At 60.9% G+C, this 457206-nt stretch carries 409 protein-coding genes, 2 tRNA genes, 5 pseudogenes and 1 riboswitch (2 of these 417 cut by a window edge); of the genes and pseudogenes, 234 read left to right on the top strand and 182 right to left on the bottom strand.

The window, feature by feature from the left end; translation table 11 throughout:
• Both HDC32_RS14450 and HDC32_RS14445 read right to left on the bottom strand, forming a co-directional pair.
• Positions 1–120, bottom strand: the 5' portion of a protein-coding gene (locus tag HDC32_RS14450) for a TIGR00730 family Rossman fold protein (protein ID WP_184744495.1). Its footprint begins 993 nt before the window's first position; the window shows 120 of its 1113 coding nt (coding positions 1–120); it begins with the start codon at positions 118–120; its stop codon lies beyond the left edge, outside the window.
• A gap of 375 nt (positions 121–495) precedes the next feature.
• Positions 496–936: a PA3611 family quorum-sensing-regulated virulence factor gene (locus HDC32_RS14445; RefSeq protein ID WP_065903274.1), complete on the bottom strand. Its 441-nt coding sequence runs from the start codon at positions 934–936 to the stop codon at positions 496–498.
• A gap of 179 nt (positions 937–1115) precedes the next feature.
• Here HDC32_RS14445 and HDC32_RS14440 point away from each other — a divergent pair, with 179 nt between their 5' ends.
• The 3 genes from HDC32_RS14440 (at position 1116) to HDC32_RS14430 (ending at position 3176) form a co-directional block, all read left to right on the top strand.
• The gene (locus HDC32_RS14440) at positions 1116–1826 is read left to right on the top strand and encodes a tRNA-uridine aminocarboxypropyltransferase (RefSeq protein WP_131697346.1); all 711 of its coding nucleotides are present in this window, start codon (positions 1116–1118) and stop codon (positions 1824–1826) included.
• A gap of 261 nt (positions 1827–2087) precedes the next feature.
• The gene (gene erdR / locus HDC32_RS14435; protein WP_131697345.1) at positions 2088–2738 is read left to right on the top strand and encodes a response regulator transcription factor ErdR; all 651 of its coding nucleotides are present in this window, start codon (positions 2088–2090) and stop codon (positions 2736–2738) included.
• Between the two features lie 75 nt (positions 2739–2813).
• Entirely contained in the window at positions 2814–3176 is a 363-nt protein-coding gene (locus HDC32_RS14430) for a diacylglycerol kinase (protein WP_065938722.1), read from the top strand.
• Between the two features lie 3 nt (positions 3177–3179).
• Here the strand turns inward: HDC32_RS14430 and HDC32_RS14425 are convergent, their stop codons facing one another.
• Positions 3180–4106, bottom strand: coding sequence for a LysR family transcriptional regulator (locus tag HDC32_RS14425; RefSeq protein WP_042944277.1), 927 nt, complete (start codon positions 4104–4106; stop codon positions 3180–3182).
• 124 nt (positions 4107–4230) lie between these two features.
• On the opposite strand from HDC32_RS14425, the gene fpr reads away from it, so the two are divergent.
• Complete coding sequence (fpr, locus tag HDC32_RS14420; protein WP_024073760.1) at positions 4231–5010, top strand: ferredoxin-NADP reductase; 780 nt, start codon at positions 4231–4233, stop codon at positions 5008–5010.
• Between the two features lie 116 nt (positions 5011–5126).
• On the opposite strand, the gene tsaA is transcribed toward fpr, so the two are convergent.
• The 5 genes from tsaA to rimO all read right to left on the bottom strand — a co-directional run bounded on the left by tsaA (position 5127) and on the right by rimO (position 9052).
• Positions 5127–5822, bottom strand: coding sequence for a tRNA (N6-threonylcarbamoyladenosine(37)-N6)-methyltransferase TrmO (gene tsaA, locus HDC32_RS14415; RefSeq protein ID WP_131697344.1), 696 nt, complete (start codon positions 5820–5822; stop codon positions 5127–5129).
• Between the two features lie 3 nt (positions 5823–5825).
• Positions 5826–6287 (bottom strand): DUF1456 family protein, encoded by a 462-nt coding sequence (locus tag HDC32_RS14410; RefSeq protein ID WP_131697343.1) that lies wholly within the window; start codon positions 6285–6287, stop codon positions 5826–5828.
• Between the two features lie 68 nt (positions 6288–6355).
• Positions 6356–7066, bottom strand: a complete 711-nt coding sequence (locus tag HDC32_RS14405; RefSeq protein ID WP_027604539.1) for an rRNA pseudouridine synthase — start codon at positions 7064–7066, stop codon at positions 6356–6358.
• 71 nt (positions 7067–7137) lie between these two features.
• The gene (locus tag HDC32_RS14400; protein WP_131697342.1) at positions 7138–7611 is read right to left on the bottom strand and encodes a GNAT family N-acetyltransferase; all 474 of its coding nucleotides are present in this window, start codon (positions 7609–7611) and stop codon (positions 7138–7140) included.
• Between the two features lie 100 nt (positions 7612–7711).
• Positions 7712–9052: a 30S ribosomal protein S12 methylthiotransferase RimO gene (gene rimO / locus HDC32_RS14395; RefSeq protein ID WP_005785474.1), complete on the bottom strand. Its 1341-nt coding sequence runs from the start codon at positions 9050–9052 to the stop codon at positions 7712–7714.
• Positions 9053–9341: 289 nt separating this feature from the next.
• Here rimO and HDC32_RS14390 point away from each other — a divergent pair, with 289 nt between their 5' ends.
• The 3 genes from HDC32_RS14390 (at position 9342) to HDC32_RS14380 (ending at position 13027) form a co-directional block, all read left to right on the top strand.
• Positions 9342–11243: a potassium transporter Kup gene (locus HDC32_RS14390; protein WP_027604535.1), complete on the top strand. Its 1902-nt coding sequence runs from the start codon at positions 9342–9344 to the stop codon at positions 11241–11243.
• Positions 11244–11464: 221 nt separating this feature from the next.
• Complete coding sequence (locus HDC32_RS14385; RefSeq protein WP_131697308.1) at positions 11465–12571, top strand: NADH:flavin oxidoreductase/NADH oxidase; 1107 nt, start codon at positions 11465–11467, stop codon at positions 12569–12571.
• A gap of 270 nt (positions 12572–12841) precedes the next feature.
• Positions 12842–13027 carry a hypothetical protein gene (locus HDC32_RS14380; RefSeq protein ID WP_131697307.1) on the top strand — a complete coding sequence of 62 codons (186 nt, stop codon included), beginning with the start codon at positions 12842–12844 and terminating at the stop codon, positions 13025–13027.
• 48 nt (positions 13028–13075) lie between these two features.
• Here HDC32_RS14380 and HDC32_RS14375 read toward each other — a convergent pair whose 3' ends face one another.
• From HDC32_RS14375 to HDC32_RS14340, 8 genes are all read right to left on the bottom strand, one after another.
• Entirely contained in the window at positions 13076–14701 is a 1626-nt protein-coding gene (locus tag HDC32_RS14375) for a glucan biosynthesis protein D (RefSeq protein WP_131697306.1), read from the bottom strand.
• Positions 14702–15051: 350 nt separating this feature from the next.
• Positions 15052–16476: a gamma-aminobutyraldehyde dehydrogenase gene (locus tag HDC32_RS14370; protein ID WP_184744493.1), complete on the bottom strand. Its 1425-nt coding sequence runs from the start codon at positions 16474–16476 to the stop codon at positions 15052–15054.
• Between the two features lie 169 nt (positions 16477–16645).
• Complete coding sequence (locus tag HDC32_RS14365; protein WP_184744491.1) at positions 16646–17455, bottom strand: ABC transporter permease; 810 nt, start codon at positions 17453–17455, stop codon at positions 16646–16648.
• The gene (locus tag HDC32_RS14360; protein WP_090408657.1) at positions 17445–18374 is read right to left on the bottom strand and encodes an ABC transporter permease; all 930 of its coding nucleotides are present in this window, start codon (positions 18372–18374) and stop codon (positions 17445–17447) included. The genes HDC32_RS14365 and HDC32_RS14360 overlap by 11 nt, the downstream gene beginning before the upstream one ends.
• A gap of 1 nt (position 18375) precedes the next feature.
• Positions 18376–19410: an ABC transporter ATP-binding protein gene (locus HDC32_RS14355; protein WP_131697302.1), complete on the bottom strand. Its 1035-nt coding sequence runs from the start codon at positions 19408–19410 to the stop codon at positions 18376–18378.
• 139 nt (positions 19411–19549) lie between these two features.
• Positions 19550–20701 carry a putative ABC transporter substrate-binding protein YdcS gene (gene ydcS, locus HDC32_RS14350; protein ID WP_131697301.1) on the bottom strand — a complete coding sequence of 384 codons (1152 nt, stop codon included), beginning with the start codon at positions 20699–20701 and terminating at the stop codon, positions 19550–19552.
• Between the two features lie 71 nt (positions 20702–20772).
• Positions 20773–22230: a gamma-aminobutyraldehyde dehydrogenase gene (locus tag HDC32_RS14345; RefSeq protein ID WP_184744932.1), complete on the bottom strand. Its 1458-nt coding sequence runs from the start codon at positions 22228–22230 to the stop codon at positions 20773–20775.
• Between the two features lie 132 nt (positions 22231–22362).
• Entirely contained in the window at positions 22363–23274 is a 912-nt protein-coding gene (locus HDC32_RS14340; RefSeq protein ID WP_131697299.1) for a LysR family transcriptional regulator, read from the bottom strand.
• Between the two features lie 191 nt (positions 23275–23465).
• On the opposite strand from HDC32_RS14340, the gene HDC32_RS14335 reads away from it, so the two are divergent.
• The 16 genes from HDC32_RS14335 (at position 23466) to HDC32_RS14260 (ending at position 40087) form a co-directional block, all read left to right on the top strand.
• The gene (locus HDC32_RS14335; RefSeq protein ID WP_131697298.1) at positions 23466–24173 is read left to right on the top strand and encodes a tellurite resistance TerB family protein; all 708 of its coding nucleotides are present in this window, start codon (positions 23466–23468) and stop codon (positions 24171–24173) included.
• Positions 24174–24332: 159 nt separating this feature from the next.
• Positions 24333–25955, top strand: coding sequence for a methyl-accepting chemotaxis protein (locus HDC32_RS14330; RefSeq protein WP_145335091.1), 1623 nt, complete (start codon positions 24333–24335; stop codon positions 25953–25955).
• Positions 25955–26467, top strand: a complete 513-nt coding sequence (locus HDC32_RS14325; RefSeq protein ID WP_131697296.1) for a chemotaxis protein CheW — start codon at positions 25955–25957, stop codon at positions 26465–26467. Before HDC32_RS14330 ends, HDC32_RS14325 begins: the two co-directional genes overlap by 1 nt.
• Positions 26464–27717 (top strand): protein-glutamate O-methyltransferase CheR, encoded by a 1254-nt coding sequence (locus HDC32_RS14320; RefSeq protein ID WP_131697295.1) that lies wholly within the window; start codon positions 26464–26466, stop codon positions 27715–27717. Before HDC32_RS14325 ends, HDC32_RS14320 begins: the two co-directional genes overlap by 4 nt.
• On the top strand, positions 27714–28415 hold the full coding sequence (locus HDC32_RS14315) for a chemotaxis protein CheW (RefSeq protein ID WP_145335088.1): 702 nt from the start codon (positions 27714–27716) through the stop codon (positions 28413–28415). The genes HDC32_RS14320 and HDC32_RS14315 overlap by 4 nt, the downstream gene beginning before the upstream one ends.
• Positions 28412–30685, top strand: coding sequence for a hybrid sensor histidine kinase/response regulator (locus HDC32_RS14310; protein ID WP_131697293.1), 2274 nt, complete (start codon positions 28412–28414; stop codon positions 30683–30685). Before HDC32_RS14315 ends, HDC32_RS14310 begins: the two co-directional genes overlap by 4 nt.
• Positions 30682–31692, top strand: coding sequence for a chemotaxis response regulator protein-glutamate methylesterase (locus tag HDC32_RS14305; protein WP_184744489.1), 1011 nt, complete (start codon positions 30682–30684; stop codon positions 31690–31692). Before HDC32_RS14310 ends, HDC32_RS14305 begins: the two co-directional genes overlap by 4 nt.
• Before the next feature lie 51 nt (positions 31693–31743).
• Positions 31744–32745: a PleD family two-component system response regulator gene (locus tag HDC32_RS14300; RefSeq protein ID WP_131697291.1), complete on the top strand. Its 1002-nt coding sequence runs from the start codon at positions 31744–31746 to the stop codon at positions 32743–32745.
• Positions 32746–32901: 156 nt separating this feature from the next.
• Positions 32902–33997, top strand: a protein-coding gene (gene prfB, locus HDC32_RS14295; protein ID WP_098465888.1) for a peptide chain release factor 2 whose coding sequence is annotated in 2 segments (ribosomal slippage) — positions 32902–32973 and positions 32975–33997 — 1095 coding nt in all. Because the reading frame shifts where the segments join, the coding sequence is not laid out codon by codon here.
• A gap of 78 nt (positions 33998–34075) precedes the next feature.
• Positions 34076–35578 carry a lysine--tRNA ligase gene (lysS, locus tag HDC32_RS14290; RefSeq protein ID WP_131697290.1) on the top strand — a complete coding sequence of 501 codons (1503 nt, stop codon included), beginning with the start codon at positions 34076–34078 and terminating at the stop codon, positions 35576–35578.
• A gap of 151 nt (positions 35579–35729) precedes the next feature.
• The gene (locus tag HDC32_RS14285; RefSeq protein WP_131697289.1) at positions 35730–36446 is read left to right on the top strand and encodes a TetR/AcrR family transcriptional regulator; all 717 of its coding nucleotides are present in this window, start codon (positions 35730–35732) and stop codon (positions 36444–36446) included.
• 14 nt (positions 36447–36460) lie between these two features.
• Positions 36461–37009: a hypothetical protein gene (locus HDC32_RS14280; protein ID WP_184744487.1), complete on the top strand. Its 549-nt coding sequence runs from the start codon at positions 36461–36463 to the stop codon at positions 37007–37009.
• A gap of 21 nt (positions 37010–37030) precedes the next feature.
• Positions 37031–38308, top strand: a complete 1278-nt coding sequence (locus HDC32_RS14275) for a flavohemoglobin expression-modulating QEGLA motif protein (protein ID WP_131697287.1) — start codon at positions 37031–37033, stop codon at positions 38306–38308.
• Positions 38309–38335: 27 nt separating this feature from the next.
• Positions 38336–39241, top strand: a complete 906-nt coding sequence (locus tag HDC32_RS14270; RefSeq protein ID WP_167654834.1) for an alpha/beta hydrolase — start codon at positions 38336–38338, stop codon at positions 39239–39241.
• Positions 39238–39564: a hypothetical protein gene (locus HDC32_RS14265; protein WP_003172217.1), complete on the top strand. Its 327-nt coding sequence runs from the start codon at positions 39238–39240 to the stop codon at positions 39562–39564. Before HDC32_RS14270 ends, HDC32_RS14265 begins: the two co-directional genes overlap by 4 nt.
• Before the next feature lie 94 nt (positions 39565–39658).
• Positions 39659–40087: a hypothetical protein gene (locus tag HDC32_RS14260; RefSeq protein ID WP_184744486.1), complete on the top strand. Its 429-nt coding sequence runs from the start codon at positions 39659–39661 to the stop codon at positions 40085–40087.
• Between the two features lie 376 nt (positions 40088–40463).
• Here HDC32_RS14260 and HDC32_RS14255 read toward each other — a convergent pair whose 3' ends face one another.
• From HDC32_RS14255 to HDC32_RS14245, 3 genes are all read right to left on the bottom strand, one after another.
• Positions 40464–41249 carry an OmpA family protein gene (locus HDC32_RS14255; protein ID WP_131697284.1) on the bottom strand — a complete coding sequence of 262 codons (786 nt, stop codon included), beginning with the start codon at positions 41247–41249 and terminating at the stop codon, positions 40464–40466.
• 55 nt (positions 41250–41304) lie between these two features.
• Positions 41305–41715: a DUF4398 domain-containing protein gene (locus HDC32_RS14250; RefSeq protein WP_178116714.1), complete on the bottom strand. Its 411-nt coding sequence runs from the start codon at positions 41713–41715 to the stop codon at positions 41305–41307.
• Positions 41716–42012: 297 nt separating this feature from the next.
• A complete protein-coding gene (locus HDC32_RS14245) occupies positions 42013–42357 on the bottom strand; it encodes a hypothetical protein (RefSeq protein ID WP_027604509.1) in 345 nt (114 codons plus the stop codon).
• Between the two features lie 183 nt (positions 42358–42540).
• Between HDC32_RS14245 and ppc the strand changes: the two genes are divergently transcribed.
• The 7 genes from ppc (at position 42541) to HDC32_RS14210 (ending at position 49773) form a co-directional block, all read left to right on the top strand.
• Entirely contained in the window at positions 42541–45186 is a 2646-nt protein-coding gene (gene ppc / locus HDC32_RS14240; RefSeq protein ID WP_145335080.1) for a phosphoenolpyruvate carboxylase, read from the top strand.
• 296 nt (positions 45187–45482) lie between these two features.
• Positions 45483–46130, top strand: a complete 648-nt coding sequence (gene adk / locus HDC32_RS14235; protein WP_010212617.1) for an adenylate kinase — start codon at positions 45483–45485, stop codon at positions 46128–46130.
• 89 nt (positions 46131–46219) lie between these two features.
• Positions 46220–46906: a tRNA (adenosine(37)-N6)-threonylcarbamoyltransferase complex dimerization subunit type 1 TsaB gene (gene tsaB / locus HDC32_RS14230; protein ID WP_184744485.1), complete on the top strand. Its 687-nt coding sequence runs from the start codon at positions 46220–46222 to the stop codon at positions 46904–46906.
• A 160-nt stretch (positions 46907–47066) separates the two neighbouring features.
• On the top strand, positions 47067–47357 hold the full coding sequence (locus HDC32_RS14225; protein ID WP_065926482.1) for a hypothetical protein: 291 nt from the start codon (positions 47067–47069) through the stop codon (positions 47355–47357).
• Positions 47357–48217: a DUF72 domain-containing protein gene (locus HDC32_RS14220; RefSeq protein ID WP_131697279.1), complete on the top strand. Its 861-nt coding sequence runs from the start codon at positions 47357–47359 to the stop codon at positions 48215–48217. Before HDC32_RS14225 ends, HDC32_RS14220 begins: the two co-directional genes overlap by 1 nt.
• A gap of 26 nt (positions 48218–48243) precedes the next feature.
• Positions 48244–49071, top strand: a complete 828-nt coding sequence (locus HDC32_RS14215) for an isocitrate lyase/phosphoenolpyruvate mutase family protein (RefSeq protein ID WP_184744484.1) — start codon at positions 48244–48246, stop codon at positions 49069–49071.
• Between the two features lie 3 nt (positions 49072–49074).
• Positions 49075–49773, top strand: a complete 699-nt coding sequence (locus tag HDC32_RS14210) for an extensin family protein (protein WP_131697277.1) — start codon at positions 49075–49077, stop codon at positions 49771–49773.
• On the opposite strand, the gene HDC32_RS14205 is transcribed toward HDC32_RS14210, so the two are convergent.
• Entirely contained in the window at positions 49770–50384 is a 615-nt protein-coding gene (locus tag HDC32_RS14205) for an energy transducer TonB (RefSeq protein WP_184744482.1), read from the bottom strand. The genes HDC32_RS14210 and HDC32_RS14205 overlap by 4 nt on opposite strands.
• 96 nt (positions 50385–50480) lie before the next feature.
• Between HDC32_RS14205 and HDC32_RS14200 the strand changes: the two genes are divergently transcribed.
• A complete protein-coding gene (locus tag HDC32_RS14200) occupies positions 50481–51263 on the top strand; it encodes a class I SAM-dependent methyltransferase (RefSeq protein ID WP_131697275.1) in 783 nt (260 codons plus the stop codon).
• A gap of 30 nt (positions 51264–51293) precedes the next feature.
• Here HDC32_RS14200 and HDC32_RS14195 read toward each other — a convergent pair whose 3' ends face one another.
• Entirely contained in the window at positions 51294–51929 is a 636-nt protein-coding gene (locus HDC32_RS14195) for a TetR/AcrR family transcriptional regulator (protein WP_131697274.1), read from the bottom strand.
• Between the two features lie 93 nt (positions 51930–52022).
• Here HDC32_RS14195 and HDC32_RS14190 point away from each other — a divergent pair, with 93 nt between their 5' ends.
• From HDC32_RS14190 to HDC32_RS14180, 3 genes are all read left to right on the top strand, one after another.
• Positions 52023–53123, top strand: coding sequence for an efflux RND transporter periplasmic adaptor subunit (locus HDC32_RS14190; protein WP_131697273.1), 1101 nt, complete (start codon positions 52023–52025; stop codon positions 53121–53123).
• A gap of 6 nt (positions 53124–53129) precedes the next feature.
• The gene (locus HDC32_RS14185; protein WP_184744480.1) at positions 53130–56195 is read left to right on the top strand and encodes an efflux RND transporter permease subunit; all 3066 of its coding nucleotides are present in this window, start codon (positions 53130–53132) and stop codon (positions 56193–56195) included.
• A gap of 558 nt (positions 56196–56753) precedes the next feature.
• On the top strand, positions 56754–57347 hold the full coding sequence (locus HDC32_RS14180; protein ID WP_167654839.1) for a LysE family translocator: 594 nt from the start codon (positions 56754–56756) through the stop codon (positions 57345–57347).
• A gap of 83 nt (positions 57348–57430) precedes the next feature.
• Here the strand turns inward: HDC32_RS14180 and HDC32_RS14175 are convergent, their stop codons facing one another.
• Genes HDC32_RS14175 through plsB form a run of 3 tightly spaced genes read right to left on the bottom strand, consistent with a single transcriptional unit; the run spans position 57431 to position 61100 of the window.
• The gene (locus HDC32_RS14175) at positions 57431–58120 is read right to left on the bottom strand and encodes a DUF4197 domain-containing protein (RefSeq protein ID WP_131697270.1); all 690 of its coding nucleotides are present in this window, start codon (positions 58118–58120) and stop codon (positions 57431–57433) included.
• A gap of 22 nt (positions 58121–58142) precedes the next feature.
• Positions 58143–58544 (bottom strand): YbaY family lipoprotein, encoded by a 402-nt coding sequence (locus HDC32_RS14170; RefSeq protein WP_131697269.1) that lies wholly within the window; start codon positions 58542–58544, stop codon positions 58143–58145.
• 51 nt (positions 58545–58595) lie between these two features.
• Entirely contained in the window at positions 58596–61100 is a 2505-nt protein-coding gene (gene plsB, locus HDC32_RS14165) for a glycerol-3-phosphate 1-O-acyltransferase PlsB (RefSeq protein WP_184744477.1), read from the bottom strand.
• A gap of 180 nt (positions 61101–61280) precedes the next feature.
• Between plsB and HDC32_RS14160 the strand changes: the two genes are divergently transcribed.
• Positions 61281–61490 carry a cold-shock protein gene (locus HDC32_RS14160; RefSeq protein WP_032891681.1) on the top strand — a complete coding sequence of 70 codons (210 nt, stop codon included), beginning with the start codon at positions 61281–61283 and terminating at the stop codon, positions 61488–61490.
• 133 nt (positions 61491–61623) lie between these two features.
• Here the strand turns inward: HDC32_RS14160 and HDC32_RS14155 are convergent, their stop codons facing one another.
• From HDC32_RS14155 to HDC32_RS14140, 4 genes are all read right to left on the bottom strand, one after another.
• Positions 61624–62001 (bottom strand): hypothetical protein, encoded by a 378-nt coding sequence (locus tag HDC32_RS14155; RefSeq protein WP_065938761.1) that lies wholly within the window; start codon positions 61999–62001, stop codon positions 61624–61626.
• A 54-nt stretch (positions 62002–62055) separates the two neighbouring features.
• Positions 62056–62865, bottom strand: coding sequence for a putative RNA methyltransferase (locus HDC32_RS14150; protein ID WP_184744476.1), 810 nt, complete (start codon positions 62863–62865; stop codon positions 62056–62058).
• Positions 62865–64016 carry a succinyl-diaminopimelate desuccinylase gene (gene dapE, locus HDC32_RS14145; RefSeq protein ID WP_131697266.1) on the bottom strand — a complete coding sequence of 384 codons (1152 nt, stop codon included), beginning with the start codon at positions 64014–64016 and terminating at the stop codon, positions 62865–62867. The genes HDC32_RS14150 and dapE overlap by 1 nt, the downstream gene beginning before the upstream one ends.
• Before the next feature lie 111 nt (positions 64017–64127).
• Positions 64128–66719 (bottom strand): glycosyltransferase, encoded by a 2592-nt coding sequence (locus HDC32_RS14140; RefSeq protein WP_131697265.1) that lies wholly within the window; start codon positions 66717–66719, stop codon positions 64128–64130.
• 211 nt (positions 66720–66930) lie between these two features.
• On the opposite strand from HDC32_RS14140, the gene tcdA reads away from it, so the two are divergent.
• Positions 66931–67746 carry a tRNA cyclic N6-threonylcarbamoyladenosine(37) synthase TcdA gene (gene tcdA / locus HDC32_RS14135; RefSeq protein ID WP_131697264.1) on the top strand — a complete coding sequence of 272 codons (816 nt, stop codon included), beginning with the start codon at positions 66931–66933 and terminating at the stop codon, positions 67744–67746.
• A 21-nt stretch (positions 67747–67767) separates the two neighbouring features.
• On the opposite strand, the gene HDC32_RS14130 is transcribed toward tcdA, so the two are convergent.
• The 4 genes from HDC32_RS14130 to HDC32_RS14115 all read right to left on the bottom strand — a co-directional run bounded on the left by HDC32_RS14130 (position 67768) and on the right by HDC32_RS14115 (position 70823).
• Positions 67768–68181: a SufE family protein gene (locus HDC32_RS14130; RefSeq protein ID WP_131697263.1), complete on the bottom strand. Its 414-nt coding sequence runs from the start codon at positions 68179–68181 to the stop codon at positions 67768–67770.
• The gene (locus HDC32_RS14125; RefSeq protein ID WP_184744474.1) at positions 68178–69383 is read right to left on the bottom strand and encodes an aminotransferase class V-fold PLP-dependent enzyme; all 1206 of its coding nucleotides are present in this window, start codon (positions 69381–69383) and stop codon (positions 68178–68180) included. The genes HDC32_RS14130 and HDC32_RS14125 overlap by 4 nt, the downstream gene beginning before the upstream one ends.
• Before the next feature lie 64 nt (positions 69384–69447).
• Positions 69448–70482 carry a 2,3,4,5-tetrahydropyridine-2,6-dicarboxylate N-succinyltransferase gene (gene dapD, locus HDC32_RS14120; RefSeq protein WP_184744472.1) on the bottom strand — a complete coding sequence of 345 codons (1035 nt, stop codon included), beginning with the start codon at positions 70480–70482 and terminating at the stop codon, positions 69448–69450.
• A 32-nt stretch (positions 70483–70514) separates the two neighbouring features.
• Positions 70515–70823 carry an arsenate reductase gene (locus HDC32_RS14115; protein WP_231982825.1) on the bottom strand — a complete coding sequence of 103 codons (309 nt, stop codon included), beginning with the start codon at positions 70821–70823 and terminating at the stop codon, positions 70515–70517.
• Positions 70824–71088: 265 nt separating this feature from the next.
• Between HDC32_RS14115 and HDC32_RS14110 the strand changes: the two genes are divergently transcribed.
• Complete coding sequence (locus HDC32_RS14110; RefSeq protein ID WP_131697260.1) at positions 71089–72732, top strand: Na+/H+ antiporter; 1644 nt, start codon at positions 71089–71091, stop codon at positions 72730–72732.
• An 8-nt stretch (positions 72733–72740) separates the two neighbouring features.
• Here the strand turns inward: HDC32_RS14110 and HDC32_RS14105 are convergent, their stop codons facing one another.
• From HDC32_RS14105 to map, 4 genes are all read right to left on the bottom strand, one after another.
• Positions 72741–73508, bottom strand: coding sequence for a M12 family metallopeptidase (locus HDC32_RS14105; RefSeq protein WP_184744470.1), 768 nt, complete (start codon positions 73506–73508; stop codon positions 72741–72743).
• A 176-nt stretch (positions 73509–73684) separates the two neighbouring features.
• Complete coding sequence (gene dapC / locus HDC32_RS14100; RefSeq protein ID WP_184744468.1) at positions 73685–74884, bottom strand: succinyldiaminopimelate transaminase; 1200 nt, start codon at positions 74882–74884, stop codon at positions 73685–73687.
• A gap of 59 nt (positions 74885–74943) precedes the next feature.
• On the bottom strand, positions 74944–77646 hold the full coding sequence (locus HDC32_RS14095) for a [protein-PII] uridylyltransferase (protein ID WP_145335053.1): 2703 nt from the start codon (positions 77644–77646) through the stop codon (positions 74944–74946).
• Positions 77647–77710: 64 nt separating this feature from the next.
• Complete coding sequence (gene map / locus HDC32_RS14090; protein WP_016975842.1) at positions 77711–78493, bottom strand: type I methionyl aminopeptidase; 783 nt, start codon at positions 78491–78493, stop codon at positions 77711–77713.
• 388 nt (positions 78494–78881) lie between these two features.
• Here map and rpsB point away from each other — a divergent pair, with 388 nt between their 5' ends.
• The 23 genes from rpsB to ispD all read left to right on the top strand — a co-directional run bounded on the left by rpsB (position 78882) and on the right by ispD (position 105038).
• Positions 78882–79619, top strand: a complete 738-nt coding sequence (rpsB, locus tag HDC32_RS14085; protein ID WP_003219330.1) for a 30S ribosomal protein S2 — start codon at positions 78882–78884, stop codon at positions 79617–79619.
• A gap of 192 nt (positions 79620–79811) precedes the next feature.
• Entirely contained in the window at positions 79812–80675 is an 864-nt protein-coding gene (gene tsf, locus HDC32_RS14080; protein ID WP_065926460.1) for a translation elongation factor Ts, read from the top strand.
• 211 nt (positions 80676–80886) lie between these two features.
• Positions 80887–81630, top strand: a complete 744-nt coding sequence (gene pyrH, locus HDC32_RS14075) for a UMP kinase (protein WP_003172271.1) — start codon at positions 80887–80889, stop codon at positions 81628–81630.
• Positions 81627–82184, top strand: a complete 558-nt coding sequence (gene frr, locus HDC32_RS14070) for a ribosome recycling factor (protein WP_016974404.1) — start codon at positions 81627–81629, stop codon at positions 82182–82184. The genes pyrH and frr overlap by 4 nt, the downstream gene beginning before the upstream one ends.
• A gap of 17 nt (positions 82185–82201) precedes the next feature.
• Positions 82202–82957 carry a polyprenyl diphosphate synthase gene (gene uppS, locus HDC32_RS14065; protein WP_167654844.1) on the top strand — a complete coding sequence of 252 codons (756 nt, stop codon included), beginning with the start codon at positions 82202–82204 and terminating at the stop codon, positions 82955–82957.
• Positions 82958–83767 carry a phosphatidate cytidylyltransferase gene (locus HDC32_RS14060; RefSeq protein ID WP_184744466.1) on the top strand — a complete coding sequence of 270 codons (810 nt, stop codon included), beginning with the start codon at positions 82958–82960 and terminating at the stop codon, positions 83765–83767.
• Positions 83764–84954 (top strand): 1-deoxy-D-xylulose-5-phosphate reductoisomerase, encoded by a 1191-nt coding sequence (gene ispC / locus HDC32_RS14055; RefSeq protein WP_167654845.1) that lies wholly within the window; start codon positions 83764–83766, stop codon positions 84952–84954. Before HDC32_RS14060 ends, ispC begins: the two co-directional genes overlap by 4 nt.
• Before the next feature lie 53 nt (positions 84955–85007).
• Complete coding sequence (gene rseP, locus HDC32_RS14050; RefSeq protein WP_131697253.1) at positions 85008–86360, top strand: sigma E protease regulator RseP; 1353 nt, start codon at positions 85008–85010, stop codon at positions 86358–86360.
• A 74-nt stretch (positions 86361–86434) separates the two neighbouring features.
• Positions 86435–88822 carry an outer membrane protein assembly factor BamA gene (gene bamA, locus HDC32_RS14045; protein ID WP_131697252.1) on the top strand — a complete coding sequence of 796 codons (2388 nt, stop codon included), beginning with the start codon at positions 86435–86437 and terminating at the stop codon, positions 88820–88822.
• A gap of 45 nt (positions 88823–88867) precedes the next feature.
• Positions 88868–89371: an OmpH family outer membrane protein gene (locus tag HDC32_RS14040; RefSeq protein ID WP_003172279.1), complete on the top strand. Its 504-nt coding sequence runs from the start codon at positions 88868–88870 to the stop codon at positions 89369–89371.
• Between the two features lie 3 nt (positions 89372–89374).
• Entirely contained in the window at positions 89375–90430 is a 1056-nt protein-coding gene (gene lpxD / locus HDC32_RS14035) for a UDP-3-O-(3-hydroxymyristoyl)glucosamine N-acyltransferase (RefSeq protein WP_131697251.1), read from the top strand.
• A 110-nt stretch (positions 90431–90540) separates the two neighbouring features.
• Positions 90541–90981: a 3-hydroxyacyl-ACP dehydratase FabZ gene (gene fabZ / locus HDC32_RS14030; protein ID WP_003172281.1), complete on the top strand. Its 441-nt coding sequence runs from the start codon at positions 90541–90543 to the stop codon at positions 90979–90981.
• The gene (gene lpxA / locus HDC32_RS14025; RefSeq protein ID WP_025855134.1) at positions 90978–91754 is read left to right on the top strand and encodes an acyl-ACP--UDP-N-acetylglucosamine O-acyltransferase; all 777 of its coding nucleotides are present in this window, start codon (positions 90978–90980) and stop codon (positions 91752–91754) included. The genes fabZ and lpxA overlap by 4 nt, the downstream gene beginning before the upstream one ends.
• Positions 91754–92896 (top strand): lipid-A-disaccharide synthase, encoded by a 1143-nt coding sequence (lpxB, locus tag HDC32_RS14020; RefSeq protein WP_184744930.1) that lies wholly within the window; start codon positions 91754–91756, stop codon positions 92894–92896. Before lpxA ends, lpxB begins: the two co-directional genes overlap by 1 nt.
• Positions 92893–93525, top strand: coding sequence for a ribonuclease HII (gene rnhB, locus HDC32_RS14015; protein ID WP_027604470.1), 633 nt, complete (start codon positions 92893–92895; stop codon positions 93523–93525). Before lpxB ends, rnhB begins: the two co-directional genes overlap by 4 nt.
• A gap of 77 nt (positions 93526–93602) precedes the next feature.
• Positions 93603–97124, top strand: a complete 3522-nt coding sequence (dnaE, locus tag HDC32_RS14010; protein WP_131697250.1) for a DNA polymerase III subunit alpha — start codon at positions 93603–93605, stop codon at positions 97122–97124.
• Positions 97125–97252: 128 nt separating this feature from the next.
• Positions 97253–98200: an acetyl-CoA carboxylase carboxyltransferase subunit alpha gene (locus tag HDC32_RS14005; RefSeq protein ID WP_003172288.1), complete on the top strand. Its 948-nt coding sequence runs from the start codon at positions 97253–97255 to the stop codon at positions 98198–98200.
• 162 nt (positions 98201–98362) lie between these two features.
• Positions 98363–99682 (top strand): tRNA lysidine(34) synthetase TilS, encoded by a 1320-nt coding sequence (gene tilS, locus HDC32_RS14000; protein WP_184744464.1) that lies wholly within the window; start codon positions 98363–98365, stop codon positions 99680–99682.
• Between the two features lie 273 nt (positions 99683–99955).
• Positions 99956–101587, top strand: a complete 1632-nt coding sequence (locus tag HDC32_RS13995; protein WP_053137224.1) for a CTP synthase — start codon at positions 99956–99958, stop codon at positions 101585–101587.
• A 5-nt stretch (positions 101588–101592) separates the two neighbouring features.
• A complete protein-coding gene (gene kdsA / locus HDC32_RS13990; RefSeq protein ID WP_010212442.1) occupies positions 101593–102438 on the top strand; it encodes a 3-deoxy-8-phosphooctulonate synthase in 846 nt (281 codons plus the stop codon).
• Positions 102439–102595: 157 nt separating this feature from the next.
• Positions 102596–103885, top strand: coding sequence for a phosphopyruvate hydratase (gene eno, locus HDC32_RS13985; RefSeq protein WP_027604464.1), 1290 nt, complete (start codon positions 102596–102598; stop codon positions 103883–103885).
• 170 nt (positions 103886–104055) lie between these two features.
• Positions 104056–104334 carry a cell division protein FtsB gene (gene ftsB, locus HDC32_RS13980; protein ID WP_131697248.1) on the top strand — a complete coding sequence of 93 codons (279 nt, stop codon included), beginning with the start codon at positions 104056–104058 and terminating at the stop codon, positions 104332–104334.
• On the top strand, positions 104331–105038 hold the full coding sequence (gene ispD, locus HDC32_RS13975) for a 2-C-methyl-D-erythritol 4-phosphate cytidylyltransferase (protein WP_131697247.1): 708 nt from the start codon (positions 104331–104333) through the stop codon (positions 105036–105038). The genes ftsB and ispD overlap by 4 nt, the downstream gene beginning before the upstream one ends.
• 129 nt (positions 105039–105167) lie before the next feature.
• Here the strand turns inward: ispD and HDC32_RS13970 are convergent, their stop codons facing one another.
• Positions 105168–106064, bottom strand: coding sequence for a LysR substrate-binding domain-containing protein (locus HDC32_RS13970; protein WP_167654849.1), 897 nt, complete (start codon positions 106062–106064; stop codon positions 105168–105170).
• A gap of 109 nt (positions 106065–106173) precedes the next feature.
• Between HDC32_RS13970 and HDC32_RS13965 the strand changes: the two genes are divergently transcribed.
• The 8 genes from HDC32_RS13965 (at position 106174) to rpoS (ending at position 113291) form a co-directional block, all read left to right on the top strand.
• Entirely contained in the window at positions 106174–107286 is a 1113-nt protein-coding gene (locus HDC32_RS13965; RefSeq protein WP_017137160.1) for an S-(hydroxymethyl)glutathione dehydrogenase/class III alcohol dehydrogenase, read from the top strand.
• Between the two features lie 8 nt (positions 107287–107294).
• Complete coding sequence (gene fghA, locus HDC32_RS13960; protein WP_145335039.1) at positions 107295–108140, top strand: S-formylglutathione hydrolase; 846 nt, start codon at positions 107295–107297, stop codon at positions 108138–108140.
• A gap of 54 nt (positions 108141–108194) precedes the next feature.
• Positions 108195–108668, top strand: a complete 474-nt coding sequence (ispF, locus tag HDC32_RS13955; RefSeq protein WP_012722614.1) for a 2-C-methyl-D-erythritol 2,4-cyclodiphosphate synthase — start codon at positions 108195–108197, stop codon at positions 108666–108668.
• Complete coding sequence (gene truD / locus HDC32_RS13950) at positions 108665–109723, top strand: tRNA pseudouridine(13) synthase TruD (protein ID WP_184744462.1); 1059 nt, start codon at positions 108665–108667, stop codon at positions 109721–109723. The genes ispF and truD overlap by 4 nt, the downstream gene beginning before the upstream one ends.
• Positions 109711–110460, top strand: a complete 750-nt coding sequence (surE, locus tag HDC32_RS13945; protein WP_131697244.1) for a 5'/3'-nucleotidase SurE — start codon at positions 109711–109713, stop codon at positions 110458–110460. The genes truD and surE overlap by 13 nt, the downstream gene beginning before the upstream one ends.
• 41 nt (positions 110461–110501) lie before the next feature.
• Positions 110502–111137 (top strand): protein-L-isoaspartate(D-aspartate) O-methyltransferase, encoded by a 636-nt coding sequence (locus HDC32_RS13940; protein WP_184744927.1) that lies wholly within the window; start codon positions 110502–110504, stop codon positions 111135–111137.
• Between the two features lie 207 nt (positions 111138–111344).
• Positions 111345–112181, top strand: a complete 837-nt coding sequence (locus HDC32_RS13935) for a peptidoglycan DD-metalloendopeptidase family protein (RefSeq protein ID WP_184744460.1) — start codon at positions 111345–111347, stop codon at positions 112179–112181.
• Between the two features lie 105 nt (positions 112182–112286).
• Positions 112287–113291, top strand: a complete 1005-nt coding sequence (rpoS, locus tag HDC32_RS13930; RefSeq protein WP_131697241.1) for an RNA polymerase sigma factor RpoS — start codon at positions 112287–112289, stop codon at positions 113289–113291.
• 211 nt (positions 113292–113502) lie between these two features.
• On the opposite strand, the gene HDC32_RS13925 is transcribed toward rpoS, so the two are convergent.
• A complete protein-coding gene (locus HDC32_RS13925) occupies positions 113503–113712 on the bottom strand; it encodes a cold-shock protein (protein ID WP_002554837.1) in 210 nt (69 codons plus the stop codon).
• Positions 113713–114100: 388 nt separating this feature from the next.
• Here HDC32_RS13925 and dcd point away from each other — a divergent pair, with 388 nt between their 5' ends.
• Together dcd and HDC32_RS13915 are read left to right on the top strand one after the other, a co-directional pair.
• On the top strand, positions 114101–114667 hold the full coding sequence (gene dcd, locus HDC32_RS13920; RefSeq protein WP_003172320.1) for a dCTP deaminase: 567 nt from the start codon (positions 114101–114103) through the stop codon (positions 114665–114667).
• A 107-nt stretch (positions 114668–114774) separates the two neighbouring features.
• Positions 114775–114975, top strand: a complete 201-nt coding sequence (locus HDC32_RS13915; RefSeq protein ID WP_027604457.1) for a hypothetical protein — start codon at positions 114775–114777, stop codon at positions 114973–114975.
• Between the two features lie 15 nt (positions 114976–114990).
• On the opposite strand, the gene pdeM is transcribed toward HDC32_RS13915, so the two are convergent.
• The 14 genes from pdeM to HDC32_RS13845 form a co-directional block, all read right to left on the bottom strand.
• The gene (gene pdeM, locus HDC32_RS13910; protein ID WP_184744458.1) at positions 114991–115641 is read right to left on the bottom strand and encodes a ligase-associated DNA damage response endonuclease PdeM; all 651 of its coding nucleotides are present in this window, start codon (positions 115639–115641) and stop codon (positions 114991–114993) included.
• Positions 115641–118121, bottom strand: a complete 2481-nt coding sequence (locus HDC32_RS13905) for a ligase-associated DNA damage response DEXH box helicase (RefSeq protein WP_184744456.1) — start codon at positions 118119–118121, stop codon at positions 115641–115643. Before HDC32_RS13905 ends, pdeM begins: the two co-directional genes overlap by 1 nt.
• 57 nt (positions 118122–118178) lie before the next feature.
• Positions 118179–118943: an ABC transporter ATP-binding protein gene (locus tag HDC32_RS13900; protein ID WP_184744454.1), complete on the bottom strand. Its 765-nt coding sequence runs from the start codon at positions 118941–118943 to the stop codon at positions 118179–118181.
• Positions 118944–118956: 13 nt separating this feature from the next.
• A complete protein-coding gene (locus tag HDC32_RS13895; protein WP_184744452.1) occupies positions 118957–120075 on the bottom strand; it encodes a succinylglutamate desuccinylase/aspartoacylase family protein in 1119 nt (372 codons plus the stop codon).
• Between the two features lie 9 nt (positions 120076–120084).
• Positions 120085–120795, bottom strand: a complete 711-nt coding sequence (locus HDC32_RS13890; protein ID WP_090408453.1) for an ABC transporter permease — start codon at positions 120793–120795, stop codon at positions 120085–120087.
• Positions 120792–121520: an ABC transporter permease gene (locus HDC32_RS13885; protein WP_184744450.1), complete on the bottom strand. Its 729-nt coding sequence runs from the start codon at positions 121518–121520 to the stop codon at positions 120792–120794. The genes HDC32_RS13890 and HDC32_RS13885 overlap by 4 nt, the downstream gene beginning before the upstream one ends.
• 57 nt (positions 121521–121577) lie before the next feature.
• Entirely contained in the window at positions 121578–122357 is a 780-nt protein-coding gene (locus HDC32_RS13880) for a transporter substrate-binding domain-containing protein (protein WP_131697235.1), read from the bottom strand.
• A 234-nt stretch (positions 122358–122591) separates the two neighbouring features.
• On the bottom strand, positions 122592–124226 hold the full coding sequence (locus HDC32_RS13875; RefSeq protein ID WP_184744448.1) for an ATP-dependent DNA ligase: 1635 nt from the start codon (positions 124224–124226) through the stop codon (positions 122592–122594).
• Positions 124223–125227 (bottom strand): ligase-associated DNA damage response exonuclease, encoded by a 1005-nt coding sequence (locus HDC32_RS13870; protein WP_184744446.1) that lies wholly within the window; start codon positions 125225–125227, stop codon positions 124223–124225. The genes HDC32_RS13875 and HDC32_RS13870 overlap by 4 nt, the downstream gene beginning before the upstream one ends.
• A 140-nt stretch (positions 125228–125367) precedes the next feature.
• Entirely contained in the window at positions 125368–127809 is a 2442-nt protein-coding gene (locus HDC32_RS13865; RefSeq protein ID WP_184744444.1) for a penicillin acylase family protein, read from the bottom strand.
• A gap of 166 nt (positions 127810–127975) precedes the next feature.
• Complete coding sequence (locus HDC32_RS13860; protein WP_003189235.1) at positions 127976–128176, bottom strand: SEC-C metal-binding domain-containing protein; 201 nt, start codon at positions 128174–128176, stop codon at positions 127976–127978.
• The gene (locus HDC32_RS13855; protein WP_131697231.1) at positions 128173–128655 is read right to left on the bottom strand and encodes an LEA type 2 family protein; all 483 of its coding nucleotides are present in this window, start codon (positions 128653–128655) and stop codon (positions 128173–128175) included. Before HDC32_RS13855 ends, HDC32_RS13860 begins: the two co-directional genes overlap by 4 nt.
• 23 nt (positions 128656–128678) lie before the next feature.
• The gene (locus HDC32_RS13850) at positions 128679–129149 is read right to left on the bottom strand and encodes a YchJ family protein (protein WP_145335016.1); all 471 of its coding nucleotides are present in this window, start codon (positions 129147–129149) and stop codon (positions 128679–128681) included.
• Positions 129150–129803: 654 nt separating this feature from the next.
• Entirely contained in the window at positions 129804–131948 is a 2145-nt protein-coding gene (locus tag HDC32_RS13845) for a TonB-dependent siderophore receptor (protein WP_184744925.1), read from the bottom strand.
• Positions 131949–132357: 409 nt separating this feature from the next.
• Here HDC32_RS13845 and HDC32_RS13840 point away from each other — a divergent pair, with 409 nt between their 5' ends.
• From HDC32_RS13840 to HDC32_RS13795, 10 genes are all read left to right on the top strand, one after another.
• A complete protein-coding gene (locus HDC32_RS13840; protein ID WP_145335014.1) occupies positions 132358–133164 on the top strand; it encodes an ABC transporter ATP-binding protein in 807 nt (268 codons plus the stop codon).
• Positions 133161–134144, top strand: coding sequence for an iron ABC transporter permease (locus HDC32_RS13835; protein ID WP_145335012.1), 984 nt, complete (start codon positions 133161–133163; stop codon positions 134142–134144). The genes HDC32_RS13840 and HDC32_RS13835 overlap by 4 nt, the downstream gene beginning before the upstream one ends.
• A complete protein-coding gene (locus HDC32_RS13830) occupies positions 134141–135181 on the top strand; it encodes an iron ABC transporter permease (RefSeq protein WP_145335010.1) in 1041 nt (346 codons plus the stop codon). The genes HDC32_RS13835 and HDC32_RS13830 overlap by 4 nt, the downstream gene beginning before the upstream one ends.
• A 28-nt stretch (positions 135182–135209) precedes the next feature.
• Positions 135210–136148, top strand: a complete 939-nt coding sequence (locus HDC32_RS13825) for an ABC transporter substrate-binding protein (protein WP_237683037.1) — start codon at positions 135210–135212, stop codon at positions 136146–136148.
• 194 nt (positions 136149–136342) lie between these two features.
• Positions 136343–137335, top strand: coding sequence for a TauD/TfdA family dioxygenase (locus HDC32_RS13820; protein WP_131697226.1), 993 nt, complete (start codon positions 136343–136345; stop codon positions 137333–137335).
• Between the two features lie 67 nt (positions 137336–137402).
• Positions 137403–142208: a non-ribosomal peptide synthetase gene (locus tag HDC32_RS13815; RefSeq protein ID WP_184744442.1), complete on the top strand. Its 4806-nt coding sequence runs from the start codon at positions 137403–137405 to the stop codon at positions 142206–142208.
• 50 nt (positions 142209–142258) lie between these two features.
• Positions 142259–151735: a non-ribosomal peptide synthetase gene (locus HDC32_RS13810; protein WP_184744441.1), complete on the top strand. Its 9477-nt coding sequence runs from the start codon at positions 142259–142261 to the stop codon at positions 151733–151735.
• Between the two features lie 2 nt (positions 151736–151737).
• Positions 151738–160767 (top strand): non-ribosomal peptide synthetase, encoded by a 9030-nt coding sequence (locus tag HDC32_RS13805; RefSeq protein ID WP_184744439.1) that lies wholly within the window; start codon positions 151738–151740, stop codon positions 160765–160767.
• Positions 160764–164546: a non-ribosomal peptide synthetase gene (locus tag HDC32_RS13800; protein WP_184744437.1), complete on the top strand. Its 3783-nt coding sequence runs from the start codon at positions 160764–160766 to the stop codon at positions 164544–164546. Before HDC32_RS13805 ends, HDC32_RS13800 begins: the two co-directional genes overlap by 4 nt.
• Entirely contained in the window at positions 164546–166189 is a 1644-nt protein-coding gene (locus HDC32_RS13795) for a cyclic peptide export ABC transporter (protein WP_131697221.1), read from the top strand. The genes HDC32_RS13800 and HDC32_RS13795 overlap by 1 nt, the downstream gene beginning before the upstream one ends.
• 14 nt (positions 166190–166203) lie before the next feature.
• On the opposite strand, the gene fhuF is transcribed toward HDC32_RS13795, so the two are convergent.
• The gene (gene fhuF / locus HDC32_RS13790; protein ID WP_145334998.1) at positions 166204–166929 is read right to left on the bottom strand and encodes a siderophore-iron reductase FhuF; all 726 of its coding nucleotides are present in this window, start codon (positions 166927–166929) and stop codon (positions 166204–166206) included.
• Positions 166930–167221: 292 nt separating this feature from the next.
• Between fhuF and HDC32_RS13785 the strand changes: the two genes are divergently transcribed.
• Both HDC32_RS13785 and HDC32_RS13780 read left to right on the top strand, forming a co-directional pair.
• Entirely contained in the window at positions 167222–167437 is a 216-nt protein-coding gene (locus tag HDC32_RS13785; RefSeq protein WP_131697219.1) for an MbtH family NRPS accessory protein, read from the top strand.
• A 180-nt stretch (positions 167438–167617) separates the two neighbouring features.
• On the top strand, positions 167618–169033 hold the full coding sequence (locus HDC32_RS13780; protein ID WP_184744435.1) for a diaminobutyrate--2-oxoglutarate transaminase: 1416 nt from the start codon (positions 167618–167620) through the stop codon (positions 169031–169033).
• A gap of 302 nt (positions 169034–169335) precedes the next feature.
• Here HDC32_RS13780 and HDC32_RS13775 read toward each other — a convergent pair whose 3' ends face one another.
• Positions 169336–169833 (bottom strand): DUF6231 family protein, encoded by a 498-nt coding sequence (locus tag HDC32_RS13775; RefSeq protein ID WP_131697217.1) that lies wholly within the window; start codon positions 169831–169833, stop codon positions 169336–169338.
• Positions 169834–170024: 191 nt separating this feature from the next.
• Between HDC32_RS13775 and HDC32_RS13770 the strand changes: the two genes are divergently transcribed.
• Entirely contained in the window at positions 170025–170720 is a 696-nt protein-coding gene (locus HDC32_RS13770; protein ID WP_131697216.1) for an OmpA family protein, read from the top strand.
• A 156-nt stretch (positions 170721–170876) separates the two neighbouring features.
• Entirely contained in the window at positions 170877–171635 is a 759-nt protein-coding gene (locus tag HDC32_RS13765) for a collagen-like protein (RefSeq protein ID WP_131697215.1), read from the top strand.
• A gap of 37 nt (positions 171636–171672) precedes the next feature.
• Here HDC32_RS13765 and HDC32_RS13760 read toward each other — a convergent pair whose 3' ends face one another.
• Positions 171673–172137, bottom strand: coding sequence for a CopD family protein (locus HDC32_RS13760; protein WP_131697214.1), 465 nt, complete (start codon positions 172135–172137; stop codon positions 171673–171675).
• A 99-nt stretch (positions 172138–172236) separates the two neighbouring features.
• Here HDC32_RS13760 and dinG point away from each other — a divergent pair, with 99 nt between their 5' ends.
• The 5 genes from dinG (at position 172237) to pdxH (ending at position 179987) form a co-directional block, all read left to right on the top strand.
• Positions 172237–174381: an ATP-dependent DNA helicase DinG gene (gene dinG / locus HDC32_RS13755; protein ID WP_027604440.1), complete on the top strand. Its 2145-nt coding sequence runs from the start codon at positions 172237–172239 to the stop codon at positions 174379–174381.
• Between the two features lie 98 nt (positions 174382–174479).
• Positions 174480–176777 carry a beta-galactosidase gene (locus HDC32_RS13750; protein ID WP_184744433.1) on the top strand — a complete coding sequence of 766 codons (2298 nt, stop codon included), beginning with the start codon at positions 174480–174482 and terminating at the stop codon, positions 176775–176777.
• An 82-nt stretch (positions 176778–176859) separates the two neighbouring features.
• Positions 176860–178005, top strand: coding sequence for a serine hydrolase domain-containing protein (locus HDC32_RS13745; protein WP_184744431.1), 1146 nt, complete (start codon positions 176860–176862; stop codon positions 178003–178005).
• Between the two features lie 143 nt (positions 178006–178148).
• Positions 178149–179312 (top strand): OmpA family protein, encoded by a 1164-nt coding sequence (locus HDC32_RS13740; RefSeq protein WP_184744429.1) that lies wholly within the window; start codon positions 178149–178151, stop codon positions 179310–179312.
• Between the two features lie 27 nt (positions 179313–179339).
• Positions 179340–179987 (top strand): pyridoxamine 5'-phosphate oxidase, encoded by a 648-nt coding sequence (pdxH, locus tag HDC32_RS13735; RefSeq protein WP_145334988.1) that lies wholly within the window; start codon positions 179340–179342, stop codon positions 179985–179987.
• A gap of 36 nt (positions 179988–180023) precedes the next feature.
• Here pdxH and HDC32_RS13730 read toward each other — a convergent pair whose 3' ends face one another.
• Positions 180024–180284, bottom strand: coding sequence for a hypothetical protein (locus HDC32_RS13730; protein ID WP_184744427.1), 261 nt, complete (start codon positions 180282–180284; stop codon positions 180024–180026).
• 157 nt (positions 180285–180441) lie between these two features.
• Here HDC32_RS13730 and HDC32_RS13725 point away from each other — a divergent pair, with 157 nt between their 5' ends.
• Positions 180442–180906 (top strand): glycine zipper 2TM domain-containing protein, encoded by a 465-nt coding sequence (locus HDC32_RS13725; RefSeq protein WP_003189251.1) that lies wholly within the window; start codon positions 180442–180444, stop codon positions 180904–180906.
• A gap of 77 nt (positions 180907–180983) precedes the next feature.
• On the opposite strand, the gene nhaA is transcribed toward HDC32_RS13725, so the two are convergent.
• The gene (nhaA, locus tag HDC32_RS13720; RefSeq protein WP_184744425.1) at positions 180984–182159 is read right to left on the bottom strand and encodes a Na+/H+ antiporter NhaA; all 1176 of its coding nucleotides are present in this window, start codon (positions 182157–182159) and stop codon (positions 180984–180986) included.
• Between the two features lie 216 nt (positions 182160–182375).
• Here nhaA and HDC32_RS13715 point away from each other — a divergent pair, with 216 nt between their 5' ends.
• Positions 182376–183470, top strand: a complete 1095-nt coding sequence (locus HDC32_RS13715) for a PLP-dependent cysteine synthase family protein (protein WP_131697207.1) — start codon at positions 182376–182378, stop codon at positions 183468–183470.
• Positions 183471–183530: 60 nt separating this feature from the next.
• On the opposite strand, the gene HDC32_RS13710 is transcribed toward HDC32_RS13715, so the two are convergent.
• From HDC32_RS13710 to HDC32_RS13700, 3 genes are all read right to left on the bottom strand, one after another.
• The gene (locus HDC32_RS13710) at positions 183531–185144 is read right to left on the bottom strand and encodes an NAD(P)/FAD-dependent oxidoreductase (RefSeq protein ID WP_184744423.1); all 1614 of its coding nucleotides are present in this window, start codon (positions 185142–185144) and stop codon (positions 183531–183533) included.
• A gap of 106 nt (positions 185145–185250) precedes the next feature.
• On the bottom strand, positions 185251–185922 hold the full coding sequence (locus tag HDC32_RS13705; protein ID WP_145334984.1) for a COG3650 family protein: 672 nt from the start codon (positions 185920–185922) through the stop codon (positions 185251–185253).
• A 96-nt stretch (positions 185923–186018) separates the two neighbouring features.
• The gene (locus HDC32_RS13700) at positions 186019–186618 is read right to left on the bottom strand and encodes a short chain dehydrogenase (RefSeq protein ID WP_131697204.1); all 600 of its coding nucleotides are present in this window, start codon (positions 186616–186618) and stop codon (positions 186019–186021) included.
• A 218-nt stretch (positions 186619–186836) separates the two neighbouring features.
• Between HDC32_RS13700 and HDC32_RS13695 the strand changes: the two genes are divergently transcribed.
• Positions 186837–187745 (top strand): LysR family transcriptional regulator, encoded by a 909-nt coding sequence (locus HDC32_RS13695; RefSeq protein WP_184744421.1) that lies wholly within the window; start codon positions 186837–186839, stop codon positions 187743–187745.
• Here HDC32_RS13695 and HDC32_RS13690 read toward each other — a convergent pair.
• The 9 genes from HDC32_RS13690 to HDC32_RS13650 all read right to left on the bottom strand — a co-directional run bounded on the left by HDC32_RS13690 (position 187742) and on the right by HDC32_RS13650 (position 195430).
• The gene (locus tag HDC32_RS13690) at positions 187742–188227 is read right to left on the bottom strand and encodes a DoxX family protein (RefSeq protein WP_131697202.1); all 486 of its coding nucleotides are present in this window, start codon (positions 188225–188227) and stop codon (positions 187742–187744) included. The two genes, HDC32_RS13695 and HDC32_RS13690, sit on opposite strands and share 4 nt — an antisense overlap.
• Entirely contained in the window at positions 188224–189000 is a 777-nt protein-coding gene (locus HDC32_RS13685; RefSeq protein ID WP_167654868.1) for a DNA-binding domain-containing protein, read from the bottom strand. Before HDC32_RS13685 ends, HDC32_RS13690 begins: the two co-directional genes overlap by 4 nt.
• Positions 188997–189875, bottom strand: coding sequence for a DUF692 domain-containing protein (locus tag HDC32_RS13680; protein ID WP_131697200.1), 879 nt, complete (start codon positions 189873–189875; stop codon positions 188997–188999). The genes HDC32_RS13685 and HDC32_RS13680 overlap by 4 nt, the downstream gene beginning before the upstream one ends.
• 23 nt (positions 189876–189898) lie before the next feature.
• Positions 189899–190195 (bottom strand): DUF2282 domain-containing protein, encoded by a 297-nt coding sequence (locus HDC32_RS13675; protein ID WP_092356485.1) that lies wholly within the window; start codon positions 190193–190195, stop codon positions 189899–189901.
• Positions 190196–190432: 237 nt separating this feature from the next.
• Entirely contained in the window at positions 190433–191134 is a 702-nt protein-coding gene (locus HDC32_RS13670) for an ABC transporter ATP-binding protein (RefSeq protein WP_131697199.1), read from the bottom strand.
• Between the two features lies 1 nt (position 191135).
• Positions 191136–191903 (bottom strand): high-affinity branched-chain amino acid ABC transporter ATP-binding protein LivG, encoded by a 768-nt coding sequence (livG, locus tag HDC32_RS13665; RefSeq protein ID WP_131697198.1) that lies wholly within the window; start codon positions 191901–191903, stop codon positions 191136–191138.
• Positions 191900–193153 (bottom strand): high-affinity branched-chain amino acid ABC transporter permease LivM, encoded by a 1254-nt coding sequence (locus HDC32_RS13660; protein WP_131697197.1) that lies wholly within the window; start codon positions 193151–193153, stop codon positions 191900–191902. Before HDC32_RS13660 ends, livG begins: the two co-directional genes overlap by 4 nt.
• Positions 193150–194073 (bottom strand): high-affinity branched-chain amino acid ABC transporter permease LivH, encoded by a 924-nt coding sequence (gene livH, locus HDC32_RS13655; protein ID WP_003172375.1) that lies wholly within the window; start codon positions 194071–194073, stop codon positions 193150–193152. The genes HDC32_RS13660 and livH overlap by 4 nt, the downstream gene beginning before the upstream one ends.
• A gap of 229 nt (positions 194074–194302) precedes the next feature.
• The gene (locus HDC32_RS13650; RefSeq protein WP_090408372.1) at positions 194303–195430 is read right to left on the bottom strand and encodes a branched-chain amino acid ABC transporter substrate-binding protein; all 1128 of its coding nucleotides are present in this window, start codon (positions 195428–195430) and stop codon (positions 194303–194305) included.
• A 353-nt stretch (positions 195431–195783) separates the two neighbouring features.
• On the opposite strand from HDC32_RS13650, the gene HDC32_RS13645 reads away from it, so the two are divergent.
• Positions 195784–196086, top strand: coding sequence for a DUF2288 domain-containing protein (locus tag HDC32_RS13645; RefSeq protein ID WP_184744420.1), 303 nt, complete (start codon positions 195784–195786; stop codon positions 196084–196086).
• 219 nt (positions 196087–196305) lie between these two features.
• Here HDC32_RS13645 and HDC32_RS13640 read toward each other — a convergent pair whose 3' ends face one another.
• The 3 genes from HDC32_RS13640 to HDC32_RS13630 form a co-directional block, all read right to left on the bottom strand.
• Positions 196306–198483 carry a hypothetical protein gene (locus HDC32_RS13640; protein WP_131697195.1) on the bottom strand — a complete coding sequence of 726 codons (2178 nt, stop codon included), beginning with the start codon at positions 198481–198483 and terminating at the stop codon, positions 196306–196308.
• A 203-nt stretch (positions 198484–198686) separates the two neighbouring features.
• Entirely contained in the window at positions 198687–200951 is a 2265-nt protein-coding gene (locus tag HDC32_RS13635; RefSeq protein ID WP_184744418.1) for a bifunctional diguanylate cyclase/phosphodiesterase, read from the bottom strand.
• 138 nt (positions 200952–201089) lie between these two features.
• Entirely contained in the window at positions 201090–201455 is a 366-nt protein-coding gene (locus tag HDC32_RS13630; protein ID WP_131697193.1) for a YkgJ family cysteine cluster protein, read from the bottom strand.
• A gap of 253 nt (positions 201456–201708) precedes the next feature.
• Here HDC32_RS13630 and HDC32_RS13625 point away from each other — a divergent pair, with 253 nt between their 5' ends.
• Complete coding sequence (locus tag HDC32_RS13625; protein WP_145334980.1) at positions 201709–203055, top strand: MFS transporter; 1347 nt, start codon at positions 201709–201711, stop codon at positions 203053–203055.
• 181 nt (positions 203056–203236) lie between these two features.
• Here HDC32_RS13625 and rapA read toward each other — a convergent pair whose 3' ends face one another.
• Positions 203237–206083, bottom strand: coding sequence for an RNA polymerase-associated protein RapA (rapA, locus tag HDC32_RS13620; RefSeq protein ID WP_065926413.1), 2847 nt, complete (start codon positions 206081–206083; stop codon positions 203237–203239).
• Between the two features lie 218 nt (positions 206084–206301).
• Between rapA and HDC32_RS13615 the strand changes: the two genes are divergently transcribed.
• Positions 206302–206643 carry an aspartate-semialdehyde dehydrogenase gene (locus tag HDC32_RS13615; RefSeq protein WP_065926412.1) on the top strand — a complete coding sequence of 114 codons (342 nt, stop codon included), beginning with the start codon at positions 206302–206304 and terminating at the stop codon, positions 206641–206643.
• On the opposite strand, the gene HDC32_RS13610 is transcribed toward HDC32_RS13615, so the two are convergent.
• The 3 genes from HDC32_RS13610 to HDC32_RS13600 form a co-directional block, all read right to left on the bottom strand.
• Positions 206640–207821: an aminotransferase class V-fold PLP-dependent enzyme gene (locus HDC32_RS13610; RefSeq protein WP_184744416.1), complete on the bottom strand. Its 1182-nt coding sequence runs from the start codon at positions 207819–207821 to the stop codon at positions 206640–206642. The genes HDC32_RS13615 and HDC32_RS13610 overlap by 4 nt on opposite strands.
• Positions 207818–208288, bottom strand: a complete 471-nt coding sequence (locus HDC32_RS13605; RefSeq protein WP_131697190.1) for a RidA family protein — start codon at positions 208286–208288, stop codon at positions 207818–207820. Before HDC32_RS13605 ends, HDC32_RS13610 begins: the two co-directional genes overlap by 4 nt.
• A gap of 91 nt (positions 208289–208379) precedes the next feature.
• Entirely contained in the window at positions 208380–209252 is an 873-nt protein-coding gene (locus HDC32_RS13600) for a LysR substrate-binding domain-containing protein (RefSeq protein ID WP_184744414.1), read from the bottom strand.
• Positions 209253–209351: 99 nt separating this feature from the next.
• On the opposite strand from HDC32_RS13600, the gene HDC32_RS13595 reads away from it, so the two are divergent.
• Positions 209352–209546 carry a hypothetical protein gene (locus tag HDC32_RS13595; RefSeq protein ID WP_131697188.1) on the top strand — a complete coding sequence of 65 codons (195 nt, stop codon included), beginning with the start codon at positions 209352–209354 and terminating at the stop codon, positions 209544–209546.
• Between the two features lie 143 nt (positions 209547–209689).
• Positions 209690–209806, top strand: a complete 117-nt coding sequence (gene ccoM / locus HDC32_RS32240) for a cytochrome c oxidase subunit CcoM (RefSeq protein ID WP_010563588.1) — start codon at positions 209690–209692, stop codon at positions 209804–209806.
• Positions 209807–209958: 152 nt separating this feature from the next.
• On the opposite strand, the gene HDC32_RS13590 is transcribed toward ccoM, so the two are convergent.
• Both HDC32_RS13590 and HDC32_RS13585 read right to left on the bottom strand, forming a co-directional pair.
• On the bottom strand, positions 209959–211434 hold the full coding sequence (locus HDC32_RS13590) for an inorganic phosphate transporter (protein WP_131697187.1): 1476 nt from the start codon (positions 211432–211434) through the stop codon (positions 209959–209961).
• Between the two features lie 312 nt (positions 211435–211746).
• On the bottom strand, positions 211747–211947 hold the full coding sequence (locus HDC32_RS13585) for a hypothetical protein (RefSeq protein ID WP_131697441.1): 201 nt from the start codon (positions 211945–211947) through the stop codon (positions 211747–211749).
• A gap of 561 nt (positions 211948–212508) precedes the next feature.
• Here HDC32_RS13585 and pcaR point away from each other — a divergent pair.
• The 11 genes from pcaR (at position 212509) to pcaC (ending at position 223213) form a co-directional block, all read left to right on the top strand.
• A complete protein-coding gene (gene pcaR, locus HDC32_RS13580) occupies positions 212509–213351 on the top strand; it encodes a pca regulon transcriptional regulator PcaR (RefSeq protein ID WP_017530459.1) in 843 nt (280 codons plus the stop codon).
• 145 nt (positions 213352–213496) lie between these two features.
• Complete coding sequence (locus HDC32_RS13575; protein WP_092487752.1) at positions 213497–214837, top strand: MFS transporter; 1341 nt, start codon at positions 213497–213499, stop codon at positions 214835–214837.
• 147 nt (positions 214838–214984) lie between these two features.
• Positions 214985–215842 carry a CoA transferase subunit A gene (locus tag HDC32_RS13570; RefSeq protein ID WP_145334974.1) on the top strand — a complete coding sequence of 286 codons (858 nt, stop codon included), beginning with the start codon at positions 214985–214987 and terminating at the stop codon, positions 215840–215842.
• Positions 215842–216621, top strand: coding sequence for a CoA-transferase subunit beta (locus HDC32_RS13565; protein WP_131697185.1), 780 nt, complete (start codon positions 215842–215844; stop codon positions 216619–216621). The genes HDC32_RS13570 and HDC32_RS13565 overlap by 1 nt, the downstream gene beginning before the upstream one ends.
• Positions 216618–217820, top strand: a complete 1203-nt coding sequence (gene pcaF / locus HDC32_RS13560; protein WP_184744923.1) for a 3-oxoadipyl-CoA thiolase — start codon at positions 216618–216620, stop codon at positions 217818–217820. Before HDC32_RS13565 ends, pcaF begins: the two co-directional genes overlap by 4 nt.
• A 17-nt stretch (positions 217821–217837) precedes the next feature.
• Entirely contained in the window at positions 217838–218542 is a 705-nt protein-coding gene (pcaH, locus tag HDC32_RS13555) for a protocatechuate 3,4-dioxygenase subunit beta (RefSeq protein WP_027604405.1), read from the top strand.
• Position 218543: 1 nt separating this feature from the next.
• Positions 218544–219110 carry a protocatechuate 3,4-dioxygenase subunit alpha gene (gene pcaG, locus HDC32_RS13550; protein ID WP_131697183.1) on the top strand — a complete coding sequence of 189 codons (567 nt, stop codon included), beginning with the start codon at positions 218544–218546 and terminating at the stop codon, positions 219108–219110.
• Between the two features lie 190 nt (positions 219111–219300).
• Positions 219301–220596: an MFS family transporter gene (locus tag HDC32_RS13545; protein ID WP_184744411.1), complete on the top strand. Its 1296-nt coding sequence runs from the start codon at positions 219301–219303 to the stop codon at positions 220594–220596.
• Between the two features lie 10 nt (positions 220597–220606).
• Positions 220607–221971, top strand: coding sequence for a 3-carboxy-cis,cis-muconate cycloisomerase (locus HDC32_RS13540; RefSeq protein ID WP_184744409.1), 1365 nt, complete (start codon positions 220607–220609; stop codon positions 221969–221971).
• A gap of 10 nt (positions 221972–221981) precedes the next feature.
• Positions 221982–222773 carry a 3-oxoadipate enol-lactonase gene (pcaD, locus tag HDC32_RS13535; RefSeq protein WP_145334968.1) on the top strand — a complete coding sequence of 264 codons (792 nt, stop codon included), beginning with the start codon at positions 221982–221984 and terminating at the stop codon, positions 222771–222773.
• A gap of 47 nt (positions 222774–222820) precedes the next feature.
• A complete protein-coding gene (pcaC, locus tag HDC32_RS13530; protein WP_184744407.1) occupies positions 222821–223213 on the top strand; it encodes a 4-carboxymuconolactone decarboxylase in 393 nt (130 codons plus the stop codon).
• Here pcaC and HDC32_RS13525 read toward each other — a convergent pair whose 3' ends face one another.
• From HDC32_RS13525 to HDC32_RS13495, 7 genes are all read right to left on the bottom strand, one after another.
• Positions 223214–224113, bottom strand: coding sequence for a polysaccharide deacetylase family protein (locus HDC32_RS13525; RefSeq protein WP_131697179.1), 900 nt, complete (start codon positions 224111–224113; stop codon positions 223214–223216). It lies immediately after the preceding gene.
• An 84-nt stretch (positions 224114–224197) separates the two neighbouring features.
• On the bottom strand, positions 224198–225448 hold the full coding sequence (locus HDC32_RS13520) for an OprD family porin (protein WP_131697178.1): 1251 nt from the start codon (positions 225446–225448) through the stop codon (positions 224198–224200).
• 153 nt (positions 225449–225601) lie between these two features.
• Positions 225602–227209 carry a J domain-containing protein gene (locus tag HDC32_RS13515; RefSeq protein WP_184744405.1) on the bottom strand — a complete coding sequence of 536 codons (1608 nt, stop codon included), beginning with the start codon at positions 227207–227209 and terminating at the stop codon, positions 225602–225604.
• A gap of 10 nt (positions 227210–227219) precedes the next feature.
• The gene (locus tag HDC32_RS13510) at positions 227220–228917 is read right to left on the bottom strand and encodes a molecular chaperone HscC (RefSeq protein WP_131697176.1); all 1698 of its coding nucleotides are present in this window, start codon (positions 228915–228917) and stop codon (positions 227220–227222) included.
• Between the two features lie 238 nt (positions 228918–229155).
• A complete protein-coding gene (gene adeC, locus HDC32_RS13505; RefSeq protein ID WP_065928271.1) occupies positions 229156–230613 on the bottom strand; it encodes an AdeC/AdeK/OprM family multidrug efflux complex outer membrane factor in 1458 nt (485 codons plus the stop codon).
• Positions 230610–233771: an efflux RND transporter permease subunit gene (locus HDC32_RS13500; protein WP_184744403.1), complete on the bottom strand. Its 3162-nt coding sequence runs from the start codon at positions 233769–233771 to the stop codon at positions 230610–230612. The genes adeC and HDC32_RS13500 overlap by 4 nt, the downstream gene beginning before the upstream one ends.
• Positions 233772–233774: 3 nt before the next feature.
• Positions 233775–234923, bottom strand: a complete 1149-nt coding sequence (locus HDC32_RS13495) for an efflux RND transporter periplasmic adaptor subunit (protein ID WP_131697174.1) — start codon at positions 234921–234923, stop codon at positions 233775–233777.
• Between the two features lie 286 nt (positions 234924–235209).
• On the opposite strand from HDC32_RS13495, the gene HDC32_RS13490 reads away from it, so the two are divergent.
• The gene (locus HDC32_RS13490; RefSeq protein ID WP_090408288.1) at positions 235210–235842 is read left to right on the top strand and encodes a TetR family transcriptional regulator; all 633 of its coding nucleotides are present in this window, start codon (positions 235210–235212) and stop codon (positions 235840–235842) included.
• Positions 235843–236147: 305 nt separating this feature from the next.
• On the opposite strand, the gene HDC32_RS13485 is transcribed toward HDC32_RS13490, so the two are convergent.
• Genes HDC32_RS13485 through HDC32_RS13475 form a run of 3 tightly spaced genes read right to left on the bottom strand, consistent with a single transcriptional unit; the run spans position 236148 to position 238738 of the window.
• The gene (locus tag HDC32_RS13485) at positions 236148–237203 is read right to left on the bottom strand and encodes an alkene reductase (protein WP_131697173.1); all 1056 of its coding nucleotides are present in this window, start codon (positions 237201–237203) and stop codon (positions 236148–236150) included.
• Positions 237204–237231: 28 nt separating this feature from the next.
• Positions 237232–238398, bottom strand: a complete 1167-nt coding sequence (locus HDC32_RS13480) for an MFS transporter (protein WP_131697172.1) — start codon at positions 238396–238398, stop codon at positions 237232–237234.
• A 13-nt stretch (positions 238399–238411) separates the two neighbouring features.
• Complete coding sequence (locus HDC32_RS13475; protein WP_131697171.1) at positions 238412–238738, bottom strand: ArsR/SmtB family transcription factor; 327 nt, start codon at positions 238736–238738, stop codon at positions 238412–238414.
• A 154-nt stretch (positions 238739–238892) separates the two neighbouring features.
• Between HDC32_RS13475 and HDC32_RS13470 the strand changes: the two genes are divergently transcribed.
• Positions 238893–239477 (top strand): ACP phosphodiesterase, encoded by a 585-nt coding sequence (locus tag HDC32_RS13470; protein ID WP_184744401.1) that lies wholly within the window; start codon positions 238893–238895, stop codon positions 239475–239477.
• Positions 239478–239587: 110 nt separating this feature from the next.
• Here the strand turns inward: HDC32_RS13470 and HDC32_RS13465 are convergent, their stop codons facing one another.
• Together HDC32_RS13465 and olsB are read right to left on the bottom strand one after the other, a co-directional pair.
• Complete coding sequence (locus HDC32_RS13465; RefSeq protein ID WP_131697169.1) at positions 239588–240379, bottom strand: lysophospholipid acyltransferase family protein; 792 nt, start codon at positions 240377–240379, stop codon at positions 239588–239590.
• Positions 240379–241134 (bottom strand): L-ornithine N(alpha)-acyltransferase, encoded by a 756-nt coding sequence (gene olsB / locus HDC32_RS13460; protein ID WP_131697168.1) that lies wholly within the window; start codon positions 241132–241134, stop codon positions 240379–240381. The genes HDC32_RS13465 and olsB overlap by 1 nt, the downstream gene beginning before the upstream one ends.
• Positions 241135–241318: 184 nt before the next feature.
• Between olsB and HDC32_RS13455 the strand changes: the two genes are divergently transcribed.
• The 4 genes from HDC32_RS13455 (at position 241319) to HDC32_RS13440 (ending at position 244543) form a co-directional block, all read left to right on the top strand.
• Positions 241319–242392, top strand: a complete 1074-nt coding sequence (locus tag HDC32_RS13455; RefSeq protein WP_131697167.1) for a serine hydrolase — start codon at positions 241319–241321, stop codon at positions 242390–242392.
• On the top strand, positions 242389–242703 hold the full coding sequence (locus HDC32_RS13450) for an amidase (RefSeq protein ID WP_131697166.1): 315 nt from the start codon (positions 242389–242391) through the stop codon (positions 242701–242703). Before HDC32_RS13455 ends, HDC32_RS13450 begins: the two co-directional genes overlap by 4 nt.
• Positions 242704–242793: 90 nt before the next feature.
• Positions 242794–243384, top strand: coding sequence for a YceI family protein (locus tag HDC32_RS13445; RefSeq protein WP_145334959.1), 591 nt, complete (start codon positions 242794–242796; stop codon positions 243382–243384).
• Between the two features lies 1 nt (position 243385).
• The gene (locus tag HDC32_RS13440; RefSeq protein ID WP_184744399.1) at positions 243386–244543 is read left to right on the top strand and encodes a phosphatidylserine/phosphatidylglycerophosphate/cardiolipin synthase family protein; all 1158 of its coding nucleotides are present in this window, start codon (positions 243386–243388) and stop codon (positions 244541–244543) included.
• A 66-nt stretch (positions 244544–244609) separates the two neighbouring features.
• Here HDC32_RS13440 and bglX read toward each other — a convergent pair whose 3' ends face one another.
• Positions 244610–246901 carry a beta-glucosidase BglX gene (bglX, locus tag HDC32_RS13435; RefSeq protein ID WP_184744397.1) on the bottom strand — a complete coding sequence of 764 codons (2292 nt, stop codon included), beginning with the start codon at positions 246899–246901 and terminating at the stop codon, positions 244610–244612.
• A gap of 238 nt (positions 246902–247139) precedes the next feature.
• On the opposite strand from bglX, the gene HDC32_RS13430 reads away from it, so the two are divergent.
• The 4 genes from HDC32_RS13430 to HDC32_RS13415 all read left to right on the top strand — a co-directional run bounded on the left by HDC32_RS13430 (position 247140) and on the right by HDC32_RS13415 (position 250520).
• Positions 247140–247751 carry a LemA family protein gene (locus HDC32_RS13430; protein WP_131697162.1) on the top strand — a complete coding sequence of 204 codons (612 nt, stop codon included), beginning with the start codon at positions 247140–247142 and terminating at the stop codon, positions 247749–247751.
• A gap of 17 nt (positions 247752–247768) precedes the next feature.
• Entirely contained in the window at positions 247769–248497 is a 729-nt protein-coding gene (locus tag HDC32_RS32235; RefSeq protein WP_145334957.1) for a YgcG family protein, read from the top strand.
• Positions 248498–248525: 28 nt separating this feature from the next.
• A complete protein-coding gene (locus tag HDC32_RS13420) occupies positions 248526–249143 on the top strand; it encodes a TPM domain-containing protein (protein WP_131697160.1) in 618 nt (205 codons plus the stop codon).
• Between the two features lie 159 nt (positions 249144–249302).
• Positions 249303–250520 carry an SAM-dependent methyltransferase gene (locus tag HDC32_RS13415; RefSeq protein ID WP_167656527.1) on the top strand — a complete coding sequence of 406 codons (1218 nt, stop codon included), beginning with the start codon at positions 249303–249305 and terminating at the stop codon, positions 250518–250520.
• 8 nt (positions 250521–250528) lie between these two features.
• Here the strand turns inward: HDC32_RS13415 and HDC32_RS32475 are convergent.
• The 6 genes and pseudogenes from HDC32_RS32475 to HDC32_RS13390 all read right to left on the bottom strand — a co-directional run.
• Positions 250529–250645 (bottom strand): annotated as a pseudogene (locus tag HDC32_RS32475) (outer membrane lipoprotein carrier protein LolA); the annotation flags it as partial.
• Positions 250599–251513, bottom strand: coding sequence for a DMT family transporter (locus HDC32_RS13410; RefSeq protein WP_131697158.1), 915 nt, complete (start codon positions 251511–251513; stop codon positions 250599–250601). The gene HDC32_RS13410 and the pseudogene HDC32_RS32475, both read right to left, overlap by 47 nt.
• 102 nt (positions 251514–251615) lie before the next feature.
• The gene (locus HDC32_RS13405; protein ID WP_145334951.1) at positions 251616–254189 is read right to left on the bottom strand and encodes a TonB-dependent receptor; all 2574 of its coding nucleotides are present in this window, start codon (positions 254187–254189) and stop codon (positions 251616–251618) included.
• A gap of 127 nt (positions 254190–254316) precedes the next feature.
• Complete coding sequence (locus HDC32_RS13400; RefSeq protein ID WP_184744395.1) at positions 254317–255285, bottom strand: FecR domain-containing protein; 969 nt, start codon at positions 255283–255285, stop codon at positions 254317–254319.
• Positions 255282–255821, bottom strand: a complete 540-nt coding sequence (locus HDC32_RS13395) for an RNA polymerase sigma factor (protein ID WP_184744393.1) — start codon at positions 255819–255821, stop codon at positions 255282–255284. The genes HDC32_RS13400 and HDC32_RS13395 overlap by 4 nt, the downstream gene beginning before the upstream one ends.
• Before the next feature lie 115 nt (positions 255822–255936).
• Positions 255937–256953 (bottom strand): DUF4917 family protein, encoded by a 1017-nt coding sequence (locus tag HDC32_RS13390; RefSeq protein WP_145334947.1) that lies wholly within the window; start codon positions 256951–256953, stop codon positions 255937–255939.
• Between the two features lie 125 nt (positions 256954–257078).
• Between HDC32_RS13390 and yiaY the strand changes: the two genes are divergently transcribed.
• Complete coding sequence (gene yiaY, locus HDC32_RS13385) at positions 257079–258227, top strand: L-threonine dehydrogenase (RefSeq protein WP_184744391.1); 1149 nt, start codon at positions 257079–257081, stop codon at positions 258225–258227.
• On the opposite strand, the gene HDC32_RS13380 is transcribed toward yiaY, so the two are convergent.
• Both HDC32_RS13380 and HDC32_RS13375 read right to left on the bottom strand, forming a co-directional pair.
• Complete coding sequence (locus HDC32_RS13380) at positions 258194–259381, bottom strand: MFS transporter (protein ID WP_184744390.1); 1188 nt, start codon at positions 259379–259381, stop codon at positions 258194–258196. The genes yiaY and HDC32_RS13380 overlap by 34 nt on opposite strands.
• Positions 259382–259521: 140 nt before the next feature.
• Positions 259522–260603, bottom strand: a pseudogene (locus HDC32_RS13375) (aminotransferase class I/II-fold pyridoxal phosphate-dependent enzyme).
• Positions 260604–260958: 355 nt separating this feature from the next.
• On the opposite strand from HDC32_RS13375, the gene HDC32_RS13370 reads away from it, so the two are divergent.
• From HDC32_RS13370 to HDC32_RS13350, 5 genes are all read left to right on the top strand, one after another.
• The gene (locus HDC32_RS13370) at positions 260959–261633 is read left to right on the top strand and encodes an NAD(P)H-binding protein (protein WP_131697152.1); all 675 of its coding nucleotides are present in this window, start codon (positions 260959–260961) and stop codon (positions 261631–261633) included.
• Positions 261633–262541, top strand: a complete 909-nt coding sequence (locus HDC32_RS13365) for a LysR family transcriptional regulator (protein ID WP_184744388.1) — start codon at positions 261633–261635, stop codon at positions 262539–262541. The genes HDC32_RS13370 and HDC32_RS13365 overlap by 1 nt, the downstream gene beginning before the upstream one ends.
• An 89-nt stretch (positions 262542–262630) precedes the next feature.
• Positions 262631–263824, top strand: coding sequence for a CaiB/BaiF CoA-transferase family protein (locus HDC32_RS13360; protein WP_145334937.1), 1194 nt, complete (start codon positions 262631–262633; stop codon positions 263822–263824).
• The gene (locus HDC32_RS13355; RefSeq protein ID WP_145334935.1) at positions 263821–264762 is read left to right on the top strand and encodes a hydroxymethylglutaryl-CoA lyase; all 942 of its coding nucleotides are present in this window, start codon (positions 263821–263823) and stop codon (positions 264760–264762) included. The genes HDC32_RS13360 and HDC32_RS13355 overlap by 4 nt, the downstream gene beginning before the upstream one ends.
• Positions 264763–264821: 59 nt before the next feature.
• On the top strand, positions 264822–266153 hold the full coding sequence (locus HDC32_RS13350) for an MFS transporter (protein WP_053136910.1): 1332 nt from the start codon (positions 264822–264824) through the stop codon (positions 266151–266153).
• Here the strand turns inward: HDC32_RS13350 and HDC32_RS13345 are convergent, their stop codons facing one another.
• Positions 266154–266642: a DMT family transporter gene (locus tag HDC32_RS13345; protein WP_167656519.1), complete on the bottom strand. Its 489-nt coding sequence runs from the start codon at positions 266640–266642 to the stop codon at positions 266154–266156. It lies immediately after the preceding gene.
• A gap of 77 nt (positions 266643–266719) precedes the next feature.
• Between HDC32_RS13345 and HDC32_RS13340 the strand changes: the two genes are divergently transcribed.
• The 4 genes from HDC32_RS13340 to HDC32_RS13325 all read left to right on the top strand — a co-directional run bounded on the left by HDC32_RS13340 (position 266720) and on the right by HDC32_RS13325 (position 269401).
• Positions 266720–267637: a LysR family transcriptional regulator gene (locus tag HDC32_RS13340; RefSeq protein WP_260403614.1), complete on the top strand. Its 918-nt coding sequence runs from the start codon at positions 266720–266722 to the stop codon at positions 267635–267637.
• Positions 267638–267649: 12 nt separating this feature from the next.
• On the top strand, positions 267650–268060 hold the full coding sequence (gene fos, locus HDC32_RS13335) for a fosfomycin resistance glutathione transferase (protein WP_184744386.1): 411 nt from the start codon (positions 267650–267652) through the stop codon (positions 268058–268060).
• Positions 268061–268114: 54 nt separating this feature from the next.
• Positions 268115–268756: a LysE family translocator gene (locus tag HDC32_RS13330; RefSeq protein WP_053136899.1), complete on the top strand. Its 642-nt coding sequence runs from the start codon at positions 268115–268117 to the stop codon at positions 268754–268756.
• A gap of 117 nt (positions 268757–268873) precedes the next feature.
• On the top strand, positions 268874–269401 hold the full coding sequence (locus tag HDC32_RS13325) for a DUF4142 domain-containing protein (RefSeq protein WP_131697144.1): 528 nt from the start codon (positions 268874–268876) through the stop codon (positions 269399–269401).
• A 54-nt stretch (positions 269402–269455) separates the two neighbouring features.
• On the opposite strand, the gene HDC32_RS13320 is transcribed toward HDC32_RS13325, so the two are convergent.
• Entirely contained in the window at positions 269456–269881 is a 426-nt protein-coding gene (locus HDC32_RS13320) for a low affinity iron permease family protein (RefSeq protein ID WP_027604355.1), read from the bottom strand.
• On the opposite strand from HDC32_RS13320, the gene HDC32_RS13315 reads away from it, so the two are divergent.
• Positions 269880–270839 carry a GNAT family N-acetyltransferase gene (locus HDC32_RS13315; protein ID WP_311771969.1) on the top strand — a complete coding sequence of 320 codons (960 nt, stop codon included), beginning with the start codon at positions 269880–269882 and terminating at the stop codon, positions 270837–270839. The genes HDC32_RS13320 and HDC32_RS13315 overlap by 2 nt on opposite strands.
• On the opposite strand, the gene HDC32_RS13310 is transcribed toward HDC32_RS13315, so the two are convergent.
• The 3 genes from HDC32_RS13310 to HDC32_RS13300 form a co-directional block, all read right to left on the bottom strand.
• Complete coding sequence (locus tag HDC32_RS13310; RefSeq protein WP_145334924.1) at positions 270840–271340, bottom strand: methylated-DNA--[protein]-cysteine S-methyltransferase; 501 nt, start codon at positions 271338–271340, stop codon at positions 270840–270842.
• A 102-nt stretch (positions 271341–271442) separates the two neighbouring features.
• Positions 271443–271778 carry a hypothetical protein gene (locus tag HDC32_RS13305; RefSeq protein WP_184744920.1) on the bottom strand — a complete coding sequence of 112 codons (336 nt, stop codon included), beginning with the start codon at positions 271776–271778 and terminating at the stop codon, positions 271443–271445.
• A 79-nt stretch (positions 271779–271857) separates the two neighbouring features.
• Positions 271858–272751, bottom strand: coding sequence for a LysR family transcriptional regulator (locus HDC32_RS13300; RefSeq protein ID WP_131697141.1), 894 nt, complete (start codon positions 272749–272751; stop codon positions 271858–271860).
• Positions 272752–272846: 95 nt separating this feature from the next.
• Between HDC32_RS13300 and HDC32_RS13295 the strand changes: the two genes are divergently transcribed.
• The 3 genes and pseudogenes from HDC32_RS13295 to HDC32_RS13285 all read left to right on the top strand — a co-directional run bounded on the left by HDC32_RS13295 (position 272847) and on the right by HDC32_RS13285 (position 275414).
• A complete protein-coding gene (locus HDC32_RS13295; protein WP_184744384.1) occupies positions 272847–274010 on the top strand; it encodes an MFS transporter in 1164 nt (387 codons plus the stop codon).
• Positions 274007–274766, top strand: a pseudogene (locus HDC32_RS13290) (MFS transporter). Before HDC32_RS13295 ends, HDC32_RS13290 begins: the two are co-directional and overlap by 4 nt.
• A gap of 408 nt (positions 274767–275174) precedes the next feature.
• Entirely contained in the window at positions 275175–275414 is a 240-nt protein-coding gene (locus HDC32_RS13285; protein ID WP_184744382.1) for a DUF6124 family protein, read from the top strand.
• 68 nt (positions 275415–275482) lie between these two features.
• Here HDC32_RS13285 and HDC32_RS13280 read toward each other — a convergent pair whose 3' ends face one another.
• The 3 genes from HDC32_RS13280 to arsN2 all read right to left on the bottom strand — a co-directional run bounded on the left by HDC32_RS13280 (position 275483) and on the right by arsN2 (position 277350).
• Positions 275483–275788, bottom strand: a complete 306-nt coding sequence (locus HDC32_RS13280) for a DUF6482 family protein (RefSeq protein WP_131697138.1) — start codon at positions 275786–275788, stop codon at positions 275483–275485.
• A 19-nt stretch (positions 275789–275807) separates the two neighbouring features.
• Positions 275808–276332 carry a DUF3833 domain-containing protein gene (locus tag HDC32_RS13275; RefSeq protein WP_184744380.1) on the bottom strand — a complete coding sequence of 175 codons (525 nt, stop codon included), beginning with the start codon at positions 276330–276332 and terminating at the stop codon, positions 275808–275810.
• 550 nt (positions 276333–276882) lie between these two features.
• Positions 276883–277350, bottom strand: a complete 468-nt coding sequence (gene arsN2 / locus HDC32_RS13270; protein WP_184744378.1) for an arsenic resistance N-acetyltransferase ArsN2 — start codon at positions 277348–277350, stop codon at positions 276883–276885.
• A gap of 181 nt (positions 277351–277531) precedes the next feature.
• On the opposite strand from arsN2, the gene HDC32_RS13265 reads away from it, so the two are divergent.
• The 4 genes from HDC32_RS13265 to HDC32_RS13250 all read left to right on the top strand — a co-directional run bounded on the left by HDC32_RS13265 (position 277532) and on the right by HDC32_RS13250 (position 280302).
• On the top strand, positions 277532–277888 hold the full coding sequence (locus HDC32_RS13265) for a metalloregulator ArsR/SmtB family transcription factor (RefSeq protein WP_184744376.1): 357 nt from the start codon (positions 277532–277534) through the stop codon (positions 277886–277888).
• Positions 277889–278042: 154 nt separating this feature from the next.
• A complete protein-coding gene (gene arsH, locus HDC32_RS13260; protein WP_184744374.1) occupies positions 278043–278756 on the top strand; it encodes an arsenical resistance protein ArsH in 714 nt (237 codons plus the stop codon).
• 20 nt (positions 278757–278776) lie between these two features.
• On the top strand, positions 278777–279199 hold the full coding sequence (arsC, locus tag HDC32_RS13255) for an arsenate reductase (glutaredoxin) (RefSeq protein WP_184744372.1): 423 nt from the start codon (positions 278777–278779) through the stop codon (positions 279197–279199).
• Positions 279200–279228: 29 nt separating this feature from the next.
• Positions 279229–280302, top strand: coding sequence for an ArsO family NAD(P)H-dependent flavin-containing monooxygenase (locus HDC32_RS13250; protein ID WP_184744370.1), 1074 nt, complete (start codon positions 279229–279231; stop codon positions 280300–280302).
• Between the two features lie 663 nt (positions 280303–280965).
• Here the strand turns inward: HDC32_RS13250 and HDC32_RS13245 are convergent.
• The 11 genes from HDC32_RS13245 to HDC32_RS13195 form a co-directional block, all read right to left on the bottom strand.
• Positions 280966–281039 (bottom strand) — tRNA-Gly (locus HDC32_RS13245).
• A 318-nt stretch (positions 281040–281357) separates the two neighbouring features.
• Positions 281358–282242, bottom strand: a complete 885-nt coding sequence (locus HDC32_RS13240; RefSeq protein ID WP_184744368.1) for an alpha/beta fold hydrolase — start codon at positions 282240–282242, stop codon at positions 281358–281360.
• Between the two features lie 304 nt (positions 282243–282546).
• Positions 282547–283239 (bottom strand): 16S rRNA pseudouridine(516) synthase, encoded by a 693-nt coding sequence (locus HDC32_RS13235; protein ID WP_131697134.1) that lies wholly within the window; start codon positions 283237–283239, stop codon positions 282547–282549.
• On the bottom strand, positions 283229–283435 hold the full coding sequence (locus HDC32_RS13230; protein ID WP_065938870.1) for a cysteine-rich CWC family protein: 207 nt from the start codon (positions 283433–283435) through the stop codon (positions 283229–283231). Before HDC32_RS13230 ends, HDC32_RS13235 begins: the two co-directional genes overlap by 11 nt.
• A gap of 48 nt (positions 283436–283483) precedes the next feature.
• On the bottom strand, positions 283484–287089 hold the full coding sequence (gene uca / locus HDC32_RS13225; protein ID WP_184744366.1) for an urea carboxylase: 3606 nt from the start codon (positions 287087–287089) through the stop codon (positions 283484–283486).
• Positions 287090–287320: 231 nt separating this feature from the next.
• The gene (locus HDC32_RS13220) at positions 287321–287950 is read right to left on the bottom strand and encodes an urea amidolyase associated protein UAAP2 (RefSeq protein WP_074844417.1); all 630 of its coding nucleotides are present in this window, start codon (positions 287948–287950) and stop codon (positions 287321–287323) included.
• 9 nt (positions 287951–287959) lie between these two features.
• A complete protein-coding gene (locus tag HDC32_RS13215) occupies positions 287960–288685 on the bottom strand; it encodes an urea amidolyase associated protein UAAP1 (RefSeq protein WP_131697132.1) in 726 nt (241 codons plus the stop codon).
• Entirely contained in the window at positions 288682–289446 is a 765-nt protein-coding gene (locus HDC32_RS13210) for an ABC transporter ATP-binding protein (RefSeq protein ID WP_184744364.1), read from the bottom strand. The genes HDC32_RS13215 and HDC32_RS13210 overlap by 4 nt, the downstream gene beginning before the upstream one ends.
• Positions 289443–290258, bottom strand: a complete 816-nt coding sequence (locus HDC32_RS13205) for an ABC transporter permease (protein WP_184744362.1) — start codon at positions 290256–290258, stop codon at positions 289443–289445. Before HDC32_RS13205 ends, HDC32_RS13210 begins: the two co-directional genes overlap by 4 nt.
• Positions 290259–290270: 12 nt before the next feature.
• Positions 290271–291338 carry a putative urea ABC transporter substrate-binding protein gene (locus HDC32_RS13200; protein WP_184744360.1) on the bottom strand — a complete coding sequence of 356 codons (1068 nt, stop codon included), beginning with the start codon at positions 291336–291338 and terminating at the stop codon, positions 290271–290273.
• A 60-nt stretch (positions 291339–291398) separates the two neighbouring features.
• A riboswitch (guanidine-I (ykkC/yxkD leader) is annotated at positions 291399–291500 on the bottom strand.
• 167 nt (positions 291501–291667) lie between these two features.
• The gene (locus HDC32_RS13195; protein WP_131697128.1) at positions 291668–293290 is read right to left on the bottom strand and encodes a methyl-accepting chemotaxis protein; all 1623 of its coding nucleotides are present in this window, start codon (positions 293288–293290) and stop codon (positions 291668–291670) included.
• A gap of 315 nt (positions 293291–293605) precedes the next feature.
• On the opposite strand from HDC32_RS13195, the gene HDC32_RS13190 reads away from it, so the two are divergent.
• Complete coding sequence (locus HDC32_RS13190; RefSeq protein WP_184744359.1) at positions 293606–293956, top strand: hypothetical protein; 351 nt, start codon at positions 293606–293608, stop codon at positions 293954–293956.
• 55 nt (positions 293957–294011) lie between these two features.
• On the opposite strand, the gene HDC32_RS13185 is transcribed toward HDC32_RS13190, so the two are convergent.
• Positions 294012–295124, bottom strand: coding sequence for an enoyl-CoA hydratase/isomerase family protein (locus tag HDC32_RS13185; protein WP_131697127.1), 1113 nt, complete (start codon positions 295122–295124; stop codon positions 294012–294014).
• A gap of 136 nt (positions 295125–295260) precedes the next feature.
• On the opposite strand from HDC32_RS13185, the gene ung reads away from it, so the two are divergent.
• From ung to HDC32_RS13165, 4 genes are all read left to right on the top strand, one after another.
• Complete coding sequence (gene ung / locus HDC32_RS13180) at positions 295261–295953, top strand: uracil-DNA glycosylase (RefSeq protein WP_167656506.1); 693 nt, start codon at positions 295261–295263, stop codon at positions 295951–295953.
• Between the two features lie 239 nt (positions 295954–296192).
• Positions 296193–298064, top strand: a complete 1872-nt coding sequence (locus HDC32_RS13175) for a hypothetical protein (RefSeq protein ID WP_184744357.1) — start codon at positions 296193–296195, stop codon at positions 298062–298064.
• A gap of 330 nt (positions 298065–298394) precedes the next feature.
• Positions 298395–300338, top strand: a complete 1944-nt coding sequence (locus HDC32_RS13170; RefSeq protein ID WP_184744355.1) for a hypothetical protein — start codon at positions 298395–298397, stop codon at positions 300336–300338.
• A gap of 319 nt (positions 300339–300657) precedes the next feature.
• Positions 300658–302844 (top strand): autotransporter outer membrane beta-barrel domain-containing protein, encoded by a 2187-nt coding sequence (locus HDC32_RS13165; protein ID WP_184744353.1) that lies wholly within the window; start codon positions 300658–300660, stop codon positions 302842–302844.
• Between the two features lie 89 nt (positions 302845–302933).
• Here the strand turns inward: HDC32_RS13165 and HDC32_RS13160 are convergent, their stop codons facing one another.
• The 6 genes from HDC32_RS13160 to HDC32_RS13135 all read right to left on the bottom strand — a co-directional run bounded on the left by HDC32_RS13160 (position 302934) and on the right by HDC32_RS13135 (position 312101).
• Positions 302934–306557: a YncE family protein gene (locus HDC32_RS13160; RefSeq protein WP_184744351.1), complete on the bottom strand. Its 3624-nt coding sequence runs from the start codon at positions 306555–306557 to the stop codon at positions 302934–302936.
• Between the two features lie 163 nt (positions 306558–306720).
• Positions 306721–307749 carry an AbrB family transcriptional regulator gene (locus tag HDC32_RS13155; RefSeq protein WP_167656536.1) on the bottom strand — a complete coding sequence of 343 codons (1029 nt, stop codon included), beginning with the start codon at positions 307747–307749 and terminating at the stop codon, positions 306721–306723.
• Positions 307742–309256 (bottom strand): tripartite tricarboxylate transporter permease, encoded by a 1515-nt coding sequence (locus HDC32_RS13150; protein ID WP_131697121.1) that lies wholly within the window; start codon positions 309254–309256, stop codon positions 307742–307744. The genes HDC32_RS13155 and HDC32_RS13150 overlap by 8 nt, the downstream gene beginning before the upstream one ends.
• A 1-nt stretch (position 309257) precedes the next feature.
• Positions 309258–309716: a tripartite tricarboxylate transporter TctB family protein gene (locus HDC32_RS13145; RefSeq protein WP_131697120.1), complete on the bottom strand. Its 459-nt coding sequence runs from the start codon at positions 309714–309716 to the stop codon at positions 309258–309260.
• 63 nt (positions 309717–309779) lie between these two features.
• Positions 309780–310763, bottom strand: coding sequence for a Bug family tripartite tricarboxylate transporter substrate binding protein (locus HDC32_RS13140; protein ID WP_131697119.1), 984 nt, complete (start codon positions 310761–310763; stop codon positions 309780–309782).
• A gap of 45 nt (positions 310764–310808) precedes the next feature.
• Positions 310809–312101 carry an OprD family porin gene (locus tag HDC32_RS13135; RefSeq protein WP_167656501.1) on the bottom strand — a complete coding sequence of 431 codons (1293 nt, stop codon included), beginning with the start codon at positions 312099–312101 and terminating at the stop codon, positions 310809–310811.
• A 235-nt stretch (positions 312102–312336) separates the two neighbouring features.
• Between HDC32_RS13135 and HDC32_RS13130 the strand changes: the two genes are divergently transcribed.
• On the top strand, positions 312337–313008 hold the full coding sequence (locus HDC32_RS13130; RefSeq protein ID WP_131697117.1) for a response regulator: 672 nt from the start codon (positions 312337–312339) through the stop codon (positions 313006–313008).
• Positions 313001–314386 carry a sensor histidine kinase gene (locus tag HDC32_RS13125; RefSeq protein ID WP_131697116.1) on the top strand — a complete coding sequence of 462 codons (1386 nt, stop codon included), beginning with the start codon at positions 313001–313003 and terminating at the stop codon, positions 314384–314386. The genes HDC32_RS13130 and HDC32_RS13125 overlap by 8 nt, the downstream gene beginning before the upstream one ends.
• On the opposite strand, the gene HDC32_RS13120 is transcribed toward HDC32_RS13125, so the two are convergent.
• Both HDC32_RS13120 and HDC32_RS13115 read right to left on the bottom strand, forming a co-directional pair.
• Complete coding sequence (locus HDC32_RS13120; RefSeq protein WP_131697115.1) at positions 314387–315208, bottom strand: HDOD domain-containing protein; 822 nt, start codon at positions 315206–315208, stop codon at positions 314387–314389.
• Positions 315209–315244: 36 nt separating this feature from the next.
• Entirely contained in the window at positions 315245–316186 is a 942-nt protein-coding gene (locus tag HDC32_RS13115; protein WP_184744349.1) for a folate-binding protein YgfZ, read from the bottom strand.
• A gap of 140 nt (positions 316187–316326) precedes the next feature.
• On the opposite strand from HDC32_RS13115, the gene HDC32_RS13110 reads away from it, so the two are divergent.
• Both HDC32_RS13110 and HDC32_RS13105 read left to right on the top strand, forming a co-directional pair.
• Positions 316327–316581 carry a succinate dehydrogenase assembly factor 2 gene (locus HDC32_RS13110; protein ID WP_027604321.1) on the top strand — a complete coding sequence of 85 codons (255 nt, stop codon included), beginning with the start codon at positions 316327–316329 and terminating at the stop codon, positions 316579–316581.
• Positions 316565–317011, top strand: a complete 447-nt coding sequence (locus HDC32_RS13105; protein WP_131697113.1) for a protein YgfX — start codon at positions 316565–316567, stop codon at positions 317009–317011. Before HDC32_RS13110 ends, HDC32_RS13105 begins: the two co-directional genes overlap by 17 nt.
• On the opposite strand, the gene nadB is transcribed toward HDC32_RS13105, so the two are convergent.
• On the bottom strand, positions 316980–318596 hold the full coding sequence (gene nadB, locus HDC32_RS13100; RefSeq protein ID WP_131697112.1) for an L-aspartate oxidase: 1617 nt from the start codon (positions 318594–318596) through the stop codon (positions 316980–316982). The two genes, HDC32_RS13105 and nadB, sit on opposite strands and share 32 nt — an antisense overlap.
• 463 nt (positions 318597–319059) lie before the next feature.
• Between nadB and rpoE the strand changes: the two genes are divergently transcribed.
• From rpoE to HDC32_RS13080, 4 genes are all read left to right on the top strand, one after another.
• Positions 319060–319641: an RNA polymerase sigma factor RpoE gene (rpoE, locus tag HDC32_RS13095; protein WP_003172477.1), complete on the top strand. Its 582-nt coding sequence runs from the start codon at positions 319060–319062 to the stop codon at positions 319639–319641.
• Between the two features lie 32 nt (positions 319642–319673).
• Positions 319674–320261 carry a sigma-E factor negative regulatory protein gene (locus tag HDC32_RS13090; RefSeq protein WP_012722767.1) on the top strand — a complete coding sequence of 196 codons (588 nt, stop codon included), beginning with the start codon at positions 319674–319676 and terminating at the stop codon, positions 320259–320261.
• A gap of 16 nt (positions 320262–320277) precedes the next feature.
• Positions 320278–321240, top strand: a complete 963-nt coding sequence (locus tag HDC32_RS13085) for a MucB/RseB C-terminal domain-containing protein (protein WP_131697111.1) — start codon at positions 320278–320280, stop codon at positions 321238–321240.
• Between the two features lie 234 nt (positions 321241–321474).
• Positions 321475–322914, top strand: a complete 1440-nt coding sequence (locus HDC32_RS13080; protein ID WP_131697110.1) for a DegQ family serine endoprotease — start codon at positions 321475–321477, stop codon at positions 322912–322914.
• A 67-nt stretch (positions 322915–322981) separates the two neighbouring features.
• Here the strand turns inward: HDC32_RS13080 and HDC32_RS13075 are convergent, their stop codons facing one another.
• The gene (locus HDC32_RS13075; protein ID WP_131697109.1) at positions 322982–324415 is read right to left on the bottom strand and encodes a M48 family metalloprotease; all 1434 of its coding nucleotides are present in this window, start codon (positions 324413–324415) and stop codon (positions 322982–322984) included.
• Between the two features lie 95 nt (positions 324416–324510).
• Here HDC32_RS13075 and HDC32_RS13070 point away from each other — a divergent pair, with 95 nt between their 5' ends.
• Together HDC32_RS13070 and HDC32_RS13065 are read left to right on the top strand one after the other, a co-directional pair.
• Complete coding sequence (locus tag HDC32_RS13070) at positions 324511–324750, top strand: sulfurtransferase TusA family protein (protein ID WP_010212198.1); 240 nt, start codon at positions 324511–324513, stop codon at positions 324748–324750.
• Positions 324751–324781: 31 nt separating this feature from the next.
• Positions 324782–325852 carry an AI-2E family transporter gene (locus tag HDC32_RS13065; protein ID WP_053136801.1) on the top strand — a complete coding sequence of 357 codons (1071 nt, stop codon included), beginning with the start codon at positions 324782–324784 and terminating at the stop codon, positions 325850–325852.
• A 60-nt stretch (positions 325853–325912) separates the two neighbouring features.
• On the opposite strand, the gene HDC32_RS13060 is transcribed toward HDC32_RS13065, so the two are convergent.
• Together HDC32_RS13060 and HDC32_RS13055 are read right to left on the bottom strand one after the other, a co-directional pair.
• On the bottom strand, positions 325913–326386 hold the full coding sequence (locus HDC32_RS13060; RefSeq protein ID WP_116628224.1) for a peroxiredoxin: 474 nt from the start codon (positions 326384–326386) through the stop codon (positions 325913–325915).
• Positions 326387–326396: 10 nt separating this feature from the next.
• Complete coding sequence (locus HDC32_RS13055) at positions 326397–326957, bottom strand: glycine cleavage system protein R (RefSeq protein WP_003172487.1); 561 nt, start codon at positions 326955–326957, stop codon at positions 326397–326399.
• Positions 326958–327230: 273 nt separating this feature from the next.
• On the opposite strand from HDC32_RS13055, the gene dapA reads away from it, so the two are divergent.
• From dapA to HDC32_RS13030, 5 genes are all read left to right on the top strand, one after another.
• Complete coding sequence (dapA, locus tag HDC32_RS13050) at positions 327231–328109, top strand: 4-hydroxy-tetrahydrodipicolinate synthase (RefSeq protein ID WP_184744347.1); 879 nt, start codon at positions 327231–327233, stop codon at positions 328107–328109.
• A 17-nt stretch (positions 328110–328126) separates the two neighbouring features.
• Positions 328127–329242: an outer membrane protein assembly factor BamC gene (bamC, locus tag HDC32_RS13045; protein ID WP_027604311.1), complete on the top strand. Its 1116-nt coding sequence runs from the start codon at positions 328127–328129 to the stop codon at positions 329240–329242.
• Positions 329243–329246: 4 nt separating this feature from the next.
• The gene (locus tag HDC32_RS13040) at positions 329247–330005 is read left to right on the top strand and encodes an MBL fold metallo-hydrolase (protein WP_027604310.1); all 759 of its coding nucleotides are present in this window, start codon (positions 329247–329249) and stop codon (positions 330003–330005) included.
• Between the two features lie 27 nt (positions 330006–330032).
• On the top strand, positions 330033–330746 hold the full coding sequence (purC, locus tag HDC32_RS13035) for a phosphoribosylaminoimidazolesuccinocarboxamide synthase (protein ID WP_027604309.1): 714 nt from the start codon (positions 330033–330035) through the stop codon (positions 330744–330746).
• 83 nt (positions 330747–330829) lie between these two features.
• A tRNA-Ser gene (locus HDC32_RS13030) sits at positions 330830–330919 on the top strand.
• A 111-nt stretch (positions 330920–331030) separates the two neighbouring features.
• Here the strand turns inward: HDC32_RS13030 and HDC32_RS13025 are convergent.
• The 11 genes from HDC32_RS13025 to HDC32_RS12975 all read right to left on the bottom strand — a co-directional run bounded on the left by HDC32_RS13025 (position 331031) and on the right by HDC32_RS12975 (position 338077).
• A complete protein-coding gene (locus tag HDC32_RS13025) occupies positions 331031–332248 on the bottom strand; it encodes an Arm DNA-binding domain-containing protein (RefSeq protein WP_184744345.1) in 1218 nt (405 codons plus the stop codon).
• On the bottom strand, positions 332245–332460 hold the full coding sequence (gene xisR, locus HDC32_RS13020; RefSeq protein ID WP_090408080.1) for an excisionase family protein: 216 nt from the start codon (positions 332458–332460) through the stop codon (positions 332245–332247). Before xisR ends, HDC32_RS13025 begins: the two co-directional genes overlap by 4 nt.
• A complete protein-coding gene (locus HDC32_RS13015; RefSeq protein WP_184744343.1) occupies positions 332457–333446 on the bottom strand; it encodes a phosphoadenosine phosphosulfate reductase family protein in 990 nt (329 codons plus the stop codon). Before HDC32_RS13015 ends, xisR begins: the two co-directional genes overlap by 4 nt.
• Before the next feature lie 543 nt (positions 333447–333989).
• Positions 333990–334532, bottom strand: a complete 543-nt coding sequence (locus HDC32_RS13010; RefSeq protein ID WP_184744341.1) for a phosphohydrolase — start codon at positions 334530–334532, stop codon at positions 333990–333992.
• Entirely contained in the window at positions 334529–334750 is a 222-nt protein-coding gene (locus HDC32_RS13005; protein WP_184744339.1) for a hypothetical protein, read from the bottom strand. The genes HDC32_RS13010 and HDC32_RS13005 overlap by 4 nt, the downstream gene beginning before the upstream one ends.
• Positions 334747–335145, bottom strand: coding sequence for a hypothetical protein (locus tag HDC32_RS13000; RefSeq protein ID WP_184744337.1), 399 nt, complete (start codon positions 335143–335145; stop codon positions 334747–334749). The genes HDC32_RS13005 and HDC32_RS13000 overlap by 4 nt, the downstream gene beginning before the upstream one ends.
• An 89-nt stretch (positions 335146–335234) precedes the next feature.
• Positions 335235–335555 carry a pyocin activator PrtN family protein gene (locus tag HDC32_RS12995; protein WP_184744335.1) on the bottom strand — a complete coding sequence of 107 codons (321 nt, stop codon included), beginning with the start codon at positions 335553–335555 and terminating at the stop codon, positions 335235–335237.
• Entirely contained in the window at positions 335552–336019 is a 468-nt protein-coding gene (locus HDC32_RS12990; protein ID WP_141605297.1) for a hypothetical protein, read from the bottom strand. The genes HDC32_RS12995 and HDC32_RS12990 overlap by 4 nt, the downstream gene beginning before the upstream one ends.
• 162 nt (positions 336020–336181) lie before the next feature.
• Positions 336182–336472, bottom strand: a complete 291-nt coding sequence (locus HDC32_RS12985; protein WP_184744333.1) for a phage antirepressor KilAC domain-containing protein — start codon at positions 336470–336472, stop codon at positions 336182–336184.
• A 9-nt stretch (positions 336473–336481) separates the two neighbouring features.
• Positions 336482–337045, bottom strand: a complete 564-nt coding sequence (locus HDC32_RS12980) for a hypothetical protein (RefSeq protein WP_184744331.1) — start codon at positions 337043–337045, stop codon at positions 336482–336484.
• Positions 337046–337288: 243 nt separating this feature from the next.
• Positions 337289–338077: a helix-turn-helix transcriptional regulator gene (locus HDC32_RS12975; protein ID WP_184744329.1), complete on the bottom strand. Its 789-nt coding sequence runs from the start codon at positions 338075–338077 to the stop codon at positions 337289–337291.
• 108 nt (positions 338078–338185) lie between these two features.
• Here HDC32_RS12975 and HDC32_RS12970 point away from each other — a divergent pair, with 108 nt between their 5' ends.
• The 21 genes from HDC32_RS12970 (at position 338186) to HDC32_RS12865 (ending at position 354087) form a co-directional block, all read left to right on the top strand.
• On the top strand, positions 338186–338473 hold the full coding sequence (locus HDC32_RS12970; RefSeq protein WP_141605302.1) for a YdaS family helix-turn-helix protein: 288 nt from the start codon (positions 338186–338188) through the stop codon (positions 338471–338473).
• A 339-nt stretch (positions 338474–338812) separates the two neighbouring features.
• The gene (locus tag HDC32_RS12965; protein WP_074844100.1) at positions 338813–339322 is read left to right on the top strand and encodes a phage regulatory CII family protein; all 510 of its coding nucleotides are present in this window, start codon (positions 338813–338815) and stop codon (positions 339320–339322) included.
• 207 nt (positions 339323–339529) lie between these two features.
• Complete coding sequence (locus HDC32_RS12955; RefSeq protein WP_092484775.1) at positions 339530–341752, top strand: VapE domain-containing protein; 2223 nt, start codon at positions 339530–339532, stop codon at positions 341750–341752.
• 17 nt (positions 341753–341769) lie between these two features.
• On the top strand, positions 341770–342108 hold the full coding sequence (locus HDC32_RS12950) for a hypothetical protein (RefSeq protein ID WP_409438477.1): 339 nt from the start codon (positions 341770–341772) through the stop codon (positions 342106–342108).
• Between the two features lie 536 nt (positions 342109–342644).
• Positions 342645–342944: a hypothetical protein gene (locus tag HDC32_RS12945; RefSeq protein ID WP_092484772.1), complete on the top strand. Its 300-nt coding sequence runs from the start codon at positions 342645–342647 to the stop codon at positions 342942–342944.
• Positions 342945–343002: 58 nt separating this feature from the next.
• Positions 343003–343347, top strand: a complete 345-nt coding sequence (locus HDC32_RS12940) for a phage holin family protein (protein ID WP_065927355.1) — start codon at positions 343003–343005, stop codon at positions 343345–343347.
• Positions 343348–343366: 19 nt separating this feature from the next.
• Positions 343367–344098, top strand: a complete 732-nt coding sequence (locus HDC32_RS12935; RefSeq protein WP_141605306.1) for a hypothetical protein — start codon at positions 343367–343369, stop codon at positions 344096–344098.
• A 208-nt stretch (positions 344099–344306) separates the two neighbouring features.
• Complete coding sequence (locus HDC32_RS12930) at positions 344307–344801, top strand: hypothetical protein (RefSeq protein ID WP_092484766.1); 495 nt, start codon at positions 344307–344309, stop codon at positions 344799–344801.
• Complete coding sequence (locus HDC32_RS12925; RefSeq protein ID WP_221461957.1) at positions 344764–346836, top strand: phage terminase large subunit family protein; 2073 nt, start codon at positions 344764–344766, stop codon at positions 346834–346836. Before HDC32_RS12930 ends, HDC32_RS12925 begins: the two co-directional genes overlap by 38 nt.
• 3 nt (positions 346837–346839) lie before the next feature.
• The gene (locus HDC32_RS12920) at positions 346840–347061 is read left to right on the top strand and encodes a DUF6148 family protein (protein WP_065899722.1); all 222 of its coding nucleotides are present in this window, start codon (positions 346840–346842) and stop codon (positions 347059–347061) included.
• Complete coding sequence (locus HDC32_RS12915) at positions 347058–348668, top strand: phage portal protein (RefSeq protein ID WP_184744327.1); 1611 nt, start codon at positions 347058–347060, stop codon at positions 348666–348668. Before HDC32_RS12920 ends, HDC32_RS12915 begins: the two co-directional genes overlap by 4 nt.
• 2 nt (positions 348669–348670) lie before the next feature.
• Positions 348671–350035, top strand: coding sequence for a S49 family peptidase (locus tag HDC32_RS12910; protein ID WP_184744325.1), 1365 nt, complete (start codon positions 348671–348673; stop codon positions 350033–350035).
• A 42-nt stretch (positions 350036–350077) separates the two neighbouring features.
• Positions 350078–350494, top strand: a complete 417-nt coding sequence (locus HDC32_RS12905) for a cytoplasmic protein (RefSeq protein ID WP_184744323.1) — start codon at positions 350078–350080, stop codon at positions 350492–350494.
• 57 nt (positions 350495–350551) lie between these two features.
• Positions 350552–351499 carry a Mu-like prophage major head subunit gpT family protein gene (locus tag HDC32_RS12900; RefSeq protein WP_184744321.1) on the top strand — a complete coding sequence of 316 codons (948 nt, stop codon included), beginning with the start codon at positions 350552–350554 and terminating at the stop codon, positions 351497–351499.
• Positions 351500–351534: 35 nt separating this feature from the next.
• A complete protein-coding gene (locus HDC32_RS12895; RefSeq protein ID WP_184744319.1) occupies positions 351535–351783 on the top strand; it encodes a hypothetical protein in 249 nt (82 codons plus the stop codon).
• Positions 351773–351982 (top strand): hypothetical protein, encoded by a 210-nt coding sequence (locus tag HDC32_RS12890; RefSeq protein WP_184744316.1) that lies wholly within the window; start codon positions 351773–351775, stop codon positions 351980–351982. The genes HDC32_RS12895 and HDC32_RS12890 overlap by 11 nt, the downstream gene beginning before the upstream one ends.
• Positions 351975–352262: a hypothetical protein gene (locus HDC32_RS12885; protein ID WP_184744314.1), complete on the top strand. Its 288-nt coding sequence runs from the start codon at positions 351975–351977 to the stop codon at positions 352260–352262. The genes HDC32_RS12890 and HDC32_RS12885 overlap by 8 nt, the downstream gene beginning before the upstream one ends.
• Positions 352263–352267: 5 nt before the next feature.
• Complete coding sequence (locus tag HDC32_RS12880) at positions 352268–352720, top strand: hypothetical protein (protein WP_184744312.1); 453 nt, start codon at positions 352268–352270, stop codon at positions 352718–352720.
• 10 nt (positions 352721–352730) lie between these two features.
• Positions 352731–353486, top strand: coding sequence for a hypothetical protein (locus HDC32_RS12875; RefSeq protein ID WP_221461956.1), 756 nt, complete (start codon positions 352731–352733; stop codon positions 353484–353486).
• On the top strand, positions 353483–353830 hold the full coding sequence (locus HDC32_RS12870) for a hypothetical protein (RefSeq protein WP_141605610.1): 348 nt from the start codon (positions 353483–353485) through the stop codon (positions 353828–353830). The genes HDC32_RS12875 and HDC32_RS12870 overlap by 4 nt, the downstream gene beginning before the upstream one ends.
• Before the next feature lie 65 nt (positions 353831–353895).
• Complete coding sequence (locus HDC32_RS12865) at positions 353896–354087, top strand: hypothetical protein (RefSeq protein WP_184744310.1); 192 nt, start codon at positions 353896–353898, stop codon at positions 354085–354087.
• Between the two features lie 57 nt (positions 354088–354144).
• Here the strand turns inward: HDC32_RS12865 and HDC32_RS12860 are convergent, their stop codons facing one another.
• Positions 354145–355185, bottom strand: a complete 1041-nt coding sequence (locus tag HDC32_RS12860) for a hypothetical protein (RefSeq protein ID WP_184744308.1) — start codon at positions 355183–355185, stop codon at positions 354145–354147.
• 281 nt (positions 355186–355466) lie between these two features.
• Here HDC32_RS12860 and HDC32_RS12855 point away from each other — a divergent pair, with 281 nt between their 5' ends.
• From HDC32_RS12855 to HDC32_RS12790, 15 genes are all read left to right on the top strand, one after another.
• Complete coding sequence (locus tag HDC32_RS12855; protein WP_184744307.1) at positions 355467–358238, top strand: hypothetical protein; 2772 nt, start codon at positions 355467–355469, stop codon at positions 358236–358238.
• A gap of 9 nt (positions 358239–358247) precedes the next feature.
• On the top strand, positions 358248–358898 hold the full coding sequence (locus HDC32_RS12850; RefSeq protein WP_184744305.1) for a DUF2460 domain-containing protein: 651 nt from the start codon (positions 358248–358250) through the stop codon (positions 358896–358898).
• Entirely contained in the window at positions 358895–359755 is an 861-nt protein-coding gene (locus HDC32_RS12845; protein ID WP_184744303.1) for a DUF2163 domain-containing protein, read from the top strand. Before HDC32_RS12850 ends, HDC32_RS12845 begins: the two co-directional genes overlap by 4 nt.
• Positions 359752–360210 (top strand): hypothetical protein, encoded by a 459-nt coding sequence (locus HDC32_RS12840; RefSeq protein ID WP_184744301.1) that lies wholly within the window; start codon positions 359752–359754, stop codon positions 360208–360210. Before HDC32_RS12845 ends, HDC32_RS12840 begins: the two co-directional genes overlap by 4 nt.
• Positions 360194–362704: a phage tail protein gene (locus tag HDC32_RS12835; RefSeq protein ID WP_184744299.1), complete on the top strand. Its 2511-nt coding sequence runs from the start codon at positions 360194–360196 to the stop codon at positions 362702–362704. The genes HDC32_RS12840 and HDC32_RS12835 overlap by 17 nt, the downstream gene beginning before the upstream one ends.
• A 12-nt stretch (positions 362705–362716) precedes the next feature.
• Positions 362717–364588 carry a hypothetical protein gene (locus tag HDC32_RS12830; protein WP_184744297.1) on the top strand — a complete coding sequence of 624 codons (1872 nt, stop codon included), beginning with the start codon at positions 362717–362719 and terminating at the stop codon, positions 364586–364588.
• Entirely contained in the window at positions 364588–365427 is an 840-nt protein-coding gene (locus HDC32_RS12825; protein ID WP_184744295.1) for a hypothetical protein, read from the top strand. The genes HDC32_RS12830 and HDC32_RS12825 overlap by 1 nt, the downstream gene beginning before the upstream one ends.
• Before the next feature lie 434 nt (positions 365428–365861).
• Complete coding sequence (locus HDC32_RS12820; RefSeq protein WP_184744294.1) at positions 365862–366371, top strand: glycoside hydrolase family 104 protein; 510 nt, start codon at positions 365862–365864, stop codon at positions 366369–366371.
• Positions 366368–366682, top strand: coding sequence for a DUF6527 family protein (locus tag HDC32_RS31860; protein WP_221461955.1), 315 nt, complete (start codon positions 366368–366370; stop codon positions 366680–366682). The genes HDC32_RS12820 and HDC32_RS31860 overlap by 4 nt, the downstream gene beginning before the upstream one ends.
• Positions 366679–367191: a lysis protein gene (locus HDC32_RS12815; protein WP_260403622.1), complete on the top strand. Its 513-nt coding sequence runs from the start codon at positions 366679–366681 to the stop codon at positions 367189–367191. The genes HDC32_RS31860 and HDC32_RS12815 overlap by 4 nt, the downstream gene beginning before the upstream one ends.
• Before the next feature lie 149 nt (positions 367192–367340).
• Positions 367341–368135, top strand: a complete 795-nt coding sequence (locus tag HDC32_RS12810; protein WP_184744290.1) for a DNA adenine methylase — start codon at positions 367341–367343, stop codon at positions 368133–368135.
• Positions 368136–368281: 146 nt separating this feature from the next.
• Entirely contained in the window at positions 368282–368707 is a 426-nt protein-coding gene (locus tag HDC32_RS12805) for a LexA family transcriptional regulator (RefSeq protein ID WP_184744288.1), read from the top strand.
• The gene (gene umuC, locus HDC32_RS12800) at positions 368700–369977 is read left to right on the top strand and encodes a translesion error-prone DNA polymerase V subunit UmuC (protein WP_184744286.1); all 1278 of its coding nucleotides are present in this window, start codon (positions 368700–368702) and stop codon (positions 369975–369977) included. The genes HDC32_RS12805 and umuC overlap by 8 nt, the downstream gene beginning before the upstream one ends.
• 145 nt (positions 369978–370122) lie before the next feature.
• Positions 370123–370470 carry a hypothetical protein gene (locus HDC32_RS12795; protein ID WP_184744284.1) on the top strand — a complete coding sequence of 116 codons (348 nt, stop codon included), beginning with the start codon at positions 370123–370125 and terminating at the stop codon, positions 370468–370470.
• Positions 370471–370501: 31 nt separating this feature from the next.
• Positions 370502–371536 (top strand): DNA cytosine methyltransferase, encoded by a 1035-nt coding sequence (locus tag HDC32_RS12790; protein WP_119739075.1) that lies wholly within the window; start codon positions 370502–370504, stop codon positions 371534–371536.
• Between the two features lie 81 nt (positions 371537–371617).
• On the opposite strand, the gene HDC32_RS12785 is transcribed toward HDC32_RS12790, so the two are convergent.
• Complete coding sequence (locus HDC32_RS12785; protein WP_221461954.1) at positions 371618–373570, bottom strand: ATP-binding protein; 1953 nt, start codon at positions 373568–373570, stop codon at positions 371618–371620.
• Between the two features lie 798 nt (positions 373571–374368).
• Here HDC32_RS12785 and HDC32_RS32470 point away from each other — a divergent pair.
• Positions 374369–375136: pseudogene (locus HDC32_RS32470) on the top strand (MCP four helix bundle domain-containing protein); the annotation flags it as partial.
• Entirely contained in the window at positions 375131–375994 is an 864-nt protein-coding gene (locus tag HDC32_RS32465) for a methyl-accepting chemotaxis protein (protein ID WP_409438485.1), read from the top strand. The pseudogene HDC32_RS32470 and the gene HDC32_RS32465, both read left to right, overlap by 6 nt.
• On the opposite strand, the gene HDC32_RS12775 is transcribed toward HDC32_RS32465, so the two are convergent.
• Genes HDC32_RS12775 through HDC32_RS12750 form a run of 6 tightly spaced genes read right to left on the bottom strand, consistent with a single transcriptional unit; the run spans position 375985 to position 381389 of the window.
• Complete coding sequence (locus tag HDC32_RS12775; protein WP_184744281.1) at positions 375985–377928, bottom strand: response regulator; 1944 nt, start codon at positions 377926–377928, stop codon at positions 375985–375987. The genes HDC32_RS32465 and HDC32_RS12775 overlap by 10 nt on opposite strands.
• Positions 377918–378781 carry a sensor histidine kinase gene (locus tag HDC32_RS12770; RefSeq protein ID WP_131697056.1) on the bottom strand — a complete coding sequence of 288 codons (864 nt, stop codon included), beginning with the start codon at positions 378779–378781 and terminating at the stop codon, positions 377918–377920. The genes HDC32_RS12775 and HDC32_RS12770 overlap by 11 nt, the downstream gene beginning before the upstream one ends.
• The gene (locus HDC32_RS12765) at positions 378774–379781 is read right to left on the bottom strand and encodes an ATP-binding protein (RefSeq protein WP_131697055.1); all 1008 of its coding nucleotides are present in this window, start codon (positions 379779–379781) and stop codon (positions 378774–378776) included. The genes HDC32_RS12770 and HDC32_RS12765 overlap by 8 nt, the downstream gene beginning before the upstream one ends.
• Positions 379772–380176, bottom strand: a complete 405-nt coding sequence (locus HDC32_RS12760; protein WP_065899382.1) for an ATP-binding protein — start codon at positions 380174–380176, stop codon at positions 379772–379774. Before HDC32_RS12760 ends, HDC32_RS12765 begins: the two co-directional genes overlap by 10 nt.
• Positions 380173–380535 carry an STAS domain-containing protein gene (locus HDC32_RS12755; protein WP_027604299.1) on the bottom strand — a complete coding sequence of 121 codons (363 nt, stop codon included), beginning with the start codon at positions 380533–380535 and terminating at the stop codon, positions 380173–380175. The genes HDC32_RS12760 and HDC32_RS12755 overlap by 4 nt, the downstream gene beginning before the upstream one ends.
• 2 nt (positions 380536–380537) lie before the next feature.
• The gene (locus HDC32_RS12750) at positions 380538–381389 is read right to left on the bottom strand and encodes an STAS domain-containing protein (protein ID WP_131697054.1); all 852 of its coding nucleotides are present in this window, start codon (positions 381387–381389) and stop codon (positions 380538–380540) included.
• 196 nt (positions 381390–381585) lie between these two features.
• On the opposite strand from HDC32_RS12750, the pseudogene HDC32_RS32075 reads away from it, so the two are divergent.
• Positions 381586–381790, top strand: a pseudogene (locus tag HDC32_RS32075) (LysR family transcriptional regulator); the annotation flags it as partial.
• Here the strand turns inward: HDC32_RS32075 and HDC32_RS12745 are convergent.
• Positions 381782–382540 carry a substrate-binding domain-containing protein gene (locus tag HDC32_RS12745; RefSeq protein ID WP_184744279.1) on the bottom strand — a complete coding sequence of 253 codons (759 nt, stop codon included), beginning with the start codon at positions 382538–382540 and terminating at the stop codon, positions 381782–381784. The pseudogene HDC32_RS32075 and the gene HDC32_RS12745 overlap by 9 nt on opposite strands.
• The gene (locus HDC32_RS12740; protein ID WP_131697052.1) at positions 382540–383844 is read right to left on the bottom strand and encodes an MFS transporter; all 1305 of its coding nucleotides are present in this window, start codon (positions 383842–383844) and stop codon (positions 382540–382542) included. Before HDC32_RS12740 ends, HDC32_RS12745 begins: the two co-directional genes overlap by 1 nt.
• A gap of 195 nt (positions 383845–384039) precedes the next feature.
• On the opposite strand from HDC32_RS12740, the gene HDC32_RS12735 reads away from it, so the two are divergent.
• From HDC32_RS12735 to HDC32_RS12725, 3 genes are all read left to right on the top strand, one after another.
• Complete coding sequence (locus HDC32_RS12735) at positions 384040–384186, top strand: hypothetical protein (RefSeq protein ID WP_167656487.1); 147 nt, start codon at positions 384040–384042, stop codon at positions 384184–384186.
• 90 nt (positions 384187–384276) lie between these two features.
• Complete coding sequence (locus HDC32_RS12730; RefSeq protein ID WP_131698896.1) at positions 384277–385200, top strand: LysR substrate-binding domain-containing protein; 924 nt, start codon at positions 384277–384279, stop codon at positions 385198–385200.
• A 55-nt stretch (positions 385201–385255) separates the two neighbouring features.
• Entirely contained in the window at positions 385256–385618 is a 363-nt protein-coding gene (locus HDC32_RS12725) for a 5-carboxymethyl-2-hydroxymuconate Delta-isomerase (protein ID WP_131698897.1), read from the top strand.
• A 46-nt stretch (positions 385619–385664) separates the two neighbouring features.
• On the opposite strand, the gene HDC32_RS12720 is transcribed toward HDC32_RS12725, so the two are convergent.
• The 4 genes from HDC32_RS12720 to HDC32_RS12705 form a co-directional block, all read right to left on the bottom strand.
• Positions 385665–386600: a LysR family transcriptional regulator gene (locus HDC32_RS12720; RefSeq protein WP_184744277.1), complete on the bottom strand. Its 936-nt coding sequence runs from the start codon at positions 386598–386600 to the stop codon at positions 385665–385667.
• Between the two features lie 137 nt (positions 386601–386737).
• Positions 386738–387925, bottom strand: a complete 1188-nt coding sequence (locus HDC32_RS12715; RefSeq protein WP_184744275.1) for a cyanate transporter — start codon at positions 387923–387925, stop codon at positions 386738–386740.
• Between the two features lie 232 nt (positions 387926–388157).
• Positions 388158–389600 carry an aldehyde dehydrogenase family protein gene (locus tag HDC32_RS12710; protein WP_184744273.1) on the bottom strand — a complete coding sequence of 481 codons (1443 nt, stop codon included), beginning with the start codon at positions 389598–389600 and terminating at the stop codon, positions 388158–388160.
• Entirely contained in the window at positions 389597–391222 is a 1626-nt protein-coding gene (locus tag HDC32_RS12705) for a 5-guanidino-2-oxopentanoate decarboxylase (RefSeq protein WP_184744271.1), read from the bottom strand. Before HDC32_RS12705 ends, HDC32_RS12710 begins: the two co-directional genes overlap by 4 nt.
• A gap of 111 nt (positions 391223–391333) precedes the next feature.
• Here HDC32_RS12705 and HDC32_RS12700 point away from each other — a divergent pair, with 111 nt between their 5' ends.
• A complete protein-coding gene (locus HDC32_RS12700; RefSeq protein WP_131698902.1) occupies positions 391334–392206 on the top strand; it encodes a LysR substrate-binding domain-containing protein in 873 nt (290 codons plus the stop codon).
• A 123-nt stretch (positions 392207–392329) separates the two neighbouring features.
• Here the strand turns inward: HDC32_RS12700 and HDC32_RS12695 are convergent, their stop codons facing one another.
• The gene (locus HDC32_RS12695; RefSeq protein WP_167656094.1) at positions 392330–392944 is read right to left on the bottom strand and encodes an NAD(P)-dependent oxidoreductase; all 615 of its coding nucleotides are present in this window, start codon (positions 392942–392944) and stop codon (positions 392330–392332) included.
• A 34-nt stretch (positions 392945–392978) separates the two neighbouring features.
• Entirely contained in the window at positions 392979–393842 is an 864-nt protein-coding gene (locus HDC32_RS12690; RefSeq protein ID WP_167656095.1) for an MBL fold metallo-hydrolase, read from the bottom strand.
• Positions 393843–393949: 107 nt separating this feature from the next.
• Here HDC32_RS12690 and HDC32_RS12685 point away from each other — a divergent pair, with 107 nt between their 5' ends.
• Together HDC32_RS12685 and HDC32_RS12680 are read left to right on the top strand one after the other, a co-directional pair.
• On the top strand, positions 393950–394855 hold the full coding sequence (locus HDC32_RS12685; protein ID WP_167656096.1) for a LysR family transcriptional regulator: 906 nt from the start codon (positions 393950–393952) through the stop codon (positions 394853–394855).
• Positions 394856–394955: 100 nt separating this feature from the next.
• Positions 394956–395132 carry a hypothetical protein gene (locus HDC32_RS12680; protein ID WP_184744269.1) on the top strand — a complete coding sequence of 59 codons (177 nt, stop codon included), beginning with the start codon at positions 394956–394958 and terminating at the stop codon, positions 395130–395132.
• On the opposite strand, the gene HDC32_RS12675 is transcribed toward HDC32_RS12680, so the two are convergent.
• Positions 395125–396003, bottom strand: coding sequence for a helix-turn-helix domain-containing protein (locus tag HDC32_RS12675; protein ID WP_131698906.1), 879 nt, complete (start codon positions 396001–396003; stop codon positions 395125–395127). The genes HDC32_RS12680 and HDC32_RS12675 overlap by 8 nt on opposite strands.
• 189 nt (positions 396004–396192) lie before the next feature.
• On the opposite strand from HDC32_RS12675, the gene pobA reads away from it, so the two are divergent.
• Together pobA and HDC32_RS12665 are read left to right on the top strand one after the other, a co-directional pair.
• Entirely contained in the window at positions 396193–397377 is a 1185-nt protein-coding gene (pobA, locus tag HDC32_RS12670; RefSeq protein WP_178116724.1) for a 4-hydroxybenzoate 3-monooxygenase, read from the top strand.
• Positions 397378–397443: 66 nt separating this feature from the next.
• Positions 397444–398961 carry an MDR family MFS transporter gene (locus HDC32_RS12665; RefSeq protein WP_184744267.1) on the top strand — a complete coding sequence of 506 codons (1518 nt, stop codon included), beginning with the start codon at positions 397444–397446 and terminating at the stop codon, positions 398959–398961.
• A 70-nt stretch (positions 398962–399031) separates the two neighbouring features.
• Here HDC32_RS12665 and HDC32_RS12660 read toward each other — a convergent pair whose 3' ends face one another.
• Both HDC32_RS12660 and HDC32_RS12655 read right to left on the bottom strand, forming a co-directional pair.
• Entirely contained in the window at positions 399032–399868 is an 837-nt protein-coding gene (locus HDC32_RS12660) for a cache domain-containing protein (RefSeq protein ID WP_184744265.1), read from the bottom strand.
• A 50-nt stretch (positions 399869–399918) separates the two neighbouring features.
• Positions 399919–400692: a transporter substrate-binding domain-containing protein gene (locus HDC32_RS12655; RefSeq protein WP_145334875.1), complete on the bottom strand. Its 774-nt coding sequence runs from the start codon at positions 400690–400692 to the stop codon at positions 399919–399921.
• Between the two features lie 345 nt (positions 400693–401037).
• Here HDC32_RS12655 and HDC32_RS12650 point away from each other — a divergent pair, with 345 nt between their 5' ends.
• The 5 genes from HDC32_RS12650 (at position 401038) to HDC32_RS12630 (ending at position 405695) form a co-directional block, all read left to right on the top strand.
• Positions 401038–402408 (top strand): glutamine synthetase family protein, encoded by a 1371-nt coding sequence (locus tag HDC32_RS12650; RefSeq protein ID WP_184744263.1) that lies wholly within the window; start codon positions 401038–401040, stop codon positions 402406–402408.
• A 101-nt stretch (positions 402409–402509) separates the two neighbouring features.
• Complete coding sequence (locus tag HDC32_RS12645) at positions 402510–403109, top strand: class I SAM-dependent methyltransferase (RefSeq protein ID WP_131698912.1); 600 nt, start codon at positions 402510–402512, stop codon at positions 403107–403109.
• A gap of 122 nt (positions 403110–403231) precedes the next feature.
• Complete coding sequence (gene rnd, locus HDC32_RS12640; RefSeq protein WP_184744261.1) at positions 403232–404365, top strand: ribonuclease D; 1134 nt, start codon at positions 403232–403234, stop codon at positions 404363–404365.
• Positions 404362–404655: a YcgL domain-containing protein gene (locus HDC32_RS12635; protein WP_065938924.1), complete on the top strand. Its 294-nt coding sequence runs from the start codon at positions 404362–404364 to the stop codon at positions 404653–404655. Before rnd ends, HDC32_RS12635 begins: the two co-directional genes overlap by 4 nt.
• Positions 404656–404762: 107 nt before the next feature.
• Positions 404763–405695 carry a D-2-hydroxyacid dehydrogenase gene (locus HDC32_RS12630; RefSeq protein ID WP_145334871.1) on the top strand — a complete coding sequence of 311 codons (933 nt, stop codon included), beginning with the start codon at positions 404763–404765 and terminating at the stop codon, positions 405693–405695.
• Between the two features lie 61 nt (positions 405696–405756).
• Here HDC32_RS12630 and HDC32_RS12625 read toward each other — a convergent pair whose 3' ends face one another.
• Positions 405757–406341: a nitroreductase family protein gene (locus HDC32_RS12625; RefSeq protein ID WP_131698915.1), complete on the bottom strand. Its 585-nt coding sequence runs from the start codon at positions 406339–406341 to the stop codon at positions 405757–405759.
• A gap of 153 nt (positions 406342–406494) precedes the next feature.
• Between HDC32_RS12625 and HDC32_RS12620 the strand changes: the two genes are divergently transcribed.
• A complete protein-coding gene (locus HDC32_RS12620; RefSeq protein WP_003172524.1) occupies positions 406495–406944 on the top strand; it encodes a YcgN family cysteine cluster protein in 450 nt (149 codons plus the stop codon).
• A 13-nt stretch (positions 406945–406957) separates the two neighbouring features.
• A complete protein-coding gene (locus HDC32_RS12615) occupies positions 406958–408178 on the top strand; it encodes a hypothetical protein (RefSeq protein ID WP_184744259.1) in 1221 nt (406 codons plus the stop codon).
• A gap of 58 nt (positions 408179–408236) precedes the next feature.
• Here the strand turns inward: HDC32_RS12615 and HDC32_RS12610 are convergent, their stop codons facing one another.
• From HDC32_RS12610 to HDC32_RS12600, 3 genes are all read right to left on the bottom strand, one after another.
• Entirely contained in the window at positions 408237–408602 is a 366-nt protein-coding gene (locus HDC32_RS12610; protein ID WP_131698917.1) for a DUF2892 domain-containing protein, read from the bottom strand.
• 67 nt (positions 408603–408669) lie between these two features.
• Positions 408670–409137, bottom strand: coding sequence for an RNA methyltransferase (locus HDC32_RS12605; protein WP_010563721.1), 468 nt, complete (start codon positions 409135–409137; stop codon positions 408670–408672).
• Positions 409138–409305: 168 nt separating this feature from the next.
• On the bottom strand, positions 409306–409680 hold the full coding sequence (locus HDC32_RS12600; protein WP_003210675.1) for a YajD family HNH nuclease: 375 nt from the start codon (positions 409678–409680) through the stop codon (positions 409306–409308).
• A 106-nt stretch (positions 409681–409786) separates the two neighbouring features.
• Between HDC32_RS12600 and HDC32_RS12595 the strand changes: the two genes are divergently transcribed.
• On the top strand, positions 409787–410707 hold the full coding sequence (locus HDC32_RS12595; protein ID WP_184744257.1) for a ParB/Srx family N-terminal domain-containing protein: 921 nt from the start codon (positions 409787–409789) through the stop codon (positions 410705–410707).
• A 40-nt stretch (positions 410708–410747) separates the two neighbouring features.
• Here HDC32_RS12595 and HDC32_RS12590 read toward each other — a convergent pair whose 3' ends face one another.
• Positions 410748–411434, bottom strand: coding sequence for a spermidine synthase (locus tag HDC32_RS12590; protein WP_058411058.1), 687 nt, complete (start codon positions 411432–411434; stop codon positions 410748–410750).
• Positions 411435–411512: 78 nt separating this feature from the next.
• On the opposite strand from HDC32_RS12590, the gene HDC32_RS12585 reads away from it, so the two are divergent.
• Complete coding sequence (locus HDC32_RS12585) at positions 411513–411791, top strand: hypothetical protein (RefSeq protein WP_090407826.1); 279 nt, start codon at positions 411513–411515, stop codon at positions 411789–411791.
• On the opposite strand, the gene HDC32_RS12580 is transcribed toward HDC32_RS12585, so the two are convergent.
• Together HDC32_RS12580 and HDC32_RS12575 are read right to left on the bottom strand one after the other, a co-directional pair.
• Positions 411788–412261 (bottom strand): cyclic nucleotide-binding domain-containing protein, encoded by a 474-nt coding sequence (locus HDC32_RS12580; RefSeq protein WP_131698919.1) that lies wholly within the window; start codon positions 412259–412261, stop codon positions 411788–411790. The two genes, HDC32_RS12585 and HDC32_RS12580, sit on opposite strands and share 4 nt — an antisense overlap.
• 68 nt (positions 412262–412329) lie before the next feature.
• Complete coding sequence (locus HDC32_RS12575; protein WP_184744255.1) at positions 412330–414372, bottom strand: S9 family peptidase; 2043 nt, start codon at positions 414370–414372, stop codon at positions 412330–412332.
• A 24-nt stretch (positions 414373–414396) separates the two neighbouring features.
• On the opposite strand from HDC32_RS12575, the gene HDC32_RS12570 reads away from it, so the two are divergent.
• From HDC32_RS12570 to HDC32_RS12560, 3 genes are read left to right on the top strand one after another with little or no spacing between them, the layout of a single operon-like run.
• A complete protein-coding gene (locus tag HDC32_RS12570; RefSeq protein WP_131698921.1) occupies positions 414397–414930 on the top strand; it encodes an MFS transporter in 534 nt (177 codons plus the stop codon).
• 30 nt (positions 414931–414960) lie between these two features.
• On the top strand, positions 414961–415737 hold the full coding sequence (locus tag HDC32_RS12565) for a class II glutamine amidotransferase (protein WP_184744253.1): 777 nt from the start codon (positions 414961–414963) through the stop codon (positions 415735–415737).
• Positions 415738–415748: 11 nt separating this feature from the next.
• Entirely contained in the window at positions 415749–416291 is a 543-nt protein-coding gene (locus HDC32_RS12560; protein ID WP_027604263.1) for a DUF2937 family protein, read from the top strand.
• Between the two features lie 34 nt (positions 416292–416325).
• Here HDC32_RS12560 and HDC32_RS12555 read toward each other — a convergent pair whose 3' ends face one another.
• Positions 416326–417240 carry a LysR family transcriptional regulator gene (locus tag HDC32_RS12555; RefSeq protein WP_184744251.1) on the bottom strand — a complete coding sequence of 305 codons (915 nt, stop codon included), beginning with the start codon at positions 417238–417240 and terminating at the stop codon, positions 416326–416328.
• Positions 417241–417414: 174 nt separating this feature from the next.
• Between HDC32_RS12555 and HDC32_RS12550 the strand changes: the two genes are divergently transcribed.
• The 3 genes from HDC32_RS12550 to HDC32_RS12540 are packed head-to-tail and all read left to right on the top strand — an operon-like array spanning position 417415 to position 419761.
• Positions 417415–418155 (top strand): 5-oxoprolinase subunit PxpA, encoded by a 741-nt coding sequence (locus HDC32_RS12550; RefSeq protein ID WP_131698924.1) that lies wholly within the window; start codon positions 417415–417417, stop codon positions 418153–418155.
• Positions 418152–418856, top strand: a complete 705-nt coding sequence (locus HDC32_RS12545) for an allophanate hydrolase subunit 1 (protein WP_131698925.1) — start codon at positions 418152–418154, stop codon at positions 418854–418856. The genes HDC32_RS12550 and HDC32_RS12545 overlap by 4 nt, the downstream gene beginning before the upstream one ends.
• Positions 418853–419761 carry a biotin-dependent carboxyltransferase family protein gene (locus tag HDC32_RS12540; protein ID WP_131698926.1) on the top strand — a complete coding sequence of 303 codons (909 nt, stop codon included), beginning with the start codon at positions 418853–418855 and terminating at the stop codon, positions 419759–419761. The genes HDC32_RS12545 and HDC32_RS12540 overlap by 4 nt, the downstream gene beginning before the upstream one ends.
• A 46-nt stretch (positions 419762–419807) precedes the next feature.
• Here HDC32_RS12540 and HDC32_RS12535 read toward each other — a convergent pair whose 3' ends face one another.
• The 3 genes from HDC32_RS12535 to HDC32_RS12525 all read right to left on the bottom strand — a co-directional run bounded on the left by HDC32_RS12535 (position 419808) and on the right by HDC32_RS12525 (position 423007).
• Positions 419808–420986, bottom strand: coding sequence for a VWA domain-containing protein (locus HDC32_RS12535; protein ID WP_131698927.1), 1179 nt, complete (start codon positions 420984–420986; stop codon positions 419808–419810).
• Positions 420986–421831 (bottom strand): AAA family ATPase, encoded by an 846-nt coding sequence (locus HDC32_RS12530; protein WP_003210690.1) that lies wholly within the window; start codon positions 421829–421831, stop codon positions 420986–420988. Before HDC32_RS12530 ends, HDC32_RS12535 begins: the two co-directional genes overlap by 1 nt.
• Before the next feature lie 99 nt (positions 421832–421930).
• Complete coding sequence (locus HDC32_RS12525) at positions 421931–423007, bottom strand: DUF748 domain-containing protein (RefSeq protein ID WP_184744249.1); 1077 nt, start codon at positions 423005–423007, stop codon at positions 421931–421933.
• Positions 423008–423135: 128 nt separating this feature from the next.
• On the opposite strand from HDC32_RS12525, the gene cysK reads away from it, so the two are divergent.
• Entirely contained in the window at positions 423136–424110 is a 975-nt protein-coding gene (gene cysK, locus HDC32_RS12520; RefSeq protein ID WP_108574007.1) for a cysteine synthase A, read from the top strand.
• A gap of 127 nt (positions 424111–424237) precedes the next feature.
• The gene (locus tag HDC32_RS12515; protein WP_131698929.1) at positions 424238–425176 is read left to right on the top strand and encodes an aspartyl/asparaginyl beta-hydroxylase domain-containing protein; all 939 of its coding nucleotides are present in this window, start codon (positions 424238–424240) and stop codon (positions 425174–425176) included.
• Between the two features lie 131 nt (positions 425177–425307).
• Here HDC32_RS12515 and acnA read toward each other — a convergent pair whose 3' ends face one another.
• Positions 425308–428049 carry an aconitate hydratase AcnA gene (gene acnA / locus HDC32_RS12510; protein ID WP_131698930.1) on the bottom strand — a complete coding sequence of 914 codons (2742 nt, stop codon included), beginning with the start codon at positions 428047–428049 and terminating at the stop codon, positions 425308–425310.
• Positions 428050–428245: 196 nt separating this feature from the next.
• Between acnA and rlmM the strand changes: the two genes are divergently transcribed.
• Both rlmM and tusA read left to right on the top strand, forming a co-directional pair.
• On the top strand, positions 428246–429322 hold the full coding sequence (gene rlmM, locus HDC32_RS12505) for a 23S rRNA (cytidine(2498)-2'-O)-methyltransferase RlmM (RefSeq protein ID WP_046490414.1): 1077 nt from the start codon (positions 428246–428248) through the stop codon (positions 429320–429322).
• Positions 429323–429349: 27 nt separating this feature from the next.
• Positions 429350–429601: a sulfurtransferase TusA gene (gene tusA / locus HDC32_RS12500; RefSeq protein ID WP_131698931.1), complete on the top strand. Its 252-nt coding sequence runs from the start codon at positions 429350–429352 to the stop codon at positions 429599–429601.
• On the opposite strand, the gene HDC32_RS12495 is transcribed toward tusA, so the two are convergent.
• The gene (locus tag HDC32_RS12495) at positions 429598–430992 is read right to left on the bottom strand and encodes an MATE family efflux transporter (RefSeq protein WP_090407797.1); all 1395 of its coding nucleotides are present in this window, start codon (positions 430990–430992) and stop codon (positions 429598–429600) included. The genes tusA and HDC32_RS12495 overlap by 4 nt on opposite strands.
• A gap of 169 nt (positions 430993–431161) precedes the next feature.
• Between HDC32_RS12495 and pdxB the strand changes: the two genes are divergently transcribed.
• Positions 431162–432307 (top strand): 4-phosphoerythronate dehydrogenase PdxB, encoded by a 1146-nt coding sequence (gene pdxB, locus HDC32_RS12490; RefSeq protein WP_145334855.1) that lies wholly within the window; start codon positions 431162–431164, stop codon positions 432305–432307.
• Positions 432308–432361: 54 nt separating this feature from the next.
• On the opposite strand, the gene HDC32_RS12485 is transcribed toward pdxB, so the two are convergent.
• On the bottom strand, positions 432362–432535 hold the full coding sequence (locus tag HDC32_RS12485; protein ID WP_053136589.1) for a PA1571 family protein: 174 nt from the start codon (positions 432533–432535) through the stop codon (positions 432362–432364).
• A 246-nt stretch (positions 432536–432781) separates the two neighbouring features.
• Between HDC32_RS12485 and HDC32_RS12480 the strand changes: the two genes are divergently transcribed.
• Positions 432782–434566: an ABC transporter transmembrane domain-containing protein gene (locus HDC32_RS12480; protein ID WP_184744247.1), complete on the top strand. Its 1785-nt coding sequence runs from the start codon at positions 432782–432784 to the stop codon at positions 434564–434566.
• 65 nt (positions 434567–434631) lie between these two features.
• On the opposite strand, the gene HDC32_RS12475 is transcribed toward HDC32_RS12480, so the two are convergent.
• A complete protein-coding gene (locus HDC32_RS12475; protein ID WP_131698934.1) occupies positions 434632–436560 on the bottom strand; it encodes a transglycosylase SLT domain-containing protein in 1929 nt (642 codons plus the stop codon).
• A 213-nt stretch (positions 436561–436773) separates the two neighbouring features.
• Here HDC32_RS12475 and HDC32_RS12470 point away from each other — a divergent pair, with 213 nt between their 5' ends.
• Positions 436774–438693: an ATP-binding cassette domain-containing protein gene (locus tag HDC32_RS12470; RefSeq protein WP_131698935.1), complete on the top strand. Its 1920-nt coding sequence runs from the start codon at positions 436774–436776 to the stop codon at positions 438691–438693.
• Between the two features lie 135 nt (positions 438694–438828).
• Here HDC32_RS12470 and HDC32_RS12465 read toward each other — a convergent pair whose 3' ends face one another.
• Positions 438829–439269: a universal stress protein gene (locus tag HDC32_RS12465; protein ID WP_131698936.1), complete on the bottom strand. Its 441-nt coding sequence runs from the start codon at positions 439267–439269 to the stop codon at positions 438829–438831.
• Between the two features lie 105 nt (positions 439270–439374).
• On the opposite strand from HDC32_RS12465, the gene HDC32_RS12460 reads away from it, so the two are divergent.
• The 7 genes from HDC32_RS12460 (at position 439375) to HDC32_RS12430 (ending at position 447851) form a co-directional block, all read left to right on the top strand.
• Positions 439375–439812 (top strand): hypothetical protein, encoded by a 438-nt coding sequence (locus HDC32_RS12460; protein ID WP_131698937.1) that lies wholly within the window; start codon positions 439375–439377, stop codon positions 439810–439812.
• A 496-nt stretch (positions 439813–440308) separates the two neighbouring features.
• Positions 440309–442456: a fatty acid oxidation complex subunit alpha FadB gene (gene fadB / locus HDC32_RS12455; RefSeq protein ID WP_131698938.1), complete on the top strand. Its 2148-nt coding sequence runs from the start codon at positions 440309–440311 to the stop codon at positions 442454–442456.
• Positions 442457–442485: 29 nt separating this feature from the next.
• On the top strand, positions 442486–443661 hold the full coding sequence (gene fadA / locus HDC32_RS12450) for an acetyl-CoA C-acyltransferase FadA (RefSeq protein WP_026136849.1): 1176 nt from the start codon (positions 442486–442488) through the stop codon (positions 443659–443661).
• A gap of 97 nt (positions 443662–443758) precedes the next feature.
• Positions 443759–443995, top strand: coding sequence for a DUF1653 domain-containing protein (locus HDC32_RS12445; protein WP_184744245.1), 237 nt, complete (start codon positions 443759–443761; stop codon positions 443993–443995).
• 114 nt (positions 443996–444109) lie between these two features.
• Positions 444110–446731 (top strand): type I DNA topoisomerase, encoded by a 2622-nt coding sequence (gene topA / locus HDC32_RS12440; protein ID WP_027604240.1) that lies wholly within the window; start codon positions 444110–444112, stop codon positions 446729–446731.
• A 248-nt stretch (positions 446732–446979) separates the two neighbouring features.
• A complete protein-coding gene (locus tag HDC32_RS12435; RefSeq protein WP_131698940.1) occupies positions 446980–447501 on the top strand; it encodes a DUF6586 family protein in 522 nt (173 codons plus the stop codon).
• Between the two features lie 116 nt (positions 447502–447617).
• Positions 447618–447851, top strand: coding sequence for a hypothetical protein (locus tag HDC32_RS12430; RefSeq protein ID WP_010212068.1), 234 nt, complete (start codon positions 447618–447620; stop codon positions 447849–447851).
• Between the two features lie 83 nt (positions 447852–447934).
• Here HDC32_RS12430 and sulA read toward each other — a convergent pair whose 3' ends face one another.
• Together sulA and lexA are read right to left on the bottom strand one after the other, a co-directional pair.
• Positions 447935–448408 carry an SOS-induced cell division inhibitor SulA gene (sulA, locus tag HDC32_RS12425; RefSeq protein ID WP_131698941.1) on the bottom strand — a complete coding sequence of 158 codons (474 nt, stop codon included), beginning with the start codon at positions 448406–448408 and terminating at the stop codon, positions 447935–447937.
• A 10-nt stretch (positions 448409–448418) separates the two neighbouring features.
• A complete protein-coding gene (lexA, locus tag HDC32_RS12420) occupies positions 448419–449027 on the bottom strand; it encodes a transcriptional repressor LexA (protein ID WP_003172575.1) in 609 nt (202 codons plus the stop codon).
• 263 nt (positions 449028–449290) lie between these two features.
• On the opposite strand from lexA, the gene HDC32_RS12415 reads away from it, so the two are divergent.
• Together HDC32_RS12415 and nagZ are read left to right on the top strand one after the other, a co-directional pair.
• Positions 449291–449998, top strand: coding sequence for a TetR/AcrR family transcriptional regulator (locus HDC32_RS12415; protein ID WP_131698942.1), 708 nt, complete (start codon positions 449291–449293; stop codon positions 449996–449998).
• Positions 449999–450134: 136 nt separating this feature from the next.
• Positions 450135–451145 (top strand): beta-N-acetylhexosaminidase, encoded by a 1011-nt coding sequence (nagZ, locus tag HDC32_RS12410; RefSeq protein ID WP_184744243.1) that lies wholly within the window; start codon positions 450135–450137, stop codon positions 451143–451145.
• Between the two features lie 62 nt (positions 451146–451207).
• Here the strand turns inward: nagZ and HDC32_RS12405 are convergent, their stop codons facing one another.
• The 3 genes in view from HDC32_RS12405 to mfd are tightly spaced (at most 11 nt apart) and all read right to left on the bottom strand, a layout consistent with a single transcriptional unit that may run on beyond the window.
• The gene (locus tag HDC32_RS12405) at positions 451208–453901 is read right to left on the bottom strand and encodes a DEAD/DEAH box helicase (RefSeq protein WP_184744242.1); all 2694 of its coding nucleotides are present in this window, start codon (positions 453899–453901) and stop codon (positions 451208–451210) included.
• Between the two features lie 9 nt (positions 453902–453910).
• A complete protein-coding gene (locus HDC32_RS12400; RefSeq protein ID WP_145334843.1) occupies positions 453911–454477 on the bottom strand; it encodes a CsiV family protein in 567 nt (188 codons plus the stop codon).
• 11 nt (positions 454478–454488) lie between these two features.
• Positions 454489–457206: the 3' portion of a transcription-repair coupling factor gene (mfd, locus tag HDC32_RS12395; RefSeq protein WP_145334841.1), read on the bottom strand. Its footprint extends 732 nt past the window's final position; the window shows 2718 of its 3450 coding nt (coding positions 733–3450); the start codon falls outside the window, past its right edge — the gene reads right to left on this strand; it ends in the stop codon at positions 454489–454491.

Raw genomic sequence — 457206 nt, 5'->3', positions numbered from 1 at the left:
CAGGGGGATATTCGGGCTGTTGGGGGCGATCTGCTGGAGTTGAGCTTCGACCTGCTGCGTAAGGTCAGCGCCGTTTTCTTCAAAATGCCGGATCAGGCTGTCATTCGGTTCGTAAGGCATTCAACTTCTCCTTCTTCACAGAGGCTGGGCCTGCGGCGAGAAATTCGTCCGGGGCCACGACACTGCTTGTGTCGCTGCATGCCCAAGGCATTGCACATGTTTGCCAGGCGACAAACGGGCTCTGTATGTTCCTTGTGATTTAAAAAACCTTTGCACTGCAAGTCGCAGGAGGGCAACCCTGTTTTGCTCAGAAATTGTTACAGAACAGCACGGGAGCCGTTATGAACGGGCGATTGGGATGACTTGATGATGGGCCGAAAAACCCTTGGCTGGCAACCGCTTATTGGTCGCTCATCAGGTAGTTCAGCGATGTTCAGGGAGTTGACGCGGGGGAGTGCGCGCTACTGGACAGCAGCGCGCGAGGGCTAGCGAAGATTACTTTTTCTTCTTGGCGGCAGCCGGTGCCGGGCAATCCGCTTCCACGAACTTCACCGATGCCACAGGACGGTTGGTCTTGTTCTCGGTGATTTCGTAGCGCATCACTGCGCCCTTGGCCATCAGCTCGCGATAACCTTTGTTCAGGCACACGCTTTGCCCGAGTTGGAAGTACACAGCCTTGGGGTTGGCGCGCATTTGTTCGGCACGGTCGGGCAAGACGCTCAGGTGATCGATCAACTGCATGCCTTCAACGGTGTAGGCGACTTCGAGGGTTTTCTCGTCGATTTCCCGGGGCAGGTCCTTGTTACTTTCAGCAGCGACGCTTTGCAGCTTCCGGTTCATTTGGGCCTCCAGCAGCGAGGCCGCCTGGGCGCCCACAGGCAGTACCAGCGCAAGTGCGATGGATGGGGCGGCAAGACGCAGCATGGAACGCAGCATGAAACTCTCCTGATTCGGTTACTGGTGCATAGACCAGCCACTGCGCTGTGCGTTCAGTGGCGCGCAATTATAGGTGACGCCTTGCCACTACAGCCAGGCGTATCGCTGGTAAACTGCGGCCACTTCAGCCTTTCACGAGTTTTGTCCGTGTCGATCTACCCCTCTGTACGGCGCATCCGATGAGCCACGCCGTCTCCCGCCTGCGTACCCAGCGACTGGCACGCGCGATCAAGCCCTTCGTCAATCGAGGCTCCCGTGCCGAACGCTGTCCCGGCTGCCGGGTCATTCCCGAGTATTGCCTGTGCGCCTGGCGCCCCCGGGTCGCAGCCAGGTCTGCCATGTGCCTGCTGATGCACGATGTCGAACCGATGAAGCCCAGCAACACTGGCTGGCTGATCGCCGATGTTATCGACGACACTACCGCCTTCGCCTGGTCGCGCACCGAAGTCGACCCGGATTTGCTCACCCTGCTCGCTGACCCGCAGTGGCAGCCCTACATCGTGTTCCCCGGCGAATTCGTGGCCGCCGAGCGTGTCGTCAGTACCGTGACGGTGGCAGAAGGCAGGCGCCCGCTGTTCATCCTGCTGGATGGCACCTGGAGCGAAGCGCGCAAGATGTTCCGCAAGAGCCCTTATCTGGAGCATCTGCCGGTATTGAGTCTGGCGCCGGAGCAGCTCTCGCGCTACAAACTGCGCCGCTCCAAGCGCGACGACCATTTCTGCACCGCCGAAGTCGCGGCCCTGTGCCTGGAGCTGGCCGATGACGCCGCGGCAAGCGAAGTGCTGGACGCCTATCTTGACGTATTCAGCACCCATTACCTGGCCGCAAAGTTCCAGTTGCCACTGGATCCGGCCGACAGCGTCCATACTCGTCTTGCACCCTATATATAAGCGCGATAGCCAGGCGACGTTTGCATGATGGCAGCGTAAACCCGCACCTCGCTAAAATGCCCATGGGCGTAGTGCTTGACCCCCCAGGCTGCGCTGGGCATGCTGGGCGCCGATTGGGGCGCAACCGTGAATTTTCGACGTCGATTCAGGTGCTTTTGACGTTGAACCTGCCCTGTGGCAATGGCTGCCTGGCCGTTGCCTGGTGTACTGGCGAACCCTGAACCCATCAGGGCTGCCATAAAAAACAGGATCATTTAATCAATGGCCACATACGAAATCCTGATAGCCGATGACCACCCGCTGTTTCGCAGTGCGCTGCATCAGGCCGTGACCCTGGGTCTTGGCCCCGACGTGCGCCTGGTTGAAGTGGCCAGCATTGCCGAGCTGGAAGCCCGCCTTACTGAAAAATCCGATTGGGACCTGGTGCTGCTCGACCTGAACATGCCTGGCGCCTACGGTTTCTCGGGGCTGGTGCTCCTGCGTGGGCAATACCCTCAGATCCCCGTGGTGATGGTCTCTGCCCAGGAAGACGCCGACGTAGTGGTGCGCTCCAAGGAATTTGGCGCCAGTGGCTTCATTCCAAAGTCCAGCGCGATGGAAGATATTCAGAAGGCCGTGCGCGCAGTGTTGGACGGTGATGTTTCCTGGCCGCCCCAAGCGTTTGAACAAATCAACGTGTCCGACGAAGCCAAGGCCGCCCGCGATGGCCTGGCCAGCCTGACGCCCCAGCAGTTTCGAGTGCTGACCATGGTCTGCGAAGGTTTGCTGAACAAGCAGATCGCCTACGAGCTGAGTGTGTCGGAAGCGACCATCAAGGCTCACGTCACGGCGATCTTTCGCAAATTGGGGGTGCGCACGCGGACCCAGGCGGCGCTGCTCTTGCAACAACTTGAGTCTATTTCGCAGCATTAAGTTGTTACCGATTCACGCTTTTTTGACTTTGCGTGATCTAGTTTCCCCACTTCTTTGGTTCAGTTGCCTACGTCTATGTCGCCTTTCAAGGGTCAAACCGGTCTCAAACGTATCTTTAATGCAGGGGGCTATTCCCTGGATGGCCTGCGCGCGGCTTTCACCGGCGAGGCGGCGTTCCGTCAACTGGTGCTGTTGAACGTCATCCTGATCCCGCTGAGTTTTTTCCTGCACGTCAGCCGTGTTGAGCGGGCGCTGCTGATTGCGGTGTGCCTGTTGGCCTTGATCGTTGAATTGCTCAATTCGGCGGTAGAAGCGGCGATCGACCGTATTTCTCTTGATCGCCATCCCTTGTCGAAAAACGCCAAGGACATGGGCAGCGCCGCGCAATTCGTGGCACTGACCATGATCACCCTGGTGTGGGCAGTGATTCTGATCTAACGATCAGGCAATGCTTGGCAGCACGATCTCGTCGCTGCGCTGAACCCCGGCGGTGAAGGCGCGGCACAGCTCCAGGAACTCGCGCATCGCTGAGGTTTGGTATTTCTGTTTATGCCAGATGAAGTAGAACTGCCGGGCCAGGTCCAGGTCCGGGGTTTCTACCGGCACCAGGCTGCCACGGCGAAATGCATCGCGCAGCGCCAGCCGGGAAATACACCCAATCCCCAAACCCGATTCCACCGCCCGTTTGATCGCCTCGGTATGCTCCAGCTCCAGGCGGATATTCAGCGCACTGCGGTGATGACGCATGGCTTGGTCAAAGGTCAGACGGGTGCCGGAGCCTTGCTCCCGCAGGATCCATGCCTCATGGGTCAACTCTTCCATGGTGGCCACGCCGCGCTTGGCCAGGTGGTGCTGAGGCGCGCAAAACACCACCAGCTCATCTTCCACCCAAGTTTGCACCTCTATATCGGGGTGGCTGCAGTCGCCTTCGATTAGACCCAGATCAATTTCGTAGTGCGCAACCTGGTGCACGATATTGGCAGTGTTCTGCACATGCAGCTTCACTTGGCTTTCCGGGTGCTGCTGCATGAAGCTGCCGATCAGCAGGGTGGCCAGGTAATTGCCAATGGTCAGGGTAGCGCCGACCGCCAGGGAGCCGAAGCCGGACTTACCGTTGAGCAGGTCTTCGATCTCCTTGGCCTGGTCCAACAGCGCCACCGCTTGAGGCAACAGCTGATGGCCCAAAGCGTTGAGACTCAGGCGTTTACCGGCGCGGTCGAATAATTGGCAGCTGGATTGGCGCTCCAGCTCGGTAATCGAGGTGCTGGCGGCGGATTGAGATAAGGCCAGAAGGCCAGCAGCGCGGGAGACGCTTTCCTGCTGGGCGACGGCGACGAAGACTTGCAGTTGACGGAGAGTAAATCGCATATCGATATAACCGATAACCCTTATCTTAATAATCCAGTTAACAGATATTGTCGCCGCCATTAGAATGCTGTGCAATTGCGCACTTCATCTTTGGCGCAGACCCATTCCCAGGAGTCCCCCGTACATGAGCAACATGAACCACGAGCGTGTCCTCAGTGTTCATCACTGGAACGACACTCTGTTCAGCTTCAAGTGCACCCGCGATCCGGGCCTGCGCTTCGAGAACGGTCAGTTCGTGATGATCGGCCTGCAACAGCCCAACGGCCGCCCGCTCATGCGCGCTTACTCCATTGCCAGCCCGAACTGGGAAGAGCATCTGGAGTTCTTCAGCATCAAGGTGCCGGATGGCCCGCTGACTTCCCAATTGCAGCACTTGAAGGAAGGCGACGAGATCATCATCAGCAAGAAACCGACAGGCACCCTGGTGCTTGACGATCTGAAGCCGGGTAAACACCTGTACCTGCTCAGCACCGGTACCGGCCTTGCTCCGTTCATGAGCGTGATCCAGGACCCGGAAACCTACGAGCGTTTCGAAAAAGTGATCCTGTGCCACGGCGTGCGTTACGTCAACGAAGTCGCTTATCGCGAATTCATCACCGAGCACCTGCCGCAGAACGAGTTCTTCGGCGAGGCCCTGCGTGAAAAGTTGATCTACTACCCGACCGTGACCCGCGAGCCTTTCGAAAACGAAGGCCGCCTGACCGACCTGATGCGCAGCGGCAAGCTGTTTCGCGACATCGGCCTGCCACCGATCAACCCCGAGGACGACCGCGCCATGTTGTGCGGCAGCCCAAGCATGTTGGATGAGACCAGCGAAGTGCTGAACAGCTTCGGCCTGAAGGTTTCGCCACGCATGCGTGAGCCGGGTGATTACTTGATCGAACGCGCGTTCGTCGAGAAATAACTGCGGTAAAAAATATGGGAGGGGGCTTGCTCCCGATGGCAGTGGATCAGTCAACTTGTATATCGACTGACCCACCGCCATCGGGAGCAAGCCCTCTCCCACATTTGGTTTCCGGTTTATCCCGCCGGAACCACTTCCAGCACACAAATCATCCCCGCCTCAGGATAGTGCCAGCGCACATCCACATCCCAGAACTGCGCCCCGTATTCGCGCTCAGGCCCAGGCGTCTGGTACGCCGGCCGTGGATCCTGTGCCAGACACTGATCGATCAACTCCACCAATGGCTCTCCAAGGCGCTGAGCGTGGCCTTGTGCCTGCTGCAGAGCCGTCTTCAGCCACTGCACGGGAATCAACTGCGGCGCTCCACTGGCGATGTTGTTGGTGGCCGTGTCGATGATGTCGGCGTAGGGCACATACGGCTTGATATCCAACACCGGTGTGCCATCGAGCAAATCGATCCCGGAAATCCACAGCCGCCCCGGCTCCACTTTGTCCAGCTTGACCACTGACTGGCCAATCCCGTTGGGCCGATGAGTCGCGCGGGTCGCAAACACGCCCATGGACGTGTTGCCGCCCAGGCGTGGCGGGCGCACTTTCAGACGAGGTTTATCTTCCAGGGCCTGGTGGAACAGGAACAACAGCCACACGTGGCTGACCTGTTCCAGGCCCTGTACCGCCTCACCCTGGTCGAACGGCGCCACCAACTCCAGCACGCCCCGCGCGGCAGGCGCCAGTTGCGGTTGGCGCGGGATGGCGAACTTTTCCTTGAAGCAGGAACGTACGAAACCGACGGGCGAGACCTGGTAACTCATGGCTTACGCACGAACCCGCAGCGTCAGGCCCTTGAGGAAGTTGCGCAGCAACTGGTCGCCACAGGTGCGGTAGTTGGTGTGGCCGAACTTGCGGAACAGTGCGCTCAGTTCAGGCTTGGACACCGGGAATTCGGCAGCCTTGAGGATGGCGTGCATGTCGTCTTCCTTCAGTTCGAAGGCCACGCGCAGCTTCTTGAGGATGATGTTGTTGGTTACCGGGGTTTCGATCGGCTGCGGCGGACGGCTTTCGTCCTTGCCGCGTTTGAAAATCACCAGGCCATCAAGGAAGTGGGCCATGACGTCATCCGGGCAGAACACAAAACCTTCTTCCTCATCTTTCTTGAGGTAAGTCAGCAGGTCTTCCTTGGTCACTTCCATGCCGCCGAGCTTGATCAGCTCGACCATCTTGTTGTCGCTGATGTCGAGCATGTAGCGCACGCTGCGCAGTACGTCGTTGTGAATCATGGTGGGCAATCCTGGTTTTCAACGGTGGGCGCCGCCGGGTGGGGCGGTGCCTGGAAAGGGGAGGCGGCTTAGAACTTCTCTTTGCCGGACAGGTAACGCCATTGGCCGACTGGCACTTTGCCGATGGACACGCCGCCGATGCGAATGCGGCGGATGGCAACGACTTTCAGGCCAACGGCTTCGCAGAACAGGGCGATCACGCCCGGTTGCGGGTTCTTCATCGCAAAGCGCAGGCGATTTTCGTTCTGCCAGCTGGCTTTCACGGCTGGCAGCTCTTTGCCTTTGTAGGTCAGGCCGTGGTTCAGGCGGTTGAGGCCGTGGGCAACCATGTCGCCTTCAACCTCCACCACGTATTCCTGCTCGATCTTGGCGGCATCGGCGGTCAACTTGCGCAGAATCTTCCAGTCCTGGGTAAACACCAACAGGCCGCTGGCCTTGGCTTGCAGGTCGGCGCTGGCGGTCAGGCGCAGGAAGTGGCCCTTGAGCGGACGCTTGCTGAAGCGGTGTTCTTCGGACAGGGTTTCGGCGCTGATCGAGGCCATTGCCGTCTCTGCATCTACACCGACCGGGGCGTGGAACAGGATGGTCACCGGCTCTGGCGCGGTGGCCTTGGCCTCTGGGTCCAGTTCGACCTTCTGGGTGGTGATCTTGAATTGCGGTTCGTCGATCACTTCACCGTCCACCGAGACCCAGCCGCCTTCGATAAACAGCTCAGCCTCCCGACGGGAGCAACCGACCAGTTCGATAAGGCGTTTGGAGAGGCGTATGGGGTCAGTCATGACAAGGGCCGTAACAAAAGGGGGCGGCTATTGTACCTGTGTGGGCGCGGTTAATCCCGGCCCCATTTCATTTAGCCCTGACGGGCCTTTTGTTGTTGCTGGCGCAGCCGCAGGTGCAGCAATGGATAAGGCTGCCCCAAGCCATCATGCTCGGTGCGCCCGATCACTTCGAAACCCTGCTTGAAATAGAACCCCAAGGCCTGGGGATTCTGCTCGTTAACGTCCAGTTCGTCGGCGTTCATGCTTTCGATTGCATAACGCAGCAACTGCCGGCCGAGGCCCTGCCCGCGGTATTGCGGGTCGATAAACAGCATCTCCACCTTACCGCACGCCACCCCGGCAAACCCGGTGATGCGTTGGCGCGGGTCACGGGTGCAGATCAGCATCACCGAATCCAGGTAGCGGGTCAGCACCAGGTTTTTCAGCAACTCGATGTAGCTGTCCGGTAAAAAATCATGGGTGGCCCGCACCGAGGCCTCCCAGATGCGCGTCAATTCTGCGTAGTCGCCGGTTTTAGGTGTGTGGATAACCGAATGCTGGCGCATGCCCGCTGCCCCTTGCCATGATGGGTGCCGATGGGCAAAACAATAGACCTAAAAAAGCCCCGCATCTTGTCCAGAGGCAGGGCTTTTCAAGTTTTTTTGATCAGTCGCGCTTTTCAGCCCACAGATCGTACTCATCAGCGTCGGTCACGGTGCACCAGACCTTGTCACCCGGCTTCAAGCCGCTGGCATCGTCGATAAACACATTACCGTCGATTTCCGGTGCATCGAAGAAGCAACGGCCGACTGCGCCTTGCTCGTCCACTTCGTCGATCAGTACTTCGATTTCCTTGCCGATACGCAGTTGCAGGCGCGCCGAGCTGATTGCCTGTTGGTGCGCCATGAAGCGCTCCCAACGGTCCTGCTTGACGTCATCCGGGACCACGGCCAGGTCCAGCAGGTTGGCCGGCGCACCTTCCACGGGCGAGTACTGGAAGCAACCCACGCGGTCCAGTTGCGCTTCGGTCAGCCAGTCCAGCAGGTACTGGAAGTCTTCTTCGGTTTCGCCGGGGAAGCCGACGATGAAGGTCGAACGGATGATCAGCTCGGGGCAGATCTCGCGCCAGTTCTTGATGCGCGCCAGGGTCTTGTCTTCGAAGGCCGGGCGTTTCATGGCCTTGAGCACTTTCGGGCTGGCGTGCTGGAACGGGATGTCCAGGTACGGCAGGATCTTGCCGGCGGCCATCAATGGGATCAGCTCGTCCACGTGCGGGTACGGGTAGACGTAGTGCAGGCGCACCCACACGCCCAGGCTGCTGAGGGCTTCGCAGAGTTCGGTCATGCGGGTTTTCACCGGCGCGCCGTTCCAGAAGCCGGTGCGGTATTTCACGTCGACGCCGTAGGCGCTGGTGTCCTGGGAGATCACCAGCAGCTCTTTGACGCCGGATTTGACCAGGCGCTGGGCCTCGTCGAGTACGTCACCCACCGGACGGCTGACCAGCTTGCCACGCATCGACGGGATGATGCAGAAACTGCAGCTGTGGTTGCAGCCTTCGGAAATCTTCAGGTACGCATAGTGACGCGGGGTCAGCTTGATGCCTTGGGGCGGCACCAGGTCGATCAGCGGGTTGTGATCCTGGCGCGGCGGCACCACGTCGTGCACGGCATTGACCACCTGCTCGTACTGCTGCGGGCCGGTCACGGCCAGCACGCTTGGGTGCACGTTGCGGATATTGCCTTCTTCCACACCCATGCAACCGGTCACGATGACCTTGCCGTTTTCCTTAATCGCTTCGCCGATCACTTCCAGGGACTCTGCCTTGGCCGAGTCGATAAAGCCGCAGGTGTTGACCACCACCACGTCGGCGTCCTGGTAAGTGGACACAACGTCATAGCCTTCCATACGCAGTTGCGTGAGGATGCGCTCGGAATCGACGAGAGCCTTCGGGCAACCCAGGGAAACAAAGCCAACCTTGGGGTTGGCTTTTGCGATGGTGGTGGACATGTCTAACCTCGGTATTGAATGACGCCGCCAGTCGGGCACGACAGGGCTGCGGACGGGCGCTTGCTGCGCCTCTGATCAAAAAGTGCGCAATTCTAGCGACGGGCAACGCACTTGACCAGCTTTATGCAGGGAAATGCGACGAGTGCTGCGCTATGCTTCGCGCCGTTGCGCACGGGTAAAACCCTTGGGTCAATAAAACGTCTGTTACGAGAAGTAAAACAGCGCATGCTAGGGTCAGCTTAGACGCGTTGTTTATAAGAGACCTCAGGTCAAAGGGCAGGAGTGGTTGATGGGTCAGGCAAGTAGTCAGGCAGCAGGTGCCGAGCATTCCAACGCAAAGCCGATCGGCATGCTGGTGGCAGCGGTCGGGGTGGTTTACGGCGATATCGGTACCAGCCCGCTCTATACCCTCAAAGAGGTGTTCAACGGTGGTTATGGGGTGCAGGTCAACCATGACGGCGTGCTGGGGATCCTGGCGCTGATCTTCTGGTCGTTGATCTGGGTGGTGTCGATCAAGTACATGCTGTTTGTGCTGCGCGCCGATAACCAGGGCGAAGGCGGCATCATGGCCCTGACCGCGTTGGCGCGAAGGGCGGCAGGGGAGCGCAAGAAGTTGCGCAGTTTCCTCGTGGTGTGCGGCCTGTGCGGTGCGGCGCTGTTCTATGGTGACAGCATGATCACGCCGGCGATTTCCGTGCTGTCGGCCATTGAAGGCCTGGAACTGGCGTTCGACGGCCTGGAAAAATGGGTGGTGCCGATCGCCTTGGTGGTGCTGGTGGCGCTGTTCCTGATCCAGAAGCACGGTACTGACCGCATCGGCAAGCTGTTCGGACCGGTGATGGTGACTTGGTTCCTGGTGCTGGGTGGCCTCGGCGTGTATGGCATTACCCTGCACCCTGAAGTGCTCAATGCCCTGAACCCGATGTGGGGCGTGCGTTTCTTCGAGGCCCACCCTGGCATCGGCGTGGCGATCCTCGGTGCGGTCGTGCTGGCGTTGACCGGTGCCGAAGCGCTGTATGCCGACATGGGCCACTTCGGTCGCAAGCCCATCGCCCGCGCCTGGTTCATCCTGGTGTTGCCGGCGCTGGTGCTCAACTATTTCGGCCAGGGCGCCATGCTGCTGGGCGATCCGGAAGCCGCGCGCAACCCCTTCTACTTGCTGGCGCCGAGTTGGGCGCTGATCCCGCTGGTGGTGTTGTCCACCCTGGCCACGGTGATTGCGTCCCAGGCGGTGATTTCCGGTGCGTTCTCGTTGACGCGCCAGGCGATCCAGCTGGGTTATATCCCGCGCATGCATATCCAGCACACCTCAAGCGCCGAACAGGGCCAGATCTATATCGGTGCGGTGAACTGGTCGTTGATGGTCGGCGTGATCCTGCTGGTGCTGGGTTTCGAGTCCTCCAACGCGCTGGCGTCGGCCTACGGCGTGGCGGTGACGGGGACCATGCTGATGACCACTATCCTGGTGTCGGCAGTCATGCTGTTGCTGTGGAAATGGCCCCCGATTCTGGCCGTGCCGGTCCTGGTCTGCTGCCTGTTGGTGGACGGGCTGTACTTCGCGGCCAACGTGCCGAAGATCATCCAGGGCGGCGCCTTCCCGGTATTGGCGGGGATTGTGCTGTTCGTACTGATGACCACTTGGAAGCGCGGCAAGCAATTGCTGGTGGACCGCCTCGACGAAGGTGGCCTGCCGTTGCCGATCTTCATCAGCAGCATTCGCGTGCAGCCGCCGCATCGCGTGCAGGGCACGGCGGTGTTCCTCACCGCCCGCCCGGACGCCGTGCCCCACGCGCTGTTGCACAACCTGCTGCATAACCAGGTGCTGCATGAACAGGTAGTGTTGCTGACGGTGGTCTACGAAGACATCCCGCGTGTCCCGGCCTCACGGCGCTTCGAGGTGGACTCCTACGGCGAAGGGTTCTTCCGCGTGATCCTGCACTTCGGCTTTACCGATGAGCCGGACGTGCCCGAAGCCTTGAAACTGTGCCATTTGGACGGCCTGGATTTCAGTCCGATGCGCACCACCTACTTCCTCAGCCGTGAAACAGTCATCGCCTCGCGCATCAAGGGTATGGCCCGTTGGCGCGAAGCGTTGTTTGCGTTCATGCTCAAGAACGCCAACGGCAACCTGCGGTTCTTCAAGCTCCCGGTCAACCGGGTGATCGAGCTGGGCACCCAGGTCGAAATGTAAGCGCTGCGGTACGGGAGCCGGCAATCGGCTCCCGCTTTGCTTCTGAACCCTGTGCAATCCACTGTTGTCGACTAGGCTCTAAGCACTGTTGTGTAGGAGCGGGCTTGCCCGCGAAAAACGTTACGGTAACGCGTTAATCCTGGATAAACGCGGCGCCTATGAGACCTTCGCGAGCAAGCTCGCTCCTACAAAAGTGCCCAAAAGCCAATAAGAGGTGCGCCATGAGTCAGCTGCTCGAACCCTATACGCTGCGCCAATTGACCCTGCTCAACCGCATCGCCGTGTCGCCAATGTGTCAGTACTCAAGTGTCGATGGCCTGGCCAACGACTGGCACCTGGTCCACCTCGGCAGCCGCGCGGTTGGCGGCGCCGGGTTGATATTCACCGAGGCCACTGCCGTGACCGCCGATGGCCGTATCACGGCCGAAGACCTGGGCCTGTGGAACGACGAACAGATCGCCCCCCTGCAACGCATCACCCGCTTTATCGCCGCCCAGGGCGCGGTGGCGGGCATCCAGCTGGCCCATGCCGGACGCAAGGCCAGCACCCACCGGCCGTGGATCGGCAAGCACGGCAGCGTCAAGCCGCAGGACGGTGGCTGGGTGCCGGTGGGGCCGTCGCCGATTGCCTTTGACCCGCAGCACACACAACCCAAGCCATTGGATGAGGCGCAGATCCAGCAGGTGATCGCCGACTTTGTCGCCGCCGCCAGGCGCGCCCTGACCGCCGGTTTTGAAGTGGTGGAAATCCACGCTGCTCATGGTTACCTGCTGCATCAATTCCTCTCGCCCATCAGCAACCAGCGTCAGGACCAATACGGCGGCTCCTTTGAGAACCGTATCCGCCTGGTGCTGCAAGTGACCGAAGCCGTGCGCGAAGTCTGGCCCCAGGAGCTGCCGCTGTTCGTGCGGGTGTCGGCCACCGATTGGGTGGAAGATGGCTGGAACCCCGATGAAACCGTGGAACTGGCGCGCCGTCTCAAAGACCTGGGCGTCGACCTGATCGACGTGTCCTCCGGTGGCACTGCCGCCAACGCCGAAATCCCCACCGGCCCTGGCTACCAGACGCGCTTTGCCGAGCGCGTGCGCAAGGAGTCGGGCATCGCCACCGGCACCGTCGGCATGATCACCGAACCGGCCCAGGCAGAGCACATCCTGCGTACCTGCCAGGCCGACATCATCTTCCTGGCCCGTGAACTGCTGCGTGATCCTTACTGGCCGTTGCACGCCGATGATGATCTGGGCGGGCGCAAGGCCATTTGGCCGGCTCAGTACCAACGGGCGACCCATCGGGACCAGCCGATTCATGAGTCTGACTTGAGGGATTGATCCAGCATCGGCTCCATCGAAACCCACCTTGAATCGGTGGGTTTTTTTTGCCTGATGCTGTGGGATGAGGTTGTAGGTATTTGTTACCGAAGTGATTTTTTAAGTGAATACTCTAAAAAAATCCCACACGTGACGAGATTGTTTCTACGCTTAGGTTAGGACTGATTTCTGGCCCAGGGAGTCAGTCTGTTTGTCCACGGGGGCATTGCGCTTCACGGGAAACGGTTTGTGGGCACAGGAGTATTTGATCGATATCAGGAGAAACAGTCCATGGCCAAGTCCTATGGTGTAGCGGGTGTGGTGGCGTCTTTTTTCACCCGCAGGGTGTCCTTGCGTGGCCGCAGGTTAAGTTCGGACGAAGCCGAATTACTGGCGCAGTATCGCGCCCTGACCGAGAGCGATCAGGTGGCGATGCGCTATCTGATTGGGGCGATGAAGAGTGTGTCGCGGTTCTGATGCCGTGCTGAAGGATCGTTCCCACGCAGGGCGTGGGAACGATCTGGATCAGGTGTACTTACGTTGGTCCGGTGCCGGCGGGAAGTACTGATACAACCAGGTTTCACTCAGGGTGCGGTCCTGGGTGCGGATAAACAGACGCAGTTCCACCGGCTCTACGCTGTCGCTGGTAGGGTACCAATCGAACAGAATGCGATAGCCCTTGATGTTGTCGAGCACCAGCACGCTGAAATCCTTCACTTCACCGTGGGAGCAGGTCACCACCGGCTCGATCCCGGTGCCGGCTGGCAGACGGTCCAGGCCGCCACCCTTGAAGTCTACGGCAAAGCGGCGTGCCCACACTTGCGGGTAGTGCTCGCCCGGCGCCCAGCCTTCGGTAAAGCCGCCCATGCCGGAACGGGTCGCGTCGACTTGCGCCAGCGGCGTGCTCACTGGTGGCAATGCGCTCCAGTACAGCTTGTAGCCATAGTTGAGTGAGTCGCCGGCCGCCACGGGTTTTTTCGGGGTCCAGAAGGCCACGATGTTGTCCAGGGTCTCGCCGGTGGTGGGGATTTCCAGCAGGTCGATCGAGCCTTCGCCCCACGCGGTGGTCGGTTCGACCCACAGGCTTGGGCGCTTGCTGTACCAGTCGACGGTGTCCTGATAGCTGGCGAATTCATGATCGGTCTGCACCAGGCCGAAACCTTTCGGGTCGGTGTCGGCGAACGCGTTGAACTGCAACTTGGCCGGGTTGTTCAACGGGCGGCAGATCCACTCGCCGTTGCCACGCCACATCGCCAGGCGGTCCGAATCGTGGATTTGCGGATGGATGGTGTCGCACATGCGCCGCTCATGGGTGCCGCAGCTGAACATGCTGGTCATGGCTGCAATGCCCAGCTGTTCGATGGCGGTGCGGGCATTGATGTTGGCGTCGATGGCCATCACCACCTGGTTGGCCTGGCAGTCGATATCGAAACGATAGGCACCGGTGGCGCTCGGCGAGTCGAGCAGGGCGTAGACCACAAAGCGGGTCGCGTTCTTGTCCGGGGTCTCGAACCAGAACTGCGTGAAGTCGGGGAACTCCTCGCGTTTTTTCGCGTAGGTATCAATCGCCAGGCCACGGGCGGAGAGGCCGTACTGGCCGGTGGAGTCCACCGCGCGGAAGTAGCTGGCGCCGAGAAACGACAGCACGTCATGGCGATCCAGCTCCGGCGCCTTGAACAACTTGAAGCCGGAGAAACCCAGGTCGCCGGTCAGCTGTTTGGTGTCGACAGTGGTTTTTTCATAGTTGAACAGCGAAGGACGGAAATGCACCTCACGGGCTTCACGGGTCTTGGGGTCGACGCTGTGCATGCGCACCGGCGTCTTGAAGCCCATGCCGACGTGGAAGAACTGCACGTCGAGTTGGCCGTTCAATTCCTTCCACAGCGAATGGTTGCCGTCGTAGCCGATGGCATTGAAATTCTGCGGGGTCATGGTCGCCAGTGTGGGCGGCAGCACCTGTTTGGTGTCTTTATACGCGGTGCCGGCGAGCTGCTTGGCTTGGGCCTTGAGCGTTTCAAAATCGAACGCCACGGCCTTGCCATCGGCGGCACGATTACCGGCCCAGGCCTGCGCGGCAAGCAGGCCGCTGGCTGACAAACCGGTGTAGGCCGCAATGGCCATGGAGGCTTTGAGCAAATTCCTGCGGTGCATAGAGACAACCTGTCGTGAGCAAATCCCGCGCCGTTCCTGGCACGTGCTGGATCAGAAATTACGGTTCGGACATGCCTTCGGCCAAACACAACGGACATTAAACAGACGCCGGATAGCTTAAGCGGTTCGATGACGTAGGAAAATTGATTGATGGCTGGGTGATGGCATTGCATGTGAAACAAGACATTTCCAGCGCTGTGAGTGGACACATTACCTGGGAATTATGAAGATCGAAATGTGGGAGGGCGGATGGCGACGCCGTTGAGGAAGTCGCGGCGGGTGATGTCCATGGGGCCTGTAGGAGCGAGCAAGCTCGCTCCTACAATAAAGCGTTACGGCGCTTGGGGGGATCAGTGCTTGAACATCACATGGCGAACCGTGGTGTAGTCCTCCAAGCCGTACATGGACATGTCCTTGCCATACCCCGACAGTTTCTGACCACCGTGAGGCATTTCGCTGACGAGCATGAAATGGGTGTTTACCCAGGTGCAGCCGTATTGCAAGCGCGCGGCCAGGCGATGGGCACGTCCTACGTCGGCGGTCCACACGGACGACGCCAACCCGTAGTCCGAATCATTGGCCCAGCCCAATACCTGCGCCTCATCGGTGAACTTGGTCACCGACACCACCGGCCCGAACACCTCGCGGCGCACGATCTCGTCATCCTGCTGCGCGTCAGCCAGGACGGTCGGCTCAAAGAAGAAGCCATTGCCTTCCACCGCCTTGCCACCGGTGACCAGGCGGATATGCGGTTGTGCTACGGCGCGTTCGACAAACCCGGCGACACGGTCGCGGTGTTGCGCGGTGATCAGCGGGCCCAGCTCCGTCGCTGGGTCATCCTGCACGCCATATTTGATGCTGGCGACCGCCGCGCCGAGCTTTTCGACAAACGCATCGTAGATATCCGCTTGCGCATAAATCCGGCACGCAGCGGTGCAATCCTGGCCGGCGTTGTAGAAGCCGAAAGTGCGAATACCTTCCACGGCGGCATCGATATCCGCGTCGTTGAAGATGATCACGGGGGCCTTGCCGCCCAACTCCATGTGCATGCGCTTCACGCTGTCGGCGGTGCTGGAGATGATATTGGCGCCAGTGGCGATGGAGCCGGTCAATGACACCATGCGCACTTTCGGATGGTTCACCAGCGGACTGCCCACGGTAGGCCCACGGCCGAATACCAGGTTGAGTACACCGGCCGGGAAAATCTCCGACGCCAGTTCGACCATGCGCAGCGCGGTCAGCGGGGTTTGTTCCGATGGCTTGAGCACCACGGTATTACCGGCGGCCAAGGCGGGGGCGATTTTCCAGGCGACCATCATCAGCGGGTAGTTCCATGGCGCGATGGACGCGATCACGCCCACCGGGTCGCGCCGGATCATCGAGGTGTGGCCAGGCAAGTATTCACCCGCCGCCGAACCGCTCATGCAGCGGCTGGCGCCGGCGAAGAAGCGGAACACGTCGGCAATCGCCGGAATCTCATCGTTCAGGGCGGCGCTGTAGGGCTTGCCGCAGTTGTCCGATTCCAGCTTGGCCAGCTCTGCGCCATGGGCTTCGATCACGTCGGCCAGTTTCAGCAGCAACAGCGAGCGATCCTTGGGCGCAGTTTGCGACCAGCCTTCGAAGGCCGCATCGGCGGCGCGCACGGCGGCGTCGACCTGGGCTTCGCTGGCTTCATTGATTTCCACCAGCACACGGCCAAGCGCCGGGTTGAACACCGCTTGCGCCGGGCCTTCGCCTTCGACCAGGTGGCCGTTGATCAAGAGTTTGGTTTGCATGGTTCATTCCTCCAAAAAGCGATCGTTATGTCACTGAATAAACCGGCTCTGAATGTGGGAGGGGGCTTGCTCCCGATGACAGTCTTTCAGTCACATCATCTACAACTGACACACTGCTATCGGGAGCAAGCCCCCTCCCACATTTGAGCTCGGTGTCTTCAACAAAAAATTATTTACCACCACTCCCGGCCACGCTTTCACCGCCGCGGGTCAGGTAATAGGCACCGAGGATCGGGAACATCGTCACCAGCATCACCAGCATCGCGACCACGTTGGTCACCGGCACATCCCGTGGCCGGCTCAACTGGTTGAGCAACCACAGCGGCAACGTACGTTCATGACCGGCGGTAAAGGTGGTGACGATGATTTCGTCGAACGACAGTGCAAACGCCAGCATGCCGCCGGCCAGCAGCGCCGAGCCGAGGTTGGGCATGATGATGTAACGGAAGGTTTGCCAGCCGTCCGCACCCAGGTCCATCGAGGCTTCGATCAGGCTGTGGGACGTGCGGCGCAGACGGGCGATCACGTTGTTGTAGACGATCACCACGCAGAACGTCGCGTGGCCGACGATGATGGTGAACATCCCCGGCTCGATGCCCAGGGTCTTGAAGGTCGCCAGCAACGCAATACCGGTGATGATCCCCGGCAGCGCGATCGGCAGGATCAACATCAACGACACGCCTTGCTTGCCAAAGAACTCGCGGCGATACAGCGCCGCCGAGGCCAGGGTGCCAAGCACCATGGCAATCAGGGTGGCGATGGCGGCGATCTGCAACGACAGCTTGATTGCTTCCAGTACGTCCGGCCGGGCGAAGGCCACGCTGAACCACTTCAGGGTAAAGCCCTGGGGCGGAAAGCTGAACGCGGCTTCTTCGATGTTGAAGGCGTAGAGGAAGATGATCAGGATCGGGAAATGGAGAAACACCAATCCACCCCAAGCAGCGATCTTCAGGCCAATAGACGATTTTTCAGAGTGCATCGAAGGCCCCCAGGCGTTTGACGATGGACAGGTAAACCGCGATCAGCACGATCGGCACCAGGGTGAACGCCGCCGCCATCGGCATATTGCCGATGGCACCTTGCTGGGCGTACACCATGCCGCCGACGAAATAGCCCGGCGGGCCCACCAGTTGCGGCACGATGAAGTCGCCCAGGGTCAGCGAAAACGTGAAGATCGAACCGGCGGCAATCCCCGGCACCGAGAGTGGCAGAATCACCTGCATGAAGGTCTGGCGCGGCTTGGCGCCCAGGTCGGCGGAAGCTTGCAGCAGTGACGGCGGCAAGCGCTCCAGGGACGCCTGGATCGGCAGGATCATGAAGGGCAGCCAGATATAGACGAACACCATGAACCGCCCCAGGTGCGAGGTGCTCAAGGTGCTGCCGCCCACGCCGGGAATGCCCAGCACGAATTGCAACACCGGCTCCAGGCCCAGATGCTGCACGAACCATTGCGCCACGCCGCCCTTGGCCAGCAGCAAGGTCCAGGCATACGCCTTGACGATATAGCTGGCCCACATCGGCATCATCACCGCGATATAGAAGAACGCCTTGGTCTTGCCCGTGGTGTAGCGCGCCATGTAGTAGGCAATCGGGAAGGCGACGATGGCGCTGGCGATCGACACCACGATCGCCATGCTCAAGGTGCGCAGGATGATGTCGAAGTTCGACGGCTGGAACAGCGCGGCGAAGTTGGCCAGGGTCAGGTCCGGCGTGACCGCCATGGTGAAGTCGTCAAAGGTATAGAAGCCCTGCCACAGCAGGGTCAGCAACGAACCCAGGTAGATCGCGCCGAACCAGATCAGCGGCGGTATCAGCAGCATCGCCAGGTATAGGTTGGGCTTGCGGTACAGCAGGTTGGAAAACCTGCGCATCGGCGGTTGGGAAAGGGCCAGGCTCATGTCACACCTCGCCTGCGCGGTCAGTCAGCGGCGTCATGGCTTCCCGTGCCCAACGGGCGGTGATGGACTGGCCGACCTGATGGCCGCTGCTGATGTCCAGCCACTGGCTGTTGGCCTGGCTGATATTCAGCGCCTGACCGTTTTCCAGTTTCAGTTCATAGCGGGTGGCGCTGCCCTGGTACTGGATGTCGTGCAGCAAGCCGCTGATTTCCACTTCGCCAGCACCCAGCGGTCCCTCGGCAAAACGCACGTGTTCCGGGCGAATCGAGAACGGCTGCGCACTGCCGCTGAGGCGCTGGGCCAACTCGCCGCGAATGACGTTGGAGGTGCCGACGAACTCGGCGACGAACGCGGTGGCCGGTTTCATATACAGGTTGCGCGGGGTGTCGACCTGTTCGATCCGGCCTTTGTTGAACACCGCCACACGGTCGGACATCGACAGCGCTTCGGTCTGGTCGTGGGTGACGAAGATAAAGGTAATGCCAAGCTGGCGTTGCAGCTTCTTCAGCTCGCTTTGCATTTGTTCGCGCAGCTTGAGGTCGAGGGCGCCCAACGGCTCGTCCAATAGCAACACACGCGGGCGATTGACCAGCGCGCGGGCCAGGGCCACCCGTTGGCGTTGGCCGCCGGAGAGCTGCACCGGCTTGCGCTCGCCATAGCCACCGAGGGCGACCATCCCTAAGGCTTCTTCGGCGCGGTTGCGGCGTTCGCTCTTGCCCACGCCCTTGACCTTGAGGCCATAGGCGACGTTGTCGCGCACATTCATATGGGGGAACAGCGCGTAGTCCTGGAACACAGTGTTTACATCACGCTGATACGGCGGCAAGCCGGCGGCTTCCTCGCCATGAATCCGGATCGAGCCTGCGCTGGGCTGCTCGAAACCGGCGATCAGGCGCAGACAGGTGGTCTTGCCCGAGCCGGATGGGCCGAGCATGGAAAAGAACTCGCCGTCCTGGATATCGATGGAAACCCGGTCAACGGCTTTCACTTCGCCGAACTGACGGGAGACGTGGGTGAATTGGACTGCAAGCGTCATGGTGCGGTGCTCCAAAAGGGCGCGGGTCGTCGCAGCGGCCCGGCCTGGACTTCTGAAAAGTCAAAACATCTGTGAATGCGGTCAATGTGGGAGGGGGCTTGCCCCCCTCCCACAGGGGATCTATGCCGTCTGCAGGGTTTTACCTGCCGCCCATGATCGCGATGTAATCCTGGGTCCAGCGGCTGTACGGCACGAATTTGCCGCCCTCAGCTTGCGGGGTTTTCCAGAAGGCGATCTTGTCGAACTGGTCGAAGCCGTTGGTCTTGCAACCCTCGGCGCCGAGCAGTTCGCTTTCCTTACAGGCTGCAGGCACCGCCGGCAGCGAGCCGAACCAGGCGGCGACATCGCCCTGGACCTTCGGCTGCAGCGACCAGTCCATCCACTTGTAGGCACAATTGGGGTGTTTGGCCTCGCTGTGCAACATGGTGGTGTCGGCCCAGCCGGTGGCGCCTTCCTTGGGAATGGTCGAGGCAATCGGCTGCTTCTCGTTTTGCAGGCCGTTGACCTGATACGGCCAGGCGCTGGAGGCCACCACGCCTTCGTTTTTGAAGTCACTCATTTGCACGGTGGTGTCATGCCAGTAGCGGTGGATCAACGGTTGCTGCGCGCGCAACAGCTCGAGCACGGCTTTGTACTGGGTCTCGGTCAGCTCGTACGGGCTCTGGATGCCCAGCTCAGGCTTGGTGGACTTGAGGTACAGCGCCGCATCGGCGATGTAGATCGGCCCGTCATAGGCCTGCACGCGTCCTTTGTTCGGCTTGCCGTCCGGCAGGTTTTGCGCATCGAACAGCACGTTCCAACTGGTCGGCGCGGTCTTGAACACGGTGGTGTTGTACATCAGCACGTTCGGGCCCCACTGGTACGGGGTGCCGTAGGTCTGCTGGCCCACCACATACCACGGCGCATCCTTGAGGCGCGGGTCGATGCTCTTCCAGTTGGGGATCAACGCCGTGTTGATCGGTTGCACACGCTTGCCGACGATCAACCGCAGCGACGCATCGCCCGACGCGGTGACCAGGTCATAACCGCCCTTGGCCATCAAACTGACCATTTCGTCAGAGGTGGCGGCGGTTTTCACGTTGACCTTGCAGCCGGTTTCCTTCTCGAAACCTGTGACCCAGTCGTAGGCCTTGTCGCTTTCGCCACGTTCGATATAGCCGGGCCAGGCGACGATATCCAACTGGCCTTCACCGGCGCCCACCGCCTTGAGCGGTTCGGCGGCCTGGATACTGACGCTGGCCAGCAGCGCGGTGGTCAGGGCACTGAGCAGTGCGGTCTTATGCGCAGACATGGGGGTTCCCTCTTCTTTAATTATGGTCGGGGCAGTGTGTGAAGCCGTAACGCATGAGCTTAGTTGTTGTTTTAAAGGTGCTGGCCGTGGCGGGCCATGATGTGGCGCACCACGCTGTAGTCCTGTAGAGAGTCGCTGGACAGATCTTTCCCATACCCCGAGCGCTTCAACCCGCCATGGGGCATTTCGCTGACCAGCATGAAATGGCTGTTGATCCAGGTGCAGCCGTATTGCAGGCGCGCGGCGACCTGCATGGCCTTGTCCAGGTTCTGGGTCCAGACGGAGGAGGCCAGGCCGTATTCGGAATCGTTGGCCCAGTCCACCGCCTGTTCAAGTGCGTCGAAGCGGGTCACGGTGACCACCGGGCCGAACACTTCGCGCTGGACGATTTCATCGTTTTGTTTGCAGCCGGCGAGCAGCGTCGGCTGGTAATAGAAGCCGGCCCCCGAATGCACGGCCGCACCGGTGACCCGTTCGATATGCGGTTGGCCGAGGGCGCGTTCGACAAAGCTGGCCACGCGGTCGCGCTGGCGTGTGCTGATCAGCGGGCCGAGTTCGTTATCGGCATCGCGCTTGCCGGCAAAGCGCAGGCTGCTGACCGCCGCGCCCAGTTCGGCGACCAATTTGTCGTGGATGCCCGCCTGAGCGTAGATGCGGCACGCCGCGGTGCAGTCCTGGCCGGCGTTGTAGTAGCCATAGGCGCGCACGCCTTCGACCACGGCTTGCAGGTCGGCGTCGTTGCACACGATCACCGGTGCCTTGCCGCCCAATTCCAGATGTGTGCGTTTGAGTGTCTTGGAGGCGGCTTGCAGGATTTTCTGGCCGGTGACGATATCGCCGGTCAGCGACACCATGCGCACCTTCGGGTGGCTGACCAAATGGCTGCCGACGCCTTCACCGCCGCCACACAGAATGTTGACGACCCCATGTGGTAACAAGTCCTTCAGGACCGGGGCCAATGCGAGGATCGACAGCGGCGTATGTTCCGACGGCTTGAACACCAGGGTATTACCGGCCGCCAGCGCCGGGGCGATCTTCCATGCGGCCATCATCAAGGGGTAGTTCCACGGCGCAATCGAGGCCACCACGCCAATTGGATCGCGGCGCACCATGCTGGTGTAGCCCGGCAGGTACTCGCCGCTGAGCTGGCCGGTCTGGCAGCGCACGGCGCCGGCGAAGAAGCGGAACACATCGACGGTGGCGCTCAAGTCATCCTGGCGCGCCAGGTGCAATGGCTTGCCGCAGTTCAGCGATTCCAGACGGGCCAGGTAGTCGGCTTGTTTCTCGATGGCGTCGGCGATGCCCAGGAGGATGTTCGAGCGTTGCTGCGGCGTGGTCCGCGACCAACCGGCAAAGGCGCGGTGGGCGGCGAGGATGGCGCTTTCGACCTGCTCGGTGCTGGCTTCGGCGATCCGGGTGAGCACTTCGCCGGTGGCCGGGTTGAGGATCGGCTCGGCAACGCCCTGGCCCTGGACCAGTTCGCCGTCGATCAACAACGCAGTGAGCAGCGGGGTGGGCGCGCCGGACATTTTTCGCGATCTCTTTTCTTGTGTGGTCATGGGCGTTCTCCTACGAGGCGCCTCACCTTCTCTTATGGATAGAGAGAGACTAGAGGTCAGGCGCGAGGTCAACAAATACTAAATACTGAACGCAGCATTCGATTAAATAGATGGCTTGCGTGGGTGTGGCTGTTCCCGCGCTACGGTGAGGAACGGATCCACCAATGCCGGGCGTGCAGTGCCCCGGCGCCAAGCCAGGCCGACGTCCAGGGTCTGGCTGAGGTCGGCAATCGGTCGCGCTTCAATAATGTCGCCCTCCAGGGACCAGGGGCGGTAGGTCATGTCCGGTTGGATGGACACGCCCAGGCCTGCCGCCACCAGGCTGCGCACGGCCTCGGTGGAGGCGGTGCGCAGGGTCACGCGCGGTTGCAGGCCGGCACCGGTCCACATGCGCTGGGCGTTATGCCCCATTTCGTCGACGTTCAGCTGAATCAGCGGCTCGCTTGCCACGTCGGCGAGGTTGATGCTGTCGTGCTCCAGCAGCGGGTGTTGCGCCGGCAGCCACAGGCGGTGGGGCGAGTGGGTGAGGACCTCGGTCTGCAGGGCGTGGCGATCTTCCAGGTTGGAGAGGATCAGCACGCCCACGTCGATTTCACCGCTGACCAGCAAATGCTCGATATACGGGCGCTCGTCTTCCATCACGCGGATCTCCACGTTGGGATAGGCACGCTGGAAGCGGGTGAGCAAATCTGCCAGGTAATAGCCAGCGACCAGGCTGGTCACGCCGACGATCAACTGCCCGGCTACCTGATCGGTGCTCTGTTGCAGGCTGCGCTTGGCATTGTCGACGGTGGCGAGGATCAGGTGCGCCTGGCGCAAAAACTGATGGCCCTGATGCGTGAGGGTCATGCCCTTGGCATGGCGGTTGAACAGGTTGATGCCGATTTCCTGCTCCAGTTGCTGGATCGCCAGGGTCAGCGTGGACTGGGAAATGAACGCGGTCTGCGCGGCTGCGGAGATCGAGCCGGTCTCGGCCACGGCGATAAAATGCCGGATTTGACGCAAGGTCATCATGCTGGAATTACCGGTGGGGTGTTTTTATAGATTTGTCCGAGTGTATATCGGTTTTAGCGAACGGCAGCGACAAGCTACAAGCGGCCAGCGCGGCGTTACATCTGGAAGCACTCTAGATCGCGGCTTTTTGGCACTTAGTTTTACGCTGAGGGCCTATTGGTCCTATGAACCCTAGTGTCTGGAGGCTACGAATGAATACCCGTGGATTGCTCGATCAGTTGCTCAAGTCCGGCCAGGACATGTTGCAGAACAAAACCGGCGGCCAGCGCAAGCAGGACGATAAAGGCGCCCTCGGTGGGCTGCTCGGCGGCGGCGGTCTGGGTAGCTTGCTCGGCGGTGCGGGCGGCGGCGCCCTGGCGGCGGGTGCCATGGGCCTGTTGCTGGGCAACAAGAAGGCGCGCAAGTTTGGCGGCAAGGCCCTGACCTACGGCGGGCTGGCCGCGTTGGGCGTGATTGCCTACAAAGCCTATGGCAACTGGCAGGCCAAGCAGGCCAACGTGCCTCAGGGCGAGCCGCAAACCATCGACCGCCTGCCACCGGCCCAGGTCGAGCAGCACAGCCAGGGGATCCTCAAGGCCCTGGTCGCTGCAGCCAAGGCCGACGGGCATGTGGACGAGCGTGAACGCGCACTGATCGAAGGTGAATTCACCAAGCTGGACGACGACCGCGAACTGCAAAGCTGGCTGCACGCCGAGTTGAACAAACCGCTGGACCCGACCGACGTCGCCCGCGCCGCCAGTACCCCGGAAATGGCCGCCGAGATGTACATCGCCAGCGTGATGCTGGTGGACGAGGAGAACTTTATGGAAAAGGCCTATCTGGACGAATTGGCCCGCCAACTGAAACTCGAGCCCGGCTTGAAGCTGGAGCTGGAAAAGCAGGTACGGCTTAGTCAATAACCACCGGGTGTACGCAAAACCATAGATGTGGGAGGTGGCTTGCCCCCTCCCACAGGTGTTTTTGCATTTATGTCGGCACAACACCAAAACCCATTGATAAATGAGGGCTTCTGCTCAGCTATACTCCCCTCCATTTGAATGGCCCTTCGAGGAAGTACTGTGAAGAATTGGACCTTGCGCCAGCGGATTTTGGCGAGCTTTGCGGTCATTATCGCGATCATGCTGCTGATGGTTGTGGTGTCCTACTCACGGTTGATGAAGATCGAAGCCAGTCAGGAAGCGGTGCGTGACGATGCGGTGCCGGGGGTTTATCTCAGTTCGATGATTCGCAGCGCGTGGGTCGACAGCTATTTGCAGACCATCGATATTATTGGCCTGCGCGAGGATAAAACCCTCACCAGTAGCGATAAGTCGGACTACAGGGCCTTCGAATCGCGTATCGAGCAGCAGATGGCCAACTACGAAACAACGGTCCATAGCCAGGCCGATCGCATGGAGTTCGATAACTTCAAGGCCGCTCACATCAACTACAACAAGGTGTTGGGCCAGGTGCTTGAGCGCGTCGAAGCTAATGACATGCCGGCCGCACGCGAGTTGTTGGAAGAGCAATTGACGCCGATCTGGACCGAAGGGCGCATGAAGCTCAACGACATCATCACCGAAAACAAGGCAGTGTCGGATAAAGCAACGGCGGCTATTGACGACGCGGTTGCCTCGGCCAAGGTCAGCATGTTCATGTCGCTGGCCGTGGCGATTCTTGCCGCTGGTCTGTGCGGCCTGCTGCTGATGCGCGCGATCATGGCGCCGATGCAGCGCATCGTCGACATCCTCGGCACCATGCGTGACGGTGACCTGAGCAAACGCCTGAACCTGGCGCGCAAGGACGAATTCAACGCGGTGGAAACCGGCTTCAACGACATGATGACCGAGCTTACGGCCCTGGTGTCCCAGGCCCAGCGTTCTTCAGTACAGGTCACCACCTCGGTCACCGAGATTGCCGCCACCTCCAAGCAGCAACAGGCCACTGCCACTGAAACTGCTGCGACTACCACCGAGATCGGTGCCACTTCGCGGGAGATCGCTGCCACTTCCAAGGATCTGGTCCGTACCATGACCGAAGTGTCCACCGCCGCCGACCAGGCCTCGGTGGCCGCCGGTTCCGGCCAACAAGGCCTGGCGCGGATGGAAGAAACCATGCATTCGGTGATGGGCGCCGCCGATCTGGTCAACGCCAAGCTGGCAATCCTCAATGAGAAGGCCGGCAACATCAACCAGGTAGTGGTGACCATCGTCAAGGTCGCCGACCAGACCAACCTGCTGTCCTTGAATGCCGCCATCGAAGCCGAAAAGGCCGGTGAATACGGGCGCGGTTTTGCCGTGGTGGCCACCGAAGTGCGCCGCCTGGCCGACCAGACTGCCGTGGCGACCTACGACATCGAGCAGATGGTGCGTGAGATTCAGTCGGCGGTTTCCGCTGGTGTCATGGGCATGGACAAGTTCTCCGAAGAAGTGCGCCGAGGCATGTTCGAAGTGCAGCAAGTGGGCGAGCAGCTGTCGCAGATCATTCATCAGGTACAGGCGCTGGCGCCGCGGGTGTTGATGGTCAACGAAGGCATGCAGGCCCAGGCCACGGGCGCCGAGCAGATCAACCACGCCCTGGTGCAACTGGGTGATGCCAGCAGCCAGACGGTGGAGTCCCTGCGCCAGGCCAGCTTTGCCATCGATGAACTGAGCCAGGTTGCGGTGGGTCTGCGCAGCGGCGTGTCGCGTTTCAAAGTCTGATGAGCGACCTCGCGGCTAAACGCGGCGCCGTCCCGGCAGCGAAAAAAGCGTTGTTCCTGGTGTTCCACGTCGGCCAGGAGCGCTTTGCCCTCAAGGCTACGGAAGTGGCCGAGGTGCTGCCGCGCCTGCCCCTCAAGCCCATCGCCCATGCGCCGCAGTGGGTGGCGGGGATCTTCGCCCATCGTGGCCTGCTGGTGCCGGTCATCGACCTCAGCGCCCTGACCTTCGGCAAACCTGCCCAGGCCCGCACCAGCACGCGGCTGGTGCTGGTCAACTATCAACCCGAACCCTGGGTAGAAGCGCGCTGGCTGGGGCTGATCCTGGAGCAGGCCACCGACACCCTGCGTTGCGCGATTGAGGAATTCAAACCTTATGGCCTGGACAACCGTGAAGCCCCGTACCTGGGGCTGGTCCGTGAAGATGCGCTGGGCCTGATGCAGTGGATCGGCGTCGATGAATTGCTCACTGAGCCAGTGCGCACTCTGCTGTTCAGCGCCGAGCAGAGCCTATGAGCAGCGACCCGCGCTTCTTTGCCTTCCTGAAGGAACGCATCGGCCTGGATGTCGCCTCGGTCGGCGAGGCCATCATCGAGCGTGCCGTACGCCAGCGGTGCCAAGCCATTCAGGCCGGCACCACGAATGACTACTGGCACCATCTGCAGCGTTCCCACGATGAGCAGCAAGCGCTGATCGAAGCGGTGATCGTCCCCGAAACTTGGTTTTTCCGTTACCCCGAATCTTTCGCGACCCTGGCCCGCCTGGCCAAGGCGCGCCTGCTCGAGATCAACCAGATGCGTGCGCTGCGTATCCTCAGCCTGCCCTGTTCCACCGGCGAAGAGCCTTATTCGATCGCAATGGCGCTGCTGGATGCCGGCCTCGCGCCGCACCAGTTCAAAGTGCAGGGCATCGACGTCAGCCCTCTGTCGGTGGAGCGTGCCCGGCGCGGGGTGTACGGCAAGAACTCGTTTCGCGGCGGTGACATCGCCTTTCGTGATCGCCACTTCGTCGAATATGGCGACGGCTTCCACATCGCCGAGCGGGTGCGCGAACAGGTGCGCCTGCAGGTGGGCAACCTGCTCGACCCCGCATTGCTGGCCAACGAGGCGAGCTACGATTTTGTGTTTTGCCGCAACCTGCTGATCTACTTCGACCAGCCGACCCAGAAGCACGTCTTCGATGTGCTCAAAGGCCTGACCCACGTGGACGGCGTGCTGTTTATCGGCCCGGCCGAGGGCAGCCTGCTGGGCCGGCATGGCATGCGTTCGATCGGTGTGCCGCAGTCCTTTGCGTTCAGCCGACATGCCGAGCCGGTCAAGCCCGAGCCGGTTTTCATGCCGATGCCCATACCCCAGCGCAGCGCCGCACCGATTCCTGTCAAGCCGCGACCGTTCAGCACAGTCAGCGCCCAAGTGGTGCCGATCAAGGCGCCGGCGTCCGATGCGAGCGCCTTGCTCAGCCGGATCGCTACATTGGCCAATGAAGGCAAAAGCGTTGATGCCCGCGCCGCGTGCGAACAATATCTGAACAACCACCCGCCGGCCGCCCAGGTGTTCTACTGGCTGGGACTGCTCAGCGATGTGGCCGGCAGCGCCCTGGAAGCCCAGGGCTATTATCGAAAAGCCTTGTACCTGGAGCCCCAGCATTCGCAGGCTTTGATGCACCTGGCCGCCTTGCTCGAGTCCCAGGGAGACAGTGCGGGGGCGCGCCGGTTGCAGGCGCGGGCCGCGCGTAGCGAGCGAGCCGACAGTGAGCAAAAACCATGAGTAGCCCAGACGTGCTCGACACTACCGGCCTGGACTTGACCCTGGCCGACACGCAAGCCATCGACGACTGCTGGAACCGCATCGGTATTCATGGTGACAAATCCTGCCCGTTGCTGGCGGACCATATTCACTGCCGCAATTGCTCAGTGTATTCGGCGGCAGCCACGCGCCTGTTGGACCGCTATGCCCTGCAACAGGACGATCATCGCCCGCAGGCCGGCGTTGCGCGTGGCGAGGAGGTGGCCACCCGTTCATTGCTGATATTCCGCCTCGGCGAAGAATGGCTGGGTATCGCCACCCGTTGCCTGGTAGAGGTGGCAACCCTGCAACCGATCCACTCCTTGCCGCACCAGCGTTCGCGTGCCTTGCTCGGCGTGGCCAATGTACGCGGCGCGCTGGTGGCATGCCTGTCGCTGGTGGAGCTGCTGGGCCTGGACACCACCGGCCATGGCGCCAGCGGTGGGCGGATCATGCCGCGGATGTTGATTATTGCCGCCCAGGACGGCCCGGTGGTGGTGCCGGTGGACGAAGTCGACGGTATCCATGCCATCGATGAGCGCACCTTGAAGGCGGCGTCGGCATCCGGTACCCAGGCCAGCGGCCGCTTTACCCAGGGCGTATTGCAGTGGAAGGGCCGCAGTCTGCGTTGGCTGGACGAGGCGCAATTGTTGTCCGCCGTGACCCGGAGCCTCACATGACCCCCGACCAGATGCGTGATGCTTCGCTGCTGGAACTGTTCAGCCTGGAAGCCGATGCGCAGACTCAGGTATTGAGCGCGGGCCTGCTGGCCCTGGAACGCAACCCGACCCAGGCCGACCAGTTGGAAGCCTGCATGCGCGCCGCGCACTCGCTCAAGGGCGCGGCGCGAATCGTTGGGCTGGACGCCGGCGTCAGCGTGGCGCATGTCATGGAGGATTGCCTGGTCAGCGCCCAGGAAGGCCGCCTGTACCTGCAACCCGAACATATCGACGCGCTGCTGCAGGGCACCGACCTGCTGATGCGCATCGCCACCCCCGGCAACGACGTGGGGCCGGCGGACATCGAAGCCTACGTGGCGCTGATGGAGCGCCTGCTCGACCCGTCCCAGCCCGCTGCCAGGCTCGCGCCGCCACCCGAGCCGGCGCCTGCGCCTATCGTCGAAGAGCTGCCCGCAGAACCCGAGCCCGCGCCACCGGTCACCAGCGAGCCTGTGCGCCAGAACAAGCGCATGACCGAAGGCGGCGAACGCGTGCTGCGGGTGACCGCGGAGCGCCTGAACAGCCTGCTGGACTTATCCAGTAAATCCCTGGTGGAGACCCAGCGCCTCAAGCCCTACCTCGCCAGCATGCAACGCCTCAAGCGGATCCAGAGCAACAGCGTGCGTGCCCTGGACAACCTGGACGGCCAGCTCAAGATCCTGAACTTGAATCTCGAAGCCCAGGAAGCGCTGGCCGATGCCCGACGCCTGCTGAGCGAAGCCCAGGCGTTGCTGGCGGAAAAGACCGCCGAGCTGGATGAATTCGGCTGGCAGGCCGGGCAACGCGCCCAGGTGCTCTACGACACCGCGCTGGCGTGTCGCATGCGCCCGTTTGCCGATGTGCTGGCCGGGCAGGTGCGCATGGTGCGCGACCTCGGCCGCAGCTTGGGCAAGCAAGTACGCCTGGAGATCGAGGGCGAAAAGACCCAGGTCGACCGCGACGTGCTGGAAAAGCTCGAAGCGCCACTCACCCATTTATTACGCAATGCCGTCGACCACGGCATCGAAATGCCCGACCAACGCCTGTTGGCAGGCAAACCGGCCGAAGGCTTGATCCGCCTGCGTGCGTCCCATCAGGCCGGTTTGCTGGTGCTGGAACTGAGTGACGACGGCAACGGCGTCGACCTGGAGCGCCTGCGCGGCACCATCGTCGACCGGCACCTGTCACCGCTGGAGACCGCCCTGCGCCTGAGCGAAGAGGAACTGCTGACGTTCCTGTTTCTGCCTGGCTTCAGCCTGCGCGACAAGGTTACCGAAGTGTCCGGGCGTGGTGTCGGCCTGGATGCGGTGCAACATATGGTCCGTCAACTGCGTGGCGCGGTGGTGCTGGAGCAGACGGCGGGGCAGGGCAGCCGCTTCCATCTGGAGGTGCCGCTGACCCTGTCGGTGGTCCGCAGCCTGGTGGTGGAGGTCGGCGAAGAAGCCTATGCGTTCCCGTTGGCCCATATCGAGCGTATGTGCGACCTGGCGCCTGACGATATCGTGCAGTTGGAAGGCCGCCAGCATTTCTGGCACGAGGGTCGGCATGTGGGCCTGGTCGCCGCCAGCCAGTTATTGCAGCGCCCGCCAGGGCAGAACAATGATGAAACCTTGAAGGTGGTGGTGATCCGCGAGCGCGATGCGGTTTACGGCATCGCCGTGGAGCGCTTTATCGGCGAGCGCACGCTGGTGGTGCTGCCGCTGGATGATCGCCTGGGCAAGGTCCAGGATATCTCCGCCGGCGCCTTGCTGGACGACGGCTCGGTGGTATTGATCGTCGATGTGGAAGACATGTTGCGCTCGGTGGACAAGCTGCTCAACACCGGGCGCCTGGAACGCATCGCCCGGCGCAGCCAGCAGGCCAACGAAGCACCGCGCAAGCGAGTATTGGTGGTGGACGACTCGCTCACCGTGCGGGAGTTGCAACGCAAATTGCTGCTTAATCGTGGGTACGAAGTGGCCGTCGCGGTCGACGGCATGGACGGCTGGAACGCCTTGCGCTCCGAAGACTTCGACCTGCTTATCACTGACATCGATATGCCTCGTATGGACGGTATTGAATTGGTCACACTCTTGCGCCGTGACAGTCGCCTGCAATCGTTGCCGGTGATGGTGGTGTCGTACAAAGACCGTGAAGAAGACCGCCGTCGCGGGCTGGACGCTGGCGCCGATTATTATCTGGCCAAAGCCAGCTTCCACGATGACGCGCTGCTGGATGCCGTGGTGGAACTGATTGGAGGCGCGCGGTCATGAGGATTGCGATCGTCAATGACATGGCCCTGGCCGTGGAGGCCCTGCGCCGGGCCTTGAGCTTCGAACCCGCGCACCAGGTGGTGTGGGTGGCCGGCAATGGACTGGAGGCGGTGCAGCGCTGCGCTGAATTGACCCCGGACCTGATCCTGATGGACTTGATCATGCCGGTGATGGACGGCGTGGAGGCCACTCGGCAGATCATGGCCGAGACCCCGTGCGCGATCCTGCTGGTGACCGTCGACCGCCAGGCCAATATGAGTCGGGTGTTCGAAGCCATGGGTCACGGCGCCCTGGATGTGGTGGATACGCCGGCGCTCGGCGTGGGCAACCCCAAGGATGCGGCGGCGCCGTTGCTGCGCAAGATCCTCAACATCGGCTGGCTGATCGGCCAGCGCGGCAGCCGTGTGCGCGCCGAAACCACGCCGGAGCGCAGCACCGGCAAACGCCAGAGCCTGGTGGCGATCGGTTCTTCGGCGGGTGGCCCGGCTGCCCTGGAAATCCTGCTCAGGGGTTTGCCCCGGGACTTTGCCGCGGCCATTGTGCTGGTGCAGCATGTGGACCAGGTATTCGCCGCCGGCATGGCCGAGTGGCTGAGCAGTGCCTCCGGCCTGCCGGTACGCCTGGCCCGGGAAGGCGAACCGCCGCAAAGCGGGGTGGTGCTGCTGGCCGGCACTAATCATCACATTCGTTTATTGAAGAATGGCACGCTAGCCTATACCGCAGAGCCGGTGAATGAGATTTACCGGCCTTCGATCGACGTGTTCTTCGAAAGCGTGGCCAGCCACTGGAATGGCGATGCCGTCGGCGTACTGCTCACCGGTATGGGCCGTGACGGGGCCCAGGGGCTCAAGTTAATGCGTGAACAAGGTTATTTGACCATCGCCCAGGATCAGCAAAGCTCGGCGGTGTATGGCATGCCCAAAGCGGCGGCGGCGATTGATGCTGCTGTTGAAATTCGCCCACTGGATAGAATTGCGCCCCGACTGCTGGAGGTCTTTGCAAAATGATCATGACCTTCCACGGTGCAGGCTTGCAGGCAGTAATTCAGGTGACTGCACATGAATGATTTACAGATCGACGGCATCAAGACCGACGAAAATGCCGCCATGGTGTTGCTGGTCGACGACCAGGCCATGATCGGCGAAGCCGTCCGGCGCGGCCTGGCCCACGAAGAAAACATCGACTTCCACTTCTGCGCCGACCCGCACCAGGCGATTGCCCAGGCCATCCGTATCAAGCCCACGGTGATCCTGCAGGATCTGGTGATGCCCGGCCTCGACGGCCTGACCCTGGTGCGCGAATACCGCAACCACCCGGCCACGCAGAACATCCCGATCATCGTGCTTTCCACCAAGGAAGACCCGCTTATCAAGAGCGCGGCGTTCTCGGCGGGGGCCAACGATTACCTGGTCAAGCTGCCGGACAACATCGAGTTGGTGGCGCGCATCCGCTATCACTCACGCTCCTACATGACCCTGTTGCAGCGCGATGCCGCCTACCGTGCGCTGCGGGTCAGCCAGCAACAGCTGCTGGACACCAACCTGGTGCTGCAACGGCTGATGAACTCCGATGGCCTGACCGGGCTGTCCAACCGCCGCCACTTCGACGAATACCTGGAGCTGGAATGGCGACGCGCCATGCGTGACCAGACCCAGCTGTCGTTGCTGATGATCGATGTGGACTTCTTCAAGACCTACAACGACAGCTTCGGCCACGTCGAGGGCGACGAAGCCCTGCGTAAAGTCGCCAACACCATCCGTGAAGCCAGCAGCCGTCCCTCGGACCTGCCGGCGCGCTACGGCGGCGAAGAGTTCGCGCTGGTGCTGCCGAACACCTCGCCGGGTGGCGCACGTCTGGTGGCGGAAAAGCTGCGCATGGCCGTTGCCGCGCTGAAAATCCCGCATATTGCCCCGGCTGAAGGCTCAAGCCTGACCATCAGCATCGGCCTGTCGACCATGACGCCGGTGCAGGGTACGGATTGCCGCCAGTTGATCATGGCGGCGGACAAGGGCTTGTATACGGCCAAGCACAACGGGCGCAATCTGGTCGGCATCGAGTGAGTCGAGGCCGCAACAGATCAAAATGTGGGAGGGGGCTTCCTCCCTCCTACATTTAACCCTGCGTCGTCTGCCTTTTCGCCAGGCGGGCTGCCGCTCCCCCCCGTTTGCCGTTATACTCGCCGGCTTTCAAAAGTTCGCCAACGAGTGCTGCCCGCCATGGAAATCAACCCGATCCTTAACACCATCAAGGACCTGTCCGAGCGCTCCGAAACTATTCGGGGGTATCTTTGACTACGATCAAAAGCATGAGCGTCTGACCGAAGTCAATCGCGAGCTTGAAGATCCGAGTGTCTGGAACAAACCTGAATACGCCCAGGAACTGGGGCGCGAGCGCGCTGCGCTGGCGCAGATCGTCGACACCCTCGACGAGCTGAACACCGGCCTGGCCGACTGCCGCGACCTGCTGGACATGGCCGTCGAAGAAAACGACGAAGGCGCAGTGGGCGATGTCGTCGCCGAGCTGGCCCGTCTCGAGGAAAACCTCGCCAAGCTTGAATTCCGCCGCATGTTCAGCCACGAAATGGACCCGAACAACGCCTACCTGGACATCCAGGCCGGTTCCGGCGGCACCGAAGCCCAGGACTGGGCCAACATCCTGCTGCGCATGTACCTGCGCTGGGCCGACAAACGCGGTTTCGACGCCACCATCATGGAACTGTCGGCCGGTGAAGTCGCCGGCATCAAGGGCGCGACCGTGCACATCAAGGGTGAATACGCCTTTGGCTGGCTGCGTACCGAGATCGGCGTGCACCGCCTGGTGCGCAAGAGCCCGTTCGACTCCGGCAACCGTCGTCACACCTCGTTCTCTGCGGTGTTCGTCTCGCCCGAGATCGATGACAAGGTGGAAATCGAGATCAACCCGGCCGACCTGCGGATCGACACCTATCGCTCCTCCGGTGCCGGTGGCCAGCACGTAAACACCACCGACTCGGCCGTCCGTATTACCCACGTACCGACCAACACCGTGGTGAGCTGCCAGAACGAACGTTCCCAGCACGCGAACAAGGACACCGCCATGAAAATGCTGCGGGCCAAGTTGTACGAGCAGGAAATGCAGAAACGCAACGCGGCTTCCCAGGCGCTGGAAGACACCAAGTCGGATATCGGCTGGGGTCACCAGATCCGCTCTTATGTGCTCGATGCGTCGCGGATCAAGGATCTGCGCACTAACATCGAACGCAGCGACTGCGACAAGGTACTCGACGGTGACATCGACGAATACCTGGAAGCCAGCCTGAAGTCCGGCTTGTAATAAAGATTGTAGGAGCCGGCATGCCGGCGATCCCCGGCCTACGCCTGGGACAACGAACCTGATGGAAAATTTAAAGACATGAGCGACCAACAACTCGACCCGCAAGTCCTGCAACAGGAAGAAAACTCCCTGATCGCCCTGCGCAAGGAAAAGCTGGCTGCCGAGCGCGCCAAGGGCAATGCCTTCCCCAACGACTTCCGCCGCGAAAACTACTGCGATGCCTTGCAGAAGCAGTACGCGGACAAGACCAAGGAAGAGCTGGCAGAGGCTGCGATCCCGGTCAAGGTAGCAGGTCGCATCATGCTCAACCGTGGCTCGTTCATGGTGATCCAGGACATGACCGGGCGTATCCAGGTCTACGTCAACCGCAAGACCTTGCCTGAAGAAACACTGGCCTCGGTGAAAACCTGGGACATGGGCGACATCATCGCCGCCGAAGGTACCCTGGCCCGTTCCGGCAAGGGCGACCTGTACGTGGAAATGACCAGTGTGCGTCTGCTGACCAAGTCCCTGCGCCCGCTGCCGGACAAGCACCACGGCCTGACCGATACCGAGCAGCGCTACCGCCAGCGTTATGTCGACCTGATCGTCAACGAAGAGGTGCGCCAGACGTTCCGCGTGCGTTCGCAAGTCATCGCGCACATCCGCAGCTTCCTGATGCAGCGTGACTTCCTGGAAGTGGAAACCCCGATGCTGCAGACCATCCCGGGTGGTGCTGCAGCCAAGCCGTTCGAAACCCACCACAACGCACTGGACCTGGAAATGTTCCTGCGTATCGCGCCTGAGCTGTACCTCAAGCGTCTTGTTGTCGGCGGCTTTGAGAAGGTGTTCGAGATCAACCGCAACTTCCGTAACGAAGGCGTCTCGACCCGTCACAACCCGGAATTCACCATGTTGGAGTTCTACCAGGCCTACGCCGACTACGAAGACAACATGGACCTGACCGAAGAACTGTTCCGCGAACTGGCGCAACTGGTCCTGGGCAGCACTGACGTGCCGTACGGTGACAAGGTGTTCCACTTCGGCGAGCCGTTCGTGCGCCTGTCGGTGTTCGACTCGATCCTCAAGTACAACCCTGAGCTGACCGCCGACGACCTCAATGACATCGACAAGGCACGCGCCATCGCCAAGAAAGCCGGTGCCAAGGTGCTGGGCTTCGAAGGCCTGGGCAAACTGCAGGTGATGATTTTCGAAGAGCTGGTGGAGCACAAGCTGGAACAGCCGCACTTCATTACCCAGTACCCGTTCGAAGTGTCGCCTCTGGCCCGTCGTAACGACGACAACCCGAACGTCACCGACCGTTTCGAGCTGTTCATCGGTGGCCGCGAAATCGCCAACGCCTACTCCGAGCTTAACGACGCGGAAGACCAGGCCGAGCGCTTCATGGCCCAGGTGGCCGACAAGGACGCCGGCGACGACGAAGCCATGCACTACGATGCCGACTTCGTACGTGCCCTGGAATACGGCATGCCGCCAACGGCCGGTGAAGGTATCGGCATCGACCGCCTGGTGATGTTGTTGACCAATTCGCCGTCGATCCGCGATGTGATCTTGTTCCCGCACATGCGGCCACAAGCGTAAGCGTAGCGAAATCCAAAGCCGCCTTTTATAAGGCGGCTTTTTTATGTGGCATTAATAAGCGTCAAACAAACAGCGCCATGGGATCGTTCCCGCGCTCTGCGTGGGAATGCACACCGTGACGCCCCGCGTCACCTGATAAGGAAGATCCGTCGTGAACCGCGTAACCGCTCAAGAAGGCGCCGCCGGCATTGCCGCTGCCGTGGCTGAAAGCGTCCAGTACCAGGGCCGTAAGGCCAGCCGTCGGGGCAGCGAGCAACGCAGGCAAGACATTCTCGATGCGGCCATGCGCATTGTGGTGCGCGATGGCGTTCGGGCCGTGCGCCATCGGGCCGTGGCGGCCGAGGCCGGCGTGCCGTTGTCGGCTACCACCTATTACTTCAAAGATATCGACGATTTGCTCACCGACACGTTCGCCCAGTACGTCGAGCGCAGCGCTGCGTTCATGGGCAAGCTATGGGTGCGTAACGAAGGCTTGCTGCGTGAGATGGTCGCCTATGGCGATGGCAGCCCGGAATCGCGTTCGCAACTGGCCGATGACATCGCGCGGTTGACCGCCGACTATGTGCTGCGCCAACTGACCAACCGCCGCGAACACCTGATGGCCGAGCAGGCCTTTCGCCAGGAAGCCTTGCTCAACCCGCGCCTGGCGCAATTGGTGCGTTCCCACCAGCAGATTCTGTTGCAGGGCACGGGTCAGTTTTTCCAGGTATTGGGCTCCCGCGAGCCGCAACAGGACGCCAAGGTGTTGACGGCGATTATCAGTCGGATGGAATATCAGGGCCTGCTGGGCGGCGCAGAGCCTCTGACCGGTGAAGAGATGCTTGAGATCCTCAAGCGTTACATGCATTTGGTGTTGGCCTCGGTCTGACACCGGGGAGTCCAATGAAAACCTGGCGTGTGGCGATAATCGCCTTGTCGTTCCTGTTGCTCAGCGGTTGCCTGGTAACGTTCAAGGACCCGTTGCCCGCCCATGAGGCGGCGCCGGATGAATTGCTGGGCCATTGGACCAGCAGGAATGCCTGGGGCGAACCGCTCAATCTGCAAATCAGCAGTGCCGGTGAGCACCGTTATAAGGCGGTGAGCTACCCTAAAGCCACGCCGGCCCAGCGCGATGAGTACCTGTTTACGGTTTCGCGTCATGGCAGCCGCTGGTACCTGTCGGCACCGTTGCCGGCCCGGTTCGGAGGGCATTACTTCCTGGCGGGGTTCGAGTTCGACGATAAGCACGAATTGGTGGTCTATAACCTCGACCTCGAACAGATTCACCAGGCCATCGGGCAACAGGTGTTGCAGGGCAGCAGCGTGGATACCGTCGAAGGCACCGGGGTACGGGTCGACAGTTCCATGAGCCAGGTGTTTGCCTATCTGGATGATCCGGCCAATGCCGATGTGTTCGTTGAAGCCGTGCGCTACCGGCGTGCGGGCAAATAACGTTTAAAGAGGAAGCACCGGGTGGACGATTACCAGCAGACGATACGCACCTTGTCCGATCGCATTGTGCTGGCGCAAACACCGATTCGCGTCCTCGACGCTGTGAAGTGGGACGACAACATTCGCCAGGGGTTCCTCAAGGCCAAGGGCAAGGCAATGCCGGCCGTGGACCGCGACTATTACCTGAACCGGCCGCTGTCGTTCGACTCCAGTGCTGTGAAGCTGGAATTCCAGAACATCGAACGCGACATCACTCGCCGCCTCGGCCAGTTCAGCCCGGTGGGGCAGATCATGCGTCGCATGTGCCGTGAATACCGCATGGTGGTGCGGATGCTCGAAGCGCGCGGCACCGAGGACTTCGGCCTGATTTCCCAGGAACTGTACGGCGCGGCTTCCGATGCCTTCCACGCCGGCGACCCGACCCTGGCTGACCTGGGCCTGATGCTCTCCGACTACCTGAACAATATCGACGGCCGTGGCGACCTCAAGGACGAAGCCAAGACCCTTACCGCCAAGGACGCCGTGGCCCTGCTGCAAACCCGCCTGAACAAGGTGTTTGGCGAGGCGGAAGAGACCATTCGGGTGTTTGAGTCCGACGGCATCGTCGCCGATGCCGCAGCGGGCGCCGACTACATCAAGATCCGCGCCGACGCGATGTTCAACGACCGCGACGTGCGTGCACTGGAAGTCCACGAAGGCCTAGTGCATGTGGGTACCACGCTCAACGGTCAGAACCAGCCGATCTGCACGTTCCTGTCCAAGGGCCCTCCGTCGTCCACCGTGACCCAGGAAGGCCTGGCGATCCTGATGGAGATCATCACGTTCGCCTCCTACCCGAGCCGCTTGCGCAAACTGACCAACCGCACCCGTGCGATCCACATGGTGGAGGAGGGCGCCGACTTTCTGCAGGTGTTCGAGTTCTTCCGCGAACAAGGCTTTGAAATGGCCGAAAGCTATGGCAACGCCAGCCGGGTATTCCGGGGCTCGGTGCCGGACGGCCTGCCGTTTACCAAGGATTTGTCCTACCTCAAGGGCTTTATCATGGTTTACAACTACATCCAGCTGGCCGTGCGCAAAGGCAAGCTGGAGCAAGTGCCGCTGCTGTTCTGCGGCAAGACCACCCTGGAAGACATGCGCACCTTGCGCCAACTGGTCGACGAAGGCCTGGTGGTGCCGCCCAAGTACCTGCCCGAACAGTTCCGCGACATGAACGCACTGGCGGCATGGATGTGCTTCTCCAACTTCCTCAACCACTTGAGCCTGGACCGGATCGAGGCGGATTACTCCAATATCCTTTAAACACTGTTATTCACGAGGCTTCAACGGATGAGAATCCTCGGCATTCTATGCCTGCTACTCACATTGAACGGTTGCAGCTCGTTGCTGTTCTACCCCGAACCCGGCCTGCCGTTCACGCCCGAAAAAGCGCACTTGCAATACCGCGATGTCACCCTCACCACCGCCGACGGTGTGAAGCTGCATGCATGGTGGCTGCCGGCGAAGGCCGGAGTGCCCGTCAAAGGTACGGTACTGCACCTGCACGGCAACGGCGGCAACCTGGCCTGGCACCTGGGGGGCAGTTGGTGGTTGCCGGAGCAAGGTTACCAGGTCCTGCTGCTGGACTATCGCGGTTATGGGCTGTCGGAAGGCAAGCCCTCATTGCCGGCGATTTATCAGGATGTGGATGCGGCTTTCAGTTGGCTCGACAAGGCCCCCGAAACCCAGGGCCAACCGTTGATCGTCCTCGGCCAAAGCCTCGGCGGCGCGCTGGCGGTGCATTATTTGGCGGAACACCCACAGCGTCATTCCCAACTCAAAGCCCTGGTACTGGACGGTGTGCCCGCCAGTTATCGTGACGTAGGACAATTCGCCCTGAGCACCTCCTGGTTAACATGGCCATTCCAGGTGCCTTTGTCTTGGTTGGTGCCCGACGCCGACAGCGCGATCAACGCCATGCCGCAGCTGACCGGCGTGCCGAAATTGCTGTTCCACAGTCTGGATGACCCGGTCGTGCCCGTGGCCAACGGTATCCGCCTGTATCAGGCCGCGCCACCGCCACGAGTGTTGCAGTTGACCCGAGGTGGCCATGTGCAAACCTTTGCCGACAAAACCTGGCAAACCGTGATGCTGCGTTATCTGGATGACCCGCAGCACTTTAACGGCCTGCGCCGCCTGGGCGAAATTCCGAACTATCCGACTCCTAAAGTTGACCCATCAGAGAGCCCGCAATGAGCGAAGAACGCAACATGATCCCGCTGATCCTCACCGGCATCGGCACCATCATCGGTACTGTCGGTTGTCTGTGGTACTACGGCTACCTGCACTTCGCCAAGCCGGAAGATGCTCTGCTGCTCAGTGACTTCACCATGCTCAAGACTGTGCCTGGTGAGGATTACAAGATCTCCCTTACCCCGGCCGCGCAAGTGGCGCAGTGTGTTGATGGTGTACTGGTAATGTTCGACACCGAGCAGAAAGGCCTGAGTGGTGTGCTGGTAAACAACAAGAAGCAGGCTGTGCGTTGCATGGGGCAGGAAACGCCGCAATTGCAGCAGTAAGCTATCGCATCACCGCCGTGGGAAAACGCGATGAAACCTGGCGATTAGTCCTTCGATGCACCTGCGATCCTCATAAGACTGGAACCATCTCAATTTGCCAACCACAGATTATGGGCTGATTGGTATTACTGATCGGTCCTTTTTATTAGTTAATGTGGAGTCGATGTTTATGGCAGGTATCAACGGAGTATCGGGTGCTGGGAGTGTGGGCAATATTGGTAACGCTGGCGGCGGGGCTCAAGGCGGCCTTGAACAGCAGATTCAGGACTTACAAAGTAAAATTAAGCAACAGCAGTCGCAAGGTTCCCAAGGTGGGCAGGGTAGCGGCGGTGCCGGAGGTGAAGAAAGCCTTGAGGAACTGTTGAAGAAGCTGGAAAAACTGCTTGCACAAACGAACCAAGGTGCACAGTCCGGTCAGGGTGCGCAAGACGGTCAGAGTCAGCAAGGCAGTCAAGATGGCGCACAGAGCGGTGCGCAAATCCAGACGCCGGACTACCAGGGGTCAGGCAGGGTTGGCAGCTGATTGGCCGCCTGAGAAAACCCGCCGGTCATAGGCGGTTTTTTTTATAGTGCATGGGACGATCAGTCGGCGACGGGTTTATTTGGAACCATGTCGCGTAAGAAGCCACAGAAAGCGGGGTAACTTACACAGATCAGGGCCGAGAAAGTGGCGACAATTGCAAATCCTTTACCTCCTGTACATCCGGCAAGTTCTGAAAGTCAGGCATTTCGCAATCTGCTGAATATGTGCAGGTGTCATGGGGATCTGGAACGGCGGGCCCAACAGGAGCGTAAACCAAAAATTGAGCTGCCAGCGGAGGACACGCACCGTTCTATCCAGTTCGGCGAACCGAAAAAAAACCCACCGTGAGGTGGGTTTTTTATCCAGCATCAATCAATCAGTTCGCCATGGACGAACGTGGCTTGACGGGCTGGTTGTCGTTGGAGATGGTCACTTCAACACGGCGGTTCATGGCACGGCCCGAGACGCTGCCGTTATCGGCAACCGGGTATTCCTTGCCATAACCCTGGGTCACGATGCGCGAAATATCCACGCCTTGCTGAGCCAGTGCGCGTTGTACCGATGCCGCGCGGCGCTCCGACAGGCTCTGGTTGTACGAGTCGGAACCGGTGCTGTCGGTGTAGCCTTCGACGATCACCTTACGATCCGGATTGTCACGCAGGAACTGCGCAAGCTTGGTGATGTTCACCAGGCCGCTGGATTTCAGGTCGGACTTGTTGGTAGCGAACAGCACGTCGCCGAATGTCACCAGCGTACCGCGTTCGGTTTGCTTGGCATTCAGGCTGTCCTGCAACTGCTTGATCTGCGCATCACGGGCTTCAAGCAGTGCACGGGCACGTTCGTCGCCGGCGTTTTTCAGCTTGGCTTCGGATTCGCGCAGCACGATGGTGTCTTTGGCCACTTCAACACGCTGGTTGGTCAGGTAGGCCAGTTGGTCAACTTTCTTCTGGTCTTCCTTGTCGCGGTAAGCCTTGTCGGCCTTGTCCAGCCATTCGCTGGCGTCCTTGGTTTCCAGCGCGGCAAGCTTGGTGGCTTGCGGGTTGGTTTGCAGGGACGAGAAGTTGGTCCGTGCGTTTTCCAGGTTCGCGTTGGGCGGGGTGGAGCAGGCCGCCAGGGCAACGCTCATCGCCAGCAGGGCAGGGATCATCAATTGTTTACGCATAGTCGTGTCGTCCTTTCAATTCGATATCGGGTGCAGTGCAATCAGGCGCGGCGGTTTATTGCTGCTGGATAGCAGCCGGGCGCATACCTTCCTGACGCAGCTCCTGAACAGCTTTCTGGGAATCCTTCACAGCCTGTTCTGCCTTGGCGGCCTGGGACTTGCGCTCTGCAACGCGAGCATCCCATTCGGCTTGTTCGGCCAGGCGACGCGCCTCGTCATAGTTCTTGTCGTGCATGGCGATTTCGGCTTGCTTGAGCTTGTCCTGGGCCGACTTCATTTCTACGGCCGCGTACTCGGTACCGCCCGCGCTGACTGCGCTGTTGACCGCAGATTGAGTCACCGCGTATTGCTCTGTAGGCGGGTTGCCGGCGCAGCCAGCCAAAACGAAGCTGGTGCCGATTGCCAGCGCGGCCAATTTAAGCCCGCGCAGGTGGTTAAACGTGGATTTGGCAGTGCTGGTCTTCATCGTCTTCAACTCCATTGGATAACTCCTGAAAAACATCAAAATCCATCTCAGTCGGTGAGCGGCTGGGGCGCGGCGGTAAAGCACGACGGGCCCTTTCAAACGGCCGTTCCAAGTGATGGCTTACTGGCTGTGACCGGAGGCTTTTTTCAAAAGTTCAGAAGAGATGGCGATTTGCCTAAAAAAATATCTGACTGATTGGTCAGGGTAAAAAATTGGAACTTTTGCCACGTGCAGGGGTACTCCGAGCCTCGCCAGAGGCCCGGAATACGGGGGGCAGATGGGTGTCAATCGAGTCCGTCAGTGCTTTTGGTCGTCGGCACTGGCAGACAAATCATGCAGATAGCGACGGGACAAGGTCAGGAACCGCGGCGTAGGCCCGACGTCCTCATAGAGCGGGTCACCCTCCTCATCGGTGGCAATCACCTGCTGCCCCTTGATGTACGGAAAGCTGGCTTCCAGCTCTTCCAGGGCCGCCCCGATCAGTTCGCCGAGCAGTTCTTCGGTGTGGCGCTTGGGGTACATCTCGGCAATGGCCGCCAACCGCGCAGCGGCCTCTACATCCAGATGGATGGCGTACTCGGTCTTGGTCAAGCGACCCTTGGCGTTCTCTTCCCAATGCTGGGCCAGTTCTCGAATTTTCATGGCAACCTCAATAGAACCCGCGATGGCAGGCGGTGATGAGTGACCAGTCGCTCGCCTGGATAACGCGGCGACTCACAGTTGAGACTAGCTGCAAGTCACAAGGTTTAAAGTCTTGTCATAAAACGATGCTGGCGGCACTCTGGCAGACCTGCGCGTCCCGGATTTCTGGCTGGAGATTGGCTGATGAGTGATATCGATGCACGCTTGCGTGAGGATGTTCACCTCCTGGGTGAGCTGTTGGGCAACACCATTCGAGAGCAGTACGGCGATGATTTCCTCGACAAGATCGAGCAGATCCGCAAAGGGGCCAAGGCCGACCGCCGCGGAGCCGCCCCGGACAAAGCCGCTGGTGATGAACTGAGCGCCAGCCTCAATCAATTGCAGGAAGACGAACTGCTGCCCGTGGCCCGGGCCTTCAACCAGTTCCTTAACCTGGCCAATATCGCTGAGCAGTACCAGTTGATTCACCGGCGCGATGAGTCGCAACCGGCACCGTTCGAGTCCCGTGTTTTGCCGGAGTTGCTGGCCCGTCTGCAAGGCGAAGGCCACAGCAACGAGTCCCTGGCCCGTCAGTTGGGCCGCCTGGAAATCGAACTGGTCCTCACCGCCCACCCCACCGAAGTGGCGCGTCGCACCCTGATCCAGAAATACGACGCTATCGCCGCGCAACTGGCGCTGCAGGATCACCGTGACCTCACCACCGCTGAGCGCGAGCAGATCCGCCAGCGCCTGCAACGCTTGATCGCTGAAGCCTGGCACACCGAAGAAATCCGTCGCACCCGGCCTACCCCGGTGGATGAAGCCAAGTGGGGCTTCGCGGTGATCGAGCATTCGTTGTGGCACGCCATCCCCAATTACCTGCGCAAGGCCGACCAGGCATTACACGCTGCGACGGGCCTGCGTTTGCCCCTGGAAGCCGCGCCGATCCGCTTTGCGTCGTGGATGGGCGGCGACCGTGACGGCAACCCGAATGTCACCGCGCCGGTCACCCGCGAGGTGTTGCTGCTGGCGCGCTGGATGGCTGCCGACCTGTACCTGCGCGACATTGACCACCTGGCCTCCGAGCTGTCGATGCAAAAGGCCAGCCCGGCGTTGCAGGCCAAGGTCGGCGACAGCGTCGAACCCTATCGTGCCCTGCTCAAGCAGCTGCGCGAACGCCTGCGCGCCACGCGCCAATGGGCCCATACCGCGTTGAGCAGCAGCACGCCGGCGCCTGCCGAGGTCTTGCAGAACAACCGCGACCTGCTCGAGCCACTGGAGCTTTGCTATCAGTCGCTGCACGAATGCGGCATGGGCGTGATCGCCGACGGCCCGCTGCTCGATTGCCTGCGCCGGGCCGTAACCTTTGGTCTGTTCCTGGTGCGCCTGGATGTACGGCAGGACTCCAGTCGCCATTCGGCGGCCATGACCGAAATCACCGATTATCTGGGCCTGGGCCGGTACGAAGACTGGAACGAAGACATGCGCATCAGCTTCCTGATGAAGGAGCTGGCCAACCGTCGACCGCTGTTGCCGGGCTATTTCAAGCCGTCGGCGGATACGGCCGAAGTGCTCAACACCTGCAAGGAAGTGGCCGCCGCACCTGCCGCATCGTTAGGCTCGTATGTCATCTCCATGGCCGGTGCCGCCTCGGATGTATTGGCGGTGCAGCTGCTGCTTAAAGAGTCGGGCGTTCAACGGCCGATGCGTGTGGTACCGCTGTTCGAAACCCTGGCCGACCTGGATAACGCCGGTCCCGTGATCGAGCAACTGTTGCTGCTGCCGGGCTACCGTGCGCGCTTGCAGGGCCCGCAGGAAGTGATGATCGGCTATTCCGACTCGGCCAAGGACGCCGGCACCACCGCCGCCGCCTGGGCGCAGTACCGCGCCCAGGAGCGGTTGGTGGATATTTGCCGGGAGCAACAGGTGGAATTGCTGCTGTTCCATGGCCGTGGTGGGACCGTCGGGCGTGGCGGCGGCCCGGCCCATGCGGCGATCCTGTCGCAACCGCCGGGTTCGGTGGCGGGGCGTTTCCGTACCACCGAGCAAGGCGAGATGATTCGCTTCAAATTCGGCTTGCCGGACATTGCTGAACAGAACCTCAATCTCTATTTGGCTGCCGTGTTGGAAGCGACGTTGCTGCCACCGCCGCCACCGGAGCCGGCGTGGCGCCACTTGATGGATGAATTGGCGGCCGACGGTGTCAGCGCTTACCGCGCAGTGGTGCGGGAAAATCCGCAATTCGTCGAGTATTTTCGCCAGTCCACCCCCGAGCAGGAGCTGGGCCGTCTACCCTTGGGCAGTCGCCCGGCCAAGCGGCGTGCCGGTGGTATAGAAAGCCTGCGCGCCATTCCGTGGATCTTCGGCTGGACCCAGACTCGCCTGATGCTGCCGGCCTGGCTGGGTTGGGAAGCTGCGTTGAGCAAGGCCCTGGAACGCGGCGAAGGCGAACTGCTGGGGCAGATGCGCGAACAGTGGCCGTTCTTCCGCACCCGCATCGATATGCTGGAAATGGTCCTGGCCAAGGCCGACGCCGATATTGCGCGCCTGTATGACGAGCGCCTGGTGCAGCCGGACCTGTTGCCATTGGGGGCGCACTTACGCGACCTATTGTCGCAGGCATGCGGCGTGGTGCTTGGCCTGACGGGCCAGTCGCAACTGCTGGCCCATAGTCCTGACACCCTGGAGTTCATCCGCCTGCGTAACACCTATCTTGACCCCCTGCACCTGTTGCAGGCCGAGTTGCTGGCGCGCTCGCGTCGCCAGGAAGCCGCGCAAGACAGCCCTCTGGAACAGGCGCTGCTGGTGTCCGTGGCCGGTATTGCGGCCGGCCTGCGCAACACCGGCTGAGGTTTTTTGCGTGTTCTCAAAGGCTTGCGAATAAACCACGACGGCCGCCCTGAAAGGGGTGGTCGGCGTTTACAGCGCTGGTTGCACTCAGGCACACCCTACCTATGACGTACGCGTGGCGCGGGTTCCTGCGACTTTTGGCGGCTTGTGTGGTTAGGGCCTGCTGTGTATCTTGATCAGCCTTTGGCCGTTTGGGCGGCTTGGGCCCATATTTTTATGAGCCACATATTTTTACGAGATTGGCCCCACGCGGCGAATCCGAGCGTCATCTCTATAAAAAATTGAGGAGCACATCGATGCGCGTCATTCTGCTGGGAGCTCCCGGGGCCGGTAAAGGTACTCAGGCAAAGTTCATCACTGAAAAATTCGGCATTCCACAAATCTCCACCGGTGACATGCTGCGCGCAGCCGTCAAGGCCGGCACCGAGCTGGGCCTGATCGCCAAGAGCGTGATGGACAGTGGCGGCCTGGTCTCCGATGACCTGATCATCAACCTGGTCAAGGAACGCATCAGCCAGGAAGACTGCAAGAACGGTTTCCTGTTCGACGGCTTCCCACGCACCATTCCCCAGGCTGAAGCCCTGGTGAAAGCCGGCGTCGAGCTGGACGCCGTGGTCGAAATCGCGGTTGAGGATGAAGAAATCGTCCAGCGTATTGCCGGTCGTCGCGTTCACGAAGCCTCTGGCCGCGTGTACCACACCGTCTACAACCCGCCTAAAGTCGAAGGCAAGGACGATGTCACCGGTGAAGACCTGGTGCAGCGTAAAGACGACACCGAAGAAACCGTGCGTCATCGCCTGTCGGTCTACCATTCCCAGACCAAGCCGCTGGTGGATTTCTACCAGAAGCTGTCCGCAGCCCAGGGCAAGCCGAAGTACAGCCATATCCCTGGCGTCGGCTCGGTGGAAGCCATCACCGCCAAGGTGCTGCAAGCACTGAGCTGATCCTTCATCGGCTCGATACACAACGGCCCGCTTGCGGGCCGTTGTTGTTTATACTGGCGCACTTTTTTTCGACTTGGACACCCACACCGATGAGCACCCTGCTGGCCCTGGACACCGCGACTGAAGCTTGCTCCGTTGCCTTGCTGCATGATGGCAAAGTCACAAGCCACTACGAGGTGATCCCGCGCCTGCACGCGCAGAAGCTGTTGCCGATGATCAAGCAGTTGCTCGAAGACGCTGGCATCACGCTGTCTGCCGTGGACGCCATTGCCTTTGGCCGCGGCCCGGGGGCGTTTACTGGTGTGCGTATCGCCATTGGTGTGGTTCAGGGCTTGGCCTTTGCGTTGGAGCGCCCGGTGCTGCCGGTCTCCAACCTTGCCGTACTGGCTCAGCGTGCCTTGCGCGAACAGGGGGCCCGGCAGGTGGCGGCGGCTATCGATGCACGTATGGACGAAGTGTATTGGGGCTGCTACCGCGAAACGGCTGGCGAAATGCGCCTTGTCGGCGTGGAAGCCGTGCAGCCACCGGAATCGGCGGTATTGCCCGCCGATGCCAGCGGTGACTGGTTCGGCGCTGGCACCGGCTGGGGTTATGGCGAGCGTATCGGCGTTCAACCTGCTGGCCAGGACGCCACCCTGTTGCCTCACGCCGACGATCTGCTGACCCTGGCGCGCTTTGCGTTCGAACGTGGCGAGGCGATTCCTGCGGATCAGGCTGCACCGGTTTACTTGCGCGATAAAGTGGCGCAGACCAAGGCGGAAAGAGGGATTAGTTGACGCCAAAAATGATGGCAATTTGAGGCAAAAGCCGCCAATCGTCAGAATTTGCCCTCGTTTTTAAACCTTTTTCAAATTATGTGTTCTAGTTATCACCAGAGCATTTGCGCGCGACGGACAGTGCTGCCAAAATGCCATTACTGATAGCGAGTTCGCGCCTATGCGTATTGATGGATTTTCCTCACAGTCGTACCCAATCAAGCGCAAGCCGCGTAAGGCAAACGCTACGGTGGACGACTCCGTCGAGGATTCGCCGGATTTCATCGAGGTCCAATCCGATGCGCAGGCCAGTTCACAAGCCCGCATCAGCGGCGTTCCCGCCCGCCAGCAAGACATGGTCTTCCCGCGCTCCATGAGCAAAAGCGTTGCCACCGCCCTGGCCAGCTACCTGACCACCGCCGGATTTGTCGAATGGGATATGGAAGTGCTGGGTCTCGACATCCACATCTGATGCGTTTGCCTTACTACCTCGGCTGCCCGTCCTGGAGTGAAAACGCCTGGCGCGAGTACCTGTACCCAGTCGACGCCCGCTCCGGCGATTACCTTGCCCTTTATTCCCAGGTCTTCAACGCCGTTGAAGGCAATACCACGTTCTACGCTCGGCCCTCGGCCGCTACCGTGCAGCGCTGGGCCGACATCATGCCCGAAGATTTTCGCTTCACAGCCAAGTTCCCCGGTGACATCAGTCACGGTGGTGACTTGCGTGAGCAATTGCCGGCAGCGGAAAGTTTTGTCGGTTTGATGAGCCCGCTCGGTGAACGTGTTTCACCGCTATGGCTGCAACTGTCGGCGAGTTTTTCGCCGCAACGCCTGGCTGAACTGGCCGGCTTTATTGATGGCCTGGAACGCCCGATGGCGGTGGAAGTACGCCACCCTGAGTTCTTCGCCAGGGGGGATGCCGAACGTACGCTCAACCGCTTGCTGCGTGATCGAGGTGTCGAGCGCATCTGTCTCGATCCGCGCGCGTTGTTCAGTTGCACGTCAACTTCGGCGGCGGTGCTGCATGCACAATCGAAAAAGCCCAAGGTGCCGCCCCGTCCGGCAGCGCTGACCCAGTTCCCCCAAGTGCGTTTTATCGGTCATCCGGAGCTTGAGGCCAATGACCCGTTCCTGGTCCCGTGGGTGGAAAAAATCGCTGGTTGGATCGAAGAAGGCCGTACGCCCTACGTATTCCTGCACACCTCGGACAACCGCCTGGCCGCACAACTGGCCCTGCGTTTCCACGCCAAGTTGATGGTGCGCCTGCCCGGCCTTCCAGCACTGCCGACGTTAGATCGGCAACCCGAAGCGGAACAACTGGGGTTACTCTAGGGCTCTATTCCCGCCAGGAGTCAGTCATGGATGCCCAAACCCTTCGCGCCGAAACCTTCAAGGCCTTGCATGAGCGCGACCGCGCCTTCGTGATGCCCAATCCATGGGACGCGGGCTCTGCCGTGATGCTCGCCAGCCTTGGCTTTGAAGCCCTGGCCACGACCAGTGCAGGTTATGCGTTCAGCCTGGGGCGCCCGGACGCGGAAGGGGCATTGTCCCTGGAAGACACCTTGCGCAATGCCGCCATGATCGCCAAGGCTACCGCGCTGCCGGTGGCGGCCGACCTGGAAAACGGTTTCAGCGACACCCCCGAAGGGTGTGCACAGGCCATACTGAGTGCCGCCGGCAGCGGCATCGTCGGTGGCTCTATCGAGGATGCCACCGGCATTGCCGTCGACCCAATCTATCCCTTCGACCTCTCCGTAGAGCGCGTGGAAGCTGCCGTGGCCGCTGCCCGCAGCTTGCCATTCCCCTTCACACTGACCGCTCGCGCGGAAAACCTCCTGCATGGTCGCGTGGATCTGCCCGACACCATTCGCCGCCTGCAGGCCTACGCCGAAGCCGGTGCCGACGTGCTCTATGCGCCGGGCCTGCGCAGTGCCGAGGACGTGCTCGCGGTGGTCAAGGCCGTGGCGCCAAAACCGGTGAACGTGTTGATGTCCGGCGGCCTGAAACTCAACGTGGCGCAATTGAGCGCGATGGGGGTAAAACGTATCAGCGTGGGCTCGGCCATGGCACTGGCGGCCTATGGTGAATTCTACCGAGCGGCCCAGGAAGTGTATGAGCTGGGCACCTTCAGCTTTACCGAGCGCTCGATGCCCTTCAGCAAGGCCAATCAGTTCTTCAAGGACTGAGCCGTGCGTTTTTTCAGGGTGCTGGGTGCGCTGCTGGTGCTCGGCGGTGCATTTGTCGTGGGTGTATGGCGTGGCTGGCTGCCATTGCCGGCTGAATGGAACCCCTGGTCGCCGCTGGATGTACGGTCCAGCCCTAACCTGTTGACCCGCTACAAGTTGGGACGCCTGCAGGACGACCCCGCGCTGTGCGACCAGGTGCTGAAAACCGCTGGCCTGCGTGTCAGCCATCAGGCTGACACGCCCGCCGACGCTGCCTGTCCGCTGCGCAATACCTTGCGCGTGCAGGGGGCAGACGTGGCATTAAGCAGCAGCTTTCTGGCCAGCTGTCCGTTGGCCGTGGCGTTCGCGCTGTTCGAGCGTCATAGCCTGCAGCCGGCGGCCCAGGCGGTGTTCGGCCAAGCCGTGACGCGGGTCGATCACCTGGGCAGCTTTGCCTGTCGCAACATGTATAACCGTGCCGAAGGGCGGCTCAGCCAGCATGCGTCGGCCAATGCCTTGGATATCGCCGGGTTTCGCCTGGCGGACGGGCGCAGTATCAGCGTGCTCAAGGATTGGTCGGGGGAGGGTGACAGTGCGCGGTTCCTGCGCCAGGTACGCGATGGCGCCTGTGATGATTTCAATGTGGTGTTGAGCCCGGACTACAACGCCGCGCACCGCAACCATTTCCATCTGGACATGGGCCGTTGGTGGGTGTGTCGCTAGGCCGCCAGGCGCAGGTTGTGGGTGATCAGTGGGCGTGCCCAGTGGTAATCGAAGTCCAGCGCCTTTTGTTGTGCCAGCAGTTCTTCGGTTGGGTAAGGCGTGGCAGGTGGTGGCAACAGGTCCAGTTCGAACTCGGCAATCGGCAAGTGCAGAGGACGTGGTTCCGGCGCCGGGCCGGGCTCAGGCAGCGGCTGGCCGGCAGTCAGGACGATGGGGCGAACCCAAGTGCTTTCGAAATTCTGCTGGCGTTGTTGAGCGACGATTTCTTCCTGCGGGAATGGCGTGGCGGCTGGTGGCAGCAACTCGGTTTCGAATTCGGCGATGGGCAGGAACAGCGGCTCAGGTGGGGCGATCTCGGTGTCTTTGACGTCGCACTCACGCTGGGTGAGGATCTGCGACAACAGGTCTGCGCCGGCGCTGGGCTCTACTGCCGGGTCCGCCGGTGCCTTGGCGGCGAGCGCGTCCGGCGTTTCACCGAGCTGCTCGGCCAGCGCCCGGGCGAAGAAGTCCTGCCACACATGACTCACCCCGGCCAGCGCTTGAGTATTGCGCAGGCCGTAGTGGTTGTGGGTCGGCAGTACACCGATGGTTAGGGGGAGAATGTCTGACATTTTTCTCGGTCGACGCTCAGCTCTGGCAAAATACCTGACTGTTATTTTTATCGGCCGTTGTTTGCCGATCCTTAATATTTTTGAGCGTAGCGATTGATGAGCGAACAACCAGCGGCCAGCCGCATCCAGGTCGAGGCCTTGGGCGAAGGTTTCCAGGCCCGGGCCGAGCAGTGGGCTGAACAGCTCGGCTTGCCTTTACAGCTCGCGGAGGCGGATTTTTCCCTGCAGGTAGGGGAGCACGGCCTGCAACTGCAGCAGCTTGGGCCTGACGCGCCGGGTCCGGTGCGGGTGGACTTTGTCGAAGGCGGCGCGGCTCACCGGCGGCTATATGGTGGCGGCAGCGGGCAGATGATTGCCAAGGCCGTGGGCATTGCCCAAGGCGTGCGCCCTTGTGTATTGGATGCCACGGCCGGTCTGGGCAAGGACGCGTTCGTGCTGGCCAGCCTGGGCTGCGAGATGAGCCTGATCGAGCGCCAACCGCTGATCGGTGCCTTGCTCGAAGATGGCCTGGCGCGCGGCGCGCAGGATTTTGAGGTGGCGCCCATCGTCGCGCGCATGAAGCTGCTCAAGGGCAACTCCATTGACGTGATGCTCAATTGGCAAGGGGAGCCGCCCCAGGTGATTTACCTCGACCCGATGTTCCCTCACCGTGAGAAAACCGCCCTGGTGAAGAAAGAAATGCGCCTGTTCCGCCCGCTGGTGGGCGATGACCCGGACGCACCGGCCTTGCTGGCCGCCGCCCTGGCCCTGGCCAGCCACCGCGTGGTGGTGAAGCGCCCGCGCAAGGCGCCCTGCATCGAGGGGCCCAAGCCGAGCCATGCGCTGGATGGCAAGTCCAGCCGGTATGACATTTATCCCAAGAAAGCACTCAAGCCTTAAAAGGTACGCAAGAACTTGTAGCGAGCCCGCTCAAGGCCTATAGGCCCGCATAAACAACCCCACCACCTCCTGCACATGGGCTTCGGCGGCTTCTTCACTCAGTCGCCCCCCACAGCCATAAAGCAGGCAAAAGTTCGCCGTGCCCTTGAGCAGGCAGAAGAAGTGCTCGGCCGCGGTAAGCGGTCTGTCGATGCTCAGGGCGCCGCTCTGGTCAATCTTGCCGAGCAGGCGTTCCATGCCCTGGAGCATGCGCATGGGTCCGGCTTCAAAGAAGATTTGGGAGAGTTTCACGTCCTGATTGCCGGTGGTCATCATCAGGCGATGCAGGTTCACCGACTCTTCACTGTTGATCAGCCGATGGAACCCCCGCCCGATATTCAACAATACCGTTTCCACCGGCATGCCTTCGGGCAGTTCGAAGTACATCACCGGCAACTGTTCCTCGCACTTGGCCACCACGGCGGCGGTGAACAAGGTTTCTTTGTCGGTGAAGTGACTGTAGACGGTCAGTTTCGACACGCCGGCCTCAAGGGCCACGGCATCCATGCTGGTGTTGGCGTAGCCATTGCTCAAGAACAGGGTTTTCGCTGCCGAGAGGATAGCCTGGCGTTTTGCCATGTCCTTGGGACGCCCAGGGCTATTGGTGTTTACACGATTGTCGGACATTTTCACCTTTAATACTGGACTGGTGAGTTTGGTATTAATAACATACCGGCCAGTATAATTATTCCTAGCTTCATTTGCGAAAGGTCCTTCAGCATGCGCAGCACTTTCCTGCCCTTTGCGTTGCCTGTCTGCCTGGTCGTCCTGTTGGCCGCTTGCGGCCATGAAGACCCGATCCAGACTACCGTCCGCCCGGCCATGGTGGTGCAGCCGCAGCCCTCGGCTCAGGCGACGGACAGCTACCCGGGTGAAGTACGCGCTCGTTATGAGCCGGACCTGGCCTTTCGCATCGGCGGCAAAGTCAGCAAGCGTCTGGTGGAGGAGGGCGAGCGGGTCAAGGCCAACCAGGCGCTGGCGGAACTGGATCCTCAGGATGTGCGCCTGCAACTGGAGGCCGCCCGTGCCCAGGTGGCCGCTGCCGAGGCCAACCTGAGCCTCGTGCGCGCCGAGCGTGATCGCTACAAGACCCTGATGGACCGTCAGATGGTCAGCCGTTCCCAGTACGACAATTCCGAAAACCTTTACCGTTCCGGCGAAGCGCGTCTCAAGCAGATCAAGGCCGAGTTCGACGTGGCCAGTAACCAGGCCGGTTACTCCGTCCTGCGCGCCCCCCAGGATGGCGTCGTCGCCAAGCGCGCGGTGGAAGTCGGCCAGGTGGTGTCCGCTGGCCAGACCGTGTTCACCCTGGCCACCGATGGCGAGCGTGAAGTGCTCATCAGCCTGCCTGAGCAAGGGTTTGGGCGTTTCAAGATCGGTCAGCCGGTAGCCGTGGAATTGTGGAGCCAACCGGACCAGCGTTTCACCGGGCGCATTCGTGAACTGTCGCCTGCGGCTGATCCAAAATCGCGCACCTTCGCGGCTCGCGTTGCCTTCACCGGCGGCAAAGTCCCGGCGGAACTGGGTCAAAGCGCTCGCGTATTCATACAGACCGATGGAGTTATTCCGCTGTCGGTGCCGCTGTCTGCCCTGAGTGCGGAGAACGGTGCGTCCTACGTCTGGCGTGTACAGCCGGACAACACCCTCAAGCGCACACCGGTACGCATCGGTGCCTTCGGCGAAAAAACCGTACCAGTGCTGGAAGGCTTGACCCCCACCGACTGGGTGGTCGCAGCAGGCGTGCATGTACTCCATGAGGGCCAGCAAGTGCGCCCGGTGGATGGCTCCAACCGTATAGTGAACCTGGCGGCCAAGGAGTAGTCCCCGATGGCTTTCAATCTTTCCGAATGGGCGTTGCGTAACCGCCAGATCGTACTGTTCCTGATGATCCTGCTGGCTGTGGTCGGTACCTTGTCCTATACCAAGCTGGGGCAAAGCGAAGACCCACCGTTCACCTTCAAAGCCATGGTGATCAAGACCAACTGGCCCGGCGCTACGGCCCAGGAAGTCTCGCGCCAGGTCACCGAGCGCATCGAGAAAAAACTGATGGAGACCGGCGAATACGAGCGCATCGTCTCCTTCTCTCGCCCAGGAGAGTCCACCGTCACCTTCATTGCGCGCGACTCCATGCACTCTGTGAAGATTCCTGAGCTGTGGTACCAGGTGCGCAAGAAGATCAGCGACATCCGGCAAACCTTGCCGCCGGATATCCAGGGGCCGTTTTTCAACGACGAGTTCGGCACCACCTTCGGCAATATCTACGCCCTGACCGGCGACGGCTTCGACTATGCCGTACTTAAGGACTACGCCGACCGCATCCAGATTCAGCTGCAACGGGTGGCGGATGTGGGCAAGGTCGAGTTACTTGGCCTACAGGATGAGAAGATCTGGATCGAGCTGTCCAACCTCAAGCTCGCCACCCTCGGCCTGCCGTTGGCCGCTGTACAGCAGGCGTTGCAGGAGCAGAACGCGGTGTCCACTGCCGGCTTCTTTGAAACCCCGAGCGAGCGTGTGCAACTGCGTGTGTCGGGTAACTTCAAGACGGTGGAAGAGATCCGTAACTTTCCTATTCGTGTCGGTGATCGAACCTTCCGCATCGGCGATGTAGCCGACATTCACCGCGGTTTCAACGATCCACCGGCGCCGCGCATGCGTTACATGGGGGCGGATGCTATCGGACTGGCCGTGGCCATGCGGGATGGCGGCGATATTCTGGTGCTGGGCAAGGCTCTTGAAGGCGAATTCGCACGCTTGCAAAAGAACCTTCCGGCGGGCATGGAGCTGCGCAAGGTGTCAGACCAACCGGCAGCGGTAAAAACCGGCGTCGGCGAATTTGTGCAGGTGTTGGCCGAGGCGTTGGCGATTGTCTTGCTGGTGAGCTTCTTCTCCCTCGGCGTACGCACTGGCATGGTCGTAGCCCTGGCGATACCGCTGGTGCTGGCAATGACCTTTGCCACCATGTATTACCTCGGCATTGGCCTGCACAAGATCTCCCTCGGTGCGCTGGTATTGGCCCTCGGCTTGCTGGTGGATGACGCGATCATCGCCGTGGAAATGATGGCAATCAAAATGGAGCAGGGCTACGACCGGCTCAAGGCTGCCAGTTTTGCCTGGACCAGCACGGCCTTCCCGATGCTCACCGGCACGCTGATCACGGCGGCCGGCTTCCTGCCGATTGCTACTGCGCAGTCGAGCACAGGTGAATACACGCGCTCGATTTTCCAGGTGGTGACCATCGCGTTGCTCGCCTCATGGGTCGCCGCCGTGGTGTTTGTGCCGTACCTGGGGGAAAAACTCCTGCCGGACCTGGCGAAGATTCACGCGGCCAAACACGGCACCGATGGTCCGGATCCCTACGGCACGCCGTTCTACCAACGTGTAAGACGCTTGGTGGAGTGGTGCGTGCGTCGGCGCAAAACCGTGATTGTGCTGACGTTGCTGCTGTTTATCGGCTCGGTGGCGTTGTTTCGCTTTGTGCCACAACAGTTCTTCCCGGCCTCGGGCCGCCTGGAACTGATGGTCGACCTGAAACTGGCTGAAGGCGCTTCCCTGAGCAACACTGCCGACCAGGTCAAGCGCCTGGAAGCCTTGCTCAAGGAGCACGCCGGCATTGATAACTATGTGGCCTACGTCGGCACCGGTTCGCCGCGTTTCTACCTGCCACTGGACCAGCAACTGCCAGCGGCCAGTTTTGCGCAGTTCGTGGTGTTGGCTAAAACTATCGAGGGACGCGAAAGCCTGCGCACCTGGCTGATCGAAACGCTTAACGAACAATTTCCCGACCTGCGCTCCCGTGTCACCCGCCTGGAGAACGGCCCGCCCGTGGGCTATCCGGTGCAGTTCCGCGTAACCGGCGAACATATCGAGGAAGTCCGTGCCCTTGCGCGGAAAGTCGCGGCCAAGGTTCGTGAAAATACCCACGTGGTCAACGTGCACCTGGACTGGGAAGAGCAGAGCAAGATCGTCTACCTCAATATCGACCAGGACCGCGCCCGCGCACTCGGCGTCAGTACCGCCAACCTGTCGAAATTCCTGCAAAGCTCACTGACCGGCTCCAGCGTCAGTCAATACCGAGAGGACAACGAGTTGATCGAAATCCTCCTGCGCGGCACCGTCCACGAACGCACCGAGTTGTCGCTGTTGCCCAGCCTGGCGGTGCCGACTGACAACGGCAAAAGCGTGGCCCTGTCGCAGATCGCCACTCTCGAATACGGCTTTGAAGAGGGCATTATCTGGCACCGCAACCGTCTGCCGACGGTGACCGTGCGCGCCGATATCTACGGCAAGGAACAACCGGCGACCCTGGTGCAGCAGATCCTGCCAACCCTTGAAGGCGTGCGCGCCGAACTGCCGGATGGCTACCTGCTGGAAGTCGGTGGCACCGTCGAGGACTCCGCTCGCGGGCAGAACTCGGTGAAGGCCGGTGTGCCGCTGTTTATCGTGGTGGTGCTGACCTTGCTGATGCTGCAACTGCGCAGCTTCTCACGCTCCGCGATGGTTTTTCTGACCGCGCCGTTGGGCCTGATTGGTGTGACGCTGTTCCTGCTGGTGTTCCGCCAGCCCTTCGGCTTCGTGGCCATGCTCGGGACCATCGCGCTGTCTGGGATGATCATGCGCAATTCGGTGATCCTGGTGGACCAGATCGAGCAGGATATCAAGGCCGGCCTGGCGCCGTGGCAGGCGATTATCGAAGCTACCGTGCGGCGTTTCCGCCCGATTGTGCTGACCGCCCTCGCAGCGGTGCTGGCGATGATCCCGCTGTCACGCAGCGTGTTCTTCGGGCCGATGGCGGTGGCGATCATGGGCGGGCTGATTGTGGCGACGGCGTTGACGCTGCTGTTCTTGCCGGCGTTGTACGCGGCGTGGTTCCGGGTGAGGAAGGGTGTTGTGTAAGCCTTGGAGTAACTTGGCGCGCTGATGGGGAACCTTTTTCTCACGCGTGCCACATAAGGTTACCTGTCAGGCAGGTACTTTATTCGGTCGGTTTGATCGCCAGAATAAAGATTCCATGACATTCATAGAGGCGGAAATAAGATGCTACAGGCATTGGGCAGCATGTACATGGCGTTTGGTGCATTGTTGGGTGGCAGTCAACCATCGCAAACGTGCAACGATTGCAACTCAGGTCGAAATAAGCGTGATCTGGAGGAAAGGGTATCGAATATGGAAAGAAATTCGATTAACTTCAGGCCAGTACAACCCACAAGCGGTATCACGATTCAGAATAGCAACACAAACACCCTCATCAGCCACTGAATGCGTTGATTGGCAGCGTGCGTCTTTTCGCACACTGCAATTGCAAGAGCCCCGAATGCCACGGGGCGTTTGCTTTTTTCACGATAAATAACGGCCTCTGTGATACAACGCCCCAACACTTTATTCGCCAGGTTGGCAGCCGTAAGGGCTATCGGTGAAAAGACGATTGTTCATGACCCACTGAGGATAATGTTCATGTTGGGTACCGTTTTAGCACTCGTGTTGCTATTGGTTGTGCCCGGGCCGACAAACACCCTGTTGCTGCGCGCCGGTGTGCTGCTCGGCTTTCGGGCGTCGTGGAAGCTGGCCTACGTCGAGTGCGTGGCCTACGTGCTGCAGGTGTCACTGTGGGGCGTGGCGCTGGTTTACCTGGCAACGTATTCGCCTTGGGCATTGAAGGCTACGCAAATGGCCGCGGCCTGTTACTTGCTGTACGTGTCCTATCAGTTATGGCAGCGCAAAGAGCAGGCTGTTGCGCCAGGCAAGGATCGGTTCTCCGGGCTGTATTTCTTCTGGCTGACGGTGATGAACCCCAAGGGCTTGTTGATCGTTTCGTTTATCGCGCCAGCGCATACATTTACCGCGTTGCTGGACTACACCGTATTCATGGCCACGCTTGCGCTGGTCGTGATACCCGTGGGCTCGGCCTGGATTATTCTGGGGAGTCAATTCGAGGGTATTCGAAGGACCTGGCTGACGCCCTTGAAGATCAATCGTGCGACTTCTGTGGCTATCTGCTGTTTTGCCACGCTAATGATGGGGCGCCTGGCCGACTCGCTCTTTTATTGAGCCTGTGACAAAAAACGCCAGGTATCGGATGACCGACCCTGGCGTTGTGAGGGGTGTCGAGGCACCCAGTGCGGAGTTTTCGGTTACAGCGCGCCAAACACTTTCTTCGCCAGGCTGGTAGCCGCAGCCGCCGGGTTCTTGCGAATCGTCTCTTCCTGCTGCGCAATCATCTTGAACAAACCATCCAGCGCCTGTTCGGTCACGTAGTTTTCGACGTTGGCGCTCTTGGCATCCACGGCGCCAAACGCGGCGGCCTTACCTGCGAGGGCGTTGTACTGCTGGGCCACGCCCACCTTGTCGGTAGCGGCCTTGACGATCGGCAGGAACTTGGCGCGGATCTGTTCGCGACTGCTCTTGTTCAAGTACTGGGTGGCGGAGTCCTGGCCGCCGCTGAGGATGCCCTTGGCGTCGGTCACGCTCATGTTTTTCACCGCGTTGACCAGGATCGGCTGGGCCTGGGTCACGGCGGTTTCAGCAGCTTTGTTCATGCTGTCTTCCAACTGCGTGACCTGGTCACCCATGCCGAACATTTTCAGTTTTTCTGCGACTTTGCCCAGCTTGCCCGGCAGGCCGATCTTCACTTCAGGGTTGTTGCTGAAACCGCCGGGTACACCGAGTTGTTTTACGGCGATCTGTGCGCCTTGGGTCAAGGCGTCCTTGAGGCCGCCGCTGGCGTCGCCCTGGGACAGGCTACTGAGGTCCAGAGCCATGGCATTGGCGCCGAGCAGCAGGCCGGCAAACAGGGCAGTGAGGCGAAGGGAGTTGCGGAGCATGGACGCTTCCTTATGTTCGAAGTCAGGGTGCTACGGCGTTCACGCGCACGCGCAGCGGCTGTGGATCCTGGCCGTTGAGCTGCACTGTGTGCCGTTCGGTGGTGATAAACAGTAGCTTGCCATCCAGTTCGATGCGAGCGCTCACCGAATAACTGTGGCCCGGCTTGATCTGTGCGGGGTCGTAGGTCAAGTGAAACGGCAGCGGCACCTGGCCTTTGACCGGGCCTTTCTGCTCGGCCAGCGTCACAGCGGGCGTATCCGCCAGGGACACGTCCTGGAGGCTGACACTCAAGGTGGCGGCGGGCGGCAGGGCGATGCGTTGCAGGTAGAACACTTCGCCGTCGAGGCTGGCCTTGGGGGCGGGATGCATGGATTGGCAGGCTCCCAGCAGGGCGGTGAGGCCCAGGAGAATGATTTTTTTCATGGTGCAGCTCCTTTTCAACGGCGCCAGCATCCAACTGGCGCCTTGTTCAATCTAGCGTGTTTCTTCTGCTTCCACCGGCGCTTCCGCCGCGCCATCCACACGGTGCAAGGCCACCTGGCGGATCGACAGGCGAATCTCCGCGGGCAACACGCGTTTGGCCGCGCCTTCGGCCAGTTCGCCGAGCAGGTCGTGGTAGCTCAACTTGCCGGCTTCGTCGCGGCGCAGCACATCTTGCTCCAGCAAGGTCTGGATGAAATGTCGGAAAAGGCTCTTGTCGAAGAATTCCGGGGCGTTGAGGCCATGCAGGATCGACAGGCGCTGGGCCATGATCGTGCACAGATCTTCCAGTTCTTCGGCGCTGATGCTGTTCTGGCCGCTGTTGAGCAGCAGCGAGATCGCCATGTAGAAGCGTTGCAGGGTCTGTGCGATGGTTTTGGACAGTAGCGTCAGCAACACGAAGTGTCGCGAGCTCGGTGCAGGGCGCAGGTACACGTTGTTTTCGAAGCGCAGCAGGCCTTGTTCGACGAACGCGTCCAGCCATTGATCGACCACGGTATCCAACTCGTCCAGTGACCAGCGAATAAACAGTTCCGATTGCAGGTACGGGTACAGCGCATGGGTATAGCGCAGGATCTGTTCGCGGCTCATCCGCGAGCTGCTTTGGAAGAAGCTGGCCAGCAGCGCCGGCAGAGCGAAGATGTGCAGCACGTTGTTGCGGTAGTAGGTCATCAGGACGGCGTTCTGCTCGTCCAGGTACAGAATCTTGCCCAAGGCATCGCTCTGTTCCGACAGCAGGTTCATGTCCTTGACGTGCTTGATCAGCGCCAGGCCGTCGCCTTCGGGCAAGGTGGTGTGGGGCGAATAAGGCACGCGGCGCAGCAGCGCCAGGTACAGGTCCAACTGGCGGGCCATGGCCTGTTCATCCAGGGCCAGGCGTGTGGTGGACAACAGCGCCAGGGCGACCAGGTTCACCGGGTTCACCGCGGCGGCTTCGTTCAAGTGGCGGGCCACCTGCTCGCCGAGGCGGTTGGTGGTTTCGTTGAGCCAGGTCGGTTTGTAGTTCGGGCCCAGTTCCTGGGCGCGCCAGTCCGGTTGCTCGGCGTCGAGGAATTCCGCCAGCTTGATCGGCTCGCCGAAGTTGACCGCGACCTGGCCAAAGCGCTGCTTGAGCGCGCCGACCACTTTGAAAATATCGAAGATCGACTCTTTCTTCTTGCTCGCCCCACGCAGCTCGCCGAGATACGTACGGCCTTCGAGCACGCGCTCATAGCCGATATACACCGGCACGAACACGATCGGCATGCGCGAGGAACGCAGGAAGCTGCGCAGGGTGATGGCCAGCATCCCGGTCTTCGGCTGCAACATGCGCCCGGTGCGCGAGCGTCCGCCTTCGACGAAGTACTCCACCGGGAAGCCCTTGGTGAACAGGGTATGCAGGTATTCGTTGAACACCGAGGTGTACAGCGGGTTGCCCTTGAAGGTGCGGCGCATGAAAAACGCACCGCCGCGGCGCAACAGGCTGCCGATCACCGGCATGTTCAGGTTGATGCCGGCGGCGATATGCGGCGGGGTCAGGCCGTTCTTGAACAGCAGGTAGGACAGCAGCAGGTAGTCGATATGGCTGCGGTGGCAAGGCACATAAATCACCTCGTAGCCCTGGGCAACCTTTTGCACGCCCTCAATGTTATTGACCTTGATGCCGTCGTAGATTTTGTTCCAGAACCAGCTCAGCACCACTTCCAGGAAGCGGATCGCGGTGTAGGTGTAGTCCGAGGCGATCTCATTGCCGTAGCGCAGGGCCAGGGCCTTGGCTTTTTCCGGACTGATTTTTTCCCGCTCGGCTTCGTCAAGGATGGCCTGGCGCACCAGCGGCATGTTGACCAGGCCTTTCACCAGATTGCGCCGGTGGGACAAATCGGGGCCAATCACCGCAGTCTTCAGGTTACGAAAGTGCACGCGCAGGATGCGTTGGGCCATGCGAACGGTGCGTTCGTGGCCTTTATTGTGCTCGATCAATTCACGCAGGTTGATGGGCGCGGAGAATTGCACGCGGGTCTTGCGTCCCAGGATCAGAATGCTCAACAACCGGCGTAGACGCCCGGTGACCGCCCAGCTGTCGGCAAACAGCAGTTTCCACGGGCTGGACTCGCTGGCAGGGGTTTGCCCCCAGAACACGCTGACCGGAATGATTTGTGCATTCTCTTCGGCGTGTTCGCTGAGGGTGTTGACCAGTCGGGTCAGGGTCGGCGGGGCGCCGCGCTTGTCCTGACGCCCCAGCCAGTCCGGCTCGGGCGTGAGGTAAAAGAACGCCGCGGGTTCCATCAACGGGCCTACCGATACCGGCAGCACCGGGCGCGGCAGGCCTGCCTTGGTGCACTCGGCATCGACCACGGCCAATTCGGTGAGGGAGGGCGATTGCAGGACGTAAAACACCGGCCGGCTGCGGTCGAGGTTAAGGGTTAGGGACGACTGGTTGATCGTCTCCGAGCGAACCCAGAGGTACAACAGTCGGCGCAAGGTGCCAAATACCAGACGGCGGAACGGGGAGCGGGTCATAGGCGAGCTGCTTCAAGTGGGAAAAACCGAGCAGGCGCTCGGGCGGGTAGTGTGCCGTATTCGCCGAAAATCGGCAAAAAAGCAGCGATGTAAACTTGAGTTGATCGTTTTTGAGCCTGTCTTATACTCGGCAGTTCAACGCGACCGGCTCAACAATAACAATCAAGTGGGAGTGAACAGATGGCAACGCGCGAGACAGGCAATGTGAAGTGGTTCAACGACGCCAAGGGCTATGGCTTTATCCAGCGTGAAGATGGCAAGGATGTGTTTGTGCACTACCGCGCCATTCGCGGCGATGGCCACCGTTCGTTGGCCGAGGGCCAGCAGGTGGAATATGCCGTGGTGACTGGCGAGAAGGGGTTGCAGGCGGAGGATGTGGTCGGCCTGTAAGTTCACCACTGAACCCATGTGGGAGGGGGCTTGCTCCCGATGGCAGAGTGTCAGTCACTGAATACATTGGCTGATACACCGCTATCGGGGGCAAGCCCCCTCCCACATGTTGATTGTGGTTTCCCGCTCAGGCTCAGGCAGTTTTCCAGGTGATCTGCTCTTCACCGTCTGCGCTGATGCGTATCCAGGTGTCGGCGCTTTCCTCACCTTCCTCCTCGACCCAGCTTCCCGGCGCGCAGCGCACTTCCACGTTCAGTGCAGCAAACGCAGCGCGGGCGCAGGCAATGTCGTCTTCCCACGGCGTCTGGTCACTTTCCAGGTACAGGCTGTTCCACTTGCCTACGGCTTTCGGCAGCCAGGTGACCGGCACATTGCCGGCCTTGCATTTGTAGGTCTGGCCACGTTGGACCCAGTCGCTGCAAGGGCCCAGGGCGGTGCCCAGCCAAGCGGCGATGGCCTTGTAGTCGACGTCGGCGTCCTTCAGGTAAATCTCGATATCGGGTTGGCGCATGGATATTCCTCGTTGCGGGATTCGAAAATCCATTCGCGGATGTTTAAAAGTCGGTTATTGAAGCACGAAATAATCGTAGCGCATCGATACCGTGACCAGCAGCGGTTCGGCCGCCTCGATCACCTCGGCACGGCGTTCGGCACTGGCGCGCCAGCCGTGAGGGGTCATGGCCAGCAGGTTGGCGCGGTCCTGGGGCTCGGCCAGGCTCAACGTGAATTCCAGGGTTTCGCTGTGCGCCAGGCTCATGCCGTCCGGCACCAGGGCCAGGTGCTTGTCGTCGGTGTACTCGCGCACTTCGTCGTACAGGCGCTCGCGCAGTTCCATCAGATGGCCGCTGGTAGGGCCGACCTTCATCAGGCCGCCGCCCGGGCTGAGCAGGCGCTTGGCCTCTTGCCAGTCCAACGGGCTGAACACACTGGCGAGGAACTGGCAGCTGGCGTCGGCCAACGGCACGCGGGCCATACTGGCGATCAACCAGGTCAGCGCCGGGTTGCGCTTGCACGCGCGCTTGACCGCTTCCTTGGAAATGTCCAGCGCGTAGCCATCGGCATGGGGCAGGGCCGCGGCGATTTGCGCGGTGTAGTAACCCTCGCCACAACCGATGTCCACCCAGCGCTGCGGTGCACGTTCGGCGGCCAGCTCGGCCAGGCGCTTGGCTACCGGGGCGTAGTGCCCGGCGTTGAGAAAGTCACGACGCGCCTCGACCATGGCCAGGTTGTCGCCCGGGTCGCGGCTGTTCTTGTGCTGCACCGGCAACAGGTTCAGGTAACCCTGGCGCGCGCGGTCGAAACGGTGCCCGGCGGGACACGCCACGCCATTGTCCACCGCGTTGAGCGGTGCGCTGCAAATGGGGCAGGCAAGCATCAGGCGAGCAACTTGATCAGGGTCTGGTAATAGATTTCGGTCAGCACATCGAGGTCGCTGGCCAGGATCCGCTCGTTGACCTGGTGGATCGTCGCATTCACCGGGCCCAACTCGACCACCTGGGTGCCGAGGGTCGCAATGAAGCGCCCATCGGAGGTACCGCCACTGGTGGAGGCCTGGGTCTCACGCCCGGTGATCGCCTTGATGCTGGCCGACACCGCATCGAGCAATGCGCCCGGCTCGGTGAGGAACGGCAGGCCCGACAGCGCCCACTCCACATGCCAGTCCAGGCCATGCTTGTCGAGAATCGCCGCAACCCGCTGTTGCAGGCCTTCGACAGTGGATTCGGTGGAAAAACGGAAGTTGAACACCGCCGTCAGGTCACCCGGAATCACGTTGGTGGCGCCGGTGCCAGAGTTGAGGTTGGAGATCTGGAAGCTGGTCGGCGGGAAGAAGGCGTTGCCGTTGTCCCAGTGTTCGGCGGCCAGTTCGGCCAGGGCCGGTGCGGCCAGGTGGATCGGGTTCTTCGCCAGGTGCGGGTAGGCCACATGGCCCTGCACACCGCGCACGGTCAGGGTGGCACCGAGGGAGCCGCGACGGCCGTTCTTGACCACATCGCCCACCAGGGTGGTGCTCGACGGTTCGCCGACGATGCACCAGTCCAGGCGCTCCTTGCGCGCCGCCAGGCGCTCAATCACGGCCTTGGTGCCGTGGTGCGCCGGGCCTTCCTCATCGCTGGTGATCAGGAAAGCGACCGAGCCCTTGTGGTCCGGGTAGTCGCTGACGAAGCGCTCCGCCGCCACCAGCATCGCGGCCAGGCTGCCCTTCATGTCCGCTGCGCCACGCCCGCAGAGCATGCCGTTTTCGTCGATCAATGCGTCGAACGGGTCGTTCTGCCAGGCGTGCACCGGACCGGTGGGGACCACGTCGGTGTGGCCGGCGAAGCACAGCACCGGACCCTCGTGCTTGCCATGGGTGGCCCAGAAGTTGTCCACATCCTCGATACGCATCGGCTCCAGCGCAAAACCGGCGTCGCCCAGGCGCTGCATCATCAGCTTCTGGCAATCGGCGTCGATCGGCGTAACCGAGGGACGACGGATCAGGTCGATGGCAAGTTGAAGGGTCGGCGAAAGGTCGGCATGGGCCGTCATGGGAAAACTCCGGAAAGCATGTTTGGAAGAGCAGGGCGGGCAGACAAAACGGCCGTTATCTTATAGCAAAACGGCGGCCAGAGGCCGCCGTTTAGTGCATTGCGCAAGTTTTTAAGCCGCAGGTGCAGGCTCAGGTGCCACGGCCGGTTTTGGCAGCGACGACAGGAACGCCATGATCAATGCCGCCACATACGGCAGCGATTGCACCAGCAGCATCACCACCCAGAAACGTATGTCATTGCTCGGCAGGCCTTGCACCAGGTAGATCCCCAGCGCCGCGCCCCACAGCAGCAGCATGATGAACATTTCTTCGCGGGCTTCGGAAATTGCTACCCAGAAGCCGTGGTTATCCGCGTTTTTCGGTGTACGAAAGAACGGAATGCTGGTGGTGAAGAAGCCATACAGCACCGCCTTGGCGATGGTGTGGGACAGCGCCAGGCCAGCCAGGGCGGCGCAGAACGCGTCCTTGAGATTCACGCCCACCGCACGGCGGTACAGGAAGATGATCTTGCCCACCTTGAACACGAACAACGCCAACGGCGGGATCGCGAAAATCAGCAGCGGCGGGTCGACCCGGGTCGGCACGATGATCATCGCCGCCGACCACAACAGCGCGCCGACGGTGAAGAAGATGTTCATGCCGTCCGCCACCCACGGCAACCAGCCCGCGAGGAAGTGGTAGCGCTGGCCACGGGTCAGCTCGGTGTCTTTGCCGCGCAGCAGGCTGGCGGTGTGACGCTTGATGATCTGGATCGCGCCATAGGCCCAGCGGAAACGCTGTTTCTTGAAGTCGATAAAGGTATCCGGCATCAGGCCCTTGCCGTAGCTGTCGTGGTAGTACGCCGCCGACAGGCCTTTCTCGAATACCCGCAGGCCCAGTTCGGCGTCTTCGCAGATGCACCAGTCGGCCCAGCCCAGCTCCTCGAGCACCGAGCGACGGGTCATGGTCATGGTGCCGTGCTGGATGATCGCGTCGCGGTCGTTACGGGTGACCATGCCGATATGGAAGAAGCCTTTGTATTCGGCGTAGCAGAGCTTCTTGAAGGTGCTTTCGTTCTGGTCGCGGTAGTCCTGCGGCGACTGCACCACGGCGATTTTCGGGTCGGCGAAGTGCGGCACCATGTGCTTGAGCCAGTTCGGCGACACGCAGTAGTCCGAGTCGATCACCGCAATCACTTCGGCATCCTTGGCGGTGTGCGGGATCAGGTAGTTCAGTGCACCGCCCTTGAAACCGGCCAGGGGTGCGACGTGGAAAAACTTGAAGCGCGGGCCGAGGGTGTCGCAGTAGTCGCGCACCGGTTCCCATACCGCCGGGTCCTTGGTGTTGTTGTCGATGATCAGGACTTCGTAGTCCGGGTAATCGAGGGCGGCCAGGGCGTCGAGGGTCTGTTTGACCATCTCTGGCGGCTCGTTGTAGCACGGCACATGGATCGACACTTTCGGGCGGTAGTCTGATTCCCCTTCCACCGGCAGGAATTCACGCCGGCGCTTGTGGGTCCAGACCGCTTCCGCCAGTTCGTGGGCTTCGGTCAGCAACACGATGAATACGCCGAGGGCGCCCAGGGCCAACAAAATGCCGACGGTCACGCTGAACCACGTGCTGTATTGCTGGCTGTAGTCGTAGCCGATCCACACCAGTACCGAACCGCAGAGGAACGCGATAAAGGTCAGGAAGGTGCGGCCACGCTGGCGCAGGGATGAGCCGTCAATCATCAGCAGGGTCAGCGACAGCAATGCGAGCACCACCGATCCGATCGCCAGGACGCGCCATTGCGGGATGGCAACGACGGGCCCTTCGAAGTTGAACTTCTGCTGGCGCGCGGCGTTATACACGCCCCAATAAGCGCCGGCCGAGCCTTCGTCGCTGACTTTCCACGGCTGGTCGAACGCCTCGATCACGAAGTAGTTGTAGCCCTGGCGGTTCAGCTTGTTCACCAGCGTACGCAGGTAAATCGCCTGGTCTGCCGGGGACGTTTCATTGCCACCGCGCATACGACCGTTGCTTGGCCAGCCAACTTCCGACAGCAGCAGCGGCTTTTTCGGGAACAGTTTCTTCAGATCCTTGGCGCGGTCGAGGACATACTGGCCGGCCTTGTCCATCGGGATGTATTCCCAGAACGGCAGGATGTGCGCGGCGATCAGGTCGACGTGCTTGGCCAGTTGCGGGTTCTTTTCCCAGATATGCCATTGCTCGGAGGTCGTCACCGGGACTTTCACGGCGGCGCGCACCCGGTCCAGCAGCACAATCAGCGCTTCAGGGGTGATCTCTTCACGGAACAGGGCCTCGTTACCGACGACAACCCGCACGACACTGCGCGAGCTGTTGGCGATCTCGATGGCGCGCTGGACCTCGCGCTCGTTACGCTCCAGATCCGGGCTGATCCAGATCCCCAGCGTTACGCGCAGGCCGAACTCTTCGGCGAGCTTGGGAATGTCCCCCAATGTGCCGTCGACCGAGTAAGTACGGATGTTGTCCGTCAGCTTGCTCATGATCTCCAGATCGCGACGCATCTGTTCGTCGGTGGGGTACTGGTCTTTCTGCGGGAACTGGCCTTGCTGGAACGGCGAGTAGGAAAAACCGGAGATCTGCTCGGGCCAGTTGGGAGCAGTGACCGGGCGGTTGATCAGCGCCCAGAAGCCGGTGAACAGCGCGGCAATTGCCAGCACTACCACCAGGTTGAGTCCAAATTTACGCGATGACATGGCTATTTCGGGTTCCAAAGGGTGCGGAACGAAAAGAGGTGTCGGCCTGCGCCGAACGGCGCGCATCCTACACCGGCCGCTCCCTGAGCGTATAGCAGACAGAGAAAAGCCGGACGTTAGTCAGCGAAACACCCTCTAAGTTCTTTACTTGTAGCTTGTGGCTTCGAACTTGTCGCTACGTAGTCCATAATGCGCGCCGGTTTTTGGGGTAATGGTCATGAGCACAGAAGATCCGCGGTTTGCAGGCGTCGCCCGTTTGTATGGCATTGAAGGCCTGGAACGCTTGAAAGCGGCCCATGTGGCGATCGTCGGTGTCGGCGGCGTGGGCTCGTGGGCGGCGGAAGCCATGGCCCGCTGCGGGGTGGGCGAGATTTCGCTGTTCGACCTGGACGACGTCTGCGTCAGCAACAGCAACCGCCAGCTGCACGCCCTGGACAGCACCGTGGGCAAGCCCAAGGTCGAGGTGATGGCCGAGCGTTTGCGCGGCATCAATCCGGACTGCACGGTGCATGCGGTGGCAGATTTCGTGACCCGCGAGACCATGGCCGAATACATCACGCCCAACATCGATTGCGTGATCGACTGCATCGATGCCGTCAACGCCAAGGCCGCGCTGATCGCCTGGTGCAAGCGCCGCAAGATCCAGATCATCACCACCGGCGGCGCCGGCGGGCAGATCGACCCGACGCTGATCCAGGTGTGCGACCTGAACCGCACCTTCAATGACCCGTTGGCGTCGAAAGTGCGCTCCACCTTACGCCGTGACTACGGCTTTTCCCGCACCGTGACCCGTCATTACAGCGTGCCGTGTGTGTTTTCCACCGAGCAACTGCGTTATCCCAAGCCGGATGGCAGCATCTGTTTGCAGAAGAGTTTTGTCGGTGATGGGGTGAAGCTCGACTGCGCCGGTGGGTTTGGCGCGGTGATGATGGTGACGGCGACCTTCGGCATGGTCGCGGCGACCAAGGCGGTGGATAAGATTGTGGCCGGGGTGCGCAGGCCTTCCGAGCGGGTCAAACCCGCCTGAATCGCACCGCCCCGCCCACCTTTAGTCCTGTGTATGGCTTAGCGTTCGCATGCGCTGCAGGACTGCATTCAAGCCATTGCTGCGCGATGGCGACAGTTGGCGGGAAAGCCCGAGTTGATTGAACCAGTCAGGCAAGTCGACCGCCTGCAACTCGTCCGCCGACAACCCATTGACCCGCGCCAGCAGCAATGCCACCAAGCCACGAATCATCCGCGCATCGCTGCTCGCGGCGAATTGCCAATGACCGTGCTCGAAGCGCCCCACCAACCACACCAGGCTCTCACAGCCCTGCACCAGGTTGGCATCGACCTTCTCCTCATCCGCCAATACGGGCAGACGTTCACCCCACTGCATCAGCATTCGCGCGCGTTGCTCCCAGCTGCCCACCGACTGAAAGGCCTCCAGCGCGGCAACTGCATCCACCGGCAGGCTCATCGCAGCATATCCAGCGCCTGGTCCAGCGCTTCGAAGAAGCGCTCCAGATCATCGGAGTCGTTATACAGCGCCAGGGATACGCGGATCGCACCCGACAAGTGCATCGCCTTGAGCAGCGGCATCGCGCAATGATGCCCGGCACGTACGGCAATGCCTTGCTCGGTCAGCAGGTGCGCAAGGTCGGCGTTGTGCACGCCCTCGACCACAAAGCTGACCAGCGCCGCCTGCGGCGAACCCAGCACACGGACACCCTTGCGCGCTTGCAGCCCGCGCAACAGGTAGTCATGCAGGGCCGCTTCATGGGTGAGAATCGCCTTTGGGTCCAGCGAACTCAGGTAGTCCAGCGTCGCGCCCAGGCCGATCACGCTGGCAATCGGTGGGGTGCCGGCCTCGAACCCCAGCGGTGCCGGGCGGAAGCTGGCGCTGTGGTAGTCGGCCTGTTGCACCATCTCGCCACCGAATTGCCAATGGCGCAGGTGATGCAGGGCCTCGTTGCGGCCATACAGCACGCCGACGCCGTCGGGGCCGTACAGCTTGTGGCTGGAAAACACATAGAAGTCGCAGCCCAGGGCCTGCACGTCGTGACGGCCGTGGACGATGCCTTGGGCGCCATCGACCACTGTCAGGGCGCCGTGGGTCTGGGCCAACGCCAGCAAGGCTTGCAGCGGCTGCCAGGTGCCGAGGACGTTGGACAGTTGGCTCACCGCCAGCAGGCGCGTACGCGGGCCGATCAACTCGGCGGCGGCTTGCAGGTCGATCACGCCGTCATCGTCGAGCGGCAATAGCACCAGTGTGAGCGCGCGACGCTTGGCCAGTTGCTGCCACGGCAATAGGTTGGCGTGGTGTTCCAGGGCGCTGATGACAAGCTCATCGCCCGCATTGAATAAGTGCTCAAGGCCATAAGCCAAGAGGTTCAGCGCTGACGTCGCGCCGTGGGTAAACACGATTTGCCCGCTGTCACCTGCATTCAACCACTGCGCAACCTTGCTGCGACTGTCCTCGAAAGCCTGGGTCGCATGGGCTCCCGGCAAATGCTGGGCACGGTGCACATTGGCGGCGCCATTGGCGTAGTAATGGCTGATGGCATCCAGCAAGGCTTGGGGTTTTTGCGTGGTGGCGGCGTTGTCCAGGTAGGTCTGGTCTTGCCGTTGCAGGGTGGCGATGGCCGGAAAGTCGGCGCGCCAGGGGGAGGGCACTAGCATGGTGTTCAAGACTCGTATAAGCGGGCCCCAGGGTCGGGGCCCGCTAGTGGCATCGAGTGGCTGCTTAGTTGTGAGCGTGCAGCGCTTCGTTCAGTTCGATGGCCGATTTGTGGGTTTTGCACTCCACGGCACCGGTCTCGGAGTTGCGGCGGAACAGCAGGTCCGGTTGGCCGGCCAGCTCGCGCGCCTTGACCACCTTGACCAGTTGGTTCGACTCGTCCAGCAATGCAACCTTGGTGCCGGCGGTCACGTACAGGCCCGACTCCACGGTGTTGCGGTCGCCCAACGGGATACCGATACCGGCATTGGCGCCGATCAGGCAGCCTTCTCCGACCTTGATCACGATGTTGCCGCCGCCCGACAGGGTGCCCATGGTCGAGCAACCGCCGCCCAGGTCCGAACCCTTGCCGACGAACACGCCAGCCGATACACGGCCTTCGATCATGCCCGGGCCTTCGGTGCCGGCGTTGAAGTTGACGAAACCTTCGTGCATCACGGTGGTGCCTTCGCCCACATAGGCACCCAGGCGGATACGCGCGGCATCAGCGATACGCACGCCGCTCGGTACCACGTAGTCGGTCATTTTCGGGAACTTGTCCACCGAGAACACTTCCAGCAACTCGCCACGCAGGCGTGCTTCCAGTTGGCGTTCGGCCAGCTCATTGATGTCGATTGCGCCCTGGCTGGTCCAGGCCACGTTCGGCAACTGCGGGAACACACCGGCGAGGCTCAGGCTGTGTGGCTTGACCAGGCGATGGGACAGCAGGTGCAGCTTGAGGTAGGCCTCTGGGGTGGACGTCAGTGCGGCGTCTTCGGCCAGCAAGGTCGCAACCAGCGGCGTGTGGCTTTCAGCCAGACGGCTCAGCAGAGCGGCTTGGGTGGCGTCGACGCCCTTGAGCGCGTCAGCCAGTTGCAGGGCCTGGGCGACGGTGAAGGTGATCGCCTGGTTGCCTTCGCTGTAGCCGAGGATCGGCGCGATGGCGGCAACGATTTCAGCCGATGGGTTGAGCAAGGGTTGTGCGTAAAACACTTCCAGCCAAGCACCTTGGCGGTTCTGAGTGCCGACGCCGAAGCCCAGGCTGAACAGGGAATTGGACATGCTGTTACCTCTACAAAAATGGAAGGGCTGGCCTACTTGAGGGCCGCCGAATAACTATCTGGCTTGAAGCCAATCAGGGTTCTGTCACCGAGATCAAGCACCGGACGCTTGATCATCGAAGGTTGTGCGAGCATCAATTCAATGGCTTTCGACTGATCGAGATCGGCTTTGCGTTCGTCTTCGAGTTTGCGAAAGGTGGTGCCCGCACGGTTCAAAACCACCTGCCAACCGTGCTCGTTGCACCATTGGGTCAAGTGTTCACGGTCGATACCGGCCGTTTTGTAGTCGTGGAACTCATAGCTCACCGCGTGCTCATCGAGCCAGGTGCGCGCCTTTTTCATGGTGTCGCAGGCTTTGATGCCGAAAAGGTGCAACGTTTTGCTTGAAGCGGTCAAGGAATTGCCCCCCCTGCTTTACTGATGTCAGTGCCAATGAAAATGAAAGATCACGGATTATGCCACGACCAGCGGGTTTGGGTGCCGCTCGTCAGCATCGTGCGACCTTTGTGCAAAAGCCAGCGCTTAACATAGCCGGGTAATATGGCACTTCAACGGCTGGTTGTTGCCTGATGTGTCGTTGCAAGTCGATTGTCCGGGAAACCGCGTTATGCAAACCGCCTACACCGTTCTTATCCTGCTGATGCTGGTCAGCGTTTCGCGTCTGGTCGGGCGTGTCATCCCCCTGCCGTTACCCCTGGTGCAGATTGCCGCTGGCGCCTTGCTGGCCTGGCCCACACTGGGGCTGCATGTGGCGCTGGACCCGGAGCTGTTCCTGTTTCTATTCCTGCCACCGCTGCTGTTCTCCGATGGCTGGCGCATGCCCAAGCGCGAATTGTGGCGCCTGCGTGGGCCGATCCTGACGCTGGCCGTCGGCCTGGTGCTTTTCACCGTGGTCGGTGCTGGCTACTTCATTCATTGGCTATTGCCGACGATCCCGCTGCCGGTGGCCTTCGCCCTCGCTGCCGTGTTGTCGCCGACAGATGCCGTGGCCGTGTCGGCGATTGCCCAGAACCGCTTGCCGACACCGCTGATGCATATGCTCCAGGGCGAAGCGTTGATGAATGATGCCTCGGGCCTGGTGACCTTCAAGTTCGCCTTGGCCGCAGCATTGACCGGCGTGTTCTCTCTGGCCGATGCCAGCCTGACCTTTGTTTTGGTGGCCGTGGGCGGCCTGGCGGTCGGGGTGGCGCTGAGCTGGCTGGTCGGCCGCCTGCGTGCCTGGATGATTGCTCGAGGTTGGGATGACCCGGCAACGCACGTGGTGTTCATGTTGCTGCTGCCGTTTGCGGCCTACGTGCTGGCCGAACGCCTCGGCGCCTCGGGCATCTTGTCGGCGGTCGCGGCGGGCATGATGCAAAGCTGGCTCGACCTGTTGCCTCGCCAGACCAGCACGCGTTTGCTCAATCGCAGTGTCTGGTCATTGCTGGAGTTTGCTTTCAATGGCCTGATCTTCCTGCTGCTGGGCCTGCAACTGCCGGACATCATCAAGGCCGTGGTCAGTCATGAGCCGACGCTGTGGCCCGCCTTGTTGTATCGCTGCCTGGATGTGATTGCGATCTTTCTGGTGCTGGTGGTGTTGCGCTTTATCTGGGTACAGAGCATCTGGCGCCTGTCGGGTTTACTCCGGCGGCTACGTGGGAAAAGTGAGTTGACCCTGGTGCCGACCGCGCGTTCCTGTTGGCTGTTGACCGTGGGCGGAGTGCGCGGTGCGGTGACCCTGGCCGGTGTAATGTCGGTGCCATTGTTGCTGGTGCCGGGCCAGAGTTTCCCCGAGCGAGACCTGCTGATCTTTATCGCGGCCGGTGTGATCCTGCTGTCACTGATCGCCGCATGCATCGCCCTGCCGCTGCTCTTGCGCGGCGTTGAAAAGAGTCCGGATGAAAAGCGCCATAACGAAGTGCGCGAGGCCTGGAAAAAAACCGCCGTGGCGGCGATCCATGCCTTGGAGGCAGAGGAGCCCGTTGACATCGCAACCCAGGACGCCGCCCAGGCCGCGTTGGCCACTGAACTCAAGGCACGCCTGATGTCGGAATATCGCCATCAGTTGGAAGTGTTCAATGACTCGGCCGAAGCCCAGGCATTGGCACAGCAGATGGACCAACTGGAGCGAAAGTTGCGTCTCAAGGCGCTGCGCGCGCAGCGGTTGGAGCTCTACAGCTTGAGCCGTCATCACCAGATTGGTGATGACGTGTTGCGAGAGGTGCTGGCAGAGCTGGATATGAGTGAGGCGAACTTGGGGCCCGTGAAGTAGAGGAGGTATTACACAGTTGGAGGGCGATCAGTTTTGATTAACACCTTCATCAACGTATAAATCAGTTGCCCCGCAGGCGTGCTGTCCTGCGGATAAAACGATTGAATAAAACCCTTATCGCCGTCCGACAGTTGCAACGGTTTAGGGATTTCGTTTGGACTTTTCAATCGGGGCTTGGAAAAACTGTAATGCATGATTGATTGTTCATCGTAAGGTGAAGTTTTCACGGTGCTGCGGTGTGATTTCTTGAGGACGTCGTGGTAAGCGTCACCTCTTGTTTTATTTCGGGATTCGTAATCTTTGTAAACTTCATCCTCATCAAATACCAATGTCCGATCCGGATGCTGGTGTTCATGCCTTAAACCCAGCGCATGACCAAACTCATGTAGCACCTGCGCCTCAATACGTTCCGGCGAACTGCCGAAGCCAATGCTCATCGTCGGTTCAGAGGGGGAGATATTTTTTGCGTCCGTTCCAATGTACGACCAGCCTGCAGTGCTCGTGTTATTTGCGGTAATTCTGATATCGCCATGCGCTGTATCGACGAACTTGAAGTGCAGGTTGGTGTGAGGCGTCCATTTTCTTATATTGGCTTTTACCAGCGTCTTCTGCGCGTCCGTCATATCCAGCAAAGCTATCTTCAGGACTGAATGCTGTGGCCAGAGTTTGTCGGGGGTGGCGATGCCACGTTTATGCCGGGTGGGATTTGATTCGGGCGTCGTAAAGGCGGCTGTGTTGTATGAGGAAGTAGGGGGAGGCAAGTTGCAGACGGTCATGTCTTCTCTCCATCAAAAGTAAAAGGCCAGGCCGCCATGAACGGCATGGGCTGCCATTGGCATCATTGTTGGCTACTACTTTTGGTGGGTGAGAAACGCGGGCGTGTTCCCATTCAAAGGGTTGCTTGATCTTTCTTTGAGTTGGCCGCTCCGGAACGCGCGAGCGGCCCTTGGGATCAGCGGTGACGCTGAATGAAGTCCCGAATTCGCTCAGCCGCTTCCACGCACTCGGCAAGCGGTGCAACCAGCGCCAGGCGCACACGGCCAGCCCCAGGGTTGACGCCATCCACTTCCCGGGACAGGTACGAACCCGGCACCACGGTCACGTGTTCCTCGACGAACAAATCGCGGCAGAACGCGGCATCATCGCCTTGCACATTCGGCCACAGGTAGAACCCGCCGTCCGGGGCCTGTACGTCCAGCACCGGCTTGAGGATCGCCAGCACGGCATCAAACTTCTCGCGGTACAAGTCCCGGTTGGCCTGCACATGGGCCTCGTCCTGCCAGGCCGCGATACTTGCCAGCTGGGTTTGTACCGGCATCGCACAACCATGGTAAGTGCGGTACAGCAGGAAGCCCTTGAGGATCTCGGCATCGCCCGCGACAAAACCGGAACGCAGGCCTGGCAGGTTGGAGCGCTTGGACAGGCTGTGGAACACCACGCAGCGCTTGAAGTCCTGGCGGCCCAGTTCGACACACGCGCTGAGCAGGCCCGGCGGTGGGGTTTGTTCGTCGAAGTAGAGTTCGCTGTAGCACTCGTCAGCGGCGATTACGAAGTCATATTCATCGGCCAGGGCGATGAGTTTTTTCAGCGTTTCGACCGGGATCAGCGCACCGGTAGGGTTGCCCGGGGAGCACAGGAACAGGATCTGGCAGCGTTTCCAGATGTGTGGCGACACAGCGTCGAAATCCGGGTTGAAGCCGTTTTCATCCAGGCAGGGCAGGTAATGTGGCTTGGCCCCGGCCAGGAACGCCGCGCCTTCGTAGATCTGGTAGAACGGATTCGGACTGACCACCAGCGCGTCGTCACCACGGTTGACCACGGTCTGGGTGAAGGCAAACAGCGCTTCACGGGTGCCGTTGACCGGCAGGATATTGCGCGCCGGATCCAGCCAGCCCTTGGGTACGTCGAAGCGGCGCTCGCACCAGGCGCCAATGGCCTCGCGCAAAGCCGGGATGCCCAGGGTGGTGGGGTACACCGCCATCTGGTCGAGGTTGTTGGCCAGGGCATCGGCAACGAACTGCGGCGACTTGTGCTTGGGCTCGCCGATGGACAACGCGATCGGGCGCTTGTCCGGGTTCGGTGTGACGCTGCCCAGCAGGGCGCGTAGCTTTTCGAACGGGTAGGGCTGGAGCTGATTCAGGGCGTTGTTCATCGGTGGATCTCGTGCAAGGCGTTAAAAACTGGGAGGGGAGCGGTGGGCCGCTCCTGGTATCAAATCGTCAGGCGCGTCAGTTCGACACCGGGTTCCTGGGGCACGCTCAACTGCTGCACGATCGCCGCCTGTAAGCGCAGGCACAGCTCCGGGTCGGACAGCGGCTGGTTGTCGGCGTCGGTAATAAAGAACACGTCTTCCACTCGCTCGCCGAGGGTTGCAATCTTGGCGTTCTGCAACGACAGGTCGAACTCCAGAAAAATCCCGCCGATCCTTGCCAGCAGCCCCGGGCGATCCGGCGCGCTGAGTTCCAGCACCGTGACCGGGCGTTGGGCGTCGTTGGAAATGGTCACCTGGGGCGCAAAGGCAAAGTGCTTGAGCTGGCGCGGTACCCGGCGCTGGATGATGGTCGGGTAGTCATCGGGGTTGCGCAGCGCTTCGGTCAGGCCTTCGCGGATCTTTTTCACCCGCGCCGGGTTATCGCCGATGGACTCGCCTTCGGTATCCAGCACGATATAGGTATCGAGGGTGAACTGGCTGCTGGAGGTGATGACCCGGGCGTCATGGATGTTCAGGTTGAGCTGATCCATGGCCGCCACGGTCACGGCGAAGAAGTCGTGCTGGTCAGGCGCATAGATGAAGATCTGCGTGCCGCCTTCGAATTCGCGCTGGGTGGTTTCCTTGATCAGCACCAGTGGGCCGCCATCGGCAGGCTGCTGCAGGATCGCGTCACTGTGCCAGGCCACATCGCCGGCGGTGTGGCGTAGGAAGTAATCATCGCCCAGTTGCGACCACAACTGCTCGACGTCGTCCGGGTCGTTGCCACCGCGCACCAGAATATCGAGCGCCGCGCTTTGGGTGCGGCGGATCTGCTCTTCGCGGTCCACCGGGTTTTCCAGGCCACGACGCAGCGCGCGCTTGGTTTCGGTGTACAGCTGGCGCAACAGACTGGCGCGCCAGGAGTTCCACAGGGTCGGATTGGTGGCGTTGATGTCGGAAACGGTCAGCACGTACAGGTAGTCGAGGTGGGTTTCATCGCCGACGATCCCGGCGAAGTCGTGGATCACCTGCGGGTCGGACAAGTCCTTGCGCTGGGCGGTGGTCGACATCAGCAGATGGTTCTGCACCAGCCACACGATCAGGCGGCTGTCCCACAGCGGCAGCTGGTGGCGCTGGCAGAACGCCTCGGCATCGACCGCGCCGATTTCCGAGTGGTCGCCATGTCGGCCCTTGCCAATGTCGTGGTACAGGCCGGCGAGGTAGATCAACTCCGGCTTGGGCAGCTTGGCCATGAGCTTGCTGGCCAGCGGGAATTTCTCTGACACCTGGGTGTACTGCAACTTACGCAAGTGCTTGATCAGGTTCAGGGTGTGGGCGTCTACGGTATAGATGTGGAACAGATCGTGCTGCATCTGCCCGACGATGAAACCGAACTCCGGCAGGTAACGCCCGAGGATGCCATAGCGGTTCATGCGGCGCAGGTTGCGATGGATGCCGATCTTGCACTTGAACAGCTCGATAAACAGGCTGGTGTTGCGAATGTCGTTGCGAAAGTCATCGTCGATCAGGTGACGGTTTTCCCGCAGCAGGCGGATGGTATCGGCGCGTACGCCCTTGATTTCCGGCTGCTGGGCCATCAGCACGAAGATCTCCAGCATGGCGAACGGGGTGCGGCGGAACACGTTGTCGTTGCGTGCCTCGATATAGCCGTCGTGCAGTTGGAAGCGCGAGTTGATCGGCTGCGGCGGTGCTTCGTCTTCCGGGGCCAGGATCACTTCTTCGAAATGCTGGATGATCAGGTCGCTGAGCTGGGCAATGCTCATGACCACCCGGTAGTACTGCTGCATGAAGCTTTCGATGCTGGTCTTCGCGTCTTCACCTTCAAACCCCAGCAGGGTTGCGATGCAGCGCTGGTGGTCGAACAGCAGGCGATCTTCGGAGCGCCCGGCGAGCATGTGCAGGGCGTAGCGCACTTTCCACAGGAACTCCTGGGACGACGCCAGCAGGGCGTTTTCGCTCTCCACCAGGAAGCCTTCGCCGGCCAGGGCGCGCAGGTTCAGGGTGCCGTATTGGCGACGCGCTACCCACAAAATCGTCTGGATGTCGCGCAGCCCGCCCGGCGAGCCTTTGACGTTGGGTTCGAGGTTGTATTCGGTGTCGTTGTACTTGTGGTGCCGGGCCTTCTGCTCGGCGCGCTTGGCCAGGAAGAAATCCTTGCTCGGCCACATGTGTGCGGTGCTGGTGACTTCGAGCATGCGCTGGCGCAGGCGCTCGGGGCCGGCGATGGTGCGGCTTTCCATCAGGTTGGTGATGACGGTGAGGTCGGCGCGGGCCTCTTCGGCGCATTCATCGACCGAGCGCACGCTCTGGCCGACTTCCAGGCCAATGTCCCACAACAGTGTCAGAAAGCGCTCGATGGAATCGCGAAAGATCTCATGGTCGGCGCTGTCCAGCAGGATCAGCAGGTCGATGTCGGAGTACGGGTGCAGCTCGCCACGACCGTATCCGCCGACCGCTACCAGGGCAATATCGGCGTCTTCGCTCCAGCTGAACTGTTCCCAGGCCTTTTGCAGGATATTATCGACGAACCAGGCGCGGTCCTCGATCAGCCGGCGGATGTCCCGGCCGCTGCGAAAGCGCTCGTCGAGTACCTCGCGGGCCTGGCGGATCGCCTTTTTGAACGCGGCGATGGGGCTCGCTTTCAGGGCCAGCTCGGCCTGGAACTGGCCACGGTCGAAAAGTTCGGGATCCACCTGGGGCATTGATCGGCTTTCCTTTCTATCTATCAGTCAGTCACAACACAGTTTGGGAAAACCTTGGCAGCCTTTACGCCGAAACGCGTGGGATCGTGTCGTCGGCGCGCAGGGTGAAGATCTCGTAGCCGGTCTCTGTGACCAGCAGGGTGTGTTCCCACTGGGCCGAGAGCTTGCGGTCTTTGGTGATGGCGGTCCAGCCGTCGCCCAGCACCTTGGTATCGGCCTTGCCCTGGTTGATCATCGGCTCGATGGTAAAGGTCATGCCTGCCTTGAGCTCCATGCCGGTGCCGGCGCGGCCGTAGTGCAGGATCTGCGGTTCTTCGTGGAAGACCGTGCCGATACCGTGGCCGCAGAATTCGCGCACCACCGAGAAACCGTTCTTTTCGGCGTGCTTCTGGATCACTTCACCGATGTCGCCCAGGCGGCAGCCAGGCTTGACGATCTCGATGGCTTTGTACATGCATTCCTGGGTGACCTGGGACAGGCGCTCGGCCCAGACCGGCACGTTGCCGACGTGGAACATGCGGCTGGTGTCACCGAAGTAGCGGTCCTTGATCACGGTGACGTCGATGTTCAGGGTGTCGCCGTCCTTCAACGGCTTGTCGCCCGGAATCCCGTGGCAGACCACGTGGTTGACCGACGTGCAGATCGACTTGGGGAAGCCCTTGTAGTTCAGCGGCGCAGGAATGGCGCCCTGCACATTGACTATATAGTCGTGGCAGATCTGATTCAGGGTTTCCGTGGTAACGCCGGGCTTGACGTGCTCGGCAATCATTTCCAGCACGTCGGCAGCCAGTTTGCCGGCAATGCGCATGCCGGCGATGTCTTCGGCGGTTTTCAAACTAACGGTCATACAGGCTCTCTCTAGCGCGATGCGCTGAAATCAATACGGTTTACGGGCGTGCGACAAAAAGGTTGCAGAATTCGCACAAGCGCCAAAAAACGCGATTCTAACAGACGCGGGCGGCAAATCATGAGCCCCTGACGATCGCTTCTCTCTATCAGGTGGGGTTATATCGGGTCTATTCAAAGGGTTGCGTACAAGTCGCTCAGGCCAAATGTGATTGCGTGTTTCGTTTTCGCCCTTCGTGTGGTATAAAATGCGCCGCTTTCCGGGGATACCCCGCAAAGCTTAAATCCACACACGTGTCGACACGATGACCTGGGTGCCGGAGGCCTTGATGCCGCTGGTTGGTCATTGGGATACGTGGAGGCCAAACCCGACTTATTAAGGAACTATCATGTCCCAAGTCAATATGCGCGATATGCTGAAGGCCGGTGTGCACTTCGGTCACCAGACCCGTTACTGGAACCCGAAAATGGGTAAATACATTTTCGGCGCGCGTAACAAGATCCACATCATCAACCTTGAAAAAACCCTGCCAATGTTCAACGAAGCTCTGACTTTCGTAGAGCGCCTGGCTCAGGGCAAAAACAAGATCCTGTTCGTCGGCACCAAGCGTTCCGCTGGCAAGATCGTTGCTGAAGAAGCAGCACGTTGCGGTTCGCCGTACGTCGATCACCGCTGGTTGGGCGGCATGCTGACCAACTTCAAAACCATCCGTGCTTCCATCAAGCGTCTGCGTGACCTTGAAGTGCAAGCCGAAGACGGTACTTTCGCCAAGCTGACCAAGAAAGAAGCGCTGATGCGCACTCGTGACCTGGAAAAGCTCGATCGTTCCCTGGGTGGTATCAAGGACATGGGCGGTCTGCCTGACGCACTGTTCGTTATCGACGTTGATCACGAGCGCATCGCGATCACCGAAGCCAACAAGCTGGGCATCCCTGTTATCGGCGTAGTCGATACCAACAGCAGCCCGGAAGGCGTTGACTACATCATCCCAGGCAACGATGACGCCATCCGCGCTATCCAGCTGTACATGGGTTCGATGGCTGACGCTGTAATCCGTGGTCGCAACCACGTTGCTGGTGGTACTGAGCAGTTCGTTGAAGAAGCTCCGGTAGCCGCAGCTGAGTAATTGACGCCCTGGCGTTGACTCAGTAAGCAAAAAGGGGGCTTGGCCCCCTTTTTGCCACCTCGAAAACCATTTGTGAGCAGCGCAGCTACATCACCTGTAACGTGCAGCGGCTAACAAGGGTGGTTCGGGAAGAATTGATCCCCCGTTCGATCGGGTGGAATGGTTGAAAACCTATCCAAGAGGAATTTGAAAATGGCAGCAATTACTGCAGCGTTGGTTAAAGAACTGCGTGAGCGTACCGGCGAAGGCATGATGGATTGCAAGAAAGCCCTGGAAAAGGCTGACGGCGACATCGAAAAAGCCATTGATGACATGCGTGCTTCCGGCGCCATCAAGGCTGCCAAAAAAGCAGGCAACGTGGCTGCTGAAGGCGCTATCGCTCTGAAAGAAGACGGCAAATCTGCTGTTCTGCTGGAAGTGAACTCTCAGACCGACTTCCTGGCCCTGCAGGACGACTTCAAGGCCTTTGTTGCTGCCAGCGTTGAAAAAGCGTTCGCCGACAAGCTGACTGACGTCGCTCCGCTGATCGCCGCTCAAGAAGCTGATCGCCTGGTACTGGTCGGCAAGGTTGGCGAAAACGTCAACATCCGTCGCCTGGTGCGCGTTGAAGGTGATGTAGTTGGTGGTTACCTGCACGGCAACAAGATCGGCGTTGCAGTTGTCCTGAAGGGCGGCAATGTTGAGCTGGCCAAGGACATCGCTATGCACGTAGCGGCCAGCAACCCTGAGTTCCTGCTGCCTTCGGAAGTTTCTGCCGAAGCGATCGAGCGTGAAAAAGCTGTGTTCCTGCAGCTGAACGAAGAAAAAATCAAAGGCAAGCCAGAAAACATTGTTGAGAATATGGTCAAGGGCCGTATCAGCAAGTTCCTGGCCGAAGCAAGCCTGGTTGAGCAGGCGTTCGTCAAGAACCCTGAAGTCAAGGTTGGCGAATTGGCCAAGAAAGCCGGTGCTGAAATCGTTTCCTTCACTTACTTCAAGGTAGGCGAAGGCATCGAGAAGCCGGTCGACAACTTCGCTGAAGAAGTTGCTGCCCAGCTGGCTGCCGCCAAGCAATAAGACAGTTTTTAACTGTCGCCCGAAAGAGGCTGCCCGCTCACGCGCGCAGCCTCTTTTCAAATGGGCAGGCCGATTTTATTTGGCTTACCCTCGGAACTGGCTTACAAAGCCGTGTTCCGATGGCGCTGTGAGAGCGTCCAGCTAGAGTGAACGCAAGCCGTAAATGGCTCGCCAAGAATTTTTTAAAAATACGCCGCAGGAGAGATTCGCAATGGCTCAGCAGGGCAGTGGTTATCAGGCTCGCTATAAACGCATTCTACTCAAGCTTAGCGGCGAGGCCCTGATGGGCTCGGAAGAGTTCGGGATCGATCCCAAGGTCCTCGACCGCATGGCGCTGGAAGTCGGCCAGTTGGTCGGCATCGGCGTACAAGTCGGCCTGGTGATCGGCGGGGGCAATCTGTTCCGCGGTGCGGCACTGAGTGCGGCCGGTATGGATCGGGTCACTGGCGACCACATGGGCATGCTGGCCACTGTGATGAACGCCCTGGCCATGCGTGACGCCCTGGAGCGTGCCAATATTTCGGCTATCGTGATGTCGGCTATTTCCATGGTGGGCGTGACCGATCACTATGATCGTCGCAAAGCCATGCGCCACCTGAACGCCAAAGAGGTGGTGATCTTTGCTGCCGGTACCGGCAACCCGTTCTTCACCACGGACTCGGCTGCCTGCCTGCGCGCCATCGAGATCGATGCTGACGTAGTGCTCAAGGCGACCAAGGTAGATGGCGTGTACACCGCAGACCCGTTCAAAGACCCGCATGCCGAGAAGTTCGATCATCTGACCTACGATGAAGTGCTGGATCGCAAGCTGGGCGTGATGGACCTGACGGCTATTTGCCTGTGTCGCGACCATAAGATGCCACTGCGCGTATTTAACATGAACAAGCCCGGTGCCCTGCTGAATATCGTACACGGCGGCGCGGAAGGGACTCTGATCGAGGAAGGCCAACAATGATCAATGAAATCAAGAAAGACGCCCAAGCGCGTATGCAGAAATCCCTGGAGTCTCTGAGCCACGCATTCGGCCAGATTCGTACCGGCAAGGCGCACCCGAGCATTCTGGGCAGCGTGATGGTGCCTTATTACGGCGCTGATACCCCGCTGAGCGGCGTGGCCAACGTTACCGTAAAAGATTCGCGCACCCTGCAAGTCGTGGCCTTCGAGCGCAACATGCTCGCCGCAGTCGACAAAGCCATCCAGAGCGCCGGCCTGAACCTCAACCCGACCAACCTGGGCGAGTTGCTGCTGATCTCCATGCCGGCCCTGACTGAAGAAACCCGCAAGGGCTTCACCAAGCAGGCCCGCAGCGCCGCTGAAGATGCGCGTGTTGCCGTGCGCAACATCCGTCGCGATGCCTTGGGTGACTTGAAGAAACTGGTCAAGGACAAGGAAATCAGCGAAGACGAAGAGCGTCGTGCCGTCGCCGATATCGATAAGCTGACCAAGGATGCCGAGGCCCAGATCACCAAGGCCACGGAAGAAAAAGAAAAGGACCTGATGGCCGTATAAGGGGTCAGGACGCCTTCATGGAAAAGACCAAGCAGACTGTGCCCTCTGTGGTGCCGCGCCATGTCGCGATCATCATGGATGGGAATAATCGCTGGGCGAAGAAACGCTTTATGCCGGGTGTTGCCGGGCATAAAGCGGGTGTCGATGCGGTACGGGCTGTGATCGAGGTATGCGCCGAGGCCAAGGTCGAGGTATTGACCTTGTTCGCGTTCTCCAGTGAAAACTGGCAGCGGCCCGCCGAAGAAGTCAGTGCCTTGATGGATCTGTTCTTCAAGGCACTGCGTCGCGAGGCCAAGCGCCTGAATGACAACAACATCAGCCTGCGCATCATCGGCGACCGCTCGCGCTTCCATCCGGAACTGCAGGCGGCCATGCGTGAAGCCGAGGCGATCACTGCTGGCACTGACCGCTTTGTGCTGCAAATCGCGGCCAACTACGGTGGTCAGTGGGATATTGCCCAGGCTGCGCAGCGACTGGCCCGTGAAGTGCAGGCCGGTCATCTGCGGCCGGACGACATCTCGCCTGAACTGTTACAAACCTGCCTGGTGACCGGTGACCTGCCGTTGCCTGACTTGTGTATCCGTACCGGTGGTGAGCATCGCATCAGCAATTTTCTCTTATGGCAGTTGGCCTATACCGAGCTGTACTTCTCCGACCTGTTCTGGCCGGACTTCAAACACGATGCCATGCGCACTGCGCTGGCCGATTTCGCTTCCCGTCAGCGTCGCTTCGGTAAAACGAGTGAGCAGATCGAAGCTGGAGCCCGGGTTTAAATGCTTAAACAACGAATCATCACAGCACTGATACTGTTGCCGATTGCCTTGTGCGGGTTCTTCCTGCTGGATGGCTCCGGCTTTGCACTGTTTATCGGCCTGGTGGTAACCCTGGGTGCCTGGGAATGGGCACGATTGGCAGGCTTCAACGCGCAGTTGCCGCGTGTGGTGTACGCCCTTGTGGTGGCGGTGCTGCTGTTTCTGATGCATACCCTGTCGAGCATCATCGTGCCTTGGGTGTTGGGGGCCGCGGTGTTGTGGTGGGCGCTTGCGACCTACCTGGTGCTGACTTTTCCGCGCAGCAGTGGCCAGTGGTCCAGTGTCGCCAGCAAGTTGGTGATTGGCTTGTTGATTCTGTTGCCCGCCTGGCAAGGGTTGGTGGAGATCAAGAATTCGCCGATGGGTAACTGGCTGATCATGGCAGTGATGTTGCTGGTCTGGGGTGCAGACATCGGCGCCTACTTCTCTGGTCGTGCATTCGGCAAGCGCAAGCTGGCGCCGGCGGTCAGTCCGGGCAAGAGCTGGGAAGGTGTGTATGGCGGCCTGGCGTTGACGCTGTTGATCACACTTGTGGTGGGTGTGTTACGCGACTGGTCGGTGATGGACATCTTCCTGGCACTGCTCGGTACGGCCATCGTCGTATTCATTTCGGTGGTGGGTGACCTCACTGAAAGCATGTTCAAGCGCCAGGCCGGGATCAAGGACAGCAGCAACCTGCTGCCGGGACATGGCGGGGTGCTGGATCGTATCGATAGCCTTACCGCTGCCATCCCGATCTTTGCCGTGCTGTTGTGGATGACCGCTTCGTGAGTCGCCTGCAACAAGTGACCGTACTGGGTGCAACCGGTTCGGTAGGGTTGAGCGCCCTGGATGTGATCGCTCGTCATCCTGACCGCTATCAAGTGTTTGCCTTGACCGGGTTCACCCGCCTCAGCGAACTGCTGGCACTGTGCGTGCGCCACGTGCCGCGCTTTGCTGTCGTGCCTGGGCGTTCGGCGGCGCGGAGCTTGCAGGATGATCTGCGGGCTGCCGGGCTGGCCACTCAGGTGTTGGTGGGGGAGGAGGGGTTGTGCCAAGTCTCGGCCGATGCCGAGGTGGATACGGTGGTAGCCGCTATCGTCGGTGCCGCCGGCTTGCGTCCGACCTTGGCCGCCGTGGACGCGGGCAAGAAAATTCTGCTGGCCAACAAAGAAGCGCTGGTGATGTCCGGCGCGCTCTTCATGCAGGCTGTGCGCAAGAGCGGTGCCGTACTGCTGCCCCTCGACAGTGAGCACAATGCTATCTTCCAATGCATGCCTGGTGACTTTGCTCGCGGTCTCAGTCAGGTGGGGGTGCGTCGGATTTTGCTGACCGCTTCGGGTGGTCCTTTTCGGCAAACTCCCTTGGCGGAGTTGGAGCATGTGTCTCCGGACCAGGCGTGCGCTCATCCTAACTGGTCTATGGGGCGCAAAATCTCCGTAGACTCGGCAAGCATGATGAATAAAGGCCTGGAGTTGATCGAGGCCTGCTGGTTGTTCGATGCGCAACCGGATCAGGTCGAGGTGGTGATTCACCCGCAAAGTGTGATTCATTCACTGGTCGACTATGTGGATGGCTCGGTATTGGCCCAATTGGGCAATCCCGATATGCGTACTCCGATCGCCAATGCCCTGGCTTGGCCGGAGCGAATTGATTCCGGTGTGGCGCCACTGGATCTGTTTGCCATTGCCCGCTTGGACTTCGAGGCACCGGACGAACAACGTTTTCCTTGTCTGCGCCTGGCGCGTGAGGCGGCGGAGGCGGGTAACAGCGCGCCGGCGATGCTCAATGCGGCGAATGAGGTGGCGGTGGCGGCGTTTCTCGAACGGCGCATCCGCTTTCCGCAGATCGCGAGTATCATCGAGGACGTCCTGGGTCTTGAGCCTGTGGTGGCGGTGAATGACCTCGGCGCGGTATTCGAGGCGGACACCAAGGCACGCGTCTTGGCCGAACAATGGTTGAACCGCAACGCGCGTTAGGTTGTGGGCGCGATTGAGCCTTGGGGCACTGGATTGGAATGCGGAGAAATTAGATGAGTGCGCTTTACATGATTGTCGGCACCCTGGTTGCTCTGGGCGTGCTGGTCACCTTCCACGAATTCGGCCACTTTTGGGTGGCGCGTCGTTGCGGCGTCAAGGTACTGCGCTTTTCCGTCGGCTTCGGCATGCCGTTGGTTCGCTGGCACGACCGACGCGGCACCGAGTTCGTGATCGCGGCCATTCCGTTGGGTGGCTACGTCAAGATGCTCGATGAGCGTGAAGGCGAAGTGCCGGCCGATCAGCTGGACCAATCCTTCAATCGCAAGACCGTTCGTCAGCGTATCGCCATTGTTGCCGCCGGTCCGATTGCCAACTTTCTGTTGGCGATGCTGTTCTTCTGGGTCTTGGCCATGCTCGGCAGCGAGCAGGTGCGTCCTGTCATCGGCGCGGTCGAGGCTGACAGTATCGCGGCCAAGGCAGGTCTGGTCGCGGGGCAGGAAATTGTTTCCATTGATGGTGAGCCGACGACGGGTTGGGGCGCGGTCAATTTGCAATTGGTACGTCGTTTGGGTGAAAGCGGCACGGTCAACGTCGTGGTACGTGAGCAGGATTCCAGTGCCGAGACCCCTCGCGCGTTGGCTCTGGACCATTGGCTCAAGGGCGCTGATGAGCCTGATCCGATCAAGTCCCTGGGCATCCGTCCATGGCGTCCTGCGCTGCCGCCGGTACTGGCTGAGCTGGACCCGAAAGGTCCGGCCCAGGCCGCTGGCCTGAAAACCGGCGATCGCTTGCTGGCCCTCGATGGCCAGGTGTTGGGTGAGTGGCAGCAGGTGGTCGATCTGGTCCGGGTACGCCCTGATACCAAAATTGTGCTGAAAGTTGAACGCGACGGTGCTCAAATCGACGTCCCCGTGACCCTGGCGGTACGTGGGGAAGCCAAGGCGGCCGCGGGGTACCTGGGCGCTGGCGTCAAGAGTCCGGAGTGGCCGCCATCGATGGTGCGTGAGGTGAGTTTCGGGCCGTTGGCGGCAATTGGGGAGGGTGCAAGACGCACTTGGACCATGAGTGTGCTGACCCTCGAATCCCTCAAGAAAATGTTGTTCGGCGAGCTCTCGGTAAAAAACTTGAGTGGACCGATAACCATTGCTAAAGTGGCGGGCGCTTCTGCCCAGTCGGGTGTCGCGGATTTCCTGAATTTCCTGGCTTATCTGAGTATTAGCCTGGGTGTTCTGAATTTGCTGCCCATTCCAGTATTGGATGGGGGGCATCTGTTGTTTTATCTGGTCGAGTGGGTGCGTGGTCGCCCCTTGTCGGATCGGGTGCAGGGTTGGGGGATACAGATCGGTATCAGCTTGGTGGTTGGGGTGATGTTATTAGCCCTGGTCAACGATCTGGGTCGACTGTAACGCTTCGCTGAATTGCGAATCTGCCGCATTTTGCGGCAGTTTGTTTATTGCCAGTTGGAATAAGAAAGGACTTCATGAAACGTCTGCTGCTAACTGCGGTTCTCACCGTATTGATGATCGCCGAAGTTCACGCCGAGTCCTTCACCATCTCCGATATTCGCGTCAACGGCCTCCAGCGGGTTTCCGCGGGTAGCGTCTTTGGTGCCTTGCCGTTGAACGTCGGGGAACAGGCTGATGACCGTCGCCTGGTGGAATCCACTCGTGCGCTGTTCAAAACCGGGTTCTTTCAAGACATCCAACTGGGTCGCGAAGGTAACGTCCTGGTCATCACCGTCGTCGAGCGACCTTCCGTCGCCAGTATCGAGATCGAAGGCAACAAGGCGATCTCCACTGAAGACCTGATGAAAGGCCTGAAGCAATCTGGCCTGGCCGAGGGCGAGATCTTCCAGCGCGCCACCCTTGAAGGTGTTCGTAACGAACTGCAACGCCAGTACGTTGCCCAGGGCCGCTACTCCGCGACCGTGGAAACGGAAGTGGTGCCGCAGCCTCGTAACCGTGTCGGCCTCAAGGTCAACATCAACGAAGGTACCGTGGCGGCCATTCAGCACATCAACGTGGTGGGTAACACCAAGTTCGCTGATGAAGACCTGATCGACCTGTTCGAGCTGAAGACCACCAACTGGTTGTCGTTCTTCAAGAACGATGACAAGTACGCCCGCGAAAAACTCTCCGGTGACCTGGAACGCCTGCGTTCCTACTACCTGGACCGTGGCTATATCAACATGGATATCGCTTCGACCCAGGTGTCCATCACCCCGGACAAGAAACACGTCTACATCACTGTCAACGTCAACGAAGGCGAGAAGTACAAGGTTCGTGACGTGAAGCTCAGCGGCGACTTGAAAGTGCCTGAAGACCAGGTCAGGGCCCTGTTGCTGGTGCAGAAAGACCAGGTGTTCTCGCGCAAGCTGATGACCACCACGTCCGAACTGATCACCCGTCGCCTGGGTAACGAAGGCTATACCTTCGCCAACGTCAACGGCGTGCCTACCCCGCACGATGAAGACCACACCGTGGATATCACCTTTGTCGTCGACCCAGGTAAGCGTGCCTACGTGAACCGCATCAACTTCCGTGGCAACACCAAGTCTGCGGACGAAGTGCTGCGCCGCGAAATGCGCCAGATGGAAGGTGGCTGGGCGTCGACTTACCTGATCGACCAGTCCAAGACCCGTCTTGAACGCCTGGGCTTCTTCAAGGAAGTGAACGTCGAAACGCCAGCCGTACCGGGTGTGGATGACCAGGTTGACGTGAACTACGCCGTGGAAGAGCAAGCGTCGGGTTCGATCACCGCCAGTGTCGGTTTCGCGCAGAGCGCCGGTCTGATCCTCGGTGGTTCCATCACCCAGAACAACTTCCTCGGTACCGGTAACCGAGTATCCATCGGCCTGACCCGAAGCGAATACCAGAGCCGATATAACTTCGGTTATACCGACCCCTACTGGACTGCTGACGGCGTGAGCCTGGGCTACAACGCCTTCTACCGCACCACTGACTACAAAGACCTTGATGTTGACGTAGCGAGCTATGCGATCGACAGTCTCGGTGCCGGTGTCAACGTGGGTTACCCGATCAGTGAGACTTCGCGCCTGACGTTCGGCCTGACCGCGCAACAGGATGAGATCAAGACCGGTGTGTACACCGTGGACGAGATCTTCGACTTCACTCGCAAGGAAGGCGACAAGTTCCTGAACTTCAAGGCGTCCGCCGGCTGGTCCGAGTCGACCCTGAACAAAGGCGTGCTTGCCACCCGTGGCCACTCCCAGAGCCTGACTCTGGAAGCAACGACGCCGGGCAGCGACCTGTCGTTCTTCAAGCTCGATTACCGTGGCCAGTTGTTCCAGCCGCTGAGCGATAACTACACCATGCGCCTGCACACTGAGTTGGGTTATGGCGACGGTTATGGTTCCACCAATGGGCTGCCGTTTTACGAGAACTACTACGCGGGTGGCTTCAACTCCGTGCGGGGCTTCAAGGACAGCACCCTGGGCCCACGTGGTACACCGAGCCGTGGTGTTGGTGTGACCGGTAACCAGGGCACCGTAGCTGACTCCGACAACGACCCGCTGCCATTCGGTGGTAACGTGTTGATCCAGGGTGGGGCGGAAATCCTGTTCCCGCTGCCGTTCGTCAAAGATCAGCGGTCCCTGCGTACTTCTGTCTTCTGGGATGTGGGTAACGTGTTCGACTCCAAGTGTGAACAGATCACCAACCCAAGCGGTGTGAAGTCCAGTACTGAGTGCAACGACGTGAGCCTAAGCAACTTGGCGAGCTCGGTGGGTGTAGGTGTGACCTGGGTGACCGCGCTTGGCCCGTTGAGCTTTGCTCTGGCCATGCCGATCAAGAAACCGGATAACGCTGAAACCCAGATTTTCCAATTCTCCCTCGGCCAGACGTTCTAAGCGTCTGACCCAAGATAACGACAACGGATTCTGTAGGAGTACATCGTGCGTAAGTTGACTCAATTGGTTCTGCTGGCCACCGTGCTGGTAACCACCCCGGCCTTCGCCGAAATGAAAATCGCCGTCCTGAACTATCAGATGGCCCTGCTGGAATCCGACGCGGCCAAGAAATACGCAGTGGATGCCGAGAAGAAATTCGGTCCGCAACTGACCAAGCTCAAGACGTTGGAAAGCAGCGCCAAGGGTATCCAGGACCGTCTGGTAGCGGGTGGCGACAAGATGCAGCAAGGCGAGCGCGAGCGTCTGGAGCTTGAGTTCAAGCAAAAGGCTCGTGACTACCAGTTCCAATCCAAGGAGCTGAACGAAGCCAAGGCTGTTGCCGACCGTGAAATGCTGAAGCAGCTCAAGCCTAAACTCGACAGCGCAGTGGAAGAAGTCATCAAGAAAGGTGCCTTTGACCTGGTGTTCGAGCGTGGCGCAGTGATCGACGTCAAGCCTCAATACGACATCACCCGTCAGGTGATCGAGCGCATGAACCAGCTGAAGTAAGCCATGACCGCGACTATCAAGCTCGGCGAGTTGGCCGAGTTCCTGGGAGCCACCTTGCGTGGTTCCCAGGAGAAGGAAATCACTGGGCTAGCCACCTTGCAGGAGGCTGGCCCAGCTCAGTTGAGCTTCCTTGCAAACCCTCAATACCGTAAATACCTCGTCGACAGCCAGGCTGCAGCCGTGTTGTTGAAGGCAGCTGATGCCGAAGGGTTTGCCGGGGATGCGCTGGTGGTACCCGACCCATACCTGGCCTATGCGCGGGTGTCACACCTGTTCGATCCGAAACCCAAGGCAGCCGGCGGTATTCATGCGTCGGCGGTGATCGCCGATGATGCCCAGGTTGATCCTGCGGCAAGCATTGGCGCCTTTGCGGTGATCGAGAGTGGCGCGCGCATTGGCGCAGGTGTGACGGTCGGTGCCCATTGTTTTATCGGTGCGCGCTGCGAGATCGGTGCCGATGGTTGGTTGGCGCCTCGCGTGACCCTGTACCACGATGTGCGTATCGGGGAGCGTGTAGTGATTCAATCGGGTGCCGTGATCGGTGGTGAAGGCTTTGGCTTTGCCAACTCGAAAGGCGTCTGGCACAAGATTGCCCAGGTCGGCGGTGTATTGATCGGCGACGACGTGGAAATCGGTGTCAACACGGCTGTCGATCGCGGAGCCCTGGCCGATACCGTGATTGGTAACGGCGTGAAGCTCGACAACCAGATCCAGATCGCTCACAACGTGCAGATTGGCGATCACACCGCCATGGCCGCCTGTGTAGGCATTTCCGGCAGCACCAGGATCGGCAAGCATTGCATGCTCGCCGGTGGCGTAGGGCTGGTGGGGCATATCGATATTTGCGACAACGTTTTCATCACCGGCATGACCATGGTGACCCACTCGATTACCGAACCGGGGGCCTACTCATCTGGTACCGCCATGCAGCCCGCAGCTGAATGGCGCAAGAGTGCAGCACGTTTGAGGCAGCTCGACGACATGGCTCGACGTCTCAAACAGCTGGAAAAGCGTGTTGGGGACGTGACCCCTGGCGGTAATGCTTCATCTGAAGGCTGATACCATTTCCATATCAAGTGTGCACAGCCGCTAGACTGCCTCCTTGATTTGCTAGCGGGGCGTGCGTTTAGTCGCCCGCCCCCAATCTTTATTACAGGCTTCCCCCCGAAATGATGGACATCAACGAGATTCGCGAATACCTGCCTCACCGTTACCCGTTCCTGCTGGTGGACCGCGTAGTGGACCTCAATGTTGAGGAAAAGCGCATTCGTGCCTACAAGAATGTCAGCATCAACGAACCGTTCTTCAACGGTCACTTCCCCGCGCATCCCATTATGCCGGGCGTATTGATCATCGAAGCAATGGCCCAGGCTGCCGGTATCCTTGGTTTCAAAATGCTCGACCTCAAGCCTGCCGACGGCACGCTTTACTATTTCGTGGGCTCCGACAAGTTGCGCTTTCGCAACCCGGTTACTCCGGGTGACCAGTTGATCCTGGAAGCCAAGTTCATCAGCTGCAAGCGCCAGATCTGGAAGTTCGAATGCCAGGCCTCGGTAGACGGCAAGCCGGTGTGCTCGGCCGAGATCATCTGTGCGGAACGCAAACTATGAGTTTGATTGACCCTCGCGCAATCATCGATCCGTCGGCCGTACTGGCCGCCGACGTTGAGGTCGGCCCCTGGTCGATCATCGGCGCAGGTGTGGAAATCGGCGAGGGGACTGTCATCGGGCCGCACGTGATCCTCAAAGGTCCGACCCGCATTGGCAAACACAACCGCATCTACCAGTTTTCCTCGGTAGGCGAAGACACCCCGGACATGAAGTACAAGGGTGAGGAGACGCGCCTGGTAATCGGTGATCACAACATCATCCGTGAAGGCGTGACCATTCACCGTGGCACCGTGCAGGATCGTGCAGAGACCACGCTGGGTGATCACAACCTGGTCATGGCCTATGCCCATATCGGCCATGACAGCGTGATCGGCAACCACTGCATCCTGGTCAACAACACGGCGTTGGCTGGCCATGTACACGTTGACGATTGGGCGATCCTGTCCGGCTTTACCTTGGTGCATCAGTATTGCCATATCGGCGCCCACAGTTTTTCCGGCATGGGCACCGCCATCGGCAAGGACGTTCCAGCGTTCGTCACGGTGTTCGGCAACCCGGCCGAAGCCCGCAGCATGAACTTCGAAGGCATGCGCCGTCGTGGGTTCAGCGAAGACGCGATTCACGCCCTGCGCCGTGCCTACAAGGTGGTCTACCGTCAGGGGCTGACGGTAGACCAGGCGTTGATCCAACTGGCCGAGCCAGCAGCGTTGTTTCCGGAAGTCGCGGTGTTCCGTGACTCGATCCAGGCTTCGACCCGCGGCATCACCCGCTGATCATGGATACTCTGCGTATCGCGCTCGTGGCCGGAGAAGCTTCCGGCGACATTTTGGGCGCAGGTCTTATGCGGGCGCTCAAGGCCCGGCACCCTGCGGTGGAATTTATCGGTGTCGGCGGCCCGCTGATGCAGGCCGAAGGCCTCACGTCATACTTCCCTATGGAGCGTCTGTCGGTCATGGGCCTGGTCGAGGTGCTGGGTCGCTTGCGTGAGCTTCTGGTTCGTCGCAAGCTGCTGATCCAGACGCTGATCGAAGAAAAGCCCGATGTCTTTATCGGAATCGATGCGCCGGACTTCACCCTCAATATCGAACTCAAGTTGCGTCAGGCCGGGATCAAGACCGTGCACTACGTCAGCCCCTCTGTGTGGGCGTGGCGGCAGAAGCGTGTGTTGAAGATCCGCGAAGGCTGCGACCTGATGTTGACCCTGTTGCCGTTCGAAGCCAGGTTCTACGAGGAGAAGGGCGTGCCGGTACGGTTTGTCGGGCATACCCTGGCTGACAGTATTCCTTTGCAGGCTGATCGTGCGGCTGCCCGTGCCGAACTTGGCCTGCCCGAAGGGCCGCTCGTCGCGCTGATGCCGGGCAGTCGAGGCGGCGAAGTGGGCCGTCTTGCCAGCGTGTTTTTCGATGCTGCCGAGCGCCTTCAAGCCTTGAAGCCCGGGGTACGTTTCGTGTTGCCCTGCGCCAGCCCGCAACGGCGTGCACAAATCGAGACACTGCTGGTCGGTCGCAATCTCCCATTGACCCTGCTCGACGGTCGGTCGCACCTGGCCTTGGCGGCCTGTGATGCCGTGCTGATCGCGTCGGGTACCGCGACCTTGGAGGCGCTGCTGTACAAGCGCCCGATGGTCGTGGCCTATCGCCTGGCACCGCTGACGTTCTGGATTCTCAAGCGCATGGTCAAAAGTCCTTACATCTCCCTGCCCAACTTGCTGGCTCAGCGCCTGTTAGTGCCGGAGTTGTTGCAGGACGATGCAACGCCCGAAGCCCTCGCGCAAACCCTACTACCCTTGATCGACGGCGGCGAAGAACAGACCCGTGGTTTTGACGACATCCACCGCACCCTGCGCCGTGATGCATCGAACCAGGCGGCGGACGCCGTATTGACCTTGATCGGCCAAAAACAGGAAGCTTTATGAGCACGCAAATAGGCCTGGATTTCAGCCTGGTTGCCCAAACCCACGAACTGGTGGCCGGTGTTGACGAAGTGGGGCGCGGTCCGCTGTGTGGTGCGGTGGTTACGGCGGCCGTGATCCTTGATCCGAACCGTCCGATCCTGGGCCTCAACGACTCGAAAAAACTCACTGAAGCGCGTCGTGAGAAACTCTACGACGAAATCTGTGAAAAGGCCCTGAGCTGGCATATCGCCCGGGCTGAAGTCGAAGAAATCGACGAATTGAACATTCTGCACGCCACAATGCTGGCCATGCAGCGTGCCGTTGAAGGTCTGCATATCACCCCAAAACTGGCGATGATCGACGGCAACCGTTGCCCGAAGCTGGCGATGCCGGCTGAAGCGGTGGTCAAGGGCGATAGCAAGGTGCCCGCCATTGCAGCGGCGTCGATCCTGGCCAAGGTCAGCCGAGACCGTGAAATGGCGGCGTTCGAATTGATCTACCCCGGCTACGGCATCGGAGGGCACAAGGGCTATCCGACGCCCGTTCATCTGGAAGCCCTGGCCCGTCTCGGTCCAACGCCGATCCACCGGCGCTCGTTTGCCCCGGTGCGCCAGGCTTATGAGCTGCGCGAGAACCTCAGCGAGGTTTAGTCGCAAGGCTGATGTTTTTGCCAAGGCCCGGTACAATCCCGGGCCTTGTTGTTTCTAAGTTTCTGGACAGGATCACTATGCCGGCTTCATTCGTTCACCTGCGCCTGCACACTGAATACTCCCTGGTCGACGGCCTGGTACGGATCAAACCGCTGGTCAAGACCCTGGTGGGCATGAACATGCCTGCGGTCGCGGTTACCGATCAAAACAACATGTGCTCCCTGGTCAAGTTCTACAAGAACGCCATGGGCGCCGGCATCAAGCCGATCTGCGGCGCCGACCTGTGGCTGTCCAACAAAGACCCGGATAACCCCCTGAGCCGCATCAGCCTCCTGGCGATGAATGGCGTGGGTTATCGCAACCTCACCGAATTGATTTCCCGTGGATTTATCGACGGTCAGCGCAACGGCTCGATCATCATCGAGCGCGAATGGGTCGCCGAGGCCAGCGAAGGCCTGATCATGCTGTCGGCCGCCAAAGAGGGCGAGATCGGTATCGCGCTGCTGGGCGGTAATCCCCATGAAGCCGAAGTGCTGGCAAGGGAGTGGATGCAGGTCTTCCCCGACCGTTTCTATCTGGAAGTCCAGCGCACCAACCGCCCCAACGATGAAGAGCATCTGCACGCCGCCGTAGCCCTGGCCGACAAGCTGGGCGCGCCCTTGGTGGCGACCAACGATGTGCGCTTTATCAAGAAGGAAGATTTCGAGGCCCACGAAACCCGCGTGTGCATCGGTGAAGGCCGGGCCCTGGATGACCCGCGTCGTTCCAAGAACTACAGCGAAGAGCAGTACCTCAAGAGCGCTGAGGAGATGGCCGAGCTGTTCAGCGACCTGCCCGAGGCCCTGGAAAACTCCGTTGAGATCGCCAAACGCTGCAATATCGAAGTGAAGCTGGGCAAACACTTTTTGCCCAACTTCCCGATTCCCGATGGCATGACCATCGATGAGTATTTCCGCAAGGTGTCGTTTGATGGTCTGGAGGAGCGTCTGTCCGTCCTGCTGCCCAAGGACACCACCGAAGATTACGAGGCCAAGCGCCAGGTCTACGTCGACCGGCTGAATTTCGAGCTGGATATCATCATCCAGATGGGGTTCCCCGGTTACTTCCTGATCGTGATGGACTTTATCCAGTGGGCCAAGAGCAACGGCGTACCGGTAGGTCCGGGCCGGGGGTCGGGTGCTGGCTCGCTGGTCGCCTATGTTCAGAAGATCACCGACCTCGATCCACTGGAATACGACCTGCTGTTCGAACGGTTCCTGAACCCGGAACGGGTCTCCATGCCCGACTTCGATGTCGACTTCTGCATGGACGGCCGGGACCGCGTGATCGAATACGTGGCCGAGAAATACGGCCGCAACGCTGTGAGCCAGATCATCACCTTCGGTTCCATGGCGGCCAAGGCGGTAATCCGTGACGTGGCGCGGGTGCAGGGCAAGTCCTACGGCCTGGCGGACCGCCTGTCGAAGATGATCCCGTTCGAAGTCGGCATGACCCTGGAAAAAGCCTACGAGCAGGAAGAGATCCTGCGCGACTTCATCAAGGTCGATGAAGAAGCCGCCGAAATCTGGGACATGGCGCGCAAGCTCGAAGGCGTGGTGCGTAACGTCGGTAAACACGCCGGTGGCGTGGTTATCGCGCCGACCAAGCTGACCGACTTCTCTCCGATCTATTGCGATGAAGAGGGCGGCGGCCTGGTTACCCAGTTCGACAAGGACGATGTGGAGGCGGCCGGCCTGGTGAAGTTCGACTTCCTCGGCCTGCGGACCCTGACGATCATCGACTGGGCGCTCAAGACCATCAACCGCGACCGCGCCAAGGTCAACGAAGAACCACTGGATATCGCGTTTATCCCGCTGGACGACAAGCCGACCTACACCTTGCTGCAAAAAGCCGAAACCACGGCGGTGTTCCAGCTTGAATCCCGCGGCATGAAAGAGCTGATCAAAAAGCTCAAGCCCGACTGCCTGGAAGACTTGATCGCACTGGTGGCGCTGTTCCGTCCGGGCCCGCTGCAATCGGGCATGGTGGATGACTTCATCAACCGTAAGCACGGCCGCGCCGAGTTGGCGTACCCGCACTCCGATTACCAGTACGAAGGCCTCAAGCCGGTATTGGCGCCGACCTACGGCATCATCCTGTACCAGGAACAGGTGATGCAGATCGCCCAGGTGATGGCCGGCTACACCCTCGGTGGCGCGGACATGCTGCGGCGTGCCATGGGTAAGAAAAAGCCCGAGGAAATGGCCAAGCAGCGCGGCGGTTTCATTGAAGGGTGCGCCACCAACAATATTGACGCCGACCTCGCCGGTAACATTTTCGACCTGGTAGAAAAATTCGCCGGTTATGGCTTCAACAAATCCCACTCCGCCGCCTACGGCCTGGTGTCGTACCAGACCGCCTGGCTGAAAGCCCACTACCCGGCGCCGTTCATGGCTGCGGTACTCTCGGCGGATATGCACAACACCGACAAGGTCGTGACCTTGATCGAGGAAGTGCGCACCATGAAGCTGCGCCTCGACGCACCGGACGTGAACGCCTCGGAGTTCAAGTTCACGGTGAACGACGAAGGTCGCATCATCTATGGCCTGGGCGCTATCAAGGGCGTGGGCGAAGGCCCGGTGGAAGCCATCACCGAAGCGCGCCAGGACGGGCCGTTCAAGGATTTGTTCGACTTCTGCGCGCGGGTTGACCTCAAGCGCATCAACAAACGCACCCTCGATGGCCTGATCCGCAGCGGCGCACTCGACCGTCTTGGGCCGTATTTTCATGATGAGCCGAAGGCTTACCAGGCGAATATCGACCGCAACCGCGCGGTGCTGCTCACCGCCATGGAAGAAGCGATCAAGGCCGCCGAACAGACCGCTCGGACCCACGACAGTGGCCATGCCGACCTGTTTGGCGGGTTGTTCGTCGAAGAAGATGCCGATGTGTACGCCAACCATCGCAAGGCCAAGGAGCTGACCCTCAAGGAACGCCTCAAGGGTGAGAAAGACACCTTGGGCCTCTACCTCACCGGCCACCCGATTGACGAATATGAAGGCGAAATCCGCCGCTTCGCCCGTCAGCGCATCATCGACCTGAAACCGGCGCGGGATACCCAGACCGTCGCCGGCATGATCATCGCCCTGCGGGTGATGAAAAATAAAAAAGGCGACAAGATGGGCTTTATCACCCTCGACGACCGCTCGGGCCGGATCGAAGCGTCGCTGTTTGCCGACGCCTTTCACTCTGCGCAGTCGCTGCTGCAGACCGACGCCATGGTGGTGGTGGAAGGGGAGGTCAGCAACGATGACTTCTCCGGCGGCCTGCGTCTGCGGATCAAGCGGGTGATGAGCATGGAAGATGCACGCACCAACCTGGCCGAAAGCCTGCGCCTGAAGGTGAAAACCGAAGCCCTCAAGGGCGATCAGCTACGCTGGTTGGGTGACCTGCTCAAGCGTCATCGCGGCGCTTGCCCGGTGACCATGGAGTACACCGGCAACGACGCCAAGGCGATGTTGCAGTTCGGTGAGACCTGGCGAATTGATCCTGCTGATGGCTTGATTCAAGCTTTGCGTGACCAGTTCGGCCGTGACAACGTCTTCCTCCAATACCGTTGACGGTCAGAGCGCCTGACCTCGGCTGAACATTTAATCTCGACCTAAACGCGCCTCTCCCTTAAGGTAGGGCGCGAATAGACAACCGGCTGGCCAGGCAACCCTTGGCCGTCGACCCAAGACGGACGCTTATGAACCCGAATTTTCTTGATTTCGAACAGCCGATCGCTGACCTGCAAGCCAAGATCGAAGAACTGCGCCTGGTCGGCAATGACAATTCGCTGAATATCGGCGATGAGATCGCTCGCCTGCAAGACAAGAGCAGCACGCTCACCGAAGACATCTTCGGCAAGCTGACCAGTTGGCAGATCGCGCGCCTGGCCCGCCACCCGCGCCGTCCGTACACCCTGGACTACATTCAGCACATCTTCACCGAGTTCGACGAGCTGCACGGCGACCGCCACTTCTCCGACGACGCGGCCATCGTGGGCGGTATCGCTCGCCTGGACGACCAGCCGGTCATGGTCATCGGTCACCAGAAAGGCCGTGAAGTGCGCGAGAAAGTGCGCCGCAACTTCGGCATGCCGCGTCCGGAAGGCTACCGTAAGGCCTGCCGTTTGATGGAAATGGCCGAGCGCTTCAAGATGCCGATCCTGACCTTTATCGATACGCCGGGTGCTTACCCAGGTATCGACGCCGAAGAACGCAACCAGAGCGAAGCCATTGCCTGGAACCTGCGCGTCATGTCTCGTCTGAAAACCCCAATCATTGCCACCGTGATCGGTGAGGGTGGTTCTGGCGGTGCACTGGCCATCGGTGTCTGTGACCAGTTGAACATGCTGCAATATTCGACCTACGCGGTGATCTCGCCGGAAGGTTGCGCCTCGATCCTGTGGAAAACCGCAGAAAAGGCGCCGGACGCTGCCGAAGCCATGGGCATCACAGCCGATCGCCTCAAGGGCCTGGGTATCGTCGACAAAGTGATCGCCGAGCCATTGGGCGGCGCCCACCGCGACCCGGCCGCCGCCGCCGCCACTATCCGTGCCGAGTTGGGTTCGCAACTGGCGATGCTCAAGAAGCTGGATAACGAAGCGCTGCTGGCCCGTCGCTACGAGCGCCTGATGAGCTACGGCCTGTAAGCCGACGCCGTAATTTAATGTGGGAGGGGGCTTGCCCCCGATTGCAGGGTCTCAGTCACCACATCTCGTGACTGACCCACCGCTATCGGGAGCAAGCCCCCTCCCACATTTGCTTTGTGTATGCTTGGTCAACGTATTCCAGATTTGCGGCGGTAACGTTTGATGAAACCAACCTTGCCCGCCAAGCTCCTGCAAGCCCTGTCCCCCTGGCGCAACGCCCCGGCCTGGCATATCGCTTTCTCGGGTGGGCTTGATTCCACTGTCCTTCTGCATCTCCTGGCCATCCTGGCAAAATCCGAAACATTACCGCCCCTCAGCGCTGTCCATGTCCACCATGGTCTGCAGGCTGTTGCCGACGCCTGGCCAAGCCATTGCCAGTCGGTGTGCGACAGCCTGGGCGTACCCTTGCGGGTTATGCACGTGCACGTGCCGCCCGGCGCCAGCCTTGAGCGTGCCGCCCGTGAGGCGCGTTACCAGGCGTTTACCGAAGTGGCCAGGGAGGGGGAAGCAGTGCTCACTGGCCAACATCGTGATGATCAAGCCGAAACGCTGCTATTCCGTCTGCTGCGCGGTGCTGGGGTGCGCGGGCTCGCCGCAATGCCTGCGCATCGTCCGTTGGCGGGTGGTTTTCTGGTGCGGCCGTTGCTGGATGTCTCGCGCGCCGAGTTGGAAGCCTATGCCGGTGATCATCAACTCAAGTGGATTGAAGATCCTTCCAACGCCGATCCACGCTTCTCCCGTAATTACCTGCGGCACCGCGTGATCCCGACGTTGACGGAGCGTTGGCCCCAAGCCGTCTCCAGCCTGGCCCGCACTGCCGAGCACCTCGGTGAGGCCGAGGCGTTGCTGGGCGAGTTAGCCTGCATGGACCTGCAAGCCGCCGATCAACCTTCACGGTTTCCTTGGCTGCTTTTGCCATCATTGGCCCTCGGTCCACTGCGCGAACTTTCCGATGCTCGCCAGCGCAACGCCCTGCGCCATTGGCTGGCTCCGCTGACCCGGTTACCCGACAGCGACCATTGGGCTGGCTGGTATTCCCTACGTGATGCCAAGGGGGACGCACAGCCCTTATGGCGTCTTGCCGATGGGGAATTGCACCGTTGCGGCGAGCGCATCTGGTGGCTGCCTGGCGTCTGGTCGGAATTTTCCCACGGGTCGGTGAGCTGGCCTGATCCGCGAAACCCACTAGAGTTACCCGGCAATGGCCTGCTGAAGATAATCGGCAAGGCGCCCGAAGGCCCTTTAGAAGTCCGTTATCGCCAGGGCGGTGAAATGCTCGATGTGCCAGGCCGAGGCCAGCGCGACTTGAAGCGTCTGCTTAATGAATGTGGAGTGCCAGTGTTCGTCCGTGGCAGATTGCCGCTGCTCTATCAGGGCGAGCAATTGCTCGGCGTGCCTCACCTCACTGGACTCCGGGGAGCACCGCGCGAAGGCTGGCAATTAGATTGGATACCACAGACCTGCGATCAAGGTTTGAGCTGATAGCGCCTTTCCGGTAGACTACGCTCCCTTCTTGATACAACTTCTGTGGATTCGCCTGAATCGCAGCAGTTGCCGATTACCAAGCAGTCTTTGCTGGGCGATTCCAAAAAATGTGTAGCGATCAACGTACCGGTGTTTCATTGCTGGTCTGTCACAACGCGGCGGTTTTTTTGAAAGGTGCACTGTGATTAATGCAGGTGATCGGGGGCTTCGGCCTCTCTTCGCTTTCCCCGGCGGCTCGGACCGCTTTAACGCAGACTTCTAGGGTTTTTCATGACGCGCTACATATTCGTCACGGGCGGTGTTGTTTCTTCATTGGGGAAAGGCATTGCCTCCGCTTCATTGGCGGCCATCCTGGAGGCGCGGGGGCTTAAAGTCACCATGCTCAAGCTGGACCCGTACATCAACGTCGACCCGGGCACCATGAGCCCGTTCCAGCACGGTGAAGTGTTCGTCACACACGACGGCGCCGAGACCGACCTGGACCTGGGCCACTACGAGCGGTTCATCCGCACGACCATGACCCAGAACAACAACTTCACCACCGGCCGTGTCTACGAGCACGTGCTGCGCAAAGAGCGCCGTGGTGACTACCTGGGTGCAACCATCCAGGTGATCCCGCACATCACCGACGAAATCAAGCGCCGCATCATCAAGGGTGCAGGCGATGCCGACGTGGCGATGGTCGAGATCGGTGGCACCGTGGGTGACATCGAATCCCAACCGTTCCTCGAAGCTATCCGCCAGCTGCGTTTCGAAGTCGGCGCCAAGCGCGCGATGCTGATGCACCTCACGTTGGTGCCGTACATCGCCACCGCCGGCGAGACCAAAACCAAGCCTACCCAGCACTCGGTCAAGGAACTGCGTTCCATCGGCCTGCAGCCGGACGTGCTGGTCTGCCGCTCCGATCACCCGATCGACATTTCCTCGCGTCGCAAGATCGCGCAGTTCACCAACGTTGAAGAACGTGCGGTGATCGCCCTGGAAGACGCCGACACCATCTACAAGATCCCGGGCATCCTGCATTCCCAGGGCCTGGATGATTTTGTGGTCGAGCGTTTCGGCCTGCAGTGCAACGGCGCGGACCTGTCCGAGTGGGAAGCTGTGGTTGACGCCAAGCTCAACCCTGAGCACGAAGTCACCATCGCCATGGTCGGCAAGTACATGGAACTGCTGGACGCGTACAAATCGCTGATCGAAGCGATGAGCCACGCGGGCATCAGCAACCGTACCAAGGTCAACCTGCGCTACATCGATTCCGAAGACATCGAGAACCAGGGCACCGCGTTGCTCGAAGGTGTCGATGCGATCCTCGTTCCAGGCGGTTTCGGCCTGCGTGGCGTGGAAGGCAAGATCACCGCCGTGCAATACGCTCGTGAGAACAAGGTGCCGTACCTGGGCATCTGCCTGGGCATGCAAGTGGCCGTTATCGAATTCGCCCGTAACGTGATGGGCTGGAAAGACGCCAACTCCACCGAGTTCGACAGCAAGAGCGGCCACCCGGTCGTGGGCTTGATCACCGAGTGGGAAGACGCCACCGGCGCCGTCGAAACCCGTACCGAAAGCTCCGACCTGGGCGGTACCATGCGCCTTGGCGCGCAAGACTGCCTGCTGGAGCCGGGTTCCCTGGTTCACGACTGCTACGGCAAGGACGTGATCGTCGAGCGTCACCGTCACCGCTACGAAGTGAACAACAACCTGCTGCCGCAAATCAAAGAGGCTGGCTTGAAAATCTCCGGTCGCTCCGGTGATGGCGCGCTGGTTGAAGTGGTCGAGGCCCCGGATCATCCGTGGTTCGTCGCTTGCCAGTTCCACCCAGAGTTCACCTCGACTCCACGCGACGGTCACCCGTTGTTCAGCGGTTTCGTCAAGGCTGCACTGACGCAACACCAGAAGAAGGCGTAAACCTGATGGCCCAGAAGATCATTCGCGTAGGCGACATCGAGATTGCCAACGACAAGCCCATGGTGCTGTTCGGCGGCATGAACGTGCTGGAAAGCCGTGACATGGCGATGCAGGTCTGTGAAGAGTACGTCAAGGTCACCGAAAAACTGGGTATCCCTTACGTGTTCAAGGCCAGCTTCGACAAGGCCAACCGTTCGTCCGTGACCTCCTATCGCGGCCCGGGCCTTGAAGAAGGCATGCGGATCTTCCAGGACATCAAGCAAGCCTTCGGCGTGCCGATCATCACCGACGTCCACGAGCCTGAACAGGCTGCCGTGGTCGCCGAGGTGTGCGACATCATCCAACTGCCGGCCTTCCTGTCGCGCCAGACCGACCTGGTCGTTGCGATGGCCAAGACCGGTGCTGTGATCAATATCAAGAAAGCCCAGTTCCTCGCACCCCAGGAAATGAAACACATCCTGAACAAGTGCGTGGAAGCGGGTAACGACCAGTTGATTCTCTGCGAGCGTGGTTCGAGCTTCGGCTACAACAACCTCGTGGTGGACATGCTCGGTTTCGGCATCATGAAACAGTTCGAATACCCGGTGTTCTTCGACGTGACCCACGCGCTGCAAATGCCCGGTGGTCGCGCCGACTCCGCCGGTGGGCGCCGTGCCCAGGTACTGGACCTGGCCAAGGCCGGCATCAGCCAGTCCCTGGCTGGCCTGTTCCTGGAAGCCCACCCGGACCCGGACAACGCCAAATGCGACGGCCCATGTGCCCTGCGCCTGGACAAGCTGGAACCATTCCTGGCCCAGCTCAAGCAGTTGGACGAACTGGTCAAGAGTTTTCCGACGGTAGAGACCGCGTAAGCGTTGATTCTCCGGTAGACTTTCCCACGCTTTACGCTCAGGCCTACGGGCCTGAGCCTTGTCGCCTGCAAGCCTGCCCCGTTGTTCCACCCTTGCGGTCGGTCAAAAGATTTCCTTCAGCTGCGTCGTTTTCGTCAACTTTGGAGTGTTTACAACAATGGCAAAAATCGTCGACATCAAAGGTCGTGAAGTTCTCGACTCCCGTGGCAACCCCACCGTCGAAGCCGACGTGCTTCTCGATAACGGCATCATCGGCAGCGCCTGCGCGCCGTCCGGTGCTTCCACAGGTTCGCGCGAAGCGCTGGAACTGCGTGATGGCGACAAGAGCCGTTACCTGGGTAAGGGTGTCCTCAAGGCTGTAGCCAACATTAACGGCCCGATCCGTGACCTGCTGCTGGGCAAAGACCCGCTGGACCAGAAAGCCCTGGACCACGCGATGATCAAGCTCGACGGCACTGAAAACAAAGGCAGCCTCGGCGCCAACGCCATTCTCGCCGTGTCCCTGGCTGCTGCCAAGGCCGCCGCCCAGGACCAGGACCTGCCGCTGTACGCCCACATCGCCAACCTGAACGGTACCCCGGGTGTCTACTCGATGCCGGTTCCGATGATGAACATCATCAACGGTGGCGAGCATGCCGATAACAACGTCGACATCCAGGAGTTCATGGTGCAGCCGGTCGGCGCCAAGACCTTCTCCGAAGGCCTGCGCATGGGCACCGAGATTTTCCATCACCTCAAAGCCGTACTGAAAGCCCGTGGCCTGAGCACTGCCGTAGGTGACGAAGGTGGTTTCGCACCGAACCTGGCGTCCAACGAAGATGCACTGAAAGTGATCTCCGAAGCCGTGGCCAACGCCGGCTACACGCTGGGCACCGACGTGACCCTGGCCCTGGACTGCGCCGCCAGCGAATTCTACGAAGATGGCAAATACAACCTGTCCGGCGAAGGCCAGGTGTTCAACTCCGAAGGCTTTGCCGACTACCTGAAGGGCCTGACCCAGCGCTACCCGATCATCTCAATCGAAGACGGCCTGGACGAGTCCGACTGGGATGGCTGGAAAATCCTCACCGACAAGATCGGCGAAAAAGTCCAGTTGGTGGGTGACGACCTGTTCGTGACCAACACCAAGATCCTGAAAGAAGGCATCGACAAAAAGATCGCCAACTCGATCCTGATCAAGTTCAACCAGATCGGTACCCTGACCGAAACCCTGGAAGCCATCCAGATGGCCAAGGCTGCGGGCTACACCGCTGTGATCTCGCACCGCTCCGGCGAAACCGAAGACTCGACCATCGCCGACCTGGCCGTGGGCACTTCGGCGGGCCAGATCAAGACCGGCTCCCTGTGCCGCTCTGACCGTGTGTCCAAGTACAACCAATTGCTGCGTATCGAAGAGCAACTGGCCGGCAAAGCTAAGTACAACGGTCGCGGCGAGTTTCGCGGCTGATCGGTAGATGGTAAAAAGTCGGCAGATTGCGTCGGAAAATTCACGATAGTGAACATTTCGGCGTTAATCTGATGGCTATCAAGCACAAGCCTGGTTCTTCCAGGCTTCGTGCTATCAGTTGCTGTAAAAGTTTTGCATGGCGTGTTTTTTCACTGGATACCCGATATTCGATGCGCAGTCCCAATTGGTTGTTCCTCGTCTTGCTCTTGTTGCTGGCTGGCCTGCAATACCGCCTATGGGTAGGTAATGGCAGCTTTGCGCAAGTAAAAGACCTGACCCAGCAAATTGCCGACCAGCACGCCGAGAACGAACGCCTGCTGGAGCGCAACCGCGTCCTCTATGCCGAAGTGCTTGAGCTGAAAAAAGGTACCGAGACCGTTGAAGAGCGGGCCCGTCATGAGTTGGGCATGGTCAAGGAGGGCGAAACCCTCTACCAGTTGGCCCAATGAGCCACCGTTTGCCGGCCTTCTGGGCCGTGATACCTGCCGCGGGCGTCGGTGCCCGTATGGCTGCGGACCGTCCCAAGCAATACTTGCAGTTGGGCGGACGTACTATTCTCGAACACAGCCTTGGCTGTTTTCTCGACCATCCCAGCCTCAAGGGGTTGGTGGTCAGTCTTGCTGCTGATGATCCGTATTGGCCCAGCCTGGCGTGTGCCGCGGACCCTCGTATCCAACGTGCGGACGGTGGTTCGGAGCGCTCGGGCTCGGTGCTCAATGCCCTGCTGCAGCTCAATGCCCTGGGCGCCAGCGATGACGATTGGGTGTTGGTGCATGATGCGGCGCGGCCTAACCTGAGCCGTGATGACCTGGACAAGTTGCTGGCCGAGTTGGCGGACGATCCGGTAGGCGGCCTGCTGGCTGTGCCGGCCCGCGACACCCTCAAACGCGTCGACAAGCAGGGCCGGGTGGTGGAAACCGTCGACCGCAGCTTGATCTGGCAGGCCTACACGCCGCAGATGTTCCGCCTGGGGGCCTTGCATCGCGCGTTGGCTGACAGCCTGGTGGCCGATGCGCTGATCACCGATGAAGCCTCAGCCATGGAATGGTCCGGGCAGGCGCCGCGTTTGATCGAAGGGCGGTCGGACAATATCAAGGTGACCCGGCCGGAAGACCTGGAGTGGCTGCGGTTGCGGTGGGCCAATCGACGGTAGTCAGTTGCACCAGGTCGACTTCATCGCAGGCAAGCCAGCTCCCACATTCGATCACCTTCTCTCCAGACAGCTCGGTCAAATGTGGGAGCCGGGCTTGCCCGCGATGAGGCCCGCTTAGACACCCAATACTCAACCGCCGTACTCCGGCCGCTCGGCCAACCCCTCTTTCAAGAAATCCACCAACTTCCTGACCTTCGGCGACAAGTGCCGTTGTTGCGGATACAGCGCCCACACCGCCGTATTCGGCGGCTGATGCGCCTCCAGCAGCGACACCAATGCGCCGCTGTGCAGGTGCTCCAGCACGTAATAGTCGGGCAGTTGGCACAGCCCCACCCCTTGCAGCGCCGCATCCAAAACCGCTTGCCCACTGTTGCAGCGCCAGTTGCCCTGTACCCGTTGGGAAAATTCCCGCCCGTCCTGGGCCAATTGCCAAATGTCCGAGCTGCCGATCAGGCAGTTATGCCGACTCAATTCCGACAAGCTGTGTGGGCGTCCGTACCGGGCCAGGTAGGACGGCGACGCGCACAGGTACATGCGTCGGGGTGCGAGGCGGCTGGCGACCATGCGCGAATCCTGCAAGCGTCCCAGGCGAATCGCCAGGTCGAGGCCTTCGTGCACCAGATCCAGTTGGCGGTTGCTCAGTTCGATATCCACCCGCAATTGCGGGTACAGGCCCATGAACCGCGTCACCAGTGGCACGATGAAACGCTCGCCATAAGCCACCGCGCAGGTCATGCGCAACATCCCTTTCGGTTCGCTGGTGAGGTCACCCACGGCGCGCAGGGCTTCTTCGCGGCCATCCTGTAAGCGCTGGCAATGTTGCAGAAATGTCTGACCCGCTTCAGTCAGGGTCACCTTCCGGGTACTGCGATACAGCAACCGTGTTTGCAGGCGCTCTTCCAGGCGTGCCACCTGGCGGCTGATGTGGGACGAAGACACACCCAGCCGCTCGGCAGCCGCCGTAAATTGGCTGCATTCGGCGACGGCAACGAATTCATCGATGCCTTCCCAGCGGTTCTCCAGCATGTTGATTGTCCCTGTACAGCAATAAAGTTTTGCTTTTGCCTGGATTATTAATCATGGAGGCATGTTTTACACTCTCTCCATCAGTTTTTAACTCCCTGGAGAAACCTGGATGATCAAGTCCCGCGCTGCCGTTGCCTTTGAAGCCAAGAAACCCCTCGAGATCGTGGAAGTCGATGTGGCCATGCCCAAGGCGGGCGAAGTGCTGTTGCGTGTGGTCGCCTCCGGGGTTTGCCACACTGACGCCTACACCCTTTCCGGCGCTGACCCGGAAGGCATCTTCCCGTCCATCCTTGGCCATGAAGGCGGTGCGGTGGTCGAAGCCATCGGCGAAGGCGTGACTTCGGTGGCGGTCGGCGACCATGTGATCCCGCTGTACACCCCGGAATGTGGCAAGTGCAAATTCTGCCTGTCGGGTAAGACCAACCTGTGCCAGGCCATTCGTTCCACCCAAGGCAAAGGCCTGATGCCGGATGGCACCACGCGTTTCTCCTACAAGGGTCAGCCGATTTTCCACTACATGGGCACCTCGACGTTCTCCGAGTACACCGTGCTGCCGGAAATTTCCGTCGCCAAGATTCCTAAAGAAGCACCGCTGGAGAAGGTCTGCCTGCTTGGCTGCGGCGTCACCACCGGCATCGGTGCGGTGATCAATACCGCCAAGGTCAAGCCGGGCGACACCGTGGCCATCTTCGGTCTCGGCGGTATCGGCCTGTCAGCCGTGATTGGTGCGGTCAAGGCCAAGGCCGGCCGTATCATTGCGATTGACATCAACCCGGCCAAGTTCGAGATCGCCAAGCAACTGGGCGCCACCGACTGCATCAATCCGAAAGACTATGACCGCCCGATTCAGGACGTGATTGTCGATTTGACTGATGGCGGCGTGGACTTTTCCTTCGAGTGCATCGGCAACGTGCAACTGATGCGTGCCGCGCTCGAGTGCTGCCACAAGGGTTGGGGCGAGTCGGTGATCATCGGCGTTGCCGGTGCTGGCCAGGAAATCTCCACGCGTCCATTCCAACTGGTGACCGGTCGCGTCTGGCGTGGCTCGGCGTTCGGTGGCGTACGCGGCCGTACTGAATTGCCAAGCTACGTGGAAATGGCCCAGACCGGCGAGATTCCGCTGGACACGTTCATCACACACACGATGGGCCTGGAAGACATCAACAAAGCGTTTGACCTGATGCATGAAGGCAAGAGCATTCGTACCGTCATCCACTTCTGAGGTCGGCCATGAGTCTGGAAAACCTGTCGTGCCAGAAGAGCTTCGGCGGCTGGCATAAACGCTACAAGCATCACTCGGATGTGCTCGGCTGCGACATGACCTTCGCCGTCTACCTGCCGCCGCAAGCGGAGCAGGGCGGCAAGCTGCCGGTGCTGTACTGGCTGTCCGGCCTGACCTGCACCGATGAGAACTTCATGCAGAAAGCCGGTGCCCAGCGCATGGCTGCGGAACTGGGGTTGATCATCGTGGCGCCGGACACCAGCCCGCGTGGGCCAGGTGTACCGGGCGACCCGGATAACGCCTGGGATTTCGGCCTGGGCGCAGGGTTTTACCTGAATGCCACGCAGGAGCCGTGGGCCAAGCACTATCGGATGCATGACTACGTGGTGCAGGAATTGCCGGCATTGGTTGAAGCGCATTTCCCGGCTTCGGACAAACGCGGCATCAGTGGCCACTCCATGGGCGGCCACGGTGCGTTGGTGTGTGCCTTGCGCAACCCCGGGCGTTACCTGTCGGTGTCGGCGTTTTCGCCGATCAACAACCCGATGGATTGCCCGTGGGGCCAGAAAGCCTTCTCCCGTTATCTGGGAGAAGAACGCTCCAAATGGCGCGAATGGGATGCCTGTGTGCTGATCGGCGAAGCCTCGGAAAAGCTGCCACTGCTGGTGGATCAGGGCGACCGCGACGATTTCCTCGCGGTGCAGCTCAAGCCCGAAGCCTTGGCGCAAGCGGCCAAGGCGGCGAACCATCCACTGGAACTGCGCCTGCAGCCTGGCTACGACCACAGCTACTTCTTTATCGCCAGCTTCATCGAAGACCATTTGCGACATCATGGTCGTGCTTTGCTCGGTTAATGTGAGGCAAAAGTAGGTAGAATCACGCCCTGAATTAAATCGGGGCGTTTTTTTATGCGTATTGGCCACGGCTACGATGTGCACCGTTTCGCTGAAGGCGATTTCATCACCCTGGGCGGCGTGCGCATTGCGCACCACCATGGGTTGCTGGCTCATTCCGACGGCGACGTTGTATTGCATGCCTTGAGCGATGCCTTGCTCGGCGCGGCGGCGCTGGGCGATATCGGCAAGCACTTTCCGGATACCGATCCCACCTTCAAGGGCGCCGACAGCCGTGTCTTGCTGCGCCATGTGGTCGGCCTGATCCACGCCAAGGGCTGGAAGGTCGGCAACGTCGATAACACTATCGTGGCCCAGGCGCCGAAAATGGCCCCGCATATCGAATCCATGCGCGCACTGATTGCCGCAGACCTGCAAATTGAATTGGATCAAGTCAACGTGAAAGCCACCACCACCGAAAAGCTCGGGTTCACCGGTCGTGAAGAGGGCATTGCGGTGCACTCCGTCGCCTTGTTGCTGCGCGCATGAACGATCTGCAACTGCTGGGCCCGCGTGCCTATGGCGAGGCCCTGGGCAGCGCGGTCCTGAAGGCCACGGCTGAAGATTTCCAGGTCGACGAAGTGCTCGATATTCCGCTTACCGGCGAAGGCGAGCACCTGTGGTTGTGGGTTGAAAAGCGCGGGCTCAACACTGAGGAAGCCGCGCGGCGTATCGCCAAGGCGGCTGGCGTGCCGTTGCGCACCGTCAGCTATGCCGGGCTCAAGGACCGTCAGGCGTTGACCCGCCAGTGGTTCAGCGTACAACTGCCGGGCAAGGCCGATCCGGACATGAGCGGTGCGGAAAACGACACCCTCAAGATCCTGAAAACCGCCCGCCACAAGCGCAAGCTGCAGCGTGGCGCGCACTCGGCCAACGGTTTTACCTTGCGCCTGACCCAATTGGCCGGTGATACCGCCGCCATCGACGCGCGGCTGAAATTGATTGCCCAGTACGGCATTCCCAACTATTTCGGCACCCAGCGTTTTGGCCACAACGGTGGCAATGTCGTCGACGCGCGGGAATGGGCGGCGCGCAAGGCCCTCCCGGAGCAGCGCAATGTGCGTTCGCGGTTGTTGTCAACCGCGCGTAGCTTCCTGTTCAACAAAGTGCTGGCGGCGCGCGTCGCCGACGGTTCCTGGCAGCGCGCGCAAGTGGGCGATCTGTTGGCGTTCACCGACAGTCGCAGCTTTTTTCCGGCGGGGGAGGCTGAGTGCAGCGACCCGCGCCTGGCGATCCTGGACCTTCACCCCACCGGCCCGCAGTGGGGCGAGGGTGATTCTCCGGCGACAGGCGTCACGTTTGAGTTGGAGCAGGCGGTTGCCGCCGGTGAAGCCGACCTGCGTGATTGGCTGGTGAATGCCGGCATGAGCCAGGAACGTCGCATTCTGCGACTGCCCATTGGCGGGTTGACGTGGCATTATCCCGGGCCTGACATTCTGCAATTGGAATTCGTCCTGCCGGCCGGATGCTTCGCCACTGTCTTGGTGCGCGAGCTTGTTGATCTGGTGCCGGTGGGGCAGACGGACAGCCCATGCGTATTCTGATATCAAACGATGACGGTGCCACCGCACCCGGTCTTGCCGCGCTCTATGGTGCGCTGGAAGGTTACGCCGAGTGCGTGGTGGTTGCCCCCGACCAGGACAAGAGCGGCGCCAGCAGTTCGCTGACGCTCGACCGTCCGCTGCACCCGCAGGTTCTGGCCAATGGCTTTATCAGTGTGAACGGCACCCCCACCGACTGCGTGCACCTGGCGATCAACAGCCTGTTGGATCACGAGCCGGACCTGGTGGTGTCGGGCATCAACCTCGGCGCCAACCTGGGCGACGACGTGCTGTATTCCGGTACGGTGGCGGCGGCGCTTGAAGGGCGCTTCCTCGGCCGGACCTCGTTTGCATTTTCGTTGGCATCGCGCCAATTGGACAACTTGCCCACCGCGGCCTATTTCGCACGCAAGCTGGTGGAGGCCCATGGCTCCCTGGACCTGCCGCCGCGCACGGTGCTCAACGTCAATATTCCCAATTTGCCCCTCGACCACATTCGCGGCATCCAGCTTACGCGCCTGGGCCATCGCGCCCGTGCGGCAGCACCGTTGAAGGTGGTCGACCCGCGTGGCAAGGAAGGCTATTGGATCGCGGCAGCGGGCGATGCCGAAGACGGTGGCCCAGGCACGGACTTTCACGCGGTGATGCAAGGCTATGTGTCGATTACCCCGTTGCAACTTGATCGCACCTTCAGTGATGCCTTCAGTAGTCTCGATGGCTGGCTGGAGGGGCTGCGCTGATGGCTCGTGAACAAGACGACCTGCTGCGCCGGGGCATCGGGATGACCTCCCAGCGCACCCGTGAGCGTTTGATCCAGCGCCTGTACGAAGAGGGGCTTTCCAACGCCCAGGTGTTGGAAGTGATCCGGCGTACGCCTCGGCACCTCTTTGTCGATGAAGCCTTGGCCCATCGTGCCTATGAAGACACGGCATTGCCCATCGGCCATAACCAGACCATCTCCCAGCCTTATATGGTTGCGCGCATGAGTGAGCTGCTGCTGGCGGCGGGGCCGTTGGACAAGGTGCTGGAGATCGGCACCGGTTCCGGCTACCAGACGGCCGTGCTGTCGCAACTGGTGGAGCGGGTGTTCTCGGTGGAGCGCATCAAGGTGCTGCAGGATCGCGCCAAGGAACGCCTGGTGGAGCTGAACCTGCGCAACGTGATATTCCGCTGGGGCGATGGTTGGGAAGGGTGGCCGGCACTGGCGCCGTACAACGGGATTATCGTCACCGCCGTGGCCACTGATGTTCCGCAAGCGTTGCTCGACCAGCTGGCCCCGGGCGGGCGCCTGGTCATCCCGGTGGGGTCCGGTGAAGTGCAACAATTGATGCTTATTGTCCGTGAAGAGAATGGCTTTTCCCGACATGTATTGGGGGCCGTACGATTTGTTCCGTTACTCAACGGCCCGCTGGCCTGATCATTTCACGCTGGCAGTGAATTCTGTCGGTGAGGATGTGTCTTACGGCGGGGTCTATCAAATCAACATGATGGGCAGATCGATTCAACGCACTGAATGATTCGTTTCAGTCGCGTGACGGTAAAACTTCAATGCCCAGTTATACTTGCGTCATATTTCAAGCCTGATACAGGCGTTCATGTTCAGCCACCACAAAGGGAGCGGCGGGTGAGTCTCACAGGTCTTGCGCAGCGTATGAGTAAAACAAGTTTTCAGCGACTGGTGCTTGGCCTTGTCTTTGGTTCCCTTCTGGTAGGGTGCTCCAGCTCGCCAAGCAGCGGTGCGCGGGTCGTTGACCGCAATAACGCCGCGCCGCAAAAGCCGACGGTAACGACCGGGCAATACGTGGTGCGCAAGGGCGACACGCTGTTCTCGATCGCCTTCCGATATGGCTGGGACTACAAGGCGCTCGCAGCCCGTAACAATATTCCCGTGCCTTACACGATACATCCGGGTCAGACGATTCGCTTTGACGGTCGCACCGGTTCTACCCCTACGGCAGTTGTGACAAACACCGGATCTTCGCCGTCGTCTTCGATCAAAACCACCATCATCACCCGGCCTGCCGGTACCGCTTCGCCGAGTGTTGCGAACAAGCCGGCACCCGCGCCGTTGCCCCCTGCAGGGCCTGCGCCGACCGGTTGGGGATGGCCCTCAAATGGAGTGTTAATTGGGAAATTCTCTTCAAACGGCAGTTTGAATAAAGGCATTGATATTGCCGGGGATTTGGGACAGCCTGTTTTAGCTGCGTCTGATGGGACGGTGGTGTACGCCGGGAGTGGTTTGCGGGGCTACGGCGAGCTGGTCATCATCAAACACAGCGATACCTACGTCAGTGCTTACGGCCACAACCGTAGGCTGTTGGTTCGGGAGGGGCAGCAAGTCAAAGTCGGACAGACAATTGCCGAAATGGGGTCAACTGGTACAGACCGGGTGAAACTGCACTTTGAGATTCGCCGTCAAGGGAAGCCTGTAGATCCGCTGCAATTCCTACCCCGTCGTTGATGTGTTGCACAGCCTGTTCCTCGCGTAGAAGGAACAGGCTCCAGCGTTGCCAAGGATAAAGGCGTCGCTTGAGCTTGAGGTCGAACTCACCAAAGGACTATAACAATGGCTCTCAGTAAAGAAGCGCCGGAGTTTGACATCGACGATGAGGTTCTCCTTATGGAGACCGGTATCGCTACGGAATCGATGTCGAATGAGGGACCTGCTGTACCTTCAGTTCGCACCAAATCCAAGAACTCCACCGCGTTAAAGCAACACAAATACATTGATTACACGCGGGCGCTCGATGCGACCCAGTTGTACCTCAATGAAATCGGCTTTTCCCCTCTGCTGACCCCCGAAGAAGAAGTCCATTTTGCGCGCTTATCGCAAAAGGGTGATCCGGCTGGGCGCAAGCGCATGATTGAAAGCAACCTGCGCCTGGTGGTGAAAATCGCCCGACGCTACGTCAATCGTGGGCTGTCCTTGTTGGACCTGATCGAGGAGGGCAACCTGGGCTTGATCCGGGCGGTGGAGAAGTTCGACCCTGAGCGGGGCTTCCGCTTCTCGACCTATGCTACCTGGTGGATTCGCCAGACCATCGAACGGGCGATCATGAATCAGACCCGCACGATCCGGTTGCCGATCCATGTGGTCAAGGAGCTCAACGTCTACCTGCGGGCAGCGCGCGAGCTCACTCAAAAACTCGATCATGAACCCTCGCCCGAAGAAATCGCCAACTTGCTGGAAAAACCGGTAGGGGAGGTCAAGCGCATGCTTGGTCTTAACGAGCGGGTGTCTTCGGTCGACGTCTCGCTGGGTCCGGATTCGGATAAAACCCTGCTGGACACCCTGACGGATGATCGTCCTACGGATCCTTGCGAGCTGCTGCAGGACGTTGATCTTTCCCAAAGCATTGACCAGTGGCTGTCGGAACTCACTGACAAGCAGCGTGAGGTGGTGATTCGCCGCTTTGGCCTGCGTGGTCATGAGAGCAGCACGCTGGAGGACGTAGGCCTGGAGATCGGCCTGACCCGTGAGCGGGTGCGGCAAATCCAGGTGGAAGGGCTCAAGCGCTTGCGCGAGATTCTGGAGAAGAATGGTCTGTCGAGTGAGTCGTTGTTTCAATAACGACACAGCTTGAATGCTTGAATGTGGGAGGGGGCTTGCCCCCGATAGCAGTGTGTCAGTCAATGCAAGTATCGACTGCTACGCCGCCATCGGGAGCAAGCCCCCTCCCACATTTTTTGTGTCAGGTATCAAATGGGTGTTAATACCAAATTCCAGGCATAAAAAAACCCCGCTTTTAAGGGCGGGGTCTTTTCGACTAAGTCAGTACAAGTTAGATAACTTGAACTTCTTCAGCTTGCATGCCTTTCTGACCGCGGGTAGCGATGAAAGAAACCTGTTGGCCTTCTTTCAGGCTTTTGAAGCCGTCGGATTGGATAGCTTTGAAGTGAACGAACAGGTCGTCACCGGATTGTGGAGTGATGAAGCCGAAGCCTTTTTCATCGTTGAACCACTTAACGGTACCAGTTTGGCGATTAGACATGGTGTATCTCCTTGGACAAAGTTAACTGCGACTCAGGAAAAGCCCTGGCCGAGACTGAGTGCAAAGAGCAGGAAAAATTCTTGGAGATGGTTGGATCGAAATTCAACATATCGTGTAGAGATTCTCAGTGACACAAGCAGCACAGTGGCGCCACCTTAACCCTTTTTCCGGGACGTGCCAATGGTATTTCCGAAGGTTTCTCTATTTTCGTGACTGGCGGTGGTATTTACAGGCGCCGGTTGCGGCAATACGGGGCCCGGCCCCGCTGGCTGAACCTTATAGCTGCCGGCACATTCATCAAGAAAAGATCCACGCCCTTTGAACCCCAACGCCGGCCCCGGTAAGATGCCACACAGATTTTTCCACCTCGCTATTCAGGACACCCGCCATGAGCATCAAATCGGACAAGTGGATTCGCCGCATGGCGCAAGAGCACGGCATGATCGAGCCCTTCGTTGAGCGCCAGATTCGTGGCGAAGGCGATGACCGCGTGATCTCGTACGGCGTTTCCAGCTACGGCTACGATGTGCGTTGCGCCGATGAGTTCAAGGTGTTCACCAACATCAACTCGGCGATCGTCGATCCGAAGAACTTTGACGAAAAGAGCTTCGTCGACGTGAAAAGCGACGTGTGCATTATCCCGCCCAACTCCTTTGCCCTGGCACGCACCGTGGAGTTCTTCCGTATCCCCCGCGACGTGCTGACCATTTGCCTGGGTAAAAGCACCTACGCGCGTTGCGGCATTATCGTCAACGTGACGCCGCTTGAGCCTGAGTGGGAAGGCCACGTGACCCTGGAGTTCTCCAACACCACCACCCTGCCTGCGAAGATCTACGCCAACGAAGGCGTGGCGCAGATGCTGTTCCTGCAGTCTGACGAGGCCTGTGAAGTGTCCTACAAAGACCGGGCCGGCAAGTACCAGGGCCAGCGCGGCGTCACCTTGCCACGCGCTTGATCGAAAGGTCCTACGCGTAAAGGGAATTAGTCCGCAGAAAGTGACTCTATTGGGTGTACTGCCTCGGTGCGTGCAAAACGCGCCGAGCCACGCTTGAGGAGTGCCTTATGAAGATTGACCCGCGAATCAGCGCAGAACTTGCCCGGCTTGAACCCAACCAGATTGGCGTTCTGGCCTGGTCCCTGATGGCCGACCCCGCGTATGCGGGCGGTATCCCCGGCCAACCTGATGAAGATTGGCCCCAGCAGCCCACCGAGCCCGGTGAGCCAACCCTTCCGGATGAGCCGCCTCCCGCGCCGGTCGCCTGAGGCACGGAAGGCGGGTCAGCGAACCTGCCACACCTGGTGATCGCCGATGACAAAGATTCGGTGGTCATTGTCCTGATCGACTGCATACCCCCCGGTAAACGCCCCAAACGCCGGTAGCAGGCTGACGCGCGTGCCGAACTGAAAGCACGGCAGGCGCAGGCTCTGCCGGCCCTTGCCGCGCAAGCGATACACCGGGTGCACATGCCCCGCCAGCACATGGTGGCTGGCATGGGCGTGCGGTTCGTGTTGCAGGGCGAAAGGCCCCATCAGCAGTGGCTCCGGCACTACGTCGATCCTCAAGTCAGCCGGTGGGTCGCCCGCGCGTTTATCGTGATTACCGCGAATCAAGGTCATCGACAGGTCGCAATGACGTGCTCGCCAGGCTCTCAAGGCGCTGAGGGTACCGCTGGCGTGGGAGCCGGGCCCATGCAGGAAGTCGCCGAGAAAGATCACGTGTGCGCACGGCACGGCCGCCAACAGCCGATCCAGGCGCTGCAGGTTCTCGGTGGTGGTGCCTTGCGGTACCGGCTGGCCCAGGCTGCGGTAGGCCGATGCCTTGCCAAAGTGTGCATCGGCGATCAGCAGGCACTCGCGCCCCGGCCAGTAGAGCGCCTTATCCGCCAACAGCCACAATTCTTCGCCCTCCAGCGTGACTGAGCACACCATCAGCGTTTGCCGTTATCGGCGACTTTTTCCAAGTCCTTGACCATCCGCGCAATGCGCTCCGAGAGTTTTTCCGAACTCATGCTTTCGCGCATCCGTTCTACCAGCAGCGGGAAGGCCAGGGGTGTAGGACGTTCAATTACATGCAAGTCCAGTGTCAGCGCCGAGAGGCGAAGCAAGGTCTCTTCCAGCCGACGAATATCCAGCTCATCGCGCAGGACTTCTTCACCCGCCTGGGCCAGCAACAGGTTCTGCGGGTCATATTGCTTGAACACCTCAAAGAACAGCCCGCTGGAAGCTTGCACTTGGCGCGTGCTTTTCGGCGCGCCGGGGTAACCGGCAAACACCAGCCCGGCGATACGCGCAATCTCGCGAAAGCGGCGCAGGGCCAGTTCTCCGGCGTTCAGGCTGGCTGCCACGTCTGCCAACAACTGCTTCGGGCTCAATAGCGCCTCATTCAGTAAGCGTGGCCAATCCACCTCGGTGGCGCTGAGCAACTCCAAGCCGTAATCGTTGACGGCAATCGAGAATGTCACAGGCTGCTGCTGGCTGACCCGCCACGCCAATAGGCTCGCCAGCCCCAGGTGCACCTGGCGGCCGGCAAACGGGTAGAGGAACAGGTGCCAGCCCTCCCGCGATTTCAAGGCTTCGGCCAGCAAGTGTGTGCGCGTCGGCAAGCCGGACCAGCGCAACTGCGTCTGCAGCAGCGGTTGCACCGCCTGCATTTCCGGGCCCTCGTAGAGCCCGTGCGCCGCCGCATCGAAGCGCTCCACCACGGCTTGGGCCAGCTCATTGGAAAGGGGCATGCGCCCGCCATTCCAGCGCGGTACCGCGGCTTTTTTGGCGCTGCTGCGGCGCACATAGGCGGTCATGTTTTCCACTCGCACCAATTCCAGCAGGCGGCCGGCAAACAAGAAGCCATCACCCGGCTTGAGCCGTGCAATAAAGCCTTCTTCAACGCTGCCCAGGTTCTTGCCGCCGCCGCCCTTGCTCCAGAATTTCAGCTGGATGCTGGCGTCGCTGACAATGGTGCCCACGCTCATGCGATGGCGGCGCGCAAGCCGGGCATCGGGAACACGCCAGATGCCATGCTCGTCCGGCTCCACGCGGCGGTAATCCGGGTAAGCGGTCAGCGATAAGCCGCCATGCCGTACAAAGCCCAGGGCCCAGGCCCAATCGGCCTCGGTGAGGTCACGATAGGCCCAGGCGCCACGGACCTCCGCCAGCAGCGCCTGCGGCGTAAAGCCACCGCCGAGGGCCATGCTCACCAAATGTTGTACGAGCACATCCAGCGGCTTGTGGGGCGATTCGCGGGCTTCGATACGCCGCTCTGCAATGGCGTCCTGGGCCGCAGCGGCTTCCACCAGTTCCAGGCTGTGGGTCGGCACCAGGGTCACCCGCGACGGCCGTCCGGGTGCATGACCCGAGCGCCCGGCGCGTTGCATCAGACGCGCCACGCCTTTGGCCGAGCCGATTTGCAGCACGCGCTCCACCGGTAAAAAATCCACCCCCAGGTCCAGGCTGGATGTGCACACCACTGCCTTCAGCTGACCGTCTTTCAACGCCCGCTCCACCCAGTCGCGGGTCTCGCGGGACAGCGAGCCATGGTGCAGGGCAATCACCCCGGCCCAATCGGGCCGCGTCTCCAGCAACGCCTGATACCAGATTTCCGACTGCGCCCGCGTGTTGGTAAACACCAGGCAACTGCTGCTGGCGTCGACTTCGGCGACCACCTGCGGCAGCATCTTCAAGCCGATATGCCCGGCCCACGGAAACCGCTCGGCGGTGGGCGGCAGCAAGGTGTCGACGTGCAACTGCTTGGTCGTTTGCCCCTGTACATTAATCCCGTCCCCTTGTGGGACCAGCACCTCCAAGGCGTGGGACTGGTTACCGAGGGTGGCCGAAATGCCCCACACCATCAGTTCGGGATGCCAGCGCCGCAGCCGCGCCAACGCCAGTTGCAACTGTACGCCACGCTTGTTGCCGATCAGCTCATGCCATTCATCCACCACCACCATGCGCAGGTGCGCCAGGCTCGTTTCGCTGTCGGCGCGGGCGAGCATCAGGGTCAGGCTTTCCGGGGTGGTGACCAGCGCGGTGGGCTGGCGTCGGGTTTGCCGGGCGCGTTCGCTGCTGCTGGTGTCGCCGGTGCGCAGGCCGACGCTCCAGGGAATCTGCAAGGCCTCGAGCGGCGCTTCGAGGGCGCGTGCGGTGTCGGCGGCCAACGCACGCATGGGCGTGATCCACAGCACGGTGAGCGGCTCTGCCGGTGGTTTACGTTTACCGGAGGCCGGCGGGCGGGTTGTGGCGAAACGATTGAGGGCGGCAAACCACAGGGCGTAGGTTTTGCCGGCGCCGGTGCTGGCGTGCAGCAAGCCCGACTGGCCGTCCTTGACCGCCGTCCATACGTCTTTCTGGAAGGCGAACGGCTTCCAGCCTTTGGCGGCAAACCACGTTTTGGCGAAGTCGAGGGGTTTTGCCATGCGGCAGCGAACGCTCTGGAGGGTCTATTCCACAGACCCTCCAGGCGTCGCAAAGGTTTACTTCAAATTGCCGCTCAGGAACTGTTGCAGGCGCTCGCTCTTGGGATTGCCCAGCACATCCTCTGGCGCGCCTTGCTCTTCCACCAGGCCCTTGTGCAGGAACAGCACCTGGCTGGACACCTTGCGCGCAAAGCTCATTTCGTGGGTCACCATGATCATGGTGCGGCCTTCCTCGGCCAGGCCCTGGATCACCTTCAACACTTCACCCACCAGCTCCGGGTCGAGGGCCGAGGTGGGTTCGTCGAACAGCATCACTTCCGGCTCCATGGCCAGGGCGCGGGCGATGGCCACCCGTTGCTGCTGGCCACCGGACAGGAACGCCGGGTATTGGTCCGCTACCCGTCCCGGTAAACCCACCTTGTCCAGGTAGCGACGGGCGCGGTCTTCGGCGTCCTTCTTGCTGCAACCCAGCACCCGGCGCGGGGCCATGGTGATGTTTTCCAGCACGCTCATATGGCTCCACAGGTTGAAATGCTGGAACACCATCGCCAGCCGCGTGCGCAGGCGCTGCAGTTCGGCATCGTCGGCCACGCGCATGCCATGGCGGTCGCTGACCATGCGGATCGCCTGGCCGTCGAGGGTCATGGCGCCGTCGTTGGGGGTTTCCAGGAAGTTGATACAGCGCAAAAAGGTGCTTTTGCCCGAGCCGCTGGCGCCGATCAGGCTGATCACATCACCGGTCTTGGCCTTGAGCGAGACACCTTTGAGCACCTCATTGTCGCCATAGCTTTTATGCAGGCCTTCAACGGTCAATTTGTACATGGGGCGTGCATCCTCAAGGCGAAAGTAGATAGCCGCTGCGGTAGGCCTCGGTGCCTGCGACATGGCCGATGACCATCCCGGCAGTGGCCATACGGCGCAGCGAACGGGCGTAAAGCAGTCCGGCCTTCTGGCAGTGCACGGGCGTTACGCGGTCGGTAATGGGGTCGATGATTTCGGCGATCAGTTGCCCGGCTTCCAGGTATTCACCGGGCAGGGCGCTGAATACCAGCAGGCCGCCCACCGGTGTCGCCACGGGTTCGACGCCCGCCAGCGGCGTAGCGGGGTAAGGCAGTGCCGGCAGCGGCGCTACGTCGCCGGTGATCGCGCCGAAGTGGATCAGGTAGTCGATGATTGCCTGGCAGTCGAGGGCGGCCAACCCATGGTTGACGTCGCCCTGGCCGCGCAGCTCGACGGTCACCGAAAAGCTCCCCATGGGGATCGGGAAGCGCGTGCCGAAACGTTGCTGCAACTGCCACCACACCAGGGTGAAACACTCATCGAAGGACTGCCCGCCGGAGTCGGTGGCGAGCAAATTGGCCTCCGAGCCGAGATAGCGCGCCAGCGGTTCCACCTGCGGCCAGGATTCGGGCGTGGTGTAGAGGTGCGCCACGGCTTCGAAGTCGCAATGCAGGTCCAGCACGATGTCGGCGTCGCAGGCCAGGCGTTGCAACACCAGGCGTTGGGAGTGCAACTGGGTCTCCGCGATTTGCATGGCCAGGGCAGCGCTCAACGCGGCGCGAATCAGTTCGACATTTTGTTGCGGGTTATCGCCGAGCGAGCCCTCGACCTGATCGCCGACGGTATCGCTGAGGTCGACAAACAGGCGATTGAAGTTCTGCCCGCTTTCCAACTCGTAGCGGCCCAGCGGGATATCCATCAACACCTGTTCCAGGCCCACCGGGTTGGCGATGGGCACCAGCACGATTTCGCTGCGCAAGCGCCCGGCGGCGGCCAACTCGGCCAGGCGCACCTTCAAGTGCCAGGCCACCAGCATGCCCGGCAGTTCATCGGCATGCAGCGACGACTGGATATAGACCTTGCCTTCGGCGTGTTCGGGGCCGAAGTGGAAACTGTGAATCTGCCGCGCCGTGCCGGGCACCGGCGCGATCAGATCGTGTACCTGATGACGCATGAAGGCTCCTTAATGGCTTGGCCCGAGAAACGCCAGCCAGCGGCGCTCCGCCAGACGAAACAAACCGACCAGGGCAAAGGTCACGGTCAGGTAGATCAGCGCGGCGATGCCGAATGATTGGAACGTCATGAACGTGGCCGAGTTGGCGTCCCGCGCCACCTTGAGGATGTCTGGAATCGTCGCGGTAAACGCTACCGTGGTCGAGTGCAGCATCAAGATCACTTCGTTGCTGTAGTAGGGCAACGAGCGGCGCAACGCCGACGGCATGATCACGTAGGCGTACAGCTTCCAGCCGCTCAAGCCATAGGCCTTGGCGGCCTCGACTTCGCCGTGGGCCATGCTGCGGATGGAACCGGCGAAAATCTCGGTGGTGTAGGCGCAGGTGTTGAGCGCGAAGGCCAGGATCGTGCAGTTCATCGCATCGCGAAAGAACGCATCCAGCACCGGTTGTTCACGCACGGCGGCAATGCTGTAGATGCCGGTGTAGCAGATCAGCAACTGGATATAGAGCGGCGTGCCACGGAACAGGTAGGTGTAGAACTGCACCGGCCAGCGTACCAGCGGGTTGCGCGATACACGGGCGATGGACAGCGGGATCGACACCACAAAGCCGATGACCAGGGCGGCGCTGAGCAACCACATGGTCATCGCCAGGCCGGTGATGTGCTGGCCGTCGCTATAAAGGAAGGGGCGCCAGTATTCCTGCAAGAGTTCGATCATCGCACCGCCTCCCGTGAGCCTGCGGAGTAGCGACGTTCAAGACGACGCAGGACGAAGTTGGACGCGCTGGTGATCAACAGGTAGATCAGTGCGGCGAGCACCAGGAAGTAGAACAGCTGGTAGGTGCTTTTGCCGGCATCCTGGGCGGCCTTGACCAGGTCCGCCAGGCCGATGATCGACACCAGGGCCGTGGCCTTGAGCATCACCATCCAGTTGTTGCCGATACCCGGCAGGGCAAAGCGCATCATCTGCGGGAAGGTCACGTAGCGGAAGCGTTGCCCGCGCTTGAGGCCATAGGCCGTGGCGGCTTCCAGCTGGCCACGGGGGACGGCGAGGATCGCGCCGCGAAACGTCTCGGTGAAATAAGCACCGTAGATAAAGCCCAGGGTGATCACCCCGGCGCTGAATGGGTCGATCTCGATATATTCCCATTCCATGAAGTCGGTCAGGCTGGTGAGCCAGGTTTGCAGGCTGTAGAAAATCAGCAGCATCAGCACCAGGTCCGGTACACCGCGAATCAGTGTGGTGTAGAGCTGGGCGGGAATGCGCAGGAAGGGCAGGCTGGAAAGCTTGGCGCTGGCGCCGAGCAGGCCCAGCAATACGCTGACGGCCAGGGACAGCACCGACAACTTGATGGTCATCCAGGTGCCTTGCAGCAACAACGGGCCGAAACCCTTCAAGCTGAGTGCGCTCAGCCCGAGGGTTTGCAACAGTTCTTCGAACATAAATCAGGACCTATGGCGATAAAAAAGCGCCCCTTGAGAGAAGGGGCGCCCCAGGCATTATTTGCCGCTGTACAGGTTCAGATCGCCGAAGTGTTTCTTCTGGATGGTGGCGTAGGTGCCATCATCGTGTAACGCTTTGATACCTTTATCCAAAAGGGCCTTCAGTTCAGTGTTACCTTTTTTGATACCGATGGCGGTTTTCGATGGCAGCAATGGGTCATCGATGGCGGCGCTGACTTCGTAGCCGACACCGGCCGGGGACTTCAAGAAGCCCAGTTCGGCTTGCAGCATGTCCTGCACCGAAGCGTCGAGACGACCGGAAGTCAGGTCGGCATAAACCTGGTCCTGGTTGGCGTAGGCCTTGGTGGTTACACCGGCTTTATCCAACACGGCCTTGGCGTAGGCTTCCTGGATGGTGCCTTGCTCGTAGCCCACGGATTTGCCCTTGAGGGACTCTGGCGTCGAGTAACCCGCGCCTTTCTTGAACACCAGCGAAGTCGGGCCGGAGAACAGTTCGCTGGAGAAGTCGATGGCCTTCTCACGCACCGGGGTCACGGTCATGGACGAAATCACACCGTCGAACTTGTTGGCTTTGAGGCCTGGAATCATCCCGTCGAAGTCACTTTCGACCCACTTGCACTTCACTTTCAGTTCGGCGCAGATCGCATTGCCCAGGTCGATATCGAAGCCCACAAGGCTACCGTCGGCGGCCTTGGATTCGAACGGAGCGTAGGACGGATCGACACCAAAACGCAGTTCCTTGTATTCCTTGGCCAGCGCGGTACCGGCGGCCATGCACAGAGCCAGTGCAGAAAGGGTCAGCAATGCTTTTTTCATTATGTAATCCCTGGAAACCAAGATAAGCGCTTGTGGCGCGTTTAGGACTGTTACTGAACGGTGTCAGACGGATCACGAGTAGCAATTTCTGCACCATAGTTCCGAATGAGCGTTTTAAAAGGTGGGACAAGGGAGTCATGAGTGTAGGAGATGCCCGAAAATGGGCGTTGAAAATTGATCGCACCATTTCAGGTCATAAGGACATTCAAATGTGGGAGGGGTGGTGAATTTATGTCAGGCCAGAAGATCTTGCAGGGTGGCCAGGCTGTCGGCCTCCTCTATCGTCTTGTCCTGCCGCCAACGCAACATCCGCGGGAAGCGCACTGCAATCCCGCTCTTATGCCGCTTGGACAGGGCAATGCCTTCAAACCCCAACTCGAACACCATGCTTGGCGTCACGCTGCTGACCGGGCCGAACTTCTCCACGGTGGTCTTGCGCACGATGGCGTCGACCTTGCGCATCTCTTCGTCGGTCAGCCCCGAATAGGCCTTGGCGAAGGGCACCAGCGTGCGTTGGCTGCCGGGCGGGCCATCCCACACGGCAAAGGTGTAATCGCTGTAGAGGCTGGCGCGTCGGCCATGGCCGCGTTGGGCATAGATCAACACCGCATCGACACTGAAGGGGTCGACTTTCCACTTCCACCACAGGCCCATGTCTTTGGTGCGGCCCACGCCGTACAGGCCGTCGCGTGCCTTGAGCATCATGCCCTCCACGCCGAGGCTGCGGGAGGCTTCGCGTTGTTGTGCCAGGTCCTGCCATGTGGCGCCCGTCAGCAGTGGCGAGGGCATCAGCACAGGTTGGTTGCACTGGGCAATCACCTGTTCCAGTTGGGCACGGCGTTCGGCCTGGGTGTGGTTGCGCCAGTCGTCGCCCTGATGTTCCAGCAGGTCATAGGCCAGGACGGCGACCGGTGCATCGTCGAGCACCTTTTTGCTCAGGGTCTTGCGGCCAATGCGTTGTTGCAGCAGGGCAAAGGGCTGCACCGCGTCCTTCCAGACCACGATCTCGCCATCGATCACCGTGCCATCGGGCAGCCCACTGACCAGGCTGTGCAGTTCGGGGAAGCGCTCGGTCACCAGCTCTTCGCCCCGCGACCAGATCCACAGCCGGCCATCACGCTTGACCAGTTGCGCGCGAATGCCGTCCCATTTCCATTCCACCTGCCAGTCGACGGGGGAGCCGAGCAAGGCGTCGAATTGCTCCACCGGTTGCGCCAGCCCATGGGCGAGAAAAAACGGATAGGGCTGTCCGCCCCGTTGTGCATGTTCGTCGGATGATTCGGCGGCGATCAGCTTGAGGTAGCCTTCGGCTGTCGGTCGGTTGGATAAATCGGTGTAGCCCACCAGCCGCTGTGCCACGCGCTTGCTGTCGAGGTCGGCCATGGCTGCGAGCGCGCGGGTGACCAGCAATTTAGACACGCCGACGCGAAAGCTGCCGGTGATCAGCTTGATGCACACCATCAGGCTTGGCTGGTCCAGTTGCGCCCATAACGCCGGCAACCGTTCGGCCAGGTCCAGGGGCGACAGGCCACGCAGCGGCAGGAGTTTTTCTTCCAGCCATACGGCCAGGCCGTCCTCGGAGGTGTAGGTGGATTCCGGCAGGAGCAGGGAAATCGTCTCGGCCAGGTCGCCTACAGACTGGTAGCTTTCTTCGAACAGCCACGGTTCGATGCCGGACGCTTCGGTGGCCATGTCCCGCAGCAGGCGCGTGGGCACCAATTGCCGGGGGCGCCCGCCAGACAGGAAATACACGGCCCATGCGGCGTCTTCCGGCGGCGCTTGCAGGAAGTAGGTTTGCAGGGCTGCGAGCTTGGCATTGCTGGAGGTGGTGGCGTCGAGGTTGGCGTACAGCTCGGCGAAGGCTTTCATGCCGTGGCCTCTTCTTCGTCATCGCCGTATTCAGTGGTGAAGCCCTGGGCATCCAGGCCTTTTTCCCGCAGGTGGCGTACCAATACGCCGACAGAACCGTGGGTGACCATCACCCGTTCGGCGCCGGTTTGTTCGATGGCCCACAGCAGCCCGGGCCAGTCGGCGTGATCCGACAGCACGAAACCCCGGTCCACCCCTCGCCGTCGCCGGGTACCGCGCAGGCGCATCCAGCCGCTGGCGAAGGCATCGCTGTAGTCGCCAAAGCGCTTGATCCAACTGCTACCGCCAGCGGACGGCGGTGCGATGATCAGGGCCTGGCGCAGCAACGGGTCGGTCTTTTTGAAATCTCCGGCGTAGAGGGTTTCGGGGATGTAGATGCCGGCTTTGCGGTACACCCGGTTCAACGGCTCCACCGCACCATGGCTGAGGATCGGGCCGATGCTGGCATCAATGCCATGCAGGATGCGCTGGGCTTTGCCGAAGGAATAACAGAACAACACGCTGGCTTTGCCGGCGGCGATATTGGCCTGCCACCAGTCGTTGATCCCGGCAAAGATCTGCGCCTGGGGCTGCCAGCGGTAGATCGGCAGGCCGAAGGTGGATTCGGTGATAAAGGTGTGGCAACGCACCGGTTCGAAAGGCGCACAGGTGCCATCGGGTTCCACTTTGTAGTCGCCTGAAGCCACCCAGACTTCGCCTTGGTATTCCAGGCGCACCTGGGCCGAGCCGAGTACATGCCCGGCTGGGTGAAAACTCAGGGTCACGCCGTGGTGCACGAGTTGTTCGCCATAGGCCAGGGTTTGCAGGTTGATGTCCTGGCCCAGGCGCGAGCGCAGGATGCCTTCGCCGGGGGCGGCGGCCAGGTAGTGCTGGTTGCCGCTGCGAGCGTGGTCGCCGTGGGCGTGGGTGATGACAGAGCGTTCCACCGGGCGCCAGGGATCGATGTAGAAATCTCCGGCGGGGCAGTAGAGGCCTTCGGGCCGGGCGATGACAAGATCCATGGGCTGACCGGGGCGATGGGCTTATCAGGTATGAGGCGGGGGCGAGCGCAGAAGTTCTATCTGAATGCATGTGGGCCAAATGTGGGAGGGGGCTTGCCCCCTCCCACATTTGGATCCGGTTTCGTCAGGTGGAAGTCAGGTCACTTGCCTGGGGTCAGGGTCAACCTGGCCTTGCCATACACCTTCTCGAAGTTCTGCGGCTGCATCGGGAAGCTCAGGTATTGCGCCTTGAGCGATGGGTCGATGCCATTGGCGTAGTTCGGGCTCGCCGGGTTGCCGGATTGGCCGATACCACCTTGGCCCATCATCGGTTCCAGCTGGCCGAAGTCGACGATCATGCGCAGCGCCGGCACCTGGGTGGTGTTGAAGTCCTGGCCCCAGTTGTACGGCGCCGGGTTCAAGGTGTTGTGGTCGCCACCGGACGCCAGTGGGCCGCGAATCACTTGGCCGCTGGTGTTTTTCCAGGTGGTGCTGTGCAGCTTGCCCCACTGCCAGGCCTTGTGGTCAGCGCCCAGTTGGCTGTCGCCGGCGCTGATCGCGGCGGCCAGGCTGCGGGCGAGGATGGCGGGTTTGTCTTCTTTTTGCGCGGTGCGCACGTCGTCCCAGAACGGGCTGTCTTCGCGGCCCAGCAGGTGGTCGGCCTGGGCGGCATAGGACAGGTTGGCGTTGCTGACAAAAGCTTTCCAGCTGGCGCTGTTTTCCGGGCCCAGCTCGTCAAGGAAGATCTGCCGGGTGCTTTCCTGCAGGAACAGCTCGTAGAGCGCGGCGTCTGCGGAGGTGGACACCAGGCGCCCATCGAACGCCATCAGGCGCGTCAGCGCTTCCCGTGCCTTGGCCTGCTCGGCGGCTGGCAGCGCATCAATCGCCTGTTTCAGCGGTTGGGCCATGCCCGGTGCCTGGAACATGGTCTTGAGCTTTGCGGCGAAAGTGGTGGTCTGGTCGTACTGCATGGCGATCATGCTGCGGCTGTCGTGCTTGCCGGCATTGGCCAGTTGCGCCAGGCGCTCGCTGCGCTCCGGTGCATCCCAGGAGTTGGACAACTGCATGCCGTAGCCACGCGGCGCGGTGCGCTGGTTGGCGGTGCCGATCCAGCCTTGAGCCGGGTCCTGGTCATAGGGGTGCAGCATCGCGTCGGCGTAACCGTCCCAGTCAAAGCGCGTATCCCAGCCCGGCGAGGGCAGCAGGCCTTCGCCTTCGCGCCGGTTGGGGAAGCGGCCGGTGACCTGCCAGCCAATGCTGCTGGCGTCGGCGAAGATCATGTTCAAGGCAATGGCGCGAATGTTCCGGGTTGCGTCCGAGGCCTTGCCGGCGTTTTGCGCGCGGGAGAGGTCGAAGAACGCGTCGAGGCTCTTGTCATCCTTGAAGTCGGCGGTTTGCAGGGCCAGGCCCAAGCCGCTGGTCAGGGCCTGGCTGCTGTTGAGCAGGGCACCGTGGCGGGTTTCGTATACCACTTCGCGAATCGAGCGTTGGCCCTTGACGAAGAAGGTTTCGTTACGCACCGCTGCCGGCAGCCATTTTCCGTTGTTCTCGTAGTACAACGCGCTGCCCTGGCGTTTGACCTTTTCCAGGAACAGGTCCTGGGTATCGCCCTTGACCGTGCTCATGCTCCACGCCACGTTGCCGTTGAAACCGGACAACAGGGTCGGCAGGCCGGCAATCGAGGCGCCGACGGCCTGGTATTTCGGTGCGCGAATCTGCACGTAGTTCCACGGTGACGGCGCCTGCGGCTGGGCGGCGAGGTCGCCTGCCAGCAGGCTTTTGCCGCTGCGGCTGCGTTGCGGGCCGATGGCCCAGTTACTCGACGTGGTAACGCCCAGCGAGTTGAGGCTGCTCAATTGCTGGCTGACGGTGTCCAGCCCGGCCAGGCCGGTGATCTGGCTGAGGTTCACGCCCTTGAGTTTCTCGGCCTCGGCCAGAGGGATCGGCTCATCCGGCGCGCTCGGCGTCAGCCAGGCGAGTTTGTCCGCGCCGACTTTTTGCGCCAGCACCAGGGACGCAAGTTCTTCCTGCAGGTTGGTCGATTCGCTGAAATTCAGCAGGCAGAACAGCAGCGCCGAATCTTCCGGCTTCCAGTATTCCGGCTTGTAGCCGGTCTGGGCCAGGTCCGGCGGCAGCTTGTCGCGGTAGCGGAACAGGTAGGCGTTGACGCCACGGGCATACACTTCGAAGAAGCGCTTGAGGCGCGGCGACGAGGCGTTATACAGCTCGCCGGCGCTTTTTTTCAGATTGACCGCACGCATGAAACGGTCCACATCCAGCACCTCAGGCCCGGACATCTCCGCCAGGCGGCCCTGGGCCAGCAGGCGCAGGGTGACCATCTGGGTGATGCGGTCACTGGCGTGTACATAACCGAGGCTGAACAGCGCGTCGTGGAAGGTGTTGCTTTCGATCAGCGGCATGCCCTGGGCGTTGCGGCGTATCGAAACATTCTGTGCGAGGCCCTTGATCGGCTGTACGCCGGCAACGGGGGGCAGGGTGTCCTGGGTGCTCTGGAGCTGGCAACCGGCCAGGCTTAATGCACTGGCCACTGCCGCGGCAACGCCGAACCGGGGAAGAAAATGTGAGAGGGCTGGCGAGGCCATGGCAAAGCTCCTGCGGGGGGTAGCGTCAGTAAAGGCGCTACGTTAGTGAGCGCGGTGAAACGACGCAAGCAGGAGTTGTGTAAACACATGAGTACTTAAACTTAAGCCTGGCGCAGATCGGTGTGGGAGGGGGCTTGTGCCCTCCCACCTTGGCCTTCAGCGCAACTTACGCGCCGTGGCACTTCTTGAATTTCTTCTCACTGCCGCACGGGCAAGGGTCGTTGCGGCCAACGTCCTTCAACGCATTGCGCACCGGCTCCTGGTGAGCGTGGCCGCAGTTCGGGCCGTGGACATGGCCGTGGTCGTGATCATGGTGATCGTGATCGTGGTTGCAGTCAGGACCATGGACATGGGGTTGCTGAGTCATCGATGTCGCTCCGGGATAAAATCGCCGGGGATTATCTCGCCATTGTGGTTCACCTGCACGTCATAACCGATGAATAATCCGGTTTTCAGTTCCCCCTCCAGACGATACGGCACAGGCTTGTCGGGTTTTTTCAGCATCTGCACCACATCGCGGATCTGCGGCCAGAGGTTGGTGCGCACCGACACCTTGAAAAATGCATGGCCCTTGGGCGGTACAGTCAGCCATTCATTGGACTCGCCTTCGGTGAGCACAAAATCATCCAGGGTGACCTTGTAGATCAGCCCACGCACGGTCAGGTCCGAGTCGTCGCGGTTATCCACGCGAAAGTACAGCTTGAATTTCTGCTCCAGCAGCTTGGCCCGCACCACTTCGACTTTCACCAGGGAGACGTGGGGTGGGGGCGAATTGTCTTCGAACCAGGAGACGCAACCGGTCAGGCCAAAGATTAACGCCAGCATCAAGCTGTAGATCCGAAGCATGGCGTTGGTCCTGTGGTAGGGAATTAGAGGTAGCTGGAACAACACTTCTTGAATTTCTGCCCACTGCCGCACAGGCAGGCATCGTTGCGTCCGGCTTTGACTTCCACCGTGGGGTCGATGAAGTACCAACGCCCATCATTCTGTACGAAAGAAGACTGCTCGCGGTGGCTATGTTCACCGGTGCTGTCATGCCAGCGTGCGGTAAAGGTCACGAAGGCGTGTTCCGGCTGGCCGCCGAACACCTCGGAACTTTCAACCTCCAGGCCGAGCCAGGTGCTCTGGGCGCTCCAGGCGCCGATGGCTTCTCGGTCCAGGCCAGCCTGTTGCGCGGGCAAAGTGGTGGCGACCAGGTAGTCCACCAGGCCCAGCACATAGGCGCTGTAGCGTGAACGCATCAGGGCGCTGGCGCAGGGGGCCGGGTGCCCGGCGTGATAATGGCCGCAGCAGGCATCCAGCAGGTTGCCACTGCCGCAGGGGCAAATGGATGTACTCATTTGATCAGGTACTCTGCTAACAGTTATATGTGTTTTATTTTTCATAAATCAGTTGCTGACCTAAATTAACTTGTTTCGCTTACCCCAAGCGCGTGTTGCAAATTAGCGACCGCCCTCTGCCTCATTGCAGGTCTACGGCAAGCCTCTCATCAAGCGTTCGTCATAGGTGAAGGTTAGTCTATGAGGTCATGCTATACGCGCAAACAAGTATGAGCGCATAACCGATGTTTGAATCGCCCCGGGTTTTGTAGGCGCCTCTTTGCCTTAAGCAGTGGTGGGGGCTCCCTTTCCTGCTTCGACAATAAAATAAATACCTTAGATTTCAATGGGTTGAATGCCAGATGCGAGTCTCGCTCCAGTTCGTCACTGCAGGCGCTCACTAAGGTCTGTAGCCTGTCGATTCAGCAGAACCATGTTTCTGCTCGAAGTCCTGAAAAAGCTAACCGCCAATCACTCCAGCCATAACATGGCCGGGATGATTGGCGGTTTTGCGTTTTTATCGCTTTCCAAACTTCGAAACCAGCACCGCTCTCAGTTTGGGAATCGGGGAGCCGCTATGCCTGTCGATCCTTGTTCCGCCCGCTGCCTCTGTCCATTAGGCAGGTAAGGCCGCGCGCCGCAGCAAGGTGCTCGCTCGGCGCGCGGAGCGGTAGATCACCAGTTGAAGTTCACCGAGGTCAGCAGGGTGCGCTCGTCACCGTAGTGACAGGTGGAGAAACTGCACTCCGCGTAGCGCTTGTCGGTCAGGTTGCTGGCGTTGACGGTCACGTCCCAGTGTTCGTCGATCTGGTAGCGCGCCATGGCGTCGAACAGGGTATAGGCTGGCATGGCGGAATCCATGCCCGAGGCCTGTATTGTACCCATGTAGCGAGCGCCGGCGCCCACGCTCAGCTGCGGGATGCCCCAGTTGACGAAGTCGTAGCGGGTCCACAGGGCTGCCTGGTGGTAGGGCGTTTCGTCGGTACGTTGACCCACTTCGGCGGCGATTGCGCTCTTGGTGGTGCGTGCATCGGTATAGGCGTAGGTGGCGATCACGCTGAGTGCCGGGGTGACATCCGCCTTGGCTTCCAGCTCCAGACCGCGGGAACGTACCTCGCCGGTTTGGCGGTACTCGTCGGTAGCTGGATCCTGCTTGAGCACGTTGGTCTGGGTCAGCTCATAGACTGCTGCGCTGAGCAGCATATTGCTGTCCTTGGGCTGATAGCGCACGCCTACTTCGTACTGTTTACCTTCGGTGGGGGTGAAGGTCTGGCCGGTGACTTCTGCAACGGAAACCGGGAAGAACGACTCGCTATAGCTGATATAGGGCGCCAGGCCGTTGTCCGCCAGGTAGACCAGGCCCGCACGCCAGGTGGTGGCTTCGTCGCTTTGGCTGGCCTTGGCGCCATTGCGATGCGCCGTCTGCTGCTGGTCAGCCCAGTCGTGGCGGCCACCTACCTGCAGGACCCACTTGTCGCCGAACTTGATCTGATCCTGGAAATAGGCACCTTTTTGCAGCATATCCAGCTGCGAGCCACGGTCCAGGGCGGGGCTTCTGTTGACCACTACGGGCTGACCATAGTTGTAGCGACTCAGGTCCAGGCTGGGGGCTACGCCTCGGAAGTTATGGGAGTCGTAGGAAGTGTCATAGCCGTCGAAACCGACCAGAACGGTGTGCTCGACGCTACCGAGCTGCCATTTCGATTCGATATTGGTATCGCTGCCCAGGGTTCGAGCACGCTCACGGCGATCACTGTATTGCCTTTGCAGAATGCCGGTCGTGGCGGCCTGATTGATCACCGCGGCAGTGACTGCCGGATTACCGGTTCTGACCTGCAGGTATTTCCACTTCACATCGGACTCGGAGTAACGCAGCTTGTGATTAAGCGTGAAGTGCTCGTTGAAGTGGTGGGTGAATTCGTACCCCAGGGCCGACATCTCGCCATTCATGTCGTCGTAGCCCGGCTCGCCGATAAAGTCGTGGCGGCCGATCTTGAAGGCGCCGTCACCCACACCTTTGACCAACTGATAGGGCAGGGGCGCGGGGAAACGCGTATCGGTCTTCTGGTAGAAGGACAACAGGGTCAGCGATGTGTCTTCGTCAGGGCGCCAGGTCAGCGCCGGGGCGATGTAGATCTTGTCGTCGTTGAGATGATCCTGCTGGGTGTCGCTGTTGCGGCTGAGCAGGGTCAGGCGATAGCTCAGGGTGTCGCTACCGGGCAGAGCACCGCTGAAATCGGCGGCGAGCTGCTTGCGGTCATTGGAGCCCGCCTGCAGTTGCAGCTCATGAAGCGGCGTTTCGGTTGGGCGCTTGCTGACGCCATTTACCATGCCGCCGGGCGAGAGCTGGCCGTAGAGCACCGAGGCAGCGCCACGGATGACCTCGACGCGCTCCAGGCCATAAGGTTCCTGAATGCCGTCGTAGGAGTTGTTCTGCAGGCGCAGGCCGTCTCGCAGCGAGCCGCCGGTGGCGGATTCGACCGAGAAGCCGCGGATGCGGAAGCGGTCCGCAGTGCGGTTGAAAGAGGTCGCACTGGCGGTGAACCCTGGCGTGTAGCTCAACACCTGGGCCAACGTTTCCGCCTGGCGGTCGCGGATCTCGTCGCTCGTCACCACAGACAGCGACTGCGGCGTCTCGGTGATCGGCGTATCGGTCTTGGAAGCGCTCATGTTGCGTTTGGCTACATAGCCGACCACATGCTCGGTGGGCTGTTCAACGCTTTGCCCGGTAACGTTGATGGCATCAATCTCCACGGACGCAGCCGTGGGTGCCTGGTTAGTCTCAGCGGCATGCAGGCTGCCCGTGCCCAGGCTGGCCATGGCCAGTGTGAGTGCGGTAAGGCTGAAGGCTGGGCGTCGGGCGAAACGTTCGGGGCTTAGGTGCGTAACCTGGCGCATGGCGAAGGAACATCCTCTGGTCTTCTTGTATGTGTGCGCAATGCGGAGGACATTCTGTGATCCTTCACGCCAGTGCGCCGTGGCAGTCAGCTGTAGCGCGCGAACTCTACATCTAAATGAGAAAGATTTGTACTAGCTCACAATTTATTGTCATCACTAAGATATTACTGCAAGCTACTACGTATAAATATTCAAGGCCTGGACGCTGCCTGATAGGCAATGCCCGCCCTGAGCTGGATGAGATTCGCGGTGAACCCGCATGCCTGGCAAGCTGCGCGGGCTCTGAGCCAGGCGGGCGCTGGCGCAGTGGTTCGAATTCGAGTGTGTATGCATGTTGAAAGCAATGGGGCTTCAGCTTCAATTCGACGGATTGAAGGTGCTGAATGACATCAGTCTGACCATTCCCGAGGGCTGCTTTACCGCATTGATCGGTGCCAATGGTTGTGGCAAGACCACCTTGCTGAACGTGCTGGCGCGCATGCTACGACCAGCCAGCGGCGACGTACTGCTGCAGGGTAAGCCTCACGTTCAGCTCTCGCGACGTGATCTGGCCAGGCAAATAGCGCTGTTGCCGCAACGCACCGCTTCGCCTGCCGGGATAACCGTGCGCGAGCTGGTCATGCAGGGGCGCTACCCCTGGCAAAGCTGGTGGCAGCAGTGGAGTGACGCCGATCAGCAGGCGATCGACCGCGCCGTGGCACTGGCCGACGTCGGCATGCTGCTGGACCGCACCCTGACCAGCCTGTCCGGGGGGCAGTTACAGCGCTGCTGGATTGCCATGACTCTCGCGCAGGAGACCCCGGTCATCCTGCTCGACGAGCCCACCACCTTTCTCGACATCGCTCATCAGATCGCCTTGCTCGAACTGCTCGCCGAGCTATGTGACCAAGGGCGCACTGTCGTCGCGGTTCTGCATGACCTCAACCAGGCCGCGCGCTATGCCGATCAACTGGTGATGTTGCGCCAGGGCAAGGTGCACGCCCAGGGCACGCCTGCCGAGGTCTTCACTCCGGCCAACCTCAAGGCTGTGTTCGATCTGGATGCGCACATTCTCATCGATCCGCATTCCGGTGATCCTCTGTGCGTGCCGGCTTCGCCTGCTCGCCTGCGCGCGCTCGACAGCCAGGTAGCCCGATGACGGGTGGGTGGCGCTGGCCGATCTGGTTATCGATCTTGATCGGCATCGGCCTGGCGTCGACGCTGCACCTGGCAGTGGGGGCCAAGTCGATCCCCTGGAGCGATGTCTGGCAGGCGCTGCTGGCGTATGACCCGAGTAATTCTGATCACAGCGTCATCCGCGGTTCGCGCCTGCCGCGCCTGTGGGTGGCGATGACTGTGGGCGCCTGCCTGGGGCTGGCCGGCACGGTGATGCAGGCCGTGGGCGACAATCCGTTGGCAGACCCGGGCATCCTCGGCATCAACAGCGGTGCGGCCTTGTTCGTGGTCATTGGCTTGCTGGTGCTACCCGGCAACGACATGACCATGATTCCCCTGTTTGCCTTCAGCGGCGCTCTGGTGGCCGCCATCGGCGTCATGCTGCTGGCCGGGCGCACGCCCAATCCGGTACGCCTGACGCTTTCCGGGGCGATGATGGCCGCGCTGTTCGGCGCTATCACCGCGATTCTGCTGCTGCTCGATCAGCAGGGCCTGGACAGCCTGCGCCGCTGGCTGACCGGCTCGCTGGGTATCAGCGGGGCAAACCTGCCAAGCTGGCTCTGGCCCTACCTGATCGTCGGCATGTTGCTTTGCCTGATCAATGTGCGGGCGTTGAATGCCTATCGGCTGGGCGCGCAGGTGGCCTCCAGCATGGGCGTCAACCTGTTGCGGATGCGGCTGCTGAGTTTGGCGGCCGTGGTGCTGCTGTCCGGTTGCGCAGTGGCGTTGGCTGGCCCCATCGGTTTTGTCGGGCTGGTAGTACCGCATGCGGCGCGGCTGCTGGTTGGCCACGACCTGCGGCAGCTGCTGCTGGCTACGCCGCTGCTGGGTGGCTTGCTGCTGGTGCTGGCCGATGTAGTGGCGCGCACCCTGGTGAGCCCTTACGAACTCAACACCGGCATCGTCACCGCGCTGATCGGCGGCCCGGTGTTCGTCGCGCTGGTGCTGAGGAAGCTCAAGTGAGTCGCTGGCTGACCACGCCAAGGCGTTGCCCCGGGTTGCCCTGGGTCGGCCGACCCATCGATGTGTTGGCGGCGTCTGTGCTGCTCTTGTTGCTGACGGGCCTGACGCTGTACGCGGCGGGCGTAGGTAGCTACACGATGGGCATGGCTCAGCTCTGGCAGGGCCTGTTCGCCGATGAGAAGGCGCTGTCGGCCAACGTGCTGTGGGAGTTGCGCCTGCCGCGCATCCTGCTGGCGATACTCGGGGGCGCGGCGATGGCTCTGGCTGGCGTGTTGATGCAGTCACTGACGCGCAACCCACTGGCTGCCCCGGGATTGGTCGGGGTGGAGGCGGGCGCCAGCGTCACCATGTTGCTGATCCTGGTGCAGTGGCCGGAGGCCTTGCCGCTGCCGCTCTATCCTCTGGCAGCGTTGCTCGGCGGTCTGGCGGTGGCGCTGTTTATCGTCGCGCTATCCTGGCGCGGTGGCATTGCCCCGCTGCGCCTGATTCTGGTTGGCGTGGGGCTGACGGCCATGCTCGGTGCCGTCGCCGATCTGCTGATCACCTACGGCAATATCGATCGGGTCGAATCGGCGCTGATGTGGCTTGGCGGCAGCCTGCATCGCAGTGGTTGGCCGCAGGTGCAGAGCCTGCTGATCTGGCTGCTGGTGGCGGGCATGCCCCTGTTGTTCTGTCATCGCCAGCTCAATCTCCTGCAACTGGGCGAGAGCGTGGCGCTCAGCCGCGGCCTGAATGCACCGCTGATAATGCTCTTGCTGTTGCTGTGCAGCGTCACGTTGACCGCAGCAACGGTGGCCAATATCGGCGTTATGACCTTCGTTGGCCTGGTCGCGCCGCACCTGGCGCGGCAGTTGTGCGGTGACCGGCATGGCGCGTTGTTGCCGCTGTCGGCCCTGTTCGGGGCCGTACTGGTTCTGTTGGGTGACACTCTGGGGCGCGCCTTGCTGCCGCCGTTGCAACTGCCGGCCGGTCTGGTGGTGGCGATTATCGGTGCACCTTATCTGTTGGTTTTGCTGGCGCGGCAACGCAACCGTTGACGCGTCGTCACTGAAGGACATGTCGAAGATGATGGTGAAGTTCAAAGCCCTTTCCCTGATAGCCTGTGTACTGCTGGGCCTGAGTTCGATGCAGGCTGTCGCCGCCGACACCCGTGTGTTCGAGAACCGTTTCGGCCGTGTCGAAGTGCCGGTCGCACCGCGTTGCGTGGTATCCCTGCATGACCTCAGCCTGACCACCCAACTGCTCGAGCTGGGCATAACCCCTTGCGGGTCCACGGGGCGCAAGAAGCTGTTCTCGGATGTGTTATTCCGTGGCGCTCAGCAGCGCTTCGATGTCTCCGGCATTCGCTATGTCGGTTCGCACCAGTCGCCCGATCTCGAGGCCATCGCGGCGCTCAAGCCTGACCTGATCGTCGGGCTGTCCTATCACCAGGACCTGAAAGAGCGCCTCAGCAGCATTGCCCCGGTGGTGCTGCTGCCGGCGCGCGAGGCCGACATCAAGACTTACGCCAAGGAGCTGGCCGAACTGGTAGGCAAGCAGCAGCGCTACCAGAAGCTGCTGAACGAATACCAATGGATCGTCGGCGAATTCGCCAAGCGGGTGAAGGAGCCGGGGCGTATCACGGTAACCACCCTGGAGGTCTATCCGGATGGTTTTCAACTGATCGGCCGTTCCGGCATGGATGACGTGATCGCCGACTTCGGCCTCGGGCGCGTGTCGGCCTTCAAGGAGGCGCGTCAGAACGTGCCTTACAGCCTGGAGCGCATTGGCGACTTCGACAGTGATTTCATCATCGATACCTATGAGGAAATGCTCGGTTCGGAGGCTGGCACCGAGGCCTTCCGCCGTTCGCCGCAGTGGCAGAACCTGTTCGCGGTGAAGAACCATCAGTTCCTATATTTCAACCGCAGTCGTTTTGCCGACACCATGCAGGGCATGATCGGCTCTGCCTACCTGCTGCTGTCGCATATCGGCGAACGCGATTACAACCTGCAGGAAAAGTGAGCCAGCCAGCCTGGGTAAGCGGCTACGGCCGCCCAGGTGATGGCTAAATAATGCCTCGGGCTCTGCTGCTTCGCGGCTTGTGTGCAGCAGTAAGTGCCCGAGATTTCAAGTTTAAATAATATTAATTCCTGTTTGATAATGAGTCAGCTTTGCGATAATTTTGTGCGTCTCGTCAGTAGCACCAAGGAACGCAGATGCTTACCGATTTGCTCAACCGTGCAAACCATTCACTCGATGAGGTTCAGGCGGGTGTCGAGGGACCGCTGCCCTTCGTGTTGCGCGCCCCAGTGCCCGGCGACTCCTGGCGTGATCACGCAGAGCTGATCCGGCGTGCCGCCGACAGCGACCTGCAGACCACCGGTGGCATCCTCTTTCGCGATTTCGCCTTCCGTGACGCCAACGACTTCGAGGATTTCACCCGCAGTTTCGGTCACGAGCTGCTGACCTACGACTACGCCTCCACGCCACGCACCAAGCTCAACAGCCGCGTCTATACCTCGACCGAATACCCCGCTCACCAGGTCATTCCGCTGCACAACGAGCAGTCCTACTCGTTGAACTGGCCGATGAAAATCTGGTTTCACTGCATCCAGGCCGCGCCGGTCGGCGGTGAGACGCCTATCGCCGACAGTCGCCTGATCTATCAGCGCATCGATCCCGCCATCCGCCAGCGTTTTGCCGACAAGCGCCTGATGTACGTGCGCAACTACGGCAATGGTCTGGATCTCTCCTGGCAGCAGGCGTTCAGCACCGAGGACCGCAGCGAGGTCGAGCGCTTTTGTCGGCTCAGCCACATCGACTTCGAGTGGAAGGACGACGGCGAGCTGCGTACGCGCCAGGTCTGCCAGGCCGTCGCGCAGCACCCAGTCACCGGGGAGTGGGTCTGGTTCAACCAAGCGCATCTGTTCCACATCTCCAACCTCCCGGCAGCGCTACGCGAAACCCTGGTGTCGATCGTCGGCGAGGAGGGCGTGCCGCGTAACGTCTTCTACGGTGATGGCTCGCCCATCGAGCTGGAGGCGCTGGAGCATGTGCGCGATGTTCTGCAGCGCACCCAGATCAGCTTCCCCTGGCAGGCGGGCGATGCGCTGATGCTCGACAACATGCTGGTCGCCCATGGTCGCTCCACCTTTCAGGGGGAACGCAAGGTGGTGGTGGCCATGGCCGAGCCCGCCTCGGCCGTCTGACGCTGAATAATCCTCGAAGCCACTGCCAGGTTGGCTGACCTCGAATCCTCACGATGAAGGACGACACATGTTCGATCGCCTGATGCATGACTGCTGGCTGCGCGGTATCCGCATGTCCGCGAGCGAAGGCTGCCTGATGATTTCCACTGGCTTGCCTGAGGCCCTGAGTACCGAGCTGGAGCGTGAGCTGCAAGCGCGCAGTGCGGAAATCCTGGCCTGGTTGGCGCGCCACCCGGACTACTTCCAGGCGCGCCCGCTCAACGATAACGAGCAGGCCCTATGGTTCCTGCAGCGTATGGAGCCCGGCAGTTGCGCCTACAACATCGCCCTGGCCGGGCGTATCAGGCCGCAGTACCTCTGGGCGGATCTGCCGCATCGTCTGGAGCGGGCCTGGCAGACGGTGCAGCAGCGTTATCCGCACCTGTGCAGTGCCTATGTCGAGCGTGATGGCGAGTTGCTGCAGTGGGACAGCCGCCCGCAGCCCACCTCACTGCAATGCGAAATCTGGCAGGACGCGGATGCGGCCAGTGTGCAGCAACGTGTCATCGAGCTGGCCGACAAACCCTTCGATCTGGCTGCCGGTGAGATCAGCCGGCTGGTGCTGTTGAGCAACCAGTTGGGCGACCGTGTCGAGCACACGGTGCTGCTGGGCATCCACCATATCGCCTCCGACCTGACCACCTTCGACGTGCTGTTCAGTGAGCTGTTCTCCCTGGTCGATGGCGACGTGCTTGCCGATGTCGACCCCGAGGCCTATCGCAACTGGTGCAGCGCGTTGTACCTGCGCAGCGAGGCGATCGAGGCCGAGGAACTGACCTGGTGGCAGGCGCAGCTGGCCGATGCGCCGACGTTGGAGCTGCCCACCGACTTCGCCCATGGCAGCACCCAGGGCTTCGAGGGCGGAGAGCTGTCGTTCCATTTTGGCGCGGACAACAGCGAGCGGCTGCTTGCGGTCGCCAAAAGCCTTGGAGTGACGCCCTACGTCTATTGGTTCTCACTGTTCCAGCAATTTCTCGGGGTGCTGTCCGGGCAGGATGATTTCGTTCTCGGTACGCCCAGTGGCTGGCGCCTGAAGCGTGAGCAGGCTGAACTGCCGGGCTATCTGGTCAACCCGTTGCCGGTGCGCTGCCGTTTGCGTCGTGACCTGTCCAGTGCTGAGTGGGCCAAGCAGGTGGCTGCCACTGTCCGGCAGACCTTGCGCCATCGTCACTATCCCTTCGCGCGCCTGGCCAAACATCTGGATCTGCCGCGGCAGAGGGGCCGGGCACCGGTGTTCCAGCACATGTTCACGCTGAACAAGGAGCGTGACGTGCCGTTCGAGCGCTACATCGAGCGCATGATTGGCGAGCAGCGTGGTGCGGCCCACGAATTGAACCTGGTGATCATCGATGACCTGCCCGAATTCATCGGGCGCTGGCGTTACAGCAAGGCGCTGTATCGGCGCGAGAGCGTCGAGCGTTTTCAGGCGCAGTTCATTGCCCTGGTCATGGCGGCCATGGAGCAGCCGGACGTGCCGTTTGCCGAATTGGACTGGCTGCCTCTCGAGCAGCGTTCGCAATTGTCTGGCGAACGCCTGCCGGTACCGGAAGAGAGCGCCTGGAAGGCTTTTGCCAAACACTGCATGGAGAAGCCCCAGGCCATCGCGCTGGAGGATCAGCAGGGGCAATTGAGCTATGCCGAACTGGCCAGGGCCGTGGTCGCCCGTGGCGAGCGCCTGCACGGTTCGCTGAGTGCGAGCGGTGATAGGGTTGCCCTTTGCCTGCCGCGCAGCCGCGAACTGGTGATGCATATGCTCGCCGCCTGGCAGTGCGGCGCGACCTATCTGGCCCTCGACCCGCAGTGGCCCGAGTCGCGTCTGCAGGACATCTGCCTGGATGCAACGCCCAGGGTCTATGTGGGTGAGGGCGAACGGCCAAACTGGTTACCGACGCAGGTGCAGTGGCTGGCCGTGCCGGTCGAGGCGCTGTTCAGCGATGCGCCGCTGCGCACCAGCGTGCCGGCGGACTTGCCGGCCTACGTGGTCTACACCTCCGGCTCCAGCGGACGGCCCAAGGGCGTGGAGGTGACCCAGGGCAACCTTATTCACTATGCCAGCGCCTGCCTGGCACGCCTGCGCTTGAGCGCCGACGCCAGCCTGACGAGTCTGGCCAGTTGCGCCACGGATCTGGGCCACACCGCCTTGTTCGGCGCGCTGCTCAGCGGCCGGCGCTTGTGCCTGCTGGACGAAGCGCTGGCCTTCGATGCCGAGGCGCTGGCGGCGCTGCTCGGGCAGCAGCCCGTGGACATGCTGAAGATCGTGCCCTCGCATCTCAATGCCCTGCTGGTGGCCAGCGAGCCGCAGCGCCTGTTGCCGCGCCAGTGCCTGGTACTCGGTGGCGAAGCCCCGGGCGCCGATCTGCTGGCGCGGGTGCGCGCCCTAAGCCCGCAGCTGCGCATCGTCAACCACTACGGGCCCAGCGAAACCACGGTGGGTGTGCTGACCCACGACGTCGAGGGTGAGGGTGACGCACCGCTCGGACGCCCCCTGGGCAACGTGCGAGTCAGCGTGCGCGGGCCGGATGGCGCAGTGCTGCCGGCTGGCGTCAGCGGCGAGTTGTATATCGAGGGCGCAACCGTGGCGCGTGGCTACCTGAGTGCCAGCGAGGCCGATCGGGCGCGCTTCGGTGCACTGGGTTACCGCACGGGTGACCGGGTACGCCTCGATCATCTGGGGCGGGTGCTGTTCCTCGGGCGCCTGGACGAGCAGGTGAAGATTCGCGGCTACCGCGTCGAGCCTTCGGAAGTGGCGGCGCAATTGCGTGCACTGCCCCAGGTCGATGACGTGCGCGTGCTCAACGCACCGACGCCATTGACCGGCAACCGCCTGGTGGCCTTCCTGGTCGCCGCGCCGAGCGCACTGGCGGACATTCAGGCCGCGTTGCAGGCACGCCTGCCGGACTACATGCAACCGGCGCAGTGGCATTGCCTGGAGGCGATGCCACTGCTGGCCAATGGCAAGGTCGATCGTCAGGCGTTGTTGAACCTGGCCGAGCAAGCGCCGCGTAATCTCGAAGCGCGTACCGAACAGCCGTTGAATGCACTGGAAAGCGCCTTGCTGGCGATCTGGCGTGAACTGCTGGGCAACCCGAACATCGGCCCGGACGACAACTTCTTCGCCCATGGCGGCGATTCGATTCTCGGCCTGCAGATCATTGCCCGCGCGCGCCAGCAACAGATCACCCTCACCCCCAAGCAACTGTTCGCGGAGCCAAGCGTGCGGGCGCTGGCGCGGGTGGCGCAGACGCCACAGCGCGCCAGGGTCGAGCGGCTGTTGGTGATTGCCCGGGAGATTCTGGAAAAGCCCGATCTGCAAGCCGACGACAACTTCTTCGCGGTCGGTGGCGACTCGATCCTCAGCCTGCAGATTATCGCCCGTGCCAAGCAGCAGGGCCTGCAGCTCAAGCCCAAGCAGGTCTTCGAGTTCCCTTCGGTCAGCGGCTGGGCCGAGCAGGCTGTGGACCTCGCCAGTGTGGCCGAGCACGCCAAGGTCGATAACGCCGAGCCGAGCGCCGCTTTCGCCCTGACGCCGATCCAGGCCTGGTTCTTCGACCAGCGGCAGACCACGCCACAGTATTGGAACCAGTCCCTGTTGCTGGCCGTTCACCAGCCGCTGGAACCGGCGCGTTTGGCCCAGGCACTGGCGATCCTGTTGCAGCGTCACAGCAGCCTGCGGTTGATCTTCGAGCAGAGCGGGCAGGGCTGGCAGCAACGCTATCAGCCGCTGTCGGCGGCGATGGCCGACACGCTGCTGCAGGTGGTCGAACAGCCGCTGGACGACGCGCTGCTGCAGCAGTGGCAGCAGGGATGGCAACTGGATCGAGCCCCTTTGATCCGCTGGGTGTATTTCACCGGCAGCGAGCATCTGCTGTGCACGGCGCACCACCTGCTGGTCGATGCGGTGTCCTGGCAGGTGCTGCTTGAGGAGCTGGAAAGCCTTTACCACGACCCGCAGGCTTCGTTGCCGGTGGTTTCCACCCGCTTTGATCGCTGGAGCGAGGCCTTGCAGCGTCATCGCCAGGCCCCCGAGGTGCTGGCCCAACGCGACTACTGGCACGCGCAGTTGGCCGAGGAGGGCGAGGTAGCCCGAGATGTCAGCCTGTATGGCGAAAGCCGCACGCTGGAAACGAAACTGTCCCTCGAGAAAACCGAATTGTTGCTGGGCGACTGCCATGGGGCCTACAGCACCCAGGTGCAGGATCTGCTGGTCGCGGCACTGGCTGGCGCGATCGGCCAATGGCTGGGGCGCGAGCAGGTTACCCTGGAGATGGAGAGCCACGGTCGCAGTGGCTGGGAGCAGGGCCCGGATCTGTCGCGGTCGGTGGGTTGGCACACCAGCCGCTACCCGTTGGCCGTGCGTGCCGCCGAACAGCCGGAGGAGGCGATCATCGCCGCCAAGGAGGCATTGCGCCGCGTACCGGAGCAGGGCATCGGCTACGGCCTGCTGCGCCTCGATCCACAGCACGGGCTTGGTGCCGCTTCGCTGCTTACCTTCAACTACCTGGGACGGGTCGACCAGTGGCTGGGTGGTTCGCGCCTGTGGCGCCTGGCGCAGCCGCTGTGCCCGGCCATGCGCGCCCCCGACACCCGCCGCACCCATCTGCTCGACGTGACTGCCCTGGTCGACCAAGGCCAGTTGCACATCGAATGGCGCTACGCCCCGCACGTGCATGACCAGGCCCTGATCGGCGCACTGGCGCAGCAGTTCCAGCAGGGTATCGAAGCCCTGCTCGAACACTGCCTGGCCCCCGAGGTTGGTCGTGCCACTGCTGCCGACTTCGCCGACTCGGGGCTTTCCGACGACGAATTCCTCGGTCTGCTCGAGCAACTGCAATGAGCACCCCCGGCGCCCCCACATCCCCAGCCCATGGCAAGGAGACCCTCGGCATGAACGATAAGGTCAAAGCACTTTCCCGCAATATCGAGGCCATCTATCCCCTGGCTCCCATGCAGCAGGGGTTGCTGTTTCACAGCCTGATGCACCCGGGCAAGGGCATGTACCTGTTGCAGTACCGCCATGTGATGGTGCTGCCGCAACTCGATCTGCAGGCGTTCCGCCAGGCCTGGGCACAGGTGGTGGAGCGCCACGAGCTGCTGCGCACCTCCTTCGTCTGGAAGCAGCAGAAGCGGCCGATGCAGGTGGTGCACAAGCAGGTCGAACTGCCGATCAGCTATGAGGACTGGTCGGATATCGACGAGGCTGAGCAGCAGGCGCGTCTGGAACATCTGCTGGCCGAGGAGCGTCGCGAGGGGCTGGATTTCACCCAGGCACCGCTGATGCGTGTGCGTCTGTTCAAGCTGGCCCCGGACACCTACCAGTTCGTGCGCAGCTATCACCACATCCTCATGGATGCCTGGTGCTTCTCCATCATCATGATGGACTTTCTCGACGGTTACCGCGCCGCGCGTGAAGGGCGGCGTCTGGAGCTGCCCAAGCCACGCCCGTACCGCGACTTCATCCGCTGGCTGGAGCAGCAGAAGCCTGAGGATCATCAGACCTTCTGGCAGCAGCGCCTGGCCGGCTTCGATACCCCCACCGAGTTCGGTTTCGGCCACCCTGGCCGCGTGATCGATGCGCCGGAGCCGGTGGAGGATTGCGTCGAGCACCTCAGCGTCGAGCAGACACAGGGCCTGCAGCAGGCCGCCAGCGGTCTGGGCATCACCCTCAACACCCTGGTGCAGGGTGCCTGGGCCTTGGTGCTGGCGCGCTACAGCGGCAATCGTGACCTGCTGTTCGGCGTCACCGTGGCCGGGCGCCCGGTGCACATGCAGGGCATGGAGAGCATCGTCGGGCTGTTCATCAACAGCCTGCCGCTGCGCTGGAGCTGGCAACCGCAGCAGTCCCTCGGTGCCTGGCTCAAGGCCTTGCAGGTCGAGAACCTGAGCCTGCGCGAACATGAAAGCGTGTCGCTGGCGCAGATCCAGAGCTGGAGCGAGGTACAGCGCCAGGATCTGTTCCAGAGCCTGTTCGTCTTCGAGAACGCGCCGATCTCCGCCAGCCTGCGCCAGGGCCAGTTGGACTACCTGATCAGCGACATGGCCAACCGCACCCACACCAACTATCCGGTTACCGTGGTGATCGTGCCCGGCGAGCGCCTGCACCTGCAGTTGACCTACCAGACCGACTGGTTCCTGCGCGAGGAAGTCGAGCAGATGCTGCGCCACTTCCGCACGCTGCTGCTGAACATGGGCGACAGCCTGGTCAGCGAGGCGGATATCCCGCTGCAACGCATCGCCATGCTCGATGCGGCGGAGATCGCCCAACAGCATGCCTGGGCCAGCGGTGACCTGGCGCCGGACGCGGCGCAACTGCAGCCGCTGTACGTCGAGCGCCTGCAACAGCAGGTGCGTCGCACCCCCGAGCGAATCGCCGTGGTACATGGCGAGCGCAGCCTGAGCTTCGATCAGTTGAACCGGGAGGCCAACCGACTGGCCCGTCATCTGCGCGCCAATGGCTTGCAGGACGGCGACCTGCTGGCGTTGCTCGATGAGCGTGGCCTCGACCTGGTGGTGATGATCCTCGCCACACTCAAGGCTGGCGCCGGCTGGCTGCCACTGGACCCGCGCAATCCGTCGCAACGCCTGGCCCAAGTGCTCACCCAGAGCCGTTCGCCGCTGCTGCATGGCGTGGAGCAGGGTGAGCTGGCACAGCAGGCGCTGCAGCAGATGGCGCAGCCGCCGGCGGCGATCCGCTACGAGCCAGCGGCCCTGAGCGGCTACAGCGATGCTGACCTGGACATTCCCGTGCATGGCCTGTCGCTGGCCTACTGCATCTTCACCTCGGGCTCCACCGGCACGCCCAAGGGGGCGATGGTGGCCCACGCCGGCATGCTCAACAACATGCTTGGCAAGTTGCCGGGCCTGGGCCTGAATGAAGATGACGTGATCGCCCAGAGCGCGCCGCAGTGCTTCGACATCTCCGTCTGGCAGACCCTCGCCGGCCTGGTGCTGGGGGCGCGCACGGTGATTCTCGGCGACTGCGTGATGCAGAACCCCGAGGCCCTGGCCGAGGCCATCGCTCGCCATGGCGTGAGCATTCTCGAAGCGGTGCCGTCGCTGATGCAGAGCCTGCTCGAGGCAGGCCTGGAGCGCACCGCACTGCGCTGGGTATTGGCCACTGGCGAGGCGCTGCCACCGGCGCTGGCGCGGCGCTGGTTCGAGCGCTACCCCGGCATCCCGCTGATGAACGCCTACGGGCCGGCCGAATGCTCCGACGACGTGGCCTTCCATCCGCTCACCGAGCGCCTGGCCCAGGCGCGCAGCAGTGTGCCGATTGGTCGCGCCACTCTGAACAACCGTCTGTACCTGCTCGATACTGAATTGCAACCGGTGCCGCGCGGTGCGGTGGGTGAAATCTTCGTCGCCGGCGTGGGGGTTGGCCGTGGCTATATGGCCGACCCGGCACGCACTGCGGCGGTGTTTTTGCCCGACCCCATCGCCAACGACGGCAGCCGCCTGTATCGCACCGGTGATCTGGCGCGTTTCCTGGCCAATGGCGAGCTGGAGTACGTCGGTCGTACCGACCACCAGGTGAAGATTCGCGGCCACCGTATCGAGCTGGACGAGATCGAAGCCTGCCTGACCCGTTACCCCGGCGTGCGTGAAGCGGTGCTGCTGGCCCGTGACGACCAGCAGCGCGCCAAGGTGCTGGTCGCCTACCTGGTGGCCGAGCCGCAGCCCTCCATTGAGGCGCTGCGCGAGTTCGTTGCCGCCAACCTGCCGCCCTACATGCTGCCCAGCGCTTTCATGCTGCTCGAGCGCATGCCGCTCAACGCCAACGGCAAGATCGACCGCAAGGCCCTGCCGGCACCCGACTTCGCCGCGCAGAGCGAGGCGCGCTACGTGGCGCCACGCAGTGAGCTGCAAGCGCAGTTGGCCGAAGCCTGGCAGGGCGTGCTGGGGCTCGCGCGGGTCGGCATTCATGATCACTTCTTCGAGCTGGGCGGGCATTCGCTGCTGGCCACGCAACTGATCGGCCAGATCGGCAAGCTTAGCGGCAAGGAGCTGCCCTTACGCGTGGTCTTCGAACGCCCGACCATCGCCACCATGGCCGAGTGGCTGGAACAACAGCAGACCGGCGAGAAAACCACGCCGATGCGCCTGCCGCGCCCCCAGACCCTGCCGCTGTCGTTCGCCCAGCAGCGCCTGTGGTTCCTCCAGCAACTGCAGCCGCAAAGCCCGGCCTACAACCTGGCCGGCGCGGTGCGCCTGAGCGGCGACCTGCATGTCGCTGACCTGCAGGCAGCTTTGCAGGCCCTGGTCGATCAGCACGAAGTCCTGCGTACCCGTTTCGTCAGCGACGGCGGTGAGCCGTCGCAGCTCATTCTCGCCAAGGCCGAGCTGGCCTTGCCGCTGATCGAGGTGGCCAGTGAGGCGCAGCTGCACGACCTGCTGCGCCAGGACGCGATGACTCCGTTTGCCCTGGACAGCGCGCCGCTGCTGCGTGCCTGCCTGTATCGCCTCGGGCCGCAGGCGCACGTGCTGGCGCTCAATTGCCACCATATCGTCGCCGATGGCTGGTCGCTGCAACTGATCATCGACGGTCTTTGCAGCCATTACCGTGAGCTGCGCCAGGGGCGTAAACCGGCGTTGGCCGAGGCGCCGATGCAGTACGCCGACTATGCCCTTTGGCAACGCCAGTGGATGGACAGCGCCGCCTGCCAGGACGAGCTTGCCTACTGGCGCGAGCAGTTGTCCGGCGAATTGCCGGTGCTTGAACTGGCCGCGGACTTCCCCCGGCCGGCCCATGCCAGCCAGGCCGGCGGGCGCGTCGAGCAACGCCTGCCGGATGCGCTGGCGGCGCGCCTGCGGGCATTCAGCGCGAGCCACGGCTGGAGCAACTTCATCCCCATGCTCTGCGCCTTCCAGCTGCTGCTGCGCAGCCGCAGCGGCGAGCACGACATCCTCGTCGGGGTGCCGGCCGCCAACCGCCATCACGCGGCGTTGCAGCCGCTGGTGGGCTGCTTCGTCAATACACTGGTCTATCGCCAGAAGCTCTCCGGCACGACCAGCCTGCTGCAACTGATGCGCGAGTTACAGGCGCTGTCCGTGGCGGTGCAGTCGCATCAGGACCTGCCTTTCGACTACCTGATCGAACAGCTCGGCGTGGCCCGCCAGGTCAGCTACAACCCGTTGTTCCAGGCCATGTTCAACTACTTCCCGGGCCATGCCCTGGAGCGTTTCGAGCTGACCGAGCTGATCGCCGAGCCGCTCGACAATCGCCCGGACAGCGCCCTGTGCGACCTGCATCTGGACGTGCGCGACAGCGAACACGGCATCGCCCTGAGCCTGCAGTACAGCAGCGAGCTGTTCCGCGAGCAGACCGCGCAGGCCATGCTTGAGCAGTATCTGGCGCTGCTCGATGCCGTGCTCGAACAACCGCAGCAGGTACTGGGCGAACTCGCCTGGCAGCCCGAGCAGCGCGCGCTGGCACGCTTGCACGGTGAGCCTGTGGAGGGCCGGGAAGACATCCTGCAGGCCTTTGCACGGCAGGTCGCCGGGCAGCCTGAAGCCATCGCCGTGCAGGCCGGCGAACGGCACCTGAGCTATGCCGAACTGAACCAGGCGGCCGAACGCCTGGCCGCTGCCTTGCAGGCCCGTGGCGTCGGCGCCGAGGATCGTGTGGCCCTGCGCCTGCCGCGCGATGCGCGGCTGCCCATGGCCATGCTGGCCATTCTCAAGGCTGGCGCCGCCTACGTGCCGCTGGCCGAGGATACCCCTGCCGAGCGCGGCCGTTACATCCTTGCCCATGCGCAGCCGCGGTTGTGCCTGACCAATGCCGAGTCCCTGGCGGAACTGGCCGAGTGGGGCAGTGCCGGCGAACTGCTGGATATCGATGCGCTGACCACCCCCGAGCCCTACCGCGCACCGAGCGTGCATCCTGCCCAGCTCGCCTACGTGCTCTATACCTCGGGTTCCACCGGCCAGCCCAAGGGCGTGGCCATCGCCCGTGGCAACCTGATGAACCTCATGCTCGGCGTGCAGCAGGTGCTGCCATTGACGGCGCAGGACAGGGTGCTGGCGCTGACCACAGCGACCTTCGATATCGCCATCGTCGAGCTGCTGCTGCCGCTGAGTCGCGGGGCCAGCATCCTGCTCGCCGACCGTGAGCAGGCACGCGACCCGCAAGTCCTCGACCGCCTGATCAAGGCCGGCCAGCCGACGGTGATGCAGGCCACCCCTGCCACCTGGCGCATGTTGGTGGCGCACACCGGGGGCAGTTGGCAGGGCGTGCGCGCCATTTCCGGTGGCGAGGCCCTGCCGTGCGCGCTGGCCGAGGCCATGGAGCAGCGTGGTGCCCAGGTGATCAACGGTTATGGGCCGACCGAGGCCACCGTCTACAGCACCTTCGAGCCGCGTCAGGGCGAGAGCGGCGGGGTGGAGGTGCCGATCGGCCGGCCGGTGGTCAATACCGCCGCCTATGTGCTGGACGCCGACTTGCAACCCGTGGCGCCGGGCGTTTCCGGCGAGCTGTACCTGGCGGGTGCCAACCTGGGGCGTGGCTATTTCGCCGCACCAGCCCTGAGCGCGGCGAGCTTCCTGCCCGATCCTTTCGTGCCGGGGGCGCGCATGTACCGCACCGGCGACCGCGTGCGGCGCAACGCCCAAGGCAGCCTGGACTACCAGGGGCGCCTGGATTTCCAGGTCAAGCTGCGTGGCTTCCGTATCGAGCTGGGCGAGATCGAGGCCCTGCTGGCGCAGCTTACCGGGGTGCGGGAAGCGGCCGTGGTGCTGCTCGGCAGCGGCGACAGCGCGCGCCTGGTGGCTTACTACTCGGTCACGCAGGCGGCGGGTGCTGACCTGGGCGACGCCGCGCTACGCGTGCAACTGGCGCAGCACCTGCCGGATTATATGCTGCCGAGCCAGTTCGTGCGTCTCGACAGCTTGCCGCTGAGCCCCAGTGGCAAGGTCGAGCGCAAGGCGCTGCCGGCTCCAATCCAACATGAAGGTCAGCGCGACGGCGAGTTGAGCAAACCCTGGGAGGCGCAACTGGCCGAACTGTGGTGCGAGCTGCTCGGTTGCAACGCGGTTGGCGCAGGCGACAATTTCTTCGCCCTCGGCGGCCATTCGCTGCTGGCGGCACGGCTGGTGGCGCGCATCGCCGAGCGCTACGAGCGGCAACTGCCGCTGCGCAGCGTGTTCGAGTGCCCGACCCTGGGTGAACTGGCGGCCAGCCTGGCCACTGCCGAGGGCGCAGGCGAGAGCATCCTGCGGCCATTCGGCGAGGCGCCGGCGCCGCTGCACTTCACCCAGCAGCGGCTGTGGTTCCTCGACCGCTTGCAGGGCGACACCCAGGCCTACCACCTGTCACTGGCCATGCACCTGCACGGTACTCTGCAAGCCGATGTACTGGAACGCGCGCTGGCACAACTGGTGGAGCGCCAGCACAGCCTGCGTAGCGTGTTCAGCGAGACGCAAGCAGGCGCGCGGCAGCAAGTCGTGCAGTTGCACGGCACGCTGCTCAGCGTCGAGCCCTTGCAGCAGGATGTGCATTCGCCGGCCTTCGCCCGCACCTTGAGCGAGGAAGCGCAGCGCGCCTTCGACCTGAGCGCGACGCCGCTGTGGCGGGTGCGGCTGTATCAGGGCGAAGGGCAGAGCGTGCTGCAGGCCACCTTGCACCACATCATCGCTGACGCCCGCTCGCTGGAGATCTTCTTCGATGAGCTGCAACGTCTTTACCAGGCCGAGCTGAGCGCCACCCAGGCGGCGTTGGCGCCGCTGCCGCTGCAGTTCGGCGATGTCGCCGCCAGTTGGCAGACCCCTGCCGGGCAGGCACGTATCGAAGCGCAGTTGGACTATTGGCGGCAGGCCCTGGCCGGCGAACCGCCGGTGCTGGACCTGCCCACCGACCTGCCACGTCCTGCCGAGCAGGGCTACCACGGGCGGCGCCTGCGTTTCGAGCTGCCCGTCGAGTTGGTCGAACGCCTGCGTAGCACCGCGCAGCGCCATGGCCTGACCGTCTTCGCGCCCCTGCTGGCAGCATGGAAAGTGCTGCTGGCCAGGCATTCGGGGCAGCGCGAGCTGTGGATCGGCCTGCCGGTGGCGCAGCGTCAGCAGGCGCACACCGACAACCTCATCGGTTATTTCGCCAGCACCCAGGTGCTGCGCAGCCAGATCGACCCACTGCAATCTGTGGCGTCGTTCTGGCAGGCGTTGCAAGCCACCCACCTGACCGCGCAGCAGCACGGCGACGTGCCTTTCGAGCGGCTGGTGGAGGCTTTGCAGGTACGCCGCGATCTCAGCCATACGCCGCTGTTCCAGGCGCTGTTCAACCTGATCCAGCGCGATGACGTGGCGGCGGTCGGCCAGGGTTTTGCCGGCCTGCCGGCGCAGCGCCTGAATGTCGAGAGCGACAGCGCCCTGGTCGACATCGGCCTGCATATCGAGCAGCACGGCAGCGCCTGGCACTGCGTGCTGGAGTACAACACCGAGCTGTTCGTCGCCAGCACCATGCAACGCTACGCCGACGAGTACTGTCACCTGCTCGACGGCATGCTGGCGCGGCCCGAGGCGCGGCTGTGGGATATCGACCTGGCGAATGCCGATCATGCCCTGACACGTCGCACGTGGAACCTGCCAGCGCATGCGCTGAGCGAGACACAGGATCTGATCGCGCGCTTCGAGCGCCAGGCCCTGCGCACCCCGGATGCGCTGGCCGTGGATTGCCAGGAGCAACGCTACAGCTATGCCCAGCTCAATGCCCTGAGCAACCGCCTGGCCCACTGGCTGCGTGCCCAGGGTGTCGGCTGCGACGATCTGGTCGCGCTGTGCATGACCCGTGGCCCCTGGCTGCTGCCCAGCATCCTGGCGATCCACAAGGCGGGCGCGGCCTACTTGCCGCTGGATCCGCAGCAACCGGGCGAACGGCTGCGCTTCATCATCGAGCATGCGCGGCCGCAACTGGTGCTCAGCGAGCAGGCCTGCGCCGACGTGCTCGGCAGTGTCGACAGCCTGGCCGTCGACCACCTGCCGCTGGACGAACAGCCGGCGCACGACCTTGCATTACCGGTGGCGCCGCTGCAGCGGGCCTACGTGATCTACACCTCGGGCTCCACCGGCACGCCGAAGGGCGTACAGGTTACCCGCGGCAATCTGAGCAACCTGCTTGCCGGCCTCGACCGCCAGTTGCCGTTGACGGCCGAGGACGTCTGGCTGGCCAGCACCACCTACGCCTTCGATATGTGCAAGCCGGAGCTGTTCCTGCCGCTGCTCAAGGGCGCGGCCATTCTCCTGGCGCGTCGCGAGCAGGTGGTCGATGGCCACCGCCTGTTCGATCTGCTGCGCCGTGCCACGGTGTTCCAGGCCACCCCAGCCGGCTGGCAGATCCTGCTGGAAACCGGGCGTGACGACTGGCCGGCCCTGCGCGGCCTGATCGGAGGCGAAGCGGTGCCGGCCGAACTGGTGAGTGTGCTGCAGGCCAAGGGGGTGAGGCTGATCAACGCCTATGGGCCGACGGAAACCACCGTCTGGTCGACCACCCAGGCGCTGCGCGAAGTGCCGGCCGGCGTGGCCGATATCGGCATGCCGCTGCTCAACACCCGTTGTTACGTGCTCGACGAATGCCTGCGGCCAGTGCCGCTGGGCAGCACCGGCGAGCTGTATCTCGCCGGCAGCGGGGTGACCCGTGGTTACCAGCGGGCGCCGGCGATCACCGCAGCGGCGTACCTGCCCGATCCGTTCGCCAGCGAGCATGGCAGCCGCATGTACCGCACCGGCGACCTGGTGCGCCGACGCAGCGATGGGCGCCTGGCCTACGTCGGCCGTGCCGATTTCCAGGTCAAGGTGCGTGGTTTCCGCATCGAGCCGGGGGAGATCGAATCGCTGCTGCGCCGTTACCCCGGCGTGGAAGAGGCGGTGGTCATGCTCGATGCGCGCAGCTACAGCCTGTTCGCCTGGCTGCAGGCCGCGAGCCCGGTCGACGAGGTGGCGCTGCGCCGTCATCTGGAAAGCCTGCTGCCGGCCTACATGGTGCCGGCCGGCTTCATCCAGGTGCAGCGTTTCGCCCTTAATGCCAACGGCAAGATCGACCGCAAGGCCCTGCCGGCGCCGCAAGCGCAGGCCGAGCAAGGCGTGGCGCCGCGTACGGCGCTGGAGTGCGAACTGGCCGAGCTGTGGCAGGAGCTACTCGATCTGCCGCAGGTCGGCGTGCTCACCAGCTTCTTCGAGCTCGGTGGTCATTCGCTGCTGGCGATGCGCCTGATGACCCGGGTGGAGAGCCGTTTCGGCGTCAAGGTCGAGCTGCGCAGCCTGTTCCACAACCCGACCATTGCCGGCCTGGCCGAACAGATCGAAAACCCGCAGCGGCCTTCGACCGACCAGGCACTGGATGAGATGCAGCGTTTGCTGGCAGAGATGGAAGACTGAAGATGAATGCGACCAACCAACAGGCCTTTGTCGAGATCGCCCAGCGCCTGGCCTCACTGCCGGCGGACAAGAAGCAGCTGTTCCGCCAGCGCCTGGCCGAGAAGGGCATCGATAGCTGGCGCCTGCCCATCGTCCCGGCCGCTGGCAGGGAGGGTGCAGCGGTGCCGCTGGCCCATGCGCAACTGCGTTTTCTCTCGGCCGAGGCCCTGAGCAGCCGTGCGCTGTACAACCTCTGCTCGGTGCTGCGCTTCGACGGCCGTCTGGACCTGGCGTGCCTGCAGCAGGCCATGCAGCAACTGGTGGAGCGGCACACGATCCTGCGCACTCGCTACGTGGCCGATGCCCGAGGCCGCTTGCAGGCGCACTGCGAGCCCTGGACGGCGGGCCTGCCGGCGGTCGAGCCGCTACCCCGCGAGGCGCTTGCCGACCCGCAGCAATGGTGCGCCGACGAGTACGCCCGGCAACTGGCCGAGCCCTTCGACCTGAGCCGCGAGGAGCCCTGGCGCTGGCGCGCGTTCAGCGATGCCGAGCAGGGCAGCACCTGGCTGTTCTTCACCATCCACCACGTCGCCTACGACGCCTGGTCGGCCCAGCAACTGACCCGCGAGTTGGCCGAGGGCTACCGTGCCCTGAGCCTGGGCGCGCCAGCCCAGTTGCCGCCGCTCGACATCCAGTACGCCGACTATGCCGCCTGGGAGCACGAGTGGCTGACCAGCGACGCCTGCGGCCAGCAGCTCGATTACTGGCGCAGCCAGTTGGCTGATGCGCCCGGGCCGCTGGCCTTGCCCTGCGATCATCCGCGTCCGCCCGCCAACCAGCGCCGCCATAGCGGCGCGGTACGGGTGCGCGAATTGCCGGCTGACTTGTCGGCGCAGGTGGATGGGGCCATCCGCGAGCAGGGCGTGACCCTGTACATCTTTGGCCTGACCGCCTTTGCCTGCCTGCTGGCGCGTTACAGCGGCGAGCGTGACCTGTGCCTGGGTACTTCGGTGGCGCAACGCGATCGCCCCGAACTGGCGCCGCTGATCGGGCCGCTGCTCAACACCCTGGTGATTCGCCAGCGCCTGGAGGACGACCCGGACTTTCGCAGCGCCCTGCTGCGCACCCGCGACAGCGTGGCGGCGGCGTTCGACCAGCAGACCCTGCCGTATGAAAAGATCCTCGAAGCCCTCGATCGGCCGCGTTCCAGCCCGTTGTTCCAGGCCATGTTCGTGCAGGTCGAATTACCGGAAAGCCGCACCCTGAGCCTGCCGGGGGTAAGCGTCGAGGTGCTCGACCCGCCGCAGCGTCATGCCCGTTTCGATCTCACTCTGCGTCTGCTGCGTTGCGCCGACCAGCGCCTGCGCTGCGAGCTGGAATACAGCGACGAGCTGTTCGAGGCGGCCACCATCGAGCAACTGCTCGACGATCTGCAGGCCATCCTGCAGGAGGCATCAGTCAATCCCGGACAGCGGTTGTCGGCACTGCGGCTGGCCTCGCCGGGCAGCGAACTGCATGGCCCCGCGCTGGGCGCCAGCCCTGAGCCGCTGGATCGACAGGTGCAGCAGTGGGCCGCGCGCACGCCGCAAGCGCCCGCCTTGTGCGATACGCGGCAGTCGCTGGCCTATGGCGATCTGGCCAATGCCGTGCAGGCACTGGCGCTGCGCCTGGCCGAGCAGAGCGTCGGCCCCGGTCAGGTAGTCGCCCTATGCATGCCGCGCAGCGCCGAGCAGGTGCTGGCGATGTTGGCCTGCTGGCAACGTGGTGCGACCTGCCTGTTCCTCGACCCGGCGCAGCCCGTGCAGCGCTTGCAGCAACTGCTTGAAAGCAGCGCGGCGAGCCTGCTGCTGACCCTGGCCGAGGCGCCAGCGCTGAACGGCGCGGTCGCGCGTCTGCAACTGAGCGCCGCTGATCTCGCCGCACCCGCACCGTGCCAGCCTGTGCCCAGCCTTAGCCAGCCCGAGCAGGCCGCGTACCTGATCTACACCTCGGGCTCCACCGGCCAGCCCAAGGGCGTGCTGGTCAGCCATGCCAACCTGGCGCATTACGCCGCCGCCGTCAGTCAGCGCCTGCAGGCCAGCGCCAGCAGCCGTTGGGCGACCCTGGCCACGGTCGCCGCCGACCTCGGCCTGACCTGCGTCTTCGCCGCCTTGCACTCAGGTGATTCGCTGATCCTGCCGGAGGCCGCCCTGGCCTTCGATCCACCAGGCTGGGCCGATTTCCTGGCCCAACATCCCGTGGACTGCCTGAAGATCGCCCCCTCGCATTTGCGTGGCCTGCTGGCGCTGGACGATGCCCGGCGGGTACTGCCGCGGCAGTTGCTGATCCTGGGCGGTGAGGGCTTCGATGCGGCGCTGTTTGCCCGCATCCGCGAACTGGCGCCGGAGCTGCGCGTGTTCAACCACTACGGCCCGTCGGAAACCACCGTCGGTGTGGTCTGTGGCGAGGTGACGGAGGCCGGGCAGGGCGCTTACCTGCCGCTGGGCCAGCCATTGGCCGGTGCCGAGCTGCGTATCGTCGATGCGGCGGGCCAGCCCGTGCCGCGCGGCGTGGCGGGCGAGTTGCTGATCGGCGGCCCCCAGGTCGCGCTGGGCTACCTTGGCCAGCCGCAAGCCACTGCCGTCGCCTTTATCGATGACGCAGGGCGGCGTTTCTACCGCAGCGGTGATCGGGTACGCCTGGATCACCATGGGCGTCTGGCGTTCCTCGGGCGCCAGGACGATCAGGTGAAGATTCGCGGTTTCCGCGTCGAGCCCGGTGAGGTCAGTACCTGGCTGAGCGGGCAATCGCTGGTACGCGAAGCCGCTGTGCTGGCACGCGAGATTCAGGGGCGCATGCAACTGGTGGCCTATCTCGCGCCGCGCCTGACCCCGGACGAACTGAGCGCCATCCAGGCGCAGGCCCGGGCGCAACTGCCCGAACCGCTGCAGCCGGCGTACTGGTCGAGCCTGGACGCCTTGCCGCTGACCGCCAATGGCAAGCTCGATCGCCGCGCCTTGCCCGAGCCTGAAACTAACGTGGCGGTGGACGAGGGCGGACAGGCGCCCCAGAGCGTCAGCGAGCAATTGCTGGCCCGGCTGTGGTGCCAGGTGCTCGGCTGCGCCGCGGTCACTCGCCAGGACGATTTCTTCGCCCTCGGCGGCGATTCGATTCTCAGCTTGCAACTGATCGGCCTGGCCGCGCGCGAAGGGCTCCGGCTGCAGCCGCGCGACGTGCTGGAACAGCCGACCCTGGCGGCCATGGCAGCAAGTGCCGACTGCCGCGCGCAGCCGCGTCTGGCCAGTATTCTGGCGGCCTTCCGAGAACTGCTGGGCCAGCCGCAACTGGGGCTGGACGATGACTTCTTCGCCGCTGGTGGCGATTCGATTCTCAGCTTGCAACTGATCGCCCGGCTGCGCCAGGCCGACCTGCGCCTGATGCCGCGCCAGTTGCTGGAAAACCCCACGCCGCGGCAACTGGCGGCCGCGCTGGAGCCGGCGCCTGCCACCCGCAGCGAGCGGGCAGAGGCGTCGCCAGCGTTGGCCAGCGCGGTGGCGCGGCTGTCCCATGCCCAGGAGCGGCTGTGGTTCATGCAGCAGCTCGAACCCGACACCACCGCCTACAACGTCACGCAACTGCTGGTCTTGCAGGGTGAACTGCACGTGCCACGCCTGCGCAGCGCCTGCCTGAGCCTGATCGAACGTCACGAAGCCCTGCGTTGCCGTTTCTTCGAGGACAACGGGCAGGTGCGTCAGCGCCTGGTGGAGGCGCCCGAGGCCAGCTTCGCCCTGCACGATCTGCGCGCATCGCCGGCAGATGCGCGGGAGACAGCGATTGCCCTGGCCGCGCAGCGGGTTTTCGACCTGGCCCATGGGCCGCTGGTGGCCATCGACCTGTTCCAGTTCGCTGAAGACGACTATCGCCTGCTGTTCAACGCCCACCATATCGCCGTGGACGGCTGGTCCATGGGGCTGCTGGTGCAGGATCTGGCCGCTCTCTACGAGGGCCGTCAGCCCGCGCCCAGAACGGGCCTTTTGCAAGTGATCGAAGCGCAGCGCAAGGCGCTGGAAGGGGAGGCCGGCCAGGTACTGCTTGATTACTGGCAGCAGCGCCTGCAGGGCTTGAGTGACGAGCCGCTGGCCCTCAGCGAAAGCCCGCGCCCGGCACTGCAGGCGTATGCCGGCGCGCGAGAGCAGTTCCCGTTGCCAGGCGAGCTGACCTCGGCAATCGCGGCCCGTGCCAAGCAGCTTGGGATGACCCCCTTCGTGCTGTATTTCGCCGCGCAGCAACTGCTGCTCTGGAAACACGCCGGGCGCCGCGATTTCGCCATCGGCCTGCCGGTGTCCGGGCGTGAGGCTGCGGACAGCCAGGCGCTGGTCGGTCTGTTCGTCAACACCCTGGTCTACCGCGTGCAGCTTGATGAGCTGGAAAGCCTGGAGCATTTTCTGCAGCGCCTTGGCCAGCGCCTGGCGGATGATCGGGCCCATGAGCAATTGCCGTTCGAGCGCCTGCTCGACGTGCTCGATGTCGAGCGCAGCCTAGACCGCACGCCATTGTTCCAGGCCATGTTCAACTACCAGGTCGATCACCTCGGCGAGCGCAATCTGCAACTGCCGGGCGTCACGGTAGCGCCCCTGGCATTGCCGCAGGGGGCGATCAGCGCCAAGTTCGACCTGACCTTCAACCTGTTCAGCCAGGGCCGCGGCGATGAGGCCAGCAGCCAACTGATAGTCGAGTACGCCACCGCGCTGTTCGACCCGGCCCGCATCCAGTGCCTGGTGGACGACTACCTGGGCGTGCTGGCCAGCTTGGCGCATCTCGATCTGCACCAGCCGCTGCTGGCGCTGCCACTGCCCTCGGTACAACGCCTGCACAGCGCGGGCGAAGCTGCCGAGCTGGACATCGAGGCGGATTTCGTGACCCGCTTCGAGGTTCAGGCCGCCTTGCATCCCGAGCGCACCGCGGTGTTCTGCCGCGATCGACAACTGAGCTACGGGCAGTTGCAGGCACAGGCCAACCAGCTTGCGCACTGGTTGTTGGCGCAAGGTGTGACGGCGGAGTCCACGATCGCCTTCTGCCTGCCGCGCGACGAGCGCCTGCTGGTCTGCCTGCTGGGCATCCAGAAGGCCGGGGCGCAGTACCTGCCGCTCGATCCGAGCCATCCGCCTGCGCGGCAGGCGGCCATCGTGCAGCGGGCACGGCCGCATCTGCTGCTGTGCGACCTTCAGGATGAGCGTTTCCCGGCCACGGTGCGCTGTCAGCTCTGGCAGGACCTGGCGTTACAGGCGCAGCCGACCGATGCACCGGCGCTGCCGAGGCACCTGCAGCAGCTGGCCTACACGCTCTACACCTCCGGCTCCACCGGGCAGCCCAAGGGCGTGCAGATCAGCCGGGGCAACTTTGCCAACTTCCTGCTGGCGATGGAGCGCGCCTTGCCGCTGGACGGCGTGCAGCGCTACCTGGCGCTGACCACCGTGACCTTCGATATCAGCGGCCTGGAACTGTGCCTGCCGTTGGTGCGCGGTGGTAGCGTGGTGCTCGCCGATGACGAGCAACGCCAGGACCCGCTGCTGCTGGCGCAGTTGATCCGTGAGCGGGCGGTGGAGCTGATCCAGGCCACCCCGGCGACCTGGGCCATGCTGTTGCAGGGCGATCGCCAGGTGCTGGCCGGGCGGGTCGCCCTGGCCGGCGGCGAGGCCCTGGCGGCGGAAATGGCCAGCGAGCTGAAGCAGCTCGTCGGCTGCCTGATCAACGTCTACGGGCCGACCGAAACCAGCGTCTGGTCGACCCAGACGTCGGTGGAGGAGCTGCATCAGCCGGTGGTGCCGATTGGCCGGCCGCTGCTCAACACGCGCTGCCATGTGCTCGACGAGTTTCTCTGTGAGGTTCCGCCAGGCCGTGCCGGCGAGTTGTATATCGCAGGCCTTGGGCTGGCCCGTGGTTATGCCGGGCAGCCGGCGCTGAGCGCCGAGCGTTTCATCGCCGACCCGTTCGGCGGCGCTGGCGGGCGCCTGTACCGCACCGGCGATGTGGCCCGCTGGCAGGCCGATGGGCAGTTGTATTACCTGGGCCGCAGCGACGATCAGATCAAGCTGCGCGGCTTCCGTATCGAGCTGGGCGAGATCGAGGCGGCGCTGCTCGGTCACCCGGGGGTCGCCCAGGCGGTGGTGGCGGTGCAGGGTGAGCACCTGGCCGCGTTCTGGGTTGCCAGTCTGGCTGGCGAGCCGAGCGCAGACGAGCTGCGTGAACATCTGCAGGCACGTCTGCCGGTGTATATGCTGCCAACTCATCTGCAAGCGCTGCCGGCATTGCCGCTCAACAGCAACGGCAAGGTGGATCGCCAGCAATTGCCGCAATTGCGCAACCAGCAGCAGGCGGCAGCAGGCAGCGCGCAGCGGCCAATGAGCGCCAGCGAGGCCCTGCTGAGCGAGATCTGGGGCCAGGTGCTGCAACTTGAGCAGGTGCCGCTCGATGGGCATTTCTTCCAGCTCGGCGGGCACTCGCTGATGGCCGCGCAGGTGCGTTCGCGGCTGCGCGAGCAGGGCTTCGAGGTGCCGCTGCGCTGGCTGTTCGAGACGCCTTCGCTGACGGAGCTGGCGGCGCGCCTGGACACTCAGGCCACCGCCATCGACTCGGCTGGATTGAGCATCGCGCGGGTCGATCAGCACATCGACCAGCCGCTGTCGCCTGCGCAGCAACGGGTCTGGCTGATGCAGCAACTGCAGCCGAGCGACAGCAGCTTCAACATGAGCAGCAACGTGCGCCTGCGTGGCGCCCTTGATACCCAGGCGTTGCAGCGGGCCTTGCAGCGTGTGATACGGCGCCATGCGATCCTGCGCACCACCTACCATCAGCAGCAGGGCGAGGCGCGCCAGCGCATCCAGGCGGATTCTGTGTTGACGCTGCAACTGGCGACCCTGAGCCAGGCGCAGTGGGCGCAGGCTGAACATGAAATGGCCGCGCGCCCGTTCGACCTGAGCGTTGAGGCGCCGCTGCGCGCGGTGCTGTATCGCCTGGGCGAGCAGGAGCATGTGCTGCAACTGGTGCTGCACCATATCGCCTCCGACGGCTGGTCCGGCTCGGTGCTGATCGGTGAGCTGGTCGAAGGCTACGAGGCCTACAGCCAGGGCCGGCTGCCCGTGGAGCGCGAACTGGCGATCCAGTACGTCGACTATGCCGCCTGGCAGGTTTCAGCGGCGCTGCGCGCCCGTCAGCGACAGGGCCAGCAGTTCTGGCAACGTACCCTCGCCGGCGTACCGAGCCAGGTGCCGTTGCCGTTCGACTTCCCACGCGGCGAGCGCGATAGCGGTGGTGGTGCGGCCTTGGACTTCCAGTTGCCAGCGGCGACGCTGGCACGCCTGGAGGCCTTGCAGCGTGACAGCGGCTTGTCGCTGTTCATGTTGCTGCTGACCGTCTATGCCGCCGTGCTGCAGCGCGAAACCCAGGGCCGCGACCTGGTCATCGGCACCGACGTGGCCAACCGCGAACACCCGGCTACCGAGGCGCTGATCGGCTTCTTCGTCAACCTGCTGGCGTTGCGCATTCGCCTGCAACCGGAGCTGAGCTTCCGTGAGCAGGCGGCATTGGTGCGCGATGTCTGCCTGGATGCCTTCGCCTGGCAGGACACACCGTTCGAGCAGGTGGTGGAATGTCTCGACCTGCCGCGTGGGGCCAACCAGCATCCGCTGCTGCAGACCCTTTTCGTACTGGACAACACGCCGCGTCAGCCGCGCCGCCTCGGCAACCTCGAGGTCACGCCGGTGAGCCGTGAACAACAACACTCCAAGTTCGACATGGCGCTGTTCGCCACCCCCGACGGCGATGCCCTCAGCCTGCGCTGGGTGTACCGCACCAGCCTGTTCCGCCCAGCCACCATCGAGCGTTTGCGCGACAGCTTCCTGGCGCTGCTCGATGCTGCGCTGGGTGCGCCGGACAGCCCCATCGATGCCTTACCTCTGCCTTCCAAGGGAGCCGCTGCCATGTCCACCACCACGGACAACCCGCTGCAACGCAAGATGAGCAAGCTCGGCAAGCTGCGCCAGAATGGCCCGGCTGCCGCGGCCACACCGATCGAAACCCGGCCGCTGCGTGCCGGCTCCAGCTTCCCCCTGCTGGTGCAACTGCGCGAGCGCGAGCTGGCCCCCGCCGTGTGGGCCGAGAGCAATCGCGAGCAGGTGGAAGGCTGGCTGCGCGAGCACGGCGGGATTATCTTCCGTGGTTTCGATCTGCCGACCCCGGCGGACTTCGAGCAGTTCTGCCAGGCGCTGTGCCCGGAGCTGTACGGCCAGTACGGCGATCTGCCGAAGAAGGAGGGCGGCAACAAGATCTACAAGTCCACGCCCTATCCGAAGGACCGCATGATCATGTTCCACAACGAGAGCGCTCACCAGCATCGCTGGCCGCGCCGGCAGTGGTTCTATTGCGAGACGCCGGCCACCAGCGGCGGGGCCACGCCCATCGTCGACAGCCGTGAGGTGTACCGCGAGCTGCCGGCTTGGCTGCAGGTCAAGCTGCGTCGCAAGCAACTGATGTACGTGCGCAATTTCAGCGCCAGCCTGGATGTCAGCTGGCAGCACTTCTTCCAGACTGAGGAGCGTGCCGAGGCCGAGCGCATCTGCCATGAGGGCGGGATCGAGTTCGAGTGGCGCGGCGCCAACGAATTGCATACGCGTCAGGTGTGCCCGGCGGTGATCCTCCACCCGCTGACCGGCGATGCCAGCTTCTTCAACCAGATCCAGCTCTACCATCCGGCGTTTCTCGATGCCGATATCCGTGAGCAGTTCCTCAAGGGGCGCGATAGCGTCATGCCCCGGCAGGTGTTCTACGGTGATGGCAGCGAACTGGAAGAGGCCGCCATCGAGGCGATCAGTGCCGCTTACGAGCGTTGTGCGGTGCGCTTCGACTGGCAGCGCGGCGATGTGGTGATGCTCGACAACATGCTCGCCGCCCATGCCCGCGACCCCTTCGAGGGCGAGCGGCGCATCGTCGTCGCCATGGGCGACATCTATCGCCGCGATCAGGTCGCGGCCGCACCGGCTACGGCTGAGGAAAACGCTCTGGAGATGACCCCATGATGGATCTTGGCCTGCCTCTTTCCCCGGCCCAGAAGCAATTGGCCGAGGCCAACCCGCAGGCGTACCGCTGGGTGCGCATGACGCTCGCCGGCGTTGCTCCAGAGCGGGTCGAACAGCGCCTGCGTGACGCCTTGGGCCAACACGATGCGCTGCGCCTGCGCTATCAGCGCCCGCTCGGCGCCACTGGCCTGCGCCAGCGCGTGGCCGAGCCGGGCGAGTTGCGCCTGGACTGGCACCAGGCGGGTGCCGGCACCGATGCGGCGGCCTGGCAGCGCGACGCCCAGGCCCAGTGCCAGGCGCAGCAGCCCGACCTGCTGGCCTGGTGGCGCGACGAGCAGCTATGGCTGGCGCTGCCGGCCTGCTCGCTGGATCTGCACAGCCTCGAGCAACTGCGCCGTGAGCTGCTGGGGCAGGGCGCGGCACTGGAGGCCGAGCCGATGCAGTACAGCGACTACGCCGAGTGGATCGCCGGCCTGCAACTGGACGAGGACGCCGAGCAGGGCGCGCAGTTCTGGCGCAACCTGGCCCTGCAGGAGGTGCCGGGGCTGCGCCTGATCGAACGCTATGGCATGGCCAGCGGTGCCCGTGGCTGCGTGCAGCAGGCGCTCGAACCCGCACTGTGCAGTGCCATGCAGGCCCTGGCCGGGAGCGAGGCTTTGGCCATCGAACCACTCGCCCTGGCAGCCTGGGGCGCCTTGCTCGGCCGCCTGAACGGTCAGCGCCATGCGCAGTTGGGCCTGCAGCACGACCCGCGTGACGACTATGAGGAACTGCAGGGCGCCTACGGGCTGTTCGAGCAAACGCTGCCCATGCAGGTGCATTTGTCCGAGCACGCCAGTTGGGTCAGCCTGGCCCGGCAACTGGCCCGGCAACTGGAAAGCGCCGTGCTCTGGCAGGAGTACCTCGGCCAGGCCGAGTTGCTGCCGGAGTGGCGCGCCAGCTATCAGGCCGGGCTGCGCGTGCAGCATCTGGCCGAGGTACAGGCGCTGCAGGCCTTGTCCTTCGACACACCGGTGGAACTGCAACTGCACTGGCTGCTGGATGAGTCCGGCCAGGGCCAGTTGGCGCTGGTGTACGACACCGGGTTGTATCGCCGTGAGCAGATGCAGCTCTTGCTGCGCCGTTACGTGCACTGGATCGGCCAACTGCTGCAGGCGCCGCAAGCGCCGCTGGACGGCCTGGATACCGTGCTGACGGAGGAGGCGCAACCCACAGCGACTGGCGGGGAACTGCCAGCGGACGTCGATATCGTCGAGCGATTCCGTGCCCATGCGCGCCACCAGCCGGCCAGCCCGGCGCTGCGCGATGGCCGGCAGCTGTTGTCCTATGCCGAGGTGGATGAGCTGAGCGAACGGGTGGCCGGCAGTTTGCAGCAGGCCGGCGTTGGCCCTGACCAGGTGGTGGCGCTGCTGCTGCCGCGTGGCGCGCAGATGCTGGTCGCCATGCTGGCCTGCTTCAAGGCAGGCGCGGCCTATCTGCCGCTGGACCCGGCGCTGCCACCGCTGCGTCTGGCCAGCATTCTCGAGGATTCCAAACCTGCTGTTCTGCTGCATCTGGATGAGTCGAACCTGGTCTGCGAGGTGCCCAGCCTGGCCTGGTCGAAGGCCAGCAGCGCTGCACCACTCGCTGCGCCTGTGGCCAGCGCGCCGCAGCACCTGGCCTATGTGCTTTACACCTCGGGCACCAGCGGCAAGCCCAAGGGCGTGCAGATCGAGCAGGGGCAGCTACGCCACTACGCGAGCCAGATCACTCACGCGCTGGATCTGCCGGCAGGTGCTCACTACGGGCTGGTGTCGTCGCTGCTCGCCGACCTGGGCAATACCGTGTTGTACCCGGCCTGGCTGCAGGGGGGCTGCGTGCACCTGCTGAGCCAGGCCAGCGTCACCGATGCGCAGGCCTTCGCCGAGGAGCTGCGCGATCATCCGCTGGATGTGCTGAAGATCGTTCCATCGCACCTCGAGGCATTGATCGGCGAGCATCCGCTGGAGGGTGTGCTGCCGCGTCAGGTGCTGGTGCTTGGCGGCGAAGCGGTGGGCGAGAGCCTGCTGGCGCGGCTGGCACAGGCAGGGTCTGGTTGCCGCCTATACAACCACTACGGGCCGAGCGAAACCACGGTCGGCGTGATCTGGCGGGCCATCGACAGCGAGCAGGGGGCGAGCGGCACGGCCTTGAACCAGGTGCTCGGCAACAACCGCATCTATCTGCTCGACGAACAACAGCGCCCCGTGCCCTGCGGGCAGGCGGGTGAGTTGTGCGTGGCCGGGGCCAGTGTCGGCCGTGGCTATCTGGGGGATGTCGGCAGTTCGGCATTCAGCCAAGACCTGCGGTCTGGCGCACGCCTGTATCGCACCGGTGATCTGGCGTTGCGCCAGGCCGATGGCGCCTTGCGTATTCTCGGGCGCAATGATCAGCAGGTGAAGATTCGCGGTTTTCGTCTGGAACTGGCGGAGGTCGAACAGGCGTTGCGCGGCCTGCCGGGTGTGCAGCAGGCGGCGGTGTTGCTTGATGGTGAGCGCCTGTTGGCCTTCGTCGTGGAGGAGCAAGGGCAGAGCCGGACCGCGAACCTGCTGCGCGACGATCTGGCCCAACAACTGCCGGACTACATGCTGCCCGCCGGCATCTTCGCCGTGAAAGCCCTGCCGCTGAACAGCAATGGCAAACTCGATCGGCAGGCGCTGCTGGAGCGTGCCCGACAGCGCCTGCAAGGTGCGCGGGTGGCCCCGGTCGGCGAACTGGAAAGCGCCGTGCTGGAAATCTGGTGCCGCGTGCTGGGTGTCGAGGATCTCGGCGTGACCGACAACTTCTTCGCCACGGGCGGGCATTCCCTGGCGGCGATCAAGGTGGTGGCGCTGATTCGCGAGCAACTGGGGCTCAACCCGCCAACTAATCTGCTGTTCGAGCGGCAGACCGTGCGCGAACTGGTGCAGAGCCTCGATCAGGGCGCGAGTAGCGAGGGCTGGCAGGTGCTGAACGATGTGGCCGGTGAGGCGCCTGCCTTGCTCCTGGTACATGGCGCGGAGGGCCACCTGAAAGACTACCGACCGTTGGTGGAGCAACTTGGCGAAAACCAGGCCGTTTATGGCCTGGCGGCATTTGGCGAGGGTTGGGAAAGCAAGGATCTGGGCAGGCTGCTGCAGCGCTATGTACAGAGTATTCCTGAGTCGCTCAAGCAGCGGCCGCTGGTGGTGCTGGGCTGGTGCCTGGCTTCTCGCCTGGCGCTGCTGTTGATTGCGCACCTACAGTCAGCCGGCTTCACCATCAAGGCCTTGGCGACGGTGGATCATGATCCGCAGCGCAGCCTTGCTGGCGACGGCGACGAGGGTGGCCAGTTGCTCGCCGACCTGGTGTTCCTGTGTCGCAGCCGTTCGCGGCCGCTTGGCGATACGTTGCGCGAGCGTCTGGCCCGGCAACTGGTCGATTGCGATTATGCCGAGGGAGTGACCCGCATGCTGGCCGACGCCGAGGTGCGTGAGCATCTGCAATCGCACGGCGCTGATGCCGAGTTGCAGGCCGTGATGGTGCGCTACCGGGCGATCAAGACGCGCCTGTACGAACAGGCCTTACCGGTGGTCGACGTGCCCATCTGGTTGTGGCGCAGCAATGCCCACGGTGATCTGCGTACACCCTGGCAGGCGCACACGCGCAAGGCGCTGCATGATCGGAGCCTGGATGTCGGTCATCATGCGATCCTTGCCGAGCCGCGCTTGAGTGAGGATCTGTTGTCTTTGCTGGCGCCAAGCATTGCGCCGCAACACCAAGCCGAGAAGGTGTCGAACTGATGATGTTATTGAAGGAACTGCTGCATGATGCGCGCTGGCGCATTTTCCTGGCGGTGCTGTGCAGTGCCTTGAGTGCGATCAGCAGCATCGGCCTGATCGGCTATATCAACCGCAGCCTGGAGCAGGGGCTGGATGACCTGAGCCAGGCGCTGGCGCTGTTCGCCGGCCTGCTGTTGCTGCTGTTCGTCAGCGGCACCCTGGCCCAGTGGCTGCTGGTGCAGATTGGCCATCGCCTGGTCTATCAGTTGCGCCTGCGCCTGGTGGGCAAGGTGCTGGGCACCGCCCTGGAGCGCATCGAGCGACTGGGCAGCCCGCGCATCTACAACGCGCTGACCAAGGACGTGACCACCGTGGCCACGGCCTTCAAGCAATTGCCGATCTCGCTGTACAACGGCTTGCTGCTGCTGGCTGGCCTGGCTTACATGGCCTGGCTGAGCCTGCCCTTCTTCGCCTTGACCCTGGCGGTGATCGCCTTCGGCGTGCTGCTCGACGTGCTGCTCGGGCGCAAGGTCAAGCGCCTGATGCAGCAGGTGCGGCAGCAGGACGACCGGTTGACCGAGCAGTTCGAGGCGACCATTAACGGCCGCTGCGAACTGGCCTTGAGCCGGGAGCGTCGGCAGATGCTGTACAACCAGCGCCTGGAGCCGATCGCGCAGGCCTCGCTGCAGGCCTCGGTACGCGCCGATACCCTGTGGGCGATCAACCTGAACTGGACGTCGCTGCTGGTTTTCTTGCTGATCGGTACGCTGTTCTTCCTCGGTCAGGGCCTCGGGCTGCTGAGCCAGCAGGTGGTGGTGGGCTACGTGTTGGCGATCATGTTCCTGCGTACGCCGATCTCGATGATCCTCGATGCCGTCCCGACGGTGATCCGCGGCCATGTGGCCTTGCAGGCCATCGATGACCTGGCCCTGGGCGAGACGGTGCACTTCACCTTGCCGCCGAAGGCCGCCGAGCCTTTCCGTGAGTTGCGCCTGAGCAACGTGCAATACCGCTACCCCGGGCAGAGCGACGAATTCGCCTTCCAGCTGGGCCCCATCGATCTGCACGTTCGCCGTGGCGAACTGATCTTTATCGTCGGCGGCAATGGCAGCGGCAAGTCGACCCTGGCCAAATTGCTGACCGGGCTCTACCAGCCTAGCGAGGGGACGGTCGCGCTCAATGGCGTGACGCTGGATGTCTCGAACAGCGAGTGGCACCGCGAGCATTTCGCGGCGATCTTCGCCGACTTCTATCTGTTCGCCGATGTGCTCGGTGAGAACGGCCAGCTCGATGGGCTGGAGGAGCGGGTCGATCACTATCTGCAACGCCTGGGGCTGGCGCACAAGGTGCAGTTTGTCGATGGACGCCTGTCCACCACGGCCCTTTCACAGGGGCAGCGCAAGCGCCTGGCCCTGCTGTTGCTGATGATGGAGGGTCGCGAGGTGCTGCTGCTCGACGAATGGGCGGCGGACCAGGACCCGGTGTTCCGCCACGTGTTCTACCACGAGCTGCTGCCCGAGTTGCAGGCGGCCGGAAAAACGGTCATCGCCATCACTCACGATGACCGCTACTTCGACGTGGCCGATCGCATCTACCGGCTTGATTACGGCCAGTTGGTGGACTATGACCACACCAGCGAGAACCCTTTCCAGTTGGTCAGGTAGCCGCTTGGAGCGGTTTATTCGGGTGTTTTGTCGCGGTCGAGTGGGCAACTGCTGCAATAGCCTATGCCGGGCAGGCGGTAGCGAATGCAGCAGATACGGCGTAACCGCTGCGGTTCGTTAGCGCCGACGTCCTTGTAGTACACCGGGGCGAACAGCGGATTACGCCGGCCATCGGGGCGCAGGCGGCTTTCCAGCACGGTTCTGGCCGGGGCTGCGCAATCGAACGTTGCCAATCGATGCAGTTCGATTTGGGTAGTGGCGAATTCGAAGAGGTTGCCGGCGTTGCTCCAGAACAGTCGTGGCGAGGCTTTCGAGACGCTGGCCATTACCTCGATCACCGGTTTCAGATGCCGCTCGATCAAGGCGTCGAAGCGCGCGAAGGGCGCGCAGGGTGGCAGAACGCTGCCTTCATGGGGCAGGTGCAGGGCAAGCGGCTTTCCCGCGGCCGAGAGGATGACGCCGACATCGCTCAGGGCGATAGGCAACTCGCGCTGCAAGAGCAAGCTGGCCGCCACGGCGGGTGCTATGAAGCAGAAATACCATTTCGACCAGATAGAGGTCAGCGCCATGAAATCGTCGCTGCCATGGCGGGCTGCCAGTTCCCGAATGAACTCGGCGAAATAGTCCGGCTGAAACAATTGCGAGCCGGCAATTGCCTGCTGTTGATCACTGGCCAGTTGCAGGTTTTCCCCATAGTCCGCCAGCGGGCCGCTGAACAGCGGGGCGAGGCTGGCGATCATCCTCGCGGCCCAGTGTCACCGTCAGGCGGCATTGCGCAATGCTTGGTCAGGGAGGCTGCGGGTCGAGGCATAGTCAGGCGCTTGCTGTTGAGACTCGTTATCAACGGTGGCGATCAGTATAAACAAACCGGGGGCGTGCAGGCTAACCCTGTCTGTGACACCAGGGTGTGTAAGCGCATCACGCTAACGTCTAATGATAATTATTATTAACTGTATTATCCTACGGCCGCTCGCATGCAAAGCTCAAACTACCCTGCGAGCGCTCGCATCTTCAGTGGAAACGGAGTGGAACATGAGTCTGGACAGTCCTGAAACGCGATTTCTGGTTGTAGTCAACGATGAGGAGCAGTATTCGATCTGGCCGGATTACAAGGAGATACCGCAAGGCTGGCGCGCGGCCGGCAAGCAGGGCAGCAAGGAGGAGTGCCTGGCTTTTATCGAGTCGTTCTGGACTGACATGCGGCCTTTGAGCTTGCGTCAAGCCATGCAGCCCCAGGATCGCGGCTGAGGCCTTGTGCATCCAGCCCCTGGTTTTCCGTATTGCCGGGCGACAGCCCCCCGCTGCGTTGTCCGGTAGCCGATAGCAGCAACTTGGAATCGCCTGAGTTGGCTGGTCGTTCACTACATGACGCACGTTCCGGCAGCGTTGTCAGATAACGCGCTATCCGCGCAACACGAGGATGCACTCATGAATGCAATCCCCCCGATCACCAACACCACGCTCGAACTCCAGTACCGGCACAGCGGGCTAAGCCAGCGCTATTGCCTGGACAGCACGCCGGCATTGCAGCGGCAAATGCAGCGCGAGTCGAATGCGCGCAGCTACCCACGGCGCATACCGCTGGAGCTCAAGCGGGCGCAGGGGGTGTATGTCGAGGACTCGCGGGGGCAGGTGTACATCGATTGCCTGGCCGGTGCCGGTACCCTGGCTCTGGGGCACAATCACCCGGTGACCGTGGAGGCGATCCAGAAGACCCTGGCCTCGGGCATACCGCTGCATGCCCTCGATCTGAGTACGCCGATCAAGGATGCCTTCGTAGAGACGGTCTTCGATCTGCTGCCTGGCGACTTCGCCAGGGACGCGCGCATCCAGTTCTGTGGCCCCACGGGGGCGGACGCAGTGGAGGCGGCGCTCAAGCTGTCGCGCACGGCAACCGGGCGGCAGAGCATCCTGGCGTTCCATGGCGCCTATCACGGTATGACCCTCGGCACGCTGTCTGTGAGCGGCAACCTGGGGCCGAAGAATGCCTTGGGTGGCCTGCTGGCGGGGGTGCAATTCTTGCCGTATCCACATGACTACCGTTGCCCGTTCGGCCTGCGCGGCGAGCAGGCGATTGACGCCAGTCTGCATTACATCCGCCACCTGCTCGCCGACCCGGAAAGCGGCGTGACCCAGCCGGCGGCCATGATCCTGGAAACGGTGCAGGGCGAGGGCGGGGTGATTTGCGCCCCTGATCGCTGGCTGCAGGGGCTGCGGGCGATCACGCGTGAGCACGGTGTTCCCCTGATCCTCGACGAGATCCAATGCGGTATCGGGCGCACCGGCGATCTGTTTGCCTTTGAGCGCAGCGCCATCACCCCTGATGTGGTGACGCTGTCGAAGGCTATCGGCGGTGGTCTGCCGCTGTCGGTGGTGGTCTATCGGGGCGAGCTGGATCAATGGCAGCCCGGGGCCCATGCCGGCACTTTCCGAGGTAATCAACTGGCCATGGCCGCAGGCGATGCCACCTTGCGCTTCATTCAGCGCGAAGGCATCTGCAGCCATGTGCGCAACGTCGGAGCACGCTTGCAGACGCTGCTGCACGGGCTGCAGGCCGAGTTCGACTGGATCGGCGACGTGCGCGGCCGTGGTCTGATGCTGGGCATGGAGATCATCGATCCTGCCAGCCAGGATGCCCTTGGCCAGCCCGCTACCGATGGCGAGCGGGCGCGCAAGCTACAACGTGCTTGTCTGGAGCGTGGCCTGATCGTCGAGCTGGGCGGCCGGCACGGCGCAACCGTTCGCTTCCTGCCGCCGCTGATCATCAGCGAAGCGGAGGTCGATCTGGTTGGGCAGATTCTCTACCAGGCGGCGCAGAACGTGGAGATCGCCGCCGCGAGCTGATGCAGGTATGCCACAGGTTCCTGGCAGGGTGGTGGCCGCACCGGTATGGCAGGCTGGGCGGCAGTGAATCGGTAGCGAGCTGCGCCGCGGGCCAGTCACCCTTAGCAAGCCGTTGAAAAACGTAGGCGAGGCAGGTAAGACAATACCAATGGCAGCCCCGCAAAAACGGCCGAAAAAAAGGCTGCTTTAACAGATTCAGGGTCATTAGATCGCCCCGTAATCACCAGCTAAGACTGGGAATATGTAGGGCTATCATCTAATACGATGAGGATCTAACGCTTGCAAGGTGTCAGATCATCGGGTTACCACCAATACTTTCCAAAGTTTTCCGGGTTGGCCCAGAAACGGGCGTTGAGCCAGTCCGGCACCTGTTTATAGTCAAGCAGATCGTAGGTAAACAGCGTCAGGACCTGTTCATCGCGCTGGAAACGCTCACCGGCCTGCAGGGCCAGGGAGAAGAAGTCGGTTTCCTTCCATCCGCAGGCGCCCAGGTCCACTAGCACCGCAATGCGGCTGGCGTTGAGGTTGCGGATGCCGCCGAGCAAGGTCAGGCCCTGGGGTTTTGACAGGTGCTCCAGGCAATCGACCACCAGCGCCAGGTCAAAACGCAGTGCCGCCAATGCTTGCGGCAATGGCCCTGGATCGGCGCAAAACACCTGGGTATCCGGGTGTGCGTCTTTAAATGCATCCAGCGCCGGGAACTGGCTGGCGCCCAACAGCAACAGGCGTTTTGGCTGGTGCAGATCCAGCAGTGCAGCCAAGGCTTGCTGGGGCGTACGGGAAGAAATACCAGCGGTCATCAGAAATCCTCACATCAGGACCGTAGAGACTAGCGCGGCTGAGCGTGCGGGCCTAGAGCGGGCGGTTGCGAAAAGTCCTACGTGGGCTGCCATCCTCAATGAATCCGGGGGCGTGGCGTAGTGGCGCAGTTGAAAAGAGCGGTCTTTACTCCACTCATCGGCCCCCGCCGATCCCCTCAGGAGAAAGTCAGATGAGCATCATGCGGACAGCTCTACCTTTGGTTCTGCTAACCGGAGTATTGACAGGTTGCGCAGGCTTGCAAAAAACCGATTGGCCTACCTGTGCCGCTGTCGGCGGTGTGACCGGTGCAGCGATCGGCGCGACTGAAAGCTCAGCCTACGCAGGCTATGGCGCGTTGCTGGTCGGCGGCATGGCCGGCGCCTATTGCTGGGTGCACGGCGATGGCGACGAAGATGGCGATGGCGTGCCGGACAGCCGCGACAAGTGCCCGGGCACGCCGAAAGGCGTGCAGGTCGACGCCAATGGTTGCCCACCGGCGCCGCCAGCGGCGGTGGTTGAGGAGGTTGTCGTGGTCAAGGAAGAAACCATTGTGATCCGCGATGTGCACTTCCAGTTCGACTCCGCCAAGTTGACGGCAGCGGATAAAACCAAACTCGACACCATTGCCACGCGCCTGAAACAGGAAGCTCCGAGCGCTCAACTGCGGGTCAGTGGTCACACCGACAGCGTCGGTAAAGACGCCTACAACCAGAAACTCTCGGAAAAACGTGCGCATTCGGTCACCGATTACCTGGTCGGCGCCGGTGTGCCCCGCAGTGCCTTTGTGTCTGTAACCGGCGCGGGCGAAAGCCATCCGGTCGCCGACAACAAGACCGCTGAAGGCCGCGCCTTGAACCGCCGTACGGAAATCCAGATCAACCGCTGACAGCCCTTGCCCCTGTGGTATCCACAGGGGCATTGCCGGCGATCCTCGCTTAAATCGCAGCCCTCTCAAGTTTTTTGAACCTTCACTGGCAAATCGCCTGTAGAAGTCGTTACTGTGCATCCAAAGAAAAATTCGAAAACACTCAGGAGCCCCATGATGCGTAAGGTTTTTCTGTTGGCCCTGTTGGTCAGCCCCGTTGCCCTGGCCCAGAGCGTCAGTGTTGAAACCAACTCATTGATGCGCCTTCCCTCCAGCACCAGCGTGTTGCAACTGGAGCGCCTGGACGTGGCGGACTACGGAACTTTGCTGATTCCGGCCACCATCAGCCAGGTCACGGTGGATGAACTGCACCTGGGCCGCGATGCACGCATCGCAATGGTTCCTGGCAATACCGCGCTGCAACTGCAGGTGCGGCATGCGCAACTTGAGCATGGCAGCCAGATCACTTCGCGTGGTGCCCCCGGTACCCATGAAAAACCAGCCAAGGCCGGGCGTGACCTGACCTTGCGCATCAACTCGCTGACGGCTGAAGAACTGTCGGTGGATGCCCGTGGCGGCGCCGGTGCCCAAGGATATGCCGGGCTGGATGGCGCCAATGGCGTGGATCCTGGGTGCACCTGGGGTTCGGCTGGGCGTGGTGCCAATGGCGACAATGGCGGCGATGGCTTGCCGGGTGGGGCGGGTGCACAGGTCCGCGTGGAGTTACCGAAGGACTTCCCGGCTGAACACATCAAGGTCTGGGTGGATGGCGGTGCTGGCGGTTTGGCCGGTACGGCCGGCAAGCCGGGCAAAGGTGGGGAGTCCAAAGGCTGCCTGGTGTACCGCACCGAGGGAGGCGAGAAGGGCCGCCCAGGGTTGGAAGGGCAGCCGGGACCGGTGGGGCCTGCGGGTACAGTGACTATTCAGCGGCTCTAAAGAGCCGCAGCTGCAAGCTTCAGGCTTGCAGCTGTACTCAGAACATCGGCCGAGCCGAAGCAATCGCCACCACCACCAACCCCACGATCAAATTAATTCCCACCAGCTTGCGAATCTGCCCCAGTGCAGCCGCACCCGCCGGCCAAGCTTCGGCTGCCACCGCCGCGCGCAGCTGCGGGAACTTCAGCGCCTGGATGCGGATAAACAGCGCCGTCATTACCAGGTACAACCCCATCATCACCTGCACATAACGCGGTGCGGTTTCAAATCCGCTGAAGCGCAGTTGCAACAAGCCGACGCCGCTGATCGGCAAAACCAGCACCGCCACCCACACCCACACGAAAAAACGTTGAAACACATTTGCCCACAGCTTGAGCCGGGCAGGGCCTTCAAGTGCCGCCACGGCGGCGGGGCGCAGGATCATCCAGGCGAAAAACATACCGCCGACCCATATCAGGGCGGCCAATACATGCAGGGTGTAAGCGAGGCTAAACGCGGTCATTGTGGTACTCCGTTCTGCGCGGGATTAATTAGCGGGGTATGATAGCGGCCGATCCGAACCACTGAAAATTTATCCAGCGTTTTTTGCGCCCGACTATCCATGATCAGCACTGAACTCAAAACCACGATCCAGGGCGCCTATACGCGTTTTCTCGAAGCCAAGAGCTTGAAACCGCGCTACGGCCAACGCCTGATGATCGCCGAAGTGGCCAAGGTCCTCGGGGATATCGACACCGATGACGAAGGCCGCCGCGAAGGTGAGCCCGCCGTCGTCGCCGTCGAAGCCGGCACCGGTACCGGCAAGACCGTGGCCTACAGCCTGGCTGCGATCCCTACTGCCAAGGCCGCCGGCAAGCGCCTGGTGATCGCCACCGCCACCGTCGCCCTGCAAGAGCAAATCGTCTACAAAGACCTGCCCGACCTGATGCGCAACAGCGGCCTGAACTTTACCTTCGCCCTGGCCAAGGGCCGTGGCCGCTACATGTGCCTGTCCAAGCTCGACGTGCTGCTGCAGGAAGGCCATGCACAAACTGCCACGGCGTCGCTGTTCGAGGAAGAAGGCTTCAAGATCGAGGTGGATGAGGTCAGCCAGAAGCTGTTTACCAGCATGATCGAAAAGCTGGCGGGCAATAAATGGGACGGCGATCGCGACAGTTGGCCCACGGCCCTCGAAGATGCCGACTGGGCGCGCCTGACCACCGACCACAGCCAGTGCACCAACCGTCATTGCCCCAACTTCGGCCAGTGCGCCTTCTACAAGGCCCGCGAAGGCATGGGCAAGGTTGACGTGATCGTTACCAACCATGACATGGTGCTGGCTGACCTGGCCTTGGGCGGCGGCGCGGTACTGCCGGACCCGCGCGACACCCTCTATGTATTCGACGAAGGCCATCACCTGCCCGACAAGGCCATCGGCCACTTCGCCCACTACACGCGCCTGCGCTCCACCGCCGACTGGCTGGAAACCACCGCGAAGAATTTGACTAAATTGCTCGCCCAGCACCCACTGCCCGGCGATTTGGGCAAGCTGATCGAACAGGTGCCGGAGCTGGCGCGGGAGATCAAGACCCAGCAACAGTTCATGTTCAGCGCCTGCGAACAGGTGGCCGACTTCAAGCCCGGTGAGGATGTGGAAGGCCGTGAGCGCCCGCGCCACCGCTTTGTCGGCGGGATGATTCCTGAGCATATGCGCGAAATGGGCATCGAACTGAAGAAAGGCTTTTCGCGCCTCACCGACCTGTTCACCCGCCTGACCGACCTGCTCAAGGAAGGCATGGACGGTGAGGTCAACATCGGCATCGCCAGCAACCAGGCCGAGGAGTGGTACCCGCTGTTCGGCAGCCTGTTGTCCCGTTCCCAGGGCAACTGGGAGTTGTGGACGGCCTTTACCGTCGAAGACCCGGAAGACAACCCGCCCATGGCCCGCTGGCTGACCCTGTCGGAAAGCGGTGCGTTGTTTGATATCGAGGTCAACGCCAGCCCGATCCTCGCCGCCGAAATGCTACGGCGCAACCTATGGAACGTGGCGTATGGCTGCCTGGTGACCTCGGCCACGCTGACCGCCCTGGGCACCTTCGACCGCTTCCGCATGCGCGCGGGCTTGCCGAAAAAGGCCGTCACGGCGGTAGTGCCAAGCCCGTTCCATCATGCCGACGCCGGTGTGCTACGGGTGCCCGATCTCAAGGCCGACCCACGGGATGCACCGGCGCACACCGCGGCGATCATCCGCGACCTGCCCTCTTTGGTGGAAGGTTCGCGCGGCACCCTGGTGTTGTTCTCGTCGCGCAAACAGATGCAGGACGTGTTCGACGGCCTCGACCGCGACTGGCGCAAGCAGGTGTTTATCCAGGGCAACCTGTCCAAGCAGGAAACCCTGAACAAGCACAAGGCGCGGGTCGATGGCGGGGATTCCAGCGTGCTGTTCGGCCTGGCGAGTTTCGCCGAAGGAGTGGACTTGCCCGGTGCCTACTGCGAACACGTGGTGATCGCCAAGATCCCGTTCTCGGTGCCGGATGATCCGGTCGAGGCCGCATTGGCCGAATGGATCGAAGCGCGGGGCGGTAACCCGTTCATGGAGATCTCGGTGCCGGATGCTTCCTTGAAGCTGGTGCAGGCCTGCGGTCGCTTGCTGCGTACCGAGGAAGACCGGGGCACCATCACCTTGCTCGACCGCCGCCTGGTTACCCAGCGCTACGGCAAGGCGATCCTGAATGCATTGCCGCCGTTCCGGCGCGAAATTTCTTAAGCCATCGTGGGCGAATTCGCCCACTTCGTGGTCTATCTCACTGCTATGGATTTATGTCATCAGGCCATTCACCGGCCGTTTGGGAGAACCTTGTTCGTATGATTCGCACGCTGCCCGCCCTTTTTGCCCTGCTGTTCACTGCGCCCTTGATGGCCGCGCCCGCGGGGCAACAGACATTGTTCAACTTCGTCCGGCCTGCCGATGTGGTCAAGGTGGCGACCCAGGACGCCAGCCTGCCGCAATACAACGCCGAACAAACCCCGGAAGGCGAGGTGTTGCGTCGCATCACCTTCAATCCGGCCGCCGAGCCGAGCCTGGTGCTCAGCCCACAGACCGGTGCCTGGGACTGGTCGCAGTCCGGCGCCATGAGCCTGCGTATCCAGAGTGCCATGGACTGGGCGCTGACCCTCTACGTCAAGGTGCAGAGCAGCGATGGCAAGACCCTGGTCAGCCGCATCGACCTGCCGGCCGGACCGGCCCAGACCTTGCTGGTACCGCTGCAAGCCAATTCGCCGTTGAGCCAGGGCATGAAGGCCGGCCCGCCGATGCCGATCACCGTGGACGGCCAGCGTGTGTTGCTGGCCAGCAGCGCTGGCGAAATCGACCGCAGCCAAGTGGTCTCGGTGACCCTGTCGATGATCAAGCCCAACGCCGCGCAAAGCATTCTGCTGGAACGCTTTGGTGTGCAGGACAGCGAGCCGGTGCTGAAGGCGGCCTATAGCGAACTGGTAGATGCTTATGGCCAGTCCACCCGCGCGCGCTGGCCGGAAAAGGTCAGCAGCGACGAACAACTCAAGGCGGCCGCCGCAAAGGAGCAAACCCAACTGCAGGGCTGGCTGGCCGCGCGTGATAAATCCGCATTGGACAAGTTCGGCGGCTGGAACAAAGGGCCGGCGTTCAAGGCCAGTGGCTTTTTCCGTACCGAAAAGCGCGACGGTCGCTGGTACCTGGTGACCCCGGAAGGCCATCCGTTCTATTCCCTGGGCGTCAATACCGTGGCCCCGGACAACAGCCAGACCTACGTGGCCGGTCGTGAGTGGATGTTTGCGGCGCTGCCAAAGGCCGGCGAACCCTTCGACAAGTATTACGGCAGCGGCGATAACCGCACCGGCAATGGTGCGGGTGAAGGTCGTGGCTTTGGTGCCGGACGTTGGTACGATTTCTACGGCGCCAACCTGCAGCGCACTTATGGCGGCGAAGGGTTTGACCAGAAACGCTGGGTGACCCACACCCTTGATCGCCTGCAAGCCTGGGGTTTCAATACCGTCGGCAACTGGAGCGACGGCGCGTTGGCCAGTGCCGACCGTGTACCGTACACCTTGCCGTTGTCGATCGTCGGCGACTACGCCAGCATCAGCACCGGCACCGACTGGTGGGGCGGCATGCCCGATCCGTTCGATCCGCGTTTCGCCATGGCGACCGAGCGCGCGGTGGCTATCGCCGCCCGCGACCACCGCGACGATCCCTGGCTGATCGGCTTCTTTGCCGATAACGAACTGGCCTGGGCCGGCCCCGGCGATGATCCGAAATCCCGCTACGCCCTGGCCTACGGCACCTTGCGCATGACCACCGACGTGCCGGCCAAGCGCGCGTTCCTCAAGCAATTGCGTGACAAGTACCGCAACGAGCAAGGCCTGTCGAAAGCCTGGGGCATCGAGTTGGCGGGGTGGGAGTTGATGGAAGATCCAGGCTTCGAGCCGCCGATGCCCAACCCGGAACACCCGGAAATCGAAGCTGACTTCAAATACTTCCAGAAGACCTTTGCCGATGCCTACTTCAAGACCATCTCCGACTCGCTGAAATGGCACGCCCCCAACCAACTGCTGCTGGGCGGGCGTTATGCGGTGAGTACGCCGGAGGCCGTGGCGTCGTGTGCGCAGTATTGCGATGTGCTGAGCTTCAACATGTACACGCTCAAACCCCAGGATGGCTATGACTTTGCCGCGCTTCGTGCACTGGACAAACCGGTGTTGATCACTGAATTCAACTTCGGCTCTGCGGACCGTGGCCCGTTCTGGGGCGGCGTGACCCAGTTGGCCAGGGAAGAAGAGCGTAGCGCGGCATATGCCAACTTCCTCAAGCAAGCCATGGCCGAGCCGTCAATTGTCGGCGTGCATTGGTTCCAGTACCTGGATCAGCCAGTGACCGGCCGGTTGCTGGACGGTGAAAACGGCCACTTCGGCCTGGTGGGCATCACTGACGTACCGTTCCAGGGTTTTGTCGACAGTGTGCGCAGAAGCAACCTGGCGGCGGTGGATCAACTGGGTAAGGAAGCGGAAAAGGCCAAGGCCGCCAGCACGGTTCATGAAAGCGAAGGCAGCAATCCAGGGCGTGATGGCAAAGGCCCGGGGCAGGGCGCCGGACACGCCGGTGGGCATTCGGGAAATGGTCATTGATTCATCGTTGATGGGTTCACAAACTCCATAATGGCTGGAACAATGTCGGCCACTTTTTACGGTGTTTTCCGAGGGGGCTTAGGTGCAGGTTCAGGGTCATTACGAGCTCCGGTTCGAAGCGGTGCGTGAAGCGTTTGCCGCGTTATTCGATGACCCGCAGGAGCGTGGCGCCGGGCTCTGCATCCAGATCGGCGGCGAAACCGTCGTTGACCTGTGGGCCGGTACCGCCGACAAGGACGGTACCGAGGCCTGGCACAGCGACACCATCGTCAACCTGTTTTCCTGCACCAAGACCTTCACCGCCGTCACGGCCCTGCAACTGGTGGCCGAGGGCAAGTTGCAATTGGACGCGCCAGTGGCCAAGTACTGGCCTGAGTTTGCCGCCGCCGGCAAGGAAAGCATCACCCTGCGCCAGTTGCTCTGCCACCAGGCCGGGTTGCCGGCAATCCGCGAGATGCTGCCCGCCGAAGCCTTGTATGACTGGCAATTGATGGTCGATACCCTGGCCGCCGAAGCCCCGTGGTGGACGCCGGGCCAGGGTCATGGCTACGAGGCGATCACCTACGGTTGGCTGGTCGGCGAATTGCTGCGCCGCGCCGATGGGCGTGGGCCGGGTGAGTCCATTGTGGCGCGTGTGGCACGGCCGCTGGGGCTGGACTTTCACGTGGGCCTGGCCGACGAAGAGTTTTATCGTGTTGCACATATTGCGCGCAGCAAAGGCAATATGGGCGATGAAGCCGCGCAACGTTTACTGCAAGTAATGATGCGCGAGCCCACCGCCATGACGACGCGGGCATTTGCCAATCCTCCATCTATTCTCACCAGTACTAATAAACCTGAATGGCGACGCATGCAGCAGCCGGCGGCAAATGGTCACGGTAATGCGCGTAGCCTGGCCGGTTTTTATAGTGGTTTGTTGGACGGTAGTTTGTTGGAAGCCGACATGCTCGAAGAATTGACCCGTGAACACAGTATCGGGCCGGATAAAACATTATTGACACAAACCCGCTTCGGGCTGGGCTGCATGTTGGATCAACCACAGTTGCCCAATGCTACGTTTGGCCTTGGCGCCCGTGCGTTCGGGCATCCAGGCGCCGGTGGTTCGGTGGGTTTTGCCGACCCTGAGCATGATGTAGCGTTTGGTTTCGTGACTAATACATTGGGGCCTTATGTACTTATGGACCCACGGGCACAGAAGTTGGTCAGAATATTGGCCGGTTGTCTGTAAACCCCTTGCTGTTTCACATTTTTTTGTTACAAAGGCAACTATAAGAAGACGCTGAACGAAATGATGTAACTTTAATGTTCTGTAAGCGTCTGTTTAACGGGTCATCGAGACCCCCGTTTCTTTTCTCATTTTGTGGATATCTCATGTTATCGAACAAGTCCTTGGCACTGGCGCTTTGCCTCACTATTACCGGTTGCGCACAAACTCCACAAAATGATGCCGAGGGCGGGCATTGGTGGTCATTTGGGTCGGATAAGGCCACTACCAAGGACGCAGTGACCCAAACCGACGCCAAGCCGGATGCCAAACCCGCTGCAGGCGCCAAGCCTGCCGCACCTGTAGCCGCAGCTGCTGCGCCTGTTGCCGCCGCGCCAGCGCCGGCCGCCAAGGCTGACACCGGTTCGAGCTGGTGGCCGTTCTCCTCCAAGAGCGCTGACGAGAAGGCCGCTGATGCCAAGGCTGACCTGAAAGCCGACCTCAAGGCCGCGACCCCGGCTCCAGCCGCCGCGCCTGCCGTCGCCAAGACCGACAGCGAAACCCACTGGTGGTGGCCGTTCGAAAGCAAACCCAAGCCATTGGCCAAGGTCGACGTGACCAATGTGCCGATGCCTGACCCGAAAGTCACCCAGGCCTGGTTGGACGACTATGAGCCGCGCCTGCGCGCCGCCATCAAGGACAGCAACCTGCAACTGGAACGTCGCGACAACGTGCTCGTCGTGATTGCTCCGGTAGACGGCTCCTACAACCCGAAACGCCCAGCAATGCTGCTGCCGGTTACCCTGGGTCCGTTTACTCGCGTCGCCAAGGCGGTTGAATCCGATCCCAAAACCGCCGTGCTGGTCCTGGGACACGTGGATGCCACTGGTACCGCGCCTGCCAGCCAGGCGTTGACCAGGGAACGCGCGCAGTCCATTGCCTCGATCTTCAGCCTCAGTGGCTTGAAACAGGACCGCCTGATGCTGCGTGGCATGGGTGACCTGATGCCGCGTGCCGCCAACGACAGCACACAGGGCCGTGCCTTGAACCGTCGCATGGAAATCATGTTCACCCAGCGCACGACCATGCTGGCGCTGTTGAGCAAGTATCAGTCGGGCAAGACTCCGCCTGTAGCCGAAATGGTTGCGGTGCAGAACGTTCCAGCCCCGGCCCCGGCCGCCAAGGCCCCGGCTAAAAAGGCACCCGCCGCTAAAAAAGCGGCTGCCAAGCCAGCGGCTAAAAAAGCCCCGGCCAAGCCAGCTGCCAAGAAACCGGCCCCGGCCAAAGCCAAGGCGGCTACACCGGCTGCGAACGACCAGGCGAAAAACTGATCCGCTGAACCACGAGGATAAAGCCGCATGACTCAGGCACTGGCCGATATGCGCCGTGACTACACACGGGACGGTTTGAGCGAGGCCCAGGCCCCGAACGAGCCGTTTGCGTTGTTCCACCAGTGGTTTGCCGATGCGGTGAAAACCGAGCAGCCACCGGTGGAAGCCAATGCCATGACCCTGGCTACGGTCGACCAGGACGGTCGCCCGCACTGCCGCATCCTGCTGCTCAAGGGCCTGGATGCGCAGGGCTTTACCTTCTTCACCAACTATCAGAGTGCCAAGGGTGAACAGCTCGCGGCGCGGCCGTTTGCGGCCATGACGTTCTTCTGGCCGACCCTGGAACGCCAGGTGCGCATTGAAGGGCGGGTGGTCAAGGTCACGCCTGAGGAGTCCGACGCTTATTATCAGGTCCGCCCCCTGGGCAGTCGTTTAGGCGCCTGGGCCTCTCCGCAGAGCCAGGTCATTCGCGACCGTGAAGAACTCCAGGACCTGCTCAAGGCCACCGAACAGCGTTTCAGCGATACCCAGCCCGATTGCCCCGAGCATTGGGGAGGCTATCGCCTGTTGCCGGAGCGTATCGAGTTCTGGCAAGGCCGCGCCAGCCGCCTGCATGATCGCCTGAACTACCGCCTGCAAGGGACCGAATGGTCCCGCGAGCGCCTGGCGCCCTGAGCGGCACCTTTCGTCATCCCACTGGAATGATGTCGATCACACCGAAGTCTCTGTTGAAGAGGCTTCGGCTGTGTAGTGCTGTGCGGCGTTCTTCAGCCACTGCGGCAAGTCGCCTCGCTTGATCTTAGACGCCCGAGCCTGCTCCAGTTGTTGCAACATATAGGCGCGCTTGTGCAGGTCTTCGCCCGCCAGGGAGAGTGCCAGGTCGCGGTCTATCCAGCGTTTGATACGCAGGTACAACCAGCCATGGAAGTACAGGCCGGCGACGGTAATGACTACAATGATGAAATAGTCCATGAAGTTCCTGGTTACGATGAGAGTGGTACCGTTGGTCGGTATCTCTGGTATGAGGTCTCTGTACTGAGGCTGAATGAAAGCAATTTTCTGCCTGGCTTGCCGTGACAGGCGTCAAGCCGCAGCGTTTAATGAATACCTGTCCTTTGGAGTTGATGCTATGCGTAAGTCCGTTTTACTGGTTGCCTGCTTTACCACCCTGTCGCTTCTGCTGGGCGGCTGCGCTTCGAGTCTGACCGGCGACTCGTACTCCCGTGACGAAGCGCGTCGTGTACAGACCGTGCGCATGGGTACCATCGAATCCCTGCGCCCGGTGAAAATCGAAGGCACCAAGACCCCAATCGGCGGCGCTGCTGGTGCGGTGATCGGCGGTGTTGGCGGCAGCGCCATCGGCGGTGGCCGTGGCAGTATCGTGACTGCCGTGATCGGCGCCGTGGCTGGCGGCCTGTTGGGCTCGGCCACCGAAGAAGGCCTGACCCGCACCCAGGGCGTGGAAATCACCGTTCGCGAAGACGACGGCAGCATGCGCGCCTACGTACAAGCCGTGCAGGAAAATGAAATCTTCCGCATCGGTGATCGCGTACGCATCATGACCGTTGATGGCACCAGCCGCGTTACTCGCTGACCGGTAAGCCGCAGGCAAAAGAAAAACCCCAACCGGGTGACCGGTTGGGGTTTTTTATGGGCTGCGTTTCAGTCGGCTCAGGCTTTTTTGCGACTCGCCATCGCCGTCACTACATACCCGATACACGCCGCGAGTATCGACCCGGTCAGAATCCCCATTCGATCCTCCCCGGCAAACTCACTGGCACCCGGCACAAACGCCAGGGAGCCGACAAACAGGCTCATGGTGAAGCCGATGCCGCACAGGATTGCCACGCCGAAGACCTGGCCCCAGTTGGCGCCGCCCGGCAGTGCTGCGAGGCCGGTCTTGATGGCCAGCCAGGTGAAGCCGAACACACCGACGGTCTTGCCGATCAGCAGGCCGGCGGCAATGCCCATGGGCACGTGGTGGGTGAAGCTTTCCAGGCTGACCCCGGTGAGTGACACACCGGCGTTGGCAAAGGCGAACAGCGGCAGGATGCCGTAGGCCACCCACGGATGCAGGGCGTGTTCCAGCGTGAGCAGCGGCGAGGGTTCAGCATTTTTGGTGCGCATCGGGATGCAGAACGCCAGGGTCACGCCGGCCAGGGTGGCGTGCACGCCGCTCTTGAGTACGCACACCCACAGGATCAGGCCGATGATCAGGTAGGGCATGAGCTTGATCACGCCCAGGCGATTCATTGCAATCAAGGCAACCAGGCAGGCGCCCGCGCCGGCCAGGGCTGCACCGGACAGGTCGGCGGAATAGAACACTGCAATAACAATGATCGCGCCAAGGTCGTCGATGATGGCCAGGGTCATCAGGAACAGCTTCAAGGACACCGGCACCCGCTTGCCCAGCAGTGCCAGGACGCCCAGTGCGAAGGCGATGTCGGTGGCCATCGGGATTGCCCAGCCGGAGAGGGCGGCGGGGTAGTCCTTGTTGATGGCCCAGTAGATCAGCGCCGGCACCACCATACCGCCGATGGCGGCTGCGCCGGGCAGCACCACTTGCGAAGGCTTGGACAGGTGACCGTCAAGCAGCTCGCGCTTGACCTCCAGGCCGATCAGCAGAAAGAACAGGGCCATCAGGCCATCGTTGATCCACAGCAGCGCGGGCTTGGCGATTTGCAGCGCGCCGATCTGGGCTACCACCGGCACGTCGAGAAATGCGCCATACAGGTGCGACAACGGAGAGTTGTTGATGATCAGCGCCAAGGCGGCAGCGGCGATCAACAACAGGCCGCTGGCGGCTTCCAGCTGGAAAAAACGGGTGAAAGTGCTACGCAGAGGCAAGGGATGCTCTCCAATCCAGGTTCAACAGGTGGGTACCCTAACCCGTACCGTTAGTTGTTAAAACAAAAGTTATATTCTTATTTGTTATAAGAGATGCGCTAGGGTGGCGTAGCGTCAAAGCCTAGCAATTGTGTGTCCAATTGAGTCGTCACTGTATCTGTGTGCAGTGTTGGAAACATCCTAAGCTTGGTGCTGAAATCCTTAGAGATCTCCCTCATGAGCGACCACCGTCCCTGGGCCCGCGAAGCCATTCGCATCATTGAAGCGGACTTCCAGCGCAGCGCTGACACGCATCTGATTCCGTTACCGCTACCGGGCCTGCCGGGCATCGAGTTGTACTTCAAGGATGAATCCAGCCACCCCACCGGCAGCCTGAAACATCGGCTGGCCCGTTCGCTGTTCCTGTACGCGCTGTGTAATGGTTGGCTCAAGCCGGGCGCACCGGTGATTGAAGCATCCAGCGGGTCGACGGCGATTTCCGAAGCGTACTTTGCCCGGCTGCTCGGGGTGCCGTTCATTGCGGTGATGCCCGCCACGACATCCCAGGAAAAGATCGCGCAGATTGCGTTCTACGGCGGCAAGAGCCATCTGGTACAGGATCCCACGCAGATCTACGCCGAGTCCGAACGCTTGGCGCAGGAAAGCGGCGGTCATTTCATGGATCAGTTCACTTATGCCGAGCGTGCCACCGACTGGCGGGCGAACAACAACATCGCCGAGTCGATCTTCCAGCAGATGCGCTTTGAGCAGCACCCGGAACCGAGCTGGTTGATTTCCAGCCCCGGTACCGGCGGCACCACCGCGACGCTGGGCCGTTATGTGCGTTATCGCCAGCACTGCACCCGCGTGTTGTGTGCCGATGCCGAGCGCTCGGTGTTTTTCGATTTCTACCGGAGCGGCGACGCCAGCCTGCGCCTGGACTGCGGTTCGCGTATCGAAGGCATTGGCCGGCCACGGGTCGAGGCGTCGTTTCTACCCAACGTGATTGATGCGATGGTCAAGGTGCCGGATGCGCTGTCGCTGGCGGCCATGCATTACCTGGCTGAACGCCTGGGGCGGCGAGTCGGCGGTTCCAGCGGGACCAACCTGATTGGCGCATTGGTGGCGGCGCAGCAGATGAAAGCGGCGGGGCAGTCAGGTTCGATCGTGGCGATCTTGTGTGATGGGGGCGAGCGGTATGCAACGACCTATTACGATCAGGCGTGGTTGGCGGGGCAGGGCTATGCGCTCGAGGGGTTGATCACGGCCGTTGCGGCCAGCGTGGAGCAGGGCGAGCCATTGCCAGCCGACATCCTGCGCGCGAATATCTGATACAACGCAAAACCAATGTGGGAGGGGGCTTGCCCCCTCCACATTTAATTTGCGCTGTTCTCAGGCCTCGATGCCGAGCATATCCCGCGCCAACGCCTCGGCAATCCGAATCCCGTCAACACCGGCCGACAGAATCCCGCCCGCATAGCCAGCGCCTTCACCGGCCGGGAACAGGCCTTTCACGTTCAAGCTCTGCATCGATTCGTCACGGGTAATCCGCAGCGGCGACGAGGTGCGCGTCTCGATACCGGTCAACACGGCATCGTGCAGCGAGTAGCCCTTGATCTGCTTCTCGAACGCCGGCAGTGCTTCGCGGATCGCTTCGATGGCGAAGTCCGGCAAGGCCAGCGCCAGGTCCCCCAGGGACACACCTGGCTTGTAGGACGGTTCCACACTGCCGATGGCCGTGGACGGCTTACCGGCGATAAAGTCGCCGACCAACTGTGCCGGGGCCTCGTAGTTGCTGCCGCCGAGGATGTAGGCGTGGGACTCCAGGCGCTCCTGCAACTCGATACCCGCCAGCGGGCCGCCTGGGTAATCCACTTCCGGCGTGATGCCGACCACGATGCCGGAGTTGGCATTGCGCTCGTTACGCGAGTACTGGCTCATGCCGTTGGTCACCACACGGTTCGGCTCGGAGGTCGCGGCCACCACGGTGCCACCCGGGCACATGCAGAAGCTGTAGACCGAACGGCCGTTCTTGGCGTGGTGCACCAGCTTGTAGTCGGCGGCGCCCAGCTTTGGGTGCCCGGCATATTTGCCCAGGCGCGCGGCGTCGATCAGCGATTGCGGGTGTTCGATCCGGAAACCCACCGAGAACGGTTTGGCTTCCATGTATACACCACGGCCGTGGAGCATGCGGAAGGTGTCGCGGGCGCTGTGGCCGAGGGTCAGGATCACATGCTTGGAGAGGATCTGCTCACCACCGTCGATGACCACGCCATTCAACTGGCCGTCTTCGATCAGCACGTCGGTCACCCGTTGCTCGAAGCGCACTTCACCGCCCAGGGCGATGATCTGCTCGCGCATGTTTTCCACCACGCCGGTCAGGCGGAAGGTGCCGATGTGCGGCTTGCTGACGTAGAGGATTTCTTCCGGCGCGCCGGCCTTGACGAACTCGTGCAGGACTTTGCGGCCGTGGAATTTCGGGTCCTTGATCTGGCTGTAGAGCTTGCCGTCGGAGAAGGTCCCGGCGCCGCCTTCACCGAACTGCACGTTGGACTCGGGGTTGAGCACGCTTTTGCGCCACAGGCCCCAGGTGTCCTTGGTGCGCTGGCGTACTTCCTTGCCGCGTTCGAGGATGATCGGCTTGAAGCCCATCTGTGCCAGCAACAGCCCGGCGAAGATACCGCACGGGCCAAAACCGACGACCACAGGCCGTTCGACCAAGCCTTCCGGGGCCTGGCCCACTACCTTGTAGCTGACGTCCGGCGCCGGGTTGACGTTGCGGTCATCGGCAAACTTGAGCAGCAGGGCGGCCTCACCCTTCACGTTAAGGTCGATGGTGTAGATGAAGCACAGCTCCGACGACTTCTTGCGCGCGTCGTAGCTGCGTTTGAACAGGGTGAAATCGAGCAGGTCATCACTGGCGATGCCCAGGCGCTGCACGATGGCAGGCCGCAGGTCTTCTTCGGGATGGTCGATGGGCAGCTTGAGTTCGGTGATTCGTAACATGACAGGATCCGGTAGGCGGCGGACAAAGAGGCCGGCTGTTTTGCAAACCGGCGATTATAAGCCTCAATGGCGGTTTTCCGTCAGGTTAAAACAGCGCAGCGCTGAATCAGTCGTCCCGAGAACCACCAAACGCCGCGCAACCGCGCTGTACCTGACCGTTGACGCGCAATTCCGCAGTCATGTGTTGCAGGCTGCCGCTGACGCTGTCGATGCAGCGTTGCGGCGCTACCCACAGTTCGATGTGCTGGTTGTTGGCTTCGGTCATCAGGTTGAAGCGGCCGTCGCCGATTTGCTCTTCGACATAAGGCACCGCCAGTGGCGGCTGGCCTTCACGCTCCAGCACCATGCCCTTGGCGGTGACGTTCATGGCCCAGGCCGGCTTGTGGCCGTTGGCCCGCAGGGTCATGCGCTTGAAGTCCGGGTCGGTGCAGGCAGAGGTCGAGCGCTCTACGCGGTAGAGCTGTTGCAGGTCGACGCTGCCTTGGGTGCCGCTGGCGACGCCAGAGAACTTGCCACGCAAGTCGGCAAACAGTGCTCCTTGCTGGCCGGCCAGGGAGGCGGCTTCCTGCAGGATGCTGGTGCCGCTGGTGTCGTTGACGACATAGTTGCGTTTATCGTCGCACGGCTGGAACAGCAGTTTGCCACCCACCGCCGTGAGTTCACCCTGCATACGGGTCAGCCCGACGGTAGACGGTTTGGCCGGCTCGTTTTCGAACATCTGGCACGCGGCGAACAAAGGAAGCAAGGCAAACAGGGCGAGGGTACGGGCGGCACGCATTATCGGGTCTCCAGACAAGTGCCGCCACGTTACGCAGGCTGGCGCTGCATCACAACCCCGTCCGCCAGCTTCAGGCATTTCTTACCGACTTCACATTCAGCCGACGGTAAAGGTTTGACCGGTCTGTAAGCCCTCCACACTTTTGGCGTAGGCCAATGCCACGTCGGCGCCAGCAGCCGGCTTGTAGCCACGGAAGTACGGCGCGTAGCTGCCCATGGCTTCCAGCAGGACCGTGGGGCTTACGGAGTTGATGCGTAAACCTCGTGGCAGTTCGATCGCAGTGGCTTTGACGAACGCATCCAGCGCGCCATTGACCAGCGCAGCCGAAGCGCCAGTACGGATCGGGTCACGGTTGAGAATGCCACTGGTGAAGGTGAACGATGCGCCGTCATTGGCATACTCGCGGCCGATCAACAGCAGGTTGACCTGCCCCATCAACTTGTCACGCAAGCCCAGCTCAAAATCGCTTTCGCTCATATCCCCCAGCGCCACGAAATTCACGTTGCCTGCAGCGCAGACGAGTGCGTCGAATTTGCCGGTCTGCTCGAACAGTTTGCGGATCGAGGAGCTGTCGCTGATATCCACCTGGAAGTCGCCGCTGCTGCGGCCAATGCTGATCACCTCATGACGCTGGGCCAGTTCGGCCTTGACTGCCGAGCCGATGGTGCCGCCGGCGCCAATCAATAGGATTTTCATGGTGCTGTTCCTCTGGGTTTATCAGGAACTGTAGGAGCGGGCTTGCCCGCGAAAAACGCAAAAGCGCCGCTGTGTACCAGGCTGACCGCGTTATCGTTGACGATTTTCGCGAGCAAGCTCCTTCTCCTACAGTAGGGGTAGGCATCAAGTCTAGGGTGGCTTTTCAGGTAGATAAACGTGCTAATAGGCAACCTTTGGTTTTCAAATGGAAACAGTCCATGAGCGAGATGGATGATCTGGCAGCCTTCGCCGTATTGATCGAAGCCGGCAGTTTTACCGTGGCGGCCGAGCAACTGGGTTGCAGCAAGGGCCAGTTGTCCAAGCGCATCAGCCACTTGGAAGCGCAGTTCTGTGTGGTCTTGTTGCACCGCACCACACGCAGGCTCAGCCTGACCGCCGCCGGTGCGGCGTTGTTGCCCCAGGCGCAAGCGCTGGTGGTGCAGGTGGATCGCGCCCGTCAGGCATTGGCGCGTCTCAAGGACGATTTGACCGGGCCTGTGCGTATGACGGTTCCGGTTTCATTAGGGGAAACCTTCTTCGATGGTTTGTTGCTGGAGTTTTCCAAGCACTATCCCCAGGTGCAGATCGAGCTGGAGCTCAACAACAGCTACCGAGATCTGGCGCGAGACGGCTTTGACTTGGGGGTGCGTTCGGGGGCGATTGAAAACGAGCGTCTGGTGGCCAAGCCGCTGCTGGCCTGGCACGAGATGACCTGTGCCAGTCCCGCTTATCTGGAGCAGCACGGCGAACCACTGACCCCTGGGGATCTTGCGGCGCACACCTGTTTACTCAACAGCCACTACAGCGGCCGCGAGGAATGGCTGTATCACCAGCAGCACGAGTTGTTGCGGGTGAGGGTGAGCGGCACCTTTGCCTCCAACCATTACAACCTGCTGAAGAAGGCTGCCCTGGTGGGGGCCGGGATCGCCCGCTTGCCGTCCTACGTACTGCCGACGGAATTGGCTGACGGTCGATTGCGTTGGCTCCTGCGCGATTACCAGACGCGGAGTATGCCGATGTACCTGGTCCATCCTTATCAAGGCGGCCTGCCGAGGCGTACCCAAGTATTGGCCGACTACCTGGTGGACTGGTTCAAGCGCGGCGGCGAGGCACTGGATCGGCTTTAACGGTAGCGGCGCGCAATCAGGTGGTCGATGGACAGGCTGCCCGGCCCTTTGGCGACCAACAGCAACAGCAGCGCAATCCAAGTGCCGTGGGTAGGGTAGGCGTCCGGGTACACGAACAACTGAATGACCAGGGTCATGCCGATCAAGGCCAGGGCCGAGAAGCGCGTGGCCAGGCCCACCAGGATCAGCACCGGGAAGAAGTGCTCGGCAAACGCCGCCATGTACGCGGCCACTTCGGGCGACAGCAACGGCACATGGTATTCACTGCGAAACAGCGGCAATGTCGAGGCGGCGAGTCTGGGGATACCAAGTTCGAACGTGCCGTTGATCAGGTCAATGGCAATGCCTTCGACCTTGGTTTGCCCGGATTTCCAGAACACTGCCGCAATGGAGAAGCGCGCAATAAACGCGAGCAGGCTGTACGGGATTTTCTCGAAAAGTGCGATGGCCTGTTTGATCAGGCACGAATCGGAAGTGCTCATGGCGATACCTGTTGTTCTGGGAGCAGATGAGTGAGGGCGTTGTGGTTGATCAGCAGCGTGAGGCATTGGTGCAGGTCGAACTCGGCGCTGGCCTCGAGGGCATTTGCGACGGCCATTTCCAGCGCCGAGCCGCGTTTCAGGCTATTGATAAAGGCGACCGAGCCGCCGTCGATGGCGAAGACCTTGACATTCAACCCTTGGCGCAACACCAGCGCGCCTTGGGCATGCCAGGGATCCAGGGTGGCCAGGGCGCCCTCGGTCTGGTGTGCCGCCCATACCGCAACCACTGCGTAGGCGGAGTTCAATGTGCCAACGGACGGGTGCAGTTGCAGATGCAGCGCCCCCAGCGTCGCTTGGGCTTTCAGTTGCTGCAGTACGGTTTGCGGATCTACCAAGGTTGTATCCGCTGCGTGATAAGCGCGAACCCGCAAGCGTTCCAATCGGGCCACATCGGCCAGGTAAGGCACGCTGGCGGCCGGTTCAAACCCCTGGATAAAGTCGGCGAATGTGCTGCCGTACTCGCTGATCAGCGGGCTGGCAGGCGGGTATGCCTGTACGAAAATGCCGGCCATGGCGCGGAAAAATTCATCGCCTACCAATTGCGCCGTTACGGGATAAGCCGTTGCCAACGCCTTGATCAACGAACTGTGAACATTGTTGCGATACACCGCAAAACGACTTGCCGGATCGGCCCCGTTGCTGCTGAACAGGCCGTGGGGGCAAGGCTGGTCGGGCGCCAGCAAGGCGCTGGCAAAGGCGTCGTGAAGGCTCATGGGTGGACCTGCGATAAATACCGTTCAGCGTGTTGGGCCTCCGCGTACAACGCACTGAAGGCCGGCACTTGGTTGTCGCGCTCGATCAGTGTTGCGACCGGGCCCATCAGCGCGAGCACGTGTTCGTATAGCAGCCACACTGCGTTATCGATGGGCGCGCCGTGGTCATCGATCAGCAGGCGATCGCCCAGGCTGTCGGTGTCTTCGGCGAAGCCGGCCAGATGAATCTCACCCACGGCGCGCAACGGTAAGGCGTTGATGTAGACCAGAGGGTCGCGCTGGTGGTTGATGCATGACACGTAGACGTTGTTCACGTCCAACAGCAGGCCGCAGCCGGTGCGGCGGATGATCTCGCCGATGAAGTCGGTCTCGTCCAGGGTGGAGCGTTGGAACTGCAGGTAGGTCGATGGGTTCTCCAGCAGCATCGGCCGCTTGAGAGCGCACTGTACCTGGTCGACGTGCTCGCATACCCGACTCAAGGTGGCGGCGTCATAAGCCAGGGGCAGCAGGTCGTTGAGAAACGCCGGGCCGTGGCTGGACCAGGCCAGGTGTTCGGAAAATGAGTGGGGTTGGTAGCGTTCGATCAGTACGGCCAAGCGCCCCAGGTGCTCACGGTTGAGCGGGCCTTCGCCACCGATGGACAGGCCCACGCCGTGCAACGACAGGGGGTAACGTTCGCGAATCAACCCCAGGTAGTGATGAAACGGGCCGCCGGCCACCATGTAGTTTTCGGCGTGCACTTCAAAAAAACCGATGTCGGGGGAAGTATCGAGCACTTCCTGGAAGTGCTCGTGCTTCAGCCCCAGCCCAGCCCGACAGGGGAGGCCGGGCACCTGAACCGGTGAGACTGTGGGCAGGCGTGAAAGCGTCATCATCCGTACTCAGGCGAGGCAGGGTTTCAGGACTTGGCGGTGAAGGCGGCTTCCTGGCCGAAACCGGTCGGCGAGGTGGAGCTTGGGGTTTGGGTGCAGGTGCCGGCCGGGACAAGTTTCCAGGCGTTGGCCTGATCCTTGGTCTTCGAGGTGCCGGCGCAGGACGTGCCGGCACCGGCGGCGCAATCGTTCTTGCCGGCTTCAGCGACGCCGAAGCACTTCTGCATGTCGTCGGCAGCGTGGGCGCTGGTGGTCAGGGCGGAGAGGCTCAAGGCCGAACTCAGGGCGAGGACGAGGGAAGCGGCGGACAGTTTGGTCGTCATGGTGGATCTCCAGCAGTAGGTTGAGGAGCGGGCTTGAATGCCTGCTTGCACCACTAGAGGCGGGAGGAGGATGTTCGTTACAAGGCCAGACTAAATAATTTCAAACAATGCAAAAAAATGTGGGAGGGAGCTTGCTCCCGATGGCAGGGTGTCAGGCACAGAGCATGTGACTGATGTACCGCCATCGGGGGCAAGCCCCCTCCCACATTGAGATCCGGTTCGTGCCGCAACCGGGTGTTAACCGCCCAAGTACGCCTCACGTACCTTCGGGTCGGTCAGCAACTGCTCGCCAGTGCCCTGCATCACCACCCGGCCGTTTTCCAGCACGTAGGCGCGGTCGGCGATTTTCAACGCCTGGTTGGCGTTCTGCTCCACGAGGAACACCGTTACACCGTCCTTGCGCAGCTGTTCGATGATGTCGAAGATCTGCTGGATGATGATCGGTGCCAGGCCCAGGGACGGTTCGTCCAACAGCAACAGCTTGGGCTTGCTCATCAGCGCCCTGCCGATGGCGAGCATTTGCTGCTCGCCGCCGGACATGGTGCCGCCGCGCTGGCTGAAGCGCTCCTTGAGACGAGGGAACAGGTGCAGCACCTTGTCCATCTGCTCCTGGTAGTCGCCCTTGTCGGTGAAGAACCCGCCCATGGCCAGGTTTTCCTCCACGGTCAGGCGTGAGAACACCCGGCGGCCTTCCGGCACCACGGCAATGCTCTTGCGCATGATGTGCGATGACTGCTGGCCCACCAGCTCTTCACCCATGTAGCGGATGCTGCCGCTGTGGGCCTGCGGCGAGCCGCACAAGGTCATCAGCAAGGTCGACTTGCCGGCGCCGTTGGCGCCGATCAGCGTGACGATCTCACCCTGGCGCACTTCCACGTTGACGTTGTGCAAGGCCTGGATCTTGCCGTAGAAAGTGGAAACGTTTTCGAATTGCAGCATTTTACGCTTCCCCCAGATAGGCTTTGATCACTTCAGGATTGCCGCGGATCTGCTCCGGCGTCCCGTCCGCCAGCGGCGTGCCCTGGTTGATCACCACGATATGGTCGGAAATGCTCATGACCAGTTTCATGTCGTGTTCGATCAACAGCACCGTGGCGTTGTTTTCCTCACGCAACACGCCGATCAGCGCCTTGAGGTCTTCGGTTTCCTTGGGGTTCAGGCCGGCGGCCGGTTCGTCGAGCATCAGGATCCGCGGGCGGGTCATCATGCAGCGGGCGATTTCCAGGCGACGTTGCTGACCATAGGCCAGGGTGCCGGCGGGGCGGTTGGCGAACTCGGTGAGGTTGACCTTGTCCAGCCAGTACTCCGCATATTCCATGGCCTCGCGCTCGCTCTTGCGAAACGCCGGGGTCTTGAACAGGCCTGCAAAGAAGTTGGTGTTCAGGTGACGATGCTGGGCGATCAGCAGGTTCTCGACCGCCGTCATGTCCTTGAACAACCGCACGTTCTGGAAGGTCCGCACCACGCCCTTGCGAGCGATTTCGTGACCGGCCAGGCCCTGGATCGGCTGGCCGTCCAGCAGGATGCTGCCACCGCTCGGTTTGTAGAAACCGGTGAGGCAGTTGAACACCGTGGTCTTGCCGGCGCCGTTGGGGCCGATCAGTGCAACCACCTGTTTCTCTTTCACGGTCAGGGCCACGCCGTTGACCGCCAGCAAACCGCCGAAGCGCATGCTCAAGTTTTCGACTTTCAGGATCTCGCGGCTCATTTGCGCAGCTCCATGTGTGGACGTTGCATGGGCAGCAGGCCTTGAGGTCGCCAGATCATCATCAGCACCATCATGGCGCCGAACATCAACATGCGGTATTCGCTGAACTCACGCATCATTTCCGGCAGCAGGATCATCACGATCGCCGCCAGGATCACGCCCAGTTGCGAGCCCATGCCGCCCAATACCACGATGGCGAGGATGATCGCCGACTCGATAAAGGTGAACGACTCCGGGGTCACCAGGCCTTGGCGAGCGGCGAAGAAGCTGCCGGCAAAACCGGCGAATGCGGCACCCAGGGTAAAGGCCGAGAGCTTGATGATGGTCGGGTTCAGGCCCAGGGCACGGCAGGCGATTTCATCTTCGCGCAACGCTTCCCAGGCACGGCCGATGGGCATGCGCAGCAAGCGGTTGATCACGAACAGTGCCGCCAGTGCCAGCAACAGCGCCACCAGGTACAGGAACACCACTTTGCTCACCGGGTTGTAGGCAATCCCGAAGTACTCGTGGAAGGTCTGCATGCCTTCGGCAGCGGTGCGGTCGAACGACAGTCCGAAGAAGGTCGGCTTGGGAATGCTGCTGATGCCGTTGGGGCCACCGGTGATGTCGGTCAGGTTGCGCAGGAACAGACGAATGATTTCTCCGAAGCCCAGGGTCACGATGGCCAGGTAGTCACCGCGCAGGCGCAACACCGGGAAGCCCAGCAGGAAGCCGAACGTGGCCGCCGCCATGCCGGCCAGCGGCAGGCAGATCCAGAAGCTCCAGCCCAGGTAGTGCGAGAGCAGCGCATAGGTGTAGGCACCCACGGCGTAGAAGCCCACATAACCCAGGTCGAGCAGGCCGGCGAGGCCCACCACGATGTTCAGGCCCAGGCCCAGCAACACGTAGATCAGGATCAGGGTGGCGATGTCGACCGCACCGCGCGAGCCGAAGAACGGCCAGATCAGCGCGGCCACGATCAGGCCGATGATGATGTAGCGCTGGGTGCGCGGCAGGGTCAGGAATTGGCTGACCTTGGGCGAGACCAACGGGCCACGGTTGCGCTTGAACAGAGCGCCGACCTGCTGGGTGAACAGCACGCGCAGGAACATCAGCACCGAACACAGGGCGATGATGGTCAGGGTCACGGGACCGGTGCCATGCACTTCCAGGTTGATGCCGACAATGCTCAGCTTGAGGCCGAGTACCGGGAAGGCCACTGCCCACACCAGCAAGGCGCTGAAAAACGCCGATTTAAGATATCTGCTCATACTTTCTCAACCTCCGGACGGCCCAGGATGCCGGTCGGACGGAACAACAGCACCAGGACCAACAGGCCGAACGCCACGACGTCCTTGTATTGGTCGCCGAAAATATCGGCACCAAACGCCTCGGCCACCCCCAGCACCAGACCGCCGAGCATCGCGCCCGGAATACTGCCGATGCCGCCCAATACCGCTGCGGTAAAGGCCTTGAGGCCTACCAGGAAACCGGCGTTGGGGTTGATCACGCCGTACTGCATGCTCAGCAGTACCGCCGCGACGGCTGCCAGTGCGGCACCGATCACGAAGGTCAGGGCGATGATGTTGTTGGTGTTGATGCCCAACAGGTTGGCCATCTTGATGTCTTCGGCGCAGGCCCGGCAGGCGCGCCCCAGACGGGAGCGGGAGATGAACAGCGTCAGGCCCAGCATGGCCACCAGGGTGACGACGAAGACCAGGATCTGCATGTAGGAAATCAGCACTTCTTCCGCACCGCCCGGACCGAAGGAGAAGCTCCCCGGGATCAGGTTGGGGATGGATTTATCCTTGGAGTCCTGGGACAGCAATACGGTGTTCTGCAGGAAAATCGACATGCCGATGGCGGAAATCAGCGGGATCAAACGGTTGCTGCCACGCAAGGGACGGTAGGCAACGCGCTCGATACTGTAGCCATAAGCACTGGTTACGACGATCGACGCAAGGAACGCGGCGGTCATCAACAGCGGCAGGGAGTGGATACCCATCATGGCCAGCCCGGCAAGGGCGATGAAGGCCACGTAGGAACCAATCATGTATACCTCGCCATGGGCGAAGTTAATCATTCCAATGATGCCGTAAACCATTGTGTAGCCAATGGCTATCAAGGCATAGGTGCTGCCAATGGTCAGGCCATTAACCAGCTGTTGGAAAAAATGATAGATCTCAGGCATTACAGCGCTCCTAAAAACCCGATACGCATTTCACTGGTGGAGTCATGTTCCGGCCCCGTGCTGTGTTCTGTGAGCACATTTGCACAAAGCGTTTGCCAGCGAACCGCTGGTGACGGTTTTAAGATTTTCAGGTGAGCCAGCGCCCGGATCGCGGGTGACAGGCCCATAAACCTCGTAAAACAAAACCCACTGCTCTCACAGTGGGCTTGTTGGACCAGTAACGCCTGGCTTACTGAGGGGAAACTTCGGTTTTTGGTTTGCCGAAGTGCCATTCGTAGACCACGAACTTGAAGTCCTTCAGGTCGCCCTTGGCGTCGAAGCTCAGCTCGCCGGTAGGGGTCTTGAAGGTGCCCGCGTGGATGGCGGCAGCCACTTTGGCGGTGTCTTCGCTCTTGGCAGCAGTAATGCCGCCGGCGATGACTTCAATGGCTGAGTAGGCCGGGAACACGAACGGACCGGTTGGGTCCTGCTTGTTCTTGGCGAACTCGTCAACGATGGCTTTGTTGGCCGGGTCGGTATCGAAGGATTTAGGCAAGGTCACCAGCAGGCCTTCGGAAGCGCCCTGGGCGATTTGCGAGATGGAATCGTTGCCGACGCCCTCTGGACCCATGAACTTGGCGTTCAGGCCTTTTTCCTTGGACTGGCGCAGGATCAGGCCCAGCTCCGGGTGGTAGCCGCCGTAGTAGACGAAGTCGACGTTGGCTTGCTTGAGCTTCTGGATGATCGAGGAGAAGTCTTTGTCGCCGGCGTTCAGGCCTTCGAAGACGGCAACCTTCACGCCTTTCTTCTCGAGGGTCTGTTTGACGGCGGTGGCGATACCTTCACCGTATTGCTGCTTGTCGTGCAGGACGGCAACGATTTTCGGCTTCACGTGGTCGGCGATGTAGTTGCCGGCCGCTGGGCCCTGGGCGCTGTCCAGGCCGATGGTGCGGAAGATCAGCTTGTAGCCACGGGCGGTGATTTCCGGGCTGGTGGCCGCCGGGGTAATCATGATTACGCCTTCGTCTTCATAGATATCGGACGCTGGCTGAGTGGAGCTGGAGCAGAGGTGACCGACCACGAACTTGACGCCGTCGTTGACCACTTTGTTGGCAACGGCCACGGCTTGTTTAGGATCGCAGGCGTCGTCGTATTCCTTGGCTTCGAGCATTTTGCCGTCGACGCCGCCCTTGGCGTTGATGTCGGCGATGGCCTGCTTGGCACCCATGAATTGCATGTCGCCGTATTGCGTTACAGGACCAGTCTTTGGACCGGCGATGCCGATCTTGATGGTGTCAGCTGCGAACGAATGGCCGGCAACCCCAGCCAGGACCATAGCGGCAAACAGTTTGGAAATCTGCTTAGTAGCCTTATTCATAGTGCTCCACTCTTACTGTTGTATTTTTTATAGTTCTAGCGGCCTTGTGAGCTGTAGAACCGGATCAGATATCTCGGATATCCCCCGGCAGTGCCCTGGCAACTGTACCGGTACAGTGTAGAGCGCCGGTTGATCGCTTGAAAAGCTGGCTGCTGGGGGCAAAACCCGGGTGTGTCGCTTAAATGAAAGAAAAAGACAGAATTGCGGCGGGTTGATGCCAGAGTATCGGGCAATCCTTGGCTTTCCTGACACTTTCTATCGATGACTCATTTGCAACTGGGTTTTTCTACCTGGCTTTTTATAGGAAAGGTACGACGTTATGATTGCGCCGATTTTTTCTCAGGTGAACTCCCATGACGCAAGAACCTAGCACCCTCTATGCCAAGCTGCTCGGTGAAACCGCCGAAATTTCCTGGAAGGAGCTTGAACCGTTCTTTGCCAAGGGTGCCCTATTGTGGGTCGATACTGATCTGGATTTGATCGAGGCCGCAGAGGCAATGGCCGAAGACAACCGCGATAAAGTCGCTGCCTGGCTGGCTTCCGGCAGTCTGGGCGAAGTGTCTGCGACGCGGGCATTGGACTTGGTGGAGCGTGATCCGAGCTTGTGGGCGGTGGTGGTTTCGCCCTGGATACTGATCCAGGAAAGGGCGTCGTAAGAAATTTATGCCCTAAAGATGTGCGTGTTTTTTGCTCGTCGAAGTGTGTATTGGAGTAACCGCCAACGCAGTAATGGCATCTTGCCGTGGAGAAAGATCACAGCACGAAGGTGACGTGCACGTCACGGGAACAGTTTTGCGCGGGTCGAAAGGTTGTGGGAATTGTTTCCGGGTGTTAAGGGACCGTGGCGAGGGAGCAATCTCCCTCGCCATAAACGCTTACGCGGTCTTGCCCGTATGGTTATTCAACGAAATAACCTTGGTCTTGCCAATGCGATGACGGTAGATCTCGCGCAGGTACTTGATCGCCTTCTTCACGCAATCCCGTGACAGGCGAATGTCATTGATCGACACGAACTTCTCTTTGTCGTTGATCAACTCGCGGTACTTCTTCTCATACATCGGCTTGATCGCGTACCAATTGGTATCGAGGATCTTCGCCGGGTTTTCAAACTCGTTGAGCAGTTCGTCGATGCGGTCTTCGTCGAAGTCCTCGTGGATGATGAAATCCAGGATCGAGTTATCCAGCGTGTCGTCGAAGCGATACGGGTTGCGCGCGAAGCACCGCTTGATGAAGGCCACGATCAGCGTCAGGAAGTCATCCGACAGGCACGGGCTCTTGGCGATCAGGGTGGTCAGCGACAGGTTGGCCGACGCGCCGATCACCAGGGCATAGCGCTTGAGGGTGGTGTTGGGGAACAGGCTGTTGAGGTGGGTCTTGAGCCGGTTCAGGTCCATGTAGGACAGCTTGTAGTCCTTGGGCAGCGAAACGATGGACACCACCGACGAGCAGTTCTTGAAGAAGTGCAGGTCGTGCAGCGCCGCCGCGTCGTAGCCTGAGTTCTTGTACTGCTCCAGGGACGCCCTGTAGCGCTTGGACTCGATCGGCAACAGGCTGATGCCTTCGATGGCCTGGGTGACCTTGTTGAAATGCGGCAGGTCGATGGAGCGGAAGAACAGGTCGTCGATGTTCAGGCGCTGGGGCTCTTTCTCGAAGACTTTGAACTTGTCATTTGACGGCGCCGGGGTTTCCGGTACGACGGATTCGGCGTAGGCAATCGCCACCGGCCCGGCCAGGCTCATGAACAGGTCATTGGCGTCCAGGCGGATGGTTTCGCCGATGTCGATGCCGGCGCGACGGAAGTAGTTCTGGTCGTAGTCGGTAGTCACGGCCTGGGCGGTGAGGATGTTGAAGATTTGCTGGGAGATGTACTGGTTGGCGTGTTTTTCCATGGCATTGACGTCAATGTTCTGGATATTGCCGTCATCGCTCTCTTCGGCGTAACGCATGATGTCGTTGGAGATCAGCATCATCGCGTTCCACGGGCGGATACGCCCCTTCACGCTGGCTTCGCTGCTGTCTTCATTGTCGAAGTTGTACGAGAAGTCCCATTCTTCCGAAAGGTATTTGCACAGCAAGCGTCCGGCGTTGATGTGCAGTGCCTCGGACATTTCGCTGCGGTGGTCGGAGATGTTCGGCAGCACACAAATGCCGCTGGTGAAGATCGGCTCGAAGACGAAAGCGTGGCCGCTCTTGCTGTCGTGCTCGTCGGCGGGCTTGGTGTCGAACGTCTTGTTCATGTACGAATGCTGCTGCGCCAGGCCGAATTCCGAGGCCATGCCCGAACCGGTACCGCCGCCGGCGCTGAAGATCGAGAAGTACAGGCGCGACTGATTGGCCTTGATGCCGCAGGAATCGATCAGGTACGAATGGATCATCTTCCAGTCGGGGCTGGAAAAGCGCTGGGTGTCTTTGTTGAGGATGATCTTGGCCAGGTACTGGCCGAGGATCGGCGCGTTACCGGCGCCACCGGCATGGACTTCGGAGAGGTCCATGATTTTCATCTTGCTGTAGTCGCGCAGAAAGCCGCTTTTTTCGCCCTTGCGCGAGAAACGGATACGCCCGGCGATGTCCTTGTCCAGGTCGCCCAGCATCACCAGCGGTTCCACCAGGAACACCGGCTTGCTGGCCTTGCCGCCGCCCAGGCGCAGGTTGTTGCGAATCCACTGGGCCGGGCTGTAGCCCTTATCCAAGGATTTATCTTCAGTGCTGAATTCGTTGAGGTAGAACTTGCGCGCGTTGTACACCAACTCCGCTACGTCCAGCGCGATGTTCGAACCGCAGCGGCCCAGGCCGATCAGGCAGACCGAGGGGAATTCCTGCTCGCTGTGCTGCTCGCTGTCGCCTTCCAGGTGAGGCGGTCGCGGGAACACCATGTCGCGCAGGCCGTCGAGGTTATCGAGGATGCGGTCGGTATTGGTTTCGGTGAAGTACAGGTATTGCTGGGTGGCCAGCGGGCGTGCGGTGCTCAATGACTTTGAACCTGAGGGCTTTTCCGCAGGAGCTGGGAGCAACACATCGGATACCACGGTGCCAGAGTTATTTTTAGAAGTCATTGTGCGCCATGTACCTGGGCGGATGGCTGAAAAAGTATCAAATAGCCATCACAGAATGGGAGTTCGCGACTTTACAGTGCGTCCTTGTCCGGTACGATCAGGCTTACCCAGTGTGCTCAGGAAAAACCTGGCCGGACTCTAATGAATCGGCCGTTCGTCGGCGATCTTTAGGTAAGTGATGGCGAAATGCCAAAGATTCGACGTCAGCGAATTGGCCGGACGATAGAGGTGGATCCGGAGCGGCCAGGGGAGGACTCTTTCCCCGGGCGGGTGTCCTTGGTGCCCGCCACGCTGAATGGGTAGAGCGGATTGCGTATGTCGATACCTTGCATTGCGCCAATTATTTCACTGGCGGGGACCGCCGGGCTCAACAGGTAGCCCTGGACGAAATCACAGCCATGTTTGAGCAACAATTCGAACTGGGCCTGGGTTTCCACACCTTCGGTCACCACCTGCAGGTGCAGGGTATGGGCCATGCCGATAATCGCCTGGACGATCTCGATGTCGGCGGTCGACTTGGGAATATCCTGGATAAACGAGCGATCGATCTTCAGGGTGTTGAGCGGCAGGCGCTTGAGGTAGGCGAGGGAGGAGTAGCCGGTGCCGAAGTCGTCGATAGCCAGCGACACGCCCAGCGCGCGGATTTGCCGCAGCAGCGCCAAGGTGCTGCTGATATTGCCCATCAAGGCATTTTCGGTGACTTCCAGCTCCAGGCGGTTGGCGCCGATCCCGCTGAAGCGCAGCGCGTTTTCGATCTCATCCGCCATTTCGTCGCGGGCCAGGTTCAGGGCCGAGCAATTCACCGCCATGGTCAGTTCGGTATAGCCTCGGTCGGAGAGCAGGCTCAAGTCATGGCAGGCCTGGCGCAAGACCCAATGGTCGAGTTCGGCGATCAGCCCATTGCTTTCGGCAATCCCGATAAACCGGTCGGGGGCCAGCAGCCCCTGTTGCGGATGCTGCCAGCGCACCAGGGCCTCCAGGCGCGTGACCTTGCCCAGCTTCATGTCAAAGATCGGTTGGTAGAACAGCACCAGTTGGTTCTGGGCACGCAGGGCGCTGCGCAGCTCCTCTTCCAGTTGCAGTTCGAGGAAGGCTCGGGTCTTCAGGTTGGAGCTGAAGAAGTTCAGGCTGTTGCGTCCCGTATCCTTGGATTGGTACAGCGCCAGGTCGGCGGTTTTCAGCAGCTCTTCGCAGGTCAGGCCATCCTCGGGAAACAGGCTGATGCCGATACTGGTGGTCATCACCATACGGCGACCGGCCAGTTCGATCGGATCCTTCATCTTCTGCATGATGCGCTGGGCCAGGTGTCGCGCTTCGTCGCGGTGATGAACGCTGATCAGGATGCAGAACTCATCGCCGCCAAACCGGGCGACCACGTCCGCATGGCTGCGCACAGAGCCTTTGATATGGCTGGCCAGAACGGTGAGCAATTGATCCCCGGCGTCATGGCCGAGGCTGTCGTTGATGCGCTTGAAGTGATCTATATCGAGGAAAATAACTGCCATCATGCCGTTTGAAGCCGTTTTTTCGGCGATCTTTTCCGCGAAAATCTGATTGAAACCCCGTCGATTAAGCAGGCTGGTCAGTGCGTCGTAATGGGCCACCTGTTGCAGGGAGGCGCGCGCCTGGTCCAGTTCGCTGAGCAGCGCGTTGACCCGACGCAGGTCGCGCTCCTTGTGCTGCAGCTTCTTGTCCGCCAGCGCGGCGCTGATGCTGCTGCCGATCACCAGCAGGGTGATCACGGCGACCGACAGGCCCAGCTGGATGGGGTTGTTATCCAGCGGTAATGAGAGGTCGGCCCCCGTGGGGACTATCAGTTGCATGGCGGCCATGCCGGTAAAGTGCATGCTGATAATGCCCGCGCCCAATATCAGGCTTGCGGCGTATTTGAGCAGTTGATGGAAGACCCCGGCGCCGGTGCGCAGGTAGCTCGACAGCAGCAATGCGGCGAGGCTGGCGCCAATGGCGATGCCCACCGAGGCGAGGAGCAGTCTCGACTCGAAATACGCCTGGGCTTGGGAGCGCATGGCCGACATGCCGACGTAATGCATCAAGGCAATGCCGATACCCATCCATACCGATGCCAGCAGGTATTGGTTAAACCGCAGGTGGTTGTGACTGAGGGTTTGCATGGCGAACAGCGAAGCGATCAGGGCGATGATCAGCGAGGCGAACGTCATGAACAGTTCGTAGTGAATTGCGATGGGGGCCTGGAAAGCCAGCATGCTGATGAAGTGAGTGGACCAGATACCACCTGCCAGGCAACCGGCCCCCAGCCAGCGCCAGTGGCGGCGAGGGGTGGGGTCTTCGACATTGCCGACTCGTTCGGCCATATCCAGGGTGCCGAAACCTGCCGCACAGGCGACCAGATAGGCCAGCAGCACCAGGAACGGGTTATGACTGCAATTGAGTAATAAGTGCCCGTTCGCGGGGAGGTCGGTAAAAAAGTGCAGACCTAGCCATTCCATAGCATGTCCCGTCATAGCGTCACGTCACAGCCTCAGGCGATGACCTATGAGGTCGAGTATAGAAGCCTCGGGGGATTCGCCATCGATAATGGCATTTTGCTCGCTATGATTTTGGCATGTCGTTAATAGCGTTTAATGCTAAGCGCTGAGGGGCAGGATCAGTTCGAAAGGTTGCTCCAGGGGGGCGAGGCCAAATGCTGCGCGGGCGGCATCGCAGTCGACGTTCTGCACGCCTTGGCTCCAGGACGAATCGAACTCGCGGCACACACTGGAGCGCTGCTCATAAATTGAGCAACTGGTGGCCTGGCCCACGTTGCCCTCCAGGCTGCAGCAGCGTGCGGGTTTCTGGTCGGTGCCGATCATGGCCACGCGGGTGGGGTTGATCTGCACCACCAGGTCATCGGGCACCGTGCCCCCCGAGGAGGCGCACTCACCCCAGAAGAAAGACACACGAAAGTGTGAACAGCAGGCACCGCAATTCAGACACGGACTGGCTTCGGACATGGGCGTCTTCGATTAAGAAAGGTAAGGGGAGAGTGGTTCGGGAAGGCTCGCCATTCTAATCGGGTCATGGCCGTTGGGAAGGGGGGCATGCACTTATATTTTTGTCGGCAAAGTCCCGTAGTGACGGGTGAAATCATGCCCTATCAGCTTTACGAATCATTACAGACAACCACGGCTCGCCTGACTATGTTGCAGGTTCCGGGCGGGATGCATCGGGCATCGCAGCTCTCATAACAATAAAAGAGACGGACCCATGCAGAACTCGACCCAAGCGGCGAATGCCTGGCGCATTCTGTTCCTGCTGTTCCTCGCCAACCTGTTCAACTTCTTCGACCGCACCATTCCGGCGATCATCATCGAGCCGATCCGCATGGAATGGCACCTGAGCGACTTCCAGCTCGGCATCATCGGCACCGCCTTTACCATCGTCTACGCCATTGCCGGCCTGCCGCTGGGGCGTCTGGCCGATACCGGCTCGCGCAGCAAGCTGATGGGCTGGGGCCTGTTCGCGTGGAGCGGGCTGACAGCGGTCAACGGCCTGGTTGGCAGTTTCTGGACGTTTTTGCTGGTGCGCATGGGCATCGGTATCGGTGAAGCCAGCTATGCGCCGGCTGCCAACTCGCTGATTGGCGACCTGTTCCCGGCACACCGTCGTGCCCGGGCCATGGGGATTTTCATGTTGGGCCTGCCTTTGGGCCTGTTGCTGGCGTTCTTCACCATCGGCTGGATGGTCAAGGCGTTCGACAGCTGGCGCGCGCCATTCTTTATCGCCGCCGTGCCGGGGCTGATCCTTGCGGTGTTCATGTTCTATATCAAGGAACCCAAGCGCGGCGCCGCCGAAGCCGTACAAGTCTCCCAGGAGCGCGTCGACCGCCCGATCCGCCGCGTGCTGGCCGTGCCGACCTTCCTGTGGCTGGTGCTGGCCGGGTTGTGCTTCAACTTCGCCACCTACGCGTGCAATTCATTCCTGGTGCCGATGCTGCAGCGCTATTTCCTCATGCCACTGCAGGACGCGGCGGTCGCCACTGGCGTCATTGTCGGGTTGACCGGCCTGGTGGGCCTGACCTTGGGTGGCTGGATTGCCGACAAGATCCATCAGCGCGTTGCCAATGGCCGACTGCTGTTTGCGGCGTGCAGCCTGATCATCTCCACCGTCACCACCGCCTGGGCCTTGCATGCCGGGCGCATCGAGATCGGTGTGTTTGTGGCGCTGTTCAGTGTGGGCTGGTTGTTTGCGTATAACTTCTACACCTGTGTGTACACGGCGATCCAGGACGTGGTCGAGCCGCGCCTGCGGGCTACGGCGATGGCGTTGTTCTTTGCCGGCTTGTACTTGCTGGGCGGAGGCATGGGGCCGATTGTGGTGGGCGGGCTGTCCGACCATTTTGCCCATGCGGCGATGTATGCGGCGGGGGCGGAGCAGATGACTGAGGCTTACAAGGCAGTGGGCTTGCACGACGCCATGTACCTGATTCCGGTGGCGCTGTTCCTGACCATGTTGTTTCTGTTCCAGGCGTCACGCAGTTTTGTGCGTGATGCCAAGCGGATGAAGGAGGGATTGGTGGCTGTTGAGGTGCCGGCTGCGGCAGCGACGGCTTGAAACCGCGGTGACTGTGCCGGGACAAGCCCCCTCCCACAGTTGACCGAGTTGTCATGTCGAGCACTGATCAATGTGGGAGGGGGCTTGCCCCCCGATGAGGCCCGCAAAGCCAAAGCTGTGCTCAAGTGAATAAAAAAGGCCCGCATTGCGCGGGCCTCTATTCAACAGGGCAGGGCGGTAATCAACCCGCTACCAACACCCGAATGGCTTCCAGTCGCAGCGCAGCCTTGTCGAGCATGGCCAGGCCTTGCTCGCGTTGGTTGCGCAGGGCGACCAACTCGCTGTCGCGTACGGTCGGGTTGACCGCTTGCAACGCGGTCAGGCGCGCCAGTTCTTCGTCGGTGTCTGCCGCCAGGCGACGTTTGGCTTCGGCCACACGTTCGGCGTGACGCGGCGTGATCTTCTCTTCACCGGCGTTGATCCGCGGTGTGAGTTGATCGCGCTGGGCCTGCACGAACTTGTTGGCGCTGGCCCGTGGCACGCTTTCCAGCTGGTCGTTCAAGGTTTCGAACGAGACGCGGCCGGACAGGTCGTTGCCATTGGCATCCAGCAGGCAGCGCAGTGCCGCCGGCGGCAGGTAGCGGCCCAATTGCAGCGCGCGCGGCGCGACCACTTCGCTGACGTAAAGCAGTTCCAGCAACACGGTGCCTGGCTTGAGCGCCTTGTTCTTGATCAGCGCCACGGCGGTGTTGCCCATGGAGCCGGACAGCACCAGGTCCATGCCGCCCTGCACCATCGGGTGTTCCCAGGTGATGAACTGCATGTCTTCACGGGACAGCGCCTGGTTACGGTCGTAGGTGATGGTCACGCCTTCGTCGTCGCCCAGGGGGAAGCTGGCGTCGAGCATCTTCTCGCTTGGCTTGAGGATCAGCGCGTTTTCCGAATGGTCTTCGCTGTCGATGCCGAATGCGTCGAACAGGGTTTCCATGTAGATCGGCAGGGCGAACTGGTCGTCCTGCTCGAGGATGTCCTCCACCAGCGCATCGCCTTCACCGGCACCGCCGGAGTTGAGCTCCAGCAAGCGGTCGCGGCCGGTGTGCAGTTCCTGTTCCAGGCGCTCGCGCTCGGCACGGGCCTCGTCGATCAGGGCTTGCCACTCGCTGTCGTCGGCATTTTCCAGCAGTGGCAGCAGGCGCGGGCCGAACTGATGCTGCAAGGCGTTGCCGGTCGGGCAGGTGTTGAGGAACGCGTTCAGCGCTTCGTGGTACCACTGGAACAGGCGCTGTTGCGGGCTGGTTTCCAGGTACGGCACGTGCAGTTCGATCACATGCTTCTGGCCGATCCGGTCCAGACGGCCGATCCGCTGTTCCAGCAGGTCGGGGTGGGACGGCAGGTCGAACAGCACCAGGTGGTGGGAGAACTGGAAGTTGCGGCCTTCACTGCCGATTTCCGAGCAGATCAGCACCTGGGCGCCGAATTCTTCATCGGCGAAGTAGGCGGCGGCGCGGTCACGCTCGAGGATGTTCATGCCCTCGTGGAACACCGTGGCCGGGATGCCGGAGCGAACGCGCAAGGCGTCTTCCAGGTCCATGGCGGTTTCGGCGTGGGCGCAGATCACCAGGACCTTGGTGCGCTTGAGCATTTTCAACTGGTCGATCAGCCACTCGACGCGCGGGTCGAAGCGCCACCAGCGGTTTTCTTCGTCGATGTCCGGTTGCGACTGGAAGCTGACTTCCGGGTACAGCTCGGCGTGTTCGCCCAGGGGCAACTCGAGGTATTCGTCCGGGTTCGGCAGCGGGTAGGCGTGCAGCTTACGCTCCGGGAAGCCCTGCACGGCGGCACGGGTGTTACGGAACAGCACGCGGCCGGTGCCGTGGCGGTCGAGCAGTTCACGCACCAGGCGTGCGCTGGCTTCGGCGTCGCCATCGTTGACGGCGGTCAGCAGCGCTTCACCTTCGTTGCCGAGGAAGCCCTGGATAGTCTTGTGCGCGGCGGGGGAGAGGCGGCCCTTGTCGAGCAGCTCCTGCACGGCTTCGGCCACCGGGCGATAGTTCTCGCTTTCGGCGCGGAAGGCGTGCAGGTCGTGGAAACGGTTGGGGTCCAGCAGGCGCAGGCGCGCGAAGTGGCTGTCCTGGCCCAGTTGTTCCGGGGTGGCGGTGAGCAGCAACACGCCCGGGATGACCTCGGCGAGTTGTTCGACCAGGCTGTATTCCGGGCTGGCTTTGTCTTCATGCCACACCAAGTGGTGGGCTTCATCGACCACCATCAGGTCCCAGCCGGCGGCGAACAGCGCGTCCTGGGCTTTCTCATCGTCCACCAGCCATTCCAGCGCGACCAGGGCCAGTTGGGTGTCTTCGAACGGATTGGCGGCATCGCTTTCGATAAAGCGTTCTTCATCGAACAGCGCCACTTGCAGGTTGAAGCGGCGGCGCATTTCCACCAGCCACTGGTGCTGCAGGTTTTCCGGTACCAGGATCAGTACGCGGTTGGCACGGCCCGAGAGCAGTTGGCGATGGATCACCAGGCCGGCTTCGATGGTCTTGCCCAGGCCCACTTCGTCCGCCAGCAAAACCCGTGGCGCGATACGGTCAGCGACTTCACGGGCGATATGCAATTGGTGGGCAATAGGTTGCGCACGCACGCCACCCAGGCCCCACAGCGAGGATTGCAATTGGCGGCTGGTGTGTTCCAGGGTGTGATAGCGCAGCGAGAACCAGGCCAGCGGGTCGATCTGCCCGGCGAACAGACGGTCGCTGGCCAGGCGGAACTGGATAAAGTTGGAGAGCTGGGTTTCCGGCAGGGTGACCTGCTCGTTCTGCCCATTGAGGCCGTGGTAGACCAGCAGGCCGTCGACGTCGTCGACTTCCTGTACGGTCATTTTCCAGCCTTCGAAATGGGTGATGGAGTCACCCGGCGAGAACCTCACGCGGGTGAGGGGCGCATTCCGTAGCGCATACTGGCGGGTGTCGCCAGTGGCCGGATAGAGCACGGTCAATAAGCGGCCGTCCTGTGCCAGAACGGTGCCTAACCCCAGCTCTGCTTCGCTGTCACTAATCCAGCGTTGCCCCGGTTGATACTGCTGCGCCATGCTGCCTGACTCCCGCCGTGAAAAAGCCGACTATCTTAACGGAACAAGGCCCCACGCCCAAGGACTCTGACAAAAACTACGCCGTTTGAGTGGCCGGGTGAGCGCAGAATCGACGGGTGGCGGGCACTTGTGAGTGTCGACTGGGTCACAGGTTGACGAACCTGCGCTCAAGTCGCCACGCGGCCCGCCGACAGCCTGCTGACAGGAGAACAACTATTATGCTTCCACCTATGCTGCCCGTCAGCGTCGTACCGGTTACGTCGCAACTCGACCCGGTCCGCCAGAAACCCGATATTCCGCCCGTGGTCCCTGTGCAAGCGGGCTCCAACGAAAGCACCATCGACCTGAAAAAGGGCGATGCCGAGCAGTCGACCTTTTTGCTGCGCGAGGAACAACGCCGCCAGCAGGAACAGCAGAAACGCCGGCGCGAAGCCGATGAAGACCCGGATCAACACTTGGCGATCCCGGGCGACCTGCTCAATGCCGACAACACCGTACCGGTTGTGCCGCTGATCGAAGACGCGCCGCGCCAGGGCTTGTGGGTGGACGTGGAGGTTTAGCCCCGCAGTTCCCGCAGGGCCGTCATCAGCAACGCGATGTCGTCATCGTTGTTGAGCGGGCTGACGGAGATCCGCGCAATGCTGGTCAGGCCACGGGCCTGCATATCCAACGGGGTGTAGGCCACGCCGTTAGCGCCAATATTGATCCGCTTCAACCCCAATCGCCGTTTGAGCTCGAAGGCGTCCCAACCGGCGAGGTTGAAGGCGATCAAGCCTGATTGAACCGTGCCCAGGTCATGCAGGGAAATACCCGGAATCTCACGCAATGCTTGGCGGATTCGCCTACTGGTTTGCGTGACCCTTTCCCACACCCGCTCGATCCCCAATTGATTCATCTCCTGCAGCGCATTGCCCAAGCCCGCCAACAGGGCAAACGACGCCTCGCTGGTTTCAAAGCGCCGGGCGTCGTTGCGCAGGTCGAAACCATCGGCGGCCCAGGGGGCGGAAAACACGTCGCGTTGGGCCGGTTTCAAGTGCTGGAGGAAATCCGGCCGCACGTACAGCAGTGCCGTGCCCCGTGGCCCGCGCAGGTGCTTGCGACCGGCCGCTTTGAGCACATCGCACTGCAACGCCTGCACATCTACCGGCACCTGGCCGACGGCTTGGCCGGCGTCGATAAAGTAGGCGATCCCATGACGCCTGGCCACTTCGCCGATGGCCTGGGCGGGGTTGATCAGGCCGCCGTTGGCGGGGAGCCAGGTGAGGTCGATCAGTTTTACGTTCGGGTCGATCATGGCGTCCAATGCCACGGGGCAAACCGCGCCGGTGGCATCGCACGGGATGACCTCCACCCGCGCGCCGGCTTGCACCGCCAACTGCATGCTCGCCAGATTGCCGCCCCATTCGTGGCGCCCTACCAGAATGCGATCGCCCGGCTGCCAAGGGTCCAAGGCCTGGAACGCCATGCTCCAGGCGGTCGAGCCGCTGCTGGCAAAGGCAATCGACGGGGTGGGCGCGTTGAGCAACTGCGCGGCCGCGCGGCGGGCTTTTTCCACCAGCACGGCGCCATATTCGCCGGCTTCCATCGGGCCGTCACGGGCTTCGCGTTGCAGTTGGTCGATGATGGCGTCGAGGGTCGCCTGGCTTGGTAATGAGGCGCCGGCAGGGTTGAAGTGCACGATGCCCGATTGGCAGCCGGGTGTGCCCTCACGCAGATGTTGCACTTCAAGCGGGCTCACGGTTGCAACTCGAAAATCGCGTCAACCTCCACCGCCACGCCGGCCGGCAGGCTGGAAACACCCACTGCCGTGCGCACATGACGGCCCTTTTCGCCGAGGGCATTCACCAGCAGGTTGGAGGCTCCATTGGCCACCGCGCCCTGGCGCTGGAAGTCGCCGCTGCTGGCGATAAACACCCCCAGGCGCAGGATGCGCACCAGGCGCGACAGGTCATCGCCCAGGGCGTCGCTCAATTGTGCGAGCAAGCTCAATGCGGCCAGCTCCGCCGCCTGGACACCTTCTTCCTCGCTGAGGGATTCGCCCAGGCGGCCGACATAGGCGGGTTTGCCGTCTATCAGCGGGATTTGCCCGGAGATAAACAGCTGGTTCTGGCTGACCACATGGTTGATGTAGTTGGCAATCGGCTGGCTGGGGGACGGCAGCGTCAGGCCAAGGGCTTGCACGCGGTGGCGGAGGGAGTCGCTCATGGTGAATCCTCTTGGGGCTGGAGGTTTCAGCATGTGGGGCAGGGGGGATTGTCGACAAACGGATAGATCTCATGCGACGTATCGAAATAACTCACGCGTCGCTGCAGATCTCCTTCAACCACTCGCTGAAACAGCGCGCGGCGTCATTGGCAGTGTCTTGCGGTGCAATCAACCAGTAGCCTATTTCACTGTGATAGGGCGGCCAATCGAAGGCTTCCACCAGGCTGCCGTCATTGAGCCTGCGTTGGATCAGGCGATGACGGCCCATGGCAATGCCCTGGCCGGCCACAGCGGCTTCGACCACGATGTTGTAGTCGTGGAGCATGACGCGAGGATGGTGCTTGAGGTCGACTTGATAATGCCGAGACCAATCCGTCCACTCAAAAGGCCGGTGCGAAGTCGCCATCAACAGCGCACCGTTGTGCAGGTGGCTGGCCTTGAATGCCGGGCTGCACACCGGTGAGATCACCTCCGGCATCAGCCGAGTGGCCTGCACGTCGGGCCAGTCGCCTTTGCCGTAGCGAATGGCCAGGTCGACTTCGGCACCTGCGACGTTGGCCAATTGAATCGCCGGCAGCAACTCCACCTGGATATGCGGATAGCGGTTGAGAAAACCGGCCAGGCGCGGCGCCAACCACAGGGTGGCAAAAGACGCCAGCAGGCCGACACGTAACACCGTGGCGCTGGGCAGCACCCGTTGGGCGCGGGTCGCGATGGCAATGGCGTCAAGGGCTGGACGGATTTCATCGTAGTACTGCTGGCCGTCTGCAGTCAGATCGATCGCACGGGTGCGTCGGATAAACAGCGGTTTACCCAGATGCTGTTCGAGCTTTTGCACCTGATGGCTCAGGGCGCTCTGGGTCACGGACAATTCCTGCGCGGCCTTGATAAAGCTCAAGTGCCGGGCCACGGCCTCAAAGGCGCGCAGGGCCAGCAACGGCGGAAGATCCTTATGCAGTGCCACCTGAATGCGCTTCCTGGAGGGGTGAAAAGTGCCGATTTTGGGCGACGGCCTGCCATTTGTCGCGGGTTGATTTGCCGTCGGGCGCAGGAGTCCGCATTATTGAGCCTTACTCGCCACGACGTAAGCCAAGCCATGAGTGATGACGACAAGCTGATCGACCTGAACGCCGAACGCGCCAAGCGCGTGCATGACCTGAATGACAAGCGCCTGAATGAAGTGCGCCAGGCGTTTGAACAGGCGATGCCTTTAGGTAAAGCCAAGAAAAAATCAAAGAACAAACCCAAAAAGCGTTAAAACGGCCTGCATCTATTGATGCAGGTCAGTTATTACCCTGCTTTACGCCCCGTCGCGGGCAACATTGATCCCTGTCAATTTTTCAATCCGCCTTCTCCATTAACTTAGCCCTATCGCAACAAGGCAAGTGCAGGAGGCCGGTCATGTTTATCGACAATGTGGTATTCGCCGGAGTGCTGACTGTAGGCCTCATGGTGCTGTTTTTTGTAGGGTTTGGATTTTTTATCTGGAAAGACGCGAACAAGCGTAAAAAACCTTAGGTCTTTCCGGGTTACATGAGCACGCAAGGCATTTTGGGCGACTTCGGTCGCCTTTTTTTTTTGCCTGGTATTTAATGATCTCGGTTAATTCATATCCATAAAAAAAGGTGCGGTCCTCACAGAGGCCGCACCTTTTTTTCAGCGCCTGGCTATCAGTTGCCCAGTGCCTTGGAGGCCAGCCAGAACAAGCCGGCCGAGAGGCCTACGGTCGCAGGCAGCGTCAACACCCAAGCCATCAGGATGGTCTTGACCGTGCCACCTTGCAGGCCGCTCTTGTTGGCAACCATGGTGCCCGCCACGCCGGAAGACAGTACGTGGGTCGTGGAGACCGGCAGGGCGAAGATATTGGCAAAGCCAATCATCGTGGCGGTGGTGATCTGTGCCGACATGCCCTGGGCATAGGTCATGCCCTGCTTGCCGATCTTCTCACCGATAGTCAGTACCACACGCTTCCAACCCACCATGGTGCCCAGGCCCAGGGCCAGTGCGACCGCGAGGATCACCCAGAACGGCGCGTACTCGGTGGTGGCGGTCAGGTCTTTGCGCAGCTTGTCGAGGTCGGACTTCTCACGCGCTTCCAGGCCCGGCAGCTTGCCGACTTTTTTCGCGGTGTCGTCCAGGCACAGCAGGTAGCGGCGTACTTCGATACGCTGATCGGAGGTCAACGAGTGGTAGTCGGAGACACCCTTCAACGTACTCACGAGTGCGTTGATGGTGGGCTCGGTCTGCTGCGGATTGCACTGGAATTTGCCCGGCAGATCGTCCTTCACACTTTTACCCAGGGCCAGGAATTCGCCAAGCGTATCGTTGTTACGCTGGTAGAACTGGCTCAAATGCACGGTCGCATCGCGGGTACGCTCGATCTGGTAGGTGGTGCTGCCCAGGTCAAGTACGAACTGCGCCGGCACAATACCGATCAACACCAGCATGATCAGGCCGATGCCTTTCTGGCCATCGTTGGAGCCGTGAACGAAACTCACGGCCATGGCCGAAATCACCAGGACCAGGCGGTTCCAGAACGGCGGGTGCTTCTTGTCATCAAGCTTGCGGCGCTGGTCCGGGGTCTTGTGCATCTTTGACAGCGGACGCCACCATTTCAGGCCGAGCAGCACCAGGGCTGCGACCAGGAAGCCGGCCATCGGCGAGAACACCAGGGATGCGCCGATATCGACGGCCTTCTGCCAGTTCACACCGTCAGCCAGGGGGATGTCGTTGATCAGGGCATTGGCCAGGCCGACACCAAGGATCGAACCGATCAGTGTGTGGGAGCTGGATGCGGGGATACCGAAGTACCAGGTGCCCAGGTTCCAGGTGATCGCCGCAGCTAACAACGAGAAGACCATGGCCAAACCATGGCCGGTGTTCACATTGATCAGCAACTCCACGGGCAGCAAGTGCACGATGGCGTAGGCGACACCGACACCGCCGAGCAACACGCCGAGGAAATTGAACACCCCGGAGAAGAACACGGCCAGATGCGGCGGCATGGCTTTGGTATAGATGACTGTGGCCACCGCGTTAGCGGTGTCATGAAAGCCATTGATGAACTCGAAGGCGAGGACAAAGGCCAGGGCGAGCAACAGGCTCACGAGAACCCAAGCATCCAGTCCGCTGAATAAATCGATCATGAAGGTTTTCTGACCCGGTCGTAAGGGGGCGCGATTATGCCAGAAAACCTCGGTAATCGATGCACTAGCTGCTCATCGGTAACAATCTTCATTGAATCGACATGGGCGAAAGCTGGCGATCCCAGGGTTTTCGGGCCTTTGGCAAGTCTTTGATTTATAAAGCGCAGGGCGGAAAAGACAGGGTTTTGTCATAAAATCGTCATACCTGAAACATTTGTATGAAATTTTACAGGTGATCGTGAGATTTAGGCCGACTGGAAGCTGGCTAAGTGACAGCATTCCAGCCAGGACCCTGGGATAAACCCGAAGCGCTTATGGCTCTTCGGCTTTGCGTTCCTGTTCAATCTTTTGGATTTCCTGGGCAAATGCCTGGTCGAGCAGGCTGGCTCGCTTGCGCCATGGTTTGCGTTCAGGTTCAGGTTGGGCGGCGTAGGTGGTGATTTCTCCGCCGTAAACATCCTTGTAACGTTGCTCCTGGCGCTCAAGTTCCGCGCGCAGTTCATCTTTCGTCACATTGTTACCTAATTGAGTTGAGTGTAAATACGTAGCAGCGTTAATGCCTGTATGCCGCCTCGGGCCGTTCCAAATTGAACCCATGAAGTGTTCAAGTTTGAAATAGAAACGAGAGGCCACTGTTGTGGCAGTCATTCCAGGCAGGTAATTGCGACCGCCCATGCACGGCCTGTGCATGGTTTGGCGAGCCCCTGCCCCGATATGAAACCGGGTTGACCTCCGCACAGGGTGCATTATAGCGGCGCATTTGAATAACACTATCGGCATAAAGTTAAAAAGCGTCACCTTTGTGTGAGTGTTTTGTTACGCGGACGCGTCGGTATTTGCTGAAAGTCTGGCGTCATAAATACAACAAGGGATCCCGCTATTAAATGACCGGCTTAATATTATCCGATGGCATGAATGGGAGGTCGGCTTCAGGCGAGGTGCAAAATTGCGATAATCGCATGGTTGTCCGATAATCGCCCAATGTTGCTGGGCCTGCCTTGTGCATCACGGCCGGCCCGGCTTGTAATAGCAGCCCAATCCCCTGCGGTTGACAATAAGAGAAAGGAACCTGGCATGAACGATCAATTGCGCAACTCTTTCGCGTCAGTGGCGCCGCCGATCGTTGCCTCGCCGGCCAAGCGTATCCAGGCGTTTACCGGTGACCCGGACTTCATGACCTCGCTGGCCCGCGGCCTGGCCGTGGTGCAGGCGTTCCAGGAGCGCAAGCGCCACCTGACCATCGCCCAGATCAGCCACCGCACCGAAATCCCCCGCGCCGCCGTACGCCGCTGCCTGCATACCCTGATCAAACTCGGCTACGCCACCACCGATGGGCGCACCTATTCATTGCTGCCCAAAGTCCTGACCCTGGGCCACGCCTACCTGTCCTCCACGCCGTTGGCGGTGTCGGCCCAGCCGTACCTGGACCGCATGAGCGAGCAACTGCACGAAGCCTGCAACATGGCCACCCTCGAAGGCGACGACATCCTCTACATCGCCCGTTCGGCCACCACCCAGCGCCTGATTTCCGTGGACCTGTCGGTAGGCGGACGGTTGCCGGCCTATTGCACCTCCATGGGTCGCATCCTGCTCGCGGCATTGGATGATGCCTCGCTGCAGGACTACCTCGACCACGCTGACCTGCCCACCAAGACCAGCCGCACCCTGACCACCCCAGAAGCCTTGTTCGAGTGCCTGCAACAGGTGCGGCAGCAGGGCTGGTGCATTGTTGACCAGGAACTGGAACAGGGCCTGCGCTCCATCGCCGTGCCGGTGTATGACGCGTCGGGCCAGGTGCTGGCGGCGCTCAATGTCAGCACCCACGCGGGACGGGTCAGCCGCAGCGAGCTGGAGCAGCGTTTCCTGCCGAGCATGCTCAGTGCCAGCCGTGAGTTGAGTGCGCAGCTGTTTGCCTAAGGTGTTCGGTGACCGCACAGATCCCCGCTTGATGAATTGACGATGTTTCCCCCTGCTTATTACTGTGCGGCAGCGCTCTTGAGGGCGCACCAATAATAATGACGGCCCCAGGCCGTTGGCCCGCCATCGGTGTGGAATAAGAATAATGAATCAGCCTTCTGTCGGTACCACCCTGGACGTGCAGTCCTTTATCAACACCCAGCCACTGTCCCGTTATCAGTGGCGCGTGGTGATCCTGTGTTTCCTCATCGTTTTCCTCGATGGCCTCGACACCGCCGCCATGGGTTTTATCGCACCCGCGCTGTCCCAGGACTGGGGCATCGACCGCGCCAGCCTTGGCCCGGTGATGAGCGCCGCATTGATCGGCATGGTGTTCGGCGCGCTGGGTTCCGGGCCGCTGGCCGACCGCTTCGGCCGTAAAGTGGTGCTGGTGGGCGCCGTGCTGGTGTTTGGCGCGTTCAGCCTGGCCTCGGCCTACAGCAGCAATGTCGACCAGTTGCTGGTGCTGCGCTTCCTCACCGGGTTGGGCCTGGGCGCCGGTATGCCGAACGCCACGACCCTGCTGTCCGAATACACCCCCGAGCGTCACAAATCGCTGCTGGTGACCAGCATGTTCTGTGGTTTCAACCTGGGCATGGCCGGTGGCGGGTTTATCTCGGCCAAGCTGATCCCCGCGTTCGGCTGGCATAGCCTGCTGCTGATTGGCGGCATCCTGCCATTGATCCTCGCCGTGGTACTGCTGGTGTGGCTGCCGGAGTCGGCACGTTACCTGGTGGTGCGCAACCGCGGCACCGACAAGGTGCGCAAAACCCTGTCGCCGATCGAACCTTCTATTGTTGCCCAGGCCACCGCCTTCAGCGTGCCCGAACAAAAAACCGTCAAGGCGCGCAACGTGTTCGCGGTGATCTTCTCCGGCACCTACAGCGCGGGCACCTTGTTGTTGTGGCTGACTTACTTCATGGGCCTGGTGATCGTGTACCTGCTGACCAGTTGGTTGCCGACCCTGATGCGCGACAGCGGCGCCAGCATGGAGCAGGCCGCCTTCATCGGGGCGCTGTTCCAGTTTGGTGGCGTATTGAGCGCCGTCGGCGTGGGATGGGCGATGGACCGGTTCAATCCCCACAAGGTCATCGGCACCTTCTACCTGCTGGCCGGGGTGTTTGCCTACGCGGTAGGGCAGAGCCTGGGCAATATCACCCTATTGGCCACGTTGGTGCTGGTCGCCGGGATGTGCGTCAACGGTGCGCAATCGGCGATGCCGTCCCTGGCCGCGCGCTTCTACCCGACCCAAGGCCGCGCCACCGGCGTGTCGTGGATGCTTGGCATCGGCCGTTTCGGCGCGATCCTCGGCGCGTGGATGGGTGCCACCTTGCTGGGCCTGGGCTGGAACTTCGAGCAGGTGCTCACCGCCCTGGTGATTCCGGCCGCTCTGGCCACTGCTGCTGTTGTCATCAAGGGCATGGTCAGCCATGCGGATGCCACCTGAGATCAATCGATAGCCTGCCAACAATCCGTTCGATAATCGAACGCTGAGTCGATTATCGGATTGTTTGGCCCATTTCCCCGGCTTAATCTTCAAGCACTTCGGCGCCACCTCAGCGCCTTTTTCGATCCATACCGGGAGCCCAACCCCATGGCTGAAATTCTCACCCTGCGTGATGCGGTCAAGCGCTTCGTGAACGACGGCGATACCGTTGCCCTCGAAGGCTTTACCCACCTGATCCCTACGGCCGCAGGTCATGAAATCATTCGTCAGGGCAAGAAAGACCTGACGCTGGTGCGTATGACGCCTGACTTGATCTACGACCAGTTGATCGGTGCCGGGTGTGCGCGCAAGCTGATTTTCTCTTGGGGCGGTAACCCGGGTGTAGGTTCCCTGCATCGCCTGCGCGACGCGGTCGAAAAGCAATGGCCGCAACCGTTGGAAATCGAAGAGCACAGCCACGCCGACTTGGCCAATGCCTACGTCGCCGGCGCATCCGGCCTGCCCTTCGCGGTGCTGCGCGCCTACGCGGGTTCCGACTTGCCCAAGGTCAACCCGCTGATCAAGACCGTGACGTGCCCGTTCACCGGTGAAGTGCTGGCAGCGGTGCCGTCGGTGCGTCCGGACGTCACCGTGATCCACGCGCAAAAGGCTGATCGCAAGGGCAACGTGCTGCTCTGGGGCATTCTTGGCGTGCAGAAGGAAGCGGCCCTGGCGGCCAAGCGCTGCATCGTCACCGTGGAAGAAATCGTCGATGACCTGAACGCGCCGATGAACAGCTGCGTGCTGCCGACCTGGGCCCTGACTGCGGTGTGCCATGTACCCGGTGGTGCACATCCGTCCTACGCCCACGGCTACAACGAGCGAGACAACCGCTTCTATCAGGCGTGGGACCCAATCGCCCGCGACCGAGGGACCTTTACCGCCTGGATGGATGAATACATCCACGGCACTGCCGATTTCAGTGAATTCCAGGCCAAGCTGACCACACAGCAGGAGGCCAAGTAATGGCTTACTCCACCAATGAAATGATGACCGTCGCCGCCGCGCGCCGCCTCAAGAACGGCTCGGTCTGCTTTGTGGGCATCGGCCTGCCGTCCAAGGCCGCCAACCTGGCACGCCTGACCTCATCGCCAGATGTGGTGCTGATCTACGAGTCCGGCCCGATTGGCGCCAAGCCCAACGTATTGCCTCTGTCGATCGGTGATGGCGAACTGGCGGAAACCGCCGACACCGTAGTGCCGACCGGTGAGATCTTTCGCTACTGGCTGCAGGGCGGGCGTATCGACGTGGGCTTCCTCGGTGCCGCGCAAGTCGACCGCTTCGGCAACATCAACACCACCGTGGTCGGTGACTATCACCACCCCAAGGTGCGCCTGCCGGGTGCTGGTGGCGCGCCGGAAATCGCCGGCTCGGCCAAGAGCGTGCTGATTATCCTCAAGCAGTCGTCCCGTTCGTTTGTCGACAAACTGGACTTCATCACCTCGGTCGGCCACGGCGAAGGCGGCGATTCGCGCAAACGCCTGGGGCTGCCGGGTGCCGGTCCTGTCGGAATTATTACCGACCTGTGCATCATGGAGCCGGAAGAGGGCACCCATGAATTCGTGGTCACCGCCCTCCATCCGGGCGTGACCCGCGAGCAAGTCGTAGCGGCCACCGGTTGGGCGATTCGATTTGCCGACCAGGTCAGCACCACCGCCGAGCCGACCGAGGTCGAGTTGACCGCCCTGCGTGACCTCGAAGCACGCACGGCCGCCGCCCACGGCCAAGCACCGGGAGAAGCCTGATGCGCGAGGTATTTATCTGCGATGCGATTCGCACCCCCATCGGCCGCTTTGGCGGCGGCCTGTCCACGGTGCGTGCCGATGACCTGGCGGCCTTGCCGATCAAGGCGCTGATCGAGCGCAACCCGTCGGTGGACTGGTCGGCCGTTGACGAGGTCTTCCTCGGCTGCGCCAACCAGGCCGGTGAAGACAACCGCAACGTCGCCCGCATGGCGCTGTTGCTGGCCGGCCTGCCGGAGAGCATTCCGGGCGTGACCCTCAACCGTTTGTGCGCCTCGGGCATGGATGCGATCGGCACCGCCTTTCGCGCCATCGCCAGCGGCGAAATGGAGCTGACGATTGCCGGTGGCGTCGAGTCGATGTCCCGTGCGCCGTTCGTGATGGGCAAGGCTGATGCGGCGTTTTCGCGCAACATGAAGCTGGAAGACACCACCATCGGCTGGCGTTTTATCAACCCGTTGATGAAGGCCCAGTACGGCGTGGATGCCATGCCGCAGACCGCCGATAACGTCGCCGACGACTACCAGGTTTCACGCGCTGACCAGGACGCCTTCGCCCTGCGCAGCCAGCAACGCACCGCCGCCGCCCAGGCGGCCGGGTTCTTCGCTGAAGAAATCGTGCCGGTGCGGGTCGCCCATAAAAAAGGCGAAACCGTGGTGGAGCACGATGAGCACCCCAGGGACACCACCCTGGAAGCCCTGGCCAAACTCAAGCCGGTCAACGGCCCGGACAAAACCGTCACCGCCGGCAATGCCTCGGGTGTGAATGACGGCGCGGCCGCGCTGATCCTGGCGTCTGCCGAAGCGGTGAAAAAACACGGCCTGACTGCCCGCGCTCGCGTATTGGGCATGGCCAGCGCCGGTGTCGCGCCACGGGTGATGGGCATCGGCCCGGTGCCGGCGGTGCGCAAGCTGGTGGAGCGCCTGGGCCTGGCCGTCACTGACTTTGATGTGATCGAACTCAACGAAGCCTTCGCCAGCCAAGGCCTGGCGGTGCTGCGTGAACTGGGCATTGCCGACGACGCCCCCCAGGTCAACCCGAACGGTGGCGCCATTGCGCTTGGCCATCCCTTGGGCATGAGCGGTGCGCGGCTGGTACTGACGGCCCTGCATCAGTTGGAAAAAACCGGCGGCCGTAAAGGCCTGGCGACCATGTGCGTGGGCGTCGGCCAAGGCCTGGCCCTGGCGATTGAACGCATCTAATAAGAGAGGACTGCTCCATGAGTGACAAGCCCGGTTACCGGCGCCCGCAAGCGGGCACTCAACCTGATTACCTGCACCCGGCCTATCAGTCGACGAACCTGCGTTCGCCGTCCCAGCCGTTGGTGTTTCTGCCCCATTCCTTGTCGGAAATCACCGGCCCGACCATCGGTGCCGAGCGAGTCAGCGAGAAGGACAACGACCTCACTGCCCAACACGACGGCGAGCCCCTGGGTGAACGCATCATCATTCACGGTCGCGTGCTGGATGAAAACGGCCTGCCGGTGCCGGGCATTCTCGTGGAGATCTGGCAGGCCAACGCCGCCGGTCGCTACAACCACAAGCGTGACCTGCACGATGCGCCGCTGGACCCGAACTTCACCGGCACCGGGCGCACCGTCACCGACGCCGATGGCTGGTACCAGTTCCAGACCATCAAGCCCGGTGCCTACCCATGGGGCAACCACCACAACGCGTGGCGCCCGGCGCATATTCACTTTTCGCTGTTCGGCCCGAGCGTGCTGACGCGCCTGGTGACCCAGATGTATTTCCCTGGCGACCCGCTGCTGGAATACGACCCGATCTACAACTGCGTACCGGATACCAGCGCCAAGGAACGCCTGATCGCCCGTTTCGATCTGGAAAAAACCATTCCTTCCTATGCCCTCGGCTACCGCTGGGACATCGTCCTGCGCGGCCGCGACGCCACGCCGATGGAGAAATGAGATGACACTCAACGCGACCACGTCCCACACCGTCGGGCCGTACTACCACATCGGCCTGACCTGGCTGAACCGCGAAAACTTGACCGTCGCCGCCACCCTCGGTGAGCGCGTGGCGATCAGCGGGCAAGTGGTGGACGGCAACGGTGATGTTGTCAACGACGCCATGCTCGAAGTCTGGCAGGCCAATGCCGCCGGCAAGTACGATCACCCTGAAGATGAGCAGGACAAGGCGCTGGACCCGAATTTCGAAGGCTTTGGCCGGGTGCCGGTGGATGCCGAAGGGCGCTTCCGCTTTACCACGATCAAGCCGGGCAGCGTGCCGGGCCTGCAAGGTACGACCCAGGCGCCGCACCTGGTGGTGCTGGTGTTTGCCCGTGGGCTAGTGAAGCACCTGCTGACGAGGATTTATTTCGAGGGCGAGGCGTTGAATGGGGATGACCCATTGTTGGCGTGTGTGCCCGCAGAGCGGCGCGGCACGTTGATTGCCAAGCCGGATGCGGCGGGTGTGCATCAGTGGAATGTGATTTTGCAGGGGACAGATAAGGAAACGGTGTTCTTCGATTACTGAGTCGCTTGTCAGGGCCTCATCGAGGGCAAGCCCCCTCCCACATTTGATAGGCGGCGCGGTCAAAAGGTGGGAGGGGGCTTGCCCCCGATGGGGCCGGTTCAGGCACTGCCTACTCAAAAGTCTGCTTGCGGAACATGGTTGTTGCAAAGTATGTCTAGGCTATAACCGTTCCCACTGAGTGAAAAAAACCATGACAACCACCACCAGTCACTACACCGGAGAAGAACGTAGCAAACGGATCTTTGCGATTGTCGGTGCCTCCTCCGGCAACCTGGTCGAATGGTTCGACTTCTACGTCTATGCCTTCTGCGCCATTTACTTCGCCCCGGCGTTTTTCCCGTCGGATGACCCCACGGTCCAACTGCTCAACACTGCTGGCGTGTTCGCCGCCGGCTTTCTGATGCGCCCCATCGGCGGCTGGCTGTTCGGCCGGGTTGCCGACAAGCACGGGCGCAAGAGTTCGATGATGATCTCGGTGCTGATGATGTGCGCCGGTTCCCTGGTCATTGCCTTTTTGCCCACCTACAAAGACATCGGCGCCTGGGCCCCGGCCTTGCTGCTGGTGGCGCGGCTGTTCCAGGGCCTGTCGGTGGGGGGCGAATATGGCACCACCGCGACCTACATGAGTGAAGTCGCGCTCAAGGGCCAGCGTGGGTTTTTCGCCTCGTTCCAGTACGTGACCCTGATCGGTGGCCAACTGTTGGCGGTGCTGGTGGTGGTGATCCTGCAACAGATCCTCACTGAAGAAGAGTTGCGCGCCTGGGGCTGGCGGATTCCGTTCGTGATCGGTGCGATTGCGGCGGTGATTTCCCTGCTGCTGCGTCGCACCCTCAAGGAAACCACCAGCAAGGAAATGCGTGAAGACAAGGACGCCGGCAGCATCGTCGCGCTGTTTCGCGACCACGGCAAAGCGTTCGTTACGGTGCTCGGCTACACCGCCGGTGGCTCGCTGATTTTCTACACCTTCACCACTTACATGCAAAAGTACCTGGTGAACACCGTGGGCATGCACGCCAAGACGTCGAGCTACATCATGACCGGCGCACTGTTCCTCTATATGTGCATGCAGCCGCTCTTCGGTATGTTGGCGGACAAGATCGGCCGACGTAATTCGATGCTCTGGTTCGCAGGCCTCGGCACCCTGTTCACGGTGCCGATCCTGCTGACCTTGAAGACCGTCACCAGCCCGTTCCTGGCGTTTGTGCTGATCACCCTGGCCCTGGCGATTGTCAGCTTCTACACCTCCATCAGCGGCCTGGTCAAAGCGGAGATGTTCCCGCCCCAGGTGCGTGCTTTGGGCGTGGGGCTGGCGTATGCGGTGGCTAATGCGGTGTTTGGTGGTTCGGCGGAAGTCGTCGCGCTGAGCCTGAAATCCATCGGCATGGAAAACACTTTCTATTGGTACGTCACCGCGATGATGGCGGTGGCTTTCCTGTTCAGCTTGCGCCTGCCGAAACAGGCGGCGTACCTGCATCACGATTTGTAAGGGATGAGTTATGACACTGCGCACGAGCAATCAACTGTTCGACGCTTACTTCACCGCTGACAGCATGGCCGAGGTGTTCTGCGACCAGGGACGCTTGCAGGGCATGCTCGATTTCGAAGCCGCGCTCGCTCGGGCGCAGGCCCAGGTGGGGGTAATCCCGCAGGCCGCCGTGGCGCCGATTGCCCAGGCGTGCCTGGCCTCGCTGTACGACGTGGATGCCCTCGGCGCGGCGATTGCCACGGCGGGGAATTCGGCGATTCCGCTGGTGAAGGCGCTGGGCAAGCTGATTGCCAGTGAGGATGCTGGGGCCGAGCGCTATGTGCACCTGGGCGCGACCAGCCAGGACGTGATGGACACCGGGCTGGTGCTGCAACTGCGGCGGGCGCTGGGGTTGATCGACACGGACCTGGCGCGTCTGGGCGACGTGCTGGCCGCCCAGGCCCAGCGTTATGCGACGACACCGTTGGCCGGGCGTACCTGGTTGCAGCACGCAACGCCGGTCACCTTGGGGATGAAGATTGCCGGTTGGCTGGGCGCGGTGACGCGCAGTCGCCAGCGCTTGGAAGAACTGAAACCGCGTTTGCTGGTGCTGCAATTCGGCGGCGCGTCGGGGACGTTGGCGGCACTCGGTGAACACGCCATGCCGGTGGCCGAGGCGCTGGCGGCTGAACTGCAACTGAGCTTGCCTGAACAACCCTGGCACACGCAGCGCGATCGTCTGGTGGAGTTTGCCGCCGTCCTGGGCCTGATCGCCGGCAGCCTCGGCAAACTGGGCCGCGATATCAGCCTGCTGATGCAAACCGAAGCGGCCGAAGTCTTCGAGCCGTCGGCGCCCGGCAAAGGCGGTTCGTCGACCATGCCCCACAAACGCAACCCGGTGGGCGCCGCCGTGCTGATCAGCACCGCCACGCGCGTGCCCGGCCTGGTGGCGACGATGTTCAGCGCCATGCCTCAGGAACACGAACGCAGCCTCGGCCTGTGGCACGCCGAATGGGAGACCTTGCCGGAGATTTGCCGCCTGGTTTCCGGTGCCTTGAAACAAGCGCTGCTGGTGAGCGAAGGGCTGGAAGTCGACCCCGGGCGCATGGCGCACAACCTCGACCTGACCCAGGGCCTGGTGCTGGCCGAGGCCGTCAGTATCGTGCTTGCCCAGCGCCTGGGCCGGGAAACCGCGCACCACCTGCTGGAGCAATGCTGCAAACGCGCCGTCGCCGAGGGGCGCCACTTGCGCGCGGTGCTGGCGGACGAACCGCAGGTCACCGCCGAGCTGTCTGCCCCTGAGTTGGACCGCCTGCTCGACCCGGCCCACTACCTGGGCCAGTCAACCACCTGGGTCACTCGCGCTGTCACCGAACACTTTGCACTGACCGCCTAAGGAGAACGCTGTGGCTTTCGTACAACTCGCCGAGGGCGAACTGCATTACCAACTTGATGGCCCCGTGGATGCGCCGGTGCTGGTGCTGTCCAACTCGTTGGGCACCGACCTGCACATGTGGGACATCCAGATCCCGGCGTTGACCAAGCATTTCCGGGTGTTGCGTTTTGACACCCGTGGCCACGGTAAATCCCTGGTGACTGAGGGACCCTACAGCATCGAGCAACTGGGCCACGACGTGATCGCTCTGCTGGATGCGCTGGATATTCAGCGTGCGCATTTTTGCGGGCTGTCCATGGGCGGCTTGATCGGCCAATGGCTGGGGATTAACGCGGGTGAGCGCCTGCACCGCCTGGTGGTGTGCAACACCGCCGCCAAAATCGGCACACCGGAGATCTGGAACCCACGGATCGAGATGGTCCTGCGCGACGGCGCGGCAGCCATGGTGGCCTTGCGCGATGCATCGATTGCACGCTGGTTCACCGCCGATTTTGCGGCGGCCAGCCCGCACCAGGCCAAGCAGATCACCGACATGCTTGCCGCGACTTCGCCCCAAGGGTACGCGGCCAACTGTGCCGCCGTGCGTGATGCGGATTTCCGTGAGCAGGTGTCGAAGATCAAGGCGCCAACCCTGGTGATTGCCGGCACTGAAGACGCGGTCACCCCACCGGCCGGTGGTCACTTTATCCAGCACCATGTACAGGGCGCCGAATACGCCGAGTTCTACGCCGCGCACCTGTCCAACGTACAGGCCGGTGCTGCATTCAGTGACCGGGTTATCCAGTTTCTGCTGGCCCGCTGAGGCAGCTGTTGTGGCGAGTTGAAATCTTATTGAAGCAGGAGTTTTTTGTGGACGAGAAACAACGTTATGCCGATGGCCTGCAAGTGCGCCGCGAAGTGCTGGGCGATGCCCATGTCGACCGCAGCCTCAATGCCCTGACCGAGTTCAACAGCGAGTTCCAAGAGATGATCACCCGCCACGCCTGGGGTGATATTTGGACCCGCCCCGGGCTGCCTCGGCACACCCGCAGCCTGATCACCATCGCCATGCTGATCGGCATGAACCGCAGTGAAGAGTTGAAGCTGCATTTGCGTGCGGCGGCCAGTAACGGCGTGAGCCGCGCCGAGATCAAGGAAGTACTGATGCAGAGTGCGATCTATTGCGGGATTCCGGCGGCTAATGCCACGTTTCACCTAGCGGAGTCTGTATGGGATGAGCTGGGTGTCGAGTCGCGCGAGTGATCAGTGGGAGTCTGCGTCCCACACCCAATTCCACACGCCCGGAAGATGCACGGCTTCATTCACATCTTTGACCGTACGCGCCAGCGCCGCGCGTTGCAGGGCGGCCGTATCGGTGTAGAACGGTTCGGTGGCGGTCTTCATGCCGTTGACTCGGGCGCTGTCCAGCAGGATCTGCAGGTATTCCTGCATATGCCGCGCGGTGTAGCGGTTGATGTCGTGGAAGGTCACCACCACCGGTATCACGCCGTCCACCGTGGGCAATTCGTCCAGTGCGATGCGCTCGCGCACCACCGACAGTTGTCGGTACAGGTTGGCGCGGCGACGTGGGCTGCCGTTGAAGCCCCAGATCTTGCCGTCATTGGCGCTCAGGTCGGTCAGCAAGACCTGCATGCCATGGCGCTGGTAGGCGGCGAAGGTGCGCCGGTCGTAGTTCCAGAACGGCGGGCGCACCAGCACGGGCGGTGCGCCGGTGATCGAGGCGATATCCGCCGCGCCCTGGGTGAGGGTGCTTTCCAGTTCGGTATTGCTCAGCCAGCGATGGTTGGTATGAAACGCCGTCGCCGTATGGAACGCCAGGATATGGCCGCCCGCATACTCGCGTTCCATGGTCTTGCGCCCCCGCGAACTGCCGCCGGAGCGGGCCGCTTCGGTCTGCAGGAAGAACACCGCCTTGATCCCCGGCAGCACCGGGTTGTGTGCCAGGTCGGCGACCACTGAACGGCTGGGGTTGTCGTAGCCCGAAGCACTGGGGCCATCGTCGAAGGTCAGCAAAAAACGGATCGGCGCCTCGGCTTGCAGGCGTTGCTCGGTCTGCGTTGTCAGGGCGATGGGCGCGCCGATACAGCCGCTGAGGCATAACACCAGGGCAAGCACGGCGTTTGCTAAGGCAAAGGATTTCATGGTGTGCGCAGGCTCGAATAAGAGGCCGCTGCTGGGCGGATCAGCAGCGGCAGGCGCGCACGATACAGTAAGTGTCGCGCTGGATTACAGCAGACTTATCGGGTAACTGACGATCAACCGGTTTTCATCGAACTCGTTGTTGCTGTAATCGCGGCGTATGCTGGAATTGCGCCAGCGCACCATAAGGTTTTTCATCGCGCCGCTTTGTACGGTGTAGCCCAATTCGCTTTCGCGACCCCATTCCTTGCCGTCGGTGATGGTGCCCGTGTGCACGTTGCTGCCGCTGATATAGCGGTTCATCAGGGTCAGGCCCGGTACACCGAGGGCGGCGAAGTTGTAGTCGTGGCGTACTTGCCAGGATTTTTCCTCGGCGTTGTCGTAACTCGAGTTGTAGCTGTCGTTGGCGAGGGTGCCGCCGCTGGTGCCGTTGACGCGCATCCACGCGCTGTTGCCGGTGAGTTTTTGCAGGCCGACGTAGAAGGTGTTGCCGCCATACTTGGCCGAGAACAGGCCGGACCAGGTCTTGTTGTCCAGGTCGCCGGCGCGGGCGCTGCCGTCGTCCTTGCCGTAGAAGAACCCGAGGTTGGCGCCCAGGGTCCAGTCGCCCACGGGCTGGCTGTGGATCAGGTTGACGAACTGTTGGCTGTAGATGTCCTTGAGCTGGGCGTTCCACAGACCGATCTGCGTGCGTTTGTCGTTGAAGGCGTACTCGCCGCCCTGGAAGTTGAAGCGGTCCGAGGTGAACGCGGTTTTGCCGACCATCGACATGTCCGACATGCTGCTGTCGTCTCGCGGGCTGTTGGCGCGGAACTGGCCGCCGTACAGGGTCAGACCGTCGATTTCCTTCGACGTGATCTGCCCGCCGCGCAGGGTTTGCGGCAGGGAGCGGCCATCGTCCGCACGCAGGATCGGCAACACCGGCATCCATTCGCCGACCTTTACTTCGGTCTTGGAAATACGCGCCTTGAACGCCACGCCGAGACGCCCGAATTCATCCGCAGGGCGGCCATCGTGGTCCAGCGGCAACAGCTGGGTGCCACCGGTACCGCGCCCGCCATCGAGCTTCAACGAGTACAACCCCAGCACATCCACCCCGAAACCGACGGTGCCCTGGGTAAAGCCGGACTTGGCATCGAGGATGAAACTCTGCGTCCACTCCTGTGCGCCGCCCTGGGTCTTGGTCGGGTTGGTGAAATTGCGGTTGAAGTAGAAATTACGCAGGTTGAGGTTGGCGCTGGCGTCTTCGAGAAAACCGTGTTCTTCGGCGACGACGGGCAGGGCAAGACTGGCGATAGTGGTGGCCAGCAGCAGCCGGCGCGGGTGAAAAGTGCTCATGGCGTAGAACCTGTTGTTATTGAGTTTATGCAGGTGGCGGCCATGGTGCGGGGCGGTGCGGGGGCGGTTCAATCGGGGGTGGGCGGGTTGTGGGCGATGATCGAACGCAAGTTGCCGGGCCTCCCTTTGTCAAGGAGGCGCCGGTTCAATGGCTCAGAGGAAGTAGAGCAGGCTCGTCCACGGGATCTCTGGCAAGTACCTCTGGCAGAGTAGGGTGACCGCTGCCATCACGGTCAGGAAAGCCACCTGCAGCGGACTCCAGTGCGCCCAATGCAAGCCGCTGACCCAAGGGTAAAAGTGCTCGACATGCTCATTCACTTTGCCGATACGCCTGCTGTGGAACAGATGGATGCCGATCATCCCCAAGTACGTCAGCATGCCTATTACGCCCAGCAACAAGCCGAACATCAGCAGCATGCCCACTTGAGGAATGCCGTGGCGCAGCACCAGCCAGTGTTGATGGGGGTTGAACCGTGACGGCAGCAAGTGCTTGCTGAGCCACAGGTCCTGGACGATCAGCTGTGATGTCAGGACCGCCCACAATTGAGTGCCACGGATGCCGATAATGGCAGGCACAAAGGTCAGTATCACGACAATGACGGCATCGCTGAGCCTATCCATTTTTGTATGGGGGGAAACGGCCAAGGCGGCTGCCAACGCCAGGCCGCCCCATACCCGTATCCAACTGTGATGGGATACCGGCCTGGGGAGGAGCTCTCGCCAAAAAAACACATTGGCCTGGGGGAGCCGCTCAACCAACTGCGGGTAGCGCCAGGTCAGGATTTCGGCCAGATGCTGACAGGCATTCCAGGCGTTACTGTCGAAGCGCTCCGTCATCTGTTTTTGTTGTGTCGCTGACATTGGCGTGAGCAGCAGGCGCGCCGCCATGGCGTCGGCGGATTTCCATGTCGTATCCTGGGCCTTGTCTTGTAAGCTGGCGTAGAAGCTTTCCTGCTCGCAACGCGACACCAATTCGCGCCACATCCACGCCGGTTCCGGGTAGACGCCTTTCTGGTCGTCCCAGCCGAAGGCCTGGCACACGCGCTCGAACAGCGGCACGCTCCATTGGGTGTCATGCAGCAGGTGCAGGACGATACGTTGCCACTGCTGTTGCAGGTCGAACACCCGCAGCCAGGGTTGGTCGTTGTACTGCGTGAGCTGGGTGATGAACTCGCGCTCGGCCTTTTGCTCCAGGAGTTCCTGCAGGGTGCGGCGGTAGTCTTGCAGCAGTTCGCCGGTCAGCGCTTCGTATTGCCAGGACGTCATCGCCACCTGCTGCCAGGGGGTCAGCCATTCTAGGTGTTGCGCGGCCCAACCGGCGATGGCGCTGCGTTCGCCCGGTGCTTCGAAACAATGGCGCAACAGGCCGGCCTGGAACGCATCGGTGCAGCCCTGTTGCCGAGCCTGGGCCCAGCGTTCATCGAGGTTACGCGCGTTGAGGCCGTCGAGCAGTGCCTGGGCCGGGTCGGGTGTGTGGGCTTCGAAGGGCGCAGGGCTGACGGGGCTGATGTTCATCAGTTCGGCCAGGTCATTCAGGTTTCCGTAGACCGCGTCGGCCACGGGCGCCTGGATGCGTTCTGCCTCTTCGTTATCAGCCCGCCAGCGTGCTTCACTCAGCGCGTGTTCATAGGCTTCGCGCAGGCGCTGGAAGCCTTGGGCATCGTCGTCCGGGCGGCAGCTTTTCAGCAATCGCGCATAGCTGCGCTTGATGCTGCGCTCGTCGGCGTCATCCGGCAGTTGCAGTACGGTCCAGCAATCCATCGGTGTTCCCTCAGCGCCAGAACCCGTTGTCGAGTTGCTCAAGTTGACGGGTCAGTTCGCTGCGCGCTTCGCGGATGCGGCGTTCGTCCTGGGTGTCGAGTACCTGCTGGAACTGCGCCGCCCAATGGCCGAGCTGTTCGCGCAGCTCGCCGAGGTTTTCCTGGTAGAGCCGTTCGAGGCGGGCGACCAGCACGGTGTTGACCTGCTGGTCGCGTGGGTGGACCTTCAATTGCGCCAGGGCTTGCAGGCGTTGCTGGATCTCCTGCGGGTTGAGCACGCCGGGGTTGTTCTCGATCACCAGCGAATGCTGCTCGCCGGTCAGCGGGATATTCACCTGGGCTTCCAGCAGGCCGTTGTTGTCGTAGGTGAAACGCACGTCCAGGGACACTTCACCGGCCTTACGCTTGGGCACGGGAATATCCAGTTGGCCCAGCTCAATGTTGTCTTTGACCAGGCGGCTTTCGCCCTGGTAGATCTTCAGCAGCACGCGGGTCTGGTCGTCGTGCAGGGTGACCACGCTTTTGACCCGGCTCACCGGCACGCTGCTGTTGCGTTCGATCAACGGCAGGTAATGGCCACTTTCGATATGGCCGCCGTACTGGTTCGAGGTTTCGATGCCCAGGGTGTAGGGGCAGACGTCGGTCAGCACCACTTCTTCGAGGGCGGCGGAGCGCGCCTTGAGCGCGGCCTGGATCGCCGCGCCGTGGGCGACCACCTGGTCGGGATCGAGGCTGATGGAGGGGAAGCGCCCGAACAGGCCGGCGGCGAGTTTGCGTACCAGCGGCATGCGCGTGGTGCCGCCCACCAGCAGGATTTCATCCAGGTCGCCGACCCGAATCCGCGCATCGCGCAGGGCGCGTTCGATCGGCGCGCGCAGGCGTTCCAGCAGCGGGGTGTAGAGCTTGGCCAGTTCCTGTTGGGTGACGGTTTTCACCCATTGCTGGCCGTCGACACGCAGGGCGAACTCAGCACTGTCATCCTGGCCCAGGGCTTTGCGCACGCGCTCGGCTTCGCGGCGCAGGGCTTGCAGCACAGTGCGGGTGGGCGGGAAACCTGTGGCGTTACGTTGGCTGTCGACAAAGTGTTCGAGCAACAGGGTGTCGAAGTCTTCGCCACCGAGGAAGTTGTCGCCGGCGCTGGCGCGGACCTCCATCACGCCGTCGAACAACTCGATGATCGACACGTCAAAGGTGCCACCTCCGAGGTCGAAGACCAGGAACGAGGTTTCTTTATCACGCTGATGCAGGCCGTAGGCCAGGGCCGCTGCGGTCGGTTCGTTGATCAGTTTCTCAACGGTGAGCCCCGCCAGTTCACCGGCGATGCGCGTGGCCTTGCGTTGGCCGTCGCTGAAGTAGGCGGGCACGCTGATCACTGCGTCGGTGACGGTTTGGCCGTAGGTACGCTCGATGTCCTCCTTGAGGCTTTTGAGCACCAACGCCGAGAGTTCTTCGGGGCGGAACGAGCGGTCGCCCAGGCGCACTTCGGTGGCGCTGCCCATGTAGCGCTTGAACAGCGAGGTGGTCAGGTGCGGGTGGGTGTGCAGGCGCTCTTTGGCGGCCTGGCCTACCAGGACACGGCCTTGGTCATCCAGCCCGACCACGCTTGGGGTCAGCAACTGGCCCAGGGCATTGGGCACCATTTCGGCGGCATCACCGCGCCAGACGGCTGCGAGACTGTTTGTGGTCCCCAAGTCGATTCCTACGATCATTACGACAAGCTCCCTCTGTGGTCTGTAAGAATCTGTGACAGATTTTACCCTGAAAGGTTGAGCGCAAAGCAAGGCGGGAGAGTTTTGTGGCGAGCGGGCTTGCCCCGCGTTGGGCTGCGAAGCAGCCCCAAACCAAGCCCGCTGTCACAAAAACATTCTGGCTATCGCAAAGCACCGATGACCGGGCATAAAAAAACCGCTTCCAGTAAAGGAAGCGGTTTTGATTACAACGGCGCTATCAGAACAACTTCAACGCCGGTGCTTCTTCTTTCAGCGGTTCGTTCTTCGCGGTCTGCTCGTTCCAGCCACCGCCGAGGGCCTTGTACAGGTTGACCTCGCTGGTCAGCTGCGCCAGGCGGTCGGTGATCAGCGATTGCTGGGCACTGAACAGTTGGCGCTGGGCGTCGAGGAAGGTCAGGTTGCTGTCGACACCGATGCGGTAGCGACGCTCGGCCAGGCGGTAGTAATCCTGGTTGGCCGCGACGAAGCCACGCTGGGCTTCCAGCTGCTGTTTGTAGGTCTCACGCGCGGCGAGGCCGTCGGAGACTTCCTGGAAGCCGGTCTGGATCGCCTTCTCGTAGTTCGCCACGTTGATCTCTTTCTGGATCTTCGAGTAGTCCAGGCTAGCGCGCAGGCTGCCGGCGTTGAAGATCGGGATGTTGATCTGTGGGGCGAACGACCAGGTGCCCGAACCGCCTTTAAACAGGCCGCCCAGGGTAGGGCTGGCGGTGCCGGCGCTGGCGGTCAGGCTGATGCTCGGGAAGAACGCTGCACGGGCCGCACCGATGTTGGCGTTGGCGGCCTTGAGGTTGTACTCGGCCTGCACGATGTCGGGACGACGTTGCAGCAGGTCCGAGGGCAAGCCGGCCGGGACGTCGCTGAGCAGGTCATCCGACAGCGGCTTGCTGGCGATATTCGCTGGCAGGCCGGTGCCCAGCAGCAGGGTCAGGCTGTTTTCGTCCTGGGCCACCTGGCGGGTATAGCGCGCCAGTGCTACGCGGGCGTTTTCCACCGAGGTGCGCGCCTGGCTGAGGTCGAGGGCCGAGGCCACGCCGACTTCGTTGCTGCGCGAGGTCAGCTTGAAGCTCTGCTCGTACGCACCCAGGGTGTCCTGGGTCAGCTTGAGCAGTTCCTTGTCGGCCTGCCAGGTCAGGTAGGCATTCGCCACACTGGCCACCAGGCTGATCTGGGTGCTGCGCCGCGCTTCTTCAGTGGCGAAGTACTTTTGCAGGGCTTCTTCACTCAGGCTGCGCACACGACCGAACAGGTCCAGCTCATAAGAACTGATCCCGAGGCCGGCCGAGTACTGGCTGGTGATGGTCGATTCGCCGGTCTGCGACAGCTTGGCCGGGGTGCGCGAACGGCTTCCGCTGCCCGTGGCCGATACGGCCGGGAACAGGTCGGCACGCTGGATCTGGTACTGCGCCGCATAGGCGTCGATGTTCAGGGCCGCGACACGCAGGTCACGGTTGTTCACCAGCGCGGTCTGGATCAGCTGTTGCAGGGCAGGGTCATGGAAAAACTGCTTCCAGCCCTGCTCGGCGGCGGCCTGGCCCGGCGCCTGGGCCGACGAATACGCCGGCCCCTGTGGGAACTGAGCTGCCACCGGCGCTTCAGGGCGCTGGTAGTCAGGGATCAGCGAGCAGCCACTGAGCACGAATGCCGTGACGGCTAAGGAAAGTAGCGACTTGCTCATTGGCCAGCCTCTTTAGAAGTGTGCTTAGGTTCAGTCTTTTTACGTTCGCCCATGGCGGACACAGTTGCGAAGAACAGTGGCACCCAGAAGATCGCCAATACCGTGGCCGTGATCATACCGCCAATTACGCCGGTACCGATCGCGTGCTGGCTGCCTGAGCCGGCGCCCGAGGAGATCGCCAGCGGCAATACGCCGAGGACGAACGCCATGGAGGTCATGATGATCGGCCGCAGACGCATCCGGGAAGCCTCGATGGCAGCTTCGACGATGCCTTTGCCTTGCTCGTGGAGCTCCTTGGCGAACTCGACGATCAGAATGGCGTTCTTCGCCGCCAGGCCCACCGTTACCAACAAGCCCACCTGGAAGAACACGTCGTTGGACAAGCCGCGCATGCTGGTGGCGATCAACGCACCCACCACGCCCAGCGGAACCACCAGGATCACTGCGATCGGGATCGACCAGCTTTCGTACAGCGCCGCGAGGCACAGGAACACCACCAGCAGCGACAGCGCATACAGCGCCGGCGCCTGGGAGCCGGACAGACGTTCTTCATACGACAGGCCCGTCCAGGCATAGCCCACGCCCGCCGGCAATTGCTTGGCGATGCGTTCAACTTCGGCCATGGCGTCACCGGTACTGTAGCCCGGTGCCGGGGTACCGAGGATTTCCATCGCCGCTACACCGTTATAACGCGAGAGCTTCGGCGAGCCGTAAATCCACTTGCCCGAGGCGATGGCCGACAACGGCACCATCTTCCCGGAGTCGCTGCGCACGTACCATTTGTTCAGGTCTTCCGGGGACATCCGGCTGGCGGCTTCACCCTGCACGTACACCTTCTTCACTCGACCACGGTCGATGAAGTCGTTGACGTAGCTGCCACCCAAGGCAATCGCCAGGGTCTGGTTGATGTTGGACAGCGTGATGCCTTGGGCGCTGGCCTTCTCGTCATCCACGGTGAGCTCGTATTGCGGCTCATCGTTTACGCCGTTGGGGCGCACACCGGCCAGGATCTTGCTCTGGGCAGCCATGCCCAGGAACTGGTTACGCGCAGCCATCAGTTTTTCATGGCCGACACCGCCCTGGTCTTGCAGGAACACGTCGAAACCGGTGGCGTTACCGAGTTCCAGTACAGACGGCGGCACAATGGCAAACACCATGGCGTCCTGGAAGGTCTGCATGAAGTAACCCTGGGCACGCTTGGCAATCTCGAATACCGAGGTGGAAGCATCACGCTCGTCCCACGGCTTGAGCATCACGAAGGCCAGGCCCGAACTCTGGCCACGACCGGCGAAGTTGAAGCCGTTTACGGTAAACACCGATTTCACGCCTTTGCCTTCGCCTGGCTCGCCTTCCTTGTCATTGAGCAGGTAGGCGCGCATATCGTCGATGACTTTTTGCGTACGTTCAGCCGACGAACCTACCGGGGTCTGCACCTGGGCAAAGATCACACCCTGGTCTTCATCGGGCAGGAACGCAGCCGGGATGCGCATGAACAGCCAGATCATGCCGGCGATGATCAGCGCGTACACCAGGAACGCCGGGATCTTGTGCTTGATCATGTTACCCACGCCGCGCTCGTAGCTGAGGACGCCACGGTCGAAGGTGCGGTTGAACCAGCCGAAGAAACCGCGCTTGGGTTGGCCGTGCTTCTCCGGATCGATCGGCTTGAGCATGGTGGCGCACAGGGCCGGGGTGAAGATCAGCGCAACCAGTACCGACAACGCCATGGCCGAAACGATGGTGATGGAGAACTGTTTGTAGATCACACCGGTGGAGCCGCCGAAGAACGCCATCGGCAACAGTACCGCCGACAGCACCAGGGCAATACCCACCAGGGCGCCCTGGATCTGGCCCATGGACTTGACCGTCGCTTCTTTCGGCGACAGGTGTTCCTCGGCCATTACCCGCTCGACGTTCTCCACCACGACGATGGCGTCGTCCACCAGCAAGCCGATGGCCAGGATCATGCCGAACATGGTCAGGGTATTGATGGTGAAACCAAATGCCGCGAGGATCCCGAAGGTACCCAGCAATACCACCGGTACGGTCATGGTGGTGATGATGGTGGCACGGAAGTTCTGCAGGAACAGGAACATCACCAGGAACACCAGCACGATCGCTTCGACCAGGGTGTGTACCACACCGGAAATCGATTCGGTCACGACCGGGGTGGTGTCATATGGCACCACCGCCTTCATGCCAGGCGGGAAGAACGGTTCCAGGGACGCCACAGTGGCACGGATGGCCTTGGCGGTGTCCAGGGCGTTGGCGCCCGATGCGAGCTTGATCGCCATACCGGAAGCCGGGTTGCCGTTGAACTGCGCACTGATGCTGTAGTTCTGGCCGCCGAGTTCGATGCGGGCAACGTCATGCAGGCGAACCTGGGAGCCGTCGGCATTGACCTTCATCAGGATATTGCCGAACTGCTCCGCCGTTTGCAGGCGGGTCTTGCCGATGATGGTCGCGTTCAGCTGGTTGCCGGGCAGGGCAGGCAGGCCGCCCAGTTGACCGGTGGCCACCTGGACGTTCTGCGCAGAGATGGCGGTGCTGACATCGACCGGCGTGAGCTGGAAGTTGTTCAGCTTGGCCGGGTCCAGCCAGATACGCATGGCGTACTGCGAACCGAATACCTGGAAGTCACCCACACCCGCAGTCCGGGAAATCGGGTCCTGGATGTTGGAAACGATGTAGTTGGACAGGTCATCCTTGGTCATGCTGCCGTCTTCCGACACCAGACCGATTACCATGAGGAAGTTCTTCACCGACTTGGTTACGCGGATACCCTGCTGCTGTACTTCTTGCGGCAGCAGTGGGGTCGCCAGGTTGAGCTTGTTCTGCACCTGAACCTGGGCGATGTCCGGGTTGGTACCCTGGTTGAACGTCGCGGTGATGGTCATGCTGCCGTCGGAGTTACTGTCCGAGGCCACATAACGCAGGTTGTCGATACCGTTGAGCTGTTGCTCGATGACCTGCACCACGGTGTCCTGCACGGTTTGTGCAGACGCGCCTGGGTATGTCACCTGGATGTCGATGGCGGTCGGCGCGATGGCCGGGTATTGGTTGATGGGCAGCTTCAGGATCGACAGTGCCCCGACCAGCATGATCACCAGGGCAATTACCCAGGCGAAAATGGGACGGTCGATAAAAAATTTCGACATGGATTACTCCCCCTGGCCAGGCGCGGCAGCAGGAGCAGCGGCGGAACCGGCGGGCTTGGCGTTGTCAGCCTCCTTGACCTTGACCTCCACACCCGGCTTGACGTATTGCAAGCCTTCGGTGATCACGCGGTCACCGGCGTTCAGGCCTTTTTCAACCAGCCAGTAGGCGCCGGCGGTGCGGTTGGCCACCAGTACACGCTGCTCGACCTTGTTGTCGGCGTTGACCACCAGTGCCGTCGGGATGCCCTTGAGGTCGCGGGTCACGCCTTGCTGTGGTGCGAGGATGGCCTTGCTGTTCACGCCGGCTTGCAGCTGGGCGTGTACGAACATGCCCGGCAGCAGGGTGTGGTCAGGGTTGGGGAATACGGCGCGCAGGGTCACGGAGCCGGTGGTCTGGTCGACCGAGACTTCGGAGAATTCCAGCTTGCCGTCGTGGCCGTAGTCGCTGCCGTCTTCCAGGGTCAGCTTGACCTTGGCGGCATTGGCGCCGGCTTTTTCCAGTTGGCCGCTTTCCAGGTCGCGGCGCAGTTTCAGCATTTCAGCCGAAGACTGCGTGACGTCGACGTAGATCGGGTCCAGTTGCTGGATCACGGCCATGGCATCGGCCTGGCCATTGCTGACCAGCGCGCCTTCGGTCACAGAAGAACGGCCGATACGCCCGGAGATCGGCGCGAACACTTTGGTGTAGCGCACGTTGATCTGGGCGGTTTGAACGTTTGCTTCCGCGGTCATGCGGTTGGCGACGGCGGTGTCGTATTCCTGACGGCTCACGGCTTGCTCATCGACCAACTGCTTGTAGCGGTCGGAGATGGACTTGGTCTGGGTCAGGCTGGCTTGTGCGCTTTTCAGCGTGGCGTCATAGACCGACGGGTCGATCTGATAGAGCTGCTGGCCTTCCTTCACATCCGCGCCTTCCTTGAACAGGCGCTTGAGAATGATGCCGTTGACCTGTGGGCGAACTTCCGCGATGCGGTAGGCGGTGGTGCGGCCTGGCAGCTCGGACGTCAGGGTATAGGCTTGCGGTTGAATGGTGACCACGCCGACCTGAGGGGCTTGAGCGGGCGGAGCCGCTTCTTCCTTTTTACATCCGCTGAGCAGCGATGCCAGGGCGACGGCAGTGACCAGAGCGGTAACAGCTGGCTTAAGTTGCATGAAGATCCTCGGGTCAGGCGCGCAGGGTGCGCACAAGAAGGGTGGAAGGGTAAAAAACAAGCCGTGAGTGGATAAGTAGCTTGCTACGCAATATACTTACGTTCATGGTTGTTTGTAAACTCTTGACAGGTTTTGCGCAATGCTTACAAAGCATCGTCAAAAGCCTCGATTTTAGTACGTTCGGCGCCCATGACGGTGCCGTCCCACAATTATTCAGATGATCGTTAGCGCTTGTTAACTCTGCGTTAACGTCAGTCCCTGTTGCCCTGATTGAGGTTTTACTGCCATGGTTCGTCGCACCAAAGAGGAAGCTCAGGAAACGCGCAGCCAGATTCTCGATGCTGCCGAGCAAGCCTTCTATGAGCGCGGCGTTGCGCGGACTACGCTGGCGGACATCGCCGCGTTGGCCGGTGTGACGCGGGGCGCCATTTACTGGCACTTCAGCAATAAATCCGATCTGTTGCAGGCGTTGCTCGACACCTTGCATGAGCCATTGGACGAGTTGGCTAGGGCCAGCGAAAGCGAGGACGAAATCGACCCGCTGGGCTGTATGCGCAAGCTGCTGATTCATCTGTTCCATCAAGTGGCCCTGGACCCGAAAACCCGGCGCATCAATGAGATCCTGTTCCATAAGTGCGAATTCACCGATGAAATGTGCGACATGCGCCGGCAGCGCCAGACCCACAGCCTGGAATGCAACCTGCGTATCGGCCTGACACTGCGTAACGCAGTCCATCGCGGGCAACTTCCGGAAAATCTCGACACTACCCGTGGCGCGGTGTGCATCCATGCCTACATCAACGGCCTGATTGGCCAGTGGCTGTTGGTACCCGACAGCTTCCAGTTACATCAGGAAGCCGAACGCTGGGTGGATGCAGGGCTGGACATGCTGCGCTGGAGCCCCAGCCTGCGCAATTAAGACAAAATGCGTAATTGCATCAGTGTGTGTCAACAGTAAAGCCCAAGGACAGTCAATCGTCCTTCTGCCTGATTGGTGGGGTGACTTTATATACGGGCTGGCGGGCGGTTGATAGGTAGCCGCCTAAGTATTTTGTAGGGATTTTGTTGCGGTTCTGTGAAGCAATGTAGCCAGAACCTGCACGCAGCCAACAATGTGGGAGGGGGCTAGCCCCGATGGCAGTGGTTCAGTCAACACATACTGTGACTGACGCACCGCTATTGGGGGCAAGCCCTCTCCCACATTTGGTTTCAGGTTTCGGCCGATTACAGCGGCAGGGTCGGGTAGTCGATGTAACCCACTGGGCCCTTGCCGTAGAAGGTTTCCGGGTGTGCTTCGTTCAGCGGCGCATCGGTCTTCAGGCGCGCCGGCAGGTCCGGGTTGGCAATGAACGGTACGCCGAAGGCCACCGCATCCGCCTTGCCAGCCGCCAGCCACGCATTGGCACTGTCCTTAGTGAAGCGTTCGTTGGCGATGTACACGCCGCCGAAGGCTTTTTTCAATTGGGGGCCGAGGCTGTCCGCCCCTTCCTTTTCACGGGAGCAAATGAACGCTATGCCACGCTTGCCCAGTTCGCTGGCGACGTAGGTGAAAGTTTCGGCCAGGTTGTCGTCGCCCATGTCGTGGGAGTCGGCGCGCGGTGCCAAATGCACACCCACACGGCCAGGGCCCCAGACTTCGATGGCCGCATCGGTCACTTCCAACAGCAGGCGTGCACGGTTTTCCAGGGAACCCCCATAGTTGTCGGTGCGCTTATTGGTGCTGCTTTGCAGGAACTGGTCGAGCAGGTAGCCGTTGGCGCCGTGGATCTCCACGCCATCAAAGCCGGCGGCCTTGGCATTCTCGGCACCGGTGCGGTAAGCGTCGACGATGTCGGCGATTTCAGCGGTTTCCAGGGCGCGCGGCGTCGGGTAGTCGGCCAATGGGCGCACCAGGCTGACGTGGCCCTTGGGTTGGATCGCGCTCGGCGCCACCGGGGTTTCGCCGTTCAGGTAGGACTCATGGGAGATCCGCCCTACATGCCACAGTTGCAGGAAGATCTTGCCCCCCGCGCCGTGAATGGCCTTGGTGACGTTGGCCCAGCCGCGCACCTGGTCATTGGACCAGATGCCCGGCGTGTCCGGGTAGCCCACGCCCAGCGGTGTCACCGAGGTGGCTTCGCTGAGGATCAGCCCGGCGGAAGCACGTTGCACGTAGTACTCGGCCATCAGCGCGTTGGGTACGCGGCCGGCATCGGCGCGGCAGCGGGTCAGCGGCGCCATGATGATGCGGTTCGACAATTCCAGGTCGCCCAGTTTGATCGGATCGAAAATAGTCGTCATGGGAAAACACCCTTCTCTTTGAAGTTGATCAGTTGGTCGCAGGGGCCAGGTCGGCATCGCCGCCCTGACGGAAAGTAATCAGGGTCACCAGCAGCGCCAGGATCGCCAGGGCGGCTGCCGCCAGAGGCACGTTGGTCAGGCCGAAACCGTGGGCAATCACGCTGCCGCCCACCCAGGCGCCGAGGGCGTTGCCGATGTTGAAGGCGCCGATATTCAGGGTGGACACCAGGTTCGGTGCGGCCTTGCCGAAGGTCACCACGTTGATCTGCAGCGCCGGTACGGCGGCAAACGAAGCGGTGGCCCACAGGAACAGGGTGATTTCGGTCGGGATCACGGCGACGCTGGTCCAGGTCAGCGCGGTGGACACCACCGCCATGCTGATAAACACGCCGATCAGGGTGGTCGCCAGGCGTTTGTCCGCCAGCTTGCCGCCGATGATGTTGCCCACGGTGAGGCCCAGGCCGATCAGCAGCAGGGTCCAGGTCACGCCTTTGGGCGAGACGCCGGTGACATCGCCGAGCAGCGGCGCAACATAAGTGAAGAGGGTGAACATGGACGCGGCGAACAGCGCGGTCATGCTCAGCGACAACCAGATACCGGCACCCTTGAGGGCGGCCAGCTCGGCGCGCATGTCGAGTTTTTCTTCGTCACGCTTGGCCGGCAGGAAGCGGATCAGGCCGATCAGCGCTACCACACCAATCACCGTCACCGCCCAGAAGGTCGAGCGCCAGCCGGCTTCCTGGCCCAGCGCGGTGCCCAGCGGCACACCGAGCACGTTGGCCAGGGTCAAACCGGTGAACATCAGGGCCACGGCTGAAGCGCGCTTGTTGGCCGGCACCAGGTTGGCGGCGACCACCGAACCGATGCCGAAGAACGCACCGTGGCACAGCGCGGTGATCACACGGGCAAACATCAGCACGTTGTAGTCACTGGCCAGGGCGCAGAGCAGGTTGCCGATAATGAAGATACCCATCAACGCTACCAGGGCCGCCTTGCGTGGCAGCTTGGCGGTGGCCAGTGCCATGAACGGTGCACCGATGGCCACGCCCAGGGCATAGCCGGTGACCAGCCAGCCGGCGCCGGGAATCGACACGCCGAGGTCTGCCGCCACATCGGGCAACAAACCCATGATCACGAACTCGGTGGTGCCGATGGCGAAGGCGCTCAGGGCCAGTATGAGTAGCGAGAGGGGCATTATCGTTTCCTTGTTACAACGGCGCGCTGATTTCAGCGCTGAGTTCAGTGGTAAGCGCCGCGAGGAAGGCTTGGATCACTTCCTCATCGCGCTTGAAAAAGTGCCACTGCCCGGCCTTCTGGCTGCTGATCAGTCCCGCACGTTGCAAAGTGGCCAGGTGGGCCGACACGGTCGACTGGGACAAGCCGCAGCGCTGGTCGATTTGCCCGGCGCAGATGCCATATTCGTGGTTGTGCACTTGCTCGGGGAACTGCACTTTCGGGTCTTTCAGCCAGGTGAGGATGTCTCGTCGTACTGGGTGTGCCAGGGCTTTTATTATTTCGTCGAGGTCGATGGACATGGCAGGTGCTCGGTGTTGTAAAGCGTTATATCGCGATGAGGCGAACCTTAAATCGTTATATCTCGATATACAAATATGATTTTGCTCTGATATCAGGCTAAATCGGTATATCGGGTTATAACGATACGTTGATGGCAGTGCTAAACTGCGCGGCATGAATTATCTCGCACATCTGCACCTGGGCGGCCAACTTCCTGCGCAACTGCTGGGCAGCCTCTATGGCGACTTCGTCAAAGGCCGCCTGCAGGGCCAGTTCAGCCCGCAAATCGAATCGGCGATCCAGTTGCATCGCTCGATCGATCGCTTCACCGACAGCCACCCGTTGGTGGGGGAGGCGTTGTCGCGCTTCAGCCTGACTCGCCGGCGCTATGCCGGGATTGTCCTCGATGTGTTCTTCGATCACTGCCTGGCGCGGGATTGGGTGCTGTACGCCGACCAGCCCCTGGAGCACTTCACCTCGCAGGTGTACCGCGTACTGGCTGCCGAACCGCAGTTACCGGGACGGCTGGCGCAGATTGCGCCGTCTATGGCCGCGGATGATTGGTTGGGGTCGTACCGCGAGTTTGCGGTGATGGAGCCGGTGTTGCGCGGGATTTCGCGGCGGCTGACACAACCCCAGGAATTAGGGTGTGCGATGCAGGAATTGCGTGAGTTGTATGAGCCGTTGAGTGAAGACTTCCGGATCTTCTACCCCGAACTGCAAGCCTTCGCGCATAACCACCTGACAACACAAAGCTAAATGTGGGAGGGGGCTTGCTCCCGATTACGGTGTGCCAGCCACCACTGATGCTGGCTGATCCACTGCTATCGGGAGCAAGCCCCCTCCCACATTTGAACTGTGTTCACATCTCAGGCTGCAAAAGCCGGTCGAGCATGCACTTGTTCAGTCTCCGGCACCGGCCCAAACAACGCCTTCTGCACCGCCTGCTGCGCCTGGAACGCCAGCGCCGCACGTTCCTGCCCGGCGCAGGCAATCGGCTTGAGCACATGGATTTCCACATCGCCCTGGTCATTGCCGAACAGGCGCATCAGGTGCGAGAGCAAATCGTCATCGCCAATAAACGGTGCCAGCGGGTCGATCTGCCCATCGCGCAGATAACGGATGGCCACTGGTTGCAGCGACACATCCGCGTCAATCGCACTGGCCAGCAAGCGCCCGTGGAAGGTGCGCAGGCTGCGGCCGTCGGTGGTGGTGCCTTCGGGGAACATCAGCAGCGGGTGCTGTTGTTCCAGATGGCGGGTCATCTGCTTGCGGATCAGCTGGCTGTCACCCGAACCGCGACGGATAAACAAGCTACCGGCCTTTGCCGCCAACCAGCCGGCCACCGGCCAGGTGCGCACTTCGGCCTTGGACAAAAACGACATCGGCGCGACTGCGCCCAGCAACGGAATATCGGTCCAGGACACGTGGTTGCTCACCCACAGCATCGGCGTTTGCGGTACCTCGCCGTGCACGGTCACGCGAAAGGGCAGGGCGTTGGTCAGCCGCGCCATGAAGAACCGCGACCAGCGCTGGCGGCGCACCATCGAGTTGGCCACGCCCAACCGTTCGAATACGCCGAACACACTGGCCATGCTCAAGCCCAGCGCCACTACCACCAGTACGCGGGCAATGCGCCCGTACACGCGCAGGCGGCTCATCACATGGCCGCCTTGAAGTGGCGTGCATAGCGCGGGCATAGCTCATCGCGCTTAAGCAGGATGAACACGTCGGCCACCTGGAAATCTTCATCCCAGCACGGCTCGCCGCAGATCTTCGCACCCAGGCGCATATAGGCCTTGAGCAGCGGTGGCATCTCGGCGATTACGTTGGTCGGCAGGTCCAGCGCCGGCAACGGTTTTTTCGGCTCGGCGCGCAGGTGTTCATTGCACAGGTAGCGTTCGCGCAGGCGCTGCATGATCGCGTGGGCCTGGATGCCGCCGTCGTGCATCGGGATGCTCGCGCAGCCCATCAAGTAGCTGTAGCCGCCCTGGTTGAGCACTTCGGCCAGCTCGCCCCACAACACGGCGATGGTGCCGCCGTTGCGGTAGGCCGGGTCGACGCAGGTGCGGCCGATTTCCAGGATCGGGCCCTGCAGATGCAGCAGGCCATGCAGGCTGAATTCTTCTTCGCTGTAGAACCGGCCCAGGGTGCTGGCGGCCTGGTGATCGAGCAAACGGGTGGTGGCGACGAGTCGACCGCTGTTCAAGTCCCGCACGCCGATGTGGCTGCAGTGAACATCATAGTCATCCATGTCCAGGCCATGTTCCGCGCCTTTCAGCTTGGCGTTGAACTCGCCGCTGAATACGTTGAACCGCAGGGCCTGGGCTTCCTGCAAAGCCGTGGCGCCAACCAGGCGTTCGGCTTGCAGACGGCGTTCATTGCCGGTGTCGCTGATGCGGGCGATCTGAGTCATGGCGAATCTCCGAGTGCCAGCCACGTTCAGGCCGGTCGACTTGTTTGTCCAAACTCAGGCTATGTAGGCTCGGTGTCATCTCCATGAAGTTATGGTGACGCTTGGATGACAGCCCCTCTGTAGCAAATCTGTCATCGCCCTCGGCTAGGCTCGCGGGCTTGAATGCTCCCTTGAGTGTGTGTCTATGGTCAGAGGCCTGCTGTGCGTTGCCCTGCTGTTCGTCACCGTTACCGCCTGCGCTGAAACCTGGCCTGACAAGGAGTGGGCCAAGGGCACGCCGCTCGCCGGCCCCGCTGTCGACGCCCTTGACGCCTACGCTTTTCCCCCGCGTGATGACACCACCCGCCAAGGCATTCGCACCGATGCGCTGTTGGTGATCCGCGACGGCGTGGTTGTCTATGAACGCTACGCCGCGCCGACCACAGCAAGCACGCCGCACCTGACCTGGTCCATCAGCAAAAGCCTGATGGCCACCGTCTTAGGTGTGGCCTACGGCGACAACCGCTTCAAATTGACAGACCCGGTGTCGCGTTTTTACCCGCCGATGAAACAGCACCCCAAGGTGACCATGGCCGACCTGCTGCACTGGGCCTCGGGCCTGGACTGGCAGGAAGACTATGAATACGCGCCGCTGAAGTCCTCGGTGGTTGCGATGCTCTACACCCGTGGTCGCGCCGATATGGCCGAGTTCGCCGCCAACACCGAATCCTTCAGTGCACCGGGCCAGGCCTTTCGTTATTCCAGCGGCGACAGCAATATCCTGTCCGCCGCGCTCAAGGGCATGCTCGGTCACAAGGCGTACATGAGTTACCCCTGGGATGCGTTGTTCAAGCCGCTGGGCATTCACAACGCCACCTGGGAAACCGATGCGGATGAAACCTTTGTCGCCTCGTCCTACGCTTACCTCACCGCACGTGACCTGGCGCGAGTCGGCCTGCTGATGGCTCGCGACGGGCGCTGGGGGAATCAACAATTGCTGCCCAAAGATTGGGTCGCTTTCAACCGCCAACCCTTCGACAAATACGCCGCAGGCCAGGATGAAGCCGTCCCCGGTGGCCAATGGTGGCTCAACCAAGGCGCTCCAAGACCCTGGCCCGATGCCCCCACCGACACCTTCGCCGCCCTCGGTCATTGGGGCCAGGCGCTGTACGTGATGCCCGACGAACATCTGGTCATCGTGCGTTATGGCGATGATCGCGACGGCAGTTACCGCCACAACGAACTGCTCAAACGCGTGCTTGCGGCGGTGCAACCATGATTCGTCGTCGGCCGTTTACCAGCCTTTTTCTGGTGCTGTTGCTCGCCCTGTCGGGCTGGGTTTGGCACGAGCGCGTCAACCTGCAAGCCTTCCCCGACATCATCGCGGCCTATACCGCCAAGGAGTATTGCTCGTGCCGCTATGTGGCGAACAATCCAGCCGACTATTGCCGGGGTTATGTGAAGCAGTACGTGCCCACGAGTGCGTTCAGCGACAACCCGGAGCGCAGTGAAGTGACGGCGAGCGGGTTGGGGCGTACGCACAGCGCGCGGTGGTTGGGGGAGCGGCAGGGCTGTCGTCTGAATCCCTGACACCGCGCAAGCCAGCTCCCACATTGGATTTGCGCCGTTCGTGACATTGCGCTTAAGGTTCGTGCAGGTTTTTCGCCCTACGAGTCCTTAATGTTCAACGCGTCTTTAATCAAACCCCTGGCCTTTGCCCTGCTGGTCGCTGCCGCCGTACCCGCCCACGCCGACTGGTATCTGGATAACGAATCCTCACGCCTGTCGTTCGTCACCACCAAAAATACCGAGATCGCTGAAGTCCATCGCTTCCTGGTGCTGCATGGCAAGGTCGACAGCAAGGGCGCGGCGCAATTGGAAGTGGAACTGGAGTCGGTCAACAGCGGCATTCCGCTGCGTGACGAACGCATGCGTAATCAGCTGTTCGAGATCAAGACCTTCCCCGAAGCGCTGATCAGCGCACAGATCAATCTGCAACCGATCAATGACCTGGCCCCCGGCGCGCAACTGGAACTGCGCTTGCCCCTGAGCGTCACCCTGCATGGCAAGACCCAGACCTACAGCGCCGAGTTGTTGGCCACGCGCTTGGATGACCGGCGTTTCCAGGTGGTGACCCTGGAACCGGTGGTGTTGCATGCCGAGGATTTCGACCTGGCGCCGGGGGTGGCGGTGTTGCGCAAAGCGGCCGGGCTCAAGTCGATCAGTTTGTCGGTACCGGTGGGTGCGGTGCTGATTTTTACGGCGCGCTGACATGAGCGGCGCAGTGTTCCCGTGGCGCAGCGCCAACCGTTTCGAGTTGTTGATCGACGGCCCGCAGTTTTTTCCGCAGATGCTGGTGGGCATTGCCCGGGCCGAGCGGCAAGTGGAGTTGGAGTTGTACCTGGTGGAGGCCGGAGCCTGCGCCGAAGCCATGGTGCAAGCATTGGTGCTCGCGGCCGAGCGCGGCGTGCGGGTGCGTTGTCTGTTTGATGATTACGGCAGCCTGGCCTTTACCCTTGGGCTGCGTAAACGCCTGACGGACGCCGGTGTGGAGCTGCGTTTCTACAATCGCCTGAGCTGGCGCCGCTGGATGCGCAACCTGTACCGCGACCACCGCAAGCTGTTGCTGATCGACCAGGAAACTGCCGTGGTCGGCGGCACGGGCGTCACCGATGAGTTCTGGACGCCGGGGCAAGACACCGCCGACTGGCATGAAGTAATGGTGCAGATCAGCGGCCCGCTGGTGCTGGACTGGCAAGCGCTGTTCGAGCGGCAATGGCACGCCAATGTCGCGCGCCGTGCGTGGAAGCCCGCCACCCATTTCGGTCTGCCGCGGTTGCCCAAGGTGCCGGCGACGGGGCCAGGCCTGGGCCGAGTGGCCTACGCTGATGCCCGACAGCACCGCGACATCTTGCAATCGCTGATCCGCGCGCTGAACAGCAGCCAGCAACGTATCTGGTTCGCCACGCCGTACTTCCTGCCCACTTGGGGCGTACGCCGCGCGTTGCGTCGGGCAGCAGGGCGTGGGGTGGATGTGCGTTTGCTGCTCACCGGCCCGCGCACCGATCACCCGTCCGTACGTTACGCAGGGCATCGTTATTACCCGCGTCTGCTGCGCTCGGGCGTGCAGATATTTGAGTACCAGCCGTGCTTTTTGCATCTGAAGATGGTGCTGGTGGACGACTGGGTGAGCATCGGCTCGTGCAATTTCGATCACTGGAATCTGCGTTTCAACCTGGAAGCCAACCTCGAAGCGTTGGACCCTGAACTGACGCAGGCGGTGGCGGCGAGTTTTACTGCGGATTTTGCTCAGAGCCAGGTGGTCAGCCTGGAAGCGTGGAAGGCGCGGCCATTGTGGCGGCGGGTGAAGCAGCGAGTGTGGGGTTGGATTGATCGGTTGGTGGTGAACCTGCTGGATCGACGCGGCTAGCAAGAACACTGAGATCAAATGCGGGAGGAGGCTTGCCCCTCCCACATTTTTTGACCGCGTCAGGCGTTAGAGCAGTTCGAAGGTCTGCTGCTGTACGTCCTGGGAGTCCAGGCCGATCTGCACATTGAACTCACCCGGTTCGGCCGCAAACTTGAGCTGGGTGTTGTAGAACTTCAAGTCTTCCTCGGTGATGGTGAAGTGCAAGGTGCGCTCTTCGCCAGCCTTGAGCATGACTTTCTGGAAGTTCTTCAGTTCCTTGATCGGACGGATCATCGAACCCGCCACGTCCTGGATATACAACTGCACCACGGTTTCGCCGTCGACCTTGCCGGTGTTCTGCACCGTGACGCTGGCGTCGAGCTTGCCGGTCTTGTTCAGGGTGGTGGACGACAGCGCCATGTCCGACAGGCTGAACGTGGTGTAGCTCAGGCCATAGCCAAACGGGAACAGCGGCCCGGTGGTGTCATCGAAGTACTGTGAGGTGTAGTTGCCCGGCTTGCCCGGGGTGAATGGCCGGCCGATGGTCAGGTGGTTGTAGTAGGTCGGAATCTGCCCCACGGAGCGTGGGAAGGTGATCGGCAGTTTGCCCGACGGGTTGTAGTCACCGAACAGCACGTCGGCAATGGCGTTGCCGCCTTCGGTACCGGCGAACCAGGTTTCCAGGATGGCGTCGGCCTGCTGGTTCTCTTCCAGGATCGACAGCGGACGGCCGTTCATCAGCACCAATACCAGCGGCTTGCCGGTGGCCTTGAGGGCCTTGATCAGGTCGCGCTGGCTTTGCGGGATGTTCAGGTCGGTGCGGCTGGAAGATTCGTGGGACATGCCACGGGATTCACCCACGGCGGCGACCACCACGTCGGCATCTTTGGCGGCCTTGACCGCTTCGTCGATCATCACCTGCGGCGCGCGCTTGTCATCCACCACTTCCGGGGCATCGAAGTTGAGGAAGTTGAGGTAGTCGACCACGGCCTTGTCGTTGGTGATGTTGGCGCCACGGGCGTAGATGATTTTACCTTTCTCGCCGATCACCGCATTCAACCCGTCGAGCAGGGTCACCGATTGCGCAGGCTTACCGGCAGCCGCCCAACTGCCCATCATGTCGATCGGGGCCTTGGCCAGCGGGCCCACGAGTGCGATGGTCGCGGATTTTTTCAGCGGCAGGGTGTTGTTCTGGTTTTTCAGCAACACCAGGCTGCGGCGCGCCACATCACGGGCCTCGGCACGGTGCAGGCGGCTGTCGGCGTAGGTGTCGGCCGGGTCGTCCTCGGCCTTGCCGATGCGCAGGTACGGGTCCTTGAACAGGCCCATGTCGTACTTGGCGCCGAGCACTTCACGCACGGCGTTGTCGATGTCGCTCTGTTCGATCTCGCCGGATTTGAGCAACCCCGGCAGTTCCTTGCCGTACAGCGAGTCGTTCATGCTCATGTCGATACCGGCCTTGATTGCCAGCTTGGCGGCTTCTCGCCCGTCCTTGGCCACGCCGTGCTTGATCAGCTCGAAGATCGCCCCGTGGTCGCTCACGGTCAGGCCCTTGAAGCCCCAGTCCCTGCGCAGCAGGTCGTTCATCAGCCAGGTGTTGGCGGTGGCGGGCACGCCGTTGATCGAGTTCAGCGCCACCATCACGCCGCCGGAACCGGCCTTGATCGCCGCGTGGTACGGCGGCAGGTAGTCCTGGTACATCTTGACCGGGCTCATGTCGACCACGTTGTAGTCACGCCCGCCTTCCACTGCGCCGTAGAGGGCGAAGTGCTTGACGCTGGCCATGATGCTGTCGGCATTCGCGGGGCTGGTGCCCTGGAAGGCCTTGACCATCACTTCGGCAATCCGCGAGACCAGATAGGTGTCTTCACCGAAACCTTCGGAAGTGCGACCCCAGCGAGGGTCGCGGGAGATATCGACCATCGGCGCAAAGGTGATGTCGAGGCTGTCGGCGGCGGCTTCCTGGGCGGCGATGCGCCCGGAGCGGCCGATGGCGTCCATGTCCCAGCTGGAGGCCAGGGCCAGGCTGATCGGGAAGATCGTGCGGTGGCCGTGGATCACGTCATAGGCGAAGAACATCGGGATCTTCAACCGGCTGCGCATGGCCGCGTCCTGCATCGGACGGTTTTCCGGGCGGGTGATGGAGTTGAACGTGCCACCGATGCGGCCGGCGGCGATTTCCTTGCGGATCAGCTCACGGGGCATTTCCGGGCCGATGCTGATCAGGCGCAATTGGCCGATCTTTTCATCAAGGGTCATCTGCTTGAGCAGGTCGCTGACGAAGGCGTCCTTGTCTTTAAGCGCAGCAGGCTTTGTTTCTGCCCAGACGGGGTGGGTGGCCAGAGTGGCAACAAGGCCGAGCAAACACAGCTTCTTCATGAATATCCTTTTTCGGCTCACTGCACAGCGATTAGGCTGATCGGCCAAAATGTGGGGAGCGTCTATTGTTGTTCGGGTGTTGTTCAGATAAATGCAGCACACTCTGAACTCTTTTTCGCGCTGGGCATCTTTGTAGCTGATTGGCTCGATGCAATCCAGTGGTGGCGGATTATGCCCCAAGCGCGCGGTTTATAGGGTTAGTCGTCACATTCCATAAAGTTTGGGCAGGAGAAACACCATGCAAGCAGCACAACATTACCGCTGGGGCTTCAAGGCCGCGGCTTTGCTATTGATCAGCACAGTATTGAGCGGCTGCGGCATCAATAACATTCCGACCCTGGACGAACAGGCCAAGGCTGCCTGGGGCCAGGTGCAGAACCAGTACCAACGCCGCGCCGACCTGATTCCCAACCTGGTGGAAGTGGTCAAGGGTTACGCCGCCCATGAGCAAGACACCCTGACCGCCGTGATTGAGGCGCGGGCCAAGGCCACCTCGATCCAGGTGGATGCCAGCACCCTCGATAACCCGGAAAAACTCAAGCAGTTCCAGCAGGCCCAGGACGGTTTGAGCGGTGCCCTCAGCCGCTTGATGGTGGTGTCCGAGCGCTACCCGGACCTGAAGGCCAACCAGAACTTTCTGGCCCTGCAATCCCAGCTTGAAGGCACCGAAAACCGCATCGCCGTGGCCCGTCGCGATTTCATCCAGGCCGTGCAGGCGTACAACACCGAGATCCGTACTTTCCCTGGCCGCTTGTGGCACAGCGTGATGTACAGCGATCTGCCGATCCGCGCCACCTTTGAAGCCACCAGTGCCGATGCCGATAAAGCGCCGCAAGTGAAGTTCAAATAGGCTGCACTGAGGTGTCGATGCGTTTATTACGGATAGGCCTGGCGCTATGGATGCTGGCCTGCGTGGGTGTGGCCCAGGCAGCGCTGACGTTCCCGGCGTTGACCGGACGGGTGGTAGACACCGCCCAGATGATCGACCCGGCAACGCGCGAACACATCACCCAGCAGTTGCAGGCGCTGGAACAGACCCGTGGCGACCAGATCGTGGTGGTCACGGTGCCCGATCTGCAGGGCGTGCCCATCGAGGACTACGGTTACCAATTGGGCCGCCAGTGGGGCATCGGCCAGAAAGGCAAGGACAACGGCGCATTGCTGATCGTCGCCCGTGATGAGCGCACGTTGCGCATCGAAGTCGGCTACGGCCTTGAAGGCGTGCTCACCGATGCGCAGTCCTGGGTGATCATCAACCAGGTGATTGCCCCCAAGTTCAAGGCCGGTAATTTCAGCCAGGGCATCAGCGACGGCGTGGCGGCGATGGTGCAGGTGGTTGGCGGTGAACCGCTGGCGGTGCCGGCGCATGTGGCGGATGCCAACTTTGCCAAGGATAATCCCGGCTTTTCCATCGGGCTGTTCATCCTGCTGATCGGCGTGTTGTGGCTGTGCAATCGCATGGGCCTGCCGGTAGGCGCGATCCTGCTGGCGATCCTCAGCAGCAGTGGACGCGGCGGCGGTGGCGGAGGAGGTGGCGGCGGTTTCCGAGGCGGTGGTGGTGGCTTCGGCGGCGGCGGCGCGTCGGGCGGCTGGTAATGACAATAATTAGAGAGCAACTACAACCATGGCATTACTGACTGAACACGAGCAGCGCCAAGTCGCCGAAGCGATTGCCCGGGTCGAAAAAACCACCGACGCCGAACTGGTCACCGTGCTGGCGGCCCGCGCCGACGACTACGCCTACATCCCCCTGCTGTGGGCCAGCCTGATCGCCTTGGTGGTGCCGGGCGTGGTGCATTACTTGTCGGGCTACCTGACCATGTACACCTTGCTGCTGGCGCAGTGGGCGACGTTCATCGTGTTGTGCCTGGTGTTTCGCCTGCCCAAGGTGACGACCCGCCTGATCCCGCGCTCGGTGCGCCATTGGCGTGCATCCAACCTGGCGCGCCGGCAGTTCCTGGAGCAGAACCTGCACCACACCCTGGGTAGCACCGGGGTGCTGATTTTTGTCAGCGAGGCCGAGCGTTATGTGGAAATCCTGGTGGACGACGGCATCTCCAGCCGCCTGGATGACAGTCATTGGGATGGGATCGTCAAGGCGTTTACCCAGCAGGTGAAACAGGGGCAGACGCTGGCTGGGTTTATTGCCTGCATTGAGGCATGTGGCGAGTTGCTCAAGGTGCATGTGCCGGTGACTCAGACACGTAATGAACTTCCCAACCGCCTGGTCGTACTCGAATAGAACATCCAACACTGGAGATCAAATGTGGGAGGGGGCTTGCCCCCTCCCACATTGGGTCCCAAGAGGTCAGGCGCAGTACCGTTGATCAAATAACCCCGTGCCCTTAATCCCCATCCCCCCTAAAATGCCCGGCATTCCCTGCCCGAGGCGTTTTTGTTCATGTCTGTCACCGTTCAACCTGCCAGCCCCGCGCCGGATCATCACGCCCAGTTCATCGAACTGCTGAGCACAAGCCTTGCGCAGAACGCCTTTATCAAACTGGTGCTGGCCAAGTACGTCGGTGACGAAGCCGAGTTGCAGCGGCTGATCATCAAGGCCGTGACGGTCAAGGAGCAGCCGTGCCTGTCCTTTGTCTACCGCTACAAGACCCGCGACATCACCAAGAACTTGCCGCTGGCCGACGGCGTGGCGGCGATTGCCGAGTTGCTGCCGGCGTCGTTCAAGAACGCGCACCTGCTGTCGCTGACCGACGAAGCCCAGTTGGAATACAGCAAGAAGAACAAAAGCTCGCTGTTCAGGAGCAAGCCGCAACAACTGCGTGAGGCGCCATCGGCCGAGCATAACCGTGAGAAGAATCGCTTCCTGGACCTGAGCCGGCCGTTCCTCGCCGACCTGGGCGTGACCGACGCCAAGCAGGCGCTGATCCCGTCGATGTCGCGCAAGTGGAAGCAGATCAACAAGTTCATCGAAGTGTTCAGCCATGCGCTGACCTCGTCACCGCTGAAGCTGGACCAACCGGTGCGCGTCGCCGATTTCGGTTCGGGCAAGGGCTACCTCACGTTTGCGATCCACGACTACCTGCGCAACACCCTCAAGGCCGAAGGCGAAGTCACCGGCGTTGAGCTGCGCGAAGACATGGTGACCCTGTGCAACACCGCCGCCGCTCGCCTGGAGCACCCGGGGCTGGTGTTCAAGTGCGGCGACGTACGCAGCGTGGCGCCCAGCGAACTCGACGTGATGATCGCCCTGCATGCCTGCGACATCGCCACCGATTACGCGATCCACACCGGCATCCGCTCCGGCGCGTCGATCATCATGTGCTCGCCGTGCTGCCATAAGCAGATTCGCCTGCAGATACAGAGCCCGGCGCTGCTCAAGCCGATGCTGCAATACGGCCTGCACCTGGGCCAGCAGGCGGAAATGGTCACCGACAGCCTGCGTGCGTTGTTCCTTGAAGCCTGTGGTTATGAGACCAAGGTGTTCGAGTTCATCTCCCTGGAGCACACCAACAAGAACAAGATGATCCTGGCGGTCAAGCGTGCGGAGCCGGTGGACAACGCGCAGTTGCTGGAGAAAATCCAGGAACTGAAGGCGTTCTATCACATCACTGAGCACTGCCTGGAAACCCTGCTGCGCGCGGATGGCTACCTGATCTGACCGACGCCCACTGTAGGAGCGAGCCTGCTCGCGAAAAGCCTGAGAGCACCGCAGGCTTTCAGGTTTCCCGCGTTATCGTTAGCGACCTTCGCGAGCAAGCTCGCTCCTACAGGGGACTGGCGCAGCCTGCACCGCCGTCTTGCGCCCGAGCATCACCGTGACGATTACCCCACAGGCAAACACCCAGGTAATCGGCTCGATATGTTCACCAAAGAACAGCGCCGAAAACGCGATGGTGAAGAAGATCTGCAACAGCTGAATCTGGCTGACCCGCGCAATGCCGCCCATGGCCAGCCCGGCATACCAGGCGAAGAAGCCCAGGAACTGCGAGAACAGCGACACATAGCCGAACGCCCACCAGGTGCGCATGGAAATCGCGCCTTGGTGCTGCGCCGCCAGGTACCACACCGGGCCGATCAACACCGGCGTGGACAGCACCAGCGCCCAGCAGATCACCTGCCAGCCGCCCATCTCCTTGGCCAACCGGCCGCCTTCGGCATAGCCCAGGCCACCGACGGCTATCGCGCCGAGCATCAATAAGTCGCCGGCCTGGATACTGCCGGCGCCGGTGATCAACGCATAACTCAACACCAGCGCACTACCCAACGCCGCGCAGGCCCAGAAGGCTTTCGACGGCCGCTCATGGGACAGCCACGCCGCATACAGCGCCACGCACAGCGGTTGCAGGCCGTTGACCAGCGCGCCATGGGACGCCGGCAAGGTTTGCATGGCCCACGCCGACAGCACCGGGAAGCCGAGGATGACCCCGGCGATCACCAGGCACAAACCCCGCACCTGCCGCCAGGTCGGCCAGCGCTCACGGCGCCACAGCAACAGCGCCGCCGCCGGCACCGCCGCGAACAACGCACGGCCCAGGCCGTTGAGCAACGGGTGGATTTCCTGCACCACGATGCGGGTGAAGGGCAGGGTCAGGCTGAAGATGATGACGCCCAGCAGGCCGAGGGCCATGCCGGTGTTTTCGCGCGAGCTCATGGGAGGGATCCGAAATCCAGAGGGCTTCAAGGGAAGCCCATCTAGCCACAACCCTCGTCGATTACGGGCTTACAGCTGGGTGCCGATTCATCCGTACAGTTTTCAGAAGAAGCGCGTGATGCTGATCTTGGCGTTGCGCCCTTGGCTGTAGGCACGGTCGCCGCTGAGGGCGGGCCGGTAGTTGTTGTTGAGCAGGTTGTCGACAGTAAAGTTGACCTCGGTGCCTTTAAGACCGGCCTGCTGCGGTTTCCAGTTGGCGAACAGGCCCATGCTGGCGTAGGACTCGTTGGCGTATTGGTCGTAGAACGTGTCGCCCACCGAGCTGTTCAAGCCGCCTGAGTATCTATCGCTGGGCAGGCGGTCAGTCTTGCGCACGAACTGCGCTTGCCATCCGAACTGTGCGTCCCAGCTTGGGATTTTGTTGCCCATCATCACCACCCATTTGGCCGGTGGAATGTCCCGGGCCCAGACGTGGATGTCGGTAGCCCACGGGTTGGTGTAGGGGTTATCGCGTTTGCCTGTGGCGTAGGAGTAGGAAACCGAGCCGAACAGGTAGGTCGAGTCGTAGTAAGCCTCAAGCTCGAAGCCCTTGATGGTCATGCCGCCGACGTTGCGGTAGTTGGTCTTGGCGGCCATGTCGGCGCTTGTGCAGACGCTGTCGATGCTCCCCACTACGGTGTTCTGACGGTCACAGCCGATGCCAGTCGCCTTGAAAATTTCGTCCTCGATACGGTTGTGGAACAACGTCGTACGCAGTTGCAGGTTATCGCCACGGCCGATGAGGTTGGAGAAGTTGGTGATGTTGCCTGCGGTGATGGCGGTGATGCGTTCCGGGTCGAGGTTGAGGCTGGTGGAGGTGCGGCTGCCGACGCCCTGGACTTCGTACTGCTCGTCGATCACCGGGGCGCGCCAGGTCTTGTTCCAGCTGGCAAACATCGCCACGTCCGGCGTGATGTTCCAGTAGGCGGCCAGGCGCGGGGACCAACCGGTGTAGGTGCGGTCGCTGTAGTCATGGCCGATGCTCGGGTCCGGGTTGCTGTAGTACGGCGCATCGTTGGCTTCGCCCCGATTACGTACGTGGTCATAGCGCAGGGACGGCGTGATAGTCACGTCGCCGAGGGTCACCGCGTCCTGGAGATAGAACGCATTGGTATCGACCTTGCCGTGGGGCATGAAGTACGGCTGGAAGTGCCCGTAGTTGTACTTGGCAGTGTTGTAGGTCGCGCCGGGCATCCAGCTTTCGGTTTCACGCTTGTGCTTGCGCACCTGCACCCCAGTGGTCACGGCGTGTTCCAGCGGGCCGGTGCTGAACAGGCTGATGTTGCGCAGTTCCAGAATCTTGTCGCCGTAGGCCGTGTCCATCTTGCGACCACCCGTGGCCAGGGAGAACGAAGCGTCGGCCTCGCGCTCATCGGTCTGGTCGGTATGGGACACCGAATAGCTGAGCTTCATGTCGATCAGCGGGTTGTCCAGCGGCTGGTAGAGGTACTTGCCCGAATAGGTGGTATCGATGGTTTCACGGTTGGCGAGGAAGCGTTTCAAGGCGCCTTCGTAACCATAGCGGTCAATCGCGGATTGCAGCGGCGGGGTCGGGTAGCTTTTGGCTGAGAACGGGGTCCATCGCTGGCTGTTGGACCGCGAGTAAGACAGGCCCACGCTGTGTTCGTCAGTGAGGTGGGCGTTGAACTTGAACAGTTTGCCGTCCACATTCTGCGCGCTGTTGGGCAAGCGCTTGGGGTTGATCGGGTAGCGGTTTTCGGGATCGGGCGGAGTGCCGGCCAGCTTCATGTCACCGCCATCGCGTTGCGTCAGGTAGGCGAGCGCATCGAAGCGGCCATCATCGGTACGGCCATACACCGCCGAACTGTAGACCTGTTCGTGGTCGTTGCTGGCGTAGCCATATTTGAGCATGGCCCCGGCGTTGCGGCCTTCTTCCAACAGGTCTGGGGCGTCCTTGGTTTCCATGATGATCGAGCCGCCGAAGCCACCGTTGCCGGTGAAGGGTGAGTACGGCCCTTTTTCCACTTCGACGTTCTTGATCAGCTCGGGCTCGATAAACACCGTGCCTTGCTGATAGCGCTCAAAGCCGCTTTTGGTGGCGCCATCCACCGACATCGGCACGTCTTCGGCCTCGCCCATCCCGCGGATGTTGATGGTCTGGCCGCCGGGTTTGGGCGAGCCGCCCATGAACACGCCGGGCAGGTTCTGCAGCAGCGCGGGGATGTTGTTGGGCTGATAGCGATCAATATCCGCCTGGTTCATGGTTGAGCGGCCGACGGTGCTGGAGTCGACCTGGTTACCGGTGCCGATCACGCTCAGGGCGTCCAGCTGGATCGCGCCGCTCTGGGTGGTCTTGGCCTCTTCGGGCTTTACCACATACGTGCTGCCGATCTTGATCAGGGTGAACTCGCCGTTTTTCAGCAGGCTGCGAATCGCAGCTTCCGGTGTGAAGTCGCCGTTGAGCGCCGGTGCCTGCACGTTCTTGAGCAGCGCCTCATCGAATAACAGCTGGATCTTCGCCTGCTGCGCCACCTGGCTCAGGGACGTGGCCAGCGCCTGGGCGGGCAAGTGCAGCGTGAGTGACTCGGCCTGGGCACTGAGGCTGAACGCCAGGCAGGTGGCGATGAGGGTCGGTCGAAAAAACAGGTGCGAAGCGTGGCAAGGCGCGCGAAACATGAAATCCCCCGGTGCGGCCAAATGGCCAAAAAGGTGTGCTGATCAGATGCAGACCGGAGGAAGACGGGGCAGATGAAAAAAACCACACCTGCGAATGAAAAATATTCTCAAATAAGATTTTCGGGGGTTATTTACTCGGTTCAATCCGCACGATGCCATCGGCCGAGACCACGGTTTTCACCGGCAACAGGGCGGGCAGGGCGTTGAGCAGGGCGTCGGGATCATTCACATCCAGATTGCCCGAGACTTTCAGGTGCGCCACCGCCTTACTGACCTGCAACGGTGCCTGCGGGCGATACAGGCTCAGTTCATCGATCAGGCTGGCCAGTTCACGGTTGCGGAACGACAAATGCCCGCTGCGCCAATCGGCCACTTCTTCGGCCGTGAGGGTTTGCTGCTGCATTGTGCCCTTGGCGTAGCTGTAGATGGCGCGTTGCTGGGCGCCGAGCAGGGAAACGGGGCTTTTGGCGGACGGCTCGAAAGCGACCTGGCCGTGGGCGACACTGACCACCAGTTGCTGTTGGCTGCGGCGCACATCGAAGCCAGTGCCGACCACCCGCACATTCGCCTCGCCGGCCTGTACGAACAGCGGCCGCTCTTTGTCGGCCGCGACCTCGATATACACCTGGCCCTTGTCCAGGTGCACGATGCGCTGGTGGGCGCTGAAATCCACGCGCAGGCGGGTGTTGGCATTCACATACAGGGTGGTGCCATCGGGCAGGCTCAAGGTGCGCATGCCCTTGGCATGGGCCGCCACCTGGCTGTGATACAGCTCGCGGGGCGCGCCGAGATGGCTGGCCAATACCGCGCATAGCAGGGCGGCGGCGACGGCCAGGGCCGGGCGCCACACCGACGGCTTGCGCTTGGGCAGTGCCACGGGTTTGTTCAGTTGCTGCAGTTGGGCCAGGTCGGCCCACAGCTGCTCGAACTCGGCATAGGCGCGGGCATGGGCGGGCGTTGCCTGCCAGGCGGCAAAGGCCTTGCGGTCGGCACGGCCCGCGTCGTTATGGTTGCGCGCAAACCAGCTGGCGGCTTGGGCATCGATGGCATCTCTCGCTTCGATATCCAGGTCATCGGTGTCGCTCAGGCGGTTCATTCTGGCTGCTCCGTGCCGGGGTCGTTTTGAAGGCGTCGCTTGCAATGCAGCAGGGCAAAAGCGATGTGCTTTTCCACCATGCTCGTCGAAATGCCCATGCGCTCGGCGATCTGCGCCTGGCTCAGGCCTTCGAAGCGGTGCAGCATAAGGGCTTCTCGCCGGCGGGGCGAGAGTTCGGCGAGGACTTCTTTCAGCTGTTCCAGGCGTTGCAAGCGCTGTGCGGCGGCCATGGGATCGTTTTGCTCGTCGTTGACCGGTTCGGCGTCCCTGTCGGCCTGATCTGGGTGGACGGTCTGCCGTACCTTCTGTTTGCGCCAGTGATCACGCAGCAGGTTACGTGCCATCTGGAACAGAAATGCCCGTGGCTGCTCGACCTTGGCCCGGTCGCGGTAGTCCAGCCACTGGGTAAAGACATCCTGGGTCATGTCCGCCGCGTCGCTGGCGTTGTCCGTGCGTTTGCGCAGGAAATGCAGAATATCTGCATAGAACCCGCGAAAGGCATCGGCCGACAACGGGTCGGGCTTGGGACGAGACATGGAGATCCTTCTTGACGAAGCACGACATGGAAAAGTCGTGAATACTATCGAGAATCATTGTTATTTGTCTCTATTTAAAGGATGTACTCGATTTAAAATGTGGGAGGGAGCTTGATCAGCGTTCCACGGGTACTGAGAGTGCTGGATCACCCAGCGGATGCGTACGCGCCGCAAAAAACTTCAACGCCACACCGCTGCCCTCAAACAATTCCGAATACCGCCGCTTCTGCTGGCGAATAAACCCCTCGCTGCGGCCCGATACCGAGATCGCCAGGGTGGTCGGCCGAGCCTGGCGAATTGCATCCACCACGTGTTTATCCTGCGGCCCCAGGTCATGGCCAAAGATGCACAGCGCGCCCTCATGGGTCAGTAACTGCTCATAGCAGAACGACAGGTAATCCGAGCTGCGGATGGTCTTGAGCTTCTCTTCCACCTTGCCTTCGTTGATAAACAGCGGCACATCGTCCAGGGTCTTGATCGTGTTGTTGATCGCAAAGCTGCTGAGCAAGGTGCTGTCGGTGCTTGGCAATTTGCGCGCGGTGCCGTCAAGGTTGCGCACCAGGTGCAGGCCGCCGTGCAGGTAGAGGATGCGCGTGGCATCGGTGTGGGTGTTGCGCAGGTCGAAGCTTGAGTCGGCGCTGTGGAACAGGTCATCAATGCCCGGCGTGTGCAGGATCGCCCAATAGTTGAGCAGGTCGTAATTGGTGGTGAACACGCTGGCGTAGTTCGTCAGTTCGCGGTTGATCGTCGCCAGCGTCGACTGCTGCACCAGGCGCCACGGAATGTGCACGGCGTGGATGGTATTGATCAGCGCTTCCTTGATCGCGTAGTAGCGATTGCGCGGCGCCGCCGAGCTGACCGCCAGGGCCTTGTTGACCCGACTGGTGGTCTTCAGCGCGCTCAGGGCGTGCTCGAAGCTGCGGGTTTGCAGGGCGTCGAACACGCTGAGTTCGGATTGGCCCAAGGGTTTTTCTTCGACGGTGCGCGCGTTTTCGAACAGCGAGTCGTAGGCGAAGTCTTCCCAAATCGTGCGGCTCGCGCCATTGCCGATCAGAATCCCACTGAAGGCGGTGCTGCTGCGCAGGGCGCTCCAGTCTTCAAGGTGGGCGTCAATATCCTGGAAATCCTTCATTGCGGCGGGTCTACTCGAAATCGGCTGGATGGCGACTTTATCACGAGTGGGTGTTGATCCTGATCAAGGTGCCGCAGGCAGGTGAGGTTGATGCTGTAGGCATAAACGTCATCCGAGGATTCGCCATGAGCAGCACCTTCTTCATTCCCCCCGTCAACATCATGGGCACCGACTGCCTCGACGAAGCCATGAATGCCATTCGCAACTACGGTTTTCGCAAAGCATTGATCGTCACCGACGCCGGCCTGGCCAAGGCGGGCGTGGCCAGCATGATCGCCGAGAAGCTGGCGATGCAGGACATCGATTCAGTGATCTACGACGGCGCCAAGCCCAACCCCAATGTGGAAAACGTCGAGAAAGGCCTGGCGTTGCTGCAGCAGAGCGCCTGCGATTTCGTGGTGTCCCTGGGCGGCGGTTCGCCCCATGACTGTGCCAAGGGCATCGCCCTGTGCGCCACCAACGGTGGGCATATCGGCGACTATGAGGGCGTCGACCAATCGAGCAAACCGCAGATGCCCTTGGTGGCGATCAACACCACCGCCGGCACCGCCAGCGAGATGACCCGTTTCTGCATCATCACCGACGAAACCCGCCACGTGAAAATGGCCATCGTCGACCGCAACGTCACGCCGCTGCTGTCGGTCAACGACCCGAGCCTGATGGTCGGCATGCCCAAGGGTCTCACCGCCGCCACCGGCATGGACGCCCTGACCCACGCCATCGAAGCCTACGTGTCCACCGCGGCCACCCCGATCACCGACGCCTGCGCGATCAAGGCCATCGAACTGATCAGCGCCAACCTGCGCCTGGCGGTACGCGACGGCAGCGACAAGGTCGCGCGGGAAAACATGGCCTATGCCCAGTTCCTCGCGGGCATGGCGTTCAACAATGCGTCCCTGGGTTTCGTGCATGCCATGGCCCACCAACTGGGCGGCCTCTACGACCTGCCTCACGGTGTGTGCAACGCGGTGCTGCTGCCCCATGTGCAAAGCTTCAACGCCAGCGTCAGTGCCAAGCGCTTGAGCGACGTCGGCCGCGCGATGGGTGTCGACGCCAAGGGCACCACTGACGAAGAGGGCGCCCAAGCCGCCATCGCCGCCATTCGCAGCCTGTCCCAGGACGTTGAAATCCCCGCCGGCTTGCGCGAACTGGGCGCCAAGTTGCAGGACATTCCGCTGCTGGCCACCAATGCATTGAAGGACGCATGTGGGCTGACCAACCCACGGCGCGCCGATCAGCGTCAGATTGAGGAGATCTTTCGCAGCGCGTTCTGATGTGTCCGGCAACTGGCGGCACACGTGAATGCGCCGCCAGCCAACGCCACGCACAAGAGCGCCAATGGCCATGCCTGCTGACTCACCAGCAGGCTTGCTACGCCGCCGATCAACGCCACCATCAACTGATGCATAAAGCCGCTCAAGGCTATGGCATAGGAACCGCCGACCGGCGACTGATCATTAGCAAGTGACAAACTGATGGGGTAACTCATCGATTGCCCAAATATCGCCAGGCAATAGGGCAGCCACAACAACAGTGCGATCTCGCTGGCAAACACACTGCCCAACAGCATCAGCGCCGCTCCCGTTAACGCCAGTCCCACGCCCCAGCTCATCATCGTCAACCGCCCCATGCGGGCCACGAAGCGATTAACCATAAACGCCCCCGCCAGATAGGCCCCGCTGATAGGCCACCCCAGCCAGCCGTACTGCGCCGCGCTCCACTCGAAACGCCCTTGCAGTATCAGCGGTGCACAGGTGTTGAATGCAATGATCACCCCATAGCCCAGCCCACCGGCCAATGCTGCGTGTAGAAAGGGGGGATGCCGCACAATCGTGGCGTAGATCCGCCAGGCTGAGTCTGGCGAATCAGCCTTTATCACTGACGGAAACACCACCCTTTGCAACACAGCAATCAACGTGACAGCACTTATTGCCAACCCATAGAAAATTGCCTTCCAGCCGAAGGCCGCCTGCAACAGCGACCCCATGAACTGGCCGATACCTAGGGCGATTACAAACGTCATCCCCAGCCACGACAACCCCCTGGCCAAAAGCGCCCCGCTGAAACTGTCTCTCACCAACAATCTGGCCATAACCGAGACTCCGCCCGCCCCCAAACCCTGAATCAGCCGTAATGACAAAAAAGATTCGACGTTAAAGGCCGATGGAATCGCTGCGCTTGCCAAGGCATATACTGCCAGCGCCCCCAGCAGTACCGGCTTTCTGCCAAAACGCTCCCCCAGGCTGCCCCAGAGCAACATCGGCAGCGCCATTCCTACCAGGTACACCGCCAGGGCCAGTGCGACGTGGTCTTCGGCGGCGAGCAGGGACTGGGCGATGACCGGTACAGCGGGCAAATAGCTGCTAATGCCGACTTGGGCGAGGAAGGCGGCGCAGCAAGCGAGGGCGAGACTGGTGGTTTTTTTCAAGGGGAGGCATCCTGCGCCTTAAGTTCTGCGTACGTCATCGTAAGTCGATTCATCCGTATAGATCCGAACAATGATTGATGCTTATGCTCACTGAGAAATAAGAGTGCTTATGTGGAGGTTGGTTATAGTAGGTGCGAAATTTAGTTTGCGTCTTTGTGTTCCTCTATTAAGGCTGTCAGTGTTGAGCAAAACAACTCTACTGTCTTAGGGCTCATGTCTGCCCGAAGAGTTATACGTAATGCTGCTTTTCCCTTGGGCACCACAGGAAAAAATACGGCAGAAGTGAAAAATCCGCTGTCAGCCAGTCGTATAGCGAGTGTGTTCGCTTTTTCAGCCTCGCCGCAGGTTACCAATCGTATTGCGGTGTGGGCACCCTGTTGTTCAGTGTGGATAAGGCTGTCGAATAACCGGATGTTGGTTTGAAGCTGTTCTTGACGCACGGATAGCTCGGTTGTTTGATGTATTTTTATTGACGCCAGCCCGGCTCCTATGGCGGCAGAGTTCAGACTTTGAGACCAGTTACTGGGGCCGCCGTATCGGTACATTAGACTTTTCTGTCTTTCGCTACCGAACATGATCAGTCCTCCACTGGCACCAAATGATTTGCCTAGAGAGGCCACGATTAAGGTTTTATTGTCTATCTCTTGCAAGCGCGGCCGGATAAAACCGCCCCTTTATCTCCAAATGCTGACAGGGCGTGGGAGTCATTGTGAGGCGCGGTTTTTACTTCTGTTTCATCTGCGCACGAGGCTTTAATATGATTCATTGAATAGTGGGAATGTTTGTCGAATACCATAGTGGGTGGGGAGTCATTGGTAAAGACGCCGCTGGCGAGCATGGGCAAGAGTCCGGAACTGGCCGCACTACAGGACAAAGTGCTGAGGCAGATTGAGTTGAAAAGGCCTGATAGCTCTGTTTCATAGCGTTCGAGTATTTCAAGTTTGCATCGATTTTTTGAGTTTGCAATGCGAAGTGTTTTGGCTTCTTTTATTCCCTGGATAGCCCCTTTTAGTATGTTTGGGTGATAGTCGAGGCCAAGATATGACGTCGTGCAGAAGTGATGGAGTTTTCGTCCATGTTGATCAATAAGTTGGTTGTTGTTTTGGACTTTTACATTAAGTTCGCAGGTTCGGCCTGACTGTGCTGAGTGCCAGTCTCTGTCGGCAAGATCAATTGGTTTTTTGTAATTTGTGAATTGATTTTTTGATTGAGTATTTTTCATTGTTTTTACCTGTCCTTAGGGAAGGCAAAAACAGTAAAGGGAAAATTTTGATAGGGTAAGTCAGATATTTCCCATGCAAGCTACTCCGAATGGATATTTTGTTGTGAGTAAGGTCCTACATTTTGTAAGTCCCAATGGACATCCGACCGATTCTTATGTGCATGACCCAACGTAGCGGATTCAGGGAACATTTGATTGTGATTGGGTAAATAAATGCAGTGGGGGCGTTCGCGTTTTGTTGAGGTCGTATCCCGCAGGATTGAGTAAGGTGTCCGCATACAGGCCGGATGTGACGATGGCCTTCAAGGACCTGTCTCTTGGGTAGTCGAAACTAGATGGATGAAGGGAGTACTTGATGAGAGTTCTGTTATTCGGTGCCACCGGCATGGTCGGCCAGGGCGTCCTGCGCGAGTGCCTGCTGGCCGCTGACGTACAGGAAGTCGTCGCCGTCGGCCGCACGCCCCTGACCCAGGAACACGGCAAGCTGCATCAGGTGTTGCACAACGACATGCTGGATTTCCACCCCCTGGAAAACCTGCTGCAAGGGTTTGATGCGTGTTTCTTCTGCCTCGGTGTCTCTTCGGCGGGCATGAATGAAACCCGGTACACCCATCTCACTTATGACCTGACCCTCGTGGCCGCCAGCACCCTGGCGCGGCTTAATCCGCAGATGACGTTCATCTACGTGTCCGGCGCCGGTACCGACAGCTCCGAGGCGGGCAAGTCGATGTGGGCGCGGGTCAAGGGCAAGACCGAGAATGCCTTGCTGCGCCTGCCATTCAAGGCGGTGTATCTGTTCCGGCCGGGGATCATCCAGCCGCTGCACGGTGTGCGCTCGAAGACGCCGTTGTATCAAGCCTTCTATTCCGTGCTCGGGCCAGTGCTGTCGTTGGCGCGTCGGGTCAAGCCGGGCTGGGTGGTGAGCACCGAGACCGTCGGCCGGGCGATGCTCGCGGCGGTGCGCCATGGTGCGCCGCAACCGCTGGTGGAACAGGCCGAGATCAATCGCCTGGCGTCCGAGCGCGCCTGATGTTGCACAAGAGCCTGGTGCGTCGCCTCGATCTGATCACCCTGCAACTGTTCGTCGCGGTGTTCGAAGAGGGCACCCTGACCCGTGCCGCCGCCCGCGAAGCCATCGCCGTGTCGGCAGCCAGCAAGCGCTTGATGGAACTGGAGCAGGTGCTGGGTGTGAGCCTGTTCGTACGGCGCGCCAAGGGCATGGACCTCACCGCCGCTGGCGAAACCTTGCTGCACCATGCCAGGCAGATGCTGTTCAACGTGGAAAAAATGGGCCTGGAGCTCGGCGAGCACAGTCACGGCGTGCGCGGTTACGTGCGGATGCTGGCCAATCTTTCGGCGATTATTCAGTTTCTTCCAGAAGACTTGCGGGATTTTTCCGAGCTGCATCCCGAAGTGAAAACCGACCTTGAAGAACGTCCCAGCAACGGCGTGGTGCAAGGCGTGCTGGATGGGGTGGCGGACCTGGGGATCTGCTCCAGTGATACCGACACCAAAGGCCTGCCCAGGGTGACCTATCGCCACGACAAACTGGTGGTGTTGATGCCGGCGGATCACCCGTTGGCGCCGCGCGAAAGCCTGGCCTTCGTCGAGACCCTGGACAGTGACTACGTTGGCCTGCACGCCGCCAGCTCGATCAACATGCGCAGCCACGCCGCCGCGCGCGAGGCCGGCAAGATGCTGCGTCTGCGTATTCATGTGCCGGGCTTTGATGCGATGTGCCGGATGGTCCAGGCGAACATGGGCATCGGCATCCTGCCGTTGAAGGCCTATGAATTGTTTGGCCGTGCCCTGGGCCTGCATGCCGTGCCGCTGACCGATGCCTGGTCGGACCGCAGTTTGATCCTGGTGGCGCGCGATGAGGCGCAGTTGTCGCCAGTGAGTCGGCTGTTGTTCGATTATCTGAGCGTTCGCATTTAGCGAACGCTCCTTGCCAACTGACGGTTGGATTTTTCCTGCCCCTGTCCTCTAGCCTTGGGCTCACATTCCAAGAATAAGAGGTACACCCCATGACGGCTCCCTTGAGCGGTATCAAGGTGATCGAGATCGGCACGCTGATTGCGGCGCCGTTCGCCGCCCGGCTGATGGCCGAGTTCGGCGCCGAGGTGATCAAGATCGAAGCCTTGGGGCAGGGCGATCCGCTTCGTAAATGGCGAAAGCTGCATGAAGGCACCTCGCTGTGGTGGTACCTGCAATCACGCAACAAGAAATCCCTGGCCCTGGACCTCAAGTCCGCTGAAGGCCTGAGCCTGATCAAGCAACTGCTCGGCGATGCCGATGTGCTGATCGAAAACCTGCGCCCCGGTGGCCTGGAAAAACTCGGCCTGGGCTGGGACGTACTGCACACGCTCAACCCCAAACTGACCCTGGTGCGTATCTCCGGCTACGGCCAGACCGGCCCTTACCGCGACCGCCCTGGTTTCGGTGCCATCGGCGAAGCCATGGGCGGGATTCGCTACACCACCGGCAACCCCGATTCGCCCCCGGCGCGGGTCGGCGTGAGCCTCGGCGACTCCCTCGCGTCGTTGCATGGTGTGATCGGCGCGCTGATGTCGTTGCTGCGGGTCAAGACCGGCCAGGGTGACGGGCAGATTGTCGATGTGTCCCTGGCGGAAAGCGTGTTCAACCTGATGGAAAGCCTGGTGCCCGAATACGACATGCTCGGCCACGTGCGTGAGCGCAGCGGCGGCGCCTTGCCCGGCATCGCCCCCTCGAATACCTACCTGACTGCCGACGGTGCCTATGTGGTGATCGCCGGCAACAGCGACCCAATCTACAAGCGTTTGATGACCACCATCGGCCGCGCCGACCTGGCCGAAGCCGCCGAATTCGCCCACAACGATGGCCGTGCGGCGAAAAGCGGTTTGCTCGATGCCGCCATCACCCACTGGACCAGCAGCCTGCCTATCGAGCAGGTGCTCAGCGCCCTCGAAGCCGCCGAAGTGCCGGCCGGGCGCATCTACTCCGTGGCCGATATCGTCAGCGACCCGCACTACCAGGCGCGCGACATGTTGCTCAATGCCGAGCTGCCTGGCGGTGTGTCGGTGAAGATGCCCGGCATCGTGCCCAAGCTCTCGGAAACCCCCGGCGCCGTAAACTGGCAGGGCCCGAGCCTGGGCCAGCACACCGATGACATCCTCGGCAGCCTGGGCCTTACCGTTGCCGACATCCAACGCCTGAAAACCTCGGGAGTGGTGCAATGATCACTGACTATTCCGACTCGCTGATCGTGCAGGAAGTATCCCCGCGCGATGGCCTGCAAATCGAACCGACCTGGGTCGAAACCGCTGACAAGATCGCCCTGATCGACCAGCTTTCCCTGGCCGGTTTTTCGCGGATCGAAGCCGGTTCTTTCGTGTCGCCCAAGGCCATCCCTGCATTGCGCGATGGCGAACACGTGTTCCAGGGCATCGAGCGTAAAGCCGGTGTGATCTACGTTGCGCTGATCCCTAACCTTAAGGGCGCCCAGCGTGCCGTCGAGTCGCGCGCCGACGAACTGAACCTGGTGATGTCGGCCAGCCAGACCCACAACCTGGCGAATATGCGCATGCGGTGCGAGGCGTCGTTGGCGGCATTCGGCGATATCGTCAGCTTTGCCGCCGGGCATCCGGTACGCCTCAATGGCAGCATCGCCACCACCTTTGGCTGCCCGTTCGAAGGCAAGATCGATGAAGACCGCGTGCTGCAACTGGTCGACGCGTATCTGCACCTGGGCATCCAGGGCATCAGCCTCGCCGACACCACCGGCATGGCCAACCCGCGCCAGGTGGAACGCCTGGTCAAGCGCGTGCTGCAACGCGTGCCTGCCAGCGACCTGACCCTGCATTTTCATAACACCCGCGGCCTGGGCCTGTGCAACGTGCTGGCCGCCTACGAAGCTGGAGCCCGACGCTTTGATGCAGCGCTGGGGGGCCTGGGTGGGTGCCCGTTTGCGCCGGGGGCGTCGGGCAATATCTGCACCGAAGATCTGGTCAACCTGTGTGAAGAGGTCGGCATTCCCACCGGTATCGACCTGCCGCACCTGCTGAACCTGTCCCGCCGGCTGCCGGCCTTGCTGGGCCATGAATTGCCCGGCCAGGTAGCCAAGGCCGGGCGCAATTGCGAGCTGCATCCGCCGCCGGACTACGTCGCCGCCTTGTAACGCCATACCAGACAACAAAAACAATCGGACGCCTGTGAGCAGTCCGCTGGAGAGAAAGCATGAGCACTAATACGTTAGAGGTCGGCGCGCGCCCGGCCGCTGAAATCGATGCCGAAAAAGCCCTGGTCAGCAAGGTCGCCTGGCGCCTGATGCCGCTGATCATGGTGTGTTACCTGTTCGCGTTTTTTGACCGCATCAACATCAGCTTTGCCAAGTTCCAGCTGCAAGCCGACCTCAGCCTGAGCGACACCGCCTATGGCCTGGGCGCCGGGTTGTTCGTGGTGGGGTATGTGATCTTTGAAGTGCCAAGCAACATGATGCTCTACAAGGTCGGCGCGCGGCGTTGGATCGCGCGGATCATGATGTCGTGGGGCCTGGCCACGGCGGCCATGGTGTTTGTCACGGCCGAATGGCAGTTCTATGGCCTGCGTTTCATCATCGGCGCGATGGAGGCGGGCTTCGCGCCCGGTGTGCTGTATTACTTGACGTTGTGGTTCCCGCAGCACTTCCGCGGGCGCATTACCTCGATGCTGTTCCTGGCGTCTGCCTTTGCAGGTTTGGTCGGCGCACCGTTCTCCGGCCTGGTGCTGGAACACCTCGACGGCGTGCTGCAGATGCGCGGCTGGCACTGGCTGTTCCTGCTCGGCGGCTTGCCCTGCATCGGCTTGGGCTTCCTGGTGCTGACGCTGCTCAAGGACCGTATCGAAGATGCGCACTGGCTGACGCCGGCGGAGAAAACCCTGCTGTCGAGCCGTATTGCCCAGCATGAGCCGAACACACATGGCGGCTCGTTGCTGTCGGCGATCCGCATTCCCGGCTTTTTGATGCTCGGGTTTATCTACTTCCTGATCCAGGTGGCGTCTTACGGCCTCAACTTCTGGGCGCCGCAACTGATCCGCAGCGCCGGCACCCAAAGCCCGGTGATGATCGGCCTGCTCACGGCGATTCCCTATGTGTGCGGCGCGATCAGCATGGTGGTGATCGGGCGGCTGTCGGACGCGACCGGCGAGCGCCGCAAGTTTGTCTGCGGGCTGGTCGTGCTGGGCGCGGTGGGTTTCTTCAGCGCCGGGATCTTTGCCGACCACACCACCTTCCTGATCATCGCCCTGGGGATGTTGGGCGCCGGCATCATCGCTTCGATCCCGACCTTCTGGACCCTGCCACCCAAGTTGCTGGCCGGTGCCGGCGCAGGCGCGGCGGGCGGGATTGCGGTGATCAACACCCTCGGGCAGTTCGGTGGCATTGTCAGCCCGGTGATGGTGGGACGGATCAAGGACCTCACCGGCAGCACCACCCCGGCGCTCTATGTGATAGGCGTGTGTGCGTTGTTGGCGGCGGCGCTGCTGCTGTGGGGCCTGCCGCAAAAGCTGCGCACCCTCGACAAGGCTTGATCAGCCTGCGGTTGTCAGCGCACGGGCCGGTGTGGCGCTGAGCTGAATCAACGCCACGCCGCCCATCAACAACAACGCGCCAAGGATTCGGGGCGTTGTCAGGGGGCGCTCCGCCAAGCCAAACAGGCCGAAGTGATCCAGTAGCAGCGACGCAAGAATCTGCCCGGCCATGGCCAGGGCGATAAACCCCGAAGCGCCCAGCTTGGGCAGCAGCATCAACGCCAACGCGATAAAGCACACACCAAACGCACCACCGGCCCACATCCACAGGGGCGCCTTGGTGATGAACGTGAGGCTGGGCAGCGGCAAGCGCAGCGCCACGATCACCGGCAGCAGCACGGTAATGCTCACCAGCAGCGACGCCAGGGTGGCCCACAGCGGGTGCCCAAGACCGCGCCCGAGGTTGGCGTTGATCGCACTTTGAAACGGCACCACCGCTCCTGCGATCACCGCCAGGAGCAAGAAACCTGCCCAATGCAACGTTGTCATGTCGAATCTCCCAGAGGTTTTTCTGGACTCTAAAATATTCGTCACGCAAATTTAAATTCCATATTATTATGACGAGCATGCAGCTGATGAATGATCTGCGCCGCATTGATCTCAACCTGCTGGTGATCCTCGACGCCTTGCTCAGCGAGCAACACGTCACCCGCGCCGCCGAACGTTTGCACCTCAGCCAGCCTGCGGTCAGCCATGCACTTGCGCGCTTGCGCGATATGTTGAGTGACCCGCTGCTGGTGCGTCAGGGCGGCACATTAGTGCCCACGGCCCGTGCCCTGGAGTTGGCGGCGCCATTGGCTGAAGCCCTGGCCCAGGTGCAGGCGCTGCTGGCGCCGAATCGCTTTGACCCGGCATCGGCCAAGCGCCGGTTTCGCGTGGCGATGTCGGACTACAGTGCGGCAATTTTCCTGCCGGGTCTGGTCCGAGTCCTGCGGCGTGAGGCGCCCGGTATCGACCTGCAAATCATCCAGGCCAGTCGCGAAGGCATGGTCGACGGTGTGCTCAATGGTGATCTCGACCTGGCAGCCGGTGTCTTCCCCGACATGCCCGCCGAACTGCGCACTGCGCCGTTGTTCGAAGAGCATTACACCTGCCTGCTAGACCGCAACAGCCTGTCGCACAACGGTGTGCTCGACCTGCCCACGTATCTGTCGCGTCCCCACGTACTGCTGGAAATGCGCGGCAGCGGCGCGCCGGAAATCGAACGGGCGCTGACAGCGATTCGTGAACGACGGCATGTGGCGATCAGCCTGCCGCACTGGGGGGTGGCGCCGCAGTTGATTGAGGGCACGGACTTGATTCTCACCGTATCGTCGCGAGGCTTGCTGAATATTGATCACCCGCATCTGGTCGCCGTGGCGCCGCCGTTTCATATCCCGTCGTTTACCTTTGAGCTGGCATGGCATGCGCGACGGGGCGGGGATTCGGGGTTGCAGTGGTTGATTGGGCAGGTGCAGGGTATGTTGTCCGAAGGCTGCAGATAACAGGAAAAAAACATGTTCTCAGGCTTCAACCACTTGACCCTGGCCGTCACCGACTTGAGTCGCAGCGTCGGCTTTTACCATGAGTTGTTGCAACTCAAGCTCGACGCCACGTGGGACACCGGCGCCTATTTGTCATTGCCGGGCCTATGGCTATGCCTGTCGCTTGATCCGCTGCGCGACTCGCAGCCGGCGGCCGATTACACCCACTATGGGTTCACTGTCGGAGCGAGTGATTTCGCTGCGCTGGTCTCGCGTCTGCGCGCCGCCGAGGTGCAAGAGTGGCGCGACAATCGCAGCGAAGGCGCTTCGTTCTATTTCCTCGATCCCGACGGCCATAAGCTCGAAGCCCATGTGGGCGACCTGGCTTCGCGCCTGTTGGCTTGCCGCGACAATCCCTATGCGGGAATGAGGTTTTACCCATAGCGCAGGAACGTGCAGAATCCGTCCACCTTCCCACGCTTTGTCAGAGTCGCGCCCATGACCCCCTCCTTGCTGCTCGCCGTCCTCGCTTCGGGTTTTATCTACGGTATTACGCCTGGCCCCGGGGTATTGGCGGTGTTTGGTATCGGCGCCGCCCGAGGCCGTCGTGCCGGGGCGGGGTTTCTGTGCGGGCACTTGCTCGGCGATGTGCTGTGGTGCAGTACGGCGTTGGTCGCGATTGTGGGCGCGCGGGAAGTCGGCAGCAGCGCGTTCGATGTGCTCGGCGTGCTCAGTGGCCTGTACCTGTTCTGGCTCGGCTGGCGCGCGATTCGTACCCAGCGTCGCAGCAGTGATGCCCCCCAGGGTGCGGCGCGGCATCCGTTCTGGCACGGCATTGTGTTCGGCTTGACCAACCCCAAGGCGTATCCGGTGGCCGTGGCGACATTTACTGCATTGCTGTCCAGCCGTGCCGAATTGCTGACCTGGTCGATGCTGCCGGCGTTGATCTTCCTGAGCTTCGTCGGTGGCCTGTTGGCCTACGCGATCCTGATCGGCGTGGTCGGTGCCCAGCGGGTGCGCACGGTGTATCAGCGCCATGAAATCCTCATCACCAGGCTCTGCGGCGTGATGTTTATCGGCTTCGCCATCAATGCCCTGGCCCATGCGTTGCCAGGCCTGTTCGGCAGCAAACCGGCCTGACGGGCACGACCGTTCGTCGCACGGGCAAGTTTTTTCTAAACCTTTGCCGCCCGGAAAATTCGAATTCAGGGCGAGGTGTCTTTCCCCGCACCTATTTTTGCCCTGGAGGAACCCATCATGAGCCGCATGGCTATCCGGTTACGCACCGCCAGTTTCGCGATGCTGCTGGGCCTCGGCGCCAGCAATGCTTTCGCCCAGTCGCCTGCTGAATTCATCGAGCAGGCTTCGGCCAAAGGCATGGCCGATATCGAAACCAGTCGCATGGCCCACGCCAAAACCTCGTCCCAGGAAATCAAGGACTACACCATCGAGGTGATCAACGAGCGCACCCTGGCCAACCAGCATTTGGCGGCCATCGCCAAGAAGCTCGACCTGCCCGTGGCCCCACGGGAGAAGATCATCGACAAGGCCGAAACCCTGATGCCCGAACTCAAGGACGGCGATTCCTTCGACGCGGCCTACACCGCGCAGCAAGTGAAGGAAAACGAAGATGCCATTGCCCTGTTCAAGCGCGAAGGTGCGGCCTCGGATGTGCCGGAAATCAAAGCACTGGTGGATGAGACGCTGCCTAAACTGGAAGAGCGTCTGCAAAAGGCCCGGGCCCTGGCGTCGACCTACGGTAAGGGCCATCAAGGCGACGGTTGAGACCTTCACTTGATATGAAAAACGGCGGTTGGATCCTATCCAACCGCCGTTTTTTTACGCCTGGTTCAGGTCGGTCTTGTTCGGGGCCGCATCGTCGGCCGCGTGGCCGCAACTGCTGTTCAGGCTCACGGTGCCGGTGTTGCCAATGCTGCGGTATTCCTGGCGCAGTTTTTCCAGTTCCTTGCGGTCCAGGCCATCCAGGCTCAGCACGGCGTTCTGCGCATCCTTGGAGACCCGCAGCAGTTCGTCAATCTTGATGTGCAGGATGTCGTTATCGCGGTTTTGCGTGTTCTGGATCAGGAACACCATGAGGAAGGTGATGATGGTGGTCGAGGTGTTGATGATCAACTGCCAGGTGTCGTTGTAGTGGAAGTACGGCCCGCTCAAGCTCCACAGGAAAATCAACGCGACCGCCGCATAGAACGTCCGGGCACTGCCTGCCCAACGGGACAAGGATTGTGAGACTGCGGAGAATTTCATGACCGTTTTCCTTAAGGTGAGTGATGAAAATACTGACCGCAGGCACGCTCTGAAATTTCTTTTTACAACTTGGGATGTGAACAACGCTGTGCGTTTTTCTGCAGGGTTCTTGGGAGTGGGCCTACGGCGTTTTGCAACGACGGGCGCAAGACTGGGGTTTTATACGGAAAATCCCATGCACGCTGACACCGCCTGCGACCTGCCTGCGCTTTATCACCAGACCGAAGATCATTATTTCGCCGCAACCTGCTCGCTGCATCGCCGCTATAACACCTGTATCAACGCTTACTTTACCGACGACTATTTCGACCCGTGGAACCTGTTGTTTATCCGAGTCGGCAGCGCGCCGATGGGGGGCGCAATGGCGGTGCCGATGGACCTGCTTCGCCGTATTTTTCTGGATACGCGCGTAGTGATTCATGAGGAAAAGGTCGGGCTGATCGCTGAGGCGCTCATGGGGATGGGCTTTCAGTCTGCCGAAAAGACGACTGCGATGGTCCTCGATCTGTCGAGCCTTGTTTCATCTACAGATGACAGCTCTGTGCAGATCAGCTTGACTCGGAACCTGGCCGATTGGGCCGTTCCCCTTGGCAACGCATTTTCGATGCCGCCCGAGGGCATTGCGCGTTATCAGGCCCGGCACCAGCGTGCTCTGGAAACGGGGCAATCGCTTCACCACTTCATCCTGTCCACCGAGGGGCAGGTGAGGTGTTCGTTGACTTTATCCCTGTGTAATGGAGAAGCTCGGCTTAACGATGTCGGCACGCTCGTGGGTTTTCGCACCAAAGGTTACGCCACGCGATTGATTCAAGCGGCCTTGCGTCACGCGTCGAGCCTGGGTGCCCGGCGATGTTTTCTTGAGGCAACCATGGACGGAATCTCGGTGTATCGAAAGTTGGGGTTCGAAGGTTTGTTCGACTACCAGTCTTTTATTCGGGGGCCGGTTGCAGTCGCCTGATCAGACGCTCATTTTTACCTGGCTGCGGTCTTCAAGCGTCAACAGATACTGCTTGGCTTCAAGCCCTCCGGCAAATCCGGTCAAGGTGCCCGAAGCGCCGATAACCCGATGGCACGGTGCAATGATCGAGATAGGGTTGCGCCCATTGGCAGCGCCCACGGCACGGACGGCTTTCGGGTTGCCGATCTGCTGGGCGATCTGGCTGTAGCTGCGGGTTTCGCCAAAAGGAATGGTCAGCAGCGCCTGCCAGACCTGCTTCTGAAAATCGGTACCGGCGAAATCCAGCTCCAAATCGAATGTATGGCGACTACCGGCGAAATACTCCTTCAACTGGCGCTCGGTTTCCAACAGCACCGGGCTCTCGTTGGCTTCGTGCAACTCACCCAGGCGCACTCGGTTGGCGCGTTCCACTTCCCACAGGATGGCGCTGAGCTTGCCATCGCGTGCCACCAGGGTGAGTTCACCGACGGGGGAGGACATGAGCTTGTATTCGTAGGGCATGAGCGGGCTCCTCGAAGGGCAGTTGTTAAACGCTACAGGCCTACGGTAATGCCATCCGCCGGACTGGAAACTACGTTTCTTACGCTTGAATTCTCACTGGACCTACTGGAAATTCCAATAAACCCAGGTGGAATAGTACGGATACCAGTAGAACCAGGAAATCCGGTAGAGCCCCATGATCACTGAGGCCTCCCCGATTGTGACCAGGGAAATCAGATTGAACAGCGTGACGATTGCAGCGAATACGGTCACGCCTCGGCTGGCATGGCGCCTGGCAAACCCTACGCCGTAGACGGACTCGGCGATCGATCCGAGTGCCAGCCCCAGGCCCCAGGGATACGGAAGCCGCACCAGTGCGACCAGCAGTGGCAACACCAACACCCAGCCGAGTACTTGGCGCAGTACGGGTGTGGATGCGTGTTCTTTGGGTTCAATTATTTCAATAACCCTGGGTGGGAACTAGTGTTGAGCGAACTTTCCGATAGTGGTGTATGAACCGGTAGTTGAATACTGAGCGTTATCGAGCGCGCGCAACCTCATCAATGAGCGCTATAAAGGCTTGCACTGACAAATTCGGTTCCTCTCTACGGGTCAACACCAACAACCGCGCACACGCATCCGCCTCCACCAAAGGCCGATAAGTTACGCCCTTGTTCATCAAACTCTGCGTACAGGCTGGCACCAGGGCCACCCCTTGCCCGGCGGCCACCAGCGCAATGATCGAGGTGATCTGCCGTCCGGTCGGTCCGGCATGCAATGGCACGCCATGGTGGCGGTAAAGCTGCTCGATGGACTGGTTCAGCCCCGAGCCGTAATCCGCTGGAAATAGAATCAAAGGATAGGCACCGAGCTGCGCCAGGCTGATACCGGCCTGGTCAGCCAGGGGGCTGTCACTCGACACTGCGGCCACAAGGCGTTCCTCGCCCAATGACAGCGCGTGCACCTTGTCGTTTTGCGGCAACAGCCGGCTCAAGCCGATATCCAGCCGCCCGTCGGCGACCTGTGCTCCGAGGCTGCCGGAGGCGCATTCCACCAGGGTCAGTTGCACATCGGGAAAGCGCTGGGCGAAAGCCTGGATCGACTGGCTGAACAGGTCCGACAGGGCAATCGAGCTGACGTAGCCCAAGGCCAGTTGACCCGCTGTCCCTGCTGCCAACTTACCGGCAATCACCTGAGCCAACTCCACCTGTTCCAACACGCCACGTGCGTAGGGCAGGAACGAGCGGCCCTGGGCGGTGAGCGTTACGGTGCGGCTGGTGCGATCGAACAGCTTGAAACCCAAGTCTGCCTCCAGCGCTGAAATCTGCCGGGTCAAAGGCGGTTGGGCGAGGTGCAGGCGCAGGGCGGCGCGACCGAAGTGCAATTCTTCGGCGACCGTCAGAAAGTAACGCAGCTTGCGTAGGTCGAGCATCCTGATCCTTGGGTATCAATCGGTCGGAATTCGGTATTGGTTTAAGACCCGCCGGCCATTCTATAAAGACCTTTCAAAATAAAACGAGAGGTTTCATGAAACCGCGCCTGCATTGTGCCCGCCTTGCCCTGTTCCTGTGTGGCTGCGCGGCGTTTCTCAACCTCTATGCGACCCAAAGCATTCTCCAGACGTTTGCCGCGCACTTTCATATCAGTGCTAAGGATGCGGGTTGGAGCATCACCGTCACCACCCTGGCGGTGGCGATCACTGCCCCGTTCGTCAGTCGCTTGACCAGGCGCTTCGAGCAACGCAGCGTGATCGTCGTGGCGGCGTTACTGCTGGCGCTGCCGGCATTGATGACCGCTTATGCCGACAGCTTTGCCGAAGTGCTGGTGTGGCGCTGTGTCGAAGGCATGTTGATCCCGGTGGTGTTTGCCACCAGCGTGGCTTACATCGGCGACCGCTGGAGCGGTGGCACGGTCACTGAGGTCACGAGTCTCTACGTCGCGGGCACCGTGTTGGGCGGGTTCGCCGGGCGCTTCGTCACCGGGGTGATGACCGAATATGTGGGCTGGCGCGAAGCCTTTGAATGGCTCGCGGTACTGAGCTTGATGGTCGGCGGTTTTATCCAGTTTCTGTTACCGGCCAACCGCCCACGGACCGTGCAGGTTAAAGCCTCTTCGTCAGGTGTATTTCGCCGGCCGCTGTTGGCCGCTTACGCCGTAGGTTTCTGCGTGCTGTTCTCGCAAGTCGCGGCGTTTACCTACGCAGGTTTGTACTTGGGCCTGCCGCCGTTCAACCTTGGGCCTGCGGCCTTGGGGACGTTGTACATGGTGTTCCTGTTGGCGTTGATCGTGATCCCCATCGCCGGGCGCCTCAGCAAAGCCCGCCCCCATGCCGAACTGCTGAGTGTCGCCGCCGTGCTGGGCGTCAGCGGTTCGGCGTTGACCTTGGTGCCGTCCCTGTGGTGCATCGTAGTCGGCCTGGCGCTCAGTTCCACCGGCGTATTCCTCGCCCAAGCCGCCGCCAATGCGTTTATCAACGCCACGGCGCGCGATAACAAGACGGGCGCTGTCGGGGTTTATCTCACCTGTTATTACCTGGGCGGCAGTGGCGGCGCCATTGTCCCGGCGCTGATCTGGGAACGCTGGGGCTGGGCCGGTTGCGTGGTGCTGATCATCGGTTTCCAGCTGCTGACCTTGTTGATCGCCTTGACCGGCTGGAAGCCCCTTAAACCTGAGCTGATTTCTGCACCATGAACGACACCGTCGCTGTGCCTTCGCCCGAATTAAAAACTCGCCGTCGCGCCCTGTTCGCCGGTTGCAGCGCCCATGCCGTGCACGATGGGCTCACCGACGTGATCTACGTTCTGTTGCCTGTCTGGCAGGCTCAGTTCGCCTTGTCCTACGCCCAGATCGGCCTGTTACGTGGCGCCTATTCCGGGATGATGGCCGTGTTCCAATTGCTGGCCAGCCGCGCCGCCAGACGCTGGGGCCGCACACTGATGCTGGTGGGCGGCACTGCGCTGGCGGGTGTTGCCTACCGGTACCGCCGGCATCGGTCTTGCGCTGACCCTGCTGTTCATCGGCGGCGCCTTCGGCAAACTGTTCTGCGGCTACCTCGGCGCACGCATCGGCATGATGAAGACCGTGTGGATCACGGAAACCAGCACCGCACTGCTGATCGTCGCGGCGGTGTACCTGCCGCTCAGCGGGTTGATGGTGATGCTGCCGCTGTTGGGGCTGGTACTGAATGGCACCTCCTCGGTGCTGTACGGCGCCGTGCCCGACCTTGCCGGCGCGGGCAAGCGCGAGCAGGCGTTTGCGCTGTTCTACACCGGCACCATTGGGGGTGGCGCGTTGGCGCCGGTGGTGTTTGGTGGCGTGGGGGATGCGCTGGGCGTGCCGGTGGCGGTGATGGTGTTGGCGGGGATGTTGGGTGTGACGTTGCCGTTAGCGTGGATGGCTTCCTCGCTGTCGAGCAGGTCAACAAGATCGAAAGCGGTGAATGGCTGAGTCATGATCAAACCTGCGTATGCAGTTCTGGTGGGGTGGGGCCATGGACAATGATGTGAGTGGCAGGTTGAATTCAAACGTTCTTCAGCGGCTATTTGTTGCCAAAAGCTTCGATTTCTTCACGCTTCGAGCATGGGTCTGAACCTTGCGGCATTGCCTACACAACGATCAGACTCGTTCGAGTTGTGCGCCTTGGACGACCTCTTTAAGGTTCGTCAGCCGCTGCCCATCAGCGGTCGGGTTTAGTAGCCCGATACGATCAACGGCGTACAGCTGCTCTTATGGTGGCTGCACGCAGGGCGTCTTCGGGCGCGCCGGTTTCGTTGATTCGCCGGTCTACTAACCTGCGTACAGCCGCCACCCATTGTTTAGTAGCTCTGGTATGCGGTCCCTAACGAGGATCAACAGATGTGTACTGGCTCATGCAATCCATCCGTAAAACTGTTCAGCGTCCGTCCCGAAATCGACACTCAAGCGCTGCTCGCCAACGCCTACGAAACCATCGCCGGTGCAGGTGCCATGACCCACGAGTTCGTCGAAAGCCTGCCCTCTCAACAGCGCTATCTGGCCCTGGCCATTCAGCAGATGATTGAACTGGGCCTGCTGCTGGTCGAGGCTGTTCAGGACCGTGTGGACCGAGTCGCGTAGGCCATCCGTACGGTGTAAACGGCTTGCCTTCCCAGGCCGCCCATACCACGGGGGAGGGGAGCCAGAATTTACAGTGTCGCCGCCAGCGAAAACGGAATGCGCAACGCACCGATAGGCCCTTCACGCGTGCCGCACATTTCATCGTGAACGCAGTGTTGCACCAGTACGCAAGGAAACGGCGGAACCCGTTGCAACAGGTCGCGTAAATGCGTGGTGGACCCGATGCGCAGCGGCTTGCCGTGATCGTCCAGTAACGTTGCCTCGACGTGCTCCAGCCTGACGCGAGCGATATAGAAACCGCCCTCCAGGGACAGCAACTCCAGCTCACGTATTTCGCCTTTCCCGGCCAGCTCGGCCAGCATTTGCATATTCATGATTGACCCTCGCTCGGACTCATTGGCGACGAAAGAACAGCGTGACCTGACCCCACTCGACACCGAACTTGGACATGCTCGAGCGGTTGATCAAGGTGTCCTCGTCCATCAGGTACATCCAATCGTCAAAGCTGACTTCGTACACCGAACCATCCACCGGCAGATTGAGCCGGTAGCGCCAACGCAGCGCATTACCCGCCACTTCGCCGATCGCCTCGCCCACCACATCCCCGGCTCGTCCGCGCCAGCGCCCTGGGCCGTCCGGCGTCAGTGTCCACACCCGTTGCTGGCGCGTGCCATCGCTGTACAAGAAACGCTCGTCCAGAATCAACGCGTTGCCCTCGCGCCGGCTGGCAATATCGACCTCAAAGCGCTTGGCCACTTCCCCCGAACGCTTCTGGAAGATGCCCCAGGCTTTCACGGGTTTACTGAAGAAGCGCTCCAGGTCCAGTTTCGGTTGCTGGTCGGCGTAGTGGTTGACACCCACGTTCGCGCAACTGCTCACACTCAATGCCAGCAATAGTGAAACCCATAGACGCGTCATGACCAGGCTCCTTGAGCGTGCGAGGCGCGATGCCAATGCTTGGGCCTGATACTTGTACATAATTTATTATTTGTACATGTTTTTGAGTGCAAGAGGGATATTGAAATTTCGGGCATTGCCTACGAAACCATCGGAAGCGTCGATGTTGTGCGTATTGGACGAGGTACTTACTAGTTTGAATTACCAACCGGCCTGCCAAATCGCCCCATAAAAACTGAGGCGTCTGATGTTCAGAACACAAGACTCAGACCTAATCGGCGTTCCTGGCATTTTTGGTGAAGGCCTTGCGCATTGGCATAGCGTGTCACGAGTGCTCAGAACTCACTGGTATCACCTTACTATTCGCTTGCCTGACCAAGGTCGCAGCACTGAGTTCGTTCACATGATTTAGGGTTCGCACAGGTTGAAAAGCATGCTCGTCACCCGGAACGCTGAACAAGAGATAACTGATGTTCAGGTCATGACCCAGCATGGATGAACAAAGGTGCCGGGTGGGACACGGAACGCGTAACCTAGACGGCATCGAGGCTAAAAGCCATCAACACGGTGATCAGCTATCTTCTCGCCGCCCAGTTAACGCCTTGCACATGTAGCAAGCCGAGCCAGGGCAAAGCCCCCTGAACTGCTCCGTCTGAGAAATCAGAGGCGGCGCGGAACCTCGTTGATTTACTGCATAGCCCTGCAGTTCAAAAAAGCCTGACGCAGTCGTTGTCAGCAAATGAAATCGAGCGATTCCCTGCTCGGCAGCTATTGCTTCAATGACTCGAAGCACTGCGACCCCAACCCCTTTCGATCTGTATGCCGGCTCTACGACCATGGAGCGCAGCAGTCCATCTGTTCCATGCGTTTCAAATCCTCCCCATCCGACACTCCTACCGTCCCTTGTGAACTCAAAAAAGGTTCGGCCTGGAAGGTCAATATCGTCTACGGGAAGATCGGCGGATTTCAATGCAGTGCGAAAACGCTGCCATTGGCCTCCGGCAATTTTCGTTGCCTGGATCATCATTTCACTCTCCATCTCCTCAACTCCTTGATACCCCGTGATCAGACTATGGCGGCCTAGCAGAGAGACGCAACCACCATATTCGCTTTACCGAATATTCGCCAAGCCGTATATTCGGTTATCCATATGTTCCGAGATCAACCATCAGCCTTGCTATCAAAGTGCTTTTCGTCTGCGCTGCCAACTTTGGAAGTCTATGACCGAGCCTATGAACCCCTCCACGCTATTCAAGTGTCTGGCTGACGACACACGGATCAAAATAACGCTGCTCGTCGTGAGTGAAGGTGAGTTATGTGTTTGCGAACTGACAGCGGCTCTTGAGTTGAACCAACCCAAAATTTCTCGTCACTTGGCGCTGCTCCGTTCAGCCGGTTTGCTGATGGATCGTCGCCAGGGGCAGTGGGTGTACTACCGACTGCGTCCCGATTTGCCTAGCTGGGTGGCGGCAGTTTTAAAAGACGTAGGCGATGCCAATCAACAGTGGTTGGAAGTCGAGACCAAGCGCCTGTGTGGCATGAACGAACGTCCCATCAATCAGGCCGAGTGCAGTTGATTCACTTCCAAAGCGGGTTATTCAGATGCTGATTGCCGCAATCGCTGCAGCTGAAAACCATCAGCACTAACCCTCAGGGCCGAACTGAGCCATATCGGTTCGCTTTGAGGAACAATCGAGGTTGTGCCAGCTAGGCGCACCTGTAGGAGTTTTCATGCAAGACACATTGCCGAACGTACACGCCGACCTGATCGACGTTCCCTCCTTGGAGCAATTGGAGCCGCGTACACCGTCACTCCATAAGCCTCGAATTCTGCTTTTGTACGGATCGACGCGAGAGCGCTCTTTCAGCCGTTTGGTGACTCAGGAAGCAGCCCGCTTGTTGGAGGAGTTTGGCGCCGAAACCAAAATCTTCGATCCCTCGGGTTTGCCGCTGCCGGACGATGCTCCGGATACACATGCCAAGGTCGTGGAGTTGCGCGAACTCATGCAATGGTCTGAAGGACAGGTGTGGTGCTCTCCTGAGCGCCACGGCTCCATGAGCGCCGTTTTCAAGGCCCAGATCGACTGGGTTCCGCTGGCGATTGGGGCTGTTCGACCTACGCAAGGAAAGACCCTTGCAGTAATGCAGGTCTGCGGCGGCTCGCAATCTTTCAACGTGGTCAATCAGCTGCGCGTATTGGGTCGGTGGATGCGCATGTTCACCATCCCAAACCAATCTTCGGTGGCCAAGGCGTTCACCGAGTTCGACGAGGTAGGCCGTATGAAGCCGTCCTCGTACTACGACCGACTGGTGGACGTGATGGAAGAGCTAATGAAGTTCACGCTGCTGTTGCGGGATCGCCAGGACTACTTGGTTGATCGCTACTCCGAGCGTAAAGAGTCCGCTGAAGAGCTGTCCAATCGCGTCAACCAGCGCTCCATTTAACGTCACCGCGAGGAAACCCTATGAGTCAGATCACGATCTATCACAACCCGCAATGTGGCACCTCTCGCAACACCTTGGAACTGATCCGCAACAGCGGAGAAGAGCCGACTGTTATCGAGTACCTGCAGACCCCACCTGACCGCACCACGCTTGTCAGGTTGATCAAGGATATGGGTATCGAGGTACGTGCCCTCCTTCGCATCAAAGGCACGCCTTACGAGGAGCTGGGACTGGGCGATACGTCACTTACGGATGACCAACTCATCGATGCCATGATGACTTACCCCATCCTGATTAATCGCCCCATTGTCGTGACGCCCTTGGGGACACGCTTGTGTCGTCCTTCAGAGGCCGTCCTCGACCTTCTGCCGCAAGAGCAGCGCGGCAGCTTTGTCAAAGAAGACGGACAAGTCGTCATTGATAAGAGTGGCCGCAGGGTTTAAAGCGATGTGAAGCAGATTGGCCTGGAGGAATGGTGGTGAATCAAAATTCGAAATTTGATGTCGTGGTCATTGGCGGTGGCCAATCCGCGCTCACCGTCGCCTATTTTTTGAGGCGTACAGGCCTTTCCTACGTATTACTCGACGCCGAGTCTGCACCGGGAGGAGCCTGGCGGCATGGATGGGATTCTCTCCGACTATTCTCGCCGTCTGCTTGGAGCTCCATCGCCGGCTGGCCTATGCCAGCTGTCTCCGAAAGTACTCCTGGGAGGGACGATGTGGTCGACTATCTGACTCAGTATGAGCGCAGATATGACTTTCCCATTGTCCGCTCCACGCGGGTGACCCGTGTCGAAAACATCGAAGGCGGGTTGCGCGTTTTCTCTGGGGATACTTACTGGGATGCCAAATCAGTCATCAGTGCAACAGGCACGTGGAGCAGTCCGGTTATTCCAACCTACCCACGACAGGAGCTTTTCGAGGGGCAGCAGATCCATTCCGCCCATTATGTTGGGCCGCGTGAGTTCGAGGGGAAGACAGTGCTGGTCGTTGGCGGTGGTAACTCAGGTGCCCAGATTTACGCCGAAGTTTCGAAGGTAGCTCACGCAACTTGGGTGACTCAGCAAGCGCCAAAGTATCTTCAAGATGAGGTCGATGGCCGCGTCCTGTTCCAGCGGGCCACTGCTAGATTGAGGGCGCAACAAGATGGGACGGAGCCTCAGCAGCCCGTTGGAGGACTGGGAGACATTGTGATGGTGCCACCGGTAAAGGAAGCTCGCGAACGCGGCGTGCTGAACGCGGTACGGCCATTCACGCACTTCACCTCAACGGGTGTTGTGTGGCCATCGGGGGCCGAGTCGAAGATTGATGCCGTCATCTGGTGTACTGGATTTTCTCCCGCGCTCGACCACCTGGGCAACCTGGGTATCGTTGACGATGACGGTAAAGTCGCCGTGAATGAAAACCGGAGTGTTGCTTCACCAAATCTGTGGCTGGTGGGCTACGGCGATTGGACGGGGCTTGCCTCCGCTACATTGATCGGAGTAACCCGCACAGCTCGAGATGTAGTCAACCAAGTCCAAAGCTATCTTACAAGCGAAGCCTGATCGCTTGCGACGCAAATCAACACTAGCGATGAAGACCTACAAACACGTATTTCTGCAGTCGCACAGGCGATTTCCGGTCGGACGTATCTGTGGCTCCGCTACGTGGAATGAGCTCCGTTCGCAGCAAAAGCCCGGCTGAATAGATACCAGAACTTGTGAGAGGTTTGGGGCTTTTGGCAGTCTTGTAGGAGGGCAGTTGCTTTGCATGTTGTGTTCTCCGCACGACGGGGGCGCTACTGAGTCGGGCCGCAAGATCTGACTAACTGACTTACTTCAGTTGGCGAGCCGCTGTGCGCGGGCAGGCTGGCGTGAATCGAGTTCCCGCGTCCCTCCGTATCTCGGCCCTTGCGGGCGTCCATCCTTCACGCCCTCGGCTGTTCCAGCCTGCGCGCTCCGCTTGCGTCGGTTACTCAGCGCTTTCCTACGTTCTGTACCCTAGACATCCGATCATTATCGCTCCGGCCGCAGAGAGGGATTCTGGTTCTGTTGCCTATCGCCGCTAGCGGGCTTTGGGTTATCCAAGTGTTACAGAACGCAGGATCGATTACGCACGTGTCTTTCGGCTTGTGGTGGCAACGAGGGAGGGGGAGGTGCGAACTGGTTTTGATTTGCTTGGCGGTTGCAGCGAGATTGGCTAGAAGGTCCGGAATTGCTGCTGCTGATTGGAGCGGGTAGAGGGAATCGAACCCTCAACTAAAGCTTGGGAAGCTTTCGTTTTGCCACTAAACTATACCCGCTTGGTCAAGCTATTTACGCACCCAGGGCAAGGGTCGATTAAGAACCCTCGTTACCAGCTTGGGAAGCTGGAGTAATGCCATTATACGACACCCGCTCAGAGCGGCTGACTTTGTACCAGATGTGCGCTTGGATTTGAAGTTTTTCTTCGAAAAATGTGCGAGTTGCAGACACTTGCCCTGGCGACGAACCGAGCCGATGTAGGAGCGAGCTTGCTCGCGAAGAATTCAAGAGCGCCGCGTTCTACCAGGGCGCGCACGTCATCGTTGGCGATCTTCGCGAGCAAGAACTAGGCGTCCCCCTCGCTCCTGCACGGTATTTCAGATGGCAAAGGCATGCTGTGTCTGGCCCTGGTGATAACGCAATCGGCTGACCTGCCGTTCCGGTTTCAAAAAGCCCACCACCGCCTCACGGCTATCCCGGCACGCCGCCTTGTGCTCCATATCCAGGAAATGCCCCGTCGCCTGGATGGTGCTGAAGCTGCTCTTCGCCACGTACTGCCCGAACTGCCTGGCATCTTCGGCGCTGGTGTATTCGTCCCATTCGCCGTTCAAAAACAGCACCGGCACGTCGATCTGCCGCGCGGCCTTGAGGTAGCACAGGCGGTCGTTGTGCAGTACCTGGCTGATGTGAAAATGCATCTGCCCGTATTCGTGCTCGGCCAGGCTGCTCACATGCTTGTAGTTGAATCGCTTGAACAGCGACGGCAGGTGTTTGCCGATGGTGCTGTTGATCAGGTGGCCGACGCGGTCGCGGTCGAGGTTGCCGAGGTAATCGACGCCACGTTCGAGGTAGTCACGCATCGGTGCGTTGATCACCGGCGAGAATGAGCTGATCACCGCCTTTTCCACACGGCGTGGTCGGTGGGCGAGGGCGACCAGGGTGGCGGCGCCGCCCCAGGAGAAGGACAGCACGTGCTCTGCCGCGAAGTGGTCGATAAGCTCCAGGAGGATCTGGCCTTCGACTTCCTTCGTCAGCATTTGCTCATGACGGTTATGGATTTTGGAGCGACCGGCGTAGGGCTGGTCGTACAAAACCACATTGAATTGCGGGTACAGGCTTTTCACGGTTTGGGCGAAGGACGCCGTAGTGGCCATCGAGCCGTTGACCAGGATGATGGTCTTTTCAGCAGCATCCGCGCGATAGAACTCCGTGTAAACCCGATACTGACCCTGTATATCCAACACAGCGATTTCTGGCCTCATGTCGTAAGACTCCTGGCAAGCGGGTAGGGCGCGCAGATCACTCTGCACGAGCTTTATGACAGGTAGGCATACGCCTGGAAGATGAGGGCCCATGTCGGTCCGATGACGGCTGGCCGACGGGTGTTGTTATGGCGGGCTGTTTGCCTGGGAGGCCCGTAGATCAAGCGCGGGCGGGGCAAGGTGTTTCTTGGAGGTTATAGGCGACTCGTCAGTCATAATTTGGCTGACGGTTTGATTCAAGCAGTAGACCGGGGATGTCGCAAGTTGCAGAAATGGGTTTTTGCCATCACCGGCCGAACGGTCGTCAGACTTGTCGGATTTCTTCCTCGGACAGCGCCCGGTACTCGCCCGGCGCCAGAGCCGCATCCAATCCCAATGGGCCCATTCGCTCACGGTGCAGGCCGATCACTTTGTTGTTGAAGTGTCCGAACATGCGCTTTACCTGGTGATAGCGGCCTTCGATGATGCTCAATCGTGCCAGGCGTGGCCCCAACAGCTCCAGCTCGGCCGGTTGCGTCGTCAGGTCTTCAAACGCGAAATACAGGCCCGCCGCAAAGGTTGCCGCGTATGCGGGGCCGATGTCCTGCTCGGTCTCCACCCGATAGACCTTGGGCAGCTTGGTCTGCGGTTGCGTCAGGCGCCGCGACCACTGGCCGTCGTTGGTGATCAGCATCAGGCCGGTGGTGTTGAAATCCAGGCGACCGGCGATATGCAGCTCGCCTTTGTCCGGCTCATCCAGCAGGTCCAGGACAGTCGGGTGTTGCGGGTCCGAGGTGGCGCTGACGCAGCCCTGAGGTTTGTGCAGCATGAAATAGCGCGCCGCTTTGCCTGCCTGCAACACGTCATCGTCAACACACACGCGGCTGAATTCGCGCACTTCATGATGAGGGTCACTGACTGCCACGCCATCCACCGTCACCCGCCGCTCGACCAGCAACACACGCACTTGCTGGCGATTGAAACGCGGCAGGTTGCTGAGGAAACGGTCAACGCGCATTGCGAAGCTGCTCATCCACCTGAGCACAGCGCGGGCACAGGCAGGCCGTGTTGCGCAATGCATCGGGCAGCGCTTCAAGCACCGCCGGGTCGATGGTGACGCTGTAGCACCAGCACGGCTGGTCGGCGGTGCGTGGGTCGGCCAGGGTGCAATCGTTGCGGGCACCGCAGGCGGGGCAAAGGGTTGGCGTGGTCATGGTCGGTGGGGGCAGGGCCTCGGAAGTCCCTGCACGATACAGCGCCGGTCAGTCCCGTTCCAGCACCACGACCCGCTGGCCTGCGCCAATCCCGCTGCCCGGTCGCACCGGGATTTCCCGCACCACCCCGGCAAACGGCGCCAGCACCGGGATCTCCATTTTCATCGACTCCAGAATCACCAGCACATCACCGGCCGCAACCCGCGCGCCCACGCTTACCTGTACCTGCCAGAGATTGCCGGCGATATGGCTGTCGATGCTGTATTCATTGGCCGTAAGCGGCGTGTCTTGCCCCGCTGGCGCCGGGAGCTCTTCGCTGTCGAAATGTGCCTGGCCACTGGCAATCCAGCGTTCGCGTTCGGCGTTGAACGCCTGTTGCTGTTGTTCACGAAAAGCACTGATCCCCGAGGCTTCCCGCGCAAGAAATGCTTGGTAATCCGTCAGGTTCAGGGTGCTCTCCTCGATATCCAGCTCGAAGCGTCCCAGGGGAAAATCCCGACGAATCCGCACCAGTTCATCCGCGCTCACGGGATAGAACCGAATCTGATCGAAGAAGCGCAGCAGCCAGGGTTTTCCATCAAACGCCGCGACTTCGCGATAGCGGTTCCACATCTGCAAGGTGCGCCCGACAAACTGATAACCGCCGGGCCCTTCCATGCCGTACACGCACAAATACGCGCCGCCGATGCCCACCGAGTTCTCGGCGGTCCAGGTGCGGGCCGGGTTGTATTTAGTGGTCACCAGGCGATGACGCGGGTCCAGCGGCGTGGCCACCGGCGCGCCGAGGTAGACGTCGCCCAGGCCCATCACCAGGTAGCTGGCGTCGAACACCGTGTGGCGCACTTCATCGAGGTTGGCCAGGTCGTTGATGCGCCGGATGAACTCCAGGTTGCTCGGGCACCACGGGGCGTCCTTGCGCACAGTGGTCATGTATTTTTCGATGGCCAGCTGGCACGCCGGGTCGTCCCAGGACAGCGGCAGGTGCACGATGCGCGAAGGCACTTGCAGGTTTTGGCGGGTGCACACGGCGGTCCACTCGTGGGTGATCAGTGCCAGCAGGTCGGCCAGGGGCAGTTGCTCGGGTTGATAGTGGATCTGCAGCGAGCGGATGCCGGGCGTCAGATCGATCACGCCCTTCAATGCTCGGGTTTCGAGGGCCTGCATCAGGGCATGGGCGCGAAAGCGCAGCACCAGGTCCAGCTCCGGCGCGCCGATTTCCAGCAGCAGGTGGGTGTCGCCAGCGAGGCGCGCGACCAGGCGGGTGTCGGCTTGGCCGATGTCCAGGATGATGGGGGATGCCAATTGCTCGATGCTGGCGGCGGACCGAGTTGAGCCCATCGCGAGCAAGCTCTGCTCCCACAGGGTTTCGGCATCCCTTTGATCCCAGTTCAGGGCAAGGTCGCGGGCGGTCTTGAGGTCCACGGGATCAAAGCGAATCTTGTCACCGGCCTTGAGCTGGCCGAGCTGCCAAAGATCCGCCTCGATCACCGTCACCGGGCACACAAACCCGCCCAGGCTTGGCCCGTCCGGCCCCAGGATCACCGGCATGTCCCCGGTGAAATCCACCGCGCCGATGGCATAGGGGTTGTCATGGATATTCGACGGATGCAGCCCTGCTTCACCGCCATCCGTGCGTGCCCAAAGAGGCTTCGGCCCGATCAGCCGGACACCGGTGCGGCTGGAGTTGAAATGCACTTCCCACTGCGTGGCGAAGAAGGTGTCGATGTACGCCGGCAGGAAGTATTCCGGCGCGCCGTGAGGGCCATAAATCACCCGCAGTGTGCGGACCTCCGGCAGCGGTTCGGCGACTAATTGTTGCCCGGCGTTCAGGTCTTCCAACGGCAACAGATGCAACACATCGCCCGCCCGCAAGGCGCGACCCCCATGCCCGCCAAACTGGCCGAGGGTGAAGGTGCTTTTGCTGCCCAGGTAGTCCGGCACTTGCAGCCCGCCACGCAGGCACAGGTAGCTGCGTGCCCCGGCGCCGGCGAGGGTGCCCAGGCTCAGGATCGACCCGGCCTCAATCAGCAACGCGGTGTTCATTGGCACGGCTCGATCATTCAACCGCAACGGGATCTCAGCACCGGTCACTGCGACCACCGCCGCGCAATTGAAGCGCAGCAGCGGCCCGCTCATGGTGATTTCCAGCGCCGCAGCCCCCTCGTCGTTGCCCAGCAGGCGATTGCCCAGGCGCAGCGCGCGGCTGTCCATCGGCCCTGACGGCGGCACACCCACGGCCCAGTAGCCGAGGCGGCCGGGATAGTCCTGCACACTGGTTTGCGTGCCCGCGCTGACGACTTCAAACGTGTCGGCCACGTAGACCAGGTCTTCCAGGCATCGCGTCCACGGCCGGCCATTGGCGAAGGGCGGGGCCAGCAGGATTTGGCGCAGGTAATCGCGGTTGGTTTCCACGCCGTACAACTGGCTGTCGCTCAACGCCTGATGCAGAGCCAGGCGCGCCTGTTCGCGGGTGGGCGCCCACGTGATGAGCTTGGCGATCATCGGATCGAAGTACGGCGGGATCTCGCAGCCGGCTTCCACCCAGGTGTCGATCCGCAGACCCTCGGCCCGCGGGAAATCCACACGGGTCAGCAAGCCAGGGCTCGGCTGGAAATCCCGGCCCGGGTCTTCGGCATACAGGCGCGCCTGGATCGCGTGGCCCTGGGGGGTTAACTCGAGTGTGTTCAGCGGCGGCATTTCCCCGGCCGCCAGTTGCACCATCCAGCGCACCAGGTCCACGCCCCATACCTGCTCGGTGACGCCGTGTTCCACCTGCAAGCGCGTGTTCACTTCGAGGAAGTAGAAGCGCCCGTCCGCACTGTCATAGATAAATTCCACGGTGCCGGCGCTGCGGTAATTCACGGCCTTGGCCAGGGTGATGGCGGCCGCGCACAGGGCCTCGGCCATGCCGTCGGGCAGGTTCGGCGCCGGGGTTTCTTCGAGGACTTTCTGGTTGCGCCGTTGCACCGAGCAGTCGCGTACGCCGAGGGCGATCACTTCACCGGCACCGTCGCCGAACACCTGCACTTCCAGGTGGCGTGCGTGCTCGATGTACTTCTCGATAAACACGCCGGCATCGCTGAAATTGTTCTGCCCCAGGCGTTTGACCGCCTCGAAGGATTCACTCAATTCCTCTGCGCTGCGGCACACGCGCATGCCGATACCGCCGCCCCCAGCAGTGCTTTTGAGCATCACCGGATAGCCCACGGCGTCGGCGGCCAGCAACGCAGAGGCGAGGCTGTCGAGCAGTTCGGTGCCTTCCAGCAGTGGGATCTTGTGCTGCTTGGCCAAGGCGCGGGCGGTGTGCTTGAGGCCGAAGACCCGAAGTTGTTGCGGTGTCGGCCCGACAAAGGCGATGCCGGCGTTTTCACAGGCTTCGGCAAACGCTGCGTTCTCCGACAGGAAGCCGTAGCCGGGATGGATCGCCTTGGCCCCACAGGCCTTGGCGGTGGCGAGGATTTTTTCCACCGCGAGATACGTACTGGCCGCCGCGCCTTCACCGAGGCTGTAGGCCTCGTCGGCTTGCTGGATATGCAGGCTCGCCGCATCGGCCTCGGCGTACACGGCGATGCCCTTGACCTGTAGCTCGCGCAAGGTGCGCAGGATGCGGCAGGCGATGGCGCCACGGTTGGCGATCAACAGTTTTTCGAACATGGCAAAACCCTGCGGGCCGTCCCGCAAAGTGGGGGAGCACTGCGGTCGTCCGCAGTGTGTGTGGTTAGTGTGGGAGGGGGCATTACTGGACCACCGCTATCGGGGGCAAGCCCAATGCCTGTAGGAGCGAGGGCAAGTTCCCTCCCACATTGGATCTCTAGCGCTTTTGCAGGCACTGCCCGGCTCGGGATTGGCACAGGGCAAATAACCAATGGCGCAGGCGCTTGAGTTTCAGTTCCATACCAGCAGCTCCGCAGGGGTGGGGTTGTAGGCGTTGCACGGGTTGTTCAACTGCGGGCAGTTGGAGATCAGCACGATCACATCCATCTCGGCGCGCAGGTCGACGTACTTGCCGGGGGCGGAAATACCGTCTTCGAAGGTCAGCCCGCCGTCGGCCGTCACGGGCACATTCATGAAGAAATTGATGTTCGGCCCGATGTCGCCTTTGCCCAGGCGGCCGTCGTGGGCACAGGCGCGCAGGTAGTTGTCGCGGCAGCTGTGCATGTAGCGTTTTTCCAGGGCGTAGCGCACGGTGTTGCTCTCTTGGGCGCAGGCGCCGCCGAGGGTGTCGTGGCGCCCGCAGGTGTCATCAACGATGGTCAGCATCGGCTGGCCGAGGTTGGAATACAGCACGCTGCCGGTGCCCAGGTACACGCTGTTTTGCCGGCGCAACGTGCGCTGCACGTCGTAGCGTTCACGCGGGTTTTTCACGCTGTAGAACAAAGTGTCGACGGCCTGGTTGCCCTCCAGGTCGAGGATGCGCAGGGTCTGCCCGGCCTTGACCTCCATCAGCCACGGCTCGCCGGCGGGGATGGTTGCGCGGTACACGGCCGCGTCCGGTTGTTTCAGTGCGATAGACATGGCAGCTCCTCAGGCGAACAGGCGATCGGTGTTGATAAAGCCGCGCTCGTTTTCCGGGCGTGAGGTACGGCAGTGTTCGGCGACGCTTTTGTCGGCGTTCATCCAGCTCAGCTTCAGCGGTTGCGGCGCGTAGTGCGGGTTCGGGTCCATCGGATGTTGCAGGGCGGTGAGCACCACCAGGGTGTCCATCGGCGCATAGAGTTCGATGTAATCGCCGGCCCTGGAATTACCCGGCACAAAGTGCAGGCCTCCGTCGCTGTCCACCGTGACTTTGCTGAACAGGTTGAGGGTCATCAGCAGGTCGGACAGGCCCAGCCCCCACTTGCCCAACTCCACCAGCAGGTTGTCGGTGCCGTTGCGGAAGAAGCCGTTGCGCAGTTCCTGATAGCGACCCTGGCCGTACTTCTCGGCGACTTCGGCGGCGCACAGCACACCGCCGATGCTGTCGCTCCAGCCGCAGGTATCGGCGGTGATCGCGGCCAGTACGCGGCCCATGTCCGAGTACAGGCAATGGCCCGTGGTGAGCTTGGCTGTGTGTTGGCATTTGAGGCTGTCGGGCAGGTTCAGGCGCTCGGTTTTTTCGTTGGCGTTGAGCAGGGTCAGGCTGACGTTGGCGCCGCCGCGAAGGTCGGTCAGGCGCAGCAGTTGGCCGCGCTTGAGCACGAACGAACGGTGGCCGCCGCCGGGCAGCATTTCTTCGGCGAAGGGTGGGAACAGTTGGGTGGAATCGGTCATTTGGACGTGGCTCCAAGTTCGGCGGCGAGCGCCTTGCGGCGCTCGCTGTTCAAAGGGATGTCGTAGGTGATGCGGGCGCCATAGGCGCCGGGGGCGTGGGGGTCGGCGCGGACCTTGTCGAACACCAGCAGGCGCGTGCCGAGGCTGAAGCCTTCGCTCAGGTCGTGGGTGACCATGAACACCGTCAGCCGGGTTTCGCGCCACAGTTCCAGCAGCAGATGGTGCATGTCCCTGCGAATGCCCGGGTCGAGGGCGCCGAAGGGTTCGTCCAGCAGCAACACGCGGGGTTTCATGATCAGGGCCTGGGCGATGGCCAGGCGTTGTTGCATGCCGCCGGAGAGTTGCGCGGGGTACTTGTCCAGGGCGTGGCCGAGGCCGACTTTGTGCAGCAGCGCGGCAGCCTGTTCGCGGGCGTCCTTCCTGGCTTTACCGAACAGCCGGCCCAGCACGCGTGAACGTGGCAGTTCCAGGCCGAGGGCGACGTTGTCGAGCACAGTCAAATGTGGGAACACCGAGTAGCGCTGGAACACCACGCCACGGCTGGCATCGGGCTCGGCGGCGAGGGCCTGGCCGTCCAGCAGGATCTGGCCTTTGCTCGCGGTTTCCTGGCCCAGCAACAGGCGCAGGAAGGTCGACTTGCCACAGCCGGACGTACCGACCAGCGTGCAGAATTCACCCTCGGCGACGTGCAGGTTGAGGCCTTCGAGCACCACTTGGTCGCCATAGCGCTGCCACACATTATTGACGCTGATAAAGCTCATCCCCGCGCTCCTTCGTACCAGGGGAACGCATGCCGGGTCAGGGCCTTGAGGCCCCAGTCCATCAGCCAGGCCAGCAGCGTGATCCACACCACGTAAGGCAAGATCACGTCCATCGCCAGGTAGCGTCGTACCAGGAAGATCCGGTAGCCCAAACCGTCGGTGGAGGCGATGGCTTCGGCGGCGATCAAAAACAACCACGCCGAGCCGAGCATCAGCCGCAGCGAGATCAACAGGCGCGGCAGCAATTGCGGCAATACCACACGCAGCATCAGGGTCCAGGTGGAGGCGCCGAGGGTCTGCGCCTTCACCAGCAGCTCGACCGGAATTTCCCGCGCGCGCTGTTCCAGGTCACGGGCCAGGCAGGGGGTGACGCCGATGACGATCAGCATCACTTTGGACAATTCCCCCAGCCCGAACACGATGAACAGAATCGGCAGGATCGCCAGCGGCGGCACCATCGACAGCACCGTCAGCAACGGTGACAACGGTGCGCCAAACAGCGGCAGCGTGCCGGCGGCGATCCCCAGGCACAGGCCGGCGAGGGCGCTGATACCCAGGCCGATGGCGAGGCGGCGCAGGCTGGAGGCGCTGTCCTGCCACAGTACGTATTCGCCGGTGCGGGTGTCGGCGTTGAAGGCCAAGCGTTTTACCGCGTCAATCATTTGCCCGGCGCCGGGCAGCAGCTTGTCGTTGGGGTTGTCTGCCAGGCGCTCGGCCGAGCCCACGAAGTAGGCAAACAGCAGCAGGGCGAACGGCAGCAGCACCAGCAACAGGCGGCTGGAGCGGTCCGGGTGACGGTTGATCAGGCGCATGGCCGGGTCCTCTTACAGCTTGCCGTCGGCGGCCATCTGCACGTAGCTGGGGTTGAAGTGCAGCTTGAGGTTGGCTTTGTCGCCGCTGGTCACGCCATTGGCGAAGCTCATGCCCACGGCGCTGGTGTCCTTGGCGCCTTCACCCAGCAGGCCGTGTTTAAACGAGAACTCGGCGACTTTGCCCATGGTGGCGGGCAACTGTGCGCTGGTGGCGAAGGCCAGGGCTTCCTTGGGCGTGGCGAACAACTTGGTGGTGTCCAGTTGCGACTGGAAGCCCGCAAGGTCAGTGCCGGAAGCCTTGGCCATATGTTCCAGGGCTTCGGTGCTGGCGGCGCCCTTGGCGTTCATCAGCGCGACCACTTCGAACCAGGCGCCGGTGAGGGCTTTACCCAGCTTGGGGTTGTCTTTGAGGACCTGGGTGTTGACCACCATCATGTCCATGATTTCGCCGGGCACTTTGCTGGAGTCGAACACTTGGCTCACGCCAGGCTTGGCCTTGATCTCCGAGAGCATCGGGTTCCAGGTGGTGACGGCCTGGACCTGGTCGGTGTTGAAGGCCGCTGCGATGTCGGCATCCGACGTGTTGACCACCTTCAAATCTTTTTCGCTTAGGTCCGCCGATTCGAGCGCGCGGGCCAGCAGGTAGTGGGACACCGAGAGTTCCACCAGGTTGACGTTCATGCCCTTGAGGTCGGCCACGGTCTTGCCGGTGCCCTTGATCACCACGCCGTCGTTGCCGTTGGAGAAGTCGCTGACCACCAGTGCGGTGCTGTCCACGCCACCGGCGGCGGGGATGGTCAGGGCGTCCATGTTGGTCATGGTGCAGCCGTCGAACTGGCCGGCGGTGTACTGGTTGATGGATTCGACGTAGTCATTGAGCTGCACCATGTCGATGGTGATGCCGTACTTCTTGGCCCACTTGTCGAGGATGCCTTGGCTGCCGGCATACTCCCACGGCATCCAGCCGGCGTAGATCGTCCAGCACACGCTGAAGTGGTTTTTGGATGCGGCTTGGGCCTGGAAGCTCAGCACGGCGGCAAAGACGGCGGCGAGCAGGGCGGGTAAACGGATTGAGGGCATGGTGCTTCTCCAGTTGATCAAGGGCGAGCAGGAGCAACGCGGCACCGTGAACGGTGGCTTGTCTCCCGGGCTTTTATCCCGCCGTGTAACCTCAACTGGAGGTCGCCAACTCTCGGACCAGCCACTCGCTTTTGGCGAGCCGGAACCCTAGTCGGCCATTGCAAATTGTGGTGCCGCGAACCTGTATCAATCCTGCACGCAAGAGATAAAGCGAGAGTCGTGCCAAGTGGCTTCGACGCCCGGCGGTTCAGCCGGGCGGGTGGGAAAGGAGGGCATAGAAGAGGGCGTTGTGCGCCACGCGGGTGCGTCGGCGCACTGCGATGAGGCGCTTACAGCTGGAACTTACTGACCAGCATATTGAACGAGGTGGCCAGTCGCGACAGGTCCTGGCTGGAGGCGTTGGTCTGGTGCGCACCGGCGGCGGTCTGGGTGGACAGATCCTGGATGTTGAGCAGGTTGCGATCCACTTCGCGGGCCACCTGGGCCTGTTCCTCGGACGCCGAGGCGATTACCAGGTTGCGCTCGTTGATGCTGGACACGCTGGCGGTGATGCGCTCCAGCGCCTGGCCGGCGTTTTGCGCCAGGGTCTGGGTGTTGTTGGCCCAGGTCAGGCTCTTGTTCATGGCAGCCACGGCACCATCGGCGCCTGCCTGCACTTCACCGATCATTTTCTCGATGTCGACCGTGGAGATCTGGGTGCGGTGGGCCAGCGCCCGCACCTCATCGGCCACCACCGCAAAACCACGGCCTTGTTCACCGGCACGGGCGGCTTCGATGGCGGCATTGAGGGCCAGCAGGTTGGTCTGGTCGGCAATGCCGCGGATCACATCAATCACCTTGCCGATTTCGCGCACCTGGTCGGCGAGGTCGGCGACCGATTGGGTCGAATCGTTGATCTCGACCACCATCGATGACATGCCCGACACGGCCTGCTCCACCTGCTGGCGGCCGTCCTCGGCTTCGGCGCTGGCCTGGCGCGACGCCTCGGAGGTCGACACGGCGTTGCTCGCCACTTCGTCGACCGCTGCGGTCATCTGGTTGACGGCGGTGGCGGCTTGTTGGATTTCGTCGTTCTGGCGGGTCAGGCCACGGGTGCTTTCATCGGTGACGGCACTCAGCTCTTCGGCTGCCGACGCGAGCTGGTCGGAAGCGTTGGCGATTTCCATCAGCGTGCTTTTCAGGCCGCCTTGCATATCGGATAAGGCCATCAGCAGTTGCCCGGCTTCGTCGGTGCGGTCGGTCGTGATGGCTTGGGTCAGGTCGCCCTTGGCGATGCGCTGTGCGTTTTCAACCGCTTGTGCGATAGGACGGGTGATCAGGCGCGTGATCAGCACACCGACGATGATCGCAATGATGAAGGCCAGGACAATGCCGCTGATCATCCAGGTCAATGCGCTGCTGCGAAGGTCCTCGGCGGCGACGGCGCCTTCCTTGATCTGGCGGTTATTGGACTCGATCATCACACGGATCAACTCGCGCGCCTGGCGAAACAGTTCATTGTTGGTGCTGTTGAGCTGGGCGCGGGCCTGCTCGACCTGGCCACTGTCGAGCATCGACATGATACGTTCGGAGCTGCTGGTGTAAGTTGGCCAGATCTGGTCGAGCTTGTCGCCTGCTGCCCGTTCGTCGTCTTCCAGGGGCGTGGCACGGTAGGTGGCGTAGGCGCTCTGGCTGCGTTTGAGTTCGTTGGCGATGTCCTGGCGCACACGGTCGCGGTCTTGTTGGGCGACGTCGCCTTTGCTCGCATCCATCAAACGGTACAAACCACGGTTGTGGGCCACCAGGCCATTGAGGGTAGCGGTCGTGTTGCTGACGGACGCCAGGTTATTGGAGAACGTCTGTTCCAATGCATTGGCGAGTCGGACCACGCTTTTGATACCCAGCAGGCCGACCCCGAGGGTGACCAGCGCACACACTAGAAATGAAAGCAGCAGTTTGGTTGAAATTTTCATGGATCGGATCCGGCGAAAGTGGCGAAGGGCGCACGTTAGAGCCTCCCTGGCTTATGCGATGTCATAGTGACATCATCGCAATCTGGAAAGTTTCGGGCCAGAAAAATTTACTGAATCGATAAACCTGGGGGATAGATTTGCGCTATGCGGCAGTGCGTTTAATGGTGTGTGGCCGCAGTTGGCATTGATGTATCAAGTTGTTACCGAAACGCACCAGATTCGGTTTTTGATGTCAGATGTTTCGTCATTCAGTGAAAGCTGAATGCCGCTCCCCAGCGTCGCTGGAGGTGCTCTTTCGCGGTCCAGGAGGCCGCCATGTATCGACGACTGCTGCTCAGCGCTTTACTCGGTCTGACCCTTTCCGCTTGTGTGCCCTACTACGATGGAGGCCAGAGCTATTACCGTTCCGAGGTCTACACCTCACCGGCGCCGGCTTATTACTACGGCGGCGGCACGGCGTATCAATATCGCCGTGATTACTACCCGTCGCCGCGTTACTACGCTCCGGCTCCGCGTTACTACTCGGCGCCTCGCTATTACCCGTCAGGGCCAAGGGCCGGTTATCGGCCTTACCCGAACCAGGGCTGGGGGGATCGTTGGAACAATGGCGGGCATGGACGCGGTGGCGATCATGATCGTGGAGGTGGCCGCGGCGGTCACCGTTGATCGGCCTGTATGACGAGCGGCGCATGAAGCGCCGCTTTTTTATGGGCGCAAAACGTCAGTAATCGGACAAGTCCGCGAGCGGATGCCGGCCTTCCCACGCCTTGGTGAAGTGCGCCTGCACCACGGCGTCGGGGACCGTATTGATGTCCGGCCAATGCCAGTGGGGCGTCTGGTCCTTGTCGATCAACCGCGCGCGCACCCCTTCGCTGAACTCCGGATGGCGGCAGCAGTTCAGGCTCAGGGTGTATTCCATCTGGAACACCTCGGCCAGGGACAGATGACGGGCCCGCTGGATCTGTTCCCACACCAGGTGCGCGGTCAGCGGGCAGCCTTCGCTCAGTGTCTTGCCGGCGCGGTTGAACAGCGGGTCGGCGTGGTCGCGCAGCGGGCTCAAGGCGCGCCAGGCGCTGCGCACATCACCGACGTCCAGCCATTCGTCGATTTGTGCCCGACGTGGCAGCCATTGCGCCTCGGGTTGCTGGGCCACGGCTTCCTGGGCCAGGGCCTTGAGCAGGCTGTTGAGCTGTATCGCGGTCTGTTCCTGCCAGTTCAGTTGCAGCAAACCCTCGAGTAACTCGTCTTGTTGATCGTCACGCAGGAAACGGTCGGCCAGGCCCAGGTCCAGGGCGTCACGGCCGTTGATATGGGCGCCGGTGAGGCCAAGGAATAACCCCAGCTTGCCGGGCAGGCGCGACAGAAACCAGCTGGCGCCCACGTCCGGGTACAGGCCGATGCTGATCTCGGGCATGGCCAGGCGGCTGCTCGGCGTGACAATCCGTATGGCCGCGCTTTGCAGCAGGCCCATGCCACCGCCGAGCACGTAACCGTGGCCCCAACAGATCAGCGGTTTAGGGTAAGTGTGCAAACGGTAGTCGAGGCGATATTCCGCGGCAAAAAACTGTGCGGCCAGGGCTGGCACTTCCCCCGGCTGCTCGCGGCAGGCCTGGGCCAGGCTGCGCACCTCGCCGCCGGCGCAAAAGGCCTTGGGCCCGTTGCCACGCAGCAGCACACAGGCGATGTTCGGGTCTTTGGCCCAAGTGTCCAGGCGATCAGTCAGGGCCAGAATCATCGGCAAGGAGAGGGCATTGAGGGACTTTTCAGCGTCCAGGCTGGCGATGCCAATGCGGGCGCCGCCACTGCCGGTCAGTTCTTCGAAGTGCAGATTCATCGTGACCTCAATCGAGAAGGTGAAGGATCAGTATGATCGCTTCGTGGGAAAGTGCCGGTGGTGTGTCAGATCAATTGACAAGCAGGGCCGGCTTTCCTAGGGTTCGCCTCATTCTTTTCTACAAGACATTTCAACTATGACCGAAGGCGACCGTATCAAACTCGAACCCAGCTGGAAACACGCCCTGCGTGATGAGTTCGATAAGCCCTACATGGGTCAGTTGCGCGAGTTCCTGCGCCAGGAACATGCCGCCGGCAAAGAGATCTACCCGCCCGGTCCGCTGATCTTCAATGCGCTTAACTCAACGCCGCTGGACAAGGTCAAGGTGGTGATCCTCGGCCAGGACCCGTACCACGGCCCCGGCCAGGCCCACGGCTTGTGCTTCTCGGTGCAACCGGGCGTGCCGGCGCCGCCGTCCCTGGTCAATATCTACAAAGAGCTCAAGCGCGACCTGAACATCGACATCCCCAATCACGGCTGCCTGCAGAGCTGGGCCGACCAGGGCGTGTTGCTGCTCAACACCACCATGACCGTGGAACGCGCCAACGCCAATGCGCATGCGGGCAAGGGCTGGCAATTCTTTACCGATCGGATTATCGAAGTGGTCAGCGAACACCAGCCGCACCTGGTGTTCCTGTTGTGGGGCGCCCATGCCCAGGGCAAGCAGAAGCTGATCGATGCCACCAAGCATTTGGTGCTGACGTCGGTGCATCCGTCGCCGTTGTCGGCATATCGCGGATTCCTGGGCTGCGGACATTTCAGCCGCACCAACAAGTTTCTTCAGCAAAACGGCGAAACCCCCATTGATTGGGCGCTACCACCGGTCTGACTGGAACGACCTACCTGTTATTTCCGACAGTATCGGGTAGGTCGTTTTGCGCATTTAATAATCTCCTTGGCCTTGTCGATCTGGCGAACACCAGAACGGTAGTCAATGGTCGATCATCGATTGATTGCTCAAGGAGATTAAACATGTCCGAGTCGAATCTTCCCTCTGACGCCCAGCCCGTTGACCCGCGGCAGCCGGCTGGGGATAAGCGCCCCCCGCGCAAACATTCCGAGTCAATCATGAGTCTGGACAATCCCATCCCGAGCCAGGCACTGCCGTTGCTGTGGGATGAGGCGGCCTACACCCTGCCGGTGAGCCTGCAGGATCAGGTTTTGCTGGTGACGATCGAGAGAGTCTGGCCGGTCCATCATTCCAACTTCGCAGTTCCCACCTTGGTGGAGTACCTCTTGCAGGGGGAGGTCGAACATACGTACACGATCCAGGGGCCGTACGACCCCGACGTGGTGTTTCCATTGACTCAGGCATTACCCGCTCACCTCCTGTCTATCGGGGGCATTCGGCGTTTGAATTATCGAGTGAGCTCGCCGTTTGTGCCGATGACCGAATCCTTCCCGACGTTTATCAATATCGACAAGACCGCGCCCAATTTTGATAACCCCGGCCTGCCGCTGGAGTTTGAGGACGAGGTACTGGTTGAAGTGACGGATGACTATCTGGTCCGCAATGGCGGGGTGCCTGCAATCGTACCGCGGTGGCTGGATATTCGGACTGAAGATGTCGTCAGGTATTACTGGGGCGAATTTCCCGACGTCAACCTGGCGGGTGTCGTTGTTATCGAGCGGTCGCATGTTGAAGGTGCGCCTGTCGAGTTCACCTTTCCCGAGGCATTTGTGCGTACCGGCGGCACGGGGCAACGTTTTGCTTCCTACACCCTGACTGATCGAGCCGGCAGGGTGGGGCCGTTTTCCGAGCCGGTGACGCTGAACGTGTCACTGGCAACGCTGCCCGACCTGCCGCGGCCGTTGGTGCCCTTGGCCGAGGCGGATGGCTTGATCAACCTGGAGGACGTGCGCCAAGGTGTCACAGTGTCGATTCCACAGATCACCGACGCCGCCCCTGGGGACCGCGTTTTTCCGTTCTGGAACACCCATGCCCTTGGACCGATTACCATCGGCGCGGTACAGCAGTGGCCCATTCCAGTGCCGGTGCCCTGGCCGATTCTGGCTGACGGTGGCTTCGACAGTACCTACCCGGTACGGGTGCGCTATCTGTACCTGCGGGGTACGGCATCGAAGAACTCCCCCGACAGCTTCTACCTGGTCGACCTTTCGGTTGCAGGCGTTTCGCCCATTGGCCCTGACCCGATCAATCCCGGGTTGGAGAGGGTCACCGTAAAAGGCCGCTCTGGGGATAATGTTGTTACGGCTGCCGATGAGCCGGGGCCAGTCCCCGTGGAGGTTCCCCTGTTTTTTAACCCAGTCGTGGGTGAGAGGCTGGAGTTGTATTGGGGCAATGATGACACTTATGCCGGCGAGTATGTGGTGCAGCCAGGCGATGTTGCGGGGCAGTTGGTCACGATCCAGGTGCCCTGGACAGTGGTGTCGACCGGCTCCAATCCAGCGCTTGAGGTCTACTACTGGACTGACAATGGCATCAATCGCCAACGCAGTCCGTTCACGCCGGTACGGGTGGAGTTCGATACGTTGATTGGCTTGCTGCGGCCTCGGTTGCTCAATGACAGTACCCGCGACTTTGTTGCCTGCGGCACCATTCCGGAGCCTTGGGAGGGGGTGTTCCTGGGAATAGACTGGAACTCGCAGCATTTCGAGGTCGGCGACACTGTTCGGCTGTATTGGAAAAGCTACCCGAGCAAAAATGGCAATGGGGAACATTTTGATGGCACGGATGTGTGGTTCGATCACACACTGACGAGTGATGATCGTGACATCGGTGTGGCGCAAATCCAGATCCTGCCCTTCAATCCATTGATTACCCTTCCAGGTCTCGTTGCCGAATGGGGGTCTGCAGTTGTTTCTTACCGTCTGTACAAGGCCACGGGGCCTACAGGGATATCGTTGAGGAAGCTGATTTACATCGACCTGAAACGGCCGGGTGGGGGCACCTGCCTGGGACCGTCGAGTAAAATGTGACCTGTGCAAGCAATGACAAAGAAGAGGGCGCAAGCCCTCTTTTTTTCCTTGATTTTCGACCAATGGCGCAGCGTTATTGGTCATGAGGGACTTTCGAGTTGCGAGGCTTATGTCGGGTTAGATTTTATGTCACTAGCAGATTATGTTTGCGCATGAGTGAGTTATTAAAAACAGCCAATCGCAGGTTGTTATCGTCAAGCACATTTTTTCATATTGTGCATCTGTCAGATTTGACAGGCTGTGCCTCGAAGTTGAAAGGCGTTTAATTAATCTGTCCTTGGTTCAATTGCATTGGGCGAGCACAGTCCTTAACCTTTCGAGTACATACCGATGGCAAACTCAAATAACCAAACCCCACCCATTCAGCCGACGGATGTTCTATTGAAACGACATCCGCGAGGTTATTCGCCGGGTGGGGCGTATGCGGTCGACGACTTGCGCGTCGTCAATACGCTCCCTGATGTCCCCGGTGGGCAGCCTAACTTGATGCGGCTGGCCACGCTTTATCAACAGGGTATCCAGTGTGAAATTGATAGCTGGACCGATACCTTTCCGGTTCCGGGTTCCAACCCGGATAATTTGCAGATCTACATTAATGGAACGCCGTATGGTGCGCGTATTCCCTTTACGAAACCGTTGTCCGCGCACACTTGGCCTTATACATTTTCGATTCCGGAACAGGACATTGGCGAGCACGGCGAGAAAAGGCTGAGTTATGAGGTGTTTGTGGGTGTGGGCGCCGATGAGCGTTCGGGCAATACGCGGGTGACGATCGACCGCCTCGATCCCAACGCCCGGATCATCCCCGAAGCTATTGGCCTGCCAGGCTGGGTGGTGGACGGTTTAATCACACTGGAGGGGTTGGCGGAGCACGGCAATCAACTTGAGTTGACCGTTCCCGGCCGCCTTGACCCCCAAGAGGGTGATATGGGGATGGTGTTCTGGGGGTTCCCTAACCCGACTCCCATTTTCAATACGGCTTTAACCCGAACCACCGCACCGTTTATTCTTACGTTGACCACCGCTCAGATTGTGGCGCAAGGCGCCGGCATGAAATATCTCGCCTACCGATATACCGACCGTGCTGGCAACAACACTTCTTGGCCACCGGAACTGACGCCGGTGACGGTAGTGACGGACCCCTTCCCAGCCAACCTGCAACCCCCTCACATTCCAGAAGCGCCTCTTGACCTCACTGATGTGCAACTGGGAAGGGCGGAAGTCTTTATCGATGGCTATGACAATGCCCAAGTGGGTGATGATATCCAGATTGACTTCAACGGCCTGGTGATCACCTATACCTTGCCGTCAGTGTCCTGGCCGCAGAGGGTTCCCATCCCGTGGGATATCCTCAGGGACGCGGGTGGGCTGGACGCTCCCTATCAGGCAGACGTCCGTTACCGGGTGGTTCGTGCAGGGAGCGCTTCGCCCTATTCAACCACCGTCACGGTGGATGTAGACCTGACCTCGGCGGGTGGGATTCCTGAGGACCCGGGCCCTGTCAATCCTAACCTGGACCTGATCGAGATAGAGTCTTCGGAAGGCCTGATCAACGAGATCGGGCCAGGGGACACGGACGATGCTACCGCACGCTTTGCTGTCTACCCCGGAGCGCGCGCAGGGCACAGGATTCAGATCTTCTGGAAAGGCATACCGGCCCTCACGCCGCCCTACATCGTGACATCGGCGGACGAGAGCGCAGCTGAATTCGTAATTACCATCCAGGCAAACGTGATTGCCATGGGCGGTAACGGCGAAAACCTACCGGTGTGGTACGAGCTCAATAACGGGGTCAATGACAACACTATCTCCTCGTTGGAGACGCCGGTTGATGTGTTTGCCAGCCAACTCACCGATCTTGAGCCCATCGTCTTTCCTGATGCGCTACCTGCAGGCGGAGGATTATTCGTCCTCACCTGCGACCAGGGTGTTACCAATGGCATCCGCACGAAGATCCTCGATCCTGAGAACCTGCGTACCGGTGATAAGGTCACTCTGGTGTGGGTGGTCTACGGTCCTGATGATCTTAATTCCACGATCATCACGGTCGATCATGCCTTTGATCCAGTCACGGTCACGGGGGATCACAATGTGCCGGGGCACCCAGGCGAGCTTCGTACCGTGCCTTTCCAGGCGTTTATCCAACCCGTTACGCTAGGCCGTATCGAAGCCTACTATCGAGTTATCAAGGCTGATGGCGTAACACAGGGAGAGTCCGACCCCACAGTGGTGTATTTAACTCGTCGTAGAGGCGATGGGACTATCTGCGGATAATCCATTATTCGCTGTTTGAAATGCACGGACCGGTGAGGGTTGCCTCAACGGTTCGTGTGGTTTTATCACCCCTCCCTAGTTTCCTTTCTATCAAGTCCCCTTTACTGGTGCGTGATTAGGATAAGTCCTACGCGCTCTTGGAATCGGCTGACATGCATCGCCCTCTTCGTTCCGTACTCTTTGCGCCTCTGAAAGCCTGAGTCGATGGTCCTGTAATCGATTGGCTTATTCAGTCATCCGAATAGAGGTACTACCCTTGAGTAACGAAACGTCTTTTCCTTTATCACGACTCGCCACTGCAATTAAGGTAATGGCGGTCATGCCGTTTTCCCTGGTCGCCACACAAGCCTTGGCTGTGGATATTCATCCCGGTCAGAATGTGGTTATCGATGAGAGCTCGCAGCGTGACCGCTATAAAGTCACCGATGCTACGTTGATCGCCGATGGCGCGGATATGGTGAGCGTTACTGCTTACGGCTCGACGTTCAACATGACCGGTGGGCAAGTGAAAACGACCCTCGACGGTGAGGTGGGTGTTGCCCTTTACGGCAGCCAGGCCAACATTGACGGGGCTTATATTTCCAGTGCCGGCGGCGCCGGCATGATTGTGGGTTCCCTGAGCACTCAAGGCTCCAGCGTCCAGGTCAGCAACAGCTTTATTGAAGGCGCAACCGACGGCATCCTGCTCAACGGTTCCAGCACCTTGATGCTGGACCGCACCAATGTCTATGGCGGCAAGACGGGGTTGTCGTCGTATGACGGTCAACTGACGGCCAACAACAGCCTCATCGTCGGCGGCACCAACGGCATTGTGGCCTACCGCCTGCCGACTCAGGACAACCCCTCCGTATTGACCCTCAACAACACCGACGTGGTGGGTGAGACGGGCGCGGCGATCCTGGTGGACTACCCGGGAGGGACCCAGATCAACGTCGCTAACGGCTCTACCCTGGTGGGCGGCAACGGCAATATGCTGGAGCTGACCAACGGCGGCTCCGCTGACATGCACGTCAGTAGCACGGCCCTCAGCGGCAACATTCAAGTCGGCACGGCGAGCGTGCTGGACTTGAGCCTGGACCGCGCGATCATGAATGGCGACGTGATCAACAACGGCGGCACGGCCAGCGTTGGCCTCGACAACGGCTCGATCCTTACCGGCCGCCTGGAGAGTGTCGATAAGCTGGCCATCAACAATGACGCGACGTGGGTGATGGTCGACAACCAGCAACTGGGCGACCTGTCTTTGAGCGGCGGTAACGTCAAGTTCGGTGACCCCGGTACGTTCTACCAACTGGATGTGGACAACCTGTCGGGCAATGGCACCTTCCACATGAGTGCGGACTTCTCCACGTTGACCGGCGACTTCCTCAACGTTACCGGTACTTCGTCGGGTGACCACAAGCTGTTGATCTCCAGCAGCGGCGCCGACCCATTGCGCGATGACCGTCTGCATGTGGTGCATACCGCCGATGGCGGCGCGAGGTTCAGCCTGTTGGGCGATCGTGTGGATGTGGGCACCTATTCCTACAGCCTGATCGACGATAACGAGAGCAAGGACTGGTACCTCGACCCGGACAGCAAAATCATCAGCCCGAGCACCAACTCCGTGCTGGCGTTGTTCAACGCCGCGCCGACCGTGTTGCTGGGCGAGATGACTACCCTGCGTACCCGTATGGGCGAGTTGCGCTTCAGCGACGGCAAATCCGCAGGCCTGTGGACCCGCGCCTATGGCAACAAATACGAGGTGTCCAACGACACGACCGGCCTGGGCTACAACCAGACACAACGTGGTTTCACCCTGGGTGCCGATGTACCGGTAGAGGGGGGCGATGGCCAGTGGTTGATCGGTGCCATGGCCGGTCACAGCAGCTCGGACCTGGACCTGAACCTAGGCAGCAGTGCCACCATTAACAGCTACTACGTCGGCGGCTACGCCACTTGGATGGATGCCGAGAGCGGCTTCTACTTCGACGGTGTGCTCAAGTTCAACCGCCTGCACAACGAGTCCAAGGTGGCTATGAGCGACGGCAAGAAAGCCAAGGGCAATTACACGCAAAACGCGGTAGGTGCATCGGCGGAAGTCGGCCGGCACATCAAGCTGGACGATGATTTCTTCGTCGAGCCTTACGGCAAGGTGGACGCGGTGATTACTCAGGCCCAGAGCTACACGCTGGACAATGGCCTGGATGCCAAGGGTGATCGTTCGAGCACGGTGATTGCCGAATTGGGCACCACGGTTGGGCGCAATATCCAGCTGGAAAGCGGCAGTGTGCTGCAACCGTACTTGAAGGCTGCGGTAGCCCATGAGTTCGACCAGAGCAACAAGGTGTTCGTTAACGATAATGCCTTCAACAACGACCTGTCCGGCTCGCGCTTCAAGGTCGGCGCGGGTGTGGCGATGTCGGTATCGCAGAACCTGAAGCTGCATGCGGACATGGAGCACAGCGTCGGCAAGAATATCAAGCAGCCTTATGGGGTGAACGTGGGGTTGCGGTACGATTTCTAAGTCGGTGAATCCAGGGTTTGGTGGCAGTTAAAACTGTACCGGTAATAGAAAATGCCCCCGCTCGAAAGAACGGGGGCATTTTTTATGGCTTAAAGGCTGACGATAATGACATTGTTGTTTCCGGAATTGGCAACGTACGCCACCCCGCCATCAGAGCTGATAACAATTTCTTTTGGACGATCCAGCGGGTGGGTGGTGGTATTGATTTCTCCAGTGATGAGTCGGGTTGTTGTATCGATGATTTTTATCGAGTTGTCTGCCTGCAGGCACATATAGGCTTTATCCCCCGCTGGCGCAAATGCTATTCCCCAAGGCTGGTGAAGGCTCTCGATCTTCTTGATAAGAGAGGGCGGGGTGGTCGTTGCTGAAAGTATATTAAGGGTGCCATTGGTAGGCGTCGAACCATAGGTTGTCACGTAGAGGACTTCTTCAGTAGGGCTGTAGGCAATACCTTTGGATTCTGTAGATCCATTGTGATAACTGCCTAAAAGCGTGCCGTTAGATTGATTGAACTCACTTACATAGTAACCCGTTGTGTAAAGTCGACTGCCAGAGCGGTTAGTTGTAATCGCATTTGCATAATAGTAGCTGCCGTAGAGATATTTCACGGATGTGTTAGTTGATGTTTCGATTTCTTGTGTAAAAGGGTAGTAGTCATTGCCTACATATAGGCGTGAGCCTGTAGGGTTCAGGCGCATTGCTGAACAAGAAGTATATCCACTAATAGTTTTGGTGGTCTGGAAGTTCTCAGTCTCAATGACAAGCGTCGAAGCCGTTTCAACGGTGACATACAAGGTTTGGTCGTTCGGATGAATGGCTATGCCGCGAGGTGCCGTTGCAAGCGAGATCGTGTGTGTCACTTCACGTGTAGCGGTATCGATGACAGATACCGTTTTACTGCCAAAGTTGGCCACATAGAGTGTCGAATCGTCAGAACTCAGCGCGAGGTGGTTGGGCGTGTTGCCCACCGCGATTGCCCCTTCAACCACTCCCGATGCCTTCTTCACCCTGTACGCCGGCGAAAGTGTCAACGGCGTGGCCGAAAACTTGTACCCGGTGCCATCCAGCGACACCAGCGCCTGGGCTCTGAGCGTGTCACCTTCATGCAGGCTTCGCAGGTAAGTGGCCGGTATTGGTGCCCGGATACGTTTGTCCGTGAACTCCCCGTCGCTGACCGGCACTGCGATCCGTAAGTCCAGATTACTGCTGCTGAGCAGGTCGATCCAAACCGCCTGGCCCTGGCGCATGAACGGCCATCCTTGTACCAGCACGGTATAGGGCTTGCCAGTTTCCACCTGGTTGCCCACCGCTTCTGGAATGGTCACCAGGTCCAGTTCCTGCGGCGCCAATGCTTCGATTTTCAGCGTCAGGTCATCGGACTTGCTGGTCTGGCCGATTTCAATCAGGTTGTAAAACACCGTGCATTCCCCACCCAGGTACATGCCGACAAAGTCGTTGGGCACGGTAAAGCTGGTGTAGTTTCCGCCGGGTTCGGGCCGTGCCGGTTTAATCGGGATATCCGGCGAGCCGCCCCCCGTTTTGCTGATGATGTACACCTTGATATCCGCACTCGGTGGAAGCGTGTCAGTGATCACGCGGATGGTCACGATTTCTGGACGCGGCGGCAGGACGTGCAGTGGGTTGAGCGTGGCGATATCGGTGCCTGTCACCGTGGCCTCGACGACTGTCGGTGCGCGCAGCAGCAGTCTGGACCCGACCCCCATGTTCACCGGCTGCGAGAAGCGCGTCAGTGTGTTATCGCGTTCGCGGGTGTAGTAGATGCGCATGCTCTGGCCCAGGTTGGGCGTAATGAAGCGGCGTTCAAGTGTGAAGGGCAGGTCGCGGCCGACCCAGAAACTTTGGATGGGGAAGCGTTTCGGCGGTTGGGTACCGCCGGGGGCAGTGCCTTCGCAGTGCAGTACGACGGTATCGCCTACGTGGAAGTCGGGATTGCTCTTGACCAGGATCTGGGCATCGTCGAGTGACACGGCCGGGTCGAATTGATACAGCGGTGGGGGCGCTTCTTCTACCAGAGGTTCGGGCAACGAGGCGACCGGGCTGCCGACGTTGTACGTCGCATCCAGCGAGGTGCGGCTGCCCTCGGCGTTGGTTACCTTATAGAGGACCCGCAACGTGCCCCCTTCGAGTTTGGCGATGTCGCCGTTGGGGCCGTTGTTGAGTCGGAACAGGATAGCGCCGGTGCCCGCCGGCTTGTCGATTTCCCTGTAGTAGCGACTGCCATTGGCGTAGGTGCCGTCGAGGATCAGGGTAATCAGGTCGAACGGATCCCGACCGTCATATGCCAGCACTTCGACGTTGACAGCCAGCAGTTGTGGGTCGATCACATCCCCATTGGCTTCGATGACGATGGGCGCACGTAGGTCGGTTTCGATGGGCGTACCGATCACCTGCACGATGCTGCTTTCGGATGGCCGGTTCGGCACGCCGCTGCGCACGCGTTCGTAGGACAGCTGGAAGCGTCCTCCGATCAGCTTGCGCAAGTCTTCGTTAGGGCAAGGGATGATGACAAAGCTGGGAGCTGTCAGGGGCGGGGAATCATACGTGGTGATAATGAGGTTTCCGCTGACCGTACGACCCACGACGGTGGCTCGCACGATGTCACCGGTCATGAAGTTCGGAGACGGAGTGGATACGAAGATGCTCGCATTCGCGCCATTGAGTCCATCGTGGTTGAGCGTGCCCGCGGGTGCTTCCAGGACAAACGCCGCCGGCAGCAAGGGCTCGGCGCCATCGTTGAGACGGACATTGAGCAACTGTGGCGGCGACCATCCTTGAGAGGCGTTGCCCACTTCATCGATGACCTCGTATTCGCACACATGCGAACCGCTGCCGACTTGCTGCCAGAACCCGTAATAAAGTGTGACGGTGATATCGCCACGGCCAGCCGCCTGGGCGTCGGAGAGGGGCGGAATGGGTGCAAATGCCCCGCCAATGCTCAGGCGAATACGGTCGCGTGTTGCGCGGTAAGTGTTGGCGGGCTGGCCGTCATCGACCGGGTAGAACCTGAATGTAACGGGCACGCCGTGCTGCGCATCGGCATCGGTCACGCCGAAATCAACGATTGCCTGTGGAAATACCGGCATGGGCAGGTTTTCATTCTGCAGGGTGCTGGCAATGGGATTACGGCCAGCAGGCGGGACGGTATCGACCTTCAATCTTAACCGAGTGGTTTCTTCGGAGCCCCCTCCAGTGAACGTGGCCCTCATGAACACCGGGGTGACCGTGCCGTCGGTCAGACGTGAACGACGGATATAGAGCGGAATTGCCCGGCCTTTTGCGACATCATCACTGGTCACGTTGTAGATAGCGGCCGGCACGACCGTGTCAACGCAAAACAACTCGATGAAATCGCCATCAGCCATATCCAGGTAAGGCAAGAGGATGCATAGCAGGCCCGCCTCACGGTGTACTTCCAGTGCCGCTTTGTTGATGCCGCCATCAAAGCCTTGAACACCGGATGTCAGCCCCGGAATGTAAAGGGGCAGGCTGGAAAACGGCACCCTGGCGAAGTCTGCCGGGGTCAGCACGTCTTGAGTTGACTGGGGGGGCGCGAAGTATTGGGGGAGCAGGCGTTGGGGGGCGGACAGGTCCACATCCAGCTCGTCTTCATCGTCGGCATTCGGAGGTGCTGGAGTCACGGCAGGAAGGTGGGCGGATTGCAGATCGGTACTAAGATCAATATCAAGACTCATGATAGCTAATCCTTTGTCATGCACGAGGGATACGACTGGAATGTCGATTGCGCATTCGTCGTTTCAGCAACTTAGCGCCGCCCCAGGCAGCGTGGATAGCTGTGAGAAATGACAGTGCCGACCAATGGTCAGTGGCCCGGAACGGGCCCTTGATACAGAAGGGTTATGGCTGCCGGTTCCAGTGCCGGAAGAGTGGCTCCGCCAGGAACAGCACAAACAACAAGCGCATTACCTGCATCGCCGTCACCAACGGCACCGACAGTTGCAGGGTCTCGGCCGTGAGGCTCATCTCGGCAATCCCGCCGGGCATCATGCCCAGGGTCAGCGAGCGCAGGTCCAGATGGGTGAGAGCGCTCAAGCCCACTGCCGCCAACGTTGCCAGCGCCATGGTCAAGGCCGTGCCGATCAAGGTGCGCCCCATGAACGACGGCGCTCGACGGAAGAACTGCCGATTGAAGTGGCAGCCCAACCCGCTGCCGATCAACCATTGGCCGATCTGGCTGCCACCGTCGGGCAGGCCGATATGCAGGTCCCACACCACGCTGGCCGTGGCACTGACCAGCAATGGGCCGAACAACCACGGGTTAGGCTGATGCAAGCGCTGCCAGCCCCAGGCCACCAGAGCACCGACTGGAAACAGCACCGCCAGCCACGCCCAACTTACCGGCGCCGGATGAAACTGCGGCGCACCGCCGTCCAGCAAATACTTGAAGATCGCCGGCACACACAGCACCACCACCAGCACGCGCAAACTCTGCCCGGCCGCCACGCGGCTGAGCACCGCGCCATTGCGTGCGCCGAGGTTGACCATCTCCCCGGAACCGCCCGGCATGCTGGAGAAAAACGCCGTGGCGCGGTCTTCACCACTGCGGCGCATCAACCACACGCCCACCACGCTCGACAGGCTGGTGACCAGCGCACCGAAGAAAATCAGGCCGAAGTGGCTCATTACCTGCTCGATCACCACCGGGGTGAAGTGCAGGCCGATGCCGATGCCCACCACCCATTGGCCGCATTTGCGCCCGCCGGGAATCTCCGCCAATTGCCACGGCGTGAGGCAACGCACGAGGATAATCGCCAGCAATGAGCCGACCATGTACGGCAAAGGCCAGCCGACCAGGCTGGCCAGGTAACCGCCGGCCAGACCGACCAGCGGTGTTCCCCACCAATGTTTAAAGGTGACCTCAGACATCGGCCACGGCACGACGCTGTTGGGCACGTTTACGCCAGATACGCAGCAACGGTACAAACAGCATGATGGCGGTCAGCACCCAGACGCCAAAAGTGATCGGGCTCGACCACAGGATTTCCAGCGCACCGTTGGAGATCGACAGCGCGCGGCGCAGGTTTTGCTCCATCAGGCCGCCGAGGATAAAGCCCAGCAGCACCGGCGACAGCGGGAAGTCCAGCTTGCGCAGGATGTAGCCGAAGATACCGATACCGACCATCAGGAACAGGTCGAAGGTGGTGGCGTGGACCGCGTACACACCGATCGCGGTGATGATCGCGATCACCGGCACCAGCGCCCAGTTCGGCACGGCGAGGATGCGCGTGAAGATGCGGATCATCGGGATGTTGAGGATCACCAGCATGATGTTGGCGACAAACAACGAGGCGATCAGGCCCCACACTAGGTCAGGTTGCTGTTGGAACAGCAGCGGGCCGGGGGTGATGTTGTACAGCGACAGGGCGCCGATCATCACGGCGGTGGTGCCCGAACCGGGAACGCCGAGGGTCAGCATCGGCACCAGGGCACCGCAGGCGGACGCGCCGATCGCGGTTTCCGGTGCAGCCAGGCCGCGCATGTCGCCCTTGCCGAATTTGCCGCTGGCACCGGCCAGGCGTTTCTCGGTCATGTAGGCCACGGCCGAGGCCAAGGTGGCGCCCGCGCCGGGCAGCACGCCCATGATGAAACCAAGCAGGCCGCAACGGATGTTCACCACGAACACCGAACCTGCTTCCTTCAGGTTGAACATCATCCGCCCGGTGGCTTTCACCGCTTCCTGGCCACGGTGGGTTTTTTCCAGCAGCAACAGGATCTCGCTGATGGAGAACAAGCCCAGCACCAACACCACAAACTGGATGCCGTCGGTGAGGTGGATGTTATCGCCGGTAAAACGGTACACGCCGCTGTTGGCGTCGATGCCCACGGCCGAAAGGAACAGGCCGATCAGCGCCGCCACGAAGGTCTTCAGCGGCTTGTCACCGGCCATGCCGCCCAGGCAGACAATCGCGAACACCATCAGCACGAAGTATTCCGCCGGGCCGAAGGCAATCGCCCATTTGGCCAGCAGCGGCGCAAACAGCACCATGCCGCAGGTGGCGATAAACGCGCCGATGAACGAACTCCACGCGGACAACGACAGCGCCACACCGGCCAGGCCTTTGCGGGCCATCGGGTAGCCGTCGAGGGTGGTCATCACGGTGGAGGCTTCGCCCGGGATGTTCAGCAGGATCGAGCTGATACGGCCGCCGTATTCGCAGCCCAGGTACACGGCCGCCAGCAGGATCAGCGCCGATTCCGGTGGCAGGCCCAGGGCGAATGCGATGGGGATCAACAGCGCCACGCCATTGATCGGGCCCAGGCCCGGCAACAGGCCGACCACGGTGCCGATCAGGGTGCCGCACAGGGCGGTCACCAGGTTGTAGGGGGACAGTGCAACGCCGAAGCCCTGGCCCAAATAGCCGAAAGTATCCATATCAGTTCTCCAGAACGTCGAGCAGGCCGAGGGGCAGCGGAACATCCATGGCTTTATCGAACAGCAGATAAAGACCGATGGCCATCAGGCTGACGATCACCACGCTGGGCACCCAGCGGCCGCCATACAGGCGCGCCATGGGGATGCCGATCAGCATGCTGCTGAGAATGAAACCGAGCGGTTCGAAGGTGGCGGCAAACACGATCAACAGCGCCACGCAGATGCAGATCTTGACCAGCGTGGCGCGGTCCAGCGCGGGTTCTTCTTCAGTATGTTTGGTCGGCTGCGGGCGGATCAGCATATAGATCAGCGCCAGGCTCATCAGCCCGAGCATCAGCAGTGGGTAGGCCCGAGGCCCCACCGGCTCGTAGGAAAAAGCCGCCTGATACGGCCAGGCCATCAGTGCCAGGCCGGCACAGGCCAGCAACAGCACTGCGGCAAAAATGCGTTGTAAGAGCATGTAGAACTCCTGGGCCACACCCGCTGTGGAGGAGGGCGTGGCCGCGCAAGGAAGAAGGGGCGATTACTGGATCAGGCCGAACTCTTTGGCCAGCACTTTGTAGTCAGCCACCTGTTTCTTCACGTAGGTGTCCAGCTCCGGGCCGGTCATGGCGAACGGGAACAGCTCGCGCTGGTCACGCAGCTTGGCGAAATCCTCGGAAGCCAGCAGTTTGTCGAAGGCCTCCTTCCACCAGGCGTAGTCGGCATCGCTGACTTTTGGCCCGAGGTAGAAGCCACGCACCACCGGCCAGACGATGTCGTAGCCTTGCTCTTTGGCGGTCGGAATATTCTTCATTTCCGGTTCGTCCAGGCGCTCCTCGGAGAACACCGCCAGCAGGCGCATGTCGCCGCTGAGGATGTGCGGCATGGAGTCGGAGATGTCGGTACTGCCGACCTGGATATGCCCACCGAGCAGGGCGGTTGCGATTTCACCGCCGCCTTCGAGCGCCACATAGCGCAGTTCGCGTGGGTTGATCCCGGCGGCCTTGGCGATCAGCGCGGTTTGCATCCAGTCCTGGCTGCCGACGGTGCCGCCGGAACCGATCACTACGCTGCCCGGATCTTTCTTCAGGGCTTTAACCAGGTCGTCGAGGGTCTTGTAGGGCGAATCGGCTTTAACGGCGATGGCGCCGTAGCTGGTGCCGACTGCGGCCAACCAGCGTACGGCGCTCTCATCGAAGCGCCCGAACTTGCCCTGGGCCAGGTTCAACAGTGAACCGCTGGACCAGGCCACCAACGTACCGCCGTCCGCAGGACGCTGGGCCACCACCGCGTTATAGGCCACCGCGCCCACGCCGCCTGGCATGTAGGTCACGCGCATCGGCTTGCTCAGCAACTTCTCGTTGACCAGCGCGCTTTGCGCCAGTTTGCAGGTCAGGTCAAAACCGCCGCCAGGGGAGGCCGGGGCGATGCACTCCGGGCGTTTGGGTTCGTCGGCGGCCAGCAGGTGGCCGGCGAACAGCATGCAGCCGGCGGCGAGGGCAAATTTACGCAGTGAAGGGGTCATGGTGATCTCCGTCGTTGTTGTTATGAGTGGCTTACCAGGCACTACTTACCAGAGCGCAACGCTGTAGCTGACCAGCAGGCGCATTTCATCCGCATCACGGGCTGAATAGTTGGAGCGGTACGTGGCATTGCGCAGGCGTACGGCGACATCCTTGAATGTGCCGCTTTGCACCACGTACTTGATCTCGCTGTTGCGCTCCCATTCCTTGCCGGTGTCGCCGTTCCTGAGCTTGATATTGTCACCCGACAGGTAACGGCTCATGAAACTCAGGCCGGGAATGCCCAGCTTGGTGAAGTCGTAGTCGTAGCGCGCCTGCCAGGAGCGCTCTTCGGCGCCGGCAAAGTCGTTGATCTGCACGAAGTTGACCAGGTACGGGTCGCTGCCATCCACATAGGGAAAGGCGCTGTCGCCGGACATATGCTGGTAGCCGGCGCTGAGCTTATGGCCATTGAGGGCATAGCTGAACAGGCCGTTGAGGGAGGTGTTGTCGATCTTGCCGCCACGGGCTGCGCCTGTGTCATCGCTGAGCGCCAGGCGCAGGTCGGTGGCGAAGGTGCCGGGGCCCATCGGACGCGCGGCGACCAGGCCGAGGAAGTGCTGGCGATACACGTCATCGAGCTGGGCAAAGTGGTAGCTGCCGGTGATCTTGTCGGCGAACTTGTAGTCGACGCCGCCGAAGTTGAAATGCTTGCCGGTGGCACCGCTGAGGAAGCGGCTGTTCTTGTTGTTGAGGGCGATGTCTTCGTAGTTGCTGTCGTCGCGGTCCTTGGCTTTGTCGAGACGGCCACCGGTGAAGACCAGGTTCTTGAATTCCTTGGAGGTGATCAGGCCACCGTTGAAGGTCTGCGGCAGGATGCGGCCGTCGTTGGGCTTGAGGACCGGCAGCTCGGGCATCAGCGAACCGATCTTCAGCTCGGTGGCGGAAATCTTCACTTTGCCGGTCAGGCCCAGCTTGGAGTACTCGTTGGCGGCGCGGCCATCGTCGTGGGTGGGCAGCAGGCCGGTGCCGGTGCGGTCGGGGCTGGAGTCGAGCTTGACCCCGAGCATGCCCAGTGCATCCACGCCAAAGCCGACGGTGCCGTCGGTGTAGCCCGATTGCAGGTTGAGCATGAAGCCCTGGGCCCATTCGTCGCGCTTGGATTGCTGCGCGCTGGTGCCGTCGCGAAAGTCGCGGTTGAAGTACATGTTGCGGGTTTCCAGGGTCGCGCTACTGTCTTCGAAGAAGGCAGCCTGGCCAAGCGGCGAAAAGCCGGCAAGGGCAGCGGCACTGGCAAAGGCGGTGTGGGTCAGGCGGGAAATACGAACAGGCGGGCAAGCCTGGGGCTGTGTCGACAGCATCGTGGTGCACTCCGTTATTGTTCTTATTTTGGCGAAAACGCTTCGAGGCGTTTTTCGGGCGCGACCCATCAGGTCGCTCGGCAGGCAGTACCTACCGTGGCTTGATGCTAAAGGGCGAAGCTTTCACTAACCTTTCAGCGGTCTTTCAATGTTTTCAGGCTTCACAGGGCAGTCGGCGCCTGTAAACTGCCCGGCAAAGCGTGGCGCCGACCACGTCCGAATAAGGTGGAAATCCATGCGTGTCCTTCTGGTTGAAGACCATCTGCAACTCGCCGAAAGCGTCGCCCAAGCGCTCAAGAGCACGGGTTTGACCGTTGACGTATTGCATGACGGCGTGGCCGCCGACCTGGCCTTGAGCAGTGAGGATTACGCGGTGGCCATCCTGGATGTGGGCCTGCCCCGCATGGACGGTTTCGAGGTGCTGGCGCGCTTGCGGGCGCGTGGGAAAAACCTGCCGGTGCTGATGCTGACCGCGCGCAGCGATGTGAAGGACCGCGTGCATGGCCTGAACCTGGGCGCCGATGATTACCTGGCCAAACCGTTCGAACTGACCGAACTGGAGGCGCGGGTCAAGGCGCTGCTGCGCCGCAGTGTGTTGGGCGGCGAGCGCCAGCAGGCCTGCGGTGTGCTGGTCTATGACCTCGACACCCGCCGTTTCACCGTGGGCGGCGAGCTGATGACGTTGACCTCCCGCGAGCAAGCCGTGCTCGAAGCGCTGATCGCCCGACCAGGCCGGGTGATGAGCAAGGAGCAACTGGCTTCCCAGGTGTTCGGCCTGGACGAAGAGGCCAGCCCCGACGCCATCGAAATCTACGTGCACCGTCTGCGCAAGAAGCTCGATGGTCACCCCATCGCCATCGTGACGTTCCGCGGTCTCGGCTACCTGCTGGAAGCCCGCGATGCATAAGCCCAGCAGCCTGCGCTGGCGCCTGCTGTGGAACCTGGCGCTGCTGCTGGTGCTGTTGATGCTCGCCAGTGGCATGAGTGCCTACTGGAACGGCCGCGAGGCGGCCGACACCGCCTATGACCGCACGTTGCTGGCCTCGGCGCGTACCATCGCCGCCGGCCTGACCCAAGTGGACGGGACTCTCAGCGCCAACGTGCCCTATGTCGCCCTGGACACCTTTGCCTACGACAGCGCCGGGCGCATCTATTACCAGGTCAATGACATTGATCAGAAGCTGATTTCCGGCTACGAAAACCTCCCCGGTCCGCCCCCCGGCACACCGCGCACCGACGATTACCCGGCGCTGGCGCGTTTCTACAACGCCAAGTACCAGGGCCAGGAAGTGCGGGTGGTCAGCCTGCTCAAGGCGGTCTCCGAACCGAACATGAACGGCATGGCGGAAATCCGCGTGGCCGAAACCGATGAAGCACGCGTGAGCATGGCCCGCAGCCTGATGGCTGACACCTTGCTGCGCCTGGGCATGCTCGCCATCGGCGCCTTGTTGCTGGTGTGGTTCGCCGTCAGCGCCGCCTTGCGCCCGCTGGAGCGCCTGCGCACGGCGGTGGAAGAGCGCCAGCCCGACGACTTGCGGCCGTTGCCGCTGGTGGAGGTGCAGCATGAATTCGGCCCGCTGGTGCGTTCCCTCAACCACTTTACCGAACGCCTGCGCGGCCAGTTCGAGCGTCAGGCGCAGTTTATTGCCGATGCATCCCATGAACTGCGTACCCCGTTGGCGGCGCTCAAGGCGCGCCTGGAACTGGGCCTGCGCGCCGAAGACCCCGCGACCTGGCGCAGTACCCTGGAAACCGCGGCCCAAGGCACCGATCGGTTGACCCACCTGGCCAATCAGTTGCTATCCCTGGCGCGCATCGAAAACGGTGCCCGGGCGATTGCCGAAGGTGGCGCGCAGTTGCTCGACCTCAGCCAATTGGCCCGTGAACTGGGCATGGCCATGGCGCCGTTGGCCCATGCGCGCGGCGTGGCACTGGCGCTGGAGGCGGATGAACCGGTGTGGTTGCGTGGCGAGCCGACGCTGCTCAACGAGCTGTTGAGCAACCTGGTGGACAACGCCCTGGCGCACACGCCGCCGGGTGGCAACGTGATCCTGCGGGTGACGGCGCCGGCGGTACTGGAAGTCGAGGATGACGGCCCCGGTATTCCGCTGGATGAGCGCGACCGGGTGTTCGAGCGCTTCTACCGCCGCAGCCAGCAAGGCATGGGCTCAGGCCTGGGGCTGGCGATCGTCGGCGAAATCTGTCGCGCGCATCTGGCGCAAATCAGCCTGCATGACGGCGAGCAGGCGGGGTTGAAGGTACGGGTGAGTTTTATCGCGGGTTGATCAATCGAACATCGCGCGCGCTTCATCCAGCTCTGCGCGCAGCTTCTCGCTGTAAGGGTCAACGCGCAGTTTCTTCATGGCGGGCACGCTGGACACGTCCACCTTTGCCAGGGGGTGGTCGGTGCCGTGATGGCAATACAGCACGGCAATCTGCACTACGTCGATGTAGTCGAGGCTGGCTGAATCGCGTTCCAGGTTCAGGTACTGGCCCGGCAGTTTCGCCAGCATTTCCGGGAAGTCCCAGCCACTCAGCAACTTGTCGCCCAGCACCGGGTGGATGCTGTCGATCACGTGGTTGAGGCTGACCGGGTCTGACAGCAGCTCATAGTGGTCTTCGGCGTAGGTCAGGATCGGCAGCACGCCGATCTGATGCACCAGGCCGCCCAGCGCTGCCTGGTCCGGCTTGAGCTGGCTGTGGTTGCGGCACAGGGCGTAGCTGACGCCCGCCACTTCCAGGCTGCGGCGCCACACATCGCGCATTTTCTGTTCGACCACCTCGGAACGGGCGTGGAAGATCTGCTCCATCACCAGGCCGATGGCCAGGTTGCTGCTGTAGTTGGTGCCCAGCCGGGTGATGGCGGTGTGCAGGTCGGTGACTTCCTGGGTGGCGCGCAACAGCGGGCTGTTGACCACTTTGATCAGGCGCGCCGACAACGCAGTGTCGCGGCCGATCACTTTACTCAAGTGGCTGATGCTGATTTCCGGGTCTTCAGCGGCCTGACGGATGTTTAGGGCCACTTCCGGCAATGTCGGCAGAACCAGGTCATCGTTGTCGATGGCCTTAACCAACGCCTGTTGGATTTTTTCCGCCAGTTTGCTCATTCATGCTCTCTAGGGTGTTGCAGAAAAATACGGCGACTAACGCTGGATCTCACGATCGCGGTCAAGCGTGTAAGGCAGGTCAAGCAACTGCAAACCGGGGCCTTCCGCCGTGCCTAAGTGCACATCGCCACTATCGGCAGCTTCGGCTTGCAATACCGCCAGAAGTTCAATCGCCTGGTCAGCTTTTGCTGCAATCACCACTTCGCCGATCGCACTGTTGTGGCTGGGGGAAAACAGCGGGGTGCCTGGCTCGGGCATTTCAGCCGCGTTCAGGCTCAAGCGGTACAGGCGACGCTTGAGTTTGCCCAGGTACTGCATGCGCGCGACGATTTCCTGGCCGGTGTAGCAGCCTTTCTTGAAGCTGACGCCGCCCACGGCCTGCAGGTTGAGCATCTGCGGGATGAACAGTTCGCGGGTCTGGGGCATGACCTGGCCGATACCGGCGCGGATCTGGCCCAGCAGCCAGTTATTCAAATCGGTTTGTGTCAGCTGTGCGGCCAATTGGCTGCGTACGCTGTCGGCTTGCCCGGCAGGTACCCAGAGTTCGGCGCGGGCGGGGGAGACGCGGATGGCGATCAGGTGTTCGGTACGGGCAACGCTGTCCGTCTCGGCAGGCAGCTCAAGGCCAAGGCCGGTCAGCGCCTGATCGCCATCGATCACACCGAAACGCACCCAGGCGGCGCTTTCGTCGGTGAGCTTGGACTTGGAGAACACCGCGTATTTCTTCAGGTCCGCCAGTTGCGGTTCGAGCAGCTCGGTGGCCATGGCCAGGAGTACGCCGTCGCCCTGCAACAGGATACGGAAGCTCGACTGCATGCGGCCTTTTTGTGTGCAGCGCGCACCGAGGCTGGCCTGGGTGTCGCTCAGGTAATTGAGGTTGCAGGTGAGTTGTCCCTGCAGGAACTTGGCAGCGTCGGAGCCGCGGACGGCGAGAACGCCTTCGTGGGATAGGGGGCAGAAGAAAGCAGAGTCAGCCATGGGTCATCGCAGGTCAAAAAGTCATGGGTGCATCATAGAGGGGCGCTCGGCAAATGGATAGTTTACGTATGGGGCGACCAAGGCCGACTGTTCCGGTGCCGTCGGGCCTGTATACTTGCGCTCTATTTGAGGAGCGCTCCATGGTCGAAGATGTAGAAATCAATCGCCTCTACTGGCACAGCCGTCGTGGCATGCTTGAGCTTGATGTGTTGCTGGTGCCTTTTACCAAAGAGGTATACGCGACGCTCAATAAGGAAGATCGCGATCTCTACGTCAGGCTGCTGACTTGCGAAGATCAGGACATGTTCGGTTGGTTCATGGAGCGCGCAGAGTCCGAAGACCCTGAGCTGCAGCGCATGGTCCGGATGATCCTGGATCGTGTCCAGCCCAAGTAATCGATTCGAATGCCGCTGGCAGGCCTCACGGCTGTTGCTGGCGGCGTATCTCCTTGCCCAGCTGTTCGCGCTGGGTGCGCTGTTGTTTCTCGATCTGCACTATTCAAGCCTCGGCATGCTGTTGTGCCTGGCTCACGCCGGGTGGGTGTTGCCGCGTCATATCCTGCTGACTCACCGTTCATCGATTCGTGGCCTGCGTCGCGATGAAGATGGCTGGCAGTTATTCAGCAGGGAGCGCGGTTGGCATAGCGTGCAACTGCGCCCCGACAGCGTGGCGTTGCCGCTGATTGTCGTGTTGCGCTATCGCGTGCAGGGCGAGTGGTGGGTGCGTTCGGTCTGCGTGCCGACGGATTCGCAGGCCGCCGATGTACACCGGCGCCTGCGGGTTCGCTTGAAGTTCAGCCGCCGTAGGTGGTTGGCACCAGAATAGTGTCGCGGGCCTCGGGCAGCATCTGCGGGTAGTCGAGGGTGTAATGCAGGCCCCGGCTCTCTTTGCGTTCCATGGCCGAGCGGATCATCAACTCCGCGACTTGGGCCAGGTTGCGCAGTTCGATCAGGTCACGGCTGACCTTGTAGTTGCTGTAGAACTCATCAATCTCATCCAGCAGCAATCGCACCCGGTGTTGCGCCCGTTGCAGGCGCTTGTTGGTGCGCACGATCCCCACGTAGTCCCACATGAAGCGCCGCAGCTCGTCCCAGTTGTGGGCGATGATCACGTCTTCGTCCGAATCGGTAACCTGGCTGGCATCCCAGCGGGGCAGGGCGGCCGGTACGGGAATGCGTGGCAGTTGTTCGAGAATGTCCGCTGCCGCCGAGCGGGCGTACACGAAGCATTCGAGCAGCGAGTTGCTGGCCATGCGGTTGGCGCCGTGCAGCCCGGTGAAGCTGGTTTCGCCAATCGCGTACAGGCCGGGTACATCGGTACGGCCATGCTGGTCGACCATCACGCCGCCGCAGGTGTAGTGCGCAGCCGGCACCACCGGGATCGGGCCTTTGGTGATGTCGATGTTGAACGCCAGGCAGCGCTCGTAGACGGTCGGGAAGTGGGTCTTGATGAACGCTTCGGGCTTGTGGCTGATGTCCAGGTAGACGCAGTCGACACCCAGGCGCTTCATCTCATGGTCGATGGCGCGGGCGACGATATCTCGCGGTGCCAGCTCGGCGCGCGGGTCGAAGCGCTGCATGAAGCGCTCACCGTTCGGCAGCTTGAGGTGTGCACCTTCGCCGCGCAGGGCTTCGGTGATCAGGAAACTCTTGGCCTGCGGGTGATACAGGCAGGTGGGATGGAACTGGTTGAATTCCAGGTTGGCCACCCGGCAGCCCGAGCGCCAGGCCATGGCAATGCCGTCGCCGCAGGCGCCGTCGGGGTTGCTGGTGTAGAGGTAGACCTTGGCGGCGCCACCCGAGGCAAGAATGGTGAACCGCGCGCCGTAGGTGTCGACTTCGCCGCTGGTGCGGTTGAGCACGTAGGCGCCGAGGCAGCGCTCGCCGTCCAGGCCCAGGCGTTTTTCGGTGATCAGGTCGACGGCGACGCGTTGCTCCAGCAGTTCGATGTTGGGGCGTTGGCGGGCCTGGTCGAGCAAGGTCTTGAAGATCGCGGCGCCGGTAGCGTCGGCGGCGTGGATGATACGGCGATGGCTGTGGCCGCCTTCGCGTGTCAGGTGGAATTCGAAGCCGCTGTCGTCGCTGCCGGCGTGGTCGTCGCGGGTGAAGGGCACGCCCTGGTCGATCAGCCATTGGATCGCCTCGCGGCTATGCTCGACGGTGAAGCGCACCGCGTCCTCGTTGCACAGGCCGCCGCCGGCGTTGAGGGTGTCTTCAACGTGGGATTGCACCGTGTCGGTGTCGTCCAGCACGGCGGCGACACCGCCCTGGGCCCAGAATGTCGAACCGTTGGCCAGGTCGCCTTTGCTCAGGACTGCAATGCGCAAGTGGCTGGGAAGGGTCAGCGCAAGGCTCAAGCCGGCCGCGCCGCTACCGATCACCAGGACATCGTGTTGAAACTGTTGGCTCATTTGAAGGATTCCGCAAAAAGCGATCCACAGGGCTGGCGCAAACAGGACGCCTGGATCGGCGAATCAAAGGGTCACACGGGCCACTAGTATATAGAGGGGGGGACCGGCACAATAGCCGGGCATTCGTGGCAATGTGAGATTACGGTGCGCGGCTCGGGTAAAATCACCCGGTTATTGAGGCGGGAACTTTTTGCATAGGCCTCTACTCAATAGCAGGTTGCCCGAAAGCTGGGAAAACGTTGAGTTTATTGGCCCGTCGGGAGCATTGGACGCGTCAGAAAACCGACGACAAGATTATTCGCGCAGCCGGCGTTACCCGCGCTGCGTTTTTCGTGTGTGCCAAATCAGTGCATGCCGGAAACTTGCTTGGAGGGGGAGAACTTTTGCGAAAAGTCCGAGTCTATGTTTGCAAGCCTGATCGTTTAGTTATGCAAGCCTCCTTCAAGTACAACGAGGAGTGTTCATGCTAACCCAGGAAGAGGATCAGCAGCTGGTCGAGCGCGTTCAACGCGGCGACAAGCGAGCATTTGATCTGCTAGTGCTGAAATACCAGCACAAAATTCTCGGGTTGATCGTGCGGTTTGTGCACGACACCCATGAAGCGCAGGACGTTGCACAGGAAGCCTTTATCAAGGCATATCGTGCACTGGGCAATTTTCGCGGTGATAGTGCGTTTTACACGTGGCTTTACCGCATCGCCATCAACACGGCGAAGAACTATCTGGTGTCTCGCGGACGCCGCCCACCGGATAGCGATGTAAGTTCAGAAGATGCAGAATTTTACGATGGTGATCACGGCCTCAAAGATCTCGAGTCGCCGGAGCGTGCATTGCTGCGCGACGAGATTGAAGGCACCGTTCATCGCACAATTCAGCAACTGCCAGAAGATTTACGTACGGCGTTAACTTTACGTGAATTCGATGGTCTGAGTTACGAAGACATTGCGAGCGTCATGCAGTGTCCGGTGGGGACTGTAAGGTCACGGATTTTCCGGGCCCGGGAAGCCATCGATAAAGCCTTGCAACCGTTGTTGCAGGAAAACTAAAGACAGCGGCGACAGCCAAGAGAGGAACCGCCATGAGTCGTGATGCCCTGCAGGAATCGCTGTCCGCAGTGATGGATAACGAAGCGGATGAACTGGAACTTCGTCGGGTGCTTAATGCATTTGATGATGCCGAAACCCGTGATACCTGGTCTCGTTACCAAGTCGCTCGGGCGGTGATGCACAAGGATCTTCTAATCCCTCGTCTGGATATTGCTGCGGCCGTTTCTGCCGCGCTGGCTGATGAAGCCGTTCCGGCAAAAGCTACTCGTGGCCCTTGGCGCAGCCTGGGTCGCCTGGCAGTTGCTGCCTCGGTAACTGTTGCAGTGCTGGCCGGTGTTCGCCTGTATAACCAGGACGAAATCGCCGGTGCCGAACTGGCCCAGCAGACTCAGCAACCGGTCATGGCCGGTCCGCAAGTCAAAGGCCCAGCGGTTCTGGCCGGCTACAAGGAAAGCTCTGATACCACCGGCCCTATGGCTAACGGTGTGTTGCAAGGGCAATCCGGCTGGCAGGACCAGCGTCTTCCAGGCTACTTGCGCCAACACGCACAGGAATCCGCTTTGAAAGGCACTGAAAGCGCTTTGCCATACGCTCGCGCTGCAAGCCTGGAAAACCGCTGATACGTTAAGGAGCCCTATGCGCGCCATACCGCTCCTTACGCTATTGCTCAGTGGTTGGTTTGCACTCCCCGCCCATGCCGATGAAGCCCAAGACTGGCTAACTCGACTTGGGCGTGCAGAGCAGCAGCAAAGTTTTCAAGGTACGTTTGTCTACGAACGTAATGGCAGTTTTTCTACCCATGACATCTGGCATCGCGTCCAGAATGGCCAGGTCCGTGAGCGGCTCTTGCAGCTTGATGGTTCTGCCCAGGAAGTCGTCCGTGTAGATGGTCGTACTCAATGCGTCAGCGGCACTCTTGTCGTCGGCCTTGGCAATTCGCGTGATGCACCTTCGCGCGCACTTGATCCCGAAAAACTCAATCAATTCTACGAACTGGCCGTTATCGGAAAATCCCGCGTGGCCGGTCGTAATGCGGTAATTGTGTCGATCACTCCGCGTGATCAATACCGCTACGGCTTTGAGCTGCACCTTGATCGTGAAACCGCACTGCCGCTTAAATCCTTGTTGCTGAACGATCAAGGACAGTTGCTGGAGCGCTTTCAGTTCACTCGATTAGACACCTCCACCACGCCCAATGATCGTGACTTGCAGCCCAGCAGCGAATGCACGTCTATAGCCGTCGGCGACACCAAGGCAGCGGCCGTAGAAGCCGTCGAGGCTTGGCACTTGGAGTGGTTACCGCCAGGCTTTCAGCTGACCAATAGCAGCGCCCGCAAGGACCCCCATACCAAAACCAGGGTCGACAGCCTGATGTATGAAGATGGACTGGCGCGCTTCTCAGTGTTTCTTGAACCCATCAGCGATGTGAGCGTGACCGAGACTCGCACCCAATTAGGCCCTACGGTCGCTGTATCTCGTCGCTTGAACACGGTGGATGGCGAAATGATGGTGACGGTCGTGGGCGAAATACCTATTGGGACCGCCGAACGCATCGCACTGTCGGTGCGCGGTGAAAAAAAGGTCACCCCCAAGCCGTGAGTCGTTAATCCTATGTTCATCCAGATATTTCACAGTACGTCCATGCCAGGTTGGCTGCCGAGAGCATGAAATGTCTGGATCAGCATTTTCACTTGCAAAAATCTCCCATGTTTTTTATAGGTCAGGGCTTGTCGGCTCTGGCCTTGTTTTGTTCGCGGAACAAAAATGTCGGTCGCAGTTTTCGGCGTTTATTGAACCCTGTCGCTCAACCCTGCTCGTCGTAACGGGAGCTGTATGTCGATACCACGTTTGAAGTCCTACCTATCCATAGTCGCCACGGTATTGGTGCTGGGTCAGGCCGTATCCGCGCAAGCGGTCGAGTTGCCTGACTTCACCCAATTGGTTGAGCAAGCCTCGCCTGCCGTGGTGAACATCAGTACCACCCAGAAGCTGCCGGATCGCAAAGTCTCCAACCAGCAAATGCCTGACCTGGAAGGCCTGCCGCCGATGCTGCGCGAGTTCTTCGAGCGTGGCATGCCACAACCGCGTACGCCTCGTGGCGGCGGTGGTGGCCAGCGTGAAGCGCAGTCCCTGGGGTCTGGCTTCATTATTTCGCCAGATGGCTACATCCTCACCAATAACCATGTGATTGCCGACGCCGACGAGATCCTCGTGCGCCTGGCCGATCGCAGTGAACTGAAAGCCAAATTGGTAGGCACAGACCCGCGTTCCGACGTGGCCTTGCTGAAGATCGAAGGCAAAGACCTGCCGGTGCTGAAACTGGGCAAGTCCCAGGACCTGAAGGCTGGGCAGTGGGTGGTAGCTATCGGCTCGCCGTTTGGTTTTGACCATACCGTCACCCAGGGCATCGTCAGTGCCATTGGTCGCAGCCTGCCGAACGAGAACTATGTGCCGTTCATCCAGACCGACGTGCCGATCAACCCGGGTAACTCCGGTGGCCCGTTGTTCAACCTGGCGGGCGAAGTGGTGGGGATCAACTCGCAGATCTACACCCGTTCCGGTGGCTTCATGGGGGTATCGTTCGCCATTCCTATCGACGTGGCCATGGATGTTTCCAATCAGCTGAAAAGCGGTGGCAAGGTCAGTCGCGGCTGGTTGGGCGTGGTCATCCAGGAAGTAAACAAGGACCTGGCTGAATCCTTCGGCCTCGACAAACCGGCTGGCGCCCTGGTCGCGCAAATCCAGGACGATGGCCCGGCTGCCAAAGGCGGCCTGCAAGTCGGCGACGTGATCCTGAGCATGAACGGTCAACCGATCGTTATGTCGGCCGACCTGCCCCACCTGGTTGGCGCACTCAAGGCCGGCAGCAAGGCCAAGCTGGAAGTGATTCGTGACGGCAAGCGCCAGAATGTTGAGCTGACCGTGGGTGCGATCCCTGAAGAGGGCGCGACCCTGGATGCCCTGGGTAATACCAAACCGGGCGCCGAGCGCAGCAGCAACCGCCTGGGTATTGCCGTGGCTGAGCTGACCGATGAGCAGAAGAAAAGCTTCGACCTCAAAAGCGGTGTGGTAATCAAGGAAGTGCAGGACGGCCCTGCAGCCTTGATCGGTCTGCAGCCTGGCGACGTGATCACTCACCTGAACAATCAGGCGATTGACAATACCAAGCAGTTCACCGACATCGCCAAGGCGTTGCCGAAGAACCGCTCGGTATCGATGCGCGTGCTTCGTCAGGGGCGCGCCAGCTTCATTACCTTCAAGCTGGCCGAGTAACCCACCCGGCCAATAAAAAGCCCCGCTTTCGTTTTACGAGGGCGGGGCTTTTTTGTGGGCGATGGGTTTAGCTCATCATGCCTTTAACCAGGCGTTCCTGTTCGATCAGCTCACGCTGGCGTGCATCGATACGTGACGACAGCGGGAAATTGTTGCCGGCGCGACGTTTGGCAAAGTCCAACTGCTGAATCGCCTGCTGAAAGTCACCCACCAATGCAAAGTATTCGGCACGCGCCTGATGCAGGCCGATGATGTTGCCGGACAAACCGCGTGTCTCGGCGACCTGATACCACACATCCGGATCGTCCGGGCGAGACTTGAGCAAGCCATCCAGGGCTTTTTCCGCATCGGCAGTGCGGTTCTGCTTAAGCAACAGATCTACCCGAATCTGATTCAGTGGGTAGTTGCCCGGGTATTGGGACAGCATTCGATCCGTGCGCTGCTGGGCATCGGGCAAGCGGTTGTTGTCGATGTCCAGCTGGATCTGCGCCAGGTTGTAGGTGATGTCATTGGGCGCCTTGGTCAGCAAGGGTTGCAGGCTTTCCCGTGCCTGCTTGAACTGGGAGGCTTTGATCTGGGCGATGGCCAGGCCATAGCGTGCCACATCGTTTTTCGGATTTTCGTCCAGTTGCGCTTGAAAGCGCTTGGCGGCGAGTCCTGAGGTGTCTTCGTATTGCAGCTGTACCCGTGCGCGAATCAGCTGGTAGCGCAGGCTGTCTTCCTTGCCGCCGGCCTTGGCTTGTTCCGCGCGGTTGCGGGTGTCGGCGATACGCGACTCGGTCACCGGGTGAGTCAGCAGGAATTCCGGCGGCTTCGCGTCAAAGCGGTACTGGCGCATCAGGCGTTCGAACATGGTTGGCATGGAGCGCGGGTCGTAGCCGGCTTTCTCCAGGTTGACGATGCCGATACGGTCCGCCTCCTGTTCATTCTGGCGAGAGAATCGTCGTTGTTCCTGGATGGCCGCGGCCTGTGTGCCGGCGATCGCAGCAATACCCGCGTCCCCTGCACCGGCGGCGGCCGCAATGATGCCGCCGAGCAGGGCGGCCATCATTGGGATCTGCATGCGCTGCTGCGCCTCGACACCACGGGCGAAGTGGCGCTGGGACAAGTGAGCCAGTTCGTGGGCCAGTACCGACGCATATTCCCCTTCGGTCTGGGCATTGAGAAACAGGCCACCGTTCACGCCGACGATACCGCCGGGTGCGGCAAAGGCGTTCAACTGCGGGCTGTTAATCAGGATGAATTCCAGGCGCCGGTCATTCACCTGGCTGGTTTCTACCAGCTTGTACACGCTGGTTTCCACGTAGTCCTTGAGCTGAGGGTCGTTCAGCTGGGAGACCTGGCCCCGCAGATAAGCCAGCCAGGCACGGCCCAACTGATATTCCTGTTGCGGCGAGACAATGGCAGAACTGGCGTCGCCAAGTGACGGCAGGTCGTCAGCGAAGCCTGGGGAGGCCAGCAGGCAAGCCAGCGTCAGCAGGGTAGGGCGCAAAAAAGTCATGCACAGAGCCTTTCGACAAAGAGCTTACTGTAGCCGGACACTGAGCTTCGGACCAGATATTCTAAGCACCCCGAATGCTTGTCCGGAGTAAAACCATGACCGACGCTGTAGCCTTTGATGCCGAACTCGATGCCAGCGGCCTCAATTGCCCGTTGCCTCTGCTCAAGGCCAAGCTGGAGCTCAATCGATTGGCCAGTGGTGCAGTGCTCAAGGTGATCGCCACCGACGCAGGTTCCCAGCGTGATTTCCGCACCTTCGCGAAGCTGGCCGGCCATACCCTGTTGCATGAAGAAGACGCCGCCGGTGTTTACCGTTACTGGTTGCGCAAGGCCTGAGCCGTTCGCCCCTATCACCCGAGGTTGATTGATGTTCAAAGTGTTACGAGACTGGATCCAGCGCTACTTCTCCGATGAAGAAGCCGTGGTGCTGGCGGTCCTGCTGTTTCTGGCCTTTACGGCCGTACTCACCTTGGGGGGCATGCTGGCGCCAGTGCTGGCGGGGATGGTGCTGGCTTACCTGATGCAGGGGCTGGTCACCACCCTGGAGCGTTTACGCTTGCCGGGCGGCGCGGCAGTGGGCCTGGTATTTGCCCTGTTCATGGGTTTGCTGGTGGTGTTTATCGTCGTGGTGCTGCCGCTGCTGTGGCACCAACTGATCACGTTGTTCAACGAGTTGCCGGGCATGCTCGCCAAGTGGCAGTCGCTATTGCTGCTGTTGCCGGAGCGCTACCCGCATCTGGTCTCGGACGAGCAGGTGTTGCAGGCCATAGAAGTGGCGCGCGGCGAAATCGGCAAGTTCGGACAATGGGCGCTGACCTTTTCCCTGTCCAGTCTGCCACTGCTGGTCAACATCATGATCTACCTGGTGCTCGTACCGATCCTGGTGTTCTTCTTCCTCAAGGACCGCGCCATGATCGGGCGCTGGGTGCGCGGCTACCTGCCACGCGAACGAGCGCTGATCACCCGGGTAGCCGAGGAGATGAACCGGCAGATCGCCAATTATATCCGTGGCAAAGTCATCGAGATCATTATCTGTGGAGGGGTCACCTACATCGCGTTTATCGCGCTGGACCTCAACTACGCCGCCTTGCTGGCACTGCTGGTCGGTATTTCGGTGGTGGTGCCGTATGTCGGCGCCGTGGTGGTGACGGTGCCGGTGACCTTGATCGCCTTGTTCCAGTGGGGCTGGAGCGACCAGTTCATCTACCTGATGGCGGTCTACGGCATCATCCAGACCCTGGATGGCAACGTACTGGTGCCGCTGCTGTTCTCGGAGGCGGTCAACCTGCACCCGGTGGCGATCATCTGCGCGGTGTTGTTGTTTGGTGGGCTGTGGGGATTCTGGGGGGTGTTCTTTGCGATTCCCCTGGCGACGCTGTTCAAGGCCGTGCTGGATGCGTGGCCGCGGCAGGAGCCGGTGGTGGCGCCGTTGTTGTAGCGGCAGGAGAGAATTGTGGTGAGGGAGTGTGTCCCTCACCACAGTGGTTCGCGCTACAGATCAGGCCTTGCTCAATGCCTGGGCTGCGGCCAGAACGGCATCTACATGGCCTGGTACTTTCACGCCGCGCCATTCCTGGCGCAGCACACCGTCCTTGTCGATCAGGAAGGTGCTGCGATCCACGCCCAGGTATTCCTTGCCGTACAGTTTCTTCAGCTTGATGACATCGAACAACTGGCAGACCGCTTCATCCTTGTCGCTGATCAGCTCAAACGGGAATTCCTGCTTGCCCTTGAAGTTCTCATGGGACTTCACGCTGTCGCGCGACACGCCAAACACTTCGGTGTTGGCGGCCTTGAATGCTGCGTACTGGTCACGGAAACCCTGGCCTTCGGTGGTACAGCCCGGGGTGCTGTCCTTCGGGTAGAAGTAGATCACCACTTGCTTGCCCTTGAGGGCGGCAAGGCTGAAGGTCTGGCCACTGGTGGCCTGTGCTTCGAAATCGGCGACCGGTTTATCGATGACTACCGCCATGGTTACTTCCTTACATTGGGTTCTGTGGGCGCCACGGTTCGATCAACGCGTCGAGGTTCAGGGCATCGGCGAAATCCAGGAACTGGTCGCGCAGCCAACTGATCTGCACGCCTGCCGGCAAGGTCACGGTGAAGGTGGCGTTGAGCATGGTGCCGCCGGTTTGCGGTGCCTGGTAGGTGTCGCAGGTCAGGTTCTCCAGCTCGACGTTATGGTCGATGAAGAACTGGCACAGCTCATTGACGATGTCCGAACGGTAGGCCGAGCTGACATACGCCACATAAGGAAGCGCCTGCGGGCGATTTTCCAGCGCGGCGCTGCGCACCACGTTAACGGTGAAGTCGTGCTTCTTGGCCAGGCCCGGCAGGCCGGTCTCCAGGCGCGCCAGGGCATCCCAGGTACCGGAAATCTGCAGGACCAGCGCACTGCACTCGCCATGGCGGGTCAGGCGGGAGGTCACCACGGCACAGCGGTTTTCATGGCTGGCGCGGCACAGGACGTTGGTCAGCTCCATGGGGTTGGCGCCGAGGGCACTGATAACAAGGAATTGTTCGCGAACTGTGGGGGTGGACATGCAGCCTTCCTAAAACGATGAGCGGTCGATACTGTGAGGGCTGTATCGATCAAAGCATGAAGGGTAGCGAAAAGCGTCGCCAAGGGATAGGAGGTGGCGTTTTCATTGCGTGATCCGCCTGATTTTGCCCCGCCTCAACCCGTGCTTTGGCTCAATGATGGCATTGCCCGTCGTTTAGTTGCGCCAGAACGCATCCTCAGGCGGTACTTCGCTTGTACAAGCATCTTGGCGCCAGTACCATTACGGCTCTCTTTTTCCGGCAGGAGCGGTTGCATGATTGCGGGCAGTATGGTGGCACTGGTCACACCCATGGATGCACAAGGTCATCTCGACTGGGACAGCCTGGGCAAACTGGTGGACTTCCACCTGCAAGAAGGCACCAACGCCATCGTGGCGGTCGGCACCACAGGTGAATCGGCCACCCTTGATGTGGAAGAGCACATCAAGGTGATCGAATTCGTGGTCAAGCGTGTCGCGGGGCGTATTGCCGTGATCGCCGGCACGGGCGCCAACTCGACGCGCGAAGCCATCGAGCTGACCAAAAACGCCAAGAAAGCTGGCGCTGACGCGTGCCTGCTGGTGACCCCGTACTACAACAAGCCGACCCAGGAAGGCCTGTACCAGCACTTTCGCACCATTGCCGAAGCCGTCGACATCCCGCAGATCCTCTATAACGTGCCGGGTCGTACCGCGTGCGACATGAAGGCCGAGACCGTGATCCGCCTGTCCACCGTACCGAACATCATCGGTATCAAGGAAGCCACCGGCGACCTGCAGCGCGCCAAGGACATCCTGGCTGGTGTGAGCAGCGACTTCCTGCTGTATTCCGGTGACGACGCCACGGCTGTCGAGCTGATCCTGCTGGGCGGCAAGGGCAATATCTCCGTGACCGCCAACGTGGCCCCGCGCGCCATGAGCGACATGTGTGCCGCCGCCATTGCCGGCGACGCCGTTAAGGCCCGTGCGATCCACGAGAAGCTGATGCCGCTCAACAAGACACTGTTTATCGAATCCAACCCTATTCCCGTGAAGTGGGCGCTGTTCGAGATGGGCCTGATGCCGGACGGTATCCGTCTGCCGCTCACCCGCCTCAGCGAAGCCTGTCACGAACCGCTGCGACAGGCCCTGCGCCAGTCCGGCGTCCTGGTTTAATTGAGGAAGCACTACGCATGAAGCGATTGGCCGGACTTTCCGCACTTGCCTTGATTATCTCCAGCACCAGTGGCTGCGGTTGGATCTGGGGCCCGGAAGGCTACTTCCGTGACCGCGGCAGCGATTACCTGGAAGCACAAGCAACCAAACCGATGCAACTGCCGCCGGACGTCAACGTCGCCAAGCGTCTTGACCCGTTGTTGCCGATTCCACGCAACGTTGCCGACGACACCACCAAGGGTGAATACGTCGTGCCGCGTCCACAGCCGATCTCGGCCGTGGCGGATGCCAGCGACTACAGCCTGCAGAAGAGCGGTGATTCGCGTTGGATCGTGGCGCAGCGCCCACCTGCCGAAGTCTGGCCGGTAGCGGTGCAGTTCTTCCAGGACAACGGTTTCCGCATCGACGAGCAGCGCCCGCAGACCGGTGAATTCACCACGGCATGGCAGCAGGGCAGCGAACTGTCCGCCACTATGGCCAAGCGCCTGCAGGCCGGTGGTGTCGCCGCCGACAGCGAAGCCCGTGTGCGTGTGCGCATCGAGCCAGGCGTGCAGCGCAACACCAGTGAAGTCTATGTGGTCAGCGCCGAGCGTCCTGCCGGCAGCACTGCCAACGTCGACTTCACCAACCGCTCGGTCAACACTGGTGTCGATTCGGCATTGGTCGACGAGATGCTGGCCAGCATGAGCCGTATCTCCGAGAAGGGCGGTTCCGTATCCCTGCTCGCCGCCCGTGATTACGACACCCCGAGCCGCGTCAGTCTCACCGAAGACGGCAGCGGCAACGTGGTGCTGAACCTGGGTGAAGACCTGGATCGTGCCTGGGCCAGCGTCGGTCGCGCGTTGGAGCAAGGCCCTTGGCGTGTTGAAGACATCAACCGCAGCCTGGGCCTGTACTACATCAACGTGGCTGAAAAGGCCGAGCGCAAAGACGAAGAGCCTGGTTTCTTCGGCAAACTGTTCGGCAGCAAGCCGACCAAGGAAGAAATCGAGACCCGCGCCGAGCGTTATCAGGTGCGTTTGAGCAAGGTTGGCGAGACTGTGCAAGTCACCGTCGAGAAGAACATCAACACCGTGGCGCCGGCTGAAACAGCGCGCAAAGTGTTGGGCGTGATTCAGGACAACCTGGGCTGATCCGATGCGTTTTGCCGTTCTCGGCAGCGGTAGCCAAGGGAACGGCACGCTGGTCGCCCATGACGACACGTACGTGCTGGTGGATTGTGGTTTCTCGTTAAAGGAAACCGAGCGGCGCCTGCTGCGCCTGGGGGTTCACCCCTCGCAGCTGAGCGCGATTCTGGTGACCCACGAACATGCCGACCACGTGCATGGCGTGGGTTTGCTGTCTCGGCGCTACAATCTTCCGGTGTACCTCAGTCGCGGCACATTGCGCGGGATGCGCAAACCCATAGAACCCGCAGGTTTCCTGGCTGGTGGCGAGCAGCTGCAAATCGGTGCCCTGAGCATCGATGTGATTGCCGTGGCGCACGATGCCCAGGAACCGACGCAGTATGTATTCAGTGACGGAGAGCGGCGTTTCGGCGTGCTCACCGACCTGGGCTCCTACTGCGCCAAGGTGCTGGACGGCTACCGGAACCTCGATGCCTTGATGATCGAGTCCAACCACTGCCGAGACCTGCTGGCTCGCGGTCACTATCCGTACTTTCTCAAGCAACGGGTCGGCGGCGAATTGGGACATTTGAACAACCATCAGGCGGCGTACCTGGTGTATGAGTTGGGTTGGCAAGACCTGCAACACCTGGTCCTGGCCCACTTGAGCAGCAAGAACAACCTGCCGACGCTTGCCCGGCAATGTTTTGTCGACACCCTCGGGTGCGACCCGGACTGGCTGCAACTGGCCGATCAAGATTCAGGGCTCGACTGGCGACATATCGCCTAGCCCACCTCACTCAAAGCGGAGCCCATCATGGAAAAACGTGAAGAACTCTACCGCGGCAAAGCCAAGTCGGTTTACAAGACCGACGACGCCAACCGCCTGATCCTGCTGTTTCGCAACGACACCTCGGCGTTCGACGGCAAGCGCATCGAACAACTTGATCGCAAGGGCATGGTGAACAACAAGTTCAACGCCTTCATCATGCAGAAACTCGAAGCGGCCGGCATTCCGACCCAATTCGACAAACTGCTGGGCGACAACGAGTGCCTGGTGAAGAAGCTGGACATGATCCCGGTGGAATGCGTCGTGCGTAACTACGCAGCCGGCAGCCTGGTCAAGCGCCTGGGCGTCGAAGAGGGCCTCAAGCTCAACCCTTACACGTTCGAGCTGTTCCTGAAGGACGACGCCAAGGGCGACCCGTTCATCAACGAATCCCACGTCGTGGCATTCGGCTGGGGCACCGCTGAGCAACTGGCACGCATGAAGGAGTTGTCCCTCAAGGTCAACGACGTGCTGAGCAAGCTGTTCGACGACGCAGGCCTGCTGCTGGTGGACTTCAAGTTGGAATTCGGCGTGTTCCACGACGGCTCCATCGTCCTGGGCGACGAATTCAGCCCGGACGGCTGCCGCCTGTGGGACAAGGACACCAAGAAGAAGATGGACAAGGACCGCTTCCGCCAAGGCCTCGGTGATGTGATCGAAGCCTACGAAGAAGTCGCCAAGCGTCTCGGCGTACCGCTTTAATCGACGCAAGCATCTGATAGCACGGAAAAAAATCGCTTCTGCGCTTTGCTTCCACGAAACAGGCTGTTATGATGCGCGCCGTTGGAGAGATGCCAGAGTGGCCGAATGGGACGGATTCGAAATCCGTTGTACCTTCACCGGTACCTAGGGTTCGAATCCCTATCTCTCCGCCATTATTGAATAAGACTAAGCCCCTGTAATCGTTAGAGATTACAGGGGCTTTTTCGTTTTCTTCATACCATTTAGGGCATTTTTAGGGCAAAAACCTTTCCCTGTATACCGCTCTAGTCCGGCCTAAACCCCAACATTTTTGACACGATACCCGCCATGCTCTTGGTGTCCTTCGGTATCCATCTCCCGTAATGCTTTCGCACCATGGTTGTATCGGCGTGCCCCAGTTGCCTGGCCACCCATTCGACCGGAACGTAACTCGACAGCATTTGACTGGCAAACGTGTGGCGGCATTGGTTGGCGCCTCGGTGGCGGACCTCTGCTTTTTTCAGATGGGCAGTGAACCAGTTGCTTAATGTCTTGCCGTTCCAGAGTAAACCGCTGGTCGAACTGCGGAAAAGGAACCTGACTTTCATCTTCTTGGACGTGATGTTGTCGCGTTGGATAACGGTGATCTCTTCGGCTACAGCTTCCTTTGCGGCGGCAACTATCTCTTTCATTAGTACGAGGGCTGGGTCTATGAGTTCGATGGCTCGAACCCTGGAGCGCTCTTTGGGGACTTTGAATTCTCCTACCACCAGTGCGCGGCGGACGTGTACCAGGCCGGCTTCAAGATCTACGTCTTCAACGGCGAGTCCGATGAGCTCGGAAAGGGACAATCCGGCCCAGCAGTTGAACTCAATCATCCTGGTGTCAGTTCGGCGGTCAGGATCTGCTTCGGCGATCAGCTTGATCTCGGTACGACTAAAAGGGTCGGCATGCTCCAGGTCGACGTCCGATCCGACGTTGCTGATCCTGTCGAGCGGGTTAGCTTTCAGGATGCCATCGCCGAATGCATCGGCCCAGATACCTCGGATGACGGTAAAAATGTCATTCACTGTCTTCGGGGCCAAGCCTTGCTTGAGTAACTGTGCTTGAAACAACTCGATGTCGCTCTTACTGATGTCGACGATTCGACGCTTGCCGAATTTGTTCTCGACGTGCACAGCTTTACTGACGTAGTTGATGACGGTGCTCGAAGCTTTGAGCGCGCGTTGAACCTCCAGCCAGCGGTCAATACCTTCCTTTACGGTACGCTTGAGCGAAGGACCGCCAGTCCCGGTGAACATGGCAGCTCTTGGCGATTTGGGAAAGTGGGCCGCATAGTCGAAGCGGCCCTCTTTGATTTCCGCGAGAATGGTACGTCGCTTGTTGTCGGCGTAGGCGATCGCGGCCTTGTTTACCTTCGAGATCCCTTCCAGTGGTTCCCGGCACCGTTGACCGTTGAAGATGAACCAGATGCGGAGTTGCTTGCCGTTCATCTCCACGCCAGTTGGCATCTTGTTGATCATGGCTTCCCTTCCATCCAACGCTCAATGGCCGCGCGGTTGTAGACGATCACGTTAGCTGGGTCGTAACGCCAGTGCTTGCCCTCAAGCCACAGACCTCGGGAGCGGTATTTGCGAACCGCTTCGGTGCTTAGGCCGAAGACCGGGTACAGCAGATCCTGGCGAAACCATGCGCCGGGGGTGATGTTGAAGTCGAGTTTTTCTGCTGCGCTCATGCTGCCTCCGGTGTTTTCACGAGTTCAGGATCTGTGTCACAGAGTCCGTATGCGCTGGAGCAGGCCTGCGCATCTGTTGCAATCATCAGGTCGTACTGGATACCTCCTCGAGCGGTCTTGGACCACTCGACGGCCTGGCGAATGCTAGCGATCTCCATCACTTCGATCGCACTCATGTTGGCAATAGAGCCCTTTGGATGCTTGGCGTTTGACCCTGCAAAGAACGTGGCGGCGCCGCGTTTGCTGGCCTGCTGGACAGTTCGCTCCCAGCGATCGATCCGGTCAATCACGTCAGGGAACCGGAGGGCAATTTCGCGTAATTCATCCTTGCGGCAGTTGATGCAGGGCATGCAGCCGACGCGCCCCATGCCCTGGGAATAAAGCGGATTCGGTTTGATACCCATGTAGCGGTGAGCCTCGAACACTGCTGGAATATCCCACTTTAAGATCGGCCGGTAGTTAAATAGGCCGCCGCCCACTTCGTCACACTCGGGCAAATATCGCCTGTTAAGCGATTCTTCAGCGCGTACACCTTGCCAGCTCAGGATCATGTCGCCGGCACCCATCAAAGGCATAACTACTTGTTCAAACATAGGGTCGCGTTTCAGCTCTATGGTGCAGAACTGGGCTTTGCGGCTAGGGAACCGGCCTTTCCAGATGCACAGGTCTAGGAACGGGTTGCCGGTTGGCTGCAGCACGTCCAACGCTGCCAGCACTACCTCCTCTGCTATGCCTTGCGCCCGCCATTTCGATTCGATGAATCGGCGCTTGCCTTCAATACGCTGGGTGAAATCAGCACGCACGCGGGTTATTTTCGTGCGTGTAGCTTGTTCCAGGTAATCCAGGTACTCGTGGGTCTGTTGGTGCTCGTTGCCGGTGTCCGCGAAGACGGCCTGCAGGTTGGGTGCCTCTAAGGCAATTGCGACCAACAGCGTCGCCGTGCTGTCTTTGCCGCCGCTGAGGCTGATGATGTTGTGCGTAGTCATTGATGCACCTCTTCCTGTTACATCCGAAACGATTGATGAGCACGCGACGGCGGTAATTTCTGTTCAGCAGGTTGTGCGCCGTCAGACTGGATCTCACACACGAAGCGGTGCCGTTTCCGGTTGGGGGCTGTCAGTGCTTTGGTGAGCCCAGGAATGGTGCCAATGCACTGCTCGTATGCGTCCGGTCCATTCCAATGCTGAGCTAGCAATACCTGGCAGTTCGTTCGTGTGGCGTCTGCGCACAGGTAGAGCAAAAGAAAGACCGTCATACGGCACCCCTCGGCTGAGCCACGCTTATATGTCCCGAAGCGTGCGCATACCCCACGACAAGCTGCGCGGGCGGGCGTCCTGAAGCGGTATGCGTTGCATCGCTGACCGCTGCCCCGCGCAGCTTTTCGTGGGGTATACGTGCCTTGGTAGTGACGCTGGAAGGAGCAGTAATGCCTGCTGCTGCGCAGCTGAGACTGTTTGTTTCTGGCGTGTCGACACCACTGGTGCTGCGGAGTAAAGCGGCCACGGCGCTGATGTTTTCCTGTTGGTTCTTCATGCCGCTTTCCTCCGATGTTCGACAGCGAGTTGGTCCATCAGGCGCTGGTGATAGGTGAGTCGGGCTTCTGCGGCAGGCCATGGACGGATGATTTCAGCCATGGGTTGTATGCCGACCAAACAATCCCATATAGCCGGATCGGTTGGCATGAGGTCGCGGCGTTCGGTGGCCAGCGCAATCAAGTCTGCCTGGTGAACGCATGCAGGAAGTTCCGCAGCAATGTCGAAGCGCTGGCACACGCGTTGCCATACCCAGTCTTCAAAGTCTTGGTATGCATGTATCCACTGCTTAAGTGGCTTGGTCATGTCGCCCAGGTACGCCTCTGGCGCGTCGTGGAGTAAGGCGGCGAGCTTGTGTTTTTCCGGCACCAGCTCGGCGACGATGCAGCTGTGTTGAGCCACGCTGTAGAACTCGCGGGTATGCCCATTGAAGCGGCAGAGGTGTGCCAGTGAGTGGGAGATGTCCCGTGGATCGATCATGTCGGCGTCAGGCTCGAACAGATCAAAACGCTTGCCGGTGTGGGTGAGGATCCAGTTCATGCGGCCTCCTTCACGAGATCGGCCAGCAGCAGGGCGTTGTCAGTTGTTTTATGCAATTCGCGGAGTGCGTCGTAACCAATCAGCGCTTTCAACTGTCGGTCAAATTCTTTGTTGTGGCGTGTTAATGCGCTCAGTTCCTTCATGGCCTCGGTGTACTGCTGTTGCAGTGTTCCAGCGGCTTGGGGCGTCAGACGCAGCATTGGGATAGCGCGACTCATGCTGCATCCTCCTGATAGAAGGAATTCAACTCGTCGGCCATGTTCAACGCGTGGTCACGTAAAATGAGTGCTTGAGTTGCGTGGCTTTCCGATTTGATGGCGTGGAAGAAATCGGCGGCGAGTTTGAGTTTTCCCGCGATGGCCAGAAGGATCTGACGGTCCTGGGGTTCCCTGATCAAAATCAGTTCCAGGCGTTCACATCTCCGTGTGGCGTTTTCGAGAGCAGTAGCGCCCGATGACTCGCCCTCCTCAATGCCCAGGATGTAGCCCTTAGCGTGGCCGTCGTCGTAGCCTTCGCTCCAGCCGTCCCTTAAGCCGCCTCGGTACCCGACCCAGTACAGAATGGCGAGTGCAATTACGAAGCTGATTAATGCGAAAATTTCAAATGCCGTCATGTGGTTTGCTCCTACTGTTGTGTTCCGCTTGGCTGGTGGTGCAGCGGTTGCGGTGGTGCAGCTGTTATCGAAGTGTGTCGGTTAAAGATTCATCGCTCGTCTGGCTGGGGTTGAGTGTTTGTCAGTTCTTCGTCTGCGGCATCAGCCTGGGTATCAATGAAGATGGCCAGATGGCGGATGTCGATAAAACGGGGGCGCTTGGCGCTGGTATCCAGAGTGGTGATGGGTAGCGCTACACGGCCGCTTGTCAGTGCGCGAGTGAAGTTGTCCTGGTTGAGATTGCTGAAGTAGCGTTCACGTACCTGTTCGACGGGTACGAGCAGATCCCCGAGGGTTCGGTACAGCAGGTCAACGGTTTGACTTCTGGGCGCTATCGGCAGGCGCAGTTCGCGCTGTACAGAGGCCGTCATGCTGCGTTCGCCTTATCTACTTGGGCCTTGAGCGTGCCGAGCGTCAGCTTTCCGGGCCTACGTTGCGGCGCTGCTTTGGCATGGGGTTGGTTACTGGCTCGAATATCGCGGTTGATAGCTGCCAATGCTGTGCGTGCTGTATTGCCAAAGGCCACGAAGCGCGGCAGTGGGGAGGTGCTGTCTAGCGGTTCGAGCACGGCACCTAGCTCAACTCCCTCAATGCCATAGCCGAGGCGCAGCATGGCGCGGGCGCGATAGTTGGGGCCGAGATCGATGACGAGATGGTCAAGAGCAGCCGCCAGTTGTAGGTGTTCGATCTGCAGCGGTGCGGCGCTGGCTTCGAGGGAAATGCCAGCAGCTGTGGCGGCCAGTGTGAGGTTGGCCAAAATTTTTTCGGGCGTACGGCGTTCTTCGGGCAGGTTCAGCAGCTCAATCAGTAGGGTATCAATCAGCTTGCGGTCCATGTGTGTTCCCTCGGGGGTGGTTCCAGGCGATTTCAACGTGGGTGCGTACTAGATCGCGTAGGTGCTCCGGTACTTCTGCCAGCGCGGCAATGCGTTCCTCGCGGGATCGCATCGCTGTGATCTGGCGGGCGTACTGGCGCGGCCATGCTTCAGGCTGTCTCATTACGCGACTTCTCGCGGGTCAGGCGCGGCGGGTGGTGCTGGGCGTTCAATACCGATCTGGTTGGCTAGCCAGGAGATGCCGATCTCAGTCACGCGAGTGGTACGTTGGTATTGCATCCCGTACTCCTCGTGAAACCAGCGGCTCTCGCGGGTGACCAAAAAGTCTTTGGTTGCGGCTGGGTTTGCTGGCAGGTTTTTTTTATCCAGCAAACCTTTGTCGCGCATGCGTTTCATCAATTCGCGGTGACCCAGACCAAGGCGTTGGGCTGCGCGTTTGAGGGATATGCTCATGTAGGCACCTCACGCGGCGGCCGCGAGGCTGTTGCGGTAGCCCTGCAGGAATTGATTAAGGTTTTCAGCCAAGATTACGTAAGCGCGCTGGTTGTCGGCGGGTAGGGTGAGTAGGCAGCCTGCGTCGTCGTCGATTTCGATCACGGCGATAAAACCGCCGCGTGGGTTGCGCTGTATCTTTAGAGAAGGCTCCAGTTCGTCAGCGATCAGATGGTAAATGCCGCGCCCACGGCGGATTGCCAGACGTAGCGTCGCCTCTATGTCACTGACAGCCTCGTGCTCATCGACGTCAGGCACACCGGTAGGGCTGCGGCCATTGGCGATACCTTCGATAAAGCTCGCAACTCGCGTGGCGTTGTTTTTGCGGTGCTTATCGAGGGTGACTGAGGTATTGCGTGTCCCGCAGATGCGCACCATCACCGTGATGCCAGCGGTGCACTGTTCGATCTCGACCTGAGCCGCTACGGATTGGCAGCCATCACACGAATTCAGGGTGTGATTGAAGGTGCCGCTAAGGTTTACCTGGGCCTGTAGACGGATGTAGGCGCTGGCGTTGAGAGATAGTCTGCTCATGCTGCACGCCCTCCATCGTCTGGATTGAAGGGGGTAGGCGTTGGGCTGGTGGTTGATTTGCGTTTGGTAGGGGCGAAGGCGCAGCCGTGGATTATGGCTAGGCGGCGCACCTCGAAAACGCGGCTTTCTGGGCACGTTGGTAGGACGTGTAACGTTGCGGTTTGCATGGGAATTGCCTCACTCTGTGGTGGAAGAGTGAGGCAAAAATAACTTAGGTTTTAATTTGGCGCAATAACCTAAAGATTAATTTTTGGGGAGGAGTGAAGAATTTATCGGGTTGAGGGTGGACCACCAAAAAATCCTTCCGATTATTTGGATGCGTTGCTCCATCACTTCCTCGAAGGAGTAGTCCTCGTCGGCGAATTCTTCAAAATTGTAGCTTCGTAGACGAATACCGCCGGGGACACGGTAAAGGAATTTGACCCTTAAAAGACCGTCATGGTCGAGGGCATAGATTTGCCCGTCGATGATCTTCGTCGTTCCTTTATCAACGCCAAGCGTCGCGCGATCCAGGATTAGGGGGTGGTTAGAGTTCCCTTTGTTTGTGGCGCACGCGGCATTAGAAGGATCTACGCCTGCTTTGCGCAATGTGTAGCTGGAAAACCAAACCTTGCGCCCATCGTCAATCTGGACGGACGACTTGCCTAACCCTGAAGCTATCTCAACTTCTTTATAAAGTGGTAAAGCGATCTCTCCCGCATCCATTGGGGTTAAATCGTCCCATAGAGAAAGCTCGCCCAGAACCAAAGGTGTTCCGTCGTGTGGTTGGAGCTTGCGGGTGGTTTCGTCGGTTGATTGGGGACTGGGAGTCACCACGCCCAGCTCAAGCCAATCTACGTCAACCTTAAGGGCTCTCGCAATTGCAGGTAGGAATCGGCTTTTTTGGGACTTTCCAGAGCTTATCTTCTGAATGCTTGCTTGGGTGCAACCAGCAGCTGAAGCTAAAGCTTCCTGACTGAAGTTGCGCTGAGACATCGCATGATTCAGACGATCTGCGAGGGTAGGCAGCTGAGTTTTATCTAAGTAGTTCATGGGAGGCAGGTTATAACTATGGTTATAAAAAGTCCAACAGCTAAAGTTGTTGACCGATTAATCCCAAGGTTATAATCTTTGCATCGTTTACTCATTTGAGGTGTTCTCATGACTACAAATCGCCTTGAACAAACTGAGCAGGCTGCCGGACCCATCCATGAAGGTTATGCCGCGCTAATGCGAGTTCTTGAGGCCTGTGGTAACAACCAATCTGAACTGGCCCGTCGCTGCAACGTCAAGCAGCCGCACGTTTGGAAGTGGCTCAAGACTGGGCGGGTGCCTACAGAGCGTGTTCATTCCGTTTCTCGGGCTTCGGAAGGAAAAGTTCTACCTCATGAATTGCGTCCAGATCTACCAGACCTGTTCCCGGTCCCTGTATTCCAAGCTGCTGCATAAGGCTTAGAAAAAAGGCGACCCAAGGGCCGCCCAGTTCCTCCCGGCAAACACCACCACAGTGCTGTCGGGTCGCGACAAGGGTAGGCGGGCAAACCACATGCAAACCGCCTCCTTTTATCGCGCTGCCAAGGCACGGATGCCTCGGGTTGCCTGCTAACCCACCACGGTCTGCAGGCTGTAACGGCAAGGCACATGCGGAGCGTGTGCCTTGCCATTGGGGTGCAGCCGGACTTCCTACCACAGAGCAACCGGCTGCATGCGACCACTTGTGAGTGACCACGGCACAACTGTATCAAACAGGCGTGCGGCGGTCACTGGCAGAGTTTTTGGAGTTTTGCCATGAACCGTAAACAGTTCAATTCCATTGAGCGCGCACGGCGTTCGCTGTTGACTCTACCGCAAGCTTTGCTCCACGCCGCACGTGACTACCCGGGCGGAGCTACTGCCATTGCCGCTATCGACGGTGGCAACGCCACCACCCTCAATCATAAGCTGAGTCTGACCAATACCAGCCACACGCCTAACATTGGCGATCTTGAATTGGTGCTAGATGCCACGCGCGATCCTCGCATTGTAGATGCGTTGCTGCATCCCATCGGTTGGGTGGGAATCGACGTTTCTGAGTTGAGCGACACCGACACGGCGCAGTCGCTAATGGCAGGCATTGGCGAGTTGCTTTCTCGTGAGGGGGAGTTAGCCACGCATGTATCGACCTCATTGTCCGATGACAAATTGGACGATGACGAACTAGCTGAGTTTGAACTGCTGGCCGAGCGGATGGTGCAGGCGGTGTTCAAGTTGCGCGCAGTGCTCCGCAAGATGCATGCGGAGGATCTGACCTATGTCTGACAACGCAGATGTTGCTGATAACGTCATTGCTCTTAATCTTGCAGTGGCGATGGCCGCGCGTCCTAGTGCCAATCCAGGCCAATGTACGCTCGAGTGCGTGGACTGCGGGGATGTCATCCTAGAGGCTCGGCGATTGGCAATGCTTGATCGCGGCTGTACGCGCTGCACTGACTGCCAGGAGCTGGCAGACCGGCGTGGGGTGCGAGCATGACCAATCACGAACTACTCGATGATGTGTTGGCCCAGTTGCAGGACTACGGGCTTAAACCAGAAACCCCACTGGTGATTGGTAAGCGAACGCGTTGCGAGTGCGACGGTGATAAGGCCCCGGAGAAAACGGGTTGGTATGTGATCTATGAGCATCTGACTGGTGACGGCAAAACACTGTATTGCGGCGCTTTTGGCGACTGGCGTCAGGGTGAAAAAGGCAGTTGGCAGAAGATCAAGCCAAAGGGCGGGCGGCTGAGCGCTGAAGATCGAGCGGTGATGCGCGCCAGGGCCGAGGAAGGCCAGCGCAAGGCCGCCCTGGCTGAGGACCGAAAGCACCGCACTGCCGCCCGGCGAGCTGCTGGTATGTGGAAGCACCTATCTGAAAAGGGTGGTTCGCGTTACTTGGATGCCAAGCGGGTAGTCGGCATCGGTCTGCGTTACAAGGCGAAGAGCGGTACGGCTTTCGTGCCGATGCGCAATGTGAAGGGCGATATTGTCGGGCTACAAGTGCTGTACCCGGAAAAGCAGGCTGCTACGGGCCGGAACAAAACCTACTGGCCGTACGGTTTGGCTAAAGAAGGCGCGTTTCATCTGATCGGCCCCGAGCCAGAGCCGGGCGACGTGATTTTGATCGCAGAGGGATACGCGACAGGCGCCAGCCTGCACATGGCGACCTCACTGACGGTGTGCATTTGCTTTGATGCCGGCAACTTGCTGCCGGTGGCACAAGCCATGCGCACAAAGTATCCCGGCCGGCAGTTGGTGTTTTGCGCAGATGATGATTGGAAGACTGTAGTGAATGGGCACCCGTATAACGCGGGGGTAATCAAGGCTGGCAATGCGTCGGTTGTGGTCGGTGGGCAGGTGGTTATGCCGGTATTCGACAACGACCGGGAAGACGGCTGGACGGATTTTAACGACTTGCACTGTGCTGAGGGCATGGACACGGTGCGCCGCCAGGTGTTGGCGGTGGTTCGACCCTCTACCGATGAGGGGTGGCGTGAGAAGCTGCAGTATTCTGAAAAAGGAGGATTGATCGTACACCCATTCAACGTGGCATTGATTCTGGGTAACGATAAACGCTGGGCCGGCGTAATCGCCTGGGATTCGTTCAGTTCGAAGACGCGCAAGCTGCGTACACCTCCGTATGGCGGTGGTAAGGGGGACTGGACCGATCTTGACGACATCAGGGTGGCGCTGTGGCTTGCTGATGTTTACGGGCTACGGGTGAAAACTGCCCACGTTGTTGAGGCTGTCAGTGCGGTGGCGAATGACAACTCCTACCACCCGGTGCGAGAGTATCTAGATAGCCTTGAGTGGGATGGCGTGCGACGCCTTGAGCGTTGGTTGCAGGATCGGTTGGGTGTTATGGATAGTTCGTACACCCGCAAGGTGGGCAAGCGATGGCTGATTTCTGCGGTGGCACGCGTGTGTCGACCTGGCTGCAAGGCTGACTCAATGTTGATTTTGGAAGGCTTGCAGGGCGAGGGGAAATCCACGGCTGCGCGGGTATTGGGCGGCGAGTGGTTCATGGATACGTCATTTGATCTGAGCAGCAAAGACGCCTATCAGGCGATCCGGGGCAAGTGGATTGTGGAGATGGCCGAGCTGGACTCACTGAACAAGGCAGAGTCGACCAAGGCCAAGCAATTCGTCTCATCGCCCATCGATACCTACCGCGAGAGCTATGGCCGGCGGATGCTGGATGTTCCCCGGCAGAGCGTTTTTATCGGCACGACCAACCAGGATGAGTACCTGAAGGACGATACGGGCAACCGCCGTTACTGGCCGGTAATGTGTACCAAAGTTGATCTAGAGGGACTGCGAGCCGACCGTGATCAACTCTGGGCCGAAGCGTTAGCCTGTTTTCGCGCAGGTGACATCTGGTGGGTGGAGCGCGATGAGGCTGATGTTTTCGCAGCTGAGCAGGATCAGCGTTATCAGGCAGATATGTGGGAAGACCTGGTGGTCGGCTACCTGGCCGACAAGCATATTGGCGATACGGTGACGGGCGCGCACTTGCTTGAGCATGCGCTTAACATCGATCCAAGCCACTGGGGTAGACCCGAGCAAATGCGCATCGGCAAGATTATGCATCGGATGAATTGGCCCCGCCGGCGCAAGGGTAACTGTGTGCGTGGTGTGCGCAGCTATGAGTATGTGAAACCGCCGGAGTGGAAGCGAGGGTCGGCGGTGCCCAGGCAGGAGACCGCATTTTGATCCCGGAAATGGATGAGATGTTGAAATTGTGGGCGCTCGACATGCACGGTGGCGGTGGCCCTGACGGGGCTGCCAGCAGTATGTTGGGTCAATTGATCGATTGCCGGGGGGAATTGATTCGAGGCACACGCGGCGGTTCGAAGATGCTGCTGCCATGGAGTGCAGACATTGAGGTGATCGTAAACAAGCGTCTGCCCTGGCATCTGGCCCAAGTGGTGCAAGAGCATTACCTGAACCGTGAAAGCGTAGAACGCCAGAAATGGGCGCACTGCGGGTGTGGTCGAACGCAGTTCTATGCGCGCTTGCATTCGGCACATCTGGAGATCGCAGGCATGCTGCTGGAGCGCGTAGCTTGATGGTGCGGCGCGTCCCTGTACGGCCTGCTAGTGTTTTGGCGGGTGGGTCATCTGCGCGCCGCGTGTTAATTGATGATGGCCCACCGTCCCACCTTTTTTGCATCTTTCCCGCATGTGACGCTTACACCCACATACGCGCGCGCGTACGCGCAGCGTTTATTAATTCTCCCTTTACATGGAAAAAGTAATAAATAGTAGGACGGAGGGGCGCCGCTTTGATTCATCGGTGTTTCAGACGTCGCGCCTCTCTTGAAAACAGTGGGACAAGAGGGTCCATGCCTGCGGCGCTAGAGCCAGTAACGTTATATGTCCGTTGATTGCCGGTGTATTGCCGTTGATTACCGTTGATTACCGTTGATTGCAGGGTGGCAGCGCTGAGCTCTTGCTGCCACCGGACTGGAGGGGTATAAATCAGTCATGTTCAAAGAGGTACGCAAACAGCGATCTCACCAAAAACCCGGCCTTTGCGCCGGGTTTTTTCATTTCTCCTCAGACGTACTACTTCGTACAGCCAATTTTTCTTTTGGAACTGAGAAATGGAACGAGATCAGAAGCTGTTGGTGAAAATCTTAGACGTCTGCATCAAGGACTCCGATGACTGGAAGCTCAATTTATCGGCGAAGGATATTCGCAGCAAATTCTCCAGCGCCGAGTGTGTCCATTGGTCCGGTGTAGTCGTGGATGGCCATATCGAGCTGCTTGTAGATTTGGGTTGTATCAATGTTGAAGGGGACGCTCCGGATATACGTATCCAGCGCGTCACCAATGCGGGCTATAACTATCTCGACAGAAGTAGAAGGTTGAGTTCGCGTAGTAGTGAACTACCCATCCACTAGACAACAACGTTTTTGAGCCCTGCCTAGTGCAGGGCTTTTTCGTTTACGGAGTAGGCCAATGACGAACGAACAGCAAGCGCTGGCAGAAATGCCGATCTGGTTAGTGATCGTCCTGGCCCTGGTGGGCGGTGTGTCGGGCGAGATGTGGCGAGCGGACAAGGAAGGGACGCGTGGTTGGGCATTGATCCGACGATTGGCCCTTCGGTCCGGCGCCTGCGTGGTGTGCGGGGTATCGGCGATCATGCTGCTGTATGCGGCAGGCATGTCGATCTGGACGTCCGGTGCGCTGGGATGCCTCACGGCGATGGCAGGGGCAGACGTAGCGATCGGGCTGTACGAGCGCTGGGCGGCCAAGCGCCTTGGTCTGCGTGAAGCGCAAGCCAACGGTGAAGCTGGACCATAAGCATCCAGAGGCAATGACCATGATGCGACTTGAGATGCGTGACAACATCGACAAGATCGTTAGGGAGATGCGTGGGCTCAGCAAGTCGAAGGTGCCGATAGCCGCTGCCAAAGCGCTGACCTTCACCGCTGAACGCGTACAGGCGGCAGAGAAGGCCGAGCTGGAGCGGGTATTTGATCGGCCCACGCGCTGGACGCTCAACTCGGTCTTCAAGCGCAGTGCCACGACCAGCCGCCTGTTTGCCCGTGTGTGGATCAAGGACGAAGCAAGCTCAGGTGTGCCCGCGTCCAAGTACTTGCCGGTGCACATTGACGGTGGCAACCGACCACATAAGCGATTTGAGAAAGCGCTGATCCACTACGGCTTGATGCCAGCGGACATGTACGCCGTCCCTGGTCGGCGCGCCAGGATGGATGGCAACGGCAACATCAGTCGCGGCCAGATCGTGCAGATCCTGTCCGCACTCGGAGCAGCCGAGCGGGTGTCGGGCTTCATGGCAAACCGCACTAAGCGCAGCCGACGCCGCAACCGCAACGCACCGGACTATTTCGTGGGGCGGCCTGGCAACGGCACCGGCCCTTTGGGTATCTGGCAGCGTATCGGCAACGGGGCACGGCCCATCCTGATCTTCGTCAAACGCCCGACGTATCGCCGGCGCTTTGACTTTTACGGTGTCGCCAATCGAGTGGCCGAGGCCGAGTTCGAGCCGCTGTTCCGACGTGCCCTGGCACGGGAAATGGAGCGAGGTTGACCTCTTGTCGGTTCGGAGCATTTTTTCTCAAAAAACGGTGATTTTTCAATGAATTGCCGGGGTTTTGGCTTGACAGGCCGACCTGCGACCCAAAATCAATGGGTCCTTCCAGGCAGCGGGGCCATCGGGGTAATTCGAACCCCGACTTTTTTGCAGATTCAACCCGACATGGGGGGTTCCGCTTCCCTCCCAGCAACAGGATCAGACCATGCCAACCCAACATGAAATCGCCGAGCATCTGGACATGAGCGAACGTAATGCCCGCGACGTGCTCAAGGGGCTGACTCTGGATTGGCAAACGGCAAGCATGGACGAGATCCGAACGGCCTACATCCGCGATTTGCGCGCGAAAGCCGCTGGGCGCGGGGGCAGCCAACTTGAGGAGCTCAACAGAGCGCGGATCGATGACCTGCAGCAAAAGTCAGCCAACGGACGGTTGGTGTATTACGAAAAACTGCGCTCACTGATCCCCTCCGGTGAGGCAGAGCGTGCGCTGTCTGACTGGGCCAGTTTCGCAAACCGGGAATACCTGGGCGGCCTTGAACGCATCATTCAGGAAATCGAGAACGTGCAGAAACTCACAGTAGATCGAACAGTGGTGGCCAAAGTTGCTGGACCTACGACCGAGCGAATTGCAGGCTACGCGCGAAAACTTGGCGCGGAGCTTGTCGGCAGCAGCGGGGAAATTCAACCCGCCGCGTGACATCCCGACCGCGCACTACCTGAGCACCGAGTTTTACCTGCCCGCCGAAAGCGGCGTGCTGCATGGCCTATACGATTTCCAATACACGCCTTACTTCCTCGGGGTTGCCGCCGCTCTGGACGATCCACGGGTGAGCGAGGTCGACTTGATGAAAGCGGCGCAGATCGGCTGGACGTGGTTCTTGATCGGCTACCTGTTCAAGTTCATCCATAACCTGCCGCGCCCGATCATGATCCTGTTCGCCAAGGAAAAGGACGGCAAAAACTTTCATGACGAAAAGCTCAAGTTCGGTGTGACGGCGAACACTGAGGTGGCCAAGTTGATGCCGGTCGACGTCAGCCGTACCTCGGGCAACCGTTGGGACCATAAGACCTTCCCGGGCGGGTTCCTCAAGCTGGTGGCGTCGAATTCTCCCGGCAACGTCAAGTCCACGTCCTCGGTGGGCTTGTCGGTGGTGGAGGAACCGGACGACACCAGCGACGACGTGAAGGGGCAGGGTGATGCGATCGCCCTGCTGGAGGAGCGCGGCAAGCGCTACCCCGGCTCGAAGATGCTGGTGGGCGGTACTCCGGCGATCAAGGGCGCGAGCAAGACCGAAGCGCGCCTGGCCCAGACCGATTGCCGGGTGTTGCCGATCATCTGCCACGCGTGCGGCCAGTCGCATGTGTTGGATTTCGCCCATATCAAGTGGCTCGACATTGAAGAGGACGCCCAGCCACACGAGATCTACGGCCGTGCGGATCCAGAGACCGCCGGCTACGGTTGCCCGCATTGTGGCGAAATTTGGGATGACTACCAGCGCAAAGAGAACATCCGCAACACGGTGTTCAACGCGATCGACGCTGGCGACCCTTATTGCGGCTGGGTGGCAACAAAGCCATTTGCTGGGCGTGCCGGGTTTATTGAGCTGAACGAACTGTACGCATGCCTCCCCGGTACCAGCCTGGCCGACATCGTGCGGGAGAAACTCAACGCCGAACACCAGGCGTCGATTGGCAACCTGTCGTTGCTGATCAAGTTCGTCAACCAGAAACAGGGTCGTGCGTACGAGTACAAATCCGATCTGCCCGAGGCCGATAAACTGGCTGAGCGAGCGGAGGACTACCCGGAAATGTTTGTGCCAATGGCGGGCCTGGTGATCACCGCCGGTGTCGACGTGCAGCACGATCGTCTGGCGGTGGTGATGCGGGCCTGGGGCCGAGGCGAGGAATCCTGGCTGATCTACTGGGGCGAGATCTACGGCGAGGTGGTGCTGCCTGACCAGGGAGTCTGGCTGGATCTGGAAAAGTTGCTGTTTGCGCCGATCCCACACGCCTGCGGCGCCAAGCTGAGGGTGCTGGCAACTTCGCTGGATACCTCGGACGGCACCATCACCCAGGACGCGGCGTATGCGTTTTGCCGTAAGCATCAGCGCAACGGCGTGATGGCGATCAAGGGCGCGAGCGAACGTGGCAACACCCGCGACGATGAGCGCCGGGAAATCTTCAGCGCGCCTCGGCAAGGCGTCGACACTGACAAAGAGCAAAAGGCCTCGAAGTACGGTCTGCGCCCTTACATTGTCGGTACCTCGCGGGCCAAGGATCTGTGGATTGAGGGCCGTCTGCCATTGACCGGTGATGGCCCTGGTCGGATGCACTTTTACAAAACGGTGCGCCCGGATTATTTCCGGCAAATCACCGCCGAAGTGAAGGCGCCCAGCCGGCGACACCACTACCGCAAGGTCTGGCAGAAAAAGGCCGGCCAACCGAACGAAGGTACCGACTGCGAGACGTATGCGTTGCACGCGGCCCGTTCCCTGAAAACGCATTTGATGCGGGAGCAAGACTGGGCAGGGCTCGATGCACAGATCCGTCAGGGTGCGTTGTTTGACCCACCCGAGCCGGATCAATCCGAGGCAGAACCCGATCCCGAAACGGACGGGACCGGTCCGGAACCGACACCACCAGTCGAACCACCCAATCTCCCGCCCTCTGGCGGGAGAGTTGTTTCTGGGCGCCGTAGTGCAATGCGCGTGCTCTCCCAACGCAGGAATTAATTCATGGCTATCACCCTGGAACAAGCGCAGGGCCAGCTGCAAGCCTGGCTCGATGCGAGCATGAAGGTCAGCCAAAAGCAGAGCTACCGCATCGGCACCCGGCAATTGGAATACGCCGACCTTGCCGAAATCACCAAGACGATCGACTACTGGCAACAGCAAGTTGATCGACTGGAGAGCGGTCGCCCTCGGGGGATCGTCCTGCGTGGGATTACGCCGCGATGAGCCGCTCGCCGAAAGTGCCAGAGCCGACGCTGCTGGATAAGGCCATCACTTGGCTAAGCCCCGAGCGCGGCGCCAAGCGCATGCACGCTCGGCTGACCATGACTGCCTTGGGCGGTTACAGCGGCGCGTCGAAGGCAAAGCGTTCGCTGAGCGCCTGGACCCCGACGGCAGGCAGTGCGGCGGCAGATCTGCTGCCCGACTTGCCCACGCTTCGCGAACGCTGCCGAGATCTTGAACGCAACAATCCCATCGGCGGTGGTGCGATCAACACGGTGACGACGAAGACGGTCGGCACCGGCCTGGCGCTTAAGTCAGTGGTCAATCGCTCGATTTTGGGCTGGGACGAAGACCAGGCCAGGGAGTGGCAGCGCAAAACCGAATCGCTGTTCAAGTCCTGGGCGGAAACCACCAGCTGCGACATCACCCGCGAGCAGAATTTCTATGGTCTGCAGGACCTGACCTGGCGATCGGTGCTGAGCAGCGGTGACGTGTTTACGTTGCTCACGCACAAAGAACAACCCGGCCAGCACTACTCGGCGTGCATCCAACTGATTGAGGCTGACCGGGTTTGTAACCCTAGCAACAAGGCCGACACGGAAGCCCTCACGGCCGGCATTGAGCGTGACGCCGATGGTGCACCGATCAAGGCTCACATTTTGCGCAGTCACCCGGGGGCACTCGGCGTCAAAGAGCGCGTCTGGGATGACCGCCCGTTCTTCAACGAGCGCGGCGGTCGGGTGCTGCTGCATGTGTACCGGCGTCGTCGGGTGGGCCAGCCACGCGGTGTGCCGTACTTGGCGCCGGTGATCGAGAAGCTCAAGCAGTTGGACCGTTACACCGATGCCGAGCTGGAAGCGGCGGTGGTGTCTGCGTTCTTCGCCGTGTTCATCAAGCCAGGGCAGAGCGGCAATCTGAGCCCTCTGGCATCGGCCGTTACCGGCAACACCCCGGTGGGTGGCGATAAACCCGCCGGGCGCGACCAGGGCGGTTGGGACGGCTCACTCAGTGGAGGCATTGTCGCCGAACTGGACGACGGTGCGTCGATTGATACCGCATCACCCGGTCGCCCGAACATGGCATTTGATCCGTTCGTACTCGCCATGCTTCGACAGATCGGCATGGCCCTGGAGCTGCCTTACGAGGTGCTGATCAAGCACTTTACCGCCAGTTACACCGCCGCACGTGCTGCGGTGATGGAGGCTTGGCAATTCGTTCGCGGTTGCCGTGACTTCCTGGGCCAACATTTCTGCCAGCCCGTGTACGAGCATTGGCTTGAAGAGGCCGTGGCACAGGGAGACATCGAGGCTCCCGGGTTTTTCGACCACCCGTTGCTGCGCTATGCGTACAGCGGGTCGCTATGGGTGGGTGATGGTCCTGGCACAGTTGATCCGCTCAAAGACATCAATGCCGCCGAAAAGCGCATCGATATTGGCGTCAGCACGCTCGCCAAGGAATCCATGCTTTACGACGGCAGTGACTGGGAAGAGAACCACGAACAGCGTGCGCTTGAAGTGAAGCGTAGGCGCGATGACGGCCTATCCGTGTCACCAACGGCTCGCCCCGAGGATGAGCCTGCGGCCAATCCTGATCTTCCTGAACGGACCTAACTATGAGCGACAACCCAACCGATGCACCTCCCGTGCACCGGGTGACGGCGTTCGACCTGGTATCACGCGAGCCCTGGGCCATCACCCCGGACATGCTGCAGACCATTACCGCCATCGCCCGCCGGGAGCATGAAGGCCCGGAAGCCTTGGAGGCCAGGCAGGGCAAACCCTTGCAGAACAGTCGCGCGGTGACCCAGCGCGGCAATGTGGCATTGCTGCCCGTCACCGGCCCGGTGTTCCGCTACGCCAACTTGTTTACGGCGCTGTCCGGTGCGACGTCGCTGGATGTGCTGGCCAAGGAGTTCACCACCGCCGTCGACGATCCGCGCACCGACACCATCATCCTGGTGATGGATACCCCCGGTGGTATTGCCAGTGGCATCGCTGAATTCGGCCAGATGATCCGCGCCTCGCCCAAGCGGGTGGTTGCGTATGTGTCCGGTAACGCGGCCAGCGCTGGCTACTGGATAGCTGCAGCAGCCCATGAAATCGTCATGAGCCGCACCGGCGCCGTGGGCTCCATCGGCACGGTGCTGACGGTGCGCAAAAGCGACGACGACGGCAGTTTCGAGATCGTCAGCAGCCAGAGCCCGAAAAAGCGCCCTGACTTCAGCACTGAATCAGGACGTGCTGTGGCCCAGGCTCATGTCGACCGGCTGACTGACATCTTTGTCGAGGACGTCGCCAATTACCGTGGCCTCAGTGTTGAAACCGTTTTGGCCGACTTCGGCCAGGGCGATATGCGGATTGGCTCCGATGCCGTGGCATTGGGCATGGCCGACCGTGAATCCACCCTTGAACAACTCATCGCTGAGTTCAACAGCAGTTCTTCTGGAGAAAGACCTATGTCCACTACTACCAACAGTAACGCCCCCGCTCCAACTGCAGAAAAACCAGTTATCAACCGCGAATACCTGGCGGCGAATCATGCCGAGTTGCTGGCCAGCCTGGAACATGACGCGCATGCCGCTGGTGCAGCTGCCGGCGCCCGCGCCGAGTGCGAACGCATCCAGGCGGTGGAAGCCGCCGCACTGCCCGGACACGAAGAGCTGATTGCCACGCTCAAGTTCGACGGCAAAACCACCGGCGCCGAAGCAGCGGCGCAGGTTATCGGCGCCGAAAAAACCAAACGCGCCGGTGCTCTGGCCGACATTCGTGCCCAGGCGCCTGCGCCGGTGCCCAACGCGCTGACGCCACCGGCAGCCCCTGAGGCTGTGAAGGAGGATCCAGAGTCGCCGCTGGAGGAACGCGCCAAGGCGACCTGGGACAGCGACAAAGAGCTGCGGGCCGAGTTTGGCACCTTCGAGGCCTATCACGGCTACCGCAAGGCCACCGAGCGGGGTCTGGTCAAGGTCCTGAAAAAGTAAGTACCGGGTAACCCCTTCCCACCCATGGCTCTGGAGAATCCTATGCCTCTTACACTCGACACCCCCCGCGCTTACGAGATCGGGGAAATTAACGATCTATCGGTTGCGGCCGGCGTGCAGATTTTCGAAGGTTCGGCGGTCGGCATTGTCGCGGCTAACGGCCTTGCGCGACCTCTGGCGGCGGGGGATCTGTTCGTGGGCTTCGCCGATCGCGGCGTCGACAATCGAATCGGCGCCGCTGCAGCAGCGCGTGTGCGTCTTCGCGAAGTGGGCAAAGTTGAACTGCCCGTCACTGCGCTGGCGATCACCGACATCGGTAAGCCGGTGTATGCCAGCGACAGCGGCACGTTTCTGCTCACCGCCGCCGGTAACAGCCTGATCGGGCATGTTCACCGTTTTGTGCGCACCGGCGTCGGCATCGTCAAGTTCACCGCCCAGGCCGTCCCTGTCGCGGCGTAACGCATCACTCAATCCGTTCTTTTTTTCTGACCGTATCCTTCTTCAGGAGAATCACCCATGGGTGCTGAAGTGCTTTCCAGCCGTGCCATCATCGGCATGTTTTACGAACTGCTCGAGCAGAATGTGGGGTCGAACTGGATCGACGCCGTGTCCAACCTGTTCGACTCCGACCAGGCCAAAGAAACCTATCCGTGGATCGGCATGGTGCCGACCTTGCGTGAGTGGATTGGAGGTCGCCACGCCAAGGGTTTTATCAGCGCTGATCTCGAAATCGAAAACCTGCACTTCGAGGCTACCATCGAGGTGCTGGTCACCGAGCTGCGCCGCGACAAAACCGGACAGTTGCGCATCCGCCTGGGCGAACTGGCTGACCGCACCAACGCGCACTGGGCGCGACTGCTGTCGGTGCTGCTGCTCAACGGCGAAAGCCAGACCTGCTATGACGGCCAGTACTTCTTCGATACCGACCACGAAGAAGGCCAGAGCGGCGTGCAGTCCAACAAGATCACCACCGACATCTCCGAACTGCCAGCGACACTTCACGGGACGCCCAGTCGGCCGAGCGTTGAGGAGTTCCAGCAGGCGGTTGCCCGGTCGGTTACCCAGTTGACCAGCTTCAAGGATGACCAGGGCGAACCCATCAACGAACTGGCACGCGAGTTTCTGGTGATGGTGCCGTTCAACCTGCTGAGCGTGGCACAGACGGCGCTTAGCGTGCCGCGCGGTACCAACATCAGCGAGATCGTCATGCCGGACAACGTGGTTGTCCGCGTGGTGGGCAACGTGCGCCTCAACGCCTGGCAGGACAAATTCGTGACCTTCCGCACGGACGGTCGATTGAAAGCGTTCATCCGTCAGCAAGAGACCGACGTGGCCATGAAGGCCAAGGCCGAAGGCTCGGAGTTCGAGTTCGACAACGATGCCCATCAATACGGCGTCGACACCTGGCGCAATGTGGGTTTTGGGCGCTGGCAGTACGCCGTTCTTAACCAACTGGTGGCGTAAGCCTTTCGGCCTGACACCTCACTGAGGGCATTGATATGCCGAAATACCGTGTGGAACAGACGATCACCCTTTATGGGGGTGAACTGATCCTGAATGCGGCCCAGGCCAGTGCGCGTGCGCACAACCTGGAGCCGGTCGCAAACAAGAAGGGCCGCTACACCATTGTGTCGCCTGTTCAGTTCAAAGCCGGGGAAGTGATTGTGATCCCCGGCGAGCCGGACAAGGCGTTGGGGCAGCGGTTGTCGAAACTGGAGAAGGTCGCAGGAGAGCGTAATGCCGAATAAATCCTACACGGTGCTATCCGGCTCGTTTCGCGGGCCAGATGACAAACTGACCGGGGCAGGGGGCGTGATCGAGTTGCCTGATGACGTGGCCGAGCGCTTTCGCCACCAGTTGGAAGTGCTGGTGGTCGAGCCTGCGCCGGCACCTTCCGCTGCAGCTGAGGGCGGACGCAAGCCCGTCAAGGTGAGCCCTGATGCTTGACGAAGATCTCAGGGGATTCCTTGAGGACTTCGACGTTGGCGGGATGGTTGATGGTCAGCCGTTTCTGGCCGCGCGGGATATGCCGGACGAAATCCACGGTATGGGTGGCACCAACAGCCAGTCGACCGGCTACGAGATCCTGGTCATCACCGCCGAGGCCGAGCGCCTGGGCATCGACAATCCCAAACTGATCACCGTCGACGGCGTGAATTTTCGCGTCCGGGACCGCCGGATGATCGATGACGGCGCCTTTAGCCTGGCCTCCCTCACCAAGGTTTAAACCTCATGCCCTCGATTCAAGAACGCATCGTCGCAAAGGCGCAGGCGCTGATTCTGGCCGCCGGTACGTTGGCGGCAGACCGGGTGTATCGGAGTCGCACTGAGGCGATCAGACGGGACATGACGCCGGCGATCGTGCTGCGTCCTGACCTTGAAACCTGTGAGCGCGAAAGTGCTGCAGTGGATCGCAACCAGTTCGAGCTGACGGTGGAAATCATCGCCCGGGAGGACACGGTCACAGGTGCTGCCTGGGATCAGGTCGCCGACTTGGTCAAGGTTGCCGTGCATGCGGTCCTGATGGCAGAGGACGCCTTTGAGGAGGCGGATCGGGTGCAGCGCTTCTACATCGACTGGATCGAAGACGAGGGCGACAACACCGCCGGCAACTGCATGGTGCGCTACCGCTTCACCTACCTGTGCAACACCGGCGACCTGACGGCCGGACCTACCTTTTACTGAGGAACACATTATGCAAATCGCATTCGGCAGCGGGTTGTTTTACGCCACTCCGCTGATGGACGCCTATGGCAATGCCATTTCGGCTCCGACCCCCATCCTGCTGGGTATCATGCAAGAAGCCTCGGTGGATCTGTCGTTTGATTCCAAAGAGTTGTTCGGCAGCGAGCAGTTTGCGGTCGACGCGGCGCGAGGCCAGGGCAAGCTGACCGGCAAGGCCAAGTCCGCCCAGATCAGCCTGCTGCAGTGGAATCAACTGGTGTTCGGGCAGACCCTGACCACCGGCCAGGTGTTAGTTCATCACTCCACGGAGCCCACAGTTGTGCCGGCAGGGGCCACCATCACCGTGGAGCCCCCAGCGGGCGGGACGCTATCGGGCGATCTTGGTGTACGCGGCGCCGGCGCGATCCCTTACGTACGGGTACTGAGCGCGCCTGCAGTTGGGCAGTACACCTTTGATGCCGCCACGGGGGAATATGCATTTGCCGCTGCAGACGTGGCCAAGTCGGTGTTCATTGATTACCGCTACACCGTTACGACAGGTAAAAGCCTGTCGGTGAAAAACCTGCCCATGGGGGACATGCCGGTATTCCAGGGCGAGCTGGTCCTGAAATACAAGGGCAAGACTGTGTACGTGCGCGTGCCGAACTTTGTCAGCAACAAGCTGGGGATCGCTACCAAACAGGACGATTACACCATTCCGGACTTTGAATTCACCGGCTACGCGGATGAGTTCGGCGAGGTGTGCTACTGGAGTGCCAACGAATGACGGTCGTGAATGTCCCCGGCGTTTCGTTCCCGTTTCCAGGGAAAACGCTCGTCATCCCCCCCCTTGCGCTGGGGGATCTGGAGCAACTGCTGGAGCGGATCAACGCGGTGATGGCCGGCAACATGGACCGGGACAGTATCGCAACGGTGATCGATGCCACGCACGCGGCATTGCGTCGGAACTACCCAGACATTGAGCGCGCAGAGGTGGCCTCGCTGCTGGATCTTCGCAACATGCGTGATGCGTTGGATGCTGTTATGAGTGCCTCGGGCCTGGAGGTCACAGAGTCGGCGCCGGGGGAAGCACTGGCCCCTTCGACTGGGGCCAACTCTACGCTCACCTGATCGCCAGTACCGGGCAAAGCCCGGTCACGCTTCGACGTGACTGGGACATGGTGATGGTAGGGCATATGACCAACTACTGGCGAAACCATCCGCCCGTTCATGTACTAGTCGCTGGTTATTTAGGGTATAAAGCTGCTCCTTCTATAAGTGATGCTCCTGCACTAGAAAGCAACTTATCCGAGATTGCCGCTGATTTGCGGGACGATTTACCTGAGCATTTACGACATGCCTTGGATGCTTTTACTTCAGTGAGGTGAACTCATAGCTCAGAGGTAATGTTCTCAGAGCTATGAGAGGATTGAGCTTCTTATAGGTTATCTCAAAGAAAGGTTAAGTTTTTGCGAGTAAATTTCTGCTGATTTTACTTGTATGGATTTATCTGGAAGTATTTTTGCGTCGATTTCGATTCTGATCAGAGCGTATTTCATATCGCTGTAATAATACTGTTCTATGCCATATTGCCCAAACCATTGGCCTGGTGCTTTTTCTTTGAGTGGGAAATACACCGGTGGGGCATCAATGTTTTCCCGATCTTCCCTCCAGATGCTGAGAACTGGGGCGTCTTGGGTGCCTCTTACTGTAAGGCGATAAAGAGGTTTTCTCTCCTTTGCAGAACTTCCAAGATCGGCACTTCTAGGTTCGCTAGATTCATTTAGTTTTAGGTTGAAACTGCTTTTGTTTACGTTGTTCTCATCGTTCTTCGTGACAGTATTAACCTTTCCTTTACCTCCAAACCAAGGAGTTTTCAGCTTTGCGGAAACATATGATAAGCACAAGTTGGGGTTTTTGACGCTTATTTTAAGTTTGTCTGGGGATTCTGGAGATTTACTCAAGCTTATTTTTGCAACTGAGACCCCAAAAGTTTGCGCTAGTGTGCTCGCATCCAGGTCTAAGTTGGCTGATGTCTTACTCTTGGCCTCAAAGGTGTAGTCGGAAACCATGATGCATTTGTAAACGAATTCCTTTTCGATAGGTGCGCCACGACTAAAATCTTTTATTTGTGTTACCGACCATCCTGAAGCATTTGAGGTAGTTGATCCTGAATGCTCAATGCCTGCTTTTGCCAGCACGCCTTTAAATGAAGCTTCTGCTCCGGCTTTGTAGTTAGAGTAGTCTTCCGATTGAACATCGTCGTAAGAGGGCGACGTCAATACGGTGTCATCACTAATTATGTAGCCGATTCCGCCTAAATATACATTTCCTGAGTCGCGCTCAACGTACCGCCCTAGAGCTTTTTCGACAGGGGGGCTTAGCGTTTTCCAACCGACACTCTTACCTGGACCTGTGTCATTTGAGACACACCCGAGCATTGATGAAGTGATCGCCACAGTTACGATTGATTTTTTTAAGCTCATGAAGATTCCCCTGTTTCAGAAATGAGTCAGTTGGTGGCTTAGCAGTGCTTCTAGTGACAGGTTTACGTGCTCGCTTGCTTTTTATAAATGGTCTAGCAGACAAGTGCGGAGATTGCAAAGTGTGATCAAGAATGGTTTTTTAAAAGCTGGTATTTGAGTCAGTTTCATTATGTGAAGGGGCCTTCTGTGACGATTTATAACACGGCTAAAATGTGGCCTATTTGTTTTAAGTCGTTGTTCTTATTGGAGGCGGGTGTTGGCCTTTAGATAGAGAAGACAGCATGGAAAGAAATATTGCATACCAGTTCACGGCCGGTACCCAAGGTTTCGATCGTGCAGTCGAAAGCATTGAGCGCAACATGCGTGAGGCACGGACCACTTTTGGTCGCGAGCTAAGGGCGATCAACACCGAAATGGTGGGCAGCCAAACCCGGCTCGCTCGTTTTGGTCCGGCAGTGAATGAGGCGTTCTCCGGCGTCAGCGCCATCATGCGTTCGGGCCTCGGCGGTGTGGCGGCTGGCATTGCGGGTGTGTTTGGTCTGGGTGCTTTCAAGCTTGGCCAGATCGTTAGCGATAGCAAGGACGCGGCGATCCAACAGGAAGCTGCTTACCGTGGCCTGGAAGCGGTGGCCAATCATGCCGGCGTCGGTATTGGTCGGGCCATGGATGAGGCTAACAAGCTCGCCTCCGACGGCTTGCTCAGCGTCGGTGATGCAGCCAAATCACTGCAAAACCTGCTAAGTCGCGGGTATAACGTGGACCAGGCAGTGGCGGTGATCAACCGCTTGAAAGACGCTGCAGCTTTCAACCGGCAAGCTAATCTCAGCATGTCGGAAGCTGTGGTGTCGGCCACCGAGGGCTTGAAAAACGAAAACTCGGTGCTGGTGGATAACGCCGGTGTCACGAAAAACGTCGCCAAAATGTGGGACGAGTACGCCAAGAGCATCGGCAGCAGTCGTGACAAGTTGTCTGACTCGCAAAAGATCACAGCCGAATACAACGGCATCATGAAAGAGACAGAGGCTCAGGTCGGTAATGCTGCCAAGGCAGCGGATGGATTGACCGGCAGCCAGGCCGAACTCGATTCCAAAAGCAACCAGCTGCAGGTCACCATTGGTACCATTCTTGAGCCTGTCTTCATCAGCCTGAATAAGCGTCTGTCTGAAACCGCCAGTTGGTTCAACAACCTATTGAAAGGTATGACCGGCGTAGGCCTTACCGTTGATGAGGTGGCGGCGAACGTCGCGCGCTACGAAGCGATGTTAGGGACAGTCATTGCCGGACCGCGCGGTGGGGGTGGCAAGGCCCAACTGGAAGCCACGCTGGTCGAAGAGCGCCTGCTGCTGGAAAACATGCAGTTGGTGTCCAATAAGCTGGAAGAAGTCGACGCGGGTATGCGCTCCCGTTCCGCTCGCATTGAAGAGCAGAGACGCAAAGTGGCGGAGATGGCCGCGACCGGCGATACAGCCCTGGCCAAAGCACCACAGCAGGGCAGGACAAGTCCGACCGCTTACGGCGTTGAAGTCGCCCGGCTGACCAAGCTGGAGCAGGCATACGCTGCAGCTGTCGAGCATCGGAAAAAAGTGGTCGAGTCCACAACTCCCCCTAAAAAAGCGGATGACCCGGTAAGTGCGCCGACGAAGGCCACGTCACGGGTCAGTGAGTGGACAGAAGCATTAGACGCGCAGAAGGTCGCTCACGCCCAGCAGCAGGCCGAGCAGGGCACTTTCCTGCAGTTCTCCCAGCAGCAGGAAATGCAGTACTGGCAGGGCATTCTCAAGCGCACGGATTTGAGCGCTGCCGAACGTTTGAGTGTTCAGCGCAATTACCTGGCGTCATTGAATGCGTTGCGCCGGCAGGACGAAGGCCAAGCCTTTGCCGATCTGCAGGCCCAGGCGCAGCAGTACCGCAACAATATGGACGCGCGTCTGCAGATCGCTCAGCAGACATTAGAGCGCAGCCGGCAACTCTACGGCCAGGACAGCCAGGAATACCGCAAGGCTGCGGCAGAGGTGGTCGCTGTCGAGCGCGAAAAGCAGCAGCAAATCACCAACATGAAACAGCAGCAGCTGGCTGCCGATCAGCAGGCGCGGCTTACCGACGTTGCGCATGCCGAGCAGATGGCCCAGCTGGATCTGCAAGCCAACCTGATCACCCAAGGCCAGTTGCTGCAGGCCCAGGCCGAGTTCGAAAAGCAACGGTATGCGATCGAAGCTCAGGCATTGGCCGAACGTAAAGCGCTGCTGGAGCAGGATCCTGACCGCAATCCGGTCGCCCTGCAGCAGGTCCAGCAGCAGATCCTGGCGCTGGAGCAAACCCACCGCAACAGCATGGCGGTGATTGGCAGGCAGCAAACATTCGAGTCGCAAAGCAACTGGACGGGCATGGTCGACAGTCTGCGTACCAGTTGGTCGAGCGGGCTTACCGGCATCATCAGCGGCACCATGAGCACCCAGGGCCTGTTGCGCGGGATCTTCACCAGCATCGGCACCGCGTTCGTTGAGAACATGGTCACCAAGCCGTTGATGGCCTGGATGTTCGGTGAGACGGCTAAAACCGGCGCGACGGTAGTGGGTGTAGGCGCTCGAACGGCTGCAGAGGCAGGTGGTGCCGCCATGTCCGTGGCGATCTGGGGCGCAGCCACGATCAAAAACATCATTGCCAGCGCCTGGCAGGCCATGGCCGGTGCCTTTGCAGCCATGTCGGCCATTCCGATCATTGGCCCTGTCCTGGGCGCGGCGGCGGCAGTCGCCGCCGGTGCGTTCGTATTTGGCCTGGTGAAAAACGTTGCTTCGGCCGAGGGCGGCTATGACATCCCTGCCGGTACTAACCCCATGACGCAACTCCACGAGCAGGAAATGGTGCTGCCTAAGCAATACGCCAATGTCATTCGCCAGGCAGCTAATGGGGAAGGGCAGTTAGGCGGTTCTGGCAACAGCTATCACTACCACGACAGCAGCGGCCGGATGTCTCCCGCTGATATTCGGCGTGGTGCACGGGTGCTGGCTGAGGAAATGCAAAAAATGCGGCGCAACGGCGCCATCAAAACTTAGGGGGGCGAGATGTCGTTAGGACCTTTTTGGCCGGCGCGCTGGATCGCCAGTTACCCCGATATGGGCGCGGCGGTTGAAGGCGTTCTGCCGCGCCTGCCCGGGCAAACCCTGCTTTCAAAAAAAGCACCTGAGTGGAGTACCGGTGTGCAGAAAGCTGCCAGCGGTCGACGCCGGACAACGGCGTACTACCCGGCGCCGCTGTGGTCTTTCCAGCTGAGTTACAACGCCGTACGCAAGCGCCCTGGGTTGGATGAGTGGTCGAGGCTGATTGAGTTCTTTAATCAGCGCAAAGGGCAATTCGGCGAGTTTCTGTTCTTTGACCGCAGTGATCACCTGGTAACGCTTCAGCGCTTCGGTACCGGGGACGGCACCACGCGAACATTCCAGCTTTCCCGGGAGATCGGTCACTGGGTGGAGCCGGTGTACGGGGTCGTCAATGTGGACGTCGTCACTGTCAGTGGTGCTCCTACTTCAGCCTTCACTGTGGATGAGCTGGGGCGCATCACCTTTACGGTGGCCCCTCCGATTGACGCGGCGCTGGTGTGGAGTGGGGCGTTTTATTTTCGCTGTGCTTTCGAGGCCGATTCGCTCGACGGGGCTCAGCCTTATCGCGCGATTTGGGAGCTCAAAAACATCGCGTTCACGAGTATCAAGCCATGATCGATGCCACACCTGAACTGAAATCCTTTCTGGCCACGGCGCGCAGTTTCGTCATGGCGGATCTGTACACGATTGCCTTGGCCAGCGGCCAGGTGCTGCGTTACACCGATGCGGGTTTGCAGATCTTCTACGCCGGACAGAACTACTCGGCCAGCGGGCCTATGATCAAGCGCACCGGCGTACGTGCGGTGCGCGGGATTGAGGTCGACACGTTGAACGTGACCTTTACTGCCGGCATGGACGACACCGTGTTCGGCGAGCCCTTGCTGCCATTCATTGCCGGCGGCGGTTTTGACGGGGCCACCCTGAACCTTGTCCGAGCGTTTATGGCGGACTGGCGGTCGCCCGTGGTGGGCACGGTCACTCGTTTTATCGGGCGGGTCGCGGAGGTGGATCCTGCCGACCGCGAGCAGGCGACGGTGACAGTAAAGTCGCCGATCGAGCTGCTGGACACCAAGGTGCCCCGGGGCGTTTATCAGCCCTCGTGCCTGCGCACGGTATACAGCGCCGATTGCGGGGTGAACCGTGCCCTGTTTGAAACCATGGGTGTAGTCCAGGGCGGCAGCACGGCCCTGCGTGTGAACTCCAATGTGCCCGCCACCCAGGGCTGGTTCGACCAGGGCGTGATTCGTTTTGTGAACGGTGCCAATGCAGGTGTGACAAGAACCGTACGCCGATTCACTGCAGATGGCGCCGTGACGATGATCCTGGGCCTGCCAGGCGTGCCAGTGGCCGGTGATCAGTTTCTGATTTACCCGGGTTGCCCACGGACGCTGGATGCCTGCACCAACAAATTCGGCAACCGAGCGCGGTACCGGGGGATGCCGTTCATTCCCGTCGCGGAGACATCGGTATGAGCCCGTTCGAAGTGCTGCAGCGTGATGCCGTGGTCGCGCAGGCTGAGCGCTGGTTGCGCACGCCGTACCAGCACCGGCAGCACCTGCTCGGCGTCGGCGTCGATTGCGCCTGGTTGCTGATTGAGGTGTATCACGCCGCCGGGTTGATTCCCTCGATCGATCCCGGGGCGTATGCCCAGGATTGGCACCTGCACCGCAGCGAGGAACGCTACCTGGGTTGGCTGGAGTTGTACGGCCGGCAGATCGACGTCCCACAGCGTGGCGATGTCGCGGTCTGGAAATTCGGCCGGACCTTCAGCCACGGCGCGGTGGTGGTCGATGAGCATCGCATCATTCATGCCTATCGGGACATCGGCGTCGAGTTTGCAGATAGGCGTGAGGAGCGGCTCTCCAGCCACACCGTGCGTTATTACACACTTAACCGATATGGAGTCAGCGATGGGGGGCAGCAGTAGTACCATTTCCAACAGTGCAACGCGCATCAACGCGCTGCAGATCCAGAGCAGTGCGAGTGGCAAGCCGATCGCCTGGATCGCCGGCCGCAATCGCGTCAGTCCTAATCTCATTTATTACAGTGACTTCGAAGCTGTCGCCAAAACCACGACGAAAAAGTCGGGAGGTAAAGGCGGGGGCGGAGCTACTCAAAAAGACACGACCTATACCTATTATGCGGCGCTGATCCTTGCGGTCGGGCGTGGGCCGCTGGGTGCCATTCACCGTGTCTTCCGCGACAAGGAAGTATTCACATCACTTGCTCAAGTGGGTTTGAACTACGCCAATGGCACTCATGATCAGACCGTGTGGGGTTTTCTTCAAACTCGCCACCCTGCCGAAGCGATTGCCTATTCCGATACGGCCTACGTGTTTTCCAGCAGGTACCTGCTAAACGATAACGCCGGCGTCCAGAATCATACCTTTGAGGTGGACGGGCGTTATCAAGTGCCCGGGCTGCCGGATGCCAACCCGGGCGATTTCCTGCCCGGGCTGTTGCTCGATCCATTGGACGGAATCGGTTTTACCCCTGCATGGGTCGCAGATATGTCGAACTACCGCAACTATTGCTTGGCGGAAAACTTACTCTTGAGTCCGGTACTCGACGAGCAGTCGCCGGCGAATGAGGCAATCGCGCGCTGGTTGCAACTGACCAACAGCGAGCTGGTGTGGTCCGCCGGTCAACTCAAGGTGATCCCCTACGGCGACCAGGCCGTCACCGGTAACGGCGTGACGTGGTTTCCGAACATCACGCCAGTGGCGGATCTGACCGATGACGATTTTCTTTCTGAGGAGGGTGAGCCGCCGGTCTCGCTCAAGATCAAGAGCCAGGCCGACAGCTACAACGAAGTGTCGCTGGAGATCCTTGATCGTGATCACGAGTACAACACCGACGTGGTGCGTGCGCCTGATCAGGCTGCCATTGAGCAGTTTGGCTCCAAGCCGATGGACACCATCAAAGCGTACGAGATCTGCAATATCGCCATCGGCGCCCATGCGGCGCAACTGTTGGTGCAGCGCAAGCTGTACGTGCGTAATGAATATGAGTTCTCCCTCGGCTGGCAGCATGTGCTCCTTGAGCCTATGGACCTGGTCACGATCACTGAGCCAGGGTTGAACCTGCACCAGCGCCTGGTCCGGCTGATTTCGGTTGAGGAGGACGAGCTGGGTAAGTTGGCGATCGTGGCCGAGGATGCGTTGCTGGGTGTTGGTAGTGCCCCGAATTACCCGGTGCAGAGCAAGAGCGGTTATCAGGGCAATCAGAACGTCGCCCCTGGTCCCGTCCTGGCGCCCATCATGTTCAACCCGCCCGAGAGCTTGCTGCCCGCCGGCACACTGCAGATCTGGGGCGGTGTTGCCGGTGTGGGTGAAGCCTGGGGCGGTTGTGAGATCTGGATCAGCGCTGATGGCGACAGCTACCGGTTAGCGGAGACGATTTACGGCAGGGCGCGCATGGGGAAACTGACAACGACTCTGGCCGCTGGAAGCGACCCCGATACGGTCAACACCTTGTCAGTGCAACTGGCAGCGGCGACGGAGCTGGCTGCCGCCACTACTGCAGAGGCGGACAGTGGCGCCACGCTATGTTGGGTGGCCGGTGAGTTGCTGAGTTACCGAGACGCGGTGCTCACGGGCGTCGGAGGCTATGAGCTGAGTTATCTGAGACGCGGACGTCTGAGCACGGCCATCTCCAGTCACTCGGCCGGTTCACCCTTTGTGCGGTTGGATGATGCCGTCTGGAAGTACAGCTACACGTCCGACCAGGTCGGCAAGACTGTCTGGGTCAAGTTCCGCTCATTTAACGTGTTCGGTCGAGCGCTTGAGGATCTGGCGGATGTCACGGCCTACAGCGTCACGTTGTCGCCGGCCCGGGTAGCGCCTGATACCGCGCAAAACCTCGCCCTGGTCGGTGCCTTCGAGGCGCCGTACTTCACCGTGAGTTGGGTGGCCGGAGCTCGTGCCGAAGATCGCTTGGTACGCATTCGTCACGCGGGCAGTAATGCCCTCCTGCGAGAGGTGGCGACCACCAGCACGGCATTCACGTATCAACGTGAAGATGCGCTGGTGGATGGCGCGCTCATTCGCAGCTATCGGGTGGAGGTCATCGAGCGCAACGCTGCAGGCCAGGCACAGTTGGTGTCGTTGTTGGTCACCAATACGGCGCCGGCGCCCGTTACGGGAACCGCCGCCACGGTCACTGGCACCACCACCGCGGATGTCAGTTGCGCGGCCAGTGCAGCTGCAGACACGGCGGGCTATGTGTTTGTGTATTCGACAGAGGAAGACTTTGATCCGGCAACTGCAGGAACGGTCGGCTATCAAGGCGTATCACGCACCGGGCAGATCACGGGACTGACGCCAGACACCACGTATTACCTCTGCGCTGCAGCGTACGACACCTGGAGCAGTGTACGCAGTCAACTCAACTTCGCCCCGGCGATCACCTTCAACACCTGATAGAGACTCATCATGCAACCTATTCAATTCTTTGCCGCAAGGGCTGAAGACGGCGTGCTATTGCCCGGAGCAACGGTGAGTGTGCTTGTCTCGGGGAGTGAGACCTTGGCGCCGCTGTTTTCCGATGCAGCGGCGACCGTTGTCCTGGCCAACCCCATGCATGCCGATGCCAGTGCGCGGGTGTTCTTTTACACCACGGCGGCTCGCATCGATATTCAGATTGGTTACGCAGGGTACCGAGCGCCGCTGCTGCAGGGCATCGGAACCAGTGATCCGGTGGATATGATCAATGCGGAAATTGATCGTCTCAACCGCGATATGGTCGATGGAAAAGTGCATGCCACTGTCGCGGCAGGTCTTCTGGCGACGGTCGACGGCCAGTCTTTTTACGTCGAACCCACCTCGCCAGATATATCGCGCAGTCTGTATGTGCGGGTCAGTGCCACGGAGGCCAGGCACGTCTCCGATGATCCGTCAGTGGGTTACATCGCAGAGATAGACGTGCGCACCTCTGCGGTTGAGAGCGGCACGTTTAACGGCTTGGAGCTGCGGTTTGTTCGACTGGCCGTAGAGTCCGGCTACACCTGGGCGCTGGTCGATTCGGTTGGACGCATGGCGCTGGGTTGCCGGGTGGATGGCTCACTCGTGGGCAAGTTCATGCTGCGCGACGGCACGGTTGATCGCAACACGCTGAAACTCGACCTCGACGGATTCATCGCCAAGGCATTGGACCCTCAGTCGGGATACGCGTGGGCAGTGATCGATACCCTGGGACGGATTGGTCTGGCTCTTCGAGTGGACGGTACCGTTACCGGGAAATTCTTGCTCGGCACCGGTGCCGTACCTCGCAAAGCGCTGGGGGCCGATCTGTCGGGCTTCATTGCGGTTCAACTGAGCCCAGAGTCCGGCTATGTCTGGGCTGTTGTTGATGCGGTTGGCCGCATTGCGCTGGGCATCACCACAGCCGGCAAAACGGTGGGTAATTTTGATATTCATATCCCCGATGTCACAGGGATCGAGTACCTCAAACCGGTTCACGACCTGCTTTGTGTAGGGGACTCCCTGACAGCCAACAGCAGTCAGGTCACCTGGCGGGAGCAACTGGCGCCACTGATCAGTGCGCGGACCATTGTGAATGGCGGAATTGGCGGCCAGACGTCTCGCCAGATCGCCGCGCGTTTCGGTGCTGGTACCGCACTGCTGACCGTCACGGACAACCAGATCCCGGCCTCGGGTTCGGTGACGGTCACGGCGTTGAGCACCTTATTGCTGTCCACGCCCGCGACCAATTCCGGCACCTACACGCTGACAGGTACCTTGGGCGGCATCCATGGGACGCTGACGTGTACGCACAGTGAGACAGGGGACTCCTCGGACGTTTACACCTTTGCTCGGGATGCTGCCGGAGACGCCCGATACAGCGCGCCCAAGTCGCCGTTTATACCCGACGTGCCCGGTGACGGGTTTTACACAGAGATTATCTGGATGGGTCGCAACAACCTCGACAACATCGAGCAGATCAAGGCCGACATTCGGGCCATGGTCGCTGTGCAGAAAACCGTTGAAAAACGCTACCTGATCATCACGCCGCCGCTTGGCGGCAACCCGACACCGGGCACGTCGACGGGAGAGGGTGTTGGTACCGCCACCTACAACAACTGTGTCGCCCTGGAAGATTGGGCCACCGCCGAGTACGGCGATCGCGTGATCAAGATCCGCGAGTGGCTGATGCAGTTCAACGATGGCAGCGCCGACGATCTGGACGACGTGGCCAAGGGCGTGGTTCCGCGTTCGCTTCGGCTGGACATCATTCACAACACCACGATCAGCAACGGGCATATCGCCCGTCGCATTGCCTATGAAATTAATCGGAGGTCCTGGTAATGGCCGGACAAAAAACCGTACTGGATGGCATCACCTTCACCGATACGACGTTGCCCATTCTGCGCTCCGATGCGTTGCTGAGTGCGGGGTCGCTGTATCTGTTCGACTTGGGGCATAGTTTGGGTGGTGTGAGCGGAGTGCCGGCAGCTGGAGCCTCCATTCCCAACATCGCTTACGCCGAAGCGGCAGCAGTGCTTGGTGCGGGTACCGAGAGCAGCTTGGCCGGGGTGTTCAGCAGCAACGCGGTCGCAGCTGACGCTCTGTTTGAGCGGACGCCCAAGAAGGGCCTACACGCCATTTACAGCCAGGTGAACAACACGGTGAGTGGTCATGGATCACAGATCAACATCGCAACAGCGATCCGTGACTACATCATCGCGAACAAAACCCACCTGTTCTATTTCTCGGTATGGGCACATCGCACACGCGCTGCGCTCTCTACGGGGCATCGATACATGGAGATCGGTAGCGGCGGTAACTTCCTGGGGTACATGAGTGGCGCCGGAAACACAGGCAAGGCTTCCGGGCTTTACAACGTCGTCGGCGGTGCCAACGCCGTGGCCAATCGGTACTCCTCGATGCGAGCGTCCGCTGGTAGCGGTGATACGGTGGCGGCAGCGGCCGGGAGTATTATTTTCGGTAACGGCGGATCTGGTTCCGCGCTGACCAATCAATGCCCCTCGGACATTTTCTATCGCGGCTACTGCGAGGATCTGACCGTGTCGGGGCGAACCTACGCTGACGTCGACGCCCTCGACAAGGCGTTATGGGATGCCGCTTTCGCTGCAGGTGGCCGGTTTGCTGGAGACACCTTCACCGCACCGTCGACTTTCCCATAGCTGGCCAGGTAAACCTATAAGCCCGCCGCAACTCATGGTCTGCGGCGGAAGCGGAATTTTTCCCAGCCGTTTTTGAACCTGAAAGTTCCGGTGTCTCCTCTGAGAGCGTAAAGGCTTGCTCTGTAACTAGCAGTGAATCGAGAAAATCCAAGACGTCTGATTTTTTTGTAGACCCAAACCCATCCGTGGTGATTGGTAGTTTTGGCGGGCCTTTGCACCATTGACGCGTTCCTTCTAGGGGGAATTTGGCGGGGATGATAGCGATGTGCCCCATCCAAAGGCTGTCAATTAATAACAGGACGGAACTTCTTGTAGCGGCGAGTTATTAGGCCTCATTCGTTTGAATGCAGCACCGTATAGAACGAACTCAACAGCGTTTATTTCACCTCCAATTCCCGCCGTTGTGCGGGTTTTTTTCGTCTGGAGAAAAGGCTATGGCACGACTCTCGACCACTCAAGCGGGCAGCCGCAACGCGCTGGCCTTCCTCGACATGCTCGCTTGGTCCGAGGGGACCAGCACGTCGCCGGCCACGGCCCTGGATGGTTACGACGTCATCGTGACGGGCATCGACAGGAAGCCTGAAGTCTTCACAGATTTCAGTGATCACCCCTTCGCAAAGGGACGGCGCTCGAAGGTCATCAACAGCAAGGGTCTGACATCTAATGCCTCGGGCCGATACCAGCAGATGTTGAAGGACTGGCCGTATTACCGAACTTTGCTGGCCCTGCCTGACTTCAGCCCGATCAGCCAGGACCTGCTGGCCCTGCAGCACATCCGCGAATGCCGCGCGCTACCTGACGTGCACGCCGGCCGGGTCGAATCCGCGATTGCAAAGTGTCGGAATATTTGGGCAAGCCTGCCTGGTGCAGGGTATGGCCAGCGTGAACACCGGCTTGCCGATTTGATCCAGCAGTACCGCCTGGCGGGTGGAGCACTGTCATGACGGCATTACGGAAAGTGTCACGCTGTCTGGCCCAAGCCGAGGAGGATCGTCTGTATTTTGAGTGTCCAGGGTGCGGCATGGCTCATGGCATTTCGCACGGCGCAGGGGTTGGTCCTCGGTGGGGGTGGAATGGGAACTTAGACGCGCCGACGTTCACGCCGAGCGTTCTGGTCCGATACACCTGGTCGGACGGCCCGAGGGTTTGCCATTCGTTCGTGACCGGTGGGCGTATCCAGTTTCTCCAGGACTGCACACACCATCTGGCAGGGCATACCGTCGATCTACCGGATTGGGAGGATGAGCAATGCTGACCACGCCACAGAAATTGGCGGTCTTGTTGATCGCTATGGCCATTGCGTTCGGTGCGGCCTGGCAGGTGCAAGCCTGGCGTTACACGGGAAAGCTCGCGAGCCAGGCCGCGCTTCAGGCTGACGATCTAAACAATCTGACCCAGGCCGCGCTCCGCCAGCAGCAGACCGAACAGGACAAGCGCCTGGCCACAGAGCAACAACTCGCCATCTCCGATCAACAGCACATACGAGAACTGTCCGATGCCAAACGTAATCAGGCTTTATTGCGTGACCGCCTTGCTACTGCTGATGTGCGGCTGTCAGTCCTTCTTGACGCCACGGACTCAGCCAGTGCCTGCGACGTGCCTGCCACCCCCGGCGCCGGCCGCGTGGTTCATGGCCCCACAAGAGCCCAACTTGACCCAGCGCATGCTCAACGAATTATCGGAATCACCGATGCCGGCGACCAAGGATTGATCGCGCTGCGGGCCTGTCAGGCCTACGCAAAAGAAGTCTCTACACCGAAGTAAAAGGAGCGGCCGGGCAGGATGCGTCAACATCCAGCCCGGCCACCTTCCCCGCAGAACGTCCCTGCAAGTCCAGCCAAGGCTCCTGCTTCGTGCACAAAGCGGAGCGAGCCTAGCACTGTTTATTCATACAGCAAAGGTCTTGCTTTTTTATGTCCACACCCATCATCCCTTGGATGGGCGGCAAACGCCGCCTGGCCGACCGCCTTATCCCGCTCTTCCCACCTCACGAATGCTACGTCGAAGTCTTTGCCGGCGGAGCTGCGCTCTACTTCATGCGTCCCCAGGCCGCGCCGGTTGAAGTTCTCAACGACATCAACGGCGACCTGGTGACGCTGTACCGCGTTGTGCAGAACCACCTGGAAGAATTTGTCCGCCAGTTCAAGTGGGCGCTCAGCTCCCGGCAGGTGTTCGAGTGGCAGAAGATGACCCGCCCTGAAACCCTCACCGACATCCAACGCGCCGCGCGATTCTTCTACCTGCAGCACCATGCCTTTGCCGGCAAGGTGACCGGGCAGACGTTTGGCACCGCCACCACTGGACCGGCCATCAACCTGCTGCGGATCGAGGAAAATCTGTCTGCAGCTTGGCAGCGCCTTTCCGGCACCTATGTCGAAAACCTGGGTTGGCTAGAGTGCGCAGAGCGCTACGACCGTGACCACACTTTCCACTACATGGATCCGCCTTACTGGCAGACGGCTGGCTATGGCGTGGACTTTCCCTTTGAGAACTACGAGCGGATGGCCGATTTTATGGGCCGTTGTAAGGGCAAGGTGATGGTCAGCATCAACGATCATCCTGAGATCCGGCACGTCTTTGATGGGTTTCACTTCGAGATGATTGATATTCGATACAGCACGGCTAATCAGCGGCAGGGAAAAACGGAAGTCAGCGGAGAGTTGGTCATCATGAATTGGGAGCCAGCAGCATTGGGCAGCCTGTTCTGAATAGGAGCACGTGCCGCCGTGTTGAGCGGTGGCGCGTCCACACATGCGCACCTCTCCGCTTGTCGAAATCCCCTACAGAAAAATTGACCGCAAGTGTTTTACAAAGTTAACTGTACATTCATACAGTAACTGTAAAAGGCCGCATCATGAGCTTCACCATTCTAGGTCTCATCGCTGAGGTAGGCGCGAAGTTGCCATTGTGTTCGTTCCAGGTCCCGGCCGGCTTTCCGTCGCCTGCAGCGGATCACATTGAGCAGCACATCTCATTGGATGAGGTCCTGAATATCCGTGCGCCCCATGTGTACCTGGTGGCAATCACCGGTGAGAGCATGCAGGGTGTCGGGATCTTCGATGGTGACTTGGCCGTGGTGGATCGTGCCATTGAGCCTATGCATGGGCATGTGGTGGTGGCCCTGCTGAACAATGAGCCTGTTTGCAAGCGCTTGTGTAAGCGCGGTCAGGAGGTCGTCCTGCTATCCGAAAACCCCAAGTTCCCGGCTCGCTACGTTCTTGAAGGCGACGAATTGTCGATCTGGGGCGTGATCACCAGCACAGTGCGCAGCCATGTCTAAGCAACAGCCGACCTTTGCACTGATCGACTGCAACAGCTTCTATGCCAGCTGCGAACGGGTATTCCGGCCCGACCTGGCGAAGGTTCCCATCGTGGTGCTGAGCAATAACGACGGCTGTGTCATCGCCCGGAGTTACGACGCCAAACCCTTCATCAAGATGGGTGAGCCGTATTTCCAGATCAAGCACAAGCTCAAGCAACACGGCATTGTGCCGTTCTCCTCCAACTATGCGCTGTACGGTGACATGAGCGAGCGCGTGATGAGCCTGATCGAGGCTATGGTGCCGGCAGTCGAGGTGTACAGCATCGACGAGGCGTTCGCCGATCTGACTGGTATCGATGGGCTTGATGCCTTAGGCCGGCAGATTCGCGCCCAAGTGCTTCGTTGCACCGGTATACCTGTCGGTGTTGGTATCGCGCAAACAAAGACCCTGGCGAAGTTGGCAAACCACACAGCGAAGCGCCTGCAGTCCGAAACCGGTGGGGTGGTCAACATCACCGATCCGGTTAAGCGTGACTGGGTGCTGCGCAATACGGACGTGGCGGAAGTTTGGGGTGTCGGCCGCAAGATGAAACTCCACCTTGACGCGCTGGGCATCAAGTCCGCCATGGACCTGGCCAGGGCGGATCCTTGGACGCTCCGTAAGAAGTTCAGCATCGTGATCGAGAAGACCGCCCGTGAGCTCGCCGGAACATCTTGTCTTGAGCTGGACGAGCCCGATCCGCCAAAGCAGGAGATCTGCTGTAGCCGGATGTTTGGCAAGCGCTTGACTGATCTACCTCCAATTAAGGAAGCGCTGGCCACCTACATGATGCGGGCCTCAGAAAAGCTCCGGGCCCAGGGTTCGTTGTGTAAGAAGGTGCGTGTATGCATCCGCACGGGCATGTTCAATCCAGAGGAAGCGAAGTATGCCAACGGGATTGTGGTAGATATGCCGTATCCCACCGATGACGTGCGACTGCTGACAAAGGCGGCTGTTGATGCTGTCGACCGTATTTACCGCCCAGGCTTCAAATACAGTAAGGCTGAAGTGATGCTGCTCAACCTGTGTCAGCCCGGCGAGTACACCGATGATCTGTTCGCTACTTCGCAACCTGCCGAGTCCAACCGAGTGATGACGGTGCTGGATGAGATTAATGGTCGGTGGGGGAGGGGGACATTGCGTTCGGCCAGCGTGCCACTTGTCCCTGATTGGGGGATGCGGCGTGAGATGATGAGTCAGAGCTTCACTACCCGAGTCGATCAGTTGTGGTCCGTAGCATGCAGGTAGCTCCTAACCGGCAAAAAAAATACATAGATTGGCCAGCTTCGTCATAGACACTGACGATTCGGAGGGTGAGCAGGGTCTCTGGTCATTGACGTGAGCCTTTGCGTGATCGATCATCCTATAAATTGGTACAGCAAGGATGAGAAGTATGTACTGGATAGAAATTTGCACAGACGGCAGCTATGTCTTTGGTGAAAAGGAATATTTCATCTCAACTGAAGGGATCGTTGAGTTAGAAGCAGATGAATTTGAGCGCTCTGGAAATGATTGGGCGAAGATAAGAATTCCATTTGAGATAGCAACGCCACATGGATTATTTACTTGGGACGTTGAGATCATTGAGTATTTTGAAAAAGACGTAGCTAGCTTCTTAGGGGCGTTCATCAGCAGTTTTCCTGAGGACGTTTTCCTGAAGGATGAGGTGACGTTCAGGCTTCAGGACGGCTGGCTCAATCCGAAGAAAATCCCTCCTAGACTTAAAGCCGTGAATGGCTAAAATGCGCCTCGACTAAGAGACTACGTTCACCATGATTGACGCAGTAGACCTATTCTGTGGCGCCGGCGGCCTCACCGCTGGCATGAGCAATGCGGGCATTACCGTGCATGCTGGCTACGACATTGAGCGCCAGTGTGAGTATGCCTATCACGAAAACAGTGGCGCAGCTTTCGTGGCGAAGGACGTCAAGAAAGTGACCCGTGATGAGCTGAATTCTTGGTATGAGCAGGGTGAAGGACGTTATCGGCTACTGGCCGGATGCGCGCCATGCCAGCCTTTTTCCAGCTACAACCAGGGGAAGGACACCAGTAGTGATCGCAAGTGGCCACTTCTGTATCACTTTGCTCGCTTGATTAAAGAGGTGCAGCCAGAGTTGGTCACTATGGAAAACGTTCCGGATGTGACCAAGCACAAGGTATACAACGACTTTGTGAAAAGTCTTGAAAAGCAGAATTATAAAATTTGGGCGAATAAAGTATTGTGTGTGGAATATGGCCTTCCGCAACTTCGCCGCCGCCATGTGTTGCTTGCGTCAAAGCTAGGTCCCATTCAGTTGATTCCTCCTACGCATGCGGGACGACCAGTCAGCGTTATGGATGTAATTGGCGATCTGCCTAGAATCGCTGCAGGGGATTGTGATCCAAATGATCCTATGCATCGCTCAGCAACACTTACTCCGCTCAATATGCAACGAATTTTGTGTTCTAAAGAAGGTGGGACATGGCGAGACTGGCCCCAGCACCTGGTAGCGGCCTGCCATCGTAAGGAGAGCGGCAAAACCTACGGCAGCGTTTATGGCCGAATGAAGGGGAGTGAACCAAGCCCTACCATGACCACCTTGTGCTATGGGTTTGGTAATGGTCGGTTCGGGCACCCTCAGCAAGCTCGTGCGATCTCATTGCGTGAAGCTGCAATTCTGCAATCCTTTCCTAAAGATTATAAGTTCATGAGGCCAGAGGAAATTACTTTCAAAGCAGTTGGCCGCATGATAGGGAATGCGGTACCCGTGCGATTGGGAGAGGTGATCGGTGAAAGTTTAATGCGCCATGTTCAAGAGTTTGGTTAAAAGGCACTCGGATATATACTTGTAAATCTGTGAATATTTAATGCACCTGATGACCAGGTGCATTTTTCTTGCTCAAAAACTTTAAGAGAGTCGAGCGACTACTTTGTCTATTCGGTCTAGCTCTTTATTGCTGTCAATGTATGCCTGATATGCCTTTAGAGCGCCATTAATTAACGTATCGAAATGGACTATTCGGGAGCCTGGAGAAATGGCTTCCAGCATATTTGCAACTCGGTTATGGTTGTAGCCCTCATCAACTAATGGTGGACCTATTACAAAAACGACTTCGATTTTTTCTCCGTGCAAACCTTGTGCAGCTAGAATTTTTTGAAGTTTGTCAACGTAAAGCATTCCCTGCTGTTGTAATTCGAGAATCCCCATTCTTCGGTGAGCCCGTTTTAGCTCTACAATAATGTGGGTACCAAGAACAGTACGGTATTTGATGTCGACACGTCCTAAACTTTCTTTTTCAGTAAGATCGTCAACCACCACACCTTCTTGCATAAGCCGAGATTCGATAAGTTCGGATCCGTCTGCGCGTTCCCATGTTGGATCCAGGAGCCACATGTGATCAAAAAGGTGTTGTTGTAGAGCTTTCTCTTTTTCATCGTCATCAACAATTTTGTTGAATACACGTATCACTTCTATTCTTGATTTTATAATGTCCCTGTAAAGAGATGCCTCAAGGGTGTCTCGTTGAGCGATTAGAGGGATTAATTTGTCAGCACCAATCTCAACGGCATTAATTAATTCATGAACGGTCCCTCTCAGTTTGAGGCGCTCAAATGCCATGATGCTGTCTCGTAGAACCATGCGTCTGTCTTCAGCATCATCTATCGGTAGGCTATTAACTTTCGATAGTAGGGATTTGGCCTGCTCGCGATAGCTGTCGTCCAGAGAGTCAAACCACTCCTTGATTACCGGATGCTCTTCCGCTATTTCAAGAGCGCCAAATTCTCTTCGCCATTTCGCCCATTGAGGTTCTATTTTTGACAGCAAGACTTTGAGGTATGCGGACATTGCGGCAGATCGTGGATCGCTTTCTTGGATGCGCTGCCGGTCACTTGTGGCAATATCGTCGTCTGAGTCGAAATCTAGAAAGTCAGCTTCTAATTGGCCTGTCAGATACTTGGTGTACAAACGCCCGTCGTTTATATTGTCTAAAATGTTTTCCTGGATTAAACGGCCGTGCGCCATGAGCACAATGGAGTTCAGGTTGTTATTGTCTGCATCTACAAGCATTTTTGGTTTTACAGCGGTACCGATCCAGCCACTTACAACCCAGGCTGGGTCCCAGCCGTCCAATCGATTTGGTAGTATGGCTTGTGCTTTAAAATTAGGGGCAGAAGCCGTGCGATCTGTATTCTCGTCGCCTATATGCCAAATATACTCTACGGCACGTATATCATCTCGATCCGCTGCCGTGACGGGTGATCCGTCAATCAAGACTGAGAAATCTTTACTTCCTACAACAGAAAAACGTCGAGCCAGTCTGCGGCGTAATGCCACCAAAGTAGATGGGACGCGGCCTTTTTTGAGTTCGGAGAGTATGATTTTTGTTCCTACGCTTACATCCAGTTCATCAGCAGGAATTGCGTCAGGAACATATCGACTCTGCTGGCCATTTATCGCTTCTCGAATTCGAGAAACTGCCATTTTTAGTCCATGCCTTTCCGTGTTTTTAATCGATTGTACCCTAACACTTTCGGCTATTGAGAAAAGTGATAGCTTGCCCAGGCCCTTTCGGCCCATCACGTGCCGGCCGCGTGCAGTGGTAGTAGTTTCTTGTACTCTTCGTCTATAGCCGACCTTCAAAAACTTATCGTTCATGTCTTTGATGGTCATTCCTATGCCATTATCAGTAATGGTGATCTGCTGTTTGGCATAGTCATAATCAATAGTTACTATTGTAGCGTCAGCATCCCAGGCATTTGCTACGATTTCAGTGAGTACCGCAGCGACATTGCTATAAAGGTTGATGCCTAAGTGGTCCAGAACGTTTAAATCAATTGTCATTTCATATGGAGAGTTCACAAGCGTTCCTTACTTGAGCTAGACACATTTTCCGTTTTCGAGGCTTCCATTAGGGATACCTAGCGTAGATATTCCTCAAGCTAGCGGTTTTGGGGGAAGCTTACCAGCGGCTCGCAAGAGAATCACTAGATCCTACGGATCATGCATCGGCGGCAGAGAGTCAGGGGAAAGGATAGAAAATCACAGATGGTGCGCAGATTGGGCTATTCAAGGTGATTACAATGGCACGCGACTGTATTTCGGCCCTTGCGTTACCTTCGGGCTGGTGGGCAACGATGATGGCGTTGGCGTCACAGGTGTGCAGAATGTTCGGTGCGCTGACTACTAAGCTCAGCTAGATTTTCATTACGAGGATGGGCTTTGGGAGGATATGAGGCTTGTCTGAGCGAGAGGGTTAGGGCATTTTTAGGGCATAAACTGGGCCGTGATAGGCCGCTATACGCCCCTATAACGTTTCGTAGATGCCCATTTTAGTGGTATACAGCGGCCTATCAGAAGGCGGGCAGGGGTTCGAATCCCTATCTCTCCGCCATTACATAGAAAAAGCCCCGTAGTTGAATAAGCTACGGGGCTTTTTCGTTTCTGAGATTTTTATTTGGAGCAGAGCTACTCGTTCCGAGCTGCCGACAGGGCCGTCGTGGTTCTTCCAGCCAGCACAACCAACCGCCTTCCGTCTTCAAGCATGCTTTACTGGCCTGATAACTTCTCATTTCCCGCAGGCTACGTCCCTCAAGTCTTTATCCATGCGGCCGAAACGCTCTCATACGACATCGTATCCCTAACGAGAGATCCCGCTAAATGTCCCTTCGCAGCCTGTCCATCGCCCGCCGTGCGGGTTTAGGTTTTGCCTTGATTGCTTTGCTCGTGGCCCTGCTGGGTTTTTTTGCGCTGTCGAATATGGCAAACATCCGCGCCAGCGCGGTGCAGGTGGAAAGCGGGCTGGTGCCGAAGATGCGGCTGGTGGCGGACGTTCGCGAAATCATGCTGCGCATTCGTACGATCTCTTTGCGCATGGCGCTGGACCCGAACCCGGCGAGCATCCCGCAATACCGTAGCCAGATGGACACCCGCAGCCAGGACCTGACTAAGCGGCTGGCTGAACTCGACGCGGTGATCGACACTCCCGAATTACGCACGCTCTACGACCAGTTCCAGGTCTCGCTGCGCCAATACCAACAAGGGCTGGCCCAGTCCTTCGCCCTTGCCGATAAGCAGCAGGGCGCCGAGCTGAACAAGCTGTTGCTGGTGGATATGAAAACCGTGGTCGATGGCTCCGGAGCCCAGCTCAATGCCCTGGCCGACTACTACAACGCCCAGATCAACCAGCAAGGCCAGACGGCCGAGTCACAGTACAGCCGTTCGCGCACCATGGTGTTCGGCTTTGTGATTGTTGCGGGTTTGAGCACCGTGCTGCTGGCGTGGTTGCTCACGCGCAGCATCGTCGGCCCGCTCAGCCATGCAGTACGGGCTGCCGAGAACGTTGCCCAGGGTGACCTGACCCAAACGGTGGACGTGACCGGCGACGACGAAGTGACGCGCCTGCTCGTGGCTCTCAAGACCATGCAGGCCAACCTGCGCGGCACCCTGCAGCTGATTCGCCAGTCGGCGGGGCAGATGGCGTCATCGGCCACCGACCTCAACGGCATCACCGATCAGAGCAGCCGCAGCCTGCAAAAGCAGACCGCTGAAATCGAGCAGGCCGCCACTGCCGTGAACGAGATGACCTCGGCGGCGGATGAGGTGGCGCGCAATGCAGTGTCCACCTCCGAGTCCACGCGCCTGTCCAATGAAACCGCGCGCGAAGGCCAGCACCGTGTGGGCGAAACGGTCAACGCCATTCAAGCCCTGAGCACCAATATTGGCGAAACTTCGACCCTGGTGCAGAACCTCGCCGAGCAATCGCGGGATATTGGCAAGGTGCTCGACGTGATTCGCTCCATCGCCGAGCAGACCAATCTGCTGGCGCTCAACGCCGCGATCGAGGCGGCGCGGGCCGGTGAGTCCGGGCGCGGTTTTGCGGTGGTGGCTGACGAAGTGCGCGCCCTGGCCCATCGCACCCAGCAATCGACCCTGGAAATCGACCAGATGGTGACCGCGATGCGCACCGGCTCCAACGACGCGCTGAGCTCGATGCAGTCGAGCACCCAGCGTGCCACCGACACCCTGGCCTTGGCTGAGGGGGCGGGCGGCGCATTAAGTCAGATCACCGACTCCATCGACCAGATTCACCAGCGCAACCTGGTGATTGCCAGTGCTGCCGAAGAGCAGGCCCAAGTGGCCAAGGAAGTCGATCGCAATATCGTCAATATTCGCGACCTGTCGGCACAGTCCTCTTCCGGAGCCGGGCAGATCAATGGATCGAGCCGAGAGCTGGCGCAGTTGGCCGTTTCCCTGAACGAAGCGGTCGCAAAGTTTCAGCTGTAGTGAAGTGTGCCGGCCGTGCCATCCAGCCCGCGACGGATCTTCTCCAGCAATTCATCGATGTGAAATGGCTTGGAAATCAGATCCATGCCTTCGCCGAGGAAACTCTGACGATTCGCCGCGTTTTCCGCGTAGCCGGTCATGAACAGGATCGGCAGTGCAGGATGCATTTCGCGTGCGACGTCGGCCAGTTCGCGCCCGGTCATGTAGGGCAGACCGACATCGGTCAGCAGCAGGTTGATGCTCGAGTCGTCGCGCAGGCTGGCGATGGCTTCGTCGCCATCGGCGGCGAGGCTGCAGCGGTAGCCGGCCTCGATCAGCACCTCGGCCACGAAGCTGCGCACGGTGGGCATGTCTTCGACAATCAGCACGTGCTCGCCATTGCTTTGGCCCGGCGACGCCAGTGGCTTGACCACGGTGCTGGCGGGGCCGCTTGCGGCGGGGAGCATGATGGTCACCTCGGTGCCCTGGCGGGTTACGCTGCGGATCTGTGCGTCGCCGCCGGACTGTCGGGCAAACCCGTAGATGGTCGACAGGCCCAGCCCGGTACCCTGGCCCAGCGGCTTAGTGGTGAAGAACGGGTCGAACACCTTGTCGATGACGCTGTGCTCGATGCCCACACCGTTATCGCGCACCGACAGGGCGATGTAGGGGCCATTTTCCAGTTTGAGGTTGCCGTTGGAGTAGGCCGGGTAGGTCGTCACCCAGATATTGCCGCCCTTGGGCAGCGCGTCGCGGGCGTTGATCACCAGGTTCAGCACGGCGCTTTCCAGCTGGATCGGATCGACCATCGCCACGGCCGGGTTGTTGGTCAGCTCCAGTTTCAAGGCGATATGTTCGCCGATGGTGCGTACCAGCAATTCTTCCAGGGAGCGAATATGCGCGTTGATGTCGATCGGCCGCGTGTCCAGCGGTTGCTGGCGGGCGAAGGCCAGCAGGCGGTTGGTCAGGCCGGCGGCGCTCAGGGCCGAACTCAACGCCGCATCGGCATAGCCTATGACCTTGTCGGTACGCTGGGTCTCAATGCGTTTCTTGATCAGCTCCAGGCTGGTGATGATCCCGGTCAGCAGGTTGTTGAAGTCATGGGCGATGCCGCCGGTGAGTTTGCCCAGGGCATCCATCTTCTGTGCCTGTAGCAGCTGCGCCTCGGTGCGTGCCAACTGGGTGGTGGCGTTGGCCAGTTCGGCCTGCTGGTGCCGCTCGCGGTGGCGGTGTTCGGTGACGTCCTCGACAAATACCAGGCTCAATTCGGCGCGGCGGTAGGGCGAAACCTGCCATTCGGTCTCGCGCAACTGGCCGTCGACCTTCATCTGCAAGGTGCCCTTCCAGCGCTCGCCGGCAGCCAGGCGCAGGCACAGCTCCTGAAGCACCGTGAGTTGATCGGTGGCGAAGCATTCGAGCAGGGCGTCGGGGTTGAGGTTGTCGTGAATCAGCTGGGCAAAGGCATGGTTACATTCGTGCACCTTGAGCTGTGCATCCATTACCGCAATCGGCGCGCTGATATTGAAGAAGATTTCGCGAAACCGTGCCTCGCTCTCGCGCAGCGCGTATTCAGTGTCGCGCACTCGCAACAGGGTACGCAGAGTGGCCAGCAGCACATCCGGATCGACCGGGTGGATCAGGTAGGCATCGGCGCCGGCATCCAGGCCGGTGATGATGTCGCCGGTCTCGATGGAAGCTGCCGATACATGCACCACCGGCAGCAAGGCGGTGACCGGATCGGCGCGCAGCACGCGCACGATGTCGAAGCCGCTCATGTCTGGCAGGTTGACATCGAGGATCAGCCCGTCGATTTTTTCGCTGGCGATCAGGTCCAGCCCTTCCTGGCCGGTGCCGGCCTCAAGCACATGGTAGTGATGGCTTTCCAGGCGTCGGCGCAGGGCGTAGCGGGTAGCGGCGTTGTCGTCGACGATCAGCAGTTGGATGTCACGATTCATCGACAAGTCCGCCAGCAATAGAGAGAGGAATGATCACGAAGAACATCGAGCCGACGCCAGGCGTACTCTCTACGCCGACCCGGCCGCCGAGCAGTTCGGCAAAGCGTTTGCACAGCGACAGGCCCAGGCCGGTGCCGCGCAGGCGTTTTTGCAGCGGCGAGTCGATCTGGGAAAAGTCTTCGAACAGGTTGCTGTGCAGTTCGGCAGGAATGCCCAGGCCGGTGTCGTGCACGGCAAAGCGGATTTCCTGCTCGCCGACCCGTTGCGCCGATACGCGTACCTCGCCGTGCGCTGTGAACTTCAGGGCGTTGGAGATGAAGTTGCGCAGGATCTGTGCCAGCTTCTTGTCGTCGGTGTAGAGCTTGGGCAGGCCGATAGGTTCTTCGAAGATCAGGTCTATCGACGAGGCATCGACAATCGGGCGGAACATCCCGCGTAACGCCGAGAACAAATCGAACATGTCGAACCAGGCCGGCGAGATAGTGATGCGCCCGGCCTCGATCTTGGCCAGGTCCAGCAGGTCGTCGACCATTTCGCGCAGCTCGCGCGCGGAACTGCGGATAAACCCGACCTGCGTGTGCTGCTCGGCGCTCAGCGGGCCGTCGAGTTCGTCGGCCAACAAGCTGGTGATGCTCAGGATCGAGCCCAGGGGCGTGCGGAACTCATGGCTCATGTACGAGAGGAATCGGCTTTTCAAGTCAGACGCCTGGCGCAGTTGGTCGGCCTGGGTATCCAGCTCGGCATACAGTGCCAACACGCCCTGGTTGGTCTCGTCCAGCTCCGAACGCAACGCATCGGCCTCCTGGCGCAGGCGTTGCAGTTCATCGGTGAGGGAAGCGGTGGTCTCAGCCATCAATGGCCTCCAGGGCAATCACGAAGACGGTAACGTCATCCCGTCCGCGGCAGAAATCACGGTGCAGGATGGCGGCGATCAAGGCCGGGTGGCGGTGTGAAAGCCCGGGGTAGTCGGCAAGGTTCCAGCGTGATTGCAGCCCATCGCTGTAGAGGACCAGCAGTTGGCCGGTGACCTGAGCGTAGTCGAAGGGCTGCGCCTTACGAAATTGCACGCCGACGATACCGGGGTGGGAGGCCAGCCCGCGCGACTTGCCGGGGCCGATCAGGCTCGCGCCGATATTGCCCACCCCGGTGAAGCGCAAGCTGTCGGCCATGGCGTCGTACTGGGCGACGGCCATGGCGCCGCCGCGTGTGCCGCTCATACCGATATGCAGGTCGTTGAACAATACGGTCGGGTCCAGGAACGGGTCCTGGGCAAACACCGCTTCACCGGCGTGTGCTGCCCGTTCGGCTTCGCTGCCATGGCCCAGGCCGTCGGCCACCATTACGCTGAAACGGCCTGGCTCGATTGCCAGGTGCCAGGCATCGCCACAGGCCGGGTCATGGTGCAGGGAGTGCTGGCTGACACCGTAGCGAATATCCTTGGTACCTGATGCCCGCGGGTACAGGCGAGCCAGCATCGCCGTGCCGCGATGGTCGGCGTAAGCATCAAACACCTGTGCCACGCGGGAGATGGCGCCCATGCCGATACCCTGGGTGCCGCCGGTGGAAAAACCGTCCACCAGGCAACTGTCCAGGTCAAACCCCTGGCCACGGTCCACGGCGATCATCTCCACGCCCTGATTGCCCGTGGCGCGCAACTGCAACTCGCCGTGGGCGGCATGCTTGAGAATATTGCTGGCCAGCTCTGTGGCCACCAGGGCTACGCGGCCGGCGTCGGTTTCGTCAAAGCCCAGTTGCTCGGCGAGCTGTTGCGCAGTGCGCCGGGCATAGCCGACTTGGCTGACATCTTCGATCAACAGCACCTCGGTCAAGGCGCTGGGAATGTTCACGTCCATCGGGTGATCGTCACGCGGGTGCCCTTGCCGGGAGCGGTGTCCAGTTCAAACTCGTCCACCAGGCGTTTGGCGCCGGTCAAGCCCAGGCCCAGGCCACTGCCCGAGGTCCAGCCGTCGGTCATCGCCAACTTGAGGTCGGGGATGCCCGGGCCTTCATCGCGGAAGGTCAGGCGCAGGCCGGGGCGGTGGTCTTTCTCGACCACGGCCCAGTCCATATGGCCGCCGCCGCCGTAGACCACGGTGTTACGCGCCAGCTCGCTGACGGCGGTGACCAGTTTGGTCAGGTCGATCAGGCGCATGCCGCATTCCTGCGCCAACTTGCGCACCAATTGTCGGGCCAGCACCACGTCCTGTTCGATGAGCACCGGGTGGGTGCCGCTGCTGGCCTGGGTCATGAGTGGTCTACCCGGTCACGCAGCAATTTCATGCCGCGCTCGACATTCAACGCGGTCGCTACGCCTGGCAGGGTCATGCCCAGTTCCACCAGGGTGATCGCCACCGCCGGCTGCATGCCCACCAGTACGGTCTGGGCATCCATGATGCGCGACAGGCCGGAAATGGTGCCGATCATGCGGCCGATGAACGAGTCGACCATGTCCAGCGCGGAGATGTCGATCAATACGCCCCGTGCCGACGTGCGGCTGATGCGCTCGGACAGGTCGTCCTGCAACGTCAGCGCAAGCTGGTCATGCATGTCGACCTGAATCGTCACGAGCAGGAATTCGCCCATCTGCAAAATCGGGATACGTTCCATGCTTAAACAGCCTTGCTGATGGTGACACCCAGGCGTTTCAGGGCCAGTGCCAAGGCATCCGCCAGGTTAGCCTTGGTCACCACGCCTTGCAGGTCGAGGCCCAGGTGCACGATGGTCTGGGCGATTTGCGGGCGCACGCCGCTGATGATGCAGTCGGCGCCCATCAGGCGGATGGCGGTCACGGTTTTCAACAGGTGCTGCGCTACCAGGGTGTCCACGGTCGGCACGCCGGTAATGTCGATGATGGCGATCTCCGAGCCGGTGTCGACGATGCGCTGCAACAGCGACTCCATGACCACCTGGGTGCGTTGCGAATCCAGGGTGCCGATCATCGGCAGGGCCAGCACGCCGTCCCACAGCTTGACCACCGGGGTGGACAGTTCCAGCAATTCTTCCTGCTGGCGCTTGATCACCGACTCACGGGATTTCTGGAAAGTACGGATAGTGTGCATCCCCAGCGCGTCAAGCAGCTCGGAGATTTCCCACAGCTGTTCGGCCAGTTGCGTCGGTTGTTCGGCGTATTCCCGTTGCAGCAGGGCGAACAGCGGACCTTTGAGGGCAAAGATAAAGCTGGCGGTCTGTTGCGAGTCCTGGCCGATCAGGGCGCGGCTGTGGGAGAGTTTTTCCAGGAAGACCCGGGTTTCTGCCCAGTTTTCATGGCCGACCTGTTGCGAACCGCCTTGCTGCAGTGCCGCGATCAACAGGTTGAGGAAGTCGTTGGCCTGCTGCCGGGTGTCTTCGGCCTTGACGTTACGCGTGGCCCCCGAAGCCTCAAGGCTGGCAACCCATTCGGTCAGCAGGGTAGGGCGATGGGTGTGCAGTGCCTGAATGGTATGAGCTTGCAGAGTTGCCACAGGAAACCTCCGTGAATGCCTTGGTTGAGTGGCATGCAATTTATACTAAATTGAAGTGCTTTGAATTGTTTCGAAGCTTTTCGTTCATTCGGTTCAAGCCTTGTGGATCGGGCGCTTTAGGCGGATAGGCATTTCGCCGGCAGTGATCAATCAGCGTGCACCCGGCGCGCCCCCGGCGCATCGAAACGCTCGAGGAACGCACCACATGACCCCCATGGTCGGTCTGGTGGAAGCGGGCTTGGGCGTGGGGAGCGGAGCACCCGATTTTGCCGAGTGTGCCGTTAGTGGGACCACAGGTGATGCGCAATGTGGGCTTGATCAAGCGCCGCGGGCGGACGTTGCCGCCGGCGGCGCTGGAGTTGGAGCGATGGATGCAGCAGATGCGGTGTCGGTCAGCGTGACACTGAGTCCAGGCCGGTGGATTGCACCACCGGTTGTGCCTCGGGCGACGCCAGGAACTGCAACAGCGCCTTGGCTTGTGCCGGGTGTTCGGCAACGACCGGAATGCCCGCGGCAAAACGCGTCACCGATTGCACATCCTCCGGGATCTTGCCGACGTACGTCACACCCGGCACCGGCAACAGCTCCGCCACCTGTTGTAAGCCCACTTCGTAATCGCCCTTGGCGACCTGTTCGGCCACCGGCAGGCGCTCGATCATGGTGCCTTTGGCGGGCATGCCGAGCTTCTTGAACAGCTCTTTCTCGACATACACACCGCTGGCGCTGTCCGAATACGCCACGGACTTGGCCTTGCTCAATACAGCCTTGAGTTCGGCATCAGTGCCGATCGCAGGTTTGGCCGCACCTTCCTTCACCACCAGGCCGATGCGTGAGTCGGCCAGTTCCACGCGGGAAGCCGGGTCAACCTTGCCTTGTTTGATCAGCTCATCCAGGGCATAGCCGACCATGATCACCACGTCGGCATGTTCGCCACGGGCCAGGCGGTTGGGAATCGCTTCCGGTGCCTTGCCCATGGACGGGCCGAGTATCGTGTCGAGGGTGTCGCCGCTGTGCTGGGCGTATTGCGGGCCCAGCAGTTTATAGGCGGCGGTGAAGCCACCGGAGGTCATCACCTTGAGCTCCTCGGCCTGGGCCGTCAGCGCCAGGGCGCCGAGGGCCAGCGCCGTCAGGGTCTTGAACACAGACCTCATCACACCGCCCCCTGCATCACCTGCCCACGCGCATTGGCACGACGGTACAGCGCCAGTGTCGAGCACAGTGCGCAAACCGCCGCAAACATCATCCAGTAGGCCGGCGATGCCTTGTCCTCGGTGATGTGAATGAACCAGGTGGAGATCGCCGGGGTAAACCCACCGAAGATCGCGGTCGCCAGGCTGTAGGCCAGGGAGAAGCCGGCCACGCGCACTTCCACCGGCATGATTTCCGTGAGGGCGGGGATCATCGCACCGTTGTACATGCCGTACAGGAACGAGAACCACAGCAGGGTTTCCAGCATATGGGCGAAGCTCGGTGCGTTCACCACGTAGGACAGCGCCGGATATGCCGTGAGCACCGTCAGTGCGGTCATGGCGATCAGCACCGGCTTGCGGCCGAAGCGGTCGCTCAAGGTGCCGCCGATCGGCAGCCAGACAAAGTTCGATATCGCCACCAGCAAGGTCACCAGCAGCGCGTCGGAGGTGCTCAGTTGCAGCACAGTCTTGCCGAAGGTCGGCGCATACACGGTGATCAGGTAGAACGCGGTGGTGGTCATGGCCACCATCAGCATGCCGCCGATGACCACGGTCCAGTTTTTCACCAGTGTGGCCAGCACTTCGCGCATGGTCGGGCGATGCTTGCGGTTGGCGAACTCTTCGGTTTCCTGCAGGTTACGGCGCAGCACAAAGATGAACGGGATGATCACGCAACCGATGGCGAACGGAATGCGCCAGCCCCAATCGGCAACCACCGCCGGTTCCATCCACACGTTCAAGCCATAGCCCAGCGCGGCCGCCACCACGATGGAGATCTGTTGGCTGCCCGATTGCCAGCTGGTGTAGAAACCCTTGCGGCCCGGGGTGGCCATTTCAGACAGGTATACCGACACACCGCCCAGTTCCGCACCGGCCGAGAAACCTTGCAATAGGCGGCCCAGCAGCACCAGCAGCGGTGCCCACAGGCCAATGGTGTGATAACCCGGCACCAGCACGATCAACAGCGTGCCGCTGGCCATGATCGACAGGGTCACGATCAACCCTTTGCGGCGGCCGACGTCATCGATATAAGCGCCGAGGATGATTGCGCCCAGTGGCCGCATCAGGAAGCCAGCACCGAACACGGCGAAAGTCATCATTAATGACGCAAATTCATTAGCGGCGGGGAAGAATGCGGCAGCGATGTAGGTGGCGTAGAAACCAAACAGAAAGAAGTCGAACTGTTCGAGGAAGTTGCCCGAGGTAACGCGGAATACCGCACCTACTTTCGAACGGGCAGAATCGGGCCGGGAAGGGCTAGTCATGGTTTTGTGTCTCCAGCGTTCTTTTAAGTGCTTGTTTCGCGTAAGACCGAGGATAGTGGCTGACACATTTAGAAATGATAAGTGAAAAATTTGGATTGATTAATCTTAATTGGCTATCAATCGCCGTATCCGTCAAAAATCCTGCTCTGTTCTATGCTGGTAGATGTGACCAATTCTTACGGAGGGGAGGTGGCTATGGGCAACGAACAGAAGCGCCAGGATGAGCCGGAGCGTGAACAACCCCAGCAACGGCGTGAAGAAGAAAAACCCCAGACCTGGAAACATCCGGATGACGGAACGGAGCTGTCCGAGCGGGATCAGGAGTTTCCGCTCAAGCCCTGAGCAAGGGGCCGGTATCAGCAGATTGGCGCATAGACGCCGTGCGTCGCGCTTTCTACACTGCGACCTGTCTTGGGGAAAGGGCAGGCGCCGATGAATCGCAATGAATTACGCAAGGCCGACATCAACCTGATGGTGGTCTTCGAAGCACTGATGCTTGAGCGCAATGTGACGCGGGTGGCCGAGAAGCTGTTTCTCGGCCAGCCGACCATCAGTTCGGCCCTCAACCGTCTGCGTACCTTGTTCAATGATCCGCTGTTCATTCGCGTCGGCCATCGCATGGAACCCACTGCGCGCGCCGAGGAAATCATCCAGCACCTGTCGCCCGCCCTGGACTCACTGTCGTCGGCCTTGAGCCTGACCCACGATTTCGACCCATCCATCAGCACCATGACCTTTCGCATCGGCCTGTCCGATGACGTCGAGTTCGGCCTGTTGCCGCCGCTGCTGCGCGCCTTGCGCCAGGAGGCGCCGCAAGTGGTGTTCGTGGTCCAGCATGTGGACTACTGGCGCATCCCCGACCTGCTGGCCTCCGGCGATATTACCGTCGGCATCACCCAGACCCGTGGCCTGCCGGCGAATGCCAAGCGCAAGCTGCTGCGTCATATCCGCCCGCGACTGCTGCGCGCCGACGCCTCGGACACTCCGCTGACCCTCGATGAATATTGCTCGCGCCCCCATGTGCTGGTGTCCCACACCGCCAACGTGTCCGGGTTTGCCGATGAGTGGCTGGCGGAAATCGGCCGCAAGCGCCATGTGGTGTTGTCGGTGCCGCAATACAGCGCATTGCCCGCGCTGCTGGCCGGGACGGACCTGATCGCCAGCCTGCCGGACTACACCGCCGAGGCCATGGCTGTGTCGGGCAACCTGTTCTGTGAGCCGTTTCCGTTCGAGACGCCGACCCTGGATTTGTCCATGGTCTGGCTCAGTCATGTGGACACCGACCCGGCTGAACGCTGGGTGCGTTCGCGGCTGGAAGCGTTCATGAGTGATCGGGGCCTGGCGAACAAGGCCTGACGCGTTTATCCGTGGTATATCTACGAATCTTCCTACGAATGACTCGGAGTCATCCATGCCACACCTGCACTTGGAATACACCGCCAACCTGACAAACCTGGCCGTCGAGAAAACCCTGTTGCGTCTCAACAATGTGCTGATGGCGTCCGGGCAGTTCGGTTCCGAGTTCGATATCAAAAGCCGTGCCGTGAAGGTCGAGAGTTTTCAGGTGGGCACCTCCCTCAACCCACGCGGTTTCATCGCGGTGAAGCTGTCGCTGCTCAGCGGGCGGTCGCCGCAGGTCAAGCAGCAATTGTCGCAAAGCCTGCTGGCAGCATTGCAGGATCTGGGCGACTGGCCGGCGGATATACAGGTTCAGCTCAGCGTCCTGCTGGTCGACATGGATCGCGATTCCTACAGCAAAGTCGCCATCGGCTAACCCGCAATCCATCGTGGCGAGGGAGCAAACGCCCTCGCTACAGACGTTAGAGTAATCCCTGATCCGCACACACCTTCACCACCTGCTCACGAAACCAGGTATTGGCACTGTCCTGTTCACTGCTTTCATTCCACTGCATATCCAGGGTGAACCCCGGCAACCCGTTGGGGGCCTCGCAGTGGCCGAACACCGTCGCGGGCGCCAGCAGTTTTTGCACGCGGCGCGGCAGGGTGACGATGAAGTCGGTGCCGGTGATCATCTTCAGCGCTGCGCTGTAGCTGTTGGCCCGGGCGATCACCTGGCGCTTGTGGGCCTGGCGCGCCAGCCAGCCGTCGATCATGTTGGTGTCGGAGGTCCAGGGCGTGGGGAACACGTGACGCCGCTCGACGAACGATTGCAGGCTGAACGCCGCCTCGCGCGGTGCCGCGCGTTTATCGAAGACGCACACCAGGTCGTCTTCCAGCAGCATCTGGGTCTTGAAGTCTTTAGGGGCGCGGTGAAAGTGCGGGCCGAAGCAGATCACCAGGTCCAGGCGGCCCTCGCGCAGGTCGTCGGCGGGGATGTCGGCTTCCAGTTTCTGCACATTGACGATCACCGGCAGGTCGGCGCGGTCGAAATGCTTCAACAGGCGCGGCAGGATCAGTTGTTCGAAGTACTCCGGCGCGCAGACATTGAAGGTCACGGCCTTCTGGGTCGGGTCGAAGGCCTGGCCACCGGCGTGGCACAGGTTGATGCTTTCGAGGATCTTCTGCACATGGGCGTACATGGTGGTGGCCTTGTACGTAGGCCGCATGCCCGCCCGCGTGTTGATAAACAGTTCGTCTTCAAAACTGGTCCGCAGTTTCTTCAGGCTGTAGCTCACGGTGGACTGGCTGACGAACAGTGTTTCTGACACCTCGGTAACGCTGCTCTGGTCATAGACGGCGATAAACACCATCAAGTCCTGCATATCGAGTTTTCTGAGCAAGTTACTGTTTAACATCGGTTTCGTCCGTAAACCCCATGTACCGAAGTCAGTACAAGACAGCGCGAAAGCTTAACGGAACGGCCGTGCCAATAGAAAGCTCTGTAGGGTGTTTCTATGTTTGGTGTGGGACAAATACTGTTTGCAACACGACGTCAGCGAATATGTTCTGCGTAATGCTTTGGGTTGAAGCGTGTGACGATCAACAGCATCACCACGATCACCGCCGTCAGCGACCACCAGGCCCATTCGAAGCTGCCCAACTGGTCGCGGATCATCCCGGCGATCAGCGGCGACAGGCCGGCAATCAGGTAGCCGATGCCCTGCACGAATGCGGTAAGGCCCCCCGCGCGACGCGGGTTGTCGAGGTGGTCGAGGGACAGGATCAGGCTCATCGGGAACAGCCCGCCGATACCCAGGCCGAGCAGGCATGGCCATAGCAAGCTGAGGTGCTGCGGGCTGAGGATCAAGCCGCAGAACCCGAGGATGATCAGCACCAGCAACACCGCCACCACCCCGCGTTTATCCCGGCGACGGTTGGCGATGGCCGGCGTGACCAGGCCGGACACCACCTCCATCGCGGTCAGAAAACCCAGCAACAAACCGGCATTCTGTTCGCTCCAGCCTTGCTCCACGTAGTACGGCGCCAGCCACGCCAGTACGCAGGTGTAGGACGCTGTACCGAGGCCGAAAAAGATCGCCAGCAACCAGGCGCGGCCGTTGCCGAAAAACGCTTCCTGAGGGCCGGCGGCGGCGTGGGGCAGCGGTGGCAATACCGAGCGCTGGGTGTACCAGAACACCAGGGCCAGCAGCGCCAGAAACGCCCAGATCGCCAGCCCGATGCGCCAGCTGCCGGTCTGCACCTGCACGAAGGGGGAGAACGCTGCCGCCAGCGCCGCGCCGCCCATGATGGCGGTGACGTAGAGGCCCATGAACAACGACACGTTGTCGCTGAACCGCGACTTGATCAGGGCCGGCATCAGCGCCTGGATCATGGCGATACCCACACCGGCGGCAATCGCGCTGACGATCAATTCCATGGCCGAATCCAGGAACAATCGCGACAACGTCGCCGCGCCAATCACCAGCAGTGACAGCACAATGCTGCGGTGCTCGCCAAAACGCTTGGCCAGGCCCATGCCAAAGAACATCGCCAGGCCCATGGCCATGACCGGTAACATGGTCAGCAACGCCGCGCTGCTGAAACTCAACGGCACCTCGCCGCGAATCGACGACAACAACGGCCCCACGGCGGCCATCGACGGCCGCAGGTTAAGAGCGACCAGAACGACACTGATCATCAGCCATACGGAGGTGGTGGGTTTTGCCTGAACGTTTTCCATGGGCCTGCCTTGAATGAACAAGGGCGAATCAGGCCACGCCTGGGGGAGGGGGGCAAATGAGAAAGTCGCAGGGGCTATCTAAAAATTGCAGTTAACTGAAACACCGCAAATCAAAATGTGAGAGGGGGCTTGCTTCCGATAGCGGTGTGTCAGTCAAAGATGTTCCAACTGAATCAGCGCTATCGGGAGCCCCCTCCCACATTGGTCCACATTCCACAGGGAGGCTGCACCGTCAGATAGACCGGATCACATGCTTGATCTCCTGAAACGCCGCCAGCCCCCACGGCCCCAGCTCACGGCCGATGCTGCTCTGCTTGTAACCACCCCATGCGGTCTGCGGGAAGATCACCTGCGGTGCGTTGATCCACACCAACCCGGCCTGCAAGGCATTCGCCACGCGCTCGGTGGTCTCGACGCTGCGACTGATCACGCTTGCCACCAGGCCGAACTCGCTGTCGTTGGCCAGGGCAATGGCCTCTTGCTCAGTGGCAAAAGGTCGTACACACAGCACCGGGCCGAAGATTTCTTCGTTCCACAATGCACTGTCCAATGGCACGTCGGTAAACACCGTCGGGCGAATGAAGTAGCCCTTCGCCAGGTTCGCCGGGCGTTCACCGCCACACAACAATCGCGCGCCAGCCTCGACGCCCCGTTGGATATGCCCCAGCACTCGCTGATACTGCACGCGGTTGATCAGCGCGCCCATCTCCACGTCGTCGGCAAACGGGTCGGCGACGCGAATCCCTTCAACCCGTGCCTGCAAGCGCTGCAGGAATTCATCCGCCAGGTTATCGGCCACCAGCACGCGGCTGGTGGCGGAACACATTTGCCCGGCGTTGAAAAAACCACCGCCACACGCCAGATCCACCGCCAGGTCGAGGTCGGCATCCGCCAGTATCAGCAGCGAAGATTTACCACCCAATTCCAGGCTTACGCCCTTGATGGTTTCCGCTGCGCGTTGCATCACCTGTACGCCCACGGCGTTGCTGCCGGTGAAGGAAATCTTCGCCACGCGACGGTCTGCCGCCAGCGGTGCGCCAACGGCCAAGCCGGTGCCGCACACCAAGTTGAACACCCCCGCCGGGCAGCCCGCGTCAGCGATGATTTGCGCCAACTGTAACTCCGCCAGCGGCGTGACTTCCGACGGTTTGAGCACCACGCAGCAACCGGCAGCGAGGGCCGGGGCGAGTTTCCATGCGGTGGTGACCATCGGGAAATTCCACGGCACGATCAGCCCCACCACGCCGCACGGCTCACGGCGCAGGCGCGCGCTGAAGTCATCGCTGGGCAGCGCCACCGGGAGGTCCTGGCCGGCGTCCATGGCGTCGGCGATGCCGGCGTAGTATTCGAACGTGGCGATCACGTCGTCCACATCAATGCCCGCTTCAAACAGTGGCTTGCCGTTGTTGCTCGACTGCACGTGCATCAGCTGTTCGCGCTGCGCGCTGACGCCTTGGGCAATTTTGCGCAGCAGGCTGGCGCGATCACGGCCGGTACTTTTAGACCAATCGACAAAGGCCGCGCTGGCCGCATCGACGGCTTGGGTCACGGCCTGCGCATCGCCGACGCTGATGTGCGCCAGAGTCGCCTCGGTGGCCGGGTTGATCACCTCCAGCACTTCATGGCCTGCGCGCCATGTGCCGTCGATATACACACCGTTCAATACTGCGCTCATACCGCTACCTCCTGCATCCATAGGTTCTGGTCGATCTCAATCAGCGTCGGCCCCTGGCGATCAGCGGCGGCGTGCAAGGCGCTGCGTAGCTGTGCAACGCTGTGAGCGCTGTCGGCAGCACTGCCGAGGGCCTTGGCCACGCCGATAAAGTCCGGGGTGTAGATGTCCACGCCGACCGGTTCGATGGCGCGGTTGAGCATGTATTTCTTGATCTCTTCATACCCCTGGTTATTCCACAGCAGCACGATGATCGGCGTGCGCGCTTCCACCGCGCTGGCCAGTTCCGGCAGGGTGAATTGCAGCCCGCCGTCGCCGATCAAACACACCACCGGCTGCCCATCGCCACGGCCCAACCAGGCGCCGATGGCGGCGGGCAGGGCGTAGCCCAAGGTGCCGTAGCCGGTGGAGGAATTGAACCAGCGGCGCGGATGGTCGAGGTTCAGGGTCAGGTTGCCGCTGTACACCGGTTGGGTCGAATCGCCCACCAGCACGGCGCCCGGCAGAGCCTCCAGCACCGTATTGAGGAACAGGGTTTGCGCGCGGGTGGCGGCGTCCCAAGTGGCGGCCAGTTCGGCCCACAACCGGGCGACGCGCTGAGCGCCCCAGTCGGTGTGGCGAGGGCCCAGCGGCGTGCGGTTCAATTCCGTCAGCAAGGCATCGGCGGCGATCTGCGCATCGGCCACCAGTGCGAGGTGCGGCGGGTAGTTGCGCACGGTCTGGTCGGGGTCGATATCGATGCGCAGCAGCGCGCCGGGTATCTCGAAGCCACCGGCGAAGGTCACGTCGTAGTCGGTCTCGGCCAGCTCGGTGCCGATGGCCAGCACCACATCGGCCTCGGCCACCAGCGCGCGGGTAGCGACCAGGGACTGGGTCGAGCCGATCAGCAGCGGGTGATTGGAAGGCAGCATGCCCTTGGCGTTGATAGTCAGGGCCACCGGCGCGCCGAGGGTTTCGGCCAGGCGGGTCACTTCGGCGGCCGCCTCAATCGCGCCGCCACCGGCCAGGATCAGCGGGCGTTTCGCGGCGGCGAGCAACTGGCTCATCTGCTTGACCGCCGACGGTGCCGCACCGGCACGGGCGACGCTGACCGGTTGACTGCCCAGCAGCGCATCGGCGTTTTCCACCAGCACATCCAACGGAATCTCGATATGCACCGGGCGCGGCCTGCCGGCCTGGAACAACGCAAACGCCCGCGCCAGCAGGGCAGGCAACTCCGCTGCCGACATCAATGTATGGGAGAACGCCGCCACGCCGGCGATCATCGCGCCCTGGTTCGGCAGCTCATGCAGCTTGCCGCGCCCACCGCCCAACTGGCTGCGCGATTGCACGCTGGAAATCACCAGCATCGGGATCGAGTCGGCATAGGCCTGGCCCATGGCCGTGGTGATATTGGTCATGCCCGGGCCGGTGATGATGAAACACACGCCCGGCTTGCCACTCGTGCGCGCGTAGCCGTCGGCCATAAAACCGGCGCCCTGTTCGTGGCGCGGGGTGACGTGGCGGATGCTCGAGCGGGCCAGGCCGCGATACAGCTCTACGGTGTGCACGCCGGGGATACCAAACACCTGGTCCACGCCGTAGCTTTCCAGGAGGTTGACCAATACTTCGCCGCAGGTCGCCATAGGTGTCGCTCTTGTTATGGATTCGTGGCGGTATTGGAACGGCTGGCCCGTAGCGGCAACAATCGATAAAAAGTCATACTAGCCATGTCCTCACGTCATGGCTGCGCCCTTATGAAACGCCTTCCGCCACTGCCCGCGTTGCATACCTTCTGGGTCACGGCCCAGTGCTGCAACTTCACCCGCGCCGCCGAGCAACTGCACATCACCCAAGGCGCGGTGAGCCGGCAGATCGCCGGGCTGGAGAGCCATTTGGGCTACGCCTTGTTCCAGCGCCAGGCACGGGGGTTGAGCCTGACCGAAGAAGGTCGCGAGTGGTCGCAACGGGTGCAGCAGGTGTTCGGCCTGCTCGGTGACGCGGTGGAGCAGATCGGCAATCGTCGCCATACCCTGCAAATCAAGGCGTCCACCTGTGTGATGCGCTGGTTGTTGCCGCGCTTGATGCAGTGGCAAAAGGAACGCCCGGATGTGCCGGTGGAACTCACCACCACCGTGGCCTACAGCGTGGATTTTCGTCGCGAGCAATTCGATGCGGCGGTGATCTATGCGCCCATCGCCGAGCAGTCGGCCGAGGCGCGGCACTTGTTCGACGAACAACTCACCCCGGTCTGCGCACCGGCGCTGCTTGCCGGTTTGCACACCCCGGCGGACCTGCAGCAACAGGTGCTGCTGCACCCCACGCGGGACGAGCGCGATTGGGCGCGGTGGCTCAAGGCGGCGGATACGCGGTTGAGCAACTTGAGCCAGGGGCATCATTTCGAGACGTTGGATTTGGCAATGAACGTGGCCTCCCAGGGCTCCGGGGTGGCGATGGGCGACAGTGCGTTGATGGGCGAGGACCTGAAGGCGGGGCGGTTGGTGATGCCGTTTGAACTGCGGGTGCCGACGGGGAAGGGGTATTACCTGGTGTATCCGCCGGGGACGGTGCCGTCGGCAGGGCTTGAAGCACTGATGGATTGGTTAGTGAGCCAGGCGCAACAGTCGTAGGCGCTGAAGATCCAAATGTGGGAGGGGGCTTGCTCCCGATAGCGGTGTGTCAGTCAAAGAGGCTCCAACTGAACCACCGCTATCGGGAGCAAGCCCCCTCCCACAGTTCTTGACCGCGTTGGGTCAGTAGCCGACGGTAAAGCGCTGGCGCGAGTGCTTCGGTGCTTCCACTTCGTCGATCATGGCGATGGCGTAGTCGGCAAAGGTGATCGAGCTGGTACCGTCACTGCTCACCAGCAAGTCATCCTGGCCCAGGCGGAATTTACCGGTGCGCTCGGTGCCATCGAACAAGGCCGATGGCGACAGGAACGTCCAATCCAAGTCCTTTTCCTGGCGCAGCACGTCGAGAAACGCGGCCCCTGCACTGGCTTCGGTTTTGTATTCAGCCGGGAAGCCCTCGCTGTCGATCACACGTCCGCCACCGGGCAGCAGCAACGAACCGGCGCCGCCCACCACCAGCAGACGTTTCACCCCGGCTTGTTTCACCGGGCCGATCACGGCGCTGGCGGGCAGGGTGGCGAAATGTGCCGCACTGATCACCACATCGCTGCCGCTGATGGCTTGTTCCAGGGCATTGGCATCCAGTGCATCAACCTGCTTGACGGTGACGCCGGGGCGTACAGCCAGCTTGTCGGTGTTACGCGCGATAGCCACCACGCTATGCCCGCGACGCAGTGCTTCTTCCAGCAGTTGGCTGCCGGCACGGCCGGTGGCCCCAATGATTGCGATCTTGCTCATGACGTTCTCCAGTACGGTTAGGGTTTAAAGCCATTCACCACTTCATTTCGCCCTTGGCGACTTTGGCGCTCAGTTCCAGCGAGCTTTCGTCGGCGAGGGAGGGGTAACGTTTTTTCATGGCCGCGATCAGGGCGGCGGCGTCCTTGGCCTTGGCGGTTTCTACGTCGAAGGCCTTGATGTAATCGGCAGTAAAGGCCACCGATTTCGGCGATGGCGTGCCCAGGTAGTGGCCCGGAATCACTGTGCGTGGCTGCAGCTGTTCGATGCGTTGCAGGGTCGCAAGCCAGTCTTTATGGGATTGCGCGCTTTGGGTGTCGGCCATCCACAGGTGAATGTTTTGCGCGACCACCACGCCCCCGACCACGGCCTTGATCGACGGGATCCACACGAAGCTGCGGTCCGGTTGCGGGCCGTCCAGGCCGATCACCTCCAGTTGCTGCCCTTCAAGGGTTAGGCTGTGGCCTTGCAGCACTTGGGGCACGAGGGTTTTGCCCGGTTTGTCGGCACCCATTTTCGGGCCCCAGAACTCCAGTTTACCGGCCACGGTGGCGTTGATATGGTCGACCACCGGTTGCGGCGCCAGCACCTTGGCGTCGGGGAACGCGGCTGTCAGGGTGTCGAGGCCGAAGTAGTAATCCGGGTCGCCGTGGCTGATGTAGATGGTGGTCAGGTGTTTGCCGCTGGCGCGAATCTTCTGCACCAGTTGCTCGGCCTGGCCCTTGCCGAATTGCGCATCCACCAGGATCGCGTCTTTGGCGCCGCTGACCAGCACCGAGCTGACCGGGAAGATTGCCGCCTCGCCTGGGTTGTAGACATCAAGGGTCAGGTCGGCCGCCGCTGCATGGCCGGCAAACGCCACGGCAGCGGTGAAGGTCAAGCGCTTGAGGGTTGAGAACATCGGGCAGCTCCAGCAGTCGATTCAAAGGATGCACAGAGCTTAGTTGCACTAAACCGAACTAAAAATGCGATGCTGGGACATAGTTTGTTTCTGAAATCGGGCAAATCATGGATCGTCTTCAAGCAATGCGCGTATTTGTCACGGTGGTGGACCTGGGCAGCCAGTCCGCTGCTGCCGACCATTTGGACCTGTCGCGCCCGGTGGTGTCGCGTTACCTGGCCGAGTTGGAAGACTGGGTCGGCGCGCGCCTGTTGCACCGCACCACGCGCAAACTCAGCCTTACGGCGGCCGGTGGCGAAACCTTGCCACGCTGTCGGCAACTCCTGGAATTGTGCGGCGATATGCAGGCCGCCGTCAGTGAGCCTGATAATGCGCCCCGTGGCCTGTTGCGCCTGAGTGTCAGCACCTCGTTCGGCCAGGCGCAATTGGCCGAGGCCATCGCCGAGTACGTCAAGCGCTACCCCTTGGTGACCATTGACCTGCAAATGCTCGACCGCACGGTGAACCTGGTGGATGAGCGCATCGACCTGGCCATCCGTACCAGTAACGACCTGGACCCGAACCTGATCGCCCGGCGCCTGACGGTCTGTCGCTCGGTGGTGTGCGCAACCCCGGCGTACCTATTGGAGCACCCGGCGCCGCAGAAAGTCGAAGACCTGGCCCGGCACAACTGCCTGACCCACTCGTACTTCGGCAAAAGCCTGTGGCATTTCGAAGAGCACGGCGAGCACGTGTCGGTGCCGGTGCACGGCAATATCACCGCTAACGAAGCCAGTACGTTGTTACGCGTGGCGCTGGCTGGGGGCGGGGTGGCGATGTTGCCCAGCTACCAGGCCGGCGAGCACATCCGCCGTGGTGAACTGGTACGTCTGCTGCCCGAGGCCGAACCCCGGCAGATGAACATCTACGCGGTCTATGCATCGCGCAAGCACATGCCTTCGGCGCTGCGCAGCCTGCTGGATTTCCTGGTGGTGAGGTTCCCCGAGGAGCCATTGTGGGATATTGGTCTCTAAGGCGACATAACCCTGTTGAATGTCGTCCAATAATGGCAACTCGCCCTGCTTGGCCTATGCTTTAAACAGCACCCTGTAGATCCGTTCAGAGGTCTGTGCCATGAGCATCAAAACCAGAAAATACCTGATGATTTTCACCCTCTGCGCCCTGGCCAGCGCACTGTACGGAACTGCCGCCTACCGCGTGGAACAGACCCGTATGCAGCCGACCTTGGCGATCAGCTGTCATCAGGATCATTGCGTTCCCCATACCGGTAGTTTCAGTGCACTCAGGTAAGCGGCTGTTCGGCTTTGAGTTGCTCGCGAAACGCCTTGGGTGAGAACCCGACCCGTCGGCGGAACAGCCGAGAGAAGTTGGTCGGGTCGGAAAAACCCAGTACTTCCGACATTTCGTTGATGGTCATGCTGGTGTAGGTCAGCAGGCGCTTGGCTTCGAGTAATTGGCGGTCATGCATGATCTGCAAGGCAGGCTGCCCGCCCAGTTCCCGACACGTCCCATTCAGGTGTGAGACCGAGATACCCAGCTTGTGGGCCAGATCCTCAATCTTCGGATGTTCCCGATAGTGCTGTTCAACCAATTGCGTAAAGCGCCGGAAGTACTCGCGGCCCCTTGGCGCGCGCGGGTGGCGGCGCTGGATGGCCTGGCGGCTGATCCACACCAGCAGCACACTGACCAGCGCGTGCATCAACATGTCCCGGGCCGGTTGGTCGTCGGCGTATTCGTCCTGCAGGCGGGCGAACTGGCTGTTGAGGTAGTCACTGTCCTGGCCCGCCGGGTAGCTGCCCAGGGTCTGCAAACCGCCTGCCGTTGCGCCCAGTTGGGCTTGCAAGTGGCTGACCAGCGGAGCCGCGAGGGTGACCACATAGCCTTCGACATCTTCGGCAAAGCGAAACCCATGCACGCACAACGGCGGCAAGACCTGCAGTGTGGCTTCGTTGAGCGTGGTGCGCTGACCTTCGATTTCTAACTCGGCCTGGCCTTTGTGCACATACAGCAGCTGGCACAGATCCGCGTGCCGGTGGGGCTGGATTTCCCACTGGTATTCCCGACTGCGGCGGGAAATGGTTTCGCAGTGCAACAAATCGGGGGTCGGCCATTGCTGGCTTTCTCCGTAAAGCTTGAAGACCGGAATCGCGGTGTTGGTCATGGTTTCAATCCGATACTCAGGACAGTGGTGCGGTAATCGCCCGAATTGGCAAAAAGCGCAGGTTTTATCGCAGTTTTCACCTTCTTATACTGCGCACTCAAGTGAAAACTGTCAGCTACCAGATCAATGACAACTCTTTCACTCGATCCGTTCGTGTGGAATTTGCGGGCGATAAAAATAATGAAAACGCTGAAAACCCAAGTCGCCATCATCGGCGCCGGTCCCTCCGGGCTGTTGCTTGGCCAACTGTTGCACAACGCCGGTATCCAGACCCTCATCCTGGAGCGCCAGAGTGCCGACTACGTGCAAGGCCGCATCCGCGCCGGGGTGCTGGAACAGGGCATGGTCAACCTGCTGCGCGAGGCGGGCGTCAGCGAGCGGATGGATGCCGAAGGCCTGGTGCATGATGGCTTCGAGCTGGCGCTGGACGGTCAACTGACCCACATCGATTTGAAGGCGCTGACGGGCGGCCAGTCCGTGATGGTCTACGGCCAGACCGAAGTCACCCGCGACCTGATGGCCGCCCGCGCCGCCGCTGGCGCCACCACCCTGTATGAAGCGCGCGACGTGCAGCCCCATGATCTTAAAAGTGATCGACCCTGGCTGACGTTCGAGCATCAGGGCGAAGCGTTTCGCCTGGAGTGCGACTACATCGCCGGCTGTGATGGGTTCCACGGTGTGGCGCGCCAGTCGATCCCGGCTGAATCGCTGAAGGTGTTCGAGCGGGTCTACCCCTTCGGCTGGCTGGGCATCCTCGCCGACACCCCGCCGGTGCACGCGGAACTGGTGTACGCCAAGCACGACCGAGGCTTTGCGCTGTGCAGCATGCGTTCACCGACGCGCAGCCGCTATTACCTGCAAGTACCGGCCGAGGAGCCGGTGGGCGAATGGTCGGACGAACGCTTCTGGGCGGAACTGAAAACCCGCCTGCCCAACGCCTTGGCTGAACAGCTGGTCACCGGCCCATCCATCGAAAAAAGCATCGCGCCACTGCGCAGTTTTGTGGTGGAACCGATGCAGTACGGGCGCCTGTTCCTGCTCGGCGATGCGGCCCATATCGTGCCACCCACCGGGGCCAAGGGCTTGAACCTGGCGGCCAGCGACGTGAGCACGTTGTTCCGGATTTTGCTCAAGGTGTATGGCGAGGGACGGGTGGACTTGCTGGAACGTTATTCCGCCATCTGCCTGCGTCGGGTGTGGAAGGCCGAGCGGTTTTCGTGGTGGATGACCTCGATGTTGCATCAATTCCCTGAGTCCGACGGATTCAGCCAGCGTATCGCCCAGAGCGAGCTGGAGTACTTCATTCACTCCGAAGCCGGACGCAAGACCATTGCGGAAAATTACGTCGGACTTCCTTACGAGCCTATCGAATAGCCTGCTATCGTATCGAGCATTCCCGCGGGCCGCCTTTTCCCGCGGGCCCTGCTCGAAGGTTCTGCCGTGACTCAGCTCAATCAGCCCGCGCCACCGCTTCCCGCGGTGCGCAGTATTCTCGCCTCGTTGATGATGGCGATCTTCCTCGGTGCCCTGGACCAAACCATCGTCGCCGTGTCCATGCCCGCCATCTCCGCGCAATTCCACGACGTCAACCTGCTGGCCTGGGTGATCTCCGGCTATATGGTGGCGATGACGGTGGCAGTGCCGATCTACGGCAAGCTCGGCGACCTCTACGGGCGGCGGCCGATGATGCTGGTCGGCATGGGCCTGTTTACCGTCGCTTCGTTGTTCTGCGGCATGGCCCAGAGCATGGAGCAACTGGTGCTGGCGCGGGTGCTGCAGGGCATCGGCGCGGGGGGGATGATCTCGGTGAGCCAGGCGATCATCGGCGACATCATTCCGCCCCGTGAGCGCGGGCGCTATCAGGGCTATTTCAGCAGCATGTACGCAGTGGCCAGCGTGGCCGGGCCGGTGTTGGGCGGCTACATGACCGAGTACTTATCCTGGCGTTGGGTGTTCCTGATCAACCTGCCGTTGGGGGCGGGTGCCTGGTACGTGGCCCATCGCACCCTGGTGGGGCTGCCGGCGCCGCAACGCAAGCCGGTCATCGATTACCTCGGCACCGTGCTGATGATCATCGGCCTCACCGCCTTGCTATTGGGCATCACCGAAATCGGCCAGGGCCATCATTGGCGTGACCGCCAGGTGCTGGGGTTGTTGGCCTGTGCGCTGGTGGCATTGACCCTGTTTGTCTGGCACGAGCGCCGCGCCCGCGAGCCCTTGCTGCCGATGCACCTGTTTGCCAACCGCAGTGCGGTGCTGTGCTGGTGCACGATTTTCTTCACCAGCTTCCAGGCGATTTCCCTGACAGTGCTGATGCCCCTGCGCTTTCAAACAGTGACCGGAGGTGGTGCCGACAGCGCGGCCTTGCATTTGCTGCCCCTGGCGATCGGCCTGCCCATCGGCGCCTATTGCGCCGGGCGCATGACCTCGGTGACCGGGCGCTACAAACCGATGATCCTCAGCGGCGCGCTGTTGAGCCCGCTGGCGATCCTGGGCATGGCCTACAGTGCGCCCCAGGACGTGCTGCTGACCGGCGTGTTCATGTTGCTGTGCGGCATCGCCGCGGGCATGCAGTTCCCCACCTCCCTGGTGGGGTCGCAAAACTCTGTAGATCAACGGGACATCGGCGTCGCCACCAGCACCACCAACCTGTTCCGCTCCCTTGGCGGCGCGGTGGGGGTGGCGTGCATGTCGGCGTTGCTGCTGGCGTTGTTGCAGGACTCCAGCTTCGCCCACCTGGCCAGCGGTGCGCTGGTGGCGGAGGGCAGTTCCGGCAACGTGCTGCTCGACGGCCTGAACGCCGCGCCAGGCCCGGCGCAGGAGGCCCTGCGCGGGGAATTGGGGGTGACGTTCCGGCATTTGCTGCTGGTGAGTGCGGGGGTGTCACTGTTGGGGTTGGCGGCGGCGATCGCGATGCCCAATCGCGTGCTGCGCGGGCGGGAAGACAAAATCCGCTGACTGACACAATAGAGACCTAGTGTGGGAGGGGGCTTGCCCCCTCCCACAGTTGAATGCATTCCAGTTCAGATCAGGGGCTGTAGTAACCCACCGCAACCATGAAGTGCCCGACCTTGCGCACATAAGCGTGTTTGTTCTCGACCTTGCCCGTCACCGGGTTTTTCCAGCGGTACTTGTATTCCCCCTGGTCCTGCTCGGCCATCAGCTTGAGGATCGGCTTGCCCACCGGCTTGCCGTCGGGGTCCTTGATCTTGCTGAAGTCGGTGTTGATCAGCCGCAGGTTGGTGCCGTGGGCCACGTAGCGTCGGGTGTTCAGGTCCACCACAAACACATAGAGGTCATCCTGCAGGAAGCCGCCCTGCAATGAGTTGATGGCCTTGAGCGTGCCGGCTTCATCCTTCTCCAGCGCGTTCACCGCATTGTTGCGCAGGGCGCGGGCCTGTTCGGGTGTGGCGCGCGGCAGGTAGTAACCCACGGCCAGGATGCGCTCGCCGACGCGCTGGTAAAACACATGCTTGTGCTCGACCTTGCCGTCGTTCCAGTTCTGCCAACGGTAGTCGGCCTGCTGGATACCCTGGCTTTCCGGCACCTGGAGCGCGTCCTTGAATGACTGGCGCAAGTCCGGTCCCAGCACTTCGGACACATCGCGACCGATCAAGGCGGAGGAGGGGCCGCCACTGGCCAGCAGCACGCCCTGGGTATCGACCACGAACACATAGCGGTCGTGATCGATGAACTCACCCTGTCGGCTGAACGCCGCGAAGGCCTTGTCACCGTTGGTCTGGTAGTAGGCCAGGGCTTTTCCCAGCAAGGCCTTGGCGGCCTGGGCGTCCTCACCCGGCGTGTCGGCGTGCACCTGGCTGAAACACAACAGCAGCAGCCAGGTGGCGCGGAGCAGTCCCTTCATGTCCCGTCCCTCGTTCTTATTGATGTGACCACAGCGTAGACGGCTCTGGCTCAGGGCGCCGCCAACCATTGGTTGACGATGCCGTCGTAGACGCCGGTGGCTACGCTCAGGTGCAACCACTGGTCGACATAGCTCTTCCACGCCACATCATCGCGGGGCAGCAAAAAGGCTTTTTCGCTGTACTGCATCTGCCGCTCCGGGTTGACCGCACACAGCCCCGGCTTGAGTTTCTGCTGGTACCGCGCCTCGCTGGCGTCGGTGATCATCACGTCAGCCTTGCCGGCCAGCAGTTCGTCGAAGATGGTCACGTTGTCGTGCAGGCGGATTTGCGCCTGGCCCAGGTGGGCGCGGGCAAAGATTTCGTTGGTGCCGCCCGCCGGTTCGATCACGCGCACCTGGGGCTGGTTGATCTGCTCCACGGTCTGGTAGCGCTTGACGTCGGCGCAACGCACCAGCGGGATCTTGCCGTCGACCCCGAGGGACTGGCTGAAGAAGGCTTTTTTCTGGCGCTCCAGGGACACCGAAATACCGCCCACGGCGATGTCGCAGCGCTGGGCGAGGAAGTCCGGCATCAGGGTTTTCCAGGTGGTGGGCACCCATTGGATCCTGGCATTGAGGCTCTTGGCCAGGGACTCGGCCATGGCGATGTCGATGCCTTCATAGCTGCCATCGGCGCGCAACGAGGTGTAGGGCTTGTAGTCGCCGGTGGTGCATACGCTGAGGGTGCCGCGCTCAAGCACCTGGTCAAGGCGTGAGGGCGCGGTGTCGGCCAGGGCGGATGTGGCCAGGCTTGCCAGTACGCACAGGGTTATCGTTGTTTTCATGCGATCGAGTCCTTGGGGCATGCTCGGGGGCGGTCATTATTTCCAGCAAGGGCCAAGGTAGCAAGGTGTGGCGAATGTTTAGCCAAGTTGCAACCAAACTCCGCCAACCCTGAATTTAAACACCTATGCGGGCGTGTGACGCTGGGCGCATCTCTATCATTGTGATCCACCTATGGACGGCTCCCCCGACACTCACCCTGCGACATTGCCGTCCGAGCTCGCCTTCTGGGCCCTGTTCCACTGCCGCCACGCGCGCCCGCCAGATTCCTTTCTCCTACGCTGATTTACCCCATGGATGACGCACGCTTGTGTGCGCCTGCCTGAAACCAACGTACGAGAACCCCCATGAGTGTTTTTGCCAGCCTGCACGAAGCCCACGCCTTCCTTGAACAGCATCCGGACATCGAGATGTTCGAGCTGTTTATCCTCGATAACAACGGCGTGCCGCGCGGCAAGTTGCTGCACCGCGACGAATTGCTGGCGGTATATGAAAGCGGGCGGCCGCTGCCGAGCACTATCCTGGGCCTGACCATCAATGGCGACGATGTGGAAAATTCCGGGCTGGTGTGGGAGGTGGGTGATATCGACTGCCGCGCCTACCCGATCAGCGGCAGTTTGCAGCGCATGCCCTGGCGGCTGATCCCGACCGCTGCGGTGCAGGTCAGCATGCACCCCACCGAAGGCCTGCCCGCCACCGTGGCCGACCCCCGGCATTTGCTGGCCAAGGTAATCGAAGGCCTGAACGCCGACGGTTATTACCCGGTGATGGCGGCGGAGCTGGAGTTCTACCTGCTCGACCAGAAACCCGACAGCAATGGCCGCCCGCAACCGGCGCGGGACGTGGACGGCGGGCGCCCGCGCGCGACCCAGGTCTACGGCCTGCGTGAGCTGGAGCAGATCGAGCCGTTCCTCGCCGACCTATACAGTGCCTGCAAACTGCAAGGCATTCCGGCGCGCACGGCGATCTCCGAATACGCCCCGGGCCAGGTGGAGATCACCCTGGAACACCGCGCCGACGCCCTGCAAGCCATGGACGAAGCGGTGCGCTACAAGCGCCTGGTCAAGGGCGTGGCGCACAAACACGGCATGGCCGCGTGCTTCATGGCCAAGCCATTCGACGACCTGGCGGGCACCGGCATGCATATGCACGTCAGCCTGGCCGACGCCGAGGGCAACAACCTGTTCGCCAGTGAGGCCGCCGACGGCACGCCCCTGCTGCGCCACGCAGTGGGAGGCATGCTCAGTACTTTGCTCGATTCACTGCTGATGTTCTGCCCCAACGCCAACTCCTATCGCCGTTTCCAAACCAACAGCTATGCGCCGCTGGCCGCCACCTGGGGCGTGGACAACCGCACCGTCAGCCTGCGGGTGCCGGGTGGTCCGGCCCACTCCCGGCATATCGAGCATCGCATCTGCGGCGCCGACGCCAACCCTTACCTGGCAGCTGCCGCGATCCTTGCGGGCATCCATCGTGGCATTCGCGACCAACGCGATCCCGGCGCCCCGGTGGAAGGAAACGGCTACGCCCAGGCCAAGGAATTGCTGCCCACCGATTGGCTCACCACCCTGCGCGCGCTGGAAGCTTCCAGCTGGGCGCGGGAGGCGTTCGGCAGTGAATTCCTGGGCGTGTACCTGGCGGTGAAACGGGCTGAATACCGCCAGTTCATGGGCGAGGTGGGCGAGCAGGATTGGCGTTGGTATCTGCACCAGGCGTGATGGCTGTTACGGTTGTGAGGGCTTCGACCTTTTTTTCACGTTGCAGTGGTTAAGCTGCGAATCAAGGTCGTTCACTACCGTTTCAGTCACATGAGCCTGCGATGTCGCCACAACCTCCATCCTCCATCGAGATCGAATACGCCGAGCGCTGCGACCGCGAGCACGCCAGGGTCTGCGGTGACACGCGCCCGCCCGGCGTGCGCCAACGCCTGGCCTCATGGCGTGATGCACGGCTGGTGCGCCATGCGCTGAAGGTCGCCGGCGAGCCGGGGCTGATCCTGGACCTGGCCTGCGGCTCGGGACGCTTCTGGCCGGTGTTGGCCGAACACATCAACCGGGTGATCCTGGCGTCGGACAACTCCCAGGACATGCTCGACCACGCCCGCACCCACCATCCGGCGTCCTTGCTCAAGCGCGTCAAGACCTTTCAGGGCTCGGCGTTTTCCATCGGCTTGTCGGCGAATGCGGTGGACTGCATCTTCTGCCTGGAATTGTTTCGTCATGTGCCCGGCACCGAAGGGCGCATGGCCTTGCTGCGCGAATTTCATCGGGTCAGCCGCGATACGGTGATTGTCTCGGTGCAGTCGCGTATCACCGTGGAAGAAGAATTTCGCCAGGCCGGATTCAAGGTCTTGAATCAACAGGAATTCATGCCGGGGTCCAGCCTGTGGCGGGTCTACGTTCTGCGTAAGAAAGGATAACTCCCGCTTGTCGGACTATTCTTCATGTCCTGTCTGAGTTTTCATGGTTGCCTGTGCACTGCGGATGCTCGCTAGCCCCTTTCGCGATATATACTGCGCGCCATTCTTCAAGGGAGAGCCGTGTGGCCATCGATATTCACTGGATCTGCGACAACGATAGCCTCGGCCAGCATTGCGCCGAATGGCAGCAGTTGCCATTCGTCGCCCTCGACACCGAATTCATGCGGGTCGACACCTTTTATCCCATTGCCGGGCTGATCCAGATTGGTGATGGCGTACGCGCTTACCTGATCGATCCCCTGACCATCGACAACTGGCAACCCTTGGCCGCTTTGCTGGAGAACCCGGCGGTGATCAAGGTGGTGCACGCCTGCAGCGAAGACCTTGAGGTGTTGCTGCGCCTGACCGGCAGCCTGCCGGTGCCGCTGTTCGACACCCAATTGGCCGCCGCTTACCTGAACCTTGGCTTCTCCATGGGCTACTCGCGCCTGGTGCAAGCCGTGCTCGATATTGAGCTGCCCAAGGGCGAGACCCGCTCGGACTGGCTGCAGCGGCCATTGTCCGAGACCCAGGTGAGCTACGCCGCCGAAGACGCCGTGCACCTGGCCGAGGTCTACATTCGCCTGCGCCCGCGGTTGTCGGACGATAAATACGCCTGGGTCCTGGAAGATGGCGCCGAACTGGTTGCCAACCTGCGCCGCGAAGTCGACCCGTACGAGGTGTACCGTGACGCCAAGCTGGCGTGGAAACTGTCCCGTGCCCAGCTCGCCGTCTTGCGTGAACTCTGCGCCTGGCGCGAGCAGCAGGCCCGCGCCCGCGACCTGCCGCGCAACCGCATCATTCGCGAACACTCGCTGTGGCCCCTGGCCAAATCCCAGCCGGACAACCTCGCCGCCCTGGGCAAGATCGAAGACATGCACCCGCGTACCGTGCGCCAGGATGGCCAGTTCCTGCTGGACCTGATCAGGCGCGCTGGCAGCGTGCCTATGGACCAGTGGCCGCCTGCCGTGGCTGAACCGCTGCCGGTGGACGCTGCCACGCTGATAAAGCAACTGCGTGCCCTGGGCCAGACGTTCGCCGAGCGCCTGGAGATGGCGCCGGAACTGATGCTGCGCAAGAAAACCCTCGAAGCCCTGGTTAAAAGTGGCTACCCCGATGGGCCTTATAAATTGCCAGACTCGCTGCGTGGCTGGCGCCGCGAGTTGATGGGCCAGGCGCTGCTCGACAGCCTGGCCACTGCCGGAGAACAGCCTTGAAACGTATTTGCTCCATCTATCGCAGCTTGAAAAAAGACGGCATGTACCTCTACGTGCTCAAAAGCGACGCGCTGGAGCGCGTGCCGGAGCCGTTGATGGCGGCCTTCGGTAAACCGCACCACGCGTTCGACATGGTACTGACACCCGAGCGCAAGTTGTCCCGCGAAGACATCGTCGTGGTGCTGGAAAACCTCGACAAGCAGGGCTACCACCTGCAAATGCCGCCGGCCGAGGACGAGTACATCGAGCACTTGCCCGAAGAGCTGCTGCGTCGCAACGACCCGATGTGATCGGGCAGTGCCCCGCCCGGGGCACAGGTTTCAATGGAATCGTATTAGTGGGCGGTGGCCGTAGGGAAGCGGGCGGCCGTCTGCACTGTTTTTGAAAGGTTTGAACCATGCGTGTTCTGATTGCTGAACAGGATCACCCGCTCTACGCCCAATTGCTCAATGACGCCGCGCCGGACCTTGAGGTGCTCACCAGCGGCGACTCGGCCGAGCTCTCACGCCTGGCCGCCGATTGCCCGATATGGCTGGGCCAGCCGGACCTGTTGGCGACGCTGCTGCGCCAGGGCCACCAGCCGCAGTGGCTGCAATCGACCTGGGCCGGCATCACGCCGCTGCTGGCCGAAGGCTTGCCCCGCGACTATCGCCTGACCCGCGCCGTCGGTATTTTTGGCCAGGTCATGGCCGAGTTTGTCCTCACCTACATGCTGGGTCACGAGCGCGAAGTACTCGCGCGGCTGGTCAGCCAGGTCGAGCGCAAGTGGGACAGCCGCACCGGCCAGAGCCTGGCAGGGCGCAAGGCGTTGATCGTGGGCACCGGCGATATTGGCCGCAGCGTGGCAGAGTTCCTCGTGCCGTTTGGCGTCAAGCTGTACGGCATTGCCAGTACCGCGCGGGAACAAGCGCCGTTTATCGAAGTGGCCGGCCTCGACCAACTGGGCCGGTTGGTGGGGGAGGTGGACTACGTGATCAACCTGCTGCCCAACACACCGAATACCCATGATCTGTACGACGCCGCGCTGTTCAAGCAATTCAAGCCGACCGGCCTGTTCATCAACGTTGGGCGCGGTGTGGCGGTGGTGGATGCCGACCTGGTCGAAGCCCTGAAAGAAGGGCACCTGGCCGGCGCGGTGATCGACGTGTGCCGCCAGGAACCGTTGCCGCAACGCCACCCGTTCTGGACCGCCTGGGGCCTGTTGTTGACCGGACACAGCTCCGCGCCGACCTCGCCGTCGATGATGGTGGAGTTGTTCCTGGAAAACCTACGTGCGTACAAGGCCAAGCAAGCCCTGCGTGGGGAAGTGGATTTCGAGCGCGGTTACTGAGCCGACGCGGGAAGAAAATGTGGGAGGGGGCTTGCTCCCACATTTTAATAGTGCGTCAGTTTCAGAGGCTGAAGTCACCTTCCGACACCAACTCGCTCAGCGGCTTGCGCGGGCTTGGCACTTCACGGCCTTGCAGGTACTCCGGCAAGGTCGATTTGTCGCCCAGCTTGCCCACCGCAACGGCGGCATGCAGCGCATAACCCTCTGGAATCTTCAGCTCCTTGCGCGTCAGCTCCTGATCGAAGCCGGCCATGCCGTGGGTGTGCCAGCCGCTGAGGCTGGCTTGCAGCGCCAGGTGGCCCCAGGCCGAGCCGGTGTCGAAGGTGTGCCACAGGGCCGGGGTTTCTTCCGTGGCGCCGGGGGCGATGAAGTCGGTTTTCGAGGCGATGATCACCAGCGCCGACGCATGCTGCGCCCAGCTACGGTTGAATTCATTCAGCAGGCCCAGGAAGCGCTCCCAATCCGGCGTGTCACGGCGCGCATAGAGAAAACGCCAAGGCTGCGAGTTGTAGGCCGACGGTGCCCAGCGTGCGGCTTCGAAAAAGCTCAGCAGGGTTTCCTGCGGGATGCTCTCGCCGGTAAAGGCGCGCGGCGACCAGCGTTCGGTGAACTGGGTATGGATCGGGTAATCGGCAACGCGTGTCATGGACAGCTCCTGATCGTCAATTCGGCGCTCAAAGCTACTGCGCCCCCACTAGACTGACAAGTCTTGGAACGCCGTCAGTCGTAAGCGCTTGGCCCCAGGGGTCTTGGGCACTAGACTGGCGGCCTTTTCACCTACCGATACCGATGTAGAGCCATGGCCGCCAAAGTCGAACCTTTCTGGATACGCAAAACCCTTGAACACCTCGACCAGGAGGAGTGGGAGTCGTTGTGCGACGGCTGTGGCCTGTGCTGCCTGCAAAAGCTTGAGGATGAAGACGACAACAGCGTCTATTACACGCGCATAGCCTGCAAACTGCTGGACCTGAAAACCTGCCAGTGCACTGACTACCCCAACCGCCGCGCCTCGGTGCCCGACTGCATCCAGCTGACCCCAGGCCAGGCCGATCAGTTCAAATGGCTGCCGCCCACCTGTGGTTACCGCCTGGTCAGCGAGCGCAAGGACCTGCCGTTGTGGCACCACCTGGTTTGCGGTGACCGCGACGCCGTGCACCACGAACGCATTTCCCAGTCCGGGCGCATGCTCAGCGAAGGCAGCGTGCCCGAAGACGACTGGGAGGATTACCTGATCTTCCGCGCGGGCTGAACAAGGAGTGTGTATGAGGGCGGGAACCAAGCTGGCGGCAAGCCTGGTGTTGCTGGCGTTGAGCATGCCTGCGTGGTGCGCGAAGAAGGTGGATGTGGATTATCACGTCAAGCTGCTGCCCCAGAGCGATCAGGCCGAGGTGCGGGTGAGCCTCTCCCAGGGCTCGGCGGTGCGTAGCCTGAACTTTGACCTGGGGCGCGCTGGCGACTACAGCGACTTCAAGGCCGATGGCCAGTGGAGCGTCACTGATCATCGTGGCCTGTGGCAACCCAGCGCCAGCAAGGCCAGCCTGACCTACCGTGTACGCCTGAGCCACGCGCGCAAACCGGGTATTTATGAAGCGCGGATGACGCCGAGCTGGGCGCTGTTTCGCGGCGAAGACCTGGTGCCCCCCGCACGCCTCGACCAGCAGGACGGTGTGGAGCTGGTCTCGCGCCTGATGTTCGAACTGCCGGCCGGCTGGAAAAGCATCGAAACCGCCTGGCCGCGCATCGGCAAGAACAAATTCCGCATCGACAACGTCTCGCGGCTGTTCGACCGGCCCACCGGCTGGATGCTCGCCGGCACCCTCGGCAGCCGCCGCGTGCGCCTGGGCGAGACCGAAGTGACCATCGCCTCGCCCAAGGGCCAAGCCATGCGGCGTATGGATGTGCTGACACTGCTGACCTTTGTCTGGCCGCAGGTCGAAGCGGCGTTCCCACGTCATCCGGCCAAGCTGTTGGTGGTGGGCGCCAGCGATCCGATGCGCCGTGGTGCGTTCTCGGCGCGCGACTCGATCTACCTCAACAGCCGCACGCCGCTGGTCAGCGAGAACGGCAGCAGCCCGTTGATTCGCGAAGTGGTGCAGGCGATTGGCCGCTTCAACGACCACGACAGCAGCGACTGGATCAGCGAAGGGCTGGGCGAGTACTACGCCATCGAATTGGTGCGCCGCGCAGGCGGGGTTACCGATGAGCGCTATCAGGCGATACAGGCGCGGTTGGCCAAGGAGGGCAAGGACGTGACCAGCCTGCGCGGCGACCACGTCAGCGGCGCGACGGTGTCACGGGCGGTGCTGGTGTTGCAGGAGCTGGACCGCGAGATCCGCGTGAAAACCCACAACAAGCGCTCCCTCGATGACCTCGCGCAAGCGGTGATGCGCGCCAACAGCATCACCACTGCGGAGTTCGTGCAGTTGGCGGAGAGCATCATCGGCGAATCGTCGGTGGTGCTCGACAGCAAGTTGTTACGCTGAGTCTTCGCCATACACAAAACAAAATGTGGGAGGGGTAAGCCTCCTCCCACATTTGAATCTAACCAGTGGTTTTAACGGCCTTCTCAGCCGCCACTTCCGCCTTGGTCTTCAGGCTTTTCAGCTCTGCACCCGCACGCTCGATCTTCGTGCGCACGCTGTTCATTTCCTGGCGGCCCTGTTCCAGCTTGTCTTTAAGCGTACTGTGCCCTGTAAAGCCACGAGCCAGCGCCACACCGCCGATCGCCACCTGAATCAACCCAAAAATCCCGCCACGGCGCAGACCTTTGCCCACCATCATCACGCCACCGGCCACTGAGCCGATGCGTTCCCAGCCATGCACGTTCTGGGTGGGCTGATTTTGGGGAGACGGGTTCTGGAAGGGGGTGTGTTCGATGATAGGTCGCAAGGTTTTGCTGTCGCTCATGATCTGTCTCCAACAAGGGCAAGTGTATGCAGCTGACTGCGTGCAAGCGCCGGATGTTCCCAAAAAATCAGTACTTGGGGCCCGAACGGGTGTTGTTGCCCTTGGCCATGCGGTCGTAGAGCACCACGTTGACGGTGGCAGCGAGGTTCATGCAGCCAGTGGTCGGGATGTACACGACGTCTTCGCACCAGTCGCGGATGTCTTTATCCAGCGACCCGTCTTCAGGGCCGAAGATATACAGCGCGCGGTCGGGGTGGGTGTATTCGGGCAGCGGGCGGGCGCCTTCCACCAGCTCCACGGCGACCGGGATGCAGCCCAGCGGCAGGATCTTCTTCAGGTCATCGATGCCGATCAGCGGAATATCGTGGTGGACCTTCTTGGTGTCGGTGATGAAGTCCCGCGCGCGCTCGTAACGCACGCCGGTGTAGAACACCGAGGCCACGCCGTAGCAGCCGGCGGCACGCATGACCGAACCAACGTTTTCGGGGGATTTGGGGTTATACAGACCGATGCAGCTGTAGCGTTTATTGCCCACGGGGAAGGGTGCCTTGGAGAAAAACGGCGATTATACGGCTTGAAGGTGATGTATTGCTTGGGCTAACGCTATCGGGAGCAAGCCCCCTCCCACATTTGAAAGTGTTCACAACTCAAAATGTGGGAGGGGGCTTGCTCCCGATGAGGCCAGGACAGGCGACAACACTCTTCAGTCGTCTTTCTTCATCAACCCCGCCAACGCCGCAAACGGGTTGTGCGTAGCCTTGGCGATCGTCGGGCTGCTGGTGGAGCCTTCGCCGAAGTACTGCTGGTCGGTGTAGCGCGAGTGTTCGTTGTCGTGGCAGTACAGGCACAGCAACTCCCAGTTCGAGCCATCCTGGGGATTGTCATCATGATTGTGGTTACGGTGGTGTACGGTCAGTTCACTCAAGCGCTTGCCGGCGAACTCACGGGCGCAGCGGCCGCACACGTGCGGGTACATCTTCAGGGCTTTGTCGCGGTAGCCCATTTCCCGGTCGCGCTGGGCATCGGCAAGGATGCGGTCCAGCTTGGCGGTGTGGGAGGGCGGGTTGGTCGAGCTCATCATGGCTCCTGGCTATTTGGTGGTCACGGATAGGGTTGATTCTAGCCGCTTGCGCCGCAAATGACCGCTAGGATCGATTTACTTTACTCATAAGGATCTGAAAAACATGCGTCTGCTTTCATGGACTGTTGCACTGCTACTGAGTGTCGCTACCCTTCAGGCCCAGGCGTTCTCGACGCCCAAACCCGGGCAGGTGGTCGAAGTTGCCCTTGAACAATTGCATCCGACCCAAGCAGTGGTGGGCTTCGACCAGATCTATTACAGCCTGGGCTTGTTCGCCGACAAACCCGCCAAGGTCTTCGATGAATACTGCGAAACCAACGGCCAGGGCGAGGCCGACAAGGTGCCCAACAAGGCTGCCCTGCACCAGCCCGACAGCTTCACCTGCAAGGACCCGGTGGGCACCCATCCCGAAGACATGAAAACCGTGGTGGTCGGCCCCGCCAGCCAGCTGTACCTGACCGACGGTCACCACAGTTTCACCACCTTGTGGGAAGTGCCCGGCGGCGGCCCGCGCTTGAAGATGTGGGTCAAGGTCACCGACGACTTCAGCAACAGCCCGAACATGGCGAGCTTCTGGCAGCGCATGGAAGCGGCCCGCAAGGTCTGGCTCAAGGATAACCAAGGCCAGACCTTGCCGCCGGAACAACTGCCGGCGCACCTGGGGTTCAAGAACCTGCAGGACGACACCTTCCGCAGCCTGGTGTATTTCACTCGCAAGGCCGCCTATGGCAAGCCGGATGGCGGCGAGATCGCACCGGAGTTCCTGGAGTTCTATTGGGGCAACTGGCTGCGCACGCAGATTGATCTGGGCCAGTACAACCTGAACAAGAAAGGCGGCTACAAGGACGCTATCGAAGCGGTCGCCAAGCGCATGGTCGGCCTGGCGCCGGGCTCACAGGTGGGTGACAGCGGTTTCACCGCCCATCAACTGGGCGGCATGACCCAGTTGGACCGCGATGAGCTGCAGAAGACCTTCGACAAAAAAGTGCCGTACGTGATCGACTACCGCAAATCCCACGACTGACGGGGATAGAAATGGGGGAGGGGTGTCTTGAGAAGCGTGCTCAGCCCTTGAGCTTCTCCGCTATCCAGATGGTGTGCCGGGTGCCCTTGTTGCCGTGGGCAAACACCTGCACTTCCTCGGCCTTGAAACCGGCCTTGCGCAGTTTGTCGCTGAACAGCTTGTCGGCGCTGGCGGACCATACCGCCAGTACGCCCTTGGGCCGCAAGGCCTTGGCGCAGGCGGCCAGGCCACCGGCTGAGTAGAGCCAGCTGTTGGCCTTCTGCGTGAGGCCTTCGGGGCCGTTGTCGACGTCGAGCATGATCGCGTCAAAGCCCTGGGGCTCGGCCTGCAGCACCTTGGCCACGTCTTCCATGCGGATCACCGTGCGCGGGTCCAGCAGTGGGCGGCCGGACTTTTCCCCCAGCGGCCCACGGTTCCATTCCACAACACCGGGCACCAGTTCCGCCACCACCACTTCGGCGGTCTTGCCCAGGTGCTTGAGCGCCGAGGCCAAGGTGAAGCCCATGCCCAACCCGCCGATCAACACCCGTGAGCCCGGGCGCCCCGCGACCTTGCGGCAAGGGATTTCCGCCAGCGCGTCTTCGGAGCCGTGCATGCGCGTGTTCATCAACTGGCCGCCGTCACCGCCCTGGATCTTGATGACAAAGTCTTCACCGTATTCGAACAGGCACAAGGCACCGCCGTTGTCGGGGATCGGGGTGGTGTCCAGCAGAACGAAACGTTTCATGGAAATCTCATTGGGAAGGGCATTCTTGCGCGGTTGGGAGTAGCCTTACGACATTCCGGTCAGGCCATGGAGCCATCGATGAAGTGCAGCATTCTAACGGTCATTGTGTTGAGCGCGCTCGCATTGGGTGCGGCGCAGGCTCAGGAGTTGCAAACCGTACCGGTGGCACCGGCACCTACCCCAGGCGCACCGGGCACGCCGACGCCGACGCTGTATCCGCAGATCACCCCGCCGGCCGTGCCGAAGACGAACGGCTCACCGCCGTTGGTGCCCATCGTATTGCCGACACCGCCGAAGGACCAGACGGTGCCTGGCCTGCAGCAGAACGACAGCAAACCGAAGACGCCCGGCGGTTAAAACGGTTGGGAGAGTAATTGCCCATCGGCCATGCGCAGGCGCTTGGACAACGCGATGGCGATTGCGCGGATGATCTTCGCCGCCACACGCGGCGTTTCATTGAGCATCTTTTCCAGGGCGTCCTTGCCCAGGTTCAACAGCACGCAGTCACTGGCGGCCACGCAGCTGGCCGAGCGCCGCTCACCGTCAAGCACCGCCATCTCACCAAAGGCCCGGCCGCTGCGCAGGGTGGCGATGGTCAGGCGCTGGCCGGTGTGGTTGGTTTTCTGCACCGCCACCTGGCCGCTGTGGATGATGCACATGAAGGTGCCGGCATCGCCCTCGAGGAAAATCACCTCGCCCTCGGCAATGCTGCTGATATTGAAGTAGCCGGCGGCGACGTAAAAGTCTTCCGGCAGCAAAGGGTCGAACAGGCCGCAATCCATGAGCATGTCGCGGATTTCGGTATTCATTAGCGTCGGTAGTGCCATGGCTGCAATCTTGGTCCATCAATCAGGAGGCGGTCCTGTGTTCAGACAGGGCCGCCCCGCTAAGTTCCTTAAATCAGCCCCAGCGCCTTGAACACAAATGCATATTCGAGTGCTACGTCACGTAATCCCTGGTAACGACCGCTCATCCCGCCGTGGCCGGCACCCAGTTCGGTCTTGAGCAACAGCAGGTTGTCGTCCGTCTTGGTGTCGCGCAACTTGGCCACCCACTTGGCCGCCTCCCAGTACTGCACGCGACTGTCGTTGTAGCCGGCGATCACCAGCGTGGCCGGATAGGCCTGGGCGCTGACGTTTTCGTACGGCGCGTAGGCCTTGATGCGTTCATACACTTCGGGCTCTTCGGGGTTGCCCCACTCGTCGTACTCGGTGATGGTCAGCGGCAATTCCGGGTCGAGCATGGTGTTGAGTACGTCGACAAACGGCACTTCGGCAATCGCCGCCTGGAACAGCGCCGGACGCTGGTTGAGCACCGCGCCGATCAACAGGCCGCCGGCACTGCCGCCGCTGATGACCAGTTGCTTGGAGGTGGTCAGGCCCTCGGCGATCAGGTGCTCGGCACACGCGATAAAGTCGCTGAAGGTGTTCTGTTTGTGTTCCTGCTTGCCATTGCGATACCAGGCTTCACCCAGTTCGCCACCGCCGCGCACATGCGCAATGGCGAACGCCACGCCACGGTCCAGCAGGCTCAGGCGTGCATGGGAGAACCACGGGTCGAGGCTTGAGCCATAGGCGCCGTAGCCATACAGGTACAACGGTGTCGGCTTGCCGAGCTGGTCGCGCTTGACCACCAGGCTGATCGGCACCTGGGTGCCATCGGCGGAAGTGGCCCACAGACGCTGGCTGACGTAGTCATCGGCATTGAACACGCCGAGCACCGGGGTTTCCTTGAGCACCTGCTGCGCGCCGCTGGCCAGTTCCAGCTGGCGTACCTGGGCCGGGCGGTTCAGGGCTTCATAGCGCAGGCGGATCTTGTCGCTGACGAATTCCAGGCTGTTCTGTACGTAGAGGCTGTAGGCGGCGTCGGGCAATTCCACGCGATAGGCCGGCACGCCTTGGGGGTGCACTTCGATCACCGGCAGGCCGCCGATGCGCAGGCTCAGGGTCATGGCGTTGACGTTCAGGCTGACGCCGTCGAGCATCACCTCGTCGCTGTGGGGGATCAGGTTCTGCCACTCATCCTCAGTCGGCACGTCGCCAATGTCGGTAGCCACAAACAGGGCGTAGTTGATGCCATCACGGTTGCTGCGGATAAACCAGGTCCACGCGCCATTCAGTTGGCCGTGGTCGACATCGTATTCATGGTCCTCGACCCGCGGAGCCAGGCAGGTGAAGTCCAGGTGCGGCTGGTTGGCGTCCAACGCCCAGACCTCGCTGGTGGTCTTGCTGCCGAGCGAGAGCAGCAACTGGCGCTCGGAACTGGAACGGTAGCAATGCAGGAAGAAACGCCCGTCGGGCTCATGGAATACTTCCTGCGCCGCCGTGCCATCCAGGCGGTAGCGATACAGCTTGTGCGGGCGGTGGGTGTCGTCCAGCTCGCCGAAGAACAGGGTCAGGCTGTCATTGGCCCAGGTCATGCTGCCGTCGCAATCCTGAAACTCCAGTTCGCTGACTTTGCCCGTGGCCAATTCCTTCACGAACAGGGTGTAGATCTCTTCGCCACTGGTATCGAGGCTGTAGGCCAGGCGCTGGTGGTCGGGGCTGATGCTGAATGCGCCGAGGGAAAAGAAGCCGCCGTTGGCCAGCACGTTCGGGTCCAGCAACAGCTCTTCGCTGCTGTCGTCCACCTGGTTGCTGTCGTCGGCCGGGCGGCGGCAGCGGTAGTGGCGGGCGTATTCGTCACCGGCGGTGGTGCGCGTGTAATACAGGTAGGGGCCCCAGGGGGAGGGCAGAGACAGGTCGGTTTCGAGAATGCGGCCCTTGATCTCCTCGAACAGGGTTTCGCGCAGGGCCTGCTGGTCGGCGAGCTGGGCTTCCTGGAAGGCATTTTCGGCCTTCAGGTAATCAAGGACTTCAACGCTGTCGCGCTCTTGCAGCCAGGCGTATGGGTCCTGGCCTGGGGCTTTACGGGCAATCGGGGCGGTCGATGAAGGCATGGAGCACTCTCTGTCTGGCGGAAGGTGGCAGGCATTGCAGCCGCGACACGCAAAAGCCGTTATCATAGCCGCCTGTTTGCCTACCTTGCCATGGACACCATGACCGAGAACGACTATCTGACCGCTTGGGGCCTTTACGCCTTCGCCGCTTTGGGCTGCCTGTTGGTGTGGTGGCGCATGACCCGCTGGATCTGGCGCTGGCTGCGCGAGCCGCTGCAGTTGCTGATGGCGGTGCTGCTGTTGAGCCCGACCATCGTCGACCCGGTCAAGACTCAGTTCGCGCCGGCCGTGGCCATCACGGCGCTGGACCTGGTGCTCAAGGTCGGCAATAACGCCTGGCGGGCCATTTCCGATTTGTTCATGTACACCATGATCGCCTTTGGTGTGTACATCGTGTTTGTGCTGATCCGCTGGCCCATCGAGCGCGCCGCCAACGCCCGCCGTGAGCGCAAGGCTGCCACCGATGCCGCCTTGGCCGCCGAGCCTGTGGACGAAGACGACGAGCCGTTCCGCCGTCCTGCACCGGTGAGCGGTATGCGGGTCGAACCGCGCCTTTAACGTTGTCCGCCCTGCAGTGAGAGCCCTAGCATGTGTGAATTATTGGGCATGAGTGCCAACGTCCCCACCGATATCGTGTTCAGCTTTACCGGGCTGATGCAGCGTGGTGGGCGCACCGGCCCCCACCGCGACGGTTGGGGCATCGCTTTCTACGAAGGCCGTGGCCTGCGCGTGTTCCAGGACCCGGCCGCGAGCAGTGAGTCGGAAGTCGCTCTGCTGGTGCAGCGTTACCCCATCAAGAGTGAAGTGGTGATCGGGCATATCCGCCAGGCCAACGTCGGCAAGGTGAGCCTGGCCAACACCCACCCGTTCGTGCGCGAACTGTGGGGCCGCAACTGGTGTTTCGCCCACAACGGCCAACTGGCGGACTTCACCCCCCGCGCCACCTTCTACCGCCCGGTAGGCGATACCGACAGCGAAGCGGCCTTTTGCGACCTGCTCAACCGCGTGCGCGAAGCCTTCCCCGAGCCGGTGGACATCGAACAGATGCTGCCGGACCTGATCGCCGCCTGTGCCGAATACCGCAGCAAAGGCGTGTTCAACTGCCTGCTCAGTGATGGCGACTGGCTGTTTTGCTATTGCTCGACCAAATTGGCGCAGATCACCCGGCGTGCACCGTTTGGCCCGGCGCGCCTCAAAGATGTCGACGTGATCGTCGATTTTCAGGCCGAAACCACCCCCAACGATGTGGTGACGGTGATTGCTACCGAACCGTTGACCGACAACGAAAACTGGACCCGTTACGAACCGGGCCAATGGAGCCTGTGGCGACGCGGTGAATGCGTCAGCCAGGGCGTTACCGAGTAAGGATATCGACCATGTTGCTCAGTTATCTGCGGTTGGTGCTGTTTGCCATTGGCCTGTTGGTCGGCGTGCAAGTGCCGGGGTTTATCAACGACTACGCCAAGCGCGTCGAAGCCCACCTGATCGAGGCGCAGACCGGCCTGAGCGGGTTTGAAACCACCGCGCGGCAGTTCTTCAACGGTGACTTGAAGGCCTTGGTGGCGCATTACCGTGCCAGCGATGACCCGGTGTTCCAGAGCGATGCCAACAGCCTGGGCGCGATGCTTGACCGCCAGGTGGCGTTAGACAAGCAATTCCAGGCCATGCAAGGCCCGTGGTACATCCGCGCCCTGCAAGTGGCGGTGGCCGCCGACCCGGATATCCGCCTGGAAACCTGGAACGGCTACAGCTACCAGATCCTGCTGACCCCCGAAGCCATGGGCTGGGGCCTGGGCGGGGCGATGCTGCTGTCGTTCGGCCTGGAGTGCCTGTTCCGCCTGATCGACTGGGTGGTGCTGGGCGGCAAGCGCTTGCGCCAGAGCCGGCCAATCGAAGAGCGGGACCTGAAAGGTCTCTAAAGACCGCCCCTCCCACAGTTTTAATCGAGTTTCGTCAGGGGGTCAGCAGCATCCGCTCTTCGCCGACTTCCTCGGCATAGCGGGCAACGACCTTCTGGCACAGCCCCACAATTTCCTCCACCAACTCCACGCCCACACGCCACGACACCACCACCTGCAGGTTCGGCAGTTTCTGCGCCATCGGCAACATCACCAATTCACCCCGCGCCAGTTCTTCGCTGACCAGCACCGGCGGCAGTGCGCCAATCCCGAAGCCATCGCGCAGCAGACGGGTAGTCGCCGATACCGAGTTCACACAGTTCATCCGTGGCGCGGCCACGCCGTTGGCTTGCATCAGGCTGAGGACGTCCTGGTGCGGATGGGAGTTTTTCGAATAGGTGATGATGCGCTCCTGGGCCAGTTCGGCGAGGGACGCGTAGTCGCGGTTGTAGATCGACTGGCTGGCGACGATCCAGGCCATGGGGTGGCTGCCCAGTTCCAGGCTGCGCACGGTTTCCAGGCGCAGCAGGTCGGTTTGCAGGATCAGATCGAGAAAACCTTTTTGCAGCTGATCGCTGAGGTTAAGTGCGGTATCGGCGACCAATTCGATTTCCACCAAAGGGAAGTGGTCCATCAGCTCCGCCACCAACGGGCTGAGCCAGGTATGGATCACCGTGTCCATTGCGCCGATCCGGACGCGTCCGACCTTGCTGCTGGTGGTTTCCAGGGACTGTTTCAGGCCCTGCATGGTCACCATCATCTGCTCGGCATAATCGAGCACCTTCAAGCCTTCCGGGGTCAGGCTCACACCCCGTGAATCACGCAGAAACAGCTTCACCCCCAGCTCGCTCTCCAGCACGGCGATGCGGCTGGAAATCGAGGCTTGGGTGGTGAACAGCTTCTCGGCGGTCAGGCGGAAGCTCTTGAGCTTGGCCACCCAGACGAAGGTTTCGAGGAACTTCAAATTCATGGGATCAACTTTTTCTTATGCATGGATCGGTTTTTATTAGTTGGACGCCGCACCGGGCAAGCGCCAAAAATCGAGCCATTCCACGATAAGCGCCGTTGGGGTATCAGGACAAGTTGCGAGTTCTGCGTAAAAAATCCCACACTACAAAAAACAAAGCCTACAGGAGCAACCACCGTGAGCCGTCTGCTATTGAATTGCGACATCGGCGAGAGCTTTGGCAACTGGACCATGGGTCTGGACGCCGAGGTCATGCCGTTCATCGATTGCGCCAACGTGGCTTGCGGCTTTCATGCCGGCGACCCGAGCATCATGCGCAAGACCGTCAGCCTGGCGCTCAAGCACGGCGTACAGGTAGGCGCGCACCCGGCGTATCAGGACCTGCAAGGCTTTGGCCGCCGCTCCATGGCCTACACGCCCGAGGAAATCCAGGACCTGCTGCATTACCAGATCGGCGCACTGGATGGCATCTGTCGTGCCCAGGGCGGGCGGGTCAGCTACGTCAAACCTCACGGCGCGATGTACAACGACATGATGGCTAACCCGGCGCAACTGCGGGCGGTGATCCAGGCGGTGGCTGCTTATGGCGACCTGCCGTTGATGCTGCTGGCCACCCGCGACAACAGTGCGGCTCAGGCATTGGGTGATGAGTATGGGGTAATCCTGTGGTTCGAAGCCTTTGCCGACCGTGCGTACGACAGTAACGGCCACCTCGTTTCGCGCCAGTTGCCGGGCGCTGTGCACCATGATCCCGAGGTCATCGTCCACCAGTCATTGACGCTCTCTCGTGGCGAACCCCTGACCGCCAGCGATGGCAGCTCGTTGTTATTGCGCGCCAATACCCTGTGCGTACATGGCGACAACGCCAGCTCGGTCGCTGCCGTAAAGCGCATCCGTGAGGCGTTGAAGCCGGTATGAAGCTACGGATTGAAGTGGTGGCCATCGACTGCCTGATGGTGCGGCTGTTCGACGTGATCGCCGAGGCCAATATGCCGTGGATGCTTGCCGCCACCCAGCGCCTGCGAGCCGGTTTCGGCACGGCACTGGTAGACCTGGTGCCGTCCTACACCACCTTGATGCTGCATTACGACCTCACCGCGTTGAACCCGGCCCAGGCGCGGGCATTGATCGACCAGGCCCTCGCCGACCTGCAACCCCAGGCCCAGGGCAGCGGCCAGTGCCATGTGCTGCCGGTGTGGTATGACCTGAGTGTCGGCCCTGAACTGACGTTGCTCGCCCAGCGCAGTGGCCTGGCCGTCGACGAGGTGATCCGCCGCCACAGCGCCCACGAATACCAGGTGTTCGCCCTCGGCTTCGCCCCCGGTTTTGCCTTTATGGGGCTGGTGGATGAGATACTCGCCACACCGCGCCTGAGCACGCCACGCAAACGCGTGGCGGCCGGCAGTGTGGGCATCGCCGAGCGGCAAACCGCCGCCTACCCGGTGGTGTCCCCCGGTGGCTGGAACCTGATTGGCCGCACCCCGGCCAAGCTGTTTGACCGCGAGCGCGACGGCTACAGCCTGATGCAGCCCGGTGACACGGTGCGTTTTGAATCCGTCAGCCACGCCGAATTTATCAATCTGGGTGGCGATGACACGCCGTTGGAGGCGCAGGCATGAGCCGCTTGATCATCGAGGCCAGCACGCCGCTGTGCCTGTTGCAGGACGCCGGTCGTTTTGGCGTGCGCCACCTGGGCGTAACCCAGGGCGGCGCGCTGGATTGGGTGTCAATGTCGTGGGCCAACTGGCTGTTGGGCAATGCGCTGAATGCGCCGGTAGTGGAAATCACCTTGGGTGGTTTTACCGTACAGGCCGAGGACTACTGTCTGCTGGCGTTGGCCGGGGCGGATTTGGGCGCGTATATCGACGAACGTGCGATCAGCCCCGGGCGCAGTTTTATCCTGCAGAAGGGTCAGCGCCTGCGCTTTACCCAGCCGTTCAGCGGCGCGCGGGCTTACCTGGCCGCGCCGGGCGGGTTTGATGCGCCGGATGTGCTGGGCAGTTGTGCCACGGTGGTCCGTGAGGAACTGGGTGGGCCGGACGGTTTCGGCAAGGCCCTGGCCGAAGGCGGGCGCTTGGCCTATTCCGGTACCGGCGGAGCGATGAAAGTGCTGAGCGCCCAGGCGCTGCCCGCCAAGGCGCCGCTGGATGTGATCGTCGGCGCCCAAATTGGCCAGTTCAGCGGCCAGAGCCTGTTTGATGCCTTCAACACCGACTGGGCCCTGGACAGTCGCGCCGACCGCATGGGCATGCGCTTGCTCGGTACGCCGTTGCAGTACCAAGGGCCGTCGCTGATTTCCGAAGGGATCCCGTTGGGCGGCATCCAGGTGCCGCCGGATGGGCAGCCGATTGTGTTGCTCAATGATCGGCAGACCATTGGCGGGTATCCGCGTCTGGGCGCGTTGACGCCATTGGCGCTGGCGCGGCTGGCGCAGTGTTTGCCGGGGGAGAAGGTGAGGTTGGCGCCGGTGGTGCAGGAAACGGCGCATCGGCAGCATGTCGAGTATTTGCGCCGATTTACATAACACCGCCCCTCCCACATGAGATCTCCTGCATTATGGGGATCGGCGTTTATTTGGAGAGGAAGCGCATCCCTTCCTCAAGCCCGCGCAGCGTCAGCGGGTACATCTGATCCTCCACCAACTCCCGCACAATCCCCGTCGAGGCCGTATAGCCCCACGTATCCTTGGGATACGGGTTTATCCAGATCAGCTTCTTGTACTTGGCCATGAAGCGCTGCATCCACACATACCCCGGTTCTTCATTCCAATGCTCGACGCTGCCGCCGGCCTGGGTGATTTCATACGGCGCCATCGACGCATCGCCGATAAAGATCACTTTATAATCGGCACCGTACTTGTGCAGCAGGTCCTGGGTGGAGGTGCGCTCGGAGGTGCGGCGCTGGTTGTTCTTCCACACCGACTCGTACACGAAGTTGTGGAAGTAGAAGTACTCCAAGTGCTTGAACTCGGTCTTGCACGCCGAGAACAGTTCTTCGCAGATCTTCACGTGGGCGTCCATCGAGCCGCCGATATCGAACAGCAACAGCAGCTTGATGGTGTTGCGCCGTTCCGGGCGCATCTGGATATTCAGCAGCCCGGCATCGCGGGCGGTGTGGTCGATGGTGCCGTCGATGTCCAGCTCTTCGGCCGCACCCTGGCGGGCGAACTTGCGCAGGCGGCGCAGGGCGATCTTGATATTGCGCGTGCCCAGTTCCACCTGGTCATCGAGGTTCTTGTACTCGCGCTGGTCCCAGACTTTTACCGCCTTGCCCTGGCGCTTGCCGGCGTCGCCGACGCGAATGCCTTCCGGGTTGTAGCCGCCGGAGCCGAACGGGCTGGTGCCGCCGGTGCCGATCCATTTGTTGCCGCCGGCGTGGCGTTCTTTCTGTTCTTCCAGGCGCTTTTTGAATTCCTCGATCAGCTTGTCGAGGCCACCAAGGGATTGGATCTGCGCGCGTTCTTCATCGCTCAGCGAGCGCTCGAATTCCTTGCGCAGCCACTCTTCGGGGATCAGCGCCTGCAGGTGGTCGTCGAGCTTTTCCAGGCCGTTGAAATAGGCGCTGAAGGCACGGTCGAACTTGTCGAAATGCCGCTCGTCCTTGACCAGGATCGCCCGGGCCAAGTAGTAAAACTCGTCCATGTCGGCGAAGGTCACGCGCTGTTTCAGCGCGTTGATCAGGTCGAGCAGCTCGCGCACCGACACCGGGACCTTGGCGGCCCGCATTTCATTGAACAGGTTGAGCAACATTAGCGATTACCGCGACGGCTCATGAATGCCAGACGTTCCAGCAACTGCACGTCTTGCTCGTTCTTGACCAAGGCACCCGCCAGGGGCGGGATGGCCTTGGTGGGGTCGCGCTCGCGCAGCACCGCTTCGCCGATATTGTCGGCCATCAGCAGCTTGAGCCAGTCGACCAGTTCGGAGGTGGACGGTTTTTTCTTCAGGCCCGGCACTTTGCGTACGTCGAAGAACACGTCCAGCGCTTCGCTGACCAGGTCTTTCTTGATGTCGGGGTAGTGCACGTCGACGATTTTTTGCAGGGTGGTGCGGTCGGGGAAGGCGATGTAGTGGAAGAAGCAGCGGCGCAGGAACGCGTCCGGCAGCTCTTTTTCGTTGTTAGAGGTAATGATGATGATCGGGCGCTTCTTGGCCTTGATGGTCTCGTCGATTTCGTAGACGTAGAACTCCATTTTGTCGAGTTCTTGCAGCAGGTCGTTGGGGAACTCGATGTCAGCCTTGTCGATTTCATCGATCAGCAGGATCACCCGCTCCTCGGACTCGAACGCTTCCCAGAGCTTGCCTTTCTTGAGGTAGTTGCGCACGTCGTGCACCTTGTCCACGCCCAGCTGCGAGTCGCGCAGGCGGCTGACCGCGTCGTACTCGTACAGGCCCTGGTGGGCCTTGGTGGTGGACTTGATGTGCCAGGTGATCAGCTTGGCGCCGAAGGACTCGGCCAGTTGTTCGGCGAGCATGGTCTTGCCGGTGCCGGGCTCGCCCTTGACCAGCAGCGGGCGCTCCAGGGTGATGGCAGCGTTGACGGCCAGTTTCAGGTCGTCGGTGGCAACGTAGGCCTGGGTGCCTTCGAACTTCATCGGTCATTCCTCGAATTCATCAATGCCCGACTATACCGCGAGGCCCCGGCGACTGTGAACGCAGACGGGTTATTCAGTCTCTGAATGACCGGTCACGGCTCAATTCGCCGAGGGCTTGGGCTGTTCATAGCGCGCATCGAACGCCTGGATAAAACCATTACGTAAAATCGCCAAAAATGCGGAGAAAGCGCTGACATTTTGCTGGTGTACGCTCCCACTCAGCTCCACGCGGGTGGCGAACTGGTTCTTCGCCTGGTTCTTCAGCACGGTCTCGCTGGCGCCCACCACCGCCTCCCAGATCGAGCGGAAGATGTTCTTGTCCTTGTTCTCCACGTCCTGTTGCCAGTCGAAGACCTCCACATCGCGCAGCAGCGGCTTGATGTAGCCGGTCAACTGGCCTTTTTCCGCCTGGGCTTCAATTACCACGTCCCCGGTGCCGGCCTTGAAGTCGAACTTGCCGTAGGCCGAGGCGAAGTCGTTCATGCGCTTGAGCTGCAAGTCCCTGGCGCGGAAGCGAAACTCGAAATTCTCGAAATTGCTCAGCGGGTCGAAAGTGGCGGTGGCTTCCAACGGGGCCTGGCCTTGCAGCAGGGCTTTGCCGTCGAAGCGCGCGTCGCGCCGGCCTTTGACGTCCACCACATTGGTCAGGTTGTAGAAGCTGGCGTTGACGTCGGTCGCGTCGATCTTCACCACAGGTTTGGAACTGAAGTTGTGGAAGGCGATCTTGCCGTCTTCGATGCGCACTTCGTCGAGGGTGATGGGAGCCAACTTACTCAACTGTTCGCGCCAGTCGGTACCCTTACCGGTCTGGGAGGCTTGCTTGTTGGCGCCGCCGTCGACGAAGTTCACTTCGGGCTTGATAAACAGCACTTTGGCCACCACCGCGTGGTCGTACCAAAGAGCGTGCCAGCTCACCGCCAGGTCGATCAGCGGCGCCTTGACGAACGGGACGGGGACCTTGCCGTCGACCTTGATGATTTCAAGGCCATTGATCCGGTACGCGCCACGCCACAGCGCGAGGTCCACGTCGGTCACCTGGCCGCGGTAATCGCCCATGTTCGCGAGCTTGTCATTCAGGTAGTTACGCACCAGATAGGGCAGCGCGATGCTCATGGCGACCAGGACCACCAGCAATCCGGCAATGGTCCATAGTGGCCAGCTGTAGCGACGTTTCATGGGGAGGGTCCTCTGTCCATATAGTGGGGTGGACCTCTGCGACAGGCGCAACGTTCCTTCGACTGGACGCTTTGCAACACGAGGCATACCCTTGGAGCCTTTCTGAAAACCGCCTAATAGGACCCGCCATGAGCCGCATCTTTGCAGACAACGCGCACTCCATCGGTAACACGCCCCTGGTTCAGATCAACCGTATCGCACCGCGTGGCGTGACCATCCTGGCCAAGATCGAAGGACGTAATCCGGGCTACTCGGTGAAGTGCCGCATTGGCGCAAACATGATCTGGGACGCCGAAGGCACCGGCAAACTCAAGCCGGGCATGACCATCGTGGAACCGACTTCCGGCAATACCGGTATCGGCCTGGCCTTTGTCGCCGCTGCCCGTGGTTACAAGTTGCTGCTGACCATGCCGGCGTCCATGAGCATCGAACGACGCAAGGTGCTCAAGGCCCTCGGCGCCGAGTTGGTACTGACCGAGCCGGCCAAGGGCATGAAGGGCGCCATCGACAAAGCGGGCGAGATCGTTGCCAGCGACCCGGCCACCTATTTTATGCCGGCCCAGTTCGAAAACCCGGCCAACCCGGCCATCCACGAAAAAACCACCGGCCCGGAAATCTGGAACGACACCGATGGCGCCGTGGACGTGTTGGTGGCGGGCGTCGGCACGGGTGGGACCATCACTGGTGTGTCGCGCTACATCAAGAACACGGCGGGCAAGCCGATCCTGTCGGTGGCTGTCGAGCCGATGGTGTCGCCGGTGATCACCCAGGCCCTGGCCGGTGCAGAGATCAAGCCCAGCCCCCACAAGATCCAGGGCATTGGCGCCGGGTTCGTGCCGAAAAACCTCGACCTGTCGATGGTCGACCGCGTGGAGCTGGTGACCGACGACGAGTCCAAGGCCATGGCCCTGCGCCTGATGCAGGAGGAGGGCATCCTGTGCGGTATCTCCTGCGGTGCCGCCATGGCCGTGGCCGTGCGCCTGGCCGAGAAACCGGAAATGCAGGGCAAGACCATCGTGGTGATCCTGCCGGACTCCGGTGAGCGCTACCTGTCGAGCATGCTGTTCAGCGATTTGTTTACCGAGCAAGAAAACCAGGCTTGATTTATGTCAGCCGGTCAGCCTGGGCCTTCTGCATAATGGCCCAACTGTTTATCATGGCCGGCTGTTACGTCTGGTCTCCCATCGCCGGGAGGCTGTTGGCCAGGCGCTTATTTCCAGGAGTTGCTGCATGACCTTTTCTTTGGCCGCCAAACTGTCGGTGCTGTTGCTGTTTATCGGCAGCACGCTGTATGTGCACTTGCGCGGCAAGGCCCGTTTGCCGATGTTGCGCCAGTTCGTCAACCATTCGGCGCTGTTCGCCCCCTATAACGCCTTGATGTACCTGTTTTCGGCGGTGCCGTCCAAGCCGTACCTGGACCGCAGCAAGTTTCCGGAACTGGACGTGCTCAAGGACAACTGGGAAGTGATCCGCGAAGAGGCCATGCACCTGTTCGACGAGGGTTATATCCGCGCCGCCGAAAAGAACAACGACGCCGGTTTTGGTTCGTTCTTCAAGAAGGGCTGGAAGCGTTTCTACCTCAAGTGGTACGACAAACCCCTGCCATCGGCCGAGGCGCTGTGCCCGAAAACCGTGGCGTTGGTGAGCAGCATCCCCAACGTCAAGGGCGCGATGTTCGCGCTGTTGCCGGGCGGCAGCCACCTCAACCCGCACCGTGACCCGTTTGCCGGTTCCCTGCGTTATCACCTGGGCTTGTCCACGCCGAACTCCGACGACTGCCGCATCTTCGTCGACGGCCAGGTGTACGCCTGGCGCGACGGTGACGACGTGATGTTCGACGAAACCTACGTGCACTGGGTGAAGAACGAAACCGAGCAGACCCGCGTGATCCTGTTCTGCGACATCGAACGCCCGCTGAGCAATCGCCTGATGACCCGCGTCAACCGCTGGGTCAGCAAGCAACTGGGCCGTGCCACCGCGCCGCAGAACCTCGACGACGAGCGCGTCGGCGGCATTAACCAGGCGTATGCCTGGAGCAAGACCTTCAGTGACAAGTTCAGCGGCGTGGTCAAGCAGTGGAAGCGCAAGCATCCGAAGGCTTACCGCATTGCGCGGCCGGTGCTGGCGGTGGTGGTGCTGGTTCTGTTGTGGAAGTGGTTGTTCGGCTGATCTGAAGCGTTAAACGCGGTTAAAGTGTGGGAGGGGGCTTGCTCCCGATGGCGGTGGATCAGTCATAGATGTTTTGACTGACATACCGCTATCGGGAGCAAGCCCCCTCCCACATTTGATCTCCTGTGTTCTTAAGAGGCGATCAACTGCCGCAGCACATAGTGCAAAATCCCCCCCGACTTGAAGTATTCCACTTCATTCAAGGTGTCGATCCGGCACAGCACGTCGACCTTCTCGCGGCTGCCATCCTCCCGGGTAATCACCAGCGTCAGGTTCATCCGCGGCACGATCTCGACCTCGGTCAGGCCGAGAATATCGATCTTCTCCTTACCCGTAAGCTTCAGCGCCTTGCGGTTCTGATCCAGCTTGAACTGCAGCGGCAGCACGCCCATGCCCACCAGGTTGGAACGGTGAATCCGCTCGAAGCTCTCGGCGATCACCGCCTTGACCCCCAGCAGGTTGGTGCCCTTGGCTGCCCAGTCGCGGCTGGAGCCGGTGCCGTACTCCTGACCGGCGATCACCACCAGCGGTGTGCCGCAGGCCTGGTACTTCATGGCTGCATCGTAGATCGGCATTTTCTCGCCGGTGGGGATGTACAGCGTATTTCCGCCTTCCTCGCCGCCGAGCATTTCATTGCGGATGCGGATGTTGGCAAAGGTGCCGCGCATCATCACTTCATGGTTGCCGCGGCGTGAGCCGTAGGAGTTGAAGTCACGCGGCTCTACGCCTTGCTCGCGCAGGTAGCGGCCGGCAGGGCTGTCGGCCTTGATATTGCCGGCGGGGGAGATGTGGTCGGTGGTCACCGAGTCGCCCAGCAGCGCCAGTACGTTGGCGCCCTTGACGTCTTTGATCACCGGCAGGGGGCCGGCAATGTCATCGAAGAACGGCGGGTGCTGGATGTAGGTGGAGTCTTTCTGCCACACATAGGTCGCGGCCTGTGGCACTTCAATGGCTTGCCACTGTTCGTCGCCGGCGAACACTTCGGCGTATTCCTTGTGGAACATGCCGGTGCTGACTTGCGCTACTGCGTCAGCGATCTCCTGGCTGCTCGGCCAGATGTCCTTCAAATACACCGGATTACCCTGTTGATCGTTACCCAGCGGTTCGCTGCTGATATCGATGCGTACGGTCCCCGCCAAGGCGTAGGCCACTACCAGGGGCGGCGAGGCCAGCCAGTTGGTTTTCACCAGTGGGTGCACGCGGCCTTCGAAGTTGCGGTTGCCGGACAGCACCGAGGCCACGGCGAGGTCGGCCTTCTGGATGGCTTTTTCAATCGGCTCAGGCAACGGCCCGGAGTTGCCGATGCAGGTGGTGCAGCCATAACCCACCAAGTCGAAGCCAAGTTTGTCCAGATATTGGGTAAGGCCCGCGGCCTTGTAGTAGTCGGTGACCACTTTGGAGCCGGGCGCCAGGGAGGTTTTTACCCAGGGTTTGCGCGTGAGGCCTTTCTCCACGGCTTTTTTCGCCACCAGCCCGGCGGCCATCATCACGCTGGGGTTGGACGTGTTGGTGCAGGAGGTGATGGCGGCGATCACCACGGCGCCGTTTTTCAGGCGATAGGTCTGGCCTTCGTATTCATAGTCGGTTTCGCCCACCAGGTCGGCGTTGCCCACGGCCACACCACCGCCGCCTTCACTTTCCAGGCGGCCTTCCTCTTTGTTGGTGGGCTTGAATTGCAGGTCGAGGAAGTCGCTGAACGCCTGGCCGACGTTGGGCAGGGACACACGGTCCTGTGGACGTTTTGGCCCAGCGAGGCTGGCTTCGACGCTGCCCATGTCAAGGGCCAGGCTGTCGGTGAACACCGGCTCCTGGCCTGCATTGCGCCACAGGCCCTGGGCTTTGGTGTAGGCCTCGACCAGCTTCACGGTGGCAGCCGGGCGACCGGAGAGGCGCAGGTAGTCCAGGGTCACCTCATCCACCGGGAAAAAGCCGCAGGTGGCGCCGTATTCCGGGGCCATGTTGGCGATGGTCGCGCGGTCCGCCAGGGGCAGGTCCGCCAGGCCGTCGCCGTAGAACTCGACGAACTTACCCACCACGCCTTTCTTGCGCAGCATCTGGGTGACGGTCAGCACCAGGTCGGTGGCGGTGATGCCTTCTTTCAATTTGCCGGTGAGCTTGAAGCCAATCACTTCCGGGATCAGCATCGATACCGGTTGGCCGAGCATCGCCGCTTCCGCTTCGATCCCGCCCACGCCCCAGCCGAGCACGCCGAGGCCGTTGATCATGGTGGTGTGGGAGTCGGTGCCCACCAGGGTGTCGGGGAAGGCGTAGGTGCGGCCGTCCTCGTCCTTGGTCCACACGGTGCGGCCCAGGTATTCGAGGTTGACCTGGTGGCAGATGCCGGTGCCCGGCGGTACCACGCTGAAGTTGTCGAAGGCACTCTGGCCCCAACGCAGGAAGGCGTAGCGTTCGCCGTTGCGCTGCATTTCGATGTCGACGTTCTGCTCGAAGGCGTCGGCGTTGCCGAACTTGTCGACCATCACCGAGTGGTCGATCACCAGGTCTACGGGCGAGAGTGGGTTGATACGCTGCGGGTCGCCCCCGGCCTTGGCCACGGCGGCGCGCATGGCGGCCAGGTCGACCACGGCGGGTACGCCGGTAAAGTCCTGCATCAGGACGCGGGCGGGGCGGTACTGGATCTCGCGGTCGGACTGGCGCTCTTTGAGCCAGGCGGCAATGGCCTTGAGGTCGGCGCCGGTGACGGTCTTGTTGTCTTCCCAGCGCAGCAGGTTCTCCAGCAGCACCTTGAGGGACATCGGCAGCTTGTCCAGGTCACCCAGGCTCTTGGCGGCCTCGGGCAGGCTGAAATAGTGGTAGGTCTTGTCGTCGATTTCTAAAGTTTTAAGGGTTCTCAGGCTATCAAGGGATGACATTACATGACTCCTTATGGTCCGCACGGCTACGGACCTGACGGGACGAACAGAGCTTTCAAACTAGCGCTGTTTTCAGTAGCTGGCTAATTACTGGACTCTATGGACAGAACCAAGGTTCCGAACTCGGCTATCATGCGCGCGTTTTCATGACAGGCATTGCGATAGCGCGACGTCAGTTGAGTCACCAGGAGAGTCGATGAACACCCTTTTTATGCACTGCCGCCCGGGGTTTGAGGGCGAAGTCTGTTCCGAGATCGCGGAACACGCCGCGCGCCTGAACGTTTCCGGCTACGCCAAGGCCAAGACCGGCAGCGCCTGCGCCGAATTTGTCTGCACCGAAGAAGACGGCGCCCAGCGCCTGATGCACGGCCAGCGTTTTGCCGAGCTGATCTTCCCGCGGCAGTGGGCGCGCGGGGTGTTTATCGACCTGCCGGAAACCGACCGTATCAGCGTGATCCTCGCTCACCTGCGTGAATTCCCGGTGTGCGGCAGCCTGTGGCTGGAGATGGTCGACACCAATGACGGCAAGGAACTCTCGAACTTCTGCAAGAAATTCGAAGTGCACCTGCGCAAAGCCTTGTTGAACGCCGGCAAGCTGGTGGACGACCCGAGCAAGCCGCGCCTGCTGCTGACCTTCAAAAGCGGCCGCGAAGTGTTCATGGGCCTGGCCGAGTCGAATAACTCGGCGATGTGGCCGATGGGCATCCCGCGGTTGAAATTCCCCCGGGACGCGCCCAGCCGCTCGACCCTGAAGCTGGAAGAGGCCTGGCACCACTTTATCCCCCGCGACCAATGGGACGAGCGCCTGCATGGCGACATGACCGGCGTCGATCTGGGTGCGGCCCCTGGTGGCTGGACCTGGCAACTGGTCAACCGTGGCATGCTGGTGACCGCCATCGACAACGGCCCCATGGCCGAAAGCCTGATGGACACCGGCCTGGTGCAGCACCTGATGGCCGACGGCTTTACCTTCGTGCCCAAGCAGCCGGTGGACTGGATGGTGTGCGACATCGTCGAAAAGCCGGCGCGCAATGCGGCGCTGCTTGAGACCTGGATTGGCGAAGGGTATTGCCGCGAGGCGGTGGTGAACCTGAAGTTGCCGATGAAACAGCGTTACGCCGAGGTCAAGCGCCTGCTGGAACGTATCGAGGACGGTTTCAAGGCGCGCGGCATTCGGGTGGAGATCGGCTGCAAACAGCTGTATCACGACCGTGAAGAAGTGACCTGCCACCTGCGTCGGCTGGTGGATGTGAAGAAAACCAAGGCCCGCTAAACTGAGCGCCGGTTTCAGGAGTAGACAATGAGCGATATTTTCCACACCGCCGTTGATGGCACCCTCGACGCAACGGGCCTCAACTGCCCTGAGCCGGTGATGATGCTGCACCAGCACATCCGCGACCTGCCGCCCGGCGGCTTGCTCAAGGTGATCGCGACCGACCCGTCAACGCGCCGCGATATTCCCAAGTTCTGCGTGTTCCTTGACCATGAACTGGTGGATCAGCAGGAGCAGGCCGGTACGTACTTGTACTGGATCCGCAAAAAGGCCGATTAACCCCGCGCCTTCTCCAGGCGAATGCGCCGGCGTGCACTGCGCGCCAGGCGCACCAGCAGCATCCCCGCCGCACAGCTCAACCCCACGATCAGCCCTTGCCACAAACCGCTCGGGCCGCTGGGTTCGCCCAGCCAGTGAGTCAGCCCCAGGGCGTAACCCACCGGCAGCCCCACGCCCCAGTAGGCAAACAGGGTCAGCACCATGGTGACGCGGGTGTCCTGGTAGCCACGCAGGGCGCCGGCAGCGGTGACCTGAATCGAGTCACTGAACTGGAACAGCGCTGAAAACACGATCAGCGTCGATGCCAGGTGAATGACGATGGGGTCCGGGGTGTAGATCGCCGCAATCTGCTCGCGAAACACCAGCATCAGGCTGCAGGACAGGCAGGCGTACGCCAGCGCCGTGCCCATGCCGACCCCGGCGGCAAAACGCGCTTCCCGCGCCTCGCCACGCCCCAGGGCCTGGCCGACGCGCACGGTGACGGCCATGCTCAAGGAATAGGGGATCATGAACACCAATGAGCTGACGTTCAGCGCGATCTGGTGCCCCGACACGACCGTGGCGCCCAGGCTGCCGAGCAGCAGGGCGATGACGGCAAAGATGCTCGATTCGGCAAAGATCGCGATGCCAATCGGCAGGCCAATTCCCAATACGCGCTTGATTACCGACCACTGCGGCCAGTCGAAGCGCTTGAACAGTTCACTGCTCTGGTAGGCCGCCCCCCAGCGGGTCCAGGCGGCCATGCCGAGCATCATCACCCACATCGCAATCGCCGTGGCCCAGCCGCAGCCCACGCCGCCCATGGCCGGTAAGCCCAGGTGACCGTAGATGAAGATGTAGTTGAGCGGGACATTCAGCGCCAACCCGCACAGGCCCATGGCCATGCTGGGCAGGGTGCGGCCCAGGCCGTCGCTGAAACAGCGCAGCACGTAATACAGGGCAACGGCCGGCATCCCTGCGGCGATGCCATGCAGGTAGCCCATGGTGGGGGCGATAAGCTCGGGTTCAACCTTCATGGCATGCAGGATCGGCTCGGCGCAGAGCAGCAGCAGCGAGCCGATGATGCCGACCACCACGGCCAGCCACAATGACTGACGCACCAACGGCCCGATTTCACCATAGTGGCCCGCACCGTAGCGTTGGGCGACTTTCGGCGTGGTGGCCAACAGCGTACCGGTCATCAGCAGGTACACCGGAATCCAGATCGAGTTGCCCAGACCCACCGCCGCCAGGTCCTGGGGGCTGACGCGGCCGGCCATCACCGCGTCGACAAAGCTCATGAAGGTGGTTGCCAGTTGGCCGATCATGATCGGCAGTGCGAGCGTCATCAGGCCACCCACTTCCCGGCTGATGCGGGCGGGGCGGGTAAGGGGGGCAGTGGCAGTGTTCACGTACGGGTGTCCAATAGAGAAGGGCGCAAGGCCGGCGGATTCTACGCCTTGACGTAATGGTCAGGAAAAAACCTGTGTTAGCGATTTGTAAGCGAGCTGTCGTGCCACCGCCCCTCCCACATTGAAGATCGCATCCCTGTACACTGCTGATCCGCCAAAGGAGCCTGCCATGCTGATTGTTGCCGACGAAAATATTCCGCTGCTCGATGAGTTCTTCCAAGGATTTGGCGAGATTCGCCGAGTGTCCGGCCGTTCCATCGACCGTGCCACCGTCGAACAGGCCGATGTACTGCTGGTGCGCTCGGTGACCAACGTCAACCGCGCCCTGCTGGACGGCACGAAGGTGCGTTTTGTCGGCACCTGCACCATCGGCACCGACCACCTCGACCTCGATTACTTCAAGCAGGCCGGTATCCAGTGGTCCAGCGCCCCCGGCTGCAATGCCCGTGGCGTGGTGGACTATGTGCTGGGCAGCCTGCAAACCCTGGCCGAGATCGAAGGCGCCGACCTCAATCAGCGTACCTATGGCGTCGTCGGCGCCGGTGAAGTGGGCGGGCGACTGATCGAAGTGCTCAAGGGCCTGGGCTGGAACGTGCTGGTCTGCGACCCGCCGCGACAGATCGCCGAAGACGGCGACTACGTCAGCCTTGAGCAGATCATCGAGCAATGCGATGTGATCAGCCTGCACACGCCGTTGACCAAGTCCGGCAACGGTTCCACCTGGCACCTGTTTGATCGCGAGCGGCTCAGCCGCCTCAAGCCCGGCACCTGGCTGATCAATGCCAGCCGTGGCCCGGTGGTCGACAACGCCGCCCTGCGCGACGTGCTGCTTGCGCGTGAAGACCTGCAAGCGGTGCTGGACGTGTGGGAAGGCGAGCCCGAGGTGGACGTCGACCTCGCCGACCTGTGTGTGTTGGCCACCCCGCACATTGCCGGTTATAGCCTTGACGGCAAGCAGCGCGGTACGGCGCAGATCTATCAGGCGTTCTGCGCGTACCTGGGCCAGGAGCAGAGCATTCAGTTGAGCGACTTGTTGCCGCAACCGTGGCTGGCCGAAGTGCATTTGAACGCATCGACCGACCCGGCCTGGGCACTCGCGACGTTGTGCCGCAGCGTGTACGACCCGCGCCGTGATGATGCGGATTTCCGCCGTAGCCTGGTGGGTACCGTCGAAGAACAACGCAAGGCGTTCGATTTGCTGCGCAAGCATTATCCGGAGCGTCGTGAAATCGATGGCTTGAAGGTGCGCATTGTGAATGGGGAGTCGGCGGTGTTGGCGAGCATCGTGTCCGCATTGGGCGCGGCAACCGTTTAAACACCGAATAAAAAACCCGGCCACCTGGGCCGGGTTTGAAAGAGCGTGGGCGCTTCAGCCTTGCTGGGCAGGCTTGACCAGTCGCTGTTCCAGCTCGCGGCACGCTTGCTGGATCATCTCTTCGGTAATCTGCACTTCGCGGCCCTGGGCGTCGATCACGGAGCAAGGCAACTGCTGTGGCTGGCGGATTACTTCAATTTTGGCATCGCTGCTATTTTGCAAGGTCATGGCCTGTCTCCTCATCAGGTTGTGTACCTACTGTATAACCCCCGAGTGACCGCGCTGTTACAACTCCTTACGAGATCACCAGTTCGAACATCCAGTCCACCAGAAACCGCTAAGGATTTCCAGCCGGGCGTTAGACCGATAGCCTCTAGGGGTCAGCATCGGTGGGCATAATTAACCTGACTCATTGTTATTCGCCCAAGTTCCCCCCATGTAAGCAGGCAGGTACCAACCCTTTCCGATCAGGTGATGCCCCTCATGTTCTCAGTCCGTCAACGCCGCGCGATTCGTCTGGCCAGTCGCTTTATCGCGCCCTATCGCTGGCAGGCACTGGGTGCCCTGATGGCGCTTATCGTCACCGCCGGCATCACCTTATCCATGGGCCAGGGCATTCGCCTGCTGGTGGACCAGGGCTTCATGACACAGTCGCCGCACCTGCTCAACCAATCCATCGGCCTGTTCATGGTGTTGGTGCTGGGCTTGGCCGTGGGCACGTTTGCGCGGTTTTACCTGGTGTCGTGGATCGGTGAGCGGGTGGTGGCGGACATTCGCCGGCAGGTCTTCAACCACCTGATCTACCTGCACCCGGGTTTCTACGAAAACAACCGCAGCTCGGAAATCCAATCACGGCTGACCACCGACACCACCTTGCTGCAATCGGTGATCGGCTCGTCGCTGTCGCTGTTCCTGCGTAATGCCTTGATGGTGATCGGCGGCATCGTGCTGTTGTTCATCACTAACCCCAAGCTCACCAGCATCGTGGTGGTGGCGCTGCCGTTGGTACTGGCGCCGATCCTGATCTTCGGTCGTCGTGTACGCAGCTTGTCGCGCCTGAGCCAGGACCGTATTGCCGATGTGGGCAGCTACGTGTCCGAGACCCTCGGCCAGATCAAGACCGTGCAGGCCTATAACCATCAGGTGCAGGACGAGCAGCGCTTTGCCGTGACCGTGGAAGAGGCGTTCTCCACCGCACGCAAACGCATCGCGCAGCGCGCCTGGTTGATCACCCTGGTGATCATGCTGGTGCTGGGTGCGGTGGGCGTGATGCTCTGGGTCGGCGGCATGGACGTGATCAGCGGGCGCATTTCCGGCGGTGAGCTGGCCGCATTTGTGTTCTACAGCCTGATCGTCGGCAGCGCCGTCGGTACCCTCAGCGAAGTCCTCGGTGAATTGCAACGTGCCGCCGGTGCGGCGGAGCGCATTGGTGAGCTGTTGCAGTCGAGCAACGAGATCCAGGCGCCGGCCACGGGCAAAGTGCAGTTGCCGGAGCGTGTCAGCGGTCGCATGGAGCTGCAGGACCTGCGCTTTTCCTACCCTTCACGGCCGGACAGCTATGCCATCGACGGCTTGAGCCTGACCATCAACCCTGGCGAAACCCTGGCGCTGGTGGGCCCGTCCGGCGCGGGCAAGTCGACGATTTTTGACCTGTTGCTGCGCTTCTACGATCCGCAGCAAGGCCGCATCCTGCTGGAAGGCCAGGCGTTGACCGATCTCGATCCCCTGGACCTGCGCCGCCACTTCGCCCTGGTGTCTCAGAGCCCGGCGCTGTTTTTCGGCAGCGTTGAGGAGAACATCCGCTACGGCAACCCGACGGCCACTCGCGAGCAAGTCGAAGCCGCCGCCCGTATTGCCCACGCCCACGATTTCATCCTGCAAATGCCCGATGGCTATCAGACCCACCTCGGCGACGGCGGCATGGGCCTCTCCGGCGGCCAACGCCAACGCCTGGCGATTGCCCGCGCGTTGTTGGTAGACGCGCCGATCCTGCTGCTGGACGAAGCCACCAGCGCCCTGGATGCCCAGAGTGAACACCTGATCCAGCAAGCGTTGCCGCAGTTGATGCAAGGGCGCACCACGCTGGTCATCGCCCACCGTTTGGCGACCGTGAAGCATGCGGACCGGATTGCAGTAATGGACCAGGGCAAGCTGGTGGCGGTGGGGACGCACCAGCAGCTGATTGCGAGCAACCCACTGTATGCGCGGTTGGCGGCGTTGCAGTTCAGTGATGGGGTTGAGGAAAGTCTCGAACACTGAATATTGGTGCCCATAAAAAATGCCCGCATCTCTCAATGCGGGCATTTTCATTTCTGCTTCAAACCTTATTGATCATCAAAGTACCGCTCATGCCAATCCACCAACGGCTGTGGCGAGTTGAGCTTCTGCCCGTAGATCACTGAATAAGACAGCACGTTCTGCACATACTGGCGGGTTTCGTCGAACGGGATGCTTTCCACCCATACGTCGAAACTCAGGTGGTCGGCGCCGCGCAGCCATTGGCGCACGCGGCCGGGGCCGGCGTTGTAGGCGGCGGAGGCGAGGACGCGGTTGCCGTTGAACTGGCTGTGCACCTGGCTCAGGTAAGCGGCGCCGAGCTGGATGTTTTTGTCCGGGTCCAGCACCTGGGCGGGGGAGGCCAGGGGGATGCTGAACTTGCGCGCGGTGTCCTTGGCGGTTCCGGGCATCAGTTGCATCAGACCGCTGGCGCCGACGCCGGAGCGCGCGTCGTCCATGAAGGCACTTTCCTGGCGGGTGATGGCGAATACCCAGCTGGAATGCAGGCCACGGACCTTGGCTTCGCGCACCAGGGTGTCGCGGTGGGCCATCGGGAAGCGGATGTCCAGGTCATCCCAGTACTGCGCCTGGCTGATGGTGCGGATCGCCGGGAAGTACCACTTCATGTCGTAGGCCAGCTTGGCCTGGGCAACCATTTCGTCACGGTTGAAGTGGCGGCTGACGTAGTACCACTCGCGGCGGCCATCCACTATCTGACCACGGGCATAGAACTCAAGGGCACGGCGCACGCCGGGGGTGTTACGCACCTTGTTGATCAGTGCCTGGCTCATCACCAACGGCTTGTTGTTCAGCTGGTACGGCGCTTTGGAGCGGTCTGCTGCGAGGAAGCCGTAGAAGTCACGCTCCCGTGACAGGTTCTTGTACAGCACCAGGGCCTGCGGGTTTTTCGGCTCGGCCAGTTCCAGGCTGCGGGCCTGCCAGTAGCGCCAGCGGTTGGTGGTGGCCAAATCCTGCGGGAGTTTGCGCGTCAGTTGGTAGGCATCTTCCCAGCGGGCCAGGCGCAACAGCAGGCGCAGGCGCCATTCGGACACGGTGTTGTCGCGCAACTCGGGGTCGTACTTGGTCATCACCTCAAGCGCGCGCGGGTCGAAGCGCTTGGCCAGGGTCAGGCCGATTTCACGGGCAATTGCCACTTTTTCGTCACGGGAGAAGTGCATGCTGCTCGCGTAACCGTCGAGCAGGGCCATGGCCTTGTCCGGGTCCTGGCGTGCCAGGCGGCGCAGGCCCAGGCCAACCGCGTCAGACATCGCCTCCGTGGCCGGCAGGAAGCGCGACGGGTCGCTGAGCATGCCGGGCTTTTGCGCGACGTCCACCATCAGGCGGCCCTGGGTACCCAGGGTCGGCAGGGTTTTTACCAGGCTGTTGGCCAGCGCGTAGTTGCGTGCTTCAGCGGCGAGTTTGGCGCGGTCCCAGATTTTTTGTTCGGTGAGTTGGCCGTCGGCGGCCCACTGGCCGAAGGTGGCATCACAGGCGGCCGGCTGGGATTTGCCGGTCATCCAGAGTTTTTCGGTGGTTTTGTAGCCTTCAGCCTTCAAGTTGTGGGTCAGCTGGAACTGGCCATGCAGGCAGTCCAGCTCAACGAAGTTGAGCTTGGGGTCGTAGTACTTTTCAAAGGTCTGCCAGTCGCCACGGTCGGCCAACCAGCGCAACCAACGCAGTTTCATCCAGTTGGCCTGGGGCAGGTCGCCGTTTTTGGCGAGGAATTGTTCGATTTCCTCGTTGCTGGCGGTCTTCAACCGGGCGGTCAGTTCGTCGTAGGCCAGGTAGGGCGTCAGCGGGTAGTCGGCCAGGGCCTGGCTGTATTGCATGTAGGGGCCCGTATCGCCCTTGGCCAGGGCGCGTTTGGCTTCATCGTAATATTGACGTTGGGTGGTGAGGTCCACGGCCTGGGCGGATTGAACGGCGGTGGCGGAAAGAAGCAGACAAGATAAAAAGTTGAAAAGGCGACTGCGCATGAGACGTCCGTGCAGAGAAATCACGACTAGCACCGGCACCGCCGACACTGATTGCCCCTAGCTTAGCCTTTTGCCAGCGGCCGGCGAAAGCTTTGCCAGTGGCTTCCTTCAAGTTCGCCGGAAATGTCCTACAGAACGTGTCGGTAGAGAAAATGCTGGCCGCATCCCCCCCTCAAGTCAGGTAGAATGCGCGCCCAGTTTTTGGAGAAGCGTATGACCCTGCTCAAATTCAGCGATGTGTCCCTTGCTTTCGGCGCTATGCCGTTGTTGGACAAGGTGTCCTGGCAGATCGCCCGTGGTGAGCGGGTGTGCATCATCGGTCGCAACGGCACCGGCAAGTCCAGCATGATGAAGCTGGTAAAAGGCGACCAGAAGCCCGATGACGGCTCCGTATGGCGCGCCCCGGGCCTCAAGATTGGCGAATTGCCGCAGGAATTGCCGGTGGCCGACGGACGGACCGTGTTCGACGTGGTTGCCGAAGGCCTGGACGGTGTCGGTGAGTTGCTTGCGCAATACCATCACCTGGCGCAGAACTGCGTCACCGAAGCGGACCTGGACAAGCTGATGCATGTCCAGCAGGACCTCGAAGCCCGTGACGGCTGGCGCCTGCAGCAACTGGTCGACAGCACCCTGAGCCGCCTGCAATTGCCGGCCGACAAGACCCTCGCCGAGTTGTCCGGCGGCTGGCGTCGTCGTGTGCTGCTGGCCCAGGCCCTGGTGTCCGAGCCGGATCTGCTGCTGCTCGACGAGCCGACCAACCACCTGGACATCGGCGCCATCGCCTGGCTGGAAGAAGCCCTCAAGGATTTCCAGGGCGCGGTGCTGTTCATCACGCACGACCGTTCCTTCCTGCAGAACCTGGCGACGCGCATTCTTGAACTGGACCGTGGTGGCCTGATCGACTGGAACGGCGACTACGCCAGCTTCCTGGTGCACAAGGAAGCTGCGCTGTCCGCCGAAGAAACTGCCAACGCTCTGTTCGACAAGAAACTGGCCCAGGAAGAAGTCTGGATCCGCCAGGGCATCAAGGCGCGCCGCACCCGTAACGAAGGCCGCGTGCGTGCCCTCAAGGCCCTGCGCGTTGAGCGTAGCGAACGTCGCGAGCGCACCGGCAAGGCCAATATCCAGCTGGATACCGCCGATAAGTCGGGCAAGCAGGTCATGGTGCTCGAGAACGTCAGCTTCCATCACCCGGATGGCCCGTTCCTGATCAAGGACTTCTCGATGGTCTTGCAGCGCGGCGACCGTATCGGCCTGTTGGGCGCCAACGGTACCGGTAAGACCACCTTGCTCAAACTGATGCTCAATGGCCTGAAACCGACCAGCGGCACCGTGGAAGAGGGCACGCGCATCGACGTGGCCTACTTCGACCAGTTGCGCCATCAGTTGGACCTGGAAAAAACCGTGATCGATAACGTCGCCGAAGGCCGCGACTTTATCGACATCGACGGCCAGAGCCGCCACGTACTCAGCTACCTGGGCGACTTCCTGTTCAGCCCGCAGCGTGCGCGTACGCCAGTGAAAGCCTTGTCCGGTGGCGAGCGTGCGCGCCTGCTGCTGGCCAAGCTGTTCAGCAAGCCGGCCAACCTGCTGGTGCTCGACGAACCGACCAACGACCTCGACGTGGAAACCCTCGAGCTGCTGGAAGAGGTTCTGCTGACCTTCAACGGCACCGTGCTGATGGTCAGCCACGACCGGGCATTCCTCGACAACGTAGTCACCAGCACCCTGGTCTTCGAAGGTGAAGGCAAGGTGCGTGAATACGTCGGTGGTTACCAGGACTGGCTGCGCCAGGGCGGCTCGCCGCGCCTGTTGGGCGTGACCGAGAGCAAGTCCGGCAAGGCCGACCTGACCTCCGCTGTGGTGGCTCCGGTGGAAGCTGCTGCACCGGCCCAGGAAGCTGCACCGGCCGCCAAGAAGAAACTCAGCTACAAGCTGCAGCGTGAGCTGGAAGCCTTGCCGGGTGATATCGACGCCAAGGAACAGCAGATCGCAACGGTAGAAGCGGAAATGGCTGACGCGGGTTTCTACCTGCGTCCCGCGGCGGAAACCGCCAAGGTCATCGCCTCCCTGGAGACGTTGAACCAGGAGCTGGAAGTGCTGGTTGAGCGTTGGGCTGAGTTGGATGCCTGATTGACTTTTGCGCAATAAAAAAGCCCGGCGCTCTTGTATGAGCGCCGGGCTTTTTCATATGAAATGCGCTTCAAATGTGGGAGGGGTCAAGCCGAATCGTCGCACCGCCCCTCCCACATTTGGTCTTCAGCGTCTTTAAGTATTTTTAACCAGTTTCACCGCCAACACATCGCACGGCGCACCGTGCAGCACATCATTGGCAGTAGAGCCCAGCAGCAACGCCAAACCGTGACGGCCATGGCTGCCGACCACAATCAGGTCGCAATGCTGTTCCTTGGCCAGGTGATGGATTTCCTGGCGGGGCTGGCCGTAGGTGAGGTGGGAATTTTCCTTGGTCACTTCGGGGTATTTGACGATCAAGCGGTCAAGGCGCTCCTTGGCCTGGTCGAACTGTTGTTGCTGCAATTGGGAAAGGTCCATGGGCACGTCGCCGCCAAAGGCCATGGCCATGGGTTCCACGATATGCACCAGGGACAGTTTCGCGCCACTGGCGACCGCGAAGGCGCGGGCGCGCTTGATCACTGGATCGCACTCTTCGGTCAGGTCTACGGCGACCAGAATATGTTCGTAGGACATGGGGCGTTCCTCCAGGGGACTGCAATAGATTCAGTATGGCTGCTTTCAAGCGGATAGGGTTGTGTCAGGTCAAATCCGCTCATCAGAAAAATCGGGAGTACACATATGACGGTCTGGATAGTGGTGTCAATCCTTGTCGTGGTTCTGAGCCCTCTGGCATGGCTGCGTCCATCGCGCCATCAGAGCGGGCGCATGGCCCTGCGCATGGAGGCACGCCGCATCGGCCTGGCCATGCAACTGGCGCCCCAGGAGTGGCCGCACTGGCTCAAGCAAGAGCCGCCGAGCCCGTGCGCGCAGTACTGTCGGCCTCGACGCGGCAGCACGCCGGCCGTTTGGAGTTACTGGCAACTGGAGCCGGGCGTGTGGGTCAATCAGTGGCGCGAAGTGTGTGTCGATGAGAAGTTGTTGCCGCATTTTGCAACGCTGCCGGCGAATGTCTACAAGGTCGAGGCTGACAAGCAAATGATCGCCCTTTATTGGGGCGAGAAGGGCGAGGCGAGCGACCTGCTGGCCATTGATAAATTGCTCAAGGCCCTGGCCTGATGCTTCGGTGTTAAACGCCAGGCAATAAAAAGCCCGAAAGCATCATCGGGCTGGAGTTGGCCAGGCAGGCCGGTAAATCTGTGTTTCCCGCGTCGGATGTTCATCCAGGCGCGTTACGGTTGTCGCTAGCCTAGCGGCATATCCCGATCTGTACAGCGGTTTCCCCTATCTTTTTCATTATTGATTTCGTGAATAGTTGAATATTGACGAATCGCGGGCCTGGCCGTGGGGTTCTGAAATGACTGGAAAGTCGCGTTTTTCCTAGCGCTTTCGAGCGATTGACAATTGCTCGGAATTGGATGAAGGTGGCGTACCCAAATCAAACGGGCGTATGAATTGAGCGTTTGTCTGTCAGACCGCTCATACAGAACCCCGACTATCGCATTGGCGGGTGTGCCTGGCGGATTGGCCTGAGCATTGACGAAATTATCAATGTCCAAGCATAGGCCAGCGTCCAATGTGTACTGTTCAGCTTCCATATCGTGGAGATCAGTTGATGATTTACGAAGGTAAAGCCATCACGGTTAAGGCTCTTGAAAGTGGCATCGTCGAACTGAAGTTCGACCTCAAGGGTGAGTCCGTCAACAAGTTCAACCGTCTAACCCTGAACGAACTGCGTCAGGCCGTAGACACCATCAAGGCTGATGCATCGATCAAAGGCGTGATCGTCTCCAGCGGCAAGGACGTGTTCATCGTCGGCGCTGACATCACCGAATTCGTCGACAACTTCAAGCTGCCCGATGCCGAGCTGGTGGCTGGCAACCTCGAAGCCAACAAGATTTTCAGCGATTTCGAAGACCTCAACGTACCGACCGTTGCCGCGATCAATGGCATCGCGCTGGGCGGCGGCCTGGAAATGTGCCTGGCGGCGGACTTCCGCGTCATGGCGGCCACTGCCAAAATCGGTCTGCCTGAAGTCAAACTGGGCATCTACCCAGGCTTCGGCGGCACCGTGCGCCTGCCGCGCATCATTGGTGCCGACAACGCCATCGAGTGGATTGCCGCCGGTAAGGAAAACCGTGCTGATGACGCACTGAAAGTCGGTGCCGTCGACGCCGTGGTGGCTCCGGACAAACTGGCCGAAGCCGCGCTGAACCTGATCAAGGGCGCCATCAGCGGCGAATTTGACTACAAGGCCAAGCGTCAGCCGAAGCTGGAAAAACTCAAGCTCAACGCCATCGAACAAATGATGTCGTTCGAAACCGCCAAGGGTTTCGTCGCTGGCCAGGCCGGCCCGAACTACCCGGCGCCGGTTGAAGCGATCAAGACCATCCAGAAGGCCGCGAACTTCGGTCGCGACAAAGCCCTGGAAGTGGAAGCTGCGGGCTTCGTCAAACTGGCCAAGACCTCGGCGGCCCAGAGCCTGATCGGCCTGTTCCTGAACGACCAGGAACTGAAGAAAAAGGCCAAGGCCTACGACGAAATCGCCAAGGACGTGAAGCAGGCTGCCGTACTCGGCGCCGGTATCATGGGCGGCGGTATTGCCTATCAGTCGGCGTCCAAAGGCACGCCGATCCTGATGAAGGACATCAACGAGCACGGGATCGAACAGGGCCTGGCCGAAGCCGCCAAGCTGCTGGTTGGCCGCGTTGATAAAGGTCGCATGACGGCTGCGAAGATGGCTGAAGTGCTTAACGGCATCCGTCCTACGCTGTCCTACGGCGATTTCGGCCATGTCGACCTGGTGGTCGAAGCGGTTGTCGAGAATCCGAAGGTCAAGCAGGCGGTACTGGCTGAAGTTGAAGGCCACGTTAAAGACGACACCATCCTGGCGTCTAACACCTCGACCATTTCCATTTCGCTGCTGGCCAAGGCCCTCAAGCGTCCGGAAAACTTCGTCGGCATGCACTTCTTCAACCCGGTGCACATGATGCCGCTGGTGGAAGTGATCCGTGGCGAGAAGTCCAGCGAGCTGGCGATTGCCACCACCGTTGCCTACGCCAAGAAAATGGGCAAGAACCCGATCGTGGTCAACGACTGCCCAGGCTTCCTGGTCAACCGCGTGCTGTTCCCGTACTTCGGCGGTTTCGCCAAGCTGGTGAGTGCCGGTGTGGACTTCGTGCGCATCGACAAGGTCATGGAAAAATTCGGCTGGCCAATGGGCCCGGCGTACCTGATGGACGTGGTCGGCATCGACACCGGCCACCACGGTCGTGACGTGATGGCTGAAGGCTTCCCGGACCGCATGAAAGACGACCGCCGCTCCGCGATCGACGCGCTCTACGAGGCCAAGCGCCTGGGCCAGAAGAACGGCAAAGGCTTCTACGCCTACGAGGCGGACAAGAAGGGCAAGCAGAAGAAAGTGGCCGACCCTTCGGTGCACGAAGTACTCGCGCCGGTCATCTACGAGCAGCGTGAGGTGTCCGACGAGGACATCATCAACTGGATGATGATCGCCCTGTGCCTGGAAACCGTGCGTTGCCTGGAAGACGGCATCGTTGAAACCGCCGCCGAAGCCGATATGGGCCTGGTGTACGGTATTGGTTTCCCTCCATTCCGTGGTGGTGCACTGCGTTACATCGACTCGATCGGTGTGGCCGAGTTCGTTGCCCTGGCTGATCAATACGCTGATTTGGGCCCGCTGTACCACCCGACCGCGAAGCTGCGTGAAATGGCCAAAAACGGCCAGAGCTTCTTCGGTTAAGCGCCCAGACGACTAGAGCGAGAATATTTATGAGCTTGAATCCAAGAGACGTGGTGATTGTCGACTTCGGTCGCACACCGATGGGCCGCTCCAAGGGCGGCATGCACCGCAACACCCGTGCCGAAGACATGTCGGCGCACCTGATCAGCAAGCTGCTGGAACGCAACGTCAAGGTCGACCCGAACGAAGTCGAAGACGTGATCTGGGGCTGCGTCAACCAGACCCTGGAGCAGGGCTGGAACATCGCGCGCATGGCGTCGCTGATGACGCAGATCCCGCACACGGCTGCCGGCCAGACCGTCAGCCGCCTGTGTGGCTCGTCCATGAGCGCGCTGCACACCGCCGCCCAGGCGATCATGACCGGTAACGGTGACGTGTTCGTCGTCGGTGGCGTGGAGCACATGGGCCACGTCAGCATGATGCACGGTGTCGATCCGAACCCGCATATGTCGCTGTACGCGGCAAAAGCCTCGGGCATGATGGGCCTGACCGCGGAAATGCTCGGCAAGATGCATGGCATTACCCGTGAAGCCCAGGACGCGTTCGGCGTGCGTTCCCACCAGCTCGCCCACAAGGCGACCGTGGAAGGCAAGTTCAAGGATGAAATCATCCCGATGAACGGCTACGACGAGAACGGTTTCCTCAAGCTGTTCGACTACGACGAAACCATTCGTCCGGATACCACTCTGGAAAGCCTGGCGGCCCTCAAGCCTGCCTTCAATCCGAAGGGCGGTACCGTGACCGCCGGCACTTCGTCGCAAATCACCGATGGCGCTTCGTGCATGATCGTGATGTCGGCTCAGCGTGCCCAGGACCTGGGTATCCAGCCGCTGGCGGTGATTCGCTCGATGGCCGTGGCGGGTGTGGACCCGGCAATCATGGGCTATGGTCCAGTACCGGCGACACAAAAAGCCTTGAAGCGCGCAGGCCTGACTATCTCCGATATCGACTTCTTCGAGCTCAACGAAGCTTTCGCCGCACAGGCCCTGCCGGTGTTGAAAGATCTGAAAGTGCTCGACAAGATGAATGAGAAGGTTAACCTGCACGGCGGTGCGATTGCCCTGGGCCACCCATTTGGTTGCTCCGGTGCACGTATTTCCGGCACTTTGCTGAACGTGATGAAGCAAAATGGCGGTAACCTTGGGGTTGCAACCATGTGCATTGGTCTCGGCCAAGGCATTTCCACCGTCTTCGAACGCGTCTAAGCGTTGAGTTGACGGAAGCCGGGGCCCAGTGCCCCGGTTTTTGTTTTTTGGAATTTTTAATATTTTTTTTTAACAAATTTTGTAAGGGGGCCAGAGCATGAAAGTCGAACCAGGGCTCTACCAGCATTATAAAGGTCCGCAGTACCGCGTTTTCAGCGTGGCACGGCATTCCGAGACCGAAGAGGAAGTGGTGTTCTACCAAGCACTGTATGGCGATTACGGCTTTTGGGTGCGCCCCGTGAGCATGTTCCTGGAGACCGTCGAAGTTGACGGTGAGCAGGTGCCGCGCTTTGCTTTGGTCCAGGCCGAACCCAGCCTTTTTTCAGGGCAATAACGGCAGGTCGCGCAGAATGCTGCGCTTGACCTCACCTTGTTGCCACTATATATAGCGTTGCCGCGTCAGGCGCCAACTGCCTTTCACTTCTCGAATTCAGGAATTTTCCGATCCATGGGCAAATCGCTGGTCATTGTGGAATCCCCGGCTAAGGCCAAGACCATCAACAAGTACTTGGGCAACGAGTACGTGGTGAAGTCGAGTATCGGCCATATCCGAGACCTGCCCACCAGCGGTTCGGCTAGCGCCAGCAAGGAGCCTGCCGCCAAGCGCGGCAAGGCGGCTGCGGGCGAAGGTCCGGTGCTCACGCCTAAAGAGAAAGCGCGCAAGCAGCTGGTCTCGCGGATGGGTGTGGACCCGGATCATGGCTGGAAGGCCAAGTACGAAATCCTTCCGGGCAAGGAAAAGGTCATCGAAGAGCTGCGCCGGCTCGCCAAAGATGCCGACACCATCTATCTCGCAACGGACTTGGACCGCGAAGGGGAAGCCATTGCCTGGCACCTGCGGGAAGCCATCGGCGGTGATGACAGCCGCTACAAGCGTGTGGTGTTCAACGAAATCACCAAGAAAGCCATCCAGGAAGCCTTCTCCAAGCCGGGCGAGCTGGATATCGACCGTGTCAACGCCCAGCAGGCCCGCCGTTTCCTCGACCGCGTCGTGGGTTATATGGTCTCGCCGCTGCTGTGGGCCAAGATCGCCCGTGGCCTCTCCGCCGGCCGTGTGCAATCGGTAGCGGTCAAGCTGGTGGTGGAGCGTGAGCGTGAGATCCGTGCGTTCAACCCCGAGGAATACTGGGAAGTTCACGCCGACCTGGGCACTGCCAAGGGCGCCAACGTGCGCTTCGAAGTGGCCCGTGAGAAAGGCGAGGCGTTCAAGCCGCTTAACGAAGCCCAGGCCATGGCCGCGCTGGAGAAGCTCAAGGCCTCCAGCTATAGCATCGTCAAGCGCGAAGACAAACCGACCAGCAGCAAGCCGTCGGCACCGTTCATCACGTCCACCCTGCAACAGGCCGCGAGCAACCGCCTGGGCTTCGGTGTGAAGAAAACCATGATGATGGCCCAGCGTCTGTACGAAGCCGGCTACATCACTTACATGCGTACCGACTCCACCAACCTGTCGCAAGACGCGGTGGCAATGGCGCGTACCTATATTGAAAGCGAATTCGGCAAGAAGTACCTGCCGGAGAAGCCGAACGTCTACAGCAGCAAAGAAGGCGCCCAGGAGGCTCACGAAGCGATTCGTCCTTCCGACGCCAACACCGAGCCAAGCAAGCTGAGCGGCATGGAACGCGACGCTGAGCGCCTCTACGAGCTGATCTGGCGCCAGTTCCTGGCTTGCCAGATGCTACCGGCGCAATACCTGTCCACCACTGTCAGCGTCGGCGCTGGCGACTTCGAGCTGCGCGCCAAGGGCCGTATCCTCAAGTTCGATGGCTACACCCGCGTGATGCCGCAGATCGCCAAGCCCGGCGACGACGATGTGCTGCCGGACATGGCCCAGGGCGACACGTTGAAGCTGATCAAACTCGACCCGTCCCAGCACTTCACCAAGCCGCCGGCGCGTTATTCGGAAGCCAGCCTGGTGAAAGAGATGGAGAAACGCGGTATCGGTCGTCCTTCGACCTACGCGGCGATTATCTCCACCATTCAGGACCGTGGCTACGTCGCGCTGCACAACCGTCGTTTCTATTCGGAAAAGATGGGCGACATCGTCACCGAACGCTTGTCCGAGAGCTTCTCCAACCTGATGGATTACGGCTTTACCGCCGGTATGGAAGAGAACCTCGATGACGTGGCCCAGGGCGAGCGCGACTGGAAAAACGTGCTCGACGAGTTCTACGGCGACTTCAAGAAAAAACTCGAAGTGGCCGAAAGCCCTGAGAGCGGCATGCGTGCCAACCAGCCGGTGATGACCGACATCCCATGCTTGACCTGCGGTCGCCCGATGCAGATTCGTACTGCGTCCACTGGCGTGTTCCTCGGTTGCTCGGGCTACAGCCTGCCACCGAAAGAGCGCTGCAAGGCGACAGTCAACCTGGTGCCGGGCGATGAAATTGCGGCAGACGACGAGGGTGAATCCGAGTCGTTGGTACTGCGTGGCAAGCACCGTTGCCCGATCTGCAGCACGGCGATGGACGCATACCTGCTGGACGAGAAGCACAAGTTGCACATCTGCGGTAACAACCCGGATTGCGACGGCTACGAGATCGAAGAGGGCAGCTACCGCATCAAGGGCTACGAAGGCCCGAGCCTGGAATGCGACAAGTGCGGCAGCGAGATGCAGCTCAAGACCGGCCGCTTCGGCAAGTTCTTCGGTTGCACCAACCCGACCTGCAAGAACACGCGCAAACTGCTGAAAAGCGGTGACGCGGCCCCGCCCAAGATGGACCCGGTGAAGATGCCGGAACTCAAGTGCGAGAAGGTCAACGACACCTACATCCTGCGTGACGGTGCTTCGGGGTTGTTCCTGGCGGCCAGCCAGTTCCCGAAAAACCGCGAGACCCGAGCGCCGTTGGTGCTGGAGATCGTGCCGCACAAGGACGAGATCGATCCGAAGTACCACTTCCTGTGTGAAGCGCCAAAGAAGGACCCGGATGGTCGCCCAGCCGTGATCCGCTATAGCCGCAAGACCAAGGAGCAGTACGTGCAGACCGAAGTGGACGGCAAGCCTACCGGCTGGAAAGCGTTCTACGACGGTGGCAAGTGGAAGGTCGAGGACAAGCGCCAGGGGGCTTGATCCGTCGGATGCGCTGAAGGTCCAGTGTGGGAGGGGGGCTTGCCCCCGATAGCGGTATATCAGTCGACATGTGTATGACTGATGCTCCGCTATCGGGGGCAAGCCCCCTCCCACATTTGGATCTGTCTGGATCTGAAAGTCGAGTTTTGACCCGCATAAGCAGCGGTTTATTGCACTTGCAGTAGGCTCGGCTGATCCGTGACACTGTTCAGCCAGCATCACGCTTATTCGTTGTGGAGATTGCCGTTATGGCCAACGAACTCTATACCCGTACCAACCAGAAAATTTACTTCGCGGGTTTGTCCCTGGAAGCCCTTGGCCGTGCCGAGGAAGGGAAGGAGATGAACGCGATTGCGCTGGTTCAGGCCGGGCGTGAAGCGGCATTGTTCCACTTGTATGGTGCGTTACTGGGCTTGTGCCATGAGATCGCCGGGTTCTACCGCTTGCCTCAGGCCGGTTCGCCCCGTGCGGAAATGATCATGAGCCGTGAAGTGCTGGAAAGCATGGCGATCCCTGAGCTGGCTGAGCTGGTGGAAATGACCCAGAGCCCCGACAGCTGGGTCGCGCGTCTGCTCAAGGCCCATGCGGACATGTTCCAGCCGCCACGCATTCCCCATGTACCTAAGGGCGACGTCACTCAACCATTGATCGTAGCGGTAGCGCTGGAAGAGGAAGAACCCAAGCCCCTGAGCCGGGAGGAGCTGGAAGGCTGGCGTCAGGAGCTGAAAAAGATGGCGTTGCGCTTTCGTGAAGGTTTGAACGAGTGCTGAACGTTGGTCGGATTCACGGCACCGTTCATCAAGCCGTAAAGAAACCTCTTCAGATCCTCAACGAAGCCGGGAGGATGACTGATATAATCCCGGCCTTTCGTGGAGAACAGACTTTTATGCCGACGTCCTTTCTGGAAATTGTTGAGTTGCCTGACGGCCGAATCGAGCTGCGCCGGGCTGAGGACGAAGGTTCTCTGGTTATTCTGGATTTTTCCGAGGACGCCAAGGTGTTCCTGCAGGGCCAGCACGTGGAAGTGGCAAAAGCCATGTTGAGCGTTGGTGTGCAGATGGCAGGTCGCCTGGCAGAAGGCGAACCGGAGAAAGAAGACGGCCCGCGCGTTCTTCACTGAGTTTGGCAAGTGGGTTCGCTGTTGTGGCAAGCCCGCTCACCACAACAGGCCCCCTCTAAAGGGATAGCCTGCGGCGCACCGAATTACCCCAATCGAATATTCAAGCTCTGCGCATCGCCTGTACGTGCAGCGCTGATCAGCTGTGCCTTGGCAGTGGCATTCAGCGGGTTGAGCCAGCTGACCACGGTGTGGCTACGGCCCAGGCGCAACGCTTCACAGGTCAGTTGCTGAGCGCTTTGCGTGCCACGTGGCTGCAGCAACAGGATGCGCTCGCGGTTAAGGCCTGCGTCCCGCAGCCAAGCCTGGGTCAGGCTGGCGGGCGGGGCGATCAGCGTCAACCAGCGTGCATCCTGTTCTTCGCTCAGGTCGCGAAGGATCGGCGCCAGCAGACTCAGGCAGCTCCCGGCCGCACCGCGCAACGACAGTTCACTGAACGCCTCAGGTTCGGCGCTCCAGGGCGCCTCGACCGTTTCCTTGAGGATGGGCGCAAGGGGTTGGGCCATAAAGGCCTCGAACAGCGACAGTTGTGTGTGTTGGGGTGTGTGCACGAGCTGCATGATGCCTCCTTTAGCGGCGAATGACGCCGACGCTCAGGCCTTCGATCACCAGGTCCTGATCTTTCAGGTTCACTTCAATCGGGGCGAACTCAGGGTTCTCGGCCAGGAGCCAGACCTTGCTGCCTTCGCGCTTGAAGCGTTTGACGGTGACTTCATCGCCGATACGGGCGACGACGATCTGGCCATTACGGGCTTCGCGGGTAGTATGGACGGCCAGCAGGTCGCCATCGAAAATGCCCACGTCCTTCATGCTCATGCCATGTACCCGCAACAGGTAGTCGGCACGCGGATGGAAGAAGGTCGGGTTGATGTTGCAGGACTCCTCGACGTGCTGCTGCGCCAGGATCGGCGCACCGGCGGCTACGCGACCGATGATTGGCAGTGTCGATTCGTCGGCCTTGGCTTCAAAGCCAGGGATACGGATGCCCCGCGAAGCACCCGGGGTCATCTCGATCGCGCCTTTGCGAGCGAGGGCCTTGAGGTGTTCTTCGGCGGCGTTGGGGGACTTGAATCCCAGTTCCAGCGCTATTTCCGCTCGCGTCGGCGGATAGCCGTTGTCATCGAGGCAGCGCTTGATAAAAGCCAGAATCTCAGCTTGGCGTGGCGTCAGTTTTAGCATGTTGATCGCTCTGTCTTTTTATACAGTGACTGGGATTATATACAGTGAACTGCGCTTGGCAATCATCCTTTTCTACGACGCCGCCGGACGGTCATTCGTTAGCTGTCCTACAAGGCAGAGATGGCACTGCCTACAGACCTGGGAGTCTGTGATTAAATAGCGATGAAATAGATGACTGCCCGGCCGGAAAGCGAACTTGCAGGCTTGACAAGACACACCCTGAAACGTATGTTTCAAACAAGTGTTTGTCAGGCGGAGTATCCATGGCCCAGTCGGAAACCGTTGAACGCATTCTCGATGCTGCTGAGCAATTGTTCGCGGAAAAAGGATTTGCTGAAACTTCATTGCGGCTGATCACCAGCAAAGCCGGGGTCAATCTCGCCGCAGTGAACTACCATTTCGGCTCGAAAAAGGCCCTGATCCAGGCGGTGTTCTCGCGCTTCCTGGGGCCGTTCTGTGCGAGCCTCGACCGTGAACTCGAGCGCCGCCAGGCCAAGGCCGACCACAAGCCCACCCTGGAAGACCTGCTGGAAATGCTCGTGGAGCAAGCGCTGGTGGTTCAACCGCGCAGCGGCAACGATCTGTCGATCTTCATGCGTCTGTTGGGCCTGGCATTCAGCCAGAGCCAGGGCCACTTGCGCCGTTACCTGGAAGACATGTACGGCAAGGTCTTCCGCCGCTATATGTTGCTGGTGAACGAAGCTGCCCCGCGTATTCCGCCTATCGAATTGTTCTGGCGCGTGCACTTCATGCTCGGTGCGGCCGCATTCAGCATGTCCGGGATCAAGGCGTTGCGTGCGATTGCCGAGACCGATTTCGGCGTGAATACCTCCATTGAGCAGGTCATGCGCCTGATGGTGCCGTTCCTTGCCGCCGGAATGCGTGCTGAAACCGGCGTGACCGACTCGGCCATGGCGGCCGCCCAATTGCGCCCACGCAGCAAATCCGCGCCAGCTCCCGCCAAGGTTTGACCGCTCCGGGTGTGCGCGACCGCTTGCATCCGCTAAGCTAGCCGCCCATGCCGAATTCAGCTATTTACTCGCAACCTGTTGTTCTCACTGCGCCTGGTGAGGGCAGCGGGTTGTGTGCGTTATTTAAGGAAGGTTTATGACTGCTGCCCTGCAAGGTTCTTTGATGGTCGACGTGGCTGGCACTTGGCTGACGGCCGAGGATCGTCACCTGTTGCGCCAGCCTGAAGTCGGTGGCCTGATCATTTTTGCACGCAATATCGAGCATCCACGCCAGGTGCGGGAATTGAGCGCGGCGATTCGTGCGGTGCGCCCGGACCTGCTGCTGGCGGTCGACCAGGAAGGCGGTCGTGTCCAGCGCCTGCGCCAGGGCTTTGTGCGCCTGCCGGCCATGCGCGCGTTGGCGGACAACCCCAACGCCGAGTACCTGGCCGAGCAATGCGGCTGGATTATGGCCACTGAAGTACTGGCGGTCGGCCTGGACCTGAGTTTCGCCCCGGTGCTGGACCTGGACTACCAGCGCAGCGCCGTGGTCGGCACCCGTTCCTTCGAAGGCGATCCCGAGCGCGCCGCCGTGCTGGCCGGTGCCTTTATCCGTGGCATGAACAGCGCCGGCATGGCTGCCACCGGTAAACACTTCCCGGGCCATGGCTGGGCCGAGGCCGATTCCCACGTCGCGATTCCCAATGACGAACGCAGCCTGGAACAGATTCGGGCCAATGACCTGGTGCCTTTCGCACGCCTGAGCAAGCAGTTGGCGGCAGTGATGCCAGCGCATGTTATCTACCCGCAGGTGGATGTGCAGCCCGCCGGCTTCTCACGCCGCTGGTTGCAGGACATCCTGCGCGGCGAGTTGCAGTTCGATGGGGTGATTTTCAGCGATGACCTGTCGATGGCCGGTGCCCATGTGGTCGGCGACGCGGCCAGTCGGATCGAGGCGGCGCTGACTGCCGGTTGCGACATGGGGCTGGTGTGCAACGACCGTGCGGCGGCTGAACTGGCACTCAGTGCGGCCCAGCGGATGAAGGTTACGCCGTCGGCAAGAATTGCACGTATGCGCGGCCAGGCGATTGCTTCGACGGACTACAAGCAAGATCCACGTTGGTTGACGGCCCTGGCTGCTCTGAGAGCCGCTCAACTCATCGACTGATGCTACGGATTTGCGCGGTGTTGGATAAGACGGTATCTATGGGGGCGCGTCAGGTATGTTTTTCAGCGCTTTTCCTGCTTATTAGGCAGCGGCGCAAACAACGCCTCGATATCGTCGTTGCCCAGTTGCCAATCCCCCGTCGTACGTCCATCCAGCACGCCCGCCGCCAGGTCGGATTTTTCCTTCTGCAAGTGCTGGATTTTCTCCTCCACCGTGCCCCGCGCGATCATCTTGTACACGAACACCGGCTTCTCCTGGCCGATGCGGTACGCACGGTCGGTGGCCTGGTTTTCGGTGGCCGGGTTCCACCAAGGGTCGTAGTGAATCACGGTGTCAGCTTCGGTCAGGTTCAGGCCCACACCGCCTGCCTTCAGGCTGATCAGAAAAATCTGCAACTTGCCGCTCTGGAAATCCTTCACGGGGGTGCGCCGATCGCGGGTCTGGCCCGTCAGCAGGGCGTAGGCGACACCGCGTTTTTTAAGCTCGGCTTCGATCAGGCTCAACATCGAGGTGAACTGGGAAAACAGCAGGATCCGACGACCTTCCTCAAACAGCTCTTCGAGCATTTCCATCAGGCTGTCGAGCTTGCCCGAGGTGCTGCCACGGGCGGGCAGGGTGGCGTCGTTGACCAGGCGCAGGTCGCAGCACACTTGGCGTAGCTTGAGCAGCGCTTCAAGAATGATGATCTGGCTGCGCGCTACGCCTTTGAGGGTGATTTCGTCACGGACCTTCTTATCCATGGCCAGGCGCATGGTCTCGTACACATCGCGCTGGGCTTCATTGAGGTCGACCCAGTGAATGATCTCGGTCTTGGGCGGCAATTCCGTGGCCACCTGTTCCTTGGTACGGCGCAGCAGGAAGGGTTTGATCCGACCATTGAGGTGCTGCAGTCGTACCTCGCTGGCGCGTTTTTCGATGGGAACGCGGTAGTCGCGGTTAAAGCTTTTGACGTCACCCAGCCAGCCCGGCAGCAGGAAGTGGAACAGCGACCATAACTCGCCCAGGTGGTTTTCCAGCGGTGTGCCGCTCAGGCACAGGCGCTGCCGGGCATTCAGCTCGCGCGCGGCTTGGGCAGCCTTGCTGGAAGGGTTCTTGATGTACTGGGCTTCATCGAGGATCAGCACATGCAAGGGTAGGGCGGCCAGTTGTTCGATGTCCTTGGGCAGCAGCGCGTAGGTGGTCAACAGCAGGTCGTAGTCTTGCAGGCTGGCGAAGTGTTTTTTGCGCGTGGCACCGTACAGCGCCAGGACCTTGAGTTGCGGGGTGAAGTGCGCCGCTTCGTCGAGCCAGTTGGGGATCAGGCTGGTGGGCATCACCACCATGCACGGCCGGTCCAGGCGCCCGGCGATCTTTTCACTGAGGATATGCGCCAAGGTCTGTAGGGTTTTGCCCAGGCCCATGTCATCCGCAAGAATCCCACCCACCTCCAGTTGGCGCAGCGACTGCATCCAACTCAAGCCTTCCAACTGATAAGGCCGCAACGTCGCGTTCAGGCCTTCGGGTGCCACGCAGGTGAAGTCCTTGATATCCCGCAGGCGCTGGGCAAAGTTGCGGATCTTCTCGCCGCCCTCCCATTGCAGGGGCAGGTCTTCCAGCGGGTTGAGGCGAATCGCATCGGCCTTGGCCAGGCGCAGCGCGGTGGTGCCGGGTTCCTGCAGGTAAAACTCACCGAGGGTCGCCAGCACCGGTTTTAATCGGCCATAGGGCAAGGCTACTTGCAGCGGGCCGTGACCGCCATTGGGCAGCCCGGGGATATTCACCAGGATTAGTTCGTCGTCGCGGCGCCGGGCAACTTTCTCCGGGTTGAGGATCTCGGTGTGGGAGCGCATCAGGTTGAGCAGGATCGGCAGCAGGCTCAGGCGCTCACCGTTGACGATAATCCCCAGCTCCAGGTCGAACCAGTCGCGCTCCGGGCCTTCATCGACGGTGGCGTACCAGTCGTCGACGGCGCTCAGGTCAAAACCGAAGTCTTCATCGATCTGCAGCTCCCAACCTTCTGCTCGCAGGGTCGGCGATGCATTGAGGGTGAAGTTCAGCCAGGCGCTGTCATTGACCATCTCGAACAGTTCGCCGGCGCTTTCCGGCAATGCCTTGCTCTGGCGCGTGGCGATCTTGAAACCGAGCACGCGCAGTTGCTCGCGATAGGGTTGCTCCAGCTCAGGGTGGCGCTTGATGCGCAGGCTCTGGGTTTCCTGGCGCACGATGATGTCGGCGTTCTTTTGCCCGCTGACATAGTTGCCCAAATAGTTGAACGACAGCGCCGCACGATGCTGGATATAGCGCTGCATCTTGCCGTTGCGCGGTTCAAACGCGCTGAACTCGACGCTGGCCAGCCACAGGCGCGGCACGGGCACGACGTCTTCCATCACCACCTGCGGCAACACTACGCGGTTATCCAGCACGGCCTGGAGCTTTTCCAGCAACTCGGCATCCTGGGCGGCTGCCGGGTAGGCCAGGGTTTCCTGGACCTTGAGCAGCACCGCCGCGATGTGTTTGCAGTTGGTGTGCACCGGGCAGGTACAGCGGCTGTCCACCAGGATCAGCGCGCCCTTGGCCGATTCGCGCAATGAGATGGTCTGCCGGTAAACGTTGCCCCCCGAGCCTTCGCAACTGGCGATGATGGTGCTGTCGCCGGACTCGACGATGCGCACACGGTTTTCCAGGGCGTAGCGTCGCCCGCGCTCCAGGCTTTGCTCTTTGAAGCGATTGGCCCACGAAGGGGCCAGGGGTTTGGTCAGCGACGACGTCAGGGGCATGGCGCTGGATCAGTCCTGAATGTCGGGCGGGGGGGCGCTGGGTGGCTTGGCGGTCAGCGAAGTGATCTTGATCAACAGTGCCAGGTGGCCGCCGTCCAGGTAGTTGAGCTGGTTGTTCTTGGTGCGCACGTCTTTCTGGCTCAGGTGTTCGCTGGCCACCACGCTGCCGTTGCTGTCGAACGTGTTGAGCCAAAAGTCCGCATCGATATCCGTGAAACGCCCCAGTTGCAGGCTCAACACCCCCTCGATGGGGAACTGGCCGAACTGCTCCTGGCCGTCGGTGATCGCGATTTTGACCGGCTGCTCGCCGAGGTTCTGTTCCCAGGCCTTGTGCGCCAGCACGGTGAAGCTGTTATCGGCGTTGAGTTTGTCGACGATATTGTTCAAGCGCGGCGGGCTCAGTCTGTCGCCCAACCGCTGCGCGCCTTCATCCCAGTTTTCCGGCGCAGCGCGGCTGTTGAGCGCCGGCTCCGCGTTCTGGCGTATCAGGATCATTTCCACCTGGTACGGACTGTCGGCAAATGCCGAAGGCGCGAATACCACCAATAACAGGCTCAGAATGCGGAACAGGCGCATTGGGGCGTCCTTCAAACAGATTTCGGGATGAGGCGCTCGAACAGCGCCTCCAATGTATTAAAGCGTTCTTCGGCACGTTCCATCGGCACCATGAACTTGAACAGCGTAGCCCCTTCGAACTTGTAGCGGTTGGGCTGGCCCTGGATCAACTTGATCAGCACCAGTGGGTCCACCGGTGTCTGCGCTTCGAACTCGATACGCCCGCCCTGGGGCCCGGCGTCGACTTTCTTGATCCCAAGCTGCTCGGCCTGCAATTTGAGCAGGGTCAGGCGCACCAGGTTCTTGGTCGGTTCGGGCAGCAGGCCGAAGCGGTCGATCATCTCCACCTGCAGGTCCTTGAGGCCTTCTTCGTCGGTGGCCGAGGCGATGCGCTTGTACAGGATCAGCCGTGCATGCACATCCGGCAGGTAGTCTTCGGGGATCAACGCCGGCAAGCGCAGGTTGATTTCCGGGCCGCCGCCCAGGGGTTGATCGAGGTTCGGCTGCTCGCCCTTGCGGATGGCTTTCACCGCGCGTTCAAGCATCTCCATATACAAGGTGAAGCCGACTGCCTGGATCTGCCCGCTCTGGCCATCGCCCAGCAGTTCGCCTGCGCCGCGGATTTCCAGGTCATTGGTGGCCAGGACAAAACCGGCGCCCAGGTCCTGGGTGTTGGCGATCGCTTCCAGGCGCTTTTCGGCGTCCCCGGTGATCTGTTGGCGGGGCGGCGTCAGCAGGTAGGCATACGCCTGGTGGTGACTGCGCCCAACCCGGCCGCGCAGCTGGTGCAGTTGGGCCAGGCCGAACTTGTCCGCCCGTTCGATGATGATGGTGTTGGCACTCGGCACGTCGATGCCGGTCTCGATGATGGTCGAGGCGATCAGCACGTTGAAGCGCTTGTGGTAGAAGTCGCTCATCACCTGTTCGAGATCGCGTTCGCGCATCTGCCCATGGCCGATGGCGATGCGTGCTTCCGGCACCAGTTCGGCAAGGTCGGCGGCGCATTTCTCGATGGTTTTTACGTCGTTGTGCAGGTAGTACACCTGGCCGCCGCGCAGCAGTTCCCGCAGCAGCGCTTCCTTGACCGTGCTTTTGTTCTGCTCCATGACGAAAGTGCGCACCGACAGGCGCCGTGCCGGTGGCGTGGCGATGATCGACAGGTCGCGCATGCCCGACACGGCCATGTTCAGCGTGCGCGGAATCGGCGTGGCGGTGAGGGTGAGGATGTCGACTTCACTGCGCAGGGCCTTGAGCTGTTCTTTTTGACGCACGCCGAAGCGGTGTTCTTCGTCGATGATCACCAGGCCCAGGTTCTTGATCTTTACATCGTCCGACAGCAGCTTGTGCGTACCGATCACGATGTCGATCTTGCCTTCGGCAAGGTCGGCGACGGCGGCATTCACTTCCTTGGCGGACTTGAAGCGGCTCATCACTTCCACGGTCACCGGCCAGTCGGCGAAGCGGTCGCGGAAGCTGTTGTAGTGTTGCTGGGCGAGCAGGGTGGTCGGCACCAGGATCGCCACTTGCTTGCCGCCGTGTACCGCAATGAAGGCGGCGCGCATGGCCACTTCGGTCTTGCCGAAGCCCACGTCGCCGCAGACCAGGCGGTCCATCGGCTTGGGCGCGAGCATGTCGGCGCGCACCGCTTCGATGGTGGTTTGCTGGTCCGGGGTTTCTTCGAAGGCGAAGCCGGCGCTGAAGGTGGCATAGTCGGCTTTTGGGTCGGCGAAAGCATACCCTTCGCGCGCCGCACGACGGGCATAGATGTCGAGCAGTTCGGCGGCGACATCGCGCACCTGTTCGGCGGCCTTGCGCTTGGCTTTCTGCCAGGTCTCGGAACCCAGGCGGTGCAGCGGCGCCAGGGCGTCGTCGCTGCCGGTGTAGCGGGCGATCAAGTGCAGGTTCGCCACTGGCACGTAGAGCTTGGCGCCCTCGGCGTATTCCATGGTGAGGAATTCGGCGGCCTGGTTGTCGATCTCCAGGGTCTGCAGGCCGAGGTAGCGGCCGACGCCGTGGTCGATATGCACCACCGGCGCGCCTTCGCGCAGTTCCGTGAGGTTTTTGATCACCGCGTCGTTGTTGGCGTCGGCGCGTTTTTCACGGCGACGACGTTGCATCACGCGCTGGCCGAACAGCGGGCTCTCGGCGATCAGCGCCAAGGCCGGGTCATCCAGCAGCAGGCCCTCGTCCAATGGTGCGATGGTGATCGCCAGGCGCTCTTTGCTGGCGACAAAATCCGGCCAGCTGTCGACGGTTTTCGGCCGCAGCTTCAGGCGTTCCAGCAGTTCCAGCAGCACTTCACGGCGCCCGGCGGACTCGGCGGTGAACAGCACGCGGCCGGGGAAGTCGCCGAGGAAGTTCGAGAGTGCTTCCAGTGGTTGCGTGGCTTTGGCCTGGATTGCCAGGTCCGGCAGCGTCGCCGCAGGGAAACGTTCGCGGCCGCTGCCGGCGTCCACATCCTGCTGGCTGGCGACCACGCGCGGCCAGTTTTTCAGGCGGGCGAAGCAGTCTTCCACCGGCAGGAACAGCTCGGCGGGCGGCAATAGAGGACGGGAGGGATCGACGCGGCGCTCTTCATAGCGGTTGCGCACGTCGTTCCAGAAGTTTTCTGCGGCTTGCTCGATGCCCGGCAGCGAGAACACTTGGGTGTCCTGGGGCAGGTAGTCGAACAGGGTCGAGGTTTCGTCGAAGAACAGCGGCAGGTAGTACTCGATGCCCGCCGGGGTAATCCCGCTGCTCAAGTCCTGGAA

The organism is Pseudomonas sp. JAI120 (assembly GCF_014207255.1).
Taxonomy (GTDB): domain Bacteria; phylum Pseudomonadota; class Gammaproteobacteria; order Pseudomonadales; family Pseudomonadaceae; genus Aquipseudomonas.
The sequence above is the reverse complement of the archived record's forward strand: the minus strand, read 5'-3'. Positions and strand labels throughout refer to the sequence as shown.

Bases quoted from the DNA above. Each gene is read 5' to 3' on its own strand.
- HDC32_RS14445 (WP_065903274.1), bottom strand. From the start codon at position 936: ATGCTGCGTTCCATGCTGCGTCTTGCCGCCCCATCCATCGCACTTGCG.
- HDC32_RS14440 (WP_131697346.1), top strand. From the start codon at position 1,116: ATGAGCCACGCCGTCTCCCGCCTGCGTACCCAGCGACTGGCACGCGCG.
- erdR (WP_131697345.1), top strand. From the start codon at position 2,088: ATGGCCACATACGAAATCCTGATAGCCGATGACCACCCGCTGTTTCGC.
- HDC32_RS14430 (WP_065938722.1), top strand. From the start codon at position 2,814: ATGTCGCCTTTCAAGGGTCAAACCGGTCTCAAACGTATCTTTAATGCA.
- HDC32_RS14425 (WP_042944277.1), bottom strand. From the start codon at position 4,106: ATGCGATTTACTCTCCGTCAACTGCAAGTCTTCGTCGCCGTCGCCCAG.
- fpr (WP_024073760.1), top strand. From the start codon at position 4,231: ATGAGCAACATGAACCACGAGCGTGTCCTCAGTGTTCATCACTGGAAC.
- tsaA (WP_131697344.1), bottom strand. From the start codon at position 5,822: ATGAGTTACCAGGTCTCGCCCGTCGGTTTCGTACGTTCCTGCTTCAAG.
- HDC32_RS14410 (WP_131697343.1), bottom strand. From the start codon at position 6,287: ATGATTCACAACGACGTACTGCGCAGCGTGCGCTACATGCTCGACATC.
- HDC32_RS14405 (WP_027604539.1), bottom strand. From the start codon at position 7,066: ATGACTGACCCCATACGCCTCTCCAAACGCCTTATCGAACTGGTCGGT.
- HDC32_RS14400 (WP_131697342.1), bottom strand. From the start codon at position 7,611: ATGCGCCAGCATTCGGTTATCCACACACCTAAAACCGGCGACTACGCA.
- rimO (WP_005785474.1), bottom strand. From the start codon at position 9,052: ATGTCCACCACCATCGCAAAAGCCAACCCCAAGGTTGGCTTTGTTTCC.
- HDC32_RS14390 (WP_027604535.1), top strand. From the start codon at position 9,342: ATGGGTCAGGCAAGTAGTCAGGCAGCAGGTGCCGAGCATTCCAACGCA.
- HDC32_RS14385 (WP_131697308.1), top strand. From the start codon at position 11,465: ATGAGTCAGCTGCTCGAACCCTATACGCTGCGCCAATTGACCCTGCTC.
- HDC32_RS14380 (WP_131697307.1), top strand. From the start codon at position 12,842: ATGGCCAAGTCCTATGGTGTAGCGGGTGTGGTGGCGTCTTTTTTCACC.
- HDC32_RS14375 (WP_131697306.1), bottom strand. From the start codon at position 14,701: ATGCACCGCAGGAATTTGCTCAAAGCCTCCATGGCCATTGCGGCCTAC.
- HDC32_RS14370 (WP_184744493.1), bottom strand. From the start codon at position 16,476: ATGCAAACCAAACTCTTGATCAACGGCCACCTGGTCGAAGGCGAAGGC.
- HDC32_RS14365 (WP_184744491.1), bottom strand. From the start codon at position 17,455: ATGCACTCTGAAAAATCGTCTATTGGCCTGAAGATCGCTGCTTGGGGT.
- HDC32_RS14360 (WP_090408657.1), bottom strand. From the start codon at position 18,374: ATGAGCCTGGCCCTTTCCCAACCGCCGATGCGCAGGTTTTCCAACCTG.
- HDC32_RS14355 (WP_131697302.1), bottom strand. From the start codon at position 19,410: ATGACGCTTGCAGTCCAATTCACCCACGTCTCCCGTCAGTTCGGCGAA.
- ydcS (WP_131697301.1), bottom strand. From the start codon at position 20,701: ATGTCTGCGCATAAGACCGCACTGCTCAGTGCCCTGACCACCGCGCTG.
- HDC32_RS14345 (WP_184744932.1), bottom strand. From the start codon at position 22,230: ATGTCCGGCGCGCCCACCCCGCTGCTCACTGCGTTGTTGATCGACGGC.
- HDC32_RS14340 (WP_131697299.1), bottom strand. From the start codon at position 23,274: ATGATGACCTTGCGTCAAATCCGGCATTTTATCGCCGTGGCCGAGACC.
- HDC32_RS14335 (WP_131697298.1), top strand. From the start codon at position 23,466: ATGAATACCCGTGGATTGCTCGATCAGTTGCTCAAGTCCGGCCAGGAC.
- HDC32_RS14325 (WP_131697296.1), top strand. From the start codon at position 25,955: ATGAGCGACCTCGCGGCTAAACGCGGCGCCGTCCCGGCAGCGAAAAAA.
- HDC32_RS14320 (WP_131697295.1), top strand. From the start codon at position 26,464: ATGAGCAGCGACCCGCGCTTCTTTGCCTTCCTGAAGGAACGCATCGGC.
- HDC32_RS14315 (WP_145335088.1), top strand. From the start codon at position 27,714: ATGAGTAGCCCAGACGTGCTCGACACTACCGGCCTGGACTTGACCCTG.
- HDC32_RS14310 (WP_131697293.1), top strand. From the start codon at position 28,412: ATGACCCCCGACCAGATGCGTGATGCTTCGCTGCTGGAACTGTTCAGC.
- HDC32_RS14305 (WP_184744489.1), top strand. From the start codon at position 30,682: ATGAGGATTGCGATCGTCAATGACATGGCCCTGGCCGTGGAGGCCCTG.
- HDC32_RS14300 (WP_131697291.1), top strand. From the start codon at position 31,744: ATGAATGATTTACAGATCGACGGCATCAAGACCGACGAAAATGCCGCC.
- lysS (WP_131697290.1), top strand. From the start codon at position 34,076: ATGAGCGACCAACAACTCGACCCGCAAGTCCTGCAACAGGAAGAAAAC.
- HDC32_RS14280 (WP_184744487.1), top strand. From the start codon at position 36,461: ATGAAAACCTGGCGTGTGGCGATAATCGCCTTGTCGTTCCTGTTGCTC.
- HDC32_RS14270 (WP_167654834.1), top strand. From the start codon at position 38,336: ATGAGAATCCTCGGCATTCTATGCCTGCTACTCACATTGAACGGTTGC.
- HDC32_RS14265 (WP_003172217.1), top strand. From the start codon at position 39,238: ATGAGCGAAGAACGCAACATGATCCCGCTGATCCTCACCGGCATCGGC.
- HDC32_RS14255 (WP_131697284.1), bottom strand. From the start codon at position 41,249: ATGCGTAAACAATTGATGATCCCTGCCCTGCTGGCGATGAGCGTTGCC.
- HDC32_RS14250 (WP_178116714.1), bottom strand. From the start codon at position 41,715: ATGAAGACCAGCACTGCCAAATCCACGTTTAACCACCTGCGCGGGCTT.
- HDC32_RS14245 (WP_027604509.1), bottom strand. From the start codon at position 42,357: ATGAAAATTCGAGAACTGGCCCAGCATTGGGAAGAGAACGCCAAGGGT.
- ppc (WP_145335080.1), top strand. From the start codon at position 42,541: ATGAGTGATATCGATGCACGCTTGCGTGAGGATGTTCACCTCCTGGGT.
- adk (WP_010212617.1), top strand. From the start codon at position 45,483: ATGCGCGTCATTCTGCTGGGAGCTCCCGGGGCCGGTAAAGGTACTCAG.
- tsaB (WP_184744485.1), top strand. From the start codon at position 46,220: ATGAGCACCCTGCTGGCCCTGGACACCGCGACTGAAGCTTGCTCCGTT.
- HDC32_RS14225 (WP_065926482.1), top strand. From the start codon at position 47,067: ATGCGTATTGATGGATTTTCCTCACAGTCGTACCCAATCAAGCGCAAG.
- HDC32_RS14220 (WP_131697279.1), top strand. From the start codon at position 47,357: ATGCGTTTGCCTTACTACCTCGGCTGCCCGTCCTGGAGTGAAAACGCC.
- HDC32_RS14215 (WP_184744484.1), top strand. From the start codon at position 48,244: ATGGATGCCCAAACCCTTCGCGCCGAAACCTTCAAGGCCTTGCATGAG.
- HDC32_RS14205 (WP_184744482.1), bottom strand. From the start codon at position 50,384: ATGTCAGACATTCTCCCCCTAACCATCGGTGTACTGCCGACCCACAAC.
- HDC32_RS14200 (WP_131697275.1), top strand. From the start codon at position 50,481: ATGAGCGAACAACCAGCGGCCAGCCGCATCCAGGTCGAGGCCTTGGGC.
- HDC32_RS14195 (WP_131697274.1), bottom strand. From the start codon at position 51,929: ATGTCCGACAATCGTGTAAACACCAATAGCCCTGGGCGTCCCAAGGAC.
- HDC32_RS14190 (WP_131697273.1), top strand. From the start codon at position 52,023: ATGCGCAGCACTTTCCTGCCCTTTGCGTTGCCTGTCTGCCTGGTCGTC.
- HDC32_RS14185 (WP_184744480.1), top strand. From the start codon at position 53,130: ATGGCTTTCAATCTTTCCGAATGGGCGTTGCGTAACCGCCAGATCGTA.
- HDC32_RS14180 (WP_167654839.1), top strand. From the start codon at position 56,754: ATGTTGGGTACCGTTTTAGCACTCGTGTTGCTATTGGTTGTGCCCGGG.
- HDC32_RS14175 (WP_131697270.1), bottom strand. From the start codon at position 58,120: ATGCTCCGCAACTCCCTTCGCCTCACTGCCCTGTTTGCCGGCCTGCTG.
- HDC32_RS14170 (WP_131697269.1), bottom strand. From the start codon at position 58,544: ATGAAAAAAATCATTCTCCTGGGCCTCACCGCCCTGCTGGGAGCCTGC.
- plsB (WP_184744477.1), bottom strand. From the start codon at position 61,100: ATGACCCGCTCCCCGTTCCGCCGTCTGGTATTTGGCACCTTGCGCCGA.
- HDC32_RS14160 (WP_032891681.1), top strand. From the start codon at position 61,281: ATGGCAACGCGCGAGACAGGCAATGTGAAGTGGTTCAACGACGCCAAG.
- HDC32_RS14155 (WP_065938761.1), bottom strand. From the start codon at position 62,001: ATGCGCCAACCCGATATCGAGATTTACCTGAAGGACGCCGACGTCGAC.
- HDC32_RS14150 (WP_184744476.1), bottom strand. From the start codon at position 62,865: ATGCTTGCCTGCCCCATTTGCAGCGCACCGCTCAACGCGGTGGACAAT.
- dapE (WP_131697266.1), bottom strand. From the start codon at position 64,016: ATGACGGCCCATGCCGACCTTTCGCCGACCCTTCAACTTGCCATCGAC.
- HDC32_RS14140 (WP_131697265.1), bottom strand. From the start codon at position 66,719: ATGTCATCGCGTAAATTTGGACTCAACCTGGTGGTAGTGCTGGCAATT.
- tcdA (WP_131697264.1), top strand. From the start codon at position 66,931: ATGGTCATGAGCACAGAAGATCCGCGGTTTGCAGGCGTCGCCCGTTTG.
- HDC32_RS14130 (WP_131697263.1), bottom strand. From the start codon at position 68,181: ATGAGCCTGCCGGTGGATGCAGTTGCCGCGCTGGAGGCCTTTCAGTCG.
- HDC32_RS14125 (WP_184744474.1), bottom strand. From the start codon at position 69,383: ATGCTAGTGCCCTCCCCCTGGCGCGCCGACTTTCCGGCCATCGCCACC.
- dapD (WP_184744472.1), bottom strand. From the start codon at position 70,482: ATGTCCAATTCCCTGTTCAGCCTGGGCTTCGGCGTCGGCACTCAGAAC.
- HDC32_RS14115 (WP_231982825.1), bottom strand. From the start codon at position 70,823: ATGAAAAAGGCGCGCACCTGGCTCGATGAGCACGCGGTGAGCTATGAG.
- HDC32_RS14110 (WP_131697260.1), top strand. From the start codon at position 71,089: ATGCAAACCGCCTACACCGTTCTTATCCTGCTGATGCTGGTCAGCGTT.
- HDC32_RS14105 (WP_184744470.1), bottom strand. From the start codon at position 73,508: ATGACCGTCTGCAACTTGCCTCCCCCTACTTCCTCATACAACACAGCC.
- dapC (WP_184744468.1), bottom strand. From the start codon at position 74,884: ATGAACAACGCCCTGAATCAGCTCCAGCCCTACCCGTTCGAAAAGCTA.
- HDC32_RS14095 (WP_145335053.1), bottom strand. From the start codon at position 77,646: ATGCCCCAGGTGGATCCCGAACTTTTCGACCGTGGCCAGTTCCAGGCC.
- map (WP_016975842.1), bottom strand. From the start codon at position 78,493: ATGACCGTTAGTTTGAAAACCGCCGAAGACATCGCCGGCATGCGCATT.
- rpsB (WP_003219330.1), top strand. From the start codon at position 78,882: ATGTCCCAAGTCAATATGCGCGATATGCTGAAGGCCGGTGTGCACTTC.
- tsf (WP_065926460.1), top strand. From the start codon at position 79,812: ATGGCAGCAATTACTGCAGCGTTGGTTAAAGAACTGCGTGAGCGTACC.
- pyrH (WP_003172271.1), top strand. From the start codon at position 80,887: ATGGCTCAGCAGGGCAGTGGTTATCAGGCTCGCTATAAACGCATTCTA.
- frr (WP_016974404.1), top strand. From the start codon at position 81,627: ATGATCAATGAAATCAAGAAAGACGCCCAAGCGCGTATGCAGAAATCC.
- uppS (WP_167654844.1), top strand. From the start codon at position 82,202: ATGGAAAAGACCAAGCAGACTGTGCCCTCTGTGGTGCCGCGCCATGTC.
- HDC32_RS14060 (WP_184744466.1), top strand. From the start codon at position 82,958: ATGCTTAAACAACGAATCATCACAGCACTGATACTGTTGCCGATTGCC.
- rseP (WP_131697253.1), top strand. From the start codon at position 85,008: ATGAGTGCGCTTTACATGATTGTCGGCACCCTGGTTGCTCTGGGCGTG.
- bamA (WP_131697252.1), top strand. From the start codon at position 86,435: ATGAAACGTCTGCTGCTAACTGCGGTTCTCACCGTATTGATGATCGCC.
- lpxD (WP_131697251.1), top strand. From the start codon at position 89,375: ATGACCGCGACTATCAAGCTCGGCGAGTTGGCCGAGTTCCTGGGAGCC.
- fabZ (WP_003172281.1), top strand. From the start codon at position 90,541: ATGATGGACATCAACGAGATTCGCGAATACCTGCCTCACCGTTACCCG.
- lpxA (WP_025855134.1), top strand. From the start codon at position 90,978: ATGAGTTTGATTGACCCTCGCGCAATCATCGATCCGTCGGCCGTACTG.
- rnhB (WP_027604470.1), top strand. From the start codon at position 92,893: ATGAGCACGCAAATAGGCCTGGATTTCAGCCTGGTTGCCCAAACCCAC.
- dnaE (WP_131697250.1), top strand. From the start codon at position 93,603: ATGCCGGCTTCATTCGTTCACCTGCGCCTGCACACTGAATACTCCCTG.
- HDC32_RS14005 (WP_003172288.1), top strand. From the start codon at position 97,253: ATGAACCCGAATTTTCTTGATTTCGAACAGCCGATCGCTGACCTGCAA.
- tilS (WP_184744464.1), top strand. From the start codon at position 98,363: ATGAAACCAACCTTGCCCGCCAAGCTCCTGCAAGCCCTGTCCCCCTGG.
- HDC32_RS13995 (WP_053137224.1), top strand. From the start codon at position 99,956: ATGACGCGCTACATATTCGTCACGGGCGGTGTTGTTTCTTCATTGGGG.
- kdsA (WP_010212442.1), top strand. From the start codon at position 101,593: ATGGCCCAGAAGATCATTCGCGTAGGCGACATCGAGATTGCCAACGAC.
- eno (WP_027604464.1), top strand. From the start codon at position 102,596: ATGGCAAAAATCGTCGACATCAAAGGTCGTGAAGTTCTCGACTCCCGT.
- ftsB (WP_131697248.1), top strand. From the start codon at position 104,056: ATGCGCAGTCCCAATTGGTTGTTCCTCGTCTTGCTCTTGTTGCTGGCT.
- ispD (WP_131697247.1), top strand. From the start codon at position 104,331: ATGAGCCACCGTTTGCCGGCCTTCTGGGCCGTGATACCTGCCGCGGGC.
- HDC32_RS13970 (WP_167654849.1), bottom strand. From the start codon at position 106,064: ATGCTGGAGAACCGCTGGGAAGGCATCGATGAATTCGTTGCCGTCGCC.
- HDC32_RS13965 (WP_017137160.1), top strand. From the start codon at position 106,174: ATGATCAAGTCCCGCGCTGCCGTTGCCTTTGAAGCCAAGAAACCCCTC.
- fghA (WP_145335039.1), top strand. From the start codon at position 107,295: ATGAGTCTGGAAAACCTGTCGTGCCAGAAGAGCTTCGGCGGCTGGCAT.
- ispF (WP_012722614.1), top strand. From the start codon at position 108,195: ATGCGTATTGGCCACGGCTACGATGTGCACCGTTTCGCTGAAGGCGAT.
- truD (WP_184744462.1), top strand. From the start codon at position 108,665: ATGAACGATCTGCAACTGCTGGGCCCGCGTGCCTATGGCGAGGCCCTG.
- surE (WP_131697244.1), top strand. From the start codon at position 109,711: ATGCGTATTCTGATATCAAACGATGACGGTGCCACCGCACCCGGTCTT.
- HDC32_RS13940 (WP_184744927.1), top strand. From the start codon at position 110,502: ATGACCTCCCAGCGCACCCGTGAGCGTTTGATCCAGCGCCTGTACGAA.
- rpoS (WP_131697241.1), top strand. From the start codon at position 112,287: ATGGCTCTCAGTAAAGAAGCGCCGGAGTTTGACATCGACGATGAGGTT.
- HDC32_RS13925 (WP_002554837.1), bottom strand. From the start codon at position 113,712: ATGTCTAATCGCCAAACTGGTACCGTTAAGTGGTTCAACGATGAAAAA.
- dcd (WP_003172320.1), top strand. From the start codon at position 114,101: ATGAGCATCAAATCGGACAAGTGGATTCGCCGCATGGCGCAAGAGCAC.
- HDC32_RS13915 (WP_027604457.1), top strand. From the start codon at position 114,775: ATGAAGATTGACCCGCGAATCAGCGCAGAACTTGCCCGGCTTGAACCC.
- pdeM (WP_184744458.1), bottom strand. From the start codon at position 115,641: ATGGTGTGCTCAGTCACGCTGGAGGGCGAAGAATTGTGGCTGTTGGCG.
- HDC32_RS13905 (WP_184744456.1), bottom strand. From the start codon at position 118,121: ATGGCAAAACCCCTCGACTTCGCCAAAACGTGGTTTGCCGCCAAAGGC.
- HDC32_RS13900 (WP_184744454.1), bottom strand. From the start codon at position 118,943: ATGTACAAATTGACCGTTGAAGGCCTGCATAAAAGCTATGGCGACAAT.
- HDC32_RS13895 (WP_184744452.1), bottom strand. From the start codon at position 120,075: ATGCGTCATCAGGTACACGATCTGATCGCGCCGGTGCCCGGCACGGCG.
- HDC32_RS13890 (WP_090408453.1), bottom strand. From the start codon at position 120,795: ATGATCGAACTCTTGCAGGAATACTGGCGCCCCTTCCTTTATAGCGAC.
- HDC32_RS13885 (WP_184744450.1), bottom strand. From the start codon at position 121,520: ATGTTCGAAGAACTGTTGCAAACCCTCGGGCTGAGCGCACTCAGCTTG.
- HDC32_RS13880 (WP_131697235.1), bottom strand. From the start codon at position 122,357: ATGAAAAAAGCATTGCTGACCCTTTCTGCACTGGCTCTGTGCATGGCC.
- HDC32_RS13875 (WP_184744448.1), bottom strand. From the start codon at position 124,226: ATGAAAGCCTTCGCCGAGCTGTACGCCAACCTCGACGCCACCACCTCC.
- HDC32_RS13870 (WP_184744446.1), bottom strand. From the start codon at position 125,227: ATGGATCTTGTCATCGCCCGGCCCGAAGGCCTCTACTGCCCCGCCGGA.
- HDC32_RS13865 (WP_184744444.1), bottom strand. From the start codon at position 127,809: ATGGCCTCGCCAGCCCTCTCACATTTTCTTCCCCGGTTCGGCGTTGCC.
- HDC32_RS13860 (WP_003189235.1), bottom strand. From the start codon at position 128,176: ATGACTCAGCAACCCCATGTCCATGGTCCTGACTGCAACCACGATCAC.
- HDC32_RS13855 (WP_131697231.1), bottom strand. From the start codon at position 128,655: ATGCTTCGGATCTACAGCTTGATGCTGGCGTTAATCTTTGGCCTGACC.
- HDC32_RS13850 (WP_145335016.1), bottom strand. From the start codon at position 129,149: ATGAGTACATCCATTTGCCCCTGCGGCAGTGGCAACCTGCTGGATGCC.
- HDC32_RS13845 (WP_184744925.1), bottom strand. From the start codon at position 131,948: ATGGCCAGCCTGGGCACGGGCAGCCTGCATGCCGCTGAGACTAACCAG.
- HDC32_RS13840 (WP_145335014.1), top strand. From the start codon at position 132,358: ATGTTGAAAGCAATGGGGCTTCAGCTTCAATTCGACGGATTGAAGGTG.
- HDC32_RS13835 (WP_145335012.1), top strand. From the start codon at position 133,161: ATGACGGGTGGGTGGCGCTGGCCGATCTGGTTATCGATCTTGATCGGC.
- HDC32_RS13825 (WP_237683037.1), top strand. From the start codon at position 135,210: ATGATGGTGAAGTTCAAAGCCCTTTCCCTGATAGCCTGTGTACTGCTG.
- HDC32_RS13820 (WP_131697226.1), top strand. From the start codon at position 136,343: ATGCTTACCGATTTGCTCAACCGTGCAAACCATTCACTCGATGAGGTT.
- HDC32_RS13815 (WP_184744442.1), top strand. From the start codon at position 137,403: ATGTTCGATCGCCTGATGCATGACTGCTGGCTGCGCGGTATCCGCATG.
- HDC32_RS13810 (WP_184744441.1), top strand. From the start codon at position 142,259: ATGAACGATAAGGTCAAAGCACTTTCCCGCAATATCGAGGCCATCTAT.
- HDC32_RS13805 (WP_184744439.1), top strand. From the start codon at position 151,738: ATGAATGCGACCAACCAACAGGCCTTTGTCGAGATCGCCCAGCGCCTG.
- HDC32_RS13800 (WP_184744437.1), top strand. From the start codon at position 160,764: ATGATGGATCTTGGCCTGCCTCTTTCCCCGGCCCAGAAGCAATTGGCC.
- HDC32_RS13795 (WP_131697221.1), top strand. From the start codon at position 164,546: ATGATGTTATTGAAGGAACTGCTGCATGATGCGCGCTGGCGCATTTTC.
- fhuF (WP_145334998.1), bottom strand. From the start codon at position 166,929: ATGATCGCCAGCCTCGCCCCGCTGTTCAGCGGCCCGCTGGCGGACTAT.
- HDC32_RS13785 (WP_131697219.1), top strand. From the start codon at position 167,222: ATGAGTCTGGACAGTCCTGAAACGCGATTTCTGGTTGTAGTCAACGAT.
- HDC32_RS13780 (WP_184744435.1), top strand. From the start codon at position 167,618: ATGAATGCAATCCCCCCGATCACCAACACCACGCTCGAACTCCAGTAC.
- HDC32_RS13775 (WP_131697217.1), bottom strand. From the start codon at position 169,833: ATGACCGCTGGTATTTCTTCCCGTACGCCCCAGCAAGCCTTGGCTGCA.
- HDC32_RS13770 (WP_131697216.1), top strand. From the start codon at position 170,025: ATGAGCATCATGCGGACAGCTCTACCTTTGGTTCTGCTAACCGGAGTA.
- HDC32_RS13765 (WP_131697215.1), top strand. From the start codon at position 170,877: ATGCGTAAGGTTTTTCTGTTGGCCCTGTTGGTCAGCCCCGTTGCCCTG.
- HDC32_RS13760 (WP_131697214.1), bottom strand. From the start codon at position 172,137: ATGACCGCGTTTAGCCTCGCTTACACCCTGCATGTATTGGCCGCCCTG.
- dinG (WP_027604440.1), top strand. From the start codon at position 172,237: ATGATCAGCACTGAACTCAAAACCACGATCCAGGGCGCCTATACGCGT.
- HDC32_RS13750 (WP_184744433.1), top strand. From the start codon at position 174,480: ATGATTCGCACGCTGCCCGCCCTTTTTGCCCTGCTGTTCACTGCGCCC.
- HDC32_RS13740 (WP_184744429.1), top strand. From the start codon at position 178,149: ATGTTATCGAACAAGTCCTTGGCACTGGCGCTTTGCCTCACTATTACC.
- pdxH (WP_145334988.1), top strand. From the start codon at position 179,340: ATGACTCAGGCACTGGCCGATATGCGCCGTGACTACACACGGGACGGT.
- HDC32_RS13730 (WP_184744427.1), bottom strand. From the start codon at position 180,284: ATGGACTATTTCATCATTGTAGTCATTACCGTCGCCGGCCTGTACTTC.
- HDC32_RS13725 (WP_003189251.1), top strand. From the start codon at position 180,442: ATGCGTAAGTCCGTTTTACTGGTTGCCTGCTTTACCACCCTGTCGCTT.
- HDC32_RS13715 (WP_131697207.1), top strand. From the start codon at position 182,376: ATGAGCGACCACCGTCCCTGGGCCCGCGAAGCCATTCGCATCATTGAA.
- HDC32_RS13710 (WP_184744423.1), bottom strand. From the start codon at position 185,144: ATGTTACGAATCACCGAACTCAAGCTGCCCATCGACCATCCCGAAGAA.
- HDC32_RS13705 (WP_145334984.1), bottom strand. From the start codon at position 185,922: ATGCGTGCCGCCCGTACCCTCGCCCTGTTTGCCTTGCTTCCTTTGTTC.
- HDC32_RS13700 (WP_131697204.1), bottom strand. From the start codon at position 186,618: ATGAAAATCCTATTGATTGGCGCCGGCGGCACCATCGGCTCGGCAGTC.
- HDC32_RS13695 (WP_184744421.1), top strand. From the start codon at position 186,837: ATGAGCGAGATGGATGATCTGGCAGCCTTCGCCGTATTGATCGAAGCC.
- HDC32_RS13690 (WP_131697202.1), bottom strand. From the start codon at position 188,227: ATGAGCACTTCCGATTCGTGCCTGATCAAACAGGCCATCGCACTTTTC.
- HDC32_RS13685 (WP_167654868.1), bottom strand. From the start codon at position 189,000: ATGAGCCTTCACGACGCCTTTGCCAGCGCCTTGCTGGCGCCCGACCAG.
- HDC32_RS13680 (WP_131697200.1), bottom strand. From the start codon at position 189,875: ATGATGACGCTTTCACGCCTGCCCACAGTCTCACCGGTTCAGGTGCCC.
- HDC32_RS13675 (WP_092356485.1), bottom strand. From the start codon at position 190,195: ATGACGACCAAACTGTCCGCCGCTTCCCTCGTCCTCGCCCTGAGTTCG.
- HDC32_RS13670 (WP_131697199.1), bottom strand. From the start codon at position 191,134: ATGCTGCAATTCGAAAACGTTTCCACTTTCTACGGCAAGATCCAGGCC.
- livG (WP_131697198.1), bottom strand. From the start codon at position 191,903: ATGAGCCGCGAGATCCTGAAAGTCGAAAACTTGAGCATGCGCTTCGGC.
- HDC32_RS13660 (WP_131697197.1), bottom strand. From the start codon at position 193,153: ATGAGCAGATATCTTAAATCGGCGTTTTTCAGCGCCTTGCTGGTGTGG.
- livH (WP_003172375.1), bottom strand. From the start codon at position 194,073: ATGCCTGAGATCTATCATTTTTTCCAACAGCTGGTTAATGGCCTGACC.
- HDC32_RS13650 (WP_090408372.1), bottom strand. From the start codon at position 195,430: ATGAATAAGGCTACTAAGCAGATTTCCAAACTGTTTGCCGCTATGGTC.
- HDC32_RS13645 (WP_184744420.1), top strand. From the start codon at position 195,784: ATGACGCAAGAACCTAGCACCCTCTATGCCAAGCTGCTCGGTGAAACC.
- HDC32_RS13640 (WP_131697195.1), bottom strand. From the start codon at position 198,483: ATGACTTCTAAAAATAACTCTGGCACCGTGGTATCCGATGTGTTGCTC.
- HDC32_RS13635 (WP_184744418.1), bottom strand. From the start codon at position 200,951: ATGGAATGGCTAGGTCTGCACTTTTTTACCGACCTCCCCGCGAACGGG.
- HDC32_RS13630 (WP_131697193.1), bottom strand. From the start codon at position 201,455: ATGTCCGAAGCCAGTCCGTGTCTGAATTGCGGTGCCTGCTGTTCACAC.
- HDC32_RS13625 (WP_145334980.1), top strand. From the start codon at position 201,709: ATGCAGAACTCGACCCAAGCGGCGAATGCCTGGCGCATTCTGTTCCTG.
- rapA (WP_065926413.1), bottom strand. From the start codon at position 206,083: ATGGCGCAGCAGTATCAACCGGGGCAACGCTGGATTAGTGACAGCGAA.
- HDC32_RS13615 (WP_065926412.1), top strand. From the start codon at position 206,302: ATGCTTCCACCTATGCTGCCCGTCAGCGTCGTACCGGTTACGTCGCAA.
- HDC32_RS13605 (WP_131697190.1), bottom strand. From the start codon at position 208,288: ATGAGCGACTCCCTCCGCCACCGCGTGCAAGCCCTTGGCCTGACGCTG.
- ccoM (WP_010563588.1), top strand. From the start codon at position 209,690: ATGTTTATCGACAATGTGGTATTCGCCGGAGTGCTGACTGTAGGCCTC.
- HDC32_RS13590 (WP_131697187.1), bottom strand. From the start codon at position 211,434: ATGATCGATTTATTCAGCGGACTGGATGCTTGGGTTCTCGTGAGCCTG.
- pcaR (WP_017530459.1), top strand. From the start codon at position 212,509: ATGAACGATCAATTGCGCAACTCTTTCGCGTCAGTGGCGCCGCCGATC.
- HDC32_RS13575 (WP_092487752.1), top strand. From the start codon at position 213,497: ATGAATCAGCCTTCTGTCGGTACCACCCTGGACGTGCAGTCCTTTATC.
- HDC32_RS13570 (WP_145334974.1), top strand. From the start codon at position 214,985: ATGGCTGAAATTCTCACCCTGCGTGATGCGGTCAAGCGCTTCGTGAAC.
- HDC32_RS13565 (WP_131697185.1), top strand. From the start codon at position 215,842: ATGGCTTACTCCACCAATGAAATGATGACCGTCGCCGCCGCGCGCCGC.
- pcaH (WP_027604405.1), top strand. From the start codon at position 217,838: ATGAGTGACAAGCCCGGTTACCGGCGCCCGCAAGCGGGCACTCAACCT.
- pcaG (WP_131697183.1), top strand. From the start codon at position 218,544: ATGACACTCAACGCGACCACGTCCCACACCGTCGGGCCGTACTACCAC.
- HDC32_RS13545 (WP_184744411.1), top strand. From the start codon at position 219,301: ATGACAACCACCACCAGTCACTACACCGGAGAAGAACGTAGCAAACGG.
- HDC32_RS13540 (WP_184744409.1), top strand. From the start codon at position 220,607: ATGACACTGCGCACGAGCAATCAACTGTTCGACGCTTACTTCACCGCT.
- HDC32_RS13525 (WP_131697179.1), bottom strand. From the start codon at position 224,113: ATGAAATCCTTTGCCTTAGCAAACGCCGTGCTTGCCCTGGTGTTATGC.
- HDC32_RS13520 (WP_131697178.1), bottom strand. From the start codon at position 225,448: ATGAGCACTTTTCACCCGCGCCGGCTGCTGCTGGCCACCACTATCGCC.
- HDC32_RS13515 (WP_184744405.1), bottom strand. From the start codon at position 227,209: ATGGATTGCTGGACCGTACTGCAACTGCCGGATGACGCCGACGAGCGC.
- HDC32_RS13510 (WP_131697176.1), bottom strand. From the start codon at position 228,917: ATGATCGTAGGAATCGACTTGGGGACCACAAACAGTCTCGCAGCCGTC.
- adeC (WP_065928271.1), bottom strand. From the start codon at position 230,613: ATGAGCAAGTCGCTACTTTCCTTAGCCGTCACGGCATTCGTGCTCAGT.
- HDC32_RS13500 (WP_184744403.1), bottom strand. From the start codon at position 233,771: ATGTCGAAATTTTTTATCGACCGTCCCATTTTCGCCTGGGTAATTGCC.
- HDC32_RS13495 (WP_131697174.1), bottom strand. From the start codon at position 234,923: ATGCAACTTAAGCCAGCTGTTACCGCTCTGGTCACTGCCGTCGCCCTG.
- HDC32_RS13490 (WP_090408288.1), top strand. From the start codon at position 235,210: ATGGTTCGTCGCACCAAAGAGGAAGCTCAGGAAACGCGCAGCCAGATT.
- HDC32_RS13485 (WP_131697173.1), bottom strand. From the start codon at position 237,203: ATGACGACTATTTTCGATCCGATCAAACTGGGCGACCTGGAATTGTCG.
- HDC32_RS13480 (WP_131697172.1), bottom strand. From the start codon at position 238,398: ATGCCCCTCTCGCTACTCATACTGGCCCTGAGCGCCTTCGCCATCGGC.
- HDC32_RS13475 (WP_131697171.1), bottom strand. From the start codon at position 238,738: ATGTCCATCGACCTCGACGAAATAATAAAAGCCCTGGCACACCCAGTA.
- HDC32_RS13470 (WP_184744401.1), top strand. From the start codon at position 238,893: ATGAATTATCTCGCACATCTGCACCTGGGCGGCCAACTTCCTGCGCAA.
- HDC32_RS13465 (WP_131697169.1), bottom strand. From the start codon at position 240,379: ATGAGCCGCCTGCGCGTGTACGGGCGCATTGCCCGCGTACTGGTGGTA.
- olsB (WP_131697168.1), bottom strand. From the start codon at position 241,134: ATGACTCAGATCGCCCGCATCAGCGACACCGGCAATGAACGCCGTCTG.
- HDC32_RS13455 (WP_131697167.1), top strand. From the start codon at position 241,319: ATGGTCAGAGGCCTGCTGTGCGTTGCCCTGCTGTTCGTCACCGTTACC.
- HDC32_RS13450 (WP_131697166.1), top strand. From the start codon at position 242,389: ATGATTCGTCGTCGGCCGTTTACCAGCCTTTTTCTGGTGCTGTTGCTC.
- HDC32_RS13445 (WP_145334959.1), top strand. From the start codon at position 242,794: ATGTTCAACGCGTCTTTAATCAAACCCCTGGCCTTTGCCCTGCTGGTC.
- HDC32_RS13440 (WP_184744399.1), top strand. From the start codon at position 243,386: ATGAGCGGCGCAGTGTTCCCGTGGCGCAGCGCCAACCGTTTCGAGTTG.
- bglX (WP_184744397.1), bottom strand. From the start codon at position 246,901: ATGAAGAAGCTGTGTTTGCTCGGCCTTGTTGCCACTCTGGCCACCCAC.
- HDC32_RS13430 (WP_131697162.1), top strand. From the start codon at position 247,140: ATGCAAGCAGCACAACATTACCGCTGGGGCTTCAAGGCCGCGGCTTTG.
- HDC32_RS32235 (WP_145334957.1), top strand. From the start codon at position 247,769: ATGCGTTTATTACGGATAGGCCTGGCGCTATGGATGCTGGCCTGCGTG.
- HDC32_RS13420 (WP_131697160.1), top strand. From the start codon at position 248,526: ATGGCATTACTGACTGAACACGAGCAGCGCCAAGTCGCCGAAGCGATT.
- HDC32_RS13415 (WP_167656527.1), top strand. From the start codon at position 249,303: ATGTCTGTCACCGTTCAACCTGCCAGCCCCGCGCCGGATCATCACGCC.
- HDC32_RS13410 (WP_131697158.1), bottom strand. From the start codon at position 251,513: ATGAGCTCGCGCGAAAACACCGGCATGGCCCTCGGCCTGCTGGGCGTC.
- HDC32_RS13405 (WP_145334951.1), bottom strand. From the start codon at position 254,189: ATGTTTCGCGCGCCTTGCCACGCTTCGCACCTGTTTTTTCGACCGACC.
- HDC32_RS13400 (WP_184744395.1), bottom strand. From the start codon at position 255,285: ATGAACCGCCTGAGCGACACCGATGACCTGGATATCGAAGCGAGAGAT.
- HDC32_RS13395 (WP_184744393.1), bottom strand. From the start codon at position 255,821: ATGTCTCGTCCCAAGCCCGACCCGTTGTCGGCCGATGCCTTTCGCGGG.
- HDC32_RS13390 (WP_145334947.1), bottom strand. From the start codon at position 256,953: ATGAAGGATTTCCAGGATATTGACGCCCACCTTGAAGACTGGAGCGCC.
- yiaY (WP_184744391.1), top strand. From the start codon at position 257,079: ATGAGCAGCACCTTCTTCATTCCCCCCGTCAACATCATGGGCACCGAC.
- HDC32_RS13370 (WP_131697152.1), top strand. From the start codon at position 260,959: ATGAGAGTTCTGTTATTCGGTGCCACCGGCATGGTCGGCCAGGGCGTC.
- HDC32_RS13365 (WP_184744388.1), top strand. From the start codon at position 261,633: ATGTTGCACAAGAGCCTGGTGCGTCGCCTCGATCTGATCACCCTGCAA.
- HDC32_RS13360 (WP_145334937.1), top strand. From the start codon at position 262,631: ATGACGGCTCCCTTGAGCGGTATCAAGGTGATCGAGATCGGCACGCTG.
- HDC32_RS13355 (WP_145334935.1), top strand. From the start codon at position 263,821: ATGATCACTGACTATTCCGACTCGCTGATCGTGCAGGAAGTATCCCCG.
- HDC32_RS13350 (WP_053136910.1), top strand. From the start codon at position 264,822: ATGAGCACTAATACGTTAGAGGTCGGCGCGCGCCCGGCCGCTGAAATC.
- HDC32_RS13345 (WP_167656519.1), bottom strand. From the start codon at position 266,642: ATGACAACGTTGCATTGGGCAGGTTTCTTGCTCCTGGCGGTGATCGCA.
- HDC32_RS13340 (WP_260403614.1), top strand. From the start codon at position 266,720: ATGCAGCTGATGAATGATCTGCGCCGCATTGATCTCAACCTGCTGGTG.
- fos (WP_184744386.1), top strand. From the start codon at position 267,650: ATGTTCTCAGGCTTCAACCACTTGACCCTGGCCGTCACCGACTTGAGT.
- HDC32_RS13330 (WP_053136899.1), top strand. From the start codon at position 268,115: ATGACCCCCTCCTTGCTGCTCGCCGTCCTCGCTTCGGGTTTTATCTAC.
- HDC32_RS13325 (WP_131697144.1), top strand. From the start codon at position 268,874: ATGAGCCGCATGGCTATCCGGTTACGCACCGCCAGTTTCGCGATGCTG.
- HDC32_RS13315 (WP_311771969.1), top strand. From the start codon at position 269,880: ATGACCGTTTTCCTTAAGGTGAGTGATGAAAATACTGACCGCAGGCAC.
- HDC32_RS13320 (WP_027604355.1), bottom strand. From the start codon at position 269,881: ATGAAATTCTCCGCAGTCTCACAATCCTTGTCCCGTTGGGCAGGCAGT.
- HDC32_RS13310 (WP_145334924.1), bottom strand. From the start codon at position 271,340: ATGCCCTACGAATACAAGCTCATGTCCTCCCCCGTCGGTGAACTCACC.
- HDC32_RS13300 (WP_131697141.1), bottom strand. From the start codon at position 272,751: ATGCTCGACCTACGCAAGCTGCGTTACTTTCTGACGGTCGCCGAAGAA.
- HDC32_RS13295 (WP_184744384.1), top strand. From the start codon at position 272,847: ATGAAACCGCGCCTGCATTGTGCCCGCCTTGCCCTGTTCCTGTGTGGC.
- HDC32_RS13285 (WP_184744382.1), top strand. From the start codon at position 275,175: ATGTGTACTGGCTCATGCAATCCATCCGTAAAACTGTTCAGCGTCCGT.
- HDC32_RS13280 (WP_131697138.1), bottom strand. From the start codon at position 275,788: ATGAATATGCAAATGCTGGCCGAGCTGGCCGGGAAAGGCGAAATACGT.
- HDC32_RS13275 (WP_184744380.1), bottom strand. From the start codon at position 276,332: ATGACGCGTCTATGGGTTTCACTATTGCTGGCATTGAGTGTGAGCAGT.
- arsN2 (WP_184744378.1), bottom strand. From the start codon at position 277,350: ATGGAGAGTGAAATGATGATCCAGGCAACGAAAATTGCCGGAGGCCAA.
- HDC32_RS13265 (WP_184744376.1), top strand. From the start codon at position 277,532: ATGACCGAGCCTATGAACCCCTCCACGCTATTCAAGTGTCTGGCTGAC.
- arsH (WP_184744374.1), top strand. From the start codon at position 278,043: ATGCAAGACACATTGCCGAACGTACACGCCGACCTGATCGACGTTCCC.
- arsC (WP_184744372.1), top strand. From the start codon at position 278,777: ATGAGTCAGATCACGATCTATCACAACCCGCAATGTGGCACCTCTCGC.
- HDC32_RS13250 (WP_184744370.1), top strand. From the start codon at position 279,229: ATGGTGGTGAATCAAAATTCGAAATTTGATGTCGTGGTCATTGGCGGT.
- HDC32_RS13240 (WP_184744368.1), bottom strand. From the start codon at position 282,242: ATGAGGCCAGAAATCGCTGTGTTGGATATACAGGGTCAGTATCGGGTT.
- HDC32_RS13235 (WP_131697134.1), bottom strand. From the start codon at position 283,239: ATGCGCGTTGACCGTTTCCTCAGCAACCTGCCGCGTTTCAATCGCCAG.
- HDC32_RS13230 (WP_065938870.1), bottom strand. From the start codon at position 283,435: ATGACCACGCCAACCCTTTGCCCCGCCTGCGGTGCCCGCAACGATTGC.
- uca (WP_184744366.1), bottom strand. From the start codon at position 287,089: ATGTTCGAAAAACTGTTGATCGCCAACCGTGGCGCCATCGCCTGCCGC.
- HDC32_RS13220 (WP_074844417.1), bottom strand. From the start codon at position 287,950: ATGTCTATCGCACTGAAACAACCGGACGCGGCCGTGTACCGCGCAACC.
- HDC32_RS13215 (WP_131697132.1), bottom strand. From the start codon at position 288,685: ATGACCGATTCCACCCAACTGTTCCCACCCTTCGCCGAAGAAATGCTG.
- HDC32_RS13210 (WP_184744364.1), bottom strand. From the start codon at position 289,446: ATGAGCTTTATCAGCGTCAATAATGTGTGGCAGCGCTATGGCGACCAA.
- HDC32_RS13205 (WP_184744362.1), bottom strand. From the start codon at position 290,258: ATGCGCCTGATCAACCGTCACCCGGACCGCTCCAGCCGCCTGTTGCTG.
- HDC32_RS13200 (WP_184744360.1), bottom strand. From the start codon at position 291,338: ATGCCCTCAATCCGTTTACCCGCCCTGCTCGCCGCCGTCTTTGCCGCC.
- HDC32_RS13195 (WP_131697128.1), bottom strand. From the start codon at position 293,290: ATGAAAATTTCAACCAAACTGCTGCTTTCATTTCTAGTGTGTGCGCTG.
- HDC32_RS13190 (WP_184744359.1), top strand. From the start codon at position 293,606: ATGTATCGACGACTGCTGCTCAGCGCTTTACTCGGTCTGACCCTTTCC.
- HDC32_RS13185 (WP_131697127.1), bottom strand. From the start codon at position 295,124: ATGAATCTGCACTTCGAAGAACTGACCGGCAGTGGCGGCGCCCGCATT.
- ung (WP_167656506.1), top strand. From the start codon at position 295,261: ATGACCGAAGGCGACCGTATCAAACTCGAACCCAGCTGGAAACACGCC.
- HDC32_RS13175 (WP_184744357.1), top strand. From the start codon at position 296,193: ATGAGTCTGGACAATCCCATCCCGAGCCAGGCACTGCCGTTGCTGTGG.
- HDC32_RS13170 (WP_184744355.1), top strand. From the start codon at position 298,395: ATGGCAAACTCAAATAACCAAACCCCACCCATTCAGCCGACGGATGTT.
- HDC32_RS13165 (WP_184744353.1), top strand. From the start codon at position 300,658: ATGCCGTTTTCCCTGGTCGCCACACAAGCCTTGGCTGTGGATATTCAT.
- HDC32_RS13160 (WP_184744351.1), bottom strand. From the start codon at position 306,557: ATGAGTCTTGATATTGATCTTAGTACCGATCTGCAATCCGCCCACCTT.
- HDC32_RS13155 (WP_167656536.1), bottom strand. From the start codon at position 307,749: ATGTCTGAGGTCACCTTTAAACATTGGTGGGGAACACCGCTGGTCGGT.
- HDC32_RS13150 (WP_131697121.1), bottom strand. From the start codon at position 309,256: ATGGATACTTTCGGCTATTTGGGCCAGGGCTTCGGCGTTGCACTGTCC.
- HDC32_RS13145 (WP_131697120.1), bottom strand. From the start codon at position 309,716: ATGCTCTTACAACGCATTTTTGCCGCAGTGCTGTTGCTGGCCTGTGCC.
- HDC32_RS13140 (WP_131697119.1), bottom strand. From the start codon at position 310,763: ATGACCCCTTCACTGCGTAAATTTGCCCTCGCCGCCGGCTGCATGCTG.
- HDC32_RS13135 (WP_167656501.1), bottom strand. From the start codon at position 312,101: ATGCTGTCGACACAGCCCCAGGCTTGCCCGCCTGTTCGTATTTCCCGC.
- HDC32_RS13130 (WP_131697117.1), top strand. From the start codon at position 312,337: ATGCGTGTCCTTCTGGTTGAAGACCATCTGCAACTCGCCGAAAGCGTC.
- HDC32_RS13125 (WP_131697116.1), top strand. From the start codon at position 313,001: ATGCATAAGCCCAGCAGCCTGCGCTGGCGCCTGCTGTGGAACCTGGCG.
- HDC32_RS13120 (WP_131697115.1), bottom strand. From the start codon at position 315,208: ATGAGCAAACTGGCGGAAAAAATCCAACAGGCGTTGGTTAAGGCCATC.
- HDC32_RS13115 (WP_184744349.1), bottom strand. From the start codon at position 316,186: ATGGCTGACTCTGCTTTCTTCTGCCCCCTATCCCACGAAGGCGTTCTC.
- HDC32_RS13110 (WP_027604321.1), top strand. From the start codon at position 316,327: ATGGTCGAAGATGTAGAAATCAATCGCCTCTACTGGCACAGCCGTCGT.
- nadB (WP_131697112.1), bottom strand. From the start codon at position 318,596: ATGAGCCAACAGTTTCAACACGATGTCCTGGTGATCGGTAGCGGCGCG.
- rpoE (WP_003172477.1), top strand. From the start codon at position 319,060: ATGCTAACCCAGGAAGAGGATCAGCAGCTGGTCGAGCGCGTTCAACGC.
- HDC32_RS13090 (WP_012722767.1), top strand. From the start codon at position 319,674: ATGAGTCGTGATGCCCTGCAGGAATCGCTGTCCGCAGTGATGGATAAC.
- HDC32_RS13085 (WP_131697111.1), top strand. From the start codon at position 320,278: ATGCGCGCCATACCGCTCCTTACGCTATTGCTCAGTGGTTGGTTTGCA.
- HDC32_RS13080 (WP_131697110.1), top strand. From the start codon at position 321,475: ATGTCGATACCACGTTTGAAGTCCTACCTATCCATAGTCGCCACGGTA.
- HDC32_RS13075 (WP_131697109.1), bottom strand. From the start codon at position 324,415: ATGACTTTTTTGCGCCCTACCCTGCTGACGCTGGCTTGCCTGCTGGCC.
- HDC32_RS13070 (WP_010212198.1), top strand. From the start codon at position 324,511: ATGACCGACGCTGTAGCCTTTGATGCCGAACTCGATGCCAGCGGCCTC.
- HDC32_RS13065 (WP_053136801.1), top strand. From the start codon at position 324,782: ATGTTCAAAGTGTTACGAGACTGGATCCAGCGCTACTTCTCCGATGAA.
- HDC32_RS13060 (WP_116628224.1), bottom strand. From the start codon at position 326,386: ATGGCGGTAGTCATCGATAAACCGGTCGCCGATTTCGAAGCACAGGCC.
- HDC32_RS13055 (WP_003172487.1), bottom strand. From the start codon at position 326,957: ATGTCCACCCCCACAGTTCGCGAACAATTCCTTGTTATCAGTGCCCTC.
- dapA (WP_184744347.1), top strand. From the start codon at position 327,231: ATGATTGCGGGCAGTATGGTGGCACTGGTCACACCCATGGATGCACAA.
- bamC (WP_027604311.1), top strand. From the start codon at position 328,127: ATGAAGCGATTGGCCGGACTTTCCGCACTTGCCTTGATTATCTCCAGC.
- HDC32_RS13040 (WP_027604310.1), top strand. From the start codon at position 329,247: ATGCGTTTTGCCGTTCTCGGCAGCGGTAGCCAAGGGAACGGCACGCTG.
- purC (WP_027604309.1), top strand. From the start codon at position 330,033: ATGGAAAAACGTGAAGAACTCTACCGCGGCAAAGCCAAGTCGGTTTAC.
- HDC32_RS13025 (WP_184744345.1), bottom strand. From the start codon at position 332,248: ATGATCAACAAGATGCCAACTGGCGTGGAGATGAACGGCAAGCAACTC.
- xisR (WP_090408080.1), bottom strand. From the start codon at position 332,460: ATGAGCGCAGCAGAAAAACTCGACTTCAACATCACCCCCGGCGCATGG.
- HDC32_RS13015 (WP_184744343.1), bottom strand. From the start codon at position 333,446: ATGACTACGCACAACATCATCAGCCTCAGCGGCGGCAAAGACAGCACG.
- HDC32_RS13010 (WP_184744341.1), bottom strand. From the start codon at position 334,532: ATGAACTGGATCCTCACCCACACCGGCAAGCGTTTTGATCTGTTCGAG.
- HDC32_RS13005 (WP_184744339.1), bottom strand. From the start codon at position 334,750: ATGAGTCGCGCTATCCCAATGCTGCGTCTGACGCCCCAAGCCGCTGGA.
- HDC32_RS13000 (WP_184744337.1), bottom strand. From the start codon at position 335,145: ATGACGGCATTTGAAATTTTCGCATTAATCAGCTTCGTAATTGCACTC.
- HDC32_RS12995 (WP_184744335.1), bottom strand. From the start codon at position 335,555: ATGACGGCCTCTGTACAGCGCGAACTGCGCCTGCCGATAGCGCCCAGA.
- HDC32_RS12990 (WP_141605297.1), bottom strand. From the start codon at position 336,019: ATGGACCGCAAGCTGATTGATACCCTACTGATTGAGCTGCTGAACCTG.
- HDC32_RS12985 (WP_184744333.1), bottom strand. From the start codon at position 336,472: ATGAGCATATCCCTCAAACGCGCAGCCCAACGCCTTGGTCTGGGTCAC.
- HDC32_RS12980 (WP_184744331.1), bottom strand. From the start codon at position 337,045: ATGAGCAGACTATCTCTCAACGCCAGCGCCTACATCCGTCTACAGGCC.
- HDC32_RS12975 (WP_184744329.1), bottom strand. From the start codon at position 338,077: ATGAACTACTTAGATAAAACTCAGCTGCCTACCCTCGCAGATCGTCTG.
- HDC32_RS12970 (WP_141605302.1), top strand. From the start codon at position 338,186: ATGACTACAAATCGCCTTGAACAAACTGAGCAGGCTGCCGGACCCATC.
- HDC32_RS12965 (WP_074844100.1), top strand. From the start codon at position 338,813: ATGAACCGTAAACAGTTCAATTCCATTGAGCGCGCACGGCGTTCGCTG.
- HDC32_RS12955 (WP_092484775.1), top strand. From the start codon at position 339,530: ATGACCAATCACGAACTACTCGATGATGTGTTGGCCCAGTTGCAGGAC.
- HDC32_RS12950 (WP_409438477.1), top strand. From the start codon at position 341,770: ATGTTGAAATTGTGGGCGCTCGACATGCACGGTGGCGGTGGCCCTGAC.
- HDC32_RS12945 (WP_092484772.1), top strand. From the start codon at position 342,645: ATGGAACGAGATCAGAAGCTGTTGGTGAAAATCTTAGACGTCTGCATC.
- HDC32_RS12940 (WP_065927355.1), top strand. From the start codon at position 343,003: ATGACGAACGAACAGCAAGCGCTGGCAGAAATGCCGATCTGGTTAGTG.
- HDC32_RS12935 (WP_141605306.1), top strand. From the start codon at position 343,367: ATGATGCGACTTGAGATGCGTGACAACATCGACAAGATCGTTAGGGAG.
- HDC32_RS12930 (WP_092484766.1), top strand. From the start codon at position 344,307: ATGCCAACCCAACATGAAATCGCCGAGCATCTGGACATGAGCGAACGT.
- HDC32_RS12920 (WP_065899722.1), top strand. From the start codon at position 346,840: ATGGCTATCACCCTGGAACAAGCGCAGGGCCAGCTGCAAGCCTGGCTC.
- HDC32_RS12915 (WP_184744327.1), top strand. From the start codon at position 347,058: ATGAGCCGCTCGCCGAAAGTGCCAGAGCCGACGCTGCTGGATAAGGCC.
- HDC32_RS12910 (WP_184744325.1), top strand. From the start codon at position 348,671: ATGAGCGACAACCCAACCGATGCACCTCCCGTGCACCGGGTGACGGCG.
- HDC32_RS12905 (WP_184744323.1), top strand. From the start codon at position 350,078: ATGCCTCTTACACTCGACACCCCCCGCGCTTACGAGATCGGGGAAATT.
- HDC32_RS12900 (WP_184744321.1), top strand. From the start codon at position 350,552: ATGGGTGCTGAAGTGCTTTCCAGCCGTGCCATCATCGGCATGTTTTAC.
- HDC32_RS12895 (WP_184744319.1), top strand. From the start codon at position 351,535: ATGCCGAAATACCGTGTGGAACAGACGATCACCCTTTATGGGGGTGAA.
- HDC32_RS12890 (WP_184744316.1), top strand. From the start codon at position 351,773: ATGCCGAATAAATCCTACACGGTGCTATCCGGCTCGTTTCGCGGGCCA.
- HDC32_RS12885 (WP_184744314.1), top strand. From the start codon at position 351,975: ATGCTTGACGAAGATCTCAGGGGATTCCTTGAGGACTTCGACGTTGGC.
- HDC32_RS12880 (WP_184744312.1), top strand. From the start codon at position 352,268: ATGCCCTCGATTCAAGAACGCATCGTCGCAAAGGCGCAGGCGCTGATT.
- HDC32_RS12875 (WP_221461956.1), top strand. From the start codon at position 352,731: ATGCAAATCGCATTCGGCAGCGGGTTGTTTTACGCCACTCCGCTGATG.
- HDC32_RS12870 (WP_141605610.1), top strand. From the start codon at position 353,483: ATGACGGTCGTGAATGTCCCCGGCGTTTCGTTCCCGTTTCCAGGGAAA.
- HDC32_RS12865 (WP_184744310.1), top strand. From the start codon at position 353,896: ATGACCAACTACTGGCGAAACCATCCGCCCGTTCATGTACTAGTCGCT.
- HDC32_RS12860 (WP_184744308.1), bottom strand. From the start codon at position 355,185: ATGAGCTTAAAAAAATCAATCGTAACTGTGGCGATCACTTCATCAATG.
- HDC32_RS12855 (WP_184744307.1), top strand. From the start codon at position 355,467: ATGGAAAGAAATATTGCATACCAGTTCACGGCCGGTACCCAAGGTTTC.
- HDC32_RS12850 (WP_184744305.1), top strand. From the start codon at position 358,248: ATGTCGTTAGGACCTTTTTGGCCGGCGCGCTGGATCGCCAGTTACCCC.
- HDC32_RS12845 (WP_184744303.1), top strand. From the start codon at position 358,895: ATGATCGATGCCACACCTGAACTGAAATCCTTTCTGGCCACGGCGCGC.
- HDC32_RS12840 (WP_184744301.1), top strand. From the start codon at position 359,752: ATGAGCCCGTTCGAAGTGCTGCAGCGTGATGCCGTGGTCGCGCAGGCT.
- HDC32_RS12835 (WP_184744299.1), top strand. From the start codon at position 360,194: ATGGGGGGCAGCAGTAGTACCATTTCCAACAGTGCAACGCGCATCAAC.
- HDC32_RS12830 (WP_184744297.1), top strand. From the start codon at position 362,717: ATGCAACCTATTCAATTCTTTGCCGCAAGGGCTGAAGACGGCGTGCTA.
- HDC32_RS12825 (WP_184744295.1), top strand. From the start codon at position 364,588: ATGGCCGGACAAAAAACCGTACTGGATGGCATCACCTTCACCGATACG.
- HDC32_RS12820 (WP_184744294.1), top strand. From the start codon at position 365,862: ATGGCACGACTCTCGACCACTCAAGCGGGCAGCCGCAACGCGCTGGCC.
- HDC32_RS31860 (WP_221461955.1), top strand. From the start codon at position 366,368: ATGACGGCATTACGGAAAGTGTCACGCTGTCTGGCCCAAGCCGAGGAG.
- HDC32_RS12810 (WP_184744290.1), top strand. From the start codon at position 367,341: ATGTCCACACCCATCATCCCTTGGATGGGCGGCAAACGCCGCCTGGCC.
- HDC32_RS12805 (WP_184744288.1), top strand. From the start codon at position 368,282: ATGAGCTTCACCATTCTAGGTCTCATCGCTGAGGTAGGCGCGAAGTTG.
- umuC (WP_184744286.1), top strand. From the start codon at position 368,700: ATGTCTAAGCAACAGCCGACCTTTGCACTGATCGACTGCAACAGCTTC.
- HDC32_RS12795 (WP_184744284.1), top strand. From the start codon at position 370,123: ATGTACTGGATAGAAATTTGCACAGACGGCAGCTATGTCTTTGGTGAA.
- HDC32_RS12790 (WP_119739075.1), top strand. From the start codon at position 370,502: ATGATTGACGCAGTAGACCTATTCTGTGGCGCCGGCGGCCTCACCGCT.
- HDC32_RS32465 (WP_409438485.1), top strand. From the start codon at position 375,131: ATGCAGGCCAACCTGCGCGGCACCCTGCAGCTGATTCGCCAGTCGGCG.
- HDC32_RS12775 (WP_184744281.1), bottom strand. From the start codon at position 377,928: ATGAATCGTGACATCCAACTGCTGATCGTCGACGACAACGCCGCTACC.
- HDC32_RS12770 (WP_131697056.1), bottom strand. From the start codon at position 378,781: ATGGCTGAGACCACCGCTTCCCTCACCGATGAACTGCAACGCCTGCGC.
- HDC32_RS12765 (WP_131697055.1), bottom strand. From the start codon at position 379,781: ATGGACGTGAACATTCCCAGCGCCTTGACCGAGGTGCTGTTGATCGAA.
- HDC32_RS12760 (WP_065899382.1), bottom strand. From the start codon at position 380,176: ATGACCCAGGCCAGCAGCGGCACCCACCCGGTGCTCATCGAACAGGAC.
- HDC32_RS12755 (WP_027604299.1), bottom strand. From the start codon at position 380,535: ATGGAACGTATCCCGATTTTGCAGATGGGCGAATTCCTGCTCGTGACG.
- HDC32_RS12745 (WP_184744279.1), bottom strand. From the start codon at position 382,540: ATGAGGTCTGTGTTCAAGACCCTGACGGCGCTGGCCCTCGGCGCCCTG.
- HDC32_RS12740 (WP_131697052.1), bottom strand. From the start codon at position 383,844: ATGACTAGCCCTTCCCGGCCCGATTCTGCCCGTTCGAAAGTAGGTGCG.
- HDC32_RS12735 (WP_167656487.1), top strand. From the start codon at position 384,040: ATGGGCAACGAACAGAAGCGCCAGGATGAGCCGGAGCGTGAACAACCC.
- HDC32_RS12730 (WP_131698896.1), top strand. From the start codon at position 384,277: ATGAATCGCAATGAATTACGCAAGGCCGACATCAACCTGATGGTGGTC.
- HDC32_RS12725 (WP_131698897.1), top strand. From the start codon at position 385,256: ATGCCACACCTGCACTTGGAATACACCGCCAACCTGACAAACCTGGCC.
- HDC32_RS12720 (WP_184744277.1), bottom strand. From the start codon at position 386,600: ATGTTAAACAGTAACTTGCTCAGAAAACTCGATATGCAGGACTTGATG.
- HDC32_RS12715 (WP_184744275.1), bottom strand. From the start codon at position 387,925: ATGGAAAACGTTCAGGCAAAACCCACCACCTCCGTATGGCTGATGATC.
- HDC32_RS12710 (WP_184744273.1), bottom strand. From the start codon at position 389,600: ATGAGCGCAGTATTGAACGGTGTGTATATCGACGGCACATGGCGCGCA.
- HDC32_RS12705 (WP_184744271.1), bottom strand. From the start codon at position 391,222: ATGGCGACCTGCGGCGAAGTATTGGTCAACCTCCTGGAAAGCTACGGC.
- HDC32_RS12700 (WP_131698902.1), top strand. From the start codon at position 391,334: ATGAAACGCCTTCCGCCACTGCCCGCGTTGCATACCTTCTGGGTCACG.
- HDC32_RS12695 (WP_167656094.1), bottom strand. From the start codon at position 392,944: ATGAGCAAGATCGCAATCATTGGGGCCACCGGCCGTGCCGGCAGCCAA.
- HDC32_RS12690 (WP_167656095.1), bottom strand. From the start codon at position 393,842: ATGTTCTCAACCCTCAAGCGCTTGACCTTCACCGCTGCCGTGGCGTTT.
- HDC32_RS12685 (WP_167656096.1), top strand. From the start codon at position 393,950: ATGGATCGTCTTCAAGCAATGCGCGTATTTGTCACGGTGGTGGACCTG.
- HDC32_RS12680 (WP_184744269.1), top strand. From the start codon at position 394,956: ATGAGCATCAAAACCAGAAAATACCTGATGATTTTCACCCTCTGCGCC.
- HDC32_RS12675 (WP_131698906.1), bottom strand. From the start codon at position 396,003: ATGACCAACACCGCGATTCCGGTCTTCAAGCTTTACGGAGAAAGCCAG.
- HDC32_RS12660 (WP_184744265.1), bottom strand. From the start codon at position 399,868: ATGAAGGGACTGCTCCGCGCCACCTGGCTGCTGCTGTTGTGTTTCAGC.
- HDC32_RS12655 (WP_145334875.1), bottom strand. From the start codon at position 400,692: ATGAAAACAACGATAACCCTGTGCGTACTGGCAAGCCTGGCCACATCC.
- HDC32_RS12650 (WP_184744263.1), top strand. From the start codon at position 401,038: ATGAGTGTTTTTGCCAGCCTGCACGAAGCCCACGCCTTCCTTGAACAG.
- HDC32_RS12645 (WP_131698912.1), top strand. From the start codon at position 402,510: ATGTCGCCACAACCTCCATCCTCCATCGAGATCGAATACGCCGAGCGC.
- HDC32_RS12630 (WP_145334871.1), top strand. From the start codon at position 404,763: ATGCGTGTTCTGATTGCTGAACAGGATCACCCGCTCTACGCCCAATTG.
- HDC32_RS12625 (WP_131698915.1), bottom strand. From the start codon at position 406,341: ATGACACGCGTTGCCGATTACCCGATCCATACCCAGTTCACCGAACGC.
- HDC32_RS12620 (WP_003172524.1), top strand. From the start codon at position 406,495: ATGGCCGCCAAAGTCGAACCTTTCTGGATACGCAAAACCCTTGAACAC.
- HDC32_RS12615 (WP_184744259.1), top strand. From the start codon at position 406,958: ATGAGGGCGGGAACCAAGCTGGCGGCAAGCCTGGTGTTGCTGGCGTTG.
- HDC32_RS12610 (WP_131698917.1), bottom strand. From the start codon at position 408,602: ATGAGCGACAGCAAAACCTTGCGACCTATCATCGAACACACCCCCTTC.
- HDC32_RS12600 (WP_003210675.1), bottom strand. From the start codon at position 409,680: ATGAGCTCGACCAACCCGCCCTCCCACACCGCCAAGCTGGACCGCATC.
- HDC32_RS12595 (WP_184744257.1), top strand. From the start codon at position 409,787: ATGCGTCTGCTTTCATGGACTGTTGCACTGCTACTGAGTGTCGCTACC.
- HDC32_RS12590 (WP_058411058.1), bottom strand. From the start codon at position 411,434: ATGAAACGTTTCGTTCTGCTGGACACCACCCCGATCCCCGACAACGGC.
- HDC32_RS12585 (WP_090407826.1), top strand. From the start codon at position 411,513: ATGAAGTGCAGCATTCTAACGGTCATTGTGTTGAGCGCGCTCGCATTG.
- HDC32_RS12580 (WP_131698919.1), bottom strand. From the start codon at position 412,261: ATGGCACTACCGACGCTAATGAATACCGAAATCCGCGACATGCTCATG.
- HDC32_RS12575 (WP_184744255.1), bottom strand. From the start codon at position 414,372: ATGCCTTCATCGACCGCCCCGATTGCCCGTAAAGCCCCAGGCCAGGAC.
- HDC32_RS12565 (WP_184744253.1), top strand. From the start codon at position 414,961: ATGTGTGAATTATTGGGCATGAGTGCCAACGTCCCCACCGATATCGTG.
- HDC32_RS12560 (WP_027604263.1), top strand. From the start codon at position 415,749: ATGTTGCTCAGTTATCTGCGGTTGGTGCTGTTTGCCATTGGCCTGTTG.
- HDC32_RS12555 (WP_184744251.1), bottom strand. From the start codon at position 417,240: ATGAATTTGAAGTTCCTCGAAACCTTCGTCTGGGTGGCCAAGCTCAAG.
- HDC32_RS12545 (WP_131698925.1), top strand. From the start codon at position 418,152: ATGAAGCTACGGATTGAAGTGGTGGCCATCGACTGCCTGATGGTGCGG.
- HDC32_RS12540 (WP_131698926.1), top strand. From the start codon at position 418,853: ATGAGCCGCTTGATCATCGAGGCCAGCACGCCGCTGTGCCTGTTGCAG.
- HDC32_RS12535 (WP_131698927.1), bottom strand. From the start codon at position 420,986: ATGTTGCTCAACCTGTTCAATGAAATGCGGGCCGCCAAGGTCCCGGTG.
- HDC32_RS12530 (WP_003210690.1), bottom strand. From the start codon at position 421,831: ATGAAGTTCGAAGGCACCCAGGCCTACGTTGCCACCGACGACCTGAAA.
- HDC32_RS12525 (WP_184744249.1), bottom strand. From the start codon at position 423,007: ATGAAACGTCGCTACAGCTGGCCACTATGGACCATTGCCGGATTGCTG.
- cysK (WP_108574007.1), top strand. From the start codon at position 423,136: ATGAGCCGCATCTTTGCAGACAACGCGCACTCCATCGGTAACACGCCC.
- HDC32_RS12515 (WP_131698929.1), top strand. From the start codon at position 424,238: ATGACCTTTTCTTTGGCCGCCAAACTGTCGGTGCTGTTGCTGTTTATC.
- acnA (WP_131698930.1), bottom strand. From the start codon at position 428,049: ATGTCATCCCTTGATAGCCTGAGAACCCTTAAAACTTTAGAAATCGAC.
- rlmM (WP_046490414.1), top strand. From the start codon at position 428,246: ATGAACACCCTTTTTATGCACTGCCGCCCGGGGTTTGAGGGCGAAGTC.
- tusA (WP_131698931.1), top strand. From the start codon at position 429,350: ATGAGCGATATTTTCCACACCGCCGTTGATGGCACCCTCGACGCAACG.
- pdxB (WP_145334855.1), top strand. From the start codon at position 431,162: ATGCTGATTGTTGCCGACGAAAATATTCCGCTGCTCGATGAGTTCTTC.
- HDC32_RS12485 (WP_053136589.1), bottom strand. From the start codon at position 432,535: ATGACCTTGCAAAATAGCAGCGATGCCAAAATTGAAGTAATCCGCCAG.
- HDC32_RS12480 (WP_184744247.1), top strand. From the start codon at position 432,782: ATGCCCCTCATGTTCTCAGTCCGTCAACGCCGCGCGATTCGTCTGGCC.
- HDC32_RS12475 (WP_131698934.1), bottom strand. From the start codon at position 436,560: ATGCGCAGTCGCCTTTTCAACTTTTTATCTTGTCTGCTTCTTTCCGCC.
- HDC32_RS12470 (WP_131698935.1), top strand. From the start codon at position 436,774: ATGACCCTGCTCAAATTCAGCGATGTGTCCCTTGCTTTCGGCGCTATG.
- HDC32_RS12465 (WP_131698936.1), bottom strand. From the start codon at position 439,269: ATGTCCTACGAACATATTCTGGTCGCCGTAGACCTGACCGAAGAGTGC.
- HDC32_RS12460 (WP_131698937.1), top strand. From the start codon at position 439,375: ATGACGGTCTGGATAGTGGTGTCAATCCTTGTCGTGGTTCTGAGCCCT.
- fadB (WP_131698938.1), top strand. From the start codon at position 440,309: ATGATTTACGAAGGTAAAGCCATCACGGTTAAGGCTCTTGAAAGTGGC.
- fadA (WP_026136849.1), top strand. From the start codon at position 442,486: ATGAGCTTGAATCCAAGAGACGTGGTGATTGTCGACTTCGGTCGCACA.
- HDC32_RS12445 (WP_184744245.1), top strand. From the start codon at position 443,759: ATGAAAGTCGAACCAGGGCTCTACCAGCATTATAAAGGTCCGCAGTAC.
- topA (WP_027604240.1), top strand. From the start codon at position 444,110: ATGGGCAAATCGCTGGTCATTGTGGAATCCCCGGCTAAGGCCAAGACC.
- HDC32_RS12435 (WP_131698940.1), top strand. From the start codon at position 446,980: ATGGCCAACGAACTCTATACCCGTACCAACCAGAAAATTTACTTCGCG.
- HDC32_RS12430 (WP_010212068.1), top strand. From the start codon at position 447,618: ATGCCGACGTCCTTTCTGGAAATTGTTGAGTTGCCTGACGGCCGAATC.
- sulA (WP_131698941.1), bottom strand. From the start codon at position 448,408: ATGCAGCTCGTGCACACACCCCAACACACACAACTGTCGCTGTTCGAG.
- lexA (WP_003172575.1), bottom strand. From the start codon at position 449,027: ATGCTAAAACTGACGCCACGCCAAGCTGAGATTCTGGCTTTTATCAAG.
- HDC32_RS12415 (WP_131698942.1), top strand. From the start codon at position 449,291: ATGGCCCAGTCGGAAACCGTTGAACGCATTCTCGATGCTGCTGAGCAA.
- nagZ (WP_184744243.1), top strand. From the start codon at position 450,135: ATGACTGCTGCCCTGCAAGGTTCTTTGATGGTCGACGTGGCTGGCACT.
- HDC32_RS12405 (WP_184744242.1), bottom strand. From the start codon at position 453,901: ATGCCCCTGACGTCGTCGCTGACCAAACCCCTGGCCCCTTCGTGGGCC.
- HDC32_RS12400 (WP_145334843.1), bottom strand. From the start codon at position 454,477: ATGCGCCTGTTCCGCATTCTGAGCCTGTTATTGGTGGTATTCGCGCCT.